The sequence below is a fragment of the Bacteroides propionicigenes genome, assembly GCF_018390535.1.
Classification (GTDB): Bacteria; Bacteroidota; Bacteroidia; order Bacteroidales; family Bacteroidaceae; genus Bacteroides; species Bacteroides propionicigenes.
The window spans coordinates 1-461,373 of the sequence record NZ_JAHBBW010000002.1 but is presented as its reverse complement, the minus strand read 5'-3'; the positions used below and the strand labels follow the sequence as shown (position 1 = coordinate 461,373).

Sequence of the window (461,373 nt, the reverse complement as noted above, 5' to 3'; positions counted from 1 at the left end):
GGGCTGCATTGAAAGACAAGTCGCCGCAAATATCTGAAAACAATACCGTCATAACCTGCGCCGGAGGGTTGGAGATTTGGGACATCTGCTGCATCAGCAGTGATGCCGAAGCCTTCGGCCTGAAACCGTCCTTCGGTTATGACGGGCACACGAGAATCACTTTCACCCCCAAAGAATAAGCGGAATGAAATCATATTACTACTTGGACTACCTGCACCGTGAAATCTTCCTTGAAGAGGAGGATATTCAGACCGTTCCGGAATCAGGCAGGGCGGACGATGCCTGTTCCGCCATTGCCGAAAAGCCGTATGTCGTGGAGCAGTTCATGGCGGACTCTTTCCGGACACTCAAAGATGTGGCCAGCCGCCTGTGCGATTCCCCTGATATTAAAAGCCGCCACGATACGCTGATGTATATCGTGTGGAGGGTGGCACTGGACATCAAGGAGTGGCGGACTCTGAGCCATAGCGAAGCCGCCGTCAAGGTAACCCGTGAGGACGGTTTCGTGTGGCTGCTTGTATCGGCGGAAAATGCCCGGAAGCTATGGGAGGCAGACGTATTCTCCCTGTACAGGCTTTATGCCGATGATTCGGAATCCCTGATCGAAAGCGAGGCGGAGCTGGAATCGACCATCAAGGGCGGATACCAGATAGGTATCGAGGTGGGGTTCGCCTCTGTAATGGACCATGCCGCCCGGATGAAGCAACAATAAAAATCGGAAACAATCAAATAACGAAATCAAGAAGAAAGGTATGGAAACAACATTATTGACAAAGGAAAATGCCCATCGTGTGACCATGGTGCGGCGTGTGGATGCCCCGGAAAGCGAACCGGTAGCGTTTCTTTTCAGGGGAAAGAGACACGGGTATTGCAGCTATTCCCATCTTGTAGGGAATCCGGGCAAGGAAGAAATCCTCGCCCCGGCGGACTTTAAGGACTGGGAAGTTGTGGAAGTGGCGCACCCGGGCTATCTGGAAGAATATTTCAAGCAGGCGTGCAGCTCCTACAACCTCACCTCCTTCTCACCCGACGAGCGGGGTGAGTCAGACATCGCCTCGCACGAAAAGGAACTGCACGAGGATTTGCAGTCGATGCCCGAGCAGCAGCGGGAACGTTACATGGAAAACTACAAACGCTATTTCTCTGCCATGATCGCCGCCAACAGCCGTTGTGCCAGCGCGATGATTACGGGACCTGCACGCTTCAACACGGGCCGAAACGAAAAGGCCTGCAACAGCCACGCCAAGAGCGTCACGGCGTTCCGGGAATGGCGAGAACGTGCACTCGAAGCGATTCGCAAGGCTACCGAAGCGGCCAAGCCCGAAGAACAGCGTCTCGAGGAGGAGTGGCAGAAGGTCAAAGCCTTTATCGACGATGCCGCCTCGACCATTCACGGTATCGATACGGGTACGGCACGAGGCTATAGCCGGGCTCTCTTCGTCAGCAACCTCGCCGGGCGACTCTCCACCTATGTCAACCATGGCAACGTGGAAATCATCGACCGTGCCGTCGCTCGTCTGCGAGAGTGGAACGACAAAGTCAAGAAACCTGTCGTCACGGCACGCCATTCAATCTTCAAGTATCCCGAACTCGTCCGCAAGGTGCGGGAAAAGCAGCAGGAACGGGCAAGCCGTGAAAATCGTGAGATTCCGTTCGATGGCGGCAAGGTGGTCTACAACTTCGAAGAAGACCGCCTGCAAATCCTCTTCGACAAAATACCCGATACCGATATGCGTACAACCTTGAAGCGTAACGCTTTCAAGTGGGCGCCACGCAACCAGGCATGGCAGCGCCAGCTCACCCGCAATGCCGAATATGCCGCCGGTCAGGTGTTGAAAATAACCATTTAATCCAGTGCCCATGAGATACATCATCGATTCACGTTATTTCGACGGGACATGCCTCACGTCGATGTCGGATGACATGCACAGCGACTACGGCGGCGAGACGCTGGAAGCACTGCGCGAAAGGGAGAAGAACCCGTACCTGGTCGCTGTATCACCGGTACGCATGACACTGCTTGTGAAGCGTTATACCCGGGCACTTTGCAAGCCCTTCCATGAAATTACGGAGGAACGTTATTACGAACTGCTGGAATGCCTGCCTCCGGCCCGCATGCAGAGCGACTGGTTCTTTGTCGGGGAACCGTATTACCGAAACCTGTACGCGCTCTGTTTCGAGTCGGACGGCAGGTATTTCCGGGCGGAACGTCCCATACGTCTTTCCAATGCGGAAATCTACCGCCAGATTCGGGAACACATGGAGAAAGTAAACCTGCATCCCGCCATCGTCAAGAAGGCTTCCTTTGTCAAATATGTCAATTGGTACAAAAAGACGGTCACCTACATACCGTACTATTTCGAGTATGGAGGTAAAATATATTTCCTGAAGAACCTCGCCACTCGGACGGGATCCGAATTTGGCGACCGCCGGGAACGGAACGAGATGGCGGCATTGCTGAGGAACCTGCGCGGAAACCGCTACGAATACTGCACTTTCTACTCCCAAAAGAAGGACATCTTCGAGTTTTTTGACTGGCTACGGAAGAACAAATACACGCTGGAAATCCAGGGCGACTTGTTCGACTTTGCGGATGACCGCTCCCACGTGGACTTTCACGGCAATGTATGCGAGTATTCGGCTGTGTTCCATTACCGCATCTATTCACGCGAGCTTTTTGGCCATATCATTAACCAGCTACGCACCGTGAAACGGTATCACGCGTGGCATAAAAGGAGGGAAATACGATGAAAATCTCAAATGAACCTACCCCATACCTCCTGCTCAAGGCAGGAACTGACAGTGCATGGGATTGCTGCGACTTTGCAATCGTGTACCTGTCAAAAGAGTGGAGACAGACACAGTCCGGCAGGCTGGAAGCCGTCAAGCCATTCAAGGATGACATCAGTTTCCAGTCTTTGAACTTTTATGACATATCGGTTGGTTTTTACCAGCCGGACGAGGACGGGATACTGGGCAGCGAGGACTTGCCGGAAGACAATAACTGGTGCTTCGTGGAACTGACCGAAACGGAACTGGAAAGGTTGGTTCCGCCGGACAATGTGCTGGTCAGCCATATCTTGGCGGTATTTGCAAACGGGGAAGCCAGATACCGGGCGTACGGCAAACATACCGACGAGCGATTCTATACTGAAAAATTCCCTTTGCAACAGATTTTGGATATACTGGCGAGTCATGAATCTTAAAATTTCAAAGCAACTATGACAGAAATCATCAAAACGGACGGAACACGCCAACCCGTGCAGCCAGCCAATGGCTCAGACTTCACGCTGGAGGAGATGCAGGCGATTGTCGGCGGCTACATCGAACTGGTGGAACTGGACGGGAGCACGACAATGGTCGTCAACGAGGAAGGCAAACTTATCCCTCTGTCCCTCAATCTTGAAGCGAGCAGGATATTCCGTGCTCATCACCCGGCGTCGAAAGACTTCATCGTTGGGGACGTACTTGTGTGCAATAACAATCAAATCAGATAAAATTATGGATAAAGAGAAAGCAAAAGCGCTCAGCAAGACCCTCGCATGCTACAAAGAATTACAAGAGAATAACAGTGTAAACCTGATCGAGTTCCATACCGCTGACGGGCAGAAACACGGTATCGGCAACCCGGAAGCCATCAAACTGTTGCTTTCGGTGGCCGTCATCGAACTGGAACGCCAGCTCCGGACCGCACAGTTCGGTGATATTCCGGAAAGCCTGGAGAACAGCCGCGAGTACAAGGCGGCCAAACAGCTGGAATACGCCATGAACGATTTGGGATTCAAGTCCGAACGTTTCGCCCAGGCTCTTCCTTATTTCCACAAGACACTGGAACAGACATTCTTCAGAACGGTAAAGGCTTCCATTACCGCTATGGCAGGGCGTGATTCACGCTGCATTGACGACCGCAACCGTGCTTCATACGAGATGTGTCAAATGCTGGCCTCCATGCTGGAAGATACCCGTCTGCCCTTTATCTAAATGCCATGTTCATAGACGAGAGGACACAAAACCGCCTCCATGCCGTGCCGGGAGAGAGTATCTCCCACGGCACGATGCGCACGCAGGACCTGATTCCGGCGTTCTTGGACGTTATCCGTGACACACCGGAGTACGTGCAGGTGATGAATGCCATCCCCGCCCATGCCATGGAGGACAAAGAAGCAGACTGGTGGAACAGCGATGACGCGGCGGGATTGCTGGAATCGCTGTTCGACACGCTCGATAGTTACTCACCGGAGGGGTACTATTTCGGTGCTCATCTCGGTGACGGGTCCGATTACGGATTTTGGAAAATGGACAAGTGAATGTCGGAACATGGTACGGATTACAAAAGACAAGCGGCATGACATTCTCAAAGACGGGATTTGTATCGGGCAAATCTATCTTGCCCGTGCCGAAAGCAGGAAATTAAGATACTGGGCAATCTCTTGCATGAGTGGAATCGGCTTCAACACTTTCAATGAAGCCCGCAGTTATGCCAAGGATTTCCTTTAATAAAAGAATCGCATGAAAAATTGGATACAACAGATGCTTTTGTGGCGTAAAAAGACGGACAAGGGCAGAATGACACTCGGAAAGGTGCAGAAAGAGTATCGCGAGAATGACGTATGCATGGGAGAACTCCTTGATGCCCTTCCCGCCGACGGCCTTTCCATAGAGGAAGCTTTCGAGCTGGCTATCACCGCCAAGAAGTGGGCGGACGGAGACCGTTTCTACCGGAGTATCAACGATGGAGAACCGGAAGAATTGTAAGGTAAATAACAATAAACAATAATGACAAATGAGCAGATATGATTTTATAAGATTCGGCGGCTTTGTCAACTGGGCGGACGAGGACACGGACACGTTCCGGAAAATGAAAGTCTGCCTGCCGGTAAAGGAGCCTGTCGAAGATGACACGAAAATAGGACTGATTTCCACGGACGAGGACAATCCGGAAGAAATCGCGGTTTCCTATTCCGTCAGGGCAGCCGAACTCATCCCTTGGACGGACTCATTCCAGGAAGGATACTGGAAAGCCCTGATAGTGGCAGAGGCAAACGGAGCAGGCACGGACGTATTGCTGCCCATGCTCAAAGATGCCGGACTATGCCTGATGGAATGTGTCTTCCTGATGCTCCGGAGCGATGCCTGCAAACTGTTTCCGGTCCTGTGCCGGCTGTTCCCGGAAGTGGAGGAAATGTTTGAGATTATCACATGGAATGACAGGGAATATTTTGTCAGGGAACTGACGCTGTTCCGTGGAACGGGCGGGGAATACAAAACCCTAGTCTCTGTAACGGGTCTGCAAGACGTGCTGGTCGGCAAAGACGGCGCACCCATATCGGACGAGGCGGAGGCCGTGGACCGGAAAATCTGCTATTACTTCACGGACGAGGAGTTCCTGCTGCCGGAAGAGCGGCTTGTAGCCCTTGCGGAGGATGCGTGAGAAATCATAATGTATGTACAAAGACCAGAAAATGAATAAAAGAATGAACAAACAGCAAACCACTCCCGTTACCGACACTTTTAAGGGGATGCTACTTATGTCAATGGGTGTCCCTGTAGGAAACATCCGTCCCTACCGTTTGAAGTCGGCACCTTCCTGCCTCGGCGGTTTCGAGCGCATGAGCGTAGCGGCAGCACGAGCCTCGGGAATGGATATCCCGGAGACGGAGAAAGAGAACGATGAAGTTTACATATGCCGCTTGGGACCCGCCGTCTTCCATAAATGGATGCCTGTCTGGATGTTCGAAACCGCTTTCGAACCGGTTCCCGAGCAGAGACGCGGTGACCGCATCCGAACACTTACGGAAGAGATGAACAACCATCACGTGGCGGAGAAAGCCCTGAATGAAAAATGTTACGCCCTGTCCGTGGAGCTGCTTTCCGAGTGTGGCGGCAGCCTTGATGACAACGGTGAACAATCCTCGACCTATCTCCATGTTGTGGACCGTGACCCCGTGGAACTGGTCATCACGAACGCGTCGCTCCGGAAAGACGGGAAAATCTTCATCATGGGTTACAGTTACTACACGGGCGAGGAGTACGAGCAGGAATGTGACGTAGAATCCGGCATGGACATACTGAATTTTATCCTTTCCCAAAAAAGTTTTGAGTGCTATGAATGAAGACAAGATATTGCAAATGTTCTTCGACATAGGCCAGTGGACGAAGGCCATTGAGAAAGGCGTGCTGAAAGACATTAGGAAAGACCAACTTATTCGGCTGACCGACGAGCATACCCGTATGGCGATGGCCTATGCCATGCGCCGGGGAAAGTACGAGATTTCCCCTCCCCACACGGCGCAGATACCCAAGGACAACGGTGAGTTCCGCACAGTGTACGTAAACGAGCCGATGGACCGCGTAGTACTGGGTATCGCCAACGACCTGCTCTTCGAGTTGATGCCGGAGATGCTGCACTCTTCGTGCAAGTCCTACCAGACCGGTATAGGGTGCGGCAAGGTAGTTACGGAAGTCAGCCACCGGATGACAGAAACCGGCAATAGCGGCTGTCTGGGCTGGAAGTCCGACCTTTCCAAATACTTCGACAGTGTTCCGATACGGTTCATCGACGAGGCGTTCGACAAGGTGGAGGCCAAACACGGCCAGTCTGCCCTGATAGACGTACTTAGGAAATATTACCACTCGGACCTCTATTTCGATGAAGATAACCGGTTGCAAAGCAAGTATCAATCCTTGAAACAGGGTTGTGCTGTGGCTAGCTGGCTGGCGGATGTACTGCTCTACGACCTAGACAGGGAACTGTCACAAATGAACGGCTACTACGTCCGGTATTCCGACGATATGCTTTTTATCGGCAAGGATTATGAAAAAGCGATGGACACACTCCAAAAACGCCTGGAAGATAAATCCATGAAGCTAAATCCCAAGAAAGTGGAATACCTGGCAGCCGATGTCTGGTTCAAGTTCTTAGGATTCAGTATCAAGGGCGGCATGGTCTCGCTCTCGTCATCACGCATCAAGACCTTCCAGCACGAGATCGAGCGGCGGACAATCCGCTGCCGGGACACGACACTGGCAAAAGCCGTGGACGCCGTGAACCGTTACCTGTACAAGGGCGAGTTCAGCTGGGCGATACAGGTATTGCCGGTCTGTAATGTGAAGAGTGACCTCAACGAGCTGAACAAGTTCGTGATGGACTGCTTTAGAGCCATTCAGACGGGCAGGTGCAAGATCGGCGGTCTGGGATATGTCCGAACCAAACCGGATGGCTGCATCGTCCGGGGACGGGGACGCAACGTGAAGGCCAACCGCGATAAAACAGACCGGGACATACCGGGTTACCTGACTGTCGGCTGCATGCGTAACGCCCTTCTGACCAGCCGGGCGGTGTACAACACGCTGGTGGCATCGCTATAAGTTACGCCGGGCACACGGCAGAACGGGTGGACGGGCAGGCTATTCAACGTTACAGGCTTATAACCAGAATCCATATCGAGATTAACCGGTCTAACACCCGGTTAATCCCATCTCGATTCTGGCTGCGCCTGTAATGTATCGGGAAATTAAAGTCATGTGCCGTCTGTCCCGCACCCGTTACCGGAGCACACCGGGAAAGTTCAAGGAATAGGTTTGGGCATCCCGCGTACCAACGTCTTCTTTCCGAGTCTGAAGGCGGCTGACCGTCGCCTTCGGACTCCGCAGAAGACCCATACGCGGGATACATCGGAAGCATAAAGCCATGTGCCGGTATTATGAGAACTTTCAGTCTTTTCCAGCACGGGAACGTGCGGTTCGGGGGAATGGATTCAGCCTGCTGTCCCCGATAAGCCCGTCTCGCGCCGTCGTATCCCTAACGTTATACGACGGCGCCATTCCGGCTTCCGCCACAGCAGACATCGGACCTGTAAAGGAACGTGCCGGCATTCCGGGAACCGCAAAAAGAACAGCACAGGGCAAAGGGGGCAAGGCCGGGATTTCAACAGAGCCGCAATTCACACGGCTGGAGCCTGTGTCATCTCCTGCTAACACGACAGATGACACAGGTTCCAGCTGTACTCGCGGCCCGTATCAGGTTTTTAAAGGGATGTGCCGTCCGGATGAGTCCCCTGAACAGAAGGTAGCGCGACCGCATATGCACGAGGGACCCAAATTCAAGATACAGTATTCAAGCTTGGTCCTGAGCCAGGCAACTACCTGGTTCAGGACCGAAGTCCTACTGTATTTATCAGGACTATAAAGATACGCGCTAGGGGTTTGAGTGCCATTAATTGTAAACAGGTGAGAAAATGGAAGATATTTACCGAGAAACCGTCACCGCCATAGAGAACGGCGCAAATTTCCGGATTGATTTCCAGTCCAGAAGTTTAAAAGTAAACGGGAGACACATGATACGGAACGGCAGGTATGATGGCGCTCCGTGGTTGCCGGAGTACGGCTGCGGGGATTTTTTCACGGATGTGGAGGAGCTGTACCGCCGCTATAAACATTCGATACCATCGGAGCGCAGCCAGAGCAAGTCCCGCCGGTATTTCATGGCATTGCCCGAAAGTGACCTCGAGGACGGGGACATGCTGTACGGGCAACACCGGGATACCGCGCAATTCGAGCTGGAATTCTATATCCTCTGCCGGATTATAGGCGGGTTCACATGGAATCCCGAAACGATGGGCAAATGGTTCTGGCAAAGCGAAAAAGACAAGGACCTGGTGATACTCAGAAAATGGGTGGAACCCGGAAGTAATCAACTATTAACAAATTCACAATGAGCAGAAAGAAACAAGAAACAAAAGTCCTGTGCCCCGGATGCGGCACGGAATTCGCCATCGCGGACAAGGAATTTGCCGCCACGGGCACCGTTATCGGCAAGAATTCGGATTTGGGCACCGTCTATCCGGTGGTGGCCGGCCATAATTCTCCCGCCGGACTTCCCAAAGGGGCGCGGGAGCGTATCGAGGCACTCCGCGGTGCCGGTGTGGACGTGAGCTGCCTGTTCGCCATGCAGGGAGCCGAGGGCGGCGAGTATATCGCCTCCAACAAAGACGGGAAACTTACCATCCTGGATGACAACGACCCGATATTCGGCAGCATCATGGCACAGGGTACCGTTCCCAACAACCGACTCTTCCGCCGGTGGGTCATGGCACAAATGTTCCATATGATGTCATACACGCATTACCGTGAAAAAGAGCCGGCAGGGGTGACCGAGATGATTCACCGGAAAGGCTATGATTACCAGTGGAAAATGCTCTTGAACGAGCTGCACGCCCAGATGAAGATGGAACACAAGGACATCACGGGTTTTGCCGAGAGAAACCGCTGGTTCAACCGTGATGTGGTTTTGGCCATCGCGAGCGACTATGTCAACGCGCTGAAAAAACACGTGGGCAACCTGGAAACAAGAAAATGCAAGGGAGTTCCCTACAAGCGTATACACGGCCGTAATATTTTCGTGGAGGACCTGCAATCCAAACTGTACTACCCGCTTTCCATCGCGATAACCCACATCAGGCACGCGTTGGACGCCACACAGCTTTACAACGCGGTCAGACAGTTCAATGACCGTCGTATCCGGCTGCCATGGGGCACTCCTCAAAGCAAGGCATGGATGGATGCCTATAAGGGAGCCGGGGCGTTCTTTACCATGCAGAACCTGATTCGTTTCCACGGTTGCACGGCTGTCAATGACCGGGGTCGGCGTCTGGACAAGTACCAGTCACTGGCGTTCCTGTCAGCCAAGGCGGAAGAGTATAAAAACGGAGAAGGCTGGCGGTTGCTGGCAGTCCTGAAAAAAATGCTGGCGGACAACAATATCAACATCAAAAAGAAGATGGCGGCATGGCGTAAGAAATAGGCCGTCATCTCCATCCGCCCGGTAGGCGGCACGGTGTGGCGGGTCAGAATAAATTAGTACTCCCTCCATTGAAATGATGCTCATCCCTGTTAACACAAGATGAGCATCTTTCAATGGAGGCATTACATCGAAAACGTAAAGAGATGCCCCTGTTTGACGACCACACCGCTATTCTAATCAAAACGACATAATCCTTTATACGATGAGCAAGAAACAACTACGACGCAGGGCCTACCTGCTGTACCGGTTACGAAAACAGGGTATCCGATGCCTGACACGTTGCCGGACCATCTTCTACCCTTACGGGGAGGATCCTAAATCAGTACCGCAGATCTGCAGCCTGATAAGCGAATTCCATTTCCATGTCCAGTTTGAAATACCCGCCTGACATGAAACCGGGAGACATTGCAACGCTGAAAGTGCCCTACAAGGGCTATCGCCGTATAGAGCTGTTGGAACGGCTCCAATACACCTGGCTGGTACGCATCTGCGAGAGCGGGAAGGAGATCGAGGTCTATGAAGACGAGTTCGAAACGGATTAAAGGCACGGAACAATGAAAGGAGAACAACAGGAAGAACGCATACCGAACTTTATCGGCAATGCCGTCATTATCCTCACAGCCGCCCATCTGGGCTGCGAGGTGGAGATGCTCGCCACCGCACAGGAGGTGTGGCGGACGAAACGCCTGCCCGAGGCGGTACTGCTGGGCATGTACGAAAAGGCCGCATGCGATGCCGTGTCGGCTGTCCGGAAGAGAGGTCTGGCGGAACAGGCTGACCGTCTCGGAGAGATATTTTACAGGACGGGGGAATTTCCCCCGCCGGAAGAAGACAATACATAAAAAGGAGTAACAAATGAAAACAAGGACTTTTCAGGAAATATATGATTTCTGCCGTACGGACGATACCTACCGGAGCTATTTCGAGGCATCGGACGAGTCCCGCATTACCGGAGCAAGGGCAAGAAAGTACTATTACGGCGACATCCGCCGAGGCCAGTGCCGCGTGGGGACATTCATCTACTGCCAGTCGATGCGGCAGCTTGAAAGGTTCCTCGAGGGCGCAAGGCAGGACCACTACATCCATGTTGACCCGCCGGCCTGCCGGGAAGTGAGCCTCAAGGACGATATGTTCCCCGGCCAGACCGCCTATATCGTGGTACATGTCAGGAGGCAGGGTGTGCAGATTGAAATCGAACACCCGTTGCATGGTGGATGGGTGCATTTCACGGCACGCTCCCACCGTCCCTTCACCAGGGAGGGAATCATAGCCGAGGCGAAGTCCTACATTGACAGCCACATCCTGCTGGCACCGGGAAGATACCGGGACTTGCAGCTGGAACATATGGTTTCCAAGGAACAGTTCCCCGCATGGTACAGGCAGTATAAAATGAGGCTGCACGACCGGGCGGAAGCCGAACATCGGGATATGGTGGACAGATACAGGCACAGGAACGACCTTACCTACGGAGAAGCCCGTGACATGCTCGCGGCTTCGGGTATATTCTTCGACCTGAACTGCGACGAGTTCGAGCGGGACGAGATTACGGAACAATTTGTAAGACTTTGTAACAAAACATAATACCCAGGCAAATGAATCTATATAATCAAATCAAATATAACGGGTATCGCATCAACATCTATTATGATGATGACGCCCGAAGCCCGCGTGAAGCGTATGACAATCTCGGTACGCTTTATACGGCACATCGTCGCTACCGCCCGGAGAAGGAGTTTGATGACCACTTCGATATCGACAAGGTTTTTGAAGGGCATATCGGAAATTTCCGGGAATCGTTCCTGAAGGAATATATCGCCCTGCCGGTCTACCTCTACGACCATGGCGGCATTACAATATCCACCTCGCCGTTCAGCTGCCCGTGGGATTCCGGATTTTTCGGAATCATCGCGGTACCGTTGGACAAGGTGCGCCGGGAATACGGGTGGAAGAACATCACCGCGAAACGCAGGAAGCGGATCGAGGGATACCTGCAAGACGAAATCAGTACCCTTGACAACTACTATACCGGGGAAGTTTTCGGGTATCGCATCATGCCGGAAAGTGACGATGACAATGAACTGGACAGTTGTTGGGGATTCTATGGTACGGAATGTATGAAAGAACTGGAAGCCGAATGCAGGCATATTATCGACGGGCAGAACAAAGCGGCAGCATAAAATAGAAAAATACGCATAATAACTGGAAATACAATGAAGACATCATACGGACTTGAATTTGACACGGTAACAGAAATCAATCCTGAATGGAGCGACTATGACAAGACGATAGCAGGATGTCACCTGGCCAATGCCAGGGTGGTCATCGTGGATACGGAATACGGGCAACCGATAGACAATGAGCATGACCTTGAAGAAATCTACCGGATTCTCGAAAAGAAAAAGACAGGCCATACTAAAAATGAACGACATGGAAGAAAAACGAGATAACAAGGAAATCAGGGTACGCCTGCACCATATCGACCGTGGAAACTGCACGGAAGTATGGGAGGTGCAGACAGAGAAGGGGAAGCCCAGACGCTATCTGGGACGTGACGACGGTTATGGACCGAAGGAGTGGTACACGCTCTGCGATGCTCCCTACGGCTATTGCGAACGCGACTGCCATGTGAGGGAGGACCTCACCCTCATTGTCTGCGACAAAGATTGGAACGAGGTGTTGCGAGACGGAACGGACAGGGAACGCTTTCCTGAAAGTTTCCCTTCACTGGATGAAGCCTGCAACGAGGCATGGAGCAAGGTCGTGAAAGTGCTTCCGCATGTCACGCACAAAGGTTTCGGGCAGTGGATCACCAAACAGTCATTCCTCCCGCTCAGCCAGACCGAAGAATTGAATTGGCGGGATAGCTACTATGAGGAAGAAGCGAGTGAGATACTCTCACGTTTTACATGGATCGGTGAAGAGTATGCCATATTCAAGGTTACCCAGAGGCACACCAAGTGCGACGCCCAATGGTACGAGTATTACGCGGGGAAGACAAACCGGCAGGAACACGAGTGGTATACCCGTTTCTTCGGTTACGAGTACCATGACCGGCATATCAGCGACGTACTCCGGACACTCGGAAGGCGGTGCGACGACATCATCCGTACTGCGGTGGAAACCCGCACGGACCACTATTACGGGCGTACGGTTTCCTGTTTCATGGACGAGTTCATCGGTTACGACCTGTCCCATGAACAGGTCCGTGACGCCAAGGAATGCAGATTGCGCAAGGCACGGGAAGACTACGACGAAGCGAACGCCTACTATTACAAACTGAAAGAGAATGAGGAAAGCATCCGTGGTATCGAATTGATGCTGCACTGCATAAGACAACAAATCCGAAAAATGAAAAGATAATGGCCAGAAAACTACATGTAGCCAGAGTTTGGCAAATCGAATACAAATATCCGGGTATGTATGGCGGGGACGGTCAGGATATCTTTTATGATATCCTGACAATGTTCGAAGTTGATAACTCCGCAGAAGACGCCTATACCGATGACTTCGAAATAGCCCGTTCGGGTCTGCAGCAGCTAAGAAAACATATCTCAGAACAGGATGAAACCTTCCGGCAGAATGCCGAAGAATTTTATTCCTGCCTGGCAAAGGTCGGGATGGACCGGGAAAAGTTTATCGAAGTACTCGATTGTCTAATCAACGGCAGTGACCAAAGCGATGCCTATGTGCATGTCTCATGGTTTTAATGATATGCCATGAAGGCGTTTCGAGCAAACCTGCCGTAACATCAAACCTGTATGAAACCTAAAGATAACGGGCTGGCCAACCTTCATGACCGGAAACGTGAGGAACGCGGTTTCTGCTGCATGCAACTGATCATATTCCTTACAGACAATGGAGTGAAGAGCTGGGATGAATGGCACCGGGCGCATACCGACGCGGCCCGGGGCGAATGCAGATACCGCAAGCGGTGCCCGGTTTATGGACGTAGCAAACATTTAATGAACAATAAATAATATGGTACTTAATATTGTAAAAAACGACCTGCCTGCCTCATGCATTGCAGAATATGTAAGATGCGTATTTGACAATGCCAAAGTAAACATCAAAGATGAAAATGCAGTATCCGTCGACATCGAAGTGACCGGAAAGAACGAGCTGCACTCTTTGGAAGGATTAAAAGAGTTGGAATACTATTTTAAAGATTATGACATAAGAATATGGTGACCGCCATGCAACGGGCGGCAAACCGGAAATTGTTCAACTACAGATAAAAAACAAGCAACATGGAACAGGAAAAACCTACAAAGCCGGAAACAGACAGAACCTTTCCGGAAGACGATGACACACTTTACCGTGAAATGACAGTGCACATGCCCCGCTGCTATTTTCCGACTTCGCTAGGCGAGAACAGTATCCTCAAATTTGCCGGAGAGGAATTCCGCCGCGTCAAGAATATTGTCTGCCGGCGCTACAACTTTAACGAGGACAAATATATCCGGGAGAACGCCGGCGTATCCCCTTTCGACTCTGTTCGAGGCAACTTCGAGCAGGAAGTGTACAGACGTCTCCGTAAGGATTATGCGCACCTCAGTATCATCTCCATCAGAAGATCACTTATGGAGAAAATCCGCGACGCCGTGAAGAAGGAGAACAACATCATCGGCACGTTCTACCGCAACTGCGGCGTACATTACCGGGAGGCGGAATCAGCGGAGTATGAAACCTCCCCGATAGTGGTGGTCCACAATTCCGCTTTTTACGGATACGGCGGTTATGAAAGTGCGACCGTTTATGAACTTTTCATCGACGGGAACGGCAAACTGCTCTGCACGCTCAACGGCGAAGCCGGCGAGGATTTCGATGAGCCCATCGGACAGGTACAGACCGAGGGATTGCTTGAGATTGCCCACTGGCTGGAAGAACACGGGTTCATCTCCGCTGATGTCAATGACGACGAGATTGTCGTATGCGAGGGGTGCGGTTCAGACAATATACAGACCCAGGCATGGGTGGATCCGAATGCCCGTACATTCATCGGTACCACGGATATAGACCGCTATGATAACTGGTGCGACGAATGCGAGGACCATCAGCCATTCTGTACTTTAAAAGAGTTCAAAGAACGCATGGAGGAATGGTGGAACTCGTTGGACGCAAATCAAATGGAACAGATCACGGGTTGCCGTCAGGACAAGTGTCCGGCCGGAGACAACCATCAGGGGTTTGCCGAAACCTGCAATGAATGGTGGGAAAACAAGGGCTATGACGAGAAACGTAAAATCTGGAAAGAACATAATGACTGCTGATTATGATTTACAATCTTCTTAAACGCATACAGAACCTGTTGGCTTCCAAGCCGTCCGGGACAAAGGAGGAACAGGAAATCCTGAGTCTGGTCAGCCAGGCGCTTCCTGCAATGCTCAATGGGCATGATACGGAAACACTTGCCGCCAATGAGCTGCTGGTACGGATATGCCCCGACACCAAACGGCCGGTCCTCGTATGCCATAACGGCAACGGGCAGTGCCTGTGCCTGCACAATGGGACGACGGAAGAGGATGCCGTCGACGTGGACTTATGGCTGCGTTCCAACGGTAGAGAGTGTAACGGCTACAACAAGTTGCAGGAGGCTGTCGTGGACCTTGCCTACAATGCCGGGGCGGACAACCTGTGGGAGGACAGGGACTCCCGTGCCGTCAATGCCGAGATCGTCCAGTGGGCGGAAGAATTCGAGACTGAGCATGCGGGCACTGATTGGGATGCGGAGGACTACTTCCTTGCCATCGACAGGTTTTACAAGGAAAAGACAAAACAAATGAATCCGGTTACAATACCGGCGAACTGAAAAAATGGCAACCGAATGGACAAGGAAATTGCAGAAGAAATCATCCGGGAAAACCGTTATCCGTCCGGATATGACATACAAGACTATCTGTTTGACAATGAGGATACTGTGCTTTCTCTGGAGGACGGAACGGAGCTGCTTGATGACTTCGACCTCTGGAAAGAACGTTCCGACCTCGAACTTGAAAAAATCATGGACCGGAACTACTGGTCCTCGACTGGTGGATATTAGATTAAAAACAGGAATATAATTATGGTAAGAGAACTTTATCAACGGCTCAGGGAATATTTCAACAACTTACCCGAACCGACAGAAGAGGAAAGACAATTTATCCGGGAGCTGAACGCCGGGTATTTCCCTATCACGTCCGTCCACCGCGATGACCTGGAAGGACAAGGTTTCGATGTGGAAAAGATCAGCGATGACGACATGCAGAATCTGGCGGAAAAGATGGCCGACGATTACTGCGAACAGTTGTTCTGGCCCAGCATGGAAATCATTGCCGGAGAAATCCTGAGTTTCCCGAAAGTAAAAACAAAAGACATTATCTGTCCGAAATGCAATTCGGAAAATATCCGTTATGATATTCACGAAAGTCGGTTCCACTGCGGCGAGTGTTCCCTGGCATGGGATGACAAGTTATATGCACTCGTGGAATTTCCCGAGGAAAGTGCTCCTTTCGAGGAAGAAGGAACCGGTTATCCGGCATGGGGAAGCGGGGAGAACGGGGCGCTTTACGTGCCCGAGGAAGACTATATACGCCATACCGGCAAATCTCCCGAACGGGACAAGTGTTACCGTGCCGTGTGTTGGCCGGACTCCCAGAAATACATGGGAACGAAAGGTTGTGAACCCATACAGGATGAAAACGGGATACGGGATTTCGGCACATCGGCATACTGGGTGCCGCTGCTTCTGACGGAAGAAGCGGCAGAGCGACGAATGGACAAGAAAAAGGTACCGGTATGCCCCGAATGTGGGGGCACAGATATTGACATTCTGAGTGACGAGGGCGTGGCCGTATGCAATGACTGCTGCCTTGAATGGCCTTACGCGGAGGATTGAGAATGGAAACGGTAGATGTTTATACGGAACGAGGCGACCTGGTCACCTGTTCCGATTGCGGCAAGGTGATGCTCCTGCCGTATGGAGCGGATAAATGTCCCGCCTGCAAGAAAGAAGGTTGCCTGGTATGGACGGACGAAAGCTTGCGGGAAGCCGACATCGACTCCCTGCTCGAGAGGCACTGTAACCTGCACCAGAAGAGCGAACTGCAACCGGAGGAGTATCTTTCACTTTCCATACTGGTGACCGAGTATATTCCATATCTGGCCGATAAACCGCAGACAGCGCGTGAAACCCTGTTCCTACTCCTTGAAACCGGCTCTCTTTTCGAGAAATACTGGCGGGATACAAGATGCTTCCAATCCGAAAATATCTACACGCCCGCCATCAAGACACTGCTTGACAAACTGGACGTGAAACTGCGAGAGGGCGACACGATTCCGGTAGAATACCAGGATTGCCGCTCCCTGGAGGACTTCTTCAGGGTCGTTGCCGGCGAGCGTCCGGCAAAGGAAGAGGTATCGTTTTCTTCAGATAAGGAGGGAAACTATTATTTCAACGGACGCAAGGTCAAGGTGGAAAATTCTGACGAGTACGCCTACCGCCTGCTGAAAACCAAAATACAGACGAGCTACCGGCGTCCGGTAGATTTTTACTTCCGCTTCCTTGCCCGTTTCGGACCATACGGAACTTATGGCAACGTGTATTACCCGAGTATCACGGACCTGATATGCAGGCGTTACCTGCCTGAAACCGCAAAATGAATTCCGGAAAGGCGATGGACAACGGTTCACCGCCTTTCTTATTGTATAACTTTTTTAATATCAATCATTATGGCAACAGCATTAGCAACAACGGCCGCCCCCGTGCAGTTCGATTTCCAGAACAACAACGTCGAGGTGATGACGCTCGACACGCTCCGGCGCACACACAAGGAAAATGACATCTATGGCAACCCGCTCAAGGGAATCTACCATTACGAGGTGATAGAGCGCATGGCGGACATCTGCCAGAAACACAACCTGAATTACGAGGTGGAGGAAATCTTCGCCGCCCAGAACAAGAACAAGGCACAGCCCGGCGTGGTCGTCCTGCCCCAGGTGGAACAAAAGTACGGGGCGATGGCCGTCGAGGCGCATATCCTGCGCCGCGTTTATACGACCATCCGCATTAAGGAATGGGAAACGGACGAGCTGACCACGACGCTTGTCATCGCCTTCCATCAGGACGGCATCCAGGCGGCCATCGGCCCGTGCGTCAGGGTGTGCCACAACCAGTGCATCCTCTCCCCCGAACGCAGTGTGTCGAACTACGGGAAAGACAAAGTCACCACCGAAGAGCTTTTCGGTCGTGTAGACGAGTGGCTCTCGAACTTCGAGGTACAGATGAACGAGGACAGGGAACGCATCCGCCGCCTGAAAGCGAAAGTAATTACCCCGGTGGAGATGTACGCCTACATCGGATTGCTGACAGCATTGCGCGTATCGCATGACAGTTCCGACAAGCGTCTTTCGTCCAAGGTGGAGACCTATCCCCTGAACCAGTCCCAGATTTCCATCTTCACCGAGGACCTGCTCAAACTCACCGAAGAGAAGAAGACGCTCACGGCGTGGGATATCTATAACGTGGCAACCGAAATCTACAAGCCCGGACGTACGGACATTCCGGCCATGATTCCCCAGAACGGGGCGCTGGCCGAGCTGATGCTCTCGGAAGGGTTGCCGGAATCTTAAAAGGCTGCCACGTGACAAGAATCAAGGGACAACTGACGACAGCCGACTACCTGCCCATAGCGGAATATAACAGGCTGGTCCGCGGGCTTGAGAAGGACGGCGAGTACCTGTGGGAGACCTACTGCTGGCTGTCGTTCTGCACGGCATGCAGGGCCTCCGACGTGAGGACCCTGCGCTGGAAAGACATCTTAGGAAAAAGCACCATGACCCGCATCGAGCAGAAAACAAAGAAAAACCGCCTGATCAAGTTCAACAGGGACGTGCAGGAGAAGAACCGTTTCCTGTACGAGATGCTCGGACAACCCGCCCCCGAACAGTACATCTTTCTCAGCCCGCGTACCGGGAAACCTTACTCGCTGGAATACATCAACAGGCTGCTCAAGGTATTCAAGGTAAGGTACAGGCTGCCGATCAGGGCATTCTCCACACATACCTTCCGCAAGACTTTCGGGCGCTATGTCTACGAGCTGATGGGACGCTCGGCCGAGGGCCTGATCCTGCTCAACCAGATATTCCGCCATTCCAACCTGGAAACCACCCGGCGCTACATCGGGCTGGCGCAGGAGGACATCGACAAAGTGTTCGATTCCATACGTCTATGAGAATATTTTCAACGATGCCCGGAACCCGAGCGGGAGGTTCCGGGCTATGCTTTATATAACATATCAAAATCAGAACTGTAAATGGACACACCGATATATATCGACACATACTTCCGCGTCGAGTCCGGCTATGACGGCGGTCGCATGCCGGAAGAGAAAGCCGGACGCTTCTTCGACGAGGTAAAGCGCCTTTTCACGGAAACAGGGTTCAGCATCAAGGAAAACAAATACAAAGACGGTTGTCCCGAGGTGTATCTCGGAAAGACATGCCTGTACTGTCATCCCCAATCGTTATCGGGCCCTGTTCTTAAAGAGCACATGGAGCTTATCGAGAAGATTCTGGCACAAGGAACGACCTTCCGGTACCTACGTACTGACACTTACGGCGAGATTCTCGACCTGACGGAGGAGGAAGAACTCGCGTATTACCACAAGACTCATGACATGACTATCGGGGGTGTCTTTCTCGACGCCTTCCGCACCAAGCGCCGGAACCTGTACAAGAGCCGGGAGCAGGTGCTGGAAATACTCGTCGAAAAGCTGCGTGTCAAGACACTCCGTGGGAAGTCCGTTTATTCGAACACCTCCCCGGCATACCGTTATATCAGGGAAATGTACGGGAAAATGGTGTCCGAAGGACGGCTCGTCGAGGGATGCAAGCAAACCGCTTCCGGGAAACTGCCGCTCTGCCGCACGGCAACCGGCAGGGAACTGAAAATGAAAAGACGGGAAGACGACAGGACGGAATGACACGCGGTTCCGTACCGGACATGGCCGGATACCAGTCCGAAGACTTCTGTAAATCATAATTTTCAAGCCGGACTGTCAATCGAAAGAAGGACGACCCGGCTATACTTCAACAACAAGAGATAGCACTATTATGAGCATACAAATCGGAAAACTGTTGCCGGACGGCAGTGTCCGGCACATCAAGGCGCTCCATGAGACGCTTTCAAAAGACCTTGTGAGGAAACTCCGGGTGTTCTATCCCAATGACAGACGGGTAGATGCCCTGCTGTCGCTGGGCGACATACAAAAACTGGGACCGTCACCCTATGGAAAATGGACAGGAACCGGCGATACCGTCCACTGTTTTTCAAAGATCCGTGACGGACGGGAAACACCGCGGCAATCCGCATCACGCATCGCGGACAACGCAGACATTTTCGGCCGCATGGAGGACACGTGCCTCCTGTTCGATAACGGCAGATGGCATGTCATGGACAAGGGAGAATACTGTGAACAGCCGCTCTTCGTCGAAGATACGCCCTCCCATGACAGCATGAAACCGATCACGGTATATGTGAACAACCATGTCCGACTCGAAAAGATAAATACACCGCAGCACTGGCAGGGACTTGAGGAACTCGCCGAACGGGAATCCAGGATACTCTATGTCTACCGGGGGTGCCGCCTTGTGAGAATCGTCCGTTCGTCCAACCTTAAAAAGAAACTGTATGCGGCACAATAACATCGTATCGGCCATAGAATGGCTGCCGGAACACCTGTTCACGGAAGAGATCGTGGAAGCAGCCGTCGAAAGCAAGGAAATAGAGGTGCTGAGCCATATTCCGGGACGTTTCCTCACACCCGGACGTATAGAACGAATCATCGCGGGCAGCACGGAGAGCTGGCACAGCTTCGAGCTGCGCAATATTCCGGAGGCGTACCGTTCGGGAGCAGTCTGTGACTACGCCATGCGCAAAAAAACGAAGAATATCACGGCCGTTCCCGAAGCAATGGTTACCCGAGAAATGGCAGAAGCGGTCATCCGAAACGGACGCGGGGATTTCGACATTCTCGCCTTCATACCTGAACGCCTTTGGGATGCGCAACTGGCATACCTGGCCTTGCGCAGCTATATTTACGACCCGTATTACACGGACAGCAGGACAGACGCCGTCATGAAAACGGGGCTTATCCTCGGATATGTCCCCGTTGAGGTAAAGACTCAAGAGTTCTATTACGGGATGCTCGACGGGATGAAAATATTGAGCACGGTTACCGATGCCGTCGTGCCGTCCCGTTTCAAGACTGCGGCATACTACCGCAAGATGGCGGAACATGACCTCTCGCTTGTTCCCGCCCGGTTCTATTCCTATGAGATTCTCCATGCGGCTGTCTGTTCGACCGAAGGAAAAAACTTCATCACAGACCCCCAGTTTTTCAAGCCGTTGTCGGTATATCTGGACGACATGCTGGCGGACCGGCTGATGGAGAAACACCCTTACATGTTCGGGGAGTTGCCGAAGCGGTTCAAGACACCGGAAAGACTGGTCATTGCCATCGATAACAGCAAACGGGAGACGAACTGCTATATCGACGAGGAAACTGAACAATCCCTGCTCACGGTGGAAGTGTGCAAGGCATTCATCCGAAGAAACGGCAACTGTCCCGAATTTCCTGAAAATGTATGGACGCGGGAATTTGTCGACTACTGCATGGAGCACGGGACGTGTTTCCGCTGGTTCCGCCAGATGCCCAAAAAGTTCCAGACCTACGCGAACACGCAGGCGGCGTATGATTACGGCCATCACCATATCTGTGACTTTGCCAAACGGTTCATCACCCCACAAATGGCGAAGGAGTGCTACCGGGAGCGCAGTTATGCACGTGCCATCCCCGGACATTTCCTCACGGAGTTCTGCCGACAGACCGGACTGCCCGAGAAGTTCTACGGCGGGGAAACCACGATGCTGTCGCTGAAAAACAGCCGTGACGACTATACTTACTGCAAAGTCGGCAATACCTGTCTGGCCTTTTACCTGAAAGAACAATACGAGCCGTCCTCGGCACATCTGATGATGACGCGGTCGGATTCAAAATACTGCACACCGGAGAAGGTGTTCGACGTGCCTGTCGGAACCTTCCACCGCACGTGGCTGGAAAAGATCGTGGCGGAAAACGACCCCCGCTTTGTCAAACCCCGTGTGGACAAAGCGTTGAAAGCCGTACAGGCGGTCTGCTATTACGGTGTCGAGAAGTTGAAGGACCTGAACCGTACGGAAATCTTCCGCAACACCTTCATGGGCGAGACCATCGGTTACTGCGCCCGCCGCAGGGACCTGACCTACCACAGCGACAACTGCGGGACCCTTATCGAGGGCTTGAAGTTCAAGATCCGGGGAATGGCTGTCCCCGTAACCCTGGCGGAAGACATGACTCCTTATACGGCCGACATGCTGCACCGGAAGTTCGGCTTCTGCTATATCGGAATGACGGCATTCGCCACGGACTACGGCCTGGACATGGAGAAGGCATACACCTTTGCACAGATGCGCCAGATCGTAAGGGAGAAAGGGCACAAGCCGTCATTGAGAAACTACAAACGTGAACTGAAACAAATAAACATCATACAATGAAAAAATACCGGATAGCTATCGAAGAGACGCTCCGTAAGGTCGTGGAGATCGAGGCGGAAACGCCCGGTCTGGCCGTCTGCAGGGCGGAAGACGAATACAATGAAGAGAAACACGTGCTGTCAGCCGACAATTTCGCAGGAGCTGACATCGCGCTCTCGACTGATGACATCACGGTCATGGAGACTCTGGAAGACGTGGGTTTCATCGGATACGTGCAACGCCGTTTTGAGGAATGCCGGGAGTCCATATCCGTCGAAGACAAAGTCCGGCTGGCATTCGGAAGTTTCGACAACGCCCTGTATGAGTTCGGCGAATACCGTAAGGAGGCGGCCCGGAACCGCCCGCAGGTCTACCTGCTGTACCGGAGCGATGCCTGGCACAACCGTTCTTCCATGGAGCTCATAGCCCCGTTCTCCTCCCTCGAAAACATGATGGAGTACCTGCGGCGTAAGAAGAAGGAATTCCGCCTGACGGAAAGTGATCTGGAAGAGTTCAAGAACAACCGGCAGACGAAGGGGCGCGGCGAAAACTACCTGTACGAGTCGGATTATCTGGATGTGCTGCCGGAACAGGAACCCGAACTGCCGCCGAAAGATGACGCTTTCTATGACAAGGTTTTCACCTGCGGGCAATCCGAGCTGTCACGCAGGGAGTTGGAATCTCTGCCGGAGCCGTTCGATACCTACCATGTTACGGACGAAGAAATGGAACAGATTGTGTACGAAACGGAAATGGAGACACGGGACCGGCTGCGGCTCGGTAAAAGAAAGCCCATAGATTTTGACAATGACCGCCATAGTGAAATCTGGTGGGAAGAAATGGAAAAAGCAGTGGTAAGGCACGGCGTACCGTACTACGAGGCCGAATAACGAAAATAGAACCTGTTCATCACATGCCATAATGATGACGGGCCGTCGCGGCTACGGCTGCGGCGGTCTTTTTTTTTCAAAACGAGGTGAGTATTCCACCCCTTATACAAAACGATTACCTACTCTTAAAAAAACGGATTTATGAAACAGACAAGACAGGATTTCTTCACGGCGAACGGGGAAGGAATCAAAATCATGACATTTACGGAGTTCGCCCGGCATATCCTGCGTATGGAATGCGGGGAAAGTCTGGAACTGTATGCCGTTGTGAACCGGCAGACACGGGAATGCTCCCGGCCGCTCTCTGTCAGAAAGGAACAATGGAACGGTACGCCCTTTTACCTGCTCGGCGGGCACGGGCAGGAAGTCCGTACCATCAATTTTGCGGGTCGTCCGAAAGAGGAGTTTGAAACGACCTGCCATGATGCCTTGGACAGCTACGATGCCGTGGAAAGTATCGGGGCGGTCGTGTCAAGACTGCGTGAATTATCTCCTGAAGAACTGCATAAGCGGATTGCGGAAGAGATGAAGACCGGCTGTAAATACCTGTTGGTCTACCGCAGCGAGGAGGAGATGACGGCCGCACTCGACGGCAAGATATACGCCATCAGCGATACGGACGGCAAATTCCTTTGCGACCTGTATCAGCCGGATTATCTCCATCTGGAAAACGGGGGCGATATTGTGGACACCGCATCCATTCCGGACATGCATTTCCATTCCGATTGGGCAATCGCCAACCCCACGGTACGCGACAAGGTGCTCTCCTCCCGGATGGTGATTATATATACCCACGAAACGGCAACGCTATGATAGAGATTGGCAACAGGATAGAAACGCCGGAAGGTGTGTTCTATGAACTGGAATACGGAGGGGAAGGAAACATCTACAAGAACGAGGATGCCTTTCTCAACCGCCCCGATGAAGTGTGCTATATACCCGAATACGCGGCAGAAGACCGTGAGGACTGGCGTGTGCCGGAGAGCAGTGACGGCTGTTTCACGCATAACTCACTGCTCGCCCTGTGCAAGGGTAATGAAGAGGTGTGCCAGGATCTGTTTTACAGCCTTGAATGGACGTACCCGACCACCTTGCTGGAAGAATGGGACTCGAACGGCTATTTCGATGAGATCGAGGGCTGGTATGACAGTAACGATTAAATGGAACGGCATATCATGGACAGGAAATACAAAATCACATACTCGGGAAAAATCACGGGCAAGACCCCGAACTACATATTGAGCCTGCGGGCGCATCTGAAAGGCATTTTCCCTGAAATGGAACGGTATGGTAAGGAAGAATTCGACCACGTGCTTCATTGCATCAGCTCGTTCATTGATGATTTTACCTTCAAGGTACGCAATTCCCGATACCGGGGAGACATCCTGAAAAGGACTATCAGTAACGACTGCCTGAAAGTGTTCAACCTGGGTGACGAGAAAGTGATACTGACCGTCTCCTTCACCCCGCTGGAAACATGAAACCAACAATATGACAGATATGGATAAAATACAGAAAGACAATGCGGAGCCGGGCAAAGCCCCGGACAAAATGAGCGCCGACAAGCTGCATCTGTTCGCCACCCAGTACGCCTTTATCGACGGACGGCTGCACGAGGCCGAGCAAGCCATGCTGAAATTCATGCTGGAGTTCCTGGCACAATATGGCCGCGTATCACTCGGCCTTACAGAAGAGGAGGAACTCGATGACAACAACTTCCCCGTCACGACAACCTTGTACGGGAAGCACGACACGCCCCGTATCAAGCTTACCGATGTCTACCTGACGGATGACGGGGAATATCTCCTTGCTGACGGAATAGATGCGGAGACCGGGGAAAAACGGGACGGATTCTATATCTACAGCGAACAATACGCCGATATCTTCCAGTTCGTCGGCCACGCTTCGGAGATGAACTGACGAATGAGGAACAACCATAAAACGAAATATCAATGGACTGTATCAAAGATTTACAAGACGCCATCCGCAACATTCTCGTGAACAACGGTCTTACGGAACTCTGTCTGGGAGAGCCTGACGAACTGGACGATCCCACCTATATCATCTGGTATGACAGGCACTGTGAGCCTCACGAAGACCCGGTATTGAAGGTTTGCCTTGAAGATGAGGGCATTGCCGTTGAGGTCGAAGCCCGCAGTTTCGGGAACACGATAACCGTCTACGATTATGACATAGACCGTATTGAATGGTGGAAAGGCATTCATGCCAATATTCTGGAAGTGCTGGAGCGTGACGGCAAGCGCCGGTGTCCGGCCTGTGGCAGGACGGTCAAGGAAAAGCAGCTGTATTGCAGTGCCGGATGCCGTGATTTCATGACTCCCGGACCGACCGTGGAGCAGGTCGCGGAAAAAGCCAACCGGAATATCCGCAAACTGGCAAGCCTTGCCGCCGGAAAGGACAAGGCGTACCGGAAGCGGCTGATAGAGAAATATACCGTCGGCCTGTCATAGGCCGGCTTTGTGACACTAAAAAATGTATGATATTATGGCAACAAGAACCATCTACCTGACCGTACGGCTCGATATCGACAACCCGAAGGCCGATGAGATAACGGACGAAGAGGTTGACGAAATTATCAGCGAAGTGGACTATGAATTCAAAAATTACGGGGACTATGAAATCGACACGGAAATCTGCGGGAAAAATGACGAAGGTGGTCTTTAGACGCTATCCCGACGGACAGGTCATCGCCCTGTTCCCGGACATACCGTGGAGCGGACGGCGGGGTGAAATAACCTCCTACATGCATGTCGGCCAGCATGGCGCAGCCGACTATGCGGGCGTGATCGCCATGACACGGCCAGCCCATGAAAAGGAGTACCGCAACCCGCTTTCCGAACTGAGAGCCATCGGTTACGATGACCTACACATCATGCGGCGTGCAAGACCGAAATTCATAAACAGCTAAAAACAAATCTTATGTCTCATAAACCGAATGCCGTTCCTGTCTTGCAGGAGGGAACGGTCTATACAATTATACTTGACAACGGACGAAAGGTCCACGACGTAATCTATCATGCCTGTGTCGCCTCCGGCAAGTCGTATTTCGCCAAAGGCGATAAGACCTATCCCGCCGAAAAGGTGCGGAACCATTCAATCACCGGACATGCCGCATCGGACGGCTCTAGAAGGAACGGCACACCCAATCCCGACCGCTTCGCCATCACGGATGAAGTGTGCGAGGTCGTTGATGTAGTTACCACGCCGGAAACCAATCCGGAAATGTTCCGGTGTCGTGTCAAATGCCTGATGTATTCAGGCCTGTCACAAGCCGAGGCTGAGAAAGTCATCGCTTCAACGCCACTAAAGCTGGAACTCTTCTACGACGTAGGCCGTGGCAGTTTCGCTATTGACGCCGAGGCAGTTGGCAACACACCGCTGTATAATCCTTACACGGGAAAGGAAATCCCGGATGAAACTTAAGCCGAACTACATCGAATATGAGAGAACTATATATCAAGAATCTCTGCATCGAGATTACCCGACGTTGCAACATGCGCTGTACCCATTGCATGCGGGGAGATGCCGAATCCGTGGATATCCCTTTGAAACATATAAGCAACCTGCTGCGGCATGTCAGGCATATTCGCCATTTCAACATCACGGGCGGCGAGCCGTCGCTTAACGTCCGGGCCATCCGCCATATCCTCGAACGGGTACGCGCCTACGGTATTACTGTCAATGACTTTTATATCGTAACCAACGGCTCTGCCACATCCCGTTCGGAGGAATTCATAGAAGCCTGCGCCGCACTGTACGAGTACCAGGAGGAAAAGGAACAGGACTCCGGCCACATGCTCGAAATGAGCGACGACCGCTTCCATGATCCGGCAGAGCATGCCGCCACGCTCGCGGCACTTTCCCCGTATCCCTTTTTCGGAGTCCGGGGACAGGCCGAGCGTATCTTCCTTTTCCGGGAAGGCCGCAGCACGGAGGGGTTTCCGAACCCTGTTCATGGGATTTATCTTACGGAGGAGAACTACGTTTACGGCGACCTCTGTCTCAATGCTGAAGGCATGGTTCTCTCCAACGGGGACCTGAGTTATGCCCGCCAACGGGAACATGCCCTGTGTCCCTGCGGGAAACTGATGCAATATCTCCGGATGACCTTGAAAAAGCGTCAAAAAGAAAGATTGTACGAATAAATACACAAATCAAAAAACTTATGTCAATCGTATGCAGTATCTGCGGCGGCACTGGAGTGAAATGTACCGCCGTCATCGACCCGAACACCAGACAGTTCCTCGAATTTACCCGCAACGCCTTGTCGGACGGCCGGTGCAGCCAGTGCGGCAACGTTGCCCTGACCGACCCTGACGAAGTAAAAGCCGGGCTGGACAAGCTTTGGACGGAATATACGGCGCGGCATCGTGCCGCCCCTAACTACATCTGCTGCGACATTGTCCGGCATGGTGATTACGACGGGTGTGAAAAGGCGTATATCCGCATCGGAGGCCCGTCAGACGTGGTCGAGAAGTATCCGGTCGTGGCCGTGTGCCGCGACCTCGAAGAGCTCAAATCACTTGCGCTCCCTGACCCGACGCGAGAATTTACCCTCATGGGAATTCAAGGGTTCGAGTTCCACGACGTGTTGGAAAACAAGACCTACGAGATCGGGGTGGACGACCTGAAAATTCCCGTCACGACGAAAGAGGTGCTGGACTTTTACCCGGCGGAACATCGGCTGAAAGAAACGGACATCGAACAATATGCCGCGGCTTACACGGCCCGTATCAAGGCGTACAGGGAGTATACCCGTCAGCTCGACGCCACACTCGTGCGGCGGCTTCTCGACGAAGAGCGGCTGATGAAAGTCGGCGAGAGCGACGGTTTCCGCTTGAAACTCCATTTCGACTGGTTTGTCATTTTAAAGCGGGAGAACGAAAGGATGTACGCGCCTTTCAAATACGCTGTAAATGCTTATTGTCTGGATAATATCCAAACTTTCGACCGTCGTTATGTCACGCTCGAAGATGCCTTGCTCCACTGCCTGAACGGTTTCAACGAGAACGCGAACATTCCTAACCGTTACAAGTCCATCGGGCATTACCTGTCGGGGAAATCCTGACGACGGGCAGTGTATCGACGGGTTACCGGAGGCCACGGGTGCTTTCCCCTTGACCGGAATACCGTCGGAACAAGTAACAATGTAACCAAAGAATAAAAAATATGATGAATGATTATAAAATCAAGAACATTCTCGAATCCCTGAAAGAGGAGGTCGAGAACGGGAAGGTATCCCTGCGGGAAGCTGCTGTCGAACTTCATAAAGCCGGCTGGACGAATTTCATCGACATCGACGCCACGAGGAACCTACTGAAGACCCGGAATGTAACGGGGAACGGAAATGTCCCGGGAGTTTCCGACATGATGGGAAAATACCGCGAGATGAAAGCGGCGCACCCGGATGCCCTGTACATTTTCCGAAACGGGGAATCTTGTGAATTGTATGAGGATGATGCCATCGCCGCTTCCGGCATTTTGGGCATTGCCACCGCCGAACGCGTCGACGGGCAAGGGAAAGGCGTCAAGGAACTGCGGTTTTCTTTTCGTGACCTGGACGTGTATCTCCCCAAACTGATACGCGCCGGAAACCGGGTGGCTGTCTGCGAACCGAATCAAACCGGTTCGGGCAAACGAGTTTGATAACCATTAAATAACAAATATTCAAAACCCAAAGACACATGATAAAGATAACAACGATTTTCGGCGAGGACGCCGTACGGGAATATGAAGAGAACAATGAACTGCCTTCTGAAGAATGGCTGGCGGATAACGGGGGCGTCGTGGACGAGAAAGAGTTCGAGACTGAGGCGGAGTACAATGCCTACATCGCCGGGGTAAACGATGCCGACGGATGGAGTGATTATCATATCATACGCCACCGGTCGGAAGAGGCGGACACCTCGAGAGAGGAAAATCTCTGGCTACGTCTCGGAATTAGCGTCCGGGGCAGCCGGGAGGACATCGAAAGGATTCTAAACGGGGACACCGAAACCCTTCGGAAACTGCTCGATGCCGGACGTTATGGGATTGGCGGAGAGACCTATGTCCCTGGTTCGACCGTCGAGGGGTACAACGAGGACCACGACACGGAGTTCGAGGAGGAAGACGTGGAGTTCCATTTATAATAAAACCACACCATCTGCAATAATGATAACAGTAAAAGTTCTACTCGGTAAGGATACTGTAAGCATATACAGGAAAACCGGGGATATCTCGTCGGTGGAGAGCACGGCCGAATCCGGGGGATATGTGATAACCAGACATTTCGAGACCGAAGCTGAATACAAAGCCTACGCAATGGCTGTGGAAGACCTGGACGGACATGAAGACTGGCAGATGCTGGCTCCTGCCGTTACGCCGGAAGCTCCGTTCCGCAAAGGGGAATTTGTCCGGCTGACAGACGATGCAATTAAGCGGATACGTGAAAGTTTCGGGGACGGACCGGCTGACTACAGAAAGGAAATGATTTTGGAGGTGATTGCCTGGTGCCGCTATGAAGGCACATGGATCATTGAAGTCCGAGATATCCGTGAAGACGATACTCAGGAGTTCGATGCCGTTTTTCTGCGCCCCTTGACGGCACGGGATCTCGTGGCTATTTCCGCACCCCGACACCCGCTATCCACTGCGATATATCCTATTCACATCCGATAACTTAAATGATGCATGATGGAAAATATATTCATACTGCCCGGAAACGAACAGGAACTGTTTAACCGGTATTTAGATAACAACGAATACGGCCCTCTGAAAGAACGGCTGGAACTGGTCAGGAAAGCCTTGAGCAACAAGCTTTCCCCGGATGAACGCAATAAGCACGGGCTGAACGTGGGTGTGCATGAACTGTCCATGGAACGTAAGGAACTGGAAAGAAAGATATTCCAAATGGCACTCAAATCCTTTGCAGAACGGGTTTGTGACGAGCAACGCGCTCTTTGCGAACAGGGGTTCTGGCAGGCACCGTGCGGCAAAGAGGCGGAATATATCTCCTCCGCTCCGGTTCCGGACCTTGTAACGGACGTGAAGCAGTACAAGACCATTTGCCGCTGGTGGGAGAAGCTGTCCGATACCAGGAGGCTGAAGGTAGCGGCGATGTTTGCAAACGAACTGGGACCGATATACGGGCACGACACCGAAACGCTGGAACGGATTTATAGCCGCTGGTTTCTACTCTCCTTAGATGGCAAACAACGCATCTACCATTCATGGACCACAAACGAAAAACAGACTTCACCATGCCATACAAAAGCTCGGGAATAATCATCAGCGGGACACAATATGACCGCAGGCAGAAGCTCACTCCTTTTCAGAAGGCTGAAATTTTCCACCGTTACATGACAGAAGCTGTCAGCCAGCGCCAGCTTGCCCGGGAATACGGTGTCAGCCGCAGGCTGATAACCTTCATTGTGAACCCAGAAAGCGAAGAGCGGAACAAGGAACTGCTGAGAGAGAACAAGGCAAAAGGCTTGTATAAATATGACCGGAAGAAACATACCGAAAATATACGCAACCACCGTCGTTACAAACAGAGATTATTTCAAGAAGGTAAAATCATACTAAAAGATGGATAGACAATGAGAATACAGGAGAAACAAAAAGCGTTGGAACAGGAAGTTATAGCCAACCTGTGTGCGATACCGAAAATGCCGGAAAATATGTTGCCCCATACGGTATATGTCGAGGAGGAAGGGGAAGACGGGTATGGCCACGGGATACCGGTATACACCATGTACCGGTTGGAGGAGATACGCACGGACGGAAGCTGCACGCTTTACAACGCGGAAAGCCGGGAGCGTTTCACCTGCCGCCACCTGCATGAGATTAACATGGACTGGCTGGTGACAGTCTGGGAACGTTATCTGGAACTCTGTGTCGAGCAGGATATCTGGAAAGGGAATGCCGTTGCATTCCTGAAAGACCGTACCGGCAAACCGGAAGAGGAAATCATTTCATTCGTGGAAACCTCGTGGGACAAATGCCAGGCTTATACAGACAACCTCAAGGCGTTTCTTGGGGAAGATAAAGACCGGGAAATATGGATATTCTCTTTCCCGCTGGACGAATTTGAACGTGACGTTCCGGCCGGAAAAATCATCGTTGATTACGAAAATAACCCCGCAACGCGGGTTGAGAAGATGACACCGCTGGAATTTACGGCCAACATCAATGATGAATGTTTTGATGACCGGAACAATTGGGTAAGAGCCATTGAACTTCCCAAGCAGGAATAATAAACTATTTGAATCAATAAATATGATTACAAAAGAAAACATTGGCAACGAGACCTTTGAGTCTATGACCATCAATGACACGCCTGCATTGTTTACGGATATGCGGATTGACCGGAATGCCGTTCCGGAGGGACTGTACGCATACGATATCCGGGAGTCGGATGACGGGGACCGTCTGGCGACCATCGAACCGACGGTGATGGTAAATCATGGCGGAACCATCCTGACCAGGAAAGAGTTTATCACGGAAAAGGACGGCTATGTACAGATTGACGAATACGGTTTCGAGGACTCCATGACACTGGAAGAGTGGCTTGAGGAAAACAATTAAATGTATAAAGGATATGGATATTAAGGAACTGACAGAAAGGTATCGGGATCGTTTCGATGCCCATTACCTGCAAGACGATAACGGAACCGGCAGAAAAGGTCGGAAACGGAAAAAGGAAGTTGAGACCCCGAATTTTCTCAAGGATGTCATCCGGCCGATCCTGGACACTTTGCCGGACTTGTTGCTGGAGTACGGGTTCACCAAAACTACGGATGATTACGCCATGTACGGCGAGTATTACCGTATCAAGGCGGGTATCGTCCTCGTGGGAGGTTTTTCCATCGATGAGGATTTTAACCTGTACTTCACGCCATTGTTCCATGGCAAAGCCTGCGGTAAGAGTCACAAAATCGACAGCATCGGACAACTCGTTGAAATCATCCGCGAACAATTTGAAAGAAGGGAGGTGAAGATGAAAGGATAGTTTCATGCAATAGACATGGGTCGTTCCGTAATTTATTGTATATTTGTCAGATGAAGAAAGTCTGTATATGTATTTCGGACGAAAGCCCGGCAGTTGAACGGATTACAGGCACTTTCATGTTTGGCTGACATCAAACCTAATATATCTATTTGATATGAAAAAGGAAGAGATTATTCGCCGCTGTTACGGCGGCATGAAGGAAAGGCATGGCGTGGAAACCATCATCCTTTTCCATGTCGGAGATTCATTCGAGGCGTATTTTGATGATGCCGAAACGATTACCCGGATCACGGAAGTGCCCCGGTTCAAGATGACGGCGGCGGGTATACCTGCCATCAGGATTTCCGACGCCGCCTTGGAAGAATGTAGAAACCGGTTGCTGGATGCAGGATGCAAGGTATGCGTGTCCGAGGTCCGGGGGGTATCCGGCCGCCACATTCTCAAAATCAATGAAACAAATACGGAAACGGGCCGATGAATTGGTATTGATAGCGGCAGCAATAGGTCCTTGGACACTGTTGGTGGTAGCGGTATTAATCATCGGAACGCTGAAATGCTGTCTGACCACGGACTCGGACAGCATTGACGAAAGTATCAACAAATCACCGGGGATAGTCGCGCATGTCATGGTACTGGACAGTACGGATAATGGTTTTCGGGTGGTTTATGCGACGGCTGAGCCGGTAACGGATGAAAGGTTTGCCGAGATATGCGACAGGCCGGGTATTCTGGAGGGGTTCGAGAACCTGAAACGGAAAGCTCCCGAACACTTTGGCGGCAACCTGCTGGAAACCGACATCTGTGACTTCGCGTTGTACGCCTACCGGTTTCCTATCGATAAGGACGTACGGATACACAATATCTTTGTCGCCGGTAAAGAGAAAATGGACTTCTATGTCCGGAACAACCCGGACCTGCCCGGGTGCGCTACATGGATGCACCACGGTACGGAACAAGGGAACCAATATCTGAATGCTGACGATATAAATCACTGTATACCCAACGGAAGGCGGATTTACCGTTATTGGAAATGCCGTTATCTACTGCAAACTTCTGATACTGACGAGCGTTTCAGTCATTTTACAGAGGAGGAAAGGCTGTACTGAATGCAGCCTTTTCTCTATATATATTACACATAACCATCTGAAAATTAATAACTAAAACGTTTTGTTGGCGTGAAAAATTGGCATATATTTGTATGGAAAAGTGACCCATTGAAAACAGATTGTCAATTGAAAGCAATAGATTGAATATGAAAGAACAGTAATATGACATCGGAAAAATCGCAACTGAAGTTTGCGAGATCGGAAGAGACGGGCGAACTGATAGGGTTCGTTTCGCGCCATTCCAAGACACGTAAATTGATGGGAGTCCGTGAAGACTCAAGATTCGGCAAGCAGATTTGTGTCCTTTCGGAAGACCTGAAAGGAACTCTCGAGCCAAACATACTATACTCGGTAGAGTTGAAACCCATGCACAAAGCCAACGGGTATGTAGTCGTTGCCGCTACCCCCGTGTTATTTCAGGCGCATGTGGAAACAGTGATCGTCCCGAAGACATTGTATCAAGTAACTGTGACGTTCGGCAACAAAAAGATTTTCTTCGACCCGAAAGACGGCAAGAGCGTAATGAGCCGCACAATAGACGGTGTGCTGGAAATCCTCAAGGGACGCAAGGATATCAAGTACAAGGAAGGTGTCATCACCGACTATCTGAATCAGGCGCGTGCTCTGGTACGACGTATGGAATCCGACGGGTTCATCTATACGGGAGACAGACATCAGGGAGGAATTCAATGAAAGAAAAACCGGTCGTGGGTATTGCGACCGACGGTGCCCATTCTGCAAAAGAGAGGTTGACACGCTTCCGGGCTGTCGACCTCTCTTCAGGAAAAGAACTCTTTTCCAAAGCTATCGGTAACTGGACGAACAATATCGGGGAGTTTCTCGGCATTGTCGAGGCGGTCAGATATGTCATGGAACATCCGGAAAGTCCGCGAACAATCTACTCGGACAGCATTACAGCCATCACGTGGTATTGTAACAAACAGACAGCCTCTTCACGCAGATGCCCGGCATTGCAGAAAGCGGAGATATTCCTCAAAGTGATGGAGGCAAGAATCAAGGACATCGAAGTGCTGCACTGGGACAACCGCCTGTGGGGTGAGATTCCTGCCGACTTCGGAAACAAATAACAACATCAATATGGCAAAATTAAAATCACAGTCACAGAAATATGTTGAGCTGAAGGAGGAAGACTACCTGCTGCTCATCGAGAATACCATCAAGATGGAAGCCCTGAAGATTGCCGGTATCGAAAAGATGCCCATATACAAGGCTATGGAACATATCCTTGAACACGAGCACATCGACCTGCTCGTCAAACCCGTTTCAAGGAGATATTCTTGATTTTTTTAGGTGGACAATAATACACCCCACAAGCAAAATCAATGCTTATCAGTACCAAATGATAGTATATAATAACAATTAATGTAAATCAATGCAAATCAGATGATTAAGAAAGTGGCGCATGTACGGAATTATCTATACCATACATGCGCCACTTTGCTCTATACACTTTTTGATTTCCTTGATTGATAAAAGAAGGTTCTTTTCCAGTGTTTTACAATCCGACTTTTTTATATACTTTTGTCTTCAGTATCAGTTGGTTATTGAAACCCTCTATGTATGCTTATAAGTAGAGATTAGCTTTTTTAAGCGAAACTAACTACTGGTTATCAATCAATTATCAAACAAAAAAAGTTTGCCAACAAGGAATGCTCTTATTATATTGCATAGTCGGGGACAATACGCCCCCAATAACAGGAGATTTTAACCGCTATTAACAAGTTTCGTATCAGAGAGGTTTTATTGCTGAATATAAGGAGATTATCACGATTCAAGGCCTCTAAGAAGGAGAAAATAGAGTGTTGACAAATCTTTGTCAACACCGTCAACACGACTTGTCATCACACGCTCTATCCCTTTCCGGCAAAGGGATAGGGAACGATTAGTGACGAGTGACGACAAAAAACGCAAAAACCGACTGTCGTCTGTCCTTATCCCAAAGATTGCATATCATTCAGCTTCTTGTAGTAGCCGTCTTTAGCGAGAAGTTCCTCATGCTTGCCGCGTTCCACAATCTCTCCCTCATAGAGCACACAGATTTCATCCGCATTCTTGATTGTGGAAAGACGGTGCGCAATGGCGATAGTGGTGCGGGTTTTCATCAACCGCTCCAAAGCCTCTTGCACCAAGCGTTCCGACTCCGTATCGAGTGCGGAAGTAGCCTCATCCAAAATCAGTATAGGCGGATTCTTGAGGATGGCACGGGCAATACTGATACGCTGGCGCTGGCCTCCGGACAGCTTGCCGCCACGGTCGCCGATATTGGTATCGTAACCTTTCTCGGTATCCATGATGAAGTCGTGCGCATTGGCTATCTTGGCAGCTTCGATAACCTGCTCCATAGTGGCATTCTCTACACCGAAAGCTATGTTATTGAAGAAAGTGTCATTAAAAAGAATAGCCTCCTGATTGACGTTCCCTATCAGACCGCGCAAATCGGAAATGCGTGCATCTTTGATGTTCAAGCCGTCTATCCGTATCTCACCCGACTGCACATCGTGATAGCGGGGCAGCAAATCGACCAGCGTGGATTTTCCTGAACCGGACTGGCCTACCAATGCGATAGTTTTGCCTTTGGGCACAGTCAGATTGATATGCTTCAGTACCTGACGCGAACCGTCGTAGCTGAAACTGATGTCCTTGAATTCCACTTTATCATTCAGTGAAGAAAGCGGCTTCGGCAAGGCAGGCTCCTTGATAGGGTTCTCGGCAAAGAGTATCTTGTCGATGCGTTCCATAGAGGCAAGACCTTTGGGAATATTATATCCGGCTTTGGAAAATTCCTTCAACGGATTGATAACGCTGTACAGTATCACCAAATAGTAGATGAACGAAGGGGCATCAATCGTCGCACTGTTGCTGAGAATCAATGTACCGCCAAACCACAGCACGATAACGATAACGCACGTCCCCAAGAACTCACTCATGGGATGCGCCAATGCCTGGCGGGTGGCTACCCGGTTGATGGCATCGCGGTATTCGTTGCTGCATTTATTGAAACGGTCCATCATCTTGTTCTCGGCAATAAAGGCTTTTATAATGCGCAACCCGCCCAAAGTTTCTTCCAGCTGAGACATGGTATCACTCCACTTTGCCTGAGCATCCAGCGACTGTCGCTTCAGCTTCTTGCCTACCGTACCCATTACCCAGCCCATGCCCGGAAGTACCAGCAAAGTAAACAACGTCAGTTGCCAGCTGATGGCTATCAATGTTCCGAAATAGGCTATAATCAGTATCGGGTTCTTTATCAGCATATCCAGTGAACTGGTCACGGATGTCTCAACCTCGGTAACATCACCGCTCATACGGGCAATAATATCTCCCTTCCGTTCTTCGGAGAAGAAACTCAGCGGCAAATGCAGCACTTTGTTATACACCTGCGCCCTGATGTCGCGTACCACTCCCGTACGAAGCGGAATCATCACAGCCGAAGAAGCGAAATAGGAAAATGCTTTCAACAGCGTCATCACCGCCAAGAAGACACCCAGAATCAGCAAGGTCAGCGACCCGCCCTGCGAGGCTATCATCTCGGTAACATAGTAATAGAAATTATTGGCTACTATATCTTTCAGACCCACTCCGGCAGCATCCCAGGGAATAAACTCATAGGTCTTGGTATCCATCTTGAAAAGTATCTGAAGGATAGGTATAATCAGAGCGAAAGAGAATATATTCAGAATTGCCGATAACAAGTTCAGGAACAATGCCCATATCAAATATTTCTTATAAGGCGGAACAAAACGCCGCAGGAGTCGGAGGAATTCTTTCATTCGGTCAAGCAGTTAATTCATTACATTCGTATCGGGAGGCAAAGATAGGGATAAAAAGTGAAAATTGCCCTAAATTTGGAATCATAAGAAAAATTACATAACTTTGTAAATCTAATAATAACCATACAACAGCTCATTATGAACTTTACAGAATTAAGCAACCAGATTTTCAAACGGTCTATTTTTGATTATCACAAAGCAGATCATGTTGATACGCCTATACAGAATCCATACCCTGTTAGAAGTATCGAATATTACTTATACCTGAAAAACTGGATTGACACAGTTCAATGGCATTTGGAAGACATTATCCGTGACCCGAATATCGATCCTATAGAAGCACTGAAAATTAAAAGAAGAATAGACAAGTCCAACCAAGACCGCACGGACTTGGTAGAATTAATAGACAGCTATTTCCTTGACAAGTACAAGAGCATACAGACCCTACCCGATGCCGTCATTAATACAGAAAGCCCCTCATGGGCCATTGACCGCCTGTCTATCCTTGCACTGAAGATTTATCATATGCAACAGGAAGTAGAGCGCACTGATACCGCTCCGGAACATCACGCCCAATGTGAAACGAAATTAAACATCTTGCTGGAACAACAGCAAGACCTTTCGACCGCTATCGAACAACTGATTGCAGACATTGAAAGCGGAAAAAAATATATGAAAGTATATAAGCAGATGAAAATGTATAACGACCCGGCTCTGAATCCTGTTCTTTACGGCAAGAAATGAGACTGCTCGTCATACGCTTATCCGCACTTGGCGATGTGGCAATGACGGTACCCGTCCTTACTACATTGGCACGACAATACCCGGAAATAGACATCACAGTATTGAGCAGACCTTCCATGCAACCTCTATTTGCAGAAATGCCCTGCAATGTACACTTCCGGGGAGTTGACGTAAGCAGATACAAAGGAATCGGAGGTTTGTTCCGTCTCTTCCGCGAACTGACGAAAAAAGAACATTACGATGTTGTTGCCGACTTGCACAATGTGCTGCGTAGCAAAATACTGCGGATGTTCTTCATGCTTGCAGGCGCAAAAGTAGCACATATCGACAAAGGTCGTAAAGAAAAAAAAGCCTTAGTCCGTCCCCGACATAAAATAATGAAACAGCTTCCCTCCTCATTTACACGATATGAAGATGTATTCAAGGAGTTGGGATATCCGATAAAGACGACTTTTCACTCTATCTTCGGGGAAGATAAAGGAGATATCGCTTTGTTTCAACAGATAACCGGAACACCGGACAACAAGCACTGGATAGGTATAGCCCCCTTTGCCGCACATAAGGGGAAAACGCTACCTCAAGAAATAACCAAAGCTCTAATACAAGAGTTATCCGCACATACTGACCGGAGGATATTCCTCTTTGGTGGAGGGAAAACAGAAAAAGAGTTGCTGGAAGAATGGGCTGCTATGGGAAGTAACATACTGTCTTTGGCAGGCAAACTAAAACTGAACGAGGAACTTGCACTGATGAGCCATCTGAAAGTAATGATTTGCATGGATTCCGGCAATATGCACCTTGCCTCCCTGACAGGTACGCCCGTTATCTCAATCTGGGGTGCCACGCATCCCTTTGCCGGTTTCATGGGGTGGAACCAAAGCATGGACAATGCCATACAAATTGACTTACCTTGCCGCCCTTGTTCCATCTTTGGAAACAAGACTTGCCTAAGAAAGGATTATGCGTGCCTAAATGGCATTACTTCCGAAAAGATTATACAACATATAGAACGAATACTTAGAACGGCCACCAACCCGTCCGGCATCTGTTCATTCGCTGGCGATTCAAGCAAAAAAGAAACAAACTCAAGTATTTATTAATCCGTTCTATCCTATAGGCATACCTGCCATCTCCCCAATAATCGGAGAACTTGGCAAATAAATCTTTCTCTACACCATGGGACACATGAGTCCTCAAAAGACGTTTGAAGAAGGAGCCATGGCGTATCAGCCTGTCATAAGCATTCAACGGAACGGCACTTTCAATATATTTAATCACATCCATCTCCTCAGAAATAGCTGTTCCGAAACGGCGTCCCTCAATAGTAGCGCTACTGCCATGCTTCCTGTAATAGTTAAGCTTCTTATAGACTTCTATCACATCTCCCGTCAAAGCTAATTGCGTCCAAAAGAGCCAGTCTCCTGTGTACCGCATTCCAAATACCGGAGATGTTTCTGACAAATCCGCACACTTCTTTCTGAAAACAGTTCCGCTTGCATTATAGACGTAGTTTTTCCAGTATAAATTACCCGCTACATACTTCTTCCCCGGGAAAACTCCATAGCCCTTACTCGAATGCCGTTGCATCCATGTCCAACGGTCGTACTCTTTCTTAAGCTTATTACCATGCCCATCAACCAACCAAGCTCCAATAAAACACAAAGCGGCATCAGGATAGGCGTCCAATAATTCTACTGCCGTTTCCAGAAAATGTTCATCGGCAAAATCATCACTCTCCGCTATCCAAATATACTTTCCTTGAGACAAGGTAACGCCCTTTTTCCATTGCAGAAAAGGCGAACCGGTATTCTTGGCATTAATATCACAGATTGTCACTTTATCACAATTCCGATAATATTCCAATATTTCTGCACTGTTGTCCGTAGATGCATCATCCAACAAGATAAGTTCAAAATCCTGATAAGTTTGTGCCAAAATGGATTCTATGCGGGTTCTTAAATATCCGGCATAGTTATAGTTAGGGACAATAATGCTAACAGTAGGTCTACACTCCATATCACAAATACTGCGCAACACCTTTCTCACACCATGTCGAGGCGCTGTTTTCTACGGCATGATAGTGTGAAAAGTTCTTGTCCTGATTATCCATATACAAGTCATTGTGCCACAAATGGAAGACAATTCCCGCAAATTTCAATGATTTCTTCTGCAGACCGGAATGGAGCATACGAATGGCAAAATCATAATCTTCGCCTCCCCAACCCACATAGAATTCATCGTAACCATTCACTTTGATAGCGTCTTCACGCCAGAAGCCCATATTGCATCCTAATCCCGGAGCCGTCTTTCTACGTACAGCCAAATATCTTGCCAGAGGCAAGCAATGAATGGCATTTATCCTGCGCATCAATCCCCTACTGAAAAAGCCAAGACGAACATAGCGCCTTTCCGAGCACAAACGGGTAGTCAGCCGATTGTCTATATTGACCCTCCCCCCTTTTACATAATATCCTCTCTCGGCGAAAAGCAAATGATCTTCAATGAAATGCTCATGCAAAACCAAGTCCCCATCCACTTGAACGATATACTCGTAACAGGCACGCGCAATACATTTATTGCGGGCCTTAGCCAACTGAAAGCCGTTATCTTCCTGCCAAATATGTATCAAAGGAACCGGTGATTTCTTTTGATATTCCCGGATAACATCAACGGTTTCCTGTTTTGATCCGTCATCACCAATGATAATCTCACCCGGCAATACAGTTTGTCGAAATATACTTTCAAGGCACAAGACCAAAGCATCCGGCCTGTTGTAGGTTGAAACAATCAGCGTAACCTTCATATAAATTAAATTTTTCTATATACATTCTTCCATCCAAATACTCCCTGAATCGAATCAAACAGCTTGGTAAACCGGAACATATAGTTGACAGGAGGACGTTCACCACTCCACTGTGTGAGATCCAGATACTTGAGGTATTCTTTCTTATAAGGATGTACGGATTTATCATGCCACGGTTTTTTCCCACCGGTAAAATGCACAATCGCAGCCTCGGGCATTTCCGCTTCCAATGCAGGGATAGAACCCGGACGAAGCTTCCTCTTCTTCCGGAAAAAACCATCTTGCATATTCCAACGGAAAGGAATAAACAGCCTGCGTGTATATAAGACCGCATTCAATACATCCTGATCATTATACAATAAACGTTCCGGATAGTCGGATATATATTCCGTTATTTCCTTCTCTATATCATGTTGCCTCCAATAATCCAAATTCACCAGCAACACTCCTGCATTAAAGTATGAATATTTTTCGGAATAATGTAAACGGGCATAATGGCTCTCTTTGGCACTCCACATATCTTCCACTGCTCCCACAGCATAACCGTCCAAATTAATATTGAACAGTGTACCAAGCGGTTTGCACACAATCAAGTCACAATCCAAATATAAAACTTTCGATATATCCGAAGGAAGAATCGTGGTCAGAAAACAACGGTAATAAGTAGAAATTGAAATATAATTATTCGTATCGATGGGACACTTCGAAAGCAAGTCTTTTCCAACCAAATAGAATGATAAGCGTTGTTTATACCGCCTCTCTACCACATCGGACAAAATGTGTTGCGACTCCTCCGAAAGATTATCTGCAATAATATGGATATGCAAATTCTCATCTTTATTATTAACAAACAAGGAGGTCAGCATCACAACGCAATACTTTACATAACCGTTATCTATATTACAAACAATATCCATAAATTCTATCAGTTGTATATTATTTACTTACACGCAAAATCTTATTTTATGCTAAACGGAGCTACAAGACGGCTACAAATGTAAACAAAAGAATTAAGAACGACCTACATAGCAATCAAATATTTCTCCATTCAACTTATTTGCAGTATCTTTGTAGACACAACATATGTAAATAGCTTTTAAACCTGAAACAAAGAAGAGAAAGCACCTATGAATATCCAACATACAGTAAAAGTCATCATTCCCGTATACAAGACTAAACTAAACGAACTTGAAAAAGTATCTTTAGACAGAATCTATCAGGTTTTACAAAAACATCCTTTAGTCGTTATCAAGCCCCAAAGCCTGAATATCACCCCTCTATTAGAGGAATACCCTCAACTGACGGTGGAAGAATTTGATGACAACTACTTCAAAAGCATCAGCGGTTACAATCGTTTAATGCTGTCGTCCGAATTCTACCAACGCTTTTCCGACTGCCAATATATTCTTATCTGCCAGTTAGACGCTTATGTATTTACAGACGAATTGATAAAATGGTGCAACAAAGGTTACGACTACATAGGTGCTCCCTGGCTTGTGCGCCCCATATACAATTTTCCGCTTTTAGCATTGGCTTCATGGATTAAAAAGCAATACTGCAATCTTTTCCATCGCCCCAACTCTCAAATCACCAACTTCAAGGTGGGTAACGGAGGTTTCTCCCTACGCAAAGTAAGCAGCCATCTGCAAGCCACTTCAAAACTAAAGCATATAATTGAAGAATATCTTGCCCATACAAAAAACCATATATTCAACGAAGATGTTTTTTTCTCTGTCGAGGTCAACCGACATGGACTATGCTTCACCTACCCCACATATTCGGAAGCTCTGCAGTTCAGTTTTGATAAATATCCGGCTCTATGCTATGAATTAAACAACAGCCGCCTGCCATTCGGTTGCCATTCATGGTATAAAAGAAGAATGAAAAAGTTTTGGTTTCCCATTATCCGGAACTATTCCGACTTACCGCAGTCCATATCTATCAGTAAAAGGTTTACCGCCTACATCAAATCACGCTACTTCCGACTGATGGAGTTATGCTTCCCATCACAGATACAGGAAGCTGTAGCCATTCCAATTATTATCAATAATTTTAACCGCCTTACGACCCTCAAACAACTTATTGCATCATTGGAGAAGCGGGGATATACCAATATCCATATCTTGGATAACGGCAGTTGCTATCCCCCGCTACTGGAATATTACAAGACTTGCCGTTACGAAGTGATATATCTACACCGGAACATAGGCTTCAAAGCTTTATGGAAAGATCGGAAAACCAGAAACAGATTTTGTTCGGACTACTACATCTATACAAATGCAGATGTAATGCTGGATGAAAGCTGCCCTAAAGACACAATCAACCATCTATACCAACTCTTAAAGAAAAACTACAAATATGCAGCCAAGATAGGTTTGTCCTTACGGATTGATGACTTGCCCGACCATTACGACCAAAAACAAAAAGTAATTCAATGGGAAAGCCGGTACTACAAGAATCTTAATAACGACCGACTGTATCCGGCACCGGTAGATACAACTTTCGCTCTCTACCGCCCACGTGTAGGTCTTAGCCGTAGCAGAGCCGTAGAAGCCTACCGCACAAGCGCGCCTTATCAGCTAAAGCACCTGCCGTGGTATGTAGATTCCGCAAATATCTCAGAGGAAGAAAAGTACTATATACAACATTGCAAACGAGTCACCAGCTGGAGTTCACTATCCAAAGGCTAATCAGAGTTCCAAATGAAATTTAAGCTCATGCCTTTTCTGATATCTGCTCCAAAAGACTTTGCGGTAAAAAAGTACCCGTTCCACGCAATACGCTTCATCCCAATGACGAGCGGCAGCGTAGGCCTTAGCTAATTGCACGAAGAATTGCTTTTGCCCCCATAAACGGGCAAAATTAGCACAACCTACCTCCACACTTACTTCTCCGAAAGTCATGCGATTAAGATCGACCAAAGAAAAGTGATAGCTGTCACCAACCTTATCAAACAAGATATTTCCGGGAGAATAGTCACGATGCAGAATACCATTCTCGTGTAAGGAAGCCGTATAACACGCAAAAGCCTGGATTACATCGGCACACTCATCAGAAGTTGGATCCGCATTGCCAAACTCATAAAAATTCCTCTGATAAGGGCACTGCATACTGACGAAATAAGAATATTCTATAAGTCCGCTTTTTCTGAATTCAATATAAGCAATCGGTTCAGGCGTTTCAAACCCTTTCTGTAACAATATCTGAGGATATACAAAAGCCCTTTCTCCCTTTGGCTTCCTAAAAAAAGAATAGGCAATTCGATTAATCAGCCCCGGAATTCCATAACGCTTCACATTAATTAAAAGAGAATCTTCCAAAACCATCTCTTTAATCAAGTTTCTACGAGCATAAAGCACTCTGCCTTGCCCCTCAAACAAATCCGGTATCTGCCTTATAGATTCTTCTAAATGATTATATTTGGGATTTATAATTACTTTCATCATCACTCTATTATAGAAAGAAAACAAAACTATATAATATTTTGCAGACAGCCAAACAGTTCACTGCATTTATTCCTTATCTGTTTTCCGCTTAACCGTATGCTTTACTTTCAATACAGCAAGATTTAATTCGATAGTTGTTTCCGAATCCGTCGCCTGAAGATTGTTATCCAATAAATCGGAAAACAACTCACCGCTTTTCTCCAATAAGGATTTCTGCTGTTCCTCAGAAGCATCCGGCAAACCGTTTATTGTACGGGAAAGTTCACGCAATTTGGCAAAAGTTTCAATTATCGTAAACGTCGCATTAGTGGCACGGGAACTTTTCAAGATAGTGGCAAGCATATAAAGGCCTTTTTCGGTAAAAGCCTTAGGTTCAACTGTAGAATGTTTTAGTGCTGAGAACCGGTCGATCTTTTCGACCAGTTGCTGTTTTTCAGACACTTGCAAAGCAAAGCAATAATCCTCTGGAAATTTATCCAAGTTATTTCTAAGAGCTTCGTTTATACGCTTCGTTTCTACTCCATATAACGCAGCAACATCCCTATCCAAAAGAACTTTCTGTCCGCGAAGGGTAATTATCTTATCTTCTATTTCTTCAAAACCGGCAAGTGCATTCATCAATACATAAATTTATGATTTAAACAATTGGGCAAAGGTATGCATTATTACACCAAGAATATCTGTTCTCACGAATTATTTCTAACTTTGCCTGCAATAAACAAAAGCATTATGAAAGTAATTGTCGATAATAAAATACCTTTTATAAAAGAAGCCATTGAAAAGATAGCCGATGAAGTGGTCTACACACCGGGAAAAGACTTCACTCCTTCTTTGGTAAAAGATGCGGATGCACTCATTATCCGCACACGCACTCATTGCAACCGGGAATTGTTAGAGGGTAGTAAGGTAAAGTTTATCGCTACTGCAACAATCGGCTTCGACCATATTGATACGGAATACTGCCGTAAAGCCGGCATTACGTGGACTAATGCTCCCGGCTGCAACTCCGCTTCCGTAGCTCAATACCTGCACTCATCTTTAATTTTACTGCAGAAACAGAAAGGCATGAACTTGTCTAACTCCACTATTGGGATTATCGGAGTAGGCAATGTAGGCAGTAAAGTGGCAAAAGTGGCAAAAGAGTTGGGAATGCGCGTTCTGTTAAACGACCTACCACGTGAAGAAAAAGAAGGAAAACAAGATTTTTCCCCGTTACAATTACTTGCAGAAGAATGTGATGTGCTCACATTTCACGTACCTTTATATAGAGAAGGCAAATACAAGACCTGTCATCTTGCCGATACCGCCTTTTTCCAATCATTAAAACGACAACCCGTCATTATTAACACCTCACGCGGAGAAGTTATCGAAACCGACGCATTGTTGGGTGCATTGGAAACAGGAATGATTTCAGACGCTATCATTGACGTTTGGGAAAACGAACCGACCGTAAACCTTACCTTGTTAAAGAAGGTGTTCCTCGGTACACCACATATTGCCGGTTATTCGGCAGACGGCAAAGCCAATGCAACCCGTATGTCACTGGATGCCTTATGCCGGTATTTCAATATACAGGCAGACTACCGGATTATCCCTCCTGCCCCAAGCCAACCGCAAATTACAGCAGACAGCCTATCGGATGCCTATTTGCAAATGTATGACCCTCGACAAGACAGTGAGGCACTCAAAGCACACCCTGAGTTGTTCGAAAAGTTACGAGGAGATTATCCCCTACGAAGGGAAAAAGAGGCATATACAATTCTGAATCATTCAAAATAGTATATCAATTTTAAGGAAAAACGGCCACCCTAAAGATTATTAGTGGAGGTCAGTCAATAAACGGTCTATAACTTTCGGGTAATATTCGTACTCCAGCGCATGTACTTTCTTTGCCACATCTGCTGCTGTATCCTGCGGAAGAACAGGACATTTGTACTGTACCACAATCTCGCCCTCATCGAAGCGTTCATTCAAATAATGTATAGTAATTCCGGTTTCCGCCTCACCGGCAGCCACTACCGCTTCGTGCACGCGATCACCGTACATACCTTTACCACCAAACTTGGGCAATAAGGAAGGATGAATATTTATAATTTTATTGGGATAAGCATGCAAGATACAGTCCGGTACGCGCGCCAAAAATCCGGCAAGGACAATAAAGTCTATTTTCCGGCCTTCCAGCAACGACAACACTGCCGTCCCTTCCGTCCATTCAGCCTTGCCCATATAAGCAAACGGAACATTCAGGCTGCGTGCACGTTCCAAAACAAATGCAGTCTCCTTATTAGCCAAAACCAGCTCTACATTCACCAATTCGCTATTTTGGAAATAACGGATAATATTTTCTGCGTTTGTTCCGTTGCCGGAAGCAAAAATAGCAATGTTTTTACTCATAAACCCTCCAATCTCTGCACAAAACCGTGAAAAATGTGCAAAAAGGTACATTTAATTCATCAAATATTTGCGAGGAACGATAAATATTTATTCCTTTGCACCGCAAATTTAAAGAAATAAAACTAATTATTAATTAAAAACTTAAAGTTATGTCTGAAATTGCATCAAGAGTGAAAGCGATTATCGTCGACAAATTAGGCGTTGAAGAATCAGAAGTTACTAACGAAGCTAGCTTCACTAACGATTTGGGAGCAGATTCTCTTGACACTGTAGAACTTATCATGGAATTCGAAAAAGAATTCGGTATCTCTATTCCTGATGACCAAGCTGAGAAGATTGGTACTGTAGGTGATGCTGTATCTTACATCGAAGAACACGCTAAGTAATCTTAATCCATTCATTTCTTAGTATGGAATTAAAAAGAGTTGTAGTAACAGGTCTTGGCGCCATTACTCCCATTGGCAACACAGTACCCGAATTTTGGGAAAATCTCGTGAATGGGGTTAGTGGAGCGGGACCTATTACTCATTTCGACGCATCGCTTTTCAAGACCCAATTCGCATGCGAAGTGAAGAACTTTGATGCCAATCAATATATCGACCGTAAAGAGGCTCGCAAGATGGACTTGTATACTCAATATGCCATCGGTGTAGCCAAGCAAGCGGTAGAAGATTCCGGTCTTGATGTCGAAAATGAGGATTTGAACAAAATCGGTGTCATCTTTGGAGCCGGTATTGGTGGAATCCGTACATTTGAAGAAGAAGCAGGTAACTATGCCCTCCATAAAGAAAACGGTCCCAAGTTCAATCCGTTCTTCATCCCCAAGATGATTTCGGACATCGCTGCCGGACAAATTTCTATCTTGTACGGTTTTCATGGTCCTAACTATGCTACTTGTTCTGCATGCGCCACTTCTACCAATGCTATTGCTGATGCATTCAACCTCATCCGTTTAGGTAAGGCTAATGCTATTATCAGCGGTGGTTCGGAAGCTGCTATTGCCGCTTGTGGTGTAGGTGGTTTCAATGCTATGCACGCTCTATCTACCCGTAACGACTCTCCGGAGACTGCATCTCGTCCGTTCAGTGCAAGCCGCGACGGTTTCATCATGGGCGAAGGCGGCGGATGTCTGGTTCTTGAGGAACTGGAACACGCTAAAGCACGTGGCGCCAAGATTTATGCAGAAGTTGCCGGTGTAGGTATGTCTGCCGACGCTCATCACTTGACAGCTTCTCATCCGGAAGGTTTGGGAGCCAAGTTGGTAATGAGAAATGCGTTGGAAGATGCAGAAATGAAGCCCGAAGAAGTAGATTACATCAATGTTCACGGTACATCTACTCCTGTTGGTGATATCTCGGAAGTGAAAGCTATCCAAGAGGTATTCGGAAAGCATGCTTATGAATTGAACATCAGTTCAACCAAATCCATGACAGGCCACTTGTTGGGTGCTGCCGGTGCGGTAGAAGCTATTGCAAGTATCCTTGCTATCCAAAATGGCATTGTTCCTCCGACTATCAATCACGAAGAGGGTGATAACGACGAAAACATCGACTATGACCTGAACTTTACGTTCAACAAGGCTCAGAAGCGTGAAGTGAATGTAGCTTTGTCCAATACTTTTGGATTCGGCGGTCATAACGCATGTGTTATTTTCAAGAAATACGCAGAATAATACGGTCGTGTTACGTAACCAAATAGACAAAATAAGGCTCTTATTCCATAAGGATAGAGAGTCTTATTTTTGTTTTTATAAGATACTCGGTTTTTTCCCCCGTAATATCCGGTTCTATCAGCAGGCTTTACTGCACAAATCCACCTCAGTCCGTTCTGAGAAAGGGCGTCCGTTAAACAACGAACGGTTGGAATTCCTCGGTGACGCCATTCTGGACGCTATCGTAGGAGACATTGTATACAAACATTTTGAAGGCCGTCGGGAAGGCTTTCTCACCAATACCCGTTCTAAAATCGTACAGCGGGAAACCCTGAACAAACTGGCCGTAGAAATAGGGCTGGACAAACTCGTCAAGTACTCCACCCGCTCCTCCTCACACAACAGCTATATGTACGGAAATGCTTTCGAAGCATTTATCGGAGCTATCTATCTGGACCAAGGCTACGAACGCTGCAAGCAGTTTATGGAAGAGAAAATCCTCAAGAACTACATTGACCTCGACAAGATGTCGCGCAAGGAGGTCAACTTTAAATCCAAACTCATCGAATGGAGCCAGAAGAACAAAATGGAAGTCTCCTTTGAGTTAATAGAGCAATTTCTCGACCAAGACTACAATCCGATGTTCCATACGGAAGTCCGCATAGAGGGACTTTCTGCCGGTACAGGCACAGGCTACTCCAAGAAAGAATCGCAACAAAATGCCGCACAAATGGCATTGAAGAAAATCAAGAGCGACGAAGCCTTCAAGGAAGCCATTGAAATAGCCAAAATACAGAACCACACTGCAGAAGAAGACATTGTGGCGGAGGAAACCGAAGCCGCCACAGAAGAATCAGCCGAAACAGATTCCCATACGCTTGCCTTGGACAACTAAGTCATGGTCTTCAGTCACTAATTTCAACTTTCCGGCTATCTCCTCCAAGGGGGCGGAAGCTATCTCATTCCCTTTCAGAGTCACCATGCGTCCAAACTGTCCTCCGGCAATCAATTCCGTAGCATGACCACCCATACGGGTGGACAGATTACGGTCGAAAGGTGTAGGCGAACCGCCTCGCTGGATATAGCCCAAAACAGTTTCACGTGTTTCAATGCCCGTTTCATATTCTATTTCCTGTGCAATATATTCAGCAGCACGCTTCCTGCCGTCCGTCTGAATTCCCTCGGCAACCACCACGATAGAATAAGGTTTTCCTTTCTTCAAACGGTTCAGAATCGTATCGCCGATGTTATGGATATTATAAGAAAGCTCCGGAATTAAAATCACATCACCGCCGCCCGCCATACCGGAGTACAGCGCAATCCATCCGGCTTTATGTCCCATAACCTCTATCACCATTACCCGTTTGTGCGAGCTGGCGGTAGAATGCAGCCTGTCTATAGCATCCGTGGCGATACTGACAGCAGAATCAAAGCCGAAAGAGAAATCCGTTCCCCAAATATCATTATCAATGGTCTTAGGCACAGAAACGATATTCAGCCCCATAGCAGCCAGCTTAGCAGCCGTTTTCTGCGTGCCGTTACCGCCGATACAGACAATGCAGTCCAGTCCCAACTCTTTCACATTCTGTTCTATCAGGGCCGGCTTGTCTACATCGGACACCACCCCATTCTTCTTGAACGGTTTTTCACGGGAAGTACCCAGCATTGTACCGCCCAAATTCAGCAGGCCCGACAGAGACTTGTCCGTGAACGACTCCACATCTTTTGTCAACAACCCCTGAAAACCGCTGTGAATACCTATCACTTCCATTCCGTAGTGGTTAACAGCGGTTTTGCAAACGCCGCGAATAGTTGCATTGATACCGGGACAGTCTCCCCCTGAAGTCAGAATACCGATTCTCATAATGTTTTAGTTTAAATTACGGTTCTTTTCATCTATACGGACGTAAAGATAGAAAAAAAAGAGAAAAAAGATAGAGATGCCGATAAATAAGATTATTTTTGCGCACTTAAACAGATTTCAATAAGAACGATGAATATTACAAAATTTCTGAATAAAGTATACTTCACCCCCCGCTTGAAAGAAATCGAATTGTATACCGACCATGCGAGTGAACTGCAAGCAGGTGTCATGCGACGTCTGGTACATATGGCTGCCAATACGGAATGGGGCAAGCAATATGGTTATGCTTCTATTCGTACTTATGAAGATTTTAAAACACGCCTTCCCATACAAACTTACGAAGAAGTTAAACCTTACGTAGCCCGTATGCGTGCCGGTGAGCAAAACTTGCTATGGCCCTCGGAGATACGCTGGTTTGCCAAATCTTCGGGAACAACCAATGATAAAAGCAAATTCCTGCCGGTCAGCAAAGAATCCCTGCAGGACACCCACTATCAAGGCGGAAAAGATGCCGTCGCCATCTATCTGGGACAAAATCCCGAAAGCCGTTTTTTCTCAGGAAAAGGATTGATTCTCGGCGGCAGCCACAGTCCTAATCTGAACTCCAACCATAGTCTGGTGGGCGACTTATCGGCTATACTGATACAGAACGTACATCCATTGGTCAACTATATCCGCGTACCAAGCAAAGAGATCGCCCTGATGAGTGAATTCGAACCTAAAATGGAGGCCATAGCCAACAGTACGCTCCACACCAATGTCACCAATCTTTCCGGAGTACCCTCCTGGATGCTGGTACTTATCAAGCATATACTTGAGAAAACCGGCAAACAATCACTGGAAGAAGTATGGCCCAATCTGGAGGTATTCTTCCACGGCGGAGTGGCTTTCACTCCCTACCGGGAACAATATAAGCAAATTATCAAAAGTTCCAAGATGCACTATGTAGAAACGTACAATGCATCCGAAGGGTATTTCGGTACTCAAAATGACCCGAACGACCCGGCTATGCTACTGATGATTGATTACGGCATTTTCTATGAATTCATCCCTTTGGAGGATGTCGGCAAGGAGAATCCGCGTATCTGTTGTCTGGAAGAAGTGGAACTGAACAAGAACTACGCAATGGTTATCTCCACCTCCGCCGGACTGTGGCGTTACATGATTGGAGACACCGTGAAGTTCACTAATAACCGTCCGTACAAATTCGTCATTACTGGACGTACAAAGCATTTCATCAATGCTTTTGGCGAGGAACTGATAGTAGACAATGCGGAGAAAGGTCTAACCAAAGCCTGTGCCGCTACCGGAGCACAGATTATAGACTATTCCGCAGCTCCCGTATTTATGGACGAGCACGCCAAATGCCGCCATCAATGGCTGATTGAATTTGCTCAAATGCCGGACAGCCTGGAGAAATTCGCCAAGATACTGGATGATACCCTCAAAGAAGTAAATTCAGACTATGAAGCCAAACGGCAAAACGACTTGGCTTTACAGCCACTGGAGGTTATTATTGCCCGTAAGGACTTGTTTCACGACTGGCTGAATAATAAAGGCAAACTTGGCGGACAGCATAAAATACCGCGTCTCAGCAATACAAGAGAGTATATTGAGGAAATGCTTGAACTGAATTCTAAAGAATAATACCGCCCCCCAACAGCAAGCCGTCTGCATCATAGAAAGCGGCGGCTTGCCCCGGAGCGATAGCCTCCAACGGCTCCAACAGTGACACCCTCAGATGTCCGTCCTCTCCTAAAGTAACTTGGCAGCGGTTGGCCTGTTTACGATAGCGTATCTTCACGATGACCGTTTCAGCATCCAATACCCGTTGTTCATTGACCAAGTTCCAGTCCTTAAGGTACATCTCGTCTTTATACAGAGAAGCGAGCGGTGCGAGCACCACCTCATTCGTTTCCATTCTGACCTCTTTCACAAATACGGCACGGTTCAGATGGATGCCCAGCCCGCGCCGCTGACCTATCGTATAGAAAGGATACCCTTCATGCCATCCTACTATTTCTCCCTTTTCATCGACAAAGCGCCCTCTTCCCGGCAAGCGGTCCGCAGGAACTTCACGTTTCAGGAAAGAACGGTAATCCAATGGACAAAAACAGACTCCTATACTGTCCTTCTTGGTGGCAACACGTGTAAACCCGCGTTTGGCGGCATAAGCACGCGCCTCCTCTTTTGCCATATCTCCCATCGGGAGCAACATCCGTTGCAAGATGTCCTGCTTCAAGCCCCACAAGAAGAAAGTCTGGTCTTTATCTCTGTCCACCGCAGGAGCGATATAGTATCGGTCCTCTGAGAATACTTTACGCACATAGTGCCCGGTAGAAATCCGATAAATTCCCTTTTCATCGGCTATTTTTGCCAAAAGCATCCACTTCAATTCATTGTTGCAGAGGGTACAGGGAACGGGAGTATGCCCTGTGAGATATTCATCGATAAAGTAACGGATGATACGCTCGCGAAAGACTTCACGCGCGTCATAAGTGATATGCTCAACTCCCAACCTCGCAGCCAATGCACGGGCATCTTCCAGATATTCCGTCCTACCGTCCACCTCATAGAAGCGGAAGGTCACTCCCGTTACTTCATAGCCGGCTTCCTGCAATTTCATGGCAGCCACAGAGCTGTCCGTACCGCCACTCATTCCCAATAACACACGTTCTTTTGACTTCATGCTGCAAAAATAGTATTTCATCCTGAGAAAACTCTATCTTTGTCACCGTCAAAAAAATAATAGATTTCAAACCATGAGACAAAACTATCGCCTGCTTGTCCTCGACTTGGACGGCACTCTGACCAATTCAAAGAAAGAAATCTCACCACGTAACCTCCGCACCCTATTGCGCCTGCAACAAAGCGGCGTACGGCTGGTACTGGCTTCCGGCCGCCCCACCTACGGCATCGCCCCGCTGGCAGAGCAACTGCAAATGAAGGAGCACAACGGGTACATTCTCTCCTACAATGGCGGAGAAATCATAGACTGGAATACCGGCGAGCTGCTATATAAGAACCTGCTGCCCGACGATGTACTGCCTATTCTCTATCAAACGGCTACCGATAGCGAACAGACCATTCTCACTTACGACAACGAGTCCATCCTCACCGAGCATCCCGATGACGAGTATGTACAGAAAGAAGCGTTCCTCAACAAAATGCAGGTACGCCGTATAGACAACTTCCTGCGGGAAACGCCTCGTCCTTTACCCAAATGTCTCATTGTAGGCAATCCGGAGCAACTCATAAAGACGGAAGCCGAACTGAGCCTGCGTCTGCAAAGACAAATCAGCGTGTACCGTTCGGAACCTTATTTCTTGGAACTCGTCCCCTTGGGTATAGACAAGGCACGCTCACTCGCCGTACTACTGGAGAAACTGGGCATGACCCGCGAAGAAATGGCAGCGATGGGCGACGGTTACAATGACCTCAGCATGATAAAATTCGCCGGACTGGGCATAGCCATGGAAAACGCGCAAGAACCCGTAAAAGCGGCAGCGGACTGCATTGCCCCAAGCAACGATGAAGACGGAGTAGCCATAGCCATAGAACAGCACTTCGTCCTTTGAATCTGACATACAAAAGAAAACATCATGGAAAATTTCAACTACAATTCCGTTCCTTTCAACTATCTGCACTGTCTCAACCCTGCCTGCTCCCGGAGTTCAAACTGCCTGCGCCACCTTGCCGCACAGCATGTTCCCGCCGAAGTGGCACGCATCATGGCAGTGAACCCCGCCAACTATCCCTCGGAAGCCGAGCGGTGCATCTACTTCCGAAGCACCGAAAAGCAACGCTATGCGTGGGGCATCAGTGCCCTATTCGACAATATCCCCTACAAAAAAGCAATCTATCTGAAACGGGAGATTCACGACCTCTATCCCCGAACCACTTATTACCGTATCCTGCACCAAGAGCGCGGCCTATCTCCCGCCGAACAGGAAAGAATCAGCGGACTGTTCACACAGATAGGCATCGGCGAAGCACCCGCCTTCGACAGATACACCGAAGAGTACGAATGGGATGAGCAACATACGCCCAAAGGCTGCGTTGCACCGTAACTTGCTGACCGGATGAATGGTTGATGTCCCACCACCTTCAGTCATAGTGGGACATCCTTTCAGTCGTAATGGGAGCATGCCTCTGTCGTAATGAGAGCATACTTCAGTCGTAGCGGGAATATACCTCTGCCGTAGTGAGAATACATCTCCGTCGTAGTGTCATGCCTGAAAACAGAGGTCTCTATTGCAGTTTCATGCGTTTGCAATGTTCTGTCTGTAAAAGGCAGTACCACTTCTGAAATCTCTTTGACAGGTTGAACAACAATATTTCATACACGACACCATATATTCACAGAAATTCTGTAACTTTGTGCCTTTAACGAGAATTAAAAGACAAATGTCATGGAACAACAGCTGACCATTTACAACACCTTAGATAGAAAAAAGGAGTTATTCGTACCTCTTCATGCACCTCATGTAGGTATGTACGTTTGCGGACCGACCGTCTACGGAGACCCGCACTTGGGACACGCACGTCCGGCCATAACTTTCGACCTACTTTTCCGTTACCTCACCCACATAGGCTACAAGGTGCGTTACGTACGCAATATCACCGACGTAGGCCATTTGGAACATGATGCGGATGACGGCGAAGACAAAATCGCAAAGAAAGCCCGTCTGGAGCAACTCGAACCTATGGAAGTGGCACAGTACTACATCAACCGCTACCACAAGGCAATGGAAGCATTGAACGTGCTTTCTCCGAGCATCGAACCACATGCCAGCGGACACATCATTGAACAAATAGAACTGGTAAAGGAAATCATGAAGAACGGATATGCTTACGAAAGTGAAGGCTCCGTTTACTTCGATGTGGCCAAATACAATAAAGACCATCATTACGGCAAACTTTCCGGCCGGAACTTGGATGATGTACTGAACACCACCCGCGAACTGGACGGACAAAGCGAAAAGCACAACCCCGCCGATTTCGCTTTGTGGAAATGCGCACAGCCGGAACACATCATGCGCTGGCCCAGCCCGTGGAGCGACGGTTTCCCCGGCTGGCACGCAGAATGTACCGCTATGGGAAGAAAGTACCTGGGCGAGCACTTCGACATCCACGGTGGCGGCATGGACCTCGTCTTCCCACACCATGAATGCGAGATAGCGCAGTCTGTAGCCTCGCAAGGAGACGACATGGTACGCTACTGGATGCACAATAATATGCTGACCATAAACGGTCAGAAAATGGGTAAGAGCTACGGCAACTTCATCACATTGGAACAGCTGTTCACCGGCACGCATCCCATACTGGAGCAAGCCTATAGCCCCATGACCATCCGCTTCTTCACCCTGCAGGCACACTACCGCAGTACGGTGGACTTCAGCAACGAAGCCCTGCAAGCTGCCGAGAAGGGATTGGCAAGACTAATGGATGCCGTACACGGACTGGACAAGATAACTCCGACAGCAACTTCTACGGTGGATGTAAAAGACCTGCGCTCCAAGTGCTACGAAGCCATGAACGACGACCTGAACTCGCCGATTGTCATCGCCCACCTATTTGACGGCACCAAAATGGTGAACAATATCCTTGCCGGAAACGACACCATCACAGCTGAAGACCTGAAAGAGCTGAAAGAGACATTCCACATATTCTGTTTCGACATTCTCGGGCTGAAAGAGGATAACGCCTCCAATGCCGAACGTGAAGCCGCCTTCGGCAAGGTAGTAGATATGCTATTGGAAGAGCGTATGAAAGCTAAAGCCAACAAAGACTGGGCCACCAGCGACAAGATACGCAACGAACTGACTGCCTTGGGATTTGAAATCAAGGACGGCAAGGACGGATGTGAGTGGAAACTGAACAAATAAGAGCCTGACTAAAAAACAAGAGAGTATGCCAATCAAAGTTTTGACATACTCTCTTTTTTTACAACTTCGTACAACCGGTTATAGCTTTATTTATCGTACGGTATCATATCAGACAAAATACGCTCCCTATACCAAGGGTCATCAATCTCTTTCAATACTTTTCCCATCTCCATACACAGTTCGCTTACAATCTCCTTGTTCTCTTCCAATGGAAGATTGTTCATCTGGTAGGGGTCTTTCTCATCATCAAACAACAAACTCTTTACAAGTTTATGATTATCACGGTCTATATAGAGTGCCAGCGTATAATGAGCCGACTTAAAACCGCGTGATGAAGGGAAATAAGAACGGACTTTACCGTCCGTATCTTTCTCTCCGTCCAAATTCTGAATATAAAGCGCACCGGTAGGGCGTACAATATCCGCCTTTTCATCGAAGAACAGCGGAGCATAATTACGCCCCTGCACAGATGTAGGAATAGAGTCGGACAAGCCCGCCAAACCCAGCAAGGTAGGCATAATATCCGGAGAAGAAAGCATCAAATCATCCAAACGAGGTTGAATCTTGTCAGGAAAACGAACGATGAAAGGCACACTCATAGACTCGGAGAACGGAGAGTTCTTCGGATCATCCGTATGCTGGCTGCACATGGTTTCACCGTGGTCGGAAGAAAAGACTACAATTGTATTCTTGTCCAGTCCCAATTCTTTCAAGGCATCGAGTATCTGTCCGAAAGCGCGGTCGACACCCGTAACCGATGCGAAATAATAACGTGCGCTTTCCGCTTTTTCCATTTTGGAATCAGCATTAGGACGAACCAACAAGCTGTCCAGCGGTTGGTCTTTATATAGGTTGAAGTCCTCCTCCATGCAATCGTCCAACGAACGGTAAGGACTATGCGGCGGGTTCATACCTACCATGATAAAGAACGGTTTCTTCGGATTACGTACATTCCCCTCATTCTTCAGGTAAGAAACAACCTTGCCCGACTCGTGCAGCGGCGACCATTCATGCGGATCGTGCCGCTTACCGTCCGTATCCCAGTAATGCGGGTTCTTATGCTCATCGAATGTGCCGTAAGAGTACCAATAGTTAAATCCATGGCGGCGTTCTTTCGGTGTGTAAGCGTCCCATGCAGGTATACGGTCTTCCACATATTTACCCGGACGTTCAGGGTCATTAGGAGTTGGAAAATCGGTGTGCAGTTTGCCAAAATAAGCGCAGTCGTAACCTGCATTGCTGAATACATCGCTCACACAGTCCACATCCTCGCGCAGGGAACTGATAGGGCGGTTCGAATTACAGTTCAAAGGAACACCGCTTTTGTTTGGATACATACCCGTCAGCAATGAACCCCGGTGAGGGCTGCTCAACGGACAGTTGCTCATGGCGGATGTCAATACCAGAGATTCTCTCGCAAAGTCGTTCAGACGGGGAGTATGCACCGGGTCATTTCTAAAGTTCACTTTCTCCCGAAAGCCTTCCTGCCCCCAAAACTCCATGGCTTGGTTGCGGTACTGGTCGGGAAAGACATAAATGACATTCGGCTGTTGGGCCTGTTCAGCCTGCGGAGCTTTACAGCCCTGCAAAGCGAACAAGCCTAAACCACCTAACAATATATTCAATTGATTTTTCATTTCTCTAAGTCTCTTTTACGCATTAATGCTTCCAAGAAATAATAATCGGCATAATTCAGGGGAACATCAATTTCCGCACCATGAGGAATGCTTCCTACGGAATGCATCAGGATGAAATTGCCATTGGTTCCTACCTCTGCACGGTAAGCCGGAGAAGCAAGGCTTTCCATAATTCTGTCCGCAACTTCCTTATAATTCTTGTCAGAGATGTAAGTGCTCAACTCATAGAGCGCAGAAGCCGTACATGCTGCGGCAGAAGCATCACGAGGCTCGTTCGGAATATTAGGAGCGTCGAAATCCCAGTAAGGAACCAAATCTTCGGGAAGATTCTTGTTATTGAAGATAAAGTTATAAACCTTTTCGGCTTGTTCCAGATACTTAGAATCGTGAGTATAGCGGTAGCACATTGTATAGCCATACAAAGCCCATGCTTGTCCGCGGGCCCAAGACGATTCGTCTGCATAACCCTGTGCGGTCTGTTTCTTGCGAACCTCACCGGTCACGGGATCATAATCCACCACATGATAACAGCTGTTATCTGCACGGAAATGGTTTGCCATAGTAGTATCCGCATGCTTCTTGGCTACATTATAGAAAGTAGAGTCGCCTGAAAGCTTGGTAGCTTCGAACAACAGTTCCAAATTCATCATATTATCTATGATAACCGGACATTTCCATCCACGTTCTGCCTGCCAGCCTTTATCGGCATCCCAAGACTGGATGACGCCCGCACCCGGACGAAAGCGGGTAGATAATGATTTTGCGGTCTGAATAATTACAGGCTTGTATTCTTCCTTATTGGCGAAACGGTATCCGTTCAGATAACTGGAACCAATCATAAAGCCAACATCATGGTGCCAAGTCAGGTATTGTACCGAGTCCAACGCTTCCGTATATTTCTCTGCCAGTGGCAACCATTTCTTGTCGCCGGTCAGTTCGTATGTGTACCAGATGTTACCGGGAAAAAATCCTGAACACCAGTCATCGATAGGGACATAACGAATGCTGCCATCCTTATTGATAGTGCGCGGATTAAGGATTTTACCTGATTTCTCGATAATGTCTGTTTGAAGCGTTTCCTGTGCCACTGCATTATCAATATTTTCCTGAATGAAATCGTTTGCAGTTTGCTTTTGTCCTGCACAACCTGCCAAAACAAGAAGGGAAATACCCAATGTGGTAAGAACTGTTTTCATAATAAGGGATTTATTTATTAATATTGTCGATTTTTCGAAGGCAAATGTAGTGCGGATACAGTGAAATGACCCACCTAAATCATCCAATTAAAAGCTAAAATTGTTACATTTGCATCGGAAAGCATATATTTTTCCTTATGCCGACCGCTTATCATGAATCATTAATCGCTAAACCACATGACTCCACAAGAGTTTTTCAAAAAAGACCTGTTTGCCTGCAAGGCCGGGGTAGAACTGATTGAAATAAAAGAAGGATACAGTAAGACACGTCTCGTAATTACGGAAGAACATCTCAATGCCGGACATCGCACCCAAGGCGGAGCACTCTTCACATTGGCCGATCTGGCTTTGGCCGCAGCTGCCAATTCGCACGGCGCACTGGCTTTCTCACTGTCTTCCAATATCACATTCCTGCGCAGTAGCGGTCCGGGTGACACATTATACGCCGAAGCCCGCGAGCGATACATAGGACGCACTACCGGATATTATCAGATTGACGTCACCAACCAGAAAGGAGAACTGATAGCCACATTCGAGTCCAGCGTCTTCAGAAAGGGAGATTCGCTGCCATTTACTTTGTAACGACGGAAGTCATCGGGTAACGATTGCCCCTTACACTTTTAAGGAACGCTTTTGCCGAACCGAAATTCAGGTACATATCCAAACGTATGGGAAGGTGGTTCTTATCATCGGAAACAAAGAAAGTGATAACCTCTTTCTCTTTCCCTTTCTTGTATTCCACAAAAGAAAATACAAGGCAACGATAGATTGTATCGTTATTTGCCTCTATCTCTTCCTTTCCGCGGTAAATCAGGGTTTGTTCTTCTACCCTGCGCCCCGTTGCCATAGGAAAGAGTATTTTCTCTCCTATCTTATAGTCTCCGGGGTCGTAAGACCGTGCCTGTGCCAAAATGCTCAGCATATCAAAGATACAACGGCTGTCGCTGTATTCCATTTCCTGCGGTTCGCGTACCGGATTGTGCCAAGTGCGCCTCTGCTTTACGGTGGACACACCGTCATTGTACGAAAACCATGCCTCATCTACCGTATAGCGTTTTCCCTCCTCGGCCGCCTTACGGAAATAAAGCGGTTCGAGCTTATCGCTGACATAGCAAGTCAGCGTATCACGCATTTTAAAGAAAAAGTCCGTCTTCTTGCTGCCCACAGAAAGGAGATTGAAACGATAGGCTGGCTGGGAATGATAAGTAGTGGCATTTGTTGTCAAACTTGCCAACCCCACTTTCTTCCAGATAAACTTCCAGTTAAAATACAAGTCATACATAACGTGTTCACCTGATTGAAACGCTTCATTCTTAGCCGCACATTGTGCCTGCACAGGCATCATGCCGCCTAAGCACAAAAGTCCGGCCAGCAAGAAGATACCCAATATCCGCTTTCTCTTAATAACCATATCCCCTGCCGCTATTGCGGTTGCTGCTGTTGTTACGATTATTCTGGTTATTTTTCCTTTTCTTGTCTTCATCTGGTTTTTGTTTTTTTAATTCATCCGGTTTCTGCTTATCCAACGGTTTTCCTTTGACATTCCAATCCTGAATCAAATCAAAATTAGCTTTGAATTCTAATACCTGCGGATAGTAGTAGACCATTTCCGGCTGGCGTTTGGTAGTATAGTCGCCGGTATCCCATACGCCATTTCCATTTGTATCGTTAATGAGCCGGGCGCCATACTTACCCGGAGTCAAATAATAGAAATCAGCTTTTCCCTCTACGACCGGTATCGTCCGCACCACCTTATCCTGGGCATCCAGCAATTCTACAAACGCCAAAGAATCCGCTCCGGTAATATTGAAAAAGATCTGTCCGTATTCTTCCAACTTCTTTACGGTAAACTCTTTCTTCACTTTATCCGTAAACAGACCGTATAATCCATGAAAAGCGGTCGAATCCACTTCAAAAGCGTAACTTTCACCCGGTTGCCAGTCTGCATACAGATTGTAACGCTTCAAGTCCAGCGAATCCTGCATAAAATCGAACGGTACATCCTGCCACAACGTATCCACCTTCTGCCTTACGTGCAAGGCGGTATCATTAAAACCGGCTATCGGTTCTGTAAAGCTCAGTGTAATATAGTCGTACACATCCATTGATGAAGGAGCATACACATCCATTGCCAGAAAAGGGGTCGGTTCGGGTTCTTCCTCGCCCTTCTTCTTCCTTTTCTTCCTTTCCTTCTCGGCCTTTTCTTTCTCTTCCTGTTTCTTCTCCTGCAATTTCTTCCAACTTACCTTCGACACCATTCTCAAAGTATCTGTCCGGGGAACTAACTGATTCAGGGTATCTGTATATAAATAAGTCAGACTCATTCTCAACGTATCTTGCTGATAGAGCAAAGAATCCTTTATCCAATAATGAATCGTATCATTCCGTCCGGTTGTCTGTTCTATGACAAAAGCATCCCTTTCATCAAAATTCAACCCTTTCATCAGAGGCAAGCTATCTGCCGGAGCCGTAAAATAGAAGGAGAACTTCTCCGGAGTAAGGCGTTCCGTTTTCATCAAACGCTGGGAGAAGGCTTTCTGTTTAAAACTGCGCAATAAAACATCATCCGGCAAGAAATGAGTATATTGTCTCTCTATAATCGTATCTACGGTTAAAGTATCCTTCCAAAGGGTATCCTGACGCATGCGCTCTTCCATAGAAGGAATAATTACAGAGTCATTGAAAGCTATAACCTCTGTAGGTTGGGAGAACTTGAAGTTCTGGTCGGCATCCATCAGAGCATAAATACGGTACTTGCCCGGCGCAACTCCACGAATGGAGAACCTTCCCCGGCTGTCCGTACGTCCCACCCGGTCAAAAGGCAGTGTAGTAAAAGCGGAGTCAGCCAAATTGGCATGCAAACCCACCAACGCTCCTTTTACCGGTTCCAAATTTGACGCATCGAGCAGTGTGCCGGCAATAGCCATCGAATCGAGTTCCGCACCGGTAGAAAACGTATAAGTAAAACTTTGCATCGGATTTCCTTCATTATTATCCTGAATGGCGTCGGCAAAGTCAATGGTATATGTAGTATTTGCCTTTAATGTATCCTGCAAGTTAATCATCACTCTTTTACCGTTTGCTTTTATCTCCGGCTGCTGAACCTGAGGCGGTGAAATGACAACTTTCTCATTTGCCTTCTCCAGCTTGATAAATTCATCAAATTCGATTGATATTTTTTTCTTCTTATTATGGAGAGTACCCGGCAGCGGAGAACTCGTAACAAAACGAGGCGGTTCTTCGTCAATTGATCCACCCTCCAAGCGGCCTATGCTGGCACAAGAATATAAGACAGCCGCACCTGCCACTGCCCCTAACAACCGACGTATAAACGGTTTCATTTTATTATGATGCTTGCAATCTAACATGTTGCAAAAATAACGGTTATCCGGCAATTAGCAGTATGCTTTACAGTATTTTAATCAAAAAACGAATATTTCGCTCAACTATATATAAAACATAGTTAAAAAACAAGGATGTTCACACCTTATATACAGAGAAAAGAATAATTTTACGACCGAAAACTAAACAAGAGTATTCAGTTTTCATCGCTATCCTTTTTTCTTCTATGATTTACACACAAAAGCTACAGATTAACCAGAACATATTATACAGAGAATAAAAGAGTATGAAGAGTAGATTAGTATTATTGGCATGTTGCCTGGCGCTGCTCAGCAGTTGCGGACAAGGCGACAAAAGCACGGGCAAAGCACCCGAATTTGCAGTGATTGCAGTAGAAACTACCACTGCCAACTTGACAAACAGTTATCCGGCTACTATTAAAGGTAAACAAGATGTGGAAATTCGCCCGATGGTGAGCGGTTTTATCACCAAGTTACATGTGGACGAAGGTTCCGTTGTACGTAAAGGACAAGTTTTGTTCAGTATCGACCCTGTGCAGTACCAAGCTGCTGTAAACTCTGCCAAAGCTGCGGTTGAGACAGCAAAGGCTGCTGTAAACACACAAGAACTTACAGTAAACAACAAGCGTACACTGAATAAAAAGAATATCATCAGTGACTACGACTTGCAAATGGCTGAAAACCAACTGGCACAAACCAAAGCACAACTGGCACAAGCAGAAGCACAATTAGTCAATGCCAAAAATAACTTGTCGTATACCAGTGTAACAAGTCCCAGCGACGGTATTGTAGGTACTATCCCTTACCGTGTAGGAAGCTTGGTAAGTCCCTCTATGGCTACTCCGTTGACTACGGTTGCCGATATCTCTGAAATGTTCGCTTATTTCTCTATGACCGAAAGACAACTTCTGGAGCTGATACGTGAGGGTGGCAGCATTAAGGACATTTTGGCAAAGATGCCTCAGGTGCAACTGCAACTGATTGACGGCACCATGTATGCCGACAGCGGACGTGTGGAAACCATCAGCGGTGTCATCGACCAGACTACGGGTGCGGTGAATATGCGCGCCCTCTTCCCCAACAAACACAATATCCTGCGCAGCGGCGGCACGGGAAATGTAGTATTTCCCAATCCCATGGAGAACGTGATTATGATTCCGCAGTCGGCTACCACAGAGATACAAGACAAGAAGTTCGTATTCGTAGCGCAACCCGACAATACACTGAAAAATACCGAAATCAAGGTGTTCAGCTTGAATGACGGCAAGTACTACTACGTTACCGATGGTTTGAAGACAGGTGATAAGATTGTGATAGAAGGTGTACAAAACTTGAAAGACGGACAAAGCATTACTCCTATCACTCCCGAAGAGAAAGAGGCTGAATATCAAAAAGCCCTCAAAGACCAGAAAGAAGGTAATATCCAAACTGCGTTCAATTAACGTTTAACGCCCCTAATCACTAAAATAACATGAAATTAGATAGATTTATTAATCGTCCGGTACTATCTACGGTAATCTCTATCCTGATAGTAATCCTGGGACTTATTGGTTTGGCAACACTGCCTATCACCCAATATCCGGACATTGCACCCCCAACGGTGTCGGTACGCGCCACCTATACCGGTGCCAACGCCCAAACGGTGTTGAATTCTGTCATTGCACCGCTGGAAGACCAGATTAACGGTGTGGAGAACATGATGTACATGACCTCCAACGCCTCCAATAACGGTTCCGCCGATATTTCCATTTACTTCAAACAAGGTACTGACCCGGATATGGCGGCCGTCAACGTACAGAACCGTGTTTCCATGGCTCAGGGTCTGCTGCCTGCCGAAGTAACCAAAGTCGGTGTAACCACGCAGAAACGACAAACCTCCATGCTAATGGTATTCTCTATTTACGACGAGAAAGACCAGTACAGCATCGAATTCCTTGAAAACTACGCTAATATCAACCTTATACCGGAAGTAAAACGCGTAAACGGTGTGGGTGACGCCAACGTACTCGGTATGGACTACTCCATGCGCATCTGGCTGAAACCAGACGTAATGGCGCAGTATAAGCTGATTCCCAACGATGTAGCTGCAGCATTGGCTGAACAAAATATCGAAGCCGCTCCCGGTCAGTTCGGCGAACGCGGCAACCAGAGTTTCCAATACACTATCCGTTATAAAGGACGCCTCCAACAACCGGAAGAGTTTGAGAATATCGTTATCAAAGCTCTTGAAAACGGTGAAGTGCTCCGTATGAAAGACATTGCTGACATAGAACTCGGTCGTCTGTCTTACAACTTCAACAATACGGTAAACGGGCATAAGGCAGTATCCTGTATCGTATATCAGATGGCAGGAACCAATGCAACACAAACCATCAGCGACTTGGAAAAAGTACTCGATGAAGCATCCGAAACATTGCCTTCAGGCTTGAAAATCAATATCGCACAAAGTGCAAACGACTTCTTGTTCGCTTCTATTCATGAAGTAGTCAAGACTTTGATTGAGGCGTTTATTCTTGTGTTCATCGTAGTGTATATCTTCCTGCAAGATATGCGTTCTACATTGATTCCCGCCATTGCCATTCCGGTAGCGTTGATTGCAACATTCTTCGTATTAAAACTAATTGGATTCAGTATTAACTTGCTGACGCTTTCGGCCATGGTGCTTGCCATTGCGATTGTGGTGGATGATGCCATAGTCGTCGTCGAGGGAGTCCATGCCAAGCTCGACCAAGGATATAAATCGGCAAGGACCGCATCCATCGACGCCATGAGCGAGTTGGGCGGCGCCATCATCTCCATCACATTGGTAATGATGTCAGTGTTTGTGCCGGTGAGCTTTATGGGCGGTACTGCCGGTACGTTCTACCGACAGTTCGGTCTTACAATGGCTATCGCTATCGGTTTCTCCGCATTGAATGCTTTGACGCTGAGTCCGGCCTTGTGTGCCATCTTCTTGAAACCGCACAACAGTGATGCCGGCGTAAAAGAGCGCATAGGCGTCGCAACCAAAGAAGCCCGCAAAATCATGTTGGCGCGTTATGCCGACTCTATGGGTAAAATGATGCGTCCCGGTCTGACGTTGCTCTTTACTACAATTGCCATTTTAGGCATGATATTCGGCTTGTTCAGCTTTGAAAACCACCCGGTACTTTGTCTCGTTATGATTGTAATCAGCGTATTGGCATTGGCGGGTATGACTACCGACAAGTTCAAAAACTCTTTCAATGCCTCTTATGACTCCATTCTGGGCAAGTACAAGAAGCAAGTGCTCCGTTTCATCCAGAAGAAATGGCTGTCCGGCGGTATTGTTGCAGGTTCCATTGTCCTGTTGATAGTCTTTATGAACATCACCCCGACGGGTATGGTTCCCAATGAAGATACCGGTACTATCATGGGTGTGGTAACACTTCCCCCGGGCACATCGCAAGAACGTGCCATGGAGGTACTGAACCGTGTGGACAGTCTGGTTGCGGCCGACCCGGCAGTAGAATCACGTACCGTAATCTCCGGCTTCAGTTTCATCGGCGGTCAGGGACCTTCTTACGGTTCGCTCATTATCAAGCTGAAAAACTGGGAAGAGCGCTCCACTATGCAAAATTCAACGGTCGTTTACGCTACCCTCTATATGCGTGCACAGAAAATTATCAAAGAAGCACAGGTATTGTTCTTTGCTCCGCCTATGATTCCGGGTTATTCGGCATCCAGCGACATCGAATTGAATATGCAGGATAAAACCGGTGGTGACCTCAATCACTTCTTCGAGGTGGTCAATAAATATACCGCCGCATTGGAAGAACGCCCGGAAATCAACTCTGCCAAGACCAGCTTCAACCCTAACTTCCCGCAATATATGCTGGATATTGATGCGGCAGCCTGTAAGAAAGCCGGCCTCAGCCCAAGCGACATTCTCAGCACCATGCAGGGATACTTCGGAGGTCTTTATGCTTCCAACTTCAATAGCTTCGGTAAGATGTACCGTGTCATGATTCAAGCCGAGCCGAACGCAACCAAGAATCTGGAGTCACTCTCCAGCATCAAGGTACGTAACGGTAACGAAATGGCCCCCATTACGCAGTTTGTCTCCATCAAGAAGGTATATGGTCCTGACATCATCAGCCGTTTCAACCTTTATACATCCATGAAGGTGATGGTGGCTCCCGCCAGCGGCTACACTTCCGGTCAGGCTCTGGCGGCTATTGCGGAAGTTGCCAAAGAAAGTCTGCCGACAGGTTTCGCTTACGAACTTGGCGGTATGGCACGTGAAGAGGCCGAAACCAGCGGCAGCACAACTGGTCTGATTTTCGTGCTCTGCTTCGTATTCGTTTACCTGTTGTTGAGTGCGCAATATGAAAGTTATATCCTTCCACTTTCCGTATTGCTCTCCGTACCGTTCGGTTTGTTGGGCAGCTTCCTTTTCGTCAGCGGTATAGGCTCGTTGGGAAATATCCCTGCACTGAAAATGATTTTGGGTACGATGTCCAATGATATTTATATGCAAATTGCCCTCATCATGTTGATGGGTCTGTTGGCCAAGAATGCTATCTTGATTGTAGAGTTTGCCCTCGACCGCCGTAAGATGGGTATGAGTATCACTTGGGCCGCCGTGCTGGGTGCAGGAGCCCGTCTGCGTCCTATCTTGATGACATCTTTGGCTATGATTGTCGGTCTGCTTCCGCTGATGTTCGCTTCCGGTGCAGGCGCCAACGGTAACCGCACATTGGGTACTTCCGCCATCGGTGGTATGTTGATTGGTATGATATTGCAGATATTCATTGTTCCCGCCCTGTTCGTTGTTTTCCAATACTTACAGGAGAAGATTAAACCTATGGAATGGGAAGATGTGGACAACTCGGATGCAGAGCCCGAAATTGAACAATACACAAAATAAATGAAGGATGAAGGATGATGAATGAAGAATTTACCTTGCGAGATAGCTGTATGGCGCAACTCATTCATTCATCATTCTTCATTCTTCATTCATCATTAAAAAGAACGATTATGAAGAAAGAAATAATAACTCTGATGTGCGCAACTGCTTTATTGAGCAGTTGCCATATCTACAAATCATATGACAGACCCGAAGATATTACTGTGGAAGGTCTGTATCGCGACACCGTTGCCGGGGGCGATACACTTGCCGCAGATACCGCCAACTTCGGTAATCTGCCGTGGAAGGAAGTGTTTACAGACGCCAAGTTGCAGACGCTTATCGAGCAGGCATTGACCAATAATGCCGACCTGCGTAGCGCTGCACTGACTGTAAAACAAGCTCAGGCAGCGTTAATGTCCGCACGTTTGGCTTATGCCCCGATGCTGGCTCTCTCCCCGCAAGGCACAGTAAGCAGTTGGGACAAAGGCAAGGCTACACAGACTTACTCGCTCCCGGTAACAGCAAGCTGGCAGATAGACCTGTTCGGCCAATTGCTGAATCCCAAACGCAAAGCGCAGGTTTCTCTGAAACAGACGCAGTTCTATGAGCAAGCCGTACAGACACAAGTGATTGCCAATGTAGCCAATATGTACTACACATTGCTGATGCTCGACCGTCAGCTGCAAATCAGTGAAGGCACTTGTGACATTTTGAGACGTAACCTCGAAACCGTAGAAGCAATGAAAGATGCCGCTATGGCAAACAGTGCGGCTGTAGAGCAAAGCCGTACCGCCTATGCGCAAGTAATGGCTTCCCTGCCCGACATACGCCAAAGTATTCGCGAAACGGAAAACGCATTGTGCCTGATGCTGAACCAACCGGCACAAAGCATTGCCCGCGGCACTTTGGAGGAACAGCAGTTACCGTCTGAATTCTCCACAGGCATTCCTTTGCAACTGCTATCAAACCGTCCTGATGTGAAAGCCGCTGAAATGTCGTTGGCCGCAAGCTATTACGATACCAACAGCGCACGCGCCGCATTCTATCCGCAGATTACATTAAGCGGTTCTGCCGGATGGACCAACAGTGCCGGTTCTGCTATCGTCAACCCGGGCAAGTTACTGGCATCCGCTATCGGTTCGCTGACACAGCCGTTATTCTACCGCGGTGCTAACATAGCCCGTCTGAAACAGGCAAAAGCACAGGAAGAACAAGCCAAAATTCAGTTCCAAACCACCTTGCTCCAAGCTGGAAACGAAGTAAGCAACGCCTTATATCAATACCAAATGACTTCAGACAAAGCGGTTTCACGCGAAATTCAAGTGAATTCTGCCCGTAAAGCTGCGGAAGATACAAAAGAATTGTTTAACTTAGGCACGTCAACCTATCTGGAAGTCTTATCTGCCGAGCAGTCTTACCTCAGTGCACAGCTTTCGGAAGTGGCCGACACCTTCGACCGTATGCAGTCCGTAATAAGCCTGTACCAAGCGTTGGGCGGAGGAAGAGAGAAGTAACATAAATGAAGAATTAAGAAGAATGAATTCTTCATTAAAAAGTCATTCAAAATTGGAAAACATGATTAGTCCATTAGCATCGGTAGATTCTACCGCAAAAATCGGTAAGAACGTAACCATTCAGCCTTTCGCTTACATCGAGGGAGATGTGGAAATCGGTGATGACTGTGTGATTATGTCAAATGCAAGTATCCTCAAGGGTACTCGTTTAGGTAAAGGAAACAAGATACATCATGGCGCCGTACTGGGTAGTGAGCCACAAGATTTTCATTATACGGGCGAAGCAAGCCGGTTGATAATCGGTGACAACAACGATATTCGTGAAAACGTTGTTATCAGCCGCGCCACGCACGAAAGCGGATGTACGCGCATTGGCGATAACAACTATCTAATGGACGGTGTGCATCTCTGCCACGACGTACAGATAGGCAATCACTGCGTATTGGGCATCAAGAGTACGGTAGCGGGCGACTGCCGCATAGATGACTGCACAATTCTGAGCAGTAACGTCATCCTGCATCAGAATTGCCACATAGGCAGTTGGGTGCTGATTCAGGCAGGTTGCCGCATCTCAAAAGATGTACCGCCATATGTCATCATGAACGGTAATCCGGCAGAATACCACGGCATCAATGCAGTGGTACTTCAACACAAGCATGAGGTTACCGAGCGTGTCTTGCGCCATATCGTAAATGCTTACCGTCTGGTATATCAAGGAAACTTCAGCATACAGGATGCTTTGCAGAAGATTGAGGATCAGGTTCCGATGAGTGATGAGATACACAACATCATCAACTTTATCCGTGACTCGAAAGGGATTGTTAAGTAAGATTCAATAACAAACTTTTTTTTAATAGAAGACGCATTATCTGTTCTGCCCGAACAGATAATGCGTTATATATAAATACATCCTCCTACTCGAAACGCAACGCCCCGAAGAACTCCGGACAATGGAAATTCGGTTTCTCCAAACCGATAGGGTTCCACGACAGGAAATGGGGAGTCTGCAACTTATCACCGCACTTATAGAAGTTGGCACGGATAACCTTACCATCCAGCGAGGTAATATTGTGCAAGAAGAAAGCGGAATAAGGTATCACCAATGCCACCTCCCAATTACACTCTCCTACCCGTTCCTCAAAATCCTCACGGCCCAAGGAAGACCAACGTTGCACTTTATCGAGTATTTCCTGTGACGCATGCTGGCGGTTGGAACGTTCCGCCCCAGCACCGATAAGCAATCGGCCCGCACAGTTACATTCCATATTATAATACACCCCGTCTCCGGCAGGAACAGAGAAAAACTCCACACAGGCATCTTCCCAAACCGGGCCGTTGTCTTTGCCCGCTACCGCACGCACACTGGCTTCTTTCACTTTAAAGTGAAGCAAAATGGCATCATCCGTATGGGCTATACGGAACTTCACGTCCGGGCAATATGGAAACGCCGTCCAGTTCACTGTATTGATTGGCTGAAAAGCCACTTTTTCTTCATCCAAAAGAGCCGGAACCGATTCTACCGGTATGCTTGCCATGCTCACTTTCTTGACATCCAATTCTTTCATTGTCTTATTTTTAGGAGTTAATGCAAATAAGGGCAAAGCGCAGCAGCCTATTACTGCCGCCGTCAGACACCTTTTTAAATGCATGAAGCTATGAATTTCTGCATTTCCGGAGTATGTTTCTCTACGCTCTGCAGCAATTTGAATTGTGCTTTTGTGCGCACCAGATTATGTTCCGGATACTGAATCTTATAATATGTATCGCCATTAATGTAGTCCGCAAGGAAACGCACACACTGCATATAGGGGAACAAAGCGGCTGCATAGGGCAGGTTCTCTATCTCTATCGGCAGCAGGAAAGATTTGGCCGACTCCAGATAGCCTTTTGTGAAAGCCTTAAATATTTCCATATTGAAATTCACATTGGCAAGTTCCTTGTCATCTTCCAATCCGGTATTGGCTCCCGAACGCAGGAAGTCACCGAAATCGGAGAATACAAAGCTGGGCATCACTGTGTCAAGGTCGATGACACAAAGCACATTGCCGTTTTCATCAAACATCATATTGTTGACTTTCGTATCGCAGTGGCAAACACGCTTGGGCAACTTGCCTTCGCGGTGCAAACGTTCCGCCTTGCACATTTCATCGGCACGGCGTTCTATCTCATCCAGAAAATACTGAACTTCCTTTACACGTCCGGCAGCGTCAGCCGCAACGGCATCACGAAGCTGCTTCAAACGGAACTCCATATTATGGAAATCGGGAATCGTCTCACCCAATTTATCGGGAATATCGGCAAGCATGGCTTGGAAATTACCGAAAGCCACACCGGCATAGTAGGAATATTCGGGATTGACTGTCTCGTATGTCTTGGCATTGGGAATAAACACCATGACACGCCAATAGTTCTCTCCGTCAAACCAGTAAGTCTTTCCGGTATCGGCAGGAAGGAAATGAAGCACTTTGCGCTCAATGTCCTTCTCGCCTTTTTCTTCCAGTTTCTTGCGGATATGGGTCGTTACAGCATTGATATTGGCCTGCAACATTTCCACATCTTGAAAAATGGCATGGTTGATACGCTGCAATACACAGTCGGGAACATCGGCTTCAAGAGTGGTTACTCTATACGTGTCATTAATGAGTCCGGAACCTAAAGGTTTGATTTCTTGAACCGTACCCTTTAATTGGAAATGAGATACGATAGATAAAAGGTCTTTCATGATAATTATAGATTAATTTAGTGGTACAAATATACGTTCTTTATCACATACAATCCGTTTATAATTGTTCGATGAATATCCAAAAATATACATTTAAACAAATATAACCGCAAAAACCAAATAATAAATGAGATTATTTGTACAAAATATTTATATATTTGTGACTGAAACCTTAAAAATAACTCAACGTGCAAAAGCTTGTCATCAGATTATTCCTCATTTTAGCGAGCGTAGCTTTCGTAAATGTACATGGACAGAATATCACCTTTAATCATCTTACCACCGACGACGGACTATCACAATTTTCCGTAAACAGCCTGTATGTCGATGAGAACGGTATATTATGGATTGGTACGCGCGAAGGGCTGAACCGCTACAACGGAGAAGACATAAAGACCTACAAACTGCAGAAGAATGACCCTAACAGCCTTTTTTGCAACACAGTACTGCGTATTGTGGGTAATCATAATGAAAAGATTTACCTGCTATGCACCGAAGGAGTAGCCGAATTCGACCTTGCCACTCAAAAGTTCACCACTCTGCTGCAAGGCAATATCAACAGCATCTACTACAATAACGGCCTTTTCATCGGCAAAAAGAACGAAGTATACCGCTACAATGAAGAAACCGGAAACTTCGACCTATATTATCAACTGTCCGCCGGAAATCTGGAAATCTTTTGTATGCACATTGATAAAGGTTACCTTTGGATGGGTACTACCACCAACGGTGTGTATCGCCTGAACATTGATAAAAAAGAATTGACACACCCCATCCGGAAAGGGAACATCACCAGCTTCTATCGGGACAGTGAAGGAGAGTTATGGATTGGCAGCTGGGAAGAGGGTTTATTCCACGTAAAGGCAGACGGAAAAATCGAAAACTTCAAGTACGACGCCAAGAACCCGCACAGTCTTTCCTCAAACTTCGTAAGGGCATGCTGTGAGGATAATCTGGGCAACATATGGATAGGAACTTTCAACGGATTGAACCGTTACAACAAAAGCACCGGCTTGTTCCAGAACCATACCGCCAATGACATACAGGCCGACGGTCTTACCCACTCTTCCATTTGGTGTATTGTAAAGGACAACCAAGGTACGCTATGGCTGGGAACTTACTTCGGCGGCGTCAACTATTTCAATCCCGAGTATGAAATCTACACCCGTCACGCCTACTCTTCCAATGAAAAGAAAGGCTTGAGCAATCCGGTCGTGGGACGTACCATCGAAGATAAAGACGGCAACCTATGGATTGGAACTGAAGGCGGCGGCCTGAACTACTATAACCGTCGTACGCGCGAATTCAAGTGGTATCGCCCGCAGGAAGGACGAAACAGCATATCACATAACAATGTGAAAGCGCTCTACTACGATGCCGACAAAGAAATTATATGGATAGGCACTCACTTGGGCGGCCTCAACAAGCTGGATATACGATCGGGACATTTTACCCATTACCGCATGGAAGAGAACAACCCGCAAGCTCTCCCGTCAGACATCATCCGCGACATCACTCCCTACAAGAACCGCCTGATTATAGCAACCCAGAACGGAGTATGTCTCTTTGACCCTGCCAACGGAAAGTGCCAACAACTGTTCAAAGACAGTAAAGAGGGAAAATCTATTAAAATGGTAGCGGATGTCCTGCTCGACTCGAAAGGTACGCTATGGATTGCCGCCACCGGAGAGGGCGTCTTCAGTTACCGTTTCGACACCCGCAAACTGACAAACTACCGCCATGATTCCGCCAACCCGAACAGTCTCAGCAATAATAATGTAAACAACATAATGCAGGATAGCAAGAGTAACCTCTGGTTCTCTACTTCGGGCAGCGGTCTGGACCTCTATCGCCCTGCAAGCAATGACTTCGAGAACTTCGACAAAGAGAAAAACAATCTTGCCACCGACTGTATCTATGAGACACAGGAGTCCACCACCAGCGGCAAATTACTGCTCATCACCAATCAAGGCTTCTCCATCTTTGACTATCGGAACAAGGATTTCAAGAATTACAGTGCCGAAAATGGCTTCCCGCTGACAGCCGTCAATGAAAATGCACTCTGCGTGACCCGTGACGGCGAAATTTTTCTGGGTGGCGTGCAGGGTATGATTTCCTTCCATGAGATGGAACTGAATTTTACTCCGAAGCCTTATAAGATTGTCCTTTCACGTCTCATCGTAAACGGACAGGAAATACACGTAGGAGATGAAACCGGGATATTGCAACGCTCTCTGTGCCATACCAAAGAGATTACACTCAACGCAAACCAGAGTATGTTCAGCATAGAGTTTGCCACCTCCAACTACATACCTGCCAACAAAGACGACATCATCTATAAACTGGAAGGATTCTCCCATGAATGGACCAACACGCGCGGACTGCGTTCCATCACCTATACCAACCTGAACGCAGGTACTTATACCCTGCTCATCAAACCGGAAGGAAAAGACGAAAGCCTTTGCCCGCAAGTGCAACTCATCATCCACGTATTGCCGCCATATTACAAGACAACGCTTGCTTACTTTATATACCTTATTATAATAATAGCCGTTTTGTGGTATCTGGTACGTACCTATAAATCGAGAATTAAACTGCGTGAATCTCTGAAATATGAACAGAAACATATTCAGGACGTAGAAGCGCTGAACCAATCCAAACTGCGCTTCTTCACCAACATCTCGCACGAATTCCGTACTCCGCTGACTCTTATCGTGGGTCAAGTGGAGACTTTGCTGCAATTACAGAATTTCACACCTGCCGTTTATAACAAGATATTAGGTATTTACAAAAACAGTATCCAATTGCGCGAACTGATTACCGAATTGCTCGACTTCCGCAAACAGGAACAAGGTCATATGAAAATTAAGGTCAGTCCGCACAACATCGTAAACTTCTTGTACGAGAACTATCTATTGTTCCTCGAATATGCCAGTTCAAAACGGATTAACTTCAATTTCGAAAAAGAGACTGATGAATTGGAAGTGTGGTACGATCAGAAACAGATGCAGAAGGTTATCAACAACCTTCTATCCAATGCCATCAAGCACACAGAAGAGGAAGACACCATAACCCTTAGCGTAAAGAAAGAGGAGAATAACGTCATAATCCGCGTAAAAGATACGGGAAGCGGTATCGACGCAAAGGAAATAGACAAGATATTCGACCGCTTCTATCAGATAGATCCGGTAAACTCCACAAGCGCCGGTAAGAGCGGTACAGGTATCGGGCTGGCCCTGACCAAAGGTATCGTAGAGTTACATCACGGCAATATCCGCGTAGAAAGTGAACTTGGTAAAGGTACAAGCTTCATCGTGACCCTGCGATTGGGCAATGACTTCTTTGACGAAGAGCAAATCAACCAAAATCCGGACTGCGTACACCAGATTGAAGTGCCCAAACCGGAAACAGATGCTTTCCTGAAAACCGAACTGGAAGAGAATGCGCCTATCAAGCGTATTCCGGACGCCAAGATGCTGATTGTAGAGGACAATGACTCCATTCGCGAAATGCTTGCCAATATCTTCAGACCATTCTACCAAATACTGACGGCTTCCAACGGAGAAGAAGGTTGGGAAACGGTACGCAGTGAAATGCCCTGCATCGTGGTGAGTGATGTGGTTATGCCCAAGATGTCGGGAACAGAATTGTGCAAACTCATAAAAACCGACTTCAACACCTGCCACATTCCCGTAGTATTGCTAACCGCACGTACTGCCATTGAACTGAACATTGAAGGCCTGCGCATCGGTGCGGACGATTATATCACCAAACCATTCAATACAAACCTGCTGATATCCCGCTGCAACAACTTGGTAAACTCACGCATCCTCTTGCAGGAGAAGTTCAGCAAACAGCCACAAACGGCCGCACAGATGCTCGCCACCAACCCGATAGACAAGGATATTCTGGATAGAGCCATGACTATCATAGAAGAACATCTGGACGATACGGAATTCAATGTCAATGTCTTTGCGAGGGAAATGGCAATGGCACGCACCAACCTGTTCACCAAGCTAAAGGCTATCACCGGACAAACTCCGAATGATTTCATACTGACTATCCGCCTAAAGAAAGGCGCCCTGATGCTGCGCAACAATCTCGAACTGAACATCACCGAGATTTCCGACAAGATAGGATTCAGTTCTTCACGCTATTTCAGCAAGTGTTTCAAAGACATCTATCATGTCAGCCCGCTCGCCTACCGCAAAGGAGAAGAATCCGACAAAGAGGAAGAAGGAGAAGAATAGACAATACATCTTTTGGACTTTTTCATGCTTCTGTGTGTACTATTCTATACACAGAAGTCGAAAAAGAGCCCATATCTTTGGACACAGAAATCAAACTTTAAAGTCCAAAGACTATGAAACATTTATCTAACCTTTTACCGTATCTTCCAAGCGCGGTACTTTTGATAGGCTGTGGAAGCTCCTCTAAACAGGAAGCCCGGAATGATTCATCGCAGAAGCCGAATGTAATCTATCTCATCGCCGATGACTTGGGTATTGGTGACCTTAGCTGCTATGGCGCCACTAAAGTAAGCACTCCGAATATCGACCGCCTTGCCGGCCAGGGTATGCAGTTTACTAATGCTTACGCCACTTCCTCCACAAGTACCCCCTCCCGCTTTGGACTGCTGACAGGTATGTATCCATGGAGACAAGAGAACACCGGTATCGCGCCGGGTAACTCTGAACTGATTATCGATACAGCTTGCGTTACGATGGCAGATATGTTCAAAGAAGAAGGCTATTACACCGGAGCCGTCGGCAAATGGCATCTGGGACTGGGTCCCAAAGGCGGAACAGACTTCAACCGTGAAATCAGACCAAATACACAGGATATAGGCTTCAACTACGAGTTCATCATTCCCGCCACAGTAGACCGTGTGCCTTGTGTTTTCGTAGAGAATGCTCATGTTGTAGGTCTTGACCCTAAAGACCCTATCACCGTCAATTACGACCACAAGGTAGGCGACTGGCCCACGGGGCTTGAAAATCCCGAATTAGTGAAAATGAAACCCAGCCAAGGGCATAATAACACCATTATCAACGGTATTCCCCGCATTGGCTGGATGACCGGCGGCAAATCCGCTCTTTGGGTGGACGAGGACATCGCAGATGTCATTACCGACAAGGCTAAAGACTTCATCGTTTCACACAAAAACGAACCTTTCTTCCTATATATGGGTACGCAGGATGTTCATGTTCCCCGCGTTCCTCATCCACGTTTTGCAGGGAAGAGCGGCTTAGGCCCGCGTGGTGACGTTATTTTACAGTTGGACTGGACGGTTGGTGAAATTATGCACACCCTCGACAGCCTGAATATTGCCGATAATACAATCTTCGTATTATGTAGCGACAACGGCCCTGTCATTGACGACGGTTATCAAGACCAAGCCTTTGAACTACTGAACGGGCACACTCCGATGAAACATTATCGCGGGGGCAAATATAGCGCATTTGATGCCGGAACCCGCATTCCATTCATTGTCCGCTGGCCGGACGGAATCAAACCGGGTAAGCAGCAGGCTCTGTTCTCCATGATTGACGTATATGCCTCATTCGCAACTTTACTGAATCACCAACTTCCCGCAGGTGTTGCTCCCGACAGCCGCGACCAACTCAGTAACTTCCTCGGTACAGACACCATCGGATGCGACTATGTGGTACAACAGAATTTGAATAATACCTTATCTATCATTCAAAATAACTGGAAGTACATTGAAGCAAGCGACAAACCCGCATTGGAATATTGGACTAAAATGGAAATGGGAAATAATCCCGAACCCCAACTTTATAACTTATCTATCGATCCTTCGGAAAAAAACAATATTGCCGAAGCCCATCCTGATAAAGTAAAGGCACTGTCCACCCTACTGGAAGAAGTAAAAAACGCAAATAATCAGAAAGTTATAGAATAGCTGGTAATTATATTGTCCGCAGGTAATGTACAAAATCAGATTATTTGCGGACAATAAGCAAACGTTTTCAATCTAAATATCATATACATTTGCGCAGTGATTTTAACTATGATTCAAGTAAATCTAAATTAAAAGCAACCTTTTTTCAATAACCAATTAAATTAATATTTATGAAACAGAAATCTAATCTACTAAAGACATTAGGTACTATGTTGCTCTTTGTATTATTTGCTATCCAAGCAAATGCACAGAACATTACAGTAACAGGTACAGTAACCGACAACCTTGGTCCAGTGATTGGTGCTTCTATCCAAGTAGAAGGAACATCTAACGGATGTATCACCGACATCGATGGAAATTACAATCTTCCTAACGTTCCTGCAAATGCGACTCTTGTATTTTCTTATATCGGCTATCAGTCACAAAAGGTGGCAGTAGCCGGAAAAACCAAAATTGATGTAAAACTGAGCGAAGACAGCCAATTACTGCAAGAAGTTGTGGTAGTAGGTTACGGCGTTCAACGCAAGAGTGACTTGACAGGTGCAGTGGCTTCTGTGAAAGCAGCTGAAGTGATGAAAAATACTCCGACTGCTACAGTTACAGACGCTCTACAAGGACGTTTGGCCGGTGTATCGGTAGCCAATGGCGGTGACCCTTCCCAAGCTTCAACAATTCGCGTCCGTGGTATTAACTCTGTATCCGGTGATACAGGACCGTTAGTTGTTATTGATGGCTTTATCGGCGGCAACTTAAAGAATATCAACCCAAGCGATATTCAGTCTATTGAAGTTTTAAAAGATGCTTCAGCAACAGCTGTTTATGGTTCACGTGGTGCCAATGGTGTCATTCTGGTAACCACTAAAACCCCGAAAACAGATAAAACAACAGTTGAATTCAACGCTTTTGTAAATGTAAAAACCGTGCTTAAAAAGCCTGATATGCTAAATGCAGGGGAATTTGCAGACCTTGCCAATCAGTTTAAGAAAGAGTATTATACAAAACCAGAGCAACAAGGAGCTCTCTACTCTCCCGAACAAGTAGCTGCATTCAAAAACGGACAAGCCGGATTCAACTACATTGATCATATCTTCAATGAACCGGCTTTAGCACAGAATTACGATCTCTCCATATCAGGTAAGAATGGAAAAACCAGTTATCTGGCTTCTTTGCGTTACGAAAACACAGAAGGTATTATCAAAGAATCTGTATATAAGCAATATAACTGGCGTTTAAAATTAGATACTGAAATCAAGAAATGGGTTAATGTAGGACTTAACTTATGGGGTGACTATAGCGAAACCGCAGGTCCGCGTATGACGCAATATAACGGTTTGCTTCTGTCTGCCATTAACTATGCTCCAACAGTAGAACCAAAAAATGACAAAGGTGAATACAACAATAAATTCGCCATTAATGGTAACCCCGCATACAATCCGATGGGACATATTGACAATATTAATACGGCTAACAAACGTCTCAACAACCATATCCAAGGATATGTAAACTTCAATATCCTTGATGGATTGACCTTCCGTTCACAAGTGGGTATCACATTTGCCAACAGACTGAGAAATGCAGCCCATAATGAAGATAGCTACAATTATTTTGCCAATTCCTACACAGAGGCAAATGCCAGCAGTGATTGGGATTTCAGTTTCTTAAATACCAATACTTTAAACTATACAAAAGAGTTCAACAGAAACCATCGTATTAATGCTACAGCCGTATTCGAACAACAACATTCAAACGACTATACCCATACCAGTACGGCACGCTATTTGGCATTTGCCGATAAATTAGGCTTCAATGGTCTTGAATATGCCGATCAGGCTTTAGCCAGTTCAAATAGAGAGAAAGCCTCTCTGATGTCCGGATTGCTCCGTGTTAACTACGTATTAATGGATCGTTATATGTTGACTGCCTCCATTCGTGCAGACGGTTCTTCTCGTCTGGCAGACAAATGGGATTATTTCCCCTCAGTTGCTTTGGCATGGAATGTAAAACAGGAGTCATTCATGCAAGATGTAGACTGGATGGATCAATTCAAAATCCGTTTAGGATATGGTGCCGTAGGTAACCAAGCTGTTGAAATCTACCGTATTTATTCACAAATGGAGGCTGTTAAGAACTCCGATGGAACTACTTCTTATGTCTTGGGACGACCCGCCGCAAGAGATTTGAAATGGGAGCGCAATATCCAAATCAATGCCGGAGTAGATTTCTCTTTCTTAAACGGACGCTTAACTACAAGTATCGACTACTACAATAAGTTATCTAAAGATATTTTGCTTGAAGTAGCTCAGCCTTACCACACCGGTTGGCCTTCATTGCTCAAAAATGCAGGTGAAATCCGCAATACCGGTATTGAAGTTACATTAGGTGCAACCCCTGTAAGTGGCAGAGACTGGAATTGGAGATCTGATTTAACTTTAAGTCATAATAACGGTAAATACGAACGTATTCCAACCTTGGATAAGAAACAATCCATGGGAGATAAGTTTGAGAAGAAAATCTTCAAAATGATTGAAGGAGAAAAGCTTGGAACTTTCTGGGGATATACCTATGAAGGCGTATGGAAAACGGCTGATGTAAATGCCATTGCCAAAGATAATCAAGGAAAGCCTATTTTGGATAAAAATGGTAAGGAACAGACTAATGGAACTCTCTATAAAGTAGTAGCCGGTCAAGCTAAATATAAAGATGTTAATGGTGACGGTGTTTACAATGAATCAGACCAAGATATTATTGGGTGCGGACAACCTATATTCAATTGGGGGTGGAATAATACCATTTCCTATAAGAACTTTGACTTATCACTTTTCATTGTAGGTTTCCACGGATTTGACATTTACAACGCTACTCATCAGTCTCGTTTCGGTTCATTGCCAGGATGTACTACAGACTTAGTCACTCCAAATCCAGAGTTCTTGAACCGTTGGACACCGGAAAATGAAAATACGGACATTCCGGGATTCGTACAAGTTGGAGCCGGAGATATTCGTGAGGCCATCAGTACCCGCTTCGTCGAAAACGGAAGCTTTGTAAAAGTAAAAAGTATCACATTAGGTTATAACTTACCGGAGAGTATATGTAAAAATATTCACATCAATGCATTCCGCCTATATGCATCTGTACAGAACCCGTTCCATTTCAGCGGTTATTCCGGTCTGGATCCTGAAGCTGCTTTAGGTACTGCTCTGACACAAGGTGCTGATTGGGGTGTATATCCTAACGGACGTAATTTCTTGTTCGGTATTAATCTTTCATTCTAAACCTATTAAACTGATATTTATATGAAAAAGAATATATTCACTTTTTTATCTGCAAGTTGCTTGCTCTTAACAACTTCTTGCGTAGATTTAACCCAAGATCCGCAATCTTTCCTCACAGAGGAAGAATATATACAGTATCCTCAAAATCTGGCAACCGTATCCAAAAGCGTTACCGGTTTATACAATAATCTTTGGTCTGAGAACTATGGTTTTAGCTGTCGTCTGATTCGCTATAATACAGCTGCAGGTGATGTTGTGCCTCAAATAGCAAAACCTAATAACGACATGATTCCTCTGTATAATATGAATCCGGGAGCTGGTACTGTAGTAAAAGACATTACTGCTTTATGGCAAAACTTCTGGAAAGTTATCAACGGAGCCAATAAGATTATTAACGGAACCCCCATTCCGAGTGGAGACGATGCTCCCAAATATAAAGCGGTTGTAGCTGAAGCCAATTTTATGCGTGCATTATCTTATTTCTACCTCGTGCGGATTTTTGGTGACGTACCCAAAGTTACTAATACGGAAGAATCAATCAATTCCACAACTCCACGTATACCTGTCGCCCAAATTTATGAAGAAGTTATCCTTCCTGATTTAGAGATTGCTTGCCGGGATCTCCCTACAACAAGTCGCACAGGTTCAAGTGACACCCCCTCGCAATGGGCTGCAAAAGCCCTGCTGACAGATGTATATATGACAATGGCAGGCTGGCCTTTACATAAAGGGACAGAATACTATGCTAAAGCCGCTACAGTAGCACAGGATATCATAGAACATTCCAAATTAAAATTAACGGATAACTACGCCGATCTTTGGAAAGAAGCTAAAAAAACTGAAGCAAACGAACATATGTTCGCCATACACAATAAAGTAGGTGTTAATCCCAGCCAATATGGGAAATCATTCTTCCCTTCTGATTACTATCCTGCAGGATGGGGTGACTACTTTGCCAGTGCCGATTTTATGGCTGCGTACCCTGATGATGACCGTAAAGCATGTACATTTGAAACGGAATGGTATACAGACAAAGCACAAACCAAATTAATTACTTGGCAACAAAGCGCTAACAAGTTACCATTAATTAAAAAATTCAGAGACTATGATGAAATCCTTAAAAATGGAACCATCAGCCAGTTGTCTAACGGATTAACAACTGTATATCGTTACGCAGATGTATTGCTAATGTATGCAGAAGCTTCTACACTTGCAACCAATACCGTAAATGACCTTGCCAAAGAATGTCTTAAAAACGTACAACTCCGGGCTCACGTTCCTGCTGACCGTGTTACCAATACCACCAATCCGCAAGAATTTGATAAAGCTGTATTTGCCGAACGCGGTTGGGAATTATATGTAGAGGGTAAGCGCTGGTTTGATATCATTCGCCGTGAGAAAGCAGCAGAACTTCGTCCTGACATATATAACAACTCTGTTTATAAAGCTAACGGACATTACTATCTTCCTATACCAATGACCGAAGTAGAAATGGCCGGATGGACTAATAACGCTGGATATTAATGTAACACAAAACTTCTAACCTTACATATTTATTATCAATAATCAACAGATCTTAATCAATTTAACATGCAGGGAGGGAAGAATCGTGAGATTCTTTCCTCTTCTTTTTTATGCCGGAGAAGTTAAATGCTTATCTTTGCACACATGAATGATAATTTACTACCTATCCATTTTGCCCCGCTTCAAGGCTACACAGATGCAGCCTACCGACGAGCACATACCCGCATTTTTGGCGGTATTGACACCTATTACTCCCCTTTCGTACGTGTAGAGCATGGCGAAATCCGTCGTAAAGATGTACGTGATATAGCTCCGGAAAATAATAAGGGAGTATATTTAATTCCTCAATTGATTGCACCGCAGCCGGAGAAACTGGAACAAATAATGTCCCTTTTCATCGAAAATAATTACCAGCATGTAGATATCAATTTAGGATGTCCTTTCCCAATGTTGGCCAAGCGGCATAATGGCGCAGGGATATTACCATATCCCGATGAAATTAAAGAATTGCTGACTGCCGCAACCGGAAAATATCCTCAGATCCATTTTTCCGTCAAGCTCAGATTGGGTTGGGAAAATGCGGATGAATGCCTTGCACTTTTACCTCTGCTGAACTCACTTCCTTTCACACACATAATCCTACATCCGCGTTTAGGAAAACAACAGTATAAAGGAGAGGTGGATTTAAACGGATTTGAAGCGTTTTATAACGGATGTAACAAACCCTTGCTATACAATGGAGATTTGCGTACAACAGAAGATATACAGGTCATTACAGAGCGCTTTCCGAAACTGGCAGGACTTGTCATAGGGCGTGGGCTGCTCGCCAACCCTGCCCTGGCATGGGAATATCAACAAGGAAGACAGCTATCTCCCGATGAAATGGCAGAAAAAGTAAGTCAATTGCATACAGAAGTATATAATAGCTATGAAGAACAGTTGCAAGGCGGAGAAATGCAGTTGCTGATGAAAATGAAAAGTTTTTGGGAATACTTATTGCCCGACGGCAACCGCAAGGCAAAAAAAGCGATACACAAAACCAGTAAACTTGCCAACTATCGAATAGCGGTAAATGAGCTGCTCTCTTCACTCAAATAAACCTCTTTCATTCAAATAAGAAAGGATAAATTCTAAAAGACACCTATCGCTACTTGTGCAAGAAGTATTCAGTCTGCAAAGACCCGTTTTGATGTATATCCTGATTCATTTTGATATACGTCAAAGCGGATTATGATATACATCAAAACAGGGAATATTCTTGGATTCCAATTTGTACTTGTACCCCTTCCACCCTTCCGAACCCTCCTGTTTATACAGGGTAGCGGGTGGAACCCGCTTTTTCTCCCCCAATGACACATCTCAGCTTCCCAAACCTCACACTTCAGCTCCTCAAATGCCTGTGGTTTGCAAGACAAATGTTCGTGGTTACGGGAGCTGAAGTGTGAGGTTTGGGAAGCTGGGATGTGCCATTGGAATTACCGGGATGTGCAGTCTGTGATATGGGGTTCCACCCGCTACCCTGTATAAACAGGAGGGTTCGGAAGGGTGGAAGGGGTACAAGTGCAAATTTTATTCTTACATTAAACAACATCCCCACTAAGTTTTTACTGCCCCCTTTACATATCCGGAATCAAATGTACTTCAGGGCGTATCTGACTTACATGGTGCAGTTTCATCCACTCATTCAGATAAGTACGATGTTGTAAGAGAATATTCTGATACTTCTTCTCTATGGCTAAATTCCGCATTTCCCCACGATCATTCACCATATCATACAGTTGCTCACGATAAAGTCCTTTGTCATACAACACATATTTATAACGTGAAGTACGCAAAGCCCAACCACGGGCAATTCCTTTATCAAATGTGGTTTCAGTAACAACATAAGGTTGATGTACCTGTTGGGAGTCGGCATTTTCCACTAAGGATTTGAAAGAGACGCCATGCAGACCTTCGGGAAGAGAAACTCCCGCCCAATCGCATACAGAAGCAAAGAAATCAACGCCTTCATTAATAAGTTGGGGCATTTCTTTACCGGCATTCTTCTTGCCGGGAAGAGTAACTATCAGAGGAACATTCACAACTTCTTCGTATAGAGCCGACTTCTGATTCCAATGATGCGCTCCTACACCGTCACCATGATCACTCGTAAAAATAACCACTGTATTTTTCCACAAATCCTTTCTGTCAATGACATCAATAACTTTACCAATCTCGGCATCTACTTTTTCAACCAACCGAAAATAAAGGCTGCGATAACGCCGCCAATCATCGGGAGAATAATGACGGGTAGGATAAGCGGAATAATTCAACGTTTGCTCATAGTCGATTACATCGGCATCATAAGGATTGCGAGCAAAATTCAAAGGCAAACCGGGCCATTCATCCTGAGGAAGTTCGGGCAAATTACCGAACGGAAGATTCTGGCTGCGTGCATACTCACAAATGTTGTGAGGATTGTCAAAACCCACCACAAGAAAGAAAGGCTTGGAATGCTTCCGCTCAAGAAAAGAGACGGAAGCCTCAGCCAGTCCGTTATCATTATGCGGATAAATAGTAGAGAAGCCGAACTCTTTATCAGGCATGGAAGGGGTATGCACATGCCATTTTCCGGCATAAGCGCACTCATAACCGGCACGCTGCATCAACCAACCCAAACTGGCGGTACGCAAAGAATCGGCCATAGGCACATTGTTTCGGGAAAGTCCGATTTCGTGAGAAGTATATCCCGTAAACATGGATGCCCTGGAAGGACCGCTTAACGGAGCGGAGCAATAAGCATTTCTAAACAAGATTCCCGCCTGTGCCAAGCGATCCATATTCGGGGTATGCAAATCCGCATTCCCCATACAGCTCATGGCGGAAGCTGTTTGTTGGTCGGTTACAATATAAATAATATTCGGCAAGTCCTTCGCTCCCAGCAAGGAAGGAGTAAAGGCAGTGGCACACAACATGATATTTTTTAGCTCTACCATAACAAAGAGATTTGATTGAAGTTTATTTACGTAATAACTCTACATCGAAGCTTGCAGCATCCTTGCACGTAAAACGGAGTACCGTTTGCTTTTTATCGGCTGAAATAAGTTTGCAGTAAGGTGTTTCCGCAACTTTCCACAAGCCTTTCAATGTAACGGTTACGGGAATTTCCCCACTATCATTATCAATCCACGGACGGGAGTAGATACTCCGCTCAATCCGTTTACCGTCTTTATCAAAAGCCTCATCACTCGGACCGCGATATAAAGCCAAGTCCGGTTGGGAAACGGTCAGTAACAGTTTATCTTTATTGTCACGAATCATTACCAGACAGGAAGTATCCGCCTTTTGCAGCAAACCGTCCGAAGGAAGCGTTTGCGGAGTCTCAAACAATACATAAGAAGTGAGATTATCCGTCAGCGAACGGACAATATGGGCATTCCGGTCTTGTTGAAGAACCTTATAGGAAGGCTTTTTTGCAAATGATTTTAAGGAAGCGGCATCTGTATGGGGCAATACGGCATATTCGTAAGAAGCGCCTTGCGGAGCCTTGCCATGTTGAAGCGTCAAAGAAACCCAATCACCCGAAGTTGGCTTCGTACTGCGTTCACCCACCGTAATCTGCGGGAAATTCTTTTCATATTTGGCACTTGCCATAGAGGCTTTGGAAAGATAATACCCCACCCCGTTCGGGTCGATATAAGTCCGTCCGTCACTTTTGTAGGCATCCCAGTATTTATGGTTTTCAGGAGTGACAGCCGCCAACTGGAAAACGGTGGTCTCCGTAGGAAATTCCGCATTCGTATTTTCAATGTCCGTACCCAAACACACTATCGTGCCATCAAAGAAATGGAAGGACTTACGGGCACGATGCGAACCGTTGTACTTGTCGTGCTCATGCAGTTTCATGCCGAAATTTCCATTCAGGCGTGCCTGAGACAATCCTCCGGCAAAAGCCTCGTCAGAATAAAGCATTTCTTCCATACCGGAGAAAACATCCACATTCAGTACTTTGGCACGCAACTGTTCAAAAGGCAGATGAATGCCGGTCGCTCCCGGAATACGGTTCCAGTCAAAACCGTTCTCCTGCCAGCCGCTCGTAGCAAAAGTTACCATTTCATCGGGTTTTCCCGTTAATATCTGCATACTTCCATGCGCCAGATAACGGCCATAGAAATTGGCTGGAAGATAATGTTCGGCAGCCCACAGATAGCGGGAATGTCCACGTACTACGGCCGCCCAATTATCCCTACGTTGTACAGAAATACAACCATAGCCTAATGCAAGATTACCTTGCGGATCGGGTTCGGGACGGAATCCCTGTGCTTCAAGCAATTCCTTCATTTTCAATTCCTGCCGGGTAGAAGCCTTCGGCAGATAATCAGGAGCATCTTCATCCGGTGTGTTGGCATAAGCTACCAAACGCAGATAGGCAGCAGCCATGTCAGCATCATATTTCTGTTTGCCGTCCGGCGTACCAGCAATAGCCATAGTGGCATACTGGATAGGTATCAACTCCCCTTTGCCGTTGGGATGGCGGCCGGACATGGAAAGCGACCATTGTTTCAAGTTACAATAGAAACGCATGGTAAGCAACACATTCTTTACCGTTTCATGTGCCAGTTCGGACAACTTGAACTCAGTACCGCTCAGTAAATAAATCATACTGGTAGCCCCGTCCAAGCCTCCTACCGCATAGGCCGGATAATTGTTGCGATGATGAAAACAAGCTCCGTCTTTCTTGAAAGAGCCCGCCAGTCCCGGTGCCGGACGGCAACCGTAGTCCAGCCAGCGGGAGAAAGAACGCAGATATTGCAGTTTTTCCGGGGTATCCTCCATTATCAGAATACTGGCAATACGTCCTTGCAGTTTAGTATTGAAAGTATCTATATCGATACCCGTTTCCGTAGGTTTGGGATATACCTCGTTTGTAATGGCGTACCAATTCAGTGTGCGTTCGGCATCCTCCAACTTACCGGCCTCACGCAGTACATCCTTCATCAGGAAATAAGACACAAAGAGCCCGCGCATACTGTAACCATAATGGTGGATATTTCCCCAGCAACTGCCATATGCAACACCTTGGTCGGTAATATGGTCGTACATAGCAAGAAACTTCTGTTTCAGTTCATCCCTTACGGCAGTATCCAAAGCATTGTTGTAAGCTATGGCAATACGCTTCATCAGGTTAAAATATTCACTCATTTCCATACCCAATCGGGTAAACATATCCTTGTCCCAATTAGGTATCATGCGTTCATAAGCCTCTGCCTGACGAACCATAAAGATAGGTAAACCGGTTACTTTCCCATCCTTATAGGCAATCTTATAGAAATCAAATTTCTTACGAATACCCTCCAACTCTTTATCGGTAAATTTGGAAGGCGTATAAAGCATATCTCTGAAACGTTTCTCTATGACCCGTATTTCCTGTTTCTGCGTATCGCTCACGGGAGCCAAAGCGATATCCGGCTTCCACAAAGAATGCTCGTAAATGACAAGCCAGTGGTTGGTAGTCCCTTTATTGACGAAAGGCACTTGCACATCGGCGGTCTGTTGGCGGGCATCCACTTTGCTGGCAGGTATGATATGGTCCAGATATAACTTGCCTTCAGTATCGGGAGCAATGATACGTATTTCATTCATTCCCTCTTCCGGTGTTCCTTCCATATCACGTTCATAGCACACCCATGCCGCACGCCAACCGGTAAAATTGATTCCGAATGGGAAAGAAGTGCATTTCTTCCCGTCCTTCAAGAACTCAAATTCTATCTTTTTGTCTTGTGCCTCTTCATTGTACACCCATACAATGAAAGCGGAAAGATATGTGTCTTTCCCGGTAGAATCTTTCTTCTCGAACTTCAGGTCTTTCTTGATAGACAACACAGCACCCGGATTAAAAGTCCAGCTCAAGCTGTGCAGCCCGTCTTTATAATGTTCCTCACTGATATCCAAACGGGATTTCGTTCCCGAAATAAACGCCGGTATTTGTTGGTCTTCAAAAGAAAGCAGTTTTTCGTTTTTTACTACTTGAGCTTCCGTATGTACCGGTAACAAAGTTCCGAGGAGTACTCCTACTCCCATTGTCCATTTACTAAATTGCATCATGTTCATTCATTTAAGGTTACTATACCGTTTACAAAGAAAGCCCTCTTTCGGGAAACAAAGAGACATAAATCGTACAGAAGAGGTCTAAAAATGTCATAGTATACGGAGTACAAAGGAATGACAGGATAATAATGAAAAATGTGCATGTTGACACATTCATTCTCTTTTAATATAGAAACCGGCTAAGCTAAGGGTGAAGTTCTTCGAAAGTTTTATTTTCTTCCTGCATCGTGCGGACGGTCTCCTCCAATTCACTGATAGGTAAATCAAAATTATACCAATCATTATAACAATCGGTGACATACCATTTGCCGTCTACCAACTCGAAAACCACGCGAAGCGACGGTTCCGACTCATCGTATCCCGCTTCAAACTCTTTATGCGCCGGTTCATTACGGGTAAAGCGGGAAATATAGACTCCCCCTTCCTCTTCCGTAATCCGCCCTTCTTTCAGAGTTTCACTATCCAGCAATGCCCATTTATCGCGGGTAAAGGGAAATGTTTGCTCCGTTTCGCCATCGTCTTTCAACAGGACAATGGGAGATTTCAAAGGGAATTTGATACGGGAATACTGAAATGAAGCACTGGACGTGAATTTCTGGAGAAACGTCTTGAAATCCTCCCCGGCTGCCAGACTGTTAAAAGTCGATAGCATAAGCGCCGTACACAGACAAAAAACAAAGTAAATTGCCTTCATATAGATACGAATTATTTCGATTCAGAATGCAAATATACAACAAGTCAAGAATTTACAATGAAAAGCTGACAGGAATTTATACCTACTGTCGCTTACTCCGCAAATACTCATATCCGAAGCGGCAACGCAGGCAATCTTTCTTGTCGCAATACTCCTTCTGAAGCTGGAGCAAGGCTTGTGAATCTGCCGCTGTATAGACGGGCAACCCTGCACCGCTCCATAAGCGGGTAACATGATTATTCTCGGCTTTCAACGCTTCAAGAAAACGGGTGGCACGATCACAAAGCTCCTCATCTGCCTTATGCATTCCGTAAGCATAAAGAAAAGGAATGACGGTGTTGATGAGAATCAGATTCAAAGCATTCTCTCCCAACCGTTTTTCTTGGTGAGGAGAGGACTTTTTAAATGTAAAATGCTCTTCCCAATAAGTTGAGGTCTGTGCCGACAATATTTTCTTTACACTCTCCGGTGCTTCGGCCGCCATGACGCGTGAAAATAAAGACTGTTCTTTATGATACAGCCAGGCAAGCTGGGCCAAACGCACATGAGGGAAATTGCCGGGACGCAGGCGCAGAAAACGCCACAGACTATCGGACATGGGATCAGGCAATGTAAACTTATGCCGCAAATAATGAAATTCTTTCCGAAGTTTCTGATAGTAATCATCCTCTTGCCATTCTTCTTCCAAAAGTCCCGCCTGCCCTAAGAAGAACGCCTCTACCTGAAAAAGGCTGTCCCGATGTTTGTCCACCGCACGGAACGGCAAGTGATTGGCCCATGCTTCAAAAGCATCGCCATTCAATCCGAAGCCAAAATTACGGGCAAGAGTAATAAAGAATACGTCCTCCCAATGATTATTGCAACACTCCAAACGGGCGGCAATGGCCTGTGCTTTCTGTTCAAAACGTTCTACCTGCAAAGCCGACAGCCAAGAATGAACAGTCAGTTTCGGCAGGGAATCAAGGACGGAGTAGCAAGGAGGGTATATTTCTGCCTGTTGCAACTCATTATAACGCTGACGGACATTGTCCGGACAGTGCAATAATAGCTGAGGGACAATATCACCGTTGGCATGATGTACCTCGCAATCCGAATCGCCCACCACATGCAGGATAACATTATCATAGGCTCTATCCCGTTCGTGTCCATGACGAAACCAGTCCGATGCCCGCGTATGTAACTCGACGTTACCTACCCAAAGCGTACCGTCTATTTTTAATTTCGCGTTAAAGAAGTCGGGGCCTGCATTCATATTCGGCAAACCGGGATCTATCACTTCGACCGGCTGTCCGGAGGTCGTCTGGAGTGACATTAAAGGAAATATCTTATGCTTCCAGACGTAATGCAGCAATTGTTCCATTGTTAACAAGACGTTAATGTTGTGCGCAAATGTAAGAAAAAGATTACCTTTGCGACGTATAGTTTGTTGATAAACTGAATAAAAACCAAAGAAACAATGAAAATAGCATTAATCGGTTACGGAAAAATGGGCAAGGAGATTGAGAAAATTGCCTTGAGCCGCGGACACGAAATTGTCAGCATCATCGATATTAATAATCAGGAGGATTTTGAATCGGCCGCATTCAAGAGCGCCGACGTCGCCATAGAGTTTACCAATCCAATGGTAGCCTATAACAATTATATGAAAACTTTCAAGGCCGGCGTAAAATTAGTTTCGGGTAGTACGGGCTGGCTGGAGGAGCACGGCGAAGAGGTCAGGAAACTCTGTACCGAAGGCGGCAAAACACTGTTCTGGTCATCAAACTTCAGTTTGGGAGTAGCCATATTCTCGGCTGTCAACAAATATCTGGCAAAAATTATGAACCGTTTCCCCGCTTACGACGTAACGATGAGCGAAACGCACCACATACATAAACTGGATGCCCCAAGCGGAACTGCCATTACCCTTGCCGAGGGAATTTTGGAAAACCTCGACCGCAAAGACCGTTGGGTAAAAGGCACACTGCAAGCACCGGACGGAAGCGTATCGGGTTCTGCCGAATGTGCAACCGATGAACTGCCTGTCAGCTCCATCCGCGAAGGAGAAGTTCCGGGTATTCACTGCATCCGTTATGATTCCGAGGCAGACAGTATCACCATTACCCATGATGCCAAAAACCGCAGCGGCTTTGCCTTAGGAGCTGTATTGGCTGCAGAATATACAGCCGACAAGCAAGGATTCTTAGGTATGAGCGATTTATTCCCATTTTTAAAATAAAGTATTATGAGAAAAGCAACACGCGCCCAATGGATTAAGTTCGGCATAATTACCTTACTCTACCTTGTTTTCCTTGTTTGGGTAAAAAGTTGGTGGGGAGTGATTATTGTTCCTTTCATATTCGACATCTATATCAGTAAGAAGATACCTTGGGGGTTTTGGAAGACATCCAAGAATCCGGCAGTACGCAGCATTATGAGTTGGGTGGATGCCATTGTCTTCGCTTTAGTAGCGGTCTACTTTGTAAACATCTACATATTCCAGAACTATCAGATACCCTCATCTTCACTGGAGAAATCATTGCTGGTAGGCGACTTCCTTTACGTAAGCAAGATGAGTTACGGTCCGCGCGTGCCGAATACCCCGCTCTCCATGCCACTGGCGCAACATACACTGCCGATATTCAACACCAAATCGTACATTGAATGGCCGCAATGGAAATATAAACGTGTACCGGGTTTCGGAAAAGTAAAGCTGAACGATATTGTCGTGTTCAACTTTCCGGCAGGCGATACGGTAGCACTCAACAGGCAGCAAGAAGATTTCTACAGCCTGGCTTATAGGGAAGGACAACGTGTTTATCCCAATAAAATCAATATGGACAGCCTGACGCGTGACCAACAGCGTACCGTCTACGACCTTTACTACAATGCCGGCCGTAATCTGATCCGTACCAACCCGCAAATGTATGGTGATATTGTAGTACGTCCTGTGGACCGCCGCGAGAATTATGTAAAGCGCTGTGTCGGTTTGCCGGGAGACACCCTGCAGATAAAGGATACACAAGTGTACATCGACGGAAAAGCCATTGAGAATCCGGAAGATATGCAGCTCAACTATTTTGTGCAGACCACAGGTCCGTACATACCGGAAGATATGTTCCGCGAACTGGGCATCAGCAATGACGACCAAATACTGATGACCGATGACTTCAATTATGAGGAAGGACTTATGCAGATGGGGCTGGACCGCCGTGATGCCCAAGGCAGGCTGACCCCCGTTTATCACTTGCCTCTTACAAAAAGAATGTACGATACGCTTATCGGTAACAAAAAGCTAATCAGCCGTATTATTATGGAGCCGGAAAACCTGTCAGGACAGATGTATCCGCAAAATCTCTACACCAAGTGGACGCGAGACAACTACGGTCCTATATGGATACCGGAAAAAGGCGCTACCGTTACCTTGACCAAAGACAATTTACCGATTTACGAACGTTGTATCGTTGCCTATGAAGGCAATACACTGGAGCAAAAAACGGACGGCATCTATATCAACGGACAAAAAACGGATACCTACACTTTCAAGCTGGATTATTACTGGATGATGGGCGATAACCGCCACAATTCTCTCGATTCCCGTTATTGGGGCTTTGTACCGGAAGACCACGTGGTAGGCAAACCTATCGTCGTTTGGCTGTCGTTAGACAAGGACCGCGGCTGGTTTGACGGAAAAATCCGTTGGAACCGAATCTTCAAATGGGTACATTAATACAGTGATTAAGGGTTAGCGGTTGGTACACACCATGAGAGGAAGGAACTGGAAGATTGCAGCTACTATAACAGGAGTGATACTGATAGTGGTATTACTCCGGGGCTGTGTTGCGACTTCCTATTTAATACCTTCCTCAGGAATGGAAAATTCACTGTACCGCGGTGAACGTATCTTAGTAAACAAATGGAGCTACGGACTACGGCTTCCTTTCATGAGTTTATGGGGATATCAGCGTTGGGCAGACAAGTCTGTGCACAAGGATGATATTCTTGTATTCAATAATCCCGCCAACCTTTCACAAGCAACAATCGATCAAAGAGAAGTATTTATCAGCCGTTGCTTGGGGATACCGGGAGACACCTTGTTGGTAGATTCTCTTTTTTCCGTAATTCCTTCGGAAAAGAATGCCCCGGACCAGAAGTTCCTTTATACGTATCCACGGAAAAAGGAAAGACAGTTGGACTCCTTGCTCACCATTCTTTCCATCTGCCCCAACGTGTTGCTGGGGCAAGATACAGCAAAGAATGTACGCAGTTTCAGCAGATATGAGTATTATCTATTAGAACAGGCCTTAGGAACCAATAATTGGATAGAGCCAGCCGATACAGAAGATTCTGTTGAAGTACTGAAACCACTCATCATCCCCGGCAAAGGAAAAGCCGTGCGCGTGTACCCCTGGAATATGACACTACTACGAAATACGTTGGTATTGCATGAAAAGAAACAGGCAGAAATCAAAAATGACACATTATATATCGAAGGAAAACCTGTACAGCATTGTTACTTTACGAAAGATTACTATTGGGTTGGCGCCAATAATTCCATAAATCTGTCAGACTCTCGCTTGTTCGGTCTTGTACCGAAAGACCATATTATCGGTAAAGCAGCCGTCATATGGTTTTCTAAAGAACAAGGAACGGGGCTTTTCAATGGATATCGTTGGAATAGAATGTGGAAAAGAGTGAGGTGATTTTTTAATTTTTAATTTTTAATTCTCAATTTAAATGACTGTCTATCTTTCTTCCGCCTATCTGGCTCCGGTTGAGTATTATACAAAATTGCTGGTATATGAGCAAGTGTATATCGAACAACACGACCATTATATCAAGCAAACCTATCGTAACCGCTGCACTATTGCCGCACCGGACGGAGAACTCGCCCTTTCCATTCCCACTGTCAAACCCGACACTCTAAAATGTCCTATGCGCGACATCCGTATCTCCGACCATGGGAATTGGCGCCATCTGCATTGGAATGCCATTGAATCGGCATACAACCATACACCTTTCTTTGAATATTACAAAGATGACTTCCGTCCTTTTTATGAAAAGAAATATGAGTTTTTAGCCGATTTTAACGAAGAACTCTGCCGCCTTATCTGTTCACTGATAGATATACAACCCGTCATAGGACGTACCTCAGAATATAAAACCGAGTTCGATTCCGACGAGAAAGATTTCCGCGAGCGCATTCATCCTAAGAAAGATTTCCGTCTGGAAGATCCGGAATTCTTTCCGCAACCTTACTACCAAGTATTCCAAGAGAGGCTCGGTTTCTTGCCTAATCTCAGTATTATCGATTTACTGTTCAATATGGGACCGGAGAGCTTACTGGTGTTGCAGCAAAGTAACAGACAGAACTATCAATAACTTGACATAATTCATATAACTAACTTTTAATTAATTAACAAACTCAATCATGAAAAACTTATTCGACATTAAAAACAAAGTAATCGTCATTACAGGCGGTTGCGGTATCCTGGGGAGAAACATCGCCAACTATCTGGCCGAACAAGGAGCTAAAATCGTAGTTTTAGATCGTACGGAAGAAATTGGCAAGGAACTGGAAGCCGAACTTAACCAAAAGTCTGAAGCCTTGTTCCTCGTAACCGACGTACTGAATAAAGAAGTGCTGGAAGAAAATAAGAAAGCCATACTTGAACGCTTCGGCACTATCGACGTACTGTTGAACGCTGCAGGAGGCAATATGCCGGGTGCTACCATTGCTCCGGACAAGACCGTACTCGATCTGGATGTAGACGCATTCCGCAAAGTGGTAGATTTGAACCTTTTCGGCACAGTACTTCCTACCATGGTATTCGTAGATGTCATGGCAAAGAACAAGAAAGGCGCTATCGTTAACTTCTGTTCCGAATCGGCTCTCCGTCCGCTGACGCGTGTAGTAGGTTATGGCTCTGCCAAAGCCGCCATCGGCAACTATACCCGCTATATGGCAACCGAGTTAGCTACCAAATTCAGTCCCGAGCTCCGTGTTAATGCCATTGTTCCGGGCTTTCTGTTGACCAATCAAAACCGTGCGTTGTTGACCAATCCCGACGGCTCGTACACAGACCGTGCAAAGACCATAATCGCCCACACTCCATGCGGACGCTTTGCCGAACCGGAAGAACTCTTCGGAACCATCCACTACCTTATCAGTGATGCTTCCAGCTTCGTTACCGGAGCACTTTCAGTGGTAGACGGAGGCTTCGACGCTTTCTCCATTTAACTATAAAAGAATCAATTGTAAATCGTAAAAGTAATAAATACTATGATACTTTGTGAACAAACATGGCGTTGGTATGGTCCTAACGACCCTATCAGCTTATGGGATATCAAACAAACCGGAGCTACCGGCATCGTGAACGCCTTGCACCACATACCCAACGGCGAAGTATGGACAGTGGAAGAAATCATGAAACGAAAAGAAATGATTGAAGCCGTCGGACTGCGCTGGTCTGTCGTTGAAAGCGTACCCGTACACGAACACATCAAAACCCAAACCGGAGACTTCCAAAAATATATAGATAACTATAAGGAAAGCCTCCGCAACCTTGGCAAATGTGGTGTAAACATCGTTACCTACAACTTTATGCCCGTATTGGACTGGACTCGTACTGACCTTGCCTACGAGCTTCCCGATGGTAGCCGCGCTTTGCGTTTTGAGCGTGCCGCCTTCATTGCTTTCGACCTCTTCCTACTGAAACGTCCCGGTGCGGAAGCCGATTACACCGATGAAGAAAAGGCCAAAGCCAAAGTCCGCTTTGAACAGATGACGGAAGATGACAAGCAATTGCTTGTACGCAATATGATTGCCGGTCTGCCCGGTTCGGAAGAGAGCTTCACACTGGAACAGTTCCAGAAAGAACTGGACCGTTACAAAAACATCACTCCCGAGAAACTGCGCGCCAACCTGATTTATTTCCTCAGCGAGATTTGTCCCGTTGCCGATGAAGCCGGTGTTGAGTTGGTAATTCATCCGGACGATCCCCCCTGTTCAATTCTGGGATTGCCGCGTATCATGAGTTGCGGAGCCGACTTCCAGGCTTTGATTGACGCTGTCCCCAACAAGAGCAACGGCCTGTGCCTGTGTACCGGTTCACTGGGTGTAAGTAGCGCCAATGACTGCGCAGCCTTAATGGAACAATTTGGCGACCGCATCAACTTTGTACATCTCCGTAGTACACAACGTGATGAAGAAGGCAATTTCTATGAAGCCAACCATCTGGAGGGCAACGTTGATATGTATCACGTAATGAAGGCTTTCCTCGAACTGCAGCAACGCCGTAAAGTCTCCATTCCGATGCGTCCCGACCACGGACACCAAATGGTAGACGACTTAAAAAAGAAGACTAATCCGGGATATTCCTGCATCGGCCGTCTCAGGGGGCTGGCAGAACTAAGAGGACTGGAAATGGGTATTGCGAAATCGTTGCTATGAAACTAAAAGTTTAAAGTACTCATTACTATGCTGAAAATTCAAACTCCCAACGGTGAAAACAGAGTTTTGCTACATTCCTGTTGTGCTCCCTGTTCCTCTGCCATCATAGAATGTATGCTGTCAAACGGCATCTGCCCAACTGTGTTTTATTGTAATCCCAACATTTATCCGAAAGAGGAGTATGAAATAAGAAAACAGGAAGCCATTCGCTTTGTAACATCTCAAAACCTCGATTTCATCGATGCAGATTACAACTACACCCATTGGCGGAATACCATGCTGGGGCTGGAAGATGAACCGGAACGTGGCGGCCGTTGCCTGAAGTGCTTCACACTACGCCTGACGGAAACGGCACACTATGCTTCCGAGCATGGCTTTTCTGTTTTTACCACCACCCTTGCATCTTCGCGCTGGAAAAGCCTCGATCAGATAAACGAAGCGGGAAGACGGGCAGCCACCCTTTATCCCGGTACAATCTTTTGGGAACAGAACTGGCGAAAAGGCGGATTACAAGAACGTCGCAACCGTCTCCTCAAAGAGTATGACTTCTATAACCAACTATACTGCGGCTGCGAATTCAGCATGAAACGATTGGAACAACCTGAAGAAAATAAATAGAGAAGATTATCAATCGTAAATAAGTGTCGATAAGTAATCCTCTGCAAACATCTCGTTTGCCACTTCCAACAGATTTTCGGGGGTAAGTCGCTCAATACGCCGGAACACAGCCTCAGAGGTTTCATATTTATTATAGTGCAGGAAAGTCTTTGCCATACCGAGGGCATTGTTCTCGTTATTGTCCGAAGCTACACCTATTTGACCGATAAGCTGTTTCTTGGCAGCGGCAAGCTGGGAAGGAGTCATTCGGGTATCACGCAGACGCTTCAGTTCTTTATACACAAGACGGGTGCAAAGGCCTGTATCCTCAGGATCGCAACCGAAATAAATACAGAAGGTTCCGGTGTCGGTGTAGGAAGTCAGGTTGGACTCTACATTATAGACCAAACCGCGCCGTTCGCGCAAGGCTATATTCAATCGGCTGTTCATACCCGGACCGCCGAGAATGTTGTTCAACAAATAGAGTGCCGTACGCTTGTCCTCGTAGGCGTTGTACCCCCGGCTTCCAATCATGATATGTGCCTGATGAGTATCTTTATGCAAAACCAAATTTTTCGGAACATATAAAGGCGGAGGCGTACGACGGTTATCAACAACCACAACCGGAATATCAGCCAACAGTTTCTCTGCCCAGCGCACCACTTGCCTGAAATCCATATTACCCAAAACAAAGAACACCATATTGCCGGGATGATAAAAGCGTGAAGTAAAAGCGGCAGCATCTTCACTGCGGAATTTCTTCAACAGCTCCGGATTACCGAGGATATTACGCCCTAAAGGATGCTCGCGAAAGATTAGATCCTCAAAATCATCAAAAATCAGTTCAGAGGGATTGTCCTCATACGATTGAATTTCGTCTATAATAACCTCTGTCTCCTTCTCAATTTCCCGTTGCGGAAACGTGGAATGGAATACAATATCTGTCAATAACTCGAAAGCGCGTCCGAAGTGTTCGGTAAGAAATGCAGAATAAATTACGGTTTCTTCCTTATTAGTGTAAGCATTCAAATCACCGCCCACATTCTCCATACGGTTCAAAATATGCCATGCTTTGCGCTTCTTAGTGCCTTTAAAAATAAGGTGCTCTACAAAATGCGCCATACCCTGCTCGTTTTCGAGTTCATCACGCGTTCCGGCATCTATTGCAAAACCACAATAAGCCACCTTTGACAAAGACGGTTCGTGGATTATGCGCAATCCGTTCGGCAATGTGTGCAGATTATGGCGAGACGGTATTTCTTCTGTTAAATTCTTCATTCTTACGTTACAAACAATATGCGGGTACAAAAATACAATAAAACTTATTGCCGTTTATGGAAAATTACGGATATTTGCGGACTTATAATTCATAAATCAAAATTGAGACAATGATAGCATCCATTCAAGAGCTTTTGCAGAAAGAAGCGCAAGCCGTATTGAATATCCCCGTAACGGACGCATACGAAAAAGCGGTAGAACTCATCGTAGAACAAGTACACCGCAAAAAAGGGAAACTAGTAACTTCCGGTATGGGTAAGGCAGGGCAAATAGCTATGAATATTGCTACTACCTTCTGTTCGACCGGCATTCCTTCCGTGTTTCTCCACCCCAGTGAGGCACAGCATGGAGACTTGGGCATTCTGCAGGAGAACGATCTGTTATTGCTCATTTCCAATTCGGGCAAAACGCGTGAAATTGTCGAGTTGACACAATTGGCACATAACCTGAACCCAAAACTGAAATTTATTGTTATCACGGGAAATCCGGACAGTCCGCTGGCGCAGGAATCGGATGTATGCCTCAGCACAGGAAGTCCCAAGGAGGTCTGCACATTGGGTATGACTCCTACCACTTCTACGACGGTAATGACCGTTATAGGAGACATTCTGGTCGTGCAAACCATGCAGAAAACCGGATTTACTATTGAAGACTACTCCAAACGTCACCACGGCGGTTACCTCGGAGAAAAATCAAGATCATTATGCGTAAAGTAATCGGCATCGGAGAAACAATATTAGACATCATTTTCCGTAACGAGCAACCTTCGGCTGCCGTTCCGGGCGGTTCGGTATTCAATGGAATAGTTTCATTGAGCCGTACCGGTGTTCCTATCTGTTTCATCAGTGAGACAGGCAATGACCACGTGGGCAATATCATTCTCCAATTCATGCGCGATAACCATATTTCCACAGACCACGTTAACGTGTTTCCTGACGGGAAATCTCCCGTATCGCTTGCTTTCCTGAATGATAACAGCGACGCTGAGTATATTTTCTATAAGGATTATCCCAAACAACGGCTGGATGTCATTTACCCCAAACTGGAAGAAAACGACATTGTCATCATCGGTTCTTACTACGCATTGAATCCGGTGTTGCGCGAGAAAGTATTGGAACTGCTCGACCAAGCACACGAAAAGAAGGCTATCATTTATTACGATCCCAATTTCCGTTCTTCCCATAAGGAAGAAGCTATAAAATTAGCACCGACTATCATTGAGAATCTGGAATACGCAGACATTGTACGCGGCTCACAGGAAGACTTCTTCTATATGTACAATTTGCGTGACGCAGACAAAATATATAGAGACAAGATAAAATTCTACTGTCCCAATTTCCTGTGTACGGCAGGGGCGGAGAAAATAACGCTCCGCACTGCTTCCGTCTCCAAGGAATATGATATACCACCGCTGAAAGCCGTGAGTACCATTGGGGCGGGTGACAACTTTAATGCGGGCATCATCTACGGCTTGCTGAAATATGACATCCGCTATGACGACTTGAACACCATCAGCGAAGCCAAATGGGATGAAATTATCCGTTACGGTATGGAATTTGCCGCAGAGGTCTGCAAAAGTTACAGTAATTCGGTGTCACACGAGTTTGCGGAGAGATACAAATATTGATAAATCTCTCTAATCCGTACCTAAAAATAAATTATCATTTAAAAATTATAAAAGCTTCATACACGCTGTATAATCTGCAGCGAAAAACTATATATTTGCTGTAAACGACATTTAGAGAGTTTACTAATTATGTATAAGAGTCTGTTGAACTTGCTTGCTCTGGCAGTGTTGCTTCCTTCTTGTAGCGGCACAGCTCCACATATATCCATTGTATGCGAAGAAAACAATGTAGGGAACTGTATCGTTAAATGGGAAATGGTTCCCCTCATCAAAGGGAATGTGAAAGTATATGCTTCGACCGACCCCGATTTCATTCCGGAAGATACCCCTGTTGCCCTCGCCAATATCTCGGACCTGAAAATGACCATTATCACAAACGACCCTACCAAACGTTACTATTATACCCTTTTGTTTGGGGATAAATATCGTGTAAAGATTGCCACGCGTAATGTCAACATCCCCGGCATACAAAACTTCCGGGATTTAGGCGGTTATCCCTCCTATTCTACCAAAAAACAGACGCGTTGGGGAATGATTTACCGCTCGGCGGAAATAGACAGTCTTGAATGTTCCTCACGCAGGGAACTCAAAAATCTCGGAATCAAAACACTTATTGACTTGCGGGCTTCCTCGGAAATAGACAGGCAGTCCCCGCTACAGAAAGGGTTCAATGTCGTACATATTCCGCTTGCTACCGGAGATATGGAAGATATACTGAAAGGCATACGGGAAGAAAAGATAAAATGTGATACCGTCTATCGTATGGTAGAACGGATGAACCGAGCTTTGATAAACAAATACACAAAAGAATACCGGCAGATATTCGACATCTTATTGGACAAGAACAGCTATCCGGTAGTTATCCACTGTTCTTCCGGCAAAGGGCGTACAGGCATCGTTTCCGCATTGGTGCTTGCCTCGCTGGGAGTCAACGAGGACATAATCATGGAAGACTACCGGCTGAGTAATGACTATTTCAACATTCCAAGCGCCTCTAAATACGCCTATCAGCTACCCACACGCTCACAAGAAGCTATCACTACCCTGTTCTCGGCTCGTGAGGACTTCCTGAATGCCGCCAAAGATGAAGCGGAGCGAAAATATGGTGACATTGACACCTACCTGCGAAAAGGCATCGGCTTGAGCAAAGACGAAATAAAGAGGTTACGGAGTATTTTGCTCAGTGATTAGTGATTAATCACCAAAAAACTCTTATCTTTGCACCCGAATATAAAGATATACAAAGATTTAATGAAGACATTTGAAGAGCTCGGTGTGTCGCCGGAGATACGCCGCGCCATTGAAGAAATGGGATATGCGTGTCCCATGCCGGTACAAGAGGAAGTAATCCCTTACCTTTTGGGAGAAAATAATGATGTAGTAGCACTGGCACAAACAGGAACAGGAAAGACCGCAGCGTTCGGTCTGCCGCTTATACAGCAAATTAACGTAAACAATAGAATTCCCCAATCACTCATTCTCTGCCCTACCCGCGAACTTTGTTTGCAGATTGCCGGTGACTTGAATGATTATTCTAAATACATCGACGGCTTGCGAGTACTGCCTGTATACGGCGGTTCGTCCATCGAGAGCCAGATACGCGCCCTGAAACGGGGAGTACACATCATCGTGGCTACTCCCGGACGCTTGCTCGACCTTATGGAGCGCAAAACCGTCTCCCTTTCCACCATACAGAATGTAGTTATGGACGAAGCGGACGAGATGCTGAACATGGGATTCACGGACAGCATCAACGCCATTCTGGCAGATGTGCCTCAAGAGCGTAACACGTTACTGTTCTCCGCTACTATGAGCCCTGAAATTGCACGTATCTCCAAGAAATATCTGCACAACGCAAAGGAAATCACTATCGGACGCAAGAATGAGGGCACAAACAATGTGAAACACGTGGTTTTCACCGTTCACGCCAAAGATAAATACGCCGCTCTGAAGCGTATTGTAGACTATTATCCGCAGATATACGGCATCATTTTCTGCCGTACCCGCAAGGAAACACAGGAAATTGCCGACAAGCTGATGCAGGAAGGTTACAATGCCGATGCCTTGCACGGCGAACTGAGCCAGGCGCAACGCGATGCCGTCATGCAGAAGTTCCGCATACGCAACCTGCAACTGTTGGTAGCCACCGATGTTGCCGCACGCGGCTTGGACGTCGACGATCTTACCCATGTAATCAATTACGGCTTGCCTGATGATACGGAGAGCTACACACATCGCAGCGGGCGTACGGGACGCGCCGGAAAAACAGGTACATCCATCGCCATCATCAACTTGCGTGAAAAAGGGAAAATGCGTGAAATAGAACGTATTATCAGCAAGAAATTCATCCAGGGAGAAATGCCTACCGGTAAACAAATCTGCGAGAAACAGCTGTTGAAGGTTATTGACGAGCTTGAGAAAGTAAAAGTAAATGAGGATGAAATTTGTGATTTCATGCCCGACATTTACCGCAAACTGGACTGGCTGAGCAAAGAAGACCTGATTAAACGTATGGTTTCCCTCGAATTCAACCGTTTCCTGGACTACTATCGCGACCGTGAGGAAATAGAGATTGCCACCGGCAGCGAACGCAGCGCAAAAGGCGGCGAACGCAGTAACAGTACCCGTCAGGCAGCACCGGGTTTTAAACGCCTGTTTATCAATCTCGGCAAAATGGACAATTTCTTCCCGAATGAACTTATCAGTCTCCTGAACAGTAACACTCGCGGGCGTGTTGAGCTGGGCCGTATCGACCTGATGCAGAAATTCTCTTTTTTTGAAGTGGAAGAAAAAGAAGCCAACAACGTTGTGAAAGCCTTAAACCGCGCCAACTGGAACGGTCGTAAAGTTTCCGTAGAAATTGCAGGGGAAGAAGGAAAGGATACCCCCAAAGGAAAACGCAGAACCGAAGGCGGCAATTATGGCAAAAAGGAGTTTGACGGCAAAAAACGCAGTTACAAGGACGACCGCCGCAGCGAATCTGCCGGCAAGCGCAAGGACAAAACCGAATATGCCGCTACCGACAAGAAGAAGGACAAGCCCAGTCGTGAAGAACGCGGTTACACCAAAGCACGCGGTAAAAAAGACGATTGGAAACAGTTCTTCCAAGGCAATAATGAGTTTAAAGATTCAGAACCCGACTTCAGCGAAGAGGGCTGGGCAAGACGGACACCTAAAAAGAAATAAATAAGTGGCGTGAATAAAGTCAATGGTTTTTTATACGGGCTATTATCTTCCGCGAGCTTCGGATTGATTCCGTTGTTCACGATTCCTGCCATGCAGCAAGGAATGGATTTCTGGTCTATCCTATTATACCGTTTTCTTTTTGCTATGCTGGCATTGGCAGGCATATTGCTGCTCGACAAACAATCTTTCCGCATACGCCGTAAGGAGATACTGCCGCTTCTGTTGCTGGCATGCCTTTACGACAGCTCCGCCGTATTCCTCTTTTGGGGATATCAGTTCATGTCGAGCGGTGTGGCTACCACCCTTCATTTTATGTATCCGGTGCTGACCACGCTCATCATGATGATTTTCTTCCATGAGAAAAAATCCTTGTGGCGTATGGCGGCTATTGCGCTTGCAATAGCCGGTGTATTCTTTCTATCCGGCGGAGATAGTACGGGAAGTATCACTTGGCTCGGCATATTCATTGTTTTGCTCTCTGCGCTGGGATATGCTCTCTATTTGGTAGCTGTAAGCCAGTTGAAGAATCTTGAAATGAAAGGGCTTAAAATGACGTTTTATGTCTTTTTATTCGGCGGCATCCTGCTATTCACAGGGACAGAAGCTTCCGGCATAGGATTGCAGGCTATTCCGGACCGCACCACATTAGGCAACCTGGTGATGCTGGCATTAGTGCCTACCGTAATATCCAATCTCGCACTGGTACGCGCCATCAAAAACATAGGCTCCACACTGACATCCGTATTGGGAGCTATGGAGCCTGTAACAGCGGTATGCGTCGGCATTACCATTTTTGGAGAACCGCTTACCCGAAGCATAGCGCTGGGTATTCTGCTCATTATCTCAGCCGTAACCGTCATTATTCTAAAAAGGTGATAAGCGAAACGATAAAATTATAGGGTGATAAAACGATGTATCATCACCTTATCACCCTACCAACTTACTACTTTATCCCCTACTTTGTACAGCTCTTAGTGCTGAAAGCAACAAGCATCCAAACCATTTTTTCCTGCTCTTTCAGGTAACCGGTCATTAAGTCGGCGGTGGCGTCATCACCGGCTTCACTGGCCAGTTCAATTACTTTTCTTTCTTCACCGATAAGATAACTATAGGTCTCGAGGATATGGTCAACAGCCTCACCGCCACAAGTAATACCGGAAATTTCTTTTACCTTGGCAGCCTTGAGATATTCGCTGAATTTGTTTTCGGGTGTACCGCCTAACATCAGGATACGTTCTGCAATTTCATCCACTTTCTCTGCGGCATCATTGTACATGTCTTCAAACTTGCTGTGCAGCACAAAGAATCCATGTCCTTTAATATCCCAGTGGAAACCGCGTAAGTTGGTATAATGTACCTGAAAGTCTGCCAATAACTGATGTAATGCTGATACAACGTTGGCAACTTTCTTTTCATTCAAATGTAAGTAATCTAAAGTCTTCATAATCTTTCTATTTTAAAAATTCATACTATTTTTCTTTGTTTCTGTTGCAAAGATAATCGGCAAATAAATGCTTGTCAAACAGATAATTTCTATCTTTGCATAGAACGATTCTATATATAATATCCAAAAGCCCTGTTTACTATGACTTTACAACAACTGGAATACATACTTGCTGTCAATCAATTCCGTCATTTTGCCAAAGCTGCTGAATATTGTCGGGTTACACAACCCACTTTGAGCGCCATGATTCAAAAACTGGAAGAAGAACTGGACACTAAGATTTTTGACCGCAGCCAGCAACCTGTATGCCCTACTCCTATCGGTGTTCACATCATAGAACAAGCTCAAAATGTGTTAGTTCAAGCAAATCGTATAAAAAACATTATAGAAGAAGAAAAGCATTCACTCTGCGGAATTTTCAAACTGGGCATACTTCCCACCATAGCTCCCTATCTACTGCCACGTTTCTTCCCACAACTAATGAAGAAATATCCGCAGCTCGACATCAGAGTGGTTGAGATGAAAACAAACGATATCAAAAAGGCTTTGCAAACGGGAGACATAGATGCCGGAATCGTAGCCAGTCTGGCAGGAATGGAAGAATTCCAACAGACACCGCTATTCTACGAACAGTTCTACGCCTATATTGCACGAGAGAACCGTCTTTTCAGCAATGAAGTTATACGAACCTCGGACTTAACGGGAGAACAACTTTGGCTGCTGGATGAAGGGCACTGTTTTCGAGACCAGCTGGAGCGTTTCTGCCAGCTGAAAGCAGCCCGCGCCAGTCAGTTAGCCTACCATCTGGGCAGTATGGAAACCTTTATGCGTATGGTAGAAAGCGGTAAGGGCATCACTTTCATCCCTGAACTGGCCGTTTTGCAACTGGACGGCATGCAGAAAGAGCTGGTACGTCCTTTTGCCATCCCCTGTCCTACCCGGCAAATTATCATGCTGACTAACCAAAGTTTTATCCGCAACACACTCTTAAAAACAATCACCCAAGAGATAACAGCTGCAGTACCTAAGGGAATGCTCTCTCTGAAAGCAGCTCAGGTACTCGTATAGATTTTGTCTATCGGAGCATAAAACTTTTCAATCGGATTTTTTGTTCTACCGAGAAAAAATGCTATATTTTTACATCGGTAAAACAAAAAACTAAACCTTTTAAAAAGTATAATTATGGAACCGATTATCAACTCTCAACTCCCTGAATTCAAAGTTCAGGCTTTCCAGAACGGAAGTTTCAAAACAGTAACCAACGAAGATGTAAAAGGCAAATGGGCCATTTTCTTTTTCTATCCGGCAGACTTTACGTTCGTATGTCCTACTGAATTAGTAGATATTGCAGAAAAATACGACCAATTCCAATCCATGGATGTAGAGGTCTATTCTGTAAGTACAGACTCTCACTTTGTACATAAGGCATGGCATGATGCTTCCGAAAGCATCCGCAAGATTAAATACCCGATGTTGGCAGACCCGACAGGTACATTAAGCCGCGCATTCGGTGTGATGATTGAAGAAGAAGGTATGGCTTATCGCGGTACATTCCTTGTAAATCCTGAAGGTAAAATCAAGATTGCCGAGATTCAGGACAACAACATCGGGCGTAATGCGGACGAACTGCTGCGTAAAGTGGAAGCTGCGCAATTCGTAGCCACTCACGACGGTGAAGTTTGTCCCGCCAAATGGAAGAAAGGCAGTGCGACTTTGAAGCCAAGCATCGATTTGGTCGGTAAGATTTAATCGTACCCCCATACGACGCATATTGTTATGTAAAGACTATCTCTATTTCTTCCTTGCAAAAGCAAAAAAGTTATTGTCTTCGAGTTTGCCGATACGCTGAAAGCTGATCAGGTGTTGCAGGAAAAGGTCGGAAGCCTTCCTAAACGTAGAGATATTCACTTCTTCACAAACTACCCGAGTGATAGGCGACGGAAAGAAAGACGCATCCTGCCGTACTACACTTCCGGGTGTTTATGCTGCCGGAGACGTGTCCGACGTACCCTACAAACAAAGCTATGGGTGAAGGAGCTAAAGCAGCATTGTCTGCCTTCGACGACCGCATCAGAGGGATAGTGTAATCGACTATTTTGCGGGAACAATTTTCAGTTCCCGTATTAAATTCCCGGCTTTACCGTATTTCTCTATCATGAACAAGATGTAGCGTACATCCACCCCGATGCAACGCTGCATCTTCGGTTCATAGAGTATATCGCTGCTCATCGCTTCCCAATTACCGTCAAAAGCCAAGCCGAGAAGTTCGCCTTCCGAATTGAACATAGCACTTCCCGAATTGCCGCCGGTTATATCGTTATTGGAGATAAAGCAAACGTTCATTTCCCCCTTTTCATCGGCATATCTTCCAAAATCACGGTTGGAGAACAAAGAAAGGAGTTCCGGTTGCACCTCAAAATCCACATCGCCTGCATGGGCTTTTACTTTTTCAAGAATACCTTTGGTTGTTGTATAATAATCGTATTCAGCACCGTCAAACGGGGTATATCCGCATACCGTACCAAAACTCAAACGCATGGTGGAATTGGCGTCCGGATAGAAATTACGGGACGAATACATTCTGCGTATGGCGGCATTCAGCAAACGCTCATTACGGGCAATATTCATGACCGGTTCTCTCGTCTGCATATTAATTTCAAACATCTTGCCAATCAGGTCAATACCCAGGCTTATGGCTGGGTCGTCATAGATATGATACGTGGTATCCCGTTCCAGAAAGCGTTTTAGTCCGCGAGGAGTAGTCAATTCCGAAGAAGCATACAAACTATCCACATAGGCCTTGTCATCGCCGCCGTACCGGGTAGCAATCGTACCGTAAAACTCCGGTAAATAGGTAGAATCGACCTTGGAACGATATTCTTTCAGCATGGCCGTAAAGACTTCCTTGTCGATTTCCAAATCCAGATTGGCATATTTTTCTACAATCGCTTTCAGATTGGCCACAACCGTTTTCTGTTCCCCTTCGAAATCAAAATTCAAAATGGACAATGCCAATTGTACCAGCTCGGGACCATTCAGGAAAGATTCGGCAAAATAAGCCAGTGCATGATTGGCTTCGCGGGCATTTTTATAGTCCAGTTCCAAGTCAGGGAACAACCGCAACAGTTTCTCACGTTCTTCAGGTGTCTGTTGTATCCATCGGCGAAGTTCCTGTTCCATTGCACGCTTCTTTTCCAAAATATGCAGTTTCCGGATAGCCCGGTTCACTCCGATACTGTTCTTCCAATAATTGGAACTCTCGTCATATTTGGAAGCATACTTTATGCGGATACTGTCTCTCCTATCCATTTCGCGTTTCCAGATAGCCTGCTTGATGCCCCGGACATCTATTTGCGCCTGATTATCATTATTCATCATCTCTTCAATACCAAACGAAGAGAGATAACGCTCCGTTCTGCCCGGATAACCCAATGTCATGCAAAAAGAACCCTCTTTATACCCGTCCAAAGAAATCGGCGCTACGTATTCGGGGTGATAAGGGACATTGTCCGGCGAATAATCCGCCGGGCGGTTATTCTTATCAGCATAGATACGAAATACGCAGAAATCGCCTGTATGGCGCGGCCACACCCAATTATCCGTATCCCAACCGAACTTACCTACCGAAGAAGGCGGCGCAAACACCAGCCGGACATCGTTATAGTCGCGATAAATGGACAACCAGAATTCATTGCCGCCATAGTAGGCATCTACAATCCCTACCAGAGTAGAGTCTTTATGCGCCACTTCTTCACTGATGGCAAACATCACCGAATCCACCGCACCGGAACGTTCCGATTCGTTCATCTCCGGCTTTACCGCACCAAGCACCCGCTTCGTAACATTTTCCGTCCGCAACAAGAAACGGACATAAAGTTCAGGATTCGGCAATTCTTCGCTACGGTTATGTGCAACAAAACCGTCTTTCAGATAATCATGCTCCACAGAAGAGTGTTGCTGGACACAGCTGAAGCCGCAATGGTGATTCGTAAATACCAACCCGTCTGCCGACACGACCACTCCCGAGCAAAAACCGCCGAAACTGACTACTGCATCTTTCAACGAGGGGCGTTTAGAGCTGTATAGTTTGTCTGCCGACATTTGTAAACCAAGCTCTTTCATCGCGCGGCGTGTCTGCTTATTCAGGTTGCCCAACATCCACATTCCCTCATCTGCCTGTACAGCCAATGTAAAAAAGCAACAAACGGCTATAATTACGAATCTCAATTTCATCTTGTTCTTTACTTTATTTTTTTGCTATCTGTCATTCAGAGCGTACATACTCAGTTATCCGAATTTTATTCAGCAATCAGTCTCAACTGTTTGGAACCGGTGCGCGCTTTCAGCCATTCGGTTATTTTCTCCTTTTCATGAGCATCCGGATACTTGCCGAATTTTAAAACAGCAAGTGTAACGGTATCTATCCGTACCGAATCGACCGTCAGCTCAAGCGCATGAGAAATGGAAACCGATTTAACGGAAGGATACAGCACTTTCAATTCAGGGATAATCTTTTTACCCAATTCATCGTACTTCCGGTATTGTTCCAAATTCTTTTCCAACGAAGATATTTGTTGTTTCTGCTCCACCAGACGTTGTTCGCTGTTCTTGTAGAAATCTTCCATCACCATGGCACGGATAGAAGAAATATCCACCGACTCGTTATTCATACCTTGAAGCACAACCAGTTTGGTATTATCCAACTTATAATCTTTCATTTTACTGCGGGCTATGGCAATAGAGGCTTCCGGCACTTCCTGCCCTATCAAGACCACGCGTATCTCATGGCGCTTGCCTTCGTGGTGGATTTTCTTATCCAATACCTGCGTATTCTCAAAGGCAAGCTGTTCGTTTACAAAACGGTTGGCCGCACTTTCAAAGAAAGTGTCCTGAATAATCCCTACCGTAAGGTACACAGCCGGGCACATCGTAAGAACGGCTATCAGTACAATATATTTCCGTACCTTCTTTTCACGGTTCTTGTCTACAAACTCTTTGCGCTGGAAATGCATTACCCGTACACCGATAAAAGTAGCCAAACTGATAAATACGGAATTAATGAAATAAAGGTAGAATGCACCGAGGAAATAAATCAGGTTTCCCGTTGCCAGCCCATAACCTGCCGTACACAGCGGCGGCATCAACGCCGTAGCAATGGCAACACCCGGGATTACATTACCCTTCTCCTTTGTGGAGAGAGCCACTACCCCTGCAAGACCGCCCATTAATGCGATGAATACGTCATAAATCGTAGGTGAAGTACGCGCCAGCAATTCCGACTGCCCTTCGGCAACAGGGCTGACCAAAAAGAAGATGGTAGCTGTGGTGACACTGAACAGCGTAGTTATCAGGAAGCTTTTCAGTGAGCGTTTCATCAGTTCAAAGTCATTCAGACCGACTGAAAGCCCTACACCCATGATAGGTCCCATCAGCGGCGAGATAAGCATCGCACCGATAATTACAGCGGTGGAATTAACATTCAGACCGAGTGAAGCCATAAAGATAGCAAATATCAGAATCCACAAATTGGCTCCCTTAAACTCAACACCCTTACGGATGGAATCCACCGTTTCGAGTTCGTTGTCTTTATCTTTGCGTAAATCGAGATACTCTTTCAAAAAGTTCTTGACGGCAAATGTGTTTCTGTTAGGATTGGCCGGTTGTTCCATAAGATTAATCTATTTTCGGATAAAACGATTGATAACAGGTATTTGATTAAGCGGTAAATCACGCTTTATGATATAAGCTATAAACAAGCACAATAACAGTGTACGGAACGCCATACACAAATAAAGATTCTCAATCGGCACATATTCCGCAGCTACATAAAGCACCGCCGCCAACAACACATAGCGTCCTATCGACTTTAAATCATATTGAATCGGATACTTCTTCTGACCGACAAAATAAGAGAGTAGCATTGCGACTCCGTAGCCCGTAAACCCGGCCCATGCACAAGCCATATAACTGAATCTCGGAATTAAAAGAATGTTCATCACCACCAGAATTGTGCAACCTATCAATGAGAAATAAGCCCCCCAACGCGTTTCATCAATCAGCTTATACCAAAAAGAGAGATTAAAATAAATTCCCATAAAGATTTCCGCAGCCATTACGATAGGAACAACACGCAAACCGGGCCAATAGTCACGCCCGATGATGTGCCGGAGAATATCCAGATAGAACATCACTGCCAGAAAAGCGACCAGTGTAAAGATGATAAAGAACTTCATGGCTTGCGCATATACCTGCTTATTATCCTTATCACGACTTTTACCAAACACAAAAGGCTCGTAAGCATAGCGGAAAGCCTGTGTCAGCATCGCCATCACCATTGCAATCTTACTGGCGGCTCCATAGATACCGAGCTGTACGGTTGCTTCCGTCTCGTCAGGATACACAAAGGGAAAGATGATCTTGTCCGCCACCTGATTCAAAATACCCGCAATGCCCAACACCAACAACGGCAAGCTGTAAGCAAGCATCCGCTTCAACAGCTTTTTATCCAGCACATAAGCGAAGCCGCGCAATTCGGGTATCATGCAAAGCATAATGGTGGAGGTGCATATAAGATTGAAGAGGAATGCGTATGCTACATCATCGCCTTTCATCCAGACATAATAAATCAAGTTCAAAGCTATGTTCAGGAAAATGAACAACAACTTGAGCGCCGCAAACTTAATGGGACGTTTCTTATAACGCAAATAAGCGAAAGGAATACTTTGAATAGCATCCATTGCCACTACAATCATCATCATTCCCACATACCAGGGATGTTCTCCATACTCCAGCCAGTTGGCGATAGGTTGAAGAAACAACAGCCCCAGAGCAAGGAATGTCAGCGCACCGATACCCACACTGAGCAAAGTGGTGGAATACACGCGCATCGGATCATCTTCTCCTTTATTGGCAAAGCGAAAAAAGCCCGTCTCCATACCACACGTCAGCAGCACCAGCAACAAAGCCACCCATGCATAAATATTCGTCACAACCCCATAGCCCCCCGACTGTGCAGACAAGGCCATAGTATATACGGGCACCAACAGATAATTGAGGAAACGCCCCACAATACTGCTCAACCCATAAATGGCAGTTTCTTTTGCCAATGATTTTAATCCAGCCACGTTATTTAGTGTTTATTATACTACGTACCAACCATTTATCAGAAAACGTTAATCATTAAATAACGTCTTCTGACTGTTGTAAAGGCTTCGTCCCAAATGTTTGTAGGCCAGTTCCGTCACTTCACGCCCGCGAGGGGTACGCTTCAGAAAGCCTTCTTTTATGAGGAACGGTTCATAAACTTCTTCGATAGTGCCTGCATCTTCACCCAAAGCTGTAGCAATGGTTGTCAAACCTACCGGACCGCCTTTGAACTTATCAATGATGGTACAAAGTATTTTATTGTCTATCTCATCCAGACCGTATTTATCAATATTAAGCGCTTCGAGGGCAAAGTTAGCGATTTTCGTGTCAATACTGCCCGAACCTTTCACCTGTGCAAAGTCTCTTACACGGCGCAGCAAGGCATTGGCAATACGCGGCGTGCCACGACTACGACCTGCAATCTCCGAAGCAGCCCTTGTAGAACACGGCACATCGAGAATGCTTGCCGAACGGCGAATAATACCGCTCAACACATCGTCGTCATAATACTCCAAATGGAGATTGATTCCGAAACGGGCACGCAACGGAGCTGTCAGCAAACCGCTACGGGTGGTAGCGCCCACCAAAGTAAACGGATTCAAATCAATCTGTATGCTTCGTGCCGACGGGCCTTTGTCTATCATAATATCAATACGATAATCTTCCATAGCCGAGTACAGATACTCTTCCACTACGGGACTCAACCGATGTATTTCGTCGATGAAAAGCACATCATTCGGTTCCAAACTGGTAAGAACACCGGCCAAATCACCCGGCTTGTCGAGCACCGGACCGGAAGTAATCTTGAAACCTACCCCCAATTCGTTGGCTATAATATTGGAAAGCGTAGTCTTTCCCAATCCGGGAGGACCATGAAGCAGCACATGATCCAAGGCTTCTCCCCTGAGACGGGCGGCCTTCACAAAAATACGCAAATTGTCAACTACCTTATCCTGCCCGCTGAAATCCTCAAAGTTCAAAGGGCGGAGAGCGTTCTCAAAGTCACGTTCTTTGCTGGTCAGTTGATGCTCGCGTATGTTAAAATCTTCTTGTTCCATTAAAAATCAGTATATACAGCGACAAAGATAAAGAAATCTTTCAACGTTTCATAAACTCCTTCCTTTCTTCTTCCGGGAATTTCTCTATGGCATAACGCAACATTGTTCGCGGCATCACCTTACAATATTTCTCAAGAAACTGTACCAGCAAGTCCCTATCCCTTTTTCCCATCTCACGCAGCATCCATCCCACTGCTTTCCGCATCAAATCGTGCGGATGATGCAACAATCGTTCCGCAAGAGCCAGAATATCGATGAAATCACCATTTTTGATGAGTGTATAAGTAGAAACTACCGCAATGCGCTGATCCCAAAGCAGTTTACTGTCTGCCAAGCGATAAAGGTCTTCGCGGGATTTATCCTTCAGATATTCTCCCACAATACCCGGGGCGGACAAGTCTACCAAATCCCAGTTATTGATACGCGCCGTTTGCGAAAGATAGAAATCATAAATGAGCTTTCTCCCCTTTTCATCGCTTTTCTTAAAACGTTCCACCAACATCAGCAAAGCACAAAGCCTGCACTCGTGCCACTGACTTTGCAGCAGCTCCGCCATTACCTCAAAAGGAGCATCCTTATGCCGCTTGGCCACCAAACGGGTATTCGGAACCACTACCCCCAAAAATTTATCACCCTCTCCATACTGCCCCTTTCCCGTCTTGAAGAAACGGGGAAGATATTCCTTTTTCACCGGGTCGATATATTCTCTTATCTCCCACTCTATCTCTTTAGCCTGCTGTCTCATATCCTTTATAATTCGTAATCTTATCCGACAAAAATAGCTATTTTTCCACGCTAAATGGAAAGATATTCCTACTTTTGCAGAAAATCAACGCGTTATTTTATGGTTTTAAATTACATCTGGGTAGCATTTTTCGTAATCGCTTTCATTGTGGCGCTCTGCAAACTCCTGTTCATGGGAGATACAGAGATATTTACGGAGCTTGTCAACTCTACATTCGACTCCTCTAAGACAGCATTTGAAATATCATTGGGACTGACGGGTATTCTGTCCTTATGGTTAGGTGTCATGAAAATCGGTGAGAACAGCGGCATGATAAATGCGCTTTCGCGCTGGCTGAGCCCTGTATTCTGCCGTCTCTTTCCGGAGATTCCAAAGGGACATCCCGCCATGGGTTCCATTTTCATGAATCTTTCCGCCAATATGCTGGGACTGGACAATGCCGCTACCCCCATGGGCCTGAAAGCCATGAAAGAACTTCAGGAGCTTAATCCGAAGAAAGATACCGCCACCAACCCGATGATTATGTTTCTGGTAATGAACACATCCGGGCTGATACTGATACCCGTCAGCATCATGATGTACCGTTCGCAAATGGGCGCTGCACAACCTACGGATATTTTCATCCCTACGTTGATTACCACCGCCATCTCCACCGTTGTCGGTGTAACCGCCGTCAGCATCGCACAACGGATAAACTTGCTGAGCAAGCCTATCCTCATTCTGATTGGCTGCATCAGCCTGTTCTTTTCCGGACTTATTTACTTGTTCACTCAAGTAAGCCGCGAAGAAATGGGAGTTTATTCCACATTGGTTGCCAATATCATACTCTTTTCTATCATTCTCCTTTTTATCCTGTGGGGCTTGTGGAGGAAAATTAACGTGTACGATGCCTTTATAGAAGGTGCTAAAGAAGGATTTACAACCGCTATACGCATCATCCCTTATCTGGTGGCTTTCCTCGTTGGAATCGCTGTATTCCGCACTTCAGGAGCAATGGACATCATAGTGGACGGTATCGGTTATATCGTCGGTCTGTTTGGAGTAGATACCAGTTTTGTAGGCGCATTGCCAACGGCATTGATGAAATCGTTAAGCGGCAGTGGAGCCAACGGACTGATGATTGATACAATGAAGGAATACGGAGCCGATTCATTTGTCGGCCGTATGAGTTGCGTGGCACGCGGTGCCTCGGACACTACTTTCTATATCCTTGCCGTTTACTTCGGCAGTGTAGGTATCACGAAAACACGCAATGCCGTTACCTGCGGTCTGATAGCCGACTTTTCCGGTATCATCGCCGCTATCATCATCAGCTATATGTTCTTCTTTTAAAAATACAATAATATGATAAGTTATCAGACAGACGGCGTTGAAATGCCTGCAATCAAGAAGCGCGAAGTTACGGAATGGATTAAAGCCGTTGCCGCCACCTATGAGAAAAAAATCGGTGAAATCGCCTATATTTTCTGTTCGGACGAGAAGATACTCGAAGTAAACCGTCAATATCTCCAACACGATTATTATACGGATATCATCACCTTTGATTATTGCGAAGGAAACCGTCTGAGCGGCGACCTCTTCATCAGCCTTGATACGGTACGCACTAATGCCGAACAGTTTGCCGGCAATGACTACGAACGAGAATTGCATCGTGTCATCATACATGGTATCCTGCATCTTTGCGGTATCAACGATAAAGGTCCGGGCGAACGGGAGATTATGGAGGCTGCCGAAAACAAGGCACTTGCCATGCGGTGAAAAGAGAAGGTTATACTGAGTTTTGAGTTTGCATTATTTCTCGTCACTCGTCACCAATTGCCTTGCATCCCTCTGCAGCAAAGGGTTTGCGGATGTGACGACAAGGGTGACAACGGTGCTGACAAATTATCCTTCGATACCAAAAATAAGCATAAGCCATTATTAATCAAAGCATTACAACAATTACAACTCTTATATAAACAAGCTCTTTTTTGCTAATTCTCCTTTCATTTCCTTGTTTTACCCTATACAAAATACCCCTTTGCTACATACTTTTCTTCGTTTTCCAACTGCGGGCTCTACGGTTGCCAGCTGCGGGCTGTCGGGCACACAGTTGGCAACCGTAGAGCCCGCAGTTGGAAAATGAAGAAAGAAATGTAGTATTAGCACATTTTACATAAAAGAGAAAGAGATTATACAGGCTGCAAGTCTGCATTACACACAAGGAATACGAAAGATTTCAAACGAAGAATTTCCTAAGAATTCACAAGGAAAAGAAAGAAATCGCGGCTACAAAATAACTTTTTAGTAACTTTGCAAGGTTTTAAAAGAGATTGAATGAATGGAGTTTAAGTATGACGTTATTGTAATCGGCGCCGGACATGCCGGTTGTGAAGCCGCTGCCGCTGCCGCAAACTTGGGTTCAAAGACCTGTCTTATTACAATGGACATGAATAAGATAGGTCAAATGAGTTGTAACCCTGCCGTAGGCGGTATTGCCAAAGGACAGATTGTACGCGAAATAGATGCCTTAGGCGGATATATGGGATTGGTGACCGATAAGACAGCTATCCAGTTCCGCATATTGAACCGCTCCAAAGGTCCCGCCATGTGGAGCCCGCGCGCGCAATGCGACCGTAACAAATTCATCTGGGCATGGCGCGAGATTCTGGAAAATACGCCCAACTTGCACATCTGGCAAGACACCGTACGCGAAATTCTCGTTGAAAACGGCGAAGTAGTCGGACTTACCACCCTCTGGGGAGTAACTTTCCGTGCCAAATGCGTTGTGCTGACTGCCGGAACTTTCCTGAACGGACTGATGCACGTGGGACGCACCATGCTTCCGGGAGGACGTATGGCAGAACCCGCATCTTACCAACTGACCGAATCCATCGCCCGACACGGCATCACGTACGGACGAATGAAGACGGGAACTCCCGTACGCATCGACGGACGAAGCGTACACTACGAGGACATGGAGATTCAAGACGGAGAGAACGACTTCCACAAATTCTCTTTTATGAATAACGGCGTACGTCACCTGAAGCAATTGCCATGCTGGACTTGCTTCACCAACGAAGAAGTACACCGCATCCTTCGTGAAGGATTACCGGATTCTCCCCTTTTCAACGGACAGATTCAAAGCATAGGTCCCCGCTATTGCCCCAGTATAGAAACCAAAATCGTAACCTTTCCCGATAAAGGACAGCACCAGCTTTTCTTGGAGCCGGAAGGTGAAACAACTCAGGAACTTTACCTGAACGGCTTCTCTTCTTCCCTGCCCATGAACATACAGATTGAAGCTCTGAAAAAGATTCCGGCATTCCGCGACCTCGTGATTTATCGTCCCGGCTATGCAATAGAATATGATTTCTTCGACCCTACCCAACTAAAACATACGTTGGAAACGAAGAAAATCAAAAACCTCTTCTTTGCCGGACAAGTAAACGGAACAACCGGCTACGAGGAAGCTGCCGGACAAGGAATCATTGCGGGTATCAATGCGCATATCAATTGCCATGGCGGAGAGCCCTTCACCCTTGCACGAGACGAAGCGTATATCGGCGTATTAATCGACGATTTAGTGACCAAGGGCGTTGACGAGCCTTACCGTATGTTTACCTCACGTGCGGAATACCGTATTCTTCTCCGCATGGATGATGCCGACATGAGACTTACCGAAAGAGCATGGAAACTGGGGCTCGCAAAAGAAGACCGCTATGAATTACTAAAGAGCAAACGCGAAGCCATTACAAACATCATAGAGTTCGCACGGAGTTATTCGATGAAACCGGCATTAATTAATCCGGTACTGGAACAGCTCGGCACTACTCCGCTCCGCCAAGGATGCAAGTTGGTAGACTTAATAAACCGCCCGCAAGTAACCCTGGAGAATATGGCAGAGAATGTCAGCGCTTTCCGTCGGGAACTGGATAAAGTTACGGACAGGAAAGATGAAATCATTGAAGCCGCAGAGATACTTATAAAGTACGAGGGTTACATAGGACGCGAGCGAATCATAGCCGACAAACTGGCCCGGCTGGAAAGCATAAAGATAAAAGGGAAATTTGATTATAACTCCATTCAATCCCTTTCTACCGAAGCCCGCCAGAAGTTAGTAAAGATTGACCCGGAAACAATAGCGCAGGCAAGCCGGATTCCGGGAGTGTCGCCAAGTGACATCAACGTACTACTGGTACTTTGCGGGCGATGAGAGCCAACGTTCCACGTGAAACAAAGAATTCAATAAACGTATTAAATAAACTGATTATGAGCAAAGAAACACTTGCTAAGAGCATTCGGGAAATTCCCGATTTCCCAATTCCCGGAATTTTATTCTACGACGTAACTACCTTGTTTAAAAATCCGTCTGCACTGCAAGAGCTTTCAGACACCTTGTATGAAATGTATAAGGACAAAGGTATAACCAAAGTAGTGGGCATAGAATCCAGAGGTTTCATTATGGGTCCCATCCTCGCCACTCGCTTAGGCGCCGGATTCGTACCCATGCGCAAGCCCGGAAAGCTGCCCGCAGAAACAATCGAAGAAAGTTACGACAAGGAGTATGGCAAAGATACGGTACAAATCCACAAGGATGCCATCGAACCGGATGACGTAGTATTGCTGCACGACGACCTCTTGGCTACCGGCGGAACAATGGAAGCCGCCTGCAAATTGGTAAAGAAGATGAATCCCCAAAAGATATACGTAAACTTCATCATCGAATTGAAAGACCTGCACGGAAAGGACGTATTCGGCAAAGACGTAGACGTGGAATCGGTATTGACGCTGTAAAAAGACGATAAGGCTGCAAAGTAGTAATGGAAGAACTAAAGACAAATGATTATTTGAAAGGCATCGTCCTGAACCTTCCCGAGAGTCCCGGCATTTATCAATATCTGAATGCCGAAGGGACAATCATATATGTAGGGAAAGCAAAGAATCTGAAACGCCGGGTATCTTCCTATTTCAACAGAGAACATGAACCGGGAAAAACGCGCGTATTGGTAAGCAAAATAGCCGATATCCGGTATATCGTAGTCAATACGGAGGAAGATGCCTTGCTATTGGAGAACAACCTCATCAAGAAATACAAGCCCCGCTACAATGTATTGCTGAAGGACGACAAAACCTATCCGTCCATCTGCGTGCAAAACGAGTATTTCCCACGCGTATTCAAGACACGAAGAATTATACGCAACGGTTCTTCCTACTACGGCCCGTACAGCCACATACCGTCCATGTATGCACTACTCGACCTCATCAAACACCTCTATCCATTACGTACCTGCAACCTGAATCTCTCTCCCGAAAACATCCGGGCGGGAAAGTTCAATGTATGTTTGGAATATCACATCAAGAACTGTGCAGGACCTTGTATCGGTAAACAAAACCAAGAGGAATACCTTAAAAACATCGCTGAAATAAAGGAAATACTCAAAGGGAATACTCAGGAAATAGAGCGGATGCTATATCAGCAGATGCAGGATTTTGCCGCGGAAATGAAATTTGAAGAAGCGCAGAAAATCAAAGAGAAATACCTGCTGTTAGAGAATTACCGTTCTAAATCGGAGGTAGTGAGCAATGTGCTTCACAATATCGATGTGTTCTCCATTGAGGAAGACAGTGACGAAAAGTCCGCATTCATCAATTATCTGCACATTACGAACGGAGCCATCAACCAAGCTTTCACCTTTGAATATAAAAAACGGCTGAACGAAACGAAAGAAGAACTTCTTTCACTGGGCATTATTGAAATGCGCGAACGGTACAAGAGCCTTTCCCGCGAAATCATTGTACCCTTCGAGTTGGATATGGAACTTAAAGATGTCGTCTTTACCATTCCGCAGCGCGGCGACAAGAAAAAGCTGCTTGAGCTCTCCATTCTAAATGTAAAACAATACAAGGCCGACCGGCTGAAACAAGCTGAAAAGCTGAATCCGGAACAACGCACAGTACGCCTCTTGAAGGAGATTCAGCAGGAATTGCACCTCGACCGACTGCCTATGCAGATAGAATGTTTCGACAATTCCAATATTCAAGGCTCAGACCCCGTTGCGGGATGCGTTGTTTTCATCAAAGGAAAACCGTCTAAAAAGGACTACCGGAAGTACAATATCAAGACCGTGGAAGGCCCGGACGACTATGCATCCATGAAAGAAGTCGTAAGACGGCGTTATCAGCGCGCCATTGAAGAGAATACTCCCCTGCCCGACCTCCTTATCACCGACGGCGGAAAGGGGCAAATGAGCGCCGTAAAAGAGGTTATCGACGAGCTGAACCTGAATATCCCCATTGCCGGACTTGCCAAAGACGGAAAACACCGTACATCGGAACTCTTATACGGATTTCCGCCACAAACAATCGGACTCAAACAAAATTCTCCTCTCTTCCGCCTGCTGACACAGATACAGGACGAAGTACACAGATTTGCCATTACCTTCCATCGGGACAAACGCAGCAAACGGCAGGTAGCATCCGCCTTAGACGAGATAAAAGGCATCGGAGAAAAAACAAAAAATGCCCTGCTAAAGGAATTCAAGAGCGTGAAACGCATCAAAGAAGCCCCTGCAGAAGAGATTGTCAAGGTAATTGGCGAAGCGAAAGCAAAAATCATAAAGGAATACTTTACCGACAAATAGCCCGTCCCTTGTAGATAACAATCACAAATTTATTCGTAACTTTGCAATCTACAAGACTAATTTTAGAACTAAAACATGAGAGTAGTTATACAACGTACCGGATATGCGTCTGTTACCATTAACGGAACTTGTAAGTCCGCCATCCAAACAGGGTTGATGATATTGGTAGGCATAGAGGAAACGGACAGCAAAGAAGATATTGACTGGTTGTGTAAAAAGATTGTCAACCTGCGTGTCTTTGACGACGAGAATGGCGTTATGAACAAATCCATACTCGATATTAATGGTGAAATACTGGTAATCAGCCAGTTCACACTACACGCATCCACTAAAAAAGGCAATCGCCCCTCTTACATCCGGGCGGCAAAACCGGAAATATCCGTCCCGTTATACGAACAATTCTGCAAAGAATTGAGTTTAGCATTAGGTAAAGAAATAGGCACGGGCGAGTTTGGAGCCGACATGAAAGTGGAATTACTGAACGATGGTCCTGTGACTATTTGCATGGATACAAAAAATAAGGAATAATGACGTTAAAAGAAGCACAACAAGAAGTAGACTCCTGGATAAAAAAATTCGGAGTACGATACTTTAGCGAGCTCACCAATATGGCCGTATTGACCGAAGAAGTAGGCGAGCTGGCGCGAGTTATGGCACGCAAATATGGTGACCAATCTTTCAAAAAAGGAGAAAAAGACAACGTTGAAGAAGAAATTGCAGACGTCCTTTGGGTACTTCTCTGCATTGCAAACCAGACCGGAGTTGACATCACCGAAGCCTTTGCACGCAGCATAGAGAAGAAGACCCGACGTGACCAAACAAGACATATCAATAACCCTAAATTATCTGACCATGGAGAATAATGAATCCACCCAGAACAAGTATGACGCCGCCTTGGCAAAGTACAACACCAATCTGAACGATGCTGAAGTAGCTGCAGAAGTAGCTAAAATAATCGCAGAAAAAGTTCCTGCAAACAATACTCCGGAAGTAAAGAAATTCCTGTTCAACTGCATTGACCTCACTACACTCAACAGTACGGACAGCGATGAAAGCGTCATGAAATTTACTCAAAAGGTAAATCAATTTGATGAAGAATTTCCCGACTTGAAGAATGTTGCAGCTATCTGCGTATATCCCAACTTTGCGGAAATAGTAAAGGATACCCTGGAAGTGGAGGATGTAAAGATAGCCTGTGTATCAGCTGGTTTTCCTTCTTCACAGACTTTTATAGAAGTAAAGGTAGCCGAAACCGCCATGGCAATCATGGAAGGAGCCGATGAAATAGACATCGTAATCTCAGTAGGAAAATTCCTGAGCGGAGATTATGAAACCATGTGCGATGAAATACAAGAACTGAAAGCTACTTGCAGAGAAAATCACCTGAAAGTAATTTTGGAAACCGGAGCTTTGAAAACGGCTGCCAACATTAAGAAGGCCTCTATCCTATCCATGTATGCCGGAGCCGATTTCATAAAAACTTCTACCGGAAAACAACAGCCTGCCGCCACCCCAGAAGCTGCATATGTGATGTGCCAAGCCATTAAGGAGTACCATGCACTGACAGGTAATAAGATAGGTTTCAAGCCGGCAGGTGGCATCAACTGCGTAAACGATGCGCTGATTTACTATACCATTGTAAAAGAAGTACTGGGCGAGGAATGGCTGAGCAATGAACTGTTCCGTTTGGGAACCAGCCGCTTGGCAAACCTTCTGCTCTCTGAAATCAAAGGTGAAGAAATGAAGTTCTTTTAAGAACTGACCTTAATCGCCACTCATGAGGATATGACAGAATGATAGAGCTTTTACATTTTGACATATCCTCTTGAATGGCAGAGTGAAATTATTTTTCGCGTTCCACTACATAATCCAGATAACAAATCAGTGCTTTCTTTACGTCCGTATCTTCCATAGAATCCAATAATGAAAGCGCTTTTTCCTTAAATTCCACCATGACTTTCGTGGCATATTCAATGCCGCCATGTTCTTTGGTAAACTCGATCAATCGGGCTATTTCATCAGTTGTAGCCGTTCCGTTCTTCACTTTTACGGCAATCTCCTTCGCCTGTTCATCGCGGGTGGAATTAAGGGCATAAAGTGCAGGTAAAGTCAGCTTTCCTTCCAGCATATCATTGCCGGTAGGCTTACCGATTTCCTTGCTTTCATAATAATCGAATATATCGTCTTTAATCTGAAAGCAAAGGCCGATGTACTCGCCAAAGAGACGTGCATATTCCGCCTTTTCATCGCTGACTCCCACCGAAAGCGCACCTGCCTTCATGCACGCGGCAAACAATACAGCCGTCTTCTTGCGAATGACATCAAAGTAAATATCTTCGGAATATTCGGGGTTACTGACATTAGAAAGCTGCAGCAACTCTCCTTCCGCCAAATCCTGCCCCAAGTTGGAAACAACATCTATAATGGCGTAATTACGCGTCATCCCTACTTCTACTAAAGCCGTTGCCAGCAAATAATCGCCTGTAAGCACTGCTACCTTGTTATTAAAGATAGCATTTACAGAGAGTTGCCCCCGACGTTCGGTACTCTCGTCCACTACATCATCGTGCACCAAGCTCGCCGTATGCAGAAGTTCCAAGGCAACCGCAGCATGAAGCGTTGCCGGACAAATCTCATTGTACAGCTTCGCGGCAAGCAAGACCAAAATAGGGCGCATCATCTTTCCATTCTTCTGCCGTATATGCGCAATTACGCTATTCAGCAAAAGATTAGAACTGGAAAGGCAACTATCAAAATGCTTTTTGAAGTCTTCCAACTCCGCAGAAATCGGGGATTTTATGAGGGATATACTGTCCATACATCGCTATTTGAGCACAAAAATAGTAATAAAACAGTTAATACGGTATTTTTTTGTACTTTTACCATGAAAAAAAAGGATAAATCTATGAATTCAACCGATAAACTTTTCTTGCTTGATGCCTACGCACTGATATATCGCTCTTATTATGCGTTCATCAAGAATCCGCGAATCAACTCCAAAGGATTCAATACTTCAGCCATTTTGGGATTTGTAAATACCCTCGAAGAAGTGCTGAAAAAGGAGAATCCAACACATATAGGAGTAGCTTTTGATCCTTCGGGACCGACATTCCGCCACGAAGCTTACGAACAATATAAGGCGCAACGGGAAGAAACTCCCGAAGCTATCCGTCTTTCCGTACCTATTATAAAAGACATTATCCGCGCTTACCGTATTCCTATCTTGGAAGTTCCCGGTTATGAAGCCGATGATGTGATAGGCACACTTGCCACCGAAGCCGGAAAACAAGGTATCACCACTTATATGATGACCCCCGATAAAGACTACGGTCAACTGGTATCGGACAACGTATTTATGTACCGCCCCAAACATAGCGGCGGATTTGAAATCATGGGCATCGAAGAGATAAAAGCCAAATTCGATATTCAGTCCACAGAGCAAGTCATCGATATGCTGGGACTGATGGGAGACTCTTCCGACAATATCCCCGGCTGTCCGGGCGTGGGAGAGAAAACCGCACAGAAACTGGTAGCGGAATTCGGCAGTATCGAAAACCTGCTTGCCCACACTGACCAACTGAAAGGTGCGCTTAAAACCAAAGTAGAGGCAAACCGGGAAATGATTACTTTCTCCAAATTCCTCGCAACTATCAAAGTAGATGTGCCCATTAAGCTCGACATGAGTACACTCGTTCGCGAAGAACCGGATGAAGAAGAACTCCGCAAGATTTTCGAGGAACTGGAATTCCGTACGCTCATCAACCGTGTCCTGAAAAAGGCGGATACTCCCCTTCCCTCTTCTTCCGGCTCCGCCGCACCCGATCCTTATGCCGGAACTTTGTTTGCCCGGCCAACCGATAGCGCAGCTTCCGAAAACAACGCTCCCGCTCAAGGCGATTTGTTTGCAAATTTTGCAGACAACGGGGCGGGCGATGCAAAAAAATCAAATCTCACGCGATTAGAAATGCTCGATGTAGACTATCAACTCATTGATACAGAAGAAAAAAGAAAGGAAATTATTCAAAAGTTACTTACAACAGAAATTCTCTCAATAGATACCGAGACTACCGGAACCGAACCAATGGAAGCCGAATTGGTGGGAATGAGCTTCAGTGACACCGAAAACCGGGCCTACTATGTTCCTGTTCCGGCAAATCGCGACGAAGCGCTAAAAATCGTAAATGAATTCCGCCCTCTTTATGAAAATGAAAACTCCATGAAAGTAGGACAGAATATCAAATACGATATGATTATTCTTCAAAATTACGGAGTACAGGTGAAGGGAAAACTTTTCGACACTATGCTCGCCCATTATGTATTGCAACCGGAACTTCGGCACAACATGGACTACCTTGCCGAAATTTATCTGCACTATCAGACCATTCATATCGATGAACTCATTGGAAGCAGAGGAAAGAACCAAAAGAGTATGCGAGACCTTCCGCCGGAAGATGTGTATCGTTACGCCTGCGAAGATGCGGACGTTACACTGAAACTGAAGAACATCCTCGAAAAAGAATTGAAAGAACAGTCTGTCGAGCATCTCTTTTATGAAATTGAAATGCCGCTTGTGCCTGTGCTCGTCAATATCGAAAGCAACGGAGTGCGTATTGATACGGAAGCCCTCAAACAATCGTCCGAACATTTCACGCTTCGCCTGCAGGAGATTGAAAAAGAAATCTATGCACTGGCGGGTGACGAAACCTTCAACATCTCCTCCCCTAAGCAGGTGGGCGAAGTGCTGTTTGACAAACTCAAAATCGTAGAAAAAGCAAAAAAGACTAAAACCGGCCAGTATGTTACTTCCGAAGAAGTACTTGAAAGCCTTCGGAACAAACACGAAATCATCGGCAAGATACTTGAGTACCGCGGACTAAAGAAACTGTTAAGCACCTATATCGACGCGCTGCCCCAACTGATAAATCCACGTACGGGGCACATCCATACCTCCTTCAACCAAGCGGTAACCGCTACCGGACGGCTCAGTTCCAGCAACCCGAACCTGCAGAACATCCCCATCCGTGACGAAGACGGCAAGGAAATCCGCAAAGCCTTCATCCCCGATGACGGATGCGAATTCTTCTCCGCCGACTACTCACAGATTGAACTGCGCATCATGGCCCATCTGAGTCAAGACAAGAATATGGTTGATGCCTTCCTCAGCGGTTATGACATCCATGCTGCCACTGCCGCTAAAATATATAAGGTGGATATTAACGATGTAACCGCCGATATGCGTCGCAAAGCCAAAACAGCCAACTTCGGTATCATCTACGGCATCTCCGTATTCGGACTGGCAGAACGCATGAATGTTCCCCGCCAAGAAGCCAAAGAACTGATAGACGGATATTTCGAGACCTATCCGCAAGTTAAAGAATACATGGACAGAAGCATACAGGTGGCACGCGAAAACGGATATGTAGAAACCATCTTCCACCGCAAACGCTTCCTGCCCGACATCAACTCCCGCAATGCCGTAGTACGCGGTTATGCAGAGCGCAATGCCATCAACGCCCCTATTCAAGGAAGTGCTGCCGACATCATCAAAGTAGCTATGGCACTCATCTATCAGCGCCTTCAAAGTAACAATCTGAAAGCAAAGATGATTTTGCAGGTCCACGATGAGCTGAATTTCAGCGTTCCTGAGGCAGAAAAAGAGATTATACAGAAAATTGTAATCGAAGAAATGGAACGGGCATATCATATGCTGGTACCTCTGAAAGCTGATTTTGGCTGGGGAAAGAACTGGTTGGAAGCACACTAATCCGGTCTATAACTTTATTTAACTTACAATCAGAAAGCAACGGAAGTAATCGCTTTAAAATACAGTTTGCTCATCAGAATATCCGGCATCTTCACTGCCGGATATTTTTTGTTCATTAATCTTTCCAAAAAGAAAGCATATAAACCTATCACCGTTTGACATATTGATAAAATAAATCCCAAATATTTTATTTATGTCAAAGTATTGCGTACATTTGCAGCGTAATCAATGACATATTGATAGAAAATAGCAAGTACAACTCTAAAAACATAAAGCTATGAAAACTTTAAAAACTTTGATTTTATTCTCTTTTCTTTTTGTATGTGGAATGAGCGCATCAGCAGACAACAAAAGTAACCTTATTTACAATTCGGAAGAAGTAAATGGAGTAAAGGTCGCTGAAACTGTTTATAAAATGGACGGCAGCACACTTGCCAACTATATGAAGTACAATTATAAGTACGATGACCAGAACCGCATGACAGAAAGCGAAGCCCTGAAATGGAACGCTGTTAAGAACACATGGACCAATGATATGTGCATCCGTTATGCCTATCAAGGCAAGTCGGTTACCACTACTTATTACAAATGGAACAATAGAAAGAATACATACGTCCTTATCCCTGAAATGACAGTGACAATGGATAACCCTAATATGTAATCTATCCATTCTCTCTTAAATACTCTAATTGCTAACAATAACCCAAAACCTTTCTATATAAAAAGGGGGTTGTCAAAATGTAAAAGTCCCATCATTCTGTCATTCTGAACGCAGTGAAGAATCTCTTCTCTGCATACATTAGAGAGAAGATTCTTCGTCGCAAGCTCCTCTGAATGACAGAATGATAGGACTTTTACATTTTGACACACCTCTTTTTTTTGTACTTTTGCCTTCCAATAAAGAATATAGAAGCATGATACCTCAAACACTTACCCGCTACATCGAGACAGAAATCATCCCCCGATACGAACACTTTGACAAGGCACACAGCCTCTCGCATGTACAAACAGTCATTGAGGAAAGCCTTGCTCTTGCCAGACTCTATCCCCAAGCAGACGAACGTCTTGTCTACGCCATAGCAGCCTACCACGATACAGGACTATGCCGAGACCGTGCCACGCATCACCTCGTTTCGGGAGAAATCATAGCGGCAGACACCAGCCTTCTACAATGGTTCAGCAAAGAAGAGATAAAGATTATGCGCGAAGCCGTAGAAGATCACCGGGCATCCACCGACCATGAGCCACGCAGTATTTACGGCAAAATCGTAGCTGAAGCCGACCGTATCATCGACTCTGACATCACCCTGCGCCGTACCGTACAATACGGATTGAAGCAAAATCCAACGGCAGACGAAGCATGGCACTACCGGCGTTTCCACAAACATCTGATGGAGAAGTACGCTCCCGGCGGCTATCTGAAACTCTGGTTTCCTAATTCCAAGAATGCGGAACGGCTGAAAGAACTGCAAGCCATCATTGCTGATGAAAAACAACTGAAGTCCGTTTTCCACCGACTGTATACTGAGGAAAGACAATAGAAAAATCCGCTGTATACCATTTTGTACAACACAATGATGCCCATTCCTTTGATTTATTTCAGATTCTTATTGAAAAAACTTTCTATTTTATCAAAAGGAATGACGCTAAGTCCGTCATACAAATCTGTATGGTTTGCACCTGCGACAACGACAAACTCCTTATTATCCCCTTTCAAAAGAGCGTACACATCTTTACCAAAATAGAACGAATGCGCCTTGTCGCCATGCACAATCATCACTGCGTTTTCCAATTCACCGGCATAATCAAAGAATTTGAAATTAAGAAAAGGAAGATTGGAGGTAACGTTCCAGCCGTTGTTTGAATTGAGCGAACGTTTGTGATAGCCACGTGGAGTTTTGTAGTAGGCGTAATAGTCTTTCACGAACTGGGGTACATCATCAGGCAGAGGGTCAACAACTCCACCTCCCGACTTGTAAAAGCCGTTTTTATAATCTTCGGTACGCTGCGCAGCCATTGCCGCGCGTTTGGAATTGCGTTGTTCTGCCGTGTTTTCAGAGTCAAAATATCCGTTGGCATTTACACGCGTCATGTCATACATGGTGGATGCCACAGTAGCTTTTATACGTGGGTCGTTGATAGCTGCCTGTATGGCTATTCCTCCCCAACCGCAAATACCTAAGATACCTATTTTCGCGGAATCCACGTCCTCACGGTTCATCAGATAGTCAACGGCTGCACTGAAATCTTCCGTGTTAATGTCGGGAGAAGCCACATAGCGCGGTTCCCCTCCGCTTTCTCCGGTATACGAAGGATCGAAGGCAATCGTAAGGAAACCTCTTTCAGCAAGCTGCTGGGCATACAGTCCGGAAGACTGCTCCTTGACAGCTCCGAATGGTCCGCTGACAGCGATTGCCGGAAGTTTCCCTGAAGCATTTACAGGCGCATAAAGGTCTGCCACCAGCGTAATACCATAACGATTATGGAAAGTTATCTTACTATGGTTTACTTTGTCGCTTTTGGGAAAAGTCTTGTCCCATTCTGAAGTTAGATTAAGTGTATTCATTTGATTTGCTGAATTTGTTTCGTTGTTTGTTCTGCTATTATTACAGCCCATAAGTATGCAGGAACTTATGAACAAGGCAATGACTGCTGATTTGAAAATTTTGGTATTCATTGTTAATCAGATTTTATATTATCAATATACTTAGACGGGTGTTGTCGCTCTGCTCACGCATGAAAGCAATCATTTTTTCGCCTGCCAACGGTTCGCCCGCTGCAATCATCTGTTGGAAATATTCTACATTCATATCATTTAGCGGTTTTTACTCATATCTATTCTATTATTAGTCTGTCTTTAAGTGCAAAAATAGTGGGAAACATTTTACGGCATAGTAGATGAATTACGGATATTATAACCCCAATTACATATTCTAAAATTGGTAAGTGGCACAGCCCCGGCATTGAAAGAATGAATTTGAGAAAGCTTAAAAACTGATATTCCGTAGACGTTCCGGTACCCGATAAAAAGAGAAAGTATAAGAAGATTACTGCGTTAGCTTAAAATTAATTATCTTTGCACCTCAAAACGAGATAAAAAAGAATAATATAACTGATTGATAATAATAAAAATACTATAGCACTATGGCATTAAAAGCTGGTATCGTAGGACTTCCCAACGTAGGGAAATCCACTCTTTTCAATTGCTTGAGCAGCGCAAAAGCACAGGCTGCAAACTTTCCGTTCTGTACTATCGACGCCCAAATGGGGCAAGTATCCGTACCCGACGAGCGACTGACGAAACTCGCCGAAATCGTTCATCCGGGACGTATCGTACCCGCCGTATGCGATATTGTCGATATTGCCGGACTGGTGAAAGGCGCCAGCAAAGGTGAGGGATTGGGTAATCAGTTTCTGGGCAACATCCGCGAGTGCGACGCCATTATCCACGTACTGCGTTGCTTCGACAATGGTAATATCGTACACGTGGACGGCAGTGTAGACCCTGTGCGCGACAAGGAAATCATCGACACCGAACTTCAGCTGAAAGACCTCGATACCGTGGAAAACCGTATCAAGCGCGTGGAAAAGATAGCCAAAGTAGGCGGAGACAAAATGGCAAAGGTGGAGTACGAACTCCTGCTGCGCTATAAAGATGCACTGGAGCAAGGACAGAGCGCCCGCACCGTAATTCCTCAGAACGACGATGAAGAACAGTGTGCCAAACAGATGTTCCTGCTCACAACGAAACCGGTGCTTTACGTCTGCAACGTAGATGATACCAGCGCCGCCGACGGTAATCAATACGTAGAACAAGTACGCGAAGCCATCAAAGGCGAAGATGCCGAACTCATCATCATCTCCGCACAGACCGAAGCCGACATTGCCGAACTGGAGACTTACGAAGAAAAACAAATGTTCCTCGAAGATCTCGGTTTGAAAGAAAGCGGCTGCAACAGACTTATTAAAGCCATCTACAGCCTGCTGAACCTCGAAACGTTCATCACTGCCGGCGAAATGGAAGTAAAGGCATGGACCTATCGCAAAGGTTGGAAAGCTCCGCAATGCGCCGGCGTTATCCACACTGATTTTGAGAAAGGTTTTATCCGCGCAGAAGTCATCAAGTACGAAGACTACATCAAATATGGCAGCGAAGCCGCCGTGCGCGAAGCCGGAAAACTGGGTGTGGAAGGTAAAGAATATGTGGTGCAGGACGGAGATATCATGCACTTCCGCTTCAACGTATAAAGACACGGATCACACCAATACACTATACAAATGGCAAATAACAATCTGAGATATCTCATTGCCGGCACAGGCGGCGTAGGCGGAAGTATTGCAGGTTTCCTTGCACTGGCAGGAAAAGACGTTACGTGCATTGCACGCGGCGAGCACCTTGCCGCCATGCGTGAGCACGGTTTGCGGTTGCATTCCGACTTAAAGGGTGAACACGCATTGAAGATACCCGCTTATACGGCAGAAGAATATACTTCCTTAGCGGAGAAGTCAGCCCGGTACAAAGCAGACGTTATCTTCGTATGCGTCAAAGGCTATTCCGTAGACTCCATTACAGAACTAATCAAACGTGCCGCACATAAAAATACGGTAGTAATCCCCATTCTGAACGTCTATGGCACAGGACCTCGCATACAGCGGTTGGTTTCCGGCGTTACGGTACTGGACGGCTGCATCTACATCGTAGGTTTCGTTTCCGGCAAAGGCGAAATCACGCAGATGGGAAAGATATTCCGTTTGGTTTACGGAGCGCACAAAGACACCATTGTTTCCCGTGAAACATTAGAAGCCATACAACAGGATTTGCAGGAAAGCGGCATCAAGGCAGAAATATCTCCCGACATCAACCGCGACACCTTCGTAAAATGGTCTTTCATTTCGGCCATGGCTGTAACCGGCGCCTACTACGACGTGCCTATGGGCGAAGTACAAAAGCCCGGCAAAGTACGTGACACCTTTATCGGACTCTCACAAGAAAGCGCCGCATTGGGACGGAAACTGGGCATCGAGTTCAAGGAAGACATCGTAGAGTACAATCTCAAGGTAATAGACAAACTTGCGCCCGAAAGTACCGCTTCCATGCAAAAAGACATGGCGCGCGGACATCAAAGCGAAGTGCAGGGATTGCTGTTCGACATGATTGCGGCAGCCCAAGAACAAGGAGTTGACATCCCTACATACAAGATGGTAGCCGAAAAATTCAGCTGACTTTATACCTTTACTCGATTATTTTATGCTACTTTTGTCATTCAGAGCGAATGTGGGTGTGTCAAAATACACTTGAACATTTCTTTTAGGCACGGATTTCACGGAAAAAGAATAAAGAAAATCTGTGAAATCCGTGTAATCCGTGCCTAAAAAGAAACAAGCAGTAAGCGAGTTTTTGTTTTGACACATTCCCATTCCAACATTTACTTACTAATTTTAATTACTTATGAATATGCCGACTCTCCTCTCCATCAACTGGAATCCTAATCCCGAACTGTTCAACCTTTTCGGTATCTCCATCCGATACTATGGATTATTATGGATTATCGGACTGGCCTTTGCCTATTTCATCGTACGCCAGCAATATCGCGACCGCAAGATAAGCGATGAAAAATTCGACCCGCTGTTCTTCTATTGCTTCTTCGGCATCCTGATAGGGGCGAGATTAGGGCATTGCCTGTTCTATCAGCCGGATTATTACCTGAACCATTTTTGGGAAATGATACTCCCTGTAAAATTCCTGCCGGACGGAGGTTGGAAATTTACAGGCTATGAAGGACTTGCCAGTCACGGAGGTACGTTAGGATTGATTATCGCCCTTTGGATGTACTGCCGTAAGACAAAGATGCACTATATGGACGTGCTGGACATGATAGCCGTTGCTACGCCCATCACTGCCTGCTGCATCCGCCTTGCCAACTTGATGAATTCCGAGATTGTCGGCAAACCCGCCGATGTACCCTGGGCATTCGTCTTCGAACGGGTGGATATGCTGCCCCGCCATCCGGCACAGCTATACGAAGCAATTGCTTACTTCATTTTCTTCTTAGGAATGGTTTATCTTTATAAACGCGGACAGAAAAAGCAGGAAAGCAAGCTGGAAACAGACTTCAGCACCACAAAAGCAAAGTCCACCGCAGTGCAAGCCGGAGCTTCCCTACCCTATCACCGCGGATTTTTCTTCGGTCTTTGCCTGACGGAAATATTTATCTTCCGCTTCTTCATTGAGTTCCTGAAAGAAGAACAAGTGGATTTTGAAAAGACAATGGCGCTGAACATGGGCCAATGGCTCAGCGTTCCGTTCATAATCATCGGAATTTACTTCATGTTCTTCTACGGCAAAAAAGCGGCAGTAAGATAATTACTTTCCTTTTACTATCCGTTTAATGTCATTCAGCTTGTTCAGCGCTTCGAGCGGTGTCAGGTTGTTCACGTCCAGATTCAGTATTTCGTCACGTATCTGGCATAATATCGGGTCGTCAAGCTGGAAGAAACTGAGCTGCATACCGCCGCGTGTTTCTCCCACTTCGACCATCGGTTTGCCCGATATGCCTTGCTGGCGGTTATCCGTCTCAAGTTGCTTCAATATATCATCGGCGCGTTTCACAATACTTTTAGGCATACCGGCCATCTTGGCTACGTGAATACCGAAGGAGTGCTCACTGCCGCCGCGCTCCAATTTGCGCAGAAAAATAACCTTGTTATCAACCTCCTTTACCGACACATTATAATTCTTGATACGCTTGAAGGACTTTTCCATCTCATTCAGTTCGTGATAGTGCGTGGCAAAGAGTGTACGCGCCTTGGCACGCGGATGCTCGTGGATATACTCCACAATAGCCCATGCAATGGAAATGCCGTCATAAGTAGAAGTACCGCGTCCCAATTCATCAAAGAGCACCAGACTGCGGGAAGAAAGGTTGTTCAATATATCAGCCGCTTCGTTCATCTCTACCATAAACGTAGATTCGCCTACGGAAATGTTGTCGCTGGCTCCCACACGGGTAAATATCTTGTCCACCAAACCGATATGCGCGCTTTCTGCCGGAACAAAGCTGCCGATTTGCGCCATAAGCGTAATCAAAGCAGTCTGACGAAGCAATGCAGACTTACCCGCCATGTTGGGACCGGTGATAATGATTATCTGCTGCGTGCTGCTGTCCAGCATTACATCGTTGGCAATGTACTTCTCTCCTATCGGAAGCTGCTTCTCAATAACCGGATGCCGTCCCTGATGTATTTCCAACACTTCATCGTCGGAAATTACGGGACGGATATAATTATTTTCGCGGGCTGCGGTGGCAAAGGAAAGCAAGCAGTCCAGACGGGCTATCTGGTTTGCGTCAATCTGAATGGCGGGAATAAACTCGCTCAGAGACTGCACCAGCTCTGTGTAAAGCTGTGTTTCCAACACCAGTATCTTGTCCTCGGCACCGAGTATCTTCTCTTCATACTCCTTCAATTCCTGCGTAATGTAACGCTCGGCATTCACCAGCGTCTGTTTGCGAATCCACTCTTGCGGCACTTTATCTTTGTGCACGTTACGTACTTCGATGTAATAACCGAAAACATTGTTATACCCTATCTTCAAACTGGGAATGCCCGTCAGTTCACTTTCCCGCTGCTGCACCTGCAAAAGATAGTCCTTGCCGGAATAAGCTATCCGGCGCAATTCGTCCAACTCGGCATTCACACCGGGCTTTATCACACCGCCTTTATTAATGAGCAACGGGGGATCATTATTGATTTCCTTGTCGATACGGTCACGGATGGACCGGCAGATATTCAGTTGTTCGCCAATGTGGTTCAAGCTGGCATTATCAGCATCCATACAGGCTTCCTTAATCGGTTCGATTGCCTGCAAAGCTACCTTCAAAGCAACCACCTCACGAGGAGAAACGCGCCCTACGGCCACTTTGGAGATAATACGTTCCAAGTCGCCTATCAAATGCAACTGTTCTTCAATCAGTTCTTTGAAGTCGGGCTTACGGAAGAAATACTCTACCACGTTCAGTCGCTCATTAATGGGCTGCACATCTTTCAGAGGGAACACCATCCAGCGCTTCAACAGACGGGCTCCCATCGGACTGATTGTTTTATCTATCACGTTCAATAAGCTGCTGCCGCCGTCGTTCATACTGCCCATCAGCTCCAGACTGCGCACCGTAAACTTATCCAGACGGACATACTTGTCTTCTTCTATGCGTGCCAAAGAGGTGATATGTCCTATCTGCGTATGCTGTGTCATAATGAGGTACTGCAAGATAGCCCCCGAAGCAATAATCCCGTTTTTGAGATGTTCTACGCCGAATCCCTTCAAATTCTTCACTTCAAAATGTTTCAGCAACTTCTCGCGTGCGGTAGTTTCCGTAAACACCCAGTCTTCCAGTTCGAAGGTAAAAAACTTGCTGCCGAAGTTACCCTCAAACATTCCCCGGCGGCCACGCTCAAAAAGCACTTCTTTCGGGGCAAAGTTATTCAACAGCTTGTCCACATAGTCGAAAGGACCTTCAGCTGTCAGGAACTCACCCGTAGAAATATCCAAGAATGCTACCCCGCAAGCCCCCTTGCCGAAATGAACGGCAGCAAGAAAGTTGTTTTCCCGGTAGTTCAGCACATTGTCGTTAATGGATACGCCCGGCGTTACCAATTCAGTGATGCCGCGTTTCACCAGTTTCTTGGTGAGCTTCGGATCTTCCAACTGGTCGCAAATGGCTACACGCTTGCCCGCGCGTATCAGCTTGGGCAGATATGTATCGAGCGCATGATGAGGAAAACCAGCCATTTCAATCGTTTTCCCTTTTCCATTGGCACGTTTTGTCAGAGTAATGCCCAGTATTTCAGCGGCTACAATAGCATCGGTGGAGTAAGTTTCATAGAAGTCTCCGCAACGAAACAGCATGACGGCATCGGGGTGTTTTGCCTTTAAATCAAGAAACTGTTTCATCATCGGGGTAAGGACAATATCTTCGTTCACAGCGGTATTTCTTTAGAGTTTACTAATAAATAGGGCAAAGATAATCCTTTTTTAGAAAATACACACGGAGGGGGTCTAAATCCTTAGCAAGCCTTAACAAAGTGAGTATTTTTGCTAATTCATGTTATAAAACACACTTTTTTATTTGCTTTATTTGGAGATTTCCCAAAAGTCCGTACCTTTGCAATGTGTTTTTCATAGTATTAGATTTAAGGTTAACAAAGGTTGGAGTACAGCGGTACTCCTTTTTTTATGCCCATACGCCTTATTTCATGCTTGCCAACATCAAAGTGGCGTCATTATTGTTCAATTCGTAGACACAAGTTTCAACATCATTATTGTAAGCATGGTCTTTGGAATTCCAACGGGCATAGTTCAAAGCAACTTCATTCTCGGTATATTCAATATTCAGTTTGAAGTAAGGAACCCATGCTTCTTGTACATTGTCCCATTTGGAAGCTTCCTTGCTGATTACACGGTTTTCATTGTCGTAACTGTAGGTATAACGCAGGTGACGGAATAAATAACCACCTTCATTACGGAAGATTGTCTTGGCTGTCAACAGCTCGCCGCTCATTTCTTCGTTTTTCACATAATCCGTAGGATTCATTGCGCTTGCAGAGAAGTTAAGTACACTTGCCATTACTACTGCTACCATTACCACTGCTTTAAGAATTACATTTGTCTTCATAATCGTTATGTTTTTATTGTTATTATTAGTTTGAATTATTGAGGATTCTTTTCTTGAACGCCTTCGACTATATATAGTCAATTGCTGTGCCAAACTAATAAACATCTGAAAATCAACGATTAATAAAAACAAAGATATGTTCGTTTCCGAACAACTGTCCGCACAAAAGCGAACAATCAGCTTTCTACCTTCACTACACTTTCCTCCCCGCCCAATACACTCCCGATAATATCAGCAATGCGCCTACAAGTCCCATCACAGTGAGTTGTTCACCCAAAAGAACGGCAGAACCTATCAACGTGAAAAGCGGATTGAGATAGATATAATTGGAAGCCTGCAACGTACCGAGCCGCTTCAATACCACGTTCCACACCACGAAGCAGACGAGCGAAGCCAATATACCGAGAAAGATAAGATTCGTCCACACAGCCGGATGAAGGAAGCCCTGAAGCGGAAACTGCCAAGGACGGAAAAAGAATGCGGGAAGTATAGTCAGCAAACCGTAAAAGAATACCTTACGGGTAATAAAGGTGGTACGGTAACGCCCGAAAAGCTTCTTCATTATCAAACTGTAGAACGCCCAAGAAAAAGCGGCAAGCAACGTAAGGAAATCGCCCAACGGAGAAATCTTCAGCACAAAATGACCGTTATAAACCACTAATGCCACTCCCGCCAAAGCAAGCAACGAACCGCCTATCAACCCCACAGTTGCCTTCTCCTTCTTATAAATCAGCAAAGACAGAATGGTGGTGAGCAACGGAGCCGTACAGACAATGAACGATACATTGGTGGCCAACGTGATTTCCAATGCCGTATTCTCCGTCAGAAAGTAGAACGAACCGCCCGTAACGCCACCCAACAACAGCCAAAGTTCATCCCGCCAATTATCGGCAAACAGCTTGCGCGGAGAAATGAACCAGATGCCCAGATAGGCCATCAGAAAACGAAGCACAAATATTTCCTGCGGAGAGAGCCCGTACCCTATCAATACTTTCGTAGAGATGAACGTCAACCCCCAAATCCCCACCGTAAGAATGGCTATAAGATGATAAGCATAATTTTTCGTTGTAAACATACACCTGTTTATAAATTGTGCACAAAGATAACGCTTTCCTCTTTCTACACAATGAGACGAGCTTTTATAATATCCGAAGGATGATTTACTAAAACCCTCACAGAGATTTACTAAAACGAGAGGGAAGATTTACTAAATCTCCGCCCGAATTTTAGTAAATCTCCGGAAACGCTTTTAGAAGGGCATTTGAAGAGAGTCTGCCTTTTTATCAGAAAAATAAACAAAAAGGGACGCAATCTTCACAGATTACATCCCCTGAAATATCCTAAAAAATCTTTCTTATAAAATCCTATTGAATTAATTTAGCCATTATTTGTATTACAAACAAAAAATTAGTTTTAAAAGCACATCACAAATATAAGCAATAAAAAGCGTATCATCAAGTATTTCATACTGTTTTTTTACACCACTTCGCTACAAATCTGAAAATAAAGACTTAACTTTGCACCGTTTAATTAACAGGATATAAACCGAATTAAGCAAACTATCAACAAGTTTTAGTAAGTATATCAACAAGTTTTCAACAATATAATTAAAACCATTATGGAATACAATTTCAGAGAGATTGAAAAGAAATGGCAGAAACGATGGGTAGAGAACAAAACCTACCAAGTGACGGAAGACGAAACAAAGCAAAAATATTATGTACTGAATATGTTCCCCTACCCCAGCGGCGCAGGTCTGCACGTGGGACATCCGTTGGGATACATCGCTTCGGACATTTATGCCCGTTACAAACGTCTGCAAGGTTTCAATGTCCTGAATCCCATGGGATATGACGCTTACGGCTTGCCTGCAGAACAATATGCCATACAAACGGGACAACATCCGGCTATCACTACCGTCAACAACATCAACCGCTATCGCGAGCAATTGGACAAGATAGGCTTCTCTTTCGACTGGAACCGCGAAATCCGCACCTGCGACCCTGAATACTATCATTGGACACAATGGGCTTTCCAAAAGATGTTCAACAGCTATTATTGCAATGACAAAAAACAGGCGCGTCCCATTGAAGAGCTGATAGAAGCATTCGCCAAATATGGCAACGAAGGGCTGAACGCCGCATACAGCGAAGAACTGCACTTCACTGCCGATGAGTGGAACGCCATGAGCGAAAAAGAACAACAGGAAGTCCTGATGAACTACCGTATCGCCTATCTGGGTGAAACGATGGTGAACTGGTGTCCGCAACTCGGCACCGTACTTGCCAACGATGAAGTGGTGGACGGAGTATCCGAACGCGGCGGTTTCCCCGTAGTTCAGAAGAAAATGCGCCAGTGGTGTCTCCGCGTATCTGCCTATGCACAACGCTTGCTGGACGGACTGGATACGATTGACTGGACCGAATCTCTGAAAGAAACACAGAAGAACTGGATAGGCCGCAGCGAAGGCGCCGAAATCCAATTCAAGGTGAAAGACAGTGATTTGGAATTTACCATTTTCACCACCCGTGCCGATACCATGTTCGGTGTTACCTTTATGGTGCTGGCTCCCGAAAGCGAATTGGTAGCCCAACTCACCACCCCGGAACAAAAAGCCGACGTGGATGCCTATCTGGAACGTACCAAGAAACGCACCGAACGCGAACGCATTGCCGACCGCAGCGTAACGGGCGTGTTCTCCGGAAGCTATGCCGTCAATCCTTTTACGGGCGAAGCGGTACCCGTGTGGATTAGCGACTATGTACTGGCAGGATACGGAACAGGCGCCATCATGGCGGTACCTGCACATGACAGCCGCGACTATGCTTTTGCCAAACACTTCAACCTGCCCATCATTCCGTTGGTGGAAGGTTGCGATGTGAGCGAAGAGAGTTTCGATGCTAAGGAAGGCATTGTATGCAATTCTCCGAAAACCGGTGTAACGCCTTACTGCGAACTGAACCTGAACGGGCTGACTATCAAGGAAGCCATTGCAGCTACTAAAAAATACGTAAAAGAACATAACTTGGGACGCGTAAAAGTAAACTTCCGCTTGCGCGATGCCATCTTCTCACGCCAGCGTTACTGGGGCGAACCGTTCCCCGTTTACTACAAGGACGGCATGCCTTATATGATTGATGAAAGCTGTCTGCCGCTGGAGCTGCCGGAAGTAGCCAAATTCTTGCCTACCGAAACCGGTGAACCGCCGTTGGGACACGCCACTAAATGGGCTTGGGACACTGTTAACAAATGCGTTACTGACAACGATAAGATAGACAATATCACAATTTTCCCATTAGAACTCAATACGATGCCGGGATTTGCAGGTTCAAGCGCTTATTACTTGCGCTATATGAATCCTCGTAACCATACTGCACTGGTAGACAAGAAAGTGGATGAATACTGGCGTAACGTCGACCTCTATGTGGGTGGTACGGAACACGCTACCGGCCACTTGATTTACTCCCGTTTCTGGAACAAATTCCTGCACGACCTCGGTGTTTCCGCTGTCGAAGAGCCGTTCCAAAAATTAGTGAACCAAGGCATGATTCAGGGAAGAAGCAACTTTGTATATCGCATCAAAGATACCAATACATTCGTATCGCTGAACCTGAAAGACCAATACGACACTACCCCACTCCATGTAGATGTCAACATCGTATCCAACGACGTTCTCGATACGGAAGCCTTCAAGGCATGGCGTCCCGAATACGAAACGGCAGAGTTTATCCTTGAAGACGGAAAATACATCTGCGGATGGGCTGTTGAGAAGATGAGCAAATCCATGTTCAATGTCGTCAATCCCGATATGATTGTAGAGAAATACGGTGCGGACACGCTTCGTATGTACGAAATGTTCCTCGGCCCCGTAGAACAGTCCAAACCTTGGGATACGAACGGCATCGACGGTGTGCATCGTTTCATCAAGAAATTCTGGTCTTTGTTCTACGACCGCAACGACAATTATCTGGTGACTGATGAACCCGCCAACAAAGAAGAACTGAAATCTTTGCACAAACTCATCAAGAAGGTTACGGGAGACATCGAACAGTTCTCTTACAATACAAGCATCAGCGCCTTTATGATTTGCGTAAACGAATTGTTCGCAATGAAATGCAGCAAGAAAGAGATATTGAACCAACTCACTGTCACGCTGGCTCCTTTCGCTCCGCACGTATGCGAGGAATTGTGGGAAACATTAGGCAATACAGGTTCGGTATGCGACGCTCAATGGCCCGCATACAATGAAGAATATCTGGTGGAAAATACGGTGAACTACACCATTTCATTCAACGGAAAGGCACGTTTCAATATGGAGTTCCCTGCCGATGCCGCATCGGACGCTATTCAGGAAACAGTATTAGCAGACGAACGTTCCATTAAATGGATAGACGGAAAGAACATCATCAAGGTAATCGTAGTGCCCAAGAAGATTGTAAACATTGTTATCAAATAACAAATATGCAAATTACAAAACTAACCAAAACGGAAGTGATGAGAGAGTTGAAAGACTATATCTTCATCACTTTCGGATTAATCTCTTACGCGATGGGATGGGCCGCGTTCCTTATCCCCTATCAGATTACAACCGGCGGTACTACAGGTATCGGAGCCATCATCTATTATGCCACGGGATTTCCCATCCAGTGGTCATATTTCATCATCAATGCGGTTTTAATGACGTTTGCCATTAAAATCCTCGGACCGAAATTCAGTATCAAGACCACATTCGCCATCTTCGGACTGACGTTCTTTCTGTGGTTCTTCCAAATACTGGTGAACGGACCGGACGGAGTGCCTCCGCAAATCCTCGGACCCGGACAGGACTTCATGGCTTGCCTGATAGGCGCTGCCATGTGCGGTGTGGGTTTGGGCGTAGTGTTCAATTGCAACGGAAGCACAGGCGGTACGGATATTATTGCAGCCATTATCCACAAATATCACGATGTCACTTTAGGCCGTATGATTATGATTTGCGACGTAGTCATCATCAGCTCCTGTTACTTCATATTCAACGACTGGAGACGGGTTATTTTTGGTTTTGTAACGCTGTTTGTCATCGGTATCGTATTGGATTACATCGTGAACGGTGCACGCCAATCGGTGCAATTCTTCATCTTTTCCAAAGATTATGAGAAGATTGCCGACCGCATCACCAAAGAGACTCATCGGGGTGTGACAGTGCTCGACGGTATAGGCTGGTACAGCAAACGTAATGTGAAAGTATTGGTTGTATTGGCTTATAAGCGTCAGTCTGTCGAGATATTCCGCTTGGTCAAGGACATTGATCCGAATGCTTTTATCTCTCAAAGTTCCGTTATCGGGGTGTATGGAGAAGGTTTCGATAAATTAAAAGGAAAATGAAAAAGAAATTTGTATTTGCAACCAACAATGCTCATAAGCTGGAAGAAGTAACTGCCATTTTAGGAAATAAAGTAGAACTTCTCAGCATGAAAGACATTCACTGTCATGCAGATATTCCTGAAACTGCAGATACACTTGAAGGAAATGCCTTGCTGAAGGCAAGATATATCTTTGAAAACTATCAGTTGGATTGTTTTGCCGATGATACCGGTCTGGAAGTGGAAGCCCTGAACGGTGCTCCGGGAGTATATTCCGCACGTTATGCCGGCGACGCGCACAATTCGGAAGCCAATATGAAGAAGTTATTGCAGGATATGGAAGGCATGGAGAACCGTAAAGCGCAATTCCGTACCGTTTTTGCCCTTATCGTCAATGGAAAGGAACATCTGTTCGAAGGTATCGTAAAAGGCGAAATAACGAAGCACAGGCACGGCACTTCCGGCTTTGGATACGACCCTGTTTTTATTCCCGAAGGATATACGCAAACGTATGCCGAAATGGGTAATGAGTTGAAGAATAAAATCAGCCACCGGGCACTGGCTACGAATAAGCTTTGCAATTTCCTTTCAAAGTAGATACTATCTGTCATTCAAAATGAAGCAGATACTATCTGTCATTCAGAGCGAAGCGAAGAATCTCTTCTCTATATTACACATTGAAATGTAAAGGAGAGTAGATTCTTCGCTTCGCTCTGAATGACAGATACTCTTGATATAAATTAATTCTCAATATTTACTTATTAAAAAAATACTTTATTTTCAATTATCCATTCCACTGTAAATAACTACCTAAATCCTCTAATCGGGGATTTTTTTCTCTTATCAAATTATCTTTTTTACTTCTACTCCACCCTTTAAGAGATTTCTCTCTGGCAATAGCATATTCAATATTTTGAAATTCCTCATAATAGAGTAAAATATGACAACTGTATTTTTTAGTAAATCCTTCTATCTTACCTGATTTATGTTCATTATATCGACGATACAGATTATTAGTCACACCTATATAAAGTACTGTTCTATTAGAGTTAGACATAATATAAATACAGTATTTTTCCATATTTTACAGAATTAATCTTCCTGTCATTCAGAGCGAAGCGAAGAATCTACTCCCTTTTACATTTCAATGTGTAATATAGAGAGTAGATTCTTCGTCGCAAGCTCCTCTGAATGACAGACTATACCTTAGCGTAAAAATCAAAAAATGTTTTGAGCGAAGCTAATGATAGGGCTTTTACATTTTAATAACCCCCTATAACTCCTAAATCTACAACCCCAGTTTTGCAGAAATTTCCAACATCTTCTTGATTGGTTTTACTGCCTTTTCTGCAATTTCGGCATCTACCTTAATTTCGGGAGACTCGTCTTTCAGGCAGTTATAGAGTTTTTCCAACGTGTTTAGCCGCATGAAGTTACATTCATTGCAGGCGCAAGTGCTATCATTGGGTGGAGCCGGAATAAATTTAGTCTGCGGACACTTCTTTTGCATCTCGTGCAGAATGCCGGACTCCGTAGCAACGATATATTCCTTTTCGGGATGGGCAACCGCATACTTCAATAAAGCTGCCGTAGAGCCTACTACATCCGCCAGCTTCAGAACCGTACTCTTGCATTCGGGATGTGCCAGTACCACTGCACCGGGATGTTGGCGCTTTAATTCAACAATCTTTTCAACCGAGAATTGTTCGTGTACATGGCACGCGCCGTCCCATAATAACATATTTCTGCCGGTAACGGAGTTAATATAATTTCCTAAGTTTCTGTCCGGACCGAATATTATTTTCTCATCTTTGGGAAAGCTTTCAACGATTTGCTTGGCGTTGGTGGATGTTACCACTACGTCCGTAACGGCCTTTACGGCAGCTGTCGTGTTCACATAGGATATAACCGTATATCCGGGATGCTCTTTGACAAACTGTGCAAACTCGTCTGCCGGACAACTGTCGGCAAGCGAACAACCTGCCGCCATATCGGGTACCAATACCTTTTTGTCGGGACAAAGTACCTTTGCCGTTTCACCCATGAAGTGAACACCGCACATCACAATAATGTCGGCTTCCGTTTTTGCCGCCCATTGCGCCAAAGCCAGACTGTCGCCAACGTAGTCGGCTATGTCTTGTATCTCACCCTTCTGGTAGTAGTGACCCAGAATGATTGCATTCTTCTCTTTCTTCAGCTGTTTAATAGCTTCTATCAGATTATTCATAATAATAATTTTTATTTCTCTTCTTTCTTTAAAAATCTTTTGATAGTAATGATAGGCTGTTAATAGTGTGGACAAATTAATATGGTTTTTCTTGCCCATGAAGTTATTAGTATCGGATAAAACTTTATTCTTAGGTTATTAACGTAAGAAATTCAGGTTATATCTCTTGATAATAAGCTCCCTACTCTCTCATTACTTCACTTCATTAACATCTTGTTGATAAACCGCAAAGTTAATAACTTTAGGGAGATTAATCAGTGAAATAAGACTTAAAAATGTGTTTATACAGCCTTTGAAAATTAAGCTTAACTTTTTTGGTTTGTTCGTTATGCTTATGTAATATGCGTTACTTTGAATAATGCAAGTATTATTTCTAAAAATCTTTCCCTGTACTATTGACACCTTTTCAACGGTTATTAACAGGGATGTGAACGGAAAGAATTATCTTTGCACAGTGTGAATTGGCACATAGTACACAGATTGATGCAAAGTATATGATTATGAATAGAAAACTGAAGATAACCGAACTGAATCGTATTAGTACAGAGGAGTTTAAAGAAGCGGAAAAGTTGCCGTTGATAGTTGTGTTGGATAATATTCGCAGTTTGCATAATATAGGTTCCGTATTCCGTACTTCGGACGCTTTTCGCATCGAATGTATCTATCTGTGTGGAATTACGGCTACTCCACCCCATCCCGAAATGCACAAAACGGCTTTGGGAGCCGAATTTACGGTTGACTGGAAGTATGTTAATAACGCTGTTGAAGCTGTTGATAACCTCAGGAATGATGGATATACGGTCTATTCCGTGGAACAGGCGGAAGGTAGTATCATGCTGAATGAGTTGACTTTAGATAAAAATAAGAAGTATGCCGTAGTAATGGGAAATGAAGTGAAAGGTGTTCAACAGGAAGTTATAGACCATTCTCACGGCTGTATTGAAATTCCGCAATACGGTACGAAGCACTCTCTGAATGTATCGGTTACGGCAGGTATTGTTATTTGGGATTTATTCAATAAATTGAAATAAGTGTCGTCATATACTATCTGTTATCAACATACTATGAACCGGATTTAAAGTTGTCCGTTTTCCACCATTAGAATGACTCTTTCGGTAAGTGCATCTTCTCCGGAAGGGTCGTATTGTTTTTTCAGACTGGCGCCGAACAATGCGGCGAAAGTTTGATAGAATCCGGCTTTGAAAGGTCCCATAAACGCTTTGACCAGTTCATAGGAAGTTGAATTGGTCTGCCTGTCCACTAACTTTATCAACAGCTTTCCCTGAGCAAAAGAAAGTTTTTTCATGCGGGGAGTATATTGTTCTTTCAATCCTTTCTCCACAGCTTTCAAATGCTTTTGCCGTTCTTTTTCGGTAGGGATGGTTTGCAGATATTCGTAAGTTTCAATGATGGCACGGTTGATTTCTTTGGAAATAGGCAATACCTTTTTCACATCACGGATGAGTTTATAGTATTTCGTTATTTCACGCTTGTTTTTGAATTTGAGCGGTTTAAAGATATAAACGGTAGGAAGTTTTACGTATGGAATCGTATCGCCGTTATAAACGCACATAGGAGTGAGGTAGATACTTTTGGACATATCGGTTCGGGGTTGTTGCTGGGCATGGCAAACCAAGCTTCCCGATGAGAGAAACACAATGAGTATTACTATATTAAGCCGTATGTTCATGCCGCAAAAGTACACCATTCTGTGTAATGTTGTTGCATTGCTTCCGTTTTTCCTTGTTCAATTAACTAATTTAAGGTAACTTCGCTGTCCGTAAATTTGGAAATATCCTATTATCAATGACAATAATCAAGGTAGGAGTTTTTATAAGTATGCTGTTGATAACTCCTATGCTTGTAGCTCAGAACACATCTGTTTCTCTGTGGGAAGAAAATCTGGAACAGCTTTCCATGGATGGGGAAGAAAACAATTGGGAAGACGAACTGGAAGAACTTTCCAACCGCTTGCACGAACCGGTTAATATTAATGTCGCCACCAAACGGCAATTGGAAGAATTTCCTTTCCTGACAGAACTCCAAATAGAAAATATCTTGGCATATGTGTATATACACGGACAGATGCAGACTGTTTATGAGTTGCAACTGGTGGAAGCAATGGATAAACGGACTATTGAATTGTTGCTGCCTTTTGTTTGTGTAAAGGTTGTTGAAGACGATTTCCGCTATCCTTCTTTAAAGACGATATTGAAATATGGCAGACAGGAAGTATTGACACGTATGGATGTTCCTTTCTATACCCGTAAAGGATATGAGAAATACTATCAGGGACCTGCCATTTATCATTCTTTGCGTTATAATTTTCGTTATGGAGACTATTTTCAGGCGGGGATAGTGGGAGAGAAGGATGAAGGAGAGCCGTTCTTTGCTTTACAGGATAAAAAAGGGTATGATTACTATTCTTTCTACTGTTTGTTTAAGAACTTGGGTAAATTGAAATCGTTGGCATTGGGCAATTATAAGTTGAGTTTCGGGCAGGGACTGGTACTCAGTACCGATTTTCGGTTGGGGAAGACTTTTTCCATGTCTACATCGGAATACCGTACAGGAGGAATCAGGAGACACGGTTCTACGGATGAATATAATTATTTTCGCGGAGCGGCGGCAACAGTGGAACTTCTTCGTTTTTTGAAACTTTCCGTTTTCTACTCACATCGTTCTATGGACGGGGTGATAAAAGACGGGGAAATCACTTCTGTCTATAAAACCGGACTGCATCGTACGGAAAAAGAAGCGGATAAAATGAATGCTTTTACCATGCAATTGATGGGCGGTAACTTGACTTATGAGAAGAATAAGTTGAAAGTAGGCGTAACAGGCGTTTATTACTTTTTCAATCATCCTTATGAACCGGATTTAAAGAAGTATGCAAAATACAACTTATATGGAAATGATTTTTATAATCTGGGCGTAGACTATAAATACCGTTTGGGAAAACTGGTATGGGTTGGAGAGGGGGCTGTGGGAAAGCAAGGTTATGCTTTGCTGAATCAACTGAAATATATACTATTAACAGGTTATCAACTGCTGTTAATTCATCGTTATTATTCACATGATTACTGGTCTTTCTTCGGTCGTTCATTCGGAGAAGGCAGTACGCCTCAAAATGAGAATGGCTGGTACCTTGCTGCGGAGGCAACTCCACTGGCGCACTGGAAGTTTTTCGCTGCATTGGATATGTTTTCTTTCCCGTATTGGAAATATCGTATCAGCAAACCTTCACAAGGAATAGACGGGATGTTTCAGGTTGTTTATTCTCCTCGCAGGAACTTGACGGCATATCTTAATTATCGCTACAAACGGAAGGAGAGGGATGTTTCGGGAACAGAAGGGAAGATTACATTGCCTGTCTGCCATCATAAGTTGCGGTGCAGGTTTACTTATATGCCGGGCGGTTTTGTGTATCGCACTACGATTGATTATAATCATTTTCGTCAGCAAGACGGTGCAGGCTATAGTTTTAAGGGAAAACAAGGCTGGCAATGTACACAATCCTGTGCTTATACATTTTCCGATTTTCCGTTGGGTGTATCCGTACAAGGCACTTATTTTGATACGGATGATTATGATTCCCGTGTTTATTCTTCTGAAAAGGGATTGCTTTATACATTTTATACCCCTTCTTATTATGGTGAAGGTTTTCGTTATTCCGCCCATGTGCGCTGTGATATGAACAAAACTTTTATGTTTCTCGTTAAGTTCGGGCAAACTGTTTATCGGAATCGTGAGAGTATCGGTTCGGGTAACGACTTGATAGCGGGAAATAAAAAAACGGATTTGCAAATGCAGCTCCGTATCAAGTTTTGAGTGAAAAGTAATAAGTAAAAAGTAATCAGTAAGTGTGCATAATTAGTTTATACTATCTGTCATTCAGAGCGAAGCGAAGAATCTACTCCCTTTTTTCGCATTCATAGAGGAAAGAGATTCTTCGCTTCGCTCTGAATGACAGATAGTATAAACTAATTTTCAACATTTACTTAATTGTATTGTTTTTGGAAGTACCTATATGTTTATTTTCTATATTTGCGGCATTAATTATAAATCATAATCATAAATCATAATCATAAATCATTAATTATAAATCGCTAATCATAAATAAGATGACTGTCATTTATCCGTCTCCCATATTCGGTCCTGTTCATTCCCGCCGTCTGGGAGTATCTTTGGGAATCAATCTGTTACCGGAAGACGGTAAGGTGTGTAGCTTCGATTGTATTTACTGTGAATGTGGATTTAACTCCGATCATCGTCCTAAAAAGCCGTTGCCTACACGTGAGGAAGTGCGTAAGGCATTGGAAGCACGGCTACAGGATATGCAAAAGAACGGTCCTGTTCCCGATGTACTTACCTTTGCCGGAAACGGAGAACCGACTGCACATCCGCATTTTCCCGAAATAATAGAGGATACACTTGCTTTGCGTGATAAATATTTTCCGAAAGCGAAAGTAAGCGTGCTTACCAACTCCACTTTCATTCATCGTCCGGCTGTGTTTGAAGCCTTGAACAAGATAGATAACAATATTCTGAAATTAGACACGGTGGATGAAGCATATATCCGTGAGCTTGACCGTCCGGCAGGCCACTATTCCGTGCGTGAAATAATAGAGGGGATAAAGGCTTTTAAGGGTAATTGCATTATTCAAACCATGTTCTTGAAAGGCGGTTTTAGGGACAAGGATATGGATAATACTTCCGATAAATATGTTTTGCCTTGGTTAGAGGCCGTAAAAGAGATTTCTCCCCGTCAGGTAATGATTTATACTATCGACCGGGAAACACCCGACCATGACTTGCAAAAGGCCACTCATGAGGAATTAGACCGTATTGCAGCATTGGTGAAGGAGGCGGGGATAGCGGTGAGCGTCTCTTATTAAGCAGTTATTTGTTATGCCATAAGTTTAAATTGCAGGTAGCTTCCACCTGTTTTTCAATATTATCGGGCAGAGCGGGGAAGAAATCGATACCTGTAATGCGTTCCACCTCGTCTACACTGTTGACGTAAGCATCCAACGGGTGGTTTCCTGATGTGTTTTTATAAATGAAGCCGATGGCTTTGGGAGGATTACTGTTTGTACAGAGTATAACTTTGAAAAAAGCTTCAGGTACAGTTATTTTGTGCTTTTTGCCAATGGTGCGGTGCTTTTGCCGATAAAGGACAGGACCGCAGACAATGTAGATTTTTCCCTCTTTTTTTGCCCACAGGCGGCAGGCTTCTTCCAGTTCTTTCCAGTCACCTCGGTTCAGGTTGTGGTTTTGGGGGCAGATATTGGTCATGTAGAAACTCTCCTGCATAGCTTTCCAATGCCAACGGTTGTCGCCGGCAGGACACATATGCCCTCTATCCATGCCGGAACGCTTGTAGTCGTCGGTGGTTACAGCTTGGTTCTCAGGCAGGTCGGGGTCGGGCAGGAACTTGTCTGTGCGGCTCTCGCGTTCTATCAATTTCTCGGGAGTTAGTTCCCATGCTACCCAGTTAGGTATCTTTAAATCTTTGTTGTAAGATACTGTGTAGCCTTTTCGATGCAGTATTTGTTCGGGTGTGTGTGTTAGGGGGGCGGGGTAGAGCACATCCTTTACGGCAACAGGAAGGTTAATGTGCAAAGCCTTCGTTATGGGTTCATAACAAATGAAGGCGATGCACATTAATACTATTAAATAGAATAACCCTTTGGACTGCTTCTGTTTTTTTCCTTTTCTTGCCATAATGTATCTTCTGTGGTGAAGGTCTTTATAACAGTTGCTTTGCTTTTTCCAATGCTACATTAATATTGGGACAAATGTTGTCTTTTCCAAGCAATTCATAGAAACCGGATTTCTCAAGGACATTATGTACTTTTTCGTTGACGCCTGACAATACAATTGTGATTTTCTCTTTTTGCGACATCTTACAAAGGCTTTCCAGATTATGAATACCTGTTGAATCGATGAAAGGAACCTTACGCATACGTATGATACGTACTTTGGGGCGGTCGCCAAGTTGCGCCATTACTTCCTCAAACTTTGTTGCGATGCCGAAGAAGTAGGGGCCGTTGATTTCATATACTTCCACACCTTGGGGAATGATTAGATGTTCTTCGCTCGTAGCGATATCCGATTCGGCATTCGGGTCTATCTCGTCTTTGATAACCGATATTTCGGTTGTTTCCATGACGCGGCGCATAAAGAGTACGCAGGCAATGACCAAGCCCACTTCGATAGCGATTGTCAAGTCGAAGATAACCGTCAGAAAGAAAGTTATCAATAATACGGTAACATCCGATTTGGGGTTCTTCATCAATGCCCTGAATACGCGCCAGCCACTCATGTTGTAGGATACGACAACGAGCACACCTGCCAGGCATCCCATCGGAATGTATTGAGCCAGCGGCATAAGCAACAGAAGAATCAAAAGCAGCACTACCGCATGCACTATACCGGCTACGGGCGACTTACCGCCATTATTGATGTTAGCCATTGTACGGGCAATGGCGCCTGTGGCGGGAATACCTCCGAAAAGCGGAGTCGCCATATTGGCAACGCCCTGTGCTATCAATTCGGTATTGGAATCGTGCTTATCGCCGATGACACCGTCGGCTACGGTAGCCGAAAGCAAAGATTCTATGGCTCCCAATACAGCAATCGTAATGGCAACGGGAAACAGGTTCTTTATCGCTTCCCAGTCCAGTGTAGGCATTACAGCATCAGGAAGTTCGGCTTTGATGCTGAAACGGTCGCCAATGGTGTCGATACAGTCGATGCCGCCGTACATCTTCATCAGATAAACGGCTACGGTCACTACGATAATGGCAATGAGCGAGCCGGGAATCTTCTTGGAGAATTTCGGAGTAATGGCAATGATAAAGATGCTGGCAATGCTGACAACCGTATTCCACCAGTTGACAGTATCGAAGTGGCGGAAGTAAATAATCCATTTGCCCACGAAGTCGCCCGGAACTTTTTCTCCGCCGAAGTTCAGTCCGAATATGTCTGCAATCTGAGTGGTAAAGATAGTAACGGCGATACCGCTCGTGAAGCCTACGATAATGGGATAGGGGATAAACTTGATGACCGCTCCCAGCTTGAATACTCCCAGAAGAATGAGGATAACGCCCGCCATTAATGTGGCTACAATCAGTCCCGCTTCTCCATATTGTTGGATAATGCCGTAAATAATAACGATGAACGCACCGGTAGGTCCGCCAATCTGGACTTTGCTACCTCCTAACAGGGAGATGATAAACCCGGCAATGATAGCCGTGATGATACCTTTCTCAGGCGATACGCCTGATGCAATACCGAACGCAATGGCAAGCGGCAAGGCAACGATACCTACAATGATACCGGCCATAAGGTCTGCCATGAAGAGTTCTTTTGAGTAATTTTTTAAAGCCGTGTACAGTTTTGGCTTGAATTCGAACGCTTTCATTTTTTATTTTAGAAGTTTTGTTTTACTTGCTTTTTAGGCACGGATTACACGGATTTCACGGAAAAAGGAATAAAGAAAATCCATACTTTCCGTGTAATCCGTGCCTAAAAATCCTCCTCTTTTTGAAAAGAGATTGCAAAATTAAGTAAAATAAAGCAAATAGCTATAACTATTCCATTTGTTTTTTGTTGATTTTGTCTATGAGGTGATAGATAAATCCGATGAGATAAAATACCGTTTTATTAAACTAAATGACTATTTTTGTGCTATCAAAAAAGGAAATACCAACAATCTATACGTAATTACATTAACTAATAAAAAAGAAACTATGAGCAAGAGTATCAAAGGAACTCAGACAGAAAAGAATCTGTTGACTTCATTCGCCGGTGAATCACAAGCAAGAATGCGTTACACTTATTTTGCAAGCGCAGCAAAAAAGGAAGGTTACGAACAAATTTCAGCTATCTTTACCGAAACAGCTGATCAGGAAAAAGAACATGCAAAACGTATGTTTAAGTTCTTGGAAGGCGGAATGGTAGAAATTACCGCTTCTTATCCGGCAGGCGTCATCGGTACTACATTGGAGAATTTGCAGGCTGCCGCTGCAGGCGAGCACGAAGAATGGTCATTGGACTATCCTCACTTTGCCGATGTTGCCGAACAAGAAGGTTTCCCTGCAATTGCCGCTATGTATCGCAATATTGCCATCGCCGAGAAAGGACACGAAGAACGTTACCGCGCTTTCGTGCAGAACATTGAAAACGCCGCTGTTTTCGCTAAAGAAGGTGAAGTAGTATGGCAATGCCGCAACTGCGGTTTCATTTATACCGGCAAGGAGGCTCCTCAAGTATGTCCCGCTTGTTTACATCCGCAGGCTTACTTCGAGGTGAAGAAAGAAAATTGGTAAAACGACCTTTACTGTATAAAACAAGGAGAGTGTGTCAAAACGGATGATAGTTTAACTTCGTTTTGATACACTCTCTTATTTTTAACAGTTGTGCCACCAAGCTGGCACAACTTTGCCACTTTGATGGCATAAGTGTGCCAATACGGTGACAAAGGTGTGCCAACTTGGTGGCACAAATTAAGATTATCGGTTTATTTCTTTTCTGCGTGCGGATAGTCTATCGTATAGTGCAGACCGCGGCTTTCCTTGCGTTCCATAGCTTGGCGGGTAATCAGATAGCCTACATTAATCATATTGCGCAGTTCGCAAAGTTCACGGGTTGCCTTGCTGCTCTTGAACAGCTTTTCCGTCTCCTCATAAAGAATATCCAATCGGTTCCATGCGCGGGTGAGGCGGGTGTTGCTGCGGACGATACCTACATAAGATTCCATAATCTGGTTCACCTCCTTCATGCTTTGCGTAATCAGCACACGCTCTTCGTTGGAGATAGTTCCTTCATCGTTCCATTCGGGAATATCCTCATTGAAGTCATAGCGTTCCAATACGCTCAGTGCGTGCTTGGCGGCTGCGTCGGCATAGACCACCGCTTCAATCAGTGAGTTGGAAGCCAAACGGTTTCCGCCGTGAAGACCGGTGCACGAACATTCGCCGATGGCATACAGGCGGCGGATGCTGGATTGTCCGTCCAAATCTACCTTGATGCCGCCGCAAAGGTAGTGTGCGGCAGGTGCTACGGGGATGTAGTCTTTGGTAATATCAATGCCGATGCTGAGGCATTTCTTATAGATATTCGGGAAGTGCTTCTTGGTTTCTTCGGGATTTTTGTGGGTAACGTCCAGATAGACGTGCTCGTCGCCGCGCTGTTTCATTTCGTTGTCAATGGCACGCGCCACGATGTCGCGCGGGGCAAGTGAAAGGCGCGGGTCATACTTCTGCATGAATTCCTTTCCGTCCATGGTACGGAGCACGCCGCCGTATCCGCGCATGGCTTCCGTTATCAGGAAACAAGGGCGGTCGCCCGGATGATAGAGGGCGGTGGGGTGGAATTGGATGAATTCCATATCCTTTACGGCGCCTTTGGCACGGTAGACCATGGCAATGCCGTCGCCTGTGGCAACCAACGGGTTGGTAGTGTTACGATATACGGCTTCGCAACCGCCGGTTGCCATAATGGTCATTTTGGAAAGGAATGTATCCACTTCTCCGGTATTCTCGTTCAGCACGTAAGCGCCATAGCATTTGATGCCCGGAGTATAGCGGGTTACGATAATGCCCAAATGGTGCTGGGTGATGATTTCCACTGCGAAGAAGTTGGTGAATACGGTGATGTTGGGATGTTGCTTTACGGCTTCAATCAGGCTGTCTTGTATTTCCGCGCCGGTATTGTCCTTGTGGTGCAGGATACGGAATTCCGAGTGTCCGCCTTCTTTGTGCAGGTCGAATTCTCCGCTATCTTTTTTGTCGAAGTTCACTCCCCATTTAATAAGCTCATTGATTTGTTCGGGGGCGTTGCGCACCACTTTTTCCACAGCTTCACGGTCGCTTATCCAGTCTCCGGCAATCATGGTGTCTTCGATGTGCTTATCGAAATTATCTACTGCCAAGTTGGTGACGGAAGCGATGCCGCCTTGTGCAAAATAAGTGTTTGCCTCTTCCAGACCGGCTTTGCAGATGAGGGCTACTGTTCCTTTATGCGCCACCTTAAGCGCAAAACTCATACCGGCAATTCCGGAGCCGATAACGAGGAAATCGAACTTTCTTACCATAGTTATGTGTATTTAGCACTGCAAAACTACAAAATAAGTACGTTCCTTGTCTCCCTTGCAAGCATTAATTCATAAAAATACCTACCTTAGCGGCAAAAACCGGATAAAATGAATCGAATTTTTCATGCACGTATCGCTGCCGGACAGTATTTGTTTATCCTCTTGGCAGGTGCAATGGCTGTTTACGGTCTTTGGGAGAAGCACATTCTTGTTGCTGTTCTGTTTATGCTTTTGTTGGTTGTCAGCATCGAGAAGTTGATTCATACTACCTATACCGTTACTGCCGATAATAAGCTGTTGTTGTTCTTCGGCCGCTTTTCGCGGGGGCAGGAGATTCTGTTGAAGGATATTACATCGGTAGAACGTACTTCTTCCATGCGGATAGGCAGATTTGCCGTTATGCGCTATGTACTGATAAGGTATGGAGAGGGCAAGTGCGTAGCGCTTCTTCCCGTTAAAGAGGAGGAGTTTATCCGGCTGTTGGAAGAACGTATATCATCTGCTGGTGATAATTAAGTGGGTTATCATGCCTTTTTTCTGAATTTCTTGTTGTATCTTGCATGCAGAAATCTATAAATGCAAGAACTATGAAATATCAAGTTGCCATTATCGGTGGAGGTCCTGCGGGATATACGGCTGCGGAAACAGCCGGAAAAGCCGGTCTGAGCGTTGTGCTTTTCGAGAAACAAAGCCTTGGCGGAGTGTGCCTGAATGAAGGGTGTATTCCTACCAAGACTTTATTGTATTCGGCAAAAACATATGATAGTGCGCGCCACGCATCCAAATATGCGGTCAATGTGGCGGAGGTATCATTCGACTTGTCCAAAATTATAGCCCGCAAACAGAAAGTAGTGCGAAAGCTGGTGTTGGGAGTCAAAGGAAAGCTGACTGCCAATAATGTGACTATTGTGAATGGAGAGGCTTCAATCATAGATAAGAATCATATTCTGTGTGGCGACGAAACGTATGAATGTGACAATTTATTGCTTTGCACAGGGTCGGAAACATTTATTCCGCCTATTCCCGGAGTAGATGCGGTGCCTTATTGGACGCATCGTGACGCATTGGATAATAAAGAACTTCCCGAATCGCTGGCTGTCATCGGCGGCGGGGTAATCGGTATGGAGTTCGCCTCATTCTTCAATAGTCTGGGGGTAGAGGTCACTGTCATTGAGATGCTGGATGAAATATTGGGCGGAATGGACAAGGAACTGTCTGCCATGCTGCGTGCGGAATATGCCAAGCGCGGTATTAAATTCATGCTGGGTACGAAGGTAGTGTCACTGAACGAAAGTCTGTCGGAGGAACGGCAGGCGCAGGTAGAAGTGAGTTATGAGAATGCCGAGGGTGCAGGTTCTGTAACCGCAGATAAATTATTGATGAGTGTGGGACGCCGCCCTGTAATGAAAGGCTTCGGACTGGAGAATCTGAATCCGGAAAAAACGGAACGCGGCAGCATACGGGTTGACGGACAGATGCGGACTTCCGTTCCGGGTGTGTATGCGTGCGGAGACTTGACCGGATTTTCTTTATTGGCCCATACTGCCGTACGCGAGGCGGAAGTGGCGGTACATACTATATTGGGCGAGAAAGACTGTATGAGTTACAAGGCTATCCCCGGCGTGGTATATACCAATCCGGAGATTGCGGGTGTGGGAGATACGGAAGAGTCTTTACAAAAAAAAGGCGTTTCCTATCGTACGGTGAAGTTGCCTATGGCTTATTCCGGTCGTTTTGTAGCGGAGAATGAAGGTGTCAACGGTATGTGTAAGTTGCTGTTGGCAGAAGACGATACTGTTTTGGGAGCACATTTGCTGGGCAATCCGGCTTCGGAGATTGTCACGTTGGCAGGTATGGCTGTCGAACTTGGATTGACGGCGGCAGAATGGAAGAGGATTGTATTTCCGCATCCTACGGTGGGTGAAATCTTTAAGGAAGCTCTTTAACTAAATACGCTCTGAATGACAGATAGTATAAACTAATTATGCACATTTACTTATTCACTTAAATGAAATACACTATATCATGAAAATCGTAAAGTTGATGACTTGCGATTCTGCAACTCAAGCCCATATTATTCAGGGAGCGTTGCAGAACGAAGGAATTGATTCTATGTTACGGAATGAGAATATGTCCACACTGCTGGCGGGATTGCAGGTAAGTAATCTGACAGGTGTAGACATACTGGTGAACGAAGAAAACTATGAAGCGGCAATCAATCTGTTGGAACAAAACCAGATGATTCCCGAACAATTGAGGTACTGTCCTTTCTGCGGCTCTTCCGACATTAAATTTGTCCTTAGAAAAGGACATCGGCTAAGAGCTGTTGCGGCAGCTGTCGCCTCTTTGCTGGCGGGTGCTGCTCCGGGTACTAACCATTGGGAGTATGTTTGTAATCAATGTAAAGGAAGATTTGAGAAGCCGGTTGCTAAAAAGCATCAGGTAATAGTTGAATCTAAATGATAGCTTGTGAGAAGATGAGAAAATGCAGCTTGTTACCGATTGTGTTCATTTTGACACTGATTCCTTGTATATTGTCTGCACAGGGAGTATCGACAGAAATAAACTCCCTTTCTTCGCAACTGGATACACTGATAAAATATAAACTGCCCGAAGGTTCCAATGTATCTGTTTCGGTGTACGATTTGAGCGCTAATGAAACGCTGTATGCTTATCAGGCTGACAAACTTTCCCGTCCGGCTTCTACAATGAAGTTACTGACTACGATTACGGCGCTTGCACGCCCTGAGGCAAACGAGCCTTTTTGTACGGAGGTTTGGTATAAGGGAGTGATTGAACGTGATACGCTGAAAGGAGATATATACGTTGTCGGAGGTTTTGATCCGGAGTTTGATGATGAAGCGTTGGACTCTTTGGTCAGTAGGGTGGCGCGTCTGCCTTTTTCTGTGCTTCAGGGCAAGATATATGGCGATGTTTCCATGAAAGACTCTTTGTATTGGGGAAGCGGCTGGTTATGGGATGATACGCCTCATTCCTTTCAGCCATATTTGTCGCCGCTGATGCTCGGCAAGGGAGCGGTTACGGTAACAGCTTTTCCCGGCGTACAGGGAGATACGGCACGCTTGGAATGTACTCCCGCTTCGTCTTATTATACACTGGCCAATACAACGAAAACCCGTACTCCCTCTGCCGGGCGTTTCCGTGTATCCCGCAACTGGCTGGAGAACGGCAATGACATAACGGTATCGGGTAATGTGGACGGGAAGCGTACCGGTACGGTGAATATCTATTCTTCACAGGACTTTTTTATGCATACGTTCTTGGAACGTTTGCAGGCAAAAGGCATCCGTTGTCTGTCCGATTATTCTTTCAATGAATTTCAAAAAGACAGTATTTCTGTGCGAATGGCATCTTATAATACTTCCGTGCAGGCAGTAGTCAATCAAATTATGAAAGAGAGCGACAACTTGAATGCCGAGGCTATGCTGTGCCGTTTAGGTGCACAGTCCACGGGCAACAGGCATATCTCTGCCGAAGACGGACTTTCGGCTATCCGCCGGTTGATAAAAAAACTGGGTCATGCTCCCGACCGCTATAATCTGGCAGACGGTTGCGGGCTTTCCAACTATAATTATATCTCATCGGAACTTTTAGTAGCTTTCTTGAAGTTTGCTTATTCGCGTACGGATGTGTTCCAAAAACTATATAAGGCATTGCCCATCGGCGGAGTGGACGGAACACTGAAAAACCGTATGAGGAAAGGAACACCTTCTTATAAGAATGTACATGCCAAAACCGGTTCCTTTACCGCTATAAATTGTTTGGCAGGTTATCTGACGGCAAGCAACGGACATCAGATTGCTTTTGCCATTATGAATCAGAATGTGCTTTCCGGCAGGGAGGCACGTAAATTCCAAGATACTGTCTGTGATATACTTATCCGATGAATTTTCGGTTGGTATGAATTGATAAGAGGTATACACCAAAACTTACTTGCTGATTTTTTCAGGCACGGATTACGCGGATTTCACGGATTAAAAATACAGCATTAAATTAAAAAATCCGTGAAATCCGCGTAATCCGTGCCTAAAAAATCTTTTTGATTGAAGGGATTGCCTTTATTTGTACTGTGCCCAGTCAATATTCTTCATATCCCCGCTTTTCGCCAGTTCGGCGTGCATAGCCAAAGCGGCACGCATGGCATGAGGAGTCTGAGCCTTGCCGTCGGTCAGTTTCAGATAATCCCATAGGATATTCTTGTAGTCCGGATGAACACAGTTCTCAATGATGGCTTGGGCACGTTCTTTCGGGCTCTTGCCGCGCAGGTCGGCAACACCTTGTTCGGTAACGATGATGTTGACATCATGCTCGCTGTGGTCCACATGGGAAACCATAGGTACGATAGCGCTGATTTTGCCTTCTTTGGCAACAGACGGGCAAGTAAAGATAGAGATATAAGCGTTGCGCGTAAAGTCGCCCGAACCGCCGATACCGTTCATCATCTTCGTACCGCCGATATGGGTGGAGTTTACGTTTCCGTAGAGGTCGGCTTCGATGGCAGTGTTGATAGAGATGATACCTAAACGGCGCACCACCTCGGGGCTGTTGGAAATTTCCGACGGACGGAGAACCAGCTTGTCGCGGAAGAAGTCCATATCCTCGTATATGCCGTTCAGACAGTCGTTGGTTACGGTCAGTGAACAAGCGCTGCCAAACTTCACGCGGCCTTCGCGAATCAGTCCGATAACGGAGTTCTGGATAACCTCTGTGTACATTTCGAATGCCGGAATTGTTTTGTCACGTCCTAAAGCGCCTAACACTGCGTTGGCGATGTTTCCTACGCCCGACTGCAACGGCAGGAAGGTAGAAGGAATAATACCGCGCTTCATGTCTGCGGCAAGGAAGTCGGCTACGTTCTGTCCGATTTTGTCAGTCAGCGGGTCGGCGGCGGCAAATGAGCGGGCTTCATCCGGCCAGTTGGTTTCTACGACACCTACAATCTTCTTCGGGTCTACCTGAATGTAAGGCTGTCCGATACGGTCGCTCGGTTTGAAGATAGGTATTTCGCGACGGTAGGGCGGGTCAAGCGGTTCGTAAACGTCGTGCAGACCCATAGCGTTTTTGCTGTGTGCGGCATTCAGTTCGATAATAATCCGGTCGGCAAGGCGGCAGATAGTAGGAGCGATACCGCCGGCAGCGGTCAGATAGATTTTACCGTCGGGAGTCACCTCACAGGCTTCGATGATGGCTACATTTACTTTTCCCATAAAGCCGTAGCGTACTTCTTGCGCCATTTGCGACAAATGGATGTCGTTGTAGGCAATCTCGCCATTGTTTACCGCTTTACGGAAATCGGGGTTGGTTGTGTAAGGAGCACGGTAGCGGATAGCTTTGACGCGTGAAAGGATACCGTCGCAGGAGTCGCCGGTTGAGGCTCCTGTAAAAATGCCTATCTGGAAAGGATTTCCTTTGGCATGTTCCGCTTCTGCGATTTTTGCCAGTTCAGCCGTAACGGCTTTGGCTGTTCCTGCGGGAGTAAATCCGCTCAAGCCGATATTGTAGCCATGTTTAATCAGGCTCGCAGCTTCTGCTGCTGAAATGTAATTAAATGCCATAATGTATAGTTATTTTTTTCGTGTAAGGAATCAATTCAACTTTCAATTGCATTAATACTTTCGTTGTAATATCTCTCCCCAGATAATAGCCTTGCGTGCTTCTTCCGCCGAGTGTATTTCAAATTCGGATGAGGCGTCGGCCGGTTCGGGAAGTGTATTGTCGGTGTTCTGATGAATGAAAGACTGTTTTGGGGCAGGTTTCTGCTGTTTTTCTGTTTTCTTTCGTGTTGCAATAGCTTCAGGCTTGGGCCCTTCCGGTATATATCCGCCGTAAGTTCCGTCGTTCCAACTTTCAGGAAGGGGATTCTCTTCATCGGGCACAGGCATGGCAGGACTGTTGCCAGCTTTCTTTTTCGCTCCTTTTTTTGCTTGGCTGACAAAACTTATAACAATAACGCCCACAACTAACAGAAATTTGAAGATGTCTTCCATAAGCCTTTCTTTATTTTTTCATCGCCAAAGGTAATTATTTAATCTGATTGTAACCAACAAATTGGCATTAAAAAAGGGCAGCTTCACAGCTCCCCTTATTTTTTTAACCTAAACCTTAACTATGAAAAAATCTAATGTTTCTTTCATTCCACAAAATTGGAAATTTATTTCAACAATGCCAAATTAACACTCGGAAAATGTTTAGTCGCTTAACATAAATTAGTAGAAACGTGTCGAGAATCAGTAGAAACATATCGAGTAGAGAGAGCTTATGTATGATTTTTCCGTAGTTTCACCACTTTATTGGGAGTGAAGATGTATCTTTGCACTCTGTCATTCAGAGCGTAGCGAAGAATCCCTTCCCTCTGACTACATAAAGGGAGCAGATTCTTCGCTACGCTCTGAATGACAAGATGTAAATAATGTAACTTGATTTTAAACAAACTGATTATGGAAAATGTGACGGGAGCAGACTTTAAATCTGCAACTGCTGATGAAAACAAAAAGTTGTTCATCGAAACCTATGGCTGCCAGATGAATGTGGCAGATAGTGAAGTGATAGCCTCTGTGATGCAGATGGCGGGATATTCGGTGGCCGAAACGCTGGAAGAAGCGGATGCGGTGTTCATGAATACCTGTTCTATCCGTGATAATGCCGAACAAAAGATTTTAAACCGTCTGGAGTTTTTCCATTCGCTTAAGAAGAAGAAAAAGAATCTGATTGTCGGTGTGTTGGGGTGTATGGCAGAGCGTGTCAAGGATGACCTGATTACGAATCATCATGTCGACTTGGTGGTAGGTCCGGATGCTTATCTCACTTTGCCCGATTTGATAGCTGCCGTGGAGGCCGGAGAGAAAGCTATTAACGTGGAGCTGTCCACAACGGAAACTTATCGTGATGTGATACCTTCGCGCATTTGCGGAAATCACATTTCGGGTTTTGTTTCCATTATGCGGGGCTGCAATAATTTTTGTACTTATTGCATCGTTCCTTATACCCGCGGACGGGAGCGTAGCCGGGATGTGGAAAGCATTTTGAATGAAGTTGCCGATTTGGTGGCTAAGGGTTATAAGGAAGTGACCCTGTTGGGGCAGAACGTCAACTCCTATCGTTTTGAGAAAGAGGATGGAGAAGTGATAACTTTCCCTATGCTGCTACGTATTGTAGCCGAGTCGGCTCCGGGTGTCCGTGTCCGTTTCACCACCTCTCATCCCAAAGATATGAGCGATGAAACCCTGCAAGTCATTGCGGAAGTTCCCAATGTATGTAAGCATATACACTTGCCTGTACAGAGCGGAAGCAGCCGTATCTTGAAGTTGATGAACCGTAAATATACTCGCGAATGGTATTTGGAGCGTGTAGACGCTATTCGCCGCATCATTCCGGATTGTGGCTTGTCTACGGATATTTTCTCCGGTTTCCATTCGGAAACGGAGGAGGACCACCAACTTTCCCTCTCCTTGATGGAAGCGTGTGGTTATGATGCCGCCTTTATGTTTAAGTATTCCGAACGTCCGGGTACGTATGCCAGCAAACATTTGCCGGATGATGTACCTGAGGAAGTGAAGATTCGCCGTTTGAATGAGATTATCGCTTTACAAAACCGTCTTTCTGCAGAGGCCAATGCACGTTGTGTAGGAAAAACTTATGAAGTGTTGGTAGAAGGTGTTTCCAAACGCTCACGCGACCAGCTTTTCGGACGCACCGAGCAGAACCGTGTAGTTGTCTTTGACCGGGGAACGCACCGGATAGGTGATTTTGTGACGGTTAAGATTACAGAAAGCAGTTCGGCAACACTAAAAGGAGAGGAAATTTGATTCTGCGGAAAGCAGTAAGATTTTGCGGAAACTTTACCGGTAAAGTTTCCGCAAGTGATATAATATATAATCTTACTTCGTAAGAATCACTTTTAATAAAATCTCTTGAGTTAACTCTTGAAACGCCATGATTTTTGATAGTTAATGCCTGAGTTTTGTTTTTGAAACACTCGGTGTTTACTTCTGAAACGCGTGGCGTTAATTTGAAATACGAACGAGTTAAAAAGCAAAAGGGCACGATTCTCACGAACCATGCCCTTTTTTATTAATGTATTGTTAACTTTAATTTTCTGTTATTCCGCCATTGCCGGCAGGTTTTCCGTATGGCCTATGCGGTTGGCACATTCTCTTCGTTCATTTCATATACGCTTTTCTCTATATCTTTGTCATAAGCCTTGTGAGCATTGTTCCAACGTGCATATGACATGATGATTTCATTATTTTCGTATTGGTACGACATTTTGAAGTAAGGTGTCCATTGGCTTTTCAGGCTGTCCCATTTGGAGGCGGTTTTGCCGGTCAGACGGTTTTCGTTGTCGTATGTAAATTCATAACGCATATGGTTGTAGAGGTATGTACCGTCTTGCTTGAAGATTGTTTTTGCTACTACCAAGTCATTCTTTACTTCTTCATTGGTAATGAAGTTGTCCTGAGCCTTTACTTCTGAGTTCATTACGCTTACGATAATCATTGCTACGAATGCGATTGCTTTGAATAAATTTGTAGTTTTCATAATCTTTATTTTTTTATTGTTACTATTTCCGTTTTACCTGTAGACGCCGTTTCCGATATAAAAAGTTGCCTTTCCGGATTATCTTTTTTCGAACGCCTTCGCCTAATAAAATTCAAATCCTGTGCCAAAGATGTAAGCTGTTGATTATCAATGGTTATTATATTCTCGTATATGTTCATTATCGGACACTTGTCCGCTCAAGAACGAACACAATGCTTTCTATCTTTTGCCATATTTTTGAAGTTATACGCTTTGCAGATAAGAAACAGAAAAAAACTATTGCTACATTATGGCGTAGGGGATAAATAAAATTATGATAAACAGAAGAATTAGGAAAAAGAGGATAATGGAATGCCGTAATATCACTATTTTTGCTGTATAAAATGAAGCGATAGGAGAACTCTATGAAAAACACAATTGTTGCGATTACTTTGCTTGTCATTATTTTATCAGCTTGTACGTTCCGACGCAGTTATAGTATTCGGCTTGTGCAAATAGATTCGCTGATGTCTTTATCTCCTGATAGTGCTCTTCTTATTTTGGAGAATATTCCAATTCAAGCACTGAAAACAAAGAGTGATAGTGCTTATTATGCCTTACTGCTGATACAGGCGAGAGACAAAAACTTTATTACTCAGACAGATGACTCACTGATACGTTCAGTTGTAGAATATTATGATGTACACGGTAATACAGCAATGCAGGCACGGGCACATTATTTACTGGGAAGTATTTACAGGGATTCCAATAAGCATGGTATGGCAGTGAAAGAATATCTTAAAGCCGCTTTGCTGGGAGAAGAAATCCATAATTATGAGTTGATTGGCAATATTTATGTAAATGCCGGCTACTTGTATTATTTGCAAGATATGCCCGCTAAAGCTGATTCTCTTTTTCGGCTGGGAGAACGGATAGGAAGGTGTTTAAATGATACTTGTATGTGGGTGAACGGTCTTTTGTGGCAAGGTAAGGTGGATTTTCGATGTAAGCGCTATGTTGAGGCGGAGCAGAAGTATTTGGATGCTAATCGAGCATTGGGAAATTTTGGGGATAACAAAACTCGGGCTGTTGTAGCTGGTTCACTGAGTTCTCTTTATAGTAGAATGGGAAAAAAAGAGAAAGCACTTGAATATGCACGTTTGAAGTTTTTTTTAGAAGCAGGTGAGGGGCAGGATTATTCGGATTTTCTGATGTTTGGGGATGCTTTTTATCAAATGGAGCAGTACGATTCAGCAATCTTTTATATTAATAAATGCCTTGATGCAAAGGATTTGTCCATTAAAGCAGGGGGCTATACTCGTTTGGCGGATATAGCATTGTTGTGCGGTGATTCTGTTGAATCACTCAAAATGGAGAGATTACGTTCCATCTATATGGATAGTTTGAATAATTTGTCACAAAGTAATGATATACTTACAGCAGAAAAAGAAGTCTGGATGCAACAGCAGCAGGTACGATACAGAGATTTTTTGAGTCGGTATAAATATGTGCTTTTTGCTGTTATTGTGTTTGGATGTATGGCTATTTATTGTTTCAGAAAATATTATAAATGTAAATATCATAAAAATAGAAAAGTTTTATTGGAGTTGCAGACAGCTTCTTATAGGCAATATGCATTATTTCAAGAGCAGTTAAGGCGGAAAGAGAAGGAAATAGAATTGTTGAAAAATAAGATTAATAACCGATATATAGATGAGAAACAACAGGTGATTTTATCGGAAGAATTACAGGTTAATAAGGGTGAGCATGCAGCTTTGGCAAAAGAAACATTGCTGCATTCTCCAGTGTATGTCAAGTTAAACCTTATCATTACTGATTTTAAATGGAAGGATAAATCGGATAATGTACTGAGTGATAACGAGTGGAAGCAGTTGATTATGGGAGTTAATAGTTATACTAATAATTTGGTATCTCGTGTGTCACTTCAATATAATTTATCTCCTAAGCATACTTGTCTCTGTTGCTTGTTACTTCTTAATTTTCCAGTTACTCATATAGCTTACGTAATGCACTGTACACGCCCTACGGTTTATAACTCTGAACACGATATACTAATGAAGATGGGCGAAAAATATGAAAAAGGAAAGCTAAGAGAATTGCTAAATAATATTAAATAGTACTATTTGGGAGCTTATTTTTATATGTAAACTTTCTTTTTTACACTTGCTTTACACTATTCTGCAAGGGAATCGGTCTACCTTTGTTATCAAATCATAAAAAATAATGGTATGAAACGAATTCTATGTTTAGTGATGTTATTTGCTGTAATAGGTAGTACGACTTTCTTAAATGCCCAGATTCCAAGATTAGTGTATAAGGTGATTCCTTTGACTTATGGGTTTAGTGATAATGGCAATAGAAACTTACCAAATGGTAAGGAGTTTAATCCAAAAGATAGACCTACTACTCGCGGTAATGTATTTCAACCGATAGATGCCTACTTATACGACTCTACAGTAAATATTGATTTTATAGATATATGCGAAAACGTTACTATTACAATTACTCATGTTGTTACTGGAATGGTTGTTTATTCAGAAACAGTAACTAATACTGTGAATGTGTCTATTGATTTAAGTGGAAACAGTAGTGGTGAGTATTTAATTGAAATAACTTCGGATGGAATGTTACTGGAGGGTGGTTTTATTTTGTAACATCATAAATTGAAAAACACAATGAAAAAACAAATAATGGCATTTAATATAATGATAGTGTGCATAACTCTTTCATTTTTTTATACAGCATGTACATCGTCAATAGAAGATAATTTTTTTTATAAAGAAAAAAATGTTGATAGAGTAGCTACAAGATGCTTTGATAGTATTATATATCAAACAGATAAGGAATTATTAGCGGCTAATGGGTATGACACAATAACTATAGCAGATTGTGACTCTTTTTATATAATAGGGACTGATTTAATGTTTCGTAAGCAGTTTCTCCAAGAATGTCGTGAGGCGTCTTCTAAAGAGACTCGTTTAAAATATGGAGGTGTGTTGAATCCAGAAAATAGTCGTATCTTTATTAATATGACGTCAACAGATTATAATTTGGGAGAAATGGTAAAAAAAGCAATAGGGGAGTGGAATAAACTTAATACTCGTCTAAATTTTGCAACTAATGTCAATAATGAAAATAATCATAATCGTCCAACTGTGAAGTTGGAAATGCTTGAGTATCCGTCTGGATTAACTACCAATCAACTGATGACAGTTACTTCGCCTATTAATGGAAAAATAGATTCTAAAGCACAAATCCGTATTAATTTATCATATAAATATTGGGCAGAAATGCCGCAAGCGCAAAAGGAGTTTGCTATTATGCATGCTTTAGGTCACCTTGTAGGTTTGGAACATAGTAATGATGTCAATTCTATTATGCAACCGGAAAGCAATCTTAGCATAAATCCGTCTGGAGCGTGGAGCGGATTCTCATATACTGATGAAGCAAGCATAAAATCCACTTATGAGTTACTTCCTGCAAAAATAGTAGTAAATTATGAACCAAGTGTAATAGAAAAAGATGGTAAAGCTACTCTTAAATTAGATACAGAGTATAATATTTCTTCTACTTATACTTATGATTGGTGTATCAATCCAACATATCGAATAGAGTATAGGATTATTAATGGTTCTCAAAACTGTTGTAGGGTAAATTTAAAAACTAATAATTCGTTTTCTATTAAGTTTGTAAGTAGCGGGAGCTGTAAAGTTATAATAATAGCAACAGACGAAAAAGATAAGAAAGAATATTCGTATAGTCGTGTATATTCTGCATCTTATAACCAACTTATATTCACAACTCCTGATAATATTGAGTTAGGACAATATTATGATTTCAAAGTATCTTATCCATCTACTCTTCCTACAGAACCAATTTATTCTTTTTCTGTAAAAGAACGGTATTTTGGGGAAGTAGGTAACAGTGTTTCCATGGAACAAGTTAGTAATGGACATATGCGGATAAAATTTAATGATTATGGAGCTTATACCATTTCAGCGGGAGTTAGCAACTATTTAGGAATTGCTAAAAAAACATTTGCTTTTACAAAATTGTATCAGCCAACATTTACTTTCACAGATTCTTCTTATGAAGCTGGTGAGCAGTATATATTACCTACTGTTAAGCCTAAGGTACCTACTGGTGAGAATTGGGTATATCCAGGATCCTATATGCTTAATTTTAGTCCGGGACCTCAGTTTGAAGGTAGAATTGTTTTTGACTTAATAACTACTTATCAACAACATTTTTATAAATTAAGAAGAATAGATCGTAGTTTCTTTGATAAGCAAAAGCGTTATATTTATCAAAAAGGAGATAATGCACAAATTAAAATCCCTGATCATGTAATGTATAATCCAGATTCTTTGAACTATACAGATCATTACTCCATTATGTGGTCGATTGCTAAAACAATAAATTATCCAGAAGAGGATAAATGTATGCTTATTCCTTAAATAAAATAATATTTATATGAAACAAATATCAATTATGAAAGTGAATTTATCATTTTTCTATTATATTTTTTTATTGAGCATTTTAGGTGGTTGTTCAGATGACGAATCCAATGAAGCAACCTGTTATCCGAATAGTGAGAGTGGCTATGAACTTATAGATAATATAATAGGAACACAAGAGCTTTCTGAACGTCCCTATTGTAAATCTCCTGATTCGTATGTTTATCTGTATTTAGCTTTAAATGATGATGATTTACGCTTTATACGTTCTCTTCCTACTTATCTAAGCATATTGAATAAGGATGAAACCGAAACTCATTATTTAAGTCACTTTGATCCGTTTGATGTTCTTATAAATCCTACAAGTTGGGGTGAGAAAGCTTATCATTATTGGGATATAACTGAGCATCCTTACGAATCAGAACTTTATAAAAGTAAATATATAACCTATGGTATGCGTATTCGTGTTTCAGAAGTTAGTGGGGAGTATAAGTTTGCTATTCGCCTTACACAACCTTCAACTAATACGTTTCGTATAACAAGAACATATTCATTGAAAATACTTCCGGTTGTGGATGAGGCAGGAGATATAACTTGGGGATATATTGTAAGTCTTGTAAAATGAAAAATTGGGTAATTAAAAAATGAAAGGAATGAATAGGCTATATTTTTATAGTATACTTTTTAGTATGCTTGCAGGAGTTTGTGCCTGTTCGGATGATGATAATATATCTGAAACTTCTGATTATAATATGAAGTATTTGGAGAGCTATATTTACCCATCAAACCATGAAAGTAATATAGGCGTTTCGGGGCTTAGCGGGCAGATTCAATTATATATGGATTTCACAGAAGAAGAATATAAGATGTTGTCTTCTGCCCCTGTATATGGGCGTATTTTTCAGCCTGATTATGTTTATTACCTATTGAGCTTTTATACTCCGGGGTTTACCACTGAGTATGGGTATCGTATGTCTATAGGGAAAATAAATAATGCGGAAAACAGGGAGACTTATGTATCTTTCTTAGGTGTGTATTATCCGCCTGTGAAAGGTGAGTACTCTTTTGCTATATTGTTGACACAGCCGCAGACAAATACTATATATGTTACCAAGTTGCATGAATTTTCTGTTTCTCAGAAAGTGGATGAGGCGGGAGAAACAAAGTGGTACATAAGCACGAAGAAAGGTGATGTGTGGCCAACTTTTCTTTAAGAATGGGCTATATCTTATCAATGTGGGTGAAAGAAATAGAGAATATGAGTACTTTGAATATTGCCTGTTCTTTTTTGTGGTATACGCTATATTTCTATGATGATTGCATTGTGTCGTCATGAATAGGATGAATACTCCCATAACTTATAAATATTTGATTATTAATGACTATATTCATTTTTAATTCCGTATATTTGGAGAACACCAAATCTGATAAGTTATGAAAACAAGAACTTTGCTATTTACATTAGTGCTTTGTGCTTTTTTCAGTTGTGATGATGATGAAGATTCTAACTTTTATAAACCTCGGCCTTTGCAGGTCAATTCTCCCATGGAATTTTGTGCTGTGCCGGATAAAGAACCCATTTTTAAGATTTATCCTCATAAAGATATTCAGCTACTTGGAGCGGGGTATGATATTACAAAAGATTATTTGAGTTTTGAGGCTGTAAGGGCCCCGGTCTTTGATTTACAGTTGGTAGAGAAGAACGGTACATCTATACGCACTCTTCCGTCTCGGAGTGGTTTTCCCACTAATCTTATGGGAGAAGATCCGCTAAAGTTCTTGAGGCGGGTAGCTGATATTTCTCGTGTAGAAACCTATGAGTTTTCAGATCCCCTGTTTGCGGGGGCTTTGCTTAAACATCCGGAATTTCAGGCAGGCTATGCGCATTCATCACAATTTTCTTTTGTTAGTTGTCAACAAACCTATACTAAATATGGTGTAGGGTTCAATAGTTCTTTTTGGGCTTTTTACCCGGATGCAGAACTTTGTTTTACCACTGATTTCAGGAATGATATTCAAAATTTGGCACCGGAAGAAATTGTCAAGAAGTATGGTACACATATTTTGAAACGTACAGGATTGGGAATGCGCTATAAGAGTTTGTTCCGTACCACCATTCCGGAATTGCTTTCATTTGGAGATAAATCTCAAAGCGTTTTATTATATTATACACTTAATAAAATGGCGGAGATAGGAATTGGAACGGGGACTATTCCAATAACAGATGAGAGACTGCCTAAAGGAGCAGGCGGGCAATTAATCATGGAATTTTGTGGGGGGAATACATCTCTGCTTTCTTTACCTCCCGTAGAAAAAGAACTTATAGAATGGTTCGGTACCGATCCGGATGAGACAAACTATGCGCTTACCTATATAGAAACGATTCCTATTTACAGAGTAATAAGTGATAAGACTAAAAAGGCACAGCTACAAGAGGCTGTGAAAGCATATATCGCTGAAAATACACTGAAAGTAGTAGCCACCGTACCTTTAATTCAGGCTTGGAGTGGGTATAATTATGCTTATTTCAATTCTTATGAGGCTTGTTCGGCAAAAAGTGAATGTAAATATGAAGGGGCTATATGTTCCCTGTACCAAAATCAGGAAGAAAATACCGCCCCGCTCTATACTTATAAGCAGGGAATTCTTCAAAGACTCTCTATGAATAGTGAGAAAGCGGGTAGTGATAAAGTGATGATAGGCTATATTTACGATTCACCTCAAAAGGGAAGCGTCCCTCTGTTTGAGGCTACTGACGGTAAAGGATATTATTATACTGTGGCGGATAAAGCAAGTTATGATAAACGAGGTGATTGGAGAAAAATCGGAATCGTAGGGTATGTAATGCCATTATAGGGCATCATTTATTAAATCTCCTTAATGAAAACCTTGTAAATCACTTTTTATTTGTTATTTTGCACCAAATTTAGGATAAGTGCGGTCTGTTCGGTTCAGACTGCACTTCCTTATTGGTAAACGTTCGATGAATAAACTCACTATTAAAGCTTGTCCGGTATGTGGTGGAACGCATTTGGAGCGTATCCTGACCTGCGTAGACCATTATGCTTCGGGTGAAGTATTCCACTTGTGCCGTTGCAGGGACTGTGGTTTTATATTGACTCAGGATTTTCCCGTAGAAGCGGAAATTGGACGCTATTATGAAACTCCCGATTATATATCCCATTCAGATACGAAAAAAGGGGTGATGAACTCCGTATACCATTGGGTGCGCAGCTATATGTTGAAGCGCAAAGCCCGTTTGGTGACGCATGAGGCACATCGTAAAACAGGACGTTTGCTGGACATCGGTACGGGAACCGGTTATTTTGCCGATACAATGAGGCGTTGCGGCTGGCAGGTGGAAGCTATTGAGAAGAATGCCCGTGCACGTGCTTTTGCCAAAGAGCATTTCGGCTTGGAGGTAAAGCCCGATACGGCGTTGAAAGATTTTGAACCGGATAGTTTTGATGTCATTACCCTGTGGCACGTAATGGAGCACCTTGAATCGCTGAATGAGACTTGGGAATCGCTGAATTCGTTGCTGACGGAAAAAGGAGTGCTGATTGTAGCCGTACCCAACTGCTCTTCGTACGACGCCAAGAAATACGGAGCTTATTGGGCTGCCTACGATGTGCCCCGGCATTTGTGGCATTTCACTCCCGGCACTATCCAACGGTTGGGTTCCAAGCATGGCTTTATTTTGGCGGAACGTCATCCCATGCCGTTTGACGCGTTCTACGTGTCCATGTTGACAGAGAAAAATATGCGCCGTTCGTGCCCGTTCATGCGGGGTATGATTACCGGTACATTGGCATGGTTCCATGCGTTGGTAAAGAAAGAGCGCAGCAGTTCCATGATTTATGTGTTTCGTAAAAAAAGGTGATTTAATGAAAGCTAAACGTAATTCGGTATCCTATTTTGATATGCAGTTCATCACATCCAGCATAAGTACTACATTGGTATTGCTGTTGTTGGGCTTGGTGGTGTTCTTTGTATTGGGGGCTCACAATCTTTCCGTGTACGTAAAGGAGAATATCAACTTCTCTATTCTTATCAGTGATGATATGAAAGAGAGCGATATTCTGAAACTGCAGAAGAAGTTGGATAAAGAGCCGTTTGTGAAGGAGACTGAATATATCTCCAAGAAACAGGCGCTTCGCGAACAAACCGAGGCGATGGGGACAGACCCGCAGGAGTTCCTCGGCTATAATCCTTTTACGGCGTCCATCGAGATTAAGCTGCATTCGGATTATGCCAATTCGGACAGCATTGCCAAGATAGAGAAGAAAATCAAGAAAAATACGAATATTCAGGAAGTGCTTTATCAGAAAGACCTGATAGATGCGGTGAATGATAATATCCGCAATATCAGCCTGATGCTGTTGGGGCTGGCTGTCATTCTTACTTTCATTTCCTTTGCGTTGATAAACAATACAATCCGTCTGACTATCTATTCCAAACGCTTCCTTATTCATACAATGAAGCTGGTGGGGGCAAGCTGGAGCTTTATCAGGCGTCCGTTCTTGCGGCGTAATTTCTGGATAGGCGTGTTGTCGGCTGTCATTGCCGATGCTGTCCTGTGGGGAGCCGCCTATTGGCTGGTTTCTTATGAGCCGGAATTAATCAGGGTGATTACGCCTGAGGTGATGTTGCTGGTTTCCGTTGCCGTACTGGTGTTTGGAGTGCTCATTACTTGGCTGTGTGCGTTGCTTTCTATCAATAAGTATCTGAGGATGAAAGCGAGCACGTTATATTATATATAGGAGTTTAATAATAAATGTAAATAGATGAGTAAACAGAAGTTCGCTTTTGACAAGACCAATTTTATTTTGCTTGCTGTCGGTATGGCGGTGGTAATACTTGGTTTTATTTTAATGACCGGTCCCGTATCTACACCGACACACTTTGAACCGGACATTTTTAGTGTAAGACGCATTAAAGTGGCTCCATTGGTCTGCCTGTTGGGGTTTGTATTCATGATATATGCCGTATTGCGTAAACCGAAAACAAAAGAAGAAACAAAAGAGTGATTATGGGAGATTTGAGTACGCTTGAAGTGATTATTATAGCTATCGTAGAGGGATTGACGGAGTTCTTGCCGGTTTCTTCTACGGGACACATGATTATTGCACAGAATCTGTTGGGCATAGAGAGTACGGAATTTGTAAAAGCCTTTACGGTGATTATACAGTTCGGTGCAATCCTTTCGGTAGTTTGGTTGTATTGGAAGCGTTTTTTCCGTTTAAACCATACTCCGGTTCCGGCAGGAGCTTCTGCATTGAAGCGTTTTCTGCATAAGTTCGACTTTTACTGGAAGTTGCTGGTGGCATTTGTTCCGGCGGCTGTATTGGGATTCCTGTTCAGTGACAAGATTGACGAGATGCTGGAAAGTGTGACTGTGGTGGCTGTAATGCTTGTGATTGGCGGTGTGTTCATGCTGTTCTGCGACAAGATATTCTCTAAAGGCAGTGAAGATACTGTCCTGACGGAGAAGAAGGCTTTTAATATCGGTCTGTTCCAGTGTATTGCAATGATACCGGGCGTGTCTCGTTCCATGGCGACGATTGTCGGCGGTATGGCACAGAAAATGACTCGCAAGGCTGCGGCAGAGTTCTCTTTCTTCCTGGCTGTTCCCACGATGTTTGCGGCTACGGTCTATAAAATGTTGAAACTCTTTCTGGACGGTGGAACGGAGATTATCGTGAATAATATGCCGGCATTGATACTTGGCAATGTGGTGGCTTTCGTGGTGGCTTTGCTTGCCATTAAGTTCTTTATCAGCTTCGTGACGAAATATGGTTTCAAGGCATTCGGCTGGTATCGCATCATCGTAGGAGGGATTATCCTTCTGTTGTTGCTTACAGGACATAATTTAGAAGTAGTGTGATGATGAATTTTAAAGAAGGAGAAGTTCTGTATTTCAATAAGCCGTTGGGATGGACATCGTTCAAGGTCGTAGGCCATGCGCGCTATCATATCTGCCGGCGGATGAAAGTAAAGAAATTGAAAGTTGGTCATGCGGGCACACTCGACCCTCTCGCTACGGGAGTGATGATAGTGTGTACGGGCAAGGCTACAAAGCGGATTGAAGAATTCCAGTATCACACCAAGGAGTATGTTGCCACCATCCGGTTGGGTGCTACCACTCCTTCCTATGATTTGGAGCATGAGATAGATGCTACCTATCCTACGGAACACATCACGAGGGAGCTGGTAGAGGAGACTCTGAAAAAATTTATCGGTGAGATACAGCAAGTGCCCCCCGCTTTCTCGGCCTGCATGGTGAACGGAAAGCGTGCCTATGACCTTGCCCGCAAAGGCGAAGAAGTGGAGTTGAAGCCCAAGTTGCTGGTGATTGACGAGATTGAATTGCTGGAATGCAACCTGCCGGAAATCAAGGTTCGGGTGGTGTGCAGCAAGGGCACTTACATCCGCGCTTTGGCGCGTGACATCGGTGAGGCGTTGAATAGCGGCGCCCACCTCACGGCTTTGGAGCGTACCCGTGTAGGGGAAGTCCATATAGAAGATTGCCTTAACCCGCTTGATTTCAAAGAGTGGATAGACGGACAAGAAGTCGTAATAGAAGAAAATTGATTATTAACATCGTGCTGTTGTCTTGCGCTTCGTCGGCACATTGGCACATCAGCATATTAGCACATTATAATTATGAAACTGTCGCAATTTAAATTTAAACTTCCTGAAGAGAAGATTGCCTTACATCCTACAAGGTATAGAGATGAGTCACGCTTGATGGTACTACACAGAAAGACGGGCGAAATCGAACACCGTATGTTCAAGGATATATTGGAGTATTTCGATGATAAGGATGTATTTATCTTTAATGATACGAAGGTGTTTCCGGCCCGTTTGTACGGTAACAAGGAAAAGACCGGCGCCCGTATTGAGGTTTTTCTGTTGCGTGAGTTGAATGAAGAGTTGCGTTTATGGGATGTGCTGGTAGATCCTGCCCGTAAAATCCGTATCGGCAACAAACTCTATTTTGGTGAAGACGATTCCATGGTGGCTGAGGTGATTGACAATACTACCTCACGCGGACGTACCCTTCGCTTCCTTTATGACGGGCCGCATGATGAGTTCAAGAAAGCCCTGTACGCATTGGGCGAAACGCCGCTGCCGCACAGCATCATCAACCGTCCCGTGGAACCGGAAGATTCGGAACGCTTCCAGTCCATCTTTGCCCGTAACGAAGGTGCTGTAACAGCCCCGACGGCAAGTCTCCATTTCAGCCGTGAACTGATGAAGCGCATGGAGATTAAGGGGATAGACTTTGCTTACATTACGCTGCATGCCGGCTTGGGTAACTTCCGCGATATCGATGTGGAGGACCTCACTAAACATAAAACGGATTCCGAACAAATGATTGTCACGGAAGAAGCTGTAAAGGTTGTGAACCGTGCCAAGGACTTTAACAGACAGGTATGTGCCGTAGGTACTACGGTGATGCGTGCGATAGAGAGCACTGTCAGCACAGACGGCCATTTGAAGGAATACGAGGGTTGGACAAATAAGTTCATCTTCCCGCCGTATGACTTTACGGTTGCCAATGCAATGGTGTCCAACTTCCATATGCCGCTTTCCACCCTGTTGATGATTGTTGCCGCCTTCGGCGGTTACGACCAGGTGATGGAAGCCTACAATGTGGCGTTGAAGGAAGATTACCGCTTCGGTACGTATGGCGATGCGATGCTGATTACAGATAAATAATTAAGTAATGAAGAATTCTTCATTCTTGATATTCTTCGGTCTGGGGACTAATCTTGGCGACAAGGAGCATAATCTTCGTCTCGCCGTCCGGAAAATAGAAGAGCGGGTAGGGAAAGTGATTTCCCTGTCCGCTTTTTACGCTACTGCCCCGTGGGGGTTCTCCTCGGAGAATACGTTTCTGAATGCGGTAGTCTGCGCGGAGACGCTTCTTCCGCCGCTGCCTGTCCTGCATCTCACCCAAGAGATAGAGCGTGAAATAGGACGTACGCGGAAATCCGCCGGGGGAGTATACAGTGATAGGCTGATAGATATAGACTTATTGCTCTGTTTTACAATTGGCGGAACTCTTGTCCGCCTTGATGCGCCCGAACTGAAATTGCCGCATCCGCTGATGTGTGAACGTGATTTTGTGATGCGTCCGCTAAAGGAAATTTATCCACCGGGGTCGGAAATTGCATTGCCTGTATGGACCGACTTGGAAGAAATGCTGCAGGGGAAGTAATAAATCTGTGTTAATCTGTGTAATCTGTTGTGGAGTATACGGAATTTCTCTTTATCTTTGCAGCCGAAAATGATATGTGGAAAGATTTGAGTAGCTTGCAACCACAGAAAAAAATGCTAAAACACATCCTTTTCTGACGGTACTACACTGTACCGGGACTTGCATACCTACTCATTGATGACGCTTCCCCCTCATTTCCGTTTTTAATTGTTCATTCTTAATTTTTAATTGAAATGGGATATTTATTCACATCCGAATCGGTGTCTGAAGGACACCCCGACAAAGTGGCCGATCAAATATCGGACGCTGTGCTTGACAAACTGTTGGCTTACGACCCCAGTTCGAAAGTAGCTTGCGAAACTCTGGTTACTACCGGACAGGTGGTGCTGGCTGGAGAAGTGAAAACCAAGGCGTATGTTGATCTTCAACTCATTGCGCGTGAAGTAATTAAGAAAATCGGCTATACCAAAGGCGAGTATATGTTCGAGAGTAATTCGTGCGGCGTGCTTTCCGCCATCCACGAACAGAGTCCCGATATCAACCGGGGTGTGGAACGCCAAGACCCTATGGAACAAGGTGCGGGCGATCAGGGTATGATGTTCGGTTACGCCACCAATGAGACGGAAAATTATATGCCGCTTTCATTGGATCTTGCTCATCGCATTCTGCAAGTATTGGCGGACATCCGTCGAGAAGGAGAGGTAATGACTTATCTCCGCCCGGACTCCAAAAGCCAGGTAACCATTGAATATGACGATAATGGCAATCCCGTACGTATCGATACAATCGTAGTTTCCACTCAGCATGATGATTTCATTCTGCCTGCCGATGACAGCGACGCTGCCCGGTTGAAGGCGGATGAGGAGATGCTGGGTATCATCCGTAATGATGTCATTAATATTCTGATGCCCCGCGTCATTGCTTCTATTCACCATGAGAAGGTATTGTCGTTGTTTAACGATAATATCAAATATCACGTTAACCCTACGGGCAAGTTTGTAATCGGCGGTCCTCATGGAGATACCGGCTTGACCGGACGCAAGATTATTGTAGACACTTACGGCGGTAAGGGTGCACATGGCGGTGGCGCCTTCTCCGGTAAAGACCCCAGCAAAGTAGACCGTAGCGCTGCATACGCTGCCCGTCATATAGCCAAGAATCTGGTTGCTGCCGGTGTAGCGGACGAAATGTTGGTGCAGGTGTCTTATGCCATCGGTGTGGCGCGTCCTATCAATATATATGTAAACACTTACGGTCGCGCTCATGTAAATATGAGCGACGGTGAGATAGCCAAGAAGATTGATGAAATCTTCGACCTTCGTCCGAAAGCTATCGAAGACCGTTTGAAGTTGCGTAATCCTATCTATCAGGAAACTGCCGCCTACGGTCATATGGGACGCGAGCCGCAAGTCATCACCAAGCGTTTCAAGTCTCGTTATGAAGGCGACAAGGATGTGACTGTTGAGCTTTTCACATGGGAAAAATTGGATTACGTTGATAAAGTGAAAACCGCCTTCGGTATCTAATTCTTCGTTCTTTATTTTTCATTCTTCATTAAACAGTAATCAGCATAGCTTTACAAGCTATTTATTATAGAAAGCTGCCTTTCTGCCTCCGGAATATTCCGAAGCAGAATGAGCAGCTTCTTTTTTCAAATCTCCTTAAAATCATATACCTTTGCAACAAGTATAATTGATATAGCTAAAAGACGATGAATAAAATAACCTCCGTATGTGTGTACAGCGCTTCAAGTACCAAGATTGACCCGGTTTATTTCGATGCGGCCCATGAGTTGGGAACGTTGCTGGGGCAGCGGCATATCCGTTTGATTAATGGTGCAGGCAATATGGGACTTATGTCTGCCGTTTCGGATGCGGCACTTGCTGCGGGAGGTGAAGTTACCGGAGTGATACCCCGTTTTATGGTCGAACAGGGATGGCATCATACGGGATTGACTGAACTTGTGGAGGTGGAAAGTATGCACGAGCGCAAGAAAATGATGGCGGATTTGAGTGATGCCGTGATAGCGCTGCCCGGTGGTTGCGGTACTCTGGAAGAATTGCTTGAAGTCATAACTTGGAAACAATTGGGACTTTATCTGAATCCGATAGTTATACTGAATGTAAAAGGCTATTTCGACCCGTTGCTCGCCATGCTCCGGAAAGCCGTAGAAGAGAATTTTATGCGTGCGCAGCATGGCGCTATCTGGCATGTGGCGGAAACAGCGGGGGAAGCTGTTGAATTGGTACATACCACTCCTTTGTGGGATGCCTCCATTCGTAAGTTTGCAGCAATATGATAAACCTGTTGATGACATGGGCGACAGGAGGAGCTGAAGGGATTCCCATTCCTTATTCTCCAAGAATGGACGATGGTCTTACCATTGTCTTGTTGTGCTGTTTTTTTCTTTCGGCCTATGTCCTTTCACGCAGCCGCCGGTTCTTGTTGCAACTGGTAAAGGATTTCTTGCTGCATCGTGAGCGCACCAGTATATTTGCCACTTCGACGGCAGGTGATATGCGCTATCTGTTGCTGTTGATTCTACAAACCTGTGTTCTTGTCGGTGTCTGTATTTTTAATTATTGCAATGATATTCAGCCGGAGTTGGTACACCATGTCCCGCCCTTTATGTTACTGGTAATTTATATCGGGGTCGGTATGCTGTATCTATTTTTGAAGTGGATTGTCTATTCCGTACTGGGTTGGATTTTTTTTGACGAAAGTGTCACGGCGCTTTGGCTCGAATCGTATTCTACCCTACTTTATTACCTCGGATTTGCCCTTTTTCCATTCGCTCTATTTATTGTCTATTTCGATTTAAGTCTGCAACTTACAGTGATAATTGGATTGATTTTAGCCTTTTTTACTAAAATATTGATGTTATATAAGTGGTTAAAGCTTTTTTGTAACAATTTACATGGCAGTTTCCTTTTAATTTTGTACTTTTGTGCCCTTGAAATCATGCCTTGTTTCATGTTATATCAGGGGATGATGCAACTAAACGATTATTTGATAATAAAATTTTAGGACGTTGAAAATTAAGAAAGTACTTGTGTCGCAGCCGAAACCGGCATCAGAGAAATCTCCTTACTACGACATTGCAGAGAAGTACGGTGTGAAGATCGATTTTCGCCCGTTTATCAAAGTAGAGAGCCTTTCAGCGAAAGAGTTCAGACAGCAAAAAGTGTCTATATTGGACCATACTGCCGTGATTTTCACTTCGCGTCATGCAATCGATCACTTTTTTCATCTTTGTACGGAATTGCGTGTGACAATCCCCGAAACCATGAAATATTTCTGTGTAACGGAGACGATTGCCTTGTACATCCAGAAGTATGTACAATACCGCAAGCGTAAGATTTTCTTTGGAAATACCGGAAAGTTTGACGATTTGTTGCCTTCGATTGTAAAGCATAAGACTGAAAAGTACTTAGTGCCAATGTCGGATGTGCATACAGAAGAAATTAAGAATTTGCTGGATAAAAGCAAGATTCAGCATACGGAAGTAGTTATGTATCGTACGGTAAGTAATGACTTTACTCCGGACGAGAAGTTTGATTACGATATGTTGGTGTTCTTTAGTCCTGCAGGTGTGTCTTCTTTGAAGAAGAATTTCCCGGATTTCGAACAGAAAGAAATTAAGATCGGAACCTTCGGTTCTACAACAGCGCAAGCTGTGCGTGACGCCGGACTTCGTTTGGATTTGGAAGCTCCCAGCGTACAGGCGCCCTCTATGACGGCAGCGCTCGATATGTTCATTAAGGAGAACAACAAAGGAAAGTGAAAGGAAGTATGAGTTATGAATTATAAGTTATAAGTCCGTTGGCTTGTGGCTTGTAGTTGTAACAATAGAAATTACGGGCTACAGGTGTGGTATTTTAGATGTCGCAAACCTTGTAGCTCGTTTTTTATAATTCTTCATTTTTCATTCCTAATTTTATAGTTTATTCATGGCAAATACCTTACATAAAGTCGAAAGACTGGATAAAAAAAAGATTATAGAGAAGATGTTTGCGGGCGGTTCGCGCTCGTTCTCGGTCTTCCCGTTGCGTGTGGTGTATTTGCCAGTAGAGGAGTTGGAGGCGGATGCTTCCATCCTCATCAGTGTTTCAAAGCGGCGTTTCAAACGTGCGGTGAAGCGTAACCGTGTGAAGCGTCAGATACGCGAAGCGTATCGTGTAAACAAGCACGGGTTGCTGAGTGTGTTGGCGGAAAAGAAATGCCGGCTGGCGATTGCCTTTATTTACCTCTCCGACCAGTTGGTAGAATCTTCCGTAATAGAGGACAGGGTGAAGACAGCCTTGGCACGTATTGCCGAGAAAGTGGCGGTACAAGATACAGATGCAGCCGTAACCCTTCCTAAACCATGAAACGCTTGCTCTCATATCTGTTGTTGCTTCCTATTTATTTTTACCGGAAGTGCATTTCACCCATGACTTCCCCGTCGTGCAGATTTACTCCTACCTGTTCTCAATACGCAGTTGAGGCCATTAAGAAGCACGGTCCTTTTAAGGGGCTTTATCTGGCGATAAAACGTATTTTACGTTGTCATCCTTGGGGTGGCTCCGGATATGACCCTGTCCCATGAAGTCTCTTGTTGACATACACGCGCATCGGTCGCCGCAAATGCCCGGAACGGCTATTGTGAACTGTTATCCCGACGTTTTTGCTCCGAAGACGGGGGAATGGTATTCGGTGGGCATACATCCCTGGCATATCCCGGCAACTGTTACTCCGGCTATTCGGCATGAAATGGATATTCTGGCTTTTTTAGCCGGGCATCCGCAGGTTCTTGCCATAGGAGAAGCCGGTCTGGATAAATTGGCTGGCGTCCCGCAGGCTGTACAGGTAGAGGTTTTTGAATATCAGGCGCGGCTGTCTATGGAACTGGGCAAGCCTTTGGTCATTCACTTGGTAAAGGCTGTGGATGAATTGCTGAAACTGAAACAGCAGATACGGCCGGCCAACCCCTGGATTATTCATGGCTTTCGCGGAAAGGCGGTCCTTGCGAAAGAATACCTGAGGCACGGGTTTTATCTCTCTTTCGGGGAGAAGTATCAGGAAGAAGCCTTGCGGATTACTCCTTCCGACCGTTTGTTTTTAGAGACTGACGAGAGCGATGTGCCAATTGCGGATTTGTATAGCCGGGCAGCTCAAGCCCGTTGCGTTTCTTTGTCCGAACTTACGGAAGCGGTGCAGGAAAATATCGCCAAAGTCTTTTTTAAACAATAAGAGTTGTTTGTTAGGATAAAGAGTCGTACTTTTGTCGCAGACAAAGTATAAATCAAATAATTAATAGTTAATCATTCGATGAATTTTGTAGAAGAATTAAAATGGCGTGGCATGCTCCACGATATGATGCCGGGTACGGAAGAACTGTTGGCAAAGGAACAAGTGACTGCATATATCGGTTTCGACCCTACGGCGGACTCTCTGCATATCGGACACCTATGCAGTGTAATGATATTGCGCCACTTCCAACGCTGCGGCCATAAGCCGTTGGCACTGATTGGCGGCGCTACGGGTATGATTGGCGACCCTTCCGGTAAGTCGGCGGAACGCAATCTGCTTACTGAAGAAACACTGCAACGCAATATGGCGGGCATGAAGAAACAGCTGAGCAAGTTCTTGGATTTTGACTCGGATGCCCCTAACCGTGCGGAGTTGGTGAACAACTACGATTGGATGAAGGATTTCAGCTTCCTTGACTTCGCTCGCGAAGTGGGCAAGCATATCACTGTAAACTATATGATGGCTAAGGACTCGGTGAAGAAGCGTCTGAACGGTGAGGCCCGTGACGGTCTTTCTTTCACTGAATTTACTTACCAGCTGTTGCAAGGCTACGACTTCCTGCACTTGTACGAAACCAAAGGCTGCAAGCTGCAAATGGGTGGTTCGGACCAATGGGGTAACATCACTACGGGAGCAGAGCTGATTCGCCGTACCAATGGCGGCGAGGTATTTGCCTTGACAAGCCCTCTGATTACAAAGGCGGACGGCGGTAAATTCGGTAAGACGGAATCCGGCAATATATGGCTTGACCCCCGTTATACATCTCCTTATAAGTTCTACCAGTTCTGGCTGAATGTGAGCGATGCCGATGCAGCCCGTTACATCAAGATATTTACTTCTCTGACTAAGGAAGAAATCGAGGCTTTGACAGCCGAGCACGAAGCTGCTCCGCATTTGCGTGTTCTGCAGAAGCGTCTGGCTAAGGAAGTTACCATTATGGTACACTCCGAAGAAGACTACAATGCAGCTGTCGATGCTTCCAATATCCTTTTCGGTAATGCTACTTCGGAAGCATTGAAGAAGTTGGATGAAGATACCTTGCTGGCAGTATTTGAGGGTGTGCCTCAGTTTGAGGTATCTCGTGATGCACTGGCAGCGGGTGTGAAGGCGGTTGATTTGTTTGTAGACAATGCAGCCGTATTTGCGTCCAAAGGCGAAATGCGTAAGCTGGTACAGGGCGGTGGTGTATCTTTGAACAAAGAAAAGCTGGCAGCTTTCGATCAGGTTGTTACAACCGCTGATTTACTGGATGATAAGTATCTGCTGGTACAACGCGGCAAGAAGAATTATTATCTGATTATTGCAAAATAATATATGGATATGAAAAAATGTCCCGAAATATTTGCATATTTCGGGACATACTTCTATCTTTGCACCGCTTTTTAACAGAAAGCACATATGTTTGGACTATGGTGTAATGGTAGCACAACAGGTTTTGGTTCTGTTTGTCCAAGTTCGAATCTTGGTAGTCCAACAAAAAAGCTCTGACAGTCTATGATTGTCGGAGCTTTTTTTATTGGTCGCATTCTTTCTTTTAAATTATTCATCAAATGTTAGGACGTTTCTAATGATTTTTTCTTTCTTTGTACAATATTGATAGATAATTGGGACAAAATAGTAATGTTTTGCCGTTTTCTTTTGCTACATTTGCAATCGTGTACGTAAACGACGTACCGCTCGGCTATTTACTTGATAACTTAAAAACGTAATAAATCATGAGAACGAACTATGAAATTCGCTACGCTGCACATCCGGAAGATGCGAAAAGCTATGATACAAAAAGAATCCGTCGCGATTTCCTTATAGAGAAGGTATTCTCTCCGAACGAAGTAAATATGGTATATTCCATGTATGATCGTATGGTAGTGGGTGGCGCTATGCCGGTGGGTGAAGTACTGCCATTGGAAGCTATCGACCCGTTGAAAGCACCTTACTTCCTGACCCGTCGTGAAATGGGTATCTTCAACGTTGGCGGACCGGGTGTAGTGAGAGCGGGTGGTGCCGTATTTGAGATGGACTATAAAGAAGCCCTCTACTTGGGTTCGGGCGACCGTGAAGTTACTTTTGAGAGTAAGGATGCAGCCCGTCCGGCTAAGTTCTACTTCAATTCCGTAACGGCCCATCGCAACTATCCCGATAAGAAAGTGACGAAAAAAGACGCGGTGGTGGCTGAAATGGGTTCTTTGGAAGGCTCCAATCACCGTAATATCAATAAGATGTTGGTTAATCAGGTATTGCCCACTTGCCAACTGCAAATGGGTATGACGGAACTTGCTCCGGGCAGTGTGTGGAACACGATGCCTGCGCACGTTCACAGCCGTCGTATGGAAGCCTATTTCTACTTTGAGATTCCGGAAGATCATGCTATTTGCCACTTTATGGGCGAAGTAGACGAAACCCGTCATGTGTGGATGAAGGGCGACCAAGCCGTCCTCTCTCCCGAATGGTCTATCCACTCGGCTGCGGCTACACATAATTATACCTTTATATGGGGTATGGGTGGCGAGAATCTGGATTACGGAGACCAAGATTTCTCTTTGATTACAGACTTGAAATAAGAGTTAGAACAGACAATCACATTTTTCAACCTAAATAAATAAACATCATGAATCAGTATTTGAATTTTTCTTTGGAAGGTAAAGTAGCCCTCGTTACAGGTGCTTCTTATGGTATCGGTTTTGCTATCGCTTCGGCTTTTGCTGAACAAGGCGCAAAAATCTGTTTTAACGATATCAACCAAGAATTGGTGGATAAAGGTATGGCTGCTTATGCCGAAAAGGGTATCCAAGCACATGGCTATGTATGCGACGTAACTAATGAACCTGCTGTTCAGGCTATGGTGGCAACAATTGAAAAAGAAGTAGGTACTATCGATATTTTGGTTAACAACGCAGGTATCATCCGTCGTGTTCCTATGCACGAAATGGAAGCTGCCGACTTCCGTCGCGTTATCGATATTGACCTGAACGCTCCGTTTATCGTTTCTAAGGCTGTTCTGCCTGCAATGATGAAGAAGGGTCATGGTAAAATCATCAATATCTGTTCTATGATGTCCGAACTGGGCCGTGAGACTGTATCTGCATACGCTGCCGCTAAGGGTGGTTTGAAGATGCTGACTCGTAACATCTGCTCTGAATATGGTGAATACAACATTCAATGTAATGGTATCGGTCCGGGTTACATCGCTACTCCGCAGACCGCTCCGTTGCGTGAAAAGCAAGCTGACGGCAGCCGTCACCCGTTCGATTCATTCATTTGCGCTAAGACTCCCGCCGGTCGTTGGTTGGATCCGGAAGAACTCACAGGTCCTGCTGTATTCTTGGCTTCTGAGGCTTCTAACGCAGTTAACGGACATATCCTGTACGTTGACGGTGGTATCTTGGCTTACATCGGAAAACAACCGAAATAATAAGGTAATTAAAGGTGGTAAGGCGGTAGGTGATAGAGGAATATTACTTTACCGCCTTTATCATATTATTTATTCAGTATGAAGAAACTTCTTTTATTATGTATGACGGTTTTGTTTTGCTTCGCTTGTAACGAGAGCAAAACGCTGACCGTTACGGTAACCAATCCGTTGGCCATGGAGCGCTCTAATGAGATGGTAGAGGTGTCTATGGAGACTGTTACAAACCGTTTGGGCTTGGCAGATACGGCGCAGATTGTCGTATTGAACGCTGACGGGCAGCAAGTGCCTTATCAGATTACGTATGATGACAAGGTTATATTTCCCGCTACGGTAGCTGCCAACGGCATCGCTACTTATACCATACAGACCGGTACGCCTGAGGCTTTTGATGTAAAGGCTTGCGGTAAATGTTACCCCGAACGTATGGATGATATGGCTTGGGAGAATGATTTGGTGGCTTTTCGTGCGTATGGTCCTGCTTTGCAGGCAAAGGGTGAGCGTGGCTTCGGCTACGACTTGTTTACAAAGCGCGATACCTCCGAGCCCATATTGGAAGCTATGTATGCCAAGGAAACTGATAGGGAAACTCGTGCCAAGCTGAGAGAATTAAAGAAAACGGATCCGGAGAAAGCTGATGCGTTACTGAAAGAAATGTCTTACCATATTGACCATGGGCATGGTATGGACTGCTATGCAGTAGGTCCCACATTGGGAGCCGGTGTAGCCGCATTGATGGTAGATGACAACATTATCTATCCGTGGTGCTATAAGAATCAGGAGATTCTGGATAACGGCCCGCTGCGCTTTACAGTGAAGTTGGAGTTCAATCCTCTGACTGTAAAGGGTGATTCGACTGTGGTAGAAACACGTTTGATTACATTGGATGCAGGTTCGCACTTGAACAGGACAGCCGTATCATACAGCAATCTGAAAGAAACATTGCCTATCGTTACAGGTATTGTATTGCATGAACCGGATGGGGCTGTCGTTGCCGACGCTGCTAACGGTTACATTACCTATGTAGATCCTACTACCGGTCCTGATAATGGCAAAATTTTTATGGGTGCTGCTGTACCTACCGTTGTCAAGGATGCTAAAACTGTACTTTTCTCCGAAAAGGAAAAGAAGGAACGTAATAATGCCGATGGTCATGTGCTTGCTGTCAGTGATTACGAACCGGGTTCGGAATATGTATATTATTGGGGATTTGCATGGGATAGAGCGGACATCAAGACCGCCGATGCTTGGAACCTGTATATGGCTGATTTCGCTCAGAAAGTACGCAATCCGTTGACGGTAAAAGTAAACTGAGAAAGCTGAAAGAGTTAAAAGTTGAGAGTTGAAAGTTAAGCTGCGCGATTATGCTGTATAGCAAACTTTCAACTCTCAACTTTTAACTTTCAATTCCCATAACTCTATAGCTGTTTAAACTCGTATCCTTCTTCTTTCAGAAATTCTATTGCCCGTGGCAATGCGTATTGCAGGTTGCCGTTATTCCAAGACTTTAAGGAATCATGAAATGTAATGATAGAACCGTTGCGTGCGTATCTCATTACGTTGGCAAGCACCTGGGGACCGCGTAGCTTCTTGCTATAATCGCGCGTTACCAAGTCCCACATTATTATCTTATAGCGGCGTTTCAGTATCATATACTGTGTCCATCCCATATGTCCGTGCGGAGGACGGAATAAGTCCGTTTTCATCACTTCATTTGCTTTCTCTGCATTGGCCAGATAGTCTTTGAAGTTATATTCAAATCCCCTTAAATGGTTGAAAGTATGGTTGCCGATACGATGTCCCCGCTCCACAACCATTTGAAACTCATCGGGATGCTTACGGATATTGTCACCTACCATAAAGAAGGTGGCCTTTATACTGTATTTGTCAAGTAAATCAAGAACCCAGGGAGTAACTTCGGGGATAGGTCCGTCGTCAAAAGTCAGGTAAATGGCTCTCTCATTCGGGTCCATTCGCCAGACGGCGCTGGGATATAACTTACGAACGAACTCGGGAGGCTGTTCTATAAACACGATTAATTAGCGGTTAACGGTTATTGATTAGTGATAAGCGTGCAGTGGTGAGTGGTTAGCAAACTGTTATTTACTAATCACTCACCACTGCCCGTTTATCGCTGTTTAAGTCTTTCTACATATAAATTGTACAACTCTTCTACTTTCGGTTCGTAGATTTCCGCCAGTTTGGAATTGTATTTCTTCATAATCTTTACTTCGGCATCGAGCACTGCCCAGTGGTATTCAAACTCACGGGTAGAGATAACGAAGCGGCTGTCGTCCATGCTTAGATACCAAGTGAGATATTCCACAGCTTTGTTGGCAAGCGCTTTCATCATTTCGTCAGCCTTTGCGGAGTCGCCTAACTGATAGTATGCTTCGGCCATTTGTACGGCGCCGTTTTGCCAGTCATATGGTACGTTGTAGGCAGGAATCATTTTTTCGGCATAGTCCAGTGCGGCTTTAGCCTTATCCTTCTTGCCTTCGCGTATCAACTGCTGTACAAGTTGGGAGAAGATACGGCGATGTGAGTGGCACATACGCATCGTATTCTCATCAATGTAGATACCCGGTTTGTCGATACCGCCGAACTTGAACTTGTTCATCAGGTTGTCATACATCTTTTCGCTGTCAATCTTCACACCCAGTTTGTCTGTATCGAACGGAGTGAAACGGTAGGTAAGACCTTCCTGAATGAAGTGATTACTCATGTTCAATTGGTTTTCCGGCCCTACACTGACTGCAATATAGATAGGACGTTCCCAATTGGCTTCCGCTAGCATCTCGAGCATCATGAGTTCGCTTTTGTAGAGGGCGCGTTTACCTTTCAGCGAGATGTGCATATAGTCGGGGATGGAATCACCCGGTATCATCATGCCGCTGCGGCGTACGGCCTCTTTATCCACTTTCATTACGATGCTGTCGGTAGGAATTACTTTCAAGTCCTCATTCTTGCTGCGTATCCAGTATTTCAGGATGTTTTTAAGTTCGTAAGGATTGTCACCGAATTCTTTCTTCACGTTTATCAATGCTTCGGTATTACCGCTCAGGGCTTGTTTCTCTGCTTCGGCATACAAGGCGTCGATACTCTTCTTGTATTCGGGGCGTACCGGAATATATTCGTTGGTACCTTCCACGTACTCCATACGGTCCCACGTGATGGGCAGGGAAGGAGAGTCGTAGGCGGGACGCTTCATTTGGTCGATGTACCAGTCGGTCTGCAGGTAGCTGAGGTTACAAGTACGGGCATCGGTACGGAAGCCTTCCGTCTCTTGGTTGTACCACAAGGGGAAGGTATCGTTATCGCCGTTGGTATAGATGATGGGATTGCCCGTTTCTTGCAATGACATCAGGTAGTTCTGACCGAAGTCACGTGCCACATAACGGCCGCTACGATCGTGGTCGTCCCAAGTCTGGCTCGCCATCTGTATGGGAACAAAAAGGCAGGCTACTGAAACGATGGCTGCGGCGGGAAGCTCCTTCATCTTGGCATAATGCTGCAACAGGCGGATAATACCTGCCACACCCATACCTATCCAGATGGCGAAAGCATAGAACGAGCCCGCATACGCATAGTCGCGTTCACGCGGCTGGCTTGGCGTCTGGTTCAGGTAGAGCACAATCGCTATACCGGTCATGAAGAAAAGGAAGAACACTACCCAGAACTGCTGGATACCTTTCTGTCCGCGGTAAGCCTGCCACAACAGGCCGATAATTCCGAGCAACAGCGGCAGGCAGTAGAATACGTTATGTCCTTTGTTCTCTTGCAGCTCTTTCGGCAGCAAGTCCTGATTGCCTACGAGCATATTGTCAATGAACTTGATACCGGTAATCCAGTTGCCATGTTCTATTTCTCCGCTACCCTGCAAGTCATTCTGACGTCCGGCGAAGTTCCACATAAAGTAGCGCCAGTACATCCAGTTGAGCTGGTAGGAGAAGAAGAACTTGATGTTTTCCCATTGCGTAGGCATGGTCACCATAATCATCTCACCGCATTTGTCATAGGGCACATCATATCCTTTGATATCTTGCCAAGCTTGATATTGGTTGGCATGGGCGCTGCTGTACATACGCGGGAAAAGCATATTCTGTGCGTACTCGTACTCGATGCGTCCCGGAATTTCGATGTAGCTGTCCTTTTCGTCGTCAGTGGCTTTCTCCTTGCGGATATATTTGGTTCCGTTGTAGGAGATGCGCGGTTCGCAATATCCGTCTTTCACGTCCAAAGCTACTTGTGAGGAGTAAGCCGGACCGTAGAACAGCGGACGTGTTCCGTATTGCTCGCGTCCCAGATATTCGCCCAGTGTGAAAATGTCTTCCGGTGAGTTCTGGTCCATCGGGGTGTTGGCGGTAGAACGGATTACGATAAGTGCATAAGATGAATAGCCGATGACAATCATCATGGTGCACAACAGCGATGTGTTCAGCGTACGTGCCGATACACGGTATTTCTCTTTAATCTTCTCCTGTGTGCCCGGTTTGAGGTAGAACCATAACAGCGCGATGACGATGATGCCGATAATCACGGAACTGCCGCCATGACCGTAGAAAGGAATACCCAGCATGGCTATGGTCAGTATGAAGGAGAGCGCCATACGCGATTTGCTCTTTTCATTGTAACTTTCGTATACACCCCAAATAAGGCAAGCTGCCAGTAAGATGATATATACGATGACGCCGCTGTTGAATGACATACCGAGTGTGTTGACAAAGAACAGCTCGAACCAGCCGCCCACTTTTACAATGCCCGGAACGATGCCGTACAGCACAACCGCTACCAGCACCATAGAGGCGAGAAGCGCCAACAGAGAACCTTTTGCATTGGCATTGGGCACTTTCTTGTAATAATATACCAACACGATAGCCGGGAGACAGAGCAAGTTCAGCAAGTGAACGCCGATACTCAATCCGGTGAGATAGGCGATGAGAATCAGCCAACGGTCGGAATGCGGCTCGTCTGCTACATCTTCCCATTTCAATATCAGCCAGAATACCACCGCTGTAAACAGTGAGGAGAAGGCATATACTTCACCTTCTACGGCGCTGAACCAGAATGTGTCACTGAATGTGTATGCCAATGCGCCTACCAGGCCGCTGCCCATGACAGTAATCAGTTGTCCTTTGGTGATGTTATTCTCATCGGTGATAACCAGTTTGCGTACCAAGTGAGTGATACTCCAGAATAAGAACAGGATACAAGCGCCGCTCATCAGTGCACTCATGTAGTTCACCATTTTGGCAACGGTAGTGGCATCGGAAGCAAACTGAGAAAATAGATTGGCTACTAACATAAAGAACGGTGCGCCGGGCGGGTGTCCTACTTCCAGCTTATAGCCGGTGGTAATGAACTCCGGGCAGTCCCAAAAACTTGCAGTCGGCTCAATAGTCATGCAATAAACCGTTGCTGCAATGATAAATGTAATCCAACCAATCAGGTTGTTTACGGTTTTGTACTGTTTCATTCGGATGAAATTCGTTTTTTATTATAGACGGGCGCAAAGATAATGATTTCAGTTCTAAATAAGTGACAATAAGCCGGATTATTAGGATTGGTTTAGAGATATAGGGAGAATTTTCAGAAAAAACAAAACTTTCTGTATCATGCTGTATTCACACACGATTTATCCTAATGGTGATGGTGTTCTCCTAATATCCGATGCGGCAATGTGCCATGTCCCAATAGTTCTATGGGGCAGTTGAAATTACGTTCCAGCCATTCGCCGGTGATGCCTGTATCGGGATGATAATCCAGTGTCTCGTTGACGCAGGCAATGGATTTTACTTGCTGCAACACCGTACCTATGTCGTGGCTGACGAGTATGATGGCACAGTCTTTATTGATTTCGGCCAATAATTGATACAGGCGCGCTTCAAAACGCTTGTCAATGTAAGTGCTGGGTTCGTCAAGGATGACTACTTCGGGGTCGGAGATAATAGCGCGTCCCAACAAGGCGCGTTGAAGTTGTCCGCCGCTCAGTGCGCCGATTGCACGTTCTTCCAGTCCTTCCAGTCCCATACGTACTATGACTTGACGTGCTTTTTCTCTGTGCTCCTTAGTGAAGCGTGAGGTGAGCGACTTCTTGCTGCTGAGTCCTGATAAAATAACTTCCTCGACGGTGATAGGGAATTTGCGGTCTATACTGTTGTATTGGGGCAGGTAGCCCATGGTGAGCGGAGAGTTGCCTGTCAGATGGGGAGATGCAAAAGATATGTCACCGGAAATAGGTTTGAGTAATCCCAAAATACATTTGATAAGCGTGGTCTTACCGCCTCCGTTCGGACCGATAATACCCAAAAAGTCCCTGTCGTAAACGGTGAGGTTTACGTCACGAAGTACCGTACGGCCGTCGTATCCGGCATTGAGGTTTCTTATTTCGATAATGGGAGTTGGCATGATTTCTTTTCTTGTTAAGTAGATGTTGAAATTTAGTTTATATCCGAATGACAGATAGTATAAGTTAATTATGTATATTTACTTATTTTAAAACGTTTATCTGTGAGTCTTTATAAGCCGGTTTTTAATCCGTTTAATGCTTTCGCTATATCCAGCATCTCCGCCTCCCAATCGTAGGACAGGGGATTGATGTCAACAATCCGGGTTCCGGTTTGTTTGGCAATGAGTTCGGCATTGCGGCGGTCGAATTCCGGTTGTACAAAGATTACGTGTACTTTTTCACTCTTGCAGGTATCAATCAATGCTTTCAGATGTGCGGGGGACGGCTCTTTACCTCCGGCTTCGATAGGAATCTGATGCAGTCCGTAGTCGCGGGCGAAATAGGAAAGCGCAGGGTGGTAAATCATAAAGGCATGATCTGCCCCCGGTGCGGAGAGCTGTTTGCGGATGAGGCTGTCCGTGCGTTCAATCCGTTCGCAGAGTTGCTTGTAGCGATCTATGTAGGCCATCTTGTTGGATTGGTCGAGGGCAATCAGGGCGTGAAGTATATTACGTGCGATGACTTGAGCGTTGGCGGTAGAGTTCCAAATGTGGGGTTCTACACCGTCAATGTGATGGTGTTCTTGTCCGGATGTTTCTGGGGCGTATGGCGGATGATGGGGGTGGGCATCCCCATCGATGAGTTCCACCCACTCCGACATATCGTAGAATTGCAGATGTGGTGCGTTTTCCGAGAGTTTCTCCATCCACACCTGCTCGAATCCGATGTAGCCGATGCGGAAGTATGCCTTACTTTTGGTAAGTTCGATGAGCTGCTGCGGTGTAGGGTCGTAGGTTTCCGGACTTGCACCTTTGGGAACCATACTGACTACTGTAAACAGGTCACCGGCAATGGCCTCGGTGAAGTATCGCAGAGGTTCGAGCGTAACAGTGATAACAGGTTTATCACCGGCTTTATTGCTTTGATTGCTTTTGGGCTTGCAGGAGGCTATGAGTATAGTTGCGAGTAGTAAAAAATATATCTTTTTCATCTATCTTATTTATGGCTTTTATAAATGTAATTCAGAGTAACTGTTGCTTTGTTTGTCTTCTTTCTGCGGCTTATTCCTTTGTTTTGCCGGCTCGGAGTATCTCACGTTTGCCGCCCGGCGGGCCGGGAAGGCGCTCTACCGTAAACCCAACGGCTTGTAATAGCCGGCGGATAACGCCTTTGGCGCAATAGGTGGTCAGTATGCCATTGTAGTTCATGCAGGAATATATGTTTCGGAAAAGCTCTTCGCTCCACAATTCAGGCTGCTTCTCGGGGGCGAATGCATCGAAATAAACAAGGTCGAAACTGTAATTGGCAGGCGGTTCACCAATAACCGCTAACTGTTTGTCACTAATCACTCTATTTACGTCTCCTTTTATTTTGTGTAACGTAAAGCATGGTGTAATGTTCACATCTTTATTCCATGATGCCGTATGTAACTCCTTAAATAGGGGATTGTTGCTATAATTTAATATATCAACTTCTTCCCAAGACAGAGGATAGAGTTCGATGCCGGTATAATGAACAGGTCTTTTCTCTTGTTCGGCTGTCTCCAAAGTGAGTAAGGCATTGAGTCCCGTACCGAATCCTATTTCAAGAATATGAGGTTGGATAGCGGTGGATGCCTTCAGCCCCATATCAATGAAGATATGTTGCGATTCGGTACGTGCTCCTTTTACCGAATGATAATGCTCATTCAGTTCCGGCACAAATAGTGTGGCGCTTCCGTCTTCCGTCCGTTCTATAATTCGTTTCATAGCTCTAAACACTCATCACTGATAATGCTCCCTGTAAGGCCAATAACATAGCAATATATCGTATCAGCTTGCCTGCAAACATAGAAGAAGTAGTCAGCATGACATTGCTGCGCATAAAGCCCAATGCTATGGCAATGGCTTCCCCTATAAAAGGCAGAAAGGCAAAAAAAGCCATGAGGGCTCCTTTCCCTTGCAGAAAACGTTGCATCTTGTCAATCTTCTCTTTCTTTACTTTGAAATATTTCTCTATCCAGTCTGTCTTGCCAAGTCGCCCCATATAGTAACAGGTCATGCCGCCGGCCGTATTTCCCAATGTTGCGGCAAGGACACAAATGGCAGGGCTCAGTCCTACTTTAATGAGCGCCAGCATCACCAATTCGGAGCTGAACGGAATGATACTTCCCGCCAGTAAGGCTGAGATAAAAAGCCCTACATATCCCCAGTCAATGAGAAGTTGTATCAGTGTATCTATAAAAGCGTCCATAAATTGAATCCGAATAAAGTAAATAGTCCGATGAGCATAATTATAAAGAACAGGTTGGAACTCCGACTATTGGTCAACACGAATAAATGTCCAATCAGAATGCTGGTACCGATTAACAGCAGGGATAGCAAATGAGGATATAGAGCGGGTTGTAGCCCCATATAGACAAAAATGCAGAAGTTCAGGAATATCAGAAAGTGCAGATAGCTGCGTGTACGTATCTTGTCCTCATATCCGGCAACCAAACAATGGCTTGAACTTACTATATATAAAAGGAGCAGATACCCGGCCGTAGCCAATTCCCAAGGTTGGAAACTGAATTGGACAGAATGGAAACTCACCAGTTCCAAAAACGGTTGGTAGAATAAATCCATATGTCCGGAAATGTAAGTGTAGCCCAATAGAAACCAATAAGGTACGCTCCAGCCGATGAGCGAAGCGAAAAAACTTTTAGGTTGGAGAGATTGGAAGCTATACGCCCCTATCCAAAATACGGGAACAAAGAATATCAGTTGTGGAAAAAGCAGGCTTCCCATGCCTATAAATACGAATGCATGGAATAGATGGCTTGCCGGTTTAGCTTGTTGGTAGCTTCTGAACAGAAAATACAGCGCTATCAGAAAAGTGACCGCTACCAAGTCTCCGGCATATAATATATGCATACTCGGACAGACGGAAACCAGCAGGAAATAAATGGCTGTCTGTACAGACGCCCGCATACGGATGATGGCGAATGCATTGTTCAGCCCGATAAGAAAATATCCTATGATAGAGTATAGGATAAAGCTGAAAAGACGAGTGCCCCACATCGGGATACATGAGTCACAGAATATGTTCCACAGGGGGTAATTGTCTTTTCGTATCTCCAAATCGGGTAATAGGATAGCGCTCAGTATCCAGCAGGTTACTGATATAAGGATGGCGGCGGGAAGCGTAAAGCGTCCCGCCGTAACCCGATTTTGGAATCTTTGGCTTCTCATTGATAGTTAAAGGTCGAATCCGATGTCGCGACGGAAGTACTTACCCTCGAAACTTAACATATCGGCTACTTTATAACTCTTCTCCAAAGCCTCTTCTTTTGTTTCTCCATAGGAGCAAACGGCTATCACACGGCCGCCATTAGTGACGATATGACCATCCTTTACGGCAGTACCGGCATGGAACAGGATGCTGTCCGTAGCTTCGGCGAGGTTGAAGCCGGTAATGGGATATCCTTTTTGGTATGCTTCGGGATAACCGCCGCTGACCAGCATTACACAAGCTGCCGTGCGCGGGTCGAGTTCCATTGTCTTGGTATCGAGGTTTACTTTGTGTATACCTTCGAAAAGTTCCACGATATCGCTCTTAATACGCAGCATAACGCTTTCTGTCTCAGGGTCTCCCATGCGGACATTGTATTCTATCACCATGGGTTCGTTCTGTACATTGATAAGTCCCAGGAAGATAAAACCTTTGTACAGGATGCCTTCTTCGCGCAAGCCGTTGATGGTGGGCTCTATAATGCGTTCGCGCACCTTTTCCATAAACTCGTCGTTGGCGAAAGGAACGGGTGTCACGCTGCCCATACCGCCGGTATTCAGTCCTTTATCACCTTCTCCGATGCGTTTATAATCTTTGGCCACAGGCAATACTTTATAATGCTCGCCATCGCTCAGGACGAAAACCGAGCATTCTATTCCGCTCAGGAACTCCTCGATAACCACTGTTGCGCTGGCATCGCCGAACATACCGCTGAGCATCTCTTTCAGTTCTTTCCGGGCTTCTTCCAGCGTCGGGAGAATCAGTACGCCTTTACCTGCACACAAGCCATCGGCCTTCAGCACATAAGGAGCGGTGAGAGTTTCAAGAAAAGCAAGCCCTTCCTCCAGTGTTTCGGCTGTTACGCTTTTGTAGCGGGCGGTAGGAATGTTGTGGCGCAACATGAACTCTTTGGCGAATTCTTTACTGCCTTCCAACTGTGCACCCTTTGCAGAAGGGCCGATAATGGCGATGTGCCGGGTAGCGGCATCTCCTTTGAAGCAATCGAAAATACCTTGTACCAGCGGATCTTCGGGACCCACTACAATCATGTCAATCTTATGCTCAAGGGCAAAAGCCTTGAGAGCGGGGAAGTCAGTAGCTTTGATGTCTACATTCTCGCCCACTGCGCTTGTTCCCGCATTGCCGGGAGCGATATACAGTTTTTCTATTTTAGGGCTTTGTGCAATCTTCCAAGCCAAAGCGTGTTCGCGGCCACCTGAGCCAAGCAATAATACTTTCATTTTATAGATACGTTTAATTGTTTACTGTTGAAAATGCGTCCGGTTTATAAATAATCCTCGAAATATCGGGTTATCTTCTCGTGCAGATGTACACGGTCACGTCCCAATACATTGTGTTTATGCCCGGGATAGATAAACAGATCGGGATAGGTTCGTGCATCCACGCAGGCTTTCATGAAAGAAAGCGTATGTTGGGGTACACATGTATCGTCGTGGTCATCGTGGATGATAAGCAGATGTCCTTTCAGCTGCCCTGCAAGGTTCTTCAAGTCACATTGTTCGTAACCTTCGGGGTTGGTCTGAGGGGTGTCCATATAGCGTTCGCCATACATTATTTCATAATACTTCCAGTCGATAACCGGTCCGCCGGCCACGCCTACTTTGAAAATCTCCGGATAGCGTAGCATGAGGGCGGTGGTCATATGCCCGCCGAAGCTCCAGCCGTGCACGCCGATGCGGTTACCGTCCACATAAGGCAGGCTTTTCAGGTAGTCCACCCCTTTTACTTGGTCTTTACCCTCTTCAACGCCTAAGTGTCTGAAGGTGACGTTCTCGAATTCCAGTCCACGGTTATTGCTGCCGCGGTTGTCGAGTGTGAACATGATATAGCCCTTGTTGGCCATATAGATATCCCAGCCGCGTGCATCGTTCATCCAGCCGTTGGTAATCATCTGGGCATGAGGACCGCCGTATACGTAGACGATTGCGGGGTATTTCTTGTTCGGGTCGAAGTCGGCAGGCTTGACAAGGCGGTAATATAAGTCGGTCTTGCCGTCGGCAGCCTTTATCGTACCTGTCTCTATTGCAGGCATAACAAAGCCTTCATAAGGATTCTTCGCTGTCAGCAGGGAGATGCTTTTCTTGTTTTGGGTATTGACTATCTCTATCTTGCGGGGAGTATTCGGAGTGGAATACCGGTCGATGATATAATTGCCCGAAGCGGAAAGTATCCCGTTGTGTACCCCCTCGCTATTGTCCAGTGGAGTACGTTTGTTTGTATTTACATTTACTTTATATAAATTACTTTGCAAGGGAGATATTTCTGTGGAAGCGATGATGACCTCTTTCTTCTTGGCGTTGAATCCTAAAACCTTCTGCACCAGCCAGTCTCCTTTTGTTAGTTGCTTGATAAGCTTACCGTCCGTATTGTAGAGATACAGATGGTTGTAGCCGTCTTTCTGGCTCTGATAGATAAACTGGGTATGATTCCAAGGCAGGAACAGGATTGGTTGTTGGGGCTCTACATATTTGGAATGTGTCTCCTCGATAAGGGTGGACATCAATTCTCCGGTCTCGCTGTTGTATTGGCAAAGTTTTGCATGATTCTGATCACGGTTCAACTCTATGAGATAAAGGCTCTTCCCGTCGGGCGCCCAGCTGATATTGGTGAAATAACGGTTGGTAGGGTCACCGATATTCAAATAAACGGTCTTTTGAGTGTCCGGATTATAGATGCCTACGGTAACTTGGTGGCTGAGCATCCCTGCCATCGGGTAGCGTATCTTGTCCACTAAAGCTATTCTGGGAGTAATATCCACCAGCGGATAAGGAGTTACCATGCTTTCGTTCATACGGTAAAAGGCCAGCAGGTTTCCTTGGGGACTCCAGAAAGTACCCTTGCTGATTCCGAATTCATTGCGGTGTACGCTCTGCCCGCACACAATTCCTTCGGGTTCTTTGGTGACGGCTTTGTTGTCTACAAAGAGATTATTCTTTACGGTATAAGCTATGTGCCCGCCTTCCGGGGTATAGTCAATGTTGGCACCGTTTCTCTCTCCGGCTTGCGGGAGACCTTTAACGAATTCATCTTTCTCGAAATCATAAATGATGTATCTCGCAGGCAACTTAATAAGCATATACGGTTTGTCCAGCCATGGAAACTCGGTATTGTAGAAATGTTGTACCTTATTTCCTTTATACTTTGATGTTGCGGTTGTTTCCGTAGGAGTTATCAGTGAATTGAGCACCTGATTTACCTTTTCCCGGGTCGTGAGCAATGTCTCCTTTCCGTTTTTGGGATTGACGGCAAACAATGAATCGATGCCGGGCTTTATACATACATCTCCCCACCACTGTAAACCCGGTAAATTCTCAGCGATACGATAGGTAGCGCCACCGGGAAGAAGGTCTTCCAGAGTGGGCTTTCTCAAATCTTGTGCCATAAGCTCCATTGAAAATAAGGCGGTTGTTGCCAGTAGCAACGCCATGACTGCCTTACCGATTCTCTTTACGTTCATAGCTTCTTGCTTTTTTCGGTTTCCATTCTCCGTCTGTCGGCTTTCTGTATTCACGAGGCTTGAACTCCCGTTTATCATCCGACTTGAACTCCCTTCTTTCTCTCGGTTTAAATTCCCTTTTCTCTCCGGATTTAAACTCTCTTCTCTCCCCGGGCTTGAATTCCTTTTTCTCTCTTGGTGTGTAAGGTCTGTACTCTTTGTCACCTTCTTCACTATCCTGTTTTTTGAATTCTTTGTATTTTCCATCAAAGATTTCATATTTGCGGAATTCACATTCCAAAGCACCGTTGAACAAAGGTATCTTGGCAGTAGCTTTCAAGCCTATTTGATCGAAACATTCTTCACGGTAAGAAAGTATCCATGCGGTATTGCCTGTAAATGCGTGCTTCAGTCGTTCGCCAATCATGGAGTATAGTCCTAACAGGTCGTTCGTTGATATACGCTCTCCATACGGCGGGTTGGTAATAATGACGGCCTTTTCCTTAGGCTGTTCAAACTGTTGGAAGGGTTGCAATTTCAATGTTACATCTTTGGACACACCTGCCGCTTTTATGTTGTGGGTTGCGATTTCGTTGGCTTTCGGGTTATTGTCGTATCCGTATATCTTATGAGCGAATTCACGTTCCTGGCTGTCATCATTATAAATCTTGTCAAACAGTTCCTGGTCGAAATCAATCCATTTTTCAAAAGCAAATTCTTTGCGGAATACGCCCGGTGCGATGTTCCGGGCTATCAGGGCCGCTTCAATGGGGATTGTACCCGAACCGCACATAGGGTCTATCAGGTCGCATTCTCCATGCCAGCCGCTCATTAATATCATGCCGGCAGCCAGCACTTCGTTCAGCGGAGCTTCTACGGCCTCTTGGCGATAACCGCGGCGGTGCAAGGACTCGCCGGATGAATCGAGAGAGAGCGTACACTTGGTTTCAGCAATATGGATGTTCAATAGTACGTCGGGCTTATTGATACGTACAGACGGGCGTTTGTTGTAGGCATCCCGGAAGTAGTCCACAATAGCGTCTTTCACTTTGTAGGAAACAAACTTTGAATGACGGAATTCCTCGCTGAACACAACTGCGTCTACAGCGAAAGTCTTGTCAACATCCAGATAATCTTCCCAGTGGATTGCTTTGATTTGCTCGTACACCTCATCGGCATTTTTTGCTACAAACTGTTTGATAGGCTTCAGGATGCGGATAGCTGTTCGCAGGCAGAAGTTAGCCTTGTACATCATTTCCTTATCTCCACAGAATGATACCATACGACGTCCTATCTGTATCTCGTTTGCCCCTAAGGAGGTCAATTCTTGTGCCAATGTTTCTTCCAGTCCCTGGAAAGTTTTGGCAATCATTTCAAATGATTGTTCGCTCATCTATTTATTTATGATTTATAATTTATGATTCATGATTTGTTTCGGTATGATTTCATCTTTACTATATGCCGCATGGCATAAATTATAACTCTGAAATCATAAGTCTTCCTACTTTTTTGCTTTGGTTTGTACTATTCTTGCACCTGCCGGCACATCTTCCGTTACCCAGATGTTGCCGCCTACGGTAGCATCCTTCCCGATGGTGATACGTCCTAATATGGTGGCATTGGAATAGACAATGACATTATCTTCCAATATGGGGTGGCGGGGAATGCCTTTGATGGGTTTGCCGTCTTCGTCCAGCGGGAAGCTTTTGGCACCGAGGGTCACACCCTGATATAGTTTTACGTTATTGCCGATGATACAGGTTTCGCCGATTACCACACCTGTGCCATGGTCTATGGTGAAATGACTGCCTATGGCGGCTCCCGGATGAATGTCGATGCCGGTTTCGCTATGCGCCATTTCGGTAATGATACGCGGAATGAGGGGCACGCCGAGCATCAGCAGTTCATGCGCTATGCGGTAGTTGCTGATGGCACGGATGGCGGGATAGCAACTGATAACTTCGCCGAACGAGTGGGCGGCAGGGTCACCGTTGTAAGCGGCTTCAACGTCTGTTGCCAGTATGCGGCGCAATTCCGGCAAATGGCTGATGAACTCGGCGGCAATGGATGCCGCCTCTTCACGTTGAAGTTCGGTGCAGCAGCTGCCTTCATCGTCACTGCCGAAGCAGAGGCCTGCCAGTATTTGCTCGGTCAGCAGGTCGAACAGTCTTTCTACATTGACTCCGATATGGTAAGTTACCGTACGGCTGTTGACCGTTGAATTTCCGAAATATCCGGGGAAGATAATGGCGCGTGCAAGTTCGATAATATCGCACAATGCCTTAGCTGAAGGCAATGGATTGCCGTCTGTGTGCTGGTGAAACAGTCCTTTGTATGATTCGCTTTCCGATAGCTCATCGACTGCCTGTGTCAGGATGTGAGTAAAATTGAGTGGACTCATTATGATATCCTTTATTAATAAAGTGGCTACAAAGGTATAAAATACTCACCAATTTTCCTACATATCCCTCATTTATAGTATGGATTTACCACATTTATGGTATTTTGAATGAGCGAGCTGCGTCGTATCTTTGTCTTATCAATCATTCACTGTAAGTTATGAAAAAAATAGCACAACGCCTTACTGACTTAGTAGGCAACACTCCTCTGTTGGAGTTGAACAATTATAGTAAAAATAAGGGTCTGAGGGCTCATGTGATAGTCAAGCTGGAATACTTTAATCCCGCAGGCAGTGTAAAGGACCGCGTTGCGCTGGCTATGATAGAAGATGCGGAAACGAAAGGACTGTTGACACCTGGTGCAACGATTATCGAGCCGACCAGTGGGAATACCGGGGTGGGACTTGCCTTTGTGGCGGCTGCCAAAGGTTATAAATTGGTTTTGACCATGCCGGATACCATGAGTATGGAACGTCGCAATCTATTGAAGGCTCTTGGCGCGGAACTTGTCTTGACACCCGGTGCCGACGGTATGAAAGGCGCTATAGCCCGTGCCGAAGAATTAAAATCAGGCACACCCGGTTCATTGATTTTGCAGCAGTTTGATAATCAAGCTAATCCTGCCGTTCATGAGCGCACTACCGGACAGGAAATCTGGCAGGATACGGACGGGAAAGTCGATGTATTCGTAGCCGGCGTTGGGACCGGCGGGACGGTGAGCGGTGTGGGTACGGCTTTGAAGAAGCATAACCCCAAGATACAAGTAGTAGCCGTAGAGCCGGAAGACTCTCCGGTGTTGTCAGGCGGAAAACCGGGGCCGCACAAGATTCAAGGTATCGGTGCCGGCTTCATCCCCAAAAACTATAATAGTGCGGTAGTAGACGGAATTCTGCAGGTATCCAATGATGACGCTATCCGTACCGGTCGGGAACTGGCGAAGTACGAAGGCCTGTTGGTCGGTATCTCTTCGGGGGCGGCCGTCAGCGCCGCAACCCGATTGGCGCAGTTGCCGGAGAATGAGGGTAAAAACATAGTGGTGTTACTGCCTGATACGGGAGAACGCTATTTGTCGACGTTGCTTTATGCCTTTGAGGAATATCCTTTGTAGTGTCTTGTATATATTTATGAACGGAAACAGGCTAATTAAATATGCTTTTGCAATTTGTTGATAATCAATGGCGTAAAAATTAGGGTGTCTCAGTCGTATACTGAGACACCCTAAATATACGGGTTAGCGATAATCAAATTCCGATGCGGAAGTTTTTGTTTAGATTATTTTATTTCACTCGGTCGTAGTCCGAACGATTTGCAACTTATTTCATCCACCTTCACTTCCCAGATTTTCACGTTGCGTACAGCCGGTTCGGCATAACTGCACGCATTGTCTGTATATTGTTTCATGAGAATATCGAGTACCCGGCGTTTCTCATCCATATCTTCTATGAAGCGCACTTTGCCTTTACAGATAACACTGCGGGATTTCATGCTGTAACTGCAAGCTATCTGTTTGTGCATATATACCAGTTCGTGTCCTTCGCAAAAGTTGATGCAGACCTGCGGATGCCGTGCCACCATTTCTACTTTGCTTCCTTCGGGACCCGAATGTAAATAAACGGTATCATTATCCCAAGCGAAGTTCATGGGGACTACATACGGGTTGCCCTCTTCGTCGGTAATTCCGACCGTACAATAGGGGCATTTACGGATAATATCTTCTATTTGCCCACGGTCTGTAATAGTAATTGTCTTCATGTATGTGTATGCAAGCGTTTATAACGGTGATTGTTTTTTATTCAACCAATGCAAAGTCCAATTGCTTTTTCTCCAGATTGGCACGCGCCACCTTGATGGTGATAGCGTCACCGAGGCTGTATGTACGGTTCTTCCGACGTCCGCGCAGGCAATAGTTCTTTTCATCGAATTCGTAGTAATCATCATCGAGGTCGCGGATAGGTATCATTCCCTCACATTTATTCTCGTTCAGCTCCACGTACAGTCCCCATTCGGTAACGCCGGAAATAACACCGTCGTAAGTCTGTCCCAGACGTTCCGTCATGTATTCCACTTGCTTGTACTTGATAGAGGCGCGCTCCGCATTGGCGGCAATCTGTTCCATGCCGCTGGAATGTTCGCAGAGCGCTTCGTATTTCTGTTCGGAAACGCTTCGTCCGCCCAAATCCAAGTACTTGGTCAGCAACCGGTGCACCATCATGTCCGGATAGCGGCGGATGGGAGAGGTGAAGTGGGTATAATAGTCGAATGCCAGTCCGTAGTGCCCGATGTTGTGCACGGAATAGCGCGCTTTTTGCATGGCGCGGATAGATACGGTTTCGATGAGATTCTCCTCTTTCTTCCCTTGAATATCATCCAGCAGGTGGTTGATGGACTTGGATACATCCGTTTTGGTTCCGCCGGTGCGTAGCTTGTAGCCGAAGCGGGCGATGAACTGTGACAGGTTATCCAGTTTCTCAGGGTCCGGAAGGTCGTGAATACGATAGGGGAATACTTTCGGCTTTTTGCTTTTGGGCACGCGTCCTATCTTTTCGGCCACAGTGCGGTTGGCGAGTAGCATGAACTCCTCTACCAGCTTGTTGGCGTCTTTGGATTCTTTGAAATATACGCTGACGGGCTTGCCCTTCTCATCAATTTCGAATTTCACTTCATAGCGGTCGAAGTTGATGGCGCCGGCGGCAAACCGCTTTTCGCGCAATATCTTGGCAAGTGAATCCAGCTTGAGGATTTCCTCTTTAAAATCTCCCTCTTTGGTTTCGATAATCTGTTGCGCCTCCTCGTATGTGAAGCGGCGGTCGGACTTGATAACCGTATGTACAATGCGTGAGTTTTTTACTTCTCCTTTGTCCGTCATTTCGAAGACGGCGGAATAAGCCAGTTTCTCTTCATCGGGACGCAGGGAGCAGATGAAGTTGCACAGCCGTTCGGGCAGCATCGGAATGGTGCGGTCTACAAGATAAACGGATGTCGCCCGTTTCTCCGCTTCCTTGTCGATGATGCTGCCTTCCGTTACATAATGTGTCACGTCGGCAATGTGCACGCCTACTTCCCAAAGGTTGTCCTTCAGTTTGCGGATGGACAGGGCATCGTCAAAGTCTTTGGCGTCTTTGGGGTCTATGGTAAAGGTGGTTATATGGCGGAAATCTTCACGTTTGGCATACTCCTCTGCGGGAATTTCTGCGGGAATCTTGTCCGCGGCTTTTTCCACGGATGCGGGGTAGACATACGGCAGTCCGAATTCGGCAAGGATAGCGTGCATTTCGGTGGTGTTGTCTCCGGCTTTTCCCAAGATGTCAATGACCTGGCCGATGGGGTTCTTTGCCTTGTCGGGCCACTCCACCACCTTGACGATGGCTTTGTCGCCTGTTTTTCCACCTTTCAGTTTCTCTTTGGGGATAAAGATGTCGTTGGCGAGCGTACGGTTTTCCGTGACAAGGAAAGCGTATGACTTGGCAACTTCCAGCGTTCCTACGAAGGTGTCGTTGGCGCGTTCCAGTATTTCGATGACTTCGCCTTCGGCTTCACGTCCGCGGCGTTTGGCATAGAAAGCGATGCGTACTTTGTCGCCTGCCATGGCGTGCGCCGAATTCCGTTCGGCTACGAAAATGGGGTCGCCGCCGCCTTCGGGTATAAATGAGTTCTTTCCGTTGCTCTTGCGCTGGAAAGTACCGGTCATTTCCACGCCATGATTATTCAGCTTGTATTTATGCTTGTCCACTTCGGTGATATAATCGTCATCCGACAATTCGGACAGGATATCCATACACAGCATTTTCAGCGGATGTGTGGTGAGGTGCAGTTGTTCGAAAATGTATTTCAGGGACAGTACTTCGTCTTGTTTTATGTGGAAGAAGTCCAACAGCGTTTTGACGAGTTCTTTCTTCTTCATTCGCTTGCCGGCTTTTTTCTCTTTCTTTTCTTTCTTTGTCTTAGCCATAATTTGATGTCTTTTTATCTTTCTTGCAAAGTAAACAAATAAATGTATTCACTCGTTCACTCTGCCTTCAAAATCTTTCTGTCTTACTGAAAATTATAAGGGAACGACCGGTCATAATAGATTTATGTACTATATTTGCAACGACTTAGAAAAAAAGAGCATGGCAGTACAACCTATGGATAAAGAAGATGTTGCGAGGGAAAAAGGTATTTACCGCGTAACGATTGTGGGGAGTGTAGTGAACTTCCTGTTGCTTCTGTTTAAGTTCTTTGCGGGAATCGCGGGGCATAGCGCCGCCATGCTGGCGGATGCCGTACACTCGCTGTCGGACTTTGTTACAGACATCATTGTCATTGTTTTTGTGCGCATCTCTTCCAAACCGGAAGATGAAGGACACGATTACGGGCATGGCAAATATGAGACCTTGGCAACCGCCATTATCGGTATTGTATTGCTTTTTGTCGGGTTCGGGATTTTCTGGAACGGCGCTTCATCTATCTATCGGTTTCTTCACGGCGGTTCTTTGCAGGAGCCGGGAATGCTGGCATTGATAGCGGCGTTGGTGTCCATCGCTTTTAAGGAGGCACTCTACCGTTATACGGTGTTTAAGGGAAAGAAACTGAATTCCCAGGCAGTGGTAGCCAATGCGTGGCATCATCGGAGTGACGCTCTTTCTTCCATAGGAACCGCCATAGGTATCGGTGGGGCTATTCTTTTGGGAAATCACTGGCGGGTACTCGACCCGATAGCTGCGGTTATCGTCAGTTTCTTCATTATGAAGGTGGCCATAAAACTATTGGTTCCTTGCGTGGATGAGTTGCTGGAGAAATCGTTGCCTGCCGATGTGGAAAATGAAATACAGAAGATTATCCTGTCTTTCCCCGGAGTAAGTTCGCCGCATCATCTACGCACCCGCCGCATAGGCAACTATTATGCGATAGAGGTGCACGTGCGCATGGACGGCAAAATAACACTGGAAGAAGCGCACCGTACGGCAACGGCCGTTGAGAATACCTTGAAAGCGCAGTTTGGCAAGGGCACTCATGTAGGTATCCATGTAGAGCCGCTGAAATAGCGGGAGAAGTAATTCGTAATTATCAAAATTTGCAATAAATAAAAAGTGGAGTCGGTTTTAGTAACAGGAGCAAGCGGGTTTATCGGAAGTTTCATCGTGGAAGAAGCGTTGAGACGGGGATTCGGTGTATGGGCAGGCGTACGTTCGTCCAGTAGCCGGGAGTATTTGCAGGATAGGAAAATACATTTTCTTGAACTCGACTTTGCACATCCCAACGAACTGCGGGCGCAACTTTCCGGCCATAAAGGGACTTACAACAAGTTCGATTATATTATCCATTGCGCCGGAGCCACCAAATGTGTGGATAAGAAAGACTTTGAACGTGTAAACTATCTGCAGACCAAATACTTTGTGGATACGTTGCGTGAGTTGAACATGATTCCCAAGCAATTTATCTTTATCAGCACTTTGAGCGTATTCGGGCCGATACGCGAAAAGACATATACTCCGATAACGGGAAAAGACACTCCTATGCCTAATACGGCTTACGGTCTTAGCAAGCTGAAAGCGGAGATTTATCTGCAAAGCATACCGGGTTTCCCCTACGTCATCTATCGTCCTACGGGTGTCTACGGTCCGCGCGAGAAGGATTATTTCCTGATGGCAAAGTCCATCCGGCAGCACACGGACTTCTCCGTAGGCTTCCGCCGGCAAGATTTGACATTTGTCTACGTCAAGGATATTGTGCAGGCCGTTTTCTTGGGAATAGAGAAACAAATATCCTGCCGCGCCTATTTCTTGGCAGACGGCAAGGTCTATCGAAGCCGTGCTTTTTCCGATTTGATACGGAAAGAATTGGGGAATCCGTTTGTAATTCGTCTGAGATGTCCGTTAATTATATTGAAAGTTGTATCTTTGCTCGCCGAATATTGGGCGAAGCGCCGGAACACTACCAGTACGCTCAATTCGGACAAGTATAGAATAATGAAACAACGCAACTGGCAATGCGACATTACTCCGACCATTAAGGAACTGGGCTACAGCCCCGAGTACGATTTGGAACGGGGAGTAAAGGAGACCATTGCCTGGTATAAAGATAAAGGATGGCTTTAGACTTATTCAAGAGAGTAGAAACCCGTAACGGGCTTTTTGCGGTAGAGAAGATAACACTGATATATAACCTGTTGACTTCCATTCTTATACTGTTTCTTTTCCAAGAAATGGATCATCCGGTACAGATGCTTGCAGACCGCGCTATGATTGCGGGCATGACGTTCCTGCTGATGTATCTTTATCGGCTCGCCCCTTGCAAGTTTTCCGCTTTTATCCGTATAGCCATCCAGATGTCGCTGCTTTCTTACTGGTATCCCGATACATTTGAATTCAATCGTATCTTCCCTAATCTGGACCATGTTTTCGCATCGGCGGAACAATGGATATTCGGAGGGCAGCCTGCCGTATGGTTTTCTTTGCGGTTTCCGCAGATGTGGGTCAGCGAGCCGTTCAATATGGGCTACTTCTTCTATTATCCGATGATTCTTCTGGTGGTGGTATGGTATTTCCTCTACCGTTTTGAGCTTTTTGAGAAAGTATCGTTCGTGATAGTCACCGCTTTCTTTATCTATTACCTGTTTTATATCTTCGTGCCGGTGGCAGGACCGCAATTCTATTTCCCGGCTATCGGCAACGATAATGTGGCGCAGGGAATATTCCCTTCCATCGGAGATTATTTCAATCATAATCAAGAGTTGCTGCCCGGTCCGGGATACGAACATGGATTTTTCTACAATCTGGTGGAGGGTTCTCAGCAAGTGGGTGAGCGTCCGACGGCGGCTTTCCCCAGTTCCCATGTCGGTATGTCCACTATCCTGATGATTATGGCATGGCGAGGCAGCAAATGTTTATTTGCTTGTCTGCTCCCTTTCTATTTGCTGCTGTGCGGAGCCACGGTATATATTCAGGCGCATTACCTGATTGATGCTATTGTCGGTTTCTTTTCTGCCATTGTTCTTTATGTGGCGGTGACGTGGATGTTCAAGCGGTGGTTTGCACAGCCGATGTTCAGATGATACTGAAATCATATGCTTATGAAATACATACTCAAGCTGGTTGCCGGCTTTTATTTTTTCTTATTTGCAAGTCCTGCTTTCTCGACGGAGACTTCCATGCCCGTTTATGATAGAGAATGGTGAAGTTGCGGATGTCTTTTCCCAATGTTTATCGAAAGGATACCGGCAGGCGCTTAAGGAGAGAAATGCAGAGTCTATCTGACCCGTATGCAATCTTATGCCCGGAAGCACATTGCTGAAGCCTCTTACCATATCATGCTTTCTTGTCTGGCGCAGGCCTATTCTAATATCGGTTGTATCTATCAGCGGGAAGGAATGGATGGGGAAGCGGGCTTATATCTGAAAAGAGCTTTGGCATAGGCTGAGAAATTGGAGAAACTTGCTAAGGCAGAGAATCCTGATGTGGCAGAAATAGCTAAGTTGGCAGAGAAAAAACAGCAACTGGACAAGGATAGCGAAACGAAACTGGGGGCGGCTGCCAAGAAGTTGGTAGGTATGGAACTGCCTTATGAACTCTCCGAAGGATTGTTCTATTCTATTGCTTCCCAACCTATGGTAACTGAGGCGAAAGCTAATGGTACTGAGGATGTTACTGTTTCTGTCTCTTTCCGTATTAAAATAAATGTTCCTCTGACAATAGGCAAAGGGGAAAGTGCGGACTATCCTATCTGCTATAAGTATATGGATGCCGGAGGAAAGGTTGTAGGAGTAAGTTTGCAATATCCCTTCGGAAGTTTTCCGAATCGTGAAGCTATAGAATTGCAGGCGGAACAAGTGTTGGACAAAGATTTGAAGCTTTCTTATGACCAACCTAAATATAACGGTGCAACCAAAGTTGTCTTTATTTCTAAAGAAGAATATGATACGTTGAAGAAATAATCGTTAAGTAAATGTGCATAATTAGTTTATACTATCTGTCATTCAGAGCGGAGCGAAGAATCTCTTCTCTATGTATACATAAAGAGAGTAGATTCTTCGCTTCGCTCTGAATGACAGATGCTCTTGATATAAATTAAAATTCAACACTTACTTATTATAAATAATCATGAGTATAAGACGACTTTTAGTAATGTTCGTCGTTGTACTGACCAATTGCAATTGTTGGTAGAGGTCATGTTGCTTTCATGCCACCCCCTTCCACCCTTCCGAACCCTCCTGTTTATACGGGGTAGCGGGTGGAACCCCTGCACATTCCGGCAATTCCAATGACGCATCTCAGCTCCCTAAACCACACACCTCAGCTCCTCAAACGCCTGTGGTTTGCAGGACAAATGCCCGTGGTTTAGGGAGCTGAGGTGTGTCATTGGGGGAGTAAAAAGCGGGTTCCACCCGCTACCCCGTATAAACAGGAGGGTTCGGAAGGGTGGAAGGGGTACAGGTGTAAATTGAAATCCAAGAATATTCCCTGTTTTGATGTATATCATAATCCGTTTTGACGTATATCAAAATGAATTATGATGTACATCAAAGTATGTATGTGAGGTTGTTAAATTCCATTGAGAATCATTACGAACGAATATGATTCACTTAGGAACTGAATGGCTTTTAGTTGAATATTTATGGCCTGTCGATAAAAAGGTGTGGGTTATGTGTTAATTATGGCCTTTGTTGGCAGGCATATGGAAATATTAACCGGGACTTAAGGAAGTAAGGGGGCTATGTCGTCAAAGATACGGTATAGTTCCTCTTTCGTTTCTGCCCGCAACATGGCGATGCGTGTATCCCGGAAGTTGGGAATACCTTTGAACAAAGGACTTGCTGCCAAGTGACGGCGTACATGCAGGATGCCTCTTCGTTCGTCCAACAGTTTTACGCTGTCTTCTACTTCCCGGCGGAGCACATTGAGCTTCCACTCCGGACTGAGGGGCGGCATCTCCTCACCCGTTTCCAGATAATGTTTCACTTCCTTGAATATCCAGGGGCGGCCAAAGCTGGCGCGGCCTATCATAATGGCATCCACGCCATAGCGGTCAAAGCATTCTTTCGCCCTTTGGGGAGTGGTTACGTCACCATTGCCGATGACGGGAATATGCATACGGGGATTATTCTTGACTTCGCCAATCAGAGTCCAGTCCGCCTCACCTGTATACATTTGGGCACGGGTGCGGCCGTGGATGGTAAGGGCGGCAATACCGCAGTCTTGCAGTTGCTCCGCCAACTCTACGATAATCTTGCTGTTGGCATCCCAGCCGAGACGGGTTTTTACGGTGACGGGTATCTGTACGGCATCTACCACGGCACGGGTTATCTCCAGCATTTTGGGGATATTCTGCAACATTCCCGCTCCGGCTCCTTTGCCGGCTACACGTTTTACGGGGCAACCGAAGTTTATATCCAGTATATCCGGACGTGCCTGTTCCACAATGCGTGCCGCTTCTACCATCGTGTCCGTATCTTTGCCGTATATTTGTATGGCTACGGGGCGTTCTTCGTCGCTGATGTTCAGCTTCTGCTCGGTCTTGCTGACAGAGCGTATCAGTGCGTCGCTCGACACGAACTCGGTGTATACCATATCCGCTCCGAAACTTTTGCACATCAGTCGGAAGGCCGGGTCGGTCACATCCTCCATAGGGGCAAGCACTACGGGATACTTGCCGAGGTCTATATCTTTAATCTTCATATTCTAACTGGATTTGCCTGCAAAAATACGGAAAAAAGCCTACCTTTGCGAAAATAAATGTGCGAATATAATAATACAAATAAATTTGTTATGCCCTCTATCAGTGATTTTGAAATTATGGCGCCGGTAGGTTCACGCGAATCTTTGGCGGCTGCTATCCAAGCAGGTGCGGATTCTATTTATTTCGGTATCGAGAATCTGAATATGCGTGCCCGTTCGGCGAATACGTTTACAATAGATGACCTGCGCGAGATAGCCCGTACCTGCGACGAGCACGGCATGAAAAGCTATCTTACGGTGAATACCATTATATACGATAATGACATTCCCTTGATGCGCACCATTGTGGATGCGGCAAAAGCGGCAGGCATTTCGGCGGTGATTGCAGCAGATGTGGCGGTGATGAGCTATGCCCGGCAGATAGGTCAGGAGGTGCATTTGTCTACGCAGCTGAATATCTCAAATGTGGAGGCTTTGCGTTTCTATGCCCGGTTTGCCGATGTAGTGGTGCTGGCGCGTGAGCTGAACCTGGAACAGGTGGCGGAAATCTATCGCCATATCTGCGAAGAGAATATTTGCGGTCCGGGCGGTGAACAGATACGTATCGAGATGTTCTGCCATGGCGCTTTGTGCATGGCGGTATCGGGCAAGTGCTACCTCTCGCTGCACGAGATGAATCATTCTGCCAACCGGGGAGCATGTATGCAGGTGTGCCGCCGTTCCTATACGGTGCGCGACAAGGAAACGGATGTGGAATTGGATATTGACAACCAATATATTATGTCACCCAAAGACCTGAAAACCATCCATTTCATGAACAAGATGCTGGATGCAGGTGTACGCGTGTTTAAGATTGAGGGACGTGCCCGCGGTCCCGAGTACGTGCGTACCGTAGTGGAATGCTATAAAGAGGCTATCCGCTCTTATGTGGACGGCACATTCACCGATGAAAAGATAGCGGTTTGGGATGAACGTCTGAAAACTGTCTTTAACCGCGGCTTTTGGGACGGCTATTACTTGGGACAACGTTTGGGCGAATGGACCCGGAATTACGGTTCTGCAGCTACCGAACGCAAGATTTATGTCGGTAAGGGCATCCGGTATTTCTCAAATATCGGTGTGGCGGAGTTCTTGGTGGAAGCTGCCGAAGTCAATGTTGGCGATAAACTGCTGATAACGGGGCCCACAACAGGAGCCGTCTTTACCACATTGGAAGAGGCGCGCGTGGATTTGAAACCCGTACAGACCGTGAAGAAGGGACAGCACTTCTCGATGAAGGCCGATAAAATACGTCCCAGCGACAAACTCTACAAACTGGTTTCCGTAGAGGAGCTCAAGAAGTTTAAAGGCTTGGATATAGAGAATAAACGCGGTTGACTATCAAATGGTAAATCGTAAACTGTTAAATAGTAAATATCCTAATGAACTATATTTATGAACTGAAGATGAAGGTTCGCGACTATGAATGCGACCTTCAAGGTATTGTCAACAATGCCAATTATCAGCATTATCTGGAGCATACGAGGCACGAGTTCCTGTTGAGCACGGGTGTCAGCTTTGCAGCGCTCCACGAACAGGGAGTAGACCCGGTGGTGGCACGAATCAATATGGCTTTCAAAACGCCGTTGAAGAGCGGTGATGAGTTCGTGTCGAAACTGGCGATGAAGAAGGAAGGCATCAAATACGTGTTCTATCAGGATATTTTCAGGGCAAGTGATAATAAGGTAGCCATTAAGGCGGTGGTTGAAACGGTATGTGTGGTGAACGGACGTTTAAGCGACAGCGAATTATTCGATAACGTCTTTGCCCCCTACCTCGACCATGAATAACGACGAACGTCTTTGCTGTATAGCTCTTACGCTTTGCCCCGGTATAGGACATATCGGGGCAAAGCGTTTAATAGACGGCATAGGTAGTGCCGTCGACGTTTTCGGGCGGCGTAAAGAGTTGCCGGAACTCCTGCCCGGCGTGAATCCTTCCATAATTGTGGCTCTTGATTGCCCCGCCGCTTTTCTCCGTGCCGAGCGCGAAATGGAGTTTGTGGAAAAGAACCGCCTGACTTGTCTCACTTTGCAGGATGAGGCCTATCCTTCCCGCTTGAGGGAGTGTGAGGACGCCCCGATTGTTTTGTTTTTCAAAGGAAACGCTGATTTTAATCGACTACATATTATTAATATGGTAGGTACGCGTCGGGCAACGGAGTACGGCAAACAGTTTTGTGCCGACTTCATACACGATTTGTCTGTGCTTCTTCCCGATGTTCTGGTAGTGAGCGGCCTTGCTTATGGCATTGATATTCATGCGCATCGTGCCGCACTTGCCGATAATATTTCCACAGTCGCTGTTCTGGCCCATGGCTTGGACCGTATTTATCCTTTTGTGCATCGTAAAACGGCTGTCGATATGCTGGCAAATGGCGGCTTGCTTACCGAGTTTCTTACCGAGACTAATCCGGACAAACATAACTTCGTCAGTCGTAACCGTATTGTGGCGGGGATGTGTGACGCAACGATTGTGGTGGAATCTGCCGCTAAAGGCGGTTCTTTGATTACGGCGGATTTGGCTGACGGCTATCATCGTGATTGCTTTGCCGTACCCGGGCGGGTGACGGACACCGCTTCTATCGGTTGCAATCAGTTGATACGGGATAATAAGGCGGCACTTGTGCAAAGCGCCGAGGAATTTGTAAGAACAATGGGATGGGGCAGTGCGGAATCTGCACTCAAGGCGGAGGGTATTCAGCGCAATTTGTTTCCGGAGCTGACCGCTGAGGAGGAGTTGGTGGTGCGCATACTGACCCGCCAGGGAGATTCGCATATCAATACGCTTGTAGTAGAAGCGGATATACCGGTAAATCGTATGAGCGCCCTGCTTTTTGAATTGGAGATGAAAGGGGTGGTAAAAACATTGGTGGGAGGAGTGTATCACTTATTGGCATAAAAAAAAGGAGTACCGCTGTACTCCAACCTTTGTTAACCTTAAATCTAATACTATGAAAAAAATCACGTGACAAATGTATGGTTTCTTCTTATATCTTCCAAACATTTACTCTTTTTCTGAAATTCTTTTAGTTTTATTTTACGAATATTTACTGTTTTCGTACACGCTTGACTTCTTGACTCGAATAGATGGACAAATGCTGACGATATGATAATTCCTTTGAAGAGGAAGAGTTGTACGGCTCTTGATTTTCATGGAATATTCCATTTCTTATTTGTATGGAAAGTTGACAAGTTGCAAAAAGCTTCCAATCGTTTCACAAAGCCTTCCAATCGTTTAAATGAGTTAGTCTTTCTGTATTTTCTTTAACTTTAATAGCTTACTTTTGCTTTCATATAACGTAAGGTTATGGTGAATCGCGTCAATATAATTATTCTTATGATACTCTTTTTACTTTTGGTGGGGAGAGAGTATATGCGGGCTAATACATTGATGATTGTAAATAATTCGGTGAATAATTCAATGATAGAACCGGATAAGTGGGAAGAAGTCTATCAGTGGGTAACCGCTGATAAGAATGTGCCGGACAGAGAAGAAGTATTAATGTTGATTCAGTATCATTACGGGAGTTTTGACAGATTGACGGAGTTGTTGTGCTATTTAAACGGCGGTAGAGCTTATAGATATTTGTCGCAAGTTATTTTTCCGAGGATTGGCAGATGTATGATAAAGTCGGAGGAACTGCCCATAGCAGATATACGGATGTCGGAGAAGATGCTGCCTATGATATACATAAGTGCAGAACGGATTGTTCCATCGGCTGTGTTGATGGCGGAAGAGAAAAAAGCGGATACATCGCGTAAGGTTATTGTGGCTCTGAAGAATAATATATTATATGATTTAGTATTGGCCCCGAATGTGGAAGTAGAGCTTTCGATAGGGCGGAAGTGGTCTTTGAATACCGAATATAAATGTCCCTGGTGGTTGAACAGCCGACATAGCTTTTGCTATCAGCTTCTCTCGGGAGGTATGGAAGTTCGTTATTGGCTGGGCAACAGAAATATGCGTGACAAGCTGACTGGTCATTTCTTGGGGGGATATGCAGAAGGCGGAGTATATGATTTTCAATTGAAGGAAGAGAACGGCATTCGCGGCAAATATTACGCAGCTTCGGGGCTGACTTACGGATATGCACGCCGGATAGCCGGACGTTTGGCGATTGAGTGTAGTTTGGGGATAGGTTATTTAATGACGGAGTATCGTAAATATACCTCTTATAAAGGGGATTTAGTCTGGACGAATGGTGGACGCTATCATTTCATTGGTCCTACAAAGGCGAAAGTTTCTTTAGTGTGGCATATAACGGCAGGACGATGAATGTGATAGGAAATGTCAGATATAGTTTACTGATAGCTCTGTTCTGCCTATTTATAACTCTGTCGGGATGTAGTTTCAGAGGGGTGTTGGATGATTATCCTGTCAGTGGCGTACAGATAACGTTGGACTGGACGGAGGTGGCAGAGGAGTTACCGGAAACGATGCGGGTAATATTTTATCCGAAAGATGCCGAAGGACGGAAGGTGGAAAGTTATCTGCCGGCTGTTGGAGGAGAGGTAAAAGTGCCGCCCGGTAATTATGCAATGATAGTTTATAACTATAATACGGAGGTGGTCTGTATAGATGGTGATGGAAGTTACGAGACTATCAGGGCATATACAGAGCAGTGTATAGGTATGAATGGCGGGAAAGATATGGTTTGGTCACCGGATAACCTCTATGTTGTGGCATTGGACGATGTGGAGATTACAAAGAGTGAAACGGCCCGTGTGATGAAACTGAAACCGGAACGGGTGGTGAATAACTATTCGTTTGATATAAAGGTGAGTGGTGTGGAAAATATATCGGCTGTTGTGTGTCATGTGAGCGGGTTGAATGGCGGTTACTATCTTGGTAAAAGAATGTGTGAACCTGCCGAGATGCCTGTCTGTGTGGAGACAGATTGTAAAAATGGACTGCTATGGGGATATTTTTCACATTTCATGCTTCCGAAAGGTGTTGATACACGTATTGATAATCCAATGGTACTGACCATTAAAATTGTCAAAGTGGATAAACAGGTACAGGAAGTACAGGTGGATATTAAAGATTTGGTAGCACCTCCGATTCCTGATGAGGGAGAAGAAACACCGTCTGTTCCCGATGAGGAAATACATATTGAAGTACCTGTCCCTGATGGACAGATTACGGTAGAGGTAGATAAAGGGGAAGGTGGAAATGGTGGTATTGACGGAGATGTGAACGATTGGGATGATGAAACTAATGTAGATATTATTGTGTAAAAACAAGATAAGGAAATTAATATATTAACTAAAAAACAAGTAGTTATGAAGAAAATTTTATTGGTAGCTTTAGCTGCCGTAGCAATGGCAAGTTGCTCTGAGAATGAAGAGTTTGAGAATGTAAGCACAACAAACCAAATTAAATTCGGAACAGTGGTGAAGGCCGGAACAAAAGCGGAGGTGATTACTGCCGGTAACCTTAAAACGTTTACTGTAAATGCTTATAAAACGACAGATGCAATGGGACCGGCTGTACAGTTGAGTACAGGTTTTATGGATAATGTAGAAGTTACTAAGCCGTCTTCGGAATGGCAATATACAGGAAACTACTATTGGCCGTCTTCCGGTAAATTACAATTCTTTGCTACTTCACCGGCACAAACTTTGGATATCACTGCCGCAGGTTATCCGAAGTTTGAATATACAGTAAAAGCTGTTACTGGTCAAGAAGATTTGGTTGCTGCCAATGTAATAAATCAGATAAAGTCTGAATCAGCTATAACTCTTCCTTTTCAGCATCTTTTGACACAGGTGAATTTCTCCATTAAGGGAAGTACTCCGGATTTTACTTATACCGTATCGAAATTAGTGATTAAAGGTGCAAAAGATAAAGCTACTTTTACTTTTGATGGAAGCGCTACGGTAGGTGCTTGGAGTAGTTTGGTAGAGTCTGTTTCAGGTGTGACTTATGAATATGCAGGTACTGTAACAGTTACTCCGACTACTGCTGATTCCAATGCATCTGCATCATTTGAGACTGCCGGTAATGCCTTATTTATGTTGATGCCTCAAGATAACTTAACGGGTGTGACTGTAGATGTTACTTATACTGCTGCGCCGAAAAATGGAGAGAAATTAGGTGAACCTACTTTTGACGGCACTAAAACAGTTAACCTCACAGGTAGCTGGGGAATGGGTAAGAACATCCGTTATACATTGACATTGACGAGTGACGCGACTTCTATCAAATTTATTCCGGAGACTGGTAAATGGACAGATGAAAACGGTACATTTACTGGACTATAAAGTTTTGATGTAAAAGTTCCAATTCTTTCATAATACATTAATATATCCCCGAAAACTTTAAAAGCATAAGTTTTCGGGGAATATTTTTTTTGTTAGATGTTTATGTTTATTTTTGCGAAAGCAAACAAACAAAACATTCTGTCCTGCTATGCATGACTCTTCCGCTTGTGGAGCGGTTAATACTGATTGTCTCAAATGTCCCAAAGCTGTGGATAACCTTATTCTGCATGCTTCTCATAGTAGGGGATTTCATTTTGTCATGCCCAGATGTGATGACAATATCATTATATTTCTTTTGAAAGGTGAAGTCCTTATTAATAGCAAAGAGTACGCAGGAGTGACATTGCATGCGGGCGAATTTCTTCTTCAGGCTATCGGTTCAAAGTATGAAGTGCTTGCAATGACGGATGTGGAATGTATATGCTATCGGTTTTCACAACCGGAATTCTTTTGCGAGGGACGCTATCAGCATATCGTAGATAATGTGATTCCGCCTCTTATATTTTATCCTTTAAAGATTTGTTCTGAACTAAATTTCTTCTTGGAAGCTTCGAAGGCTTATTTAGTCGGAGAGAAAATCTGTAGAGAGTTGCTGCAATTTAAGCAAAAAGAACTTGCATTCATTTTGTGGCATTACTATTCGGATTACGAGCTTTCCATGTTGGTGCACTCACTGTCGAAATATACTACCAGTTTTCAGTATTTTGTGCTTAAGAACTATGATAAGGTCAAGACGGTTGAGGAACTTGCCAAATTAGGAGGATATACAACCACGACTTTCCGCCGCATATTTACTTCGGTATTCCATCAGCCTGTGTATGAGTGGATGCAGGAACGCAGAAAAGAAGGCATTCTTTATGAGCTTCAGCATACAAATTTTACAATCTCTGAGATTTGCTATAAGTATGGCTTTGAATCTTTGCCCCACTTCTCTAACTTCTGCAAGAAGAACTTCGGATTGTCTCCTCGCAGTTTAAGGAAAGAGGCTGCGAGCTCGTCATACTCTTCGGTTCAGAACTCTGTGCTTTTGCCCGTTTAAGGTTGCTTCTCAGCTTGGATAAGGGCTTTTGTTCTTGTTTCTATAATAAAAAACTCCTCTACCGGTTTCCCGATAGAAGAGTTCTTTGTGATATTAATCAAATGTAGAAAGTACGGTTAGTCTTTCAGTTTTGCGATGATGAAGTCGCGGTTCAGACGTGCGATGTTGCTGATGGAAACATTCTTCGGACATTCAGCTTCACAAGCACGAGTGTTTGTACAGTTACCGAAACCGAGTTCATCCATTTTGCTCAACATGGCTTTGGCACGGCGCAATGCTTCCGGTTTGCCTTGAGGCAACAGGTTCAACTGGCTTACTTTGGCAGAAACGAACAGCATGGCAGAACCGTTCTTACAAGCAGCTACACAAGCACCGCAACCGATGCAGGAAGCGGCATCCATAGCTTCGTCAGCGATGGGCTTCGGAATCAGGATAGCGTTGGCATCCTGAGGAGCGCCTGTGCGTACACTAACATAACCGCCGGCTTGCATAATCTTGTCGTATGCCGTACGGTCTACCATTAAGTCTTTGATAACCGGGAAACCGGCAGAACGCCAAGGTTCCACGGTGATAGTATCACCGTCGTTGAATCGGCGCATATAGATCTGGCAGGTAGTGGCACCTGTTGCAGGTCCATGCGGATGTCCGTTGATGTAGAGAGAACACATACCGCAGATACCTTCGCGGCAGTCATGGTCGAATACAACCGGTTCTTTACCTTCACTGATGAGCTGTTCGTTCAGAATATCCAGCATTTCGAGGAATGAAGTATCGCCCGGAATATCTTTCATTTGGTATGTTTCAAAAGCGCCTTTTGCTTTCGGACCCTTCTGGCGCCATACCTTGAGCGTAAATGATATATTTTTATCCATTTTCTTTAATTCTTTAAATGTTCAACTTCCCGATTAGCTCTTATAGTTACGAGTCTGTACTTTGATTGCTTCGTAAACCAGCGGTTCTTTCAGCAATACCGGAGCTTTTTCGTCAGAGCCTTGGTATTCCCAGCAAGCAACGTAGAAGAAGTTTTCATCATCACGTTTAGCTTCGCCTTCCTCAGTCTGGTATTCTTCGCGGAAGTGACCGCCACAGCTTTCGTCACGGTTCAGGGCATCGTAAGCTACTAATTCACCCATTATGATGAAGTCGTACAGACGGATGGCCTTATCGAGTTCTACGTTCATGCCTTCTTTGTCGCCCGGAATGAAGAGGTTAGTTTCAAATTCCTTGCGGATTTCTTTCATCTTCTTCAATCCTTCTTTCAAACCTTCGGCAGTACGTCCCATGCCGACATATTCCCACATTACATGACCCAGTTCCTTGTGGATGGAATCTACAGACTTCTTACCCTTGATGTTCATCATCCAGTCAATCTTGTCTTGGATAGCCTTTTCTGCAGCGGCAAATTCAGGCAAATCGGTAGAGAAGCGGGGAACGGTAATCTGGTCGGCCAGATAGTTCTGGATAGTGTAAGGCAATACGAAATAGCCGTCGGCCAGACCTTGCATCAATGCAGAAGCACCGAGGCGGTTTGCGCCGTGGTCGGAGAAGTTACATTCGCCGATAGCGAACAGACCCTTGATGGAAGTCTGCAGTTCGTAATCAACCCAGATACCGCCCATTGTATAGTGGATGGCAGGATAAATCATCATCGGGTTCTCGTACGGGCTTACGTCGGTGATTTCTTCGTACATATCGAAGAGGTTACCGTAACGTTGAGCTACTACATCCTTGCCCAGACGGTTGATTGCATCGCTGAAGTCGAGGAATACGGCCAGGCCGGTATTGTTTACGCCGAAGCCCTTGTCGCAACGTTCTTTGGCTGCACGGCTGGCAACGTCGCGCGGAACGAGGTTACCGAATGCCGGATAACGGCGTTCCAAGTAGTAGTCGCGGTCTTCTTCGGGAATATCTTTTCCTTGCAGAGTGCCTTCTTGTAGTTTCTTGGCATCTTCCAGTTTCTTCGGAACCCAGATGCGACCGTCGTTACGCAGTGATTCGGACATCAGAGTCAGTTTAGACTGTTTGTCACCGTGTACAGGAATACAAGTCGGGTGAATCTGTACGTAAGCTGGGTTAGCCATCCATGCACCCTTGCGGTAGCAAGAAATAGCTGCCGTACAGTTACAAGTCATTGCATTGGTAGAAAGGAAGTATGCGTTTCCGTAACCGCCGGTAGCGATAACCACTGCATGAGCGGCAAAGCGTTCCAACTTACCGGTTACGAGGTTCTTTGCGATGATACCGCGGGCGCGTCCTTCAACGAGCACAACGTCCTGCATTTCATAGCGGGTAAACAGTTTTACAGTACCTACGTTTACCTGACGGCTCAATGCAGAGTATGCACCCAGCAGCAGCTGTTGACCTGTTTGGCCTTTAGCGTAGAATGTACGTGAAACTTGTGCGCCACCGAAAGAACGGTTGTCGAGCAGACCGCCGTATTCGCGAGCGAAAGGAACACCTTGTGCAACGCATTGGTCGATGATGGCGTTTGATACTTCAGCTAAACGGTAAACGTTTGCTTCGCGGGCACGATAGTCGCCACCCTTTACAGTATCGTAGAATAAGCGGTAAACGGAGTCACCGTCGTTTTGATAATTCTTTGCAGCATTGATACCACCTTGTGCAGCGATAGAATGTGCGCGGCGCGGAGAGTCTTGAATGCAGAAATTGAATACTCTGAAACCCATTTCACCGAGAGAAGCGGCAGCAGAAGCGCCGGCAAGTCCGGTTCCTACTACGATGATGTCCAAACGGCGTTTGTTGGCAGGGTTCACTAATTTTTGGTGAGCTTTATAGTTAGTCCATTTCTCAGCTACCGGTCCTTCCGGTATTTTAGAATCTATCTTAGTCATAATGCTATTACAATTTAATCATTTACAATAATTTATTAGCAAGCGCCGCTACACATCATTGATTTGATGAAGAATGCGACAACTACCAGAGCGAAGCATACAACAACGATAGTGGAATAGATGTTGGAGATACATTTCCAACGGTTGATCCATACTTTGTTGTTCCAGCCCAAAGACTGCATGGAGCTCCAGAAACCGTGAGTCAGGTGGAACCACAATGCACCCAGCCAAATGAGGTAAAGCACTACGAATACCGGGTTAGAGAAGGTGTTCTGGATGTGATAAACGCCGTTGGCTGCATAAGCCAAAGTAAGTGTGTCAGCATGCATACCCATGTTGTGCATTAGTTCGGGGAGCTGCATTTTAGCCCAGAAGTTTACCAAGTGCAGACCGAGACCTACAATTACGATGATACCCAGCACAAGCATGTTTTGAGAAGCCCATTCCACAGTTTTAGGCTTGTCTACTACGGCATAACGTTCGTTACCGCGTGCCTTGCGGTTCTGCATAGTCAGCCAGAAAGCGTAGATGATGTGGATGATGAACAAAGCAGCCAAACCTACGGTAGCTACCAATGCATACCAGTTTGCTCCCAGGAACTCACAAACCATGTTGTAGCCGTTGGCCGAAACCAATGCAACAAGGTTCATCGCCATGTGAAATGTCAGAAACAGGACAAGGGCGATACCGGTAACGCTCATCACCACTTTCCTTCCTACAGATGAATTACTTAACCACATAAATGATTGAATTTAAATTATTTAATAGTTAGAAAATATATTCTTTAAATACGGTCTTACTAATTTCTCGCAAAAATAGAGGAAATACCTTGATTAAACAAGGAATTAAAGAAATAATTCCGTAATCGGTAGGCAATGAAGTTTGCGGACAAGTAAGCTGTGCTACTCGTCCTCTTGTTCTTTATTGTGTTCTTTGCAGATTATAGTGATGTTTTCACCGTTGGCGGCACGTTTTCGCAAGGCACGGGGAGTATCGCCAAAAGAGTCTTTGCAGAAGTGGGCGAAGTGTGATAATGAATCGAATCCATATCGGGTGCTGATTGCAGAAATGCGTTGTTTGGTATATCGCAGGTCATTTAAAATGCCCTCACGTTTCTTATCCAGAATCCATTCGTATACGGGTACGCCATACATATTTTTGAATAACCGCCGGAAAGTGGTTGTGGTATATCCGCCAAGGTGGGCAAACTCTTCTACGTTTTTCACTTTATCGTAGTTCTGCATGACGAAATAGTGGAAACTTTCCGTATACGTGCTGATTGGATAGAAGAAAGTGGAGATTTGCTGAATCGGGTAGTAGCAGGTCAGTATATAAATTATTTCCTGGCATTTGATGTCGAGATACTTGCTGCAGGCGTTCGGTTGTTCTTTGAAATATTCTGTTAAGTCATCAAGTAACCGTTCCAACTTGGGAATGGCTACCAAAGGAGTATAGGTCAGCGGAGCGTGTGCTGTTTCAAGTATTTCTTTGTAGCGTTCTTCACAGAGGAGGGGAAGTTCCGTAAACCAATAGGTAAGGTATTCAACATCGGTCAGCGCCAGTAATTCTACTTTGGAGCCGATAGCTTGCAAAATACATTGGCGGGCTTGTAAAGTAGTGCCGGGATATTCCTCACTGTTGACAAGCAATTCACCTTTCAATATGAATATTATGCAGTTTTGCGTACACTTTTCGGCAGAGAAATGCTGTCCTTTAGAGTATTGGCTATATATCAATGCTCCTTGAGGTGTTTGGGGACATAGTGCACAATCAATTTGCCGAGCGCAACAACTATTTAATGTCATGAATAGATATGTGAATTGTATTAATATGTAAATTGTGGCAACAAAGATAAGATAATTTTGCGAATACTCTAAGGATTTCGGCTATCTTTGCGTCAAACTAATAGACAGGTTTTATGAAAAGAACCATTTTTTTTGTATTTTTTGTATCCTTTGTTGTATCAAATCTCTCTGCGCAGAATTGGGATATTAATACATTGCATCGGATTAATAGTTGGGATAATAAGTTTGTCCGTAATTATAATAAATTCATTTCACGTTCAGAGCCCTATGTAGCCATTGGCGTTCCGGTGGCTATGGCGCTGACGGCATGGGCTAAAAAGGATAAGGATTTATTGAAGGATGCCATATATGTAGGGACAAGTGTGGCGGGTGCATTTGTAGTGACGTATGGCATGAAATATCTTATTGACCGCGAACGTCCGTATGACCGCTACCCGGATAGAGTGCATCCGTATAGTTACGAGAGCAGCCCCTCTTTCCCGTCGGGGCATACTGCATCCGCTTTCGCACTTGCTACCTCTTTATGTATAAAATATCCCAAGTGGTATGTGATAGCTCCTTCCGCTTTGTGGGCTTGCTCCGTCGGAGTGTCCCGTATGAACGAGGGAGTACATTATCCTTCGGATGTGCTGGCGGGTGCGGCTATCGGTGCGGGCTGTGCGGTTGTGAATATCTACGTAAACCGCTGGCTGAACCGCTGGTTGTTTGGAAAGTGATAAGGCAATCACCTTACCACTTTCTCATATGCTCCTTCATTTAGAACTTTCAAGGCTTGCAGTACGCTGTTGTTTGCAGTGTTCATTATTTGGAAGTATTCGTTCATGTCCCATAGGTCGCGGGCAATTAGCGCCTTTAGTTGGGTCTTGATGAGCGGCAGGGACTTTTGGTATTGCCCTTCATCAAACTTAATCTTCTCTTGGTCTGCGAGGGTACGCATATTCGCTAACATTTCATCGCTGATTTCAAACTTGTCATTGAACGCCTCGAACTTCTTGTACTTGCTTTGCAGCTCTTTCCGGTGATTCTCTATAAACTTCATCGTTGTTTTGATAACTACACCTTTAGCTACAAGGTTACGGTGGTAATCGGTATATTGAGTAGTGTCTATCGGGACGAAGAAATCCGGCATGATACCACCGCCGCCATAAACGGTACGCGCTAATTTCTTTGTCTGATATTTCAGGGAATCGGGGAAATGTATGCTGTCGGCATGCATCAACTCGCCATGATTAAAGCGGTCTATCAATTCTTGGTTGTACCTTTCCTGATTGTCCTCTCCGCTGAGCGTGCCGTCCGGGTTGGCGGTCTTGTCATATGGCTTCTGTATGCAGCGGCCGGAAGGAGTATAATAGCGGGCGATGGTCAGGCGTATCATAGAGCCGTCCGGCAGGTCGATAGGGCGTTGCACCAGTCCTTTGCCGAAAGTGCGGCGGCCTACAACCACTCCTCTGTCCCAGTCTTGAATGGCTCCGGTCACGATTTCACTGGCAGATGCGGAATATTCATCCACTAAAACGATGAGACGGCCGTCTTTGAAGTTTCCGTTTCCTTTTGCATAGAAATTGCTGCGGCGTGCTGCCCTGCCTTCGGTATAAACGATAAGGTCTTTTTGCTGCAGGAACTCATTGGCGAGGTCGATGGCGGCATTCAGATAGCCACCGCCGTTTCCTTGCAGGTCGAGAATCAAGTCTTTCATTCCCTTTTTCTGCAAGCCTTTCAAGGCTTTAAGGAACTCCTCGGGGGTGGTTGCTCCAAAGCGGTTGATGCGGATATAGCCTGTCCCGGGTTGTATCATATATGCGGCATCCAAGCTGAGGATAGGTATCTTATCCCGTTTCACAGTGAAGAACAAGGGTTCATTTACTCCGCAACGTACGATGGTGAGTTTGACCTCCGAGCCTTTTGCTCCGCGCAGTCGGCGCATGATGTCCTCCGTACTCATTTTCACTCCGGCGATGGCGGAGTCGTTAACGGCTATGATGCGGTCACCGGCAAGAATACCCACTTTCTCCGAGGGACCGTTGCTGACGGGCTGCACCACAAGCAGCGTATCTTCTATCATTTGGAACTGTACGCCGATGCCTTCGAAGTTACCTTGCAGGGGTTCATTCATTTTCTTCACTTCTTCGGCATTGTTGTAGGTGGAGTGCGGGTCCAGTTGCGCCAGCATCTTGATGATAGCCTCTTCCACCAACTTATTCTCATCAACGGAGTCCACGTAAAGGTTGGCTATGGCAAATTCTGCCATTTGCAACTTGCGGATAGCTTCGTTGCCCATTTTCTGAGCCTGCGCCATGACGGCGCACATACATAATATAACAGCAAAAATCTTTTTCATTATCCTCGTCACTAATCACTAATCATTTCATCACTCATCTCCATTCCTTCCGGAAGGAACATGCTTATATCTTTCCCGAACTGCAACAGTTCGCGTACGGTGGTGGAGCTTACGCAGGTCAGCTCCGGTTCCGTAAAGAGCAGAATGGTCTCGATTCCTGTCAGTTTGCGGTTTATATCTGCAATGGTTTCCTCGTACTCGAAGTCCTTCACCGTACGTATTCCGCGTATAATCAGATTGGCGTCCACTTCCTTGGCAAAGTCAATGGTCAGGCAGTTGTATGACTGCACTTTGATGCGCGGCTCATCCCGGTAGTAATCCCGTATCATCTTTTCGCGCTTCTCAATGGGGAAATGCGTATTCTTGTTCTCGTTGATACCTATTCCTATGACGATTTCGTCTATGAAAGTCAGCGCGCGGCGCACTACTGAGGAGTGGCCGATAGTAAACGGGTCGAATGTACCCGGAAAGATTGCTCTTCTCATGATGCTAAATCTTCTTCTATAACCAAGTTGTCGATGATAAAGTTTTGCCGTTCCATGGTGTTTTTGCCCATGTAAAACTCCAATAACTCTTTTACTAAGTCTGTTTTGCGTAACGATACCTGTTCCAGACGCATATCTTTACCGATGAAATGTTTGAATTCATCCGGTGAAATCTCTCCCAATCCTTTGAATCGGGTGATTTCCGGGTTCGGACCTAACTCTTCAATCGCTTTCACCCGTTCGTCTTCTGTGTAGCAATAGTTTGTTTTCTTCTTGTTGCGCACACGGAACAACGGGGTCTGCAAGATATATACATGTCCTTTCTTTATCAGGTCGGGGAAGAACTGCAGGAAGAACGTGATGATGAGCAGGCGGATGTGCATACCGTCCACATCGGCATCGGTGGCAACAATCACTTTGTTATAACGCAGTCCTTCGATACCGTCTTCAATGTTCAGCGCGGCTTGCAGCAGGTTGAACTCTTCGTTCTCATAAACCACTTTTTTGGTCAGTCCGTACGAGTTGAGAGGCTTGCCGCGTAGGCTGAATACCGCCTGCGTGTTTACGTCGCGGCTTTTGGTGATAGAGCCGCTGGCGGAGTCGCCCTCGGTGATGAAGATGCACGACTCAGCCTCTTGGTCTTTGCCTTTTCCGTCACTCAGGTGGAAGCGGCAGTCGCGTAGCTTGCGGTTATGCAGGTTTGCTTTTTTAGCCCGTTCGCGGGCCAGCTTGGTAACTCCGGCAATGGCTTTGCGCTCTTTCTCGGAGTCCTGTATCTTTTGCAGCATGATTTCGGACATCAACGGGTTCTTGTGGAGATAGTTGTCCACTTCCGTTTTGATGAAATCGCCTACATATTTGTTTACGGTCGGGCCTTCGGGCCACATATTGTTGGAGCCTAACTTCGTTTTGGTCTGGCTCTCGAACATCGGCTCCTCCACGTCGATGGCAATGGCGGCTACCAGTCCGTTGCGGATGTCGGCATACTCCTGATTCTTATTAAAGAACTCCTTGATGGTGCGGGCAATATGCTCCTTCAAAGCCGTTTGATGCGTACCGCCCTGTGTGGTGTGCTGTCCGTTTACGAAAGAATAGTACTCTTCTCCATACTGGTTGGTGTGCGTAAAGGCTATTTCTATGTCTTCTCCTTTCAGGTGGACGATGTCATAAAGTCCCTCACTGGTCATATTATCTTTCAGGAGGTCTTCCAGGCCATGACGGGAGATGATTCGTTGTCCGTTGTAGATGAATGTCAGCCCTGTATTGAGATAAGTATAATTGCGCAGCAGCGTCTCTACAAACTGGTTCTGAAAGGAGTAATTCAGGAAGAGGGTATTGTCCGGCTCAAAGAAGATGTAAGTACCGTTTTCTTCCGTGCTGCTTTGCGTTATATCGCTTTGCAGCACACCTTTTTCAAAAATCACCGCACGTACTTTTCCGTCACGATAACTGCGTACTTCGAAACGGCTGCTGAGCGCGTTGACGGCTTTGATGCCGACACCGTTCAGACCGACGCTCTTTTTGAACGCCTTGCTGTCGTATTTACCGCCGGTATTCAGCTTGCTGACCGCTTCCACCAGCTTTCCTTGCGGAATACCCCGTCCGTAGTCACGTACGCTTACGCGGAGATTCTCTTCTATATTGACTTCAATACGTTTGCCGGCTCCCATCTTGAATTCGTCGATGCTGTTGTCCATTACTTCTTTCAGCAACACGTAGATACCATCGTCGTTTTGCGAACCGTCGCCAAGACGGCCTATGTACATACCCGAACGGACACGGATATGCTCCATGTCGTCCAAGTGGCGAATGTTATCTTCGTTATATTCAACTTCACTGTTGCCGGTATTTGCACCGGTTATCTTTTCTTCGTAATCGGCGGAACTTTCCAATGGTAAAGTCATATTATTATCTTCCATAGAAAAACATCTTGTATTGTAAGCACTGATATTTCGCAAAGTTAATAAGAAAATCAATACAAAACACCTATGCAAACAAATATATGCCCTGAAACTTTTTTCAGTTTGCTTGATGGTTAATGGAGAAAAGTACGATTGAAAAGGCCGTTAGGCTACAAGTTTTTCCTCGTTTTCCAGTTGCGGGCTCGACGGTTGCCAACTGTGTGCCCGACAGCCCGCAGTTGGCAACCGTCGAGCCCGCAACTGGAAAACGAGGAAAAGATACAAGCAAAAGAGGCTTATCTCCTATGGATTGCTACATTTGGAATGAAGGAAACGGATGTTTATCAATAAGGAAAGGAGAGTTTACATTATATCATAGCGATTCTATATAGCTTTGACAAACGCTCTCCTACGCTTATGCTGCTCGGTCTTGAAGTATTCCCACTGTGCTTGTACCTTGCCGTTCAGTTCCAGTTCCGGATTGCTTTCCGCAAACACGAAGCCCAACTTTTGATAGACAGGGATTAAGTCTGAGAATAGCAAAGCGTTTACGCCCTTGTTCTGATACTCGGGCTTCACGGCTACCAGTAGCAAGTCCAGCATCTTGGCGCGACGTTTCATGAACAATGCTTTCAGCAGGTGATACCAACCAAAGGGCAACAGACGTCCATGAGACTTTTGCAAGGCTTCTGACAAAGAAGGCATGGAGATGCCTACGGCTATCAGCTTATCTTCGGCATCTGTAATCAGCGTCACCATACGCAGGTCCAGAATGGGCAGATACATTTTGACATATTGGTCAATCTGGCGTTGCGACAGGGCGGAATAGCCATACAGCGGGCTGTATGCTTCGTTCATCAGTTCAAAAATAGCCTGTCCGTAGTCACGGGCAATCTTCTTGGCAGAAGAATATTTCTTGATTTTAAGGTTATATTTACGTTGGATAAGGTCTGAAATGCGCTTGTGCTTGTCGGGTATGGCATCCGGGATGTAAATCTTGTATTCTACCCAGTCGGCGTCTTTTTCAAACCCCATACGTTCCATATGCTGCGGATAGTAAGGATAGTTGTAAGTGGTTGCCATTGTGCTGAGCTGGTCATAACCCTCGATAAGCATACCTTCCGCATCGAAATCGGTAAAGCCTAACGGGCCTTGTATGTGGGTCATGCCCCGTTCTTTGCCCCATTCTTCGACGGTGCGGATAAGCGCTTCCGATACTTCGGGGTCGTCGATAAAGTCAATCCAGCCGAAGCGTACCTCTTTCTTGTTCCAAGTCTGGTTGGCCTTATTGTTGATGATGGCGGCTACACGTCCTACGATTTGATTCTCCTTATAAGCAAGAAAATAGTCGGCTTCGCAAAACTCGAAAGCGGCGTTTTTCTTCTTGTTGAAAGTGTTGAGCATATCATCGTAGAGGTCGGGTACTGAATACGGATTGTTTTTGTACAGTTTGTAGTTGAAGCGGATAAATTGTTTCAGTTCCTTTTTCGTGGAAACCTTTTTAATTGTAATTGCCATAGTTGTATGTTGTTATGAGTGGGCAAAGATACATGAAAAACTTTAAAATATATGGTCTTACAGGCTATAAATGAGGAATGCCGTATATGCAATGTAGCAAAGTACCATGATACTTCCTTCAATGCAGGTGATGGTGCGCTTGGCAAAGAACAGCCCGAAGAACCAAAGCAGGATGCCCGACCCTACCAGCACCCATAAGTCCAAATTGGTAATACCCGTCAGATGCAACGGTGTGATGGATGCGCTGCAACCCAATACAAAGAATACATTGAACAGGTTACTGCCTACTACGTTGCCGATGGCTATTTCCGGATTCTTCTTTAAAGCTGCCACAATGGATGTGGCAAGTTCGGGCAGTGAGGTGCCGCCTGCCACCAACGTCAGCCCGATAACAGATTCACTCACTCCCAAGCTGCGTGCGATGCCGCTTGCGCCGTCCACAAAGAAACTGCCGCCGGCAATAAGCGCACCAAGACCACCCAAGATGTAAAGAACGGATTTCCAAAGCGGCAGCTGCTTGATGCTCTCTTCGCCACCTGCCGCTTCTTCGGGGGTATGTGAGGCAATGGCAAAAGTGTAGCTCAAGAATATGGCGAAGAAGCACAACAATAGCAAGCCGTCAGTGATACTGAGTATATTGGCTCCGTCTCCATTCAAGAATACATCGTTGGCACAGACCAGTAAGGCTATGGAGGAGAGGATGCACAAAGGTATTTCTTTCTGCAAAGTGTTCCGGGTGATGGCAATCGGGGCAAACAGTGCGGTGCAACCTACAATCACCAGTGTGTTGAAGATATTGCTTCCCACCACGTTGCCGATAGCGATGTCTGCACTGCCTTTCAGTGCGGAAGACACGCTGACCGTCAACTCCGGGGCGGATGTTCCGAAGGCCACGATTGTCAGCCCGATAACAATGTTGGGTATATGAAAGCGTTTGGCAACGGAGGCAGCCCCGTCAGTCAGTCCGTTTGCACCTAATAAGATGAGGAGGAGTCCCCCTACGAGTAGTAGAATGTTCATGGAATATCTTTTTTGCGGACAAAGATAATGCAAACCGATAGCAGAATAAAACGAACAGGTTCATTTTTTATGAAATATGAAAAACATTCTGTATGTTTGAAGTTTTATTTAGAATAGCTATATTATAACAACAACCGATAAAAAGATATTGAAATGAAAGGGACTCGCGCCTTGTGCTTGATGCTGATGCTACTGATAGTAAACGGAGCATCCGCACAATTGGTAGAAAAAGTGCTTCGTGCCATAGAGGGAGACAGCTTGGCTCCGGTTTTAACGGTAAGGGCCGATTCCGACTCTGCGGTGTCACTGTCGGCGATAAAGCAGGAACTGGAGGCTGCCCGGCTGAACGAAGCCAATCTGCGTATGGAAATGGAGCAGCTGAAACTTGCCAGCTATGCGGCCGATTCTGTGAAACATTTGCAGCAGAGACAGCGCATCGACTCTTTGCGTAAGGTGACTCCCGGTGTTCCGGTAGTGGTGGAGGGAGATACGTTGTTCTATCTCTATGCCAAGCGTGGCGGTCATACTCCTCAGCAACGTGCCGAAATGGATGCCGCTGCCATATTGGAGCTGGGCAAGCGCTTCAACTTGCGCCCCGACTCATTATATATGGAGAGCAGCGATATTGTTACCGACCTCATGTATGGCAACAAGGTTATAGCCTCGTTTATTGACCAAGACGGCTTGTGGGAAAACTGCACCCGTGACCAGTTGGCTGCCCATAACCGAAAGGTTATTGTCGATAAGCTGAAAGAAATGAAAGATGAGCACAGTCTTTGGCAGTTGGGTAAGCGCATCCTTTACTTTATCTTGGTATTGGTGGGACAGTATTTCTTGTTCAGACTCACTATCTGGCTGTTCAAGAAACTGAAAGTGCGGATACAAAAGTTGAAAGATACCAAACTGAAGCCGTTCTCTATCCAAGATTACGAATTGCTGGACACGCAGAAACAGGTTAACTTGCTTATCTTCCTCTCGAATCTGCTGCGTTATGTCATCATGCTTCTTCAATTGCTGCTGACGGTTCCGTTGTTGTTTTCCATCTTCCCGCAGACCAAGAGCTTGGCATATCAGTTGTTCTCTTATATTTGGGTTCCGGTGAAGAGTATCTTCACCTCGGTCATAGAGTATATACCCAATCTGTTTACTATTTTTGTGATATGGTATGCGGTGAAGTATCTGGTGCGCTTTGTTCATTACCTCGCCAATGAGGTGAAGTCCGAACGCTTGAAGATACGCGGCTTTTATTCCGATTGGGCGGAACCTACTTTCCACATCATCCGCTTTTTGCTTTATGCTTTTATGATTGCAATGATTTATCCCTATCTGCCCGGTTCCAAGTCCGGAGTGTTTCAGGGTATTTCGGTTTTTGTCGGATTGATAGTATCGCTTGGGTCGAGTACCGTTATCGGGAATATTATTGCAGGTTTGGTTATTACTTATATGCGTCCTTTTAAGTTGGGCGACCGCATACAACTGAATGAAACAACGGGTAACGTTATCGAAAAGACTCCGCTTGTCACCCGTATCCGCACGCCGAAGAATGAGGTGGTGACTATTCCGAACTCTTTTATCATGTCCTCTCATACTGTAAATTACAGCGCTTCTGCTCGTGAATATGGTTTAATCATTCATTCTGAAGTAAGCATTGGTTATGATGTCCCTTGGCGGCAGACGCATCAATTACTGATAGAGGCGGCGCTGAATACGCCCGGTGTGGTAGATGATCCGCGTCCTTTTGTACTGGAGACTTCGCTCAGTGACTGGTATCCGGTGTATCAGGTGAATGCGTATATAAAGGAAGCTGACCGTTTGGCACAGATTTATTCGGATTTGCATCAGAATATCCAAGATAGATTTAATGAGGCGGGCATAGAGATTATGTCTCCGCACTATATAGCCACGCGTGACGGAAGCGAGAGTACGATTCCTAAAGACGATTTGCGGGAAAAGAAATAATGATGTCTCAAAATAAAGACTCGCTTACTATTTATTTCTTTTAGGCATGGGTTACACGGGATATCACGGTTCTCTTTAATTTTATCCGTGAAATCCCGTGTAATCCATGCCTAAAAAGAAATCATCAAGTGTTTTTGCCTTTTGTAGATGGGGCTTATCTCTAAAAAGGATTATTTACTGCGTGTCACAGTGTGCAGTACATTGCCTTTCTTGTCAATCATGCGCAGTTCCAGTATTTTCTTATTGGCGGACACAATGGAGAAACCGGGTTCGGGACTGCAGAATACAGTGCCTTCAATAGGCTTGACCTTGCGACTGAGCGAGCCGGAAGTATTGGTTATATAATCTATGTCGCTGCCCGGTACGCGAACGTGCTGGAAGTTATGGATATGTCCGCAGATGTACATATCTACTTTGTGCTTGCGGAGTATCGGGTCGAGGCGTGACTGCATATCTTGGCGTTCGCTTTCGTCTTTCGGTGTCTCGGCATAAATGGGGTGGTGTCCGGCAACGATTACCCAGTCTTCTTTAGCGGCAGTCAGGACGGAGTCAATCCATGCAAGTTGCTGCTTGTAGTCTTGCTTACAGGCATCCGGGTAGGTCTCTTTTTCATTGCGGTATTTGTCTATCATCGGGGCAGTATCTACCCAAACCACCCTGATAGTCATGCCTTTGTCCGCAAAGACTTTGGTGTAATAGCGTGCAGGCATAGTCCAGCGGCGGCTGATATTTGAGTAGTCTTGTACGGCTTGCGTGTTGCCGCGGTATTCGTGGTTGCCCAGCAAGGGAAACCAGTCTATCATCAGTTCAGGGTGACTGTATATTAACTCGTAATTAGTCATCCACAGCGGGTCGTTGACAGACCGTACACCTTCAAAGTGATGTATGTCTCCTGTAGCGAGCACGAATTCCGGATCTGTACCGTTCTCTGCCATTACTCCCATGAGTTCGGCAATAGGCTTCTGGTCATAGTAGCCGTTGCGTCCCAAGTCGTTGGCCACGTAGAAGTTGAACTTGCTGTCGAATACGGAATAATCGGTGATTTGGGCAGTTGCCATATTGCCCAATAGGGCGACGAGTAATAAAAGGAATATTTTCTTCATTGCTTTTAGTATTATTCAATTTGAATTAGTGTTTAGAAATTGATTTTCACTCCTGCGTTCACTCTTACACCGTAGTACTCGGCTTGCATGGTACGGTCCTTTGTGCCTTGGTAGTAGCGGAGCGGTTGGTTCAACAGGTTGTTGGCTTCGGCATAGAAAGTTGTCTTGATTTTCTTTCCAAAGGTGTAGCTTGCGTTGAGGTCCATATAGTTCACTGCATCGTAGTAACGGTCGTAGAAAGCGGATTCACCCATTTCATCCATAAAAGCCGATGCGTAGTTGTAGCTCCAGCGGATGTTGAAACCTGCTTTCTCGAAGAAGAGTGAAGCATTGGCCGTATGTTCGGGAGACCCCGGCATACGCAGATCCTTCTCGTTTTCGCGACCTTCAAAGTTGAAGTTGTTCACGCGGCTGTAAGTATATGTGTAGTTTCCATAGAAACCGATGCACTTCAGGGCGGGAGCAATAAACCCGAAGTCACGTTGATATGCTACTTCCACTCCGAACAGATTGGCGTCGCCGGCATTGCGGGGTTGGGTAAGTACGTCGTACTTGTGATTGTTGTATGTGTAGTTGGTGATGCGCTGGTCTACGATGAAGTCATTGATTTTTTTGTAGAACAGACCGGCGCTTACCAAACCGATGCTTTTGAAGTAATACTCACCACTCAAGTCGAAGTTGTAAGAAAGTGTGGGGGTCAGGTTGGGATTGCCCATTTCAATTTCATTGTCTTTGCTCTTGACCACTACATTGGGGATGAGGTTGGAGTATTTGGGACGTGCAATGGTGTTGGTGAATGAGGCGCGAAGCTTGAAATTACTGTTGACGTCATACTTCACGAGAAGAGAAGGAAGTACATTCAGGTAACTGTCGGTAATATCTCCTGTCGGGGTGAGACTTTCTTTGATGCCGTTGTCTTTGTCTTTTTCCACATATTGGTATCCGCTGTATTTCAAGTGGGTGTTTTCCAAACGAAGTCCCGCCATTATATTCCATTTCTTGCCCAGTTGCTGGTCGAAGCGCAGGTAACCGGCTGTTACAGTTTCGTGTGCCTTGAAGTTTCCGCCTTCCTCTTCCAGATTCTCTTCACCTTCAAAGTTGTCATTGTTGGTGAAGTCGAGGCGTCCGAGGTATTCTTTGGTTACGAAGTTACCGGCTTTGTAATCACCTGCCATATACCCGTTACGGTCTTGGTTTTGCAGATTGGCCATTGCATCGGCAAGGAAAGTACTTTCATAATCTTCTGTCGGTTCGTAATCATAGAAAGTGATAGTTTTCTTTTTGTCTTTGTCTACCACTTTGGCTCCGAATTTCAATTTATTGGAGAACTTGCCTTTGGCGAGCGGAAGTTCGAAGTTTGCGCTGAATTTGAGGTCTTTCTCTTTGATGTCCTCAAAGCTTTCGGTAAGTTCGTCCAGCCCGAAGTCATCGCTGTTCAGTACGATTTGGTCGGCTTTTACCGGGCGCATATAAGGCTTGCGTAAATCACTGAAGTCTGTTGTCATTTCTACACCTTCGCGGTTGAAGCCGATGTAGCGTTCATTAGGACGTTCTTCTCCGGCTTGTGCATACGATGCTTTCCAGTCAAAGCGGAGTTTACCGAAGAGGTGCTCTCCACCCAAAGTGTAGTCCATGGTGCGCTGGCGTTCCAGACGAGCGTTGCGGTTGTTCGGAGAACCGCCTTTGGTCTGGTAAATCACTTCGTATTCATTGGCGGTATCATCATCCCACTTATATGTTTTACGATAGCGGTTTTCCCAGTCGTTACGGTTGTTGAAGATTCCTTTGAAGTCCAATCGGTGATTGGCGTTGATTTCCCAGTCCAATGCCAGTGAGTAGCTTTGGCGTTCGCGGGTAACGTAGTATTGGCGCACTTCATATTCATCGATTACTATTTCGTCATTGTCGTTTTTCTCATAAGCCATTTCTACATCGTCACTTCCGGCAGGGTTGTTCTGGTAGGAAGCTGAAAGCATGACACCCAGCTTGTCATTGAAGAAACGGTCACCATAGGTAAAACCGAGATTGAGCTGTGCTTTGTCGCTTACCCAGTTGTAGCCGGTTCCGGCTGTGGCGCTGATGAAACGTTTGTAGGGAGAGTTCTTTGTTACCAGATTGATACTGCCTCCAATGGCATCGGCGTCCATATCCGGAGTGACCACTTTGTTTACTTCGATAGTCTGAATCATATCTGCGGGAATTAGGTCGAGCTGTACGTTACGGGTTTCACCTTCGGCAGAGGGTACACGGTTACCGTTGATAGTTACGGAACTTAGATCGGCGCTCGTTCCGCGGACTTGCCCGAAACGGGCTTCTCCTTGGTCGTATTGTACATTGATGCCGGAGATACGTTTCAGGGCATCACCGATGTTGGAGTCGGGGAATTTACCTACTTGGTCGGCAGATACTACATTGGTTACTCCCAAATTGCTCTTCTGAGCGTTGATGGCGCGGCGTTGTCCTTGAAAAGCACCGCCTACAACTACTTCCTGCAGTTCGACACCTTCGTTCAGTACTACGTCTTTCTCTAAAGTACGTCCGGCAGGAATAGTGATTTTCAGTTCTACAGGCGAGTAGCCTACATAACTCACCTTCACTGTATAAGTTCCCGGGTCGAGGTTGGGAAATGTGTAGAAGCCGTTGACGTCACTCGTCACGCCAGTATGTAGTTTCTCGATATAGATTGAAGCACCCGGGAGAGTTTGTTTTGCCACGTCAATGATACGGCCACGTACCGTACCTTGTTTAACAACGTTTGCTTTTTCTTCAGCCATGGCCATATTGCCGGCTGTTGCGAATAGGAGCAAAAATAAGAATGCTCTTACAATTTGTTTCATACCTGTTATTCTCTGTTAATAATTTGCGGCAAAAGTACAGGTATGGGGTTACGTCTGTTTTACGGGATTTTGAAGAAGGCGTAACAATACGGTTACAATTCAGTTACTTGAGGTAGCGGCTATGCCCGTTTGCCAATATACCTCAGGGTTGTTTGCCGGCAATCAATAGCTTCTTTTCATCGGCAAGGGTGGTGGCAAACAGGTAGGTGTCTCCGCCTTCCGCCAGCTTCAACCGTTTTCGCAGTTCGGCTACACTGGCGGGGAAGTTGCGCACTGTGAGGTTGGCCTTCTTTTCAGTACCTATCAGTTCTTTAAACTCTTTCTTGTTGAGACCGCTGCTACCGGTGATGTGAAATTTACGTCCGGGGAAGTCCAGTATATACTCGTCGGAGGTATAAAGATGGCTGTTAGGGTGCAGTTTTTCTACATTATATATAGATGAAATGCTGCGGAACGCCCCGGCTTTCAGGATGGATGCGTTAGGTTCGTATAAATATGCTTTCAGTGTGGAAGTGTACGGGCATGAATGCTCTTTTTCTTGCTGCCGGGTGAACAGGAGGTGTTGAGTCTTTTGTGAGGCTGTGAGATTGACGCAATGAATAGGAGTTTCCTCGGAGGATAAATTTGTTTTATGCCCTAATACAAGGAGGAGCTCTTTGCATTCATTATTAACGGAAACGATATGGGCGGCTTGCACATGTTTCAAATCATGTAATGCAAGAGCCAGGTCCAACATGGGAGACAGTTTAACCAAAACGTGCGATGCCTTCTCAAGCAGTAAGTCTTCCAAAGCGGAAACGTCGGGTTCGCAGTCGCTGATAGCGATTGTTTTTCCTCCATGTCCATCGCGTCGGGCAGGGTCTATGAATATCCAGTCAACAGGGGACATTGTTTGAAGATATCGGATACTGTCTTCATGGCAGACTGCGATGTGCTTAAGCCCTAAAAGCGGAAAATTATGAGCTGCAATTTCGCATAATGCTTCCTGACGTTCCACATAGGCAGCTTGCTTGAAGCAAGTAGACAGGAAAGCACAGTCAATACCGAAACCGCCTGTCAGGTCGGTAAAGGTTTTGCGATTGTTGTCTTCTGGTTTTAAGATTATCTCCATCTTGTAGCGTGCCGTAATCTCCGACGAACACTGTTCCATAGAAAGATGTGCCGGATAGAGAATATCTTCCCGCTCTGCCCAAGTGGGTATTTTCCCTTCAGCTGCTCGACGTCCTGCAATCTGGATGATGGCGGCAGGTATGTCTATTGTCGGATATTTGCGTGCCTGCAAGGCGAGGTTGCGTACATCGTCTTTGCGGTGTTCGCGGATAAAACGGAGGGTTTCTTCAGTCAGTGTCATGGCATTGTTTGAGTAGCGGTGCAAAGATAAAGATAATCTACGGAATTATGTGGTATTTCTCTTTGGCTATCTGCCGGCTGACGCGGTTGAAGTGCCACCATTCGCTGGGGAGCGGGTGGAAACCTGCATCTCTCATCACTTTACGCAAGAGTTGGCGATTCTTCAGTTCTTGTATGGTAATTTTGCCGGTTTGCACTAATTGTTCTTCTCCGGTGATGTGGGCTTCCTTGCCGAAATAATCTACCGGAGTACCCATTGGCAGCGGTCGCCCTTGGGCATCAATGATGCTGATGTCAACAGCCAGTCCGTAGTTGTGCAGTCCGCCACCCCGTACAGGATTGGATACATATATGTATTTGGGTGTTCCTTTTACGGTATTCCACATCTTTTGCTGGACGGACATAGGACGTGCTGCATCATAAACGATGAGACTGTAATCGGACTGTATTCCTTTTAAAAGTTTTTGGGCTTGCAGCAAGCTTTCCATTGCTTCGGGATGAAGGTAAGCCTCGTGCAAATCCTCATATAATATCTGCCCGGTGAAATTATCGGTACGAGTGTACATCAGGTCTATAGCGATACTAGTATCAGCTTCGGCAATATTGATGAAACCGAGCGAATCCAAATAAGCAGCTATTTTACTCTTGCTATTGGCAGGGGATATGGAGGGTGTGGTGTCTGTACGAACCGTCTCTGTCGCAATAGTTTGTAAGGAGGATTGATGGTGACATCCGCTCAAGGTTATAGCCGATATCCAGGCAAGGAATAGGTATCTTATAAACTTTATCATATTTCAATTATTCTTGTGTGGACAAAGATAATTGAAATATGATAAAGCTGGTCTTATTATAGGTAGGGAATTATAGTGATGTAAATATCGGTGATAATGACAGAGGTAATACTTTTGATATAAAGCATCTCCTAGCATGAAATATGTTATTTTTATTTGCCAATTTTTGATAGATTTTAGATATTGTAGGTACATAACTGACTATCACAATACTGATAACTAGATTATTATTACCCTGAGAAATAATGAGAAAAATAGTGGTGAAGCCACTGGAAAAAAACATAATATTCACATACTATAGTCGAGAAGGCTAACTTTACTTTAGTGCTATAATTCTTTGCAAGTTTCTTATTTATTATTTTGATAGTACGCAGACGTTTTGGAGTTAATTATATTACGAGGTAAAGATAATTGTATAAGCCAATATAAGTTGCTGTTGTTATCGGAGCGAACAGATGTTTTACCAAAATGAGTAGAACAGAGTAGTATCATAGGTCCATCTGCGTTTTTTGCCGTTATTATGGAAATACTTTTCTTTAAAGATAGTTCTGAGACGGAAGTGATAGGAATTGTTAGGAATATTTCAGTTCGGTACATTAAATAAAGAAGATATTGGCAAACGTTTTTTTCAGCAAGAAACCTATGTCACGCAATGCGTTCCCACTGTATTAGATTTAAAGTTAATAAAGGCTGAAATTGGTGATAGAGTTTATATTTTCTATATTTTTCTTATATATCTCTTGTTTAATATAAACGTGGTTTGTAAGTATTTAATTTGCAAATGCTTGTGATTTTGGTGTGTTATGTATAGAATAAGAAATGTAACATAAATAAGAAATATGTAATATTATCAAAGAAATATGTAATATATATTTTTTTATCATATAAACATATTTCATATTATTGCAATCAAAATACTATTTTAACTATTTGAGTGAAGAAGAAAATTGGGTATTGCTATGTAGAAATGCTTATGATAATAACTTCTGTATTGTTATGGTTGGCGAATTTGTGGGTAGCATGATAGGGTTGTATGCTACTATAATTGCATTTAATAATTATGTGGTACAAAATCTCTACATATGAGATTTTGCTTGTTCTTTGATAATATTATTAGTTCAGTTAGTATTTATATAGAAATATATCCCTAAGAACGCTTAATAATAATATTGTCTTCTCTATTTCTTCGATAAACGATGGTTTATCACGGGAAGGTTGTAATATTTTTATCACAAATATTACAAAATACATATTGTTATATTAACTAAGTTTTTTTTAATGATGAAAAACACTATTTTTTATTTTAAACAATTGATGTTGCCATTTTTGCTTTGTTTTGTAGCAATATGGGCGAATGCACAAAATCAAGTTGTAAAAGGTACAGTAAAAGACGTCTTAGGAGAGGCCGTGATTGGCGCTAACGTAACAGAAGTTGGTACTACTAATGGTACTATTACAGACATTAACGGTGATTTTTCTTTGAATGTTTCTCCAAAAGGAAAACTTCGAATTTCTTTCATTGGCTATCAAGTACAAACAGTGGATATTGCCGGACGAAAGAATTTAGAAATAATATTGAAAGAAGATACTGAAACTTTGGATGAAGTAGTAGTAGTAGGTTATGGTACTGCAAAAAAACGTGATCTTACAGGAGCTATTACTCAAGTAAAAGCTGAGAATTTGATGGCTACTGCGCCTACTAATATACAAGAAGCTTTGCGAGGTAAGGCTGCGGGTGTTATGGTAGCCGGTGGAGGGTTGAATGATACACCTATGATTCGTATTCGTGGAAATCGTTCTATTTCAGCTAGCAATGAACCTTTGTTTGTTATAGATGGTGTACCTGTAAATGGAGGATCTGATGTGTTAAACCCCTCAGATGTTGCATCTATTGAGATTTTAAAAGATGCTTCTGCTACAGCAATCTATGGAGCGCGCGGTGCCAATGGTGTTATTTTGGTTACTACTAAAAAAGGTGAAGTTGGTAAAGTGAATGTTGAGTATAATGGATATCTTTCTATAGGTAAAGTGGATGAATATCGACGTGTGCGCAATGGAGCAGAATATTTGGAATATTTACGTGAGGCAGACCGCAATTATATATATGATGGAGAAGGCGGTTATTCTATAGATCCTAGTTGTACTTATCCTTCTATGACCCCTAATTGGGAATATGATCAAAGATTGGAATATGTAGGTTCACGTGATATTTCTGGATATGTTTTGGAGTCTGTAAAACGTGCTTGGGAAGGTGGAACATATGATCCCTCAAAATTACGTACTTTTGACTGGCAAGGTGCTGGTATGCGTGATGAAACAATTTCACATAACCATAATATTAGTATCCGTGGCGGGAACGAGAATACCAAAGTTTTCATTTCAGGTTCTTTTATGGATAATAAGGGTATCACACCACGCTCTTATCGTAAACGCTATACGCTACGTATGAATTTGGATCAAAATTTGGGTAAATATATTACCATGGGAGCTACAACTAACTTTGCTTATTGGGAATATTTCAATGGTACTGGGGTTGGTGGTAATTGGAATCCTCTTGGTACTCCGTACTATTCTCCAGGAGGTAGTGGCGATTATGGTGTAGGTGGTGATGTAACTCAAGATGGTGATCCCGCGTTAGGATTGGTTCCTCATCCAACTGGTGAAGGAATGTTATGGAATCCTTTTTATGATTTTACTGGAACAGAAGGCAAAACCAAAAGAAACCGTATTGATGCTACTCTTTATGCCATGATTAAACTGAACAATGGTCTGTCTTATCGTGTTAATTTTGGTACTGATTATTATAGTGGACAAGAACAAATGTTCTATGCTAAAGCATCAACTTCACAAGGATTTGGTAATGCTAAGGCTGAGCAAAAAGCTGTTTTTGATAGAGGTTGGACCTTGGAACATATTCTTTCATATGCTAAAACCTTTGGACAACATAGCCTGAATCTGACAGCTGTACAATCAACTCAAAAGTTTACGCAAGAACCTCTTACCGCTAGTGGTGTAGGTATTCCTTTAGAATCGCAATTATATTATAATTTGGGTAGTGCTACGACACAAGGTGTTACCAGCAATTTTACCCAATGGACCTTGATGTCATGGATGGGGCGTGCAATTTATGGTTTTAAAGATAATAGATATATGGTAACGGCTTCTTTACGTTATGATGGCTCTTCTCGATTAGCTGATGGGCATAAATGGGTAGCTTTTCCATCAGTAGCCGTTGCATGGCGTATTTCCGATGAATCATTTATTAAAGATAATATTAGTAATATTAGTAACTTAAAACTTCGTTTTGGTTATGGTAAGACTGGTAACTCAGCTGTTAATCCTTATGAAACAGTTGGGAAAATCAGTAGTAGTCGTTATACCTGGGGTAACATAGGAGCTTTAGGCTATGCACCAAGTTCACTTTCTAATAAGGTATTAGGTTGGGAAACAACCGGACAGTATAATGTAGGTCTAGATTTTGGATTTTTCAATGGGCGTATTTCTGGTAGTATTGAGTGGTATAAGCAAAATACATATGATTTGTTGATGCCACGTGCTCTTCCAGAAGTCTCAGGCTTTGGTAGTATTACAGAAAATGTTGGAGAGACTGAAAATAAGGGTCTTGAAGTTACATTAGAAACTGTAAATTTTCAAACAAAAGATTTTAGCTGGACTACTTCATTGCAATTTGCTACCAATAAAGAAAAAATTGTAAAATTAGCTAGTGGATTAAAAGAAGATGTTGCCAATATGTGGTTTGTTGGTCATCCTGTAGATACTTTTTATGATTATGTAAACACGAAATACGTGTGGGGGTATTCTAAAGAAGATATGGCAGAGATGGCAAAATTCAATGCTAATGGACATTCTTATAAGCCAGGTGATTTACGTTTTGTTGATTTAGATGGTAATTATAAAATTGATGCTTATGACCGAACTTTCCGTGGGCAGAAAATGCCTAAATGGACAGCTGGTATGGGAAATACATTCCGTTATAAAGACTTTGATCTCTATATTTTTATGTATGGTATGTTTGGACATACTATTTATTGTGATCCGGGAGTAGGTCATGATGGCCGTATGAATACTCGTTATGCAGATTATTGGACGCCAGAGAATACTCAGACTCAATTCAGAAAACCGTCTAAGGGGGATGCTGATCAACCTAATAGAGAGGCCTATTGGTATAATAAAGGAGATTTTGTTCGTATTTCAGACATAACTTTGGGTTATAGCCTTCCGAAAAATATCATTAAATATGCAGGATTGGAAAGGGCGCGTTTCTATGTACAGTTACAAAACCCTTTTACTATAACAGGTTATCCTAATAATGACCCGGAAGGTTCTGTTAAGGCGGGACGCACGTGGGATCGTAAACAAGAAGCATATAACGATCCAATGACAATGAGAAATTATATATTTGGTGTTAATCTAACTTTTTAATCAATAAATAATAAATATGAAAACTCATTTCAAGCATATATTCATTGTAGGTCTGTTAGGATTTAGCCTAACTTCCTGTTCGGATTTCCTAGATGAAAAGGGTTATAATGCAGACTACAGTCATTATGAGACAGCTGCAGGTGTAGAGTCTCTTGTTGCATCATGTTATCAGAATGGACGTGGTATGTTCTCAACATCCAATACGCCTTCGGGTATTATTTTCCAAGAGATAGGTACGGATATGTATACTATTGGTGGTGATGGAGGTACAGATTTTGCTCTTTATACCTCTACGATGAATCCCTCAAATGAAACTTTTTCAGCTTTTTGGACCGATTGTTATAATGGGGTAGCACGTGTCAATTTGGGATTACAATATCTTGCTTCAAATACGGAAATGAAAGAAGATATAAAAAATATCCGTGAAGGAGAATTAAAATTCTTACGTGCGTATTACTATTCGGTATTGGCGATTCATTATGGCGATTGTCCATTGGTGTTAGAACCGGTAGATAAACCAACATTTAATTTTACACGTGCACCTCAAAAAGATGTGTGGAAGCAAATTATAGACGACGCTACTGATGCTTATAATTTGCTACCTTGGGCGGATGCTGAAGGTAAGGTAACGGGAGATTATGGACGTGCAAGTAAAGGTGCAGCAGGTCATTTGCTAGCAAAAGCTTATATGTTTCGCTATAGTCAGAAATGGGCAGGTAATCAGTCTGATACTCATATGAATGAAGAACGAGGAGGGGAGAATACTGATCTTGATAAGGTGATTGAATATGCAAGTGCCGTGTGTCATTTCGGTGCTGGAGCTGGAAGTGGAAGTTTGCATAACTTAGCTCCGGATTATTCTGACTTATGGCGTTTTGATCCTAAAACAGGAGGTCCTACTCCTGATGATTATGCAGGTTCTGAAGTATTATTTAATATTCAATTTTCTACTGATCATTTCTATAATAATCAATTAGCTACGGATGTGAATACAGGAGGAAACTGGCTCCATATGATGTTTACTAGTCAGGCAGAAGGTATGCCTTTGAATACCGTAAACGGAAGGGGCTCTGAAACAGTAAAATGGGGTGTAAGCAATGGTATTGGACGAGATCTTATAACAGGACGCCCTTGGAGAAGAGCTTCACCTACTCCCTTTTTATATGAGGATGACGGTTTGTATGGTCCTCAATATTATATGAGTAATAAGCATGGAAAACTAATAGATGCACGCTTATATAAATCACATATTTGGGTATATTATTGTAATTCTGAGCCAAATGTCCCTTGGGAAAGTTTTTCTAATGCGGTTGGTAATTTTGATCCTACTAATATTGGAAAAATAGAAGGTAAAAATCGTTATACTATAGGAGATACTGCAATTGTATTTTCCATGGAAGACGTAGATAAGCGTTTTTCAACAGGAACAAAATCTGAGAAATTAGCTTATGCACGCGCTATAGAGCCATATTGGTATATACCGATGCAATCAATTAATAGACCAGGACTGAATGAGAGAGGAGATCGTGATGGCATTAGAAATACTTATCCTTCATTGATTAAATATTTAGACAGCCGACGCACATCGGCTAATGATCAAAGTGGTTATCGCGATTATTTCTGTTATCGTTTGGCTGAAACATATATCATATTGGCAGAGGCGTTTGCTTTGAAAGGAGATTATACCAATTCAGCTGCTGCTTTGAATGTAGTACGTGAACGTGCAGCATGGAAAGATGGGGAAATGAAAACGCCTAATTTTTATAAATATGATGGTGGAAATCTTGCAGACATTAGTAAATCTACTATTGAGGAAATGAAAGTATCGGCTGATTTTATAAGCCAAATGGATGAAGAAGAAAAACTTATATTTTTCTTAGATGAATATGGTCGTGAAATGGAAGGTGAATTGCATCGTTTTGAACAATTAGTCCGTAATGGTGCGGATTTCTTTGTGGAAAGAATAAAAGAACGTAATGAACTTGCTAGAGAAAACATTAAACCTTTTCATCGTTTTCGTCCTATTCCACAGAAACATATAGATCGTTTGGAACCGGCGGATCCTAATCCTCAGAATTATGGTTATTAATTATGTGTGATAAAATGTGTATTTAGAGTTTGTGTATTTTTGAGTATACGACTCTAAATACATATCAAATATTAGCTAAAATGGCATTTCATACCGTTTTAGCTAATATTTATTAAAGGATTGTCAGGTGTGAATAAAAGAGTTGTAATGATGTTAAGTTTGTTTTGCTCTGTATTTGGGGTAAGGCTTAATAGTTCTTCCCCGGATTTCATACTTGTCCTAGTGCTTGCTGCGTAGAAAATAATTTTTACTTAGTAAATAGTGTTTTTCTGTATTTTCCAGGAGTTTCGTTTTTTATATAGTAAGGATTTAATTTTTTGTTCAAATATTAAATTCTTTCAAAGAAGTATATTATGAGAATTGACTGTTCAAAAATATTAGGTGGAGTTATCATATAAATAAATATATTTTTTTTGATATTTTTGTAGAGTAATTGTATTCTACTAATGTTGTACAGTAAAATTGGTTTTTGATATAATTACTTGTATAACCTTATTTGCAGATGGTTTAATTATGAAAGATACATTGATTAGCCGACGTGATTTTTTGAGAAATTTGGGAATGATAGGAGCGGGAACTTTGTTGTCAGTGAGCCCATGGCTTTCGGCTTTTTCGGAAGTTGTGGAAACATCCAATGAAAAGTGCCGTTTAGCAATTGTTGGTCCTGGATCAAGAGGGCGTTTCTTAATGAGTTTCTTATTACAAAATCCCAAGGTAGAGATTGTGGCGTTATGTGATATTTATCAGCCTTCTATAGAAAAAGCATTAGTTTTAGTTCCACATGCCAAGGTATATACCGATTATCGGAAGGTATTAGAAGATAACACCATTGATGCGGTATTGGTGGCCACTCCTCTTAATTCCCATTGTCGGATAGTGTTGGATGCTTTCGATGCTGGTAAGCATGTGTTTTGTGAGAAGTCTATAGGCTTTACAATGGAAGAATGTTTTCGCATTTATAAAAAACATATTAGTACAAATAAAGTGTTTTTTACAGGGCAACAACGACTGTTCGATCCACGATATATTAAAGCAATGGAAATGATTCATGCCGGGATCTTTGGTGAAATAAATGCGATCCGTACGTTTTGGTATCGGAATGGAGATTGGCGGAGGGAAGTTCCTTCACCCGATTTAGAACGATTAATCAATTGGCGTTTATATCGTGAATATTCTAAAGGGCTGATGACAGAGTTAGCTTGTCACCAGTTGCAGATAGGAAGTTGGGCTTTGCAAGAATTACCGGATAAGGTTATGGGACATGGGGCAATAACTTATTGGAAAGATGGTCGGGAAGTATATGATAATGTAAGCTGTATATATGTATTTGAGAATGGAGTTAAACTGACATTTGATTCTGTTATATCCAACAAATTTTATGGTTTGGAGGAGCAAATAATGGGTAGTTTGGGAACGGTAGAACCTGAAAAGGGTAAATATTATTTTGAAAATATTCCTCCGGCACCTGGATTTTTGCAGATGATAAATGAATGGGAGAATAAAGTGTTTGATTCTTTGCCTTTTGCCGGAACAAGTTGGGCTCCGGAAACAGCTAATGAGAACAGTGGGGAATTTATTTTGGGTGAAAGACCTAAATCAGATGGTACATCTTTATTGCTGGAAGCTTTCATTGAAGCTGTTATTACCCAAAAACAGCCTAAGCATATAGCTGAAGAAGGCTATTATGCAAGTATGCTTTGCTTATTAGGTGATCAAGCCTTGCAAGAACAACGGACTCTTAGTTTTCCGGATGAGTACAAAATAGATTATTTAAATCACCATTCTAAAATAAGCTGACAAACTATGAAAGATACACTTATTACCGCACGTCGAAAAAAAAATGAATTATTTACTTGGCTGATATGTTTTGCGATAGCCAATTTACTGAACTTGTATGCCATAATTGCTTATAAGACTTCTTTTCAGGAACTGTTGACTTCTTTTTTTTATGTCATTACATTTTCGTGTGCGCTTTATGTACTATGGACTGTATTACGCCTCTTTTTTTATGGAGTGAGAATCTTGTTTATATTTTTTTTTAAAAAGAAAATATGCAATAAATAACTTATAAATACTGGAAAAATATGGCAACACGAAGAGATTTTTTAAAGACAATGACAATGGCTTCTGCAGGATTAGCGTTAGGAGCAGGGGATATATTGGGGGCTCAAACTTTTACATCACAAAGAAAGATTGCAGATAAAGTGAAGATTGCCTATATTGGTATTGGAAATCGTGGAGAGCAAATTATTGGAGATTTTGCTCGTACCGGTATGGTAGAAGTGGTAGCTTTATGTGATGTTGATATGGGAGCTCCTCATACTCAGAAAGTAATGAATATGTATCCGAAAGCGAAGCGTTTTCGTGATTTTCGTCAAATGTTTGATAAAGCTGGTAACGATTTTGACGCAGTAGCTATTGCTACTCCCGATCACTCTCATTTTCCCATTAGTATGTTAGCCTTGGCATCAGGCAAGCATGTTTATGTGGAGAAGCCTTTGGCGCGTACATTCTATGAGGCGGAACTACTTATGCAAGCAGCACTGAAACGTCCTAATTTGGCTACTCAGGTAGGAAATCAAGGACATTCGGAAGCTAATTATTTTCAGTTTAAGGCATGGATGGATGCAGGTATAATTAAAGATGTGACAGCTGTTACAGCGCATATGAATAACCCGCGTCGCTGGCATGGTTGGGATACCGGTATTTATAAACTTCCGGTAGGGCAGCAATTACCTAATGATATGGATTGGGATGCATGGTTGGGGGTGACTCCGTATCATGAATATAATAAAGATTATCATTTAGGACAGTGGCGCTGTTGGTATGATTTTGGAATGGGATGTTTAGGTGATTGGGGAGCTCACATTTTGGATACGGTTCATGAATTCTTAGAGTTAGGATTGCCGTATGAGGTATCAATGCAATACGCTAATGGACATAATGATTACTTCTTTCCTTATTCTTCTACTATTTTATTCCGTTTTCCACAGCGTAAAGGGATGCCTCCGGTTGATATTACTTGGTATGATGGCTTAGATAACCTGCCTCCTCTCCCTATTGGTTATGGTGTATCTGGCTTGGATCCGAATATTCCTAAAACTAATCAAGGAGATACACCGGCTTCCAAATTGAATCCGGGTAAGATTATTTATACTAAGGATCTGATTTTTAAAGGAGGAAGCCATGGTAGCACTCTTTCTATTATACCGGAAGAGAAGGCTAAAGAGATGGCTAATAAGCTTCCGGACGTACCTAAAAGCCCGTCTAACCATTTTGAAAACTTCTTATTGGCTTGTATGGGGCAGGAAAAGACCCGTTCTCCATTTGAAATTAATGGAGTATTAAGCCAGGTTTTTTCTTTAGGGGTGATAGCACAGCGCTTGAATACTCAATTGTTCTTTGACTCGCGTATGAAGCAAATTACAAATAATGAATTTGCTAATGCGATGCTGGTTGGAGTGCCACCTCGTAAAGGCTGGGATGAATATTATAGATTATAGTGGCTAATTTAATAAATGTAACCAATATGAAAAGAATTTATTTATTGTTTTTGTGTCTATTTTGTGCTTTGGCTATGCAAGCACAGAATTGGGAATATATTTTTAATGGTAAAAATTTGAGGGGTTGGAAAAGATTGAATGGAAAAGCTGAGTATAAAGTTATAGATGGTACAATTGTGGGTACCTCGAAGTTAGGGACACCCAATACTTTTTTGGCTACCCAAAAAAAATATGACAATTTTATCTTAGAGTTTGAATTTAAGATTGATGAGGGGTTGAATTCCGGAGTACAATTGCGTAGTGAAAGTAAGAAAGATTATCAAAGCGGTCGTGTGCATGGTTATCAGTTTGAAATAGACCCCTCTGCACGTGCTTGGTCTGGTGGCATTTATGATGAGGCTCGCCGCAATTGGCTTTATCCGTTGACTCAAAACCCGTTGGCCAAAACAGCTTTTAAAAATAAGGAATGGAATAAAGCTCGTATTGAAGCGATTGGCAACTCTATTGCTACATGGATAAATGGAATTCCTTGTGCTAATATTTGGGATGATATGACCCCTTCCGGTTTTATCGCTTTGCAAGTACACGCTATTGTAAATGTCGCTGATGAAGGAAAAACTGTCTGTTGGAAGAATATACGCATTTGTACTACAGATGTAGAGCGTTATGCGACAACTGTCAAAGCACCGGAAATAAATGTGATTTCTAATACTCTTTCTCCAAATGAGACGAAAGATGGTTGGCAGCTTCTTTGGGATGGTAAAACATCAGAAGGTTGGAGAGGTGCAAAATTGGATGCTTTCCCAGAGAAAGGCTGGGTAATGGAGAATGGTATTCTTAAAGTCCTAAAAAGTGCTGGTGCAGAGTCTGCAAATGGTGGTGATATAATAACAAAGCAGAAGTATAAAAATTTCATTCTTAAAGTGGACTTTAAGATTACTGAGGGTGCTAATAGTGGTATAAAGTACTTTGTTAATCCGGATATGAATAAAGGGGCGGGGTCAGCTATCGGTTGCGAATTCCAGATTTTAGATGATGATAAGCACCCTGATGCCAAATTAGGAGTAAAAGGTAATCGAAAATTAGGTTCACTCTATGATTTAATTCCTGCTCCATCAAATAAACTTTTTAACAAGAAGGATTTTAATACGGCTATGATTATTGTGAAAGATAATCGTGTAGAACATTGGCTGAATGGAGTAAAACTGTTGGAATATACTCGTCAGAATGAAATGTGGAATGCTTTGGTTGCGTATAGTAAGTATAGGAATTGGGAGAACTTTGGTAATTCGGAATATGGGAATATTCTATTACAAGACCATGGTGATGAGGTTTGGTTTAAAAATATTAAAATCAGAGTACTGTAATTAATTTTATATTTAAGAGGGTATATCTAAGAATAAGTAAAAGTTTTCTGATATACTCTCTTTTATTGTCTTAATAGAGGCATGAAGCAGAAAACTATTGGTATTATTCAGAATTATTATAAATATTCTCCTGCTTATGGTGGTATATTTTATGCCTGGTTTTCATCTATGCATACACGTACTGATATTGTACTATGCGGTCACCAGAGTAAGAAACAGTTTTTAGTTGTGGTAAATGAGATTTATGAACGGTTATGCCATATAGAAAAGTTAGGTAATTGTTATGACACAAGCAGTGAGTTGGCACGGCTAAATCAGATGGCTGCTATATATCCGCAATCGGTTAGTGATGAACTTTACAATATACTTGCATTTTGTATGGATTGTAATACCCGCACTAATGGTCTTTTTGATGTCACTGTTCATTCAGCAGATTATACTTCGGATACGATTTTAGGGGTTCAATTGTTTCCGGAGAGTCATATGCTGTTTCTTCAACATCCTGGAATCAATATTAATCTTTCTGGCTTTTTGAAGGGGTATGCTTTGGAGAATATACGTGGGATTTTGCAATTTTATGGGGTGCAGGATGCTTTAGTGAATATGGGTAACAGTTCTGTTCTTGCTTTGGGAAAACCTCCTTTGACGGATGGTTGGAAGGTCGGTTTTGGGCAGGATGTTGTTCCGCAAAAAGAAAAACAAGAGATTTTGCTTCAAAATGAATGTTTAACAGTTTCAGGTAACAATTCCTTTAAACGAAAACATATTATTACTCCTAATTCCGGAAAGTTGGTAGAAGGTAAATGGGCTGTTGCAGTAGTTACAAAAAGTGGAACAGTGGGGGAAGTGCTGTCTACAGCCTTATTTGCTGCTGATGATAGCCAATGGGGACTTTTGGAAACAGAGTTTTGTCCTCGTTTAGTATTGAAGGTGGTTTAATGGAGAGATGACGTTGGTCTATACTGATTTAGTAAAATGTAGTAACAGAACTAATATTTTTCAAGGATATAATTTATTATTTAATTAAGATATTATTATATAAAAACGAAGATTTTTCTTTAAGTTTGCAAAAAACACATCGACTATGAGATATCTTCTGCTGTTCATTTTATATGTTTGTTGTTGCCTATATGGTTACGCCCAGCCAATTATAATGTATGATGATGATAATCTATCGTGTAGTCGTATTCTTTCTTTAGAGCAAGATGCGTATGGATTTATATGGATTGCAACAGAAGACGGCTTAAATAAATTTGATGGCTATACATTTACTAACTATTATCATGATGCAAATGATTCTACATCTATAGCTTGCAATTATATAAATAAGGTCTTTTCTGATTCTCATAAACGGCTTTGGGTAGCAAGTAACAAAGGTATTCAGTATTATTTACCACAACAAAATACTTTCCGAACCATTAACCTTCCTGTCCAGTCCAATCCTAATGTTACATCAATCATCGAATTACATAATGGTAATATTTGGATTGCTGCTTCTGGATCAGGCTTGTATACTATTGATCCTCATACAGATCGGGCTGAACAACTAACTTGGATAGGAAAACATTGTGATTATTTATACGTAAATTGCATTTATGAAGATACAAAACATGATGTTTGGATTACTTATCTTGATAATCAAATAGCTCGTATTTCTCCCGAGAGCAAAGAAATAGTTACTTATACGTTGCCATATACACCTTTTCCGAAAGTATATGGTATGAAAGAAGATGCTCAAGGGAATTTGTATATTGTCACTTATAATGATGTGTTGGTAAAAACTCCGGAATCTAGTCATTTTCACTCTGTACGTACTGCAGATAATCGAAGTGTAGTAGCTCGAGGTATTACTAGAACTAAAGATGGTAAGTTATGTATAAATACAGTAAACAATGGATTGATGTTCATTGATACAAAACAGAAAAGATTATATTCAGAAGATTTCTCTAAAAATGCATTCAATGAATCAATGTATGGAGAAATCATTTGCTTTTTGGAAGATACTGAAGGCAATAAATGGTTAGCTTATCGCCGAAAAGGATTGGTGATGATACCCGATGAAGATACGCTTTTTTTAACTCTAAATTTTGCGACTTCACCGATTCAAGGTTTTCCAACTACTATTTATCAAAGTCGTGACAATCATTTATGGGTAGGTAATTGGGATGGTTTTCTCCAACAATTAGATGAAAATGGAAAACAGCTTAGCCAATATAGCCTTCCTCATTATCCTAGAGCTATTTATGAAAGTAAAGATAAAATTCTTTGGATAGGGAGTAATGATGGGGGGATTTCTCAGATTAATTTGCATACAGGTAATATTTTTCAGACTTCTTTGTTTGCTAATAAAAGTATCAATAGGATTATTGAGGGAAGTAATAATACTCTCTATCTGTCCTGTCCTGGTAATGGATTAGGTATTTACAATCTTACTACTAATGAAAGCACGCTCATTTCCTATCAAACTCCTATGAAAAATCAAGTTACATTAGGTAACGATTGGATAAATGACTTGTTATGTGATAAAGATAGCCTTATCTGGATTGCTCACTTCTTGGGAATAAGATGTTATGATAGTTCTAAGAAGATATTTCTTGATCTTCCTATTAATCAGAGTTTGAAAGACTATGTCTGTTATGTACTTCTAGAAAGTGAGGACGGATATTTATGGATCGGTACTAATAATGGTATTTATATTTATAATAAAAAAGAACAAACTCTTCAACATATTGGGAAAAAGGAAGGTATATCCAGCAATGTCATCTGTGGCTTAGAAAAAGATAAACAAGGGAATATTTGGTGTAGTACTTACAAGGGTATCTGTCGTATTGAGAAAGAAACTTATAGGATAACGACCTATTATTCAGGGAATGGGTTAAGAGATAAGGGATACATTACTGGCATATCTTTGAAAGATAAAAATGGATATATTTATTTTGGTGGACCTTACGGTATTACTCGTTTTATGCCTGATAGTATTCAATTTAGCAAACCGTTGCATATCCCGGTTCTAACAGGTCTATATGTAGATAATGTTCCACTAAATGCTTCACAATCAACGTTACATCCAGAAGACTTAATAGATACTTCGTCTGTTTATACAAATAATCTATATTTTTATCCCAAAAGCAATACTTATTCTTTTGAGTTTTCTACATTTAATTTTCATAATCAGAGGAATACTTATTTCAAGTATCGTTTGAAAGAATTGGATACTAAGTGGAATCATACGTTACTTGGAGAAAACCGGATTACTTATAATTATCTTCCATCTGGGCAATATACTCTTGAAGTGCAAGCTTATGAGAATAATATTTCATCTCCAGCGCGTAGTATTTTGATTTATATTGCTTCACCTTGGTATCTTACTCCATGGGCATGGACTACCTATTGTGCTGGGATTATTTTGACTATCATTGGGCTTGTATGTGTATATCTTCGTCATGAAAACCATAAAAAAAGAGATGAGATTAATGAAGAAAAAATTCGTTTTTTTATTAATATAGCTCATGAAATACGTTCTCCATTAACATTAATTATTAATCCGTTAAATGAACTGCTTAAGAAAAGTACAGATTCTGATATATTAAGAACGTTGAGAATGATGGAGCAGAATACTAATCGTATTATGAATTTAATAAATCAACTTCTTGATATCCGGCGTATTGATCAAGGACAAATGAAAATAAAATGTAGAGAAATAGATCTAGTTAGTTTTATTGATGAGATTTATAAAATATTCAATTATCAAGCGGCTAAACGAAATATAAGTTTAATTTTCACTCATTCATCAGAAAAACTTCTAGTTTGGATTGATGTAAAGAATTTCGACAAAGTAATTATTAATTTATTATCAAATGCATTTAAATATACACCTGATGGTGGAGAAATAGAGATAGTGCTTACTGAGGTGGAAGATCGGAAGAAAGATGCGTCATTAAAGAGTTATGCTGAAATTTGTGTACGAGATACAGGTAAAGGTCTTAATAAAAAAGATATAGAAAGAATATTTGAACGTTTTTATCAGTCGCCTTCCGACTCAATTCGTAATATAGGCTTTGGAATAGGATTGAATTTGACTAAAATGTTAGTTGAGCTTCATCATGGTACTATTAAAGCTGACAATCGCTCTGACAAGCCGGGAAGCTGTTTTACTATACAAATTCCGTTGGGAAATGGCTTTTTAGCCCAAGAAGAACGGGAAGAAATAGCAGAAGAAAGAACCCCTATTCATGATATTTCTATGGAAGAATGGGAAATGGAAACAAAGAGTATTATATCTAACAAGAAAAGCAAGTATCGAATCCTTCTTGTAGATGACGATACTGTTTTGTGTGGATATTTGCAAGATAAATTGGGAGATATCTACAAGATCACTGTCTGCCATAACGGACAAGAGGCACTTCAAATTGCAATGAGCTCAACCTTTGATTTGGTTATCTCAGATATTGTTATGCCCATAATGAATGGATTTGAATTATTACATAAAATTAAGCGAACGCCACAGATAGGATATTTGCCTGTTATTTTACTGACATCACAAACTGAACTAGAGAATAAAATTAAAGGTTACAAAGAAAGAGCAGATGCTTTTCTTCCTAAACCTTTCAACATCGATGAGTTAATCATACTTTGTACTAATTTAATTGAAAATCGTATTCTTATAAAAAGTAGATATAATAATCTGGAAAAAGACATAAAACCTATTGATATTAAAGCCAATGATGAATTATTCCTTGAGCGTCTCGTGAAAGTCATTAATGAGAATTTATCAGATGTTGATTTTACTATTGAAAACTTGGCAGAGGAAATAGGGATAAGTCGGGTACAACTTCATCGTAAATTAAAGGATCTTATGGGTGTATCGACCAGTGAATTCATACGTAACTTACGATTAAAACAAGCAACTATTTTGTTAAAAGAAAATAAAGTAAATATATCTCAGATTGCTTATGCTGTAGGTTTCTCAAACCCGATTTTATTTTCTTCAGCGTTCAAGAAAACATATGGATGTACTCCTAAAGAGTATAGAGAGCGGAATATGTAACAAAGTAGGATGTAAAATGTAACACCTGTTTACAAATAAATAAGTAACATGTAACAATAATCTATAACGTTTCATAGCTGTATAATTACCTTTGGAAGGTAATTCTAAAATTTAATTAGTTATGAAAAATGCTTTTAATTTTAAGTCATGGATAGTTCTGACTATTCTGCTGACGTATTCGTTGGGAACATGGGCTCAATCCATTACGTTAAAAGGGGTCGTAAAAGACGATTTTGGCGAAAGTATCATCGGAGCCAGTGTTTTGCAAAAAGGAACAACGAATGGTACAGTTACCGATTTAAATGGTAGTTTTACCTTAACTGTACTAGGTAAAGATGCTGTATTATCTATTTCATTCTTAGGTTATCTTACGCAAGAAATAACTGTGGGCAACCAAATGCACTTCAATATCCTTCTAAAAGAAGATACACAAAAGCTGGATGAAGTAATTGTTATTGGTTATGGTACAGCAAAAAAAAGTGATTTGACAGGGGCTGTTACTCGTGCTGATATGGGTGTGTTGGAGAAATCACCTAATGTAAATGTGTTGCAAGGCTTGAAGGGGGTTGTTCCAGGGCTAAATATCGGTATAGCAACAAAAGCAGGAGATTCACCTACTGTATCTATTCGCGGTCGTAACTCAATTTCCGGTTCTACTGAACCATTAGTAGTATTGGATGGGGTCATTTATCGTGGTAATATTTCCGATATTAACCCGAGTGATATTGCAGCTATTGACGTATTAAAGGATGCTAGTAGTACAGCAATTTATGGTTCACAAGCAGCTAATGGTGTATTAATGATTACGACTAAAACAGCTAAAAATGTTTCTAAGCCTATTATTGAATATAGTGGTTCGTTTACTTTACAGGGATTGATTAATAATGATATGAAACGCCTTGACCGGGACGGCTTTGCCACTCAAGTAGCTGATATTAAATTAGCCGAGAGTCGCATGGGGGCTGATATGTTACAGCGTAATCTAGATTTTAATCCTGCTACTTATTTTAAAGATGGAGAAGTGATTACTGGTTATAATAATGGTGTGAATACCGATTGGTGGGATTTATTAACAGAGGATATGCCATATATTCAGAATCATAATATTAGCATTCGTGGAAAAACAGAAAAGAATAGCTATTTTGTTTCTTTTGGATTTACTGACCAACAAAATTTGGTTGTTAACGATACGTACAAACGTTATAATGTACGTATGAACTTAGATAGTAAAATAACAGATTGGCTGAAGGTTGGAACTTCTTCCTATTTTAATGTAAGTGATTTTTCTGGTGTTAATACTTCTTTTAGTAGTTTGTTTAGTATTCCGGCTTCTGCCACTCCATATGAGGAAGACGGTAATACTTTGAAAATACAGCCTTTGGTAAGTACTGTAAATCCTTTATTGACAATGAATAACCCAAATAAAGATATACGTTATAATTTGTCTGGTAATGTATATGCTGATGTTAGTATTCCTTGGGTAAAAGGATTGAGCTACCGTATCAATTATGCTAATAACTGGACTATTTATAATTATTATAATTTTGATCCGTATGGTAATACATTATTGGGGCAAGCAGAGAAGAAACATACAAACCAGAACGAATGGACATTAGATAATATTATTACCTACCAAAATACGTTCGGGAAGCATTCTGTTAATGCTACATTTGTATATGGTGTTGAAAAACGTGCATACGAGTCAACTGATGCCATTGCCAAAACATTTAATGACAAAACTTTGGGCTATAATAATATGGCAATGGGACAAGCTGATTTAAATACGATTAACTCAAATGCTTGGGAGGAAAGCAGTTTATATAATATGTTACGTATAGTTTACACGTACAATGATCGTTATATTTTTACTGGAACTATTCGTCGGGATGGTTTTTCAGGTTTTAGTAGTGGTAATAAGTTTGGCTGTTTTCCTTCGGTAGCGGCAGCATGGAGACTTTCAGAGGAATCTTTTATTAAAGATAACATTAAATGGATTGATAATTTGAAGTTACGTCTGTCTTATGGTACTAGCGGGAATAGGACTAGTGGTCGCTATGCTACTATGGCACAAATGCAAAATACTAACACGTCCTATAATAGTGCAGGTTATGTATATGGTGATGGTTCAACAGGTGGTTTGATGCAACTGATGAAAACCTTACCGAATCCTGACTTGAAATGGGAAACAACTAAATCAGTCAACTTAGGTCTTGATTTCAGTGTATTAGGCGGACGCGTGTTTGGTAACTATGAATTTTATGTATCTAAAACCAGCGATTTGATATACGATGTTGAGATTCCTCATATGAATGGTATGGTTACTAATAGTATTCCTACCAATATCGGTAAGTTGCGCAATATTGGACATGAATTTAGTATTACAGGTATTCCTATTGTTAACAAGGACTTTCAATGGACTATTACCGCTAACTTCTCACTAAATAAAAATAAAGTGGAGAGTATATTGGGTATTGATGCCAATAAAGATGGTAGAGAAGATGATTTGATAGCAAGTAATATTTTTATTGGTGAACCTTTAGATCCGGTTTACGATTATAATATTATCGGTATGTGGCAAGTGGAGGATTATAATAAGGGTATTATTCCTGATGGCTTTTTATATGGTACTTACAAAATAGAAGATGTCAATCATGACAATGAATACACTGCAGAAAAAGATCGGAAAATTCTTGGCTATAAGGACCCTTTGTACCGTTTTAGTATCCAAAACAACTTTGCTTATAAAGACTTTGAACTGAATGTTTTTATAAATTCCGTACAGGGAGGTAAAAATTACTATTTAGGACAACCAGCTGGAGATTTAGCTATTCCGGATCATTTGTTGAGCAGTAGTTTTATGAAGTTTGATTATTGGACACCGGAAAATCCGAATGCCCGATATCGTCAATTGGGATTTTATACAAACTCATTGGGGCAAGGATTTTCACCTTATATCTCACGTAGCTTTGTTCGTTTGCAGGAATTATCTTTAGCATATAATCTGCCTAAAAAGTTCTTAAATAAGATTCATGTAAATCGTGCGAAAGTGTTTATCAGTGCATCTAACCTTTTTACTATAACAGGTTGGGATGGATGGGATCCGGAAGCTGGACAAGGTATTAGCTATGATTTGGATGGAGGTTATCCTACTATGAAGAGTTATACGCTGGGATTAAACTTTGAATTTTAATAAATAAAATACGTATCACAATGAAAACTTTGAAATATATATTTGCGGCTGCAACATTATCATGTTTAGGTACAGCTTGTAATGAAAGTAGTTGGCTGAGGGAGACCCCTTATGATTTCTATACACCGGAAAACTCCTATAACACAACTTCTCAATTTCAACAAGCGTTAAATTATATGTATGACCAAGTGCGTGGAATGCATTGGAAGCTAGGTGATCAACATATGGCTTTAATTTGTAGTGATCTTGCTTCTGGAGGAACCGATACTAATCCTGTTGCTAAATTTAATGATTACAAAACATTTATCACTCCCTATACTTATGTGGCTAGTTCGTTTTGGGATATAGCTTATGCAGTCATAGCTAATGCTAATACTATTATCAATCGTATTGATTTGGAGAATGAAACAGGTGAAGCAGACAAAAAAGTAATTAAAGGGCAAGCTCTCTTTTTTCGGGCTTATTTTTACAATTTCTTAGCTAACCTGTATGGTGGTGTTCCCTTGGTGTTAGAAGAGGCCACAGAACCGCGTAAAGATTATGTTCGAGCAACGCGTGGAGATACGTACGATCGAGCACGTCAGGATTTGGAAGATGCCATTAAATTGCTAAATGATATTACGAAGGCAAAGGAAGGTGAAGTGAATATTCAGGCAGCTCAACACTTGCTGGCTGAAGTTTATATCTCTCTCGGAAATTATCCAAAAGCTATTGAAGCTGCTACAGCTGTTATTACTCACCAAAGTATGGGATTGATGAAAACACGATTTGGCTCTCGTAAGGAAGAGACGGGCGATCCTTATTGGGATTTATTTCAGTTAAATAACCAAAATCGCTCAAGTGGTAATACTGAAACTATTTGGGCTTTGCAATATGAATATAAAAATTCTGGCTCTCCGTATAGTAATGAAATGCCACGTTGGTTGCTCCCTTATTATGAGGGTTTGAATGTGCCAGGCAAAGAAGGTAAAAATGTAAAATCGTTTACTCTCAATACAATGGAAAAGGGGGGGAGAGGTATTGGAACCATTCGCCCTACCGACCATTTTCTCAAAGAAATCTGGGAAACAGGAGATATTCGTAATTCTGAACTTATGATTATACGAGATTCTCGGGTTGATAACCCTGAAGCAAAAGATTTTGGAAAATGGGTTATGGCTGATGGATTATATGATGGTTTTAATAAGGAGCAGCAAACTCGTCAATTCTATCCGTTTATTATGAAATTCAGTCAAGTGGGAACTTTAGAGGAAGATAACTATCAAAAAAATGGTGATGGTACGTACAAAACTACAGCATTGGGTGAACATGGGATAGTATATGCTTGGGGAAGTTTAAGTGCTAATACTTCTATGAAAGATGAATATATGTATCGTTTGGCAGGAACTTATCTTCTGAGGGCGGAGGCTTATTTTTGGAATAATGAGCCCAAGAAAGCTATGGAGGACTTGAATGAACTTAGAAGTCGTGCACAGACTCGCCAGATCACTGATCCAGGTGAGGTTACACTTGATTTTATTTTGGATGAGCAAATGCGTGAACTATATTTTGAGGATTTTCGTGTACCTACTTTGTGTCGTCTAGGTAAGATGGTGGAACGTTCCAGGAAATATAATCCATTTGGAATGAACGTAGGTGATCATCAAAACCTCTTTCCTATTCCATATAGCGAAATAGAAAAAAATATATTTGGTAAAATAGATCAGAATCCACAATATGAAGGATTTTAGAAATATATGTAATTTCTTTAATCTTTGATAGTGCTTCATGATGCAAGAAGCTATGTCTGCCTAAATATCAAACTCTAAAAAACATTATAACAAGTATTGTTATGAAGAAATTATTATTATTGTGTTATTTTGCAATAACGGGAATTATCGGGATATTTGCTCAGGGAGAAAGTCGGTTGAAAGATAACTTTGACTTCGATTGGAAATTCTCATTAACTGATAGCCATCAGTATGCCGATCCGACATACAATGACCAGTCTTGGGAAAATATTCAGTTACCGCATGATTGGAGTATTAAATTAAATTTTGCCCCGTCGGTTAGTGGCTCGGCGGCCCATTTACCTGGTGGTATCGGCTGGTATCGTAAAGCATTTATTGTACCAGTTTCTTATAGAAATAAATCTGTATCAATTTTATTTGATGGTATTTTTCATCAAAGTGATGTTTATATTAATGGTAAGCATTTAGGATTCCGTCCGTATGGGTTTTGTAGTATCGAGTACGATTTGACTCCGTATCTAAAGTATGGCGAAAAGAATATCATTTCTGTTCGCGTTGATCGCTCGGGAAAAGATAATATTGCTCGTTGGTACACGGGGTCAGGTATTTATCGTCATGCGTGGTTGATTGTAACTAATCCTATGCATGTAATTAATAATGGTACTTATATTACTACACCCGAAATCAGTACCAAACAGGCAAGTGTAGATGTTGTGACGAGTGTTACTAATTACTCTTCTCAAGCAGAAACCGCTACGCTTTTGCAATATATTCTGAATGAGGAAGGAAAAATTGTTGCTAAAAGTGATAACCAAAAAGTAACAATTCAGTCTAAAGATACAGTTAATATTGCGCAGCAATTAGCATTGGAGTTTCCGGTACTGTGGTCAATTGACAATCCGTTTATGTATACTATGAAAACCGTAGTGAAAATTGGACGAAAAACGGTTGATGAGTATTGTACCCCTTTTGGAGTACGTACAGTAGAGTTTACAGCTGATAGGGGTTTTCTTTTGAACGGTCAGCAAACCAAGCTTAAAGGTTTGTGTTTGCATCAGGATGCCGGCGCATTAGGGACGGCTGTGCCTGACCGAAGTAGTGAACGGCGTTTGGAGATTTTAAAAGAATATGGTTGTAATGCCATCCGCTGTGCACACAATCAGCCCTCACCGGAATTTCTGGATATGTGTGACCGTATGGGATTTATTGTGATTGATGAGGCATTCGATAAGTGGAAATCTGGATATTATGCAAAATATTTTGATGAATGGTGGCAAAGAGATCTGGAAGACATGCTATTACGTGACCGCAATCATCCATCGGTAGTTTTGTGGAGTATCGGAAATGAATTGCAGGAGGCATGGGAAAGTTCTGATGAAGGGGTGGAGCGTGCCAAAATGTTGCAAGATTTTGTTCACCGGAAAGAACCGAGCCGTATGGTAATTCTTTCAGCACAAAATAACCATCAGGAGAAATTCTCTGGTGTAACAGACGTTATCGGGTATAATTATTTGGAAGCGCGCATGTTGAGTGACCATAAGAAGTTTCCGGAGCGCCGTTTTATGATTACTGAAGAGTTGCCTTATTACAGTGGTGAAGAGGGAAATATTCGTAGCTATACTCCGTATAATCCGTGGAATATCATTGCTGAAAACGAATTTGTTGCCGGTGGATTTATTTGGTCGGGAGTAGATTACTTGGGTGAAGCAGCTAGTAGAGAGAGTCATGGATGGCCGAATGGATTGTTTGATGTTTGTATGTTTGAAAAACCTCGTGCAGCTTATCATCGTGCCATGTGGAACAACAAACCATTGGTGAGTATTGCTTTTCTAGACCCTTCTCTTGATATTGATCATGGAAGAGATTTGTGGCAATGGCCTAAGATGGCCTCACATTGGAATTTACCGAGAACGTATGTAGGACAGGTCATCCAAGTATGTACAATTACTAACTGTGAAGAAGTTGAAATGTTTATGAATGGTAAATCCATGGGGAAACAAAAGGTAGCTGACTTTACAAACAATACTATTATGTGGAACATTCCTTATCGTCCGGGAACATTGGAAGCAAAGGGATATAATGGCGGGAAAGAGGTGGCAATTTCTAAACTTACTACATCGAAAGATACAGATCACCTGACTTTAACACCCGATCGGACAATGCTTAAAGCTGATGGGCAGGATTTGTCGCATATCGCTATTCAGCTGTACGATAAAGATGGAAATCCGGTACAGACAGATGATAAAGAACTGACTGTTACAGTGGAGGGTGCTGGAAAATTTTTGGGTATTGATAACGGGGATTTGAGACGCCAGCATTCATTTAGCGGAAATACATTGAAAACCTATTTCGGTAAAGCACTGGTTGTGGTGCAATCGTTGCGTAAAGTTGGTACAATGATAGTAAGTGTGAAACTGGAAGGAAAAGAAATTCCTTACACAGTTACCATTCAGTCCAACTGATAGAAATCAAATAAATCATTAAAAGAGTGTATCTGCAAAGGTACACTCTTTTCATATCATATACGTGTCTTGTTTATAGAAAGAGAGTATTAAATGTATACGAAATATATCAGACTGCCTTTACTCGGGTAATTTAGGTAATAGGCTTACTTAGACTAACATTTATTCAGTTTCTTTTTGGGGTGAGATAGCCAGAATTGCTTTCATTTGTGCAATGTCCGAGAGAACCTCCCCTTGCATTAGGTATTTCTCTTTTTGTTGGCAGACAGTGGTATAGATTTCTTTAGCTTTGGTATAATCCTTTTCCCGATAAAGTGCTAAGGCGCAAAGTATCCGTTGCTTGGATGACATTACATTCTTGTACTGGTTGATGTATTCCTTTAGCTCATCGGTATATGCTTTTTCAGCCTGTTCCATCCGTCCGGTTACCAATGACATGAATAACAATTCGCATTTTACTTCACATATCAAAAGGCCGCCTACCTCTTTCTCGTGCTGTGCTACTTCCTGCAGTGCTTCGTATGCTTCTTCCCATTTCTTTTGGTCTTGCAGGCGGGCAATGTGTATCAATAATGTGGCAACTTGCAAGGTATCTTTGTATTGAATGCCTTCTGGTGGTCGAAACCATTCTTCGGACATATCTTTGGGGCGCATACCTTCTTGCACCAGGGCATTGATACGTAGCTGGGTGATTAGTGCCTGTTTACTTTTCTTGTTTTTGAGAAGTAAGCGTATATTGCCAGCATCATTGCAGATACCGTTTATCCTCATGGGGATACCGTTCATCATTACCATTATCAGACCTATGATAGTAACCAAGGTGAGTCCGAACTTTGGAAAAAAGGGCATTCCGTTTATGGTAATTAGAAGAGAAAGGGCAATGATGCTAGTCAATAGATTGGTAAGTACACCACCTAGATTGTATAGGATGGTTGGCACTCTTTCCAGAGGTTTTTCGGGGGGGACAAGCAGGCATTGTCCGCCTGTACCGGCAATGCTAAAACGTTTGATGCATAGTTTGTTGTCCTTCCGGATAAAAGTAAGGTTGAAGATGCGAAAAGATACGAAACGATAGCCGGTGGCCAATCCGAAGACTAAATGACCACCTTCATGCAGAATGACTTGTAGGAAAAGAGCCAACAGTAAAAGTAGTATAGACATCAGAAATATGCCTACTATTTCCCAACAGCTGATTGTGGTAAACCTATTAGCTAAGTTGTCGAATGATTCTCCGAAAAACAAGAGCTTTGCTCCCGTTACCCCACCAAAACCGATGCATGCTCCACCAAGAAATCCTCCTATAAACTTGAATGCCTTTTTCATATTGTTCTTTAATGAATGATAGTCTTTGTCACCAAAGGTAAGAATTTTTATACCTTATTATCTAAAGAATCAGTTTTTTCTTTAGAGGAAAGGCATAGAAAAGGTGCTTTTGATGTATTGTAGATTGTTCTTGCAGTAGCACAGTCTTTTTTGTAAAGAGGTGATATGCTTGATAGTATTTTCAATTTTAGATTTATCCATAATGTCATAGAATTTGTAAAGTGTATAAACAGAAAAAGTGCACCAACTTAATGATGTCCTTTCCAGTACAATTTACCGGCGTATTTCGTTTATTATTGATTATCAGCACTTCTCGGAAGCTGTGTGCAAATTGTGTGCAATGAACTTTTGTGTGCAAAGAAAAAGCCACTACAAATCTCTTTGTAACGGCTTGATTTCCTTTTTTTATGCTTTGTGGACCAGCCTGGGCTTGAACCAGGGACCTCCAGATTATGAGTCTGTTGCTCTAACCAACTGAGCTACAAGTCCGGTGTATCCTTGTATCGGATAGCGGGGACAAAAGTAGTATTTTCTCTTGAAATATGCAAATGTTTCAGATAAAAATACGAATGTCCTTTAGTTAGAATTTGTAAGTTCGGTTGGGATTCTTGGGAAACCAGCCCTTTTTTACCCGGTCTTCCTGTTCAAAGACTTCTTTGATGGTCCAGAATGATGAGAATGCGAATACGCCAAGGAGTGAAGCCACTAAGATATTTTCGGTACAAAGTGAAGCGATGACACCACCGATTCCCAATAGTAGAAAAATCCACCAGCATTTAGTTCCCCAATAATATTCGGCTTTTACTACTATGGGGTGGAAGATGCCTATGATGAGGAAAGTACAGATGCCGATTACAAGCCCTGACAGGTGATATTCGTTTAAGAAATCCATATTTATAAAGGTGATAAAATTATGTGGCTGTGTCAAGACATTGATAAGCTCTACGTTCTGCATGACAGAATGTAAAGCTTATCAATGTCTTGACGCGCTCTCATTGTTTTTATTTATCTTACTTCTCCGGGCAAATAGGAATTTCTTTCTTGATGCTCTGTTCCAGTGAAATTAAAGTTTCTGTTGCGGTTACACCCGGAATTTCTTGCATCTTGTTATTCAGCAAATCCATTAAATGCTCGTTGTCGCGTGCATACACTTTGGTCAGCATGGTGTACGGACCGGTAGTAAAATGACACTCCACGATTTCAGGAATCTTTTGCATTTCAGCAACAACAGCCTTATACATAGAGCCTTTTTCCAATTTGATTCCTACATAAGTACAGGTTCTGTAGCCCAGAGACTTGGGATTGACGTGGTAGCCGGAACCAACGATAACACCCAAATCAATCAAGCGTTGTACACGTTGGTGAATAGCGGCACGTGATACGCCACATTCAGCAGCTACATCCTTAAAAGGAATACGGGCATTTTGGGAAATGATTTCCAGAATCTGCCGATCAAGATTGTCTATTTTTTCCATAATAGTAAATAAGTAAAGTTCTTGTTGTTATCAAATAGTAAGCAAATATAGGACTTTATTTTAATTTATCTATAAAATGGAACGAAAAAAAGAATAAAAGTGATAATAGGATAAAGTGATGGGGTGATAAGGTGATAAAGTGATAGGGCGGTAAAGTGTTGCCACTCTACCGCCCTATCGCCTTTTTGTTATATCGTCTTATTTCTCGATACCTACGAGTTCTACTTCAAATATCAAAGTAGAGAACGGTTTGATTTGACCGCCGGTTTCTCTTGCACCGTAAGCCAAGTCTTGCGGGATGTAAAGTTCCCACTTAGAACCTACAGGCATCATGGTGAGGGCTTCTGTCCAACCCTTGATAACTTGGTTGGCGCGGAATGTGGCGGGCTCTTTACGTTTGTAAGAGCTGTCGAATTCTGTTCCGTCAATCAATGTACCTTTGTAGTTTACTTTTACTTTGCTGCTATCTGCAGGGATTGCACCGGTTCCTTTGGTGATAATTTTATATTGCAGACCGCTCGGAGTGGTTACAACACCTTCTTTAGTCTTGTTTTCTGCGAGGAACTTCTCACCGGCAGCCTTGTTGTCAGCGTATTTTTTTTCCAGAGCTTTGGCTTGTACGGCTTCCATTTGAGTCTGCATAAAAGTCTGAGCTTCTGCTTTGGTCATGATGCCTTTACCGATAACTCCGGCAACGAAACCTGCCAACAGGTTCTCGCGGCTGATAGTTTGTGTAGAGTCCCCACCGAAAATCTGTTGGTTGAAACCTTCCACCCATTGTTTGCTTACCATTTGTCCGATTTGCAGACCTGCCATATAAGCGGCATCTTTCTTGTCGGTTTTTGTAGCGCCTTCGTTGAAACCTTTCAGGAAGTCAGCCATTTGGGTAGAATCGATACCCTGCTGTGCAAGATATTGGTCCAGACCTTCTGTACGTGCCATACCGATAGCGTAAGATAATGAGTCGATGTCCGTTTTCAGATTTGCTTTCGGACTTTGTGCAGTACAAGAAGCCAAACCGGCAGCTACTGCAAGAGCCATGATAAATGTTACTTTTTTCATTTTGCTTTTAGAATTATTTATTTAATACTTTAAGTAGTTCCACTTCAAATACGAGGGTGCTGTGCGGCGGAATCATTTCACCTGCACCTTGTGCTCCGTAAGCCAGTTCGCTGGGGATGTAAAGTTTCCATTTGGCACCTTCGGGCATCAGTTGTAAGGCTTCCACCCATCCCGGAATTACCTGGTTCACGCCGAATGTAGCGGGTTGGCCGCGTTTGATGGAGCTGTCGAACAATGTTCCGTCAATCAATGTACCTTCGTAGTGGCATTGTACCTGGTCGGTAGCTTTTGCGTATGTGCCTACGTTACCTTCGTTGATAACTTCGTACTGGAGTCCGCTGGGCAGGGTAATTACGCCCGGACGCTTTTTGTTTTCTTCAAGGAACTTCTTGCCGGCTTCAATGTTGGCGGCGTTCATTTTCTGTTCCAGTTCTTCGAAGTACTTATTTACTATTTCGCGGGCTTCCGTGTGGCTGATAGCCGTTTGGTTGCCTTCCAAGACATCTTTGATTGCTTGTGCAAAGTCATCTACTGCGATGCCTTTAGCACCCATACTTAAAAGATTCTGACCTATTCCCAGGCCGATAGCATAACTGAATTTGTCCATAAAATGATTTTGTTGACGACTGAAATGATTTCTTTTCCAGTCTATTGCAAATTAACGAATGGCAAAAGTACGTCTTTTATTTGAATGATTTTGTTTTTTTCAGATTAAAAAATCTTAGCAAGTGAAAATAACTTCCCTCTTTTCGGGGATTATTCATACATTTGTATGAGTATATGAACTTTAAGGAGATATAAAGATGAAGAACTTGGTTGTTTTGTCCGGTGCAGGTATGAGCGCCGAGAGTGGTATCAGTACTTTTCGTGATGCCGGCGGGCTGTGGGATAAGTATCCGGTGGAACAGGTGGCGACTCCCGAAGGCTATGCCCGCAATCCGGAGTTGGTTATCAACTTTTACAACGAGCGCCGTAAGCAATTGTTGGATGTAAAGCCGAATGCCGGGCACATCGGGATTGCCGAACTGGAGAAGGATTTCAATGTGACAGTTGTTACACAGAACGTCGACAATCTGCATGAGCGTGCCGGGAGCAAACGCGTTATTCATCTTCATGGCGAGTTGACGAAAGTTTGTTCCAGCCGCGACCCTTATAATCCGCATTACATAAAAGAACTGAAACCGGATGAATATGAAGTGAAGTTGGGAGATAAGGCCGGTGACGGCACTCAGCTTCGTCCCTTTATCGTTTGGTTCGGCGAGGCGGTTCCTGAGATTGAAACGGCAGTCGACTACGTGGAAAAAGCGGACATATTCGTTATTATCGGTACTTCGATGAATGTATATCCGGCTGCCGGATTGCTGAATTATGTGCCCCGTGGGGCCGAAGTGTATCTGATAGACCCCAAGCCGGTAGATGTGCATTCCATGCGGCAGATACATATAATCCAAAAGGGGGCATCGGAGGGCGTGCACGAGTTGAAGACGCTGCTGAAGGTGGTGCCAAAGGGTTAGAGAGTGGGGTATGTTTCCGGCATAACTGAAGCAGGCTCCCAATACGACTGAGGTACCTTCCCAATACGACTGAAGTACCCTCCCGATACGGCTGAAACAGGCTCCCGATACGAGAGAGGTTATCCGGAACAAAAAGTCCCACCCTGATAGAAAGGGCGGGACTTTTTGTTTTTTGTGTAGTGAGCTGTCATTTTTTCAGCACTGCCCTCAGTACAAACCAAGTATGATGGGCTACGGTGCTTATCCAGCCGTAGTGTTGCGCCATAATGCGGAAGCGTTCTTTAAGTGAGGCTTTCCGGTTTCGGGTAGTCATGCCCTCGTCCAGATAATCTATTATGGTAAGACGGGTGTTGTGCATGCTCTGCGCTTTCTTCATGATGCGGATGCACCAGTCGAAGTCGGCAGAAAAGCGGTACTTCAGGTTATATGGTTCCACTAAAGTGCGTTTGGCAAAGAATGCTTGGTGGCAGACAAGCATTCCTTGTTTGAAGCTTTTCCACGTCAGCACTTCCGGGGTGGAGAGACGGCGCATACGGACGAAGTGGCCTTCTTTGTTCACCAGGGCTGTTTCACCATACAGCACATCGGGCAACTCGCTTCCTGTCAACGTATGTACCATTTGTTGCAGTGTGTCATCCTCATGAAAACTGTCGCCGGCATTGAGGAAACACAGGTAATCGCCCGTAGCCAGCCGGATGCCTTTGTTCATGGCGTCGTAAAGGCCTTTATCGGGTTCGCTTACCACTTGTGCGATGTGGCTCTTATAGCGGTCTGCGATAGAAAGTGTTTTGTCTTTTGAACCCCCGTCTACAATGATATACTCCACATGGTGGTAAGTTTGCGAGATTACGCTCTGGATGGTATCTTCCAATACCGCTTCGGCATTGTAGGTCACGGTGATGACGCTGAATTTGGGAGTGAGATGATTATGCATTTCTTCCGGTGACTTTATTGTACAGCTCGATATATTTCTTGGCGATAGTGCTTTCCGAGTAGTGGGTGACGGCTTTCCGGCAGGCCTGTTCGGAGAGGCTGGGATAATCCGGGTCGGTAAGCGTCCAGTAGATACCGTTGGCAAAATCTTCGGACGATTTGTATTGCGCCACATATCCGTTGTGCAGGTGGTCTATCATTTCGGGAATGCCGCCTACGTTGAAGCCTACACAAGGAATGCCGCACGCCATAGCTTCCATAATCATATTGGGAAGGTTTTCTTCCAGTGAAGGGGTGACAAAGAGGTCTACCGCATTGTAAATGTCCACTAACTGGTGTTCGTTGCTGACAAAGTCCAGCGGATAGACTTTGAAAGGCAGTAAGTTTGCCAATTGTTGCGACTCCTTGCCGAAGACAACGACACCGAGCTTTTCTTTTAGTTCAGGATGTTTCTCTGCCAGCAGCTTGCACGATTCTATCAGATAGTCAATTCCTTTCCGCTTATCGGTTATCTTTACAGAGCCGAACAGTACAAGCTTAGTATCTTGCGGCAGCCGGCATCTGTTGCGTGCTTCTTGCTTATTGTGCGGTTTGAACAAGTTGGTATTGATAGGGTTGGGGATGCAGGTAATCGTATGTCCGGCAAGTAAGGCGCTTTTCTTTGCCAATCCTTCCAGCCAATGGCTGCACGTTACGAAATTAATGTGCCGGCCTTTGTACAAGTCCTGTTTTTTGTAGAAAGTCCGGTAGGAGATATCCCTCTTGCCGCCGTTGCCGTGGATGAAAGGACAGTTATGGCACTCCTGCTGATAATGAGTGCACTCGCGGGCATGGTGACAGATGCCGGTGCACGGCCACATATCGTGCATGGTCCATACCACTGGTTTGCCCGATGCAAGAACTTTCTCGATGTTTTTCAGAGATAACATTCCCTGATTTATCCAATGAAGATGGATTACATCCGCCTGCTGGAATTCCGGGAGCGAGGTGATGTCCGTGCCTGTATTGGCTATGTCGATGGCAAAGATATTATCCCGTTTGAAGTGGTTGGCTTTCCATATGACGATACGTTCCCATACAAATTTCCATATCATACGCCAGTTGTGGTTCAATGAAACTACGGTAATCCGGTCGGTCTGCTTGTCGCGTACCAGAAGTTTGGCTTTGATACCGTTATTCTTGAGCGACTCCATTAGTCTGCTGGCAGCTACGGCAGCTCCGCCGATACGTTCGGATGTATTGATTAATAGTACTCTCATTTTTGCGGAATGTTTGGACAAAAGTACTGCTTTTGCCGCTTTCTGCTCTATAAATCTTTTATTTTTTTAGTCTGTGACCGCTAAACTCCCTATCTTTGCCGAGGTGAAAAGCCCGTGATGCCGGAAACGATGGAAATATTGCCGGAGACGGCGGGTTTGTCATCGGAAGAAACCTGTGTTTCATTGGTAGAAAAAAATGTGAGTATGGGAGATAAGGCAATGAAAAAGCTGGAACAGCTGTGGCAAACTTTTCTGAGTGTGGTGAAGATACTGTTGCAATCCAAATGGAGTACGCATTTACCCTCATCGTTCAGTAATCCGGAAGAATTGTTGATATTGGCTAACGGCCCTTCATTAAACCGTACGGTACAAGAAGCTGCGGATTTTGTAAAAGGAAAGACCTTGTTGGCGGTAAATTTCTGTGTAACGTCCCCGATGTTCGAACAGCTCCGTCCGGAAATCTATCTTATTGCCGATCCTCTGTTCTGGATTGTTCCTGAAAAACGTGTACAGTTGTTTCAGACGCTTGCCGAAAAGACCGCTTGGCCGATGAATCTCTTTATTCCTGCCCGTGCCTTGAAGAATAAAGAGTGGCAGCCTATGCTGGCAGCCAACCGTAATATCCGCCTCTATATTTACAATACCACTCCGATTGAAGGTGTGCAGGGATTCTGTAACCGGGTTTTCAGTAAGGGTTGGGGTGTTCCCCGCCCCCATAATGTGTTGATTCCTTCTATTGCTATCGGGCTGCGGTTGCCTTTTAAGAAGATATATTTGGCAGGTGCCGACCACTCTTGGCTACCGGAAATCACAGTGACGGATAATAACGTGGTGTTAATGCACCAGAAGCACTTTTATGACCAAAACAAGTCGCAGGCGGCAACGGTGACGCAGGAGAACTTGCATAGCGCACGACTTTATACTATATTGTATCATATGTATGTAGCTTTTAAATCCTACTTCGTGCTCGAAGCTTATGCGCGCCGGTTGGGTAAAGAAGTGATTAACGTTACGCCGGGCAGTTATATAGACGCTTTTAAACGAATGAAATTATGAAAGATGGAATCATCATTCAGGCACGGACCGGTTCTACCCGGTTGCATAATAAAATATTGCTCCCTTTCTACGGTGGGCAACGCATTATAGACATCTTGATTGATAATATCAGGCAAGCCTGCATCGGCAAGACGATTGTTCTTGCCACTACCAACCGTCCGCAGGATGATGTCTTGGCAGAGGTTGCCCGTGAAGCCGGTATCTGCTGCTATCGGGGAGACGAAGATAATGTGCTCGACCGATTTATACAAGCGGCCGAAACCTTTCATCTCGACCGTTTTGTCCGTGTCTGTTCGGATAATCCTTTTCTGCGTCCGGATAGTTTTCTTACTTTTTTTGATGAGTATGATACCCGACCGGCTGATTACATAGCTTACGGTTTTGCAGACGGTCGCCCGACTATCAAATCTCATTTAGGATTGTTTGCCGAACTGACAACTACCGATGCACTACGTCGTGTAGCCACCGCTACACAGGAGAAACTGTATATAGAGCACGTTACGATTTATCTCTATACACATCCTGAAGAGTTTCGAGTTCGTCTGCTCTCCTTGCCGGATGAACTGGAAGGGCGGTTAGACCTTCGCTTTACGCTCGACACAATGGAAGACTTCATCTTGCTGCAAGAACTTTATGCTGCTTTCTACGAACAGACTGACCATAGCATCCATGCTTTGCTTCGTCTGGTAGAGGAGCATCCGGAATATCGTACCAAAATGTTGGAGAATATTGCGAAGAACGAGAAATGATAATTATTAGTATATAAATAATGAAAAGTACATACATTATCGGAGAAATCGGGCAGAACCATAACGGCTCCGTCGATATAGCCAAGTTGATTGTCGACTTGGTGTCACGCCCTGTACGCGAAGAAGTCTTTAATCTGGAACTCCGGCCTATGGATGCCGTGAAAATGACTAAGCGTGATTTGAATGAAGAATTGACCGATTCGCAGATGAATCGCCCGTATGACTCTCCTCACTCTTTTGGCCGCACTTATGGTGAGCATCGTGCTTATTTGGAGTTGACAGATGAAGAGCATTTTGAGGTTTACAAGCATGCCAAGTCGTTGGGTATGGATTTTGTGGAAACACTGTGCTCAAAGGGATGTATGTCTTTATTGAAACTCTTTACGCCCGACCGTCTGAAAGTGGCAAGCCGCGACCTTACTAATCTGCCGCTGCTGGAAGTCATGGCCGAAACCAAGATACCTATTATTCTTTCCACCGGTATGGCAGGTAAGAAGGAGTTGGACGATGCTTTGGATGTTATCACCCGCTATCATAGCGATATATCCATATTGCATTGCGTGTCACAATATCCCACCCAACCCGATAATCTGAATCTGAAAACGATTACTTACTTGAAACATCGTTACGGGCAGTATCATATCGGTTTTTCCGACCATACTATCGGTATTGCAGCTCCGGTGGTTGCCGTAGGTATGGGTGCGGAAATTATAGAAAAACACGTCACTATCGACCGCCGTATGAAAGGGACGGATCAGCAGGGCTCTTTAGGTCCCGACGGTGTAAACCGCATGATTCGTGATATCCGCATAGCCGAACATTGGCTGGGCGAGGAAGAATTGTATATCGATCCGGCAGTCTCTGCCGCTAAAGTAAAACTGGAGCGTTCCATCGCAACGAATAAGGCATTGCATCCCGGAGACACTATTACGGAAGAGGATATTCATTTGCTCAGTCCGGGCGACGGCTTTAAGTGGGCGGACCGTGATAAGGTAGTAGGTCATCAGGTGCAAAAGGAGATACCGCGCAACGAGATTATTTATCCCGATTTTATCATTTAATTTTTGAGATAATCATGTTACCCAAGTTAGTAATTACCGATATAGATGGCGTGTGGACTGATGGCGGAATGTATTATACAGCCGAAGGTGATGTTATGAAACGCTTCTCTGTGAAAGATGGTTGGGGAGTAATTTTCCTGCGTGAGTTGGAGATACCCGTAGCCATTATGACCGGAGAGAACACACAAATCGTTCAGAAGCGTGCCGATAAGTTGAAAATCAACTATTGCTATTTAGGAGTGAAGGACAAAGTGGCACAGGCCCGTGAACTTTGCAATGAATTAGGTATATCATTGGGTGAGGTCGCTTTTATCGGTGATGATTTAAATGACCTGCCGTTATTGCGTTTGGTGGGTTACAGCGCCTCTCCTTACAATACCCCCGAATACGTGAAGCGCGAAGTGAAGTACGTGACGACTGCACACGGCGGCTACGGTGCTTTCCGTGAGTTCGTAGAGAAACTGTTGGCGGATAACGGGATGCTGCAACCGGTGATAGAACGTTTCTTATAGGTGAAGATATTTGCGATAGCGCTTTTTTCGTACCGGTCTTAGCCGTTGATACGGGGGAGCGGTATGTACTTTGAGATGATTTCCCTTCCCCGCGTCAGTATTTTCCTGAATTGTATTTTTATCATCTTGCCGACATTTTGAGATGGTAATATCTCTTGCCGCTTCACATCGTCCAATGTCCATTGTGGCTGATACTTCAATAGCCGTTGAGAAGTTTCGGATACCTGTGCTGTTTGCCCCGCTTTCCGGTAATGGCGAATAAGGTTGAGGCAGATGCCCGTATGCGCTTGGCGGATACAATCGGACACATCAGGTCGTTTTTCTTGAAAATACTCAATCAACAGTTCACGTACAGTCAGTGCAAAATTTACTTGTCTGCCCATTCCTACTTCACTCCAGATGCCTTGTACATGCTTGCGATAAACAGCCATTGGTTTCTTGAAGTAGTATATTTTGCCATATTGGGCGTTGAGCATATGCATGGCATAGTCACACGAAGTGGCTTGGGCAAACCATTCGGGCAGCTCCGGAAAGTAGCGGCGGCGGAAAAGAGAAGATGAATTGGTGATATAGTTGCTCCGGCATAGGTCAATAATATCCGTAACAGTGGATTGGTGACCGTTAGACAGACTTTTTGTGTTATTTTCTTCGTAGTAGTTGATGACGCGGTGGAAACAGAGCGCAAAAGAGGGATGAGTATCCATGAAGTCTGTCATCCGTTGCAGTTTGTTGCAGTCGAACCAATAGTCGTCTCCATCGCAAATAGCTATGTACTCTCCGGTACAATGGCGATGGGCATCCATAAAATTGCGCTGCAGACCTACGTTTTGCGGATGGCGTACTAAAGTGATTATTTCCGGATACTGTTGTTGGTAGCGCAGGCAAATGTCGAGTGTATTGTCCGTACTGCAATCTTCGCTAATGACGAGCTGGATGGCATAGTCCGTTTTCTGCCGTAGTACTCCCTTTATAGCGGTTTCTACGTATTTGCCAATATTGTAGGCCAGCATGATGACACTTACTTTGATTGTCTTTTCCATAGTCTTCTTATATTTTTATCCACTTGTCGGGCATGATGTCGGTATCCAATGTCCGAGAGTATGTTTTAGGACAGATAACAGTTTTGTCGGGATTGGAGTTCAACCATGCCCCCCACCAACTGAAAGTACTGTTAGCTATGATGTTATGTCGGCAGTGGGACATGAGGAACAAGTCTTGCCATGCGTCTTCCTTTTTGTTCCAGTCTACATAGACCGTACTCTCCGGTAATGACAAATGTTGTTTCACCCAGCTTATATCGTCAGAGAAGACGTAGAAACGGACGCCTTTCATCCGCTTGTTTATTATGCTGCAGGCTTTACAATAGTAGGTATCGTCGCAAATGTCCAATAGCTGCGGGTTGTTTAGATAGTCACCACGGCGGATATGTAAAGAAACACTGTTCGGTTCTTCTTTCAGTTCAGTCCATAGGAGGGTGGATTGGGGTGAAAGCATTTCTACTTTAAATGAGAAGTGTTTCCTGATTTCATCTTCAATGCTCGTAAAACGCTGAAACTCGCTTGTCCAATATCCCAGGTACATCTTGTACTTTTTGTTAAATATATAATCGGAACCCAGTGCTGCACGTGTGTGACGGGAGGCAGGTTCTATACATAATCCCAAGTTCAGGTAGCGGAGGAATAACAGCATCAGTTTACAGCCTCGTCCGATGAATGTGGAGCGTAGGCTTGTGTAGTATAGTTTCCAATACAAACGTGCTCTTGCTCTTCTATATTCGGTAAGCTGTATTGGAAAGATACGGGGCAATTCCAGTCCGTTATGGTCGTTGTGGTTGCTGAAAAAGTAAATACTGACCTCTGTTTGGGGATATACCCGCTTCAGCAGTAGGAAGAAAGCATAGCCGAACATCTGGTTGCCCAGTCCGCCTTGTATGAAGACACAACGTTTCATGAGATTCTTTGTTTTTTGTTCTTTTTCAATAAATAGTTGACACTTTCTTTGAAGATGGCGGCGTCGCAAAGATACATCAGTAGTGTATAGAGGACAATGGCTATCAGTACTTTGGCTGTTAACATCTGGTAGATGTTATCAATGAAAGAGGTGATATACCAAGTGGCGGTCGTAGTGACGGCTGCAATGCCGGCAAACGGGAGAATATCTTTCAGTGCGTTCCATAAAGTGAGACGTATCAGCCTCCATACAAAAAACTGCCATATGCCTAACCAGCCGATGTTAATGATAACAAACCAACGTATCATGGTGCTGATTCCGTAAGGATAAACGGTGAGCATGACACCAAGTTGCAGCAAACCTAATAATATGGTATTCCACATATAAATGTTGGACTTGCCTTTGCTGATGATAAAACTGGTATATAAGGTTGTGATAGGTGCGAATGCTCCGCCCAGACAAAGGACTTGAAGCATTGGTACGCACTGTAACCATTTGTCGGTGATGGTGATGATGATAAATTCTTGGGCAATAAGTGCAAGCCCGAACATGGCAGGAAATGATAAAAAAGCTGTGAAGCGTAGCATTTTCCGGAAAACTTGTTGCTGTCGCTCCCGGTCATCGGCAACTTGGGCGAGTACGGGTTGGGCTACATTGCTTATCATACCGGTAATGAAGGAGTAGCCCATTGTGTTCCATTTGTAAGATTGAGTGTAGCTACCCACATCCGCTTTGGTATAGAATCGTCCGATAAGCGTGGACAGCAGATTAGTGCATATTTGTTCAAAAGTACCCGTGATTAGTATCTTGCTGCTGAAGCCGAAGAGCTCTTTTAACGGGCGAAAATCCAGCTGGAATGTAGGGCGCCACGGTGAAAAATGCCAATAACATATGGCAAGTACAAGAATATAGGTAAGGTTCTGTGTGGCAATCCCCCAATAAGACATACCGTTCCATGCCATGAAAACACCTATGCTTCCGGATATAATCATTGCGGGCATTTGAGAAATGGCCTTTTGTTTCACCATCAGATTACGGGTGAGCATGGCATTATGCACTCCGGCACTGCTTCCAATGAAAAAGGCGAGAAAGAAGTAACGGGATAATGGTATCAGTGATGGTTCGTTAAAAAAACGGGCAATAAGCGGAGCGCAAAAAAACAGTACAATATAAAGAAAGGCTCCCATAAGTATGTTGAACCAAAATACAGCATTGCAATCTCGGTGTTTAAGATCTCTTTTGTTTATTAGGGCAGCTCCGAACCCGCTCGATAGCAGTACATTGGCTATGCCTGCGAATATGGCAAGAACCCCCACCATGCCGTAGTCGGTTTTGTCCAGCAGTCGGGCGAGAGCCACCCCGAAGAGAAGATTCAGCACCTGCTGTATGCCGGTGCCAAATCCGCCCCACAGCAGACCTTTGGCTGTCTTTTGTTTCAGTGATGAGTCGCTCATGCCTTTTTACATTACTGCTTTTGCAGGATTGAGTTTTGACGCATCCCTTTATTTCACTTCACTGCCCGGCTTTACTTCTTTTAGTAATGAGGTTACCGCCAGGGAGCCATCATAGTTCTCGGCAGAAAGTATCATGCCCTCGCTCACCAGTCCGTTTTTGAATTGACGGGGAGCTAAGTTGGCAATGAACAGTACCTGCTTGCCTACCAGTTCTTCCGGTTGATAATGCTGGGCAATACCGCTGACGATAGTACGGTTTTCCAGTCCGTCGGCTATTTTGAACTTCAACAGCTTCTTCATTTTGGGCACAGCTTCGCACTCCAAGACAGTTCCCACACGGATATCCAACCTCTCAAAATCTTCAAATGAGATAACGGGCTTGATAGGATTGGCCTTGTAGCCGGCAGCCTCGTTAGCTTTCTTGGTTGCAAGCAATTTGTCTACCTGTGCTTGAATAACGTCGTCTTCAATTTTCTCGAACAATAGTTCGGGTGTAGCCAATCGGTGTCCGGCAGGAAGCAGGTCGGTATGTCCGAGTTCTGCCCAGTCGAAGCTGTCCATATTCAGCATCTTGCGGAGTTTTTCGCTGCTGAACGGAAGGAAAGGTTCGAAAGCAATGGCAAGATTAGCTACGAGTTGCAGTGAAATATTCAAAATAGTAGCAACACGTGGCATATCTGTTTTGGCAAGTTTCCACGGTTCGGTATCTGCCAAATATTTGTTGCCGATGCGCGCTAAATTCATGGCTTCTTTCTGTGCATCGCGGAATTTGAATACATCGAGCAATTTTTCTACCTCAGCTTTTACGTCAGCAAACTCTTTAAGTGTTTCACGGTCGTAATCGTTCAGCTCTCCTGCAGCGGGCACTATACCTTCAAAATATTTTTTTGTGAGTTGCAGGGCGCGGTTTACGAAATTTCCGTATACGGCTACCAACTCGTTATTATTACGTGCCTGAAAGTCTTTCCAGGTGAAGTCGTTGTCTTTTGTTTCCGGGGCATTGGCTGTGAGCACATAACGCAGTACGTCTTGTTTGCCGGGGAAATCTTCCAAGTATTCATGCAGCCATACGGCCCAATTGCGGGAAGTGGAGATTTTGTCTCCTTCGAGATTTAAGAACTCATTGCTGGGCACGTTGTCCGGCAGGATGTAGCTGCCTTCCGCCTTCAGCATGGCAGGGAATACGACGCAGTGGAATACGATATTATCTTTTCCGATAAAATGAATCAAGCGTGTCTCGGAATCTTTCCACCATTTCTCCCAAGAATCAGGTAATAGTTCTTTCGTATTGCTGATATAACCGATAGGTGCGTCAAACCATACATAAAGTACCTTGCCCTCAGCGCCTTCTACCGGAACAGGAATACCCCAGTCTAAGTCACGACTTACGGCACGTGGTTGCAAGCCCATATCGAGCCAGCTTTTACATTGACCGTATACGTTGGGACGCCATTCTTTATGTTCTTCCAATATCCACTGGCGCAGCCATGCTTCATGCTTGTCAAGCGGCAGGTACCAGTGCTTGGTTTCGCGCATTACGGGCTGGCTGCCGCTGATAGCGCTTTTAGGATTAATCAAGTCGGTGGGACTGAGACTTGTACCGCACTTTTCGCACTGGTCGCCATAAGCACCTTCTGCATGACAGTGGGGGCACTCACCGGTGATATAACGGTCGGCAAGGAAAGTTTTGGCTTCCTCGTCGTAGTACTGCATACTGGTCTTTTCAATGAATTCTCCTTTGTCGTACAGTTTGCGGAAGAATCCGGAAGCCGTGTCGTGATGTGTCTTTGAAGTTGTGCGGCTATATATATCGAATGAGATGCCAAACTCCTTGAAAGATTTTTTGATGAGCGTATGGTAACGGTCTACTACGTCCTGTGGAGTAATACCTTCTTTCTTGGCACGAATGGTAATAGGCACTCCATGTTCGTCAGAACCGCCGATAAAAACTACATCTTCTTTTTTCAGTCTCAGATAACGGACGTAGATGTCGGCCGGTACGTAAACCCCTGCAAGGTGTCCGATATGGACAGGACCGTTGGCATAGGGCAGTGCCGATGTCACGGTGGTACGTTTGAATTTCTTTTCCATTGTATATATGTATCTCTTTTGTTATGAACGCTTTTAAGATGCGCAAAGATAACGGTTTTCTCTTAAACCTACAAAAAGGGGAATACATACTTCTTCACTTCATTGTTGGTACATTGCATTTATAGAGCCTTTATCTCTCGATGTAAAAGTGATATTAAAAACGGGTTATCTTCTTGTCCGTATGCATATAAATTGTATATTTGTACTATTGTCGTACTATACTAATGTGAACAGATTATGATAACAAGCCAATTGCTGCATCCTGTCAGTATTGTAGTGGTAGGAGCTTCCAATAATGTACATAAACCCGGCGGGGCTATTCTGAAAAATCTGATTAACGGAGGTTATACCGGAGAACTGCGTGCTGTCAACCCAAAAGAGACTACGGTGCAAGGTGTGAAGGCTTATGCCGATGTAAAAGATATCCCTGAAACAGACCTTGCCATTCTTGCCATTCCGGCTGTCCTTTGTCCCGATGCGGTGGAATTGCTTGCTTCGGAGAAACAGGTACGTGCCTTTATTATTCTTTCTGCCGGATTTGGTGAGGAAACACATGAAGGCGCACTGTTGGAAGACCGTATTCTGGAGACGGTGAACAAGTATGGCGCTTCGTTGATTGGCCCTAACTGTATCGGGTTGATGAATACGTGGCATCATAGTGTGTTCAGCCAGCCTATTCCCAATTTGCATCCGCAGGGTGTCGATTTGATATCCAGCTCCGGGGCAACTGCGGTGTTTATTTTGGAAAGTGCGGTTACCAAGGGTTTACAGTTTAATTCCGTATGGTCTGTGGGTAATGCCAAGCAGATTGGAGTAGAAGATGTACTGCAATATATGGATGAACATTTCGATCCGGAAAAAGACTCTAGGATAAAATTGCTTTATATAGAGAGTATAGGGGATCCCGACAGGTTGCTGTTCCATGCTTCTTCACTGATAAAGAAAGGATGTAAGATTGCAGCTATTAAGTCGGGCAGCAGTGAGAGTGGTAGTCGGGCGGCATCTTCGCATACGGGTGCTATTGCCAGTTCCGATTCGGCGGTAGAGGCCCTGTTTCGTAAAGCGGGTATTGTACGCTGCTACTCTCGTGAAGAGCTGACTACGGTAGGGTGTATTTTCACTTTGCCGGAACTGAAGGGAAAGAATTTTGCTATTATTACCCATGCTGGCGGACCGGGTGTGATGCTGACCGATGCTTTGAGTAAAGGCGGACTGAATGTACCAAAGCTGGAGGGTGAGCTTGCCGAGGAATTGAAGAGCAAACTCTTTCCGGGAGCTGCCGTTGGAAATCCAATAGATATTTTGGCTACCGGTACGCCGGAACACTTGCGCCTGTGTCTGGAATACTGTGAAGAGAAGTTTAATAACGTGGATGCGGTAATGGCTATTTTCGGTACGCCGGGCCTGGTTACTATGTTTGAAATGTATGATGTGCTGCATGAGAAGATGCAGACTTGCAAGAAGCCGATATTCCCTATTCTTCCTTCCATTAATACGGCAGGGGCTGAGGTTTCCGCTTTTCTAGCCAAAGGACACGTGAACTTTGCCGATGAGGTGACGCTGGGCACGGCATTGTCGCGCATTGTTAATGCATCGAAGCCCGCGAATAATGAAATAGAGCTTTTCGGAGTGGATGTTCCGCGTATCCGTCGTATCATAGATTCCATTCCCGAGAACGGTTACATAAAACCGCACCATGTGCAGGCATTGTTACACTCTGCGGGCATTCCGATAGTGGAGGAGTTTGTATCCGCAAATAAAGAAGAAGTGCTTGCCTTTACCCGTCGTGCCGGATTTCCGGTCGTGGCAAAGGTGGTAGGACCTGTACATAAATCGGATGTAGGTGGCGTGGTGCTGAATATAAAGAGTGAACAGCATCTTGCTTTGGAGTTTGAACGTATGATGCAGATTCCGGAAGTAACGGGTATTATGGTGCAACCTATGCTGAAAGGTACGGAATTATTTATTGGTGCAAAGTATGAAGAAAAGTTCGGTCATGTGGTGCTTTGTGGTCTGGGTGGTATTTTTGTAGAGGTTCTGAAGGATGTGTCTTCCGGTTTGGCTCCTTTATCCTATGAGGAGGCTTACTCTATGATTCATTCACTGCGTGCTTATAAGATTATAAAAGGTACTCGAGGGCAGAAAGGGGTGAATGAAGATAGGTTTGCTGAAATCATTGTCCGTTTGTCTACTTTGTTGCGCTTTGCCACGGAGATAAAGGAAATGGATATTAATCCGCTGTTGGCAACAGAAAAAGATGTGATAGCCGTGGATGCCCGCATCAGGATAGAAAAGAAATAACTTTGTGTTAAAATAGAAGCCGTTATGCAGTATTTTGTTTTTATTGACGTTTATAGAAATACAACTAGACTATTGACGTGCTATGAAGAAAAGAAAAAAACAATGGCTCCAGATTTGTAATGGAATGATGTCCGGCGCATTGGTTCTGTTAGGTTTCACATCTTGTGATGAAAATAGTACAGGAACTGGGAGATGTGAATATGGTACTCCTTATGCTAAATATGAAATCAAAGGGAAAGTAATAAGGAAGAGACAGCAAATATATAAATTTTAAACTAAAAAAGAGAGAAATATAAAAAAGGTGGGAGCCCTTTCTGTTCGTAAGCGTTTGGCACTGGAGATTGCGCGTAAGATGCGTAACAATCTGAAAGAGTTGCATCCGTTGAGGCAACTCTTTTGGGAGTGTACTCTACGTTGTAATCTGCACTGTAAGCATTGCGGTAGCGACTGTAAACGAATGCCGGATGTTAAGGATATGTCGGCAGCCGATTTCTTGCGGGTTGTTGATTCCATTACTCCATATGTGAACCCGAATGAGGTAAGCATTATAATGACCGGTGGAGAGCCGTTGATGAGAGAAGATGTGGAGGAAGTTGGACTGGAACTCTACAAACGCGGTTATCCTTGGGGAATTGTTTCTAACGGTCTTTATCTCACGGCTAAGCGGTTGGAACGTTTAATGTCTGCCGGTCTTCATTCCATAACCATCAGCTTGGATGGTTTTGAACAGGAACATAATTGGTTGCGTGGGCATCCGGAAAGTTATGGGAGGGCCGTAGACGCAATCAAGATGTTGGTACATGAACCGGAGCTGGTCTGGGATGTAGTGACTTGTATCAATAGCCGTAACTATCTGTATTTGGATGAGTTGAAAAATTACCTTTATCGTATTGGCGTTCGGCGGTGGCGCTTGTTTACAATCTTTCCGATAGGGCGTGCTGCATCACACTTGGAGTTGCAATTGAGCGACACTGAGTTTACAGGCGTTATGGAGTTCATCAAGCGTGTTCGAAAGGAAGGAAAGATGCATATTGATTATGCTTGTGAAGGTTTCTTAGGTAAGTATGAAGGTGAGGTTCGTGATAGTTTCTTTGCCTGCAATGCCGGAATCACTGTCGGTTCCGTTTTGGCAGATGGTTCTATATCTGCGTGCCCAAGTATCCGTAGTGATTTTCATCAGGGAAATATTTATCATGATGATTTTATGGATGTATGGGAAAATCGTTTTCAAGCCTTTCGCAATCGGAAGTGGATGAAGAAAGGTGTATGTAACGATTGCAGTTTTTTCCGTTACTGTGAGGGTAATGGTATGCATCTGCGTGATGATGAAGGTAAATTACTTTTCTGTCATCTCGACAGGCTTCATTGTTAGTTTGCTTATTTTTTGTTTGTTTTTTGTGAGGGGTAGATTTTATCCGGCCCAATTTTCCCTATCCAGGTTCCTATATCCGATTGCTTCTGCTAAGTGTGCGGGTTGTATTAGGTCATAGCCTTCAAGATCGGCAATAGTGCGCGAAACCTTTAGGATACGATCGTAGGCGCGTGCTGAAAGATTAAAACGGTTCATGGCGGTCTTTAACAGAACAAGACCTTTGTCATCAGGATGAGCATAGCGGGCAAGTAATTTGCTATTCATCTGTGCATTACAATATACACCGGGAATCTCGGCGTATCTTTCAGACTGAATCTGGCGTGCATATATTACACGTTCGCGAATATTAGCGCTTGACTCTCCGGGATGTGTATCTGACATTTTTTCAAATGGAACGGGGATAACCTCAATTTGCAGGTCGATACGATCGAGCAAAGGTCCTGAAATGCGATTCAGATATTTCTGCACCTGTCCCGGGCTACATACGCAGGCTTTGGTGGGATGATTGTAATATCCGCAAGGGCAAGGATTCATAGAGGCTACAAGCGTAAAACTGGCAGGATATTCTACGTTACATTTCACGCGTGAGATGGTGATTTTCCGATCTTCCAAGGGTTGACGTAGTACTTCAAGTACATTCCTATTGAATTCCGGTAATTCATCAAGGAATAAAACACCATTATGAGCCAGGCTGATTTCGCCCGGTTGCGGAAAACTTCCTCCACCTGTCATAGCCACTGTAGAAATGGTATGATGAGGGTCGCGAAATGGGCGTTTGGAGATAAGCCCGCCTTCTTGTCCGAGCTTTCCTGCAACGGAATGTATTTTGGTTGTTTCAAGGCTTTCACCTAATGATAAGGGTGGAAGGATGGAAGGGAGACGCTTGGCAAGCATGGACTTTCCGCTACCGGGAGCACCTACTAAAAGAATATTGTGTCCACCTGCAGCTGCCACTTCTAATGCACGTTTTACGTTTTCCTGTCCTTTTACATCAGAGAAATCCAAATCAAAATTACTTTGTTGGGCATAAAACTCTTTGCGAGTATTGATATGTACTTGCTCTAATTCTCGCGTGCCATTGAAGAATTCGATTACCTCTTTCAGATTTCCCGCTCCATAAACATTCAGATTGTTGACTACGGCAGCTTCTTGCGCATTTTGTTTGGGAATGATTATTCCCTTAAAACCAAGTTCCCTGGCTTTTATTGCAATGGGCAATGCCCCTTTTATAGGTTGCAGGCTTCCGTCCAGACTTAGTTCTCCCATTAGCAGATAGTGGTCTAATTTGTCCGATTGGATGATTTCATTGGCGCCTAACATACCAATAGCCAATGGTAGATCATAGGCAGAACCTTCTTTGCGAATATCTGCCGGAGCCATATTGATAACAATGTTACTTGTTGGTATACGGTAACCGTTTACTTGTAGTGCAGAGATAATGCGTTGGTGACTTTCTTTGACGGCAGAGTCAGGAAGACCCACGAGATAAAACATACAGCCTCTGGAACTGTTGACTTCGATAGTGATGAGGGTTGCATCAATACCTTGAACAGCCGCTCCAAAAACTTTAATGAGCACGTAATTTAGTATTTAGTAATTAATGATCGGTGGATGAGGGTTATCTTTTCTTTTTCTCCTCTGCCTCTTTTAATTTCTTCTCGATATCTTTCTCGCTTAGATTTTTCCCTTCAATTCTTCCGGATGGGTTGAGTAATATATTAGCGGGTAAAGTTTTTATAGCAAGTTGCTTTACAACCTCTGTATTCCAGCCGGAAAGATCGCATACTTGTTCCCACTTTAGAGTGTCTGTTTTAATCGCCTTTTGCCAGCTATCTTTATTGATGTCTAAGGAAACTCCTAAAAGCGCAAACTTCTTGTTCTTTTGTACTTGCTTATAAATTCTGCGATAAACAGCATTACTATCTCGGCTTACTGTATCCCAAGAGGCCCAGAAGTGTACTAATAAATATTGGTCTTTGAAGTTTGCACGGTTTATTTGTTTTCCGCTGGTATTGGGCAGGCGGAAATAGGCAGCAGTTTTCCCAATAGCAACCTTTTCTTGTTCTTGAATATGACCGAGTAGTTCACTAATATAGGGGCGGTCTTTCAGCTCTCCCGTCATATGTTCGGTCAGTTTTTTTATTTGGGTGTAGTCCGGTTTTTCTTTTTGTACGAAGTATTTATCCAATAGGTAAATACTGGCTAAGGAGGAATGATGCTCATTGATAAATTTACCGACTTTCTCTTCTAATACTTTTTCGGATGGCTTACCTAATCCTCTCAGTTCTTTTTGGAAAGAACTTAATTCTTCATTGGGTATGTTCCCTTTTATTTCCAAATTGTTAAGTTCAGCAGCAGAGCCGTTTATTTGTATTCTATTTCCTTTATCCATAAAGAAAGGATATTGAGTGCCATCGCTGAACAATAACCAGGCAGCTACTAAAGTATCCGGAGAAAGTATTTTTGAGAACTTGCCATTTTCAACAAGCAGAGTATCCATGTGGTCATACATTTCGTCTGCACCATATATATATATGGTGTCATTTCCCAATCCCTTGATTTCTCCGCTAAGGCTGACCGTATCGGATCTCTTGCCGTCGCAGGCAGATAATATAATAAGCAGGAAAAATGCAAAATAAATATTTTTCATATGGGTTTCTTCTTCTAGTACACTGCTGCGAAAGTAGTTCTTTTTGGTGTGAATAAAAAAAAAATGCCCGACATATTTCCATGTCGGGCACTTCTTTTCATCTTATAACCTTTATTATTTGATGATATTCATAAAGTCTGCATTCGTGAAATATTTGGAGAATTCCAAATCAGAAGCAGCTTTCTTTGCTAATGAAGAATCTTTAGCAACAGCTTTCTTCAGGTTATCAGTTACCATAGAAGTGTTGTTAGTTCTTGCACCTACAACAGCCATTAAATAGTCTGTGTAAGCGTCAGGTTTAGCGATGCTTGACAATGTGCTCTTAGCCTTGTTGTAATCCTTAGCCAAGATTTGTGCCAAAGCTGCACTGTTAGTCTTAGTATCGCCAAATGCGTTAACGGCTCTGTCGTATTGACCTTGAGCTACGTACAGGTTACCCAAAGCTTCGTTCAACTCTTTAGCGCCTGAAGCTTTACCCAAGTAAGATTCAGCGGCTGCTTTGTCACCCTTAGTCAAAGCGATAAGACCCATATTCATGTTAGCTTCAGCAGAATCCTTGATAGAAAGAGATTTCTTGAAATATCCTTCAGCCTTGTCAAGGTTACCAGCTTGATAAGCCAACTTACCGAGGTTGTTGTATGCACGATAATCGTTCGGATAGATTTGAGTAGCTTTGATGAAGATAGCTTCTTGCTTAGCAGGATCATTAGTCAAAGTTGTTGCATACAGCAATTCTTCGATGTTCAGTTGCTTAGCATCGCTGTCTGCCAAAGATGCGATTTCTTCGTCAGATTTACCGATTACGTCATAGTTCAAGGTCAGACGAGAACGACGCAATTGCGGAAGGATTTCTTCAGCCAAAGTTTTGTATACAGAAGAGATGTTTTTGATTTCTTGTTCTCTTTGTTCAGGATCAGAGTACATTGACAATACGCGAAGAATCAACTCTTTGTCTTGGATGTTGGATTTGCTAACCAATTCTTGGAAACCTTCCCAGTCTTGTGCAGTGTATTTAGTATCTACAGCAGCATCAATTTTGCCTTTCTTCAGGTCTCTATTAATAATCTTAGCTGTGTTGTCCTGACGATTTTCAGCCAGGCCAGTGTTCAACTTAACACCACCATCGGGAGAAGCATATGCAGAAATTTCGATGTTGCTGATTTTCTTGTTAGCAGCCTCGTTTACATTCTTAACTTCTTCGTTGAATGCTTTAGCTGTTTTCAATTCACTTGCACGAACGTTAGCCTGTTGAATCAAGAACATGATGTTTGCATCATATTTCTCTTTGATTATACGTTGGAAAGCGTCGTCACCGTTAGCTGGGTTAGCGCTACCCAAAGTTTGGCCAATCAATTCAGAAGTAGAGATAACGCCGTCAGCTACTTTTACAGCGGGGATAGTAACTTCTTTCTTTCCAACTTTAGCTTTAAATTCCAGATATAACTCAGATTTGGCCATTTCAGGAACATAATCGAAAGAGGTTTTCATAGTGTAGCTACCACCAGTCTTGTAAGAAATACTTTGGTCGTTGCCTTCTACTTTTTCGCCTTGGAATACGGCAGGCTGACCCTTAGCTTCGCCACCTTCCCATCTCAAAACCGGAGTAACTTCTACTACAGCATTTTTCTTGAAATACTTTTCAGGGAACTTACCGTTAATTGTAGCAGGTACCTTGCCACCTACGGCTTCCAATACTTGCGGAGTCACTGTGAAATAGTCAGAAGACAGTTCACCCATTTTGCTGCTGCATGATGTCAAAACAGCAACAAGTGCCACTAACAAAGGCAGATACAATTTTTTAGTCATTTTAGATATAAATTAATTGTTTGTAATTGAAATTTGTCCATTCACAATTAGTTGCTATACTCCTATATATATAGCTTTGCAAAGATATTAATTCTCTTGGCAATTTGTTAATAATACTACCACATTTATTATAATTTAATAAACTCCATGTTCTTTTCGGTATTTAATGTTGCGCGGATGATGCTCAATAATTTCACTTCGAAGCATATTTCGGTCGATATGCGTATAAATTTCTGTGGTAGCAATGGATTCATGTCCCAGCATACACTGGATAGCCCGTAGGTTGGCGCCACCTTCTAACAGATGGGTTGCAAAGGAGTGGCGGAATGTGTGTGGACTGATATTTTTGGTGATACCGGCTTTCTCTGCGAGTTCTTTAATCATGTGGAACACCATGATGCGGGAAATATTATTGCCCCATCGCGCCAAGAATACATAATCCTCGTACCCTTTTTTTATTTTTCCCATATTGCGGTCTATAAACCAATACTTTATTTCTTTGATGGCTCTGGGTGAAATCGGTATCAAACGTTGCTTACTGCCTTTGCCCTCTACTTTGATGAATCCTTCTTCAAAATAGAGGTCGGAAAGTTTCAGGTTGCATAATTCCGATACACGTAACCCGCAGCTATACAAGGTTTCTAAGATAGCCCGGTTGCGTTGCCCTTCTTTTTTGTCCATATCTACGGCGGAAATGATTTTGTCAATTTCCTCTACGGTGAGAACTTCCGGTATTTTGAACCCGATTTTGGGGCCTTCCAGCAATTCACCAGGGTCGGCTTCCAGATAGTCGGCAACTACGAGAAAATGAAAAAAGGATTTAATGCCGGAGAGGATGCGGACCTGCGAGCGGGGATGAATGCCGATGTCGTGTAGACCTGCGGCGAAGCGTTGCAAATCATCGAGCGTAACGTCCAGCATCTCGATGTTCTCTCCCTCCAAAAAGTGCAGAAGTTTCTGTAAGTCCGTCATATAGGCATTGAACGTGTTTGGGGAGAGCGATTTCTCCAGCTTGAGATATTGCTGATACTTTCGGATTATCACTGCTCGTCTTTCCTTATTCGTTAAATTCTCTTCTACTTTCATTACTTTTTCGTATCTTTGCACCTTGAAAGAATGTTCTCTGTGGACAAAGGTATAAAAAATTGTGTTATGAGGATACAAATTATTAACGGCCCCAATATAAATCTGTTGGGAAAACGTGAACCTTCCATTTATGGCAGTGTTACTTTTGAAGACTGTCTTGCTGGGCTCCGTAAAAGGTATGTGGATGTACAGATAGACTATTTCCAATCCAACATCGAAGGAGAGTTGATAGACAAGGTACAACAAGTCGGTTTTGATGTAGATGGTATTATTTTGAATGCGGGTGCTTACACCCATACTTCCATTGCTCTGCAAGATGCGATTCGGGCAGTTACTTCCCCGGTGGTTGAGGTTCATATCTCTAATGTACATTCCCGTGAGGCATTTCGTCACGTATCCATGATAGCTTGTGCTTGTCGGGGTGTTATTTGCGGCTTTGGATTGGATTCTTACCGTCTGGCATTGGAAGCGTTGCTGGAATCAAAAAATTAAATTAAGAATTATCAATTGTGAATGCAGGATAAAGAAATACCACAGGTAATCCATAATTCTTCGCTCATAATTCATCATTAATAAATATAGGTATAAGATTATGCTATTAAAACAGACAAAAATCGTTGCAACGATTTCCGACCAGCGTTGCGATGTTGATTTTATAAAACAGTTGTTCGATGCTGGTTTGAATGTAGTACGTATGAATACGGCCCATGCCGGCCGTGAAGGCTTTGAAAAATTGATAGCCAACGTGCGTACCGTTTCCAACCGTATCGCAATTCTTATGGATACGAAAGGTCCGGAAGTGCGTACTACTGTCCTTGCCGAGCCTATTCCTTTTAAAGTAGGAGACCGTGTAAAAGTCGTAGGCAATCCCGAATTGCAAACAACCCGCGAATGTATTTCCGTTTCTTATCCTAATTTTGTAAACGACCTGAATGTCGGTGGACATATTCTTATAGACGATGGTGATTTGGAACTGGTTGTTATAGAAAAGAATGCAGACTATCTCCTCTGTGAAGTGCAGAATGAAGCTACTTTGGGCAATCGTAAAAGTGTTAATGTGCCGGGTGTACGTATTAATCTACCCTCATTGACAGAAAAAGACCGTAACAATATCCTCTACGCTATCGAGAAAGATATTGATTTCATAGCGCATTCTTTCGTGCGCAACAGACAAGATATTCTTGATATAAAAGCTATCCTCGATGCACACAATAGTGACATCAGAATTATTGCTAAAATTGAGAACCAAGAAGGAGTAGATAATATTGATGAGATTCTTGAAGTAGCTGACGGTGTTATGGTAGCTCGTGGTGACTTGGGTATTGAAGTTCCGCAGGAACGTATTCCGGGTATTCAGCGTTTGTTGATTCGCAAATGCATTTTGGCTAAGAAGCCGGTAATTGTTGCTACACAGATGCTCCATACCATGATTTCCAATCCGCGTCCTACTCGTGCGGAGGTTACGGACATTGCCAATGCTATCTATTACCGTACGGATGCTTTGATGTTAAGTGGAGAAACAGCTTATGGTAAATATCCGGTTGAAGCGGTTAAGACTATGACGAAAGTTGCTGCCCAAGCAGAAAAGGATAAACTTGCGGATAATGACATCCGTATCCCTCTGGATGAAAACGGAAACGATGTAACGGCTTTCCTTGCCAAGCAAGCAGTAAAGGCTACTACGAAATTAAAGATTCGTGCTATTATTACAGACAGTTACAGTGGTCGCACAGCTCGCAACCTTGCTGCTTTCCGTGGTAAATACCCGGTACTTGCTATTTGCTACAAAGAAAAGACAATGCGCCACTTGGCTCTGTCATATGGTGTGGAAGCTATTTATATGCCCGAACTTGCCAACGGACAAGAATATTACTTTGCTGCGCTCCGCCGTTTGCTTCAGGAAGGTCGTTTGCAACCTACCGATATGGTAGGTTATTTGAGTAGCGGTAAGGCTGGTACACAGACTTCTTTCCTTGAAATCAATGTGGTAGAAGATGCCTTGAAACACGCTCAAGATAGCGTATTGCCAAACAGTAACAGATACTTGTAAAAATATAAATTGAGAATTGGAAATTAAAAAATAAATGTTTGTTAGCGGACTATCATCTTTTAATTTTCAATTCTCAATTTCCAGCTTATATGACATTAGACGAATACATCTTGCAGCACATCGATGATGAAGGCGACTATCTGAAAGCCCTCTACCGTGATACGCATCTTAAGTTGCTCTATCCCCGTATGGCTTCGGGGCATTTGCAGGGGCGTATGCTCAAGATGTTTGTTAAGATGATACGTCCTCGGCAGATACTGGAGATTGGAACATATAGCGGATATTCCGCGCTTTGCATGGCAGAGGGATTGACGGAGGGTGGAATGTTGCATACTTTTGAAATTAATGATGAACAGGAAGACTTTACCCGTCCCTGGCTGGAGAATTCACCTTATGCTGATAAAATAAAGTTTTATATAGGTAATGCGTTGGAACTTGTTCCCCAATTGAATATAACTTTCGATCTTGCTTTCATCGACGGTGACAAGCGCCGTTACGTCGATTATTATGAAATGGTATTGAAATGCCTTTCTGAGGGCGGTTATATTATTGCCGACAATACCTTGTGGGACGGTCATGTCCTCGAAGAACATCCGCATCGTACGGACTTGCAGACAATTGGTATAAAAGCTTTCAATAATTTGGTTGCCGAAGATAACCGTGTAGAAAAAGTAATCCTTCCGTTACGGGACGGGCTGACGATTATCCGTAAGAAATCATGAGTCTGTACATTACAGAACGCGTGGTATTTCTATTTTTTAAGTAACCGTTTGCTCAAGTACCTCACCGGATACCATACTGAAAGGAATCCTACGGTAATAACCGTAATAAATACCACTATAATGTCTGTTGCGTGCACGCTTACCGGATAGGCATCCACTACAAAGTTTCCGTTACCTCCTCCTAAAGATATAAGTCCGAAATGTTGTTGCAGAAAGCATAGTAATAATCCTAAAATAATTCCGGCTATTGCTCCAAAGACGGAAATCAATCGCCCTTCGAAAAGGAAGATACGGGCTATCAATCGGTCGTCGGCACCCAAATTACGCAATGTCTCCGCATCTTCGCGTTTGTCCAGTATCAGCATGGATAGCGAGCCTATGACGTTGAAGCAGGCAATTGTGAGGATAAAGGTAAGAAATAGATATGAGATGAGTTTTTCAATCTCCATGATTCGAAATACATCTGCTTGTTGTTCGTAACGGTTTTGCACTACAAAACGGTCACCCAAGATACGTTCCATTTTCTTTTGTACGGTGTTGGTGTTGCTTCCCGCTTTTAGTTTTAGTTCGATAGCGGAAACTTCCGTATCGTAATTAAAAAGCCGTCGTGCGAAGCTCAGCGATGTAAGAACATAGCGTGAATCGTATTTTTGCTGGTTGACGACAAATACCGCTCCCGGCGAAAACAGATAATCTTGGTTGAAAGCAGCCGATGGGTTGGCAATATTTACACGTACATTTCTCTTAGGGGCATACACCCGCAACGGGTCGACAAACTGAATCCCGGTACCGAGCTCGGAGACCAGTTCCACTCCCATAAAACCATAGTCCACAACGGAATCGTTCAGTATAAATTCTCCCGTACCGTACAATAGGCTGTCTATAGACGTCAGTTGCTCGAAGTTATCTTCCACGCCTTTGATAACTGCCATTGCCTGACGGTCTTTGTATTGTATCATTGCATTCTCTTCCAGCGTTTCTGTCCAAATGTCTATTTCGGGTAGGGCGCGTACTTGCTGTATATGTGATTCGAGCGGATCAAAAACCTTCCCTTCCCGAACGGTAATTTTCAGTTCTGGATCGAAAGCCGTAAAGAATCCTGCCACCATATCCTGAAAGCCGTTGAATACGGACAGCGTACATACTAACGCCAATGTAGCCAAAGCTACTCCACATACCGAAATGCCGGATATAATGTTGATTGCATTATGCTTCTTCTTAGAGAAGAGGTAGCGGCGGGCTATGAAGAAGGGAAGGTTCATGTGTAGTCGTTAACTGCTAATCGGCTATTTCAGCAATTCGTCAATTCTTTCCAGATAGTCCAGTGAATCGTCTACAAAGAATTTCAGTTCGGGAATGATACGTAGCTGGTGACGTACGCGAGTACCCAATTCAAAGCGGATAGACTTCATATTCGCATTGATATTCTTGATGATTTCATCGCTCTTCTCTGAGGGGAAGATACTGAGGTAGGCGCGTGCTACGCTCATATCGGGACTGATGCGTACGGCGCTCACTGAAATCAGTATACCGGGCATTGATTTGGTCTGCAATAAGAAGATGTCGCTCAGCTCTTTTTGTAGCAGGCGGGCTATTTTATTCTGTCTGGTAGTTTCCATACTATATAGCTTTTTTTGATTTGAAGAGCAAAGTTACTGAAATATATCGTTCTGCCGGTGATTTATACCATATTTTTTCATTCTTTTCCTTATAGCAGAATTTGATTTATTACGTTATATGATTATCTTTTCATCTATACGGCATTCATTTTTGTTACGGAGAAAATAGGGTGTTGGTTACTGTCAACAGGTCTGTTTACTATTGTCAACGGATTGAGTGACTATTGTCAACGGATTGAGTGACTACTGTCAACAGAGCTGTTGACAGTAACCAACACCCTGTTTTCTTCATAAGAAAAATAATTTTCCTTATAGCAAAACCTCGTTTCTCCCTGTGCTGCTTCTTTATAAGCTACAGGGAAAAACGAGGTTTGCGCATCTCTTTCTCTTTCGGAAGATGTGTGTGGGTGTTGCCGCTCTTAGTTTTATGCAGTCTTCTTGCGTGCCATCAGCGCGATTGCCGCAACTCCGATAACCAGCAACGCCAATGCTCCGTAGGCAATTCCTTCTGTTGCGTGCAGGCTTTTCGGGTCAAAGCGCATTTCAATTGTATGTTTGCCGGCAGGGACATACATGGTACGCAATATATAGTTCGCACGTCCCAACTCGGCGGGTTCTCCGTCGATAGTTACTTGCCAACCGTCCGGGTAGTAAATCTCGGAGAATACAGCAATGCCGTTTCCCGGATTTTCTGTTTCGTAAACCAGATGGTTCGGTTTATAGCTCGTCAGACGAATAGTAGAGAGACTGTCTTTACAAGCATCGGTTGTCCCTTTTAGTAGCTCCTTGAAACGGACGTCAACAATGGCAGTTTCGGTGGGAAGAACGGATTTGAGCGCATCAATTTCCTGATTGGCATTGTCTACATATTGTACGTTCTTTACAAACCAAGCGTTGCCGTTGGCATAAGGGTTGAGGACGGGAACAGTCTGCCCTTGCTGTCCGGCGGGGAAGATGAAATATTTTGTATTCAGCATATTCAGTACGCGGAATTTGGTAGCGTCCACACTGTCCATTTCTCCTCCTGCGGCGGCTATTGCTTGATAGGCTGCCTGCATTTCGGGAGAGATATGGCGTTCTATCATCTCTTGGTAGCGGCGCAGCTTGGCGGCGTGGTATCCGCCGACACTTTTGTGCCAATAGGCGGTGTTGTTTTCGTTAAAAGTATTAGTGGCAAAGTTCAGCACACGATAATCGGGTGTGGTGTCTTGCAGGATTAATTCATCGGTCTTGCTTTGGCTGAAAGTCTCGGTCTGTGTGGAACGAGGTACAAACTGGTCATCGTAAAGGTAGCGTTTGTTTACTGTCCACATATCGATGAGGCAGAGTAGAGTGATACCTGCAACAGTGAAGCTTTTGCGCAATTTCCCGGTGGAGTATAACAGCAGTATGGCGCAGCCGATACTGATAATGATGAAGCTGCGCAGTGCATCGGAACTGACAAGCGCGGCACGCATTTCGGAAAGGTTGGCAAGGATGCCGGAGAGTTCTTCGGCAGGTATCATTTTTTGGTCGACTGCATTTTGCAACATTTGTGCCTCTTGCGCCGGCACAAAAGCGGAACTGAACATTCCCGGCGAGACTGTGAGCAATAAGGCTATGCCGGCTGTGAGGAGCAGACTGATACCTGTTGCTCTTTTGTCTTTCTTGATAATTGCAGGTTCTTCAAGTACACGTTTCAGGGCAAAGATGGCCAGCAGCGGAATAGTGAACTCGGCAATTACGAGGATGGAAGATACGGCGCGGAACTTGCTGTACATCGGTACATAGTCGATGAAAAAGTCGGTAAGCGGCATGAAATTCTTACCCCATGCCAATACAATGGAAAAGAATGTGGCACCTATCAATGCCCATTTCAAAGGGCCTTTTACGATGAAACAGCCCAGTATGAAAAGGAAGAGTACGAATGCACCCACGTATACAGGGCCTGAGGTCATGGGCTGGTCACCAAAGTATTGGGTCAGTTGGCTGTACAGCCCGCTGTACATGGGATTTGCTTTTTCCATAGCCGCCCTGTTTTCGCTGAGGGGGACGGATGCGCCACCTTTGAAGTTGGGTACGAGTAGGGTAAGCGTCTCACCGATACCGTAGCTCCATTGTGTGATATAGTCGCGGTCCAGCCCGCTACTGGTTTGTTTGGCTGCATCGCCGGTCTGTACCAGTTCGCTTTTGCCGCGCATGGTTTCCTTGCTGTATGTATAGGTATGGTAGAGGTTGGAAAGGTTGGCGGCAACGCCGATGAGGGCGGCAACGAACAGCACAGCGCTTGCTTTGAAGAATTTGGACAGTGTCTTGTTGCGCCAGGCGTCTTCAAAGTATGCTCCTACGATGAACAGGATGACGAACAAGAAGTAGTAGGACATCTGCACGTGGTTTGACATGATTTGCAAGGCTATGAAAAAGGCCGTCAGGATGCCTCCTGCCAATAGCTTACCCCGGTAGGCAAGCACAATACCCGCTATTGTGGGCGGGATATAGGCGAGGGTGATGAACTTCCAGATATGTCCGGCTGAAATCAGAATGAAAAAATAGGATGAGAACGCCCACATGATGCCCCCTAAGCCTGCCAACCATACCGGCATACCGAATACGCGCAATAGTATGTAGAAGCCCAGCATCAATATAAATGTCAGGTTGACGTATGTAGGCAGGAAAAGCTGGTATACTTTCTGTGTCCATTTCAAAGGCGTGGTAGAGTCGTAGGACGGTGCTATCTGATAGGTTGGCATCCCTCCGAAGATAGAATTTGTCCAGCGGGTATGCTCCCCTGTCTGATTGTAGAACTGTGCGGTTTCTTGTCCGGCTCCGGCCCCGGCAGCAGTGTCGTGCTGGAACAGGATGCGTCCTTCTATATCCGCCGGAAAAAAGTAGGCGAAAGAAATCAGGGCGAATGCCAGAATGGCAATCAAGTCTGGAAGAGTTTTCTTTATCATTTTGCAGGGTTTATGTGGGGGAGTTAAAAGGGTTAAGGAGTTAACTCCCTTAACTCCTAATCTGAATTTCAGCGGCAAACTTATACATAAATATTGATTTATGCATAAGTTGAATAGATAAATCTGCTGAAATATCGTACCTTTGCCCTCCCGAAAATCATAATTCATAAATCAGTAAGTATGACGATAGGTGTTATCAGTGCAATGGATAGCGAACACTGCCAGTTGGTGGAGCGTTTGAAGGAGAAGAAAGTGACGAGTGACGGTAACTTCCGCTATGTGGAGGGGATACTCGGCAGTAACCGTGTGATACTTACGCAGTGCGGCATCGGCAAGGTGAGCGCGGCGGCGGGTAGTGCGGAGTTAATACGCCGTTTTGCTCCGGACTGTGTTGTCAGCACCGGTGTGGCGGGCGGTATTGATGCTTGTCTTAAGGTGACGGATGTAGTGGTGAGTGAATATCTGGTGTATCACGATGTATGGTGTGGCGAGGGCAATGAGTATGGTCAGGTGCAGGGGTTTCCCGCCGTGTACAAGGGCTGCGCTTCTCTGTTGAAATATGCTTTGTCTCTGAACGGTGCCGGGTTGGAAAGCCGCATTCATAGCGGACTGGTTTGTACCGGTGACCGGTTTATTACCAACCGTACCGAACTGGATGCCATCAAAGAACATTTTCCGTCCGGGCTTGCGGTGGATATGGAGTCCGCCGCCATTGCACAGACCTGTTATCTGTACAATATCCCTTTCCTCAGCTTTCGCATTATCAGTGACACACCGGGCGTGGACGACCATTCGTCGCAATATGCGGATTTTTGGGGAACAATGGCAGAACGTTCCTTCCTTACGACATGGACTTTTCTGTCCACCCTGCCCGATAGCTTATAAATCATAAATTATAAATCATAAATCATGAAGAAGATTCCCAGCTTTACTATTGACCACATTCGTTTGTTACGCGGTATTTACGTATCACGTAAGGATGAAGTGAACGGAGAGGTTATTACAACTTTCGATATCCGTATGAAAGAACCCAATCGCGAACCGGCTTTGGGTCAGGGTGCTCTGCACACTATCGAGCATTTGGCTGCTACTTATTTGCGTAATGAACCGCAATGGCAGGACAAGATTATCTATTGGGGGCCTATGGGATGCCTTACCGGCAATTATCTGTTGATGAAGGGTGACTTGCAACCGCAAGACATCGTGCCTCTGATGCAGGACACTTTCCGCTTTGTTGCCGAATATGAAGGCGAAGTACCCGGTGCAGCTCCGCAAGATTGCGGCAACTATTTGCTCCACGATTTGCCAATGGCAAAATGGGAGTCTGCCAAATATTTGCATGAGGTATTGGAACGGATGACGGCAGAGAATATGTTTTATCCTGAAAAATAAACATACAGGCAGTTTTAGGTAGTATCAAAACGGATTTAAGCTATCATTCTGTCATTCAGAACGAAGTGAAGAATCTCTTCTCCTTACATATGAGAAAGGAGATTCTTCGTCGTAAGCTCCTCTGAATGACAGAATGATAGCTTAAATCCGTTTTGATACTACCTAAACGATTTCTATCCCTTGCTCCTTGCAAAGTTGCAGCCCTACATCTTTCAGCTTGAATTTCTGTATTTTGCCGCTTCCTGTCATTGGGAACTCTTTTACGAAGAAAATATATTTAGGAATCTTATATCGGGAAATCTTGCCGATGCAGAAGTCGCGTACATCCGACTCGTGCAAGTCGGCTCCTTCATGCTGGATAATGAACGCGCCAACGGCTTCGCCATACTTCTTGGAAGGGATGCCGGCTACTTGCACATCCTTGACACCCTCTAATTGGTAGAGGAACTCCTCGATTTCACGCGGATAAATGTTTTCGCCACCGCGGATAATCATATCTTTGATGCGTCCGGTAATTCGGTAGTTGCCGTCCTCATCTTTTACGCCCAAGTCTCCGGAGTGCAGGAAGCCGTTCTTGTCGATAACTTCGGCTGTGGCTTGCGGGTTTTTATAGTAGCCTTTCATGGTATTGTAGCCGCGATTGCACATTTCACCTTGTACACCTACCGGACATTCCTCACCGGTTTCCGGGTCGATAACTTTTACTTCGGTATGCTCAAAGTCGCGTCCCACGGTATTGCAACGTACATCAAACGAATCGTCAATTCGTGTGGCGGTCATGCCGGGAGCCGCTTCCGTAAGGCCATAAACGCTGGTCACTTTCATGTACATTTTCTCTTCCACCTGTTTCATCAGTTCAACAGGGCAGAGAGAGCCTGCCATAATACCTGTACGCAGGCTGGACATATCAAACAAATCGAACATCGGGTGGTTCAGTTCGGCTATGAACATGGTAGGTACTCCATAGAGTGCGGTACACCGTTCCTTGTGAATGGAAGCAAGAACTACAAGCGGGTTGAAGCGTTCCACCATTACTTCCGTACATCCGTGGGTCAGGCAGTTCATTGTGGCAAGTACCACTCCGAAACAGTGGAATAAAGGTACGCAGACGCATAGTTTGTCGTCGGAGGTGAACTTCATGTGTTCTCCGGTGAGGTAACCGTTGTTGGCAATGTTGTAGTGGGTAAGCATTACGCCTTTCGGGAATCCGGTGGTACCTGAAGTATATTGCATATTCACAACGTCGTGGCAGGTGACTTGGCTTTTAAGTTCTTCCAGACGTGTGTCTTCTACATTATCGCCTAAAAGCAGAATCTCGGAGGTGTTGTACATTCCCCTGTGCTTTTCCTGTCCTACGTAGATTACATTTTTCATGTAGGGAAAGCGTTCGCTCTTCAGATGTCCGCGCTGGCAGGTCTTCAGTTCGGGTAGCATGGTGTAGGTCATCTGCACGAAGTCGCTGTCCTTCTCGCCATTGACGATGCAGAGTGTGTGCATATCCGAGTTCTCGCACAAGTACTCCAGTTCGGCTTGTTTGTAGTTGGTGTTTACCGTTACATAGACGGCACCTATTTTGGCGCAGGCATACAGCAGCGTCAGCCAGTCCGGCACATTTGCCGCCCAGATGCCGACGTGTGTTCCCCGTTCCACGCCGATGGCGATAAGTCCTTTTGCCATGTCGTCTACCCTGTGGTTGAATTGGCTCCAAGTGAAGCGCAAATTACGGTCGGAATAAACAATATATTCTTTGTCTGGTGTAGTTTCGGCCCAATGCTCCAGCCATTGGCCAAGCGTTCTTTCGTATAACATAGTAGAGTTGAAGCTTTCAGCTATTTAAATCGGTGTATAAATCACTGCCAGTATTTTGGCTGCCTGTCCCTCGTAGGCATGTACATGGTGCGGTACAATGGAATCGTAGTAGATGCTGTCTCCTTCTTCAAGAAGATAGGTGTTCTTGCCATAGCTGATTTCCATAGTTCCTTCCATAACCATGATAAATTCTTCGCCTTCGTGTGATGAAAGTACGAAGTCGCTGTCGTCCGTAGGGGCTACGTCGATGATGAACGGCTCCATGTGGCGGTCGGCCTTGGATTTGGAAAGGGAATGGTATTCCATGTGCTTGCGTGAGTGGATGGCATTGTTGGAGAAGCTGATGCTGTCCTTTGCTTCCGACTTACGGCATACCACAGGACCGTTTTCGTCTTGGTCGTCAAGGAAGGTTCCGAGACGTACGCCCAGTACACGGGCTATCTTGATAAGCGGTGCCAGCGAAGGCAAGTCAATATTGTTTTCAATGCGTTCAATCTGTTCGATGGCAAGTCCCGAACGTTGCGCCAACTCTTCCATGCTGATGGATTGGCTTTCGCGGAGTGACTTAATCTTTTCTCCTACAATCTTACTTGTATCCATAATTTGATAGTATTTTCAGTCTAAAAGGTTATGATTAATAACTGTAAGCTGCAAAAATAAGATATTCTTTTACTTGGTGCAACATTATGTGGCGAAAAGTTTGCTTATAGTTTTAGTAAGTTCTGTATAAGATAGGTTTAGCTGTTATAGATTGACTGGGAATATTACCGGTTTTTCCTGCGGATTTTAGTATCCGGCGTACCTATTGCTAAATCGTTCCACCGCGGGGGAAGTTTCGTTCCATCACGGAGAACATTTCGTTCCACCATGGGGAAACTTTCGTTCCACCATGGTAGAACGATTTAACAGTAGTAAAGTGAGAGCCTATAAAAGCAAAGCGGGGAAGTCTTCATTGGAAGACTTCCCCGCTTTAATAAGTTTACCGCAAGTAAATTACTTACGCAAGCCGAGTTCCTGAACAATAGCACGATATCTGTTGATGTCGCGGTCTTTCAGGTAGTTCAACAGCGCACGGCGCTTACCTACCAACATTGTCAAGGCTCTTTCTGTACTATAATCTTTTCTGTTGAGCTTCATGTGCTCAGTCAGACGAGCAATACGGTATGAAAACAATGCTACCTGAGATTCAGCTGATCCCGTATCAGAGTTAGACTTTCCGTATTTGCCGAAGATTTCTTGCTTTTTAGCAGCGTCTAAATACATAATGTTTAATTAAAAAGTTGATAATTCTTTTCTCTTTCGAGCGTGCAAAGATAGATATTATCTTTTATATTGCAATGATATTCAGCAAAAAAATCTTTTCTCTGTGATGTATATACTGTAAAATTCGTACCTTTGCAGCCAAATAATAGGTATTGTATGCAAAATATTAGAAACATTGCAATTATTGCCCATGTAGACCATGGAAAAACGACACTTGTCGATAAGATGCTTCTGGCAGGAAATCTCTTCCGCAGCAACCAGAGCACAGGTGAATTAATGTTGGATAACAATGATTTGGAACGTGAACGAGGGATAACAATCCTTTCCAAGAACGTTTCTATCAGCTATAAAGACACGAAGATTAATATTATTGATACTCCGGGGCACAGCGATTTCGGTGGTGAGGTGGAACGTGTATTGAATATGGCAGACGGATGTATCCTGTTGGTGGATGCCTTTGAAGGTCCGATGCCGCAAACCCGTTTTGTGTTGCAGAAAGCTTTGCAGATTGGTTTGAAGCCTATCGTTGTTGTCAACAAGGTGGACAAGCCCAACTGCCGTCCCGAAGAGGTTTATGAGATGGTATTCGATTTGATGTTCAGCCTGGAAGCTACGGAAGACCAATTGGACTTCCCCGTTATCTACGGTTCGGCAAAGAACAACTGGATGAGTACAGACTGGCAGCAACCGACGGACAACATCTATGCGTTGCTGGACTGCATTCTGGAAAACATTCCGGCTCCTACACAGTTGGAAGGTACGCCGCAAATGCTCGTTACTTCACTGGATTACTCCTCTTATACGGGCCGTATTGCCGTAGGCCGTGTACACCGCGGTACTTTAAGGGAGGGCATGAACGTGTCTTTGGCTAAGCGTGACGGCTCAATTGTCAAGTCGAAGATTAAAGAACTGCACACCTTTGAAGGTATGGGCCGTGTGAAGGTTGCGGAAGTTTCTTCCGGTGACATCTGCGCGCTGGTAGGTATCGAAGGGTTTGAAATCGGAGATACGATTTGCGATTATGAGAACCCCGAAGCATTGCCGCCTATCGCCATCGACGAACCGACCATGAGTATGCTGTTTACTATCAACGACTCTCCGTTCTTCGGCAAGGAAGGCAAGTTCGTTACTTCCCGTCACATTCACGACCGCTTGATGAAGGAGCTGGATAAGAACCTTGCACTCCGCGTACGCAAGAGTGAGGAAGATGGAAAATGGGTGGTTTCCGGTCGTGGCGTGCTTCACCTTTCCGTATTGATTGAGACAATGCGTCGCGAGGGATATGAATTGCAGGTCGGACAACCGCAGGTAATCTTCAAGGAGATAGACGGTGTGAAGAACGAGCCTATCGAGGAGCTTACAGTCAACGTTCCCGAAGAATATGCCAGCAAGATTATCGATATGGTAACCCGCCGTAAAGGTGAGATGGTGAAAATGGAAAGTGCCGGTGAACGTGTGAATCTTGAGTTCAATATGCCGTCACGCGGTATCATCGGTTTGCGTACAAATGTGCTGACGGCTTCTGCCGGCGAGGCTATCATGGCGCACCGTTTTAAGGAATACCAACCCTATAAGGGCGAAATCGAACGCCGCACCAATGGTTCTATCATTGCCATGGAGTCGGGCACGGCTTTTGCTTATGCCATCGATAAGTTGCAGGACCGAGGTAAGTTCTTTATTTTCCCGCAGGAAGAAGTGTATGCCGGACAAGTTGTAGGCGAGCACTCTCACGATAATGACCTTGTAGTGAATGTAACCAAATCCAAGAAGCTGACCAATATGCGTGCTTCCGGTTCTGACGAGAAGGCTCGTCTGATTCCGCCCGTGCAGTTCTCTTTGGAAGAAGCGCTGGAATACATCAAGGAAGACGAATACGTGGAAGTCACTCCCAAGTCCATGCGTATGCGTAAGGTTATCTTGGACGAAACAGAGCGTAAGCGCGCCAATAAGAACTGATTATACAGTTTTAGTTGTTATATATAGAAAGGAGTGCTTCACCGAAAGGTGGGGCACTCCTTGTATTATCACTCTATGTATTTCACTTTGGCCGCATTTCTTGGTTTGGCGGCAGGCGCTTCGTCCGGATAGCCGAAAGCGATGCAATAGAGCAATTTGTAGCCTTCGGGAAGCTCCAGCTTTTTAAGGTATTCTGCAGCTTCGGGCGTATCGACCATAAAGCGTGTGGGACTTGCCAGACAGCAGGAACCTATTCCCATAGACCAGGCAGCCAATATCATGTTTTCACCCAGCAGGCCGCAATCTATTTGTGAACAGTCATAGGAAGTGTCATTCCCAATGAATACTACCGTAGGAGCATTGCGGAACATATTCTTGAAGTCAGGGTCTTCTGCCGCTTTCGGATTCTTCTGTTTGAAAATTTCGCTCACTCCGTTCAGGAATTCCGGGTTGTCCACCACACGTACTGCCCAAGATTGTTTGTTCTGTCCGTTGGGGGCGTTGATGCCGCAATCTAAAATAACTTTCATCGTATCTCGATTCACCGCTTCCGGTTTGTACTTGCGGATGCTGCGGCGCGACATAATCGTTTCGATTACCGCTTCCGAATTGCTCTTTTCCGTAACTGTGCTTTCATTCCCTTTCTGTACCTGCGGTCCGCATCCGGACAGCATCAATAGGCTTGCGCCTAACAGCATTAACTTTAAACTCTTCATATTCTGTGCTATATTAGTGATTCGCTTCTTCGCAAATCTAACAAAAAAAGCGGCTTCCGAAAACGGAAGCCGCCTTAAAAATATGTAATCCGGTTTTATTAGAGTTTCGGACCGGCAGCAACCAAAGCCTTACCGGCTTCGTTACCTGTGAACTTAGCGAAGTTCTTGATGAAACGTCCTGCCAAGTCTTTTGCTTTTTCTTCCCACTTGCAAGCACATTCGTAAGTGTCGCGAGGATCAAGAATCTTCGGATCAACACCCGGCAATTCTGTCGGAACAACGAAGTCGAAGTAAGGAATGACTTTTGTCGGAGCCTTGTCGATAGAACCGTCAAGGATAGCGTCGATGATACCACGAGTATCTTTGATAGAGATACGCTTGCCGCTACCGTTCCAACCGGTGTTAACCAAGTAAGCCTTAGCGCCAACCTTGTTCATCTTCTTAACCAGTTCTTCTGCATATTTAGTAGGATGCAAGCTCAAGAAAGCAGCACCGAAGCAAGCAGAGAATGTCGGAGTCGGTTCAGTAATACCGCGTTCCGTACCGGCCAACTTAGCTGTGAAACCGGACAGGAAGTAGTACTGAGCTTGTTCCGGGTTCAGAATAGATACCGGAGGCAATACACCGAAGGCATCAGCTGACAGGAAGATTACCTGATGAGCGTGAGGACCCTTAGATACCGGCTTAACGATGTTGTTGATGTGATAGATAGGATAAGAAACACGAGTGTTTTCAGTTGTACTCTTATCAGCGAAGTCAATCTTACCGTTAGCGTCAACAGTTACGTTTTCCAACAGAGCGTCACGCTTGATAGCGTTGTAGATATCGGGCTCGCTATCTTTGTCAAGGTTGATAACCTTAGCGTAGCAACCACCTTCGTAGTTGAATACACCTTCGTCATCCCATCCGTGTTCGTCGTCACCAATCAACAGACGTTTCGGGTCGGTAGACAAAGTAGTCTTACCTGTACCTGACAGACCGAAGAAGATAGCAGAGTCAGTACCTTCCATATTAGTGTTGGCAGAGCAGTGCATAGAAGCGATGCCGCGAAGCGGGTTCTTGTAGTTCATGATAGAGAACATACCCTTCTTCATTTCACCACCGTACCAAGTGTTCAGGATAACTTGTTCGTTAGTCTTCAAGTTGAATACAGTAGCTGTTTCAGAGTTCAGACCCAGTTCCTTGTAGTTGTCAACTTTTGCTTTAGAAGCGTTGAATGATACGAAATCAGGTTCTCCGTAGTTAGCAAGTTCTTCAGCTGTCGGGCGGATGAACATGTTAGTTACGAAGTGAGCCTGCCAAGCTACTTCCATGATGAAACGTACTTTCATACGAGTAGCTTCGTTAGCGCCACAGAAAGTATCTACAACGAACAGACGCTTGCCGCTCAGCTCTTTTACAGCTTTAGCTTTCAGGTCAGCCCATGCTTCTTCAGAGCAAGGTTTGTTATCGTTTTTGTATTCTTCAGAAGTCCACCATACAGAATCCTTGCTGGCTTCGTTCATTACAAAGAATTTATCTTTAGGAGAACGTCCGGTATAGATACCGGTCATTACGTTCACAGCACCCAGTTCAGTTACTTGACCTTTTTCGAAGCCTTCCAGACCCGGTTTGGTCTCTTCAGCGAACAATACATCATAAGACGGGTTGTGGATAATTTCCTTCACGTCTTTGATACCGTACTTGCTTAAATCTAAATTTGCCATTTCTTTTAAGATTTTTAAAATTGGTATTTGGTTTATAATCTCTTTCTTTTACCTTATTGCAAGGGGGCGAATCTATGAAAGAACGCACTTTTCAGTAAGACCCTTGTTTTTGCGACTACAAAAGTAATACTTTATTTTAAAAGAAACATCCAATTAGAGAAATTTTTCTGTAATAGGAAATCTTTTATAAAACCATAACAATATCTGCAAACTGAATGTTGCAAATTAAGTGGAAATCGTTTACTTTGCATTTCTATTCTATCAATATACGGAATAACCAATACATATTAATCTGATAATAAACGAATGAAAGTTATCAACTTTGCCGAGACTAACTCAGTCTTGAATCAATACGTGGCGGAAATACGCGACGTGCAAGTGCAGTCCGACCGTATGCGTTTCCGCCGGAACATCGAACGTATCGGTGAAATTATGGCGTATGAAATGAGTAAGGAACTGACCTATTCAGAAAAGCAAGTGCAAACACCGCTGGGGATAGCCCCTGTCAGCACTTTCGATGATGATGTGGTGATTGCCACCGTTTTTCGTGCGGGGCTTCCTTTGCATACCGGCTTCTTGAATGTATTTGACCGTGCAGGCAATGCTTTTGTTTCCGCTTACCGCTATTATAAAGATAAGGAGTGCCGTACGGTGGATGTGCACATCGAGTATATCGCCACTCCCGACCTTTCCGGCAAGACGCTGTTACTGGTTGACCCGATGCTTGCCACGGGCGAAAGCATGGAACTTGCATGGAAGGCTTTCCTTACCAAAGGCACGCCCGCTAAGTTGCAGATTGCCTGTGTGATTGCCAGCCAACAGGGGGTAGACCATTTGCAGAGACTTTTTCCGGGGGATGAAGTCTCTTTGTGGTGCGGCGCCATCGATCCGGACATGAACGAACACTCCTATATTGTTCCGGGATTGGGTGATGCCGGAGACTTGGCATTCGGAGATAAGTTGTAGTCCGTATTGCCTTATTTAGCCCAGAACAGCTTCTCCGTATAGGTATCCTTATCCGCTACATCCTTATAGTACGGATTATAATTCACTTCCGTGCTTGGGTATCTCCAGCGGTTCGGCACATTGGGAATAGTACCCGAGACTTCCGGGAAGACCAGTCCCGAAGGATAGCCTGTACGGCGGATATCACTCCACGCTTCGCGGCTGGCAAGGAAGCCGAAATGCAGCCATTTCTGCGTTATGATGGCATCCAGTTTGTCTGCATATGCCGTACTGTTCCATTTGGCATTGGCAAAGTCCGCAATCTCTTCATTGGCGGGAGCCTCGTAACGGCGGCAGTTTTCTCCCGACCCTATTGAGTCATAATAGTAATACAGTGCGATGGATTGGCTGACAGCCGTTTTGAATTCCTCTTCCGCTTTCGCCATATCCTGTGCCACGCCATATCCCATGGCATAGGCTTCCGCTTTCAGGAAGTGTATTTCGGGTGAAGCTATTATTAACATGTCGAATTTGTCGTTTTCCCAGAAAAAGCCTCTTTGCGTAATCTGTGAGAATCCCTTGTTGGCGGTATTCACTTCATCCTGTGCTTGGGCGTTGTAATACTCCGTCAGTTCGTCTGCCACAGTGAGGTCTGTGCCGAGATAGCGGTGCTCGTCCACTTGTCCGGTTTCACGGTTGGTGATGGTGACGGGGTTGTAGTTCAGCAAGATGCGGGGATCGTCTTCGCCTTTGATGTAGACGCCGCTTAGCGGATCATTGCCGGTCATGTCATAGTTGCCGTGACTTAGCATACGGTCTATGACAGCGCCTGAAGCAAGGCGGTTTGTAACCCAGTCGCCCAATCCGCTGCCGGCAGTGAAGTTCAGCTGTCCGGACTTTTGGTTGATGATGAAGATGTTGTTCTCCTGTTCATCCACCAACGGATAGTCGGCGGGATTTTCCAATATCTCTTTGATGGTTGCGCGGCCTTCCTCCTGCAAAGCCCCCTGTGCGGCTACGCGTATGGCAAGGCGCAGGCGCAGAGAGTTTGTATAGCGTTCCCATTTATCCATATCCCCTAAGTTGATGAAATCCTGAGTACTGAAATTTTTCGGTGTGGTTACCGAACGGAAACGCGGGGCTGTCTCTTTCAGTTCGCTAAGTATCGTTTTATAGATATCTTCCGCCTTGTCATAAGGAGCGTAAGAACCGTTTACGTCGTTAGTCAGCGGCAGGGTACACGCTTTGGAGAAGGGCATATCTCCGAAAATGTCCACTGTTGCGGCAAAGAAGTCGTACAGTTGCACTTTGGCTGCCAGCATAAAGGCTTCGTCCTGTGCTTTTTGGCTGTCGTTCTCTTCATTGTACAGTGATTCCATTTTGCGGTATTGCATCATTGCCGAGTACAGATTATCCCATTGCCCGTCTATGGCAGGCGCATATCCGGGACTGTACATGCTGCCGGAGTTGCTATATCCGAATGTCTGTGCATACTTGCCTACAAATTGTGAGTCGAAACCGAAGAACCGTCCGTACTCATAGACATCGTAATCTTTCACTTTTTGGAAAACTCCCACCATCAGGTTGCTGATAGTGACTTGATTGACCTTTGAAGGATCTTCGTACTTGCTGTCGAAGTCAGAATCCGTACAGCCGGAAGCAGCCATCAGCATAGCTCCCGATAAAACGAATGCCCTTATATGTATCTTTTTCATATCCATTGTCATTAACTCTCAATTCTTAATTTTTCAATTCTCAATTTTCTAAAAACTTGCCCGTAACGAGACGCCGAAATTACGTGTTGCCGTAGTGGAGCCGCCCACTACCGCTTGGCTTGCCCAAGATGTTCCTACGGAAGATTCTGCGTCGTAGTTCTTCAGCGCTTTGTAGAAGTAGAACAGGTTGCGGCCGAACACCGAAACACTTAGCCGCGTCATGCCCAGTTTGGAAACTAGCTTTTCCGGAAACTGGTAGCCGACAGTCAATTCGCGCAGCTTTACGTATGTATTGTCGAATACCGAGTGGCGGTACGTATATTGTTCGGGTTGAGTACCCCAGTTGTAGGTCTGGTTGTAGTAGTATCCGGCAGGGATGATGCGTGTGTTCTTCTCGCCTGTGGAAGCCACCACACCCGGCAGAATAACGCCGTCGTGGTAAATCACTTCTCCGTTAGGGCCTGCACCGAGTGAAGGGTCTACCTGTACAGGCACACCGCTGGCATTGTTGTTGCCCGGATAGTAGTAAGACAAACCGCCATGTTCCGTATCGCGGTATTGCAGCGATTCCGGTGTCAGACCCGATGCGGTGGAGTATTGGTACATTTCATTGATGACATCGCCGCCGATGCGGAAGTCGATGCTGAAATCCAAGAATATGTTCTTGTAGGAGAATGAACTGAACAAACCGCCTACACCGTCAGGGTTGATGTTACCCACTCTCTGCAGGTCCGTCTGGTTCAAGTAAAGGCCTTTGTCCGATACCAGATAATCGCCGTTTTCGTTCACTTGGGGCACTTGTACGTAGATGTCACCCATCGGGCGGCCCTCTACGGCTTGTATCTTGGCTCCGCCACCGCCTATATTGGATATTTCGAGGTAGGGTACGCCCTCGGCAAGTTTCACAACCTTATTGCGATAGATGCCGTAGTTGGCTGTCAAGTCCCAGCGGAAGTCTTTGGTCAGTATCGGCGTGGCGCTTACGGAGATGTCCCATCCTTCATTGGCCACCTCTCCCACATTCATCAGCACATACTTCACGCCCGAAGTAGAGGGTTGGGGGGTGGAAAGTATCTGGTCTTTCACGCGGTTGTTGTAGTACGATACATCGAAGCCCACGCGGTTGTTGAGGAACTTGCTTTCAAATCCTATTTCGTATTCATACTTCTTTTCGGGTCGGATGTTGGCGTTGCCCCATGAAGAAGGCACATAGTTCCATGTGAAGCCGTTGTCCGAACCTTGTTCGTAGATGACGTTGGCGGCATACGTTTCCGGTGCGTTGCCTACGATGCCGTATGAGAGACGGAGTTTGCCGTGATTCCACCACGCCGGCATACGGAAAGCGTTGGAGAACAGGAAGCTGAGGTTGGCTGATGGATAGAAAAAGCTTTGGTCTTTCAGCGTGGACGAACGCTCCTGCCGTCCCGTCAGTTCGAGAAACAGGTAGTTGTCCCATCCCAGACTCAGCGTACCCATATATCCCGTTTTCAGCAGTTCCATACGCTGCAGCGTGCTGCTGGCAGTGTAACGGCTGGCGTTAAGGTCGAACCAGTTTTCCGTAACCAGACCGCCGTTGGTGGAAACGCGCATATTGTTCATGTTTTCGTAACGTCCTGTCCAACCCAGCGTGGCGGCAATGTCGAAGCGGCGGATGTTATAGTTGAAGTTCAACATTACATCACCGTACACGATGTCGTAGCGGCGGTTGATGTTCTGGAAACTGCCGCTGGGGTCGTATAGTGAGTTGGGGCGCTCCGTTTCATACTCCAATGTTTGCTTGGTGTCCGTGATGTCCGTGGCGATTTGTGCGCGGAGGCTCAGCCAATTGGTTATCTGCCAAGTGGGACGTATCATACCGATGAGGCGGTTCTCCGTCTCCTTGCTGTGGTGGTGATACATATTCCAAAGCATATTCGATACGCCGTTCAGATATCCGGGGTTGTAGGCCCATGCCTCGTCCGGCGTAAGTGTGGCGTCACCGCCTATGGCGTATGTGTTGCGATAACCCAGACTGGTGACATAGCTCTGCTTCAGGTAAGGAATATCCATGAAGGACGAAAACATATTGCTGAAACTTCCGTACAGGTTCAATGACGTTTGCGGACGGTCTTTTACGTCCTGTATGATGTAGTTCAGCGAGTATTCCAGCGTCAGCGGCTTGGCGAGTTTGTAAGAACCCGTCAGTTTGAAGTTGTGCTTTGTAAAGCTGCCCGTCAGCGCATTCGGCATTTCGTCCATAAAGGTGTAGGAGAATCGGTTGCTGCTTGTCTCCGTACCCTGCGAGATGGCGAGGTTGTACGTCTGGTTCCAGCCCGTGCGGAACAACTCCTTCCACGGATTGTCCGTAGCCGGTAGGTAGGGGCGGACTTTGCCGTCCCAATACAGCACATCGCTTCCGTCGTATTTCGGACCGAAGGACATGGTAGTGTTGTACAGGCTTTTGTAGCTTTCGCCGTTCATGGTGCGCTGGTAGAAGCCGCCGGTCTGTTTCTCGTAATCACTGTATTCCGTATTGTAACGCCCCGGTCCGTACGATGTTTGCACTTTCGGCAGATAGGCGGGCAGGTTGGCGGTTACCTGTGCTGTGAAGTCCACCGTCAGCTTGCCGCTTTTGGCACGCTTGCTGGTGATAACTACCGCACCGTTCGCCGCTTCCGAGCCGTAGAGTGCTGTGGCAGAAGCGCCTTTCAGCACACTGACGCTTTCAATGTCTTCCGGATTGATGTCTACCAGCCCGTTGGAACGTATCTGCCCGTCGTTGCCGAATTCGGCGAAGTCGGTGCTTTTGCCCGTTCCGCCGTTGCGGATGGGCACACCGTCCAGAATGATAAGCGGTTGGTTGTTTCCCGTGATGGATGTCAGCCCGCGTACATTGATGGATACTGCGCCGGCAGAACCGCCCTGCGTCTGTGTGATGCGGATGCCCGGCGCCTTGCCGTACATGGCGGATGCGAAGTTGGTGGCTCCCGCCTTTACTATCTCGTCCGATTCGATGGTGCTGACGGCGTAACCCAGTCGTTTGGTATCTTTCTTGATGCCCATCGCTGTGACAACCACCTCTTTCAGTTGCTGCGAGTCTTCTCTTAGAGTCACTCTCAAATCGCCTTGCTTCTTGCGCTTTGCCAGCCTGATTTCACGGGTGGCATAGCCCATATAGGCTATGGATAGCGTTGCGTCGGCGGGTACTTTCAGTGTAAAGTTTCCGTCCACATCCGTAATGACACCGTTGTTAGTGCCTTTTTCTATGACACTGGCGCCGATAAGCGGTTCGCCCGTCACATCTCTTACAGTACCTTTGATAGTTTTAACCTCTTGTGCATAGGCGTTTCCCGCAAAAAGAAACGCCAATGCCATACCCATAATAACTAATCCCTTGTGAAGGTGCAGCTTCCAATGCGAAGCGTCGCCCCATTCTCTCTTAATGAACTTCATATTTCTACAATAATTATTGCCTTGTATAATTAAATCCGTTGGAATTTTTGCAGATAATATGGAGCAAGCGGTATGCCAAAACGGGATGCAGTGGCCTTATGCCGATTTATATAGATGATATTCAGTTATTTATTCTTTTATAAATACTTATAATATATGTATGTGTGGTGTGGATAGTTGTGGAAAAAGTCTACAAATGTGTGCCATGATTCCACAGTTACCCTTCGTGCTTTTCTCCGGGAAACAGCATGAAGAATGTTGTTTTGCCATATGCAAAATGTGATAATGCTTCGTCCTTTTCTTCGTCCCGCAGTTGCGGGCCGAACAGCCCGCATATGGCAACCGCGCGGCCTGCAGTTGGCAACTATAGAGCCCGCAGCTGGAAAACGAGGTTTTGCTATGTGTATATCGTGGTTTTATATCGTGCTTCGTTGTATTTGGAACGAAGCGTTGTGATGTTTCACTATACCTATTGGGGATATAGAGGCATAAAAAAGCCCCTTCCACTCGCTATCCCCCATGAATAAAGGGATGTGGAGGGTGGAAGGGGTATGAGTATAAATTGGATTCCTGTTCTGTGAAGAGTTATTTCACTTCCCAAGTATCATTTGTCATCAGCAGTTCTTCGAAGTTGTGGTATTTCTTCTTGGCGGATACTTCTTCGATTTGAGCATGTACGGCATCATCGTAAGTCGGAGCTTCCACATCGCGGATTACACCGAGGGCAATCGGGAAGTCGGGACCTTCCATCAAGGCGAGTTTCAGTTGCAGGGTGTTGTCCTCGCAATGAGCGTCGTGGATGAGGATGTCCTTTTCCGTAATACCGTTTTCACCGAGTTTCACCACTTTCAGTCCAAAGCCTTCCTGCATCAGCCCGTATTCGTTGTTTTCGCCGAAGAGCATAGGCTTGCCGTGTTCCAGATAAATGGCGTTCTTGGCGCGGTCTTCTTTTTTGGCAACAGAGTCGTGTGTGCCGTTGTTGAAGATTACGCAGTTCTGGAGAATCTCGCAGACACTCGTACCTTTATGGTTGTAGGCGGCTTTCAGAACCTCTATTGTTCCGGCTGCATCCGTGGCTACGGCACGTGCGAAGAAATGTCCGCGTGCACCGAAACAGAGTTCTGCCGGCTGGAACGGGTCTTCTACCGTACCGTAGGGAGATGATTTGCTGACGAAGCCGCGGGGAGACGTCGGGGAGTATTGTCCTTTTGTCAAACCGTAGATGCGGTTGTTCAGCAGAATCATGTTCAGATTGATGTTACGACGGTTGGCATGGATGAAGTGGTTGCCGCCGATGGCAAGCCCGTCACCGTCTCCGCTCACCTGCCATACGGCGAGTTCCGGATTAGTGACCTTACAACCCGTAGCGATGGCTGCGGCACGTCCGTGGATGGTGTTCATGCCATACGTATTCATATAGTGGGGCAGACGGCTGGAGCAGCCGATACCTGAAATTACCGCTGTCTGATGAGGCGGTACGCCGATTTCGGCCATAGCCTTATGCAGAGATGCGAGGAAAAAGTGGTCACCGCAACCCGGACACCAGCGGGGTTGCCCTTTCTTGAAGTCTTTTGCTGTATATTCGCACATAGTTCTTTTCGTTTTTAGTTTTTGATAATCTCCTCAAATGCTTGTACTAACTCGTTTACCAAGAAGGGCTGACCTTTCACTTGGTTGAACTGATAAGGAACGAATCCGTCTACTTTCATACGCAGGTATCCGGCAAACTGTCCCATATTCTGTTCTGCCACCACTACTTTCTTGTAGCGTTTCATCACTTCCGCCGTATTCTTGGGCAGCGGGTTGATGAACTTGAAGTGGGCGAGGGCTACTTTCTTGCCGGCTGCACGAAGTTCGTCCATCGCAGCGTGCAGATGACCGTAGGTACCGCCGAAACCGACAATCAGCAGGTCGGCATCGTCCTTGTCGCCTTCTACCTCTACGTCGGGTACTTCGATTTTTGCAATCTTCTCGGCACGCAGACGGGTCATCAGGTCATGGTTTTCCGGGTCGGTGGAGATGGCGCCTGTCTTGTTGTCCTTTTCCAATCCGCCGAGGATGTGGGTGAAGCCTTCTGTTCCGGGGATAGCCCAATAGCGGCTGCCGGTCTTTTCATCACGTTGGTAGGGTGTCCATGAACCCTGCATTTCGGGACGTACGTAAGTAGGAACGATAACGGGATAATCGGCAAGCTTGGGCAACTTCCATGCTGCCGATCCGTTGGCAACGAAAGCGTCTGTAAGCAATACGACGGGAGTCATGTGCTCCAAAGCTATTTTGGATGCCATATAGGCGCATTCAAAGCAATCTGTCGGTGAGGTGGCGGCAAGTACGGGCATAGGGCTTTCGCCGTTGCGTCCGAAGAGCACTTGCAGCAGGTCGGTCTGTTCGGACTTGGTGGGCAGACCTGTTGCCGGACCGCCGCGCTGTACGTCGAGTACTACCAGCGGCAACTCCATAATAACGGCGAGGTTCATCGCTTCCGATTTCAGACAGATACCCGGTCCGGAAGTGGAAGTAACCGCCAATGCTCCGGCAAAGGATGCTCCGACGGCAGAGGCGCAACCGGAAATCTCGTCTTCGCACTGTACGGTCATTACACCCAGTGATTTGTGTTTGGAGAGTTCGTGCAGCACATCGGTTGCGGGAGTGATGGGGTAAGAACCCAAATACAGCTTCAAACCGGCTTTCTCGGCAGCGGCAATGAAACCGTAGGCTGTGGCTTTGTTGCCTGTGATGTCCATATAGCGTCCGGGCGTCTTTACCTTACTTTCAATCTTGTAAGTGTGGGCAACGGATGCGTGGGTATTGTGTCCGTAGTCGTATCCGGCGCGGATAACTTTGATATTGGCTTCTGCGATTTCGGGCTTCTTGGCGAATTTCTCGCGGATGAAGTCTTCGGCTATTGTCAGGTCGCGGTTGAACAGCCAGCATACCAGTCCCACTGCGAACATATTGCGGCACTTCAGCATGGATTTGTTGTCCATACCCGTGTCGGCAAGGCAGTCTTTCACCATTTTGGAGATAGGGGCGGCAATGACATCCTGTTTGATTCCCATTTCTTCGATGGGGTCATCTGTCTTGAAAGCTGCCTTCTCCAAATCCGACTTCTGGAATGCATCCGTATCAATGATGATGCATGCGGTAGATTTGGCAAACTTATATTGCGTTTTCAATGCAGCGGCATTCATTGCTACCAGCACATCGCATTTGTCACCGGGGGTATAGACCTTGTTTGCACCGATATGCACCTGAAAACCGGATACACCCGTCAGCGAACCTTGCGGGGCGCGGATGTCTGCCGGATAGTCAGGGAATGTACTGATGTCATTACCTACCGTAGCCGAAACTGTTGAAAAGATGTTGCCGGCGAGTTGCATACCGTCACCGGAGTCTCCGGAGAAGCGGACTACCACTTGCTCCAGTTCTTTGACCATCATGTCGTTTGCCATAACTTACGAATTACTATGTATTATATTAGAAAAGTTACATTGTTATTTTGTTGACGGACAAATTTCGTAAAGTTAATCGGATTAACAAAACTTTTTTCGGAAAATCAGCAGAATACATTATCTTTGTGCCCGCATTCTATTGCTATATGCAGGATGTATGCAAAAAGGCTCTGTAGTTCAACGGATAGAATAGAAGTTTCCTAAACTTTAGATAGGGGTTCGATTCCCCTCGGAGCTACAAAAAAAGAGGAAATCCCATCAGGAGATTTCCTCTTTTCTTATTTATGTTACCTTATTATTATATGAAGGCTTATTTGGCTTCTTCAACAGCTACTGCTTGTTCTGCGTCTTTCTTGTTCTTCATGAACATATAAGCGATAGGAGATGCAACGAACAGAGAAGACAGTGTACCGAATACAACACCCAGAATCATTGCGAATGCGAAGCTGCGGATAGAGTCACCACCGAGGATGAAGATACACAGCAATACAATCAATGTACTCAGAGAGGTGTTGATGGTACGTGCCAAAGTTGTGTTCAGTGAATCGTTGAACAATACTTTCTTGTTGCGTTTCGGATATAGACCGAAGAACTCGCGTACACGGTCGAAGATTACCACCTTATCATTGATTGAGTAACCGATAGCTGTAAGGATAGCACCGATAAATGTCTGGTCGATTTCCAGAGAGAACGGCAGGATACCCCAGAACATGGAATATGCACCCAAAATGATAATCGTGTCACAAGCCAGTGCGCATACAGAACCGATAGAGTAGGCAATGTTGCGGAAACGGAGCAAGATATACAGACCGATGGCGATCAATGCCAGTACAACAGACCAGATAGCCGATACCTTGATATCGTCTGCGATACTCGGACCTACCTTTTGTGAGCTGATGATACTGCCGCCCGTATGGTTCTCACGGTCGATGAATGTTTCCAGTGTGATGTTCTGAGTCAGCAACGGCTTCAGAGTTTCATACAAGTATGCTTCGATTTCGGAGTCGATGTTATTACCTTCTTCTTCGATACGGTAGTTAGTACTGATACGTACGGTCTTGCCGTCTGCACCGATAGCGATAACACTTACGTTAGCATCGCCGAACTTGCTGGCAATCAGCTCACGTACTTGTTCGGGCTCTACCTTGTTTTCAAACTGTACCTTGAAGTTGCGGCCACCGGTGAAGTCGATACTTTGGCTCAAACCGCGTATGCTGAGGAAACCGATACAAATTACAACAGCTATACCGGTCAGCGTCATCCAAAGTTTGTTTCTGCCCATGAAGTCGAAATGTACATTTGCCATCAGGTTCTTGGAGATACCCGTAGAGAATGTCAGGTTCAGCAACTTGTCTTTACTCATGAAGTGCTCGTAGAACAAGCGTGTCATGAATACGGCGGTAAAGAATGAAATCAAGATACCGATAATCAATGTGGTGGCGAAACCACGGATAGGGCCGGTACCGAAGTTGAACAGGATGATACCTGTGATGATAGATGTCAGGTTGGAGTCGAAGATTGCAGAGAAAGCGTTGGCATAACCATCGGCGAGTGCTTTCTTAACGCCCTTGCCTGCACGCAACTCTTCTTTGGTACGTTCGTAAATCAATACGTTGGCATCCACAGCCATACCGAGTGACAGCACCATACCGGCAATACCGGACATGGTCAATGCAGCTTGGAAAGATGAAAGGATACCCAGTGTGAAGAACATATTCAGCACCAAAGCGCCATTGGCAACCATACCCGGAATGAAACCGTACATGGAGCACATATAAACCATCAACAGAATCAATGCCACAACGAATGACATGATACCGGCGTTGATAGATGCTTGTCCCAAAGACGGACCTACGATATCTTCCTGTACGATGTGGGCGGGAGCCGGCATCTTACCTGATTTCAATACGTTTGCCAAGTCTTTTGCCTGTTCGGGAGTGAAGTGCCCGGTGATTTGTGAATTACCGCCGGTGATTTCCTGATTTACGTTCGGTGCGGAATATACATAACCGTCCAATACAATGGCGATAGCCTTGCCTACATTTTGTTTGGTAAGTTGTGCCCAACGGCGTGCACCGTCTGTATTCATAGACATGCTTACGGCCGGTTTGCCATAGTGGTCGTATTCATCTTTTGCGTTTACAACTACATCACCTTCCAGCGGAGCACGTCCGTTGCGTTCGGTAGACTTGATTGCGTACAATTCGAAAGTCTGGGCTTTCGGATCGTATTCATAAGGAGAAACACCCCACTTCAGGCGCAGGTCTTTCGGCATTTCTGCCTGAACTTCCGGCATGGAAAGGTATTTGTTGATGTCGGCGGTATCTTTGTAGTTTGCATAACCTACAACAGGACCTTGACCGCTGGGGTTCACTTGAAGAACTGCCAGCAACGGATGTTCTTTCTTGATTTGCTCGAGATCGGCAGCTTGTGCCTTGCTTTCACCTTTCAGTGCTGCGGCGAGACTGTCGGCTGTACTGGTAGCTTGTGCCACGGCAGGAGCTTCGGCAGCTACACTGTCTGTCGCTTCTTCGGCATCTTCTGTGGTTGCCAAGATAGCACGCAATTTGGCATCGGCTGATTGCAGGTATGAAGCAACGTCTTTTGCATTGTATGTTTCCCAGAATTCCAGATTGGCGGAACCTTGTAATAATTTTCTTACACGTTCAGGCTCTTTGATACCCGGAAGTTCCACCATGATACGTCCCATTTTGTCTTCCAGACTCTGGATGTTGGGCTGAACCACACCGAAACGGTCGATACGGGTACGGAGTACGTTGAATGAGTTGTCAACGGCTGCCTTTACTTCTTCGCGCAATACTTTTTCAACTTCTGCGTCGGAAGATTTCTGGTTTACTTTGTCCTTTAATTGCTGGGTGGCGAACAGTTGTGAGAGTGAAGCGCCCGGAGCGACTTTATGATACTCTCTGATGAATAACGTAATGACGTCGTCCTGACTGGTAGTAGCCTGTTTGGCGGCAGTTGCCAGTGCTTGGTTGAATGCTTCGTCAGACTTGTTGTCCGCCAATGCTTTGATAACATCGGGAACTGATACTTCAAGGATGACGTTCATACCGCCCTTCAAGTCCAAACCTAAACTGATCTCCATTTCACGACATTGTTTCAGCGTCCAATTGCCGAACCACACCTTCTCGTTTGACAGAGAATCGAGGTAGTCTTGTTCCACTTTCACATCGCCTTTTGCGAACTCTTTTGCCTTATTGGTATAGTGGCGAGTCACAAAAGAGAAGGAGAGATAGAACACACATACCAATGTGAGCAATATCGCAAAAACCCTTACAAATCCTTTGTTTTGCATGTTACTTTTAGTTTATTATGATTACTTTTTAATTGATTTCTATCGTATATAAGGCTGCAAATATAGCTTTTTTTTCACAATTCTTACTTCATACCGCGATTTTTTAACATCGGCTCTAATTGAGGCTCAGCCCCTCTGAAATTCTTGTAGAGTGTCATCGGGTCTTCACTGTCTCCTTTTTCCAATACATTGCGGCGGAAAAGGTCGGCTGTTGTCTTGTCGAAGATTCCATGTTCCTTGAAGGCTTCAAAAGCGTCATTATCCAGCACATTTGCCCACAGATAGCTGTAATAGCCTGCGGCATAACCGCCTATGATATGATTAAAATAGGTGGTACGGTAGCGGGGAGCTATTTCGGAGATTAATCCGAGTTTGTCCATCGCCTCTTTTTCATAGGCTATTACGTCGATGTCTTTGGTGTCTGTCAGGTTGTGCAGGTTCATATCAAGAATAGCGGCTGCCAGTAACTCGGTAGTCATAAATCCCTGATTGAAAGTTTTTTGTTTCAGAATCTTTTCGATGAGATTGTCTGGAATCACTTCACCGGTCTGGTAATGCTTGGCGTACATTTTCAGAACTTCGGGTTCGGTAGCCCAGTGCTCGTTGATTTGTGACGGGAGTTCCACAAAGTCGCGCACTACATTTGTACCGGAAACACCCAGATAGTTACATTTGGTCAGCAGCCCGTGCAGCCCGTGACCGAATTCATGGAACAGAGTTTCTACCTCATCAATCGTGAGCAGGGAAGGGGTGTCGCCGACAGGTTTGGTAAAGCTGGCTACGTTGCATACCAGCGGACGGATGTCACCTTTCTGTTCACGATAGTTGCTCATCCACGCTCCACCGCTTTTGCCGGGGCGCGGGAAGTAGTCTACGTAGAAGATACCCAGTTGCGAACCGTCTGCATCTTTTACTTCAAAGACTTCTACGTCGGGATGATAAACGGGGATGTCGTTGAGTTTCGTCAGCGTAATGCCATAGAGTTTGTTGGCAACGGCAAATGCTCCTTCGCGCACGTTCTCTAATTTGAAGTATGGTTTGATTTGGTCTTCTTCGAGGTCATATTTTTCTTTACGCAGTTTTTCGGTGTAATACCACCAGTCCCAGGCTTCCAGTTTCTCGCCTTTGCCTTCTTTATCCATCAATTTCTGGAGTTCGGCAGCTTCGGTCTTGGCTTTGGGCAGGGCGTATCCCCATAGGTTGTTCAGGAATTCCATTACTGTGGCAGAGTTCTTTGCCATAGTGTTATCCAATACGAAGTTGGAGTAACAGTCGAAGCCTAACAGGCGGGCTTTTTCAAGACGCAGACTGACGATGTCGGTAATGATTTTCTTGTTGTCGTTCTTGTCATTGTTATTACCGCGGTTGATGTAGGCTTTATAAATTTTTTCGCGCAATGGACGGTTGTCGGAGTATTGCAAGAACGGAATGCGGCTGGCATTGTGCAACGTGAACAGCCATTTGCCTTCCTGCCCGGCTGCCTTTGCTTCTGCGGCGGCGCTTTGGCAGACCCATTCGGGGAGTCCGGCAAGATCTTCTTGCTTGTCTACAAAAAGCATGAACTCATTGTTCTCATTCAGAATGTTGTTGCTGAAAGTGATGCCCAGTGTAGAGAGTTGTTTGTTTACTTCGCGCAGGCGGGCTTGCTTCTCGGCGGACAGATTGGCTCCAGAGCGTACAAAGTCTTTATACGTCTTGTCCAGAAGTCTTTGCTGCTCGGTAGTCAGCCCCAAAGAATCCTTTTGTTGGTAAACGGCTTTTACTTTATTGAACAACTCTTGATTAAGCGAAATATTGTCTCCGTGCTCGGACAATACCGGAGCAAGCTTTATGGAAAGTTCGTTCAGGGCGTCACTGGTTTCGGCATCAGTCATGTTGAAGAAAATGGCGCTTACCCGGTTAAGTATAGGTGAACTGTTGTCGAAAGCAACGATTACATTTTCAAAACTCGGTGTTTCGGTATTGTCAATAATAGCCTGAATATTGGCATTTTGCTCTTCTATTCCTTTGAGGAATGCAGGCTCGTAATGTTCCAACTTGATTTTATCAAAGGGAGGAACTCCGTTAGGGGTTTGAAACTCGGTGAGGAACGGATTGTTTTCCGTTTGGGTAGCACAGGAGTACATCATACAACTTGCAGCTAAAATTAAGATACTTCTTTTAAACATAAATGTCAAAGTATTAGATATTGAGTTATTAATAATTTCATATTGTACTAAAGAGTATTTATTGCCGTTTGGCTATATAGCACCATATCGGATAATGGTCGGAATCTTTTATGGAACGGTCTACCGTACAGTTATAAGACTGCAGGTCCTTGCTAATTAATATGTTGTCTATCCGGAAATAGAATCTGTTCTGATTGTAGGATACTCCCAGTCCGCGTCCCGACTGGGTGAAGGCATCATCCAAATTTTGTGCTATGATGCGGTGGGTGTACGAAATAGGAGTATCGTTGAAATCTCCACAGACTATGATAGACGAATGCCGGGAAGATGCTATCTCCTTTGCAATGCTATCCGCTTGTGGGGCGCGGAGGGCGGAGGCTTCTGCCAGTTTGCGTATCAATAACTGTGCACCGCTTTTCACTTTTTCCTTTTCAGGGGCTTTCAGTATATCTTCATAAATATCTTTGTCTGCTTTTGTCAGCTTGTTGGATTCCAAGTGATTGTTGATAAGGGTAATTGTATCTTCATTCAGTTTGAGTTCGTACAGCACGGAACCGTTATAGTCGCTTGTATAGTCCAATACGCGTGCGGATAGGATGGGATACTTTGAGTAACATGCTATCTTATTGGTATAGCCGTTGCCACTGCCCACAACATTTATGCGGTGGTAAGGATAGTCTTTTAATTCCCGTTCTATATCTTTTTGGGAAAGATGCCGGGAAGATTCTTCGGAAGCATACTCTTGCAGGCAGAGGATGTCGGCATTACTCTCTTTCAAATATGTAAGTATCGGGTTTTTCCCGTCCTTTTTACTGGCTCCGTCAAATCCCATGATGTTGTAAGAGAGGAGCTTTACACTTCCTTCGGGCAGTTTGGATGTATGAAAATTGAGGGGCAGGTACGTCTGTAGTTGCGAATAGCACAACAGGAAACCTATTAAAGGCAGTAAAGCTGTCTTGTATCGTTGTATAATGAGCCAGAAAATCAGGAATCCCCCGTTGATGAATGCAAAAATAGGAAAAGCCAGTCCAAAGCAAGATTGTACCGGATGAGATACCGGTTGTATATAAGGACTATATGCTACTAATAGCAAGAGACCTGTAAATAAAGCATTGATCGCTAAAATCAAAAGTGCGACAAAATTACCGAAATGCTTCATACGTACACTTTATCGTTTACTTGCATCGAACAAGCTCTTCTTTTCTTCTGTTGTCAGACTTTCATATCCGGACTTTTTCAGTTTGTCGAGAATACGGTCTATCTCATCGGATTGAGCTTTTTTTCGGGCGTTATAGTTATAGTCTTTCTGCTTGTCAGTCCCATAATGTACTTTCATCTTAGGTTTTCGGGGCTTGAAGCTGAATAAAGAAATGACAGCATCCAAAGACTTGTTAATCCATGCTGTAATATCTGCGCCTTTGCTCAGGCTGGCCGCAAACCATAGCCCTGCCAATGCTCCGCCCAAATGGGCAATATGTCCGCCGGCGTTATCGGAAGTGATGAACAATAAATCTGTTCCGATAACAATCAGTGCCAGATACTTCAAGCGTATTGTTCCGAAAAGGAAAAGGCGTATCGGGTAGTTCGGTTCCCGGTAAGCGGTTGCTGCCACAATAGCAAGAACGGATGCCGATGCTCCCAACATGAAAGAATAGTCCGTCATCGGACGGAAATAGGGGAAAATATTGTAAGCTGCCATATATAGCAAACCACCACAAATACCTCCTAAGATATATACGCCCTGTAAATGTTTTGCAGAGAAGAAACTCAGGAACAAAGCGCCAAACCAATACAGCCAAAGCATATTGAAAAGAATATGCAACACCCCTGCGTGCATAAACATATACGTCAGGATGGACCACGGCTGAATTAGGAAGCGGGATAGTGAAGCGGGCAGCTCCAGCCATTCAAACACTCCGCCGAGACTTCGGTTAAAGAGTTGCAATATAACCTCTGTCAATGTAGTGAGGATGAATATCCCTGCATTGATGTAAATCAGTTGTATATAGATGTTCCCTCTACGGAATGATTCTTTTAAATCAGTTATAATAGTAGCCATTTCCTCTGTTCTTTTTTTTCCAGTACATTATTAGTATGAAGCCGAATATCATACCGCCCAAGTGTGCAAAATGCGCCACATTATCGCTCGGATTGTTGGCAAGTCCCGAGAATAATTCTATCAGGGCATATCCTATAACGAAATATTTGGCTTTGATAGGAACCGGCAGCGGAAAGATAAATAAGGGCTGGTTGGGAAACAACATACCGAATCCCAGCAAAATAGCGTATACGGCTCCGGAAGCTCCGACGGTAGTCATCATATTGAGGTATTCTTCCATGGGGATGACGGAATATCCGGTGTTGACACTGTCGTATGCCGAAAGAACCGTTTCGTAATGAATGTACTGTACAAGCTCTTGGATAAGTCCTGCGCCGATACCGCATGCAAGATAATAGAACAGGAAACGTTTCGGCCCCCATACCTGCTCAAGTATACGACCGAACATCCATACGGCAAACATATTGAAGAACAAATGGGTAAATCCGCCATGCATGAACATATAAGTAATCAGCTGTGCAGCGTTAAAGTCTCCGGCAAGGAAGAAGTGCAAACCTAAATATTGGTTCAAATCGATGCCGTAACTTTGAGCTACAAGCGTGCCGAGAAACATCAGCACATTGATGATTAAAAGGTTTTTGGTTACTGTTGGTATAGTATTCATAATCTGTTTTTTTCGCTTTATTTGGCAAAAATACGAATAAATTCTGTTCTATAACAGAAAAAGGAACTCCTATTCCTTTTTTTTCTCTATTTTCCTGCCTTTTTTTAATGTTTTTATTTGATATTCAGAATTTTTGCTCTATTTTTGTAGGAAGTAGCATTGGAATTTTTCTTTTGTGTAACAATTAATTAATCATTTGTATTATGAATAAGTCAGAACTTATTAGCGCAATGGCAGCGGAAGCCGGTTTGTCAAAGGCTGATTCAAAAAGAGCATTGGATGCATTTATTGCATCAGTAACAAAAGCATTAAAGGCAGGTGATAAAGTAGCGTTGGTTGGCTTCGGTACTTTTTCTGTAACAGAGAGAGCCGGACGCGTTGGTATCAATCCTGCAACAAAAAAGCCTATTCAGATTGCGGCTAAAAAGGTTGCTAAATTTAGAGCTGGTTCGGAGTTGACTATCGAATAAATAGATCATAAATAAAACTTGATAAAAGGAGACGCATACAACGTCTCCTTTTTTATGGAATTAAAAATAGTTCGTATCTTTGCGCACAGAAAATACATTTGAATCATGAATATAGAACAGAATTTGGTAGCGTCCGTAATCAGCGGACTGAAAGCACTGTACGGACAAGATGTTCCGGCTGCACAGGTACAGTTGCAGAAAACCAAGAAAGAATTTGAGGGGCATCTTACGTTGGTGGTTTTCCCTTTCCTCCGTATGTCTAAGAAAGGACCGGAACAGACAGCACAAGAGATTGGCGAATATCTGCAGGCAAACGAGCCTTCGGTTTCGGCATTCAATGTTATCAAAGGGTTCCTGAACCTGACTATCGCTTCTTCGGCATGGATTGAATTGCTGAATGGTATTCATGCGGATGCGCAGTATGGTATTGTCGCTGTTACCGACAAGTCTCCGTTGGTGATGATTGAATATTCTTCGCCCAATACGAATAAGCCGCTCCATTTGGGGCATGTCCGCAATAACTTGTTGGGTCATGCGTTGGCAAATATCATTTCGGCCAATGGCAACAAGGTGGTAAAGACAAATATTGTGAACGACCGCGGCATTCATATCTGTAAGTCAATGTTGGCTTGGCAGAAGTATGGCAACGGTGAAACTCCCGAGTCTTCCGGTAAGAAAGGCGATCACCTGATTGGTGACTACTATGTGGCTTTCGACAAGCATTACAAGGCTGAAGTAAAAGAGCTGATGGCGAAGTTCCAAAGCGAAGGTCTGAGTGAAGAAGAGGCAAAGACCAAGGCTGAAGCTGAATCGCCTTTGATGAAAGAAGCGCGTGAAATGCTGGTGAAGTGGGAAGCTAATGATTCTGAAGTACGCGCTTTGTGGAAGAAGATGAATGACTGGGTATATACCGGTTTCGATGAGACTTACCGTATGATGGGTGTTACTTTCGACAAGATTTATTACGAGTCGGAAACTTATCTGGAAGGTAAGGAGAAGGTTATGGAAGGCTTGGAAAAAGGCTTCTTCTATCGCAAAGAGGATGGTTCCGTATGGGCCGACCTGACCGGAGAAGGACTCGACCATAAATTGCTTCTCCGTGCGGACGGAACTTCTGTTTATATGACACAGGATATAGGTACTGCTAAATTGCGTTTTGCCGATTTCCCCATTGACAAGATGGTTTACGTGGTAGGCAATGAACAGAATTATCATTTCCAGGTGCTTTCTATTTTGCTCGATAAGTTAGGCTTTGAATGGGGCAAGGGACTGGTTCATTTCTCTTACGGTATGGTAGAACTGCCCGAAGGCAAGATGAAGAGTCGCGAGGGTACGGTTGTGGATGCTGACGATTTGATGGCTGAAATGATTAATACCGCTAAGGAAACGTCCGGAGAATTGGGTAAGCTGGACGGCTTGACCAAGGAAGAGGCTGATAATATAGCTCGTATTGTCGGTTTAGGCGCTTTGAAATATTTTATATTGAAAGTGGATGCTCGCAAGAACATGACGTTCAATCCTAAGGAATCCATTGACTTCAACGGTAATACAGGACCTTTCATCCAGTATACATACGCACGTATACAGTCCGTTCTTCGTAAGGCGAAAGAGGCAGGCATTACTGTTCCCGCACAACTTCCCGCAGGAATTGAATTGAGCGAGAAAGAAGAAGGTTTGATACAGATGGTTGCAGACTTTGCAGCCGTTGTAAAACAGGCAGGCGAAGATTATAGTCCTTCTCTGATTGCAAACTATACTTATGACCTTGTGAAGGAATACAATCAGTTCTATCACGATTTCAGCATATTGCGTGAGGAGAATGAGGCTGTGAAGATATTCCGTCTTGCTTTGTCCGAGAATGTTGCCAAGGTGGTACGCTTGGGAATGGGATTGCTTGGCATTGAAGTACCCGATAGGATGTAATCAGAAGCACTCTGATATGAAGAAGCCCTCTTTACGCATCCGTAGAGAGGGCTTCTTCATATTAGTATAGCTTCATTATTTTTTCTTCTTGGCATATTTGCCGCGTTTGGCTTTCGGTGCATCCGGGTCGCTTTGCAGTTTGATAATTTCCCTGCATGCGTCCAAACTTAAATCCTGCGGGATAATATCCTTCGGAATTTTATAATTGCTTCCTTTATAGGATATATAGGGACCGTAGCGGCCGTTCAATATTTCCAGTTCCGGCTCTTCATCAAATTTCTTGAGGTGCTTTTGGGCTTCTGCCTCTTTTTTGTTTTGGATAAGCTGGATTGCTTCGTCCAATGTAACCTCCATGGGGTCTATTGTCTTGGGAAGTGAGGTGTACATTCCGTTATTGTACACATAAGGTCCGAAGCGGCCGGTTCCTACAGTAACTGTCTTGCCTTCATATTCGCCTAAAGTACGAGGCAGTTTAAACAAATCCAGTGCTTCTTCCAAAGTTATTGTCTCGATGGACATTTCCTTCTTGAGCTGGGCAAAGCGCGGTTTTTCGCTGTCATTGACAGTGCCAATCTGTACGACAGGACCAAAACGACCGATTTTTACAGATACCTGTTTGCCGCTGCCCGGTTCTTCGCCTAAGATGCGCTCGCCGGCTTTGTGGGCATTCTTGGTGGCAAGCGTATTCTCTACGGACGGGTGGAAACCCTTATAGAAATCGCCCAAGATAGCTGTCCATTTCTTTTCTCCCTCGGCTATTTCGTCGAATTGCTTTTCAACACTGGCGGTAAAGTTATAGTCAAGGATGTTGGAGAAGTATTCCATTAAGAAGTCATTGACTACCGTACCTATATCGGTAGGCATCAATTTAGCTTTCTCGGCTCCTGTAATTTCTGTTTGGGTAACATCTGTAATCTTATTGTTTTGCAATGAAAGTACATTGTAAGGACGTTCTTCTCCGGTTCTTTCACCTTTCTCTACATAACCGCGCTGCTGTATGGTAGAAATGGTGGGAGCATATGTAGAAGGGCGACCGATACCCAGTTCTTCCAATTTGCGTACCAGACTGGCTTCTGTGTAGCGGGGAGGATGTTGTGTGAAACGTTCCGTGGCAATAATACTCTGGTGCTGTAAAACCTGTCCTTTCTTCAAAGGAGGCAACAGACGTGTTTCATCTTCCTGTTCCGCATCATCGTCAATGGATTCGCGATATACATGGAGGAAACCGTCGAACTTCACAACTTCCCCTGTAGCATTGAACGTATCCGGTTCGTTGCTGATACCGATGTTTACGGTAGTCTTTTCAACTTCCGCATCTGCCATTTGGGAGGCTATGGTACGCTTCCATATCAAGTCATATAGTTTTCGTTCTTGTGGGCTACCCTCTATTTTGGCATTTTCCATGTAGGTAGGACGAATGGCTTCGTGAGCCTCTTGAGCGCCTTTGGTCTTTGTGGCGAAATGACGCGGATATACGTAACGTTCTCCCATCATGTCGGCAATGACCGATTTGCTGCTGTTTACAGCCAGTTCGGACAGATTGACGGAGTCAGTACGCATATAGGTAATCTTTCCCGATTCGTACAGCCGTTGGGCAATCATCATAGTCTGTGCCACTGTAAATCCTAATTTGCGGGCAGCCTCTTGCTGCAAGGTAGATGTCGTAAAAGGAGCCGCAGGACTTTTTTTCAACGGGCGGGTGGAAATATCATTGATGGTGAAAGTGGCTGATTGGCAACTTTCCAAGAATTTTTGAGCTTCGGCTTTTGTCTTGATACGGCGTGCCAGTTCGGCCTTCATCTCAACCGGTTTGCCATCGGCATCGGGTACGAGGAATACAGCGGTAACCCGATAAGATGCTTCCGATTGGAAGGCTTGTATTTCACGCTCGCGCTCTACGATGAGACGGACGGCTACTGACTGCACACGACCGGCGGAAAGTGCGGGCTTCACTTTCTTCCATAACACCGGTGAAAGTTCAAAACCTACGATACGGTCCAAAATACGGCGTGCTTGCTGTGCATCTACCAAATTGATGTCAATATTGCGTGGTTGCTCAATGGCCTTTAGAATGGCACTCTTGGTGATTTCATGGAAAACGATACGCTTGGTATGTTCCGGTTGCAATTTCAGCACTTCGTACAAATGCCATGCAATCGCTTCTCCCTCGCGGTCCTCATCGGATGCCAACCATACGGTTTCCGCTTCTTTGGCTTCGGCCTTCAGTTCTTCTACAACCTTTTTCTTATCTCCCGGGATTTCATAATGCGGCTTGAAATCTTTATCAATATCAATACTGAACTCTTTTTTCTTCAAATCGCGTATATGACCATAGCTGGAAAGGACTTTATAGTCTTTTCCGAGGAATTTCTCAATGGTTTTTGCTTTTGCCGGAGACTCGACAATGACAAGGTTTTTCTGCATAAATTTCTGTTTTATAGTGACTCCAGCCACTAATTTGCCCGCAAAAGTAGGAAAAAACAAACTTTCCACCTTATAATATAAGGAGAATTTAGCAAAAATGACCTTTTTTGTTCGTAATGTCTTTAATCCGGAGTGTTAGAATTTGAAACTTACACCTCCGATAAAGTTGATGCCTTCGGTCGGGTATCCCCAATAATATTGATAATCTTGATTTAATAAATTGTTTATGCGGGCATAAGCGGATATTCCTTTAAAGAACTCGTAACTGCCGCTTAAATAAAGGTTATTGACCGCATCTACCTTGTTTCCCTCTATCTTCTCGCGTGAAATATGCTGATAGCCAAGATTAAGAAGTAAAGCGGATATAGGTTGTACATCTATATGCAGATTGGCTTCAAAGGCCGGCTTATAGGCGAGTACATAGTCTTTGACACTAATCCGGCTGTCGCTCTTTGCATCCCAACTTCGATAAGTTCCGGCTGCGGAGAATGAGAATATATTCTTATAGTTGTAGCGTACCTCTGCACCGGCATAGATATTGCTTGTGTTCCATTGGCTGATGGCAAGTGTCCGGTAGTATCCCTCTGTGTTGTCATGAAAATCTGCCGGTTGGAAAAACAAATCATCCTTTAAGTTTTGGTATCCGCCATACAGGTTCAGCCATAGGCCGGCTACCGGGCTGGCTTTGAAGCCGAGGGCGATGTTCACTTGCTCATAAGTGGCGTCCGGTTGCGAAGCGACCAGCCCATATGGACAGAATGCCTCCAAACGGCGGAAATCATTTTGAAGTCTTCCTCCTTTGGCCTGTGCGTAGAGGATGTAGCTGTCCGAAAAGTTATATTCTACCGCTACATCAGGCGCTGCCCGGAATTTCTTACCGTAACCGAAAGCCATATCAACCTGCGTGCCGATACGTATTTTCCAGTCATCGTTTTCCAAGCGGTAATGCGGGTTCAGGTTGAGTGAGGTGTAGTTCTCAAAATTATTATTCTTGTACAACACATTGTCCATTGCAAAGCCGATTCCTACGGTTTGTTCATCGGATATGCCGCCGGCAACCAGTGCTTTGGTACGGATAATGTTTTCCTGATTATCCGGTGAACCGAAGTCGTATTGGCGTTCATAGAGCATCAGGTTTGTTTCTGCGCTGAATTGTAGGGGCAGTTCCGCATCCGTGGATTTCACGCCGAAATGAATATCTCCGGAAGTAAATTTCTGTTTTCCGGCAACTGCATCAGGCAGGAAATTGAAGTTGCTCAATCCAAAGTTGCCTGCAATGTCCAAGTCTACTTTCTTGAAGCGATGCAAATAACCGATGTTGGCATGAGTGCGGTAGTAATAAGAGTTCCATTTGCCGCTATTATCAGGCAATTCGAGTTTGCCATCCATGCCGTTCATATGGAAATTCAGGTTGATGCGGTCATTGTTGGATAGCGTGAACAGGTAGCTGGCGCGCGCATCCAGATTCCCGTAATTGCCGTAGCCCAGTCTGATATATCCGGGCTGTGCCTTGGCTTGCGTTTCTTTCCCGGTATATGCCTGCATGACAGTTGCGGGAATCGTATTGGCGGGCATAAGGGTGGCGTCATACTCCACTGCCCTCTTGTTGGCGGTTGGCGGCTCTACTTTGGGGAGTACGTTTATTTTGGACGCATCCAGAATGTCGGGGTTATATTCCTGTTCCACAACAACTGTCCGGTTCACGGTGGAGTCTTTGGCCTGTTGCTGGGCATGGATGCCTAAAGGAAGGGTCATCAGCGTTATCCCGCTGAGTATATATTGTATCTTTCTCATATTCATTGTATTCTTTTATTTCAGCTTTTCCAGTCTTTCTTGAATCATTCCTTCAATATCATCGTCCGCATGATAATTCTGTTGCAGGCTCAGCAGATATTGGCGCGCATCCAGTTTCTTGTCCATGGCAACATATACGTCGGACAGGAGGATGAAGCTGCGTGCCAGCCAATAGGCGTGCGGAGTACTTTGGTCGATGAAGTTCAGTATTTCCTTTTCGGCGGTGGCGTAGTCACCGGCGTTGTACATCAGTTGTGCTGCCAGGTACTTGGCTTCCGCACCGTATAATGTACGGGTGTCTTTTGCCAGAATATTCAGGTCATTCGCCGCTTTCTTCACCGCTTTTTGGTTCAGATAGGCTTTGGCACGATAGTATAAAGCCTCATTCTGCAATTCGGGGGGGAGTTTGGCTTCGGCCAGTAAGGCGGTTGCAGCTTGTATCACTTCAATATCATCCTTCAATAACACACTGCAGCGCAGTACACCCGTGACGCCCAGTTGCCGGCGTTCGGCAGTTGTGGCGCGGGCTTGCAGTTGCTTGTAGTCTGCCAGGGCTTTTTCGTATTCCTTGTGGTTGAACAGGATTTCTCCGCGCATCAGCAAGGCTTCTTCCGAATACGGGCTGTCCGGATATTCCAGCAGTTTGCCGGTATGTTCCAGTACGGCGGTTTCGTCTTTCTGTTCTTTTCCGATAAGGCTCAGATAATAGTGTGCATTCAAGCTGAAAGCTCCGCTCGGATAGCTTTGCAGATAGCGGGTGAAACTTTCCCTTGCAGGGGTGATTTCCCCTTTCATATACACTTTTTCTGCGGCGATGTAAGTCAGCGAATCTTGTTCGCTGGGTTCAAAGCGGATAGCGCCCGGCATTTGGGCTGCAAGCGCTGCGAACTCATCCACACGGTTGGCTTCCACATAGATGGATTTCAAGTCGCGCATGGCAAGGCGTGCTTCTTCACTGCCCGGATATTTGGAGATGACGTGTTTGTAGGCCTCGATAGCGTGGCTGTAATCGTCGTTCTGATAATAGAGCAGTCCGATTTCCGTGGCAGCCTTACGACTGACGGGGCTTTCGGGATATTTGTTCAGCAACTCCCGGAAGGTAGCGATGGCTTGATTGTTGTTGCGGCTTTGCACATACGAACGGCCTTTCTCGTAAAGTGCATTGACGGCGTAGGGCGAATTCGGATATTTGTTGGCCAGCCGGTTGAGTAATGTAATCTTCCCGTCGTAGTTCTTTTGCAGGCCCGACACCAAAGCCAGCTGATAGTAGGAGTAATCACCGGCGGGCGTACCCAGGTTTTCCGCCCGGGTGTAGTATTGCTTGGCTTCGTCGAAGCGGCGGACGTGCATGTAGCAGTCGCCGATACGGTTATACGCATCGGCAAGGACGGTGGCGTCTCCGCTCTTTTGCAGTTGGATGAATTTCAGGAAACGGTCTTGCGCCGTTGCATAATCTTTCTTGTGGAAAGCTATGTATGCCAGATTGTAGTAGGCAAGGGCATACATTTCCGTATTCTTCTGCGGGGCAAGTGACAGATACTCGTTGAAGTTGCGGGCAGCTTCCTGCATACGGTTCAACCGGTAATAAGATTCGCCCCGCCAGTAAAGGGCGTCGGCTTTTGTCTGCAGATTATATTGGCCTAAGGCGATGCTTTGGTTGAAGTAATTGATGGCCTGTTCAAACTGCGTGTTGGCAAAGGACTGGGTTCCCAGTTGGAACAGAATCTTTTGCTTGGCCTCCAAGATAGCCTTCCCGGGACGTGCAATGCGTTCAATGGATTTGAGTGCGGCATCATAACTGCGGGTATTCATGTAGACCTCTACCAGATAGTTGCTTACTTTGTCGGCATATGCGGAATTGGGAAACTCGTTCAGGAAATTCTCAAAGACTGTAACCGACTCGCCGAATGCGGAATAAGACGTTTCGTGAATGCAGAGAGCATAGTTATAAGCCGCCTGTTCCTTTATTTTCAGGTCGGCGCCGGATGCGGCCGCCTGTTCAAATGCCATACGGGCTTTGTTCTTGTCGGCAAGCTGCAGATAAGCCAATCCCATATGCAGATAAGCGTTTTGTGTAAGCGCGTCTTTACCGGTAGTCACTTCACCCAAGATGACGGGAACTTGCGAATAGACCCCCGTCCGGTAATAGGACATTCCCAGCATATAAAGCGCGTCTCTTCTCCGGGTGGGTTCCGCATTGTCGTTCAGGTATCGGTTGAAAGCCTCTGCGGCTTCATGGTATTTGCCGAAATGGTAGTCGGCGGTACCTTGTATGCGGTGCATCTCCCCGGTATATTTCTGGTTGGGATAGGCGGAGAGATAGTTTTGCGCAACTATTTCCGCTTTGTCATAGTTCTTTTTAACCAAGTATATTTCTGCGATGTAATAGGGCGCGAGCATCTTGTATTTCGCATTGTCCTGCAGGCTGAGAAAACCGCTGAGGGCATCGTCATACCGTTGTTGGGTGTAGCGGATATACGAAAGGTAATATGTGCAGTCCGCGGCATATTTGGAACCGGTGCTGCGTAATGTCTCAAACCAGATGGCGGCTTCCTTCACATTCCCCGTTTTCAGGTAACAGGTTGCCAGTCGGTAGGTCATGTCATCCCGCTCTTCGTTGCTTAGGAGGTCGAGCCGGGCGGCATTGAACATGGCGAGTGCGTCGTCATATTTTCCCTCGAAGAAATAGGAGGACGCTATAAGGGCGTAAATACGGTTGGCATGGGGAGTGTCGGGATATGTATCGAGATAGCTCCGCAACAGTTCTATGCTATTGGGACTTCTCAGTTCGTATTCGGCGCATACCAGCATATATTCGGCTTCTTCTTTGTCTCCGGCGGCGGACAACGGGCTGCCTTCCGCTTTGATTTGTTTTACAAAAGCCTGTAAGGGAGATATGGCTGCGGAGAATGCCTTTTGTTGGAACAGGTTCTGTCCTTCTTCATACAGTCGTTGCGGAGAAGTGATTTTCTCGCTCGTCTGTGCTGTGGCGAGCAACGGTGCGCAGCAAAGCGCAGTGCATACTATGCGGTAAATTTTATGTTTCATCTTCGGTATAGAATGGATGCTTTTACAAAAATACGGGTTTTGGTTTGAAAATGTTCCGGCTGTTTGGCTTTTTTAGGATATGCCGGACAGAAATATCTGCAGGCCTTTACGAATGGAGCCCAGTCCGAAGTCCTCCGGATGTATGTCTTTAAGGGGGAGGAAGAAAGCCTCTGCAGCATCGTCCATTGCTTTGAAATGCCGGGAATCGGCTACCGCACAGCGGAAAAACATATCCAGCGTATGTACGGAAAATCCCGAATAGATGTAGATGTTAGGCAGTGAAAACAGGTATTCGGCCTGTGTCACCGTCATGCCCGTTTCTTCTTTTACTTCGCGCGCCACGCCTTCTTCACCGGTTTCCGCCATATCGATGAAGCCACCCGGCAGGTCCAGTGTCCCTTTTGCCGGCTCTTTGGCACGGCGGCACACTAAGAGTTCGTTCTGCCCGTTCAGTATCAGGGCAACGGTGGCGGCAGAAGAGTTGAAGTAATAGGTAAAGCCGCAGTCCTTGCACAGCTTTGATTTTTCATTATGAATCCCGAAATGTTCCGAACCGCATTTCGGGCAATATCTGAATTGAGAAAGAGGATGTTCCATATCTTTGAGTGCTTTAAGATTGCAGCAGGCAAAGATACGGAAAACTATTTATTATTCATACTTGTCGCTATTTTTCTTAATAAATCGATGGATTTGTAAATGCTTGACTATCAATGGTGTTAAGGAAGGCCTATCTAAGTCGTATACTGAGCCTATCTCAGTCGTATACTTAGATAGGCTCAGTATACGACTTAGATAGGCTCAATATACGACTGAATATAACTAATATATTATATGTGTCTATTTTTTACTAAGCATCTGTTTCCTGACGGTTGTTCGTCAGCGCAGAAATTCGTAATGTCCGGCAGCGCCCTCAAAGGCAAGGATGCCGTCGTCCGAACGAACCTCCATGGCGGGAATATATACTTTTCCGTCTTTCTTGATTTGCCATGTTCCCGGGATAAGGTCGGTTATAACGAATTTCATGGTAGTGTTTCCGTCTACTTTCACATCGACTTTACCGGACAAGGGTTGGCTGTTTTTGCTGAAAGTAACAATTCGGTCAGCTATCTGCACACCTACCACTTTCTCGGCGTCGATGCGTTTCACGTCATTCATCTGTTTGCAGGTATTGTCTGCAACTTGCATTACATTCAGGAAGTAGTTTTCCGTAGCGGCAGCTTTGGGAGATACCTCTACGCGCCACGCTCCTTTTTCATTGGCGTCATCAGGACGGTTGGGCGATGCCTCGTTGGGGTAGTTGGTTCCGAACACCCAGAACTCTTTTCCTTTTCCGCCTACCTTCTCTATTTGGGCATCACTGATTTCGGGCAGTAACACCTGGTTTTGCAACATTCCCGTATCTCCGTTCTTGGTACGCTTGATTGTGAAACGATTATTTTCTATTACCGGCTCCTCGATGCTGTGCAGCAACCAGAACTTTTTGAACTGCGGATTGGAAGAAACCACCTTGTCGAATACGATTAATGCGGCAGGTACTTCGGCAGAGTGCAGGTTGAGGAAAACGAAAGAACGTTTTGCCTCTTTTACCTTATCTGTATAAGCTTGCGTAATATCACCTTTCAAATAAGAATAATCCGGCTTATTAAGGTCCGGTCCGAAACCGTGCGCCAATGCTTTACCGGTGGTATAATCCTTGCTCAGCAGCTTTTCAAAGGAACGGCAGGTTTCCCAGCGGTCGCCGGGCATACGTTGTCCGCCGTCGTTGGCTGCGAATTCGGTCTTGTCGCCTCCGCCATAGTTCCAGCAGGCGAATTTCTCATCCGGATTATATACCAGCAGAGAATTATGCGCGATGGTACGTTTAAAGAAATTTTTGTTGTGAGGGCTGTTATATCCGCCGGAACTCCCCTGGTAAGCTCCCGCGTCAATGGCAAGAGGGCCTCGGTAGTATAATTGGAAAGAACCGCCGTCCATATGCTGATGGTTGCCGACAAACTGTTCGTTTATCTTCATTTCGGCAATCACACTGTTCTTGTCCCATGCCGTGCGGGCTATCATCCAGCCGAAAGGACTTCCTGAGTAACGCGTCAACGGCAGGTCGTCGGGGGCTTTGGCCTTCAAATCCAAATCTCTCCACAGAATGTCGAAGATGAGGCAATGACGTTCGATATTGGGCTTGCGTTCGTACTCGTATGCCAAGTAGCTGTCTTTGTAGAAACTGGAAGCCAGCATGGCGGGTAATGAATAAGAAGGCATGTTTCTGCGGATAGGATTAGTGTCACCCGCCGGCATTACCTGTCCGTCCGGACGTCGGCGATATAAGAAGTCATAAAGTACGAATTGCTGTGCCGGATTGTATATGGCTCCTGTACCCATGCGGTCTAATATCCACAAAGAGAAAAGGTCATTGCTGAAACGTACATTTACGTAGCTTGTTCCCTGATGGTAATTGTGTCCGGAGTAGATGTAGTTTCTTACAGGCAGATAATCCTTGAACATCATCTTTATTACGTAATTGTACATATCCGGATATTCGTCGTAGATGGCTATGCCGGCGGAAAGCATATCCCGTAGTATCATCCACTCACTGGAATGTCCGGCTATCGGCTCGTTGTTGCGTGGCGGGTAACCGCATTCCATTGTTTTGGCTATGCGGATGAAAGATTCGATATAAGCCTTCTTTTCAGATTCTTTCATTTGGTCGTAGCACCAGTCGTACACCATTGCACCGCAGGTCAGCATCACTCCGCTGGCGCGTGACAAATCTCCTTTTGTTCCATAATTGACGTTCTGGAGCGTGTCCAGCATGGCGGTAATGGCGCTTCTGGCTTGTTTTTTGTCACCGTATACCAGATAGTCGAGTGCTTGTACTTGTACGCGGCTGGTCACACCACGCATCTCAAAGTAATAACGGAATCCTCTGTCCTTTACCTTTGCTTCTTCTTCAGGAGTACGATCCTTGCCCAATTTCTTTAGGGTGGCAAGTACTTCTTTTACGTGCGGATGGTTCATTCGTTTTTTCAAATCCGGTACATCGGTGGAGCGTACATAAAGTCGGGGATGTACTTGCGGGGGAATGGGCACTGTGACACCTTCCATATTCTCCCAAGTAACTTCTGTCCTGTTTTGTTGGGCATTGCTTGTCAGGCAGAAAACGCAGAGGAAAAGACTCGTGATAAATAGAATGCTTTTTTTCATGTTTTTTCGTTTGGTATATTAATAAGTAGTTGTTTTTCTATTCGTTTCGGAGGGGTGGACCGTACTTAATCCTCTGTAAATGTAAAGCAAAAATAATTATCCCGATAGTCTTTGGGCAGACAAAAAACTTCCGGTTCTGCATTTTTGAACATAAATGATATATGCTGGGACATTATTAGTATTGCACACCTCTTGTTCGCTCATTGTACAGGATAATTAAGGTATAAGAATTGCAGGATTTATTCGTTCCTATCATATTTATTTCTACCTTTGGCGTGAATATAAAAACATTAAAAACCAATAACTATGAATGTTAAAGTGATTTCTATGTGCCTGGTATGTGCCGGAGCATTCTTGGTGAGTTGCGGAAACGCCCGCGAAAAAAAAGCTGAAACAGCCGATGCAGCTGAAAAAACAGAAATGGTCGGAAACGATAAGGACGAACATGGATGTGTTGCTTCGGCCGGATATACATGGAGCGAGGTGCAGAAAGATTGCATCCGGTTGTGGGAAAAAGGCGTTCGCCTGGCTTCTGTGGAAAATGCGGAGAATACATTGTTCATTGTGTTCAGTCCGGATTCCACTCAAGTAGAACTGTTCTTCCCGGAAGAAGGTGCTCCGAATGAAATCCTCGACCGTCGTAGCCTGCCTGCCGGCGGATATGCTTGGAATGCAGAGGATGACGATACGAAGAATGTGCGTCTGGAAAATGATAAATGGACTGTCAGCCAACGTGGAAAACTTATTTATAAGCAGGATGCGGATAAATAGTTTTTTTTGATAATGGAAAGCACACTTAAAACTTGGTTCTTATCTTTTCTTCATTTGTTCTTTTCCCGTCAGTGTGCAGTGTGTGGCACACCCCTGCAGGAAGGAGAAGAGGCTATTTGTCTGAAATGTAATATGGATCTGCCTCGTACGGATTATCATCTTCGTACGGATAATCCGGTGGAACGTATGTTCTGGGGAAAGCTTCCTTTGGAACGCGCTACCTCCTATTTCTTTTACCATAAGGGCAGTGATTTCCGCCGGATACTGTATCAATTGAAATATAGCGGCCGTAAGGACTTGGGAGAGATAATGGGGTGCTTTATGGCGGCGGAACTGACTGTTTCGGGGTTCTTTCATAATGTGGACGTCATAGTTCCCATCCCTTTACATCCCCGCAAGCAACGGATGCGGGGGTACAATCAGAGTGAATGTATCGCCAAAGGTGTGGCTGCAGTTACGGGTATTCCTTTGGATACTGTTTCCGTGATGCGCAGGAAGCATACGGAGACACAGACAAGTAAGTCTGCCTATGAGCGGTGGGAGAATGTGGACGGCATCTTTCATCTCCGCCATCTCGAACGTTTCGTCGGAAAACATATCCTGTTGGTAGATGATGTGCTTACTACCGGAGCTACCACCACTGCGTGCGCCGATGTATTTCGGGATGTAAAGGGCGTGCGTATCAGTGTGCTGACACTTGCCGTAGCGCATTTTTGATAAATTCCGGTATTTCGGAAGACAGACAAACTTCCGGATGTGTATTAAAGTTTGTAATCTGTGTGTTTTTTTAACAGAATCATCACCTGAACTAATCTGTTTTTTAGGCATTTATATGGCTCACTTTTAAAGTAGAGCTATATGAGTAAAACAAATCTGTCGGCCTATATGGCCATGACTATCTCTCAGTTGAGAGGAGAACGGCGCATGGGTACGGCGCACGTGTATCAAAGTACCTTGAATCGCATCAAGGACTTTATGGAGCGGGATTCCATAAGTTTTGAAGAAGTCACTCCCGTGTGGCTGAAAGCGTTTCAAGAGTATCTGCTGGGACGTCAGCTCCATTGGAATACGATTTCCACTTATATGAGAATGTTGCGTGCCACTTACTTTCGCGCTGTGGATGAAGGGATGGCGTCTTATCAACCCAGACTTTTCAAAGGGGTGTATACGGGAACAAAGGTTACCGTGAAACGTGCTGTGGATGAAGATGTGTTCCGCCGGCTTGATACACCTGTGGCGGATGAAAGTCTGGAATCCACACGCTTGCTTTTTCTATTGCTTTTTATGCTTCGTGGAATGCCGTTTGTGGATATTGCTTATCTGCGGCATTGTGATTTACATGATAATGTGATAGTATATCGTCGTAAAAAGACAGGCGCATGGCTCACTGTACGCGTTGAGGCTAAAGCAATGGAGATTATCCGCAGTCTCAGGAATACCGACGAGGCTTCTCCCTATTTATTTCCTCTTATTCATCATCCGGGAAAGAATGAGTACCGGCAATACCAAAACGCTCTGCGCGGTTTTAATTATCGCTTAAAGAAATTAGGAGAATATATAAACGGCATTACGGGATTGACGAGCTATACGGCAAGGCATAGCTGGGCTACTATTGCAAATTATCGGAATTATCAACAAGAGCTTATCAGTAATGCAATGGGACATTCTTCTGTTAAAGTAACAGAAACTTACTTTAAGAGACACTCGGATAATAAGATATGGGATATGAATAAGGAAATAGTATCTTATATATTTGATAAACAGTAATTTGTGAATCTTTAAGTAAGTACGATGTATCATGTTGACTTTCTGATAATACAACAAACGTTCTCCGTTACTTTGTAGGTAATGGAAATTATTTGTTTATCACAAATATCAACAAAACATTTGTATCAAACAAGAAAAAAGGATTTTTTTTTGAAAAATAAGTAAAAACAGCCTTTCTATATATTTATAAGGCACATTAGTTTGAATGACAGTATTTTCCCTTAATGGGAAATGCATAATACTCCCATAGCCGTGTTATGTAAAATTAACACGGGAAGATCTGCCCGTACTCTCTTTATTCATCCGATAATCCGTAACAGTTGGTTATGTCGGTACAAGAATGCCTCTTGTAGCGTGTTTCTCCTTGTTTCCCGTTACCTACAAAGTAACGGAAATGTTAAAACGACAAGGCATATAAATAGATAACTTATATCATATAAAAACGGAGAGTATGAAAAAGAGCTTTTGTATTATTTTCCTATTTATCGGCATCTCTTTGTCAGCGCAGGATATAGCCGTCAAAACGAACCTGCTGTATGATGCCACGACCACCTTCAACCTGGGCGCCGAATTCCGTCTGGCTCCCAAGTGGACGCTGGACCTTTCCGCCAACTATAATCCTTTTACTTTCTCGGACAGCAAGAAGTGGAAGCACTGGATGGCACAGCCCGAAGCACGATACTGGCTGTGCGAGGCATTCAACGGACACTTCTTGGGCCTGCACCTGCTCGGAGGGCAGTTCAACGTGGGTAACGTGGAATTCCCTCTGGGCATCTACCCCTCTACCAAAGGCTACCGCTACGAGGGCTACTACTACGGCGCGGGTCTGGCCTATGGCTACCAATGGGTATTGAACAGCCGCTGGAGCATTGAAACGAGTGTAGGCGTGGGTTACGTGCAAAATCATTATGACAAATACGACTGTCCCAAGTGCGGCGAGTGGAAAGAGAAGAACGACAAAGGCTACTTTAGCGTCACCAAAGCCGCCGTATCACTGATATACATTATTAAATAAGGAGGAAGCGCATTATGAAAAAAGAACGGATATATGGCAAATGGATATGCGGCGCACTGCTCTTGTTCGGAGCGTATGCTCCGGTTTGTGCACAGACGGGACACCTGGCCGGAGTGCGCGTGGTAGATGACGAAGTAAAGAAGCATGGGCGTGAGGTGCACGTGAACCTTGTGCTCGATGTGGCCGGCATGCATGTGAAGCGCCAGGAAAGCGTACGCCTCTACCCGGTGGTAGTGGCCAAGGAGGGCGGTAAAAGTCTGGAACTTCCCTCAGTGGTGCTGGACGGCAAGGTGCGCGACAAGATACATCGTCGTACCAAGGCGTTGACCGGCTCTGCCGTGACCGACGGCGCGCAGACCGTGCTGCGGCGCAAGAACGGCAAGGCGCAACAAGTGGAATACAGCACGGTGATACCTTACGAGCCGTGGCTCGGCTCCGCCCGTCTGGTACTGCGTGAACAGACCACGGGCTGTGCAGAGTGCGACAAGGGCACAGAAGAGTCTCCCGTGAAGAGCACGTTCCTGCAACTGTTCCGGCCGCATTATACGGTGGCATTCGTCCCGCCATTGAAGGAGCCGGTGAAGATGCGTGATGAGGTGAAAGTGGCCCGTTTGAACTTCCGCCAGGACAGCCATAAGATAGACCCGGCATTCCACAACAACCGCCGGGAATTGGACAGTGTGCGCCACTCCATCGACATTGTAAAGGACAACGAAGACCTGACAATTACGGGCATATACATCACTGGTTACGCTTCGCCGGAAGGGCGTGCCGCCTATAATGAGAAACTCTCACAACGTCGTGCCGAGGCCTTTGCGCAATATGTGCAGAAGGAGACAAAAGTGGATACACGCCTGTGGCACGTGGTATGGCGGGGTGAAGACTGGGCGGGGCTGCGCTTGGAGCTGGACAAGTATCCCAATTTGTTGCAGCAGAAAGAGGTGATTGCCGTGGTGGATGCCTGCGGGGGCGATTTGGACACCTGCGAGCAGCGCTTCAAAGATGAGTTCCCGCCGGAGGTGTACCAGCGGCTGGTGAACGAGGTGTATCCGCCGCTTCGCCGTAATGAGTACCGCATCGAGTACAAGGTGCGTAACTTCAACCTGGAGGAGGCCCGCAAGCAGATACACACCAATCCTCGCCTGCTGAGTGTGGAAGAGATGTACCAGGTGGCGGCGTCCTACGGGGCGGACACCCCGCAGCATGGCGAAGTCCTGCTGATAGCCGCCCGCACGTATCCCGGCAATGTGCCGGCCGTGGTGAATGCCGCGCGCTACGAACTGGGGCGTGGCCGCTTGCGGGAGGCCATCCTCCTGCTGCTTCCCTTGCAGGAAGAGGCCGATGTACGGGTGCTGAACTGCCTGGGCGTGGCCTACGCCAACGACCGGCAGTACGAGAAGGCACGTGCCGTGCTCCAACGTGCCGCCGCCACGGGCGATGCGGAGGCCAAGGAGAACCTGCGCAATGTGGAGGGCGTGATAGCGGACTTATAAAGAGAAACGAACTATTCATTTATTTATTTACTAATTCTTAAAATTATGAAGCTAAACAAGTTTTTTATGCTGGGATTGGCCGGATTGGCGTTCGCGGCATGTAGCAATGACGATGAGCTTGGGAATGGATTGCCGGACGACAATACGCCTAAGACGCTGATTGTATCTATCAAGGGACTGGGGGATGCATCTACACGCGCAACTATGGATGCCGGAGGAGCTATTTGGACGGAAGATGCCAATGCTGCTGCCGCTCAGGGTAACATACAGAACCTGGCGTTCTTCTTTACGGATGCAGCCGGTGCGGTGAAATACAAGTATCAGATATCTAAAGAATTGCCGGATGGTACTGAAGAAGCTGCAGCCCAAGCTAACACGAAGAAATGGAGTGCGCTTTTTGGGACAACCGGTGCCAAGTTCGTGGGCTTGACGGGAGTTTCTGCCGTACATATTGTTGCCAATGCCATTTTTGACACAGATGAGTTTGAAAAGATTACTAATATCAGTTCCCTAAATACAACCTTGGCACAGCAAGCTCCGTCCATTGCGAGAAATGCAGTGGTGTATGTAGGCAGTGACAAGGAGGTATTGAAAGAGGTACACGCGGAACCGGCTGATGCTACTGAGGAAATAACGCTGGAGGGTGCCGATAATGAAGGAAGCCTTTATTATAATGCTGTAGTGGAATTGAAGCCGATTATCTCCCGTATTCAGATAACGAGTATCGAGGTAAAAACAACCGGTCAGATTTTATTCCCTGATGAAGAAACTACAGCGGGCGGTATTATAGCCACTAAAGATAAATATGCTATTCCTTGGGAAAATTTCAAACCCGTGCTGCATGGTATTTATCTGAACAGATTTGCTGATTCTTTCAATGATTTGCTGGGTACACATAAGGATATGAAAGATACAGATACCTATGTGAATACGATAAAAGACGGTACATGGTCGGTTGGTGGTACTGATAAAAAGACTGAAGCTGCTTATATTGATTATGACTCTGACGTAGAAGATGACTATGGCACTTTATTACCTTATGTAGATGCTTCAATTACCAACGGCATAGCCGAACTTATTCCTACCGCTGCTGCGGGCGAACAGCAAAAGTGTATTGCTTTCAATGTGCTGGTTCCATTCGCTACGGATGCCAAAGCTGGTGCGGATGGCGTTGCAGGGAGTGATATTGCCAATCCTACCATACACTTCCAGTTTGGTAAGTACATGACTCCTGCTTATAATATCTCAGCACCGACTATGGCCAATGGTGATGCTATTGGAGCTGATAGCAACGATGATAAGTTTGTAAAGGCTTATACCGAACAAATAGCCAGCCTTACAACGGACTATACATTGCCGACTACAGACGAGTATCTGTTTGCCAATATCAATAAACTCTATTCGGACGCTGAGAAAGAGGTGGAATTGGAATTACAGCCCGGCAAAATTTATAATATGGAAGTACTGATTACTCCGGTCAATATGTCTATCGACTTGAGAGTTCCGAAGAGCTATAATGTAGTTGTAAAGGTTTCGGTGGTTCCGTTTGAGGAAGCGAATATTTATCCGGGTTTGGATGAATAACCTATAAGGGTATGGATGGAGATGTGCCGGAGTTTGCAATCTGCGGTGGATGACGGCACATCTTCCTCTTTCCTTGTTTCTCCCGACTTTTATCTTATATCTGATTATTTATTCTTTAGAGACATACAGAAATGAAAAAAGATATACTATTCCTCTTGTTGCTGATACCCTGTATCCTCACCGGCTGCATCAAAGACAATCTGGATGACTGCCATCGTAGCTACACGCTACTGTTCCGCTATACGGGTGACGGTACCACCGACATTTTCCGCCAAAAAGTGACGAAAGTCGATCTGTATGTTTACAATGCGGAAACAAAGCAACTGGTGGAAACCTATACTGTGGACCGTGCGGCGTTGGAACAGCTGCAAGGCATCACACTCACGAACCTTGCCCCCGGCAACTATGAAGCAATCTGCTGGGGAAACGCAGGCGAACATAGCGAGGTGGACGACAGCGAGCACGAAGCGCACGGAAGCATCGCCTCACCCGAGTATTACGATGGAACGGCCATCGACACCAACGACGAACTGTACCATGCCGCCAAAAGCTTCACCATCAGCCGGGCATGGGAAGACGTAAAAGAAACTTGTGACTTTACATGCGCCCACATCAACCTGAAAGTGCGCATGGAGGGTTTTGAAAATGCGGTGTTCCCGCTGACCAAGGCCGCAGGCGACGCCTGCCCCGTGGGTCTGCGGATGACATCGCTGGCGGGATGCTGCCACTTCAACGGCGAACCCTCGGAAACGCTGGTGGCCTACACGCCCGAAGCCGTGCGTGCCGCCGGAAGCGAAACAGCCTACGAGGCTGTGTTCTGCACCCTGCGCTTTGAAGACGAGAACGACATCGAACTCCAACTGACTGACCCTGCCACCGGTCAACCCTTCCACACTCTGAGCGTGGAGCAGTACTTGGCCGACAACAACCTGTCCGTTGAAGACAGGCAGGAGGTGGAACTCTCCATCCTGATACGCTTCGAGGGCGGAGGAGTAGGCGTAACGGTGAAGCCTTTTGAAGAAGAAGAAATACATCCGGGCATGGATGAAAAATGATATGTAAACTTACTACTGTATGAAAAGAGAAAATGACATATTCCAACGGACGGTTCGTAGGACGACCGTTTTTATATGGATGGCAGCCGTCCTGCTACTGGCAGGATGCAATAAGGAACAGAACCTTTCGGCTCCCGGTGGCAATGGTAAACTGGAAGTGCGATTGGTCATCGATACCAAACAGACGCAGACGCGTGCCACTGATGTGAGTGTAATCAATACCTTGCGTGTGTACGTATTCGATGCTACAGGGAAACCGGTGGGTTATACTTACAATGGCAATCTGCAGGAATCGGGTGCTGCCTACTATCTCCCGTTGCGTTTGCAGCAGGGAGGAAATCTGGAGTTTTTCGTTCTTGCCAATGAGGGCGGGCTTACTTACGGTAGCGGCACCAATGCCAAATCTTTAGACGAGAACATCTCACACAATGAACTGCACGCTTTGGTGTTCGACCGGAGCAAGGTGACAAACGGATCTTTAATGAGCGGTTGGGTAACAGAGGAGATTACCGACACCCAGGGAGTGACCGTAGTGGAGTGTCCGCTGACCCGCGATGTGGCGGAGCTGAACCTCTACTTTGCCACAACAGGCGGAGCGGTGCAGATTACAGACGTGACGTTACATGATTATAAAACGGATTCTCCTGTATTCTGGGGTGATACGGATGACGCAGGGCAGGGGAATACTTATAGCGATAATAGCCTTGGCTTGATTGTTCAGAATGCCAATGACTTTCCTACCCTATCGGAGAGTGCAGCAAATAACTTGACTGATTACACGACGCAAGACAAAGTGGCAACTGCCTATCTGGTGAAGAATTCAGACGGTTCCGATAGTTGGGATACGGAGCCGAATACAGAGAAAAAGCCCCGCCTGGCAATCAACTATACCGTAGGTGGCACACCCCGCACTGCCGTTATTTACCTTCCGCCGATTGCAATCAATCATCAGTATAACATCTGTTGCCTGGTAAAGGCTGCCGGAATATTGCTTCACATCAGTATAGATGACTGGGAGGAAGCCGGGTATGAGATTACATGGACCGATGAGTCGAATATTGCGTTCGGTCCTGAACCTACAGAACTATATATAACGGAGGTTATTTCTGAAAGTGATATGCTGGGAGGACAAAACGCAGGTTTCAGGATAAGCGCCGGGCAAGATAATGCACTGGCAAATGTGAAGTGGCAGGCTACCATTGACAATGTAACGGACTTTACTTTTGCAGACCAATCTGGACAGCCGATACCGGCTCCTGAAGGAGTATTGACAGATAAGGGAGAAACTTTTTGGGTGAAAGCCCTCAGGCCTTTTAATGAGGCTTCGGCGGGTGGAACAAAAACACCGCAATGCCGGTTGCAGATAAAATTGGAGCAAGCTGACGGAAGCTGGTTGGTTTGTTCGCTTCCGTGGGATGAGACTGAGATTCAAGATTTTATCCTTATAAAGCAGGTCCAACCATCGTCTAATTGATAAACTATATAGTTATGAGAATTCATTATTTACATAAATGGATGGCGCTGTTGCCTATGCTGTTACTGTTTGTAACAACCTCTTGCACGCAAGAGGACGAGATACAGGCCGATATGGGAAACTATGACAACCAGGTCCTGATTAGGATTTCTACGGGTGACGAAAGAACTACCCGTGCGGCAAGTGGCATCGAGGGGGTAGTAAACACATTGCACCTATTTGTTTTTGAGGCGACCGGCGGAATACTTTCTGCTGAAACCAAGTGCCACTATAGCCTTAGCTTACAGCATGTGGATATTACGAAACCGGTCTCTTTGGGCAGTAAAAAGAATTTCGATTCGGAGAAGGAGTATAAAATATGCCTGATAGCCAATTATGATCTGCCGACAGAGGTGGAGTCAAAAATAGAGAATGGTGGGCAATTAGCCGTGAGCGACCTTAACAGCCTGATAGAAACGGAAATGAACAAACCTCCTTTTACAAACCTTGAAGCTTTGCTAATGGAGGGAGAAAGTGATGCTGTAGAATTGAACGATGAAACGTCCGAACCGATAGAAGTACCTGCTACTTTGACCAGAGCTGCGGCAAAAATTGTATTGAATATTGCATTGTCATCGGAATTTTTGGGGAGCTATACTCCGTTTGTCGGTTTGGCTGGCAATAATCAAATAACATTTACCAATCCTGCGCTTACTACTAACGTGAGGAGCGGACAGGGTATATATCGCGGATCTGCATCGGGAACCTTTACCTATGACTATGAGATGGAAGAGGGCGGAATCATTACTTACACGCTCTATTCGTATGCTTGCGAATGGGTGGGGGGTGACTTGGAAACTGCATCTTCTTTGGTTATCAATATTCCGGTACAGCCGAAAAAACCTGAGTCATCGCCCTTAGAGATCAACTCGTATGCTATTTCGTTGGATAAGTTTACTTATCAAACCGTAAATCCCGCCCCCGAAGGTATGGGTGACAGCAGAGACTACAGCTTGCAACGAAACTACGAATATACCATTGAGGCTACAGTACGGGCATTGGGCAGTAACGAGCCGAGTGAACCGGTGCCCTTGGAGGGTGTCGGATTTGAAGCAATGGAATGGGGAACGATAAATATTGACATAGATGGAGAAACCTCCGGAGATTTCCTCTCCGTGAATTATCACGAACTGAGCTTGACGGATGATACGAAGAATTCCGTATTGCATTTCGACGCATCGGATGATGTAACCGTTGCACTGGCTGGGGATGTGTATTATTATAATAAATTCGGACAGCGGAAAGTAGTTGGAGAGGGGGGAAGCTGGAATGATCCGACGTACGGATATGATGTTAAGTTCGAGTATGCTGAAGGTGAAGTAACAGGAAACGTTACCATTCTATCTGAACCATTGCCTAATAATGCGCCTAAATACTTTAGAATTAAGATTACGAATAATCATAATAAGAATCTTGTGGAGTACGTAGATGTTGTGCAATATCCTTTGAATTACGTAACGTCTACCTTTGGGTATTATTCGTCGCTGCGCGATGAAGATGGTAGAGGATGTGATTTCTTGGACGGACCAACAAATGATTCTGATAACAGATATACAAAGGAAAATAATAATAACGAGTTGGATACGGGTGAAGGGGTCAATGGTTATTTTGTAGTTAAGTATGTTAGGTGGAATGAAGTTGATATGGAACAAGATGACAATGGTAAGAAGGTTCCTACTTTATTGAAGAGTAATCATACATTGGATTATTATTATTATGATGATGATGATGGTAATGGTAATAGTAATAGTAATAGGAGTCAATGGAATAGTGCCAGTGTAAATACTCATAAAAACCCCCGTATGTATCATGTACGAATTACAGCTTCTTCAGATGAGTATACATTAGGGGTGCCTCCTTTAGATGAAAACGGATATACACAAGGAGGAGAGGATGTGGGCAATATGGTATCCCCCTCTTTTATGATAGCTTCGCAATTAGGCGCTTTTCAAGGCTTTCCGAATTATCAGGAAGCACAGGTTCATTGCAGTCGATATGAAGAAACTACTTTTTTGGATTATCAGGAGGGGATTGTAGTAAAATATAAGAACTGGCGTGTTCCCACACCGGCAGAACTTACCATTATTGGAAAAACGCAGACTAACAGTAAAAATAACTATAGTGCTATTGACGAGGTGCTTGCTTTGGATCAATATTGGTGCTCATTGGGTAAGGTTTGGAATACAAAAGATCAAACTGTAAGTAATCATAGTAGTGGTGGATGGGGGAGGCAACCTGCTGTCCGCTGTGTGCGCGATGCCAACGAACCGGGCAAAATTATTCGCATTAAAGACACAACTACGGACTGGCCGGATCAGAGACCGAGTGTTACCCCTTACTAAATTCAGTACACGTTTATGAAAAAGAAATTATTTATACTGACTGTTTTTTCGCTCCTGCTTACCGCTTGCGTGCAGGACGAATTTGTGAACGAGTTGCCAAAGTATGACAAGAACGGTAATGTAATCCTGCGTTTCTCCGGTACGGCTCCTGCCATGCAGACCGTAAAGACCCGTTCAGTGGATGAGGATGGTTGGGGACTGCAAACAACCTATCTCTATAACTTTGACCGTAATCATAGCTATCTGGGACGTACCTTGGTGACAGTGAACGAGGACACACAGGTGGGTGGTCAAGATGCTGTTTACACAGGGAGTTTTGAAGCATCCGTACCCCCTTCCACCCGATATATACATCTAATTTCCAACCTGAATGAAAAGTCGTTGGAAGGCGTGCATTTAGGTATGGATGAAGTGCAGCTTATTGCTTCCCTGGCCACATCTTCCAGTATGATGGGGTACTGGGGAAGAATGGAGCTGCCGACAAAACCGCTATCTGGCGATAAAGATGAAATCGATACGGAAGCTGTGAAAGAGAAGTCGATTACGCTGGTGCGTAACCAAGCCTGCGTGCAGTTAGGAACTATGGCAGCCGCGAACTTCACGGTCAATGCTTTTGAACTGTTCAATATTTACGCGAACGGGATGGTGGCACCCTATCATACGGTGGAAGACGATGCCTATGCAGGTTTTGATTATACTGAAAGAACCCTGGACCAAACAGATAACCTTCCTTACGTAACCATGCCCAATGAGCCGCTGCATGCTTCCGAAGACATTTCCATGTTCGAGAATATGGACGCTAATCCAAAGTATATCTTTGAACATCCCAATGGCGATGATTATCCTATTTACGTCATCTTGAGGGGGCGTTTTGCACCTGGCACAGCTGGTACAGATTCTGACCAGGATTATTATTTCAAAGCCTCTTTGGTGGCGGGTGAGGAGAACGACCCGGTTGAAATCTGGCGTAACTACCGCTACAATCTGAATATAAAAGGTAATTTTACGCTTGCTAACGGCACTACCGATAGGGACAAAGCTAAAAATCTGCGTTCTGTAAACAATGTGTGGATTTCGTTGGACAACAGCCATCCCAAGGTGTCTGACGGGGAGAATGTGTTGGATGTGAAAAAAGTGTTGCACGTCATCCAAAATGAGAATGCTGCAAACCATAATTTTGAGATACCTTATGAATATATCGGTGATGGGAATGTTACTGTTTCCTGGCTGGCAAATGAGAATATCTTCAACTCGACAATCGATACCAAGACAAAGGGAATAATCAAAGTTCAGCCTTTACATAATCCCACAGAGACCCCCGAACGTGCCACTTTGCTGGTAAAAGCCGGGGCATTGCGCCGGGAAATCTCGTTGATATTGGTAAAGAACTTTGTGTTTGAGGGTGTGTGGTGCTCGACTAATGTCAGCTCGGGGCAAAAAGACCAGTTGGTGACATTGCTATTCGACATTCCGCAGAACTTCCCGCCTGAGTTATTTCCGCTGGAATGTCGTATCTCCACCAACGGTATTGACACGAAAGAAGCTACCAAACTACCTATTATAGCGCTTTCCGATTATATTGATAAAGGGGGTGATATCAATGATAATAGTATCGCTGACGGTGGTTGGGGCGGCCGTTTTCCGCTTGCGAAAGATTTGGAGGATAGTGGAGAGGATCAGGGCTTGGCTGAAAGCTGGGGCTATAAATATGTGTATACTGCCAATGAGGTGGGAGTGCAGCGTGTTTATTTCCTTACCAGCATAGGTTATGGTTCAGGGGAACATCCTGAACCGGGACATATCTATGTGGAAGCAACCAATTTTGAGACTACCCATAAGCAATATACATTCAGTAGACAATCTGATTGGGCGTTGAAAATGGTGAATACTTCGGTTTATAATCCAAATGAAGCAAAAGATGAAATACACAATGTACAGTACAAGCTGGTGGCGCCTGTAAAAGGAAGCTCGGTTTCTGTAGATTTCCAGTTTCTAAAAGGGGATAACCCTGTTACGAATTTTGGTCAGGATATGACTGATATTATGATTTTTACGAATGCAATGGAACCGCAGAATCCTGCTGCGACTTATTGGAAATGGTATGATGCTGGTGGCAGCCTAATCGAAGATGGCACTAATTATGCACCTATGACATCACCCAGCAACGGCGGATATTACTACGTATTTAATCCTGTGGACGCGAACGCAAGGCAGTTGTATGATCCGAAGACAGGCATTTTTAGTGTTCCTTTTAAAACCAAGCAGCCTTTATGCGCCGATGTAATCCGTATTGCCGTACCGAAGGATGATTCCTACCGTTCTGCCAGTTTTGAGCTTTCCTACTTCGATCCTTTTCATTTTGTGAGTGACCGGGATGTGACTGCTGGGAATACGACGCGTTCCATCGACGCGGACTACCATGCGGATATAGAGGTTGAATTGGATGTGAACTCTGTAGAAAGACCGGTAGACGGCCGGTTGCAAGGTTCAACAGGGGAGGTGATGGAAGTATCTCCGGGTGAAACGGTAGATTGCTATATTTATACGAATAATTTTGTTGTGGAGGGTGCAACACCTGTTTCGATCGGTTGCTATAAATATACGGCAAAAAATCATTATCCCGGTACTGGTTCTTATGAGAATCTATCCATTAATAAATTAACACTCAAACCTAAAGATGGTAAGGTTGTGACAGCCGAAACCATTGTAGTGAAAAGTGAAGAAACGCAAGTCGCTTTTGTCCCTCTTGAAATAAGGGTGACTAATAAACCTATAACGGGTACTATCTGCTACGAATCAGCCGAAAGTCCGATACCTTCAGATGAGAAAGTTGATATTATTACCCAGCGCAACGGTACGCGTATCGGTACGTTTGTTATCGGTGCTGGTGGAGCGTATACATTGCGTCTTAAAGGAGAGTTTGATTTCGGTTGGTCGGAAGCTTTGCATGTGATGTATACAGCCGAGGACGGTACTCTTTATCAACTGTCTACGACTTTGGAGAAAATAAACGACAATACTATAATTACTTTGATTAAATGACCTTATACAATGGCTGTCTGTGAAGATAACCTTGTTGTTTGTTTTGTTTGTAGCATCCCATTCTCGCCTGGTGAGGCGAAGAACGGGATGCTTTGCGTTGGGCCTACATCGGGCGGGAACTTTATTAAAACAAAAAAGGTTCGCCGCAATGACGAACCTTTTCGCTCTTCCTCTTGGACTTGAACCAAGGACCCTCTGATTAACAGTCAGATGCTCTAACCGACTGAGCTAAGGAAGAATGTTGCATTCAAGTTTTTCTTTTGCTCTTCCTCTTGGACTTGAACCAAGGACCCTCTGATTAACAGTCAGATGCTCTAACCGACTGAGCTAAGGAAGAATGTTGTTTTTTCTCAAATGCGCTGCAAAAGTAATAGGATATTTTGAAATATGCAATATCTTTGCAAAAAAAATATCAGGAATGGACAAAATAATTGGATTGGGAAACGCATTGGTCGATGTGTTAGCAACCCTTGACAGTGATGAAATCTTAGCGGAAATGGAGTTGCCTAAGGGTAGTATGACTCTGATTGATGAAGATAAATTGCTGAAAATCAATAAATACTTTAGCCGGGTGAAGACTCATTTGGCGACCGGTGGCTCTGCGGGAAATGCCATTCGAGGTATGGCGCAGCTTGGAGCAGGTACCGGATTTATCGGAAAGGTAAATAATGATTCTTATGGTAACTTTTATCGGGAAAGTTTGTTAAAACGCGGAACGGAAGCTAATTTGTTACTTTCTGATACCCTGCCTTCGGGGGTAGCTTCTACTTTTATATCTCCCGACGGGGAGCGTACTTTCGGTACATATCTGGGGGCGGCATCTACATTGAAAGCGGAAGATTTGTCGCTGGAGATGTTCAAAGGATATACTTATCTGTTTATAGAAGGCTATTTGGTACAGGAACACGATATGATTCTTCGTGCCATCGAATTGGCCAAAGAGGCCGGTCTGCAGGTTTGTCTGGATATGGCAAGCTATAATATTGTGGCGGGTGATCATGAGTTTTTCTCTCTGTTGGTAAATAAATATGTGGATATTGTCTTTGCCAATGAAGAAGAGGCGAAAGCGTTTACCGGTAAAGAACCCGAGGAGGCGTTGGATGTTATCGCTAAAATGTGTAGTATTGCCATTGTAAAGGTGGGAGCACGCGGCTCGCTGATTCGTAAAGGGACGGAAGAGGTGTATGTTGAGGCTGTACCGGTGGAGCGGGTGGTTGATACCACAGGAGCCGGGGATTTCTTTGCGGCGGGTTTTCTGTATGGGCTGACTTGCGGATATTCTCTGGAGAAGTGCGGAAAGATAGGCGCTGTCTTGTCGGGAGAGGTAATACAGGTGGTTGGAACGGAACTGCCGGATTCAAAATGGGAAAAGATAAAGGAAGATATTATAATGATAAATTAGAGGATATATGAAATATTTAAAAATACGTTGGATAGCTGTCCTATTGCTGGTAGTAGGCATAAGTTTCTTTTTCGGATTTAAAAGCGGAGACAGCCGTAGTTTTCAGGTTGCAAAGAACTTGGATATATTCAATTCTATTGTGAAGGAGCTGGATATGTTCTATGTAGATACAATAGACCCGAACAAGACGATTCGTACAGGTATCGAGTCTATGCTGTATTCACTCGACCCTTATACGCAATATTTTCCGGAAGACGACCAAAGCGAGTTGGAGCAGATGTTGAAAAACTCGTATGGAGGTATCGGTTCTATCATAACTTGGAATACCAAACTGAAACGTTCCATGATAGCCGAGCCTTATGAAAATATGCCCGCAGCTACCGTAGGTTTGAAGGCCGGTGATGTTCTCATGGAGATTGACGGCAAAGACCTTGCAGGAAAGAATAACCAAGAAGTGAGCGAGATGCTTCGCGGGCAGGTGGGGACGAGCTTCAAGCTGAAAGTGCAGCGTCCGGGTAAGGAGCAGCCGTTGGAGTTCGACATTGTTCGCCGTTCCATTCAATTGCCTTTTATTCCTTATTATGCGAAGTTGGAGAATAACATAGGCTACATCAATCTGAGCACGTTCTCCGGAAATCCTTCCAAAGAGTTCAAACAGGCATTTCTTGATTTGAAGAAACAGGGAATTACCTCGTTGGTTATAGACTTGCGTAATAATGGCGGCGGTTTGTTGGACGAAGCAGTGGAAATAGCCAACTTCTTCCTGCCGCGCGGCAAAACGTTGGTAACGACAAAGGGAAAAATCAAACAGGCAAGCAATACATACAAGACCTTGCGTGAACCGCTGGATTTGGAGATTCCGCTGGCTGTATTGGTGAACAGTGCAACAGCTTCCGCATCGGAAATCCTGGCAGGTGCATTGCAGGATTACGACCGTGCCGTGGTGGTGGGTAACCGTACGTTCGGAAAGGGACTTGTACAGACAACCCGTCCGTTGCCCTATGGCGGTACGATGAAACTGACAACTTCCAAGTATTATATTCCGAGTGGCCGCTGTGTGCAGGCTATCGACTATAAGCACCGTAATGAAGACGGTAGTGTAGGGCGTATTCCGGATAGTCTGACAACAGTGTTCCATACGGCTGTAGGGCGCGAAGTGCGTGATGGCGGAGGGGTTACTCCGGATATTGCCGTCAAGCAGGATAAGTTGCCTAATATCTTGTTCTATCTAGTGAATGATAACCTGATATTTAACTATGCCACAGAATACTGCTTGAAGCACCCCACAGTTCCTGCACCCAAGGATTTCAAAATTACTGATGCCGACTATGCCGACTTCAAGGCAATGGTGCAAAAGGCTGATTTCAAATATGACCAGCAGACTGAGAAAATGTTGAAGAGCCTGAAAGAGATGGCAGAGTTTGAAGGGTATTTGACGGACGCATCGGACGAGTTCAAGGCTTTGGAGAAGAAATTATCTCACAATCTGAACCGTGACCTCGATCATTTCTCAAAGGATATCAAGGATATGATTGCCATCGAGATTATCAAACGCTATTATTATCAGCGCGGGGGCATTATCCAACAGCTAAAGGACGATGACGATTTGAAAGAAGCCGTCAAGATATTGACAGCCCCGGAAAAATATAAAGAGATGCTTAGTGCTCCCTCGGTGGGACCGGATGAGAGCAAAAAGGAGAAATAAAAAGAGCCTTTATGGTCTTTGTTTTTAAGTGAAGTATCAAAACGAATTTTAGTTCTCATTCTGTCATTCAGAACTAAAATTCGTTTTGTCCTTTTTATTATGCAGGAATGATTATTTCTCAACGTAATCCCCGTTCTTCTTGATTAGTTCGATTAGCTTTTCTACAGCTTCCTCTTCAGGGATGTTCTTTTCAATGCATTCTTTCTTCTTGTAAAGGCTGATTTTCCCCCGTCCGGCACCTACATATCCGTAATCGGCATCTGCCATTTCGCCGGGACCATTGACAATACAACCCATAATACCGATTTTAAGCCCCTTTAGATGCGATGTCGCTTGTTTGATGCGGGCAATGGTACTTTCAAGGTCATAGAGTGTACGGCCGCAACCCGGGCAGGAAATATATTCCGTCTTGCTGGTACGGATGCGCCCTGCCTGCAGAATACCGAAGGCTGTGGCATCTATCACCTTGTTGCTTATTGCTTTATCACCCTTTCCGCCGTTTTGGTTGAACAGGAAGATTCCATCGCAGAATCCATCGATAATAAGCGCACCCATATCGGCTGCCGACTTGATTTGCAGGTTTTCCGTTTCATTCTCGGCATAATGCTGGAAGAAAACAAGAGGGTTCTTTAATCCTTCATTCATCAGCTGATGTGCCAACGCACGATATTCACCTAATCGGTTGGGATGGTTGCTTTGAGCCACAAGCACTACTTCCGGATGATACTTCAAGCCGGCAATCACTTCGTCATTCAGCCCCATATAGGTGATGAACAGGAACTTCAGTGACGCATTGCATCCGCTGATAAACGGCAGTTGCTCACCCTTGAAAGCCGGCCATGTATTAGCTTGTCCTTCCCAAAGGTCGGCATCAATGATGTATTGTGTTCCTTCAACAGGATGTTCGGGCAGTTGGCGTCCGACGTATACGTAATCGGGCATAAACTGCGGATTAAAATCCATATCTCCGTCCAAACGTGCGGAAATGACTACGGGGAGATTGTCTCCGCCTATATTGTGTACGGCTGTTGTGGTTCTGCGCTCAGGAGAGAGATAATGAAAGTCCGGAGCTACCGCTCCCGGTATGTACGGATGGTTGTGGCGCTGCACAATATAGTCCGCCAACTTTCGGGCGACAGGAATTTCGGATTCGGGAGCCTCACTTAAAGATACGCGGATAGTGTCGCCTAAGCCGTCGGCCAATAAAGCCCCGATGCCTAAGGCAGACTTGATGCGTCCGTCCTCACCGTCTCCGGCCTCCGTTACACCGAGGTGGAGGGGGAAGTGCATCCCTTCTTTTTCCATTATGTGGGCAAGCAAACGCACAGTTTTCACCATGATTACCGTGTTGGATGCTTTGATGGAAATCACTACATCCATGAAGTTTTCCGCTACGCAGATTCGCAGGAATTCCATACACGATTCTACCATACCTTCGGGAGTATCCCCATAGCGTGACATAATGCGGTCGGATAATGAACCGTGATTGACACCGATGCGGATAGCTGTATGATTGGCTTTGCAGATGTTCAGGAAGGGTATGAAGCGGTCGTGTATCTTCCGGACTTCTTGTGCATATTCTTCATCGGTGTACTCCAAATGCTTGAAAGTACGTGCGGCATCTACATAATTTCCCGGATTGATGCGAACCTTTTCCGCATATTGTGCGGCAACATCGGCTACTTTCGGATTGAAATGTACATCGGCCACCAGCGGTGTCATATAACCGTCTTGACGTAGGTCAGCGTTGATGTTCATCAGGTTCTCGGCTTCCTTGATGCCCTGAGTGGTGAGACGTACGTACTCTCCACCGGCATCCACAATACGTTTGGCCTGCGCTACACACGCATCGGTATCCTGCGTGGAAGTGTTGGTCATGCTCTGTATGCGGATAGGATTGGAGCCGCCCATAGGGGTGGCTCCGATATTCACTTCTGATGTTTCCCGTCGGGAATAATTGAATATATCCACGTTGTTAGTGTTTAGTTTACTTTATACTCGTATCTCACTTCTTTCAGGTCTTCGTTTGCTTTCACGATTTTCTTTTTCAGACCTTCTTTGTAAGCGGTAAAGGCTTCCGCCAGTTCGTCGTTGCTTAAGGCGAGCATTTGCACTGCAAGAATAGCCGCATTCATTGCTCCGTTGATAGCTACAGTGGCAACAGGAATGCCCGGAGGCATCTGGATGATAGAATACAGTGCATCTACGCCATCGAGTACAGAGCCTTTTATGGGTACGCCGATTACAGGCAGCGTTGTATTGGCTGCAATGACACCGGGCAGGGCGGCAGCCATGCCGGCAGCGGCGATAATAACCTTAATGCCGCGCTTACGGGCGCCTTTGGCAAATTCTTCTACCGCTTCCGGTGTGCGGTGCGCAGAGAGAGCGTTCATTTCGAACGGTACATGTAAATCATTGAGCAACTGTGCGGCCTTTTCCATTACAGGAAGGTCGGAAGTACTGCCCATGATGATACTGACAATTGGAGACATATTCTTAAATTTATTAATCGTTAATCAATGCTTTGTATGCTTCGGCGTCCAGCAGACTGTTGAAATCCGCATCGGTAGCAGGTTTGATTTTAATGAGCCAGCCTTCGCCGTAAGGGTCTTTATTTACCAGTTCAGGTTGCTCTTCCAACGTTTCATTCTGTTCCAAAACTTCTCCTGCAACGGGCAAGAATAGGTCGGAAATGGTTTTTACCACTTCGATGGTACCGAATACCTCATCGGCAGCCAATGTTTCGCCTACTGTCTGGATGTCGACAAATACGATGTCGCCCAGTTGCTCTTGGGCATAGTCTGTGATTCCTACATAAGCTACATCACCTTCCAGGCGAATCCATTCATGCTCTTTCGTGTACTTTACATCATTAGGAAAATTCATAATCGTTAGTTTTAAGAGTTAATATTTAAAATAAGAATATACTGAACAAACGGAACATCAATTTACTGAAGGGATGCAGTACCAACAGAGAGCAAACCAGCCCTACGGCAAATCCTCCCATTACCTCGCCAAGCGTATGGTGCTGCAGGATGATTCGTGCCGTACCCAATACGCCTGCAATAAGGATGAAGATACATAACCAGCTTATCGGATTATACCCGAACAAGGCGCTGAAAGCAATCAATCCGCCTATTATGGCGCCGGCTCCTGCCATATGCTCGCTGAGTTTCCATTTCAGGTTGACAATAACGCAGATAATCATCATGATAAGAGCAGCGAGGATAATTCCTGTCATATACCAGGGAATATTCAGCCGGTGCATCATGAGAAGGCAGAATATATAGGAAGTAATGGTCAGAATGAAAGGTACATATCTCCGTTTCCGTTCCGTTAAGTCTTCGGGACTGAATCCGTTAATCTTGCGAAAAAGGAAAATAGTCAGTGTGGGCATAAGGATTGTAAAGCAATACACTACTCCCAGTACAATCAGCTTGTATTGCAGGGGCATGATGCGCAAGTATGAGAATACAAATAGAATCAGGAATGCCAAGAATGGTATGGAAAACGGTGTGAATATCACCGAAATTATCTTAGCCGTCCTGATGAGGGTTCTGTCAGTTATAATATGTTGTTCTACTGCCATTTCTTTATTTTTGCATTATCACTCTAACACTTAATCGCCTTTTGCCTCTACTTTCGCAGCCTCGCTACCGGAATATTCAATTGTTGGCGGTATTTGGCCACGGTACGGCGGGCAATCGGATATCCTTTTTCTTTGAGTATCTCGGTCAATTCATCGTCGGTGTAAGGCTTTTTCTTGTCCTCGTTGTCGATGCACTCTTTGAGAATTTTCCGTATCTCCCTAACGGACATTTCCTCACCGTCTTCCGTTACGTATCCGTCATTGAAGAAGAATTTCAATGGATAAATGCCGTAGTTGGTCTGTACGTATTTACTGTTGCTGACACGGGATATGGTTGAAATGTCAAGTCCCGTACGTTCGGCAACATCTTTCAAAATCATGGGGCGGAGCAATGACTCATCACCTTCGAGGAAGAAGGGACGCTGCAGGTCGATGATGGCCTGCATGGTAGTCATCAGGGTATTCTGGCGTTGCTTGACGGCATCGATAAATCCCTGTGCCGCATCCATTTTCTGCTTCAGAAACATCATGGCCTCTTTGGATTCTTTGGACTGATTTGCCCTGTTCTTGGTGTGTTCCTCTACCATTTCGGTGAAGTCGCGGCTCATACGGAGTTCGGGTACGTTCCGGTTGTTGAGCGACAGGTTGATAGTGCCGTCGTCATACGTATCTACAATGAAATCGGGCACGATTTGTTGCAGGTTTTTGCCGATAGCCTCGCCTAATGATGCACCCGGACGCGGATTCAGTTTGCAGATTTCTTTTATGGCTTGCTGGAAGGCTTCTTCTTCCAAACCAAGCTTCTGTTGTATCTTGTCCCAATGCTTGCGGGTGAACTCTTCGTAGCATTCGGCTATAATAGCTTCTTCGATGTAAAGCAACGGATTGGGGGTAAAGTGTTGCTGCTCTATCTTGCGCCGTATCTGGATAAGGAGGCATTCTTGCAAATTGCGGGCTCCCAGTCCTGCCGGGTCGAAATCTTGGATAATCTTCAATACTTCTTCCAGTTCTTCGGTACTAGCTTCAATGCCTGCATAGATGGCAAGTTCATCGCTGATACTGTCTAACGACTTGCGCAACAGACCGTCGTCGTCCAATGAACCGATAAGGTACTCGGCCAGTTCATGTTGATGCTCGGTGAGATTGCGTTCGCCCAACTGTTCCTTCAAGGTTTCATAGAAAGAAGTCGCGTCGGAGAAAGGGATTTCCTCGGCTTGTTCTCCTTTACTGCGGTTGTTTTCCTGTAATTTATAGTCAGGTATGTCGTCTTCGTTGAGGTAGTCGCTTAACGAATCATAATCGGTGTCTCCGCCGTCTTCTGCGTTGGAGTCTGCATCGGGAGTATCGGAGTATTCATCACTGGCAGTATCATCCTTTCCTTCTTCCAGTGCAGGGTTTTCCAGAAGTTCGGCACGTACACGGTCTTCCAGTTCTATTGCCGGAAGTTCCAATAGCTTTACTACCAGAATCTGCTGTGGTGACAGCGTTTGTATCTGCTGTTGCGCTTGGGTCTGTATTTGTCGGGAGCCTTGTGCCATACTTTACTTTATTTACACGCTGCAAAGATAAGTTTTATCTTCGCACTTTTTGCAAAAATAGTGAATAGTTCGGGAACGAGAAATCTTCTCTTATTATATTTAACAAGAAAGCCACAGCTTGGTTGCATTTTTGTTCTTATCTTTGCTGTATGAACTAAAAAACAGAAACGTTATGTTTGCTAAAGAAACGTATATGCAGCGTCGAGCCCTGCTGAAGAAAAATATAGGCTCAGGAGTGTTGTTGTTCTTGGGTAATGACGAGCAAGGACTGCATTATGAAGATAATACTTTCCGTTATCGGCAGGATTCCACATTCTTGTATTATTTTGGTTTGTCGTTTGCCGGTTTGTCGGCGATTATTGATATTGACGAGGACAAGGATATTATTTTTGGAGATGAACTGACGATTGACCATATTGTCTGGATGGGTACTCAGCCCACCTTGAAAGAGAAGAGTGAACGTGTGGGAATAGCGGACGTGATGCCTTCTTCCGAAATTGTGAACTATCTTCATAAAGCGGTGCGTAAAGGGCAGACTATACATTATCTTCCTCCTTATAGGGCGGAACATAAATTGAAACTGATGGACTGGCTGGGTATTCCGCCGGTACGCCAGGAAGGTTCTGTCCCTTTTATCCGTGCGATTGTGGCGCAGCGCAGTTATAAGTCTGCCGAAGAAATAGAGGAAATAGAAAAGGCGTGCAATGTGACGGCTGATATGCATATTACTGCCATGAAGGTGCTCCGTCCGGGCATGTACGAATACGAAGTCGTAGCGGAAATGAACCGGGTGGCGGAATCCAATAATTGTGAGCTTTCTTTTGCAACGATTGCTACTATCAATGGGCAGACTTTGCACAACCATTATCATGGCAATCAGGTGAAGTCGGGAGATTTATTCCTGATTGATGCCGGTGCGGAAGTCGAGTCGGGCTACGCGGGTGATATGTCTTCCACCATTCCTGCTGATAAAATATTTACTCCGCGCCAGCGCGCCGTTTATGAAATTCAGAATGCAATGCATCTGGAATCGGTCAAGGCGCTTCGCCCGGGCATTCCTTACATGGATGTTTATGATCTTTCCGCCCGCGTTATGGTAGAGGGAATGAAAGAACTTGGCCTGATGAAAGGCAATGCCGAAGATGCCGTGTGCGAAGGTGCGCATGCCTTGTTCTATCCTCATGGATTGGGACATATGATGGGACTGGATGTGCATGATATGGAAAACTTCGGAGAGATTTGGGTAGGTTACAACGGTCAGCCTAAGAGTACGCAGTTCGGTCGTAAGAGCCAGCGCCTTGCTATCCCTCTGGAACCGGGCTTTGTACATACCGTTGAACCGGGCATCTACTTTATCCCCGAACTGATAGACCTTTGGAAAGAAGAAAAGAAGTTTAAAGATTTCATCAACTATGATAAAGTGGAAGAGTACCGTAATTTTGGCGGTATCCGCAATGAAGAAGATTATCTGATAACGGAAACCGGTGCACGCCGCTTAGGCAAAAAGATTCCATTGACACCGGAAGAAGTGGAAGCGTTGAGGTAGTTGAAAGCTGATAGTTGAGAGTTGAAAGTTAGCTGCGCTATTATGCTGCATAGTAACTTTCAACTCTCAACTATCTAAGCGTGTAACTCCAATATAAATCGTGCCCCTTTCGTATAGCTGCTGTCCAGTGTCAAGTTGCCGTTCATTTTGGTGGCAATCAGCGAACAGATAGGCAGTCCTAAACCGTCGCCTTGCGTCAGGTCTTTTACTTCGGTGAAAGGTTTGAATATCTCTTCACGTTGTTCTTCGGGGATGCCGCAACCGGTATCACTGATAATGAACTGGTGAGTGTGGGCGCCGCGCTTCTTGAAGTCCAACCATATCTTTCCACCTGCGGGGGTATATTCGGCAGCATTCTCCAATAAATGCACTAAGATACGTTCCAAATGTTCCGGATTGAGTTTTACATTCAGCTTGGGAGCATTTACAGTGAGAGTTACGTCTTCTTGTACCTTACCCCGTATTTTGTCCATAACGTTTTCACAGAAAGTTGATACATTCTTTTCCTCCATTTCATATGGTTCTGATAAGCTGTTTTCCAACTCGGATAACTCTTGGATGTGACCGGAGAAAGTATGCAATGCCTGTACACCGGGTAGTTTCGGGTCAAGGGTGTCTAAAGTCGGCTCCATTTGGGCAGAGATGTTCTGAATGAACTTGGTTTTTAATTCATTGTGCTCATTGGCTATGCTGATTGCCTTCTTTTGTTTACGTGTCAATAGGATGAAACGTAACAATATGATAGTTCCTATCACTAATGCTGCCGCTAAAATGGCTGCCAATATGCAAAGTCCGATGATAATGTATTGTTTGGCGGAGAGGGAATCGTCTTTTTCCTGAATGGTAGCCAGACTTTCATCGTATTTCCTTTTCAGTACATTCAGTTCATCTTGCGCGGTGAGTGCTTTGACTGAGTCTGTCCAAATAATATATTTATCATAGGTGCGTGCCACCAAGCCCGCATTGTTTGCTTTACGGGCAATGCCTATGAGGGTTTTGTAGCATTCGTCCACTTTGGCATAATTCTTTTGTTGCTTGTACTGCTCTATCAATTTCTTGAAAGCTGTGTCTCCCTGTGAATTCATGCCGAAAGTATAGTAATAATTGGCTTGGGTATACAGGAAATCATTGTTTAGGGAGTCGCTTTTGGCTGCCTGTGCTGCTTCTCCCAACTTATTCAACTGTTCCTTAGCGCGAGACGGATTCTTGGTGTTGATGTACATTTGCAACCGCTCTTTAGTGATGTGGAAACGCAGATTCGGGAGACTCTTTTGAAGTTTCTGTTCGCCGGTTCCTACTAACTGTTCGGCACTGCGCAGTAGCTCGAAAGCTTCTTTATAATAATTTTCGCGATGGTAAAGTGCACTGGCATTGACGCCGCATTCTACAGCCGGAGCGTATTTCTCTTGTGAGGCAAAAGAGTTGTAGGCTTGTAAGAAGAGGTAGCGGGCTTTGATATATTCTTTTTTGGCAAGGCTTTCTTGCGCTTGTTTCATTAGTTCATCAGCACGACTTTGTGCATAGGTTTGGGCACACAGAAAAAAAAGTGCCGTAAAAAGTATTGTAATGATTCTTTTCATTATACGTATGTTTGTTTTATTTGCACACAAAGTTAAATATTTCTTTGCTATGTTGTATACAAAAGTCTATAAATTCCCTTATTGATGAATGAACTAATATTTGAAGCTGCTGCCGCCTAAGAATTCCCTTAATAAAGATGTTGGCGGAATTTCCTTATCCTGTACCGGTGTAAAGTATTTGATGAACTTCATGAGGCGGTAGGCTTCGGCATATTCGGGGCAATTGCGCGGCACACCGGTGAGTATGGGCTCTGCATGGCAACGTAGTACGGCAAACTCAAACAATAAAGCTGAATTAAACATGACATCGGCATTCTCCTGATAGGGGAATATCCATTTGTCCTCTCCTGCGCGTACACTGGGCCAGCGTGAAATAGTTTCTTGAGCTGAATATCCACGGTAGTTGAAGTCACGGATAATGCGACGCAACAAACGGTTGTCCGTTGTTGGAATCCAGTTGTGGTCATCGAGTGAAATAGTGGTTAATGCGGAGACATAAATTTTGTATTTGTTTTCGGCGGGTATCTGCGGAGTAAGTTCCGGGTTCAGAGCGTGGATACCTTCCAATATAAGAATGGTGTGCTCGTCAATGCGTAATTTATCTCCTTTATATTCTTTCTTGCCGAGTGTGAAGTTGAATCGCGGCAACTCTACCTCTTCTCCCCGTAGCAAAGCTTGCAATTGATTGTTGAATAATTCCAAATCGAGTGCGTAGAGGGATTCATAATCATAGTTACCATTTTCATCAAGCGGCGTTTCTTCGCGGTCTACAAAATAATTATCCAATGAAATGGGATAAGGGCGTAGGCCGTTGGTCATTAACTGGACAGAGAGCCGTTTGCTGAAAGTTGTTTTTCCTGATGAAGAAGGACCGGAGATTAATACCAGTTTTACACGGTCTCCATTTTCTCCTCGGTGATAGATTTCATCGGCAATCTGAGCTATTTTCTTTTCTTGAAGAGCTTCCGCTACGTTAATCAAGTCGGTTGCATGTCCTTCTTCGCAAGCAAGGTTGAAGTCGCCCACATTGCTTAGTCCCATGATATAGTTCCAGCGTAGATGCTCTTTGAATACATCAAGCATTTTCTCTTGCTTCACCACTTCTTCCAGCACTGTAGGATTTTCTTTGTTTGGGATGCGTAGTAAGAGACCGTCATAATACTTCACGATGTCGAACAGCTTGATAAACCCCGTGCTGGGCAATAAATTACCGTAATAGTAATCTACAGTGTTTCCCAGCGTATAATAATAGGTATATATAGAACCGGATGTTTCCAGCAATTTTACTTTGTCGTTCATTCCTCGTTCGCTGAATACCCGCACAGCCTCGGTAGTGTGGCATTCGGTACGGTGAAATGGGATATCTTCGGCAATAATTTCCTGCATCCTTTTTTTGATGGCAGATACATCTTCCAATTCAATAGGACGTCCGATGCGAAGATTGCAGAAATAGCCTTTGGATACGGGATGTTCTACAAACAACTTTCCTTCCGGAAATAATTCACTGACAGCCTTATATAAGATAAAGCAAAGTGAACGGACATAAGTACGCATACCGGAAGAATCTCGCACATCCAGAAATTCCACATCTTTATTATTATATACCCGAAAATTTAGCCCTTCGGAACGGTTATTTACCTTAGCACTGACTACTTGGTAGGGAAAATTAAGATTAAAACCGTAATAAATATCCAAAAGTGAGCTTCCTATAGGGAATTCTTTATAAATATTATTATTTTTGCAACAAATTTGTAACATATGTTTCATGATGTCTTTTTTTGGAGTGATTAACACGTTAAATATAAGACATAATAACAAATGGCACAACGAAACACTTTAACTAATTAAAGATGGAATATTCTTTTTATGATTTTTTAAAGCTGCTTGGCTCATTGGCATTGTTCCTTTACGGGATGAAAATTATGAGTGAGGGACTTCAAAAATTCGCCGGCGACCGCTTGCGGAAGATTTTAACCGCTATGACGACCAACCGGGTGACCGGTGTCCTGACAGGGGTGCTTATTACGGCACTTATCCAGTCTTCCTCAGCAACTACCGTTATGGTGGTGAGTTTTGTCAATGCCGGGTTGCTGACTTTGTCACAGTCTATCGGTGTAATTATGGGAGCCAATATTGGTACTACTGTTACAGCCTGGATTATTTCTGCATTAGGATTTAAAGTAGACATCGCAGCTTTTGCCCTCCCTCTGTTAGCCTTTGGCATTCCTCTCATGTTCTCTCAAAAAAGCGCCCGCAAGTCCATCGGTGAATTTATTTTCGGTTTTTCTTTCCTTTTTATGGGGCTTTCTTTATTGCAGTCCAATGCTCCCGACTTGAGACATAATCCTGATATGTTGGCTTTTGTACAGGATTATACCGATATGGGCTATTTATCTATTCTTTTGTTTGTATTCATAGGAACTATATTGACCATGATTGTGCAGGCTTCTGCAGCAACAATGGCAATTACCCTTATTATGTGTGCTAACGGTTGGATTAGCTTTGAACTGGGAGCGGCACTGGTCCTCGGTGAAAATATAGGTACAACCATAACAGCCAATCTTGCCGCTCTTACCGGTAACACGCAGGCCAGGAGGGCTGCGTTGGCGCATCTGGTATTTAATGTATTCGGTGTAATATGGGTGTTGTGCCTGTTCGTGCCTTTTACTCAAGGAGTAGCTTGGTTTGTAGACAATGTAATGGGAACTAAAGATCCGGCTGTTGCCGTTTCATTTAAACTGTCAGCTTTCCATACTTGTTTTAATATATGCAATGTGCTGATATTAATATGGTTTGTGAAGTTTATAGAGCGTACGGTTTGCGCCATTATACCACAGAAGGAACAGGACGAAGAATATCGTTTGCGTTTTATTACGGGTGGTATGCTTTCTACAGCAGAACTTTCCATTCTGCAGGCAAGCAAGGAAATTCATTTGTTTGCCGAACGTACGCATCGTATGTTCGGTATGGTACGTGACTTGTTGCATACCGATAAAGATGATGATTTCAATAAACTGTTCAGCCGGATAGAGAAATATGAGAATATCAGTGACAGTATGGAACTGGAGATTGCGAATTATCTGAACCAAGTGTCAGAAGGGCGTTTGAGTTCTGAAAGTAAGTTGCAAATCCGGGCTATGCTGCGGGAGGTGACGGAGATAGAAAGTATAGGTGACAGCTGTTATAACTTGGCGCGTACTATTAATCGCAAGCGTCAGGCGAATTTGGAATTTACAGAGAAGCAATACGAGCATATCCATTTTATGATGAAGTTGACCGACGACGCCCTCGGACAGATGATTGTGGTAGTAGAACGTTCGGAACATCAAGGTATTGATGTGAATAAATCGTTTAATATTGAAAATGAAATCAATAATTATCGCAATCAGTTGAAGAATCAGAATATCCTTGATGTTAATAACAAGGAATATGATTATCAGATGGGTGTCTATTATATGGATATTATTGCTGAATGTGAAAAGCTGGGCGACTACGTAGTCAATGTAGTGGAAGCCAGTAGTGATATAAAAGAAAAGAAAGCGTCTTAGGACGCTTTCTCAAATTCATCTTTGCCTACTCCACATAGGGGGCAAACCCAATCATCGGGAAGGTCTTCAAATGCTGTTCCCGGTTCTATTCCGCTTTCCGGATCTCCCTGTTCCGGGTCATAAACATATTCACAAATAGTGCAGATGTACTTTTCCATAATGTTCTTTTTTAAAATTCTTCTTTAATAACAATTAAAATACCCTTTTTGTTTATTGTTCAATTAAAAAAAGGTACATTTGTTATCTCAACCTTAAAAACACACCTTTATGGAGATGACTGATGGGCTTTTTCGGGCAATAATGCGAAACATTCATGCCTATGTTCTACTGATAAACCGCGATTTTACGGTATTTTATACTAATTATTATGATATTGTCGGAGTACCCAAGCCTTCCATTACACAAAGGGTGGGAGATTTACTTAGATGTAACAATGCAATGTCTTCTACCAAAGGATGCGGTACGCATGAGTTATGTGGACAATGTCCTGTAAGACGGACAATTGAGAATACTTTCCTAACCAAGCAATGTTTCACCGACTTGGATGCTATCTTGAATATAAGAGGAGCGCAGGATAGAGTTGCTGAATGCGAAGCTCATATTTCCGGTGAGTTTATGCAAATAGAAGGTAAGGATTGTATGGTAATAACGGTACATGATATTACCCATTTGAAACAGGTGGAAATGGAATTGAAGGAAGCGAGGAAGAAGGCAGAACAGGCGGATTATTCCAAATCGGTCTTTTTGGCGAATATGAGTCATGAGATACGTACTCCTTTGAATGCGATTGTAGGTTTCTCAGAACTATTGGCTTCTGCTTCTACTGATGAAGAGAAAGCGCAGTTTATGGAGATTGTACGCACCAACAATGAATTATTGCAGCAATTGATAGCGGATATATTGGATTTATCGAAAATAGAAGCGGGCACTCTGGAATTTGTTTTGTCTGATGTGGATATTAATCAGCTTATGTTTGACATAGAACAGCAATTCAGGATGAGACTGAATGAAGAACGTTCTGCCGTTAAAATCGTGCGTGAGGTTTCGCAGTCAGAATGTATGATGTATACGGATAGAAACCGAATCGCACAAGTCATTTCCAACTTTATGACGAATGCTATGAAGTTTACGTCGGAAGGTAGTATTACACTGGGATACCGGTCTTGTGAAAACGGACTGTATATTTATGTGAAGGATACAGGAAGCGGGATTCCCGAAGAAAAGGTCGCTCATATATTTGACCGTTTTGTAAAACTGGAACAGACGAAGAAAGGTACGGGACTCGGACTTTCCATTTGCCAGACAATCGTTCGCAAATTGGGTGGTGAGATAGGTGTTGAGTCAAAACTTGGAGAAGGCTCTACTTTCTGGTTTACTTTGCCTTGGAAATTGGAATAATTAAAAAAGAAGAGCTGAATTTGTAAAACCTATAAAAAGATTTAATAACATTCGCTATACAAATTATTGTTGTATTTTTGCAATTCAATTTAAACCTAACGATTTGCATGACTGCAACAAAGGATGATTTTTATCACGTCGGGCTTACTGACGATGAAGTACGGAAGAGTCGTACTGAACATGGTGTAAACCTTTTGACGCCCCCGAAGCGTCCGTCTTTGTGGAAACTATATTTAGAAAAGTTTGAAGATCCGGTAGTAAGAGTACTGCTCGTTGCCGCTTTCTTTTCTTTGATTATTTCCATAGTGGAGAACGAATATGCCGAAACAATCGGTATCATAGCCGCTATTTTATTGGCCACCGGTATCGGTTTTTTCTTTGAATACGATGCCAATAAAAAGTTCGATTTACTGAATGCGGTAAACGAGGAAACCTTGGTGAAGGTTATTCGTAACGGACGTGTACAGGAGATTCCCCGTAAGGATGTGGTAGTCGGTGATATTATTATTCTGGAAACCGGAGAGGAAATCCCTGCTGACGGTGAGCTGTTGGAAGCCATCTCTCTGCAAGTAAATGAATCCAATCTTACAGGTGAGCCGGTGATTGCCAAGACTATTATAGAAGCCGATTTTGATGAAGAAGCCACTTATGCTTCCAATCGTGTGTTGCGCGGAACAACGGTAGTTGATGGACATGGAGTTATGCGTGTAGAGTCTGTAGGTGATGCTACGGAAATTGGGAAAGTAGCCCGTCAGAGTACGGAGCAAAGCACTGAGCCAACCCCACTGAATATTCAGCTTACAAAACTTGCCAATCTCATAGGAAAAATCGGTTTCTCGGTAGCCGGTCTTGCATTTGCTATCTTCTTTATTAAAGATGTAGTTCTGGTTTATGATTTTGCATCTTTCCATACTTTTGAGCAATGGCTGCCTGCTCTGAAAGCTACTTTGCAGTACTTTATGATGGCGGTAACTTTGATTGTGGTTGCCGTTCCGGAAGGTTTGCCCATGAGTGTGACGCTTAGCCTGGCGTTGAATATGCGCCGTATGCTTTCCACCAATAACCTGGTGCGAAAGATGCATGCTTGCGAAACGATGGGGGCGATTACCGTCATCTGTACGGACAAGACGGGTACGCTGACACAAAACCTGATGCAAGTGTACGAACCGAACTTTTACGGATTGAAGAACGGACGGGAAATAGGAGAAGATGATTTAAGCAAACTGGTAATAGAGGGTATCAGTGCCAATTCCACTGCTTTTCTGGAGGAAATGGTTCCGGGAGAGAAGCCCAAAGGAGTAGGTAATCCGACCGAGGTGGCTTTACTTCTGTGGCTCGACAGTCAGAAGCGTAATTATCTGGAGTTGAGAGAGGCTGTGAAGGTACTTGACCAGTTGACTTTCTCTACAGAACGGAAATTCATGGCAACATTGGTACAGTCTCCTCTGATTGGAAAGAGAATACTTTATGTAAAGGGTGCTCCCGAAATCGTATTGGGAAAATGTAAGGAAGTGCTCTTGGATGGTAAGCGAGTGGATGCGGTAGAATATCGTTCTACGGTAGAGACTCAGTTGCTGAACTATCAGAATATGGCGATGCGTACGCTTGGTTTTGCCTATAAGATAGTAGATGATACGGAACCGGCCGACTGTGTGGCATTGGTTGCAGAGAATGATTTGTCTTTCCTCGGCGTTGTGGCTATCAGTGACCCTATACGTCCGGATGTGCCTGCGGCAGTCGCAAAATGCCAGTCGGCGGGTATCGGTGTCAAGATAGTTACGGGAGATACGCCGGGTACGGCAACCGAAATAGCACGACAGATTGGTTTGTGGAAACCGGAGGATACGGAGCGTAACCGTATTACAGGCTCAGCTTTTGCAGACCTGACGGACAAGGAAGCTCTCGACCGGGTGCTGGATTTGAAGATTATGTCGCGTGCCCGCCCTACCGACAAGCAACGTTTGGTTCAGCTATTGCAACAGAAAGGCGCAGTGGTAGCCGTGACGGGCGACGGGACAAATGATGCTCCGGCCTTAAACCATGCACAGGTGGGATTGTCTATGGGAACAGGAACATCTGTTGCCAAAGAAGCAAGCGATATCACATTGTTAGATGACTCTTTCAACAGTATCGGTACAGCTGTGATGTGGGGACGTTCATTATATAAGAATATACAGCGTTTCATCGTATTTCAGTTGACGATTAACTTCGTGGCATTATTCATTGTGCTGCTTGGCTCGCTGGTAGGTACCGAGTTGCCGTTGACCGTAACACAGATGCTGTGGGTGAACCTGATTATGGATACATTTGCCGCTTTGGCTTTGGCATCTATTCCACCCAGTGAAAGTGTAATGAAAGAGAAACCTCGTAAAAGTACCGATTTCATAATAACCAAGTCCATGAGGAATTATATTCTTGGTATGGGTATGGCTTTCCTTGTATTGCTTATGGGCATGCTGTTCTGGTTTAATAATGAAGAAGACGGTATGACTGTACAGCGTTTGACTATCTTCTTCACTTTCTTCGTTATGCTGCAATTCTGGAATCTGTTCAATGCGCGGGTGTTTGGAACGTCGGATTCTGCCTTTAAAGGCATTTCCAAATCTTATGGTATGGAGTTGGTGGTACTTGCCATTTTGGGCGGTCAGTTTGTTATCGTGCAGTTCGGTGGGGCTGTATTTCGTACGGAGCCGCTTGATTTTACAACTTGGGTGATAATTATTGCTTCTACCTCTTTGGTGTTATGGGTGGGCGAAGGTATTCGTCTTGTCCGACGTTTAATGCAAAAATGAAATAATGAAAAGAAAAGGATTTAAAAACCTTATAGTAGACTTCGGTGGTGTACTGATTGATTTAGACCGCCAACGCTGTTTGGAGAATTTTAAAGAGTTGGGATTGCCCGATGTAGAGCATACTCTCGACAAATATCATCAACAGGATTTCTTCCAGCAGTATGAGAAAGGTCTTATTTCCAGTGATGATTTTCGGAATATAATACGTGAAAAAATAGGAAAGGACGTTACAGACGCTCGGATTGATGCTGCGTGGAATAGTTTTCTGGTGAGTATACCGACTTATAAGTTGGATTTATTATTGGCTTTACGTAAGGATTATGTAGTGTATCTGCTGAGCAATACCAATGAAATCCATTGGAAGTGGTCTTGTGAGTATGCTTTTCCTTATAAGGCATTTCGCGTGGAAGACTATTTTGAGAATATCTTTCTTTCCTATAAAATGAAGATGGCAAAGCCTGATGAAGAAATCTTCCGGAAAGTGCTGGATGATGCAGGCTTGAATCCCAAAGAAACTTTCTTTATTGATGATTCGGAAGCCAATTGTATGACAGCCCAATCATTAGGCATTTCCACTTACACTCCGAAAGCCGGTGAGGATTGGAGGCATTTATTTAAATAAACCAACTGTATAAAGTGAGTATGCGGCTATGCACCGGAACATCTGGTAAAGAACTCCTGCCCAACGTAGCTACTATCGGCTTTTTTGACGGAGTGCATCAGGGACATCGGTTTTTGATAGAACAGGTGTATAAAGCTGCGGCTATACGTGGGCTTGCTTCATCGGTAATTACTTTTCCGGTGCATCCCCGCAAGGTAATGCAACCCGATTTTCATCCCGAGTTGCTTACTACTTGCGATGAGAAAGTCACCTTGCTTGCCGATACCGGTATCGATTATTGCGTCATGCTTGATTTTACGCTTGATTTGGCCCGTCTTTCCGCCAAACAATTTATGGCTATATTAAAACATGACTATAAGGTACAGGCTTTAGTAATAGGTCATGATCACCGTTTCGGGCATAATCGTAGTGAGGGATTTGATGATTATGTACGTTATGGGCAAGAGTTGGGAATAGAAGTGCTATTGGCGCAGGCTTATTTTACTGATACAATGACGGTCAGTTCCTCGGCTGTCCGCCGTCTTTTGCTGGAAGGAAACGTTTCGGAAGCGGCAAACTGCCTGGGGTATTATTTCTTTTTGAACGGTACGGTTGTGAACGGTTATCATGTTGGGCGTAAGATAGGCTTTCCGACCGCTAACCTATGTGTCAACGATTCCGAAAAGCTGATTCCGGCTGACGGAGTATACGCTGTTTATGTTTTTCTCGGCGAGAAGAAGCATACGGGCATGTTGAGTATCGGTTACCGTCCGACATTAAATAACGGCATAGACCGTAGCATCGAGGTGCATATCTTTAATTTTGACGCTGATATTTACAATCAACCTATGCGGTTGTCTTTTGTTCGTCGCACCCGCCCTGAACTGAAGTTCGATTCAATAGAAGAATTGATAGAACAACTTCATAAAGATGAGGCGGAAATCACTGCTATTCTTTCATAACGCTGTTTCTTAAATTTCCATTATAGGGCTTTTTCTTGTCTATTTATTGAGAAACATATTATTTTTATTGTTTTTCGATAAAAAAATGCTGTATTTCTTTGTCCTTTCAGAAAAAGCTCCTTTATTTGCATATCGAAAAACGATAAATTCTTATTGAAAAACAGAATTTAAGATAAGAATAAGTACTGATTATAAAAAGTCCATGGTTATGAAAAGAGCCTTTATGAGTATTACGTTGCTGGTACTGTCACTTTCTATGGTGATGATGTTATTAATGGGAGTTGTTACTACTGCTTGACGAATTTGTAGAAAAATGTGTATCTTTACGCGTTTTTATAAAAGAAGAGAACGATGAAAACAGCGATAAAACTGGTTTTGATTTATTTTGTGATGCAGATTTTGGCTGCATTATTGGTGATGCCTTTCACAATGCTTTATTCTTATGCGGTCAATGGTACGATAGATGATATGAGTGCCGTAGCTTTGGCTCCGAGTATGTTGCTGGGGTTTGTAGGTATGGGAGCTTATCTGTGGAGAAAGGGGTATCTGAAAGGAGATAAAAGGATATGGTCTCCGGTGTCGGTTGCCTATCTGGGATGGAGCATCATTATAGGTTTTTCCACTATTTTCCTGATAGAATTTGTGATGTCAAAATTGTCTTTCCTGCCTGATTGGATGGGAGCTACATTTGATATATTGCAATCGGGTTGGCTGGGTATTATCTGCATCTCGGTATTGGGACCTATTTTAGAGGAAATGTTGTTTCGCGGGGCAATTACTAAAGTGCTGCTGCACAAGTATAGTCCGGTGAAGGCTATTATCTTTTCCGCTCTTATTTTCGGAATTTTCCATATTAACCCGGCACAGGTGGTGGGTGCTATATTATCGGGTGTCTTGTTTGCCTGGCTCTATTACAAAACGGGTAGCCTCGTTCCCGGAATTTTGGTACATATCCTGAACAACAGCCTGTCGGTAGTCCTCAGTCTGCATTATCCGGATGTGAAGTATACATCCGATTTGTTGGGAGAGCCGGCTTATTGGATATGTCTGGCGGTAGCGGTGGTGTTGTTTGTTGTTTCTTACAAAGTGATGAGTTCCTATCGGTTGCCTGATTCTAATATAACTTTTAAGGTATGAAAAGAAGACTGAACATTCTTTGTGTGATTGTGGTGCTCGTACTGAGTTATTCTGTTTTTGAGAGTGGTTACTATTTTGCAGTTGGAGTAAAGGCAGGGGTAGATGCCGGTGCTGAAAGTACAGTTTCTGCGGAAAATCAGAAAGAGTTGATAAATATGAAATATATCAGCCTGTTGCCGGAACAGCTTTCTAAGGTGGGGGATAGCGGGCTTTTTCAGGATTCCGTTTATAATGAGAAGAGCGGAGAATATGTACCGGTTTCTTTCAGTTCGATGATGGTCAGTGTTGATACGAAGTCTACGACTTTGGAACAGGTTGCTTCCTCTTTGTTGAATTTGCTTCATATAGCTATATGTATATGGGCTATCGTACTTTTTGTCCGTTTGGTAATCTCTATCAATAAGTCTGACATTTTCAATTGGAAGAATGTACGCCGTCTGCGGCTTTTGGGAACGGCATTGATTATCAGTTTTTGTACGGCTCTCCTTCCGGCATACCTTACTTTTAAAGGGGTAGGAAAGGTTTTTTCCGTACACGGTTACAATTTGGATCTTTCAGATATGGTGAATACCACCACTTTGGTATTGGGAATTTCCACTTTGATTGTAGCCGAAGTATTTGCTATCGGGTTGAAGATGAAAGAAGAGCAGGACCTGACGATTTAATGGAATATTGAGAAAAAGAAAATGATTATAGTAAACCTTGACATAATGATGGCCCGAAGGAAAATATCCTTGGGAGAGTTGGCGGAGAAGATTGACATTACGCCGGCAAATCTTTCTATTTTGAAAACAGGTAAGGCAAAGGCTATTCGTTTTTCTACATTAGAGGCAATCTGTAAGGTACTGGATTGCCAGCCGGGAGATATACTGGAATACGTGGTTGGTGATTAGGGGTTAATGAACTAACCCCTAATCGCTAATTATTGTTCTGCTTTTGCCTTAAATGCCAGCGCATACATTCGCATCTGTTTCACCATAGAGAGCAATCCGTTGCTGCGTGTAGGTGAAAGATGTTCCTTTAATCCTATCTTGTCTATAAAATAAAGATCGGCATTCAGAATTTCATCCGGTGTATGCCCGGATAGTACTTTGATAAGAAGTGAAATAATTCCTTTCACAATTAAGGCGTCACTTTCAGCTTGGAAAATGATTTTACCATTTTCCTCGTCAGCCTGCAGCCACACACGGCTTTGGCAGCCTTCAATCAGATTTTGTTCTGTCTTATATTTATCGTCAAGCGGTTCCTGTTCGTTTCCTAAATCGATGAGGAGCTGATAGCGATCCATCCAATCGTCGAAATCATTGAATTCGGCAATTACTTCATCTTGTACTTCGTTGATACTCATAATAATTTATCTTTAGTATTTATTTCTCTTTGTAAATAACTTCCATCACCGTCTGCCCTACGGCTTTCAAGGTATTGCGGTCGATGCCGTCCATATCATCCTTCAGGGTATGCCAGTTCTCGTAGAATCCCGTTTCCTCGCTATATTGAATGATGTCGATGGTAGGAATCCGCGCATTTCGGTACACAAAAAGGTGGTCGTCCGTTACGGTAGTTCCTTTTTCTTTTACGAAATAACGCCCGTAGCCCAGATTATTGGCGGCATTCCATACTTTCCGGTTAATGTCTTTGGCAAACTCTTCGGAATATCTTTCGTAGAAGAATGTAGCGTCTTTGGCACCCACCATATCCAGAAGGATGCCGAAGCGCGCATTATACCCTTGTACATGGGGATTCTGCGCCCAGTACTGTGAACCGAGTCCCCAGTACTCTTCTTTATGATTACCTGTATAAGATTGGTGGGGACCGTAGTCTTCGGCATCCACCAATACAATGTCAATACCCAGTTCGGGTTGTTGCTTGTGAAGTTGGCGGGCTATTTCGAGCAATACGCCTACACCACTTGCTCCGTCGTTAGCACCAAGAATGGGAGTATGTCGTTTTTTCTCATCGGGGTCGGCATCCGCCCAGGGACGGCTGTCCCAGTGCGAGAGAAGCACGATACGCTTCTTCGTTTCGGGTTTGTAACTGCCGATGATATTGCGTGCTTTTAACAGTGTACCGTCATAGGCGATTAAGTCTATTTGCTGATTGTATACTGTGGCTCCGAATTGTTTCAGCTTCTTGGCAAGATACTCTCCACAGGCTTTGTGGGCTGCGGTATTGGGTACGCGAGGTCCGAAATCCACTTGTGCTTTGACGTACTGATAAGCGCTGTCTGCATCGAAGAGGGGGACGTTGACCGTACTTTTGGGTTGTTTGTCCTCACTGTCCGCGTTGTTTTTGCTCTTGCTGCTGCATGCCACCATGGCTATGAGTAACAGTAGGGACAGGGGGATGATTGTATAATTCCGTTTCATTCTTTGTAGGTATTAAAACTTAGTTTCACTTCTTTCTTCTCGACCTTCAGTGTGACCTGTGCACCGTTAATCATCGGCACATTCATTGTGACGTGTCCCACCGGAAATCCGAAGCATATGGGATAATCGTATTCTTTTACCAAATCGGCCAATGCACTGTACAAGTCTTTGCCTAAAGACATATTCTCCTCGTATTCGGTAAACTGTCCGATGATAAGCCCGGACAGCTTTTCGAGTACGCCGCCCAGTTTCAGATTGTACATCATGCGTTCCACCGCATGAGGACGCTCGCCTACATCCTCTATGAAGAGTACCGTACCTTCTGCCGGGATGTCATAAGGCGTACCGCGCAGCCCGTAGAAAACAGATATGTTTCCACCTCGAAGGATGCCCGTGCCCTCACCTCTGCGGTTGAGCTTGTGTGCCGGGCAAGTGTAGCTGAATGAGGTTTCTTCTTGCCGATTGCTGCCGAACAAGATGTCCCTTAAAGTCCGGGTGCAAAAGTCATCTTCCGGTTCTACGGTGAGATGTCGTGCCATGGGAGCGTGCAGCGAAGCGAAGCCGTTTTGCTGGAACACATTGTGCAGGGCGGTGATGTCACTGAAGCCGATAAGCCATTTGGGGTGTTGGCGGAACTTGGTAAAATCAAGCTGCCCCACCAGATGCACAGCGCCATATCCGCCGCGGCTGCAAAAGATAACTTTGGCTTTTTCGTCGTCCATGGCTTCCTGCAAGTCCTTCAACCGCTGCTGTATGCTTCCTGCATAGGTACCGTGCGCACTGCCTGCATGCTTGGCGATGACGACCTTCAGTCCCCATGAACTCAGCCGCTTTTTAGCTCCTTTCAGGAAAGACTTGTCAATCTTGCTGGAAGGCGAGAGAATAATCACCCGGTCGCCCTCGTGCACGTATGGCGGAAAAATAAGGCTGTTCATATATCTATCTGTATTTATGGCAAAAGTACACAATTCACCACAGAGAACACAGAGTTTCACAGAGTTTTAACACAGAGGGAATGAAACTTCATCTTCTCTGTGTTAAAAAAATGATGCTCCCTTTGTGTCGAACTTATCAAAATGATATTAAACATTGAAAATAAAATGGGGTGTAACGTTTATTTTCTCGACATTTTTTTAGATATTTGCTAAAAATCTAACGTTATGGAACCTATTCGGAACTTTGATCAATTAACTTCTCATCTGAAAACTTTGAATAAAAGGAAGCGCATTGCCGTAGTTTGTGCCAATGACCCTAATACTGAATATGCTATAGCCCGCGCTTTGGATGAAGGCATTGCAGAGTTTCTGATGATTGGAGATTCGTCCATCTTAGAAAAATATCCTACTTTGAAGAAATATCCCGAGTATGTACAGACTTTGCATATTGAAGATAAGGATGAAGCCGCGCGTGAGGCTGTACGCATCGTGCGCGAGGGCGGTGCAGATATTCTGATGAAAGGTATAATCAATACGGACAATCTGCTCCATGCCATTCTTGACAAGGAGAAAGGATTGCTGCCCAAAGGCAAGATATTGACACATCTCGCCGTTATGCAGATTCCTACTTATGATAAGCTGTTATTCTTCTCGGATGCTGCTGTTATCCCCCGGCCTACTTTGCAACAGCGGATAGAGATGATTTGGTACGCCATCCATACCTGCCGCCATTTCGGTATCGAGCAGCCGCGTATTGCACTTATCCATTGTACGGAAAAGGTCAGCGCCAAGTTTCCTCATTCATTGGATTACGTTAATATCGTAGAACTTGCCGAGGCCGGTGAATTTGGAGACGTTATCATTGACGGTCCGCTGGATGTAAAGACTTCTTGCGAAAAAACAAGTGGAGATATTAAAGGCATCGTATCTCCCATCAACGGGGAAGCGGATGTGTTGATTTTCCCTAATATCGAATCGGGAAACGCCTTTTATAAAGCTGTTTCCCTGTTTTCCCATGCCGATATGGCAGGATTGCTTCAAGGTCCTGTCTGTCCCGTTGTGCTGCCGTCGCGCAGCGACTCCGGTCTGTCCAAATATTACAGTATCGCCATGGCATGTCTAACTTGTAAATAGTAAATACTTAGATGAAGCTACTCGTCATCAACCCCGGTTCTACTTCGACAAAGATTGCCGTATACGAGAACGACGTTCCCCGCTTGGTGCGCAATATCCGTCATACGGTAGACGAACTGTCTGCCTTCTCACATATCATCGACCAGTTTGAGTTTCGGAAGAATTTGGTGTTGAAGGAGTTGGAGACTAATAATATTCCTTTTGAGTTTGACGCCATAGTGGGACGCGGCGGACTGCTGAAACCCATACCGGGCGGTGTGTATGAAGTGAATGATGCCATGCTGGACGATATTCTACATGCCATGCGTACCCATGCCTGTAACTTGGGATGCCTCATAGCTTCCGAGCTTGCGGCATTGCTTCCGGGCTGCCGCGCATTCATAGCCGACCCCGGTGTGGTGGACGAACTGGACGGGATAGCCCGCATCACGGGTTCTCCCCTTATGCCGCGCATCACTATCTGGCATGCGCTGAACCAACGAGCCATTGCCCGCCGCTATGCAGCCGAGCATAATATGCATTATGAAGATTTAGACTTGATTGTCTGTCATTTAGGCGGCGGCATATCCGTAGGGGTTCATCATCATGGCAAGGCCATCGACGTAAATAATGCGCTTGATGGTGAAGGCCCGTTCTCACCGGAACGTGCAGGCACACTTCCTGCCGGGCAGTTGATAGACCTCTGCTGTTCCGGTCGCTACACAAAAGACGAACTTAAAAAACGCATTTCCGGTTGTGCCGGACTGACAGCCCATTTGGGCACGACCGATGTTCCTACCATTGTCCGTCGGATAGAGGAGGGGGACAAGCACGCCGAATTGGTCTTGAATGCCATGATTTATCAGATTGCCAAAAGCATCGGTGCGGCTTCTGTTGCGCTGTATGGTGAGATAGATGCCATTCTTCTGACAGGTGGCATGGCGCATTCCGATTATATCATTTCCCGTTTGAAGGAGCGCATTTCATTCCTTGCTCCGGTTCACGTCTATCCGGGTGAGGACGAGATGGAAGCACTGGCGCTGAACGCGCTTGGGGCATTGAGAGGAGAACTGCCGATACAGGAATATAAATAATTCTCATAGCGTTTACAATCAATAAGATACATGTACCAAGTTTGTATCACCCTTTGGTACACCTTGTACCAACCGATTGGTATTTGTCGTACCACAGGTTGGTATTTGTCATACCACTCGTTGGTACTTGCCGTACCAACCATGGATATATCCCAAAACCTCCGAGTTTGAAATAAAAGAAGGAGCAAAGCCCCCCGACTCTGCTCCTTACAATCTTTTTTCCCGTAATAAACTAATACGGAGAAAATACCACTAATCAAAAAATATACCTTTGTATCCTCTAAAAGTTATTCCGTCCGGCATCCCACCAAAGACGTGTGCCGCCATTGTCTGCACCACCCAGTTTGCTTACTAAAGCGTCATACAATGCTTTGTTGTCCGTTTTGTAGTCTTGGTTGAAGAATACGCGGCGGATCATGTCTTCGGTGCTGATGGTATTGCCGCTGTTGTTCACTACAACCTTGAAAAGCTGGGGATAACCGGTTCGGCGTTGTTCCGCCCACGCTTCGCAGCCTTCCGGATAGAGTGCCAGCCACTTTTGGGTAATGATTCTTTCTAATTTCTTTTCGGTGGTGGCGCTTTCATCCCATTTGGGAGTAATGTCCGTTGTGGCGGCAGCATCGAATTCCTTGTCGAATGTGTCTGTATAGGGCGCGGGTTTTAGGTCATTTTCAAGGTATTCGCTTACGCCGCTGGCATCCCATTGGGAGAAAGATACGGTGATGCCTTGCTTGTAACAGCTTTCCACATTCTCGGAAGTGTAGCCTCTTAAGGCAGCTTCTGCACGCAGGAACCATACCTCGGCAGCACTCATGATAACAATCTTACTGCCGGTCGTAATAGTGGTTTGAGAGTGGGTGGAGTAGCGGTTGTCTGCTACGCCTGTTCCCTGACGGATACCTTTGTACGCATCTTCAATACTGCTCAACTGTTTCACGCCGGCCACTTCTTTGGTTATGTTTCCGTCTTTGTCTCTACCGTCTTGTGCAAGGTTGAAGTAAGATTTGATGCGAGGGTCGTTATAGCCTTTTAAGAAAGACTCCAGATTAGCGTTCATATAGACTTCGCTCCAACCGGAAACACCGCCCAGCGGGTTACGGATGCCATATTCGCCTACCGTTTCGTTGGCTGTCTCCAGTACGCCGCCGTTGGTTGCATCCAAAGCCGCTTTAGCTTGTTCCTCTGCCAGTGCGGGAGCTACGTTGGATACGCGCATTGCCAGGCGCAGGCGGAGGGAGTTGGCGAATTTCAGCCATTGTGCGGGGGTACGTTTGCCTTCGGGCATCATGAAGTCGGCACTTTCAAAAGATACGCCGCCTTTATAATCTTTTAGAATGTTTACTGCTGTGCCCAAATCTTCGAAGAAACGTTTGTAAACTTCTTCTTGGGACTGCGGTTTCTGGTCGGCTGTCCCAAATCCGTCGTACAGGATAGGACCGTAATAGTCGCTCACGCGGTGCAGGGTTGCTACTTTCAGAATTTTGGTGATGGCATGATAGAGCGGCCACTCCTTTTCTGTATTCAGCGCTTCCGCATCGGCGATGGATGGCATGACATATCCGTAGGTATATACCCACATGGCGCTTGTCCAGCCGTTATTCAAGTTGTACGTGGAGTTGTTGGCGTTGAATGAGCCTACCATGTCGTGGAAATATCCGCAGAACATATCTGCCGCTAAGTTCTGTATGATTTGGTATTGCCAGTCTGTTCCGTCTATCCCCGTTTGGTAGATGATACCCTTCTGGATGGTGGAGAAGGGAACGAGATTGGTCTGGTTATCGTACTTCTGCAATTCGTCTGTATAGGCTCCGTCGGTGCTGTTGAAGTCTGCGAAGTTATCGGTACAAGCTGTGAAGCTCAGGAGACCGCCGAGGAGTAGTGCGGTTGTATATTTTATCTTATTCATATTGTTCGGGTGTTTAGAAGGTAAATTTAATGTTGAATCCGATGTTTCTCGTTGAAGGCATACCGAAGGTGTCCAAACCTTGGTTATCATTGCCTACCGACATGGTCGCATCCGGGTCGAATGGGGCGTCTTTGTAGAAGAAGAACAAGTTGCGTGCTACCAGTGACAGGTCTACACCTTTAATGAAGCCTGTTCTTTCGAGCATCTGTTGCGGGAAGGAATAGCCTAATGAGATTTCGCGCAAACGGATGTTGGTTCCGTCATAACAGTAAAATTCTGTTGTACCGTTGCCTCGGTCGCCCACCATTTGATAGAACTTTTGTACATCGTCAATCTTTTGTCCTTCCAGCATATAGTAGCCTGCGTTGCGGGCATCGCCGGTGACCTTGCTTACACCTGCGTAGTCCAGCGCGGCCTGTGTCAGCGAAACTACTTCACCGCCTACACGTGCGTCAATCAGGAAATAGAGGGAGAAGCCCTTGTATGTTACGGTATTGCTCCAGCCCAGTGTCCAGTCGGGATTGAAGTTGCCGATTTTGGCGGCTTTGTCGGTTGTTACTTGTGGCAGACCGGCTTTGGCATTGGGATTTCCGTCTTTGTCTGTTGCGGGTTCCAGCAAGATTTTTCCGTTTGCATCGCGTACGAATACATTACCGTAAATGTCGCCCAGCGAACCGCCCTCTACAACCATCATCTTATAAGGCATACTTACGTTGCCCGAAGCATATTGGAAGTTGGGTGTGCCGCCCAAAGAAACAATCTCGTTCTTGTTGGTGGCAAAATTGAACTGGGTTTTCCAACGGAAATTATCGTTCATCAGCGGGGTGGCTCCTAAGGTGATTTCAACACCCGTATTGCGTATCTTACCTGCGTTAATCCAGCGGTAAGGACGCTTTTCTGCGGTAGTGTTTACGCGAATCAGCTGGTTCTTGGTGTCTGTGCGGTAGAATGTGAAATCAAAATCCAGACGGCTGTTGAGGAACTTCCATTCGGTACCTACCTCGATAGAGTTGCTGATTTCAGGTTTCAGGTCTTCTGCAAAGTAATAGTCGATGGGTTTCACTACACCGCCTGCCGTGATGGTCTGTGCGGGACTGGTGATGCCGATGGGCAGGTCGTTACCTACTTGTGCCCACGAGGCGCGTACTTTGCCGAAGCTAATCCATTCCGGCAGATTGAGTGTCTTGTTGAGAATCCATGAAAGACCTACCGAGGGATAGAAGAAGCCGGAGTTTTCGCTCTTGGTATTGGCAAGCGTGGAAGACCAGTCGTTGCGTGCGGTGACATCCAGATAAACGCTTTCTTTCCAACCGATTTGTGCGGTGGCGAATATGGACTGGATGGTGCGTCTTTGGTTGGCTGTCTCGTCTATGAATGAAGTGCCTGCACCGCTGAGGTTCATGTTGGGAACTGTAAAGACATTGGCTTTGTACAAACCCGATTTACCGGAGTCAAGGCTCAATGAGTTCACTTTGGTGGTATTGATGCTGCTGCCTATGGCTGCATTCAAACTCCAATCATTCCATGTTTTGTTGAACATAGCCATGAAGTCGCCGTAAACCATAAAGTCTTGGCGGTTCATTTTTATGTAACGGCCGTTTTGGTGTGCCACGTCGGCAGCTGTACCGGCATACATTTTCTGGTCGTAGTTATCATTGATGTAGTCCACGTTGCCGCGTGCCTGGACGCTGAACCAGTCGGTTATCTTCAGATTGGCGCTTAAAGAAGCCAATGTACGGAAACGCTTGTCGGTACCGGTTACTCTGTTTGTCAGCCAATAGGGGTTCTGGGAGAATCCGTTGATTTCTGTATACCAGTTTTGCAGGGGCATGGCTCTGCTTTCATCGTATTTCTCAAAACCGTTGTTGTTGCGGTATACTCCGAGGTCTTCACCGCGCGGAAAGGTGTACAGACCTACCAACGGGTTCATGTAATATCCGCCGGAAGTAGGACGGTTCTTGATTTTCTGGGTCATCAGGTTTACGTTGGCATCCAATGTCAGGCGGTCGTTGAATAAGGAGGCTGTTTCGCGGAACGTGATATTATGCTTTTGCAGTTTGTTTACGTCGACAATACCTTTGGCGGTGGTGTTGGCGTAAGAGAAGTAGGTCTGCATTTTTTCCTTACCTGTCATGATAGACAGGGAGTTGGTGGCGGTAACTCCGTTACTGAAATAGTCGCCAACGTTGTCGTAAGCCTTTATGGGTTTGGAGTTTGCGTTTTCCGAACTTGCCCCCCAGCTTGTAGCCCCGCTTGCGCCGTATCTGTCTTGGAATTCGGGCAGGCAAATGGCATGGTCTACGGTCAGGTTGGAATTGAATACGATGCGTTGCATACCGGCTTTCCCTTTCTTGGTGGTAATCAGGATTACGCCGTTGGCGGCTTGGGAACCGTAAAGGGCGGCTGCGGAAGCGCCTTTCAGAATGCTCATGCTTTCAATATCATCCGGGTTTAAGTTGGAGATGCCGTCGCCGGAGTCGCGGTTGCCGGCATCGTTGTTGCCGCCCATGGCGGAGAACGCCTGTTCGGCTACACTGTTCAGCATGGGTACGCCGTCGATGACGTATAGCGGTTGGTTGTTGCCGTCGGCATTGGCGGAACGGATACCACGAATGGAAACTTTAGCGGAACCGCCCAGACCGGAAGAGTTGCGGGTGATGGATACACCTGCCGTTTTGCCGGCAAGAGCGTTAATCATATTGGGGTCTTTGGCGCGGGTCAGTTCATCGCCGCCTACTTGTTGGGTAGAGTAAGTCAGGGAAGCTTCTTTTTTCTTGATACCCATAGCTGTTACAACAACGGTTTCCAGGGCCAAAGCTTCTTCTTTCATTTGGATTTTTAGCGATGTGCGACCGTTGAGTACAATGTTTATGGGTTCATAACCTATATAGGAGATAATTAAAGTGGCATTGACAGGCGCATTGAGGGTGAATTCACCATCGAGGTTGGTAATGATGCCGTTTGTCGTTCCCTTTTCCAGTACGTTTGCACCGATAATCGGTTCGCCTTTGGAGTCGGTGACAACACCTTTTACGGTAACTCTTTCTTGTTGTGCTCCGGTGGTATTTTCTATATTTTCACCTTTTTTGGTCAGGACAATGTTCTTGCCTTCCATTACATATTTAATGTTTGTTCCGGCAAATACTTCATCCAAAAGTTCGGACACAGACAAGTTTTCCGCTTCTACATTGACGGTGCGGCGAACATCTACGTTCTTCTTGTTGTACACAAACAAATACTCTGTTTGTGACTCGATTTTGGACAGTACCTGACCTACTCTCAACTGGGAATTGGGGATACTTACTTTGGCATTCTGCGAGTAACTATTCCCGCAGTATGCTTGGAATGTTACAAACAGGAGAAGGAATAGTGTGATCTTCATGGTACGCAATAATTGCTTAAATTCAAAACTTTTTGGACAAAAAAGCCCGTTCAAAGAAATTTTTCTCATATCTTTGTCACTGTGTTAAGTTAATAAATTGATTAAGGTCGATTTTTGACTGTTTCGGATCGGAAAGTATGGGGGTACTTTCCGATCTTTTTATATCAAAAAGGGAAGGTGAAATTTTAGTCTGTTTCTGCTATGGTTTCATATTATTTGTTTTTAAGGGGGTTGGTACTAAATTCAAAGGTTCTTTATTTATTCATATATGATTATCGAGTCTTTGTCTTCATTGATACTGAACTTGAACGGATGCTCTTTGGAGATGGTCCGCAAGATGTGCTCAATACCGTCCTGCTCTCTGAACTTACCGGTCAGACCTTCGTGAGTCAGTAGTCTGGGGTTAGTAACGGTTATTTTTACATTGTAGTATTTCTCAAGTTTATCTAAAATACCGCTGAACGGAACATCGTCGAAACAGTATAATCCTTCTTTCCAACGAAGATATTCGTAGGAAGGAAGAATCGTTTTCTTGCAACGTCCGTCGTAGTTGGCAAAGAATTCATCCTTTTGCAGGCGAGTAATCACTTGGTCATTGCAGCTTGGATAAATGTCTACAATACCTTCTACCAAAGTAGTTTCAAACTCTCTGCTGCCCTTGTATGCGCAAACATTGAAGCAGGTTCCGACAACTCTTACTTTATTCATCTCTGTATGTACGTAGAATGGCAGTTTCTTGTTCTTGGCAACCTCGAAGTAGGCTTCACCGTCCAATTTCACATTGCGTTCGTTGCGGCCGAAGTCGGAAGCATAGGTCAGTGTTGATTTAGCGTTCAACCATACACGTGTACCATCGGCAAGCGTGATTTGGGCACGCTGTCCGGCAGGCACAGTGATGGTTTGGGGCTGTGAGTCTCTATTATAGATATAATCTGTGGTCATATAGTAACCGGATACAGCTATGATGATAGCTGCTGCAATACGCGCAGTCCAACGGAGCATGGGTATGAGACGTATTGTTTTTTTCTCATTATCTTGTTTGGTGGAGAATAAAGATACATCGAACAGCATACGTTCTTTCAGGTAGGTTTCCCGGTTTTCCTCGGAGGCTTCAACCCAATCCAAAATCTGCTTTTCTTCTTCAATAGAAGTTTTTCCTTTAAAATACTTATATAGTAATTCTTGATTTATCATAATAAAAGTTGTTTGTTTAAGAAAGGACTTTCAGGACCCTTCTGTATACATAACCGCTGAGACGGAAACAACCCTATTGAAAAATGAAACTTTTTTTGAATAAAGGTGAATTTAACGTTTTAGAGGAGTATAGAAGCCAAATAATCTTTTAATTCCAACCGCAATATGCGTAAAGCTTTGGTGATGTGTGCCTCTACGGTTTTCAGTGAAATATGCAGTTGTTCGGCTATTTGCCTGTTGGGAAGATTCTGATAGCGGCTTAGCATGAAAATAGTCCGGCTCTGTTGTGGCATTTGCTCCAACGCTTTATGAACGATGTGTTGTATTTCGGCATCGAATATCAGTTCGGGTTCACAAGCTTTCAAAGTAGATATACGTAAATTCAGCTCCCGCTGGCTGTGACTGTTGATGTCTTCTTCCGCACGCAGACGGATTTGTTTGTGTTCCAGAAGGTTGAGCGCTTTGTTCTTGATGATGGTCAGCATCAGCGCTTTTAAGTTGCTTCCTTCTTCCCATCGTTCTCGGTGCTCCCATAGGGAAATCATGGACTCCATCAATACATCCTCGGCTTCCGCTTTGTTTCTGAGGTAGGAATAAGCAAAAGTCAGGAACTTTTCTTGGTTCTCTTGAAAAAAACGTGAGAAAAGGTCCATTGTATGTAATTTGGTAGAATCGGACATTTAGCTGAGCTTTTTTTGTGCGATTTAAGGTTTCACATGACAAAACAACGCAATCTTTTCGTAATATGCAAACAATATTCATTGTTTTTATAACTGTCATTGGCGGGCTGGAACAAAAAGAAAGCCCGGCAGACTACTGCCGAGCTTATTAATCCTGATATGTTTAATAAGGATTATTTTTCTTTCTTTTCCGGTCTTTCTTGTTTTTCCGGTCTTGGAAGCAATACTTTGCGGGAAAGTTTGAACTTACCTGTCTTCGGGTCGATGTCGAGCAACTTCACGTCTATTTCGTTACCTTCCTTAATTCCGGCTTCTTCTACTGTTTCCAGACGTTTCCAGTCGATTTCGGAAATGTGGAGCAAGCCGTCCTTGCCCGGCAAGAACTCAACGAATGCACCGTAAGGCATGATGGAGCGTACTTTGCCTTTGTAGACTTCGCCTACTTCCGGTACAGCTACGATACCTTTGATGATACGCATTGCATCGTCAATGCTTTTCTTGTTGGTTCCGGCAATTTCAATTCTACCGATGTTGTCTATTTCTTCAATGGTGATTGTTGCACCGGTTTCTTCCTGCATACCCTGAATAATCTTTCCGCCCGGACCGATTACGGCACCGATGAATTCTTTAGGAATAGTCATGGTTTCGATGCGAGGAGCATGCGGTTTCAGATCATCATGCGGTTCTGCAATACATTCAGTGATTTTGCCCAAGATGTATTCGCGACCTTCTTTAGCCTGCAACAACGCTTTTTCAAGAATCTCATAAGACAGACCGTCTACCTTGATATCCATCTGAGTAGCGGTGATACCGTCTTTTGTTCCGGTTACCTTGAAGTCCATATCTCCAAGGTGGTCTTCATCACCGAGGATGTCGGATAATACGGCATATTTCTCTTCGCCTGCGTTCTTAATCAATCCCATTGCGATACCGGATACGGGTTTCTTGATTTTTACGCCGGCATCCATCAGCGCCAGTGTACCGGCACATACGGTAGCCATAGAAGAAGAACCGTTTGATTCGAGTATATCGGATACTACACGCACTACGTACGGATAGTCTGCAGGAATTTGTCCTTTCAGTGCACGCCATGCAAGGTGACCGTGACCGATTTCGCGACGGCCTACACCACGCTGTGCCTTCGCTTCGCCCGTAGAGAACGGCGGGAAGTTGTAATGCAACAAGAAACGTTCTTTTCCATGTTCCAGAACATCGTCGATAATCTTTTCGTCCAGTTTGGTACCTAAAGTAACCGTAGACAAAGACTGGGTTTCACCACGTGTGAAGATAGCGGAACCGTGAGGACCGGGCAGGTAACCGATTTCGCACCAAATAGGACGGATTTCGGTGGTCTTACGTCCGTCAAGACGCTTGCCTTCGTCCAAGATGGAACGGCGCATAGCTTCTTTCTCAACATCGTGATAGTAACGGTCGATAAGCGGAGCTTTTTCTTCCAGTTCTTCTTCACTGAACTGCGCTTTGAATTCTTCGCGGATAGCATCGAAAGCGTCCATACGTTCGTGCTTGTTCTTGTTGCCGGAAGCAGCAATGGCATAAGCCTTGTCATAGCAAGCATCGTGAACAGCCTTGCGAAGCTCTTCATCGTTTACTTCGTGACAGTATTCACGTTTTACGGTAGAACCAACCTCTTCGGCAAGTTCCATTTGGGCTTTACATTGTATTTTGATTGCTTCGTGAGCAGCCTTCATGGCTTCCAGCAAATCTTTCTCGGAGACTTCGCTCATTTCACCTTCTACCATCATGATGTTTTCATAAGTGGCGCCTACCATAAGGTCCATGTCGGCTTTTTCCAGTTGCTCGAAAGTAGGGTTGATAACGAATTCGCCATTGATACGTGCTACACGTACTTCGGAAATAGGTCCGTTGAAAGGAATATCTGAAACTGCAAGGGCAGCGGAAGCTGCAAGTCCTGCCAACGCATCCGGCATATCAACGCCGTCTGCGGAAAAGAGGATGATGTTTACATATACCTCTGCGTGAAAATTATCGGGGAATAAGGGGCGGAGAGCACGGTCAACGAGTCGGCAAGTAAGGATTTCATAATCAGAAGCGCGACCTTCGCGTTTTGTAAAACCTCCGGGGAAACGCCCGAATGCGGAGAATTTTTCTTTGTACTCTACCTGTAACGGCATAAAATCTGTTCCGGGAACTGCGTCCTTGGCGGCACAAACAGTAGCTAAAAGCATGGTGTTGCCCATACGAAGCATTACAGAACCGTCTGCCTGTTTTGCCAGCTTTCCCGTTTCGAGCGTGATGGTTCTGCCATCAGGAAGCTCGATCGTCTTAACAATTGGGTTAATCATAAAAAATGTTTTATATCTATATTTCTTTCAAAATTCCCGCAAAGATACATATTTTATTCGTGTAATGCGGTGGGAATGAGATAAAAAGTTTGTATTTAGTTGTTTTTTGCACTTTTATAAGTGTAAGAAGCGGGAAAATGCTTTGACTAACCGTGAAAAGAAGTATATTTGCACGTTCTTTTTAGAAAAATACACGAAATATGAAAAAGATTCTTTTTGTAGCGTTGGCTGTTTTAGGGCTTAGCGCATGTGATTCTGAACCGAAATTTAAAGTGGAAGGCGAAATATCCGGTGCTGATGGTAGGGTTCTTTATTTGGAAGCTTCGGCTCTGGAAGGTATCGTTCCTTTGGACTCTGTCCGGCTGAAAGGCAATGGTACATTTGCTTTCAAGCAGACACGTCCGGCATCTCCGGAGTTTTATCGTTTGAGGGTAGATGACAAGGTTATCAACTTTTCCATAGATTCTACAGAAACTGTCCGGGTGGATGCACCGTATACGGATTTTTCTACAGCTTACTCAGTAGAGGGTTCGGCAAATAGTGTGAAAATAAAAGAACTTACCTTGAAGCAAATGCAGCTTCAAACCAATGTGAATGCGTTGATTCAGAGTATGCAAGCCCATCAGATTGGAGCTGATATGTTTGAAGACAGCCTTGCCACACTGATGAAGAACTACAAGGATGAAGTGAAGATAAGCTATATTTTTGCAGCTCCCAATACAGCTGCAGCTTATTTTGCCTTGTTTCAGAAATTGAATAATTATCTGATATTCGATCCGTTGAACAATAAGGATGATATTAAGTGCTTTGCTGCTGTGGCGACCAGCCTGAATAATTACTATCCGCACGCCGACCGTTCAAAGAATCTTTATAATATTGTGATAAAGGGGATGAAGAATACCCGTGCTCCGCAGCAAAAGGTTGTGGAATTGCCTACGGAAGCTGTTTCGGAAATCGGTATAATTGACATTAACCTGCGTGATATGAAGGGTAATATGCACAAATTGAGTGATCTGAAGGGCAAAGCTGTTCTCTTGGATTTTACGATTTATCAGAGTGCGGTTTCTCCTACACATAATTATATGTTGCGCGATTTGTATGATAAGTATGCCGCTCAGGGTTTGGAGATTTATCAGGTTTCTTTGGATGCTGATGAGCATTATTGGAAAACAACTGCTGATAACTTGCCATGGGTGTGTGTACGTGATGCTAATGGAGTATATTCCAGTATAGCTGCCGCTTATAATGTACAGTCGCTTCCTGCGGTTTTCCTTATAAACAAGAAGAGCGAATTGAGTGCTCGCGGTGAGACAATTAAGGATTTGGATGCAGCAGTAAAGGCTTTATTATAACATGTTATAAATTAGAAGATTTCATTTAAATATGTTACAAAGCAGTACTTTTTGCTTGACACGCATTATTTAAAAGTCTATCTTTGCAAAGGAAATAGGAAAGAGGGTTCCAGCATGCTGACCATGTTGGAATTCTTTTTTGTTTATAGTACCATTAAAAAATACATATAAAATAAGGAGGAAAAAAGTATGGCTTATATGTCAGAAGAAGGCTACAATAAGTTGTTGGCCGATTTGAAACAGCTGGAAACGGTAGAGCGCCCGAAAATTGTGGCAGCTATTGCAGAAGCGCGAGACAAGGGAGACTTGTCTGAGAATGCAGAATATGATGCAGCAAAGGAAGCCCAAGGTCTTCTTGAAATGAAAATCAATAAGTTGAAACAGGTGATTGCCGACGCTAAGATTATTGATGAATCTAAATTGAAGACTGACAGTGTACAGATATTGAATAAAGTGGAACTGAAGAACGTGAAGAATGGTATGAAGATGACTTATACTATTGTTTCTGAAAGCGAAGCTAACCTGAAAGAGGGAAAGATTTCTGTAAACACTCCGATTGCGCAAGGTTTGCTTGGTAAAAAGGTAGGAGATGTTGCTGAAATCAAAGTACCGCAAGGTATGATTAATCTGGAAGTAGTAAACATTTCATTTTAAAAGAAAGGCAGGTCCGTATGCGGGCTTGCCTTATTTTATATATATTATAAAGTTATGGCAACAATATTCAGCAGAATTATCGCAGGTGAAATACCTTGCTATAAGGTGGCGGAGGATGATAAATTCTTTGCATTTCTTGATATTAATCCATTGGTGAAAGGTCATACATTGGTCATTCCCAAACAGGAAGTAGACTATATATTTGATTTGAGGGATGAGGATTTGGCTGAGATGCATGTCTTTGCAAAAAAAGTGGCGTTAGCTATCGGTAAGGCTTTTCCTTGCAAGAAAGTGGGTGAAGCCATTTTAGGCTTGGAAGTTCCTCATGCACATATTCATTTGATTCCTATGCGGAATGAAAAAGATATGCTCTTCTCTAATCCTAAACTGAAATTGACAGATGCAGAATTTAAGGTAGTAGCCGAAGCTATTCGTATGGCACTCTAAGAGATTTAATTTCCTCCTCTGTATAAAAGCGGTAGTTGAAAACAACAACTACCGCTTTTTATTATGCTTAAAGATTTACTTCATTATTTGTTAAATATAATCCTCTCCCAGTTTGATTTGGGCATCATTTACATATTTACGGATGGAATGTTCTTCATCTTTCTTGCAAATTAGTAGCACATTATCTGATTCGGCAATGAGGTATCCTTCCAAGCCGTCAATAACAGCAAGTTTGTTTTGAGGAAGGACAACGATATTATTCTTGCTGTTATACAGTAAAGACTGACATTTCAAAGTGACATTTTCCAACTCGTCTTTTTGAGAAAGGTCATACAGAGAACCCCATGTACCTAAATCGGACCAACCGAAATCTCCTAATGATACATATACATTATCAGCTTTCTCCATGATGCCGAAATCAATAGAGACATTAGGGCATGCCGGGAAATTCTCATCTATGAATTTCTTTTCCTCAGGCGTTCCATATACGTTCTTCCCGGCTGTCAGTTTGGTCGCTAATTCGGGTAGGAGCAACTCACCGGCTTTGATAATGCTATTTACATTCCACATAAAAAGACCGGCATTCCAGTAAAACTCTCCACTTTCTACGAACACTTTGGCTAATTCCAACTCAGGCTTTTCAGTGAAAGTCTTTACTTTATAGAAGTTACTGTCTATATGTTCTGCAATTTGTATATAGCCATATCCTGTTTCGGGACGGTTAGGCTTGATGCCGAGGGTTAATAATTTGTCTGATTTTGAAACAAATGCCAAACCTTTTTCGATAGCGGTAAGAAATTCACTTTCTTTAAGGATAAGATGATCTGAAGGAGCTACTACAATGTTGGCATTTGGATTCAATGCACGGATATGATAGGCTGCCCATGCAATGCAAGGTGCCGTGTTCCTGCGTGTAGGTTCTAATAAAATTTGTTCAGGCTTTAATTCGGGAAGCTGTTCTTTTACTAAGTCTGCATATAGGTCATTTGTTACGACCAGTATGTTTTCTGTAGGTATTATTTTACTGAAGCGATCAAATGTCTGTTGCAATAATGAACGCCCTGTGCCAAAAAAATCCAAGAACTGTTTTGGAAGAGTTTTGCGGCTGAAAGGCCAGAAGCGACTGCCAATTCCACCACCCATGATTACACAGAAATTATCCTTATTGGTCATCATATTAAATGTTTTAAAAGTTTCTGCTAAAGTACTGCATATTTTATAAACAAGGAATGCTTCCTGCATATTTTCTTACTTTTTTCGCCTTTTTTTGATAAAAGTATTGCAGGTTTCAAAAAAAGCCGTATCTTTGCACCGCAATTGAGAAATCAAGATGCCCAGATGGCGGAATCGGTAGACGCGCTGGTCTCAAACACCAGTGGATTCACTTCCATCCCGGTTCGACCCCGGGTCTGGGTACAAAGATAAAAGCTAAGTGATTGATAGTTCGATACTTAGCTTTTTCTTTTTATCGGAGATGTTCCCAAATTGTTCCCAATCATCCTTATGTATCCCACCAAAGATGGGGCATTTACTTCATGCCATCTATTACTTTTAGTATAGAATCGGGCTTTTCTACCATTCGCAATACAGAATCCGAATCAAATCCCATATATTCTATATAGGTTCGTATTAACTCATAATGCTCTTTGGCATATTTTGTATCTATCGCACGTGTAGCGTTGAAGCAGATAGGTTCATGATGTGCTATTCTGTTACGAAATTCACGGATGGCAGTCAGTTGTTTGTAGATGTCTGTTTGCTTTAAACCATGCGCTTTGTTGGGGAATATTTGAAGAAGTGTTTTTCCTCCTATGCGGTAATTGCGTCTTGTAAACAGATAAGTCCAGAAGCCAAATGTAAAGGAAGCTACCATCTTATCGTTATTGTACACTCCCATATTGGTATAAGTGCGCTGTATGCGTACTATTTCGGAAGCTTCCTGTTCAAGTAATCCATTGGGTCTTGCTTGGTTGATTATCCAATTATCATCATTGAAATATTGTTTGTAGTGAGCGTTTATGGCATTGCGTAGCATTATCTCAAACATACCGATAACTCCATAAAAACGTTGGCTCAACTTGATGTTATATTGGTATAGGCGCAAGGTTTTGGCTTTTTCATTACCACTTGCTTGTGCGTATTTATTTAATCTTGCCGGGGATAGTACCTGCAAACATTCGTCATATTTCATTTGGTATAAGTTTAAAAACAAGACTTTTCTTGCAAAAATAGAAATTAATAGCTATATTTGCAAACGTAAGACCCTGTTGTCCCTGCTGAACAAGCAAACTTCAGGGTTATTGTTTTTTTTATGTGGGTTCTATTATACGTTTTTGATTTTAAAACAATTTGATTATAAGTTAATTAGATGTTTGTTTATGAGGATAGTAAATAATATTATTTTTATTGTCATTATACTAAGTGTGCTTGGTATGACAAGTTGCAACGAAGAAAAGCTAGAAGTTTTACCTTTTCATTTGGATAAAAAATCTTATGAGGTAATGTTAATGGGATGGAATGATATTCCTATTACAAACGGTAGTGGTATTCTGAGTGTTACTACTGAAGACAAAGAGATTGTTTCTGTATCATGTATTACTTTAGGAAATGATGGAGTTACTGCTGTACTCCGTATTACAGGACTTGAAAAGGGAAATATAAATCTGATAGTTAAGGATGATGTTACAAATGAAACGGAAAGAATATCTGTAAAGGTTACAGACAGCTATTTGGTTTATAGTGTAGATGAGAGTAAACACCCGTCTTTGCCTAATGGAACGATTATGTATTTGATAAATAATGAAGCTAAGGATTGTTATTTCTTTACATATAATTATATAAAGCATGAAGTATATAGCGATTTTATTACCAAGGGTTCTTATTCATTTTCAGTAGAAAAAAATAGTGATCCAAATCTATCGTATGAAACATTGCCATATTTAACATTAACGTATAAGACGGATGAGAATGATATTCTGACTGATGAAAATGTGCCTGCAAAGGAACATAAATTCAATTTAATAGGTTCTTCTGCATTGACTTATACCGCCATCAATAAGTTTTTGGGAGTTGATTGGGATGAGTTGGCAAAAACTCATAGTTTGCGTTCAGAAAGTATTGTTACCTTCATGAAAATGCAAGAGGATGGCACAAACTATTTGTTGCATGGAGAAATAACACAGTTTCCTCAAATACCTGAGGGGGTTTTGAAATAGGTGTCATTTTTTTGATATGATAATACAAACATAGGTGAGGTGTTGTTTTAGTTAGTAAGGTTTATGATATGGGCAATAAGCAGAGTTACTGCTTGTTCGTTCTGTACAATTAGGATATGCACATTTTCTGTTTCCTGTTATTATTTCTAATATAGTTGAACAAGAAGAAGATAGCATCGAAATGCTTAGACTAATTAATATATTTTTTATTTTTTGCCCATTGTGGTTGATTTATGTGCCTTAACTTTTTAAATGATTTGTAAATATAGGGAATTAAAGTGTAATTCATCATTGAATTACACTTTTTTGCTTATTGTTGGTTATAATTTGAATCCTCTATTTTTTCTTGGTTCTTCTGCTGATTGTCGCAAACCATGCCTTAATTTTTCCCATTGCTCTTTGAACCATTCACCTATCGGCTGCCTGTTTATAGTTAGCACTAATTTATTTTCATCAACCGAACTCTTCTCTATCTTGAAAATATCGTTCTTGATTTCAAATCTTCGTTTATGTTCTTCGGAATAGATTTTTCCGCTGCACCTGATTGCTTCCCTTTTGTATAAAAGAGAATCAACCATCCCCTTGGTAAAGCCAATGACATAACATAATTTTTCCATTCTCAGCATTTCTTTGAGCAATGGGAACCAGCAGAATGCTTTTTCGAGAATGGTACTCAATCGTGAAATTTCCTTGTCTTTGGCTTCAAGTTCTTGATTATGTATTCCTTGAAGATTACGAATTTGTCTGCCATGCTGCTCCTGTATTTGTTGCATCTGAACTTTTAAGTCATCAATGCTTTTGTCACGCTTGGAAATTTCATAGCGTAAACTTTCGTTGGCGTGTTCCAAATCTTTTAATTTACCACTTCCGAAAAGAGAACCTACACCACTGGTTATGGCAGTGGCTACATCGGTAGCTGCACTTTTGAGTTTGTCCGTGCGTATCTCTGCTTTTACTTGTTTGAGTTCTTGTTCGGCAAGGCTTACCTGTTGCTCCTTGTGTCGTTTGGTTTCCTCTATACGTTGCAGTTCGGCTTTCTGTTTTTTTATGATGAAATCGTTTCGCTCCAAGTGCTCCTTACCAGTGACAGCTTTTGCCTGCCCACGTTCCATCAGAAGTATATTGGAAGCCAAGGTCTGCATGGTTGCCATATCCTCATCATTGAGCTTTCGGCTCTTTCCAGTTTCGTGGTTCATCCAGTCGAATACGATATGAGCATGATAGTTCGGCTTGAACCATCTGCCTTCAATTTGAAAGCTTTCTTTGTCTTCCGCTTCCGGCTGACCGTTCAGCCAATGCCCTTCGTCTTTGTGCAGGAAAATTTGTAGTGGAGTGATGCCCCAGCGCCTTTGACACTCTTCACCGAATTTGTGTACATCAGCCAGTGTGGTATCCGGTCTAATGAGCAATACTCCTTCACGGATGGGTGAACATCCCGCCACCTTGATAATTTTTCCATTCTTTCCCTTGCGTTCCCTTTCCTTTTCCTGCATGGCACGTCCGGTCTTTTCCTTGACCATTTGCTTGATATTGTCATAATGAGTTCGCAGTTCGGGAGTGCTGAAGTCGGGATTTATCCACTGTTCGTTGTTGGTGGAAAGTTCGGGAACGACATAGATTCTGGACTCCCCGATATTACGCATATACTCGGCAGTTCTTCGGTTGTGTGCCTCGCTCGATGCGATGTTGCAAGGCTTGATATGTATGCTTGATTTTGTTGCCATAGCTTCTTTTCTTTGTTTGCAATTGATTATTCTGCTCGCTTTCGCAGAGGGGTTCTTAGGGGTAACCCATAAGCGGAGATTGCAAAGAGAGGGTCACTCTTTGCTCGGGGTTCTCAGGGGTGAAACGCCCTGAGTGGGTTATTAGGGCAAAGCTCTAATCCCCTCGGGAGAGCCCACAACTACGAAAGCGGAGCGTGTAGTTATAGTGGGCTATAACCGAAAGCCGTTTTTCTTTTTCGGTGACTGGCTGCTCACTCCTTTGACGGATTGGACTTGCCTTTTTCTTTCAACCTGTTTCTGTAAGTATTCGTTCAAGTCCTTACATCCGCTGTAAGTCTGTGAAGCGTCACGGATGTATCGGTCTCTGCCGTATTCCTTGCGGATTTGTTGGAGGGCTTCCATGCCTGCATGGTCGTTGTCGAAAAAGCAGTGGATGCGTTCGTAATTGCCCAACGGATAGAGAGCCTTGTTTACATTCGATACGGAGTTCAATACGATGTAGTCCTGCCCGTCCAACTCCGGATAATTTGGGCAGCTCTCCTGTCTCAATGTCAGAAAGGAGAGGTAGTCCATAAATCCCTCGAACACATAACAGGTATTCCTCGCTTTCCCAGACTGTCTGATGTGGGAGATTTCCTTTGGAGCGATGCAGCCCTTGAAATAGCGGTTACGAACCTCAAACCCACCCGAAGCATTGAGAAAGGCGATGGCAAAGTACCGCTTGCCGTTGTGGGTGAAACGGGCTTCACTACATTCTCTTTTCGCCAGTTCTATGTTAATTCTTCTGCTTTGTAAGTAGGCAAGCAGGGCAGGAGATGACAGCGGAACAATCTCCAACTGTTGGAAGCTTGGCTCAGAAGAGCTTTGCTTGCCAAAAGAGAAAGATACCGGGCGCACGTGCGGTGTCTGCTCTGCTATCCGTTTCAAGATGTAAGGTATATGGTCGGTAGCGTACAGATGTGCAGCCAGTGCAATGATGTTTCCGCCCTTTCCCAAACCGAAGTCATACCATTGTTCACGTTCGGTATTCACTTTGAACGATGCTTCACTCTCTTCCCTAAACGGAGATTTGTACCAAAGGTTGATACCTTGTTGTTTTACTGGTGAATAACCTAAGCTGTATAGATAGTCGGCTATTCGTATGCTTTTAGCTTCTTCTATTGTCATTTTCTTGCGGATTTGTTGGTGAATGAAAAAATGATGATTTGATGAATTGGGAATTTAACACACTGTTAAACAGCGTTATATCGGCTCATCTTTTTCTCATTAGATTGCTTGCCAAAAGAGAAATGATGTTTTCTTTTTTCATCAGCAATCGTTGTTGATGAGTGTTTGATGAATACATATCTATCTGTAAGGCAATATATTACTTCCCTTATTCATCATTTCATCAAAATAATTAGATAGCGGTCAGTTGTTCTTTCGTTACCGTATAAAACCGACCAGTTTTCCTTTTCGGCTCATAGTGGCACTCACGATGGGGTGCGAACTCATAAGCGGTGTAGGATAACGAATTGTGTGCGGAAGTAAGTTTCCATACTTCCTGCACAACTTTCCTCACTTGATACTTTTCAACCTTGACCTGTGAATAGAGTAGCAAGGTTACAAGGTCGTTCAGGCAGAATGATACGCTTTCCACGTTCATGTTCGACATGATGTCAAGCAACAACTCGGTCATTTCTATTTCCAGTCGGTTGCGGTTGCTTCGGATTATTTTCTGCAAGGCTGCGGTATGTGTCAGTCTTGGGTTGAACCACATACGGCTTTCCTGTGTCGTGGATAGTTCCCTTTGGGTCAGGAAATAAAGAAATGCAGGTATTTCCGCTTTTAGCTTTTGCAGAAAGTTGGTATCATCACTCTGTAACGGCATTATCTTCCGCACCCAGTAGCGTGTTTCTCCTGCGTCTATGAGTATTGGCAGATATTCGTTGTTGGAACATAGCACGAACTTGGCAAAGAAAGCAATCTCCGTTCGGTCTTTGCCTTTGGCTTCCACCTTGTAGGTGAAAGTGGTGCTCAGGTTTTTCAACCGTTCGCTGTCTTCCCTGCGGTTGAGCAAAACTTCGTCCACAACGATTAGCAGCTTTCCTGCCCAGTCGGAATTGAACTGGCTGCGGAAATCTTCGTTGGTGTTGAAAGTCACGTTGTTCTCAAACACGGCTTTCAGGAAGTTCAAGAACGTGCTTTTGCCAGTGTTGCGTTCTTCTGAAACGAGCAGGACAATGGGCAACTTCTGTGTCGGCTGTAGATACAGCAGTTGCATATAATCCATGCCCAGCTCGTATTGCTCTCCGAAGATGTGCCGCATCAAGGATTGGATGTGGGAGAAGTCCCCCTGCTGCGGTTTATGCTCTATCGGCTCGTAAAGGTTCAGAAACCCCTCAATTTCCTTTTGGTAGTTCAGATGATTGGGAACGGTGCAAAAGCCGTCATACTTGGGGACGGTGGCAAGATAGTTCTTTCCATAGTCCTGCCGTAATGTGCTGTTGTTCCATACGACACGTTTCTTTTCATAACCGCCATTGGCGCATGGCTGATTGACCACCTTGTACAAAGTTGTTCCTACGCGCATATATTCTTCCTCCTTCATAGGCTTAGATTAAAGGGTTGTGTTCACCTAAGATTCTCTGAATGTCGGATTGTCGGTATCTGACCTTGTTCCCAACCTTTACAGGCTTCAGATAGTTTTTCTTAGACCAGTGCCAGAGTGTGGTATCACAAACACCACACATCTTTTTCACTTCCTCTTTGGTTAGATACTTCTCCTTTCTTGCTTCCGCAATGGCGGTAGAAAGTTCATGCTTCGCACGGCTGATTAACTGGTTGGAGAATAATAGCAAATCTTCTCCTGTTACTTCCAACTTGATGTTGCCGTTTCCGTTTTGGATAATTGCCAATATGTCTGTCATAGGCTTCTTGAAACTGCCGGTTGTAAGACTTCCCGTTTCGGCAGTATTATAAACGAAAAGCCACTACCCCGATTAGGATAGTGGCGCAAATATATAATGAAAATCAATCGTAAAGCAATGATATTCAATTCGTTAAATTCGTAAAAACGAAAAGCGAATTAAACGAACTTCAATTGGATAGATAGGCTTTCAATTCCTCGATGGCTTCATGGTCTTCACCAATGTCTTTTACCAGTTTCTTGCTGTTTCCAAACGGAGAAGTGAGATTTCTGTATGCTTTCTGGATGCCTCTTTCGTGGACGATTTCTTGTTCCTTGAACTGCTCGTGCAGTGCATTTCTGAAAGTCTTGATGGGACACTTCCGCATGAAGCGGTATTCCACCAGTGCGATAAACAGCCGTGCTATATCTGTTTCCGTAGCATGGGTTTTCAATCGTGTGCCAATTCTTTCAATCAGTATGTCATGCCTTTCTATCAGAAGTTCTGGCAACGTGCGTGTGTCGGCTTTGCGTCCTGCGGTCTTTGGCTGTTCTTCCTGCAACATATCTGTTTCTTCCTCGTCCATGTCTTCATCTTCTTCTATTGCCCATTCCACAAGAGAGTTTTCCTCAATGGCTTTCTGTTGCTTCCTGAACACTTGCCAATCCTCTTTGGTTCTCATGCCATTGGCGATGCTTTTTCTGATAATGAATTTGACCATGCCGGAAACAAGCCATTTGTATAAGGTGGGAATATCCTTTCTTTTGGTCAGTTCCTCACCCTGTTCCACCATGCACTCATAGCTTCGTCCGTAATAGAGCCATGCAAGCATGGCAGGAACAATGCTTCTCTTGTTCGGGGTATGAAACTCATTTACTATCTTCTCAGCAAGGTCTGATTGTAAAAGAACATTTTCCAGTTCCTCGAAATCAGGGTTTCTATCATCACCTATTCTCTTGCGTGCTGCTTCTTTATATTTCGGAACAAGCCTTACAGCCGTATTGAAAATATTGAAGAATCCTTTGAACTTCTTGTCGTTCATTTCTTCTACGAAATCGGCATATTCATCCGGATGGCTGTCGAGCCATTCCTTTATCAGTCTTTTGAAATTATCATATTCTTGTTGTCCCATACAAGTATCAATCTAATAGTTTTACAAGGTCTTTCTTCATTTCTTCGTCAATATCCCTGTATCGTCTGAAAGCTTTACTTCCCTCCTTGTGTCCCGACAGTGCGGAAACGAGGTTCGGGTCTTTCACTTTTTTATAGATATTGCCGATAAATGTACGTCTTGCCAGATGGCTACTTGCCACTTCATAAATTGGTCGTTTGATTTCGTTGTGCGTCAACGGATCTAAGATTGTTACGATGCGGTCAACTCCAGCCAACTTGAATATCTTTTTTATGGCGTCATTGTACTTTTGTTCGGATATGAATGGCAACAGTTTCCCCTCATATTCTTTGTAGCGTTCAAGGATTTCTTTCGCTTTGTCGTTAAGTGGAACACGTACCGTAACCGGATTCCCCTCTTTGGTTTTCTTGGGAATATACTCTATGGCTTCATTGACCACATTTAGTTTGGTCATTCGGTACAAGTCGCTCACTCTGCATCCTATCAGTGTCTGAAATATGAATATATCTCTCTGTATTGCCAGTTGTGGGGTAGCTGAAAGGTCGGCATTGAAAATTCTATCTCTCTCTTCAAGTGTTATATAATAAGGTGTACCGTATGTACATTCTTCTATCGGGAATTTGTCGAAAGGTCTGTTTGTGGTACGCTTGTTATCGAAGCACCACAGGAAGAATGTACGTATTCTTGAAAAACAGTCTATCAGCGTGTTCTTGCTTCTGGGCTGTGGTGTCCTCTTTTCGGGAATGGCTTCATAAATGCTCGGGTAAAGTTCATAGTACTGGTATTCGTTCTGAAAGAAATCCCACATATCCCGAAGCGTGTCAGGTGTTACCAAATCCACGTCAAGGATAAAGCCCTTTTGTCCTCTCTTCGTTGCCTTTACATATAGTTCATAACGTGCTAACGCACGTTGTACTACTCGAAAGTTCTTGATGCGAACTTCTGATAATTTATGCTTGACAAGAAATTCGGCAAACAAATCCAGCAAGGTGGGTTTGGTTTCCGCTGCAATCTCTTCTTCTGTTTTATATCTGTTTGGATGATGATATTTGTCTATGAGTGTGCTTAGCCATTCGCTGTCAGCTTCCGGTGTGTACTCTTGACTTATCAGGTTGATGATGTTCTGTACTTCGTTGTTCAGTGCCAGTTTCTTTTCTTCATGAACAAGGGCTACTCTGTCTTTATACCCTTGCTTCTCGCTACTCCAGTGATTTGGGTTAATTGTCAGCTCACTGGCAGCTTTAATGTCCTTTTTACCATCTCTTAATCGGAAATAGATTGTAGCTACACTATTGGTGTCGTTTTTACTTGCGGATTTTCGGATAAAGGCTGTTGCTTTCATAATCGGGATTTTTAGTAACGGTACAAATATATAAATTGTTCCCAAATTGTTCCCAATCATCCCGAATTTATTTCAATCCGATTAAATAGGATTAACTAAGTGTGTGTTTGTAATATATTGAATATTAGTGTATAATGCTTTATTTTTCTTTGATTTTCTATTTAATAGGATTGTTCCCAATTTATATATTTCAAATGCGGGTCTGGGTACTGAAGCGGAGAAAGTTGAAAAACTCTCTCCGTTTTTCTTTTCTACTTCTCGTAACTCATTGGTTTGCTGATATATTAAGGGATCAACGTAAAAACCTGAGGGATTTTCTTTTTTATGCATACAACATAGTCAGTCTATATAAAAAGAAAGCCTTATCTTTTACCCCTCTGAACTGCGCCCTAAAGAACCAACGTAAAAATGCCATATGAGATGATAGGAAACGGTCTACCTTGAAGATAAGAATGTTGTTCCTAAGAATCTGGGGCAATGTAAAAGAAGGTTTTATATGAACGGAGGGGGATTCGATTTTTTGAATCCCCCTCCGTTGTTTGTTAATATTCAGATCTTAATAGATTAGTTTACCAGATCTTTGAAGGCATGACCGAAAATTACATAACTTGTATTTCCTGCGATAGTGCCTTCATTTTGTCCCCATAGAAATGGCCAATCATCATAATTTTCAAAGTGGTCGGGTTGTCTGAATAATACACCGGGAGCCATATTGCCAGGGATAAAAGAAAAGTCTGCTCGGTTGTTACCATAGAAGACCTCTTTGGGGCGGGTGGCTCCAACGGTTGCTACAAATGAATAGTTGTGGTAAGGGTGGCAACCATATAGCCAGTTGGCTACTTTGAATGCATAGCTGCTGTCTATGATGTCAGGGAAATATTTACTGGCAAAGCAGACTGTGGTGCCAAAATTGACCATGCCGCCGTTTCCTGCCCAATTACCACGTCCAATTGGCAATCCGTAAGGATTGTCTTGGTTCAGGTTATCAAGATATTCCTTGTATTTTGTAACGTATGGACGGAGTTTTTCTTTATATGAGGCATCCATATAAGGAATAGCATCCATGGCAGTCATGATATTGTAGTTGACATTATGTTCTAATGATTGCCATATTTCCTGCGTGAAGTGTTCCAGATAATTCTTTTCTCCGGTAGATACGTATAATTGCAGATTTGCAGCCATATCCTCTGTAGTTTTCTGTCTATTGTTTTTAGGAGAACTTTTTGCCATCAGTTCCGTAGCTTCTTTCAGTAGTCTTTTCGACTGCTTCAGGGCTCTTTCCGAAAGATCATCATTGTAACCCTTCAAGGCGCGACTTGCGGCAGCAAACATGGTAGCTGCCCGGAAGTCCAAACTCGGATTGCGGCTTGTAAAGGCCCACATATCATCCGGAGTACCACTTGATTTTCCATCAGCTGATTTTTCATAAGGGGCTAATTTAGGGTCATAATGGAGCCCATCAGTGATAGATGCTGCGTCTCCCAAGTGATGATAATTATCGAGTACGGAATTGGAAAGGGTCTGTGACATATGCCCTATGTTCTCAGCTTGTGCTACAAGGTTTAATACTCCATGTTCTATGTATTGGATAATGTCGGGAATGCTGTCTGGGCGGTGGAGATCTACGTAACGTTGTTTTTCGTTGATGAATGTTTCGTCGCGTAGCGGTTTGAAGAGTTCCCAGGTTCTGACAAAATTTTGAACGACATTGATATTGGCGCCGGTTTCTATATCAAAATCACCTGCATCAAAGTAGCCGCCTACGTTTAATCCGGGAATTAGTTCCAGTGCCTTGTATTTGGTATCGGTGGTTGGACCTTGACTATGCAGGTCAAAATGGTCTGTACTGGGAGGAGCCTGCAGATAACCTTCTTTGAAAGGTTCACCATGCCAAATACGATATCCTTCATTCACTGTCACGTGATTCATGTGGATAGGAATCCATACATCGGTGGTGGCATCGGTGATATGGTTGTACACTGTTGGGTCAATAAGGAAATTGTTTGTTTTCACATTACCGTACTTGATATAGTATATACCTGGGTTTTTAACTTCCGAGAAGTCGAATTTTGCATAGTTGTATTTGAAGTAGGTCCCCCACGTAGAGGTCTCCCCGGTGAACACTTCTACTTCTGATCCATCTTCTTTTACTTGGTAGACAGAGGCTTTAGAGATTATTTTGTCTTTTTTGTCCAGCTCTATAATGGCTTCTTTGGGCTGTGATGGAAGATAACCCACTTGAGAGAAGCCGATGTTAGGCTCTCTGATCCAGTCTTTGATGGCATTTGGCTCTACAGTCCACGTCAGTACTTTACCGGTTTTGCCGGGAGGCAGAATGCTTCGTAATACGAACCATCCGTTTTGGGCTAACATACGTCCATCAAAAAGCATCAGATCGGTATCTTGGGAAATTACTTTTACGGTTCGTTCGGGAGCATCGGGAGCCAGTATCATGGTACGTCCGGTGGATAATGGTAGCGGATCTACGAATCTGCCTGTTCCCCGGTCATCATAAGTTTTATATCCTTTAAATTGCTTGATTTTTTCGGAGTTGGGGCGAGTAATGGTATTGCTGACGGCATAACGCGGGAAGCGGTCGGGCTGTCCGTCCATGATATAAGTTTTTCCCCAATATTGTGAAGGCAGAAATTCAAGGTTGAATCCAGCGTCTCCTTCCAATTCTTGTGGAAGAGGTTTGTCCAGATAAACGGAAATTTCCACAGCTTTGCCTCTCCCTGTCACTACTATACGGGAGTCGAAGTTGAAATCATCATATCGGAGGGTTACTTCGATGGAATTATCCTTAGTATTTACTTTTCTTGATGGGGTGGAAGGAACCAAATCCCATTGCTCAGGAGTATTGGAAAGCCTGATGGCTCCACCTTGTGCAGTGCGTACACCATGGTGGATGAGTTCGATACCGGAGTTCTTCTCATCATTGAATCCTCCTGAAAATAAGTTGCTGTACACTAGTACGTTGACCCCTTGGGTTTCAAAGTACTCAAGTTCGTTCAGCCTTAAGTTTTGGTCAGGACTATTACTACATGCTGTGGCTAATAGTACGGAACATGCTAATAATACTTTTTTCATTCTGTGTTTTTTTTAGTGGTTAATATGAATTTTGTATGAGTTTTTGTTGTGCATTATTTTAGTGGTGGTTACAACAAGTTGTTGCTGCGAAATGCATATAAAAGGATAGGTAAAGATGTTTTCATAATATTGATCTTAATGTATTTCTGATAATTAAACGTGATACTTTTACCTGCCTAAATATCAAAAGTATAACAATGGTACTGTCTTGCTCTTTGTGTTTGGTTGTGCCGTCATAGCATCTTTTTACTTGTCTAAGTTATAAAAAATATTCTTTATTAACAAGTAGTCACCTTCTTTTTAGTCAATTTACTTCCAATACCTCTGTTACAAAATATATGTTTGAATCTATTTATTTGATGATAAGAAGAAATTGTTTTGTTGACTTAGGAGAACTTTTTGAAGAATATTGAAGGAAAACTCCATGATTGACTTCCATTTCCGGTTTTTCTGTATTTTTGCAGTGTAATAAAGAATCAACTTGTAATGAACCGTATATTGCTTGCGCTGAAACGTCCTTTTATTTGGCTGTACCGCTTCCGTCACCGTTGCGGTTATGGGGTACATTCGCCTTTTGCTTTCAATCTGATAACATACGTTATCTATGAAACCACTCCTTATTATAAATATAGGGATTTGGCTGATGAACAAAAGAAACTCTCGTCACAGAAAAACCGGAGATGGGGTTATGAATCAATAAAAGTGAAGCGGCTTCTGTTTCGTTTAGTGAATTATGCACAGCCTGTTACAATTGTAGATGCCGGTGTTTCGGCTGCCTCTTCCCTTTATCTGAAAGCCGGTAAGGAAGGAGCGGATTATACTGTGGCTTCCGATTTGTCCGAACTTTTTTTGGAGAGCGGTACATCGGTCGATTTCCTATACCTTCACGATTATCGTCGTCCGGATTTTGTAGAAGAAGTATTACGCATCTGTGTTGCCCGCACAGCAGAAACATCGGTTTTTGTAATTGAGGGCATTCATTATACCTCACAAATGCGTGCTGTTTGGAAACGCATCAGGCAGCATGAAAAGGCGGGTATTACTTTCGACCTGTATGACCTTGGCATTATCTTCTTTGATAAAACCAAGATAAAACAAGACTATATTGTCAACTTTTGATTACCTTTAGGCGTTTCAAAGGAAAAAAATGATTATTTATGAAGAAGAGCCTTGTATATACAAAGACCGGAGACAAAGGAACCACTTCTCTCGTGGGTGGTACGCGTGTTTCTAAAACTCACATCCGCCTTGAAACCTATGGTACGGTGGATGAGTTGAATTCCAATTTGGGGTTTCTCATTACTTTCCTTACCGATGAGCATGACAGACACTTCTTGCAGCAAGTTCAGGATAATCTGTTTGCGATAGGTTCTTATCTTGCAACAGATCGTGAAAAGACCAAACTCAATGAAGTAAGCGTCATTACTTCTGAACAAGTGGAAACGATAGAGCATGAGATAGACTGTTTAGACGAGGGGCTTCCTCCATTGACTTCTTTCGTTTTGCCGGGAGGATGTCGGGGAGCTGCCGTTTGTCATATTTGCCGTACGGTTTGTCGTCGTGCCGAACGGCGCATTCTTACTTTGGCAGAACAGGTAGATATTTCTTCAGAATTATTAGCTTATGTCAACCGTTTGTCTGACTATTTGTTCGTTCTTTCGCGAAAAATGAATCAAGACGCGAAAAAAGAAGAAATATTTTGGAATAATAGTTGCAAGTGAAATATTTTGTTATACTTTTGCCGAAAAATAAAGATTAGGAATTAATATTCACAATTTTAATACTTAGAAACTATGTATTGGACATTGGAATTAGCATCTAAATTGGAAGATGCCCCTTGGCCGGCAACTAAGGATGAACTGATAGATTATGCCATGCGTTCGGGTGCTCCGCTTGAGGTTATTGAAAACCTGCAAGAGATGGAAGATGAAGGCGAGATTTATGAAAGTATTGAAGATATTTGGCCTGATTATCCCAGCAAAGAAGATTTCTTCTTCAACGAAGAGGAGTATTAATACGCTTTGATTAAATCTTATCCATTGGTTTGCGGATAAGACAAATTATAGAAAGAGGTAGTACGAAGGCCTTTGCTATGGCTGGAATACTATCTCTTTTCTTTTTTTAATCCCCCATTGCATCAATGATGACACAAACAAAAGAGGTACGCCGCTTGCCGGATTTGAAAGAACGCCATTTGCCCGAAGACTGCCGGCAAGGTGTAACGGAACTTTTAAGAGATACATACGGTTACGATTGCTTCCGTAACCTTGAAATTTATGATGATTTGTTTAAAAGCAGGGAAACCCTCTGTATTTCTCAGGGGCAACTGATTGAGAATGTGATTCGGGAAGCTGAAAAGGCGCAGAAAGAGGAGACACAGCCGGATAATATTTTGCTGACTGCCCCTACCGGTTCAGGAAAGTCGCTGTTGTTTCAACTTCCGGCCATCTATTTGGGCAAAGAATATAATCTGCTGACTATTGTTGTCTCTCCTTTGAAAGCGTTGATTGTCGACCAAGTGGAAAGTTTGCAAGATTTGGGCTACGAGCGTGTGGCGTATGCATCTTCCGATCTTTCGCCGGAGCAGAAGATGGAGGTTTACCGGGCGGTACGTGAGGGAGAGATTGATTTATTTTATCTTTCGCCCGAACTGTTGCTTTCCTATGACATCAAGCATTTCATTGGCGGCCGCCGTATTGGTATGGTCGTTATTGACGAGGCGCATACGGTAACCACTTGGGGGAAAGAGTTTCGTGTGGATTATTGGTTTTTGGGACGTTATTTGAGCGCTTTGAAGCAGAGTCTCGGTTATACGTTCCCGTTATTTGCACTAACCGCCACTGCCGTATGGAATCCCAAAGGCGGTAATGATATGGTGTTCGAGACTATTCGTTCCCTGCAAATGGAGCCCTGTGTGCTTTATGTGGGTACGGTAAAACGCAAGAATATTAGTTTTGATATCCGCCGGCTTACCTTGGAAGAGGGAGAAACCTATGATAAAGGTAAGCAGCGCGTTATATCCGAGCGTGTGGAAGACTTTCTCGACGGGCATAAAACGCTGCTTTACTATCCTTTTGCGGGCAGTATAGATATGCGTATAAAGACCTGGGTGCGCTCTGCTGACTGGCGTTTGGTGGCTTCTTACTACGGAAAGAAAGATAAAGAGCAGAAAGCCGCCATTGTACAAGAGTTTAAAGAGGGTACGAAGCGGATGATTGTTGCCACGAAAGCTTTCGGTATGGGAGTGGACATCAGCGATATTGATCGAGTTTATCATGTGGCGCCTTCCAGTACGTTCGTTGATTATATTCAGGAGATAGGCCGTGCAGCCCGTGACGTTGATGTTCACGGTGTTGCTGCCACCGATTATCACGAACGCGACTTTTATTATATGAAGCGTCTGCACCAGACCGGTAGTATTGCGCAAGAGCAGTTGGAACTTATTCTGAAAAAGCTTATGGAAGTATATCGGATGAAAGGGGCGAAAGAAGAGATTCTTGTATCGCTGTCCGATTTTGAGTTCGTGGTAAAACTGCCGCGCACCAAAAACAAACTGGAATATGAAGCTGAGCTGGGGCAACTCATAAAGACTGCCCTGCTGTGGCTGGAAGATGATTTGTCACAGCGCTACGGAATGCGTTTGTTGGAAGTCAGTCCGCAAAACCTGTTGACGGAGGGTTATGTTCAAGATAAGACGGGTGATGCCTTTGCGCGTGAGTTCCAAACCTACCTTACGAAGGTGGAAGGCGAAGAAGGAGTCTATCGTGTACGTTTGGATAGCCTTTGGGAGGAACGTTTTCCCGAGCTGGGGTATAGGGAATTCAAGCAGAAACTGAATAGCGGTACACTGTGGGAAGGTTCTCGTGCAGTTTCCGTAGGCAAGCATGAAGTGTTGCTGAAAGAAGATGCCACAATTATTCGCCAGCGCATGGATGCCTTGTTCAAGAGTCTGGTAACGATGCTGAAAACAGCCTTGTTGAAATCGAAAGGACGCTTTGATGAAGAAGAACTGCGTGCGGTATTTGCCGAGCATGGCATGGATGTGCCGTCTGCCAAGCGTTTCATAGGTTCGCTATTGGAAAGCCGTACTGAAGAGGGGCGTAGCGTGAGTTACATCAGCAGTATCAAGAAGAAAGATTCTAACGAACTCTCGTTTGCGGTTACCAAAGGGTTCGACTTGCTTCTGTCTCGTTATCAGAAGTTGTTCGCTCAGCGTATCATTGGTAATAAGGGCAAGCGTCTGCAGTTCTATTGCACCCCGTTCTCCGATTTGAATATGTTGCTCAATCTCCTTTCCATGCTCGACTGTCTTTCGTTCAGCGTAGAGGGAGGCGGTACGCCTTGTGTGCATATCCGGTTCGATAATCCGGAACTTCTGCAACAGTTGGCGGACTCCAACGAATACCACAATCTCATTCTGGATACGAACGAAAGGATTTTTGAAGAACAGATAGACTTGTTCTCTTCTTTCTTCGGCACAGATACCTTGACGGACGAACAGCGTTGGGATTTTGTGGAAGAGTATTTCACCGGAACGGGTGTGGACGAGTTGAAAAAGAAGTATATCAGTCGTTAAGTTGCAGACGGTTCATCATACACGATAACTGTCTGCAGCTTGGGAGACTTCATATACTCGTTTACAGTTTCTGGAAAGCCAGCCGTTCGTCGCCGTTCAGTAGGTAGATGATGCCGCAATATTGGAAACCATGCTTTTTGAGTATATGTTGCAAGATGCGGTTGTCGCGGTGTGTGTCGGCACGCAGGTTGGGTATTTGGCGGTAGCACCATTGCAGGCAGGAGGATGCCACGCCTTTGCTGTCTTCTGTACTTGCCAAGCGGTGGATAACCCCGTAGGGACGTGTGTTGTCTATCCATGCGCCGTCATAGATTTGTGCATAGGTGGGGTCTTCCCCCGGTATAAAGGCGAAAGTTCCTACGATGTTCTGTCCCTCATCAAGGCATATATGGCAGTTCCCGTTTTCAATATCTTTCCTGACGATTTCTTCGGTGGGATAGCCACCGGTCCACTGTTTCATGTTCCCGTCTTTACGCATGATGCGTTTTCCTTGCTCAAAGATGTCCATAAGGATACTGAGTTCTGCAATATCTGCTTTTCTAATCTTTATCATAATCTGTAGAAGTACGTTCCGAATGAAAAAAATACGTTGCAAAGGTAGTCAATTTTATAAGGCATATGTACATTATACATGAGGTATATAGTCTTTTTCTATAGGCGATAGAGGAGGATTCCTACTTTATGATTACTACCAAAGTACCGCGTTTGACGGTTCATTGTTATGGTAAGGGTGAACAATTTGGAAGACTCATTGTTCTTTTTAGGAATAATTTACATATATTTGTCCCGAAAATTTAAACATATTGAATTATGAAAAAGATTTTTAGTGTTTTTATGATAGCTATATGCTGTTTGGCAGTAGCTATGCCTGCTCAGGCTCAACTTATAAAGTTTGGTGTTAAAGGTGGTTTGAACTTGTCAAAGCTGAGTCTTTCGGGTGAGGCAAAGGATAATTTGAAGAGCGATAATACTACCGGCTTTTTCTTTGGTCCAATGGCGGAAGTGACTATTCCTGTTGTAGGGTTGGGAGTAGATGCAGCTTTGCTCTATTCGCAGAGAGGAGAAAACGAATGGAAACAACAAGGCATTGAGCTGCCTGTCAACTTGAAGTACACTATTGGTTTAGGTAGTATGTTGGGTGTATTTGTTGCAGCCGGTCCCGATTTCTTCTTTAACTTTAAAGATGTAAAATGGAAAGGCGTTGACAAGAAGAGCGCACAGGTAGGTTTGAATCTTGGTGTAGGTGTGAAGCTGATTAAACATTTGCAGATTGGTGTCAACTATCAGATTCCTTTGGGTGACAGCTTTGATTTGAAAGATTTGAAGGATGCCGGTGCCAAAACCAAGACTTGGCAAGTTTCTGCTGCTTACATTTTTTAAAAGCTGATATTGAGTATAATATAGATGGGGTGTGCCAAAATGTAAAAGCCCTATCATTCTGTCATTCAGAGGAGCTTGTAACGAAGAATCTCCTCTCTTATGTATGCAGAGAAGAGATTCTTCACTGCGTTCAGAATGACAGAATGATAGGGCTTTTACATTTTGGCACAACACTATTTTTTTAATAAAGGAAGACTTTACCTGAACTACGCTCCAAAGTAAAAAAAGAGTGCTTCATTTTATTCTACTCTTTGTTTGCGCTATCTTTGCCGCTGTAATGGAAAAATTTGTAGATGTCATATTGCCCCTTCCCCTGCATAGCAGCTTTACGTACTCACTGCCGGAAGATATAGCCGGAGAAGTACAGATTGGCTGTCGGGTAGTAGTACCTTTCGGACGAAAGAAGTACTATACGGCCATTGTACGAAACGTACACTATTCTGCACCGACTGAATATGAGGTGAAGGAAGTGAGCGTCCTGCTGGATGCACATCCTATCTTGCTGCCCGAGCAGTTCAAGTTTTGGGGATGGCTGGCAGATTACTATCTCTGTACGCAAGGTGATGTCTATAAAGCGGCGCTTCCTTCCGGTCTGAAGCTGGAAAGTGAGACAATAATAGAGTACAATCCTGACTTTGAATCAGATGTGCAGTTGCCGGAAAGAGAACGGAAGATACTGGATTTGCTCTCCGTAGAACCGGAACAATGTGTCACAAAATTGGAGAAGGAGAGCGGTATCAAGAATATTTTGGCTGTGATAAAGTCCTTGTTGGATAAAGAAGCGATTTTTGTAAAGGAAGAGTTGAAGCGTACCTATAAACCTAAGACTGAGACTCGCGTGCGTTTGACGGAAGCGGCTGGTAACGAACGCCGCTTGCACTTCTTCTTTGACGAACTGCAGCGCCGTGCTCCCAAACAATTGGACTTGCTGATGAAGTATATAGAACTCTCCGGTTGTTTGGGCAAGACACCGAAGGAAGTCACAAAGAAAGAACTTTTAGTGCGGACTTCCGCTACTCCCGCCGTATTCAACGGGTTGGTGGAACGCGGAGTCTTTGAGGTCTATCAGCAAGAAATTGGCAGACTGAATACGATTTCTGCCAAGACAACGTTTCCTTTAAACCCTTTGAACGAGCATCAGCAGCGGGCGTACAATGATATTGTAGAAAGTTTTCAAACTAAGAATGTCTGTTTACTGCATGGCGTTACGTCCAGTGGCAAGACGGAGATTTACATTCATCTGATACAAGAAACCATCCGGCAAGGAAAACAAGTGTTGTATCTGTTGCCGGAAATAGCTCTGACTACACAAATTACCGAGCGTTTGCAACGGGTGTTCGGTTCCCGTCTGGGCATCTACCATTCAAAGTTTCCGGATGCCGAGCGGGTGGAAATCTGGCAGAAGCAGCTCTCGGACAGTGGGTATGACATTATTCTGGGGGTACGTTCTTCCGTATTTCTGCCTTTCCGCAATTTGGGCTTGATTATTGTAGACGAGGAGCATGAGAATACGTATAAGCAGCAAGATCCTGCGCCCCGCTATCATGCACGCAATGCCGCTATTGTGCTGGCTGCGCTGTATGGCGCCAAGACTCTGTTGGGTACGGCGACTCCGTCTATAGAGACCTGGCACAATGTCACGTCCGGCAAGTATGGATTGGTGGAACTGAAAGAAAGGTACAAGGAGATACAGTTGCCGGAGATTATTCCGGTGGATATAAAGGAATTGCAACGTAAGAAGCGGATGAATGGTCCGTTCTCTCCCCTGTTGTTGCAATATATCCGTGAGGCGTTGGAACAGAAAGAACAGGTCATTCTGTTTCAGAATCGCAGGGGGTTTGCTCCGATGATAGAGTGTCATACATGCGGCTGGGTTCCCAAATGCAAGAACTGTGATGTCAGCCTGACATATCATAAAGGACTAAACCAGCTGACTTGCCATTATTGCGGATATACCTATCAGCCGCCTCGCATCTGTCCGGCTTGTGAAGGGACGGATTTGCGTAACCGCGGTTTTGGTACGGAAAAGATAGAGGATGACATCAAACTTCTGTTTCCCGAGGCAACCGTTGCACGTATGGACTTGGATACAACCCGCACGCGTGCCGCCTACGAGCGTATCATTGCGGATTTTGAACAGGGAAAGACGGATATTCTTATCGGTACGCAGATGGTTTCCAAAGGACTGGATTTCGATCATGTGAGCGTGGTGGGCATTCTGAATGCCGATACAATGTTGAATTATCCGGACTTTCGTGCCTATGAGCGTGCTTTCCAGCTTATGGCCCAAGTGGCAGGACGTGCGGGACGGAAGAATAAGCGGGGCAGGGTAGTGCTGCAAACCAAGAGCATCGAGCACCCCATCATTCCCCAAGTGATTGCCAACGATTACGAAGGTATGGTGGGCGGTCAACTTGCCGAACGGCAGATGTTTCATTATCCCCCTTATTATCGCCTTGTGTATGTGTACTTGAAGAATCGCAATGAGACTTTGCTCGATTTGATGGCTCAGACTATGGCGGGCAAGTTGCGTGCTGTTTTCGGGAATAGGGTGCTGGGCCCGGACAAACCGCCTGTGGCGCGTGTGCAAACCTTGTTCATCCGTAAAATCGTGGTAAAGATTGAAACGAAGGCTCCTATGGCGCGTGTCCGCGAATTGCTGTTGCAGGTGCAGAAAGAGATGGTTATGGAAGACCGCTTCAAGTCGCTGATAGTGTATTATGACGTAGACCCGATGTAGGGGGAAATTAAGAATTAAGAATTGGCGTACTTCATGGATGTAAACTGATAATTTTATACTATATATAATATGTTACAAACCAAAGGAAAAACAAAGATATTGTTCGTGTGTCTCGGTAATATATGCCGTTCTTCTTCGGCGGAAGGAGTGATGAAACACTTGATAGAACAAGCCGGGCGTGAAGATGAGTTCGTTATTGACTCGGCAGGAATCCTTTCCTATCATCAGGGGGAACTGCCTGACAGCAGGATGCGCGCCCATGCTGCGCGTCGAGGTTACGACTTGACACATCGTTCCCGACCTGTACGTACGGATGATTTCTATAATTTCGACTTAATCATCGGAATGGACGACCGCAATATTGACGATTTGAAAGACCGTGCTCCTTCCACCGAAGAGTGGAAAAAGATACATCGCATGACGGAATATTGCACGAAGTTCATTCATGCCGATCATGTGCCCGACCCTTATTATGGCGGAGCCGAGGGCTTTGAATATGTGCTCGATGTCTTGGAGGATGCTTGCGCAGGGCTACTGGATGCGATTGACTAATCATTACTCTCCCAATCACCGGTTAATGTCTTTCATCTTGATAAAAGCGCTTGCTGTCGTTGAGGCTGCATGTTGCGTCTACTCCGGCTTGCTGCAACCGCTCGGCTATTTCATTCAGTTTCTTTCTTGAAACCCTGCCGATGTAGAAAAGGCGGTAACGGTAGTCTTTATCAAGCAATTCCATGATGTGGGTAAATGTCTGTTCCCGGGCAAAGTCAAAGTTTACCTTCCGCAGGTCGGCATAGGGATAACGGATTGTCCTGCCTGCGCTGTGTATGGTAAGGGCTTCGTTGTCCAATGCCAAATAGCAAAACCGGGTCATCAGCATACAGATGAAGAAAAGGCTCAGTCCGAAAGACAGTATGGCCGGAATGAATCCCCACCATGCGTCGCCGCTGATGAAGTAGTACCCCAATATCAGAAACATAAGGAACAATATGAAGAACCAGAACATATACAGTGAGGGACGCTGGTAAGTTTCTGCCGGAAGAATGTCCGCACTCCGTTCACGCGGGGTATAGTTGGTAAAAGGTATGCCTTGAGATACCAAAAAGCGGACGAGGGATGAAGGATGTTTGAAAGGCGGCAGATACAATACTTTATCCTGTTTTTCCTTCAGATGAAAAACGAATATCCCCGGACCATATTTGTCTTTGCCTGTCGGGACATCCTTGTGTGATGCCTGATGATACCGTTCCATGAAACTGAAACTTTCAATCCGGTGCAGCTGAATCCGTTGGCTTTGCAACAGATGTTCCGCTCTTTGTCGTTCTTTGGCGCTTACTTCCATAGGTTTTATTTTTTAAGTTCCGGGTAACTGATACGGGTGTGGTAGATTGTTTTCAACTTCTCTTTGAAAACGGCTTTCACTGTTGCTATGTCCTTGAAGGTGATGGGACATTCTTTGAAATAACCTTCCTCCACTTGCGAATCGATAATCTTATCTACCAGATTGCTGATGCTCTCTTCCGTATATTCGGGCAGGCTGCGCGATGCTGCTTCTACGGAGTCGGCCATCATCAGGATAGCTTGCTCTTTGGTGAACGGGTTGGGGCCGGGATACGTGAATAACTCGTCATTGGGTTCCTCGCCGGGATGTTCGTTCTTCCAAGATATATAGAAATATTTTGTCTTTCCGCGACCGTGGTGAGTGGTGATGAAGTCTTTGATGACTTTAGGCAGATTGTTTTTTTCTGCCAGTTTCAGCCCGTCCGTCACGTGGCTGATAACGACTTGCGAACTTTGCTCGTAGCTGAGGTTCTTGTGCGGGTTGACACCGCCCGACTGGTTCTCGGTGAAGAATACCGGATTCTCCATCTTGCCGATGTCGTGGTATAGAGCGCCTGTACGCACCAACTGGCTCTTTGCACCGATGCGGTTGGCAGCTTCAGCAGCAAGGTTGGCCACTTGCATGGAGTGTTGGAATGTACCCGGTACGGTTTCAGACATTCGTCGCAGCAAGCTGTTGTTGATGTTGGAAAGTTCCACCAAAGTAACGTTCGATGTGAAGCCGAAAGTTTTTTCTACCAAGAAAAGCAGCGGATATGTAAAGAGCAGCAATACTCCGTTTACAACGAAATAAGTGTACATACTGCCGTTCAGCTTCGACAAGTCGTTTTCCGTTATCAGTTCAAAGGCAAAGTAAACGGCTACATAGGTCAGAATCACCAGAATAGCGGTACGGAATAGCTGCGAGCGTTGCGACAACTCTCTCAAACTGAAAATGGCGACCAGCCCTGCCGTAAGCTGCAACAAGATAAATTCATGCGGATAGCGCAGGCAGATGGAACAAATCAGTATCGTGACGACTTGTGTGAGGAATGCCGTCCGTGAGTCGAGGAACACGCGGATGATGATAGGCAGCATGGCATAAGGGATGATGTACACATTGAATATGTTGTTTGTCACCATAACGGCCGTTACCACACAGTAAAACATGATAAGGGCGAAAAGCAACGAGAGGCTGCCCTTACGGTTATAATAGTCCTTGCGGAAAAGGTCGAGATAGAGCATAAAGCACAGCATGAAGATGCTGACGTATAACACTTGCCCTGCCAGCATCAATCGTTTCTGTCCGACGGATTCGCTGCGTTGGATGGACTCCTTGCGCAGGCTTTCGAGGATGTTGTAGGTTTCTTGGTTCACTATCTCGCCGCGGTCGATGATTTTCTGTCCGCTCAGTACGATGCCGTTTGCCCATGAATAGTTGTCGAGGGCCTCTTTCTTGGCGGTTTCTGTCCGCGGGGCATCGTAGGTGAGGTTGGGGGACAGATACTCGTTGAGAGAGCACTGCCGGAGGATGTTCGGATGATAGTGCGTGGTATCGGCGGTAAGGAGATAGGCGTATGCTTGTTTTACGGAATAGAGTCTGTCGATATTCCGTTGGTTGGCAAGCTTGTCGTCTATCACCATGATGGCGGACGTGCTGTCTTTGTGCAGTTGCGCAAGTTCTTCGGTGGAAAGTATTCCCGCCTGATATACTTCGGAGAGTATCTTTTCTATATGGCGGATGTAGTCGGTAGAAGGCAGGACACCGCGCAGATGCGTCTGATAGTCGTTTTTCAGCTTTTTGAGTGCCAGTTTCTCCGTGCTTTTGTCCAGCTGGAAATAAGGTTGGAAAGAAGCCAGAATGCTGTCTTGCTCCTTTTTCACTACTTGGTCGTCTTTGTAGATAGGGAAGTCGAAGGTAGCCATCAGTTGTCCGTACTTCCAGGGTTTGTCAATATCGAACTGATAATTGAACTTGCCGTCCCTCGGCAGGAAGTACACAATAACTCCGACGGTACCTATAAAAATAAGCGCCTTATATATCAAATCTCTGAATGAGAACTCTTTGTTTTTACCTTTGAAATAACTCATATCGGTTGAAATTTTTGCGAAAAGTACAAAAAAAAACAATAGTATGGAAAAAAAGGTTTAATTTTGCCGTCTAATTTATTTATAAGTAAGATAGATTATGACAGAAAGAAAAGTCAGAGTCCGTTTTGCCCCAAGTCCTACGGGGGCGTTGCACATCGGCGGTGTGCGTACTGCGTTATATAATTATCTCTTTGCGCGTCAGCATGGAGGAGATTTAATTTTCCGTATTGAAGATACTGATTCTAACCGGTTTGTGCCGGGAGCGGAAGAATACATATTGGAGTCTTTCAAGTGGCTGGGCATTCCTTTTGATGAAGGAGTCAGCTTTGGCGGTGAGCATGGTCCGTACCGTCAGTCCGAACGTCGTGAAATATACAAGAAGTACGTGCAGGTGCTGTTGGATGCCGGCAAGGCTTACATCGCTTTTGATACTCCGGAAGAGCTGGATGCCAAGCGTGCGGAGATAGCCAATTTCCAGTATGATGCCTCTACGCGTATGCAGATGCGCAATTCGTTGACGCTTTCCAAAGAGGAAGTGGATGCGCTGATTGCAGAGGGCAAACAATATGTAGTCCGCTTCAAGATAGAGCCGAATGAAGATGTGCATGTGAACGACTTGATTCGCGGTGAAGTAGTGATAAACTCGTCTATCCTTGACGATAAAGTTCTTTATAAATCGGCAGACGAACTGCCTACCTACCATTTGGCAAATATCGTGGACGACCATTTGATGGAAGTTTCTCACGTTATCCGCGGTGAGGAATGGCTGCCTTCCGCTCCGTTGCACGTGCTGTTGTATCGTGCTTTCGGCTGGGAAGATACGATGCCGGCTTTCGCGCATCTGCCGTTGTTGCTGAAGCCCGAAGGCAACGGCAAACTCAGCAAGCGCGACGGTGACCGTCTCGGTTTCCCGGTATTCCCGTTGGAATGGCACGACCCCAAGTCGGGTGAGGTGTCTTCGGGCTATCGCGAATCGGGTTATCTGCCCGAGGCTGTTATCAACTTCCTTGCCTTGCTGGGCTGGAATCCGGGCAACGACCAGGAACTGATGTCGATGGACGAGCTTGTGAAACTGTTCAATCTGAGCCATTGCAGCAAGTCGGGCGCTAAGTTCGACTATAAGAAAGGTATCTGGTTCAATCATGAATATATTCTTCAAAAATCGGATGAAGAACTTGCTGAACTTTTCAAACCGGTGCTGAAAGATAATGGCGTAGACCCAGAAGCATACAGCGATACATTCCTTACTACGGTAGTCTCTTTGGTAAAGGGACGCGTCAACTTTGTAAAAGAGTTGTGGGAGCAAACCCGCTTCTTTTTTGTCGCTCCTCGTCAATATGCCGAGAAGGATGTGAAGAAGCGTTGGTCGGAAGATACTCCGCGCATCATGACAGAGTTGATGGAAGTGCTTCGCGGCATTGAGGATTTCTCGTCAAAACCGTCGGAAGATATTGTAATCGGCTGGATTACGGAAAAGGAATATCACATGGGCAATGTGATGAATGCCTTCCGTCTGGCAGTGGTGGGCGAGTGCAAGGGACCGCATATGTTTGATATAACTGCGTTGCTGGGCAAGGAAGAAACGCTTTCCCGCATTCAGCGTGCTATCGAAACATTGAAATAAATAATCAAGAATGAAGGATTTCTTGTCATACGGTTTTCATTCTTAATCCTTCATTCTTCATTCTTAATTGAGGTAGTATGCTTTATAATTTAGCAATAATAATCTACGATATTGTAGTGCATCTGGCTGCCCCTTTCAGCCGCAAGCCGCGGAAGATGATGAAGGGGCACTGGGTGGTGTACGAACTTCTCCGGCAACAGTTGGAGAAGGATGCGCGTTACATCTGGTTCCACGCAGCCTCTCTGGGCGAGTTTGAACAGGGACGTCCGTTGATGGAGAAGATACGTGCCAAATATCCCGATTATCGTATTTTGCTGACATTCTTTTCGCCGTCGGGCTACGAAGTGCGTAAGAATTACCGGGGGGCGGATATTGTTTGCTACCTGCCTTTCGACAAGCCGCGTAATGTAAAGAAGTTCCTCGACTTGGTGAATCCCTGCATGGCATTCTTCATCAAGTATGAGTTTTGGAAAAACTATCTGGATGAGTTGCACAAGCGTCGTATCCCTGTTTATAGCGTGTCTTCCATCTTCCGTCGCGGGCAGGTTTTCTTTAAATGGTATGGCGGAACGTATAGAAACGTGCTGCGTAATTTCGACCATATATTTGTGCAGAATGAACGTTCCAAACGCTATCTGTCTAAAATCGGCATCAATCGGGTGACTGTGGTGGGCGATACCCGCTTCGACCGTGTACTTCAAATTCGGGAAGAGGCTAAGGACCTGCCGCTGGTTGAGCTGTTCAAGAATAATACAATGACTTTTGTTGCCGGAAGTTCCTGGCAACCCGACGAGGATTTGTTTATCGAATACTTTAACCGGCATCCGGAAGTGAAGCTGATTATTGCTCCGCACGTAATCGATGAAAATCATTTGGTGGAGATTATCCGTAAACTGCAACGGCCGTATGTGCGATACACTCGTGCGGATGAGAAGAATGTCCGTAAGGCGGATTGTTTGATTATAGACTGTTTCGGGCTGCTTTCTTCTATCTACCGCTATGGGGAGATTGCCTATATCGGCGGTGGTTTCGGAGTAGGCATTCATAATACGCTGGAAGCTGCGGTGTATGGCATTCCGGTAATCTTCGGCCCGAAATATCAGAAGTTTCAGGAAGCTGTCCATCTTTTGGAAGCGAAGGGCGGGTTCTCTATCAAGAACTATGAGGAGTTGAAAACATTGCTCGACCGTATGCTGGAAGATGAAGTCTTTCTTCGTGAAGCCGGAATGAATGCCGGAGCTTACGTCACCGATAATGCCGGAGCAACGGATAAGGTGCTGAGCATGATAAATTTTTAAGTCCGTTCTTACTTCTCTTTTTGTGTTTTGAAACGGGCAGGTAAACCCTCCTCAAAGATTTACTAAAACTTTACCGACGATTTACTAAAACTCCGCCGACGATTTACTAAATCGTCGGCGGAGTTTTAGTAAACGGCCGGAGCGTCTTATTCCTTGTACCAATTTGAGTACATCAGATAGTTGTGAGCAATTTTCTGATTCAATTCCTTAGCCTGTTCAGGGTCTACCTTCTTGATGAACTTGGCAGGTACGCCGCCCCAAATGCTTCCCGGTTCTATTACGGTATTGCTGAGCACCAATGAACCGGCGGCTACAATAGCGCCTTCGCCTACTACGGCATGGTCCAGAATGGTGGAGCCCATACCTACGAGTGCATAGTCTTTGATGGTAGCTCCGTGAATGGTTACATTGTGTCCCACGGAAACGTGGTCTCCTATCTCGATTGTAGATTTCTCGTATAAGGTGTGCAGCACGCTTCCGTCCTGAATGTTTACGCCGTTTCCGATACGGATGGAGTTGACGTCTCCCCGCAATACGGTACTGAACCAAATGCTGCAATCCCGTCCCATTTTTACATCTCCGATGACAACAGCGTTGTCAGCTAAAAAACAGTTTTCTCCGATTTCCGGAGTGAATCCTCTTACTGATTTTATTAAAGCCATTTTATTAAGTGATTAGCGGTTAGTGATTAATGGTTTGCACGCTTCTTTCAACCATTCTCTTTCCTCATTGTTCAAGTCCGGTGCCAGTTTCTCGTATACAGTCCGGTGATACTCATTTAGCCATTCGATTTCTTCTGTTGTCAGCAGTTCTTTGATGATACCTTTCTGGCAGATGGGGCATAGGGTGATGGTTTCAAACTTCAGATAGTTGCTGAACATACCTTCGCCGGCAGGAACGGTCAGCAACAGGTTTTCGGTGCGGATGCCGTGACTTCCGGCTTTGTACACACCGGGTTCGTTGGAAGTAACCATACCCGGTTGCAAGGCAACGGGGTTCTCGTTCATCCGGATGCTTTGCGGACCTTCGTGCACGTTGAGGAAATGTCCCACTCCGTGGCCGGTTCCATGCAGATAGTTCATGTGTTGCTTCCATATCGGCATACGTGCCAGTGCATCCAGTTGCGCTCCGCGAGTGCCTTCGGGGAATACAGCCATTGCCAGTGCGATATGTCCTTTTAATATTAAGGTGTAATCGGTCTTTTCTTCCTCCGTCAGATTGCCGAGAGCGATAGTGCGGGTAATGTCCGTTGTCCCGTCCAGATATTGCGCTCCGGAGTCCAGCAGCAGGAAACCTTCCGGCTTTAGCGTCACATCCGTTTCGGGCGTGGCTTCATAGTGGACGATGGCTCCGTGTTCTTTGTAGCCGGCAATCGTATCGAAACTCTCTCCCATGTAGAGCGGTTGCGCAGCCCGGAAGGCGTGCAGCTTTCTGTCTACACTGATTTCTGTCTCCCGACCCGTAGGAACGGCTTCTTCCAGCCATTTCAGAAACTTTACCAATGCTACACCGTCTCTTTGCATCGCTGCGTGAATCCCCGTTATCTCCTGTTCGTTGCGAATGGCTTTCAGCAGAGTGACAGGCGATGCCCCGCTAATTATCCGGCATCCGGGGTGGATGGCCGAATGGATAGCATAATTTGTTTTTGCGGGATTTACCAGTATGCTTTTCGCATTAAAGTTGTTGAGGTAATCTTCAATTTCTTCGTATGCGTGTACGGAAATGCCGTTTGCGTTAAAATATGAAGCCAGTTCGGATGTGACCTTTTGCGGTTGGATGAAGTAATGTACTTCGTATTCCCCAATCAGCAGATAACTCACGACAACCGGGTTGCAATGTACGTCATTTCCCCGGATGTTGAGTAGCCAGGCTATCTCGTCCAGCGCTGGCAGCAGTAAGGCCTCTGCACCCGCTTTTCCCATCTCTTTCCGGATAGTCGACAGCTTTTCCGTAAAACTCCTGCCCGCATACCTCGTGTCGTAAACAAATGCCGGAGCCAACGGCATTGCCGGCCGGTCGCTCCATAACAGTTGCATGGGGTCGGCAATGCTTTTTACACGGATACCGCTTTTCTCCAGTTCCCGTTGCAGGTGTTGCACTTCACTGGCAGAGAACATTTTCCCGTCTATGCCCACAGTATCGCCTTCCTTCAGCTGTGAACTCAGGAATGTGGGAATACTCGGTGTCTCGGGCAGCATCTCTTTAAATAATGTGATGCCGGTTCCCTCTATTTGCCGGGCAGCTTGGAGGAAATAGCGGGAATCTGTCCACAAACCGGCCTCTTGCGCCGTGACAACTACCGTGCCCGCAGAACCTGTAAAACCTGAAATCCACTCTCTCGACTGCCAGTGTGGCGCTACGTATTCACTAAGGTGAGGGTCTGTACTTGGAATAATGAACGCCTGTATATCTTCTTTGGCGATGTGCGCCCGTAGGGCGGAAATACGTTCGTTTATTGTTGAGTTCATATTATATAAGGTGTTGGTAAGTGCTTTCAAAGATACTCACTTTACTTTAATTATGGAGTAGATTCAGAAAGAAAGGCGGATATTTTGTATTGGGATTATCGTTTTTTTCGCCGAAAGTTTTGTGAATAAAGAAAGTATGTGTAATTTTGCCGCTCAATTTGATCGTGAGATTTTATAAACCATTAAATTTTAAAAACAAAAAAATGATTGTAGTACCTGTAAAAGAAGGCGAAAACATTGAAAAAGCGCTGAAGAAATTTAAAAGAAAATTTGAAAAAACTGGTATCGTTAAAGAGTTGAGAAGCAGACAACAGTTTGATAAACCGTCTGTAACTAAAAGACTTAAGAAAGAACGTGCAGTTTACGTTCAGCAACTTCAACAAGTAGAAGATTAATAATTCGTAATTTCCTTTGAATTATTGGATTCTTTTTCATACATTCGTTGCATGATTTAGATGTAACGATATGTTGTTGACAGATTCTTTTCTTGATTATCTTCTGTATGAACGGAACTATTCCAAAGGTACCGTAAGGTACTATCAGGCAGATATTCTTGAACTGCAGAAGTTTGGTGAAGAATTGTTGGGAGATTTAACTCCGTCGGATGTGGATGCGGGGCTTGTTCGTGAATGGATTACTTCCTTGATGGATAAAGGCTGTGCTTCTAATACGATAAACCGAAAGTTGAGTTCTATCCGTACTTATTATAAATACCTTTTGCGAAAGGGGGAGGTGGAGCTGGATCCGTTACGGAAAATAACGGGGCCGAAGAAAAAGAAGCCGCTTCCGACTTTTTTGAGGGAGGGTGAATTGGATAGGTTATTGGATGATATGGACTTTGGGGAAGGATTTGAGGGGTGTCGCGACCGTATGATTATCGAAATGTTTTATGCAACCGGCATACGGCTTTCGGAATTAATCGGGTTGGATGATAAAGATATTGATTTTTCAGCTTCCCTTATTAAAGTGACGGGAAAACGAAATAAACAACGTCTGATACCTTTTGATAAGGAGTTGGAGTGCTCTATACGGGAATATGTCAATGTACGGAATGAAACGTTTCCGGTTCGTTCGGATGCTTTTTTTCTTCGAAAGAACGGTGAACGGCTTACTCGTAGTATCGTAGCAAATATTGTGAAACGGAACCTGTCAAAAGTAGTAACTGTAAAGAAAAGAAGTCCCCATGTGTTGAGGCATACCTTTGCAACGGCTATGCTGAATAACGGTGCTGATTTAGGCTCGATAAAAGAGCTGCTCGGACACGAAAGCCTGGCGACTACGGAAGTTTATACGCATACTACTTTTGAAGAGCTTAAAAAAGTGTATAATCAGGCTCATCCTCGGGCCTAAAGAAAAGGAGGTAAGTATGATAGTTAGAATTCAATCGATTCACTTTGATGCGTCAGAGCAATTGCAGGCTTTTATTCAGAAAAAGGCTGCCAAGTTGGAGAAATTTTACGACGATATAGAGAAAGTAGAGGTGTCATTAAAGGTAGTTAAACCGGAAACAGCCGAAAATAAAGAAGCCGGAGTGAAAGTATTGGTTCCCAACGGTGAACTTTATGCCAATAAGGTTTGTGATACGTTTGAAGAAGCTGTGGATCTTTGTCTGGAAGCTTTGGAAAAACAACTGGTTAAGTACAAGGAAAAACAACGGAGCAAATAAAATTCCGCTAAAATTTTGCGGGTAAAAAATAAATGCCTAAATTTGCAGCCGTTTCGCTCGCACTAGAACGTTACGGTTGCATTTTTTAAGCCTGCCTCTTTAGCTCAGTTGGCCAGAGCACGTGATTTGTAATCTCGGGGTCGTTGGTTCGAATCCGACAAGAGGCTCAAAAGAAAGTGAATTATCGTCGAAAGACTTTAAAAGATGTCTTACGAGGATTCCGGTAGAGGGAAAAAGAGTTCTATATATTGGGCAAATACCAGAGTGGCCAAATGGGGCAGACTGTAAATCTGCTGGCTTACGCCTTCGGTGGTTCGAATCCATCTTTGCCCACAACTCCGGTTTCCCTGCTGTTATAGCTCAGCGGTAGAGCACTTCCTTGGTAAGGAAGAGGTCCCGGGTTCAAGTCCCGGTAACAGCTCATAAAGATGTAAAAGCTGATTATTAATCAAATAAATAACAAGTAAAGCTATGGCTAAAGAGAAATTCGAACGTACCAAACCGCACGTAAACATTGGTACAATTGGTCACGTAGACCACGGTAAAACCACGTTGACTGCTGCTATCACTACAGTGTTGGGCAAAAAAGGTTTTTCTGAAGTAAAATCATTCGATCAGATTGACAACGCTCCTGAAGAAAAGGAAAGAGGTATTACTATCAATACTTCACACGTTGAGTATGAAACTGCTAACCGTCACTACGCTCACGTAGACTGTCCGGGTCACGCCGACTACGTTAAGAACATGGTAACTGGTGCAGCTCAGATGGACGGTGCTATCATCGTAGTTGCTGCAACTGATGGTCCGATGCCTCAGACTCGCGAACACATCCTGTTGGCTCGTCAGGTAAACGTTCCCAGACTGGTTGTATTCATGAACAAGTGCGATATGGTAGATGACCCTGAAATGTTGGAACTCGTTGAAATGGAAATGCGTGAACTGCTTTCAGCTTACGAATTCGATGGCGACAACACTCCTTTCATTCAAGGTTCTGCTCTTGGCGCATTGAACGGTGTTGAAAAGTGGGAAGAAAAAGTTATGGAATTGATGGACGCTTGCGACACTTGGATTCCATTGCCTCCGCGTGACGTTGATAAACCGTTCTTGATGCCGGTTGAAGACGTATTCTCAATCACTGGTCGTGGTACTGTTGCTACTGGTCGTATCGAAGCTGGTATTATCCATGTAGGTGACGAAGTTGAAATCCTTGGTTTGGGTGAAGATAAGAAATCAGTTGTAACTGGTGTTGAAATGTTCCGCAAACTGTTGGATCAAGGTGAAGCTGGTGACAACGTAGGTTTGTTGCTCCGTGGTATCGACAAGAACGAAATCAAACGTGGTATGGTTCTTTGTAAACCGGGTCAGATTAAGCCTCACTCTAAATTCAAAGCTTCTATCTACGTTTTGAAGAAAGAAGAAGGTGGTCGTCACACTCCGTTCCACAACAAATACCGTCCTCAGTTCTATTTGCGTACTATGGACTGTACAGGTGAAATCACTCTTCCGGAAGGAACTGAAATGGTAATGCCTGGTGATAACGTAGAAATCACTGTAGAATTGATCTACCCGGTAGCATTGAACGTAGGTTTGCGTTTCGCTATCCGTGAAGGTGGTCGTACAGTAGGTTCTGGTCAGATTACTGAAATTCTCGACTAATAACCAAATATCTTAATCAGTTCCCGGTATTGCTGGGAACTGATTATGTTCACACGGGAGTAGCTCAGTTGGTAGAGCACCGGTCTCCAAAACCGGGTGTCGGGAGTTCGAGCCTCTCCTCCCGTGCTAATATTTTTGAAATGAAGAAGATAGTAGCTTATTTTAAAGAAACTTACGACGAACTTGTTCATAAAGTGTCGTGGCCTACGTATTCTGAACTTGCTAACAGTGCAGTAGTTGTTTTATATGCTTCCCTGCTTATTGCATTGGTAGTGTTTGCGATGGACTTCTGTTTCCAACATTTAATGGAATTTGTTTATCCACATTAAAAAGAAGGAGAAATGTCTGAGATTGAAAAGAAATGGTACGTTCTGCGTGCTATTAGCGGAAAAGAAGCTAAGGTAAAGGAATACCTTGAAGCTGACATTAAAAACAGCGACCTTGGTGATTATGTATCTCAGGTATTGATTCCTACCGAAAAGGTATATCAGGTTCGCAATGGTAAGAAAATTGTGAAAGAGAGAAGTTATCTCCCTGGTTACGTTTTGGTGGAGGCTGCTCTGGTGGGTGAGGTAGCTCATCATCTGAGAAATACTCCTAATGTGATAGGGTTCTTGGGTGGTTCGGAAAAACCCGTTCCTCTGAGACAGTCAGAAGTGAATCGTATACTTGGTACAGTTGATGAATTACAGGATGCCGGTGAAGAACTGAATATCCCGTATGTAGTCGGCGAGACTGTAAAGGTGAATTACGGTCCGTTCAGTGGATTCAGTGGAATCATTGAAGAAGTGAACACCGAGAAGAAGAAACTGAAGGTCATGGTAAAGATATTCGGACGGAAAACTCCGCTCGAATTGGGCTTTATGCAAGTAGAAAAAGAATAGTACAGGTGTTACGCTGTAATATTCTTCATTAATGTTTATATATAAATCAATTAAAAAATGGCTAAAGAAGTTGCTGGACTAATCAAATTACAGATTAAAGGAGGCGCGGCAAATCCATCACCTCCCGTTGGACCTGCTCTGGGTTCTAAGGGAATCAACATCATGGAGTTTTGCAAGCAATTCAACGCCAGAACCCAAGACAAAGCAGGAAAGATTCTTCCTGTGATTATCACTTACTACGCAGATAAGTCTTTCGATTTTGTAATCAAGACTCCTCCCGTTGCTATTCAATTACTTGAAGTAGCTAAGGTAAAGAGTGGTTCTGCTGAGCCTAACCGTAAGAAAGTTGCCGAGATTACTTGGGAACAGGTTCGTACGATTGCTCAGGACAAGATGGTTGACTTAAACTGTTTCACTGTAGAAGCTGCCATGAAGATGGTTGCCGGTACAGCTCGTAGTATGGGTATCGCTGTAAAAGGGGAGTTCCTGGTTAATAACTAATAAACTTCAATTAGAATGAGTAAACTGACAAAAAATCAAAAGTTGGCTGCAGAAAAAATTGAAGCAGGGAAAGCATACTCTCTCAAAGAAGCTGCTCAGTTGGTAAAGGAAATTACTTTTACTAAATTTGACGCTTCTCTGGATATCGACGTACGTTTGGGCGTTGACCCGCGTAAGGCTAACCAGATGGTGAGAGGTGTTGTATCACTTCCTCACGGTACTGGTAAAGTTACACGCGTTTTGGTGCTTTGTACACCGGATGCTGAAGCTGCTGCAAAAGAAGCCGGAGCTGACTATGTTGGTCTTGACGAATATATTGAAAAGATCAAAGGTGGATGGACTGATATTGATGTAATCATCACTATGCCGTCTATCATGGGTAAGATTGGTGCACTCGGTCGTGTACTCGGTCCTCGTGGACTGATGCCGAACCCGAAGAGTGGCACTGTAACTATGGATGTTGCTAAAGCTGTAAAAGAAGTGAAACAAGGTAAGATCGACTTCAAGGTTGATAAGAGCGGTATTGTTCACACTTCTATCGGTAAAGTTTCATTTAGTGCTGATCAAATTCGCGACAATGCGAAAGAATTCATCTCTACTTTGAATAAATTGAAACCGACCGCAGCCAAGGGTACATATATCAAGAGTATTTATCTTTCTAGCACGATGAGTGCGGGTATCAAGATTGACCCGAAATCTGTAGAAGAAATCTAATAAAACGGAGTAATAATGAGAAAGGAAGATAAAAGTACGATTATTGAGCAGATTGCTGCTACAGTTAAGGAATACGGTCACTTCTACTTGGTAGACACTACTGCTATGAACGCAGCTGATACAAGCGCGTTGAGAGCTTTATGTTTCAAGGCTGACATCAAATTGATGGTAGTTAAGAACACATTGCTTCACAAAGCATTGGAGAGCCTGGAAGAAGATTATTCTCCGCTTTACGACTGCATGAAGGGTACAACAGCTGTAATGTTTTGCAACACAGCGAATGCACCTGCTAAATTGCTGAAAGATAAAGCTAAGAACGGTATTCCCGGATTGAAAGCTGCATATGCAGAAGAAAGCTTCTATGTTGGTGCTGACCAGTTGGATGCTCTCGTAAGTATCAAGAGTAAAAATGAAGTTATTGCTGAAATCGTTGCCTTGCTGCAATCACCGGCCAAGAACGTTATTTCTGCTCTGCAATCAGGTGGTAACACCATTCACGGAGTTCTCAAGACTCTCGGTGAACGTCCCGAAGCGTAACTTCGGAAACAAAAAAACATCAATTTATTTTAGTAATTAAACAATTAAAATCATACAAAAATGGCAGATTTGAAAGCTTTTGCAGAACAATTAGTTAACTTGACAGTAAAAGAAGTTAATGAACTTGCAACTATCCTGAAAGAAGAATACGGTATTGAACCTGCTGCTGCAGCTGTTGCTGTTGCTGCTGGTCCTGCAGCTGGTGGTGCTGCTGCCGCTGAAGAAAAATCTTCTTTCGATGTAGTATTGAAGAGCGCTGGCTCAGCTAAACTTCAAGTAGTTAAAGCCGTTAAGGAAGCTTGCGGTCTTGGTTTGAAGGAAGCTAAAGACATGGTAGACGGTGCTCCTAGCGTAGTAAAAGAAGGTTTGGCTAAAGACGAAGCAGAATCATTGAAGAAAACATTGGAAGAAGCTGGAGCTGAAGTTGAACTTAAATAACATTAACCTGTAAATCAGGTAATTCGGTAAGGAACCCTTCGTGAAAAGGGTTCTTTACCTTTTTGTGTATATATTTAAAATTAAGTTCTACAAATCCATTAACAGATGTCTTCAAATACTGTAAATCAAAGAGTTAATTTTGCTTCGACTAAGAATCCGCTGGAATATCCGGATTTCCTGGAAGTACAATTGAAGTCATTCAAAGACTTTTTACAACTGGATACCCCACCCGAGAAACGTAAGAACGAGGGACTGTATAAAGTATTTGCTGAAAACTTCCCCATTGCCGATACAAGAAATAATTTTGTTCTTGAGTTTTTGGACTACTATATTGATCCGCCGCGTTATACTATAGATGAATGTATAGAGCGAGGGCTTACTTATAGTGTACCCTTAAAGGCAAAATTAAAATTATATTGTACCGACCCCGACCACGAAGATTTTGATACGGTTATTCAGGATGTATTCCTGGGTCCGATTCCTTATATGACGGATAAGGCTACGTTCGTCATCAACGGTGCGGAACGCGTTGTTGTATCACAGCTTCATCGTTCGCCGGGTGTATTCTTCGGTCAGAGCGTACATGCCAACGGTACTAAGTTATACTCAGCCCGTATTATCCCGTTCAAGGGTTCTTGGATTGAGTTTGCTACCGACATCAACAATGTCATGTATGCCTATATCGACCGTAAGAAGAAGTTGCCGGTAACCACATTGCTGAGAGCTATCGGTTTTGAGAATGATAAGGACATTCTTGAAATCTTCAACTTGGCAGAAGATGTGAAGGTGAACAAGACGAATCTCAAGAAGATTGTAGGTCGTAAGTTGGCGGCACGTGTATTGAAAACATGGATTGAGGATTTTGTAGACGAAGATACCGGTGAAGTTGTTTCTATCGAGCGTAACGAAGTCGTTATCGACCGCGAAACCGTAATCGAGCCGGAACATGTTGACATTATATTAGAGTCAGGTGTTCAGAATATCCTTGTACATAAGGAGGAACCGAACCAGTCTGACTATTCCATTATATACAATACTCTGCAGAAGGACCCCAGTAACTCGGAAAAAGAAGCTGTGCTTTACATCTACCGCCAGTTGCGTAATGCAGATCCTGCTGATGATGCCAGTGCGCGCGAGGTTATCAATAACCTGTTCTTCTCAGAAAAGAGATATGACTTGGGAGATGTAGGTCGTTATCGTATCAACAAGAAGTTGAACTTGACGACTGACATGGACGTTCGTGTCCTCACCAAGGAAGATATTATTGAGATTATCAAATATCTGATTGAGTTGATTAACTCAAAAGCGGATGTCGATGATATTGACCACTTGAGCAACCGTCGTGTACGTACAGTAGGCGAACAGTTGTCAAACCAGTTTGCTATCGGTTTGGCACGTATGTCACGTACTATCCGTGAGCGTATGAACGTTCGTGACAATGAAGTCTTCACTCCAATTGACTTGATTAACGCCAAGACTATTTCTTCCGTTATCAACTCATTCTTCGGAACGAATGCCCTGTCACAGTTCATGGACCAGACCAACCCGCTTGCCGAAATCACTCACAAACGTCGTATGTCTGCCCTGGGTCCTGGTGGTTTGTCACGTGAGCGTGCCGGTTTCGAGGTACGTGACGTACACTATACTCATTACGGCCGTCTTTGCCCGATTGAAACGCCTGAAGGTCCGAACATCGGTTTGATTTCTTCGCTCTGTGTGTTCGCTAAAATTAATGAACTTGGTTTCATTGAGACTCCGTACCGTAAGGTGGCTAACGGAAAAGTGGACCTTTCAGATGAAGGTTTGGTTTACCTCACAGCAGAAGAAGAAGAAGAAAAGATTATTGCTCAGGGTAATGCACCTTTGAATGATGACGGAACTTTTGTTCGCGACAGAGTAAAATCACGTCAGGATGCCGACTACCCGGTTGTAGCTCCTGATGAAGTGGAATTGATGGACGTATCTCCCCAGCAGATTGCTTCTATTGCAGCATCTTTAATTCCGTTCTTGGAACATGACGATGCTAACCGTGCGTTGATGGGATCAAACATGATGCGTCAGGCAGTTCCTTTGTTGAAAAGTGAAGCTCCGATTGTAGGTACAGGTATCGAACGCCAGCTTGCACGTGACTCTCGTACGCAGATTACTGCCGAGGGAGAAGGTGTGGTTGATTTCGTAGATGCTACGACTATCCGTATTCTGTACGACCGTACGGAAGACGAAGAGTTCGTAAGCTTCGAATCTGCACTGAAAGAATATACTATTCCTAAATGGCGTCGTACCAACCAGAATATGACGATTGACCTTCGTCCTATTTGCGAGAAGGGTCAGCGCGTAACGAAGGGACAAATCCTTACCGAAGGTTACTCTACCGAACAGGGTGAGCTTGCTTTGGGTAAGAACCTGTTGGTTGCCTATATGCCTTGGAAGGGATACAACTATGAGGATGCTATCGTATTGAACGAACGCGTGGTTCGCGAAGACCTTTTGACTTCCGTACACGTAGAAGAGTACTCTTTGGAAGTTCGTGAAACGAAGCGCGGTATGGAAGAGCTGACTTCCGATATTCCTAACGTAAGTGAAGAAGCCACAAAAGACCTCGACGAGAATGGTATCGTTCGTGTGGGGGCCCGCATCGAGCCGGGTGACATTTTGATTGGTAAGATTACTCCGAAGGGAGAATCCGATCCTTCTCCGGAAGAAAAGTTGCTTCGTGCCATCTTCGGTGATAAGGCCGGTGATGTGAAAGACGCTTCTTTGAAGGCATCTCCCTCTTTGAAGGGTGTTATTATCGGCAAGCGTCTGTTCTCTCGTGTCATCAAGACTCGTAGTTCTAAATTGGCGGACAAAGCATTGCTGCCGAAGATTGACGATGAGTTTGACGGTAAGGTAGCCGACCTGAAGAAGATATTGGTGAACAAGCTCCTGAAGCTCACTGAAAACTACACATCCGAGGGTGTGAAGGACTATATGGGAGCCGAAGTAATCAGCAAGGGTGCTAAGTTCTCCGCTTCTGACTTCAGTGACATGGATTTCACTGCCATTCAATTGAGTAACTGGACGAAAGATGAACACACCAACGGATTGATTCGTGCATTGGTGATGAACTTCATCAAGAAATATAAAGAGCTCGATGCTGAGTTGAAACGTAAGAAATTCGCTATCACCATCGGTGATGAGTTGCCTGCAGGTATCATTCAGATGGCTAAGGTCTACATTGCCAAGAAACGTAAAATCGGTGTTGGTGATAAGATGGCCGGTCGTCACGGTAACAAGGGTATCGTTTCGCGCGTGGTACGTCAGGAAGATATGCCGTTCTTGGCGGACGGTACTCCGGTAGATATCGTATTGAACCCGTTGGGTGTGCCTTCACGTATGAACATCGGTCAGATATTCGAGGCAGTTTTGGGACGTGCCGGAAAGAATTTGGGTGTTAAGTTTGCTACGCCTATCTTTGACGGTGCTACGCTGGATGATTTGAATGAATGGACCGATAAGGCCGGTCTGCCTCGCTATGGCAAGACTACTTTGTTTGACGGTGGTACAGGTGAGGCATTCGAACAACAGGCTACGGTAGGTGTGACATATATGTTGAAACTCGGCCATATGGTTGAAGACAAGATGCACGCGCGTTCTATCGGTCCGTACTCGCTTATTACGCAACAGCCGTTGGGCGGTAAGGCACAGTTTGGTGGTCAGCGTTTCGGAGAAATGGAAGTTTGGGCGCTTGAGGCATTTGGCGCAGCACACATCCTGCAAGAGATTCTGACTATCAAGTCTGATGATGTTGTCGGACGCTCCAAGGCTTATGAAGCAATCGTTAAGGGTGAGCCGATGCCTGCTCCGGGTATACCCGAATCACTGAATGTATTGCTGCATGAGTTGAGAGGTTTAGGCTTGAGCATCAACTTAGAATAAATTGAAATTTGAGAATTGAGAATTGGGAGATGATACTTCTCAATTCTCAGTTCCCGACTTATCAACGTTTATTTTTCAATTTTTAATTCTCAATTATCAATTATATATAAAAGTATGGCTTTTAGAAAAGATAACAAGATAAAGAGTAATTTCTCGAAAATCTCTATCGGTTTGGCTTCTCCCGAAGAAATCCTTGAGAATTCGAGTGGTGAAGTTTTAAAGCCTGAAACCATCAACTATCGTACGTATAAGCCAGAGCGTGACGGTTTGTTTTGCGAGCGCATCTTCGGTCCTATCAAGGATTATGAGTGCCATTGCGGTAAGTACAAGCGTATCCGTTATAAAGGCATTGTCTGCGACCGTTGCGGTGTGGAAGTAACAGAAAAGAAAGTACGTCGTGAGCGTATGGGACATATCCAGTTGGTTGTGCCGGTGGCTCATATCTGGTATTTCCGTTCACTTCCTAATAAAATCGGTTACTTGCTGGGATTGCCTACCAAGAAACTTGATGCCATTATCTACTACGAGCGTTATGTCGTTATCCAGCCGGGTGTTTTGGAAGGCGAGGTAGCACAGTTCGATTTGCTCGAAGAAGGAGAATATCTGGATTTGTTGGACAAGTTGCCAAGCGATAACCAGTACCTCGAAGATTCAGACCCCAATAAGTTTATTGCCAAGATGGGTGCGGAAGCCATTTACGACTTGCTGTCACGCATCGACCTCGACTCATTGTCTTATGAACTGCGTAACCGTGCGGGCAGCGATGCTTCACAACAGCGCAAAACTGAAGCCTTGAAGCGGTTGCAGGTAGTTGAGTCTTTCCGTGCATCACGTGGACGCAACAAGCCCGAATGGATGATTGTGCGTATCGTGCCGGTTATCCCGCCGGAACTTCGTCCGTTGGTACCGTTGGATGGAGGACGTTTTGCCACTTCCGACTTGAACGACCTTTACCGTCGTGTCATCATCCGTAACAACCGCTTGAAGAGACTGATTGAAATCAAGGCTCCCGAAGTGATTTTGCGTAATGAGAAACGTATGTTGCAGGAAGCTGTAGACTCATTGTTCGATAACTCCCGTAAATCAAGTGCGGTGAAAACTGATGCCAACCGTCCTTTGAAGTCACTTTCCGACAGTTTGAAAGGTAAACAGGGACGTTTTCGTCAGAACTTGCTGGGTAAGCGTGTCGACTATTCAGCACGTTCCGTAATCGTTGTAGGTCCGGAATTGCGTATGGGCGAGTGCGGTATTCCTAAACTCATGGCAGCTGAACTTTACAAGCCGTTCATCATCCGCAAACTTATTGAGCGCGGCATCGTGAAGACGGTGAAGAGCGCAAAGAAGATTGTAGACCGCAAGGAGCCCGTTATTTGGGATATTTTGGAACACGTAATGAAAGGACATCCGGTATTGTTGAACCGTGCTCCGACACTTCACCGTTTGGGTATTCAGGCTTTTCAGCCTAAGATGATTGAAGGTAAGGCAATCCAGTTACATCCGTTGGCATGTACAGCATTCAACGCTGACTTCGACGGTGACCAGATGGCCGTTCACTTGCCTTTGAGCAATGAAGCTATTTTGGAAGCGCAAATGCTGATGCTTCAGTCACATAATATCTTGAACCCTGCTAACGGCGCGCCTATCACAGTGCCTGCACAGGATATGGTACTCGGTTTGTACTACATTACCAAGTTGCGCAAGGGTGCTAAAGGTGAAGGTCTTACTTTCTATGGTCCCGAAGAAGCGCTTATTGCCTATAATGAAGGTAAATGTGACATCCACGCACCTATCAGTGTTATCGTTAAGGACATTGACGAAAACGGTAATGTAGTAGACAAAATGATGCACGATACCTCAGTAGGTCGTGTCATTGTAAACGAAATTGTACCTGCCAAAGCGGGTTACATTAATACGATTATCTCCAAGAAGTCACTTCGTGACATCATCAGCCACGTAATTAAGGTTTGTGGTGTGGCAGAGGCAGCCGACTTCCTCGACGGAATCAAGAACCTCGGTTATCAGATGGCCTTTAAGGGTGGTCTTTCGTTCAACTTGGGTGATATTATTATCCCTGAAGAGAAGGAAGCGCTGGTACAGAAGGGCTATGAAGAAGTGGAGCAGGTAATCAACAACTATAATATGGGTTTCATCACCAACAATGAGCGTTACAACCAGGTAATTGACATTTGGACACACGTAAACTCCGAGTTGTCAAACATTCTGATGAAAACCATTTCGAGCGACGACCAGGGATTCAATTCCGTATATATGATGTTGGATTCGGGAGCCCGTGGTTCTAAGGAGCAGATTCGTCAGCTTTCCGGTATGCGTGGTTTGATGGCGAAACCTCAGAAGGCAGGTGCCGAAGGCGGTCAGATTATTGAGAACCCGATTCTTTCTAACTTTAAGGAAGGGCTTTCCGTGTTGGAGTACTTTATCTCTACCCACGGTGCTCGTAAGGGTCTTGCCGATACCGCTTTGAAGACAGCCGATGCAGGATATTTGACTCGTCGTCTGGTTGACGTATCTCACGATGTGATTATCAATGAAGAAGACTGCGGTACGCTTCGCGGGTTGGTTTGTACAGCCTTGAAGAATAACGATGAAACAATCGCTACGTTGTACGAACGTATTTTGGGACGTGTATCCGTACATGATATCGTTCATCCCACAACCGGTGAATTGCTTGTTGCCGGCGGTGAAGAAATCACCGAGACCATTGCACAGAAGATTGAGGACTCTCCGATTGAGAGCGTTGAAATTCGTTCTGTATTAACTTGCGAATCTAAGAAAGGCGTTTGTGCCAAGTGTTACGGACGTAACCTTGCTACCAGTCGTATGGTTCAGAAGGGTGAAGCTGTCGGTGTAATCGCTGCACAGTCTATTGGTGAGCCGGGTACACAGTTGACATTGCGTACGTTCCACGCTGGTGGTACGGCAGCCAATATTGCTGCCAACGCAAGTATCGTTGCTAAGAATCCTTCACGTTTGGAATTCGAAGAACTCCGTACAGTAGATATTATTGACGAGGCCGGTGAACCTGCAAAGGTAGTAGTAGGCCGTTTGGCCGAAGTGCGCTTCGTAGATGTCAACACTGGTATCGTGCTTTCTACACACAACGTACCTTATGGTTCTACACTCTACGCAGCCGACGGTGAAGTGGTAGAGAAAGGCAAGCTGATTGCCCGTTGGGACCCGTTCAATGCAGTTATCATTACCGAAGCTACCGGTAAGATTGAGTTTGAAGGCGTTATTGAAAACGTTACCTATAAGGTAGAGTCCGATGAATCTACCGGTTTGCGTGAAATCATCATTATCGAGTCTAAGGACAAGACGAAGGTTCCTACTGCGCATATCATGACCGAGGACGGCGAACTTATCCGTACTTACAACCTCCCTGTGGGTGGTCACGTGGTAGTGGAAGACGGACAGAAAGTGAAAGCCGGTGAAGTAATCGTGAAGATTCCGCGTGCTGTTGGTAAGGCGGGTGATATCACGGGTGGTCTTCCCCGTGTCACTGAGTTGTTCGAGGCACGTAATCCGTCCAACCCCGCTGTGGTTTCCGAAATCGACGGTGAAGTTACAATGGGCAAGGTGAAACGTGGTAACCGTGAAATTATAGTTACCTCCAAGACCGGAGAGGTTAAGAAATACCTTGTGCCGCTGTCTAAACAGATTCTGGTACAAGAAAACGACTACGTGCGTGCCGGTACTCCGTTGTCCGACGGCGCCACTACGCCGGCCGACATCCTTGCTATTAAAGGTCCTACGGCCGTACAGGAATATATTGTGAACGAAGTACAGGACGTTTACCGTCTGCAGGGTGTGAAGATTAACGATAAGCACTTTGAAATTATCGTTCGTCAGATGATGCGTAAGGTTGAAATCGACGAGCCGGGCGATACCCGCTTCTTGGAACAACAGGTGGTGGACAAACTCGAATTCATGGAAGAAAACGACCGCATTTGGGGCAAGAAGGTGGTAGTCGATGCCGGAGATTCCCAGAATCTGCAACCGGGACAGATTGTTACTGCCCGTAAGTTGCGTGACGAGAACTCCATGTTGAAGCGCCGCGACTTGAAGCCCGTTTCAGTGCGTGATGCAGTGCCCGCTACTTCTACACAGATTCTTCAAGGTATTACTCGTGCCGCTTTGCAGACTTCGAGCTTCATGTCTGCCGCGTCCTTCCAGGAAACGACAAAAGTACTTAACGAAGCCGCTATCAATGGTAAGGTAGACCGTTTGGAAGGCATGAAAGAGAATGTTATCTGCGGTCACTTGATTCCTGCTGGTACCGGTCAGCGTGAGTTTGACAAGGTAATTGTCGGTTCAAAAGAAGAGTACGATCGTATGCTTGCCAACAAGAAGACGGTGCTCGACTATGCTGTGGATGATAAGGTAGAGGAGTAATATACTACGCTAATACAATCATTGATTTTTATAATGGAAGAAGAGAATCCTCGCTGGTTCTCTTCTTTCTTTTTTATGTCCTTCCTTTTATTTGCAATGTTTCAGCATATACTTTATCGGTGGTGTATAATCTCTGATGAGAGTCATGTTTCTGTTGTGTTTCACCGTAACACAGTGCTTTGCCATCATAATTACACTAGACTTTCTACCAGTATGCATCTGGATTCGGCTTCTACACGTATAGAGGATGCTATGGAATTTGTAGACTTGTAAACTAATCTGGAGTCACAGAAAGGTATTGTAAGATTATTTTAGACTGAGTGAGCGCATCAAGGAGATGCACACCGAAATGTTCTCGTTAAAGATAGAAAGGGTCTGAGCTGGCACTGTGTGAAAAGGGGAGGAGTATAACAAAAAAGTAGTCGGAGAGTATGGTGGTAGTATAAAGTTCTCGCTCTCTCAGGTTGATATACTTGAGGAAGCGTGCTTTTTTGTTCTTTACGAAGACTAATCGCTTTTAAGCTGGAGTATCTTGCGTGTTCTGAATGAAAGAAGTATATTTGTCTCTCAATCATATAATAATGTATAGCAATATGGAAAATCAAGAGAATAATAACGGACAATTGCAAGTCGAATTGAAAGAAGAAGTGGCCCAAGGCACGTATGCTAACCTTGCCATTATCACTCATTCTAGTTCAGAGTTTATTATGGATTTTGTACGGGTAATGCCGGGGATGCCCAAAGCCGGAGTGCAGTCGCGTATTGTGCTGGCACCTGAACATGCCAAACGTCTGCTGCGTGCGCTCGAAGAAAATATAGGTAAATACGAACGTGCTTTCGGTCCTATCCGTATGCCGGACGAGCAACCCTTTCCTCCGCTGCCCAACATCAAGGGTGAAGCATAAAATCAAAAAAAAACTTGTAGTGCATTGATTATTCAAAACTTATTAGTATCTTTGCAGCCCAAAAGTGTATAGTTTTGAATTAATATAAACAATAATATATAACTAAAAACAATTACAATGCCTACAATTCAGCAATTAGTAAGAAAAGGACGCGAGGTTTTGGTAGAGAAAAGTAAGTCTCCCGCCTTGGATTCTTGTCCTCAAAGACGTGGCGTTTGCGTGAGAGTGTATACAACCACTCCGAAAAAACCGAATTCAGCTATGCGTAAAGTAGCTCGTGTACGTTTGACTAACGGTAAAGAGGTGAACTCTTACATTCCGGGAGAAGGCCATAATTTGCAAGAGCACTCAATCGTATTGGTACGCGGTGGTCGTGTGAAAGACCTTCCGGGTGTGCGTTATCACATCGTTCGTGGTACTTTGGATACCGCGGGTGTGGCCAATCGTACTCAAAGACGTTCCAAATATGGCGCTAAACGTCCGAAACCGGGGCAGGCAGCTCCCGCTAAGAAGAAATAATTGAAGCGGCCGAAACTTATAAACAGTAAAATTAAAAGTAATAACTTACGTTTTAGTTTGTTGGAAATGCTAAAGGTTGAGTAAACACTCCGGAGGGAGAGTTGAAGAAGACAGAAGTAAACAACCAAGAACGAAAAACATTATTCTTTCAGACAAATGAGAAAAGCAAAACCTAAAAAACGTATTATCCTTCCGGATCCCGTTTTTAATGATGTGAAAGTTTCCAAGTTCGTGAACCACTTGATGTATGACGGAAAGAAGAATACCTCTTATGAAATCTTCTACGCCGCTTTGGAAACAGTGAAGAATAAAATGCAGAATGAAGAGAAATCTGCTCTTGAAATCTGGAAAAAAGCTTTGGACAACGTTACCCCTCAAGTGGAAGTGAAGTCTCGCCGTGTGGGTGGAGCTACTTTCCAAGTTCCTACTGAAATTCGCCCTGACCGCAAGGAATCAATCTCAATGAAGAACTTGATTATCTTTGCACGCAAGCGTGGTGGTAAGTCTATGGCTGACAAGCTGGCAGCTGAAATCATGGACGCTTTTAATGAACAAGGCGGTGCTTTCAAACGTAAAGAAGATATGCACAGAATGGCTGAAGCTAACCGTGCATTTGCCCATTTTAGATTCTAATACTATAAGAGACTAACCAATCGAAGATTAAAAACTTAAAGTAAAAGGAATTAGAAAATGGCAAAGAATGATTTACATTTGACACGTAATATCGGTATCATGGCTCACATCGATGCCGGAAAGACAACAACCTCTGAACGTATTTTGTTTTATACGGGTTTGACCCACAAAATCGGTGAGGTACACGATGGTGCCGCTACAATGGACTGGATGGAGCAAGAGCAAGAACGTGGTATCACTATTACTTCTGCTGCTACTACTACTCGTTGGAAATATGCCGGTGATACTTATAAAATCAATTTGATTGATACTCCGGGACACGTTGACTTTACCGCTGAGGTAGAACGTTCTTTGCGTATTCTTGACGGTGCCGTTGCTGCTTATTGTGCAGTAGGTGGCGTTGAACCGCAATCTGAAACCGTTTGGCGTCAGGCTGACAAATATAACGTACCACGTATCGCTTACGTTAATAAAATGGACCGTTCAGGTGCGGACTTCTTTGAGGTTGTTCGCCAGATGAAGGACGTTTTAGGCGCTAATCCTTGTCCTATTGTTGTACCTATTGGTGCTGAGGAATCTTTCAAAGGCTTGGTAGACCTTATCAAAATGAAAGCTATTTACTGGCATGATGAAACTATGGGTGCTGACTATACAGTAGAGGAAATTCCTGCTAACTTGGTAGACGAAGCTAACGAATGGAGAGATAAAATGCTCGAAAAAGTGGCTGAATTTGACGATGCTTTGATGGAGAAATATTTCGATGATCCTTCTACTATCACGGAAGAAGAAGTGTTGAGAGCTCTCCGCAACGCTACAGTGCAAATGGCTGTCGTTCCTATGCTGTGTGGCTCTTCATTCAAGAACAAGGGTGTGCAGACACTGCTTGATTATGTTTGCGCATTCTTACCTTCTCCGCTGGATACAGAAAATGTTGTTGGTACAAACCCCGAAACCGGTGCTGAAGAAGATCGTAAACCGAGTGAAGATGAAAAGACTTCTGCTTTGGCATTCAAAATTGCAACAGACCCGTATGTAGGCCGTTTGACTTTCTTCCGCGTTTACTCCGGTAAGATCGAGGCTGGTTCTTATATCTATAATTCTCGTTCTGGCAAGAAAGAGCGTGTCTCTCGTTTGTTTCAGATGCACTCAAATAAGCAAAATCCTGTTGAGGTGATTGGAGCTGGTGATATTGGTGCCGGTGTAGGTTTCAAGGATATTCATACTGGTGATACGCTGTGCGATGAGACTGCACCGATTGTATTGGAATCTATGGATTTCCCCGAGCCGGTAATTGGTATCGCGGTTGAGCCCAAAACTCAGAAGGATATGGATAAGCTCTCTAATGGTTTGGCTAAATTGGCCGAAGAAGATCCTACGTTTACAGTTAAGACTGACGAGCAAACAGGTCAAACTGTTATCTCCGGTATGGGTGAGCTTCACTTGGATATCATCATCGACCGTCTGAAACGTGAGTTCAAGGTTGAATGTAATCAAGGTAAACCTCAGGTTAACTATAAGGAGGCTATTACGAAGACTGTTAACTTACGTGAGGTCTACAAGAAACAGTCTGGTGGTCGTGGTAAGTTTGCTGATATCATCGTAAACATTGGTCCGGTTGATGAGGACTTTACTCAAGGTGGTTTGCAGTTTGTTGATGAAGTGAAGGGTGGTAACATTCCTAAGGAATTCATTCCGTCTGTACAGAAAGGTTTCACAACAGCAATGAAGAATGGTGTGTTGGCCGGCTATCCGCTGGATTCATTGAAGGTAACTCTGCTTGATGGCTCTTTCCATCCAGTTGACTCTGACCAGTTGTCATTTGAGATCTGTGCTATTCAGGCGTATAAGAACGCTTGTGCTAAGGCAGGTCCGGTATTGATGGAGCCTATCATGAAACTGGAAGTTGTTACTCCGGAAGAAAATATGGGTGATGTTATCGGTGACTTGAACAAGCGCCGTGGTCAGGTGGAAGGTATGGAATCAAGCCGTTCCGGTGCTCGTATCGTGAAGGCAATGGTTCCCCTGGCAGAAATGTTCGGTTACGTAACAGCACTGCGTACTATTACCTCTGGTCGTGCAACTTCTTCAATGGTATATTCTCACCATGCTCAGGTTTCTAACTCTATTGCCAAGGCAGTATTGGAAGAAGTAAAAGGTCGCACAGACTTAATCTAAAAATAACTAAAGTCCGTAGGTTAGCGAATGACTCTTAACCTACGGAACTTTATCTTATATAATAACACTATTAATAATTAAGACAGTAATGAGTCAAAAAATTAGAATCAAACTGAAATCTTACGACCACAACTTGGTTGACAAGTCAGCTGAGAAGATTGTAAGAACGGTGAAGACAACGGGCGCCATCGTTAGCGGTCCAATTCCTCTTCCTACGCATAAGCGTATCTTTACCGTAAACCGTTCGACTTTCGTTAACAAGAAGTCACGTGAACAATTTGAACTCTCTTCTTACAAGAGATTGATTGACATCTATAGCTCAACAGCTAAGACAGTAGATGCTCTGATGAAGTTGGAGTTACCGAGTGGTGTGGAAGTAGAAATCAAAGTGTAAGTATTAAAAAATTAGTGAAATGCCAGGATTATTAGGAAAAAAAATCGGAATGACATCCGTTTTCAGTGCCGAGGGTAAGAATGTACCATGCACTGTTATCGAAGCAGGTCCTTGTGTTGTTACTCAAGTGAAAACTGTAGAAAAGGATGGCTATAAAGCTGTTCAGTTGGGTTTCCAAGATAAAAAGGAAAAGCACACTACAAAGCCCCTTATGGGTCACTTTAAGAAAGCTGGAGTAACTCCCAAGAAACACTTGGCTGAGTTCAAAGAATTTGAGACAGAATTGAATCTGGGTGATACTGTTACCGTAGAATTATTCGAAGGCGCTGACTTTGTTGACGTTGTAGGTACTTCTAAGGGTAAGGGTTTCCAGGGTGTTGTGAAACGTCATGGTTTCGGTGGTGTAGGTCAGACTACTCACGGTCAGCACAACCGTGCTCGTAAGCCGGGTTCTATCGGTGCTTGTTCTTACCCTGCAAAAGTATTCAAAGGAATGCGTATGGGTGGACAGCTTGGTGGAGACAGAGTGACTGTTCAAAATCTGCAAGTATTAAAAGTAATCGCGGAGCATAATCTCCTTTTGATTAAGGGTTCTGTTCCTGGTTGCAAAGGTTCAATCGTAATAATTGAGAAATAATGGAAGTTAACGTATATAACATTAAAGGTGAAGACACTGGGAGAAAGATTACGTTAAACGAGTCTATCTTCGGAATTGAGCCCAACGACCACGCTATCTACTTGGACGTTAAACAGTTTATGGCTAATCAGCGTCAGGGTACACACAAGTCAAAAGAAAGAAGCGAAATTAGCGGTTCTACTCGTAAAATCGGTCGTCAGAAAGGTGGCGGTGGTGCACGTCGTGGTGATATGAACTCACCGGTACTCGTTGGTGGTGGACGTGTATTCGGTCCGAAACCGAGGGATTACTACTTCAAACTGAATAAGAAAGTAAAGGCTCTGGCGCGTAAGTCAGCTTTGTCATATAAAGCTCAGAATAATGCTATCGTTGTAGTAGAAGACTTCAATTTCGAAGCTCCTAAAACAAAAGATTTTGTTGTTATGACAAAAAATCTTAAAGTTTCTGACAAAAAGCTGCTTGTAGTTTTACCGGAAGCAAATAAAAACGTATATTTGTCGGCTCGTAACGTGAAAGGTGCCAATGTGCAGACTGTCTCAGGGTTAAATACTTACAGAGTATTGGACGCTGGCGTTGTTGTGTTTGCTGAAAGTGCACTTTCTGCTATCGACAATATCTTAATGTAAAAAGGAGGCTTAAATAATGGGAATTATTATTAAACCGTTAGTGACAGAGAAAATGACAGCAATTACTGATAAGGCGAACAATCGTTTCGGCTTTATCGTGCGTCCTGAAGCTAATAAACTGGAAATTAAGAACGAAGTTGAAGCCCTTTACAACGTTACCGTAGTTGATGTGAATACAATTCGCTATGCCGGCAAAAACAAGAGCCGTTATACGCGTGCAGGTATCATCAATGGACGTACAAATGCTTATAAGAAAGCTATCGTTACGTTGAAAGAAGGAGATACTATTGATTTTTATAGCAATATTTAAAAGAAATGGCAGTACGTAAATTTAAGCCCACAACACCGGGGCAAAGACATAAAATTATTGGTACTTTCGAAGAAATTACTGCACGAGTACCAGAAAAGTCTCTTGTATTTGGTAAGAAATCTACTGGTGGTCGTAACAATACAGGTAAAATGACCATGCGCTACATTGGTGGCGGTAGTAAGAAGATTATCCGTATCGTAGACTTCAAGAGAAATAAGGACGGTGTACCTGCAGTGGTTAAAACAATTGAATACGATCCGAACCGTTCGGCTCGTATTGCTCTGTTGTTTTATGCAGATGGTGAAAAAAGATATATTATTGCTCCCAATGGATTGCAAGTTGGTGCGACTTTGATGTCAGGTGAAACTGCAGCTCCGGAAATCGGAAATGCTCTTCCGCTTCAGAATATTCCGGTCGGTACCGTGATTCACAATATCGAATTACGCCCGGGTCAAGGCGCTGCTTTGGTTCGCTCGGCTGGTAACTTCGCTCAGTTGACTTCAAGAGAAGGTAAATACTGCGTTATCAAGTTGCCTTCTGGTGAGGTTCGTCAGATTCTCAGTACATGTAAGGCTACTATTGGTAGCGTTGGTAACTCAGATCATGGATTGGAAAGTTCAGGTAAAGCTGGACGTTCTCGTTGGTTGGGACGTCGTCCGCGTAACCGTGGTGTTGTTATGAACCCGGTTGATCACCCAATGGGTGGTGGTGAAGGACGTGCTTCAGGAGGACACCCGAGATCTCGTAAGGGATTGTACGCTAAGGGTCTTAAGACAAGAGCTCCGAAGAAACAATCGTCTAAGTATATTATTGAGAGAAGAAAGAAGTAATCTGATTAATTGAGTAAATTATGAGTCGTTCATTAAAAAAAGGTCCGTATATTAACGTTAAGCTTGAGAAAAAAGTGCTTGCCATGAATGAATCAGGCAAGAAAGTGGTAGTTAAGACTTGGGCCAGAGCTTCAATGATTTCGCCTGATTTTGTAGGCCATACTGTTGCAGTTCACAATGGAAATAAATTTATTCCTGTTTATGTTACCGAAAATATGGTAGGACACAAGTTGGGTGAATTCGCTCCAACTCGTACATTCAGAGGACACGCTGGTAACAAGAAAAAATAAAACAGGATTTATTTGAAATAATAAAGTAATAATATAATGGGAGCAAGAAAAAAAATATCGGCTGAAAAAAGAAAAGAGGCCCTTAAGACCATGTATTTTGCGAAATTGCAAAATGTTCCTACTTCCCCCCGTAAAATGCGTCTCGTGGCTGACATGATTCGTGGGATGGAAGTGAACAGAGCACTCGGCGTTTTGAAGTTCTCTTCAAAAGAGGCTGCCGCCAGAGTGGAAAAACTGCTGCGCTCTGCAATTGCTAACTGGGAGCAGAAAAACGAACGTAAAGCTGAAAGTGGCGAGTTGTTCGTAACCAAGATTTTTGTTGATGGTGGTGCTACGCTCAAAAGAATGAGACCGGCTCCGCAGGGTAGAGGTTACAGAATCCGCAAACGTTCAAACCACGTAACGTTGTTCGTTGGTTCTAAAAGTAATAACGAAGATCAAAATTAAGGTAAATGGGACAAAAAGTTAATCCAATAAGCAACCGTTTAGGAATTATCAGAGGATGGGATTCCAATTGGTATGGTGGAAAGAATTACGGCGACTCTTTGCTGGAAGATAGCAAGATTCGTAAATATTTGAACGCTCGTCTTGCTAAAGCAAGCGTTTCAAGAATTGTAATCGAACGTACACTGAAACTCGTGACTATTACCGTTTGTACAGCACGTCCGGGTATTATTATCGGTAAAGGTGGCCAAGAAGTTGATAAGTTGAAAGAAGAGTTGAAGAAGGTCACTGATAAAGATATCCAGATCAATATCTTCGAAGTTAAAAGACCTGAGTTGGACGCTGTTATCGTGGCTAACAACATCGCTCGTCAGGTAGAAGGTAAAATTGCCTATCGCCGCGCTATTAAAATGGCTATCGCCAATACTATGCGTATGGGTGCAGAAGGTATCAAAATTCAGATTTCAGGACGTTTGAATGGTGCGGAAATGGCCCGTTCTGAGATGTATAAGGAAGGAAGAACTCCGTTGCACACTTTCAGAGCAGACATCGACTATTGTCATGCAGAAGCATTGACTAAGGTAGGTCTTCTTGGTATTAAAGTTTGGATTTGTAGAGGTGAAGTTTATGGTAAGAAGGAGTTGGCTCCGAACTTTACACAAAGCAAAGAAAGTGGTCGTGGAAGCAATAGCGGAAACAATGGCGGAAAGAACTTCAAAAGAAAGAAAAATAATCGCTAACGAATTTGATTTTTAGGAATTATGTTACAACCGAAAAAGACAAAATTCAGAAGACAACAAAAAGGCCGTCAAAAAGGTAATGCCCAAAGAGGAAACCAGTTGGCTTTCGGTTCTTTTGGTATTAAGGCCTTGGAGACGAAATGGATTACAGGCCGTCAGATTGAAGCTGCGCGTATTGCAGTGACAAGATATATGCAACGTCAAGGACAGATTTGGATTCGTATTTTCCCGGATAAACCTATTACAAGAAAGCCTGCTGACGTACGTATGGGTAAGGGTAAAGGTAGCCCCGAGGGATTCGTTGCTCCTGTTACACCGGGTAGAATTATTATCGAAGCTGAAGGAGTATCTTATGAAATCGCAAAAGAAGCTTTGCGCTTAGCTGCACAAAAGCTTCCTATCACAACTAAGTTTGTGGTTAGACGTGATTATGATATCCAAAATCAAAATGCGTAAGAAGTATGAAAATTGCAGAAATTAAAGAAATGACTACCAATGACTTGGTAGAAAGAGTAGAAGCAGAAGTGGCTAACTATAGCCAAATGGTTTTAAATCATTCTATTTCTCCTTTGGATAATCCTGCTCAGATCAAACAATTACGCAGGACTATTGCGCGTATGAAAACTGAATTACGCCAGAGAGAACTTAACAATAAATGATGAGCTTGATGGAAGCAAGAAATTTAAGAAAAGAAAGAACAGGGGTTGTGCTGAGCGATAAGATGGATAAGACCATCACTGTTGCAGCCAAGTTTAAGGAAAAACACCCCATATATGGTAAGTTCGTTAGTAAGACGAAGAAGTACCATGCTCATGATGAAAAGAATGAGTGCAATATCGGAGATACTGTACGCATCATGGAAACTCGTCCTTTGAGCAAGACAAAGAGATGGAGATTGGTTGAAATAATTGAAAGAGCTAAGTAATTATGATACAAGTAGAATCCAGACTTACAGTATGTGATAATAGTGGAGCAAAAGAGGCTCTCTGTATCCGCGTTTTGGGTGGAACAGGTCGTCGCTATGCTTCAGTAGGGGACGTGATTGTTGTCTCTGTAAAGAGCGTTATCCCTTCAAGTGATATTAAAAAAGGTGCAGTGTCTAAAGCTTTGATCGTACGTACTAAGAAAGAAATCCGTCGTGCTGATGGTTCTTATATACGTTTTGATGATAATGCTTGCGTGTTGCTGAACAATGCAGGTGAAATTAGAGGTAGTCGTATTTTCGGTCCGGTAGCTCGTGAACTTCGTGCTACTAACATGAAAGTTGTGTCACTCGCTCCTGAAGTACTTTAATTTTGTAAAAGATTTAAGTAATGAGTAAATTACATATTAAAAAAGGCGATACAGTTTACGTAAATTCTGGTGAAGATAAGGGTAAGACTGGTCGTGTATTGAAGGTTCTTGTTGATAAAAAACGTGCAATCGTTGAGGGTATCAACATGGTGTCTAAGAGCACAAAACCGAATGCAAAGAACCCGCAAGGTGGTATCGTGAAGCAAGAAGCTTCTATCCACATTTCAAACTTGAATCCGGTTGATCCAAAAACTGGTAAAGCAACGCGTGTTGGTAGAAAAGTAAGTGCTGACGGCACTTTAGTGCGTTATTCTAAAAAATCAGGAGAGGAGATTAAGTAATGAGTAATACTGCTAGCCTTAAGAAAGAATATGCAGAGCGTATTGCGCCTGCATTGAAATCACAGTTCCAGTATTCTTCTTCAATGCAGGTACCCGTACTTAAGAAGATTGTTATCAATCAGGGTTTAGGTATGGCCGTTGCTGATAAGAAGATTATCGAAGTGGCAATTAATGAAATGACTGCGATCACTGGTCAAAAAGCCGTTGCAACCATTTCTCGTAAAGATATCGCTAACTTTAAGTTGCGTAAGAAAATGCCGATTGGTGTTATGGTAACTTTGCGTCGCGAGAGAATGTATGAATTCCTTGAAAAACTGGTTCGTGTAGCTTTACCGCGTATCCGTGACTTCAAGGGTATTGAAAGTAAGTTCGATGGAAAGGGTAACTATACCCTTGGTATTCAGGAACAAATTATTTTCCCTGAAATTAATATCGATAGTATTACCAGAATTCTCGGAATGAATATTACCTTTGTAACCTCTGCGGAAACAGATGAGGAAGGTTATGCCTTGTTGAAAGAATTCGGTTTACCGTTTAAGAACGCTAAAAAAGATTGATAATATGGCAAAGGAATCAATGAAAGCACGTGAAGTAAGACGTGCTAAATTAGTAGCCAAATATGCCGAGAAAAGAGCTGCATTGAAGCAAATCGTTAGAACTGGTGATCCTGCTGAAGCTTTTGAAGCTGCACAGAAATTGCAAGAGTTGCCTAAGAATTCTAACCCAATTCGTATGCACAATCGTTGTAAATTGACAGGTCGTCCTAAAGGTTATATCCGTCAATTCGGTATCTCCAGAATTCAGTTCCGTGAGATGGCATCCAACGGTCTTATTCCAGGTGTAAAGAAAGCAAGCTGGTAATTTTTGTTTTTAAATATTGTCAGGGTAGTCCTGATTAATTTAATTTATTTTTATATGACTGATCCAATAGCAGATTATTTGACGAGGTTGCGGAACGCTATTCAAGCAAAGCACAGAGTTGTTGAAGTTCCCGCTTCAAATTTGAAAAAAGAAATCACTAAGATTCTTTTTGAAAAAGGCTACATTCTTAATTACAAGTTTGTAGAAGATGGTCCTCAAGGTACTATTAAGGTTGCCTTGAAGTATGATCCGGTTAACAAAGTTAACGCTATCAAGAAGCTGGAAAGAATTTCTTCTCCGGGTTTGCGTCAATATACCGGTTACAAAGATATGCCGCGAGTTATTAATGGTTTGGGTATTGCTATAATATCTACTTCCAAAGGTGTAATGACCAACAAAGAAGCCGCTGATTTGAAAATCGGTGGTGAAGTTTTGTGTTATGTATATTAATAGGAGGAATTAGCAATGTCAAGAATAGGAAAATTACCCATTAGTATTCCCGCTGGAGTAACAGTTACTCTGAAGGATAATGTGGTTGCCGTAAAGGGACCCAAAGGCGAAATGAGCCAATATGTAGATCCTGCTATCAATGTTGCCATCGAAGAAGGCCATGTCGTTTTGACAGAGAATGAAAATGCAATGCTGGATAATCCGAAGCAGAAACATGCATTCCATGGTCTGTACCGTTCATTGGTTCACAACATGGTTGTTGGTGTATCTGAAGGATATAAGAAAGAGTTGGAACTTGTCGGTGTAGGTTACCGTGCTTCTAACCAAGGTAACATTATTGAATTGAACTTAGGTTACACGCACAGTATCTTTATTCAGTTGCCTGCTGAGATCAAAGTAGAAACAAAATCTGAAAGAAATAAGAATCCTCTTATTATTTTGGAATCTTGCGACAAACAATTGCTTGGTCAAGTTTGCTCTAAAATACGTTCTTTCCGTAAGCCTGAACCGTATAAAGGTAAAGGTATTAAGTTTGTTGGCGAAGAAATTCGTAGAAAGTCTGGTAAATCAGCCGGTGCTAAATAATCATTTAAATTGATAGTATTATGACAACAAAAATAGAAAGACGTATTAAGATTAAATATAGAGTACGCAATAAAATTTCAGGTACAACTGAATGTCCGCGTATGAGTGTGTTTAGAAGCAATAAGCAAATCTATGTTCAGATTATCGACGATTTGTCCGGTAAAACTTTGGTTGCTGCTTCTTCTTTGGGTATGATTGAAAAAATGCCTAAGAAAGAACAAGCTGCTAAAGTAGGTGAGCTGATTGCAAAGAAAGCTCAGGAAGCAGGTATAACTACTGTTGTTTTCGACCGTAATGGTTACTTGTATCATGGGAGAGTAAAAGAAGTAGCTGATGCTGCTCGTAACGGTGGACTTAAATTTTAATCATTATGGCAGGACTTAATAATAGAGTTAAGATTACAAACGATATAGAACTGAAAGACAGATTGGTTGCTATTAATCGTGTAACCAAAGTAACCAAAGGTGGTAGAACTTTTAGTTTTTCTGCTATTGTGGTAGTAGGAAATGAAGAAGGTATCATCGGTTGGGGCCTTGGCAAAGCTGGTGAAGTAACTGCCGCTATTGCTAAAGGTGTGGAATCTGCAAAGAAAAATCTGACTAAAGTACCTGTGCTGAAAGGTACGGTTCCTCACGAGCAGTCTGCTAAGTTTGGTGGTGCTGAGGTATTCATTAAGCCGGCTTCTCACGGAACTGGTGTTGTGGCAGGTGGTGCAATGCGTGCAGTGCTTGAAAGTGTTGGTGTAACGGATGTTTTGGCTAAGTCAAAAGGCTCTTCCAACCCGCATAACTTAGTGAAAGCTACTATCTTGGCATTAAGTGAAATGCGTGATGCCCGTATGGTTGCTCAGAACAGAGGAGTTAGTATGGAAAAAGTATTTAGAGGATAAGGAGGAAGAATATGTCGACTATAAAGATTAAACAAGTTAAAAGTAGAATTGGTGCTCCTGCTGATCAGAAGAGAACTCTCGATGCACTGGGACTTCATAAGTTGAATCGTGTGGTTGAACACGAATGTACTCCTTCAATTCTTGGAATGGTGGATAAGGTTAAACACTTGGTTACCATTGTTAAGTAATTATTTGTTGAATATAAAACGAATTACAATATGAACTTAAGTAATTTAAAACCTGCAGAGGGATCTACTAAAACAAGAAAGAGAATCGGACGTGGTCCGGGATCTGGCTTGGGAGGTACTTCTACCAGAGGTCATAAAGGAGCTAAATCAAGATCTGGATACTCTAAGAAAATCGGTTTTGAAGGTGGTCAGATGCCTCTTCAACGTCGTGTTCCTAAGTTTGGCTTTAAAAATATCAACCGTGTAGAGTATAAGGCTATCAACTTGGATACAATTCAGAAACTGGCCGAAGCTAAGAATCTGCAGACAGTGGGTATCAACGACTTCATTGCTGCCGGTTTCATTTCTGCAAGCCAGTTGGTAAAAGTATTAGGTAACGGAACTTTGACTGCTAAGTTGGATGTACAAGCACATGCATTCTCTAAGACTGCTGTTGCTGCCATCGAAGCTGCTGGTGGACAAGTAGTAAAACTCTAATTCGATGAGAAAAGCTATTGAAACATTAAAGAATATATGGAAAATTGAGGATCTGAGACAACGGATCCTCATTACCATATTGTTTGTGGCAATTTACCGTTTCGGTTCGTATGTTGTATTGCCGGGTATTAATCCGTCAATGTTGACACAATTGCATCAACAAACAAGCGAGGGTCTCTTAGCCTTGTTAAATATGTTTTCTGGAGGAGCATTCTCTAATGCATCTATTTTTGCATTAGGTATCATGCCTTATATCTCCGCTTCCATTGTGATTCAGTTGCTGGGTATTGCGGTACCGTATTTCCAGAAATTGCAACGCGAAGGTGAGAGTGGTAGAAGAAAAATGAATCAGTATACTCGTTATTTGACGATTATTATTTTGTTGGTTCAGGCTCCTTCTTATTTGCTCAATCTTAAAATGCAGGCTGGTCCTTCCTTAAATGCTTCATTAGATTGGACTCTGTTTATGCTTACTTCTACCATTATATTGGCGGCTGGAAGTATGTTTATTTTGTGGCTTGGTGAGAGAATTACAGACAAAGGAATTGGTAATGGTATCTCTTTAATTATCATGGTAGGTATTATTGCACGTTTACCGCAGTCTTTGTTCCAAGAGTTGATTTCTCGTATGACTGATAAGACTGGTGGTTTGGTGATGTTCTTGATTGAACTTGTAGTCTTGTTAGTTGTCATAGCATTTGCTATTCTGTTAGTGCAAGGCACGAGAAAGATTCCTGTTCAATATGCAAAGAAGATTGTTGGTAATAAACAATATGGCGGCGCAAGACAGTACATTCCTTTGAAAGTAAATGCAGCTAACGTGATGCCTATCATTTTTGCTCAGGCAATCATGTTCATTCCTATTACTCTCGTGGGATTTTCAAATGTAAATAATGCGAGCGGTTTCATACATGCATTAACTGATCATACAAGCTTTTGGTATAATTTGATTTTTGCGGTGTTGATTATATTGTTTACGTATTTCTATACTGCAATTACCATTAACCCGACTCAGATGGCTGAGGATATGAAGAGAAATAATGGTTTCATTCCGGGTATCAAACCAGGGAAGCAAACAGCGGAGTATATTGATGTCATTATGTCACGTATCACTTTGCCGGGTTCTTTCTTCTTGGCTTTTGTTGCCATTATGCCTGCATTTGCTGGTGTATTCGGTGTGAAGGCGGAGTTTGCTCAATTCTTCGGTGGTACATCTTTGTTAATTCTTGTAGGTGTGGTTCTTGATACTCTCCAGCAAGTTGAAAGTCATTTGTTGATGAGACATTATGACGGTTTGCTGAAATCTGGACGTATTAAAGGCCGTAGCGGTACAGTGGCTGCGTATTAATCTTATTTGAAGAATGATATTTCTTAAAACTGAAGATGAGATAGAGCTGCTCCGTAAGAGTAATTTGCTTGTAGGAAAAACGCTGGCTGAGATAGCTAAGGTTATAAAACCCGGAGTTACTACGAAAGAGTTGGATAAAGTGGCGGAAGAGTTCATTAGAGATAATGGCGCTATTCCTACATTTAAAGGCTTTCCAAATCAATATGGTGAACCATTTCCGGCTTCGATTTGTACTTCTGTAAACGAACAGGTAGTACATGGTATTCCGAGTGATACTGTAGTACTGAAAGAGGGTGATATTGTTTCTGTTGATTGCGGTACTTACATGAACGGTTTTTGTGGCGATTCAGCTTATACGTTTTGTGTAGGTGAGGTTGACGAAGAAATTCGCAAATTACTGAAAGTTACTAAGGAAGCATTATATATAGGAATACAGAATGCAGTTCAAGGCAAGCGATTGGGTGATATAGGATATGCTATACAACAACATTGTGAGTCTAATTCTTATGGTGTAGTGCGTGAGTTTGTCGGTCATGGTATTGGTAAGGAGATGCACGAGGATCCTCAAGTTCCCAATTACGGTAAGCGTGGGTATGGAACAATGTTGAAGAAAGGTTTGTGTATCGCAATTGAACCAATGATAACTTTGGGTAATCGGCAAATAGTAATGGAACGCGATGGTTGGACAGTTAGAACCAAAGACTGCAAATATGCGGCTCATTTTGAGCATACTATAGCAGTTGGAGGTGGTGAGGCTGATGTATTGTCATCGTTCAAATTCATTGAAGAAGTATTAGGAGATAAAGCAATTTAAGAAATTAATATGGCAAAGCAATCTGCAATAGAACAAGATGGAGTTATAGTTGAAGCATTGTCTAATGCAATGTTTCGTGTTGAATTAGAAAACGGACATGAGATTACTGCACATATTTCCGGTAAGATGCGGATGCATTACATCAAAATCCTACCGGGGGATAAAGTAAGAGTCGAAATGTCTCCTTACGATTTATCGAAAGGAAGAATTGTATTTAGATATAAATAAAATTAAGATATGAAAGTAAGAGCATCCTTAAAGAAACGTACGCCAGAGTGTAAGATCGTTAGACGTAATGGCCGTTTGTATGTTATTAACAAGAAAAATCCTAAGTATAAACAACGTCAAGGATAATATTATTATTTTTGCAAAAAAAATAATTTAGTATATGGCTATAAGAATAGTTGGTGTCGATTTGCCTCAAAATAAGAGAGGTGAAGTTGCGTTGACCTATGTATATGGAATAGGTCGTAGTAGTTCAGCAAAGATTTTGGATAAAGCAGGTGTAGACAAGGACCTGAAAGTAAAAGACTGGACGGATGATCAGGCTGCCAAGATTCGTGAGATCATTGGTGCAGAGTATAAAGTAGAAGGTGATCTTCGCTCTGAAGTTCAATTGAACATCAAGCGTTTAATGGATATTGGTTGCTACCGTGGTGTACGTCACCGTATCGGTCTCCCTGTTAGAGGCCAGAGTACAAAGAATAACGCTCGTACTCGTAAGGGAAGAAAGAAAACCGTTGCTAATAAGAAAAAAGCTACTAAATAATAATTGTTGATATGGCAAAAAAAACAGTTGCAGCAAAAAAGAGAAATGTAAAGGTAGATGCTAATGGACAGTTGCATGTTCATTCATCTTTCAACAACATTATTGTTTCTCTGGCTAATAGTGAAGGTCAGATTATTTCTTGGTCTTCTGCCGGAAAGATGGGATTTAGAGGTTCTAAGAAGAACACTCCTTACGCAGCACAAATGGCTGCTCAAGACTGTGCTAAAATAGCATATGATCTTGGCTTGAGAAAGGTAAAAGCATATGTGAAGGGTCCAGGTAACGGACGTGAGTCTGCTATTAGAACTATCCACGGTGCAGGTATCGAAGTTACTGAAATCATCGACGTAACTCCGCTTCCACATAATGGTTGTCGTCCTCCGAAAAGACGTAGAGTTTAAGATTTACCTTTAATAAAAATGAAACTTGATATTGTTATTGGATTGTAAATTCTTCTCTACAATCGCGGCTGCAACAAATTAAGTTCATGAATAACAATTAAATATTTAAAAAGAAATGGCTAGATATACTGGACCAAAATCAAGAATAGCCCGTAAATTCGGTGAAGGTATCTTTGGAGCAGATAAAGTATTGTCAAAGAAGAACTATCCTCCCGGACAGCATGGTAATTCAAGAAAGAGAAAAACTTCTGAATATGGTGTTCAACTTCGTGAGAAACAGAAAGCCAAATACACCTATGGAGTTTTGGAAAAACAATTCCGCAACCTGTTTGAGAAGGCAGCTACCGCTAAAGGTATTACCGGTGAGGTGCTTCTTCAATTACTGGAAGGTCGTCTTGACAATGTAGTATTCCGTTTGGGTATTGCTCCGACTCGTGCAGCTGCACGTCAGTTGGTTAGTCACAAGCATATTACTGTAGATGGTGAAGTGGTAAACGTTCCCTCATATGCAGTAAAACCGGGTCAGGTTATTGGCGTTCGTGAAAGATCTAAATCTTTGGAAGTTATCGCTAACTCATTGGCTGGCTTTAATCACAGCAAGTATCCTTGGTTGGAATGGGATGATAATGCTAAAGTAGGTAAGTTGTTGCACATACCTGAAAGAGCAGACATTCCTGAAAACATTAAAGAGCATTTGATTGTAGAATTGTATTCTAAATAATAATTAATTTCATGGCGATATTAGCATTTCAAAAACCTGATAAAGTATTAATGTTGGAAGCGGACTCTAAATTCGGAAAGTTCGAATTTCGTCCGTTGGAGCCCGGTTTCGGTATTACCGTGGGTAATGCACTGCGCCGCATCCTGCTTTCTTCATTGGAAGGTTTTGCCATCACTACTATCAAAATAGAAGGTGTTGAGCACGAATTCTCCAGTGTTCCGGGAGTAAAAGAGGATGTTACTAACATTATCTTGAATCTGAAACAAGTGAGATTCAAGCAAGTAGTTGAAGAATTCGAGAGCGAGAAAGTAAGTATTACAATCGAGAATTCAAGTGAATTTAAAGCAGGTGACATAGGTAAGTATTTGACTGGATTTGAAGTGTTAAATCCTGAATTAGTTATTTGTCATTTAGATTCAAAATCAACTATGCAGATAGATATTACGATCAACAAAGGTCGTGGTTATGTTCCTGCTGACGAAAACCGCGAATATTGCACCGACGTGAACGTAATTCCTATCGATTCTATTTATACTCCGATACGTAATGTTAAGTATCAGGTAGAAAACTTCCGTGTTGAGCAGAAGACTGACTACGAGAAACTGGTGCTTGAGATTACTACGGATGGTTCCATTCATCCGAAAGAGGCTCTGAAAGAAGCTGCAAAAATATTGATTTATCACTTCATGCTCTTCTCTGATGAGAAGATTACGCTGGAAAGCAATGATGTTGACGGCAATGAAGAGTTTGATGAAGAAGTATTGCATATGCGTCAGTTGTTGAAGACTAAGCTCGTTGATATGGATCTCTCGGTTCGTGCTCTCAACTGTTTGAAAGCTGCCGATGTAGAGACTTTGGGCGACTTGGTACAGTTCAACAAGACTGATTTGCTGAAATTCAGAAACTTCGGAAAGAAATCGCTTACCGAGCTTGATGATTTGCTGGAAAGTCTGAATCTGTCGTTTGGAACTGATATTTCTAAATATAAATTAGATAAAGAATAAAAAATGAGACATAATAAAAAATTCAACCATTTGGGTCGTACTGCCTCTCATAGAAACGCTATGTTGGCTAATATGGCGTGTTCTTTGATTAAGCACAAAAGAATCACTACGACCGTTGCAAAGGCTAAAGCTTTGAAGAAGTTTGTTGAGCCTTTGATTACAAAAGCTAAGGATGATACGACAAATTCTCGTCGTGTTGTATTTAGCAATTTGCAAGACAAGTATGCTGTAACTGAGTTGTTCAAAGAAATCTCTGTGAAGATTGCTGATCGTCCGGGTGGTTACACTCGTATCATCAAAACAGGTAACCGTTTGGGTGATAACGCTGAAATGTGCTTCATTGAACTTGTTGACTACAACGAAAACATGGCTAAGGAAAAAGTTGCTAAGAAAGCTACTCGTACCCGCCGTTCAAAGAAAGCTACTGCTGAAGCTGCTCCCGCTGCAGAAACTGCACCGGTGGCTGAAGCACCTGCCGCTGAAGAAGCAAAAGCAGAATAATTCAACTATTCTTTTTATATATAGAAAGCCGTCCCAGCGATTGGGGCGGCTTTTTTGTTTATACTTTTATTTACATAAACAAACATTAAAAGATGTGTGTATAAAACAATGCTATGGAATAAACTGTTATATTTGCAAATAGTTATGGGCAAATATCTAAAAATCATAGGACTTCTGGCGCTTGCGTTGGTTTTGTGGCAAACATCGAGTGCTGCATTTACTGTTACTCCGGTAAGTGTAGGGGAGTCTGTGGATATTCAGGCGGTGGCGGTTTCACATCATCAGGACGAGACTTGTTTCACTTCACCGCAATTGCCTTATCTGCCGGTGGCGGAGTTGGCAAGTAGCAGTAGCCATATGCAACTGCTTACAATGTCCCGTATCCAGCGTTCTTATATTAGTGAGTATATTTTTTCTTTAAAAGACTGGGTGGACAAGCTTGCCCAGCGCGAAGCGGTTTTGTCACTGAATAGAGAGAAACTGTTTGACGCTACTGCTTACTATCGTTGCCAGCCTGTGTGTGAATATTACATTTTCACATTGAGGCGGATTCTGATTTAATGTTTTATTGTATTTAGTTATTTTCCTCGTATATGGGTGGTAGGCGCTCAGATGTGGGGTGGATTGTATTTTCTATTTCTCTAATTCATTAATTCATAAAACTATTGATATTATGGCAACTCAAACTATTGACGCAACTCTTTTCACGTCTTCACATCCCGATATTGCAAAACGTACAAGTGTCTCCGGGCTCATCATCTCTGCGTTGATGATGCTGGCAGGTATTCTTATTTTCGCATCTATTTTTGAAATGCACGATAGGTCCTCCACTATCAGCATGGGGTTGATGGTGTTGGGTACGGCATTGATTTTACTGGGAGTATTCCGTTTGTTCTGGAAGTCAAAAGAAATCGTTTACCTGCCTACGGGAAGTGTGGCAAAAGAACGCAGTCTGTTTTTTGACTTGAAATATATAGGTAAACTGACCGAGATGCTTGAAAGCGGCAATCTGGACAGTGAGTCCGGGGTAAAGAGTGAATCGAGCGGCAATGTACGTATGGACATTATGATTTCGCAGGACAATAAATTTGCAGCGTTGCAATTATTCCAGTTTGTACCCTATACTTATACTCCGGTGACTTCTGTCCGTTATTTTACCGGTAACGAAGCGGCGGCTGTTTCAGCTTTTCTGTCAAAATGCAAAGCGATGTAAATTCATGTAGATAAGACATAATCAAAAGATATATATAGAGAGTGGGGATTAGTCGGTAACGGCAATCCCCATTTTCTTCATAAGGAAACAGGCGTTCATGTTCTGTGCTATGCCCGGGCGGAGACGGTAGGAGAAGGTCAGTTCATTGTTGGTAATATTCGCTTCGAAGCGGTAGTTACGGATATTCTCCGGGAAAAGGTCGATAAGTGTGCCCAGCAATAAGTCGTGGGTGGCAATGATGCCGTTGGCTTGCAATGCCATGAACTGTTTGATGAGTGCAAAAGACCCCTTTTGTTTATCCATGGAATTTGTACCTTTCAATATTTCATCAAGAATGATGAAGAGTTCTTCACCCGATTGCAGTTTGTCGATAATGAGTTTCAGGCGCTTAAGTTCGGCAAAGAAGTAAGATTTGTTATCGTTCAGGGAGTCGCTGGTGCGCAGGCTGGTGACAAGGCGGGCGGGATATGCCTCCATTTCTTCCGCACAGACGGGCATACCGGTGCAGGCAAGCAGATAATTGATGCCTATCGTGCGGAGATAAGTACTCTTGCCGGCCATGTTGGCACCGGTGATGATAATAAAGAAGGGGCGTTTCTCCATGTCGATGTCGTTGCGGACACAGCGATCGCGATGCATCAGGGGATGTCCCATGTTCTTGGCACGAAGCATGAAATGGGCGTTGGCGTCGGTATTCTTCGTGCCGGAGAGCATATCGGCTCTGCTGAGCAGGACAGGATAGGAGTATTCCGGATGATTGTAGGCAAAGGTTGCCAACGAGTTGAGGGCATCCATTTGTCCGAGGGCGGTGAGCCAATGGGGCAGCTCACCGGCATATTGTTCTTTCCATGCCTCGATACGCATAATCTGTCGTAACTCCCAAAAGAACAGACCGTTGAGAATGACATACATGAATATGTTGTTGCGTTGGTCCAGTTCATTCATCAGCTTGCTCAACCGGCTGATGGAAAGAGAGGCTTTCTGCTGTTCACCTCCAATCTCCTCTTTAAGGCTTTTCAGTAAATTGCACCTCATGGGCTGGGCTTCCATAAGCCTGAGCAGTCCGGCATAGGTTCCAAGAATTTGCAGTTTTTTGCCATACACAGCCTGTATCTTGGTGATTTTCCCTGTAAAAGCAAAGCCGACGGTAACAAACGCCGTCCAAATTACTCCCCATATGCTTGCAGGCAAGTAGCCGGTAATTACTAAAAGTACGCATACGATATTGGCGCTTGTGATGATTGCCGGCAACGTACGCAGGAGCCTGTTCTTACGGAACACGCCGGGACTTGTGGCCCATGTTTTCAATTCCGTTTCGTCGGCAGCCTTTCCTTTATGCAGTAAGCCGAGGATGCGGAACCGTTGGCGGAATTGCAGTTCGGGAGCCAGTTCGCGTACGGCTGCTTGGCGCTCCAGTATATTTTCTTTCTTTTCGAGATGCCGCCCCAGCCAGCCTGCCAACAGACGTTTCCCCGGTTCGGTGCAAGTGCGGTTGATGTACTGAAACAGCGAGTGCTCACCGAATACGTCCAGGTCATAGGCATACAGATGCGCAGGGTCGATAAACTCCTTGCCGCCATCGAAACCGGATGTGTCATAATCCAGTGCGGCCAGCTCTTGCCGGTTGACCTCTATTTCCTTTTCCAAATAATCTTTGCGATGGAACAGGCGATTATGGTATTTTATCAGAAGGATGAACGGCAGAAATGTGACAAGCGCAATCCCTGCCAGTACCGCCCAGCTTTCCGCCCGAAAATAGATAAGCCCTGCCACTCCTGCAACGAACAGCAGCAACCGCAATGTGCCGATGCGATAAATCTGTTGCTGTACTTTATTCAAGCCCTGTTGCGCTTCGTCCGCAATGCGGTGGTAGGTTGATTTTATATTCTCGATGTTTTCCATTTATTTCCATGTTTTATAGATGGGCAAAGATAAGTAAATATATGGTTTTTCCCTCTAAGGGTAGCTGAAATACCAACCGGTTGGTATTCAAAATACCACTGTTTGGTACGAAGCCTACCAATCGTTGGTACGGGAGCTACCACAGCTTGGTACGAGAGCTACCAACGGTTGGTATTTCAAGTACCCTGTGTATGGAAATCATTTTATGGGAGATATGGTGTTTTTTTTCTTCTGTATGTTTGCTGCATAACGATAAAAAATGTACCTTTCGCTCAAGAAAGCAAAGTTTCAAAAAGAAAGGATAGCGATATGAAAAGAAGTTGGGTGTTAGGGATATTGGCATTATTGGCTTTGCCGTGTTCGGCACAGCAGATAATGTATTCCAACTTGAAAGAATTGGTGGAAGACCGTGGAGATACGGTGACCATATTGAAAGTGGAGAAGCGTTCCAAGAATCAGATTTATCTGATGGGAGGGGCGGATTATCGTATAGAGGCTGAGGATAACTCCGGGTTGTGCCGTTATTTAAAATCCCGTTGCTATGCGGTGCGGATAGACACATCGCTCTATGTCAACTGCAGGAAGATGCGCTATAAACGCTACCGCTTCGGTGGCTGGTATGCGCCTGCCATGTGGGTGAAGGGGAAGATTTATTTCTGCGCGCAACCTGTGGGACAAGCCGCTACGAGTACTGCCACTCCTGCCAACGCCACGAAGTTGGGTGGAGAAGTGGGAGATGCCATCAATGCTTCGGGACTGGTATTTGCACGCGTGTACTATGAGCTGAATCCGGAGACGGGACGCTCGGAGTTTGTGGGCAGGGAAAAGATGCTGGAACTGCTGGCGGATTATCCGGAACTGCAAGAAGCTTTTGAAAAGGAAACGAGCGAATCGTCCGAGGTCATCGGAAAGTATCTGAGGCAACTCAAGTCTGAACCGACTTGTTCCACTACAATACGCTGAAACAACTGTAAAGGATAGATTCTTTGATGGTGGGTTACTCGAAAGGAACAGTAGACGCCGATGCCTATGGGCAGGTTGCCAAGTTGCCGGTTAACGGCGGATATCCGAATGGCTTTTATATGGCGCGCTCATCAAGCATCAACTCGGATTGCAGGCGGTTGTCGACAATTCTGTGGAGCCGGTGATGTTTGTGGAAACCTATAACAAGGCTGCGAAGTAACTTTTCTGACTTTATGATAAATAATCCCGGTATTCTATTGCTAATATCGGGATTTATTTTTATATTGCGGCAGATGAATGCCTGTGTCTTCTGACAATTTGTAACCATTTACCTTGATATACTATGGAGATTACTTTAAGCAAGACATTGCCCCCTTATCCCACCTTCGTAGAAGGTATCCGGCGGGCGCCCGACCGTGGCTACACCCTCGACTCCGCACAAACAGCTACGGCATTGAAGAATGCCCTGCGCTACATCCCTAAAGAACTGCACGAGACGCTTGCTCCCGAGTTTATGGAAGAACTCCGCACACGCGGACGCATTTACGGTTACCGTTATCGTCCGCAAGGCGACCTCAAGGCGAAGCCCATTGACGAGTACAAAGGATGTTGCATCGAGGGCAAAGCCTTTCAGGTGATGATAGACAATAACCTCTGTTTCGATATCGCCCTCTATCCCTACGAGCTCGTCACCTATGGCGAAACGGGGCAGGTATGCCAGAACTGGATGCAATACCGCTTGATAAAGCAATACCTCGAAGTCCTTACCAGTGACCAGACACTCGTTGTCGAAAGCGGACACCCGTTGGGACTGTTCAAGTCGAAGCCCGAAGCGCCGCGTGTCATTATAACGAATGCGATGATGGTGGGACTGTACGATAACCAACAGGACTGGCACACTGCCATGCAGATGGGCGTTGCCAATTACGGTCAGATGACTGCCGGAGGGTGGATGTATATCGGGCCGCAAGGCATCGTGCACGGCACTTTCAATACCCTCTTGAATGCCGGGCGGCTGGAGCTCGGTATCCCTCAGGACGGTGACTTGCGCGGGCGGCTTTTCGTATCCTCCGGTCTGGGCGGCATGAGTGGCGCCCAACCCAAGGCCGCCGAAATGTCGGGAGCTGCCGCTATCATAGCCGAGGTGGATGCTTCACGTATCGAAACCCGCCATCATCAGGGCTGGGTGGGGCGCGTGACGGATTCGTTGCCGCAGGCTTTTGCTTGGGCAAGAGAGGCAATGAACAACCGTACGCCGATTTCTGTCGCCTATCACGGTAATGTGGTAGACCTTTTGGAATATGCCGTAAAAGAACAAATACATATCGATTTGCTTTCCGACCAGACCTCCTGCCATGCGGCGTACGACGGCGGCTATTGCCCCGTGGGCATCACCTTTGAAGAACGTACCCGTATGCTGCATGAGAACCCGAAGGCATTCTGCGCTGAGGTGGATGCGACCTTGAAGCGTCACTTCCTTGCTATCAAAGCATTGGCGGGGCAGGGCACTTACTTCTTCGATTACGGCAATTCCTTTATGAAAGCCGTCTTCGATGCCGGTGTACCGGAGATAGCGCGCGACGGCAATGACAAGAACGGCTTTATCTTCCCCAGCTACGTGGAAGACATTATGGGACCGGAACTCTTTGACTACGGCTACGGACCGTTCCGCTGGGTTTGCCTCAGCGGCAAGCACGAGGATTTGATAAAGACAGACCGTGCCGCCATGGAGTGCATCGACCCTACCCGTCGCGGGCAGGATTTGGATAATTATAACTGGATACGCGATGCCGAGAAGAACAATCTGGTGGTAGGTACGCAGGCGCGTATCCTCTATCAGGATGCCGAGGGGCGCATGAAGATTGCGTTGCGTTTCAATGAAATGGTGCGCCGTGGCGAGGTGGGTCCCATTATGCTGGGACGCGACCACCACGATGTCAGCGGCACGGACTCTCCTTTCCGTGAGACGTCCAACATAAAGGACGGCAGCAACGTAATGGCGGATATGGCGGTGCAATGCTTTGCCGGCAACTGCGCACGGGGCATGAGCCTTGTGGCGTTGCACAACGGTGGCGGAGTAGGCATCGGCAAGGCCGTCAACGGCGGCTTCGGCATGGTGTGTGACGGTTCCGAGCGGGTGGACGAAATCCTGCGTTCCGCCATGCTTTGGGATGTTATGGGCGGTGTGGCACGCCGTTCGTGGGCACGCAATGCGCATGCCATGGAGACAAGCGAAGAATTTAACCGCACTCATTCGGAAGGTTATCACATCACGATACCTTACGTGGCGGATGAAGAACTGATAAACAAATACATAGATAAATGATGAATTAAGAATGAAGAATGAAGAATTAGGCTGCGCAATGCAAATGCGCCGCAAGGTAATTCTTCATTCTTCATTCCTCATTCTTAATTTCCAAAGTGTTATGAATAAAATCGTAGAATGTGTCCCCAATTTCAGTGAGGGGCGTGATTTGCAGAAGATAGACCAGATAGTGGCTCCGTTTCGCGGCAGACAAGGTGTGAAGTTGCTGGATTACAGTAATGACGAAGACCATAATCGGCTGGTTGTTACTGTGGTGGGTGAACCCGAACCGCTTCGCGAAGCTGTGCTCGAAGCCATCGGTGTGGCTGTGCAGCTTATCGACCTGAACAGGCATCAAGGCCAGCATCCCCGTATGGGTGCTGTGGACGTTGTCCCCTTTATTCCTATCAAGAACGTAAGCATGGAAGAAGCCGTTGCGCTTTCCAAAGAAGTGGGTGCGGAAGTGGCAAAACGTTATAATCTGCCTGTATTCCTTTACGAAAAATCCGCATCGGCGCCTCACCGGGAGAATCTTGCGGCTGTCCGTAAGGGAGAATTCGAGGGGATGGCGGAGAAAATAAAACTTCCCGAATGGCAGCCCGATTTCGGTCCGGCAGAACGTCATCCTACTGCGGGAACGGTAGCCATCGGAGCGCGTATGCCGCTGGTGGCGTATAACATCAACCTCAACACCCCCAGTCTGGAAATTGCGCACGACATCGCTAAGAAGATACGTTTCATCGGCGGCGGCCTGCGTTACTGCAAGGCTATGGGGGTGGAACTGAAAGACCGGGGAATTACCCAAGTGTCCATCAATATGACCGACTATACCCGTACGGCGCTTTACCGTGCTTTCGAGTTGGTACGCATCGAAGCGCGCCGTTACGGTGTCAGCATCGTGGGCAGTGAGATTATCGGCCTTGTACCTATGGAAGCGCTGATTGATACGGCGTCCTACTACCTCGGACTGGAGAACTTTTCGATGCAGCAAGTGCTGGAAGCCAGAATAATGGAGTAACTTTCCGATTCTTTTTTAAACTAGAAAATATGACGGAGAACCTTATTATCTTCAATGCCCGTGTCGTAACTCCCATTGGCTTTTCCGCCCGCCGCGGCAGGGAAATGGAAGAACTTTGTATCATGGATAACGCTACGGTGGAAGTCACCGGCGGCATCATTACCTACGTAGGCCCCAATCGTGGCGAGGAGCGCGACGGCTATTATCAGCGTTACTGGCATTATAATGCCCGTGGCAAGTGCCTTTTGCCGGGCTTTGTCGATTCGCATACGCACTTCGTCTTTGGCGGGGAGCGTGCCGAAGAGTTTTCTTGGCGGTTGAAGGGCGAAAGCTATATGTCCATTATGGAGCGTGGCGGCGGCATTGTCAGTACGGTGAAGGCCACCCGTGAGTGCAACTTTATCCAGTTGCGCGGCAAGGCAGAAGGATTTTTGAAACAAATGAGCGCTATGGGAGTGACCACCGTCGAGGGTAAAAGCGGCTACGGGCTGGACAAGGAAACCGAACTGCTGCAACTCCGCGTGATGCGCAGTCTGAACAATGACGAGCACAAGCGGGTGGACATTGTTTCCACTTTTCTCGGTGCGCATGCAGTGCCTCAGGAGTATAGCGGACGTACGGACGATTATGTGGATTTCATTATCCGTGAAGTCATGCCCGCCGTTGTCCAGAACGGGCTGGCGGAATTTTGCGATGTCTTTTGCGAGCAAGGCGTGTTCTCCATCGGGCAGTCCCGCCGCTTGCTCACCGCTGCCCGTGAAATGGGGCTGGCATTGAAACTCCATGCCGATGAAATTGTGCCGTTGGGCGGTGCGGGGCTGGCCGCGGAACTCTCCGCTGTCTCCGCCGACCACTTGCTGCACGCTTCCGATGCGGATATTCGTGCCATGGCGGACAAAGGTACGGTTGCCACATTACTGCCTCTTACCGCCTTTGCCCTGAAAGAACCGTATGCCCGCGGACGCGAAATGATTGATGCGGGGTGCGCCGTTGCGCTTGCCACCGACCTCAATCCCGGCAGTTGCTTCTCCGGCTCCATCCCGCTGACCTTTGCGCTGGCGTGCATCTATATGAGAATGAGTATCGAGGAAGCTATTACCGCCCTCACACTGAATGGTGCTGCCGCCTTGAATCGTGCCGACAGCATCGGCAGCATCGAGGTGGGGAAGAAAGGGGACTTTGTAGTGCTGAATACGGACAATTACCATTTCCTGCCCTACTACGTGGGGATGAACTGCGTACACACCACGGTGAAAGAAGGCGTGCTTTATCCGGTACTCTGAAATAAAGAACTTATACTTAATTTACACTTAAATACTATGTTAGTCGATTTAACACTCAAAGAGTTTTTGAATAAAGTGGCGGGTAGTGATCCCGTCCCCGGTGGCGGAAGCATCGCCGCATTGAACGGAGCCATAGCCTCGGCTTTGGCAGCGATGGTTGCCAATCTTACTATCGGCAAGAAAGGCTATGAGGAGCATGAAGAACTGATGCAACACATCGCCGGCGTGGCTTTGCAAGAGCAAAACACCTTTATCGAAGATATTGACCGCGACTCCGAAGCCTACGACAGTGTATTTGCTTGCTTCAAGATGCCGAAAGCCACCGATGAAGAAAAGACCGCCCGCAGTGCCGCCATTCAGGAAGCTACCAAGTTTGCCGCGCTTGTGCCCATGCAGGTGGCCCGCAATGCCTACGAACTGATGACCGTCATTATGGATGTGGCCCGCTTGGGCAACCGCAACGCTGTGACCGATGCCTGCGTGGCGATGATGTCCGCTCGCTCTGCCGTATTGGGGGCGTTGCTGAATGTGCGTATCAATCTCGCTTCGCTGAAAGATAAAGAGTTCGTAACCAAGCTGCAAGCCGAATCCGACGAACTGGAACGTCTTGCTTGCGCCAAAGAAAAAGAATTGTTGGACGAAATCAATGAGGAACTCAAAGTATGAAGAATGTCTACTATGTCGGTTCGGGCGAACTGACTTTCGACCTTATCGAACGCATCATCAATGAGAACCTGAAACTCGAGTTGGCTCCCGAAGCCAAGGAACGCATACAGAAATGCCGCGATTACTTGGATAAGAAAACAGCCGAGTCTGCTGAACCTCTGTACGGCATAACCACCGGGTTCGGCTCCTTGTGCAGCAAGAACATCTCACAGGATGAACTGGGCACTTTGCAGGAAAACCTCATCAAAAGCCATGCTTGCAGCGTGGGTGAGGAAATCCGTCCGGTCATCATCAAGCTGATGATGTTGCTCAAGGCGCATGCACTGTCCTTGGGACATAGCGGTGTGCAGGTCATTACCGTGCAGCGCATCCTCGACTTTTTCAATAACGACGTGATGCCTATCGTCTACGACCGCGGCTCACTCGGAGCTTCGGGCGACCTTGCGCCGCTTGCCAATCTTTTCCTGCCCCTTATCGGTGTGGGTGATGTGTATTATAAAGGCCGGAAGCGCGAAGCAATCAGTGTGCTCGATGAATTCGGCTGGGAGCCCGTCAAGTTGATGAGTAAAGAGGGACTTGCCCTGTTGAACGGTACGCAGTTCATGAGCGCTAACGGTGTTTTTGCCATCCTTAAGGCTTTTCGTCTCTCCAAGAAAGCCGACTTGATAGCTGCCCTTTCTTTGGAAGCCTTTGACGGTCGCATTGACCCTTTCATGGACTGCATCCAGCAAATCCGTCCCCATAAAGGACAAATCGAGACGGGAGAGAATTTCCGCAAGCTCTTGGAAGGCAGTGAACTCATAACCCGTCCCGGCAAACACGTTCAAGACCCATACTCTTTCCGTTGTATCCCGCAGGTACATGGTGCGACGAAAGATGCCATCCGCTATGTTTCCTCAGTCTTATTGACGGAGATTAATTCCGTAACGGACAACCCCACTATCTTCCCCGATGAAGATCGCATCATTTCGGGTGGAAACTTCCACGGCCAGCCGTTGGCTATTTCGTATGATTTTTTGGGTATCGCCCTTGCCGAACTGGGGAATATTTCCGAACGCCGTATTGCCCAGCTTATCATGGGACTGCGCGGATTGCCGGAATTCTTGGTTGCCAATCCCGGTTTGAATTCCGGATTTATGATTCCTCAATATGCCGCTGCTTCTATGGTAAGTCAAAACAAGATGTATTGTTATGCCGCCAGCAGCGACTCTATCGTCTCCAGTAACGGGCAAGAAGACCATGTTAGTATGGGAGCCAATGCCGCTACGAAACTCTACCGCATCATGGACAACTTGGAGCATATCCTCTCCATCGAGCTGATGAATGCCGCACAAGGCATCGACTTCCGCCGTCCGCAAAAAACCTCACCTGTCTTAGAACGTTTCCTGCACGAATATCGCAAGGAAGTCCCTTTCGTGAAAGATGACATTGTAATGTACAAAGAAATTCATAAAACTGTGGCATTTCTCAGTCGAACTAAGTTCGATTATTAGGAATCTTCCCAATAAATCTGCCATAACCCTAATTTTTATTAATCGTTTAACAAAAGAAAGAAAACTTAATTGATGAATTAAGTTTTCTTTCTATATTTGCTTCGTTTTATTCCGAAAATGAATAAAACCTCAAATCCGCAACTAAGCTCTTCAGCGTCCTTCTTGCGTCTAAACGTCCTCTCATCACTGAATTAGCAGATAAATTGAGGCTGAAATACCCACTTCTGCCCACAATATCCCCTTGCC

The 461,373-nt window shown here is 44.8% G+C and carries 414 protein-coding genes, 10 tRNA genes and 2 pseudogenes (1 of these 426 only partly in view); 286 read left to right on the top strand and 140 right to left on the bottom strand.

From position 1 onward, the window contains the following. The 13 genes in view from KG118_RS04835 to KG118_RS04775 are tightly spaced (at most 40 nt apart) and all read left to right on the top strand, a layout consistent with a single transcriptional unit that may run on beyond the window. A protein-coding gene (locus tag KG118_RS04835; RefSeq protein WP_004293629.1) for a hypothetical protein crosses the window boundary here: on the top strand, nt 1–179 show its 3' portion. It extends 61 nt beyond the left edge of the window; the window shows 179 of its 240 coding nt (coding positions 62–240); its start codon lies beyond the left edge, outside the window; the stop codon is at nt 177–179. 5 nt (nt 180–184) lie between these two features. Next, nucleotides 185–712 carry a hypothetical protein gene (locus KG118_RS04830; protein WP_117917424.1) on the top strand — a complete coding sequence of 176 codons (528 nt, stop codon included), beginning with the start codon at nt 185–187 and terminating at the stop codon, nt 710–712. Nucleotides 713–752: 40 nt separating this feature from the next. Next, a complete protein-coding gene (locus tag KG118_RS04825) occupies nt 753–1,850 on the top strand; it encodes a hypothetical protein (RefSeq protein ID WP_004293631.1) in 1,098 nt (365 codons plus the stop codon). A 10-nt stretch (nt 1,851–1,860) separates the two neighbouring features. Then, complete coding sequence (locus KG118_RS04820) at nt 1,861–2,751, top strand: hypothetical protein (RefSeq protein WP_008860787.1); 891 nt, start codon at nt 1,861–1,863, stop codon at nt 2,749–2,751. Further along, nucleotides 2,748–3,206 carry a hypothetical protein gene (locus KG118_RS04815; protein ID WP_008143016.1) on the top strand — a complete coding sequence of 153 codons (459 nt, stop codon included), beginning with the start codon at nt 2,748–2,750 and terminating at the stop codon, nt 3,204–3,206. Before KG118_RS04820 ends, KG118_RS04815 begins: the two co-directional genes overlap by 4 nt. A 15-nt stretch (nt 3,207–3,221) precedes the next feature. Continuing rightward, nucleotides 3,222–3,497 (top strand): DUF3846 domain-containing protein, encoded by a 276-nt coding sequence (locus KG118_RS04810; RefSeq protein WP_008143017.1) that lies wholly within the window; start codon nt 3,222–3,224, stop codon nt 3,495–3,497. Nucleotides 3,498–3,501: 4 nt separating this feature from the next. Beyond that, a complete protein-coding gene (locus KG118_RS04805; RefSeq protein WP_004293635.1) occupies nt 3,502–3,981 on the top strand; it encodes a hypothetical protein in 480 nt (159 codons plus the stop codon). A 5-nt stretch (nt 3,982–3,986) separates the two neighbouring features. Then, nucleotides 3,987–4,307 carry a hypothetical protein gene (locus KG118_RS04800; protein WP_004303957.1) on the top strand — a complete coding sequence of 107 codons (321 nt, stop codon included), beginning with the start codon at nt 3,987–3,989 and terminating at the stop codon, nt 4,305–4,307. A 10-nt stretch (nt 4,308–4,317) separates the two neighbouring features. Then, entirely contained in the window at nt 4,318–4,497 is a 180-nt protein-coding gene (locus tag KG118_RS04795) for a hypothetical protein (RefSeq protein ID WP_008143020.1), read from the top strand. A gap of 12 nt (nt 4,498–4,509) precedes the next feature. Next, nucleotides 4,510–4,755, top strand: coding sequence for a hypothetical protein (locus KG118_RS04790; RefSeq protein ID WP_004293638.1), 246 nt, complete (start codon nt 4,510–4,512; stop codon nt 4,753–4,755). A 28-nt stretch (nt 4,756–4,783) separates the two neighbouring features. Next, nucleotides 4,784–5,431, top strand: a complete 648-nt coding sequence (locus KG118_RS04785; protein ID WP_004293639.1) for a hypothetical protein — start codon at nt 4,784–4,786, stop codon at nt 5,429–5,431. Nucleotides 5,432–5,444: 13 nt separating this feature from the next. Further along, nucleotides 5,445–6,113 carry a hypothetical protein gene (locus KG118_RS04780; protein WP_008143024.1) on the top strand — a complete coding sequence of 223 codons (669 nt, stop codon included), beginning with the start codon at nt 5,445–5,447 and terminating at the stop codon, nt 6,111–6,113. Then, on the top strand, nt 6,106–7,368 hold the full coding sequence (locus KG118_RS04775) for an RNA-directed DNA polymerase (protein WP_008143026.1): 1,263 nt from the start codon (nt 6,106–6,108) through the stop codon (nt 7,366–7,368). Before KG118_RS04780 ends, KG118_RS04775 begins: the two co-directional genes overlap by 8 nt. Nucleotides 7,369–7,713: 345 nt before the next feature. Here the strand turns inward: KG118_RS04775 and KG118_RS04770 are convergent, their stop codons facing one another. Then, on the bottom strand, nt 7,714–7,980 hold the full coding sequence (locus tag KG118_RS04770) for a hypothetical protein (protein WP_181980648.1): 267 nt from the start codon (nt 7,978–7,980) through the stop codon (nt 7,714–7,716). A 257-nt stretch (nt 7,981–8,237) separates the two neighbouring features. Here KG118_RS04770 and KG118_RS04765 point away from each other — a divergent pair, with 257 nt between their 5' ends. From KG118_RS04765 to KG118_RS04545, 46 genes are all read left to right on the top strand, one after another. Continuing rightward, the gene (locus KG118_RS04765; protein ID WP_004293642.1) at nt 8,238–8,717 is read left to right on the top strand and encodes a hypothetical protein; all 480 of its coding nucleotides are present in this window, start codon (nt 8,238–8,240) and stop codon (nt 8,715–8,717) included. Further along, on the top strand, nt 8,714–9,802 hold the full coding sequence (locus tag KG118_RS04760; protein WP_008143029.1) for a hypothetical protein: 1,089 nt from the start codon (nt 8,714–8,716) through the stop codon (nt 9,800–9,802). The genes KG118_RS04765 and KG118_RS04760 overlap by 4 nt, the downstream gene beginning before the upstream one ends. 362 nt (nt 9,803–10,164) lie before the next feature. Further along, nucleotides 10,165–10,344 (top strand): hypothetical protein, encoded by a 180-nt coding sequence (locus KG118_RS04755; protein ID WP_004322731.1) that lies wholly within the window; start codon nt 10,165–10,167, stop codon nt 10,342–10,344. 12 nt (nt 10,345–10,356) lie between these two features. After that, nucleotides 10,357–10,644 carry a hypothetical protein gene (locus KG118_RS04750; protein ID WP_004322729.1) on the top strand — a complete coding sequence of 96 codons (288 nt, stop codon included), beginning with the start codon at nt 10,357–10,359 and terminating at the stop codon, nt 10,642–10,644. 41 nt (nt 10,645–10,685) lie between these two features. Next, complete coding sequence (locus tag KG118_RS17430) at nt 10,686–10,916, top strand: hypothetical protein (protein WP_224241439.1); 231 nt, start codon at nt 10,686–10,688, stop codon at nt 10,914–10,916. Next, nucleotides 10,913–11,383, top strand: coding sequence for a hypothetical protein (locus KG118_RS17425; protein WP_229035237.1), 471 nt, complete (start codon nt 10,913–10,915; stop codon nt 11,381–11,383). Before KG118_RS17430 ends, KG118_RS17425 begins: the two co-directional genes overlap by 4 nt. Nucleotides 11,384–11,394: 11 nt before the next feature. Next, nucleotides 11,395–11,979 carry a hypothetical protein gene (locus KG118_RS04740; protein WP_008143037.1) on the top strand — a complete coding sequence of 195 codons (585 nt, stop codon included), beginning with the start codon at nt 11,395–11,397 and terminating at the stop codon, nt 11,977–11,979. A 33-nt stretch (nt 11,980–12,012) separates the two neighbouring features. Further along, nucleotides 12,013–12,249 (top strand): hypothetical protein, encoded by a 237-nt coding sequence (locus KG118_RS04735; protein WP_004322721.1) that lies wholly within the window; start codon nt 12,013–12,015, stop codon nt 12,247–12,249. Further along, entirely contained in the window at nt 12,230–13,162 is a 933-nt protein-coding gene (locus KG118_RS04730; RefSeq protein ID WP_008143040.1) for a hypothetical protein, read from the top strand. Before KG118_RS04735 ends, KG118_RS04730 begins: the two co-directional genes overlap by 20 nt. Beyond that, nucleotides 13,162–13,509, top strand: a complete 348-nt coding sequence (locus KG118_RS04725) for a hypothetical protein (RefSeq protein ID WP_008143041.1) — start codon at nt 13,162–13,164, stop codon at nt 13,507–13,509. The genes KG118_RS04730 and KG118_RS04725 overlap by 1 nt, the downstream gene beginning before the upstream one ends. 51 nt (nt 13,510–13,560) lie before the next feature. Next, complete coding sequence (locus KG118_RS04720) at nt 13,561–13,779, top strand: hypothetical protein (RefSeq protein ID WP_004293651.1); 219 nt, start codon at nt 13,561–13,563, stop codon at nt 13,777–13,779. Between the two features lies 1 nt (nt 13,780). Continuing rightward, nucleotides 13,781–13,990, top strand: a complete 210-nt coding sequence (locus KG118_RS04715) for a hypothetical protein (RefSeq protein WP_004293652.1) — start codon at nt 13,781–13,783, stop codon at nt 13,988–13,990. 59 nt (nt 13,991–14,049) lie between these two features. Further along, the gene (locus KG118_RS04710; RefSeq protein ID WP_213388362.1) at nt 14,050–15,072 is read left to right on the top strand and encodes a hypothetical protein; all 1,023 of its coding nucleotides are present in this window, start codon (nt 14,050–14,052) and stop codon (nt 15,070–15,072) included. Between the two features lie 2 nt (nt 15,073–15,074). Next, entirely contained in the window at nt 15,075–15,611 is a 537-nt protein-coding gene (locus tag KG118_RS04705; RefSeq protein ID WP_004293654.1) for a hypothetical protein, read from the top strand. A gap of 15 nt (nt 15,612–15,626) precedes the next feature. After that, nucleotides 15,627–15,842 carry a hypothetical protein gene (locus KG118_RS04700; protein WP_004303944.1) on the top strand — a complete coding sequence of 72 codons (216 nt, stop codon included), beginning with the start codon at nt 15,627–15,629 and terminating at the stop codon, nt 15,840–15,842. 21 nt (nt 15,843–15,863) lie between these two features. Next, nucleotides 15,864–16,676: a hypothetical protein gene (locus KG118_RS04695; RefSeq protein ID WP_004293656.1), complete on the top strand. Its 813-nt coding sequence runs from the start codon at nt 15,864–15,866 to the stop codon at nt 16,674–16,676. Next, nucleotides 16,655–17,440 carry a hypothetical protein gene (locus KG118_RS04690; RefSeq protein WP_004293657.1) on the top strand — a complete coding sequence of 262 codons (786 nt, stop codon included), beginning with the start codon at nt 16,655–16,657 and terminating at the stop codon, nt 17,438–17,440. Before KG118_RS04695 ends, KG118_RS04690 begins: the two co-directional genes overlap by 22 nt. Before the next feature lie 69 nt (nt 17,441–17,509). Next, the gene (locus KG118_RS04685; protein WP_004293658.1) at nt 17,510–18,409 is read left to right on the top strand and encodes a DUF932 domain-containing protein; all 900 of its coding nucleotides are present in this window, start codon (nt 17,510–17,512) and stop codon (nt 18,407–18,409) included. A gap of 11 nt (nt 18,410–18,420) precedes the next feature. Continuing rightward, nucleotides 18,421–19,011, top strand: a complete 591-nt coding sequence (locus tag KG118_RS04680) for a tyrosine-type recombinase/integrase (RefSeq protein WP_004293659.1) — start codon at nt 18,421–18,423, stop codon at nt 19,009–19,011. An 81-nt stretch (nt 19,012–19,092) separates the two neighbouring features. Continuing rightward, nucleotides 19,093–19,761 carry a hypothetical protein gene (locus KG118_RS04675; protein ID WP_004293660.1) on the top strand — a complete coding sequence of 223 codons (669 nt, stop codon included), beginning with the start codon at nt 19,093–19,095 and terminating at the stop codon, nt 19,759–19,761. 130 nt (nt 19,762–19,891) lie between these two features. Beyond that, complete coding sequence (locus tag KG118_RS04670) at nt 19,892–20,482, top strand: hypothetical protein (RefSeq protein WP_004293661.1); 591 nt, start codon at nt 19,892–19,894, stop codon at nt 20,480–20,482. Further along, nucleotides 20,469–22,373, top strand: coding sequence for a hypothetical protein (locus KG118_RS04665; RefSeq protein ID WP_018665672.1), 1,905 nt, complete (start codon nt 20,469–20,471; stop codon nt 22,371–22,373). The genes KG118_RS04670 and KG118_RS04665 overlap by 14 nt, the downstream gene beginning before the upstream one ends. Continuing rightward, a complete protein-coding gene (locus tag KG118_RS04660) occupies nt 22,370–23,242 on the top strand; it encodes a DpnD/PcfM family protein (RefSeq protein WP_119993140.1) in 873 nt (290 codons plus the stop codon). Before KG118_RS04665 ends, KG118_RS04660 begins: the two co-directional genes overlap by 4 nt. 141 nt (nt 23,243–23,383) lie before the next feature. After that, a complete protein-coding gene (locus KG118_RS04655) occupies nt 23,384–24,055 on the top strand; it encodes a hypothetical protein (protein WP_018665674.1) in 672 nt (223 codons plus the stop codon). After that, nucleotides 24,052–24,402, top strand: a complete 351-nt coding sequence (locus KG118_RS04650) for a hypothetical protein (RefSeq protein WP_018665675.1) — start codon at nt 24,052–24,054, stop codon at nt 24,400–24,402. Before KG118_RS04655 ends, KG118_RS04650 begins: the two co-directional genes overlap by 4 nt. After that, the gene (locus KG118_RS04645; protein WP_004293666.1) at nt 24,403–24,723 is read left to right on the top strand and encodes a hypothetical protein; all 321 of its coding nucleotides are present in this window, start codon (nt 24,403–24,405) and stop codon (nt 24,721–24,723) included. Nucleotides 24,724–24,733: 10 nt separating this feature from the next. After that, nucleotides 24,734–25,162 (top strand): hypothetical protein, encoded by a 429-nt coding sequence (locus KG118_RS04640; RefSeq protein WP_004293667.1) that lies wholly within the window; start codon nt 24,734–24,736, stop codon nt 25,160–25,162. Nucleotides 25,163–25,194: 32 nt separating this feature from the next. Beyond that, entirely contained in the window at nt 25,195–25,713 is a 519-nt protein-coding gene (locus KG118_RS04635) for a hypothetical protein (protein ID WP_018665676.1), read from the top strand. Nucleotides 25,714–25,747: 34 nt separating this feature from the next. After that, nucleotides 25,748–25,927, top strand: coding sequence for a hypothetical protein (locus tag KG118_RS04630; RefSeq protein WP_004293669.1), 180 nt, complete (start codon nt 25,748–25,750; stop codon nt 25,925–25,927). Then, nucleotides 25,908–26,171: a hypothetical protein gene (locus KG118_RS04625; RefSeq protein WP_004293670.1), complete on the top strand. Its 264-nt coding sequence runs from the start codon at nt 25,908–25,910 to the stop codon at nt 26,169–26,171. The genes KG118_RS04630 and KG118_RS04625 overlap by 20 nt, the downstream gene beginning before the upstream one ends. 11 nt (nt 26,172–26,182) lie before the next feature. Continuing rightward, on the top strand, nt 26,183–26,686 hold the full coding sequence (locus KG118_RS04620) for a hypothetical protein (protein WP_004293671.1): 504 nt from the start codon (nt 26,183–26,185) through the stop codon (nt 26,684–26,686). 17 nt (nt 26,687–26,703) lie between these two features. Next, the gene (locus KG118_RS04615) at nt 26,704–27,408 is read left to right on the top strand and encodes a radical SAM protein (RefSeq protein ID WP_025068530.1); all 705 of its coding nucleotides are present in this window, start codon (nt 26,704–26,706) and stop codon (nt 27,406–27,408) included. Then, nucleotides 27,333–28,331 carry a hypothetical protein gene (locus KG118_RS04610; protein ID WP_243634824.1) on the top strand — a complete coding sequence of 333 codons (999 nt, stop codon included), beginning with the start codon at nt 27,333–27,335 and terminating at the stop codon, nt 28,329–28,331. The genes KG118_RS04615 and KG118_RS04610 overlap by 76 nt, the downstream gene beginning before the upstream one ends. Nucleotides 28,332–28,432: 101 nt before the next feature. After that, entirely contained in the window at nt 28,433–28,909 is a 477-nt protein-coding gene (locus KG118_RS04605; RefSeq protein WP_008143055.1) for a MutS N-terminal domain-containing protein, read from the top strand. Nucleotides 28,910–28,947: 38 nt separating this feature from the next. Next, complete coding sequence (locus tag KG118_RS04600) at nt 28,948–29,394, top strand: hypothetical protein (RefSeq protein WP_004293675.1); 447 nt, start codon at nt 28,948–28,950, stop codon at nt 29,392–29,394. Between the two features lie 22 nt (nt 29,395–29,416). After that, nucleotides 29,417–29,923 (top strand): hypothetical protein, encoded by a 507-nt coding sequence (locus tag KG118_RS04595; RefSeq protein ID WP_008143058.1) that lies wholly within the window; start codon nt 29,417–29,419, stop codon nt 29,921–29,923. Nucleotides 29,924–29,935: 12 nt separating this feature from the next. Continuing rightward, the gene (locus KG118_RS04590; protein WP_004293677.1) at nt 29,936–30,529 is read left to right on the top strand and encodes a hypothetical protein; all 594 of its coding nucleotides are present in this window, start codon (nt 29,936–29,938) and stop codon (nt 30,527–30,529) included. Continuing rightward, complete coding sequence (locus tag KG118_RS04585; protein ID WP_004293678.1) at nt 30,505–30,840, top strand: helix-turn-helix domain-containing protein; 336 nt, start codon at nt 30,505–30,507, stop codon at nt 30,838–30,840. The genes KG118_RS04590 and KG118_RS04585 overlap by 25 nt, the downstream gene beginning before the upstream one ends. A 3-nt stretch (nt 30,841–30,843) precedes the next feature. Beyond that, nucleotides 30,844–31,500 (top strand): hypothetical protein, encoded by a 657-nt coding sequence (locus KG118_RS04580; protein ID WP_004293679.1) that lies wholly within the window; start codon nt 30,844–30,846, stop codon nt 31,498–31,500. A 22-nt stretch (nt 31,501–31,522) separates the two neighbouring features. After that, on the top strand, nt 31,523–31,831 hold the full coding sequence (locus KG118_RS04575; protein WP_008143065.1) for an LPD28 domain-containing protein: 309 nt from the start codon (nt 31,523–31,525) through the stop codon (nt 31,829–31,831). Between the two features lie 13 nt (nt 31,832–31,844). Continuing rightward, nucleotides 31,845–32,255, top strand: a complete 411-nt coding sequence (locus KG118_RS04570) for a hypothetical protein (RefSeq protein WP_213388360.1) — start codon at nt 31,845–31,847, stop codon at nt 32,253–32,255. Nucleotides 32,256–32,409: 154 nt separating this feature from the next. Continuing rightward, nucleotides 32,410–32,733, top strand: coding sequence for a MutS N-terminal domain-containing protein (locus tag KG118_RS04565; protein ID WP_004293682.1), 324 nt, complete (start codon nt 32,410–32,412; stop codon nt 32,731–32,733). Then, nucleotides 32,705–33,361, top strand: coding sequence for a hypothetical protein (locus KG118_RS04560; RefSeq protein WP_008143069.1), 657 nt, complete (start codon nt 32,705–32,707; stop codon nt 33,359–33,361). Before KG118_RS04565 ends, KG118_RS04560 begins: the two co-directional genes overlap by 29 nt. 162 nt (nt 33,362–33,523) lie before the next feature. After that, nucleotides 33,524–34,054: a hypothetical protein gene (locus tag KG118_RS04555; protein ID WP_004293684.1), complete on the top strand. Its 531-nt coding sequence runs from the start codon at nt 33,524–33,526 to the stop codon at nt 34,052–34,054. Then, nucleotides 34,051–34,449, top strand: coding sequence for a ribonuclease H family protein (locus KG118_RS04550; RefSeq protein WP_008143073.1), 399 nt, complete (start codon nt 34,051–34,053; stop codon nt 34,447–34,449). The genes KG118_RS04555 and KG118_RS04550 overlap by 4 nt, the downstream gene beginning before the upstream one ends. Before the next feature lie 10 nt (nt 34,450–34,459). Next, a complete protein-coding gene (locus tag KG118_RS04545) occupies nt 34,460–34,663 on the top strand; it encodes a hypothetical protein (RefSeq protein ID WP_004303920.1) in 204 nt (67 codons plus the stop codon). Nucleotides 34,664–35,313: 650 nt separating this feature from the next. Here KG118_RS04545 and KG118_RS04540 read toward each other — a convergent pair. Then, on the bottom strand, nt 35,314–37,152 hold the full coding sequence (locus KG118_RS04540) for an ABC transporter ATP-binding protein (protein ID WP_117713400.1): 1,839 nt from the start codon (nt 37,150–37,152) through the stop codon (nt 35,314–35,316). 138 nt (nt 37,153–37,290) lie between these two features. Here KG118_RS04540 and KG118_RS04535 point away from each other — a divergent pair, with 138 nt between their 5' ends. Both KG118_RS04535 and KG118_RS04530 read left to right on the top strand, forming a co-directional pair. Further along, nucleotides 37,291–37,896, top strand: a complete 606-nt coding sequence (locus tag KG118_RS04535; protein WP_117713401.1) for a DUF4254 domain-containing protein — start codon at nt 37,291–37,293, stop codon at nt 37,894–37,896. Further along, nucleotides 37,893–38,996: a glycosyltransferase family 9 protein gene (locus tag KG118_RS04530; protein WP_117713402.1), complete on the top strand. Its 1,104-nt coding sequence runs from the start codon at nt 37,893–37,895 to the stop codon at nt 38,994–38,996. The genes KG118_RS04535 and KG118_RS04530 overlap by 4 nt, the downstream gene beginning before the upstream one ends. On the opposite strand, the gene KG118_RS04525 is transcribed toward KG118_RS04530, so the two are convergent. From KG118_RS04525 to KG118_RS04515, 3 genes are read right to left on the bottom strand one after another with little or no spacing between them, the layout of a single operon-like run. Continuing rightward, nucleotides 38,914–39,912, bottom strand: a complete 999-nt coding sequence (locus KG118_RS04525) for a glycosyltransferase family 2 protein (RefSeq protein WP_213388358.1) — start codon at nt 39,910–39,912, stop codon at nt 38,914–38,916. The genes KG118_RS04530 and KG118_RS04525 overlap by 83 nt on opposite strands. A gap of 1 nt (nt 39,913) precedes the next feature. Beyond that, entirely contained in the window at nt 39,914–40,699 is a 786-nt protein-coding gene (locus KG118_RS04520) for a glycosyltransferase family 2 protein (protein WP_117710566.1), read from the bottom strand. Nucleotides 40,700–40,704: 5 nt separating this feature from the next. Beyond that, on the bottom strand, nt 40,705–41,616 hold the full coding sequence (locus KG118_RS04515) for a glycosyltransferase family 8 protein (RefSeq protein ID WP_117710565.1): 912 nt from the start codon (nt 41,614–41,616) through the stop codon (nt 40,705–40,707). A 210-nt stretch (nt 41,617–41,826) separates the two neighbouring features. On the opposite strand from KG118_RS04515, the gene KG118_RS17420 reads away from it, so the two are divergent. Next, nucleotides 41,827–43,389, top strand: a complete 1,563-nt coding sequence (locus KG118_RS17420) for a DUF5672 family protein (RefSeq protein ID WP_249671450.1) — start codon at nt 41,827–41,829, stop codon at nt 43,387–43,389. Here KG118_RS17420 and KG118_RS04500 read toward each other — a convergent pair whose 3' ends face one another. Both KG118_RS04500 and KG118_RS04495 read right to left on the bottom strand, forming a co-directional pair. Next, nucleotides 43,390–44,142, bottom strand: coding sequence for a phosphotransferase (locus KG118_RS04500; protein ID WP_117710605.1), 753 nt, complete (start codon nt 44,140–44,142; stop codon nt 43,390–43,392). It lies immediately after the preceding gene. Nucleotides 44,143–44,211: 69 nt separating this feature from the next. Beyond that, nucleotides 44,212–44,763, bottom strand: coding sequence for an ORF6N domain-containing protein (locus KG118_RS04495; RefSeq protein ID WP_117710564.1), 552 nt, complete (start codon nt 44,761–44,763; stop codon nt 44,212–44,214). A gap of 111 nt (nt 44,764–44,874) precedes the next feature. On the opposite strand from KG118_RS04495, the gene pdxB reads away from it, so the two are divergent. Continuing rightward, nucleotides 44,875–45,924, top strand: coding sequence for a 4-phosphoerythronate dehydrogenase PdxB (gene pdxB, locus KG118_RS04490; RefSeq protein ID WP_117710563.1), 1,050 nt, complete (start codon nt 44,875–44,877; stop codon nt 45,922–45,924). A 39-nt stretch (nt 45,925–45,963) separates the two neighbouring features. On the opposite strand, the gene purN is transcribed toward pdxB, so the two are convergent. After that, complete coding sequence (gene purN / locus KG118_RS04485) at nt 45,964–46,590, bottom strand: phosphoribosylglycinamide formyltransferase (RefSeq protein WP_117710562.1); 627 nt, start codon at nt 46,588–46,590, stop codon at nt 45,964–45,966. A 98-nt stretch (nt 46,591–46,688) separates the two neighbouring features. Here purN and KG118_RS04480 point away from each other — a divergent pair, with 98 nt between their 5' ends. From KG118_RS04480 to rnc, 3 genes are read left to right on the top strand one after another with little or no spacing between them, the layout of a single operon-like run. Further along, nucleotides 46,689–46,925 (top strand): acyl carrier protein, encoded by a 237-nt coding sequence (locus KG118_RS04480; RefSeq protein WP_004291965.1) that lies wholly within the window; start codon nt 46,689–46,691, stop codon nt 46,923–46,925. Between the two features lie 23 nt (nt 46,926–46,948). Further along, nucleotides 46,949–48,211: a beta-ketoacyl-ACP synthase II gene (gene fabF / locus KG118_RS04475; RefSeq protein WP_117710561.1), complete on the top strand. Its 1,263-nt coding sequence runs from the start codon at nt 46,949–46,951 to the stop codon at nt 48,209–48,211. 7 nt (nt 48,212–48,218) lie between these two features. Next, nucleotides 48,219–49,085 carry a ribonuclease III gene (rnc, locus tag KG118_RS04470; RefSeq protein ID WP_117710604.1) on the top strand — a complete coding sequence of 289 codons (867 nt, stop codon included), beginning with the start codon at nt 48,219–48,221 and terminating at the stop codon, nt 49,083–49,085. Here the strand turns inward: rnc and KG118_RS04465 are convergent. Beyond that, entirely contained in the window at nt 49,044–50,054 is a 1,011-nt protein-coding gene (locus tag KG118_RS04465; RefSeq protein WP_117710560.1) for an ATP-dependent 6-phosphofructokinase, read from the bottom strand. The two genes, rnc and KG118_RS04465, sit on opposite strands and share 42 nt — an antisense overlap. Nucleotides 50,055–50,183: 129 nt before the next feature. Here KG118_RS04465 and KG118_RS04460 point away from each other — a divergent pair, with 129 nt between their 5' ends. Then, complete coding sequence (locus KG118_RS04460; protein ID WP_117710559.1) at nt 50,184–51,701, top strand: GH3 auxin-responsive promoter family protein; 1,518 nt, start codon at nt 50,184–50,186, stop codon at nt 51,699–51,701. Here the strand turns inward: KG118_RS04460 and mnmA are convergent. After that, entirely contained in the window at nt 51,691–52,743 is a 1,053-nt protein-coding gene (mnmA, locus tag KG118_RS04455; RefSeq protein WP_117710603.1) for a tRNA 2-thiouridine(34) synthase MnmA, read from the bottom strand. The two genes, KG118_RS04460 and mnmA, sit on opposite strands and share 11 nt — an antisense overlap. Nucleotides 52,744–52,816: 73 nt before the next feature. Between mnmA and KG118_RS04450 the strand changes: the two genes are divergently transcribed. From KG118_RS04450 to cysS, 3 genes are all read left to right on the top strand, one after another. Further along, nucleotides 52,817–53,632 carry a Cof-type HAD-IIB family hydrolase gene (locus KG118_RS04450; RefSeq protein WP_117710558.1) on the top strand — a complete coding sequence of 272 codons (816 nt, stop codon included), beginning with the start codon at nt 52,817–52,819 and terminating at the stop codon, nt 53,630–53,632. A 24-nt stretch (nt 53,633–53,656) separates the two neighbouring features. Beyond that, nucleotides 53,657–54,124, top strand: coding sequence for a DUF6078 family protein (locus KG118_RS04445; protein WP_117710557.1), 468 nt, complete (start codon nt 53,657–53,659; stop codon nt 54,122–54,124). Between the two features lie 342 nt (nt 54,125–54,466). Beyond that, nucleotides 54,467–55,942: a cysteine--tRNA ligase gene (gene cysS, locus KG118_RS04440; protein ID WP_117710556.1), complete on the top strand. Its 1,476-nt coding sequence runs from the start codon at nt 54,467–54,469 to the stop codon at nt 55,940–55,942. 86 nt (nt 55,943–56,028) lie between these two features. Here cysS and KG118_RS04435 read toward each other — a convergent pair whose 3' ends face one another. Further along, nucleotides 56,029–57,579, bottom strand: coding sequence for a sulfatase family protein (locus tag KG118_RS04435; RefSeq protein ID WP_117710555.1), 1,551 nt, complete (start codon nt 57,577–57,579; stop codon nt 56,029–56,031). After that, complete coding sequence (locus tag KG118_RS04430; protein WP_118323076.1) at nt 57,576–58,775, bottom strand: glycoside hydrolase family 88 protein; 1,200 nt, start codon at nt 58,773–58,775, stop codon at nt 57,576–57,578. The genes KG118_RS04435 and KG118_RS04430 overlap by 4 nt, the downstream gene beginning before the upstream one ends. 177 nt (nt 58,776–58,952) lie before the next feature. Between KG118_RS04430 and KG118_RS04425 the strand changes: the two genes are divergently transcribed. Then, the gene (locus KG118_RS04425; RefSeq protein WP_117710553.1) at nt 58,953–59,357 is read left to right on the top strand and encodes a hotdog fold thioesterase; all 405 of its coding nucleotides are present in this window, start codon (nt 58,953–58,955) and stop codon (nt 59,355–59,357) included. Here KG118_RS04425 and KG118_RS04420 read toward each other — a convergent pair. Both KG118_RS04420 and KG118_RS04415 read right to left on the bottom strand, forming a co-directional pair. Continuing rightward, on the bottom strand, nt 59,347–60,258 hold the full coding sequence (locus tag KG118_RS04420) for a DUF3108 domain-containing protein (RefSeq protein WP_117710552.1): 912 nt from the start codon (nt 60,256–60,258) through the stop codon (nt 59,347–59,349). The genes KG118_RS04425 and KG118_RS04420 overlap by 11 nt on opposite strands. Further along, the gene (locus KG118_RS04415; protein ID WP_117710551.1) at nt 60,176–62,143 is read right to left on the bottom strand and encodes an Ig-like domain-containing protein; all 1,968 of its coding nucleotides are present in this window, start codon (nt 62,141–62,143) and stop codon (nt 60,176–60,178) included. The genes KG118_RS04420 and KG118_RS04415 overlap by 83 nt, the downstream gene beginning before the upstream one ends. 260 nt (nt 62,144–62,403) lie before the next feature. On the opposite strand from KG118_RS04415, the gene KG118_RS04410 reads away from it, so the two are divergent. The 4 genes from KG118_RS04410 to lpxA all read left to right on the top strand — a co-directional run bounded on the left by KG118_RS04410 (nt 62,404) and on the right by lpxA (nt 69,350). Beyond that, the gene (locus KG118_RS04410; protein ID WP_117710550.1) at nt 62,404–63,579 is read left to right on the top strand and encodes an efflux RND transporter periplasmic adaptor subunit; all 1,176 of its coding nucleotides are present in this window, start codon (nt 62,404–62,406) and stop codon (nt 63,577–63,579) included. A 29-nt stretch (nt 63,580–63,608) separates the two neighbouring features. Next, nucleotides 63,609–67,025 carry an efflux RND transporter permease subunit gene (locus KG118_RS04405; protein ID WP_117710549.1) on the top strand — a complete coding sequence of 1,139 codons (3,417 nt, stop codon included), beginning with the start codon at nt 63,609–63,611 and terminating at the stop codon, nt 67,023–67,025. Between the two features lie 110 nt (nt 67,026–67,135). Next, entirely contained in the window at nt 67,136–68,521 is a 1,386-nt protein-coding gene (locus tag KG118_RS04400) for a TolC family protein (RefSeq protein WP_117710548.1), read from the top strand. 61 nt (nt 68,522–68,582) lie between these two features. Beyond that, complete coding sequence (gene lpxA / locus KG118_RS04395) at nt 68,583–69,350, top strand: acyl-ACP--UDP-N-acetylglucosamine O-acyltransferase (protein ID WP_117710547.1); 768 nt, start codon at nt 68,583–68,585, stop codon at nt 69,348–69,350. 85 nt (nt 69,351–69,435) lie between these two features. Here the strand turns inward: lpxA and KG118_RS04390 are convergent, their stop codons facing one another. Together KG118_RS04390 and KG118_RS04385 are read right to left on the bottom strand one after the other, a co-directional pair. Further along, nucleotides 69,436–70,077, bottom strand: a complete 642-nt coding sequence (locus KG118_RS04390) for a carbohydrate-binding family 9-like protein (protein WP_233514847.1) — start codon at nt 70,075–70,077, stop codon at nt 69,436–69,438. An 83-nt stretch (nt 70,078–70,160) separates the two neighbouring features. After that, a complete protein-coding gene (locus KG118_RS04385; protein WP_117710545.1) occupies nt 70,161–71,243 on the bottom strand; it encodes a phosphotransferase enzyme family protein in 1,083 nt (360 codons plus the stop codon). Nucleotides 71,244–71,431: 188 nt separating this feature from the next. On the opposite strand from KG118_RS04385, the gene KG118_RS04380 reads away from it, so the two are divergent. The 5 genes from KG118_RS04380 to KG118_RS04360 all read left to right on the top strand — a co-directional run bounded on the left by KG118_RS04380 (nt 71,432) and on the right by KG118_RS04360 (nt 83,060). Beyond that, a complete protein-coding gene (locus KG118_RS04380) occupies nt 71,432–75,493 on the top strand; it encodes a hybrid sensor histidine kinase/response regulator transcription factor (RefSeq protein WP_117710544.1) in 4,062 nt (1,353 codons plus the stop codon). A gap of 113 nt (nt 75,494–75,606) precedes the next feature. Continuing rightward, the gene (locus KG118_RS04375) at nt 75,607–77,166 is read left to right on the top strand and encodes a sulfatase-like hydrolase/transferase (RefSeq protein WP_117710543.1); all 1,560 of its coding nucleotides are present in this window, start codon (nt 75,607–75,609) and stop codon (nt 77,164–77,166) included. Between the two features lie 170 nt (nt 77,167–77,336). Continuing rightward, on the top strand, nt 77,337–80,438 hold the full coding sequence (locus KG118_RS04370; protein WP_117710542.1) for a SusC/RagA family TonB-linked outer membrane protein: 3,102 nt from the start codon (nt 77,337–77,339) through the stop codon (nt 80,436–80,438). Between the two features lie 21 nt (nt 80,439–80,459). After that, nucleotides 80,460–81,962 (top strand): RagB/SusD family nutrient uptake outer membrane protein, encoded by a 1,503-nt coding sequence (locus KG118_RS04365; protein ID WP_117710541.1) that lies wholly within the window; start codon nt 80,460–80,462, stop codon nt 81,960–81,962. A 144-nt stretch (nt 81,963–82,106) separates the two neighbouring features. Further along, complete coding sequence (locus KG118_RS04360) at nt 82,107–83,060, top strand: tRNA-dihydrouridine synthase family protein (protein ID WP_117710540.1); 954 nt, start codon at nt 82,107–82,109, stop codon at nt 83,058–83,060. A 518-nt stretch (nt 83,061–83,578) separates the two neighbouring features. Here the strand turns inward: KG118_RS04360 and KG118_RS04355 are convergent. From KG118_RS04355 to KG118_RS04340, 4 genes are all read right to left on the bottom strand, one after another. Beyond that, the gene (locus tag KG118_RS04355) at nt 83,579–84,937 is read right to left on the bottom strand and encodes a sulfatase family protein (RefSeq protein WP_117710539.1); all 1,359 of its coding nucleotides are present in this window, start codon (nt 84,935–84,937) and stop codon (nt 83,579–83,581) included. Nucleotides 84,938–84,959: 22 nt separating this feature from the next. Next, complete coding sequence (locus KG118_RS04350; protein WP_117710602.1) at nt 84,960–88,046, bottom strand: chondroitinase family polysaccharide lyase; 3,087 nt, start codon at nt 88,044–88,046, stop codon at nt 84,960–84,962. A 187-nt stretch (nt 88,047–88,233) separates the two neighbouring features. Further along, nucleotides 88,234–88,743 carry a DUF4348 domain-containing protein gene (locus tag KG118_RS04345; protein ID WP_117710538.1) on the bottom strand — a complete coding sequence of 170 codons (510 nt, stop codon included), beginning with the start codon at nt 88,741–88,743 and terminating at the stop codon, nt 88,234–88,236. Nucleotides 88,744–88,825: 82 nt separating this feature from the next. Continuing rightward, nucleotides 88,826–90,103, bottom strand: a complete 1,278-nt coding sequence (locus KG118_RS04340; protein WP_117710537.1) for a DUF2851 family protein — start codon at nt 90,101–90,103, stop codon at nt 88,826–88,828. 96 nt (nt 90,104–90,199) lie between these two features. Here KG118_RS04340 and dapB point away from each other — a divergent pair, with 96 nt between their 5' ends. Genes dapB through KG118_RS04305 form a run of 7 tightly spaced genes read left to right on the top strand, consistent with a single transcriptional unit; the run spans nt 90,200 to nt 96,793 of the window. After that, nucleotides 90,200–90,961: a 4-hydroxy-tetrahydrodipicolinate reductase gene (dapB, locus tag KG118_RS04335; RefSeq protein WP_117710536.1), complete on the top strand. Its 762-nt coding sequence runs from the start codon at nt 90,200–90,202 to the stop codon at nt 90,959–90,961. A gap of 6 nt (nt 90,962–90,967) precedes the next feature. Next, complete coding sequence (gene lepB, locus KG118_RS04330; RefSeq protein ID WP_117710535.1) at nt 90,968–92,452, top strand: signal peptidase I; 1,485 nt, start codon at nt 90,968–90,970, stop codon at nt 92,450–92,452. Between the two features lie 34 nt (nt 92,453–92,486). Further along, entirely contained in the window at nt 92,487–93,425 is a 939-nt protein-coding gene (gene lepB / locus KG118_RS04325) for a signal peptidase I (RefSeq protein ID WP_117710534.1), read from the top strand. Nucleotides 93,426–93,459: 34 nt separating this feature from the next. After that, the gene (locus KG118_RS04320) at nt 93,460–94,104 is read left to right on the top strand and encodes a WbqC family protein (RefSeq protein ID WP_117710533.1); all 645 of its coding nucleotides are present in this window, start codon (nt 93,460–93,462) and stop codon (nt 94,102–94,104) included. A gap of 49 nt (nt 94,105–94,153) precedes the next feature. Next, the gene (locus KG118_RS04315) at nt 94,154–94,963 is read left to right on the top strand and encodes an SDR family oxidoreductase (RefSeq protein ID WP_117710532.1); all 810 of its coding nucleotides are present in this window, start codon (nt 94,154–94,156) and stop codon (nt 94,961–94,963) included. A gap of 42 nt (nt 94,964–95,005) precedes the next feature. Next, nucleotides 95,006–96,175: a mannonate dehydratase gene (gene uxuA, locus KG118_RS04310; RefSeq protein ID WP_117710531.1), complete on the top strand. Its 1,170-nt coding sequence runs from the start codon at nt 95,006–95,008 to the stop codon at nt 96,173–96,175. Between the two features lie 27 nt (nt 96,176–96,202). Next, entirely contained in the window at nt 96,203–96,793 is a 591-nt protein-coding gene (locus KG118_RS04305; protein ID WP_117710530.1) for an epoxyqueuosine reductase QueH, read from the top strand. Between the two features lie 9 nt (nt 96,794–96,802). Here the strand turns inward: KG118_RS04305 and KG118_RS04300 are convergent, their stop codons facing one another. After that, nucleotides 96,803–98,050: a M16 family metallopeptidase gene (locus KG118_RS04300; protein ID WP_117710529.1), complete on the bottom strand. Its 1,248-nt coding sequence runs from the start codon at nt 98,048–98,050 to the stop codon at nt 96,803–96,805. Nucleotides 98,051–98,160: 110 nt separating this feature from the next. Between KG118_RS04300 and KG118_RS04295 the strand changes: the two genes are divergently transcribed. The 5 genes from KG118_RS04295 to KG118_RS04275 all read left to right on the top strand — a co-directional run bounded on the left by KG118_RS04295 (nt 98,161) and on the right by KG118_RS04275 (nt 103,739). Then, nucleotides 98,161–98,766: an SIS domain-containing protein gene (locus KG118_RS04295; RefSeq protein WP_117710528.1), complete on the top strand. Its 606-nt coding sequence runs from the start codon at nt 98,161–98,163 to the stop codon at nt 98,764–98,766. Further along, on the top strand, nt 98,754–99,677 hold the full coding sequence (locus tag KG118_RS04290) for a carbohydrate kinase family protein (protein ID WP_117710527.1): 924 nt from the start codon (nt 98,754–98,756) through the stop codon (nt 99,675–99,677). Before KG118_RS04295 ends, KG118_RS04290 begins: the two co-directional genes overlap by 13 nt. A gap of 129 nt (nt 99,678–99,806) precedes the next feature. After that, nucleotides 99,807–100,868 (top strand): tyrosine-protein phosphatase, encoded by a 1,062-nt coding sequence (locus tag KG118_RS04285; RefSeq protein ID WP_117710526.1) that lies wholly within the window; start codon nt 99,807–99,809, stop codon nt 100,866–100,868. Between the two features lie 60 nt (nt 100,869–100,928). Further along, nucleotides 100,929–102,863 carry a DEAD/DEAH box helicase gene (locus KG118_RS04280; protein WP_118323058.1) on the top strand — a complete coding sequence of 645 codons (1,935 nt, stop codon included), beginning with the start codon at nt 100,929–100,931 and terminating at the stop codon, nt 102,861–102,863. Nucleotides 102,864–102,872: 9 nt separating this feature from the next. Further along, nucleotides 102,873–103,739 (top strand): DMT family transporter, encoded by an 867-nt coding sequence (locus KG118_RS04275; protein ID WP_117710524.1) that lies wholly within the window; start codon nt 102,873–102,875, stop codon nt 103,737–103,739. A gap of 79 nt (nt 103,740–103,818) precedes the next feature. Here the strand turns inward: KG118_RS04275 and KG118_RS04270 are convergent, their stop codons facing one another. Further along, nucleotides 103,819–104,307: a Dps family protein gene (locus KG118_RS04270; protein ID WP_117710523.1), complete on the bottom strand. Its 489-nt coding sequence runs from the start codon at nt 104,305–104,307 to the stop codon at nt 103,819–103,821. Nucleotides 104,308–104,448: 141 nt separating this feature from the next. On the opposite strand from KG118_RS04270, the gene KG118_RS04265 reads away from it, so the two are divergent. From KG118_RS04265 to KG118_RS04255, 3 genes and pseudogenes are all read left to right on the top strand, one after another. Further along, on the top strand, nt 104,449–105,375 hold the full coding sequence (locus tag KG118_RS04265) for a hydrogen peroxide-inducible genes activator (RefSeq protein ID WP_117710522.1): 927 nt from the start codon (nt 104,449–104,451) through the stop codon (nt 105,373–105,375). A gap of 114 nt (nt 105,376–105,489) precedes the next feature. Next, nucleotides 105,490–106,056 carry an alkyl hydroperoxide reductase subunit C gene (gene ahpC / locus KG118_RS04260; RefSeq protein WP_117710521.1) on the top strand — a complete coding sequence of 189 codons (567 nt, stop codon included), beginning with the start codon at nt 105,490–105,492 and terminating at the stop codon, nt 106,054–106,056. A 63-nt stretch (nt 106,057–106,119) separates the two neighbouring features. Beyond that, nucleotides 106,120–106,394 (top strand): annotated as a pseudogene (locus KG118_RS04255) (alkyl hydroperoxide reductase subunit F); the annotation flags it as partial. Between the two features lie 4 nt (nt 106,395–106,398). On the opposite strand, the gene KG118_RS04250 reads toward KG118_RS04255, so the two are convergent. The 5 genes from KG118_RS04250 to KG118_RS04230 form a co-directional block, all read right to left on the bottom strand. Continuing rightward, nucleotides 106,399–108,540 carry a S46 family peptidase gene (locus tag KG118_RS04250; protein ID WP_117710520.1) on the bottom strand — a complete coding sequence of 714 codons (2,142 nt, stop codon included), beginning with the start codon at nt 108,538–108,540 and terminating at the stop codon, nt 106,399–106,401. 65 nt (nt 108,541–108,605) lie between these two features. Beyond that, nucleotides 108,606–109,976, bottom strand: a complete 1,371-nt coding sequence (locus KG118_RS04245) for a TIGR00341 family protein (RefSeq protein WP_117710519.1) — start codon at nt 109,974–109,976, stop codon at nt 108,606–108,608. Nucleotides 109,977–109,985: 9 nt separating this feature from the next. Then, a complete protein-coding gene (locus KG118_RS04240) occupies nt 109,986–111,431 on the bottom strand; it encodes a lipopolysaccharide biosynthesis protein (RefSeq protein ID WP_117710518.1) in 1,446 nt (481 codons plus the stop codon). A gap of 48 nt (nt 111,432–111,479) precedes the next feature. Continuing rightward, the gene (gene ruvB / locus KG118_RS04235) at nt 111,480–112,511 is read right to left on the bottom strand and encodes a Holliday junction branch migration DNA helicase RuvB (protein ID WP_117710517.1); all 1,032 of its coding nucleotides are present in this window, start codon (nt 112,509–112,511) and stop codon (nt 111,480–111,482) included. Nucleotides 112,512–112,551: 40 nt separating this feature from the next. Continuing rightward, nucleotides 112,552–113,256 carry a DNA alkylation repair protein gene (locus KG118_RS04230; protein WP_117710516.1) on the bottom strand — a complete coding sequence of 235 codons (705 nt, stop codon included), beginning with the start codon at nt 113,254–113,256 and terminating at the stop codon, nt 112,552–112,554. Between the two features lie 99 nt (nt 113,257–113,355). On the opposite strand from KG118_RS04230, the gene KG118_RS04225 reads away from it, so the two are divergent. From KG118_RS04225 to deoC, 8 genes are all read left to right on the top strand, one after another. Further along, complete coding sequence (locus KG118_RS04225; protein ID WP_117710515.1) at nt 113,356–114,588, top strand: nucleoside recognition domain-containing protein; 1,233 nt, start codon at nt 113,356–113,358, stop codon at nt 114,586–114,588. Nucleotides 114,589–114,600: 12 nt separating this feature from the next. After that, nucleotides 114,601–115,014 carry an rRNA maturation RNase YbeY gene (gene ybeY, locus KG118_RS04220; RefSeq protein ID WP_117710514.1) on the top strand — a complete coding sequence of 138 codons (414 nt, stop codon included), beginning with the start codon at nt 114,601–114,603 and terminating at the stop codon, nt 115,012–115,014. 562 nt (nt 115,015–115,576) lie between these two features. Beyond that, nucleotides 115,577–117,451: a tRNA uridine-5-carboxymethylaminomethyl(34) synthesis enzyme MnmG gene (gene mnmG, locus KG118_RS04215; protein WP_117710513.1), complete on the top strand. Its 1,875-nt coding sequence runs from the start codon at nt 115,577–115,579 to the stop codon at nt 117,449–117,451. 56 nt (nt 117,452–117,507) lie between these two features. Further along, nucleotides 117,508–118,032: an adenine phosphoribosyltransferase gene (locus tag KG118_RS04210; RefSeq protein WP_199598723.1), complete on the top strand. Its 525-nt coding sequence runs from the start codon at nt 117,508–117,510 to the stop codon at nt 118,030–118,032. Between the two features lie 26 nt (nt 118,033–118,058). Then, on the top strand, nt 118,059–119,879 hold the full coding sequence (gene uvrC / locus KG118_RS04205; protein ID WP_117710512.1) for an excinuclease ABC subunit UvrC: 1,821 nt from the start codon (nt 118,059–118,061) through the stop codon (nt 119,877–119,879). Nucleotides 119,880–119,954: 75 nt separating this feature from the next. Further along, nucleotides 119,955–120,407, top strand: coding sequence for a D-aminoacyl-tRNA deacylase (dtd, locus tag KG118_RS04200; RefSeq protein WP_117710511.1), 453 nt, complete (start codon nt 119,955–119,957; stop codon nt 120,405–120,407). After that, on the top strand, nt 120,407–120,742 hold the full coding sequence (locus KG118_RS04195) for a nucleotide pyrophosphohydrolase (protein WP_117710510.1): 336 nt from the start codon (nt 120,407–120,409) through the stop codon (nt 120,740–120,742). Before dtd ends, KG118_RS04195 begins: the two co-directional genes overlap by 1 nt. Continuing rightward, entirely contained in the window at nt 120,732–121,634 is a 903-nt protein-coding gene (gene deoC / locus KG118_RS04190; RefSeq protein WP_117710509.1) for a deoxyribose-phosphate aldolase, read from the top strand. Before KG118_RS04195 ends, deoC begins: the two co-directional genes overlap by 11 nt. 88 nt (nt 121,635–121,722) lie before the next feature. On the opposite strand, the gene KG118_RS04185 is transcribed toward deoC, so the two are convergent. After that, nucleotides 121,723–122,697 carry a polyprenyl synthetase family protein gene (locus KG118_RS04185; RefSeq protein WP_117710508.1) on the bottom strand — a complete coding sequence of 325 codons (975 nt, stop codon included), beginning with the start codon at nt 122,695–122,697 and terminating at the stop codon, nt 121,723–121,725. Nucleotides 122,698–122,784: 87 nt separating this feature from the next. On the opposite strand from KG118_RS04185, the gene polA reads away from it, so the two are divergent. The 3 genes from polA (at nt 122,785) to KG118_RS04170 (ending at nt 127,184) form a co-directional block, all read left to right on the top strand. Further along, nucleotides 122,785–125,643, top strand: coding sequence for a DNA polymerase I (polA, locus tag KG118_RS04180; protein ID WP_117710600.1), 2,859 nt, complete (start codon nt 122,785–122,787; stop codon nt 125,641–125,643). A gap of 277 nt (nt 125,644–125,920) precedes the next feature. After that, nucleotides 125,921–126,304, top strand: coding sequence for a DUF3836 domain-containing protein (locus KG118_RS04175; protein WP_117710507.1), 384 nt, complete (start codon nt 125,921–125,923; stop codon nt 126,302–126,304). Nucleotides 126,305–126,557: 253 nt separating this feature from the next. Next, nucleotides 126,558–127,184, top strand: coding sequence for an HD domain-containing protein (locus tag KG118_RS04170; protein ID WP_117710506.1), 627 nt, complete (start codon nt 126,558–126,560; stop codon nt 127,182–127,184). Between the two features lie 53 nt (nt 127,185–127,237). Here the strand turns inward: KG118_RS04170 and KG118_RS04165 are convergent, their stop codons facing one another. After that, the gene (locus KG118_RS04165) at nt 127,238–128,260 is read right to left on the bottom strand and encodes an alpha/beta hydrolase (RefSeq protein ID WP_233514846.1); all 1,023 of its coding nucleotides are present in this window, start codon (nt 128,258–128,260) and stop codon (nt 127,238–127,240) included. 527 nt (nt 128,261–128,787) lie between these two features. On the opposite strand from KG118_RS04165, the gene ychF reads away from it, so the two are divergent. From ychF to lgt, 3 genes are all read left to right on the top strand, one after another. Continuing rightward, nucleotides 128,788–129,891, top strand: a complete 1,104-nt coding sequence (ychF, locus tag KG118_RS04155) for a redox-regulated ATPase YchF (RefSeq protein WP_009121956.1) — start codon at nt 128,788–128,790, stop codon at nt 129,889–129,891. 30 nt (nt 129,892–129,921) lie between these two features. Then, nucleotides 129,922–130,866 (top strand): ketopantoate reductase family protein, encoded by a 945-nt coding sequence (locus KG118_RS04150; protein WP_117710505.1) that lies wholly within the window; start codon nt 129,922–129,924, stop codon nt 130,864–130,866. A gap of 232 nt (nt 130,867–131,098) precedes the next feature. Then, nucleotides 131,099–132,007 carry a prolipoprotein diacylglyceryl transferase gene (gene lgt / locus KG118_RS04145; RefSeq protein ID WP_117710598.1) on the top strand — a complete coding sequence of 303 codons (909 nt, stop codon included), beginning with the start codon at nt 131,099–131,101 and terminating at the stop codon, nt 132,005–132,007. Here lgt and mutS read toward each other — a convergent pair whose 3' ends face one another. The 3 genes from mutS to KG118_RS04130 all read right to left on the bottom strand — a co-directional run bounded on the left by mutS (nt 132,008) and on the right by KG118_RS04130 (nt 136,389). After that, nucleotides 132,008–134,623, bottom strand: coding sequence for a DNA mismatch repair protein MutS (gene mutS / locus KG118_RS04140; protein ID WP_117710504.1), 2,616 nt, complete (start codon nt 134,621–134,623; stop codon nt 132,008–132,010). A 265-nt stretch (nt 134,624–134,888) separates the two neighbouring features. Then, a complete protein-coding gene (locus tag KG118_RS04135; protein ID WP_117710503.1) occupies nt 134,889–135,314 on the bottom strand; it encodes a DUF3836 domain-containing protein in 426 nt (141 codons plus the stop codon). A gap of 193 nt (nt 135,315–135,507) precedes the next feature. After that, on the bottom strand, nt 135,508–136,389 hold the full coding sequence (locus tag KG118_RS04130; protein ID WP_117710502.1) for a DMT family transporter: 882 nt from the start codon (nt 136,387–136,389) through the stop codon (nt 135,508–135,510). A gap of 543 nt (nt 136,390–136,932) precedes the next feature. On the opposite strand from KG118_RS04130, the gene leuS reads away from it, so the two are divergent. The 3 genes from leuS to KG118_RS04115 are packed head-to-tail and all read left to right on the top strand — an operon-like array spanning nt 136,933 to nt 141,253. Next, on the top strand, nt 136,933–139,770 hold the full coding sequence (gene leuS, locus KG118_RS04125; protein WP_117710501.1) for a leucine--tRNA ligase: 2,838 nt from the start codon (nt 136,933–136,935) through the stop codon (nt 139,768–139,770). Between the two features lie 5 nt (nt 139,771–139,775). Beyond that, on the top strand, nt 139,776–140,678 hold the full coding sequence (locus tag KG118_RS04120) for a YitT family protein (protein ID WP_199598720.1): 903 nt from the start codon (nt 139,776–139,778) through the stop codon (nt 140,676–140,678). Then, nucleotides 140,675–141,253 carry a non-canonical purine NTP diphosphatase gene (locus tag KG118_RS04115; RefSeq protein ID WP_117710500.1) on the top strand — a complete coding sequence of 193 codons (579 nt, stop codon included), beginning with the start codon at nt 140,675–140,677 and terminating at the stop codon, nt 141,251–141,253. The genes KG118_RS04120 and KG118_RS04115 overlap by 4 nt, the downstream gene beginning before the upstream one ends. A 187-nt stretch (nt 141,254–141,440) precedes the next feature. Here the strand turns inward: KG118_RS04115 and KG118_RS04110 are convergent, their stop codons facing one another. Together KG118_RS04110 and nadA are read right to left on the bottom strand one after the other, a co-directional pair. After that, the gene (locus tag KG118_RS04110; RefSeq protein ID WP_117710499.1) at nt 141,441–141,737 is read right to left on the bottom strand and encodes a GIY-YIG nuclease family protein; all 297 of its coding nucleotides are present in this window, start codon (nt 141,735–141,737) and stop codon (nt 141,441–141,443) included. 207 nt (nt 141,738–141,944) lie between these two features. Further along, nucleotides 141,945–142,982, bottom strand: coding sequence for a quinolinate synthase NadA (gene nadA, locus KG118_RS04105; protein ID WP_117710498.1), 1,038 nt, complete (start codon nt 142,980–142,982; stop codon nt 141,945–141,947). Nucleotides 142,983–143,383: 401 nt separating this feature from the next. Between nadA and KG118_RS04100 the strand changes: the two genes are divergently transcribed. After that, nucleotides 143,384–143,914 carry an RNA methyltransferase gene (locus KG118_RS04100; protein ID WP_117710596.1) on the top strand — a complete coding sequence of 177 codons (531 nt, stop codon included), beginning with the start codon at nt 143,384–143,386 and terminating at the stop codon, nt 143,912–143,914. Nucleotides 143,915–143,958: 44 nt separating this feature from the next. Here the strand turns inward: KG118_RS04100 and KG118_RS04095 are convergent, their stop codons facing one another. Continuing rightward, nucleotides 143,959–144,591 (bottom strand): DUF4294 domain-containing protein, encoded by a 633-nt coding sequence (locus KG118_RS04095; protein ID WP_117710497.1) that lies wholly within the window; start codon nt 144,589–144,591, stop codon nt 143,959–143,961. A 98-nt stretch (nt 144,592–144,689) separates the two neighbouring features. Here KG118_RS04095 and KG118_RS04090 point away from each other — a divergent pair, with 98 nt between their 5' ends. Together KG118_RS04090 and KG118_RS04085 are read left to right on the top strand one after the other, a co-directional pair. Next, nucleotides 144,690–146,714 (top strand): helix-hairpin-helix domain-containing protein, encoded by a 2,025-nt coding sequence (locus KG118_RS04090; RefSeq protein WP_117710496.1) that lies wholly within the window; start codon nt 144,690–144,692, stop codon nt 146,712–146,714. 293 nt (nt 146,715–147,007) lie between these two features. Further along, nucleotides 147,008–147,781, top strand: a complete 774-nt coding sequence (locus KG118_RS04085) for a radical SAM protein (protein WP_117710495.1) — start codon at nt 147,008–147,010, stop codon at nt 147,779–147,781. Nucleotides 147,782–147,785: 4 nt separating this feature from the next. On the opposite strand, the gene KG118_RS04080 is transcribed toward KG118_RS04085, so the two are convergent. Further along, nucleotides 147,786–148,610: a DNA/RNA non-specific endonuclease gene (locus tag KG118_RS04080; protein WP_117710494.1), complete on the bottom strand. Its 825-nt coding sequence runs from the start codon at nt 148,608–148,610 to the stop codon at nt 147,786–147,788. Nucleotides 148,611–148,635: 25 nt separating this feature from the next. Then, nucleotides 148,636–150,312 carry a SulP family inorganic anion transporter gene (locus KG118_RS04075; protein ID WP_117710493.1) on the bottom strand — a complete coding sequence of 559 codons (1,677 nt, stop codon included), beginning with the start codon at nt 150,310–150,312 and terminating at the stop codon, nt 148,636–148,638. Nucleotides 150,313–150,640: 328 nt separating this feature from the next. Between KG118_RS04075 and rbr the strand changes: the two genes are divergently transcribed. After that, nucleotides 150,641–151,219, top strand: a complete 579-nt coding sequence (gene rbr, locus KG118_RS04070) for a rubrerythrin (RefSeq protein ID WP_117710595.1) — start codon at nt 150,641–150,643, stop codon at nt 151,217–151,219. A gap of 191 nt (nt 151,220–151,410) precedes the next feature. On the opposite strand, the gene nadB is transcribed toward rbr, so the two are convergent. Then, complete coding sequence (nadB, locus tag KG118_RS04065) at nt 151,411–152,985, bottom strand: L-aspartate oxidase (protein WP_117710492.1); 1,575 nt, start codon at nt 152,983–152,985, stop codon at nt 151,411–151,413. Nucleotides 152,986–153,093: 108 nt separating this feature from the next. Between nadB and KG118_RS04060 the strand changes: the two genes are divergently transcribed. The 4 genes from KG118_RS04060 to dacB all read left to right on the top strand — a co-directional run bounded on the left by KG118_RS04060 (nt 153,094) and on the right by dacB (nt 156,893). Continuing rightward, a complete protein-coding gene (locus KG118_RS04060; protein WP_117710491.1) occupies nt 153,094–153,501 on the top strand; it encodes a PH domain-containing protein in 408 nt (135 codons plus the stop codon). A gap of 71 nt (nt 153,502–153,572) precedes the next feature. Beyond that, on the top strand, nt 153,573–154,931 hold the full coding sequence (gene lpdA / locus KG118_RS04055; RefSeq protein WP_213388356.1) for a dihydrolipoyl dehydrogenase: 1,359 nt from the start codon (nt 153,573–153,575) through the stop codon (nt 154,929–154,931). Nucleotides 154,932–155,010: 79 nt separating this feature from the next. Continuing rightward, nucleotides 155,011–155,448, top strand: coding sequence for a putative signal transducing protein (locus KG118_RS04050; RefSeq protein WP_117710490.1), 438 nt, complete (start codon nt 155,011–155,013; stop codon nt 155,446–155,448). After that, nucleotides 155,445–156,893, top strand: a complete 1,449-nt coding sequence (gene dacB / locus KG118_RS04045) for a D-alanyl-D-alanine carboxypeptidase/D-alanyl-D-alanine endopeptidase (protein ID WP_117710489.1) — start codon at nt 155,445–155,447, stop codon at nt 156,891–156,893. Before KG118_RS04050 ends, dacB begins: the two co-directional genes overlap by 4 nt. Before the next feature lie 171 nt (nt 156,894–157,064). Here dacB and KG118_RS04040 read toward each other — a convergent pair whose 3' ends face one another. Both KG118_RS04040 and KG118_RS04035 read right to left on the bottom strand, forming a co-directional pair. Continuing rightward, entirely contained in the window at nt 157,065–158,561 is a 1,497-nt protein-coding gene (locus KG118_RS04040; protein ID WP_117710488.1) for an acetyl-CoA hydrolase/transferase family protein, read from the bottom strand. Between the two features lie 51 nt (nt 158,562–158,612). After that, nucleotides 158,613–158,993 (bottom strand): hypothetical protein, encoded by a 381-nt coding sequence (locus KG118_RS04035; protein ID WP_117710487.1) that lies wholly within the window; start codon nt 158,991–158,993, stop codon nt 158,613–158,615. Between the two features lie 450 nt (nt 158,994–159,443). On the opposite strand from KG118_RS04035, the gene miaB reads away from it, so the two are divergent. After that, nucleotides 159,444–160,811 (top strand): tRNA (N6-isopentenyl adenosine(37)-C2)-methylthiotransferase MiaB, encoded by a 1,368-nt coding sequence (miaB, locus tag KG118_RS04030; protein ID WP_117710486.1) that lies wholly within the window; start codon nt 159,444–159,446, stop codon nt 160,809–160,811. Between the two features lie 328 nt (nt 160,812–161,139). Here the strand turns inward: miaB and KG118_RS04025 are convergent, their stop codons facing one another. Then, nucleotides 161,140–161,544 (bottom strand): DUF3836 domain-containing protein, encoded by a 405-nt coding sequence (locus tag KG118_RS04025; RefSeq protein ID WP_117710485.1) that lies wholly within the window; start codon nt 161,542–161,544, stop codon nt 161,140–161,142. A gap of 404 nt (nt 161,545–161,948) precedes the next feature. Here KG118_RS04025 and KG118_RS04020 point away from each other — a divergent pair, with 404 nt between their 5' ends. The 25 genes from KG118_RS04020 (at nt 161,949) to KG118_RS03900 (ending at nt 184,240) form a co-directional block, all read left to right on the top strand. Then, nucleotides 161,949–163,661, top strand: a complete 1,713-nt coding sequence (locus KG118_RS04020; protein ID WP_117710484.1) for a tetratricopeptide repeat protein — start codon at nt 161,949–161,951, stop codon at nt 163,659–163,661. 111 nt (nt 163,662–163,772) lie between these two features. Next, the gene (locus KG118_RS04015; RefSeq protein ID WP_117710483.1) at nt 163,773–164,198 is read left to right on the top strand and encodes a DUF3244 domain-containing protein; all 426 of its coding nucleotides are present in this window, start codon (nt 163,773–163,775) and stop codon (nt 164,196–164,198) included. A gap of 21 nt (nt 164,199–164,219) precedes the next feature. Further along, on the top strand, nt 164,220–166,001 hold the full coding sequence (locus KG118_RS04010; RefSeq protein WP_117710482.1) for a matrixin family metalloprotease: 1,782 nt from the start codon (nt 164,220–164,222) through the stop codon (nt 165,999–166,001). Between the two features lie 16 nt (nt 166,002–166,017). Beyond that, a complete protein-coding gene (locus KG118_RS04005; protein ID WP_147331357.1) occupies nt 166,018–166,626 on the top strand; it encodes a hypothetical protein in 609 nt (202 codons plus the stop codon). 19 nt (nt 166,627–166,645) lie between these two features. Continuing rightward, nucleotides 166,646–167,215, top strand: coding sequence for a hypothetical protein (locus tag KG118_RS04000; protein ID WP_147331356.1), 570 nt, complete (start codon nt 166,646–166,648; stop codon nt 167,213–167,215). Nucleotides 167,216–167,435: 220 nt separating this feature from the next. Continuing rightward, a complete protein-coding gene (locus KG118_RS03995) occupies nt 167,436–168,857 on the top strand; it encodes an MAC/perforin domain-containing protein (RefSeq protein WP_117710479.1) in 1,422 nt (473 codons plus the stop codon). 127 nt (nt 168,858–168,984) lie between these two features. Beyond that, nucleotides 168,985–169,884 (top strand): class I SAM-dependent methyltransferase, encoded by a 900-nt coding sequence (locus KG118_RS03990; protein ID WP_117710478.1) that lies wholly within the window; start codon nt 168,985–168,987, stop codon nt 169,882–169,884. 4 nt (nt 169,885–169,888) lie between these two features. Continuing rightward, nucleotides 169,889–170,764 (top strand): cell division protein FtsX, encoded by an 876-nt coding sequence (locus KG118_RS03985; protein ID WP_117710477.1) that lies wholly within the window; start codon nt 169,889–169,891, stop codon nt 170,762–170,764. A gap of 24 nt (nt 170,765–170,788) precedes the next feature. Further along, nucleotides 170,789–171,031, top strand: coding sequence for a DUF3098 domain-containing protein (locus KG118_RS03980; protein WP_117710476.1), 243 nt, complete (start codon nt 170,789–170,791; stop codon nt 171,029–171,031). A 2-nt stretch (nt 171,032–171,033) separates the two neighbouring features. Continuing rightward, a complete protein-coding gene (locus KG118_RS03975) occupies nt 171,034–171,888 on the top strand; it encodes an undecaprenyl-diphosphate phosphatase (RefSeq protein ID WP_117710593.1) in 855 nt (284 codons plus the stop codon). Beyond that, nucleotides 171,888–172,595: a tRNA pseudouridine(55) synthase TruB gene (truB, locus tag KG118_RS03970; protein WP_117710475.1), complete on the top strand. Its 708-nt coding sequence runs from the start codon at nt 171,888–171,890 to the stop codon at nt 172,593–172,595. The genes KG118_RS03975 and truB overlap by 1 nt, the downstream gene beginning before the upstream one ends. Nucleotides 172,596–172,667: 72 nt before the next feature. Then, nucleotides 172,668–173,726 (top strand): tRNA preQ1(34) S-adenosylmethionine ribosyltransferase-isomerase QueA, encoded by a 1,059-nt coding sequence (gene queA, locus KG118_RS03965; protein ID WP_117710474.1) that lies wholly within the window; start codon nt 172,668–172,670, stop codon nt 173,724–173,726. A gap of 7 nt (nt 173,727–173,733) precedes the next feature. Next, a complete protein-coding gene (gene folK, locus KG118_RS03960; protein WP_117710473.1) occupies nt 173,734–174,228 on the top strand; it encodes a 2-amino-4-hydroxy-6-hydroxymethyldihydropteridine diphosphokinase in 495 nt (164 codons plus the stop codon). A 233-nt stretch (nt 174,229–174,461) separates the two neighbouring features. After that, nucleotides 174,462–175,754, top strand: a complete 1,293-nt coding sequence (gene metK, locus KG118_RS03955) for a methionine adenosyltransferase (RefSeq protein WP_117710472.1) — start codon at nt 174,462–174,464, stop codon at nt 175,752–175,754. Nucleotides 175,755–175,939: 185 nt separating this feature from the next. Further along, nucleotides 175,940–176,527: an LOG family protein gene (locus tag KG118_RS03950; protein WP_117710471.1), complete on the top strand. Its 588-nt coding sequence runs from the start codon at nt 175,940–175,942 to the stop codon at nt 176,525–176,527. Then, nucleotides 176,524–177,255 (top strand): DUF4271 domain-containing protein, encoded by a 732-nt coding sequence (locus KG118_RS03945; protein ID WP_117710470.1) that lies wholly within the window; start codon nt 176,524–176,526, stop codon nt 177,253–177,255. Before KG118_RS03950 ends, KG118_RS03945 begins: the two co-directional genes overlap by 4 nt. 4 nt (nt 177,256–177,259) lie before the next feature. Further along, nucleotides 177,260–178,012 carry a uroporphyrinogen-III synthase gene (locus KG118_RS03940; protein WP_117710469.1) on the top strand — a complete coding sequence of 251 codons (753 nt, stop codon included), beginning with the start codon at nt 177,260–177,262 and terminating at the stop codon, nt 178,010–178,012. A 166-nt stretch (nt 178,013–178,178) separates the two neighbouring features. Continuing rightward, the gene (gene rnpA / locus KG118_RS03935) at nt 178,179–178,598 is read left to right on the top strand and encodes a ribonuclease P protein component (RefSeq protein ID WP_117710468.1); all 420 of its coding nucleotides are present in this window, start codon (nt 178,179–178,181) and stop codon (nt 178,596–178,598) included. Continuing rightward, on the top strand, nt 178,595–178,816 hold the full coding sequence (gene yidD / locus KG118_RS03930; protein ID WP_009122051.1) for a membrane protein insertion efficiency factor YidD: 222 nt from the start codon (nt 178,595–178,597) through the stop codon (nt 178,814–178,816). Before rnpA ends, yidD begins: the two co-directional genes overlap by 4 nt. Beyond that, a complete protein-coding gene (locus KG118_RS03925) occupies nt 178,813–179,460 on the top strand; it encodes a TatD family hydrolase (RefSeq protein WP_117710467.1) in 648 nt (215 codons plus the stop codon). The genes yidD and KG118_RS03925 overlap by 4 nt, the downstream gene beginning before the upstream one ends. Nucleotides 179,461–179,538: 78 nt before the next feature. After that, the gene (gene tyrS / locus KG118_RS03920) at nt 179,539–180,831 is read left to right on the top strand and encodes a tyrosine--tRNA ligase (protein ID WP_117710466.1); all 1,293 of its coding nucleotides are present in this window, start codon (nt 179,539–179,541) and stop codon (nt 180,829–180,831) included. 92 nt (nt 180,832–180,923) lie between these two features. Further along, nucleotides 180,924–180,994: transfer RNA gene (locus tag KG118_RS03915), tRNA-Gln, on the top strand. A 241-nt stretch (nt 180,995–181,235) separates the two neighbouring features. Beyond that, nucleotides 181,236–182,078 carry a 5-dehydro-4-deoxy-D-glucuronate isomerase gene (gene kduI / locus KG118_RS03910; RefSeq protein ID WP_117710465.1) on the top strand — a complete coding sequence of 281 codons (843 nt, stop codon included), beginning with the start codon at nt 181,236–181,238 and terminating at the stop codon, nt 182,076–182,078. Nucleotides 182,079–182,125: 47 nt separating this feature from the next. Further along, the gene (locus KG118_RS03905; RefSeq protein ID WP_117710464.1) at nt 182,126–182,929 is read left to right on the top strand and encodes a gluconate 5-dehydrogenase; all 804 of its coding nucleotides are present in this window, start codon (nt 182,126–182,128) and stop codon (nt 182,927–182,929) included. Nucleotides 182,930–183,007: 78 nt separating this feature from the next. Further along, a complete protein-coding gene (locus KG118_RS03900) occupies nt 183,008–184,240 on the top strand; it encodes a DUF4861 domain-containing protein (RefSeq protein WP_117710463.1) in 1,233 nt (410 codons plus the stop codon). A 104-nt stretch (nt 184,241–184,344) separates the two neighbouring features. On the opposite strand, the gene KG118_RS03895 is transcribed toward KG118_RS03900, so the two are convergent. From KG118_RS03895 to epsC, 11 genes are all read right to left on the bottom strand, one after another. Continuing rightward, nucleotides 184,345–184,959, bottom strand: coding sequence for a polysaccharide deacetylase family protein (locus KG118_RS03895; protein WP_117710462.1), 615 nt, complete (start codon nt 184,957–184,959; stop codon nt 184,345–184,347). Between the two features lie 95 nt (nt 184,960–185,054). After that, nucleotides 185,055–188,402: a glycosyltransferase family 117 protein gene (locus KG118_RS03890; protein WP_117710461.1), complete on the bottom strand. Its 3,348-nt coding sequence runs from the start codon at nt 188,400–188,402 to the stop codon at nt 185,055–185,057. A 164-nt stretch (nt 188,403–188,566) separates the two neighbouring features. Continuing rightward, complete coding sequence (locus KG118_RS03885; protein ID WP_117710460.1) at nt 188,567–189,334, bottom strand: metal ABC transporter ATP-binding protein; 768 nt, start codon at nt 189,332–189,334, stop codon at nt 188,567–188,569. Between the two features lie 110 nt (nt 189,335–189,444). Beyond that, nucleotides 189,445–190,365, bottom strand: coding sequence for a metal ABC transporter solute-binding protein, Zn/Mn family (locus KG118_RS03880; RefSeq protein WP_117710459.1), 921 nt, complete (start codon nt 190,363–190,365; stop codon nt 189,445–189,447). Nucleotides 190,366–190,435: 70 nt separating this feature from the next. After that, a complete protein-coding gene (mnmD, locus tag KG118_RS03875) occupies nt 190,436–191,122 on the bottom strand; it encodes a tRNA (5-methylaminomethyl-2-thiouridine)(34)-methyltransferase MnmD (protein ID WP_117710458.1) in 687 nt (228 codons plus the stop codon). Between the two features lie 4 nt (nt 191,123–191,126). After that, nucleotides 191,127–191,606 carry a YqaA family protein gene (locus tag KG118_RS03870; protein WP_117710457.1) on the bottom strand — a complete coding sequence of 160 codons (480 nt, stop codon included), beginning with the start codon at nt 191,604–191,606 and terminating at the stop codon, nt 191,127–191,129. Beyond that, nucleotides 191,591–192,586: a hypothetical protein gene (locus KG118_RS03865; protein ID WP_117710456.1), complete on the bottom strand. Its 996-nt coding sequence runs from the start codon at nt 192,584–192,586 to the stop codon at nt 191,591–191,593. The genes KG118_RS03870 and KG118_RS03865 overlap by 16 nt, the downstream gene beginning before the upstream one ends. A 6-nt stretch (nt 192,587–192,592) precedes the next feature. Further along, nucleotides 192,593–193,867: a phosphoribosylamine--glycine ligase gene (gene purD, locus KG118_RS03860; RefSeq protein WP_117710455.1), complete on the bottom strand. Its 1,275-nt coding sequence runs from the start codon at nt 193,865–193,867 to the stop codon at nt 192,593–192,595. Nucleotides 193,868–193,911: 44 nt separating this feature from the next. After that, nucleotides 193,912–196,104 (bottom strand): S9 family peptidase, encoded by a 2,193-nt coding sequence (locus KG118_RS03855; protein WP_117710454.1) that lies wholly within the window; start codon nt 196,102–196,104, stop codon nt 193,912–193,914. After that, nucleotides 196,082–197,476 carry a THUMP domain-containing class I SAM-dependent RNA methyltransferase gene (locus KG118_RS03850; RefSeq protein ID WP_117710453.1) on the bottom strand — a complete coding sequence of 465 codons (1,395 nt, stop codon included), beginning with the start codon at nt 197,474–197,476 and terminating at the stop codon, nt 196,082–196,084. The genes KG118_RS03855 and KG118_RS03850 overlap by 23 nt, the downstream gene beginning before the upstream one ends. Nucleotides 197,477–197,584: 108 nt before the next feature. Then, the gene (gene epsC, locus KG118_RS03845; RefSeq protein ID WP_117710452.1) at nt 197,585–198,484 is read right to left on the bottom strand and encodes a serine O-acetyltransferase EpsC; all 900 of its coding nucleotides are present in this window, start codon (nt 198,482–198,484) and stop codon (nt 197,585–197,587) included. Between the two features lie 158 nt (nt 198,485–198,642). Between epsC and cysK the strand changes: the two genes are divergently transcribed. Further along, nucleotides 198,643–199,590, top strand: a complete 948-nt coding sequence (cysK, locus tag KG118_RS03840) for a cysteine synthase A (RefSeq protein WP_117710451.1) — start codon at nt 198,643–198,645, stop codon at nt 199,588–199,590. Between the two features lie 164 nt (nt 199,591–199,754). On the opposite strand, the gene KG118_RS03835 is transcribed toward cysK, so the two are convergent. Together KG118_RS03835 and rnr are read right to left on the bottom strand one after the other, a co-directional pair. Then, entirely contained in the window at nt 199,755–200,234 is a 480-nt protein-coding gene (locus KG118_RS03835) for a pyridoxamine 5'-phosphate oxidase family protein (RefSeq protein ID WP_117710450.1), read from the bottom strand. A 37-nt stretch (nt 200,235–200,271) separates the two neighbouring features. Then, nucleotides 200,272–202,431 carry a ribonuclease R gene (rnr, locus tag KG118_RS03830; protein ID WP_117710449.1) on the bottom strand — a complete coding sequence of 720 codons (2,160 nt, stop codon included), beginning with the start codon at nt 202,429–202,431 and terminating at the stop codon, nt 200,272–200,274. Nucleotides 202,432–202,591: 160 nt separating this feature from the next. Here rnr and KG118_RS03825 point away from each other — a divergent pair, with 160 nt between their 5' ends. The 5 genes from KG118_RS03825 (at nt 202,592) to KG118_RS03805 (ending at nt 206,394) form a co-directional block, all read left to right on the top strand. Further along, nucleotides 202,592–203,506, top strand: a complete 915-nt coding sequence (locus KG118_RS03825) for a cation diffusion facilitator family transporter (RefSeq protein ID WP_369834329.1) — start codon at nt 202,592–202,594, stop codon at nt 203,504–203,506. Between the two features lie 45 nt (nt 203,507–203,551). Next, nucleotides 203,552–204,559: an NAD-dependent epimerase/dehydratase family protein gene (locus tag KG118_RS03820; protein ID WP_118323022.1), complete on the top strand. Its 1,008-nt coding sequence runs from the start codon at nt 203,552–203,554 to the stop codon at nt 204,557–204,559. Beyond that, a complete protein-coding gene (locus tag KG118_RS03815; protein WP_117710447.1) occupies nt 204,550–205,515 on the top strand; it encodes a phosphatase PAP2 family protein in 966 nt (321 codons plus the stop codon). The genes KG118_RS03820 and KG118_RS03815 overlap by 10 nt, the downstream gene beginning before the upstream one ends. Nucleotides 205,516–205,722: 207 nt before the next feature. Next, nucleotides 205,723–205,875 carry a hypothetical protein gene (locus tag KG118_RS03810; protein WP_158560987.1) on the top strand — a complete coding sequence of 51 codons (153 nt, stop codon included), beginning with the start codon at nt 205,723–205,725 and terminating at the stop codon, nt 205,873–205,875. Between the two features lie 9 nt (nt 205,876–205,884). Further along, complete coding sequence (locus KG118_RS03805; RefSeq protein WP_117710446.1) at nt 205,885–206,394, top strand: hypothetical protein; 510 nt, start codon at nt 205,885–205,887, stop codon at nt 206,392–206,394. A 760-nt stretch (nt 206,395–207,154) separates the two neighbouring features. On the opposite strand, the gene dusB is transcribed toward KG118_RS03805, so the two are convergent. Further along, nucleotides 207,155–208,135 carry a tRNA dihydrouridine synthase DusB gene (gene dusB, locus KG118_RS03800; protein WP_117710445.1) on the bottom strand — a complete coding sequence of 327 codons (981 nt, stop codon included), beginning with the start codon at nt 208,133–208,135 and terminating at the stop codon, nt 207,155–207,157. A gap of 90 nt (nt 208,136–208,225) precedes the next feature. Between dusB and KG118_RS03795 the strand changes: the two genes are divergently transcribed. From KG118_RS03795 to KG118_RS03765, 7 genes are all read left to right on the top strand, one after another. After that, on the top strand, nt 208,226–209,512 hold the full coding sequence (locus KG118_RS03795) for a peptidase U32 family protein (RefSeq protein ID WP_117710591.1): 1,287 nt from the start codon (nt 208,226–208,228) through the stop codon (nt 209,510–209,512). 44 nt (nt 209,513–209,556) lie between these two features. Then, a complete protein-coding gene (locus tag KG118_RS03790; RefSeq protein ID WP_005655620.1) occupies nt 209,557–209,964 on the top strand; it encodes an acyl-CoA thioesterase in 408 nt (135 codons plus the stop codon). Next, nucleotides 209,957–211,075, top strand: coding sequence for a DNA-processing protein DprA (gene dprA / locus KG118_RS03785; protein WP_117710444.1), 1,119 nt, complete (start codon nt 209,957–209,959; stop codon nt 211,073–211,075). Before KG118_RS03790 ends, dprA begins: the two co-directional genes overlap by 8 nt. 408 nt (nt 211,076–211,483) lie before the next feature. Then, the gene (locus KG118_RS03780; protein ID WP_117710443.1) at nt 211,484–212,452 is read left to right on the top strand and encodes a DUF3575 domain-containing protein; all 969 of its coding nucleotides are present in this window, start codon (nt 211,484–211,486) and stop codon (nt 212,450–212,452) included. Continuing rightward, nucleotides 212,449–213,414, top strand: coding sequence for a DUF5119 domain-containing protein (locus KG118_RS03775; protein WP_117710442.1), 966 nt, complete (start codon nt 212,449–212,451; stop codon nt 213,412–213,414). Before KG118_RS03780 ends, KG118_RS03775 begins: the two co-directional genes overlap by 4 nt. 45 nt (nt 213,415–213,459) lie before the next feature. After that, nucleotides 213,460–214,440 (top strand): fimbrillin family protein, encoded by a 981-nt coding sequence (locus KG118_RS03770; RefSeq protein ID WP_117710441.1) that lies wholly within the window; start codon nt 213,460–213,462, stop codon nt 214,438–214,440. 148 nt (nt 214,441–214,588) lie between these two features. Beyond that, a complete protein-coding gene (locus KG118_RS03765) occupies nt 214,589–215,479 on the top strand; it encodes a helix-turn-helix transcriptional regulator (protein ID WP_117710440.1) in 891 nt (296 codons plus the stop codon). A gap of 116 nt (nt 215,480–215,595) precedes the next feature. On the opposite strand, the gene KG118_RS03760 is transcribed toward KG118_RS03765, so the two are convergent. The 4 genes from KG118_RS03760 to KG118_RS03745 form a co-directional block, all read right to left on the bottom strand. Further along, the gene (locus KG118_RS03760) at nt 215,596–216,351 is read right to left on the bottom strand and encodes a succinate dehydrogenase/fumarate reductase iron-sulfur subunit (RefSeq protein ID WP_005830925.1); all 756 of its coding nucleotides are present in this window, start codon (nt 216,349–216,351) and stop codon (nt 215,596–215,598) included. Between the two features lie 33 nt (nt 216,352–216,384). Then, a complete protein-coding gene (locus tag KG118_RS03755; protein ID WP_117710439.1) occupies nt 216,385–218,331 on the bottom strand; it encodes a fumarate reductase/succinate dehydrogenase flavoprotein subunit in 1,947 nt (648 codons plus the stop codon). Between the two features lie 35 nt (nt 218,332–218,366). Next, nucleotides 218,367–219,071, bottom strand: coding sequence for a succinate dehydrogenase/fumarate reductase cytochrome b subunit (locus tag KG118_RS03750; RefSeq protein WP_117710438.1), 705 nt, complete (start codon nt 219,069–219,071; stop codon nt 218,367–218,369). A gap of 162 nt (nt 219,072–219,233) precedes the next feature. Next, on the bottom strand, nt 219,234–220,136 hold the full coding sequence (locus KG118_RS03745; protein ID WP_187120001.1) for a helix-turn-helix domain-containing protein: 903 nt from the start codon (nt 220,134–220,136) through the stop codon (nt 219,234–219,236). 113 nt (nt 220,137–220,249) lie between these two features. On the opposite strand from KG118_RS03745, the gene KG118_RS03740 reads away from it, so the two are divergent. Then, nucleotides 220,250–220,852 (top strand): phosphatase PAP2 family protein, encoded by a 603-nt coding sequence (locus KG118_RS03740; RefSeq protein WP_117710437.1) that lies wholly within the window; start codon nt 220,250–220,252, stop codon nt 220,850–220,852. An 8-nt stretch (nt 220,853–220,860) separates the two neighbouring features. Here KG118_RS03740 and KG118_RS03735 read toward each other — a convergent pair whose 3' ends face one another. From KG118_RS03735 to KG118_RS03715, 5 genes are all read right to left on the bottom strand, one after another. Continuing rightward, on the bottom strand, nt 220,861–222,474 hold the full coding sequence (locus KG118_RS03735) for a S41 family peptidase (RefSeq protein WP_117710436.1): 1,614 nt from the start codon (nt 222,472–222,474) through the stop codon (nt 220,861–220,863). Nucleotides 222,475–222,485: 11 nt separating this feature from the next. Then, a complete protein-coding gene (gene coaD / locus KG118_RS03730; RefSeq protein WP_117710435.1) occupies nt 222,486–222,959 on the bottom strand; it encodes a pantetheine-phosphate adenylyltransferase in 474 nt (157 codons plus the stop codon). After that, nucleotides 222,956–224,863 carry a DNA topoisomerase IV subunit B gene (locus KG118_RS03725; protein ID WP_369834365.1) on the bottom strand — a complete coding sequence of 636 codons (1,908 nt, stop codon included), beginning with the start codon at nt 224,861–224,863 and terminating at the stop codon, nt 222,956–222,958. Before KG118_RS03725 ends, coaD begins: the two co-directional genes overlap by 4 nt. A 381-nt stretch (nt 224,864–225,244) precedes the next feature. Then, nucleotides 225,245–226,378 (bottom strand): N-acetyltransferase, encoded by a 1,134-nt coding sequence (locus tag KG118_RS03720; RefSeq protein WP_117710433.1) that lies wholly within the window; start codon nt 226,376–226,378, stop codon nt 225,245–225,247. A gap of 57 nt (nt 226,379–226,435) precedes the next feature. Further along, nucleotides 226,436–227,398 (bottom strand): calcium/sodium antiporter, encoded by a 963-nt coding sequence (locus tag KG118_RS03715; protein ID WP_117710432.1) that lies wholly within the window; start codon nt 227,396–227,398, stop codon nt 226,436–226,438. Between the two features lie 153 nt (nt 227,399–227,551). On the opposite strand from KG118_RS03715, the gene KG118_RS03710 reads away from it, so the two are divergent. Further along, nucleotides 227,552–229,357, top strand: coding sequence for a mechanosensitive ion channel family protein (locus KG118_RS03710; protein ID WP_117710431.1), 1,806 nt, complete (start codon nt 227,552–227,554; stop codon nt 229,355–229,357). Nucleotides 229,358–229,527: 170 nt separating this feature from the next. On the opposite strand, the gene KG118_RS03705 is transcribed toward KG118_RS03710, so the two are convergent. From KG118_RS03705 to KG118_RS03690, 4 genes are all read right to left on the bottom strand, one after another. Further along, nucleotides 229,528–230,460: a metallophosphoesterase gene (locus KG118_RS03705; protein ID WP_117710430.1), complete on the bottom strand. Its 933-nt coding sequence runs from the start codon at nt 230,458–230,460 to the stop codon at nt 229,528–229,530. 32 nt (nt 230,461–230,492) lie between these two features. Continuing rightward, a complete protein-coding gene (locus tag KG118_RS03700) occupies nt 230,493–233,297 on the bottom strand; it encodes a TonB-dependent receptor (RefSeq protein ID WP_117710429.1) in 2,805 nt (934 codons plus the stop codon). 142 nt (nt 233,298–233,439) lie between these two features. Continuing rightward, a complete protein-coding gene (locus tag KG118_RS03695; protein WP_117710428.1) occupies nt 233,440–234,648 on the bottom strand; it encodes a class I SAM-dependent methyltransferase in 1,209 nt (402 codons plus the stop codon). Between the two features lie 37 nt (nt 234,649–234,685). Continuing rightward, nucleotides 234,686–235,438: a M15 family metallopeptidase gene (locus KG118_RS03690; RefSeq protein ID WP_117710427.1), complete on the bottom strand. Its 753-nt coding sequence runs from the start codon at nt 235,436–235,438 to the stop codon at nt 234,686–234,688. Between the two features lie 1,278 nt (nt 235,439–236,716). Here KG118_RS03690 and KG118_RS03685 point away from each other — a divergent pair. From KG118_RS03685 to KG118_RS03640, 11 genes are all read left to right on the top strand, one after another. Next, entirely contained in the window at nt 236,717–239,881 is a 3,165-nt protein-coding gene (locus KG118_RS03685) for a SusC/RagA family TonB-linked outer membrane protein (RefSeq protein WP_233514839.1), read from the top strand. 16 nt (nt 239,882–239,897) lie between these two features. After that, a complete protein-coding gene (locus KG118_RS03680) occupies nt 239,898–241,970 on the top strand; it encodes a RagB/SusD family nutrient uptake outer membrane protein (protein WP_117710426.1) in 2,073 nt (690 codons plus the stop codon). A 513-nt stretch (nt 241,971–242,483) separates the two neighbouring features. Then, nucleotides 242,484–243,767: a Gfo/Idh/MocA family protein gene (locus KG118_RS03675; protein WP_117710425.1), complete on the top strand. Its 1,284-nt coding sequence runs from the start codon at nt 242,484–242,486 to the stop codon at nt 243,765–243,767. 6 nt (nt 243,768–243,773) lie between these two features. Then, complete coding sequence (locus KG118_RS17415) at nt 243,774–244,034, top strand: hypothetical protein (protein WP_117710424.1); 261 nt, start codon at nt 243,774–243,776, stop codon at nt 244,032–244,034. A 20-nt stretch (nt 244,035–244,054) separates the two neighbouring features. Continuing rightward, nucleotides 244,055–245,473, top strand: coding sequence for a Gfo/Idh/MocA family oxidoreductase (locus tag KG118_RS03670; protein ID WP_117710423.1), 1,419 nt, complete (start codon nt 244,055–244,057; stop codon nt 245,471–245,473). Nucleotides 245,474–245,499: 26 nt separating this feature from the next. Continuing rightward, the gene (locus tag KG118_RS03665) at nt 245,500–246,840 is read left to right on the top strand and encodes a 3-keto-disaccharide hydrolase (RefSeq protein ID WP_117710422.1); all 1,341 of its coding nucleotides are present in this window, start codon (nt 245,500–245,502) and stop codon (nt 246,838–246,840) included. Between the two features lie 81 nt (nt 246,841–246,921). Then, nucleotides 246,922–247,779 (top strand): FAD:protein FMN transferase, encoded by an 858-nt coding sequence (locus KG118_RS03660; protein ID WP_117710421.1) that lies wholly within the window; start codon nt 246,922–246,924, stop codon nt 247,777–247,779. Between the two features lie 145 nt (nt 247,780–247,924). Next, entirely contained in the window at nt 247,925–251,887 is a 3,963-nt protein-coding gene (locus KG118_RS03655; protein WP_117710420.1) for a hybrid sensor histidine kinase/response regulator transcription factor, read from the top strand. A 121-nt stretch (nt 251,888–252,008) separates the two neighbouring features. Then, complete coding sequence (locus tag KG118_RS03650; protein ID WP_213388353.1) at nt 252,009–255,077, top strand: SusC/RagA family TonB-linked outer membrane protein; 3,069 nt, start codon at nt 252,009–252,011, stop codon at nt 255,075–255,077. A gap of 20 nt (nt 255,078–255,097) precedes the next feature. Next, the gene (locus tag KG118_RS03645) at nt 255,098–256,807 is read left to right on the top strand and encodes a RagB/SusD family nutrient uptake outer membrane protein (protein WP_213388351.1); all 1,710 of its coding nucleotides are present in this window, start codon (nt 255,098–255,100) and stop codon (nt 256,805–256,807) included. 101 nt (nt 256,808–256,908) lie between these two features. Continuing rightward, a complete protein-coding gene (locus tag KG118_RS03640; RefSeq protein WP_117710417.1) occupies nt 256,909–259,269 on the top strand; it encodes a sugar-binding domain-containing protein in 2,361 nt (786 codons plus the stop codon). A gap of 162 nt (nt 259,270–259,431) precedes the next feature. Here the strand turns inward: KG118_RS03640 and KG118_RS03635 are convergent, their stop codons facing one another. The 6 genes from KG118_RS03635 to KG118_RS03610 form a co-directional block, all read right to left on the bottom strand. After that, complete coding sequence (locus KG118_RS03635; protein ID WP_117710416.1) at nt 259,432–260,592, bottom strand: site-2 protease family protein; 1,161 nt, start codon at nt 260,590–260,592, stop codon at nt 259,432–259,434. Between the two features lie 415 nt (nt 260,593–261,007). After that, nucleotides 261,008–261,081: transfer RNA gene (locus tag KG118_RS03630), tRNA-Ile, on the bottom strand. A gap of 91 nt (nt 261,082–261,172) precedes the next feature. After that, nucleotides 261,173–261,484 (bottom strand): DUF4491 family protein, encoded by a 312-nt coding sequence (locus KG118_RS03625; protein WP_117710588.1) that lies wholly within the window; start codon nt 261,482–261,484, stop codon nt 261,173–261,175. A 118-nt stretch (nt 261,485–261,602) separates the two neighbouring features. Continuing rightward, nucleotides 261,603–262,067: an Lrp/AsnC family transcriptional regulator gene (locus KG118_RS03620; RefSeq protein ID WP_004291634.1), complete on the bottom strand. Its 465-nt coding sequence runs from the start codon at nt 262,065–262,067 to the stop codon at nt 261,603–261,605. 198 nt (nt 262,068–262,265) lie between these two features. After that, the gene (locus tag KG118_RS03615; RefSeq protein WP_117710415.1) at nt 262,266–263,129 is read right to left on the bottom strand and encodes an FKBP-type peptidyl-prolyl cis-trans isomerase; all 864 of its coding nucleotides are present in this window, start codon (nt 263,127–263,129) and stop codon (nt 262,266–262,268) included. A gap of 13 nt (nt 263,130–263,142) precedes the next feature. Beyond that, nucleotides 263,143–263,736, bottom strand: coding sequence for an FKBP-type peptidyl-prolyl cis-trans isomerase (locus tag KG118_RS03610; RefSeq protein ID WP_117710414.1), 594 nt, complete (start codon nt 263,734–263,736; stop codon nt 263,143–263,145). Between the two features lie 196 nt (nt 263,737–263,932). Between KG118_RS03610 and KG118_RS03605 the strand changes: the two genes are divergently transcribed. Beyond that, the gene (locus tag KG118_RS03605) at nt 263,933–264,643 is read left to right on the top strand and encodes an SIR2 family NAD-dependent protein deacylase (RefSeq protein WP_117710413.1); all 711 of its coding nucleotides are present in this window, start codon (nt 263,933–263,935) and stop codon (nt 264,641–264,643) included. Nucleotides 264,644–264,830: 187 nt separating this feature from the next. On the opposite strand, the gene KG118_RS03600 is transcribed toward KG118_RS03605, so the two are convergent. Next, the gene (locus tag KG118_RS03600) at nt 264,831–265,577 is read right to left on the bottom strand and encodes a glycosyltransferase family 2 protein (protein WP_117710412.1); all 747 of its coding nucleotides are present in this window, start codon (nt 265,575–265,577) and stop codon (nt 264,831–264,833) included. Further along, entirely contained in the window at nt 265,570–266,835 is a 1,266-nt protein-coding gene (locus tag KG118_RS03595; protein WP_117710411.1) for a glycosyltransferase family 4 protein, read from the bottom strand. The genes KG118_RS03600 and KG118_RS03595 overlap by 8 nt, the downstream gene beginning before the upstream one ends. 204 nt (nt 266,836–267,039) lie before the next feature. Here KG118_RS03595 and KG118_RS03590 point away from each other — a divergent pair, with 204 nt between their 5' ends. Genes KG118_RS03590 through KG118_RS03575 form a run of 4 tightly spaced genes read left to right on the top strand, consistent with a single transcriptional unit; the run spans nt 267,040 to nt 270,213 of the window. Then, nucleotides 267,040–267,891, top strand: a complete 852-nt coding sequence (locus KG118_RS03590) for a hypothetical protein (RefSeq protein WP_117710587.1) — start codon at nt 267,040–267,042, stop codon at nt 267,889–267,891. Continuing rightward, nucleotides 267,888–268,640 carry a cytidylyltransferase domain-containing protein gene (locus tag KG118_RS03585; protein WP_117710410.1) on the top strand — a complete coding sequence of 251 codons (753 nt, stop codon included), beginning with the start codon at nt 267,888–267,890 and terminating at the stop codon, nt 268,638–268,640. The genes KG118_RS03590 and KG118_RS03585 overlap by 4 nt, the downstream gene beginning before the upstream one ends. Nucleotides 268,641–268,660: 20 nt before the next feature. After that, nucleotides 268,661–269,701: an N-acetylneuraminate synthase family protein gene (locus KG118_RS03580; protein ID WP_117710409.1), complete on the top strand. Its 1,041-nt coding sequence runs from the start codon at nt 268,661–268,663 to the stop codon at nt 269,699–269,701. A gap of 14 nt (nt 269,702–269,715) precedes the next feature. Then, nucleotides 269,716–270,213, top strand: coding sequence for a KdsC family phosphatase (locus tag KG118_RS03575; RefSeq protein WP_117710408.1), 498 nt, complete (start codon nt 269,716–269,718; stop codon nt 270,211–270,213). A 38-nt stretch (nt 270,214–270,251) separates the two neighbouring features. On the opposite strand, the gene KG118_RS03570 is transcribed toward KG118_RS03575, so the two are convergent. The 4 genes from KG118_RS03570 to metG are packed head-to-tail and all read right to left on the bottom strand — an operon-like array spanning nt 270,252 to nt 275,708. Next, complete coding sequence (locus KG118_RS03570; protein ID WP_117710407.1) at nt 270,252–271,253, bottom strand: glycosyltransferase; 1,002 nt, start codon at nt 271,251–271,253, stop codon at nt 270,252–270,254. 7 nt (nt 271,254–271,260) lie between these two features. Continuing rightward, nucleotides 271,261–272,163 carry an alpha-1,2-fucosyltransferase gene (locus KG118_RS03565; RefSeq protein WP_213388348.1) on the bottom strand — a complete coding sequence of 301 codons (903 nt, stop codon included), beginning with the start codon at nt 272,161–272,163 and terminating at the stop codon, nt 271,261–271,263. Next, a complete protein-coding gene (locus KG118_RS03560) occupies nt 272,160–273,617 on the bottom strand; it encodes a lipopolysaccharide biosynthesis protein (RefSeq protein ID WP_117710405.1) in 1,458 nt (485 codons plus the stop codon). The genes KG118_RS03565 and KG118_RS03560 overlap by 4 nt, the downstream gene beginning before the upstream one ends. 48 nt (nt 273,618–273,665) lie before the next feature. Further along, complete coding sequence (gene metG / locus KG118_RS03555; RefSeq protein WP_117710404.1) at nt 273,666–275,708, bottom strand: methionine--tRNA ligase; 2,043 nt, start codon at nt 275,706–275,708, stop codon at nt 273,666–273,668. 237 nt (nt 275,709–275,945) lie between these two features. Here metG and KG118_RS03550 point away from each other — a divergent pair, with 237 nt between their 5' ends. From KG118_RS03550 to KG118_RS03540, 3 genes are all read left to right on the top strand, one after another. Next, nucleotides 275,946–278,009 (top strand): acetate--CoA ligase family protein, encoded by a 2,064-nt coding sequence (locus KG118_RS03550; RefSeq protein ID WP_117710403.1) that lies wholly within the window; start codon nt 275,946–275,948, stop codon nt 278,007–278,009. Between the two features lie 82 nt (nt 278,010–278,091). Next, entirely contained in the window at nt 278,092–278,283 is a 192-nt protein-coding gene (locus tag KG118_RS03545; RefSeq protein WP_233514838.1) for a radical SAM-associated putative lipoprotein, read from the top strand. 27 nt (nt 278,284–278,310) lie between these two features. After that, a complete protein-coding gene (locus tag KG118_RS03540; RefSeq protein WP_117710402.1) occupies nt 278,311–279,381 on the top strand; it encodes a TIGR04133 family radical SAM/SPASM protein in 1,071 nt (356 codons plus the stop codon). A 39-nt stretch (nt 279,382–279,420) separates the two neighbouring features. Here KG118_RS03540 and KG118_RS03535 read toward each other — a convergent pair whose 3' ends face one another. From KG118_RS03535 to xerD, 4 genes are all read right to left on the bottom strand, one after another. After that, entirely contained in the window at nt 279,421–280,959 is a 1,539-nt protein-coding gene (locus KG118_RS03535; protein ID WP_117710401.1) for a YifB family Mg chelatase-like AAA ATPase, read from the bottom strand. A gap of 40 nt (nt 280,960–280,999) precedes the next feature. Next, a complete protein-coding gene (locus KG118_RS03530) occupies nt 281,000–282,031 on the bottom strand; it encodes a thioredoxin-like domain-containing protein (RefSeq protein WP_117710400.1) in 1,032 nt (343 codons plus the stop codon). 114 nt (nt 282,032–282,145) lie between these two features. Then, nucleotides 282,146–283,837, bottom strand: coding sequence for a tetratricopeptide repeat protein (locus KG118_RS03525; RefSeq protein WP_117710399.1), 1,692 nt, complete (start codon nt 283,835–283,837; stop codon nt 282,146–282,148). Nucleotides 283,838–283,972: 135 nt separating this feature from the next. Further along, nucleotides 283,973–284,923 (bottom strand): site-specific tyrosine recombinase XerD, encoded by a 951-nt coding sequence (gene xerD, locus KG118_RS03520; protein ID WP_117710586.1) that lies wholly within the window; start codon nt 284,921–284,923, stop codon nt 283,973–283,975. A 66-nt stretch (nt 284,924–284,989) separates the two neighbouring features. Between xerD and aroQ the strand changes: the two genes are divergently transcribed. From aroQ to KG118_RS03505, 3 genes are all read left to right on the top strand, one after another. After that, nucleotides 284,990–285,415 carry a type II 3-dehydroquinate dehydratase gene (aroQ, locus tag KG118_RS03515; protein ID WP_117710585.1) on the top strand — a complete coding sequence of 142 codons (426 nt, stop codon included), beginning with the start codon at nt 284,990–284,992 and terminating at the stop codon, nt 285,413–285,415. Between the two features lie 100 nt (nt 285,416–285,515). Next, the gene (gene pyk, locus KG118_RS03510; protein WP_117710398.1) at nt 285,516–286,973 is read left to right on the top strand and encodes a pyruvate kinase; all 1,458 of its coding nucleotides are present in this window, start codon (nt 285,516–285,518) and stop codon (nt 286,971–286,973) included. Nucleotides 286,974–287,062: 89 nt separating this feature from the next. Then, entirely contained in the window at nt 287,063–287,695 is a 633-nt protein-coding gene (locus KG118_RS03505) for an O-methyltransferase (RefSeq protein ID WP_117710397.1), read from the top strand. A 29-nt stretch (nt 287,696–287,724) separates the two neighbouring features. On the opposite strand, the gene KG118_RS03500 is transcribed toward KG118_RS03505, so the two are convergent. From KG118_RS03500 to KG118_RS03490, 3 genes are all read right to left on the bottom strand, one after another. Continuing rightward, nucleotides 287,725–288,957 (bottom strand): FtsX-like permease family protein, encoded by a 1,233-nt coding sequence (locus KG118_RS03500; protein WP_117710396.1) that lies wholly within the window; start codon nt 288,955–288,957, stop codon nt 287,725–287,727. A gap of 24 nt (nt 288,958–288,981) precedes the next feature. Further along, the gene (gene rbfA / locus KG118_RS03495) at nt 288,982–289,314 is read right to left on the bottom strand and encodes a 30S ribosome-binding factor RbfA (protein WP_117710395.1); all 333 of its coding nucleotides are present in this window, start codon (nt 289,312–289,314) and stop codon (nt 288,982–288,984) included. A 425-nt stretch (nt 289,315–289,739) separates the two neighbouring features. After that, nucleotides 289,740–292,247 (bottom strand): YfhO family protein, encoded by a 2,508-nt coding sequence (locus KG118_RS03490; protein WP_117710394.1) that lies wholly within the window; start codon nt 292,245–292,247, stop codon nt 289,740–289,742. A 180-nt stretch (nt 292,248–292,427) separates the two neighbouring features. Between KG118_RS03490 and KG118_RS03485 the strand changes: the two genes are divergently transcribed. Continuing rightward, a complete protein-coding gene (locus tag KG118_RS03485) occupies nt 292,428–293,132 on the top strand; it encodes a 5'-methylthioadenosine/adenosylhomocysteine nucleosidase (RefSeq protein ID WP_117710393.1) in 705 nt (234 codons plus the stop codon). 24 nt (nt 293,133–293,156) lie between these two features. Further along, entirely contained in the window at nt 293,157–293,639 is a 483-nt protein-coding gene (locus tag KG118_RS03480) for an S-ribosylhomocysteine lyase (protein WP_117710392.1), read from the top strand. Nucleotides 293,640–293,801: 162 nt separating this feature from the next. Here KG118_RS03480 and KG118_RS03475 read toward each other — a convergent pair whose 3' ends face one another. The 3 genes from KG118_RS03475 to rpsO all read right to left on the bottom strand — a co-directional run bounded on the left by KG118_RS03475 (nt 293,802) and on the right by rpsO (nt 296,711). Continuing rightward, nucleotides 293,802–295,448: an AMP-binding protein gene (locus KG118_RS03475; RefSeq protein WP_117710391.1), complete on the bottom strand. Its 1,647-nt coding sequence runs from the start codon at nt 295,446–295,448 to the stop codon at nt 293,802–293,804. Nucleotides 295,449–295,472: 24 nt separating this feature from the next. Next, complete coding sequence (locus KG118_RS03470) at nt 295,473–296,048, bottom strand: helix-turn-helix domain-containing protein (RefSeq protein ID WP_004291603.1); 576 nt, start codon at nt 296,046–296,048, stop codon at nt 295,473–295,475. Nucleotides 296,049–296,441: 393 nt separating this feature from the next. Further along, nucleotides 296,442–296,711: a 30S ribosomal protein S15 gene (gene rpsO, locus KG118_RS03465; RefSeq protein WP_117710389.1), complete on the bottom strand. Its 270-nt coding sequence runs from the start codon at nt 296,709–296,711 to the stop codon at nt 296,442–296,444. A 156-nt stretch (nt 296,712–296,867) separates the two neighbouring features. Here rpsO and typA point away from each other — a divergent pair, with 156 nt between their 5' ends. Then, nucleotides 296,868–298,667, top strand: coding sequence for a translational GTPase TypA (typA, locus tag KG118_RS03460; protein ID WP_117710388.1), 1,800 nt, complete (start codon nt 296,868–296,870; stop codon nt 298,665–298,667). Nucleotides 298,668–298,735: 68 nt separating this feature from the next. On the opposite strand, the gene KG118_RS03455 is transcribed toward typA, so the two are convergent. Beyond that, nucleotides 298,736–299,383: a nitroreductase family protein gene (locus KG118_RS03455; RefSeq protein ID WP_117710387.1), complete on the bottom strand. Its 648-nt coding sequence runs from the start codon at nt 299,381–299,383 to the stop codon at nt 298,736–298,738. Between the two features lie 98 nt (nt 299,384–299,481). Further along, the gene (gene pckA, locus KG118_RS03450) at nt 299,482–301,089 is read right to left on the bottom strand and encodes a phosphoenolpyruvate carboxykinase (ATP) (RefSeq protein ID WP_117710386.1); all 1,608 of its coding nucleotides are present in this window, start codon (nt 301,087–301,089) and stop codon (nt 299,482–299,484) included. Between the two features lie 306 nt (nt 301,090–301,395). On the opposite strand from pckA, the gene upp reads away from it, so the two are divergent. Further along, nucleotides 301,396–302,055: a uracil phosphoribosyltransferase gene (gene upp / locus KG118_RS03445; RefSeq protein ID WP_009122161.1), complete on the top strand. Its 660-nt coding sequence runs from the start codon at nt 301,396–301,398 to the stop codon at nt 302,053–302,055. A gap of 11 nt (nt 302,056–302,066) precedes the next feature. On the opposite strand, the gene KG118_RS03440 is transcribed toward upp, so the two are convergent. From KG118_RS03440 to KG118_RS03425, 4 genes are all read right to left on the bottom strand, one after another. Further along, complete coding sequence (locus tag KG118_RS03440; protein WP_117710385.1) at nt 302,067–303,761, bottom strand: SusD/RagB family nutrient-binding outer membrane lipoprotein; 1,695 nt, start codon at nt 303,759–303,761, stop codon at nt 302,067–302,069. Between the two features lie 36 nt (nt 303,762–303,797). Next, complete coding sequence (locus tag KG118_RS03435) at nt 303,798–307,181, bottom strand: SusC/RagA family TonB-linked outer membrane protein (protein WP_117710384.1); 3,384 nt, start codon at nt 307,179–307,181, stop codon at nt 303,798–303,800. A gap of 585 nt (nt 307,182–307,766) precedes the next feature. Continuing rightward, the gene (locus KG118_RS03430) at nt 307,767–308,771 is read right to left on the bottom strand and encodes a 2-oxoacid:ferredoxin oxidoreductase subunit beta (RefSeq protein WP_009122165.1); all 1,005 of its coding nucleotides are present in this window, start codon (nt 308,769–308,771) and stop codon (nt 307,767–307,769) included. A gap of 14 nt (nt 308,772–308,785) precedes the next feature. Then, on the bottom strand, nt 308,786–310,633 hold the full coding sequence (locus KG118_RS03425; protein ID WP_117710383.1) for a 2-oxoacid:acceptor oxidoreductase subunit alpha: 1,848 nt from the start codon (nt 310,631–310,633) through the stop codon (nt 308,786–308,788). A gap of 166 nt (nt 310,634–310,799) precedes the next feature. Between KG118_RS03425 and KG118_RS03420 the strand changes: the two genes are divergently transcribed. Continuing rightward, nucleotides 310,800–310,871, top strand: a tRNA-Arg gene (locus KG118_RS03420). 72 nt (nt 310,872–310,943) lie between these two features. Here KG118_RS03420 and secDF read toward each other — a convergent pair. The 5 genes from secDF to KG118_RS03395 all read right to left on the bottom strand — a co-directional run bounded on the left by secDF (nt 310,944) and on the right by KG118_RS03395 (nt 318,843). Further along, a complete protein-coding gene (secDF, locus tag KG118_RS03415) occupies nt 310,944–313,952 on the bottom strand; it encodes a protein translocase subunit SecDF (RefSeq protein WP_117710382.1) in 3,009 nt (1,002 codons plus the stop codon). Nucleotides 313,953–314,035: 83 nt separating this feature from the next. Beyond that, nucleotides 314,036–316,120, bottom strand: a complete 2,085-nt coding sequence (locus tag KG118_RS03410) for a M3 family metallopeptidase (RefSeq protein WP_117710381.1) — start codon at nt 316,118–316,120, stop codon at nt 314,036–314,038. Between the two features lie 58 nt (nt 316,121–316,178). Next, the gene (locus tag KG118_RS03405) at nt 316,179–317,279 is read right to left on the bottom strand and encodes an endonuclease/exonuclease/phosphatase family protein (protein ID WP_117710380.1); all 1,101 of its coding nucleotides are present in this window, start codon (nt 317,277–317,279) and stop codon (nt 316,179–316,181) included. A 9-nt stretch (nt 317,280–317,288) separates the two neighbouring features. After that, on the bottom strand, nt 317,289–318,179 hold the full coding sequence (locus KG118_RS03400; protein WP_117710379.1) for a rhomboid family intramembrane serine protease: 891 nt from the start codon (nt 318,177–318,179) through the stop codon (nt 317,289–317,291). Then, on the bottom strand, nt 318,160–318,843 hold the full coding sequence (locus KG118_RS03395; RefSeq protein WP_199598718.1) for a rhomboid family intramembrane serine protease: 684 nt from the start codon (nt 318,841–318,843) through the stop codon (nt 318,160–318,162). The genes KG118_RS03400 and KG118_RS03395 overlap by 20 nt, the downstream gene beginning before the upstream one ends. A gap of 203 nt (nt 318,844–319,046) precedes the next feature. Here KG118_RS03395 and KG118_RS03390 point away from each other — a divergent pair, with 203 nt between their 5' ends. Together KG118_RS03390 and argS are read left to right on the top strand one after the other, a co-directional pair. Continuing rightward, complete coding sequence (locus KG118_RS03390; RefSeq protein ID WP_117710378.1) at nt 319,047–319,313, top strand: HU family DNA-binding protein; 267 nt, start codon at nt 319,047–319,049, stop codon at nt 319,311–319,313. Between the two features lie 105 nt (nt 319,314–319,418). Then, nucleotides 319,419–321,236 carry an arginine--tRNA ligase gene (gene argS / locus KG118_RS03385; protein WP_117710377.1) on the top strand — a complete coding sequence of 606 codons (1,818 nt, stop codon included), beginning with the start codon at nt 319,419–319,421 and terminating at the stop codon, nt 321,234–321,236. A 75-nt stretch (nt 321,237–321,311) separates the two neighbouring features. Here argS and topA read toward each other — a convergent pair whose 3' ends face one another. The 5 genes from topA to hepB all read right to left on the bottom strand — a co-directional run bounded on the left by topA (nt 321,312) and on the right by hepB (nt 331,700). After that, the gene (topA, locus tag KG118_RS03380; RefSeq protein WP_117710583.1) at nt 321,312–323,660 is read right to left on the bottom strand and encodes a type I DNA topoisomerase; all 2,349 of its coding nucleotides are present in this window, start codon (nt 323,658–323,660) and stop codon (nt 321,312–321,314) included. A gap of 135 nt (nt 323,661–323,795) precedes the next feature. Continuing rightward, nucleotides 323,796–325,454, bottom strand: a complete 1,659-nt coding sequence (locus KG118_RS03375) for a TonB-dependent receptor (RefSeq protein WP_369834309.1) — start codon at nt 325,452–325,454, stop codon at nt 323,796–323,798. 15 nt (nt 325,455–325,469) lie between these two features. After that, on the bottom strand, nt 325,470–328,502 hold the full coding sequence (locus tag KG118_RS03370) for a tetratricopeptide repeat protein (protein ID WP_117710375.1): 3,033 nt from the start codon (nt 328,500–328,502) through the stop codon (nt 325,470–325,472). A gap of 72 nt (nt 328,503–328,574) precedes the next feature. Next, complete coding sequence (locus KG118_RS03365) at nt 328,575–329,099, bottom strand: NUDIX domain-containing protein (protein WP_117710374.1); 525 nt, start codon at nt 329,097–329,099, stop codon at nt 328,575–328,577. A gap of 279 nt (nt 329,100–329,378) precedes the next feature. Continuing rightward, the gene (hepB, locus tag KG118_RS03360) at nt 329,379–331,700 is read right to left on the bottom strand and encodes a heparin/heparin-sulfate lyase HepB (protein ID WP_117710373.1); all 2,322 of its coding nucleotides are present in this window, start codon (nt 331,698–331,700) and stop codon (nt 329,379–329,381) included. Nucleotides 331,701–332,006: 306 nt separating this feature from the next. Here hepB and KG118_RS03355 point away from each other — a divergent pair, with 306 nt between their 5' ends. The 10 genes from KG118_RS03355 (at nt 332,007) to KG118_RS03310 (ending at nt 346,282) form a co-directional block, all read left to right on the top strand. Further along, nucleotides 332,007–332,471: a hypothetical protein gene (locus KG118_RS03355; RefSeq protein ID WP_117710372.1), complete on the top strand. Its 465-nt coding sequence runs from the start codon at nt 332,007–332,009 to the stop codon at nt 332,469–332,471. Nucleotides 332,472–332,483: 12 nt separating this feature from the next. Continuing rightward, the gene (locus KG118_RS03350; protein ID WP_117710371.1) at nt 332,484–333,188 is read left to right on the top strand and encodes a ComF family protein; all 705 of its coding nucleotides are present in this window, start codon (nt 332,484–332,486) and stop codon (nt 333,186–333,188) included. A 141-nt stretch (nt 333,189–333,329) separates the two neighbouring features. Further along, entirely contained in the window at nt 333,330–334,238 is a 909-nt protein-coding gene (locus KG118_RS03345; protein ID WP_117710370.1) for a tyrosine-type recombinase/integrase, read from the top strand. 451 nt (nt 334,239–334,689) lie between these two features. After that, a complete protein-coding gene (locus KG118_RS03340) occupies nt 334,690–335,253 on the top strand; it encodes a DUF3575 domain-containing protein (protein WP_117710369.1) in 564 nt (187 codons plus the stop codon). 14 nt (nt 335,254–335,267) lie between these two features. Next, nucleotides 335,268–336,746 (top strand): OmpA family protein, encoded by a 1,479-nt coding sequence (locus KG118_RS03335; protein ID WP_117710368.1) that lies wholly within the window; start codon nt 335,268–335,270, stop codon nt 336,744–336,746. 45 nt (nt 336,747–336,791) lie between these two features. After that, the gene (locus tag KG118_RS03330) at nt 336,792–338,330 is read left to right on the top strand and encodes a hypothetical protein (RefSeq protein ID WP_117710367.1); all 1,539 of its coding nucleotides are present in this window, start codon (nt 336,792–336,794) and stop codon (nt 338,328–338,330) included. Nucleotides 338,331–338,461: 131 nt separating this feature from the next. Beyond that, entirely contained in the window at nt 338,462–339,385 is a 924-nt protein-coding gene (locus KG118_RS03325; protein ID WP_117710366.1) for a FimB/Mfa2 family fimbrial subunit, read from the top strand. 19 nt (nt 339,386–339,404) lie between these two features. Continuing rightward, the gene (locus tag KG118_RS03320; protein WP_117710365.1) at nt 339,405–340,859 is read left to right on the top strand and encodes a fimbrial protein; all 1,455 of its coding nucleotides are present in this window, start codon (nt 339,405–339,407) and stop codon (nt 340,857–340,859) included. Between the two features lie 14 nt (nt 340,860–340,873). Next, nucleotides 340,874–343,240: a fimbrial tip adhesin FimD gene (gene fimD / locus KG118_RS03315; RefSeq protein WP_147331355.1), complete on the top strand. Its 2,367-nt coding sequence runs from the start codon at nt 340,874–340,876 to the stop codon at nt 343,238–343,240. Between the two features lie 15 nt (nt 343,241–343,255). Beyond that, nucleotides 343,256–346,282: a hypothetical protein gene (locus KG118_RS03310; RefSeq protein ID WP_213388347.1), complete on the top strand. Its 3,027-nt coding sequence runs from the start codon at nt 343,256–343,258 to the stop codon at nt 346,280–346,282. Between the two features lie 164 nt (nt 346,283–346,446). On the opposite strand, the gene KG118_RS03305 is transcribed toward KG118_RS03310, so the two are convergent. Together KG118_RS03305 and KG118_RS03300 are read right to left on the bottom strand one after the other, a co-directional pair. Continuing rightward, nucleotides 346,447–346,520 (bottom strand) — tRNA-Asn (locus KG118_RS03305). A 25-nt stretch (nt 346,521–346,545) separates the two neighbouring features. Further along, a tRNA-Asn gene (locus KG118_RS03300) sits at nt 346,546–346,619 on the bottom strand. A gap of 81 nt (nt 346,620–346,700) precedes the next feature. Between KG118_RS03300 and KG118_RS03295 the strand changes: the two genes are divergently transcribed. Together KG118_RS03295 and KG118_RS03290 are read left to right on the top strand one after the other, a co-directional pair. After that, entirely contained in the window at nt 346,701–347,684 is a 984-nt protein-coding gene (locus KG118_RS03295) for an adenosine kinase (RefSeq protein ID WP_117710362.1), read from the top strand. A gap of 7 nt (nt 347,685–347,691) precedes the next feature. Further along, entirely contained in the window at nt 347,692–349,389 is a 1,698-nt protein-coding gene (locus KG118_RS03290; RefSeq protein ID WP_117710361.1) for a S41 family peptidase, read from the top strand. A 111-nt stretch (nt 349,390–349,500) separates the two neighbouring features. Here the strand turns inward: KG118_RS03290 and KG118_RS03285 are convergent, their stop codons facing one another. Genes KG118_RS03285 through rpoN form a run of 5 tightly spaced genes read right to left on the bottom strand, consistent with a single transcriptional unit; the run spans nt 349,501 to nt 354,516 of the window. Continuing rightward, nucleotides 349,501–351,360 carry a 4-hydroxy-3-methylbut-2-en-1-yl diphosphate synthase gene (locus tag KG118_RS03285; RefSeq protein WP_117710360.1) on the bottom strand — a complete coding sequence of 620 codons (1,860 nt, stop codon included), beginning with the start codon at nt 351,358–351,360 and terminating at the stop codon, nt 349,501–349,503. Nucleotides 351,361–351,371: 11 nt separating this feature from the next. Then, nucleotides 351,372–351,881: a 5-(carboxyamino)imidazole ribonucleotide mutase gene (purE, locus tag KG118_RS03280; RefSeq protein WP_117710359.1), complete on the bottom strand. Its 510-nt coding sequence runs from the start codon at nt 351,879–351,881 to the stop codon at nt 351,372–351,374. A gap of 13 nt (nt 351,882–351,894) precedes the next feature. Further along, entirely contained in the window at nt 351,895–352,275 is a 381-nt protein-coding gene (gcvH, locus tag KG118_RS03275; RefSeq protein WP_117710358.1) for a glycine cleavage system protein GcvH, read from the bottom strand. A gap of 25 nt (nt 352,276–352,300) precedes the next feature. Beyond that, nucleotides 352,301–352,978 (bottom strand): hypothetical protein, encoded by a 678-nt coding sequence (locus KG118_RS03270; RefSeq protein WP_117710357.1) that lies wholly within the window; start codon nt 352,976–352,978, stop codon nt 352,301–352,303. Nucleotides 352,979–353,025: 47 nt separating this feature from the next. Continuing rightward, complete coding sequence (gene rpoN / locus KG118_RS03265) at nt 353,026–354,516, bottom strand: RNA polymerase factor sigma-54 (protein WP_117710356.1); 1,491 nt, start codon at nt 354,514–354,516, stop codon at nt 353,026–353,028. Nucleotides 354,517–354,688: 172 nt separating this feature from the next. On the opposite strand from rpoN, the gene KG118_RS03260 reads away from it, so the two are divergent. Beyond that, complete coding sequence (locus KG118_RS03260; protein WP_117710355.1) at nt 354,689–356,062, top strand: aminopeptidase P family protein; 1,374 nt, start codon at nt 354,689–354,691, stop codon at nt 356,060–356,062. Nucleotides 356,063–356,136: 74 nt separating this feature from the next. Here the strand turns inward: KG118_RS03260 and KG118_RS03255 are convergent, their stop codons facing one another. Then, nucleotides 356,137–357,642: a sensor histidine kinase gene (locus KG118_RS03255; RefSeq protein ID WP_117710354.1), complete on the bottom strand. Its 1,506-nt coding sequence runs from the start codon at nt 357,640–357,642 to the stop codon at nt 356,137–356,139. A gap of 93 nt (nt 357,643–357,735) precedes the next feature. Continuing rightward, complete coding sequence (locus KG118_RS03250) at nt 357,736–359,409, bottom strand: nucleoside kinase (protein WP_117710582.1); 1,674 nt, start codon at nt 359,407–359,409, stop codon at nt 357,736–357,738. A gap of 83 nt (nt 359,410–359,492) precedes the next feature. Between KG118_RS03250 and KG118_RS03245 the strand changes: the two genes are divergently transcribed. After that, a complete protein-coding gene (locus KG118_RS03245) occupies nt 359,493–361,190 on the top strand; it encodes a Na/Pi cotransporter family protein (protein ID WP_117710353.1) in 1,698 nt (565 codons plus the stop codon). Here the strand turns inward: KG118_RS03245 and rd are convergent. Then, nucleotides 361,187–361,348 (bottom strand): rubredoxin, encoded by a 162-nt coding sequence (gene rd / locus KG118_RS03240; RefSeq protein ID WP_117710352.1) that lies wholly within the window; start codon nt 361,346–361,348, stop codon nt 361,187–361,189. The two genes, KG118_RS03245 and rd, sit on opposite strands and share 4 nt — an antisense overlap. Before the next feature lie 109 nt (nt 361,349–361,457). On the opposite strand from rd, the gene KG118_RS03235 reads away from it, so the two are divergent. The 7 genes from KG118_RS03235 (at nt 361,458) to KG118_RS03205 (ending at nt 368,973) form a co-directional block, all read left to right on the top strand. Then, nucleotides 361,458–362,588 carry a sensor histidine kinase gene (locus KG118_RS03235; RefSeq protein ID WP_117710351.1) on the top strand — a complete coding sequence of 377 codons (1,131 nt, stop codon included), beginning with the start codon at nt 361,458–361,460 and terminating at the stop codon, nt 362,586–362,588. A gap of 107 nt (nt 362,589–362,695) precedes the next feature. Further along, nucleotides 362,696–365,380, top strand: a complete 2,685-nt coding sequence (locus KG118_RS03230; RefSeq protein WP_117710350.1) for a calcium-translocating P-type ATPase, PMCA-type — start codon at nt 362,696–362,698, stop codon at nt 365,378–365,380. A gap of 4 nt (nt 365,381–365,384) precedes the next feature. Further along, the gene (locus tag KG118_RS03225) at nt 365,385–366,002 is read left to right on the top strand and encodes an HAD family hydrolase (protein ID WP_117710349.1); all 618 of its coding nucleotides are present in this window, start codon (nt 365,385–365,387) and stop codon (nt 366,000–366,002) included. A 20-nt stretch (nt 366,003–366,022) separates the two neighbouring features. Continuing rightward, complete coding sequence (locus KG118_RS03220) at nt 366,023–366,943, top strand: bifunctional riboflavin kinase/FAD synthetase (protein ID WP_117710348.1); 921 nt, start codon at nt 366,023–366,025, stop codon at nt 366,941–366,943. Between the two features lie 351 nt (nt 366,944–367,294). Next, nucleotides 367,295–368,080: a CPBP family intramembrane glutamic endopeptidase gene (locus KG118_RS03215; protein ID WP_117710347.1), complete on the top strand. Its 786-nt coding sequence runs from the start codon at nt 367,295–367,297 to the stop codon at nt 368,078–368,080. Then, nucleotides 368,077–368,745: a DUF2975 domain-containing protein gene (locus tag KG118_RS03210; RefSeq protein ID WP_117710346.1), complete on the top strand. Its 669-nt coding sequence runs from the start codon at nt 368,077–368,079 to the stop codon at nt 368,743–368,745. Before KG118_RS03215 ends, KG118_RS03210 begins: the two co-directional genes overlap by 4 nt. A gap of 21 nt (nt 368,746–368,766) precedes the next feature. Next, nucleotides 368,767–368,973: a helix-turn-helix domain-containing protein gene (locus KG118_RS03205; protein ID WP_117710345.1), complete on the top strand. Its 207-nt coding sequence runs from the start codon at nt 368,767–368,769 to the stop codon at nt 368,971–368,973. Nucleotides 368,974–369,002: 29 nt separating this feature from the next. Here KG118_RS03205 and KG118_RS03200 read toward each other — a convergent pair whose 3' ends face one another. Genes KG118_RS03200 through KG118_RS03190 form a run of 3 tightly spaced genes read right to left on the bottom strand, consistent with a single transcriptional unit; the run spans nt 369,003 to nt 371,381 of the window. Further along, nucleotides 369,003–369,428 (bottom strand): SufE family protein, encoded by a 426-nt coding sequence (locus KG118_RS03200; RefSeq protein ID WP_117710344.1) that lies wholly within the window; start codon nt 369,426–369,428, stop codon nt 369,003–369,005. A gap of 19 nt (nt 369,429–369,447) precedes the next feature. Next, the gene (locus KG118_RS03195; protein WP_117710343.1) at nt 369,448–370,446 is read right to left on the bottom strand and encodes a M20 family metallopeptidase; all 999 of its coding nucleotides are present in this window, start codon (nt 370,444–370,446) and stop codon (nt 369,448–369,450) included. Then, nucleotides 370,443–371,381 (bottom strand): S66 peptidase family protein, encoded by a 939-nt coding sequence (locus tag KG118_RS03190; RefSeq protein ID WP_117710342.1) that lies wholly within the window; start codon nt 371,379–371,381, stop codon nt 370,443–370,445. Before KG118_RS03190 ends, KG118_RS03195 begins: the two co-directional genes overlap by 4 nt. A 225-nt stretch (nt 371,382–371,606) precedes the next feature. Here KG118_RS03190 and KG118_RS03185 point away from each other — a divergent pair, with 225 nt between their 5' ends. After that, a complete protein-coding gene (locus KG118_RS03185; protein ID WP_117710341.1) occupies nt 371,607–372,515 on the top strand; it encodes a phosphate acyltransferase in 909 nt (302 codons plus the stop codon). A gap of 11 nt (nt 372,516–372,526) precedes the next feature. Then, nucleotides 372,527–373,588, top strand: a complete 1,062-nt coding sequence (buk, locus tag KG118_RS03180; protein ID WP_117710340.1) for a butyrate kinase — start codon at nt 372,527–372,529, stop codon at nt 373,586–373,588. A gap of 280 nt (nt 373,589–373,868) precedes the next feature. On the opposite strand, the gene KG118_RS03175 is transcribed toward buk, so the two are convergent. The 5 genes from KG118_RS03175 to pnp all read right to left on the bottom strand — a co-directional run bounded on the left by KG118_RS03175 (nt 373,869) and on the right by pnp (nt 383,074). Beyond that, nucleotides 373,869–375,494 carry a SusD/RagB family nutrient-binding outer membrane lipoprotein gene (locus KG118_RS03175; protein WP_117710339.1) on the bottom strand — a complete coding sequence of 542 codons (1,626 nt, stop codon included), beginning with the start codon at nt 375,492–375,494 and terminating at the stop codon, nt 373,869–373,871. Between the two features lie 13 nt (nt 375,495–375,507). Continuing rightward, nucleotides 375,508–378,945: a TonB-dependent receptor gene (locus tag KG118_RS03170; RefSeq protein ID WP_117710338.1), complete on the bottom strand. Its 3,438-nt coding sequence runs from the start codon at nt 378,943–378,945 to the stop codon at nt 375,508–375,510. A 189-nt stretch (nt 378,946–379,134) separates the two neighbouring features. Beyond that, nucleotides 379,135–380,067, bottom strand: a complete 933-nt coding sequence (locus KG118_RS03165; RefSeq protein WP_187120005.1) for a FecR family protein — start codon at nt 380,065–380,067, stop codon at nt 379,135–379,137. A 122-nt stretch (nt 380,068–380,189) separates the two neighbouring features. Beyond that, a complete protein-coding gene (locus KG118_RS03160; RefSeq protein WP_117710336.1) occupies nt 380,190–380,750 on the bottom strand; it encodes an RNA polymerase sigma-70 factor in 561 nt (186 codons plus the stop codon). 173 nt (nt 380,751–380,923) lie between these two features. After that, nucleotides 380,924–383,074, bottom strand: coding sequence for a polyribonucleotide nucleotidyltransferase (gene pnp, locus KG118_RS03155; protein WP_117710335.1), 2,151 nt, complete (start codon nt 383,072–383,074; stop codon nt 380,924–380,926). A 200-nt stretch (nt 383,075–383,274) separates the two neighbouring features. Here pnp and KG118_RS03150 point away from each other — a divergent pair, with 200 nt between their 5' ends. From KG118_RS03150 to KG118_RS03140, 3 genes are all read left to right on the top strand, one after another. Then, the gene (locus tag KG118_RS03150; protein ID WP_117710334.1) at nt 383,275–384,426 is read left to right on the top strand and encodes a TlpA disulfide reductase family protein; all 1,152 of its coding nucleotides are present in this window, start codon (nt 383,275–383,277) and stop codon (nt 384,424–384,426) included. A 189-nt stretch (nt 384,427–384,615) separates the two neighbouring features. After that, nucleotides 384,616–385,080 (top strand): transcription elongation factor GreA, encoded by a 465-nt coding sequence (gene greA / locus KG118_RS03145; protein WP_009122218.1) that lies wholly within the window; start codon nt 384,616–384,618, stop codon nt 385,078–385,080. Nucleotides 385,081–385,134: 54 nt separating this feature from the next. Next, nucleotides 385,135–385,527, top strand: a complete 393-nt coding sequence (locus tag KG118_RS03140) for an HIT family protein (RefSeq protein ID WP_117710333.1) — start codon at nt 385,135–385,137, stop codon at nt 385,525–385,527. Nucleotides 385,528–385,617: 90 nt separating this feature from the next. On the opposite strand, the gene KG118_RS03135 is transcribed toward KG118_RS03140, so the two are convergent. Then, nucleotides 385,618–386,703 (bottom strand): mannose-1-phosphate guanylyltransferase, encoded by a 1,086-nt coding sequence (locus tag KG118_RS03135; protein WP_187119998.1) that lies wholly within the window; start codon nt 386,701–386,703, stop codon nt 385,618–385,620. A gap of 156 nt (nt 386,704–386,859) precedes the next feature. Between KG118_RS03135 and KG118_RS03130 the strand changes: the two genes are divergently transcribed. Further along, nucleotides 386,860–386,943, top strand: a tRNA-Leu gene (locus tag KG118_RS03130). A gap of 112 nt (nt 386,944–387,055) precedes the next feature. Here KG118_RS03130 and KG118_RS03125 read toward each other — a convergent pair. Beyond that, the gene (locus tag KG118_RS03125; RefSeq protein WP_117682179.1) at nt 387,056–387,718 is read right to left on the bottom strand and encodes an Abi family protein; all 663 of its coding nucleotides are present in this window, start codon (nt 387,716–387,718) and stop codon (nt 387,056–387,058) included. A 187-nt stretch (nt 387,719–387,905) separates the two neighbouring features. Here KG118_RS03125 and KG118_RS17410 point away from each other — a divergent pair, with 187 nt between their 5' ends. Then, nucleotides 387,906–388,742 carry a hypothetical protein gene (locus tag KG118_RS17410; protein ID WP_233519591.1) on the top strand — a complete coding sequence of 279 codons (837 nt, stop codon included), beginning with the start codon at nt 387,906–387,908 and terminating at the stop codon, nt 388,740–388,742. A 320-nt stretch (nt 388,743–389,062) separates the two neighbouring features. On the opposite strand, the gene KG118_RS03115 is transcribed toward KG118_RS17410, so the two are convergent. From KG118_RS03115 to KG118_RS03080, 8 genes and pseudogenes are all read right to left on the bottom strand, one after another. Then, nucleotides 389,063–390,466 (bottom strand): mobilization protein, encoded by a 1,404-nt coding sequence (locus KG118_RS03115; protein ID WP_117682178.1) that lies wholly within the window; start codon nt 390,464–390,466, stop codon nt 389,063–389,065. Between the two features lie 210 nt (nt 390,467–390,676). After that, entirely contained in the window at nt 390,677–391,633 is a 957-nt protein-coding gene (locus KG118_RS03110) for a toprim domain-containing protein (RefSeq protein WP_117682177.1), read from the bottom strand. 232 nt (nt 391,634–391,865) lie between these two features. Continuing rightward, nucleotides 391,866–393,056 (bottom strand): primase-helicase family protein, encoded by a 1,191-nt coding sequence (locus KG118_RS03105; protein WP_004291344.1) that lies wholly within the window; start codon nt 393,054–393,056, stop codon nt 391,866–391,868. A 4-nt stretch (nt 393,057–393,060) separates the two neighbouring features. Then, nucleotides 393,061–393,375: a helix-turn-helix transcriptional regulator gene (locus KG118_RS03100; RefSeq protein WP_004291341.1), complete on the bottom strand. Its 315-nt coding sequence runs from the start codon at nt 393,373–393,375 to the stop codon at nt 393,061–393,063. Between the two features lie 169 nt (nt 393,376–393,544). Continuing rightward, the gene (locus KG118_RS03095; protein ID WP_165859001.1) at nt 393,545–394,486 is read right to left on the bottom strand and encodes a DUF6043 family protein; all 942 of its coding nucleotides are present in this window, start codon (nt 394,484–394,486) and stop codon (nt 393,545–393,547) included. Nucleotides 394,487–394,493: 7 nt separating this feature from the next. Further along, on the bottom strand, nt 394,494–395,828 hold the full coding sequence (locus KG118_RS03090) for a site-specific integrase (RefSeq protein WP_117682176.1): 1,335 nt from the start codon (nt 395,826–395,828) through the stop codon (nt 394,494–394,496). 95 nt (nt 395,829–395,923) lie between these two features. Next, nucleotides 395,924–396,116: pseudogene (locus KG118_RS03085) on the bottom strand (recombinase family protein); the annotation flags it as partial. 276 nt (nt 396,117–396,392) lie between these two features. After that, nucleotides 396,393–398,918: a cellulase N-terminal Ig-like domain-containing protein gene (locus tag KG118_RS03080; protein ID WP_117710332.1), complete on the bottom strand. Its 2,526-nt coding sequence runs from the start codon at nt 398,916–398,918 to the stop codon at nt 396,393–396,395. Between the two features lie 486 nt (nt 398,919–399,404). Here KG118_RS03080 and KG118_RS03075 point away from each other — a divergent pair, with 486 nt between their 5' ends. From KG118_RS03075 to KG118_RS03060, 4 genes are all read left to right on the top strand, one after another. Next, nucleotides 399,405–400,037 (top strand): hypothetical protein, encoded by a 633-nt coding sequence (locus KG118_RS03075; protein ID WP_117710331.1) that lies wholly within the window; start codon nt 399,405–399,407, stop codon nt 400,035–400,037. A gap of 38 nt (nt 400,038–400,075) precedes the next feature. Next, nucleotides 400,076–400,639, top strand: coding sequence for a cob(I)yrinic acid a,c-diamide adenosyltransferase (locus KG118_RS03070; RefSeq protein WP_117710330.1), 564 nt, complete (start codon nt 400,076–400,078; stop codon nt 400,637–400,639). A gap of 72 nt (nt 400,640–400,711) precedes the next feature. Then, complete coding sequence (locus tag KG118_RS03065) at nt 400,712–400,933, top strand: DUF2795 domain-containing protein (protein ID WP_002558131.1); 222 nt, start codon at nt 400,712–400,714, stop codon at nt 400,931–400,933. 125 nt (nt 400,934–401,058) lie between these two features. Further along, a complete protein-coding gene (locus KG118_RS03060) occupies nt 401,059–403,494 on the top strand; it encodes a DEAD/DEAH box helicase (RefSeq protein ID WP_117710329.1) in 2,436 nt (811 codons plus the stop codon). A 61-nt stretch (nt 403,495–403,555) separates the two neighbouring features. On the opposite strand, the gene KG118_RS03055 is transcribed toward KG118_RS03060, so the two are convergent. Next, on the bottom strand, nt 403,556–404,047 hold the full coding sequence (locus KG118_RS03055) for an N-acetyltransferase (RefSeq protein ID WP_117710328.1): 492 nt from the start codon (nt 404,045–404,047) through the stop codon (nt 403,556–403,558). Between the two features lie 257 nt (nt 404,048–404,304). On the opposite strand from KG118_RS03055, the gene KG118_RS03050 reads away from it, so the two are divergent. The 3 genes from KG118_RS03050 to KG118_RS03040 all read left to right on the top strand — a co-directional run bounded on the left by KG118_RS03050 (nt 404,305) and on the right by KG118_RS03040 (nt 408,166). Further along, nucleotides 404,305–404,874 (top strand): porin family protein, encoded by a 570-nt coding sequence (locus tag KG118_RS03050; RefSeq protein WP_117710327.1) that lies wholly within the window; start codon nt 404,305–404,307, stop codon nt 404,872–404,874. Between the two features lie 277 nt (nt 404,875–405,151). After that, nucleotides 405,152–407,614 (top strand): replication restart helicase PriA, encoded by a 2,463-nt coding sequence (priA, locus tag KG118_RS03045; protein WP_117710326.1) that lies wholly within the window; start codon nt 405,152–405,154, stop codon nt 407,612–407,614. Between the two features lie 69 nt (nt 407,615–407,683). Next, nucleotides 407,684–408,166, top strand: a complete 483-nt coding sequence (locus KG118_RS03040) for a low molecular weight protein-tyrosine-phosphatase (protein ID WP_117710325.1) — start codon at nt 407,684–407,686, stop codon at nt 408,164–408,166. A 22-nt stretch (nt 408,167–408,188) separates the two neighbouring features. On the opposite strand, the gene KG118_RS03035 is transcribed toward KG118_RS03040, so the two are convergent. Together KG118_RS03035 and KG118_RS03030 are read right to left on the bottom strand one after the other, a co-directional pair. Next, nucleotides 408,189–408,956 (bottom strand): hypothetical protein, encoded by a 768-nt coding sequence (locus KG118_RS03035; protein WP_117710324.1) that lies wholly within the window; start codon nt 408,954–408,956, stop codon nt 408,189–408,191. A gap of 5 nt (nt 408,957–408,961) precedes the next feature. Next, nucleotides 408,962–411,025 (bottom strand): HD family phosphohydrolase, encoded by a 2,064-nt coding sequence (locus tag KG118_RS03030; RefSeq protein ID WP_117710323.1) that lies wholly within the window; start codon nt 411,023–411,025, stop codon nt 408,962–408,964. Between the two features lie 97 nt (nt 411,026–411,122). Here KG118_RS03030 and gltX point away from each other — a divergent pair, with 97 nt between their 5' ends. Continuing rightward, entirely contained in the window at nt 411,123–412,649 is a 1,527-nt protein-coding gene (gene gltX, locus KG118_RS03025) for a glutamate--tRNA ligase (protein ID WP_117710322.1), read from the top strand. Between the two features lie 77 nt (nt 412,650–412,726). Next, nucleotides 412,727–413,947, top strand: a complete 1,221-nt coding sequence (locus KG118_RS03020) for a 3-deoxy-D-manno-octulosonic acid transferase (protein ID WP_117710321.1) — start codon at nt 412,727–412,729, stop codon at nt 413,945–413,947. A 146-nt stretch (nt 413,948–414,093) separates the two neighbouring features. On the opposite strand, the gene KG118_RS03015 is transcribed toward KG118_RS03020, so the two are convergent. Further along, nucleotides 414,094–414,609, bottom strand: coding sequence for a gamma carbonic anhydrase family protein (locus tag KG118_RS03015; RefSeq protein WP_117710320.1), 516 nt, complete (start codon nt 414,607–414,609; stop codon nt 414,094–414,096). Between the two features lie 12 nt (nt 414,610–414,621). Further along, nucleotides 414,622–416,415 (bottom strand): aminopeptidase P family protein, encoded by a 1,794-nt coding sequence (locus KG118_RS03010; protein ID WP_117710319.1) that lies wholly within the window; start codon nt 416,413–416,415, stop codon nt 414,622–414,624. A 203-nt stretch (nt 416,416–416,618) separates the two neighbouring features. On the opposite strand from KG118_RS03010, the gene rpsU reads away from it, so the two are divergent. The 52 genes from rpsU (at nt 416,619) to KG118_RS02750 (ending at nt 451,497) form a co-directional block, all read left to right on the top strand. Then, a complete protein-coding gene (rpsU, locus tag KG118_RS03005) occupies nt 416,619–416,810 on the top strand; it encodes a 30S ribosomal protein S21 (protein WP_002558090.1) in 192 nt (63 codons plus the stop codon). 70 nt (nt 416,811–416,880) lie between these two features. After that, complete coding sequence (gene xerA / locus KG118_RS03000) at nt 416,881–417,765, top strand: site-specific tyrosine recombinase/integron integrase (RefSeq protein WP_117710318.1); 885 nt, start codon at nt 416,881–416,883, stop codon at nt 417,763–417,765. 16 nt (nt 417,766–417,781) lie between these two features. Then, nucleotides 417,782–418,081 carry a ribosome hibernation-promoting factor, HPF/YfiA family gene (gene hpf / locus KG118_RS02995; protein ID WP_005656567.1) on the top strand — a complete coding sequence of 100 codons (300 nt, stop codon included), beginning with the start codon at nt 417,782–417,784 and terminating at the stop codon, nt 418,079–418,081. 93 nt (nt 418,082–418,174) lie between these two features. Next, nucleotides 418,175–418,248: transfer RNA gene (locus KG118_RS02990), tRNA-Thr, on the top strand. 83 nt (nt 418,249–418,331) lie between these two features. Next, a tRNA-Tyr gene (locus tag KG118_RS02985) sits at nt 418,332–418,414 on the top strand. A 16-nt stretch (nt 418,415–418,430) separates the two neighbouring features. Continuing rightward, nucleotides 418,431–418,502, top strand: a tRNA-Thr gene (locus KG118_RS02980). 50 nt (nt 418,503–418,552) lie between these two features. Further along, on the top strand, nt 418,553–419,737 hold the full coding sequence (gene tuf / locus KG118_RS02975; protein WP_117710317.1) for an elongation factor Tu: 1,185 nt from the start codon (nt 418,553–418,555) through the stop codon (nt 419,735–419,737). Between the two features lie 53 nt (nt 419,738–419,790). Next, nucleotides 419,791–419,863 (top strand) — tRNA-Trp (locus KG118_RS02970). A 14-nt stretch (nt 419,864–419,877) separates the two neighbouring features. Then, nucleotides 419,878–420,066 (top strand): preprotein translocase subunit SecE, encoded by a 189-nt coding sequence (gene secE / locus KG118_RS02965; RefSeq protein WP_117710316.1) that lies wholly within the window; start codon nt 419,878–419,880, stop codon nt 420,064–420,066. A gap of 12 nt (nt 420,067–420,078) precedes the next feature. Then, entirely contained in the window at nt 420,079–420,621 is a 543-nt protein-coding gene (gene nusG / locus KG118_RS02960; protein ID WP_004291287.1) for a transcription termination/antitermination protein NusG, read from the top strand. 57 nt (nt 420,622–420,678) lie between these two features. After that, nucleotides 420,679–421,122, top strand: coding sequence for a 50S ribosomal protein L11 (gene rplK, locus KG118_RS02955; protein ID WP_213388346.1), 444 nt, complete (start codon nt 420,679–420,681; stop codon nt 421,120–421,122). 15 nt (nt 421,123–421,137) lie between these two features. After that, entirely contained in the window at nt 421,138–421,836 is a 699-nt protein-coding gene (rplA, locus tag KG118_RS02950; RefSeq protein ID WP_005656564.1) for a 50S ribosomal protein L1, read from the top strand. A gap of 15 nt (nt 421,837–421,851) precedes the next feature. Beyond that, a complete protein-coding gene (gene rplJ, locus KG118_RS02945) occupies nt 421,852–422,373 on the top strand; it encodes a 50S ribosomal protein L10 (RefSeq protein WP_009122244.1) in 522 nt (173 codons plus the stop codon). A gap of 60 nt (nt 422,374–422,433) precedes the next feature. After that, nucleotides 422,434–422,811, top strand: a complete 378-nt coding sequence (gene rplL, locus KG118_RS02940; protein ID WP_117710315.1) for a 50S ribosomal protein L7/L12 — start codon at nt 422,434–422,436, stop codon at nt 422,809–422,811. Nucleotides 422,812–422,916: 105 nt separating this feature from the next. Beyond that, complete coding sequence (gene rpoB / locus KG118_RS02935) at nt 422,917–426,729, top strand: DNA-directed RNA polymerase subunit beta (RefSeq protein WP_117710314.1); 3,813 nt, start codon at nt 422,917–422,919, stop codon at nt 426,727–426,729. Between the two features lie 114 nt (nt 426,730–426,843). After that, complete coding sequence (gene rpoC, locus KG118_RS02930) at nt 426,844–431,139, top strand: DNA-directed RNA polymerase subunit beta' (RefSeq protein WP_117710313.1); 4,296 nt, start codon at nt 426,844–426,846, stop codon at nt 431,137–431,139. A 593-nt stretch (nt 431,140–431,732) separates the two neighbouring features. Next, a complete protein-coding gene (locus tag KG118_RS02925) occupies nt 431,733–432,044 on the top strand; it encodes a DUF3467 domain-containing protein (RefSeq protein ID WP_117710580.1) in 312 nt (103 codons plus the stop codon). Between the two features lie 117 nt (nt 432,045–432,161). Beyond that, nucleotides 432,162–432,563: a 30S ribosomal protein S12 gene (rpsL, locus tag KG118_RS02920; protein WP_004291249.1), complete on the top strand. Its 402-nt coding sequence runs from the start codon at nt 432,162–432,164 to the stop codon at nt 432,561–432,563. A 156-nt stretch (nt 432,564–432,719) separates the two neighbouring features. Then, complete coding sequence (gene rpsG / locus KG118_RS02915; RefSeq protein WP_005656559.1) at nt 432,720–433,196, top strand: 30S ribosomal protein S7; 477 nt, start codon at nt 432,720–432,722, stop codon at nt 433,194–433,196. A 57-nt stretch (nt 433,197–433,253) separates the two neighbouring features. After that, complete coding sequence (gene fusA / locus KG118_RS02910; RefSeq protein ID WP_117710312.1) at nt 433,254–435,371, top strand: elongation factor G; 2,118 nt, start codon at nt 433,254–433,256, stop codon at nt 435,369–435,371. A gap of 88 nt (nt 435,372–435,459) precedes the next feature. Beyond that, entirely contained in the window at nt 435,460–435,765 is a 306-nt protein-coding gene (rpsJ, locus tag KG118_RS02905; protein WP_004291244.1) for a 30S ribosomal protein S10, read from the top strand. Between the two features lie 19 nt (nt 435,766–435,784). Beyond that, on the top strand, nt 435,785–436,402 hold the full coding sequence (gene rplC, locus KG118_RS02900) for a 50S ribosomal protein L3 (RefSeq protein ID WP_117710311.1): 618 nt from the start codon (nt 435,785–435,787) through the stop codon (nt 436,400–436,402). Beyond that, on the top strand, nt 436,402–437,028 hold the full coding sequence (gene rplD / locus KG118_RS02895) for a 50S ribosomal protein L4 (protein WP_117710310.1): 627 nt from the start codon (nt 436,402–436,404) through the stop codon (nt 437,026–437,028). The genes rplC and rplD overlap by 1 nt, the downstream gene beginning before the upstream one ends. Nucleotides 437,029–437,044: 16 nt before the next feature. Next, the gene (gene rplW / locus KG118_RS02890) at nt 437,045–437,338 is read left to right on the top strand and encodes a 50S ribosomal protein L23 (protein ID WP_087412064.1); all 294 of its coding nucleotides are present in this window, start codon (nt 437,045–437,047) and stop codon (nt 437,336–437,338) included. A 5-nt stretch (nt 437,339–437,343) separates the two neighbouring features. Beyond that, nucleotides 437,344–438,168 carry a 50S ribosomal protein L2 gene (rplB, locus tag KG118_RS02885; protein ID WP_009122259.1) on the top strand — a complete coding sequence of 275 codons (825 nt, stop codon included), beginning with the start codon at nt 437,344–437,346 and terminating at the stop codon, nt 438,166–438,168. A 20-nt stretch (nt 438,169–438,188) separates the two neighbouring features. Beyond that, a complete protein-coding gene (rpsS, locus tag KG118_RS02880; protein WP_002558070.1) occupies nt 438,189–438,458 on the top strand; it encodes a 30S ribosomal protein S19 in 270 nt (89 codons plus the stop codon). 36 nt (nt 438,459–438,494) lie between these two features. Beyond that, nucleotides 438,495–438,905 (top strand): 50S ribosomal protein L22, encoded by a 411-nt coding sequence (gene rplV / locus KG118_RS02875; RefSeq protein WP_004291236.1) that lies wholly within the window; start codon nt 438,495–438,497, stop codon nt 438,903–438,905. Nucleotides 438,906–438,910: 5 nt separating this feature from the next. Next, a complete protein-coding gene (rpsC, locus tag KG118_RS02870) occupies nt 438,911–439,642 on the top strand; it encodes a 30S ribosomal protein S3 (protein WP_004291235.1) in 732 nt (243 codons plus the stop codon). A gap of 21 nt (nt 439,643–439,663) precedes the next feature. Further along, on the top strand, nt 439,664–440,098 hold the full coding sequence (gene rplP / locus KG118_RS02865) for a 50S ribosomal protein L16 (protein WP_005656538.1): 435 nt from the start codon (nt 439,664–439,666) through the stop codon (nt 440,096–440,098). 5 nt (nt 440,099–440,103) lie between these two features. Further along, on the top strand, nt 440,104–440,301 hold the full coding sequence (rpmC, locus tag KG118_RS02860; protein WP_005656537.1) for a 50S ribosomal protein L29: 198 nt from the start codon (nt 440,104–440,106) through the stop codon (nt 440,299–440,301). Further along, nucleotides 440,298–440,567 (top strand): 30S ribosomal protein S17, encoded by a 270-nt coding sequence (gene rpsQ, locus KG118_RS02855; RefSeq protein ID WP_005656533.1) that lies wholly within the window; start codon nt 440,298–440,300, stop codon nt 440,565–440,567. Before rpmC ends, rpsQ begins: the two co-directional genes overlap by 4 nt. A 2-nt stretch (nt 440,568–440,569) precedes the next feature. Continuing rightward, nucleotides 440,570–440,935, top strand: a complete 366-nt coding sequence (rplN, locus tag KG118_RS02850; RefSeq protein WP_005825700.1) for a 50S ribosomal protein L14 — start codon at nt 440,570–440,572, stop codon at nt 440,933–440,935. A 20-nt stretch (nt 440,936–440,955) separates the two neighbouring features. After that, nucleotides 440,956–441,276 (top strand): 50S ribosomal protein L24, encoded by a 321-nt coding sequence (gene rplX, locus KG118_RS02845; protein ID WP_117710309.1) that lies wholly within the window; start codon nt 440,956–440,958, stop codon nt 441,274–441,276. Then, nucleotides 441,276–441,833: a 50S ribosomal protein L5 gene (rplE, locus tag KG118_RS02840; protein ID WP_117710308.1), complete on the top strand. Its 558-nt coding sequence runs from the start codon at nt 441,276–441,278 to the stop codon at nt 441,831–441,833. The genes rplX and rplE overlap by 1 nt, the downstream gene beginning before the upstream one ends. 4 nt (nt 441,834–441,837) lie before the next feature. Next, nucleotides 441,838–442,137, top strand: a complete 300-nt coding sequence (rpsN, locus tag KG118_RS02835; RefSeq protein ID WP_025068793.1) for a 30S ribosomal protein S14 — start codon at nt 441,838–441,840, stop codon at nt 442,135–442,137. A gap of 54 nt (nt 442,138–442,191) precedes the next feature. Next, entirely contained in the window at nt 442,192–442,587 is a 396-nt protein-coding gene (gene rpsH / locus KG118_RS02830; RefSeq protein ID WP_117710307.1) for a 30S ribosomal protein S8, read from the top strand. A gap of 15 nt (nt 442,588–442,602) precedes the next feature. Then, nucleotides 442,603–443,172: a 50S ribosomal protein L6 gene (gene rplF / locus KG118_RS02825; protein ID WP_009122260.1), complete on the top strand. Its 570-nt coding sequence runs from the start codon at nt 442,603–442,605 to the stop codon at nt 443,170–443,172. 20 nt (nt 443,173–443,192) lie between these two features. Further along, nucleotides 443,193–443,537, top strand: a complete 345-nt coding sequence (gene rplR / locus KG118_RS02820) for a 50S ribosomal protein L18 (RefSeq protein ID WP_117710306.1) — start codon at nt 443,193–443,195, stop codon at nt 443,535–443,537. A gap of 5 nt (nt 443,538–443,542) precedes the next feature. After that, complete coding sequence (gene rpsE, locus KG118_RS02815; protein ID WP_005656517.1) at nt 443,543–444,061, top strand: 30S ribosomal protein S5; 519 nt, start codon at nt 443,543–443,545, stop codon at nt 444,059–444,061. A gap of 11 nt (nt 444,062–444,072) precedes the next feature. After that, nucleotides 444,073–444,249: a 50S ribosomal protein L30 gene (rpmD, locus tag KG118_RS02810; RefSeq protein WP_004291222.1), complete on the top strand. Its 177-nt coding sequence runs from the start codon at nt 444,073–444,075 to the stop codon at nt 444,247–444,249. A 30-nt stretch (nt 444,250–444,279) separates the two neighbouring features. Further along, nucleotides 444,280–444,726: a 50S ribosomal protein L15 gene (gene rplO, locus KG118_RS02805; RefSeq protein ID WP_087412063.1), complete on the top strand. Its 447-nt coding sequence runs from the start codon at nt 444,280–444,282 to the stop codon at nt 444,724–444,726. Between the two features lie 4 nt (nt 444,727–444,730). After that, complete coding sequence (gene secY, locus KG118_RS02800) at nt 444,731–446,074, top strand: preprotein translocase subunit SecY (protein ID WP_117710305.1); 1,344 nt, start codon at nt 444,731–444,733, stop codon at nt 446,072–446,074. A gap of 13 nt (nt 446,075–446,087) precedes the next feature. After that, nucleotides 446,088–446,888, top strand: a complete 801-nt coding sequence (map, locus tag KG118_RS02795; RefSeq protein ID WP_117710304.1) for a type I methionyl aminopeptidase — start codon at nt 446,088–446,090, stop codon at nt 446,886–446,888. Between the two features lie 9 nt (nt 446,889–446,897). Continuing rightward, entirely contained in the window at nt 446,898–447,116 is a 219-nt protein-coding gene (infA, locus tag KG118_RS02790) for a translation initiation factor IF-1 (RefSeq protein WP_002558052.1), read from the top strand. A 9-nt stretch (nt 447,117–447,125) separates the two neighbouring features. Then, nucleotides 447,126–447,242 carry a type B 50S ribosomal protein L36 gene (ykgO, locus tag KG118_RS02785; RefSeq protein WP_002558051.1) on the top strand — a complete coding sequence of 39 codons (117 nt, stop codon included), beginning with the start codon at nt 447,126–447,128 and terminating at the stop codon, nt 447,240–447,242. Between the two features lie 34 nt (nt 447,243–447,276). After that, nucleotides 447,277–447,657 (top strand): 30S ribosomal protein S13, encoded by a 381-nt coding sequence (rpsM, locus tag KG118_RS02780; RefSeq protein WP_009122263.1) that lies wholly within the window; start codon nt 447,277–447,279, stop codon nt 447,655–447,657. 11 nt (nt 447,658–447,668) lie between these two features. Further along, nucleotides 447,669–448,058: a 30S ribosomal protein S11 gene (gene rpsK / locus KG118_RS02775; protein ID WP_002558049.1), complete on the top strand. Its 390-nt coding sequence runs from the start codon at nt 447,669–447,671 to the stop codon at nt 448,056–448,058. 115 nt (nt 448,059–448,173) lie between these two features. After that, entirely contained in the window at nt 448,174–448,779 is a 606-nt protein-coding gene (gene rpsD / locus KG118_RS02770; protein ID WP_009122264.1) for a 30S ribosomal protein S4, read from the top strand. An 11-nt stretch (nt 448,780–448,790) separates the two neighbouring features. Next, complete coding sequence (locus KG118_RS02765) at nt 448,791–449,783, top strand: DNA-directed RNA polymerase subunit alpha (RefSeq protein WP_009122265.1); 993 nt, start codon at nt 448,791–448,793, stop codon at nt 449,781–449,783. Nucleotides 449,784–449,786: 3 nt separating this feature from the next. After that, nucleotides 449,787–450,284 (top strand): 50S ribosomal protein L17, encoded by a 498-nt coding sequence (rplQ, locus tag KG118_RS02760; protein ID WP_117710303.1) that lies wholly within the window; start codon nt 449,787–449,789, stop codon nt 450,282–450,284. Nucleotides 450,285–450,428: 144 nt separating this feature from the next. Further along, nucleotides 450,429–450,845, top strand: coding sequence for a hypothetical protein (locus tag KG118_RS02755; protein WP_117710302.1), 417 nt, complete (start codon nt 450,429–450,431; stop codon nt 450,843–450,845). 112 nt (nt 450,846–450,957) lie between these two features. Then, nucleotides 450,958–451,497, top strand: a complete 540-nt coding sequence (locus KG118_RS02750) for a hypothetical protein (RefSeq protein ID WP_117710301.1) — start codon at nt 450,958–450,960, stop codon at nt 451,495–451,497. A gap of 48 nt (nt 451,498–451,545) precedes the next feature. On the opposite strand, the gene KG118_RS02745 is transcribed toward KG118_RS02750, so the two are convergent. Next, on the bottom strand, nt 451,546–453,399 hold the full coding sequence (locus KG118_RS02745) for a MutS family DNA mismatch repair protein (RefSeq protein ID WP_117710300.1): 1,854 nt from the start codon (nt 453,397–453,399) through the stop codon (nt 451,546–451,548). Between the two features lie 309 nt (nt 453,400–453,708). On the opposite strand from KG118_RS02745, the gene KG118_RS02740 reads away from it, so the two are divergent. The 7 genes from KG118_RS02740 (at nt 453,709) to hutH (ending at nt 461,127) form a co-directional block, all read left to right on the top strand. After that, nucleotides 453,709–454,362: a DUF6563 family protein gene (locus KG118_RS02740; RefSeq protein ID WP_117710299.1), complete on the top strand. Its 654-nt coding sequence runs from the start codon at nt 453,709–453,711 to the stop codon at nt 454,360–454,362. Nucleotides 454,363–454,388: 26 nt separating this feature from the next. Continuing rightward, nucleotides 454,389–454,547: a hypothetical protein gene (locus tag KG118_RS02735; RefSeq protein WP_199598715.1), complete on the top strand. Its 159-nt coding sequence runs from the start codon at nt 454,389–454,391 to the stop codon at nt 454,545–454,547. A gap of 158 nt (nt 454,548–454,705) precedes the next feature. Then, nucleotides 454,706–456,688 (top strand): urocanate hydratase, encoded by a 1,983-nt coding sequence (locus KG118_RS02730; protein WP_117710298.1) that lies wholly within the window; start codon nt 454,706–454,708, stop codon nt 456,686–456,688. A gap of 100 nt (nt 456,689–456,788) precedes the next feature. Next, nucleotides 456,789–457,685, top strand: a complete 897-nt coding sequence (ftcD, locus tag KG118_RS02725; protein ID WP_117710579.1) for a glutamate formimidoyltransferase — start codon at nt 456,789–456,791, stop codon at nt 457,683–457,685. Nucleotides 457,686–457,714: 29 nt separating this feature from the next. Then, nucleotides 457,715–458,968 carry an imidazolonepropionase gene (hutI, locus tag KG118_RS02720; RefSeq protein WP_117710297.1) on the top strand — a complete coding sequence of 418 codons (1,254 nt, stop codon included), beginning with the start codon at nt 457,715–457,717 and terminating at the stop codon, nt 458,966–458,968. A gap of 36 nt (nt 458,969–459,004) precedes the next feature. Then, complete coding sequence (locus KG118_RS02715) at nt 459,005–459,634, top strand: cyclodeaminase/cyclohydrolase family protein (RefSeq protein WP_117710296.1); 630 nt, start codon at nt 459,005–459,007, stop codon at nt 459,632–459,634. Beyond that, on the top strand, nt 459,631–461,127 hold the full coding sequence (gene hutH / locus KG118_RS02710; protein ID WP_117710295.1) for a histidine ammonia-lyase: 1,497 nt from the start codon (nt 459,631–459,633) through the stop codon (nt 461,125–461,127). The genes KG118_RS02715 and hutH overlap by 4 nt, the downstream gene beginning before the upstream one ends. The last annotated feature ends 246 nt before the right edge of the window (nt 461,128–461,373 follow it).

Coding starts and splice junctions, on each gene's coding strand:
- KG118_RS04830 (WP_117917424.1), top strand. CDS start 185: ATGAAATCATATTACTACTTGGACTACCTGCACCGTGAAATCTTCCTT.
- KG118_RS04825 (WP_004293631.1), top strand. CDS start 753: ATGGAAACAACATTATTGACAAAGGAAAATGCCCATCGTGTGACCATG.
- KG118_RS04820 (WP_008860787.1), top strand. CDS start 1,861: ATGAGATACATCATCGATTCACGTTATTTCGACGGGACATGCCTCACG.
- KG118_RS04815 (WP_008143016.1), top strand. CDS start 2,748: ATGAAAATCTCAAATGAACCTACCCCATACCTCCTGCTCAAGGCAGGA.
- KG118_RS04810 (WP_008143017.1), top strand. CDS start 3,222: ATGACAGAAATCATCAAAACGGACGGAACACGCCAACCCGTGCAGCCA.
- KG118_RS04805 (WP_004293635.1), top strand. CDS start 3,502: ATGGATAAAGAGAAAGCAAAAGCGCTCAGCAAGACCCTCGCATGCTAC.
- KG118_RS04800 (WP_004303957.1), top strand. CDS start 3,987: ATGTTCATAGACGAGAGGACACAAAACCGCCTCCATGCCGTGCCGGGA.
- KG118_RS04795 (WP_008143020.1), top strand. CDS start 4,318: ATGGTACGGATTACAAAAGACAAGCGGCATGACATTCTCAAAGACGGG.
- KG118_RS04790 (WP_004293638.1), top strand. CDS start 4,510: ATGAAAAATTGGATACAACAGATGCTTTTGTGGCGTAAAAAGACGGAC.
- KG118_RS04785 (WP_004293639.1), top strand. CDS start 4,784: ATGAGCAGATATGATTTTATAAGATTCGGCGGCTTTGTCAACTGGGCG.
- KG118_RS04780 (WP_008143024.1), top strand. CDS start 5,445: ATGTACAAAGACCAGAAAATGAATAAAAGAATGAACAAACAGCAAACC.
- KG118_RS04775 (WP_008143026.1), top strand. CDS start 6,106: ATGAATGAAGACAAGATATTGCAAATGTTCTTCGACATAGGCCAGTGG.
- KG118_RS04765 (WP_004293642.1), top strand. CDS start 8,238: ATGGAAGATATTTACCGAGAAACCGTCACCGCCATAGAGAACGGCGCA.
- KG118_RS04760 (WP_008143029.1), top strand. CDS start 8,714: ATGAGCAGAAAGAAACAAGAAACAAAAGTCCTGTGCCCCGGATGCGGC.
- KG118_RS04755 (WP_004322731.1), top strand. CDS start 10,165: ATGTCCAGTTTGAAATACCCGCCTGACATGAAACCGGGAGACATTGCA.
- KG118_RS04750 (WP_004322729.1), top strand. CDS start 10,357: ATGAAAGGAGAACAACAGGAAGAACGCATACCGAACTTTATCGGCAAT.
- KG118_RS17430 (WP_224241439.1), top strand. CDS start 10,686: ATGATTTCTGCCGTACGGACGATACCTACCGGAGCTATTTCGAGGCAT.
- KG118_RS04740 (WP_008143037.1), top strand. CDS start 11,395: ATGAATCTATATAATCAAATCAAATATAACGGGTATCGCATCAACATC.
- KG118_RS04735 (WP_004322721.1), top strand. CDS start 12,013: ATGAAGACATCATACGGACTTGAATTTGACACGGTAACAGAAATCAAT.
- KG118_RS04730 (WP_008143040.1), top strand. CDS start 12,230: ATGGAAGAAAAACGAGATAACAAGGAAATCAGGGTACGCCTGCACCAT.
- KG118_RS04725 (WP_008143041.1), top strand. CDS start 13,162: ATGGCCAGAAAACTACATGTAGCCAGAGTTTGGCAAATCGAATACAAA.
- KG118_RS04720 (WP_004293651.1), top strand. CDS start 13,561: ATGAAACCTAAAGATAACGGGCTGGCCAACCTTCATGACCGGAAACGT.
- KG118_RS04715 (WP_004293652.1), top strand. CDS start 13,781: ATGGTACTTAATATTGTAAAAAACGACCTGCCTGCCTCATGCATTGCA.
- KG118_RS04710 (WP_213388362.1), top strand. CDS start 14,050: ATGGAACAGGAAAAACCTACAAAGCCGGAAACAGACAGAACCTTTCCG.
- KG118_RS04705 (WP_004293654.1), top strand. CDS start 15,075: ATGATTTACAATCTTCTTAAACGCATACAGAACCTGTTGGCTTCCAAG.
- KG118_RS04700 (WP_004303944.1), top strand. CDS start 15,627: ATGGACAAGGAAATTGCAGAAGAAATCATCCGGGAAAACCGTTATCCG.
- KG118_RS04695 (WP_004293656.1), top strand. CDS start 15,864: ATGGTAAGAGAACTTTATCAACGGCTCAGGGAATATTTCAACAACTTA.
- KG118_RS04690 (WP_004293657.1), top strand. CDS start 16,655: ATGGCCTTACGCGGAGGATTGAGAATGGAAACGGTAGATGTTTATACG.
- KG118_RS04685 (WP_004293658.1), top strand. CDS start 17,510: ATGGCAACAGCATTAGCAACAACGGCCGCCCCCGTGCAGTTCGATTTC.
- KG118_RS04675 (WP_004293660.1), top strand. CDS start 19,093: ATGGACACACCGATATATATCGACACATACTTCCGCGTCGAGTCCGGC.
- KG118_RS04670 (WP_004293661.1), top strand. CDS start 19,892: ATGAGCATACAAATCGGAAAACTGTTGCCGGACGGCAGTGTCCGGCAC.
- KG118_RS04665 (WP_018665672.1), top strand. CDS start 20,469: ATGCGGCACAATAACATCGTATCGGCCATAGAATGGCTGCCGGAACAC.
- KG118_RS04660 (WP_119993140.1), top strand. CDS start 22,370: ATGAAAAAATACCGGATAGCTATCGAAGAGACGCTCCGTAAGGTCGTG.
- KG118_RS04655 (WP_018665674.1), top strand. CDS start 23,384: ATGAAACAGACAAGACAGGATTTCTTCACGGCGAACGGGGAAGGAATC.
- KG118_RS04650 (WP_018665675.1), top strand. CDS start 24,052: ATGATAGAGATTGGCAACAGGATAGAAACGCCGGAAGGTGTGTTCTAT.
- KG118_RS04645 (WP_004293666.1), top strand. CDS start 24,403: ATGGAACGGCATATCATGGACAGGAAATACAAAATCACATACTCGGGA.
- KG118_RS04640 (WP_004293667.1), top strand. CDS start 24,734: ATGACAGATATGGATAAAATACAGAAAGACAATGCGGAGCCGGGCAAA.
- KG118_RS04635 (WP_018665676.1), top strand. CDS start 25,195: ATGGACTGTATCAAAGATTTACAAGACGCCATCCGCAACATTCTCGTG.
- KG118_RS04630 (WP_004293669.1), top strand. CDS start 25,748: ATGGCAACAAGAACCATCTACCTGACCGTACGGCTCGATATCGACAAC.
- KG118_RS04625 (WP_004293670.1), top strand. CDS start 25,908: ATGACGAAGGTGGTCTTTAGACGCTATCCCGACGGACAGGTCATCGCC.
- KG118_RS04620 (WP_004293671.1), top strand. CDS start 26,183: ATGTCTCATAAACCGAATGCCGTTCCTGTCTTGCAGGAGGGAACGGTC.
- KG118_RS04615 (WP_025068530.1), top strand. CDS start 26,704: ATGAGAGAACTATATATCAAGAATCTCTGCATCGAGATTACCCGACGT.
- KG118_RS04605 (WP_008143055.1), top strand. CDS start 28,433: ATGATGAATGATTATAAAATCAAGAACATTCTCGAATCCCTGAAAGAG.
- KG118_RS04600 (WP_004293675.1), top strand. CDS start 28,948: ATGATAAAGATAACAACGATTTTCGGCGAGGACGCCGTACGGGAATAT.
- KG118_RS04595 (WP_008143058.1), top strand. CDS start 29,417: ATGATAACAGTAAAAGTTCTACTCGGTAAGGATACTGTAAGCATATAC.
- KG118_RS04590 (WP_004293677.1), top strand. CDS start 29,936: ATGATGGAAAATATATTCATACTGCCCGGAAACGAACAGGAACTGTTT.
- KG118_RS04585 (WP_004293678.1), top strand. CDS start 30,505: ATGCCATACAAAAGCTCGGGAATAATCATCAGCGGGACACAATATGAC.
- KG118_RS04580 (WP_004293679.1), top strand. CDS start 30,844: ATGAGAATACAGGAGAAACAAAAAGCGTTGGAACAGGAAGTTATAGCC.
- KG118_RS04575 (WP_008143065.1), top strand. CDS start 31,523: ATGATTACAAAAGAAAACATTGGCAACGAGACCTTTGAGTCTATGACC.
- KG118_RS04570 (WP_213388360.1), top strand. CDS start 31,845: ATGGATATTAAGGAACTGACAGAAAGGTATCGGGATCGTTTCGATGCC.
- KG118_RS04565 (WP_004293682.1), top strand. CDS start 32,410: ATGAAAAAGGAAGAGATTATTCGCCGCTGTTACGGCGGCATGAAGGAA.
- KG118_RS04560 (WP_008143069.1), top strand. CDS start 32,705: ATGAAACAAATACGGAAACGGGCCGATGAATTGGTATTGATAGCGGCA.
- KG118_RS04555 (WP_004293684.1), top strand. CDS start 33,524: ATGACATCGGAAAAATCGCAACTGAAGTTTGCGAGATCGGAAGAGACG.
- KG118_RS04550 (WP_008143073.1), top strand. CDS start 34,051: ATGAAAGAAAAACCGGTCGTGGGTATTGCGACCGACGGTGCCCATTCT.
- KG118_RS04545 (WP_004303920.1), top strand. CDS start 34,460: ATGGCAAAATTAAAATCACAGTCACAGAAATATGTTGAGCTGAAGGAG.
- KG118_RS04540 (WP_117713400.1), bottom strand. CDS start 37,152: ATGAAAGAATTCCTCCGACTCCTGCGGCGTTTTGTTCCGCCTTATAAG.
- KG118_RS04535 (WP_117713401.1), top strand. CDS start 37,291: ATGAACTTTACAGAATTAAGCAACCAGATTTTCAAACGGTCTATTTTT.
- KG118_RS04530 (WP_117713402.1), top strand. CDS start 37,893: ATGAGACTGCTCGTCATACGCTTATCCGCACTTGGCGATGTGGCAATG.
- KG118_RS04525 (WP_213388358.1), bottom strand. CDS start 39,912: ATGGAGTGTAGACCTACTGTTAGCATTATTGTCCCTAACTATAACTAT.
- KG118_RS04520 (WP_117710566.1), bottom strand. CDS start 40,699: ATGAAGGTTACGCTGATTGTTTCAACCTACAACAGGCCGGATGCTTTG.
- KG118_RS04515 (WP_117710565.1), bottom strand. CDS start 41,616: ATGGATATTGTTTGTAATATAGATAACGGTTATGTAAAGTATTGCGTT.
- KG118_RS17420 (WP_249671450.1), top strand. CDS start 41,827: ATGAATATCCAACATACAGTAAAAGTCATCATTCCCGTATACAAGACT.
- KG118_RS04500 (WP_117710605.1), bottom strand. CDS start 44,142: ATGAAAGTAATTATAAATCCCAAATATAATCATTTAGAAGAATCTATA.
- KG118_RS04495 (WP_117710564.1), bottom strand. CDS start 44,763: ATGAATGCACTTGCCGGTTTTGAAGAAATAGAAGATAAGATAATTACC.
- pdxB (WP_117710563.1), top strand. CDS start 44,875: ATGAAAGTAATTGTCGATAATAAAATACCTTTTATAAAAGAAGCCATT.
- purN (WP_117710562.1), bottom strand. CDS start 46,590: ATGTACCTTTTTGCACATTTTTCACGGTTTTGTGCAGAGATTGGAGGG.
- KG118_RS04480 (WP_004291965.1), top strand. CDS start 46,689: ATGTCTGAAATTGCATCAAGAGTGAAAGCGATTATCGTCGACAAATTA.
- fabF (WP_117710561.1), top strand. CDS start 46,949: ATGGAATTAAAAAGAGTTGTAGTAACAGGTCTTGGCGCCATTACTCCC.
- KG118_RS04465 (WP_117710560.1), bottom strand. CDS start 50,054: ATGAGAATCGGTATTCTGACTTCAGGGGGAGACTGTCCCGGTATCAAT.
- KG118_RS04460 (WP_117710559.1), top strand. CDS start 50,184: ATGAATATTACAAAATTTCTGAATAAAGTATACTTCACCCCCCGCTTG.
- mnmA (WP_117710603.1), bottom strand. CDS start 52,743: ATGAAGTCAAAAGAACGTGTGTTATTGGGAATGAGTGGCGGTACGGAC.
- KG118_RS04450 (WP_117710558.1), top strand. CDS start 52,817: ATGAGACAAAACTATCGCCTGCTTGTCCTCGACTTGGACGGCACTCTG.
- KG118_RS04445 (WP_117710557.1), top strand. CDS start 53,657: ATGGAAAATTTCAACTACAATTCCGTTCCTTTCAACTATCTGCACTGT.
- cysS (WP_117710556.1), top strand. CDS start 54,467: ATGGAACAACAGCTGACCATTTACAACACCTTAGATAGAAAAAAGGAG.
- KG118_RS04435 (WP_117710555.1), bottom strand. CDS start 57,579: ATGAAAAATCAATTGAATATATTGTTAGGTGGTTTAGGCTTGTTCGCT.
- KG118_RS04430 (WP_118323076.1), bottom strand. CDS start 58,775: ATGAAAACAGTTCTTACCACATTGGGTATTTCCCTTCTTGTTTTGGCA.
- KG118_RS04425 (WP_117710553.1), top strand. CDS start 58,953: ATGACTCCACAAGAGTTTTTCAAAAAAGACCTGTTTGCCTGCAAGGCC.
- KG118_RS04420 (WP_117710552.1), bottom strand. CDS start 60,258: ATGAAGACAAGAAAAGGAAAAATAACCAGAATAATCGTAACAACAGCA.
- KG118_RS04415 (WP_117710551.1), bottom strand. CDS start 62,143: ATGTTAGATTGCAAGCATCATAATAAAATGAAACCGTTTATACGTCGG.
- KG118_RS04410 (WP_117710550.1), top strand. CDS start 62,404: ATGAAGAGTAGATTAGTATTATTGGCATGTTGCCTGGCGCTGCTCAGC.
- KG118_RS04405 (WP_117710549.1), top strand. CDS start 63,609: ATGAAATTAGATAGATTTATTAATCGTCCGGTACTATCTACGGTAATC.
- KG118_RS04400 (WP_117710548.1), top strand. CDS start 67,136: ATGAAGAAAGAAATAATAACTCTGATGTGCGCAACTGCTTTATTGAGC.
- lpxA (WP_117710547.1), top strand. CDS start 68,583: ATGATTAGTCCATTAGCATCGGTAGATTCTACCGCAAAAATCGGTAAG.
- KG118_RS04385 (WP_117710545.1), bottom strand. CDS start 71,243: ATGAAAGACCTTTTATCTATCGTATCTCATTTCCAATTAAAGGGTACG.
- KG118_RS04375 (WP_117710543.1), top strand. CDS start 75,607: ATGAAACATTTATCTAACCTTTTACCGTATCTTCCAAGCGCGGTACTT.
- KG118_RS04370 (WP_117710542.1), top strand. CDS start 77,337: ATGAAACAGAAATCTAATCTACTAAAGACATTAGGTACTATGTTGCTC.
- KG118_RS04365 (WP_117710541.1), top strand. CDS start 80,460: ATGAAAAAGAATATATTCACTTTTTTATCTGCAAGTTGCTTGCTCTTA.
- KG118_RS04360 (WP_117710540.1), top strand. CDS start 82,107: ATGAATGATAATTTACTACCTATCCATTTTGCCCCGCTTCAAGGCTAC.
- KG118_RS04355 (WP_117710539.1), bottom strand. CDS start 84,937: ATGGTAGAGCTAAAAAATATCATGTTGTGTGCCACTGCCTTTACTCCT.
- KG118_RS04350 (WP_117710602.1), bottom strand. CDS start 88,046: ATGATGCAATTTAGTAAATGGACAATGGGAGTAGGAGTACTCCTCGGA.
- KG118_RS04345 (WP_117710538.1), bottom strand. CDS start 88,743: ATGAAGGCAATTTACTTTGTTTTTTGTCTGTGTACGGCGCTTATGCTA.
- KG118_RS04340 (WP_117710537.1), bottom strand. CDS start 90,103: ATGGAACAATTGCTGCATTACGTCTGGAAGCATAAGATATTTCCTTTA.
- dapB (WP_117710536.1), top strand. CDS start 90,200: ATGAAAATAGCATTAATCGGTTACGGAAAAATGGGCAAGGAGATTGAG.
- lepB (WP_117710535.1), top strand. CDS start 90,968: ATGAGAAAAGCAACACGCGCCCAATGGATTAAGTTCGGCATAATTACC.
- lepB (WP_117710534.1), top strand. CDS start 92,487: ATGAGAGGAAGGAACTGGAAGATTGCAGCTACTATAACAGGAGTGATA.
- KG118_RS04320 (WP_117710533.1), top strand. CDS start 93,460: ATGACTGTCTATCTTTCTTCCGCCTATCTGGCTCCGGTTGAGTATTAT.
- KG118_RS04315 (WP_117710532.1), top strand. CDS start 94,154: ATGAAAAACTTATTCGACATTAAAAACAAAGTAATCGTCATTACAGGC.
- uxuA (WP_117710531.1), top strand. CDS start 95,006: ATGATACTTTGTGAACAAACATGGCGTTGGTATGGTCCTAACGACCCT.
- KG118_RS04305 (WP_117710530.1), top strand. CDS start 96,203: ATGCTGAAAATTCAAACTCCCAACGGTGAAAACAGAGTTTTGCTACAT.
- KG118_RS04300 (WP_117710529.1), bottom strand. CDS start 98,050: ATGAAGAATTTAACAGAAGAAATACCGTCTCGCCATAATCTGCACACA.
- KG118_RS04295 (WP_117710528.1), top strand. CDS start 98,161: ATGATAGCATCCATTCAAGAGCTTTTGCAGAAAGAAGCGCAAGCCGTA.
- KG118_RS04290 (WP_117710527.1), top strand. CDS start 98,754: ATGCGTAAAGTAATCGGCATCGGAGAAACAATATTAGACATCATTTTC.
- KG118_RS04285 (WP_117710526.1), top strand. CDS start 99,807: ATGTATAAGAGTCTGTTGAACTTGCTTGCTCTGGCAGTGTTGCTTCCT.
- KG118_RS04280 (WP_118323058.1), top strand. CDS start 100,929: ATGAAGACATTTGAAGAGCTCGGTGTGTCGCCGGAGATACGCCGCGCC.
- KG118_RS04270 (WP_117710523.1), bottom strand. CDS start 104,307: ATGAAGACTTTAGATTACTTACATTTGAATGAAAAGAAAGTTGCCAAC.
- KG118_RS04265 (WP_117710522.1), top strand. CDS start 104,449: ATGACTTTACAACAACTGGAATACATACTTGCTGTCAATCAATTCCGT.
- ahpC (WP_117710521.1), top strand. CDS start 105,490: ATGGAACCGATTATCAACTCTCAACTCCCTGAATTCAAAGTTCAGGCT.
- KG118_RS04250 (WP_117710520.1), bottom strand. CDS start 108,540: ATGAAATTGAGATTCGTAATTATAGCCGTTTGTTGCTTTTTTACATTG.
- KG118_RS04245 (WP_117710519.1), bottom strand. CDS start 109,976: ATGGAACAACCGGCCAATCCTAACAGAAACACATTTGCCGTCAAGAAC.
- ruvB (WP_117710517.1), bottom strand. CDS start 112,511: ATGGAACAAGAAGATTTTAACATACGCGAGCATCAACTGACCAGCAAA.
- KG118_RS04230 (WP_117710516.1), bottom strand. CDS start 113,256: ATGAGACAGCAGGCTAAAGAGATAGAGTGGGAGATAAGAGAATATATC.
- KG118_RS04225 (WP_117710515.1), top strand. CDS start 113,356: ATGGTTTTAAATTACATCTGGGTAGCATTTTTCGTAATCGCTTTCATT.
- ybeY (WP_117710514.1), top strand. CDS start 114,601: ATGATAAGTTATCAGACAGACGGCGTTGAAATGCCTGCAATCAAGAAG.
- mnmG (WP_117710513.1), top strand. CDS start 115,577: ATGGAGTTTAAGTATGACGTTATTGTAATCGGCGCCGGACATGCCGGT.
- KG118_RS04210 (WP_199598723.1), top strand. CDS start 117,508: ATGAGCAAAGAAACACTTGCTAAGAGCATTCGGGAAATTCCCGATTTC.
- uvrC (WP_117710512.1), top strand. CDS start 118,059: ATGGAAGAACTAAAGACAAATGATTATTTGAAAGGCATCGTCCTGAAC.
- dtd (WP_117710511.1), top strand. CDS start 119,955: ATGAGAGTAGTTATACAACGTACCGGATATGCGTCTGTTACCATTAAC.
- KG118_RS04195 (WP_117710510.1), top strand. CDS start 120,407: ATGACGTTAAAAGAAGCACAACAAGAAGTAGACTCCTGGATAAAAAAA.
- deoC (WP_117710509.1), top strand. CDS start 120,732: ATGGAGAATAATGAATCCACCCAGAACAAGTATGACGCCGCCTTGGCA.
- KG118_RS04185 (WP_117710508.1), bottom strand. CDS start 122,697: ATGGACAGTATATCCCTCATAAAATCCCCGATTTCTGCGGAGTTGGAA.
- polA (WP_117710600.1), top strand. CDS start 122,785: ATGAATTCAACCGATAAACTTTTCTTGCTTGATGCCTACGCACTGATA.
- KG118_RS04175 (WP_117710507.1), top strand. CDS start 125,921: ATGAAAACTTTAAAAACTTTGATTTTATTCTCTTTTCTTTTTGTATGT.
- KG118_RS04170 (WP_117710506.1), top strand. CDS start 126,558: ATGATACCTCAAACACTTACCCGCTACATCGAGACAGAAATCATCCCC.
- KG118_RS04165 (WP_233514846.1), bottom strand. CDS start 128,260: ATGGGCTGTAATAATAGCAGAACAAACAACGAAACAAATTCAGCAAAT.
- ychF (WP_009121956.1), top strand. CDS start 128,788: ATGGCATTAAAAGCTGGTATCGTAGGACTTCCCAACGTAGGGAAATCC.
- KG118_RS04150 (WP_117710505.1), top strand. CDS start 129,922: ATGGCAAATAACAATCTGAGATATCTCATTGCCGGCACAGGCGGCGTA.
- lgt (WP_117710598.1), top strand. CDS start 131,099: ATGCCGACTCTCCTCTCCATCAACTGGAATCCTAATCCCGAACTGTTC.
- KG118_RS04135 (WP_117710503.1), bottom strand. CDS start 135,314: ATGAAGACAAATGTAATTCTTAAAGCAGTGGTAATGGTAGCAGTAGTA.
- KG118_RS04130 (WP_117710502.1), bottom strand. CDS start 136,389: ATGTTTACAACGAAAAATTATGCTTATCATCTTATAGCCATTCTTACG.
- leuS (WP_117710501.1), top strand. CDS start 136,933: ATGGAATACAATTTCAGAGAGATTGAAAAGAAATGGCAGAAACGATGG.
- KG118_RS04120 (WP_199598720.1), top strand. CDS start 139,776: ATGCAAATTACAAAACTAACCAAAACGGAAGTGATGAGAGAGTTGAAA.
- KG118_RS04115 (WP_117710500.1), top strand. CDS start 140,675: ATGAAAAAGAAATTTGTATTTGCAACCAACAATGCTCATAAGCTGGAA.
- KG118_RS04110 (WP_117710499.1), bottom strand. CDS start 141,737: ATGGAAAAATACTGTATTTATATTATGTCTAACTCTAATAGAACAGTA.
- nadA (WP_117710498.1), bottom strand. CDS start 142,982: ATGGGCAAGAAAAACCATATTAATTTGTCCACACTATTAACAGCCTAT.
- KG118_RS04100 (WP_117710596.1), top strand. CDS start 143,384: ATGAATAGAAAACTGAAGATAACCGAACTGAATCGTATTAGTACAGAG.
- KG118_RS04095 (WP_117710497.1), bottom strand. CDS start 144,591: ATGGTGTACTTTTGCGGCATGAACATACGGCTTAATATAGTAATACTC.
- KG118_RS04090 (WP_117710496.1), top strand. CDS start 144,690: ATGACAATAATCAAGGTAGGAGTTTTTATAAGTATGCTGTTGATAACT.
- KG118_RS04085 (WP_117710495.1), top strand. CDS start 147,008: ATGACTGTCATTTATCCGTCTCCCATATTCGGTCCTGTTCATTCCCGC.
- KG118_RS04080 (WP_117710494.1), bottom strand. CDS start 148,610: ATGGCAAGAAAAGGAAAAAAACAGAAGCAGTCCAAAGGGTTATTCTAT.
- KG118_RS04075 (WP_117710493.1), bottom strand. CDS start 150,312: ATGAAAGCGTTCGAATTCAAGCCAAAACTGTACACGGCTTTAAAAAAT.
- rbr (WP_117710595.1), top strand. CDS start 150,641: ATGAGCAAGAGTATCAAAGGAACTCAGACAGAAAAGAATCTGTTGACT.
- nadB (WP_117710492.1), bottom strand. CDS start 152,985: ATGGTAAGAAAGTTCGATTTCCTCGTTATCGGCTCCGGAATTGCCGGT.
- KG118_RS04060 (WP_117710491.1), top strand. CDS start 153,094: ATGAATCGAATTTTTCATGCACGTATCGCTGCCGGACAGTATTTGTTT.
- lpdA (WP_213388356.1), top strand. CDS start 153,573: ATGAAATATCAAGTTGCCATTATCGGTGGAGGTCCTGCGGGATATACG.
- KG118_RS04050 (WP_117710490.1), top strand. CDS start 155,011: ATGAAAATCGTAAAGTTGATGACTTGCGATTCTGCAACTCAAGCCCAT.
- dacB (WP_117710489.1), top strand. CDS start 155,445: ATGATAGCTTGTGAGAAGATGAGAAAATGCAGCTTGTTACCGATTGTG.
- KG118_RS04040 (WP_117710488.1), bottom strand. CDS start 158,561: ATGGCATTTAATTACATTTCAGCAGCAGAAGCTGCGAGCCTGATTAAA.
- KG118_RS04035 (WP_117710487.1), bottom strand. CDS start 158,993: ATGGAAGACATCTTCAAATTTCTGTTAGTTGTGGGCGTTATTGTTATA.
- miaB (WP_117710486.1), top strand. CDS start 159,444: ATGGAAAATGTGACGGGAGCAGACTTTAAATCTGCAACTGCTGATGAA.
- KG118_RS04025 (WP_117710485.1), bottom strand. CDS start 161,544: ATGAAAACTACAAATTTATTCAAAGCAATCGCATTCGTAGCAATGATT.
- KG118_RS04020 (WP_117710484.1), top strand. CDS start 161,949: ATGAAAAACACAATTGTTGCGATTACTTTGCTTGTCATTATTTTATCA.
- KG118_RS04015 (WP_117710483.1), top strand. CDS start 163,773: ATGAAACGAATTCTATGTTTAGTGATGTTATTTGCTGTAATAGGTAGT.
- KG118_RS04010 (WP_117710482.1), top strand. CDS start 164,220: ATGAAAAAACAAATAATGGCATTTAATATAATGATAGTGTGCATAACT.
- KG118_RS04005 (WP_147331357.1), top strand. CDS start 166,018: ATGAAACAAATATCAATTATGAAAGTGAATTTATCATTTTTCTATTAT.
- KG118_RS04000 (WP_147331356.1), top strand. CDS start 166,646: ATGAAAGGAATGAATAGGCTATATTTTTATAGTATACTTTTTAGTATG.
- KG118_RS03995 (WP_117710479.1), top strand. CDS start 167,436: ATGAAAACAAGAACTTTGCTATTTACATTAGTGCTTTGTGCTTTTTTC.
- KG118_RS03990 (WP_117710478.1), top strand. CDS start 168,985: ATGAATAAACTCACTATTAAAGCTTGTCCGGTATGTGGTGGAACGCAT.
- KG118_RS03985 (WP_117710477.1), top strand. CDS start 169,889: ATGAAAGCTAAACGTAATTCGGTATCCTATTTTGATATGCAGTTCATC.
- KG118_RS03980 (WP_117710476.1), top strand. CDS start 170,789: ATGAGTAAACAGAAGTTCGCTTTTGACAAGACCAATTTTATTTTGCTT.
- KG118_RS03975 (WP_117710593.1), top strand. CDS start 171,034: ATGGGAGATTTGAGTACGCTTGAAGTGATTATTATAGCTATCGTAGAG.
- truB (WP_117710475.1), top strand. CDS start 171,888: ATGATGAATTTTAAAGAAGGAGAAGTTCTGTATTTCAATAAGCCGTTG.
- queA (WP_117710474.1), top strand. CDS start 172,668: ATGAAACTGTCGCAATTTAAATTTAAACTTCCTGAAGAGAAGATTGCC.
- folK (WP_117710473.1), top strand. CDS start 173,734: ATGAAGAATTCTTCATTCTTGATATTCTTCGGTCTGGGGACTAATCTT.
- metK (WP_117710472.1), top strand. CDS start 174,462: ATGGGATATTTATTCACATCCGAATCGGTGTCTGAAGGACACCCCGAC.
- KG118_RS03950 (WP_117710471.1), top strand. CDS start 175,940: ATGAATAAAATAACCTCCGTATGTGTGTACAGCGCTTCAAGTACCAAG.
- KG118_RS03945 (WP_117710470.1), top strand. CDS start 176,524: ATGATAAACCTGTTGATGACATGGGCGACAGGAGGAGCTGAAGGGATT.
- rnpA (WP_117710468.1), top strand. CDS start 178,179: ATGGCAAATACCTTACATAAAGTCGAAAGACTGGATAAAAAAAAGATT.
- yidD (WP_009122051.1), top strand. CDS start 178,595: ATGAAACGCTTGCTCTCATATCTGTTGTTGCTTCCTATTTATTTTTAC.
- KG118_RS03925 (WP_117710467.1), top strand. CDS start 178,813: ATGAAGTCTCTTGTTGACATACACGCGCATCGGTCGCCGCAAATGCCC.
- tyrS (WP_117710466.1), top strand. CDS start 179,539: ATGAATTTTGTAGAAGAATTAAAATGGCGTGGCATGCTCCACGATATG.
- kduI (WP_117710465.1), top strand. CDS start 181,236: ATGAGAACGAACTATGAAATTCGCTACGCTGCACATCCGGAAGATGCG.
- KG118_RS03905 (WP_117710464.1), top strand. CDS start 182,126: ATGAATCAGTATTTGAATTTTTCTTTGGAAGGTAAAGTAGCCCTCGTT.
- KG118_RS03900 (WP_117710463.1), top strand. CDS start 183,008: ATGAAGAAACTTCTTTTATTATGTATGACGGTTTTGTTTTGCTTCGCT.
- KG118_RS03890 (WP_117710461.1), bottom strand. CDS start 188,402: ATGAAACAGTACAAAACCGTAAACAACCTGATTGGTTGGATTACATTT.
- KG118_RS03885 (WP_117710460.1), bottom strand. CDS start 189,334: ATGCCAACTCCCATTATCGAAATAAGAAACCTCAATGCCGGATACGAC.
- KG118_RS03880 (WP_117710459.1), bottom strand. CDS start 190,365: ATGAAAAAGATATATTTTTTACTACTCGCAACTATACTCATAGCCTCC.
- mnmD (WP_117710458.1), bottom strand. CDS start 191,122: ATGAAACGAATTATAGAACGGACGGAAGACGGAAGCGCCACACTATTT.
- KG118_RS03870 (WP_117710457.1), bottom strand. CDS start 191,606: ATGGACGCTTTTATAGATACACTGATACAACTTCTCATTGACTGGGGA.
- KG118_RS03865 (WP_117710456.1), bottom strand. CDS start 192,586: ATGAGAAGCCAAAGATTCCAAAATCGGGTTACGGCGGGACGCTTTACG.
- purD (WP_117710455.1), bottom strand. CDS start 193,867: ATGAAAGTATTATTGCTTGGCTCAGGTGGCCGCGAACACGCTTTGGCT.
- KG118_RS03855 (WP_117710454.1), bottom strand. CDS start 196,104: ATGAACGTAAAGAGAATCGGTAAGGCAGTCATGGCGTTGCTACTGGCA.
- KG118_RS03850 (WP_117710453.1), bottom strand. CDS start 197,476: ATGAGCGAACAATCATTTGAAATGATTGCCAAAACTTTCCAGGGACTG.
- epsC (WP_117710452.1), bottom strand. CDS start 198,484: ATGAGTCCACTCAATTTTACTCACATCCTGACACAGGCAGTCGATGAG.
- cysK (WP_117710451.1), top strand. CDS start 198,643: ATGAAAAAAATAGCACAACGCCTTACTGACTTAGTAGGCAACACTCCT.
- KG118_RS03835 (WP_117710450.1), bottom strand. CDS start 200,234: ATGAAGACAATTACTATTACAGACCGTGGGCAAATAGAAGATATTATC.
- rnr (WP_117710449.1), bottom strand. CDS start 202,431: ATGGCTAAGACAAAGAAAGAAAAGAAAGAGAAAAAAGCCGGCAAGCGA.
- KG118_RS03825 (WP_369834329.1), top strand. CDS start 202,592: ATGGCAGTACAACCTATGGATAAAGAAGATGTTGCGAGGGAAAAAGGT.
- KG118_RS03815 (WP_117710447.1), top strand. CDS start 204,550: ATGGCTTTAGACTTATTCAAGAGAGTAGAAACCCGTAACGGGCTTTTT.
- KG118_RS03810 (WP_158560987.1), top strand. CDS start 205,723: ATGCAATCTTATGCCCGGAAGCACATTGCTGAAGCCTCTTACCATATC.
- dusB (WP_117710445.1), bottom strand. CDS start 208,135: ATGAAGATTAAAGATATAGACCTCGGCAAGTATCCCGTAGTGCTTGCC.
- KG118_RS03795 (WP_117710591.1), top strand. CDS start 208,226: ATGCCCTCTATCAGTGATTTTGAAATTATGGCGCCGGTAGGTTCACGC.
- KG118_RS03790 (WP_005655620.1), top strand. CDS start 209,557: ATGAACTATATTTATGAACTGAAGATGAAGGTTCGCGACTATGAATGC.
- dprA (WP_117710444.1), top strand. CDS start 209,957: ATGAATAACGACGAACGTCTTTGCTGTATAGCTCTTACGCTTTGCCCC.
- KG118_RS03780 (WP_117710443.1), top strand. CDS start 211,484: ATGGTGAATCGCGTCAATATAATTATTCTTATGATACTCTTTTTACTT.
- KG118_RS03775 (WP_117710442.1), top strand. CDS start 212,449: ATGAATGTGATAGGAAATGTCAGATATAGTTTACTGATAGCTCTGTTC.
- KG118_RS03770 (WP_117710441.1), top strand. CDS start 213,460: ATGAAGAAAATTTTATTGGTAGCTTTAGCTGCCGTAGCAATGGCAAGT.
- KG118_RS03765 (WP_117710440.1), top strand. CDS start 214,589: ATGCATGACTCTTCCGCTTGTGGAGCGGTTAATACTGATTGTCTCAAA.
- KG118_RS03760 (WP_005830925.1), bottom strand. CDS start 216,351: ATGGATAAAAATATATCATTTACGCTCAAGGTATGGCGCCAGAAGGGT.
- KG118_RS03755 (WP_117710439.1), bottom strand. CDS start 218,331: ATGACTAAGATAGATTCTAAAATACCGGAAGGACCGGTAGCTGAGAAA.
- KG118_RS03750 (WP_117710438.1), bottom strand. CDS start 219,071: ATGTGGTTAAGTAATTCATCTGTAGGAAGGAAAGTGGTGATGAGCGTT.
- KG118_RS03745 (WP_187120001.1), bottom strand. CDS start 220,136: ATGACATTAAATAGTTGTTGCGCTCGGCAAATTGATTGTGCACTATGT.
- KG118_RS03740 (WP_117710437.1), top strand. CDS start 220,250: ATGAAAAGAACCATTTTTTTTGTATTTTTTGTATCCTTTGTTGTATCA.
- KG118_RS03735 (WP_117710436.1), bottom strand. CDS start 222,474: ATGAAAAAGATTTTTGCTGTTATATTATGTATGTGCGCCGTCATGGCG.
- coaD (WP_117710435.1), bottom strand. CDS start 222,959: ATGAGAAGAGCAATCTTTCCGGGTACATTCGACCCGTTTACTATCGGC.
- KG118_RS03725 (WP_369834365.1), bottom strand. CDS start 224,863: ATGACTTTACCATTGGAAAGTTCCGCCGATTACGAAGAAAAGATAACC.
- KG118_RS03720 (WP_117710433.1), bottom strand. CDS start 226,378: ATGGCAATTACAATTAAAAAGGTTTCCACGAAAAAGGAACTGAAACAA.
- KG118_RS03715 (WP_117710432.1), bottom strand. CDS start 227,398: ATGAACATTCTACTACTCGTAGGGGGACTCCTCCTCATCTTATTAGGT.
- KG118_RS03710 (WP_117710431.1), top strand. CDS start 227,552: ATGAAAGGGACTCGCGCCTTGTGCTTGATGCTGATGCTACTGATAGTA.
- KG118_RS03705 (WP_117710430.1), bottom strand. CDS start 230,460: ATGAAGAAAATATTCCTTTTATTACTCGTCGCCCTATTGGGCAATATG.
- KG118_RS03700 (WP_117710429.1), bottom strand. CDS start 233,297: ATGAAACAAATTGTAAGAGCATTCTTATTTTTGCTCCTATTCGCAACA.
- KG118_RS03695 (WP_117710428.1), bottom strand. CDS start 234,648: ATGACACTGACTGAAGAAACCCTCCGTTTTATCCGCGAACACCGCAAA.
- KG118_RS03690 (WP_117710427.1), bottom strand. CDS start 235,438: ATGATAAAGTTTATAAGATACCTATTCCTTGCCTGGATATCGGCTATA.
- KG118_RS03685 (WP_233514839.1), top strand. CDS start 236,717: ATGATGAAAAACACTATTTTTTATTTTAAACAATTGATGTTGCCATTT.
- KG118_RS03680 (WP_117710426.1), top strand. CDS start 239,898: ATGAAAACTCATTTCAAGCATATATTCATTGTAGGTCTGTTAGGATTT.
- KG118_RS03675 (WP_117710425.1), top strand. CDS start 242,484: ATGAAAGATACATTGATTAGCCGACGTGATTTTTTGAGAAATTTGGGA.
- KG118_RS17415 (WP_117710424.1), top strand. CDS start 243,774: ATGAAAGATACACTTATTACCGCACGTCGAAAAAAAAATGAATTATTT.
- KG118_RS03670 (WP_117710423.1), top strand. CDS start 244,055: ATGGCAACACGAAGAGATTTTTTAAAGACAATGACAATGGCTTCTGCA.
- KG118_RS03665 (WP_117710422.1), top strand. CDS start 245,500: ATGAAAAGAATTTATTTATTGTTTTTGTGTCTATTTTGTGCTTTGGCT.
- KG118_RS03660 (WP_117710421.1), top strand. CDS start 246,922: ATGAAGCAGAAAACTATTGGTATTATTCAGAATTATTATAAATATTCT.
- KG118_RS03655 (WP_117710420.1), top strand. CDS start 247,925: ATGAGATATCTTCTGCTGTTCATTTTATATGTTTGTTGTTGCCTATAT.
- KG118_RS03650 (WP_213388353.1), top strand. CDS start 252,009: ATGAAAAATGCTTTTAATTTTAAGTCATGGATAGTTCTGACTATTCTG.
- KG118_RS03645 (WP_213388351.1), top strand. CDS start 255,098: ATGAAAACTTTGAAATATATATTTGCGGCTGCAACATTATCATGTTTA.
- KG118_RS03640 (WP_117710417.1), top strand. CDS start 256,909: ATGAAGAAATTATTATTATTGTGTTATTTTGCAATAACGGGAATTATC.
- KG118_RS03635 (WP_117710416.1), bottom strand. CDS start 260,592: ATGAAAAAGGCATTCAAGTTTATAGGAGGATTTCTTGGTGGAGCATGC.
- KG118_RS03625 (WP_117710588.1), bottom strand. CDS start 261,484: ATGGATTTCTTAAACGAATATCACCTGTCAGGGCTTGTAATCGGCATC.
- KG118_RS03620 (WP_004291634.1), bottom strand. CDS start 262,067: ATGGAAAAAATAGACAATCTTGATCGGCAGATTCTGGAAATCATTTCC.
- KG118_RS03615 (WP_117710415.1), bottom strand. CDS start 263,129: ATGAAAAAAGTAACATTTATCATGGCTCTTGCAGTAGCTGCCGGTTTG.
- KG118_RS03610 (WP_117710414.1), bottom strand. CDS start 263,736: ATGGACAAATTCAGTTATGCTATCGGCCTGGGAATAGGTCAGAATCTT.
- KG118_RS03605 (WP_117710413.1), top strand. CDS start 263,933: ATGAAGAACTTGGTTGTTTTGTCCGGTGCAGGTATGAGCGCCGAGAGT.
- KG118_RS03600 (WP_117710412.1), bottom strand. CDS start 265,577: ATGCATAATCATCTCACTCCCAAATTCAGCGTCATCACCGTGACCTAC.
- KG118_RS03595 (WP_117710411.1), bottom strand. CDS start 266,835: ATGAGAGTACTATTAATCAATACATCCGAACGTATCGGCGGAGCTGCC.
- KG118_RS03590 (WP_117710587.1), top strand. CDS start 267,040: ATGGGAGATAAGGCAATGAAAAAGCTGGAACAGCTGTGGCAAACTTTT.
- KG118_RS03585 (WP_117710410.1), top strand. CDS start 267,888: ATGAAAGATGGAATCATCATTCAGGCACGGACCGGTTCTACCCGGTTG.
- KG118_RS03580 (WP_117710409.1), top strand. CDS start 268,661: ATGAAAAGTACATACATTATCGGAGAAATCGGGCAGAACCATAACGGC.
- KG118_RS03575 (WP_117710408.1), top strand. CDS start 269,716: ATGTTACCCAAGTTAGTAATTACCGATATAGATGGCGTGTGGACTGAT.
- KG118_RS03570 (WP_117710407.1), bottom strand. CDS start 271,253: ATGGAAAAGACAATCAAAGTAAGTGTCATCATGCTGGCCTACAATATT.
- KG118_RS03565 (WP_213388348.1), bottom strand. CDS start 272,163: ATGAAACGTTGTGTCTTCATACAAGGCGGACTGGGCAACCAGATGTTC.
- KG118_RS03560 (WP_117710405.1), bottom strand. CDS start 273,617: ATGAGCGACTCATCACTGAAACAAAAGACAGCCAAAGGTCTGCTGTGG.
- metG (WP_117710404.1), bottom strand. CDS start 275,708: ATGGAAAAGAAATTCAAACGTACCACCGTGACATCGGCACTGCCCTAT.
- KG118_RS03550 (WP_117710403.1), top strand. CDS start 275,946: ATGATAACAAGCCAATTGCTGCATCCTGTCAGTATTGTAGTGGTAGGA.
- KG118_RS03545 (WP_233514838.1), top strand. CDS start 278,092: ATGAAGAAAAGAAAAAAACAATGGCTCCAGATTTGTAATGGAATGATG.
- KG118_RS03530 (WP_117710400.1), bottom strand. CDS start 282,031: ATGAAAAATATTTATTTTGCATTTTTCCTGCTTATTATATTATCTGCC.
- KG118_RS03525 (WP_117710399.1), bottom strand. CDS start 283,837: ATGACTAAAAAATTGTATCTGCCTTTGTTAGTGGCACTTGTTGCTGTT.
- xerD (WP_117710586.1), bottom strand. CDS start 284,923: ATGAAAGTAGAAGAGAATTTAACGAATAAGGAAAGACGAGCAGTGATA.
- aroQ (WP_117710585.1), top strand. CDS start 284,990: ATGAGGATACAAATTATTAACGGCCCCAATATAAATCTGTTGGGAAAA.
- pyk (WP_117710398.1), top strand. CDS start 285,516: ATGCTATTAAAACAGACAAAAATCGTTGCAACGATTTCCGACCAGCGT.
- KG118_RS03505 (WP_117710397.1), top strand. CDS start 287,063: ATGACATTAGACGAATACATCTTGCAGCACATCGATGATGAAGGCGAC.
- KG118_RS03500 (WP_117710396.1), bottom strand. CDS start 288,957: ATGAACCTTCCCTTCTTCATAGCCCGCCGCTACCTCTTCTCTAAGAAG.
- rbfA (WP_117710395.1), bottom strand. CDS start 289,314: ATGGAAACTACCAGACAGAATAAAATAGCCCGCCTGCTACAAAAAGAG.
- KG118_RS03490 (WP_117710394.1), bottom strand. CDS start 292,247: ATGATAAAGAAAACTCTTCCAGACTTGATTGCCATTCTGGCATTCGCC.
- KG118_RS03485 (WP_117710393.1), top strand. CDS start 292,428: ATGACGATAGGTGTTATCAGTGCAATGGATAGCGAACACTGCCAGTTG.
- KG118_RS03480 (WP_117710392.1), top strand. CDS start 293,157: ATGAAGAAGATTCCCAGCTTTACTATTGACCACATTCGTTTGTTACGC.
- KG118_RS03475 (WP_117710391.1), bottom strand. CDS start 295,448: ATGTTATACGAAAGAACGCTTGGCCAATGGCTGGAGCATTGGGCCGAA.
- KG118_RS03470 (WP_004291603.1), bottom strand. CDS start 296,048: ATGGATACAAGTAAGATTGTAGGAGAAAAGATTAAGTCACTCCGCGAA.
- rpsO (WP_117710389.1), bottom strand. CDS start 296,711: ATGTATTTAGACGCTGCTAAAAAGCAAGAAATCTTCGGCAAATACGGA.
- typA (WP_117710388.1), top strand. CDS start 296,868: ATGCAAAATATTAGAAACATTGCAATTATTGCCCATGTAGACCATGGA.
- KG118_RS03455 (WP_117710387.1), bottom strand. CDS start 299,383: ATGAAGAGTTTAAAGTTAATGCTGTTAGGCGCAAGCCTATTGATGCTG.
- pckA (WP_117710386.1), bottom strand. CDS start 301,089: ATGGCAAATTTAGATTTAAGCAAGTACGGTATCAAAGACGTGAAGGAA.
- upp (WP_009122161.1), top strand. CDS start 301,396: ATGAAAGTTATCAACTTTGCCGAGACTAACTCAGTCTTGAATCAATAC.
- KG118_RS03440 (WP_117710385.1), bottom strand. CDS start 303,761: ATGACAATGGATATGAAAAAGATACATATAAGGGCATTCGTTTTATCG.
- KG118_RS03435 (WP_117710384.1), bottom strand. CDS start 307,181: ATGAAGTTCATTAAGAGAGAATGGGGCGACGCTTCGCATTGGAAGCTG.
- KG118_RS03430 (WP_009122165.1), bottom strand. CDS start 308,771: ATGTGCGAATATACAGCAAAAGACTTCAAGAAAGGGCAACCCCGCTGG.
- KG118_RS03425 (WP_117710383.1), bottom strand. CDS start 310,633: ATGGCAAACGACATGATGGTCAAAGAACTGGAGCAAGTGGTAGTCCGC.
- secDF (WP_117710382.1), bottom strand. CDS start 313,952: ATGCAAAACAAAGGATTTGTAAGGGTTTTTGCGATATTGCTCACATTG.
- KG118_RS03410 (WP_117710381.1), bottom strand. CDS start 316,120: ATGTTTAAAAGAAGTATCTTAATTTTAGCTGCAAGTTGTATGATGTAC.
- KG118_RS03405 (WP_117710380.1), bottom strand. CDS start 317,279: ATGAAGCATTTCGGTAATTTTGTCGCACTTTTGATTTTAGCGATCAAT.
- KG118_RS03400 (WP_117710379.1), bottom strand. CDS start 318,179: ATGGCTACTATTATAACTGATTTAAAAGAATCATTCCGTAGAGGGAAC.
- KG118_RS03395 (WP_199598718.1), bottom strand. CDS start 318,843: ATGAATACTATACCAACAGTAACCAAAAACCTTTTAATCATCAATGTG.
- KG118_RS03390 (WP_117710378.1), top strand. CDS start 319,047: ATGAATAAGTCAGAACTTATTAGCGCAATGGCAGCGGAAGCCGGTTTG.
- argS (WP_117710377.1), top strand. CDS start 319,419: ATGAATATAGAACAGAATTTGGTAGCGTCCGTAATCAGCGGACTGAAA.
- topA (WP_117710583.1), bottom strand. CDS start 323,660: ATGCAGAAAAACCTTGTCATTGTCGAGTCTCCGGCAAAAGCAAAAACC.
- KG118_RS03375 (WP_369834309.1), bottom strand. CDS start 325,454: ATGAGAAAGATACAATATATACTCAGCGGGATAACGCTGATGACCCTT.
- KG118_RS03370 (WP_117710375.1), bottom strand. CDS start 328,502: ATGAAACATAAAATTTACCGCATAGTATGCACTGCGCTTTGCTGCGCA.
- KG118_RS03365 (WP_117710374.1), bottom strand. CDS start 329,099: ATGGAACATCCTCTTTCTCAATTCAGATATTGCCCGAAATGCGGTTCG.
- hepB (WP_117710373.1), bottom strand. CDS start 331,700: ATGAAAAAAAGCATTCTATTTATCACGAGTCTTTTCCTCTGCGTTTTC.
- KG118_RS03355 (WP_117710372.1), top strand. CDS start 332,007: ATGAATGTTAAAGTGATTTCTATGTGCCTGGTATGTGCCGGAGCATTC.
- KG118_RS03350 (WP_117710371.1), top strand. CDS start 332,484: ATGGAAAGCACACTTAAAACTTGGTTCTTATCTTTTCTTCATTTGTTC.
- KG118_RS03345 (WP_117710370.1), top strand. CDS start 333,330: ATGAGTAAAACAAATCTGTCGGCCTATATGGCCATGACTATCTCTCAG.
- KG118_RS03340 (WP_117710369.1), top strand. CDS start 334,690: ATGAAAAAGAGCTTTTGTATTATTTTCCTATTTATCGGCATCTCTTTG.
- KG118_RS03335 (WP_117710368.1), top strand. CDS start 335,268: ATGAAAAAAGAACGGATATATGGCAAATGGATATGCGGCGCACTGCTC.
- KG118_RS03330 (WP_117710367.1), top strand. CDS start 336,792: ATGAAGCTAAACAAGTTTTTTATGCTGGGATTGGCCGGATTGGCGTTC.
- KG118_RS03325 (WP_117710366.1), top strand. CDS start 338,462: ATGAAAAAAGATATACTATTCCTCTTGTTGCTGATACCCTGTATCCTC.
- KG118_RS03320 (WP_117710365.1), top strand. CDS start 339,405: ATGAAAAGAGAAAATGACATATTCCAACGGACGGTTCGTAGGACGACC.
- fimD (WP_147331355.1), top strand. CDS start 340,874: ATGAGAATTCATTATTTACATAAATGGATGGCGCTGTTGCCTATGCTG.
- KG118_RS03310 (WP_213388347.1), top strand. CDS start 343,256: ATGAAAAAGAAATTATTTATACTGACTGTTTTTTCGCTCCTGCTTACC.
- KG118_RS03295 (WP_117710362.1), top strand. CDS start 346,701: ATGGACAAAATAATTGGATTGGGAAACGCATTGGTCGATGTGTTAGCA.
- KG118_RS03290 (WP_117710361.1), top strand. CDS start 347,692: ATGAAATATTTAAAAATACGTTGGATAGCTGTCCTATTGCTGGTAGTA.
- purE (WP_117710359.1), bottom strand. CDS start 351,881: ATGTCTCCAATTGTCAGTATCATCATGGGCAGTACTTCCGACCTTCCT.
- gcvH (WP_117710358.1), bottom strand. CDS start 352,275: ATGAATTTTCCTAATGATGTAAAGTACACGAAAGAGCATGAATGGATT.
- KG118_RS03270 (WP_117710357.1), bottom strand. CDS start 352,978: ATGGCAGTAGAACAACATATTATAACTGACAGAACCCTCATCAGGACG.
- rpoN (WP_117710356.1), bottom strand. CDS start 354,516: ATGGCACAAGGCTCCCGACAAATACAGACCCAAGCGCAACAGCAGATA.
- KG118_RS03260 (WP_117710355.1), top strand. CDS start 354,689: ATGTTTGCTAAAGAAACGTATATGCAGCGTCGAGCCCTGCTGAAGAAA.
- KG118_RS03255 (WP_117710354.1), bottom strand. CDS start 357,642: ATGAAAAGAATCATTACAATACTTTTTACGGCACTTTTTTTTCTGTGT.
- KG118_RS03250 (WP_117710582.1), bottom strand. CDS start 359,409: ATGAAACATATGTTACAAATTTGTTGCAAAAATAATAATATTTATAAA.
- KG118_RS03245 (WP_117710353.1), top strand. CDS start 359,493: ATGGAATATTCTTTTTATGATTTTTTAAAGCTGCTTGGCTCATTGGCA.
- rd (WP_117710352.1), bottom strand. CDS start 361,348: ATGGAAAAGTACATCTGCACTATTTGTGAATATGTTTATGACCCGGAA.
- KG118_RS03235 (WP_117710351.1), top strand. CDS start 361,458: ATGGAGATGACTGATGGGCTTTTTCGGGCAATAATGCGAAACATTCAT.
- KG118_RS03230 (WP_117710350.1), top strand. CDS start 362,696: ATGACTGCAACAAAGGATGATTTTTATCACGTCGGGCTTACTGACGAT.
- KG118_RS03225 (WP_117710349.1), top strand. CDS start 365,385: ATGAAAAGAAAAGGATTTAAAAACCTTATAGTAGACTTCGGTGGTGTA.
- KG118_RS03220 (WP_117710348.1), top strand. CDS start 366,023: ATGCGGCTATGCACCGGAACATCTGGTAAAGAACTCCTGCCCAACGTA.
- KG118_RS03215 (WP_117710347.1), top strand. CDS start 367,295: ATGAAAACAGCGATAAAACTGGTTTTGATTTATTTTGTGATGCAGATT.
- KG118_RS03210 (WP_117710346.1), top strand. CDS start 368,077: ATGAAAAGAAGACTGAACATTCTTTGTGTGATTGTGGTGCTCGTACTG.
- KG118_RS03205 (WP_117710345.1), top strand. CDS start 368,767: ATGATTATAGTAAACCTTGACATAATGATGGCCCGAAGGAAAATATCC.
- KG118_RS03200 (WP_117710344.1), bottom strand. CDS start 369,428: ATGAGTATCAACGAAGTACAAGATGAAGTAATTGCCGAATTCAATGAT.
- KG118_RS03195 (WP_117710343.1), bottom strand. CDS start 370,446: ATGAAACGGAATTATACAATCATCCCCCTGTCCCTACTGTTACTCATA.
- KG118_RS03190 (WP_117710342.1), bottom strand. CDS start 371,381: ATGAACAGCCTTATTTTTCCGCCATACGTGCACGAGGGCGACCGGGTG.
- KG118_RS03185 (WP_117710341.1), top strand. CDS start 371,607: ATGGAACCTATTCGGAACTTTGATCAATTAACTTCTCATCTGAAAACT.
- buk (WP_117710340.1), top strand. CDS start 372,527: ATGAAGCTACTCGTCATCAACCCCGGTTCTACTTCGACAAAGATTGCC.
- KG118_RS03175 (WP_117710339.1), bottom strand. CDS start 375,494: ATGAATAAGATAAAATATACAACCGCACTACTCCTCGGCGGTCTCCTG.
- KG118_RS03170 (WP_117710338.1), bottom strand. CDS start 378,945: ATGAGAAAAATTTCTTTGAACGGGCTTTTTTGTCCAAAAAGTTTTGAA.
- KG118_RS03160 (WP_117710336.1), bottom strand. CDS start 380,750: ATGTCCGATTCTACCAAATTACATACAATGGACCTTTTCTCACGTTTT.
- pnp (WP_117710335.1), bottom strand. CDS start 383,074: ATGATTAACCCAATTGTTAAGACGATCGAGCTTCCTGATGGCAGAACC.
- KG118_RS03150 (WP_117710334.1), top strand. CDS start 383,275: ATGAAAAAGATTCTTTTTGTAGCGTTGGCTGTTTTAGGGCTTAGCGCA.
- greA (WP_009122218.1), top strand. CDS start 384,616: ATGGCTTATATGTCAGAAGAAGGCTACAATAAGTTGTTGGCCGATTTG.
- KG118_RS03140 (WP_117710333.1), top strand. CDS start 385,135: ATGGCAACAATATTCAGCAGAATTATCGCAGGTGAAATACCTTGCTAT.
- KG118_RS03135 (WP_187119998.1), bottom strand. CDS start 386,703: ATGATGACCAATAAGGATAATTTCTGTGTAATCATGGGTGGTGGAATT.
- KG118_RS03125 (WP_117682179.1), bottom strand. CDS start 387,718: ATGAAATATGACGAATGTTTGCAGGTACTATCCCCGGCAAGATTAAAT.
- KG118_RS17410 (WP_233519591.1), top strand. CDS start 387,906: ATGAGGATAGTAAATAATATTATTTTTATTGTCATTATACTAAGTGTG.
- KG118_RS03115 (WP_117682178.1), bottom strand. CDS start 390,466: ATGGCAACAAAATCAAGCATACATATCAAGCCTTGCAACATCGCATCG.
- KG118_RS03110 (WP_117682177.1), bottom strand. CDS start 391,633: ATGACAATAGAAGAAGCTAAAAGCATACGAATAGCCGACTATCTATAC.
- KG118_RS03105 (WP_004291344.1), bottom strand. CDS start 393,056: ATGAAGGAGGAAGAATATATGCGCGTAGGAACAACTTTGTACAAGGTG.
- KG118_RS03100 (WP_004291341.1), bottom strand. CDS start 393,375: ATGACAGACATATTGGCAATTATCCAAAACGGAAACGGCAACATCAAG.
- KG118_RS03095 (WP_165859001.1), bottom strand. CDS start 394,486: ATGGGACAACAAGAATATGATAATTTCAAAAGACTGATAAAGGAATGG.
- KG118_RS03090 (WP_117682176.1), bottom strand. CDS start 395,828: ATGAAAGCAACAGCCTTTATCCGAAAATCCGCAAGTAAAAACGACACC.
- KG118_RS03080 (WP_117710332.1), bottom strand. CDS start 398,918: ATGAAAAAAGTATTATTAGCATGTTCCGTACTATTAGCCACAGCATGT.
- KG118_RS03075 (WP_117710331.1), top strand. CDS start 399,405: ATGAACCGTATATTGCTTGCGCTGAAACGTCCTTTTATTTGGCTGTAC.
- KG118_RS03070 (WP_117710330.1), top strand. CDS start 400,076: ATGAAGAAGAGCCTTGTATATACAAAGACCGGAGACAAAGGAACCACT.
- KG118_RS03065 (WP_002558131.1), top strand. CDS start 400,712: ATGTATTGGACATTGGAATTAGCATCTAAATTGGAAGATGCCCCTTGG.
- KG118_RS03060 (WP_117710329.1), top strand. CDS start 401,059: ATGATGACACAAACAAAAGAGGTACGCCGCTTGCCGGATTTGAAAGAA.
- KG118_RS03055 (WP_117710328.1), bottom strand. CDS start 404,047: ATGATAAAGATTAGAAAAGCAGATATTGCAGAACTCAGTATCCTTATG.
- KG118_RS03050 (WP_117710327.1), top strand. CDS start 404,305: ATGAAAAAGATTTTTAGTGTTTTTATGATAGCTATATGCTGTTTGGCA.
- priA (WP_117710326.1), top strand. CDS start 405,152: ATGGAAAAATTTGTAGATGTCATATTGCCCCTTCCCCTGCATAGCAGC.
- KG118_RS03040 (WP_117710325.1), top strand. CDS start 407,684: ATGTTACAAACCAAAGGAAAAACAAAGATATTGTTCGTGTGTCTCGGT.
- KG118_RS03035 (WP_117710324.1), bottom strand. CDS start 408,956: ATGGAAGTAAGCGCCAAAGAACGACAAAGAGCGGAACATCTGTTGCAA.
- KG118_RS03030 (WP_117710323.1), bottom strand. CDS start 411,025: ATGAGTTATTTCAAAGGTAAAAACAAAGAGTTCTCATTCAGAGATTTG.
- gltX (WP_117710322.1), top strand. CDS start 411,123: ATGACAGAAAGAAAAGTCAGAGTCCGTTTTGCCCCAAGTCCTACGGGG.
- KG118_RS03020 (WP_117710321.1), top strand. CDS start 412,727: ATGCTTTATAATTTAGCAATAATAATCTACGATATTGTAGTGCATCTG.
- KG118_RS03015 (WP_117710320.1), bottom strand. CDS start 414,609: ATGGCTTTAATAAAATCAGTAAGAGGATTCACTCCGGAAATCGGAGAA.
- KG118_RS03010 (WP_117710319.1), bottom strand. CDS start 416,415: ATGAACTCAACAATAAACGAACGTATTTCCGCCCTACGGGCGCACATC.
- rpsU (WP_002558090.1), top strand. CDS start 416,619: ATGATTGTAGTACCTGTAAAAGAAGGCGAAAACATTGAAAAAGCGCTG.
- xerA (WP_117710318.1), top strand. CDS start 416,881: ATGTTGTTGACAGATTCTTTTCTTGATTATCTTCTGTATGAACGGAAC.
- hpf (WP_005656567.1), top strand. CDS start 417,782: ATGATAGTTAGAATTCAATCGATTCACTTTGATGCGTCAGAGCAATTG.
- tuf (WP_117710317.1), top strand. CDS start 418,553: ATGGCTAAAGAGAAATTCGAACGTACCAAACCGCACGTAAACATTGGT.
- secE (WP_117710316.1), top strand. CDS start 419,878: ATGAAGAAGATAGTAGCTTATTTTAAAGAAACTTACGACGAACTTGTT.
- nusG (WP_004291287.1), top strand. CDS start 420,079: ATGTCTGAGATTGAAAAGAAATGGTACGTTCTGCGTGCTATTAGCGGA.
- rplK (WP_213388346.1), top strand. CDS start 420,679: ATGGCTAAAGAAGTTGCTGGACTAATCAAATTACAGATTAAAGGAGGC.
- rplA (WP_005656564.1), top strand. CDS start 421,138: ATGAGTAAACTGACAAAAAATCAAAAGTTGGCTGCAGAAAAAATTGAA.
- rplJ (WP_009122244.1), top strand. CDS start 421,852: ATGAGAAAGGAAGATAAAAGTACGATTATTGAGCAGATTGCTGCTACA.
- rplL (WP_117710315.1), top strand. CDS start 422,434: ATGGCAGATTTGAAAGCTTTTGCAGAACAATTAGTTAACTTGACAGTA.
- rpoB (WP_117710314.1), top strand. CDS start 422,917: ATGTCTTCAAATACTGTAAATCAAAGAGTTAATTTTGCTTCGACTAAG.
- rpoC (WP_117710313.1), top strand. CDS start 426,844: ATGGCTTTTAGAAAAGATAACAAGATAAAGAGTAATTTCTCGAAAATC.
- KG118_RS02925 (WP_117710580.1), top strand. CDS start 431,733: ATGGAAAATCAAGAGAATAATAACGGACAATTGCAAGTCGAATTGAAA.
- rpsL (WP_004291249.1), top strand. CDS start 432,162: ATGCCTACAATTCAGCAATTAGTAAGAAAAGGACGCGAGGTTTTGGTA.
- rpsG (WP_005656559.1), top strand. CDS start 432,720: ATGAGAAAAGCAAAACCTAAAAAACGTATTATCCTTCCGGATCCCGTT.
- fusA (WP_117710312.1), top strand. CDS start 433,254: ATGGCAAAGAATGATTTACATTTGACACGTAATATCGGTATCATGGCT.
- rpsJ (WP_004291244.1), top strand. CDS start 435,460: ATGAGTCAAAAAATTAGAATCAAACTGAAATCTTACGACCACAACTTG.
- rplC (WP_117710311.1), top strand. CDS start 435,785: ATGCCAGGATTATTAGGAAAAAAAATCGGAATGACATCCGTTTTCAGT.
- rplD (WP_117710310.1), top strand. CDS start 436,402: ATGGAAGTTAACGTATATAACATTAAAGGTGAAGACACTGGGAGAAAG.
- rplW (WP_087412064.1), top strand. CDS start 437,045: ATGGGAATTATTATTAAACCGTTAGTGACAGAGAAAATGACAGCAATT.
- rplB (WP_009122259.1), top strand. CDS start 437,344: ATGGCAGTACGTAAATTTAAGCCCACAACACCGGGGCAAAGACATAAA.
- rpsS (WP_002558070.1), top strand. CDS start 438,189: ATGAGTCGTTCATTAAAAAAAGGTCCGTATATTAACGTTAAGCTTGAG.
- rplV (WP_004291236.1), top strand. CDS start 438,495: ATGGGAGCAAGAAAAAAAATATCGGCTGAAAAAAGAAAAGAGGCCCTT.
- rpsC (WP_004291235.1), top strand. CDS start 438,911: ATGGGACAAAAAGTTAATCCAATAAGCAACCGTTTAGGAATTATCAGA.
- rplP (WP_005656538.1), top strand. CDS start 439,664: ATGTTACAACCGAAAAAGACAAAATTCAGAAGACAACAAAAAGGCCGT.
- rpmC (WP_005656537.1), top strand. CDS start 440,104: ATGAAAATTGCAGAAATTAAAGAAATGACTACCAATGACTTGGTAGAA.
- rpsQ (WP_005656533.1), top strand. CDS start 440,298: ATGATGAGCTTGATGGAAGCAAGAAATTTAAGAAAAGAAAGAACAGGG.
- rplN (WP_005825700.1), top strand. CDS start 440,570: ATGATACAAGTAGAATCCAGACTTACAGTATGTGATAATAGTGGAGCA.
- rplX (WP_117710309.1), top strand. CDS start 440,956: ATGAGTAAATTACATATTAAAAAAGGCGATACAGTTTACGTAAATTCT.
- rplE (WP_117710308.1), top strand. CDS start 441,276: ATGAGTAATACTGCTAGCCTTAAGAAAGAATATGCAGAGCGTATTGCG.
- rpsN (WP_025068793.1), top strand. CDS start 441,838: ATGGCAAAGGAATCAATGAAAGCACGTGAAGTAAGACGTGCTAAATTA.
- rpsH (WP_117710307.1), top strand. CDS start 442,192: ATGACTGATCCAATAGCAGATTATTTGACGAGGTTGCGGAACGCTATT.
- rplF (WP_009122260.1), top strand. CDS start 442,603: ATGTCAAGAATAGGAAAATTACCCATTAGTATTCCCGCTGGAGTAACA.
- rplR (WP_117710306.1), top strand. CDS start 443,193: ATGACAACAAAAATAGAAAGACGTATTAAGATTAAATATAGAGTACGC.
- rpsE (WP_005656517.1), top strand. CDS start 443,543: ATGGCAGGACTTAATAATAGAGTTAAGATTACAAACGATATAGAACTG.
- rpmD (WP_004291222.1), top strand. CDS start 444,073: ATGTCGACTATAAAGATTAAACAAGTTAAAAGTAGAATTGGTGCTCCT.
- rplO (WP_087412063.1), top strand. CDS start 444,280: ATGAACTTAAGTAATTTAAAACCTGCAGAGGGATCTACTAAAACAAGA.
- secY (WP_117710305.1), top strand. CDS start 444,731: ATGAGAAAAGCTATTGAAACATTAAAGAATATATGGAAAATTGAGGAT.
- map (WP_117710304.1), top strand. CDS start 446,088: ATGATATTTCTTAAAACTGAAGATGAGATAGAGCTGCTCCGTAAGAGT.
- infA (WP_002558052.1), top strand. CDS start 446,898: ATGGCAAAGCAATCTGCAATAGAACAAGATGGAGTTATAGTTGAAGCA.
- ykgO (WP_002558051.1), top strand. CDS start 447,126: ATGAAAGTAAGAGCATCCTTAAAGAAACGTACGCCAGAGTGTAAGATC.
- rpsM (WP_009122263.1), top strand. CDS start 447,277: ATGGCTATAAGAATAGTTGGTGTCGATTTGCCTCAAAATAAGAGAGGT.
- rpsK (WP_002558049.1), top strand. CDS start 447,669: ATGGCAAAAAAAACAGTTGCAGCAAAAAAGAGAAATGTAAAGGTAGAT.
- rpsD (WP_009122264.1), top strand. CDS start 448,174: ATGGCTAGATATACTGGACCAAAATCAAGAATAGCCCGTAAATTCGGT.
- KG118_RS02765 (WP_009122265.1), top strand. CDS start 448,791: ATGGCGATATTAGCATTTCAAAAACCTGATAAAGTATTAATGTTGGAA.
- rplQ (WP_117710303.1), top strand. CDS start 449,787: ATGAGACATAATAAAAAATTCAACCATTTGGGTCGTACTGCCTCTCAT.
- KG118_RS02755 (WP_117710302.1), top strand. CDS start 450,429: ATGGGCAAATATCTAAAAATCATAGGACTTCTGGCGCTTGCGTTGGTT.
- KG118_RS02750 (WP_117710301.1), top strand. CDS start 450,958: ATGGCAACTCAAACTATTGACGCAACTCTTTTCACGTCTTCACATCCC.
- KG118_RS02745 (WP_117710300.1), bottom strand. CDS start 453,399: ATGGAAAACATCGAGAATATAAAATCAACCTACCACCGCATTGCGGAC.
- KG118_RS02740 (WP_117710299.1), top strand. CDS start 453,709: ATGAAAAGAAGTTGGGTGTTAGGGATATTGGCATTATTGGCTTTGCCG.
- KG118_RS02735 (WP_199598715.1), top strand. CDS start 454,389: ATGGTGGGTTACTCGAAAGGAACAGTAGACGCCGATGCCTATGGGCAG.
- KG118_RS02730 (WP_117710298.1), top strand. CDS start 454,706: ATGGAGATTACTTTAAGCAAGACATTGCCCCCTTATCCCACCTTCGTA.
- ftcD (WP_117710579.1), top strand. CDS start 456,789: ATGAATAAAATCGTAGAATGTGTCCCCAATTTCAGTGAGGGGCGTGAT.
- hutI (WP_117710297.1), top strand. CDS start 457,715: ATGACGGAGAACCTTATTATCTTCAATGCCCGTGTCGTAACTCCCATT.
- KG118_RS02715 (WP_117710296.1), top strand. CDS start 459,005: ATGTTAGTCGATTTAACACTCAAAGAGTTTTTGAATAAAGTGGCGGGT.
- hutH (WP_117710295.1), top strand. CDS start 459,631: ATGAAGAATGTCTACTATGTCGGTTCGGGCGAACTGACTTTCGACCTT.